The 461373-nt window shown below is 62.2% G+C and carries 415 protein-coding genes, 1 tRNA gene, 1 other RNA gene, 8 pseudogenes and 1 riboswitch (1 of these 426 running past the window's edge); of the genes and pseudogenes, 178 read left to right on the forward strand and 247 right to left on the reverse strand.

What is annotated here, in order from left to right; translation table 11 throughout:
- Positions 1-1092 precede the first annotated feature (1092 nt).
- Entirely contained in the window at positions 1093-1977 is an 885-nt protein-coding gene (locus ACH79_RS04955) for a TIGR02594 family protein (protein ID WP_246738434.1), read from the reverse strand.
- A gap of 259 nt (positions 1978-2236) precedes the next feature.
- Between ACH79_RS04955 and ACH79_RS04960 the strand changes: the two genes are divergently transcribed.
- A complete protein-coding gene (locus tag ACH79_RS04960) occupies positions 2237-3109 on the forward strand; it encodes an alpha/beta fold hydrolase (protein WP_161850014.1) in 873 nt (290 codons plus the stop codon).
- A 239-nt stretch (positions 3110-3348) separates the two neighbouring features.
- Here ACH79_RS04960 and metW read toward each other — a convergent pair whose 3' ends face one another.
- Together metW and ACH79_RS04970 are read right to left on the reverse strand one after the other, a co-directional pair.
- On the reverse strand, positions 3349-4017 hold the full coding sequence (gene metW / locus ACH79_RS04965) for a methionine biosynthesis protein MetW (protein ID WP_161850015.1): 669 nt from the start codon (positions 4015-4017) through the stop codon (positions 3349-3351).
- A gap of 53 nt (positions 4018-4070) precedes the next feature.
- The gene (locus ACH79_RS04970) at positions 4071-5327 is read right to left on the reverse strand and encodes a homoserine O-acetyltransferase (protein ID WP_161850016.1); all 1257 of its coding nucleotides are present in this window, start codon (positions 5325-5327) and stop codon (positions 4071-4073) included.
- Positions 5328-5408: 81 nt separating this feature from the next.
- Positions 5409-5488: riboswitch (SAM riboswitch) on the reverse strand.
- A 164-nt stretch (positions 5489-5652) separates the two neighbouring features.
- Between ACH79_RS04970 and ACH79_RS04975 the strand changes: the two genes are divergently transcribed.
- From ACH79_RS04975 to ACH79_RS04985, 3 genes are read left to right on the forward strand one after another with little or no spacing between them, the layout of a single operon-like run.
- Positions 5653-6501: a chorismate mutase gene (locus ACH79_RS04975; protein ID WP_161850017.1), complete on the forward strand. Its 849-nt coding sequence runs from the start codon at positions 5653-5655 to the stop codon at positions 6499-6501.
- A gap of 28 nt (positions 6502-6529) precedes the next feature.
- On the forward strand, positions 6530-7627 hold the full coding sequence (hisC, locus tag ACH79_RS04980; RefSeq protein WP_161850018.1) for a histidinol-phosphate transaminase: 1098 nt from the start codon (positions 6530-6532) through the stop codon (positions 7625-7627).
- A complete protein-coding gene (locus ACH79_RS04985) occupies positions 7624-8565 on the forward strand; it encodes a prephenate/arogenate dehydrogenase family protein (RefSeq protein WP_161850019.1) in 942 nt (313 codons plus the stop codon). The genes hisC and ACH79_RS04985 overlap by 4 nt, the downstream gene beginning before the upstream one ends.
- 163 nt (positions 8566-8728) lie before the next feature.
- On the opposite strand, the gene ACH79_RS04990 is transcribed toward ACH79_RS04985, so the two are convergent.
- Positions 8729-9916, reverse strand: coding sequence for a DUF2125 domain-containing protein (locus ACH79_RS04990; protein ID WP_161850020.1), 1188 nt, complete (start codon positions 9914-9916; stop codon positions 8729-8731).
- A 110-nt stretch (positions 9917-10026) separates the two neighbouring features.
- Here ACH79_RS04990 and ACH79_RS04995 point away from each other — a divergent pair, with 110 nt between their 5' ends.
- From ACH79_RS04995 to ACH79_RS05010, 4 genes are all read left to right on the forward strand, one after another.
- On the forward strand, positions 10027-10680 hold the full coding sequence (locus tag ACH79_RS04995) for a gamma-glutamylcyclotransferase (protein ID WP_161850021.1): 654 nt from the start codon (positions 10027-10029) through the stop codon (positions 10678-10680).
- Positions 10681-10780: 100 nt separating this feature from the next.
- Entirely contained in the window at positions 10781-11023 is a 243-nt protein-coding gene (locus ACH79_RS05000; RefSeq protein ID WP_161850022.1) for a hypothetical protein, read from the forward strand.
- A gap of 122 nt (positions 11024-11145) precedes the next feature.
- Positions 11146-12579: a class I SAM-dependent methyltransferase gene (locus ACH79_RS05005; protein ID WP_161850023.1), complete on the forward strand. Its 1434-nt coding sequence runs from the start codon at positions 11146-11148 to the stop codon at positions 12577-12579.
- The gene (locus ACH79_RS05010) at positions 12576-15551 is read left to right on the forward strand and encodes a sulfatase-like hydrolase/transferase (RefSeq protein WP_161850024.1); all 2976 of its coding nucleotides are present in this window, start codon (positions 12576-12578) and stop codon (positions 15549-15551) included. Before ACH79_RS05005 ends, ACH79_RS05010 begins: the two co-directional genes overlap by 4 nt.
- A 37-nt stretch (positions 15552-15588) precedes the next feature.
- Here the strand turns inward: ACH79_RS05010 and ACH79_RS05015 are convergent, their stop codons facing one another.
- The 3 genes from ACH79_RS05015 to ftsE all read right to left on the reverse strand — a co-directional run bounded on the left by ACH79_RS05015 (position 15589) and on the right by ftsE (position 18035).
- Positions 15589-16296: a YdcF family protein gene (locus ACH79_RS05015; protein WP_161856220.1), complete on the reverse strand. Its 708-nt coding sequence runs from the start codon at positions 16294-16296 to the stop codon at positions 15589-15591.
- A 115-nt stretch (positions 16297-16411) separates the two neighbouring features.
- Positions 16412-17383 carry an ABC transporter permease gene (locus ACH79_RS05020; protein WP_161850025.1) on the reverse strand — a complete coding sequence of 324 codons (972 nt, stop codon included), beginning with the start codon at positions 17381-17383 and terminating at the stop codon, positions 16412-16414.
- Positions 17376-18035: a cell division ATP-binding protein FtsE gene (gene ftsE / locus ACH79_RS05025; protein ID WP_065751967.1), complete on the reverse strand. Its 660-nt coding sequence runs from the start codon at positions 18033-18035 to the stop codon at positions 17376-17378. The genes ACH79_RS05020 and ftsE overlap by 8 nt, the downstream gene beginning before the upstream one ends.
- A 198-nt stretch (positions 18036-18233) precedes the next feature.
- Between ftsE and ACH79_RS05030 the strand changes: the two genes are divergently transcribed.
- Positions 18234-19130, forward strand: a complete 897-nt coding sequence (locus tag ACH79_RS05030; RefSeq protein WP_161850026.1) for an MJ0042-type zinc finger domain-containing protein — start codon at positions 18234-18236, stop codon at positions 19128-19130.
- 41 nt (positions 19131-19171) lie between these two features.
- The gene (locus ACH79_RS05035; RefSeq protein WP_161850027.1) at positions 19172-19549 is read left to right on the forward strand and encodes a response regulator; all 378 of its coding nucleotides are present in this window, start codon (positions 19172-19174) and stop codon (positions 19547-19549) included.
- Between the two features lie 157 nt (positions 19550-19706).
- Here ACH79_RS05035 and ACH79_RS05040 read toward each other — a convergent pair whose 3' ends face one another.
- The gene (locus ACH79_RS05040) at positions 19707-22316 is read right to left on the reverse strand and encodes a TIGR02302 family protein (protein ID WP_161850028.1); all 2610 of its coding nucleotides are present in this window, start codon (positions 22314-22316) and stop codon (positions 19707-19709) included.
- Between the two features lie 162 nt (positions 22317-22478).
- Here ACH79_RS05040 and ACH79_RS05045 point away from each other — a divergent pair, with 162 nt between their 5' ends.
- The 4 genes from ACH79_RS05045 (at position 22479) to ACH79_RS05060 (ending at position 26628) form a co-directional block, all read left to right on the forward strand.
- Positions 22479-22859 carry a carboxymuconolactone decarboxylase family protein gene (locus ACH79_RS05045; protein ID WP_161850029.1) on the forward strand — a complete coding sequence of 127 codons (381 nt, stop codon included), beginning with the start codon at positions 22479-22481 and terminating at the stop codon, positions 22857-22859.
- A 158-nt stretch (positions 22860-23017) separates the two neighbouring features.
- Positions 23018-24004, forward strand: coding sequence for an integrase core domain-containing protein (locus ACH79_RS05050; protein WP_161849690.1), 987 nt, complete (start codon positions 23018-23020; stop codon positions 24002-24004).
- Positions 24005-24041: 37 nt separating this feature from the next.
- Positions 24042-24950, forward strand: coding sequence for an NAD(P)-dependent oxidoreductase (locus ACH79_RS05055; RefSeq protein WP_161850030.1), 909 nt, complete (start codon positions 24042-24044; stop codon positions 24948-24950).
- A gap of 238 nt (positions 24951-25188) precedes the next feature.
- Positions 25189-26628, forward strand: coding sequence for a L,D-transpeptidase family protein (locus ACH79_RS05060; protein WP_161850031.1), 1440 nt, complete (start codon positions 25189-25191; stop codon positions 26626-26628).
- Positions 26629-26687: 59 nt separating this feature from the next.
- Here ACH79_RS05060 and ACH79_RS45000 read toward each other — a convergent pair whose 3' ends face one another.
- Positions 26688-27068 (reverse strand): hypothetical protein, encoded by a 381-nt coding sequence (locus ACH79_RS45000; RefSeq protein WP_371419366.1) that lies wholly within the window; start codon positions 27066-27068, stop codon positions 26688-26690.
- Positions 27069-27856: 788 nt separating this feature from the next.
- On the reverse strand, positions 27857-29434 hold the full coding sequence (locus ACH79_RS05070) for a L,D-transpeptidase (protein WP_161850033.1): 1578 nt from the start codon (positions 29432-29434) through the stop codon (positions 27857-27859).
- Between the two features lie 370 nt (positions 29435-29804).
- Here ACH79_RS05070 and ACH79_RS05075 point away from each other — a divergent pair, with 370 nt between their 5' ends.
- Entirely contained in the window at positions 29805-30824 is a 1020-nt protein-coding gene (locus ACH79_RS05075; protein WP_371419367.1) for an N-acetylmuramoyl-L-alanine amidase, read from the forward strand.
- A 41-nt stretch (positions 30825-30865) separates the two neighbouring features.
- Here the strand turns inward: ACH79_RS05075 and ACH79_RS05080 are convergent, their stop codons facing one another.
- The 4 genes from ACH79_RS05080 to argH all read right to left on the reverse strand — a co-directional run bounded on the left by ACH79_RS05080 (position 30866) and on the right by argH (position 35189).
- The gene (locus ACH79_RS05080; RefSeq protein ID WP_161850034.1) at positions 30866-31987 is read right to left on the reverse strand and encodes a hypothetical protein; all 1122 of its coding nucleotides are present in this window, start codon (positions 31985-31987) and stop codon (positions 30866-30868) included.
- A gap of 163 nt (positions 31988-32150) precedes the next feature.
- Complete coding sequence (gene lysA, locus ACH79_RS05085) at positions 32151-33416, reverse strand: diaminopimelate decarboxylase (protein WP_161850035.1); 1266 nt, start codon at positions 33414-33416, stop codon at positions 32151-32153.
- A 7-nt stretch (positions 33417-33423) separates the two neighbouring features.
- Positions 33424-33690 carry a lipoprotein gene (locus ACH79_RS05090; protein ID WP_161850036.1) on the reverse strand — a complete coding sequence of 89 codons (267 nt, stop codon included), beginning with the start codon at positions 33688-33690 and terminating at the stop codon, positions 33424-33426.
- Between the two features lie 107 nt (positions 33691-33797).
- A complete protein-coding gene (gene argH, locus ACH79_RS05095; protein ID WP_161850037.1) occupies positions 33798-35189 on the reverse strand; it encodes an argininosuccinate lyase in 1392 nt (463 codons plus the stop codon).
- 136 nt (positions 35190-35325) lie between these two features.
- Here argH and ACH79_RS05100 point away from each other — a divergent pair, with 136 nt between their 5' ends.
- On the forward strand, positions 35326-35997 hold the full coding sequence (locus tag ACH79_RS05100) for a TlpA disulfide reductase family protein (RefSeq protein WP_371419368.1): 672 nt from the start codon (positions 35326-35328) through the stop codon (positions 35995-35997).
- Between the two features lie 148 nt (positions 35998-36145).
- Here the strand turns inward: ACH79_RS05100 and ACH79_RS05105 are convergent, their stop codons facing one another.
- The 7 genes from ACH79_RS05105 to ACH79_RS05135 all read right to left on the reverse strand — a co-directional run bounded on the left by ACH79_RS05105 (position 36146) and on the right by ACH79_RS05135 (position 41800).
- Entirely contained in the window at positions 36146-36334 is a 189-nt protein-coding gene (locus ACH79_RS05105; protein WP_161850038.1) for a putative motility protein, read from the reverse strand.
- 463 nt (positions 36335-36797) lie between these two features.
- Positions 36798-37826 carry an IS110 family transposase gene (locus ACH79_RS05110; protein ID WP_161849768.1) on the reverse strand — a complete coding sequence of 343 codons (1029 nt, stop codon included), beginning with the start codon at positions 37824-37826 and terminating at the stop codon, positions 36798-36800.
- Between the two features lie 197 nt (positions 37827-38023).
- Positions 38024-38905: a 3-hydroxybutyryl-CoA dehydrogenase gene (locus ACH79_RS05115; RefSeq protein WP_161856223.1), complete on the reverse strand. Its 882-nt coding sequence runs from the start codon at positions 38903-38905 to the stop codon at positions 38024-38026.
- Positions 38906-39192: 287 nt separating this feature from the next.
- Complete coding sequence (locus tag ACH79_RS05120) at positions 39193-40137, reverse strand: electron transfer flavoprotein subunit alpha/FixB family protein (RefSeq protein ID WP_161850039.1); 945 nt, start codon at positions 40135-40137, stop codon at positions 39193-39195.
- A complete protein-coding gene (locus ACH79_RS05125) occupies positions 40137-40886 on the reverse strand; it encodes an electron transfer flavoprotein subunit beta/FixA family protein (protein WP_057858706.1) in 750 nt (249 codons plus the stop codon). The genes ACH79_RS05120 and ACH79_RS05125 overlap by 1 nt, the downstream gene beginning before the upstream one ends.
- A gap of 124 nt (positions 40887-41010) precedes the next feature.
- On the reverse strand, positions 41011-41583 hold the full coding sequence (locus tag ACH79_RS05130) for a cob(I)yrinic acid a,c-diamide adenosyltransferase (RefSeq protein WP_161850040.1): 573 nt from the start codon (positions 41581-41583) through the stop codon (positions 41011-41013).
- 22 nt (positions 41584-41605) lie between these two features.
- Positions 41606-41800 (reverse strand): twin transmembrane helix small protein, encoded by a 195-nt coding sequence (locus tag ACH79_RS05135; RefSeq protein ID WP_161850041.1) that lies wholly within the window; start codon positions 41798-41800, stop codon positions 41606-41608.
- Positions 41801-41980: 180 nt separating this feature from the next.
- Here ACH79_RS05135 and ACH79_RS05140 point away from each other — a divergent pair, with 180 nt between their 5' ends.
- Positions 41981-42841 (forward strand): YihY/virulence factor BrkB family protein, encoded by an 861-nt coding sequence (locus ACH79_RS05140; RefSeq protein ID WP_371419445.1) that lies wholly within the window; start codon positions 41981-41983, stop codon positions 42839-42841.
- Here the strand turns inward: ACH79_RS05140 and ACH79_RS05145 are convergent.
- The 3 genes from ACH79_RS05145 to ACH79_RS05155 all read right to left on the reverse strand — a co-directional run bounded on the left by ACH79_RS05145 (position 42765) and on the right by ACH79_RS05155 (position 45814).
- Entirely contained in the window at positions 42765-44018 is a 1254-nt protein-coding gene (locus ACH79_RS05145) for an ATP-binding protein (RefSeq protein ID WP_161850043.1), read from the reverse strand. The two genes, ACH79_RS05140 and ACH79_RS05145, sit on opposite strands and share 77 nt — an antisense overlap.
- A gap of 90 nt (positions 44019-44108) precedes the next feature.
- Positions 44109-44984, reverse strand: a complete 876-nt coding sequence (gene gluQRS / locus ACH79_RS05150; protein ID WP_161850044.1) for a tRNA glutamyl-Q(34) synthetase GluQRS — start codon at positions 44982-44984, stop codon at positions 44109-44111.
- On the reverse strand, positions 44984-45814 hold the full coding sequence (locus tag ACH79_RS05155; protein ID WP_246738435.1) for a nucleotidyltransferase domain-containing protein: 831 nt from the start codon (positions 45812-45814) through the stop codon (positions 44984-44986). Before ACH79_RS05155 ends, gluQRS begins: the two co-directional genes overlap by 1 nt.
- Before the next feature lie 159 nt (positions 45815-45973).
- Here ACH79_RS05155 and ACH79_RS05160 point away from each other — a divergent pair, with 159 nt between their 5' ends.
- On the forward strand, positions 45974-46666 hold the full coding sequence (locus ACH79_RS05160; RefSeq protein WP_161850046.1) for a DNA-3-methyladenine glycosylase: 693 nt from the start codon (positions 45974-45976) through the stop codon (positions 46664-46666).
- Here the strand turns inward: ACH79_RS05160 and ACH79_RS05165 are convergent.
- Positions 46623-47510, reverse strand: a complete 888-nt coding sequence (locus tag ACH79_RS05165; protein WP_161850047.1) for a LysR family transcriptional regulator — start codon at positions 47508-47510, stop codon at positions 46623-46625. The genes ACH79_RS05160 and ACH79_RS05165 overlap by 44 nt on opposite strands.
- A gap of 197 nt (positions 47511-47707) precedes the next feature.
- On the opposite strand from ACH79_RS05165, the gene ACH79_RS05170 reads away from it, so the two are divergent.
- The 5 genes from ACH79_RS05170 to ACH79_RS05190 all read left to right on the forward strand — a co-directional run bounded on the left by ACH79_RS05170 (position 47708) and on the right by ACH79_RS05190 (position 54693).
- The gene (locus ACH79_RS05170) at positions 47708-48682 is read left to right on the forward strand and encodes a nitronate monooxygenase family protein (protein WP_161850048.1); all 975 of its coding nucleotides are present in this window, start codon (positions 47708-47710) and stop codon (positions 48680-48682) included.
- A gap of 45 nt (positions 48683-48727) precedes the next feature.
- Entirely contained in the window at positions 48728-49927 is a 1200-nt protein-coding gene (locus ACH79_RS05175; protein ID WP_161850049.1) for an ABC transporter substrate-binding protein, read from the forward strand.
- Positions 49928-49945: 18 nt separating this feature from the next.
- Complete coding sequence (locus ACH79_RS05180; RefSeq protein ID WP_161850050.1) at positions 49946-51472, forward strand: acyl-CoA synthetase; 1527 nt, start codon at positions 49946-49948, stop codon at positions 51470-51472.
- A gap of 256 nt (positions 51473-51728) precedes the next feature.
- A complete protein-coding gene (locus ACH79_RS05185; RefSeq protein ID WP_161850051.1) occupies positions 51729-52820 on the forward strand; it encodes a DUF2855 family protein in 1092 nt (363 codons plus the stop codon).
- A 106-nt stretch (positions 52821-52926) separates the two neighbouring features.
- Positions 52927-54693 carry an NAD(P)/FAD-dependent oxidoreductase gene (locus ACH79_RS05190; protein ID WP_161850052.1) on the forward strand — a complete coding sequence of 589 codons (1767 nt, stop codon included), beginning with the start codon at positions 52927-52929 and terminating at the stop codon, positions 54691-54693.
- Here the strand turns inward: ACH79_RS05190 and ACH79_RS05195 are convergent.
- A complete protein-coding gene (locus tag ACH79_RS05195) occupies positions 54653-55642 on the reverse strand; it encodes a DUF2380 domain-containing protein (RefSeq protein WP_161850053.1) in 990 nt (329 codons plus the stop codon). The genes ACH79_RS05190 and ACH79_RS05195 overlap by 41 nt on opposite strands.
- A 191-nt stretch (positions 55643-55833) precedes the next feature.
- Between ACH79_RS05195 and ACH79_RS05200 the strand changes: the two genes are divergently transcribed.
- From ACH79_RS05200 to ACH79_RS05210, 3 genes are all read left to right on the forward strand, one after another.
- Entirely contained in the window at positions 55834-57225 is a 1392-nt protein-coding gene (locus ACH79_RS05200) for a sensor histidine kinase (protein ID WP_246738436.1), read from the forward strand.
- Positions 57226-57227: 2 nt separating this feature from the next.
- A complete protein-coding gene (locus ACH79_RS05205; protein WP_246738437.1) occupies positions 57228-57908 on the forward strand; it encodes a response regulator transcription factor in 681 nt (226 codons plus the stop codon).
- Between the two features lie 94 nt (positions 57909-58002).
- Complete coding sequence (locus ACH79_RS05210; RefSeq protein ID WP_161850054.1) at positions 58003-58971, forward strand: peptidyl-alpha-hydroxyglycine alpha-amidating lyase family protein; 969 nt, start codon at positions 58003-58005, stop codon at positions 58969-58971.
- Between the two features lie 199 nt (positions 58972-59170).
- Here the strand turns inward: ACH79_RS05210 and ACH79_RS05215 are convergent, their stop codons facing one another.
- A complete protein-coding gene (locus ACH79_RS05215; RefSeq protein WP_161850055.1) occupies positions 59171-59641 on the reverse strand; it encodes a cupin domain-containing protein in 471 nt (156 codons plus the stop codon).
- 191 nt (positions 59642-59832) lie between these two features.
- The gene (locus tag ACH79_RS05220) at positions 59833-60765 is read right to left on the reverse strand and encodes a LysR family transcriptional regulator (RefSeq protein ID WP_161850056.1); all 933 of its coding nucleotides are present in this window, start codon (positions 60763-60765) and stop codon (positions 59833-59835) included.
- A gap of 192 nt (positions 60766-60957) precedes the next feature.
- Here ACH79_RS05220 and ACH79_RS05225 point away from each other — a divergent pair, with 192 nt between their 5' ends.
- From ACH79_RS05225 to ACH79_RS05270, 11 genes are all read left to right on the forward strand, one after another.
- Complete coding sequence (locus tag ACH79_RS05225; protein WP_161850057.1) at positions 60958-61383, forward strand: nuclear transport factor 2 family protein; 426 nt, start codon at positions 60958-60960, stop codon at positions 61381-61383.
- 32 nt (positions 61384-61415) lie between these two features.
- Complete coding sequence (locus ACH79_RS05230) at positions 61416-62048, forward strand: LysE family translocator (RefSeq protein WP_161850058.1); 633 nt, start codon at positions 61416-61418, stop codon at positions 62046-62048.
- A gap of 283 nt (positions 62049-62331) precedes the next feature.
- On the forward strand, positions 62332-62889 hold the full coding sequence (locus ACH79_RS05235; RefSeq protein ID WP_057858692.1) for an HNH endonuclease: 558 nt from the start codon (positions 62332-62334) through the stop codon (positions 62887-62889).
- 154 nt (positions 62890-63043) lie between these two features.
- Positions 63044-63700, forward strand: coding sequence for a DUF2252 family protein (locus ACH79_RS43715; protein WP_246738438.1), 657 nt, complete (start codon positions 63044-63046; stop codon positions 63698-63700).
- A gap of 15 nt (positions 63701-63715) precedes the next feature.
- Positions 63716-64096 carry a hypothetical protein gene (locus ACH79_RS43720; RefSeq protein WP_246738439.1) on the forward strand — a complete coding sequence of 127 codons (381 nt, stop codon included), beginning with the start codon at positions 63716-63718 and terminating at the stop codon, positions 64094-64096.
- A 164-nt stretch (positions 64097-64260) separates the two neighbouring features.
- Positions 64261-65778: an AMP-binding protein gene (locus tag ACH79_RS05245; protein WP_161850059.1), complete on the forward strand. Its 1518-nt coding sequence runs from the start codon at positions 64261-64263 to the stop codon at positions 65776-65778.
- 163 nt (positions 65779-65941) lie between these two features.
- Positions 65942-66913 carry a S1C family serine protease gene (locus ACH79_RS05250; RefSeq protein ID WP_161850060.1) on the forward strand — a complete coding sequence of 324 codons (972 nt, stop codon included), beginning with the start codon at positions 65942-65944 and terminating at the stop codon, positions 66911-66913.
- 48 nt (positions 66914-66961) lie between these two features.
- Positions 66962-68035 carry a phospholipase gene (locus tag ACH79_RS05255; RefSeq protein ID WP_161850061.1) on the forward strand — a complete coding sequence of 358 codons (1074 nt, stop codon included), beginning with the start codon at positions 66962-66964 and terminating at the stop codon, positions 68033-68035.
- 114 nt (positions 68036-68149) lie between these two features.
- The gene (locus ACH79_RS05260; protein WP_161850062.1) at positions 68150-69487 is read left to right on the forward strand and encodes a hypothetical protein; all 1338 of its coding nucleotides are present in this window, start codon (positions 68150-68152) and stop codon (positions 69485-69487) included.
- Positions 69488-69494: 7 nt separating this feature from the next.
- Positions 69495-70349, forward strand: a complete 855-nt coding sequence (locus ACH79_RS05265) for a hypothetical protein (RefSeq protein WP_161850063.1) — start codon at positions 69495-69497, stop codon at positions 70347-70349.
- Between the two features lie 54 nt (positions 70350-70403).
- Positions 70404-70610 carry a hypothetical protein gene (locus ACH79_RS05270; protein ID WP_161850064.1) on the forward strand — a complete coding sequence of 69 codons (207 nt, stop codon included), beginning with the start codon at positions 70404-70406 and terminating at the stop codon, positions 70608-70610.
- 70 nt (positions 70611-70680) lie between these two features.
- Here the strand turns inward: ACH79_RS05270 and ACH79_RS05275 are convergent, their stop codons facing one another.
- The 4 genes from ACH79_RS05275 to ACH79_RS05290 form a co-directional block, all read right to left on the reverse strand.
- Positions 70681-71349, reverse strand: coding sequence for a DsbA family protein (locus ACH79_RS05275; protein WP_161850065.1), 669 nt, complete (start codon positions 71347-71349; stop codon positions 70681-70683).
- A 31-nt stretch (positions 71350-71380) separates the two neighbouring features.
- The gene (locus tag ACH79_RS05280) at positions 71381-72166 is read right to left on the reverse strand and encodes a sulfite exporter TauE/SafE family protein (RefSeq protein WP_161856226.1); all 786 of its coding nucleotides are present in this window, start codon (positions 72164-72166) and stop codon (positions 71381-71383) included.
- A 90-nt stretch (positions 72167-72256) separates the two neighbouring features.
- Positions 72257-72733, reverse strand: a complete 477-nt coding sequence (locus ACH79_RS05285; protein WP_161850066.1) for a PaaI family thioesterase — start codon at positions 72731-72733, stop codon at positions 72257-72259.
- 2 nt (positions 72734-72735) lie between these two features.
- The gene (locus ACH79_RS05290; protein WP_161850067.1) at positions 72736-73161 is read right to left on the reverse strand and encodes a thioesterase family protein; all 426 of its coding nucleotides are present in this window, start codon (positions 73159-73161) and stop codon (positions 72736-72738) included.
- A 93-nt stretch (positions 73162-73254) separates the two neighbouring features.
- Here ACH79_RS05290 and ACH79_RS05295 point away from each other — a divergent pair, with 93 nt between their 5' ends.
- Entirely contained in the window at positions 73255-73848 is a 594-nt protein-coding gene (locus ACH79_RS05295) for a TetR/AcrR family transcriptional regulator (protein WP_161850068.1), read from the forward strand.
- 41 nt (positions 73849-73889) lie between these two features.
- On the opposite strand, the gene ACH79_RS05300 is transcribed toward ACH79_RS05295, so the two are convergent.
- Positions 73890-74381 (reverse strand): hypothetical protein, encoded by a 492-nt coding sequence (locus ACH79_RS05300; RefSeq protein ID WP_161850069.1) that lies wholly within the window; start codon positions 74379-74381, stop codon positions 73890-73892.
- 255 nt (positions 74382-74636) lie between these two features.
- Here ACH79_RS05300 and ACH79_RS05305 point away from each other — a divergent pair, with 255 nt between their 5' ends.
- Positions 74637-75716, forward strand: coding sequence for an AbrB family transcriptional regulator (locus tag ACH79_RS05305; RefSeq protein WP_371419446.1), 1080 nt, complete (start codon positions 74637-74639; stop codon positions 75714-75716).
- A gap of 39 nt (positions 75717-75755) precedes the next feature.
- Here the strand turns inward: ACH79_RS05305 and ACH79_RS05310 are convergent, their stop codons facing one another.
- From ACH79_RS05310 to ACH79_RS05320, 3 genes are read right to left on the reverse strand one after another with little or no spacing between them, the layout of a single operon-like run.
- Positions 75756-76550 (reverse strand): ABC transporter permease, encoded by a 795-nt coding sequence (locus ACH79_RS05310; protein WP_161856227.1) that lies wholly within the window; start codon positions 76548-76550, stop codon positions 75756-75758.
- Positions 76551-76570: 20 nt separating this feature from the next.
- Positions 76571-77485, reverse strand: coding sequence for an ABC transporter permease (locus tag ACH79_RS05315; RefSeq protein WP_161850071.1), 915 nt, complete (start codon positions 77483-77485; stop codon positions 76571-76573).
- Positions 77482-78660 (reverse strand): ABC transporter ATP-binding protein, encoded by a 1179-nt coding sequence (locus ACH79_RS05320; protein WP_161850072.1) that lies wholly within the window; start codon positions 78658-78660, stop codon positions 77482-77484. Before ACH79_RS05320 ends, ACH79_RS05315 begins: the two co-directional genes overlap by 4 nt.
- A 147-nt stretch (positions 78661-78807) precedes the next feature.
- Between ACH79_RS05320 and ACH79_RS05325 the strand changes: the two genes are divergently transcribed.
- Positions 78808-80118, forward strand: coding sequence for a tetratricopeptide repeat protein (locus ACH79_RS05325; protein ID WP_246738440.1), 1311 nt, complete (start codon positions 78808-78810; stop codon positions 80116-80118).
- 15 nt (positions 80119-80133) lie between these two features.
- Here ACH79_RS05325 and ACH79_RS05330 read toward each other — a convergent pair whose 3' ends face one another.
- The 3 genes from ACH79_RS05330 to ACH79_RS05340 form a co-directional block, all read right to left on the reverse strand.
- Positions 80134-81150: an adenylate/guanylate cyclase domain-containing protein gene (locus ACH79_RS05330; RefSeq protein WP_161850073.1), complete on the reverse strand. Its 1017-nt coding sequence runs from the start codon at positions 81148-81150 to the stop codon at positions 80134-80136.
- 6 nt (positions 81151-81156) lie between these two features.
- Positions 81157-82623 carry a glycerol-3-phosphate dehydrogenase gene (locus ACH79_RS05335; protein ID WP_161850074.1) on the reverse strand — a complete coding sequence of 489 codons (1467 nt, stop codon included), beginning with the start codon at positions 82621-82623 and terminating at the stop codon, positions 81157-81159.
- Positions 82624-82699: 76 nt separating this feature from the next.
- The gene (locus ACH79_RS05340) at positions 82700-85405 is read right to left on the reverse strand and encodes an EAL domain-containing protein (RefSeq protein WP_161850075.1); all 2706 of its coding nucleotides are present in this window, start codon (positions 85403-85405) and stop codon (positions 82700-82702) included.
- Between the two features lie 258 nt (positions 85406-85663).
- On the opposite strand from ACH79_RS05340, the gene ACH79_RS05345 reads away from it, so the two are divergent.
- Entirely contained in the window at positions 85664-86767 is a 1104-nt protein-coding gene (locus tag ACH79_RS05345; protein ID WP_161850076.1) for an NAD(P)/FAD-dependent oxidoreductase, read from the forward strand.
- A gap of 88 nt (positions 86768-86855) precedes the next feature.
- Here the strand turns inward: ACH79_RS05345 and ACH79_RS05350 are convergent, their stop codons facing one another.
- Positions 86856-87041 (reverse strand): YdcH family protein, encoded by a 186-nt coding sequence (locus ACH79_RS05350; RefSeq protein ID WP_057858669.1) that lies wholly within the window; start codon positions 87039-87041, stop codon positions 86856-86858.
- Positions 87042-87282: 241 nt separating this feature from the next.
- Here ACH79_RS05350 and ACH79_RS05355 point away from each other — a divergent pair, with 241 nt between their 5' ends.
- The 3 genes from ACH79_RS05355 (at position 87283) to ACH79_RS05365 (ending at position 88188) form a co-directional block, all read left to right on the forward strand.
- Positions 87283-87489, forward strand: a complete 207-nt coding sequence (locus ACH79_RS05355) for a YdcH family protein (protein ID WP_027538800.1) — start codon at positions 87283-87285, stop codon at positions 87487-87489.
- Between the two features lie 211 nt (positions 87490-87700).
- Entirely contained in the window at positions 87701-87913 is a 213-nt protein-coding gene (locus ACH79_RS05360) for a hypothetical protein (RefSeq protein WP_161850077.1), read from the forward strand.
- Positions 87914-87936: 23 nt separating this feature from the next.
- Complete coding sequence (locus tag ACH79_RS05365) at positions 87937-88188, forward strand: hypothetical protein (RefSeq protein ID WP_161850078.1); 252 nt, start codon at positions 87937-87939, stop codon at positions 88186-88188.
- Positions 88189-88301: 113 nt separating this feature from the next.
- Here the strand turns inward: ACH79_RS05365 and ACH79_RS05370 are convergent, their stop codons facing one another.
- Positions 88302-88988: a GGDEF domain-containing protein gene (locus ACH79_RS05370; protein WP_161850079.1), complete on the reverse strand. Its 687-nt coding sequence runs from the start codon at positions 88986-88988 to the stop codon at positions 88302-88304.
- 151 nt (positions 88989-89139) lie between these two features.
- On the opposite strand from ACH79_RS05370, the gene purE reads away from it, so the two are divergent.
- Both purE and ACH79_RS05380 read left to right on the forward strand, forming a co-directional pair.
- Complete coding sequence (purE, locus tag ACH79_RS05375; RefSeq protein WP_161850080.1) at positions 89140-89628, forward strand: 5-(carboxyamino)imidazole ribonucleotide mutase; 489 nt, start codon at positions 89140-89142, stop codon at positions 89626-89628.
- The gene (locus ACH79_RS05380; protein WP_161850081.1) at positions 89625-90728 is read left to right on the forward strand and encodes a 5-(carboxyamino)imidazole ribonucleotide synthase; all 1104 of its coding nucleotides are present in this window, start codon (positions 89625-89627) and stop codon (positions 90726-90728) included. Before purE ends, ACH79_RS05380 begins: the two co-directional genes overlap by 4 nt.
- Before the next feature lie 30 nt (positions 90729-90758).
- Here the strand turns inward: ACH79_RS05380 and aqpZ are convergent, their stop codons facing one another.
- Complete coding sequence (aqpZ, locus tag ACH79_RS05385) at positions 90759-91481, reverse strand: aquaporin Z (RefSeq protein ID WP_161850082.1); 723 nt, start codon at positions 91479-91481, stop codon at positions 90759-90761.
- Between the two features lie 254 nt (positions 91482-91735).
- Here aqpZ and rpsU point away from each other — a divergent pair, with 254 nt between their 5' ends.
- Entirely contained in the window at positions 91736-92041 is a 306-nt protein-coding gene (gene rpsU / locus ACH79_RS05390; protein WP_057838472.1) for a 30S ribosomal protein S21, read from the forward strand.
- A 265-nt stretch (positions 92042-92306) separates the two neighbouring features.
- The gene (locus ACH79_RS05395) at positions 92307-92951 is read left to right on the forward strand and encodes a tetratricopeptide repeat protein (RefSeq protein WP_161850083.1); all 645 of its coding nucleotides are present in this window, start codon (positions 92307-92309) and stop codon (positions 92949-92951) included.
- Positions 92952-93042: 91 nt separating this feature from the next.
- On the opposite strand, the gene ACH79_RS05400 is transcribed toward ACH79_RS05395, so the two are convergent.
- The 14 genes from ACH79_RS05400 to ACH79_RS05465 form a co-directional block, all read right to left on the reverse strand.
- On the reverse strand, positions 93043-94080 hold the full coding sequence (locus tag ACH79_RS05400; RefSeq protein WP_161850084.1) for a hypothetical protein: 1038 nt from the start codon (positions 94078-94080) through the stop codon (positions 93043-93045).
- Between the two features lie 198 nt (positions 94081-94278).
- Positions 94279-94563 (reverse strand): cupin domain-containing protein, encoded by a 285-nt coding sequence (locus tag ACH79_RS05405; protein WP_161850085.1) that lies wholly within the window; start codon positions 94561-94563, stop codon positions 94279-94281.
- A gap of 21 nt (positions 94564-94584) precedes the next feature.
- Positions 94585-95682 carry a calcium:proton antiporter gene (locus ACH79_RS05410; RefSeq protein WP_161850086.1) on the reverse strand — a complete coding sequence of 366 codons (1098 nt, stop codon included), beginning with the start codon at positions 95680-95682 and terminating at the stop codon, positions 94585-94587.
- Positions 95683-95686: 4 nt separating this feature from the next.
- Positions 95687-96541: an alpha/beta hydrolase gene (locus ACH79_RS05415; protein WP_161850087.1), complete on the reverse strand. Its 855-nt coding sequence runs from the start codon at positions 96539-96541 to the stop codon at positions 95687-95689.
- A gap of 18 nt (positions 96542-96559) precedes the next feature.
- Complete coding sequence (locus ACH79_RS05420; protein WP_161850088.1) at positions 96560-97957, reverse strand: NAD(P)(+) transhydrogenase (Re/Si-specific) subunit beta; 1398 nt, start codon at positions 97955-97957, stop codon at positions 96560-96562.
- 65 nt (positions 97958-98022) lie between these two features.
- Complete coding sequence (locus ACH79_RS05425) at positions 98023-98340, reverse strand: proton-translocating transhydrogenase family protein (protein ID WP_161850089.1); 318 nt, start codon at positions 98338-98340, stop codon at positions 98023-98025.
- Positions 98341-98351: 11 nt separating this feature from the next.
- Positions 98352-99479: a Re/Si-specific NAD(P)(+) transhydrogenase subunit alpha gene (locus ACH79_RS05430; RefSeq protein ID WP_161850090.1), complete on the reverse strand. Its 1128-nt coding sequence runs from the start codon at positions 99477-99479 to the stop codon at positions 98352-98354.
- Positions 99480-99614: 135 nt separating this feature from the next.
- A complete protein-coding gene (locus ACH79_RS05435) occupies positions 99615-99767 on the reverse strand; it encodes an aa3-type cytochrome c oxidase subunit IV (RefSeq protein WP_057858656.1) in 153 nt (50 codons plus the stop codon).
- 83 nt (positions 99768-99850) lie between these two features.
- Complete coding sequence (locus tag ACH79_RS05440; protein ID WP_246738441.1) at positions 99851-100195, reverse strand: type II toxin-antitoxin system death-on-curing family toxin; 345 nt, start codon at positions 100193-100195, stop codon at positions 99851-99853.
- 38 nt (positions 100196-100233) lie between these two features.
- Positions 100234-100494, reverse strand: a complete 261-nt coding sequence (locus ACH79_RS05445; protein WP_057838483.1) for an AbrB/MazE/SpoVT family DNA-binding domain-containing protein — start codon at positions 100492-100494, stop codon at positions 100234-100236.
- A 107-nt stretch (positions 100495-100601) separates the two neighbouring features.
- On the reverse strand, positions 100602-101189 hold the full coding sequence (locus tag ACH79_RS05450; protein ID WP_202639176.1) for an intradiol ring-cleavage dioxygenase: 588 nt from the start codon (positions 101187-101189) through the stop codon (positions 100602-100604).
- A 97-nt stretch (positions 101190-101286) separates the two neighbouring features.
- Positions 101287-103164, reverse strand: a complete 1878-nt coding sequence (locus tag ACH79_RS05455; RefSeq protein WP_161850093.1) for a M3 family oligoendopeptidase — start codon at positions 103162-103164, stop codon at positions 101287-101289.
- 32 nt (positions 103165-103196) lie between these two features.
- Complete coding sequence (locus tag ACH79_RS05460; protein WP_161850094.1) at positions 103197-103640, reverse strand: hypothetical protein; 444 nt, start codon at positions 103638-103640, stop codon at positions 103197-103199.
- Positions 103637-103969, reverse strand: a complete 333-nt coding sequence (locus ACH79_RS05465; RefSeq protein ID WP_161850095.1) for a helix-turn-helix domain-containing protein — start codon at positions 103967-103969, stop codon at positions 103637-103639. The genes ACH79_RS05460 and ACH79_RS05465 overlap by 4 nt, the downstream gene beginning before the upstream one ends.
- 78 nt (positions 103970-104047) lie before the next feature.
- Between ACH79_RS05465 and ACH79_RS05470 the strand changes: the two genes are divergently transcribed.
- From ACH79_RS05470 to ACH79_RS05490, 5 genes are all read left to right on the forward strand, one after another.
- Positions 104048-104383: a hypothetical protein gene (locus tag ACH79_RS05470; RefSeq protein WP_161850096.1), complete on the forward strand. Its 336-nt coding sequence runs from the start codon at positions 104048-104050 to the stop codon at positions 104381-104383.
- Between the two features lie 119 nt (positions 104384-104502).
- Positions 104503-105147: a TerC family protein gene (locus ACH79_RS05475; RefSeq protein WP_161850097.1), complete on the forward strand. Its 645-nt coding sequence runs from the start codon at positions 104503-104505 to the stop codon at positions 105145-105147.
- A 102-nt stretch (positions 105148-105249) separates the two neighbouring features.
- A complete protein-coding gene (locus tag ACH79_RS05480; RefSeq protein WP_161850098.1) occupies positions 105250-106749 on the forward strand; it encodes a sigma-54 dependent transcriptional regulator in 1500 nt (499 codons plus the stop codon).
- A 346-nt stretch (positions 106750-107095) separates the two neighbouring features.
- A complete protein-coding gene (locus ACH79_RS05485; RefSeq protein ID WP_161850099.1) occupies positions 107096-109222 on the forward strand; it encodes a murein L,D-transpeptidase in 2127 nt (708 codons plus the stop codon).
- Positions 109223-109490: 268 nt separating this feature from the next.
- Positions 109491-111122: a DUF882 domain-containing protein gene (locus tag ACH79_RS05490; protein WP_371419369.1), complete on the forward strand. Its 1632-nt coding sequence runs from the start codon at positions 109491-109493 to the stop codon at positions 111120-111122.
- A 164-nt stretch (positions 111123-111286) separates the two neighbouring features.
- Here ACH79_RS05490 and ACH79_RS05495 read toward each other — a convergent pair whose 3' ends face one another.
- Together ACH79_RS05495 and ACH79_RS05500 are read right to left on the reverse strand one after the other, a co-directional pair.
- Positions 111287-111562 (reverse strand): DUF2312 domain-containing protein, encoded by a 276-nt coding sequence (locus tag ACH79_RS05495; protein ID WP_028351317.1) that lies wholly within the window; start codon positions 111560-111562, stop codon positions 111287-111289.
- 332 nt (positions 111563-111894) lie between these two features.
- Complete coding sequence (locus tag ACH79_RS05500; RefSeq protein WP_057858646.1) at positions 111895-112197, reverse strand: DUF1244 domain-containing protein; 303 nt, start codon at positions 112195-112197, stop codon at positions 111895-111897.
- Between the two features lie 246 nt (positions 112198-112443).
- On the opposite strand from ACH79_RS05500, the gene ACH79_RS05505 reads away from it, so the two are divergent.
- Together ACH79_RS05505 and pyk are read left to right on the forward strand one after the other, a co-directional pair.
- Positions 112444-112980, forward strand: coding sequence for a DUF1036 domain-containing protein (locus tag ACH79_RS05505; protein WP_371419447.1), 537 nt, complete (start codon positions 112444-112446; stop codon positions 112978-112980).
- Positions 112977-114413, forward strand: coding sequence for a pyruvate kinase (gene pyk / locus ACH79_RS05510; protein ID WP_161850102.1), 1437 nt, complete (start codon positions 112977-112979; stop codon positions 114411-114413). The genes ACH79_RS05505 and pyk overlap by 4 nt, the downstream gene beginning before the upstream one ends.
- A 57-nt stretch (positions 114414-114470) precedes the next feature.
- Here pyk and ACH79_RS05515 read toward each other — a convergent pair whose 3' ends face one another.
- Positions 114471-114896: an OsmC family protein gene (locus tag ACH79_RS05515; RefSeq protein ID WP_161850103.1), complete on the reverse strand. Its 426-nt coding sequence runs from the start codon at positions 114894-114896 to the stop codon at positions 114471-114473.
- Positions 114897-114983: 87 nt separating this feature from the next.
- Entirely contained in the window at positions 114984-115658 is a 675-nt protein-coding gene (locus ACH79_RS05520; protein WP_161850104.1) for a TetR/AcrR family transcriptional regulator, read from the reverse strand.
- A 337-nt stretch (positions 115659-115995) separates the two neighbouring features.
- Here ACH79_RS05520 and ACH79_RS05525 point away from each other — a divergent pair, with 337 nt between their 5' ends.
- A complete protein-coding gene (locus tag ACH79_RS05525) occupies positions 115996-116805 on the forward strand; it encodes a sialate O-acetylesterase (RefSeq protein WP_161850105.1) in 810 nt (269 codons plus the stop codon).
- Between the two features lie 24 nt (positions 116806-116829).
- Here the strand turns inward: ACH79_RS05525 and ACH79_RS05530 are convergent, their stop codons facing one another.
- Positions 116830-118053 carry a glycosyltransferase family 87 protein gene (locus ACH79_RS05530; RefSeq protein ID WP_161850106.1) on the reverse strand — a complete coding sequence of 408 codons (1224 nt, stop codon included), beginning with the start codon at positions 118051-118053 and terminating at the stop codon, positions 116830-116832.
- 333 nt (positions 118054-118386) lie between these two features.
- Between ACH79_RS05530 and ACH79_RS05535 the strand changes: the two genes are divergently transcribed.
- Positions 118387-118584, forward strand: coding sequence for a hypothetical protein (locus ACH79_RS05535; protein ID WP_161850107.1), 198 nt, complete (start codon positions 118387-118389; stop codon positions 118582-118584).
- Between the two features lie 87 nt (positions 118585-118671).
- Here the strand turns inward: ACH79_RS05535 and ACH79_RS05540 are convergent, their stop codons facing one another.
- The 4 genes from ACH79_RS05540 to ybgF all read right to left on the reverse strand — a co-directional run bounded on the left by ACH79_RS05540 (position 118672) and on the right by ybgF (position 123521).
- Positions 118672-119091, reverse strand: a complete 420-nt coding sequence (locus tag ACH79_RS05540) for a DUF3052 family protein (protein ID WP_161850108.1) — start codon at positions 119089-119091, stop codon at positions 118672-118674.
- A 13-nt stretch (positions 119092-119104) separates the two neighbouring features.
- Complete coding sequence (gene ftsH, locus ACH79_RS05545) at positions 119105-121027, reverse strand: ATP-dependent zinc metalloprotease FtsH (protein ID WP_161850109.1); 1923 nt, start codon at positions 121025-121027, stop codon at positions 119105-119107.
- 266 nt (positions 121028-121293) lie between these two features.
- Entirely contained in the window at positions 121294-122328 is a 1035-nt protein-coding gene (tilS, locus tag ACH79_RS05550) for a tRNA lysidine(34) synthetase TilS (RefSeq protein ID WP_161850110.1), read from the reverse strand.
- 50 nt (positions 122329-122378) lie between these two features.
- Positions 122379-123521, reverse strand: coding sequence for a tol-pal system protein YbgF (gene ybgF / locus ACH79_RS05555; RefSeq protein WP_161850111.1), 1143 nt, complete (start codon positions 123519-123521; stop codon positions 122379-122381).
- Between the two features lie 255 nt (positions 123522-123776).
- Here ybgF and ACH79_RS45005 point away from each other — a divergent pair.
- A pseudogene (locus ACH79_RS45005) lies at positions 123777-123926 on the forward strand (alpha/beta fold hydrolase); the annotation flags it as partial.
- Positions 123881-124573 carry an alpha/beta fold hydrolase gene (locus tag ACH79_RS05560; protein ID WP_371419448.1) on the forward strand — a complete coding sequence of 231 codons (693 nt, stop codon included), beginning with the start codon at positions 123881-123883 and terminating at the stop codon, positions 124571-124573. The pseudogene ACH79_RS45005 and the gene ACH79_RS05560, both read left to right, overlap by 46 nt.
- A 48-nt stretch (positions 124574-124621) precedes the next feature.
- Here the strand turns inward: ACH79_RS05560 and pal are convergent, their stop codons facing one another.
- From pal to ACH79_RS05660, 20 genes are all read right to left on the reverse strand, one after another.
- Entirely contained in the window at positions 124622-125113 is a 492-nt protein-coding gene (pal, locus tag ACH79_RS05565; protein WP_057838504.1) for a peptidoglycan-associated lipoprotein Pal, read from the reverse strand.
- 304 nt (positions 125114-125417) lie between these two features.
- Positions 125418-126158, reverse strand: a complete 741-nt coding sequence (locus ACH79_RS05570; RefSeq protein WP_246738442.1) for a hypothetical protein — start codon at positions 126156-126158, stop codon at positions 125418-125420.
- Between the two features lie 147 nt (positions 126159-126305).
- A complete protein-coding gene (locus tag ACH79_RS05575) occupies positions 126306-128636 on the reverse strand; it encodes a bifunctional diguanylate cyclase/phosphodiesterase (protein WP_161850113.1) in 2331 nt (776 codons plus the stop codon).
- Positions 128637-128814: 178 nt separating this feature from the next.
- Positions 128815-130143: a Tol-Pal system beta propeller repeat protein TolB gene (gene tolB / locus ACH79_RS05580; protein ID WP_161856229.1), complete on the reverse strand. Its 1329-nt coding sequence runs from the start codon at positions 130141-130143 to the stop codon at positions 128815-128817.
- An 87-nt stretch (positions 130144-130230) separates the two neighbouring features.
- A complete protein-coding gene (locus ACH79_RS05585) occupies positions 130231-131160 on the reverse strand; it encodes a cell envelope integrity protein TolA (RefSeq protein ID WP_161856230.1) in 930 nt (309 codons plus the stop codon).
- Between the two features lie 51 nt (positions 131161-131211).
- Entirely contained in the window at positions 131212-131688 is a 477-nt protein-coding gene (locus ACH79_RS05590; RefSeq protein ID WP_161850114.1) for a biopolymer transporter ExbD, read from the reverse strand.
- Between the two features lie 37 nt (positions 131689-131725).
- Positions 131726-132439, reverse strand: coding sequence for a protein TolQ (tolQ, locus tag ACH79_RS05595; protein WP_161850115.1), 714 nt, complete (start codon positions 132437-132439; stop codon positions 131726-131728).
- Between the two features lie 653 nt (positions 132440-133092).
- Positions 133093-134052, reverse strand: a complete 960-nt coding sequence (locus ACH79_RS05600) for an IS110 family transposase (protein WP_161849892.1) — start codon at positions 134050-134052, stop codon at positions 133093-133095.
- Between the two features lie 661 nt (positions 134053-134713).
- Positions 134714-135481, reverse strand: coding sequence for a serine acetyltransferase (locus ACH79_RS05605; protein WP_161850116.1), 768 nt, complete (start codon positions 135479-135481; stop codon positions 134714-134716).
- Positions 135482-135678: 197 nt separating this feature from the next.
- Entirely contained in the window at positions 135679-136053 is a 375-nt protein-coding gene (locus ACH79_RS05610) for a hypothetical protein (RefSeq protein ID WP_161850117.1), read from the reverse strand.
- A 26-nt stretch (positions 136054-136079) separates the two neighbouring features.
- Positions 136080-139208 carry an efflux RND transporter permease subunit gene (locus tag ACH79_RS05615; RefSeq protein ID WP_161850118.1) on the reverse strand — a complete coding sequence of 1043 codons (3129 nt, stop codon included), beginning with the start codon at positions 139206-139208 and terminating at the stop codon, positions 136080-136082.
- Positions 139209-139222: 14 nt separating this feature from the next.
- Complete coding sequence (locus tag ACH79_RS05620) at positions 139223-140875, reverse strand: efflux RND transporter periplasmic adaptor subunit (protein ID WP_161850119.1); 1653 nt, start codon at positions 140873-140875, stop codon at positions 139223-139225.
- Positions 140876-141525: 650 nt separating this feature from the next.
- Positions 141526-142011 (reverse strand): DUF2852 domain-containing protein, encoded by a 486-nt coding sequence (locus ACH79_RS05625; protein WP_161856231.1) that lies wholly within the window; start codon positions 142009-142011, stop codon positions 141526-141528.
- 109 nt (positions 142012-142120) lie between these two features.
- Positions 142121-142843 carry a TetR/AcrR family transcriptional regulator gene (locus ACH79_RS05630; protein WP_161850120.1) on the reverse strand — a complete coding sequence of 241 codons (723 nt, stop codon included), beginning with the start codon at positions 142841-142843 and terminating at the stop codon, positions 142121-142123.
- A 97-nt stretch (positions 142844-142940) separates the two neighbouring features.
- The gene (locus tag ACH79_RS05635; protein ID WP_161850121.1) at positions 142941-143306 is read right to left on the reverse strand and encodes a hypothetical protein; all 366 of its coding nucleotides are present in this window, start codon (positions 143304-143306) and stop codon (positions 142941-142943) included.
- 79 nt (positions 143307-143385) lie between these two features.
- Positions 143386-143811 (reverse strand): YciI family protein, encoded by a 426-nt coding sequence (locus ACH79_RS05640; RefSeq protein WP_161850122.1) that lies wholly within the window; start codon positions 143809-143811, stop codon positions 143386-143388.
- Between the two features lie 164 nt (positions 143812-143975).
- A complete protein-coding gene (locus ACH79_RS05645; protein ID WP_161850123.1) occupies positions 143976-144392 on the reverse strand; it encodes a YciI family protein in 417 nt (138 codons plus the stop codon).
- Between the two features lie 129 nt (positions 144393-144521).
- Complete coding sequence (locus tag ACH79_RS05650; protein ID WP_161850124.1) at positions 144522-144890, reverse strand: nuclear transport factor 2 family protein; 369 nt, start codon at positions 144888-144890, stop codon at positions 144522-144524.
- 14 nt (positions 144891-144904) lie between these two features.
- Positions 144905-145558, reverse strand: a complete 654-nt coding sequence (locus tag ACH79_RS05655) for a glutathione S-transferase family protein (protein WP_161850125.1) — start codon at positions 145556-145558, stop codon at positions 144905-144907.
- 61 nt (positions 145559-145619) lie between these two features.
- On the reverse strand, positions 145620-146171 hold the full coding sequence (locus ACH79_RS05660; protein ID WP_161850126.1) for a dihydrofolate reductase family protein: 552 nt from the start codon (positions 146169-146171) through the stop codon (positions 145620-145622).
- 114 nt (positions 146172-146285) lie between these two features.
- Between ACH79_RS05660 and ACH79_RS05665 the strand changes: the two genes are divergently transcribed.
- From ACH79_RS05665 to ACH79_RS05675, 3 genes are all read left to right on the forward strand, one after another.
- The gene (locus ACH79_RS05665; RefSeq protein WP_161850127.1) at positions 146286-146783 is read left to right on the forward strand and encodes a helix-turn-helix domain-containing protein; all 498 of its coding nucleotides are present in this window, start codon (positions 146286-146288) and stop codon (positions 146781-146783) included.
- Between the two features lie 229 nt (positions 146784-147012).
- Positions 147013-148689, forward strand: coding sequence for a PAS domain-containing methyl-accepting chemotaxis protein (locus ACH79_RS05670; RefSeq protein WP_246738443.1), 1677 nt, complete (start codon positions 147013-147015; stop codon positions 148687-148689).
- Positions 148690-148839: 150 nt separating this feature from the next.
- A complete protein-coding gene (locus tag ACH79_RS05675) occupies positions 148840-149628 on the forward strand; it encodes an SDR family NAD(P)-dependent oxidoreductase (protein WP_161850129.1) in 789 nt (262 codons plus the stop codon).
- Positions 149629-149667: 39 nt separating this feature from the next.
- Here ACH79_RS05675 and ACH79_RS44720 read toward each other — a convergent pair whose 3' ends face one another.
- From ACH79_RS44720 to cobS, 3 genes are all read right to left on the reverse strand, one after another.
- Positions 149668-149802 (reverse strand): hypothetical protein, encoded by a 135-nt coding sequence (locus tag ACH79_RS44720; protein ID WP_256380300.1) that lies wholly within the window; start codon positions 149800-149802, stop codon positions 149668-149670.
- A gap of 166 nt (positions 149803-149968) precedes the next feature.
- The gene (locus ACH79_RS05680) at positions 149969-150532 is read right to left on the reverse strand and encodes a histidine phosphatase family protein (protein ID WP_161850130.1); all 564 of its coding nucleotides are present in this window, start codon (positions 150530-150532) and stop codon (positions 149969-149971) included.
- On the reverse strand, positions 150529-151284 hold the full coding sequence (gene cobS / locus ACH79_RS05685; RefSeq protein ID WP_161850131.1) for an adenosylcobinamide-GDP ribazoletransferase: 756 nt from the start codon (positions 151282-151284) through the stop codon (positions 150529-150531). The genes ACH79_RS05680 and cobS overlap by 4 nt, the downstream gene beginning before the upstream one ends.
- A 54-nt stretch (positions 151285-151338) precedes the next feature.
- Here cobS and cobT point away from each other — a divergent pair, with 54 nt between their 5' ends.
- Both cobT and ACH79_RS05695 read left to right on the forward strand, forming a co-directional pair.
- Positions 151339-152355, forward strand: a complete 1017-nt coding sequence (gene cobT / locus ACH79_RS05690) for a nicotinate-nucleotide--dimethylbenzimidazole phosphoribosyltransferase (RefSeq protein WP_161850132.1) — start codon at positions 151339-151341, stop codon at positions 152353-152355.
- 63 nt (positions 152356-152418) lie between these two features.
- On the forward strand, positions 152419-152856 hold the full coding sequence (locus ACH79_RS05695; protein WP_161850133.1) for a hypothetical protein: 438 nt from the start codon (positions 152419-152421) through the stop codon (positions 152854-152856).
- 104 nt (positions 152857-152960) lie between these two features.
- On the opposite strand, the gene ACH79_RS05700 is transcribed toward ACH79_RS05695, so the two are convergent.
- The 4 genes from ACH79_RS05700 to ACH79_RS05715 all read right to left on the reverse strand — a co-directional run bounded on the left by ACH79_RS05700 (position 152961) and on the right by ACH79_RS05715 (position 154914).
- Entirely contained in the window at positions 152961-153374 is a 414-nt protein-coding gene (locus tag ACH79_RS05700) for a VOC family protein (protein ID WP_161850134.1), read from the reverse strand.
- Positions 153375-153541: 167 nt separating this feature from the next.
- Positions 153542-154078, reverse strand: a complete 537-nt coding sequence (locus ACH79_RS05705) for an SRPBCC family protein (protein ID WP_161850135.1) — start codon at positions 154076-154078, stop codon at positions 153542-153544.
- Between the two features lie 37 nt (positions 154079-154115).
- Positions 154116-154529 carry a DoxX family protein gene (locus ACH79_RS05710; RefSeq protein ID WP_161850136.1) on the reverse strand — a complete coding sequence of 138 codons (414 nt, stop codon included), beginning with the start codon at positions 154527-154529 and terminating at the stop codon, positions 154116-154118.
- Positions 154530-154716: 187 nt separating this feature from the next.
- Complete coding sequence (locus tag ACH79_RS05715) at positions 154717-154914, reverse strand: hypothetical protein (RefSeq protein WP_161850137.1); 198 nt, start codon at positions 154912-154914, stop codon at positions 154717-154719.
- Between ACH79_RS05715 and ACH79_RS45010 the strand changes: the two genes are divergently transcribed.
- Positions 154853-155185 (forward strand): DUF6006 family protein, encoded by a 333-nt coding sequence (locus ACH79_RS45010; RefSeq protein WP_371419449.1) that lies wholly within the window; start codon positions 154853-154855, stop codon positions 155183-155185. The genes ACH79_RS05715 and ACH79_RS45010 overlap by 62 nt on opposite strands.
- Positions 155186-155231: 46 nt before the next feature.
- On the opposite strand, the gene ACH79_RS05720 is transcribed toward ACH79_RS45010, so the two are convergent.
- The 3 genes from ACH79_RS05720 to ACH79_RS05730 all read right to left on the reverse strand — a co-directional run bounded on the left by ACH79_RS05720 (position 155232) and on the right by ACH79_RS05730 (position 157166).
- Entirely contained in the window at positions 155232-156503 is a 1272-nt protein-coding gene (locus ACH79_RS05720; RefSeq protein WP_161850138.1) for an RNA polymerase sigma factor, read from the reverse strand.
- Complete coding sequence (locus ACH79_RS05725) at positions 156500-156868, reverse strand: YciI family protein (RefSeq protein WP_161850139.1); 369 nt, start codon at positions 156866-156868, stop codon at positions 156500-156502. Before ACH79_RS05725 ends, ACH79_RS05720 begins: the two co-directional genes overlap by 4 nt.
- Before the next feature lie 82 nt (positions 156869-156950).
- The gene (locus ACH79_RS05730) at positions 156951-157166 is read right to left on the reverse strand and encodes a hypothetical protein (RefSeq protein WP_161850140.1); all 216 of its coding nucleotides are present in this window, start codon (positions 157164-157166) and stop codon (positions 156951-156953) included.
- A 138-nt stretch (positions 157167-157304) separates the two neighbouring features.
- Here ACH79_RS05730 and ACH79_RS05735 point away from each other — a divergent pair, with 138 nt between their 5' ends.
- Positions 157305-158270, forward strand: a complete 966-nt coding sequence (locus ACH79_RS05735; protein WP_161856232.1) for a glyoxylate/hydroxypyruvate reductase A — start codon at positions 157305-157307, stop codon at positions 158268-158270.
- Between the two features lie 97 nt (positions 158271-158367).
- Here the strand turns inward: ACH79_RS05735 and ACH79_RS05740 are convergent, their stop codons facing one another.
- Together ACH79_RS05740 and ACH79_RS05745 are read right to left on the reverse strand one after the other, a co-directional pair.
- Positions 158368-158796: a VOC family protein gene (locus ACH79_RS05740; protein WP_161850141.1), complete on the reverse strand. Its 429-nt coding sequence runs from the start codon at positions 158794-158796 to the stop codon at positions 158368-158370.
- Positions 158797-158883: 87 nt separating this feature from the next.
- Positions 158884-159540, reverse strand: coding sequence for a TetR/AcrR family transcriptional regulator (locus tag ACH79_RS05745; RefSeq protein ID WP_161850142.1), 657 nt, complete (start codon positions 159538-159540; stop codon positions 158884-158886).
- Between the two features lie 103 nt (positions 159541-159643).
- On the opposite strand from ACH79_RS05745, the gene ACH79_RS05750 reads away from it, so the two are divergent.
- On the forward strand, positions 159644-160288 hold the full coding sequence (locus ACH79_RS05750) for a glutathione binding-like protein (protein ID WP_161850143.1): 645 nt from the start codon (positions 159644-159646) through the stop codon (positions 160286-160288).
- Positions 160289-160349: 61 nt separating this feature from the next.
- On the opposite strand, the gene ACH79_RS05755 is transcribed toward ACH79_RS05750, so the two are convergent.
- The 11 genes from ACH79_RS05755 to ACH79_RS05805 all read right to left on the reverse strand — a co-directional run bounded on the left by ACH79_RS05755 (position 160350) and on the right by ACH79_RS05805 (position 169256).
- On the reverse strand, positions 160350-160916 hold the full coding sequence (locus ACH79_RS05755; protein WP_161850144.1) for a TetR/AcrR family transcriptional regulator: 567 nt from the start codon (positions 160914-160916) through the stop codon (positions 160350-160352).
- A 4-nt stretch (positions 160917-160920) separates the two neighbouring features.
- Positions 160921-161388 (reverse strand): nuclear transport factor 2 family protein, encoded by a 468-nt coding sequence (locus tag ACH79_RS05760; RefSeq protein WP_161850145.1) that lies wholly within the window; start codon positions 161386-161388, stop codon positions 160921-160923.
- 73 nt (positions 161389-161461) lie between these two features.
- Entirely contained in the window at positions 161462-161914 is a 453-nt protein-coding gene (gene ybgC, locus ACH79_RS05765; protein ID WP_161850146.1) for a tol-pal system-associated acyl-CoA thioesterase, read from the reverse strand.
- A 68-nt stretch (positions 161915-161982) separates the two neighbouring features.
- Complete coding sequence (locus tag ACH79_RS05770) at positions 161983-162894, reverse strand: metallophosphoesterase (protein ID WP_161850147.1); 912 nt, start codon at positions 162892-162894, stop codon at positions 161983-161985.
- 94 nt (positions 162895-162988) lie between these two features.
- Positions 162989-163858: a DUF6869 domain-containing protein gene (locus ACH79_RS05775; RefSeq protein WP_161850148.1), complete on the reverse strand. Its 870-nt coding sequence runs from the start codon at positions 163856-163858 to the stop codon at positions 162989-162991.
- A 92-nt stretch (positions 163859-163950) separates the two neighbouring features.
- Positions 163951-165000: a Holliday junction branch migration DNA helicase RuvB gene (ruvB, locus tag ACH79_RS05780; protein ID WP_161850149.1), complete on the reverse strand. Its 1050-nt coding sequence runs from the start codon at positions 164998-165000 to the stop codon at positions 163951-163953.
- Positions 164997-165416, reverse strand: coding sequence for a cytidine deaminase (locus ACH79_RS05785; protein ID WP_161850150.1), 420 nt, complete (start codon positions 165414-165416; stop codon positions 164997-164999). The genes ruvB and ACH79_RS05785 overlap by 4 nt, the downstream gene beginning before the upstream one ends.
- 380 nt (positions 165417-165796) lie before the next feature.
- The gene (locus ACH79_RS05790) at positions 165797-166825 is read right to left on the reverse strand and encodes an IS110 family transposase (RefSeq protein ID WP_161849768.1); all 1029 of its coding nucleotides are present in this window, start codon (positions 166823-166825) and stop codon (positions 165797-165799) included.
- 185 nt (positions 166826-167010) lie between these two features.
- The gene (gene ruvA / locus ACH79_RS05795; RefSeq protein WP_161850151.1) at positions 167011-167628 is read right to left on the reverse strand and encodes a Holliday junction branch migration protein RuvA; all 618 of its coding nucleotides are present in this window, start codon (positions 167626-167628) and stop codon (positions 167011-167013) included.
- Between the two features lie 136 nt (positions 167629-167764).
- The gene (gene ruvC / locus ACH79_RS05800) at positions 167765-168292 is read right to left on the reverse strand and encodes a crossover junction endodeoxyribonuclease RuvC (RefSeq protein WP_161850152.1); all 528 of its coding nucleotides are present in this window, start codon (positions 168290-168292) and stop codon (positions 167765-167767) included.
- Positions 168293-168509: 217 nt separating this feature from the next.
- Complete coding sequence (locus ACH79_RS05805; RefSeq protein ID WP_161850153.1) at positions 168510-169256, reverse strand: YebC/PmpR family DNA-binding transcriptional regulator; 747 nt, start codon at positions 169254-169256, stop codon at positions 168510-168512.
- 200 nt (positions 169257-169456) lie between these two features.
- Between ACH79_RS05805 and ACH79_RS05810 the strand changes: the two genes are divergently transcribed.
- The 5 genes from ACH79_RS05810 (at position 169457) to ACH79_RS05830 (ending at position 176838) form a co-directional block, all read left to right on the forward strand.
- The gene (locus tag ACH79_RS05810; RefSeq protein ID WP_161850154.1) at positions 169457-171214 is read left to right on the forward strand and encodes a methyl-accepting chemotaxis protein; all 1758 of its coding nucleotides are present in this window, start codon (positions 169457-169459) and stop codon (positions 171212-171214) included.
- A 123-nt stretch (positions 171215-171337) separates the two neighbouring features.
- Complete coding sequence (locus ACH79_RS05815; protein ID WP_161850155.1) at positions 171338-172762, forward strand: methyl-accepting chemotaxis protein; 1425 nt, start codon at positions 171338-171340, stop codon at positions 172760-172762.
- Positions 172763-173096: 334 nt separating this feature from the next.
- The gene (locus tag ACH79_RS05820; RefSeq protein ID WP_161850156.1) at positions 173097-173612 is read left to right on the forward strand and encodes a (2Fe-2S)-binding protein; all 516 of its coding nucleotides are present in this window, start codon (positions 173097-173099) and stop codon (positions 173610-173612) included.
- Complete coding sequence (locus tag ACH79_RS05825) at positions 173609-174625, forward strand: xanthine dehydrogenase family protein subunit M (RefSeq protein WP_161850157.1); 1017 nt, start codon at positions 173609-173611, stop codon at positions 174623-174625. Before ACH79_RS05820 ends, ACH79_RS05825 begins: the two co-directional genes overlap by 4 nt.
- A 5-nt stretch (positions 174626-174630) precedes the next feature.
- Positions 174631-176838 carry a xanthine dehydrogenase family protein molybdopterin-binding subunit gene (locus ACH79_RS05830; RefSeq protein ID WP_161850158.1) on the forward strand — a complete coding sequence of 736 codons (2208 nt, stop codon included), beginning with the start codon at positions 174631-174633 and terminating at the stop codon, positions 176836-176838.
- A 9-nt stretch (positions 176839-176847) separates the two neighbouring features.
- Here the strand turns inward: ACH79_RS05830 and ACH79_RS05835 are convergent, their stop codons facing one another.
- The 3 genes from ACH79_RS05835 to ssrS form a co-directional block, all read right to left on the reverse strand.
- Complete coding sequence (locus tag ACH79_RS05835; protein WP_161850159.1) at positions 176848-177669, reverse strand: TIGR00282 family metallophosphoesterase; 822 nt, start codon at positions 177667-177669, stop codon at positions 176848-176850.
- 3 nt (positions 177670-177672) lie between these two features.
- On the reverse strand, positions 177673-178248 hold the full coding sequence (locus ACH79_RS05840) for a 5-formyltetrahydrofolate cyclo-ligase (protein ID WP_161850160.1): 576 nt from the start codon (positions 178246-178248) through the stop codon (positions 177673-177675).
- Between the two features lie 166 nt (positions 178249-178414).
- A non-coding RNA gene (gene ssrS / locus ACH79_RS05845) (6S RNA) lies at positions 178415-178575 on the reverse strand.
- Positions 178576-178755: 180 nt separating this feature from the next.
- Here ssrS and ACH79_RS05850 point away from each other — a divergent pair.
- Positions 178756-179151, forward strand: a complete 396-nt coding sequence (locus ACH79_RS05850; RefSeq protein WP_161850161.1) for an endonuclease domain-containing protein — start codon at positions 178756-178758, stop codon at positions 179149-179151.
- A gap of 101 nt (positions 179152-179252) precedes the next feature.
- Here the strand turns inward: ACH79_RS05850 and ACH79_RS05855 are convergent, their stop codons facing one another.
- Both ACH79_RS05855 and ACH79_RS05860 read right to left on the reverse strand, forming a co-directional pair.
- Entirely contained in the window at positions 179253-179636 is a 384-nt protein-coding gene (locus ACH79_RS05855) for a cell division protein ZapA (RefSeq protein WP_057863148.1), read from the reverse strand.
- The gene (locus tag ACH79_RS05860; protein WP_161850162.1) at positions 179633-179953 is read right to left on the reverse strand and encodes a DUF4164 domain-containing protein; all 321 of its coding nucleotides are present in this window, start codon (positions 179951-179953) and stop codon (positions 179633-179635) included. The genes ACH79_RS05855 and ACH79_RS05860 overlap by 4 nt, the downstream gene beginning before the upstream one ends.
- 287 nt (positions 179954-180240) lie before the next feature.
- On the opposite strand from ACH79_RS05860, the gene tkt reads away from it, so the two are divergent.
- The 8 genes from tkt (at position 180241) to ACH79_RS05900 (ending at position 189694) form a co-directional block, all read left to right on the forward strand.
- Entirely contained in the window at positions 180241-182226 is a 1986-nt protein-coding gene (tkt, locus tag ACH79_RS05865) for a transketolase (protein WP_161850163.1), read from the forward strand.
- Positions 182227-182366: 140 nt separating this feature from the next.
- Positions 182367-183374, forward strand: a complete 1008-nt coding sequence (gene gap, locus ACH79_RS05870) for a type I glyceraldehyde-3-phosphate dehydrogenase (protein WP_065752092.1) — start codon at positions 182367-182369, stop codon at positions 183372-183374.
- A gap of 150 nt (positions 183375-183524) precedes the next feature.
- Positions 183525-184721, forward strand: coding sequence for a phosphoglycerate kinase (gene pgk, locus ACH79_RS05875; RefSeq protein ID WP_161850164.1), 1197 nt, complete (start codon positions 183525-183527; stop codon positions 184719-184721).
- Positions 184722-184771: 50 nt separating this feature from the next.
- A complete protein-coding gene (fba, locus tag ACH79_RS05880) occupies positions 184772-185839 on the forward strand; it encodes a class II fructose-bisphosphate aldolase (protein WP_161850165.1) in 1068 nt (355 codons plus the stop codon).
- Positions 185840-185980: 141 nt separating this feature from the next.
- Entirely contained in the window at positions 185981-187006 is a 1026-nt protein-coding gene (locus ACH79_RS05885) for a class I fructose-bisphosphate aldolase (protein WP_161850166.1), read from the forward strand.
- Between the two features lie 2 nt (positions 187007-187008).
- A complete protein-coding gene (locus tag ACH79_RS05890) occupies positions 187009-187704 on the forward strand; it encodes a thiamine phosphate synthase (RefSeq protein ID WP_161850167.1) in 696 nt (231 codons plus the stop codon).
- 8 nt (positions 187705-187712) lie between these two features.
- Positions 187713-188813, forward strand: a complete 1101-nt coding sequence (locus ACH79_RS05895) for a tetratricopeptide repeat protein (RefSeq protein ID WP_161850168.1) — start codon at positions 187713-187715, stop codon at positions 188811-188813.
- Between the two features lie 86 nt (positions 188814-188899).
- The gene (locus tag ACH79_RS05900; protein WP_161850169.1) at positions 188900-189694 is read left to right on the forward strand and encodes an inositol monophosphatase family protein; all 795 of its coding nucleotides are present in this window, start codon (positions 188900-188902) and stop codon (positions 189692-189694) included.
- 238 nt (positions 189695-189932) lie between these two features.
- Here ACH79_RS05900 and ACH79_RS45015 read toward each other — a convergent pair.
- Positions 189933-190064: pseudogene (locus ACH79_RS45015) on the reverse strand (transposase); the annotation flags it as partial.
- A 1123-nt stretch (positions 190065-191187) separates the two neighbouring features.
- On the opposite strand from ACH79_RS45015, the gene ACH79_RS05910 reads away from it, so the two are divergent.
- Positions 191188-192039 (forward strand): SDR family NAD(P)-dependent oxidoreductase, encoded by an 852-nt coding sequence (locus ACH79_RS05910; RefSeq protein WP_161850170.1) that lies wholly within the window; start codon positions 191188-191190, stop codon positions 192037-192039.
- 237 nt (positions 192040-192276) lie between these two features.
- Here ACH79_RS05910 and ACH79_RS05915 read toward each other — a convergent pair whose 3' ends face one another.
- The 3 genes from ACH79_RS05915 to ACH79_RS05925 all read right to left on the reverse strand — a co-directional run bounded on the left by ACH79_RS05915 (position 192277) and on the right by ACH79_RS05925 (position 198001).
- Positions 192277-195432, reverse strand: a complete 3156-nt coding sequence (locus ACH79_RS05915; RefSeq protein WP_161850171.1) for a multidrug efflux RND transporter permease subunit — start codon at positions 195430-195432, stop codon at positions 192277-192279.
- A 9-nt stretch (positions 195433-195441) separates the two neighbouring features.
- Positions 195442-196647 carry an efflux RND transporter periplasmic adaptor subunit gene (locus tag ACH79_RS05920; RefSeq protein ID WP_202639177.1) on the reverse strand — a complete coding sequence of 402 codons (1206 nt, stop codon included), beginning with the start codon at positions 196645-196647 and terminating at the stop codon, positions 195442-195444.
- 325 nt (positions 196648-196972) lie between these two features.
- Positions 196973-198001: a cyclopropane-fatty-acyl-phospholipid synthase family protein gene (locus ACH79_RS05925; protein WP_161850172.1), complete on the reverse strand. Its 1029-nt coding sequence runs from the start codon at positions 197999-198001 to the stop codon at positions 196973-196975.
- A 441-nt stretch (positions 198002-198442) separates the two neighbouring features.
- Here ACH79_RS05925 and ACH79_RS05930 point away from each other — a divergent pair, with 441 nt between their 5' ends.
- The 4 genes from ACH79_RS05930 to ACH79_RS05945 all read left to right on the forward strand — a co-directional run bounded on the left by ACH79_RS05930 (position 198443) and on the right by ACH79_RS05945 (position 201360).
- Positions 198443-199435 carry a flagellar motor protein MotA gene (locus ACH79_RS05930; protein WP_161856234.1) on the forward strand — a complete coding sequence of 331 codons (993 nt, stop codon included), beginning with the start codon at positions 198443-198445 and terminating at the stop codon, positions 199433-199435.
- A gap of 132 nt (positions 199436-199567) precedes the next feature.
- Positions 199568-200596, forward strand: coding sequence for a peptidoglycan -binding protein (locus ACH79_RS05935; RefSeq protein WP_161850173.1), 1029 nt, complete (start codon positions 199568-199570; stop codon positions 200594-200596).
- Positions 200596-201045, forward strand: coding sequence for a GNAT family N-acetyltransferase (locus ACH79_RS05940; protein WP_161850174.1), 450 nt, complete (start codon positions 200596-200598; stop codon positions 201043-201045). Before ACH79_RS05935 ends, ACH79_RS05940 begins: the two co-directional genes overlap by 1 nt.
- A gap of 78 nt (positions 201046-201123) precedes the next feature.
- Positions 201124-201360 (forward strand): hypothetical protein, encoded by a 237-nt coding sequence (locus tag ACH79_RS05945; protein WP_161850175.1) that lies wholly within the window; start codon positions 201124-201126, stop codon positions 201358-201360.
- Here ACH79_RS05945 and ACH79_RS05950 read toward each other — a convergent pair.
- Together ACH79_RS05950 and ACH79_RS05955 are read right to left on the reverse strand one after the other, a co-directional pair.
- A complete protein-coding gene (locus tag ACH79_RS05950) occupies positions 201357-201557 on the reverse strand; it encodes a hypothetical protein (RefSeq protein ID WP_161850176.1) in 201 nt (66 codons plus the stop codon). The genes ACH79_RS05945 and ACH79_RS05950 overlap by 4 nt on opposite strands.
- Before the next feature lie 80 nt (positions 201558-201637).
- Complete coding sequence (locus ACH79_RS05955) at positions 201638-203494, reverse strand: ABC transporter ATP-binding protein/permease (RefSeq protein WP_161850177.1); 1857 nt, start codon at positions 203492-203494, stop codon at positions 201638-201640.
- 180 nt (positions 203495-203674) lie between these two features.
- On the opposite strand from ACH79_RS05955, the gene rpmE reads away from it, so the two are divergent.
- Positions 203675-203902: a 50S ribosomal protein L31 gene (gene rpmE, locus ACH79_RS05960; protein WP_057833964.1), complete on the forward strand. Its 228-nt coding sequence runs from the start codon at positions 203675-203677 to the stop codon at positions 203900-203902.
- A 227-nt stretch (positions 203903-204129) separates the two neighbouring features.
- Here the strand turns inward: rpmE and ACH79_RS05965 are convergent, their stop codons facing one another.
- Both ACH79_RS05965 and ACH79_RS05970 read right to left on the reverse strand, forming a co-directional pair.
- Entirely contained in the window at positions 204130-204642 is a 513-nt protein-coding gene (locus tag ACH79_RS05965; protein WP_161850178.1) for a DUF1465 family protein, read from the reverse strand.
- A 553-nt stretch (positions 204643-205195) separates the two neighbouring features.
- Positions 205196-205387 (reverse strand): DUF1192 domain-containing protein, encoded by a 192-nt coding sequence (locus ACH79_RS05970; RefSeq protein ID WP_161850179.1) that lies wholly within the window; start codon positions 205385-205387, stop codon positions 205196-205198.
- Between the two features lie 102 nt (positions 205388-205489).
- On the opposite strand from ACH79_RS05970, the gene ACH79_RS05975 reads away from it, so the two are divergent.
- The 4 genes from ACH79_RS05975 to ACH79_RS05990 all read left to right on the forward strand — a co-directional run bounded on the left by ACH79_RS05975 (position 205490) and on the right by ACH79_RS05990 (position 210200).
- Positions 205490-206488: an NAD(P)H-quinone oxidoreductase gene (locus ACH79_RS05975; RefSeq protein ID WP_161850180.1), complete on the forward strand. Its 999-nt coding sequence runs from the start codon at positions 205490-205492 to the stop codon at positions 206486-206488.
- Positions 206489-206608: 120 nt separating this feature from the next.
- On the forward strand, positions 206609-209485 hold the full coding sequence (locus tag ACH79_RS05980) for an EAL domain-containing protein (RefSeq protein WP_161850181.1): 2877 nt from the start codon (positions 206609-206611) through the stop codon (positions 209483-209485).
- A gap of 84 nt (positions 209486-209569) precedes the next feature.
- The gene (locus tag ACH79_RS05985; protein WP_161850182.1) at positions 209570-209851 is read left to right on the forward strand and encodes a type II toxin-antitoxin system RelE/ParE family toxin; all 282 of its coding nucleotides are present in this window, start codon (positions 209570-209572) and stop codon (positions 209849-209851) included.
- A gap of 46 nt (positions 209852-209897) precedes the next feature.
- A complete protein-coding gene (locus tag ACH79_RS05990; RefSeq protein ID WP_161850183.1) occupies positions 209898-210200 on the forward strand; it encodes a HigA family addiction module antitoxin in 303 nt (100 codons plus the stop codon).
- 71 nt (positions 210201-210271) lie between these two features.
- Here ACH79_RS05990 and ACH79_RS05995 read toward each other — a convergent pair whose 3' ends face one another.
- Complete coding sequence (locus ACH79_RS05995; protein WP_161850184.1) at positions 210272-210559, reverse strand: hypothetical protein; 288 nt, start codon at positions 210557-210559, stop codon at positions 210272-210274.
- Between the two features lie 132 nt (positions 210560-210691).
- Between ACH79_RS05995 and ACH79_RS06000 the strand changes: the two genes are divergently transcribed.
- On the forward strand, positions 210692-212215 hold the full coding sequence (locus tag ACH79_RS06000; RefSeq protein WP_161850185.1) for a diguanylate cyclase: 1524 nt from the start codon (positions 210692-210694) through the stop codon (positions 212213-212215).
- 160 nt (positions 212216-212375) lie between these two features.
- Here ACH79_RS06000 and galU read toward each other — a convergent pair whose 3' ends face one another.
- Positions 212376-213254, reverse strand: a complete 879-nt coding sequence (galU, locus tag ACH79_RS06005) for a UTP--glucose-1-phosphate uridylyltransferase GalU (RefSeq protein WP_161850186.1) — start codon at positions 213252-213254, stop codon at positions 212376-212378.
- Positions 213255-213496: 242 nt separating this feature from the next.
- On the opposite strand from galU, the gene ACH79_RS06010 reads away from it, so the two are divergent.
- Together ACH79_RS06010 and ACH79_RS06015 are read left to right on the forward strand one after the other, a co-directional pair.
- On the forward strand, positions 213497-214879 hold the full coding sequence (locus ACH79_RS06010) for a lytic murein transglycosylase (protein ID WP_246738444.1): 1383 nt from the start codon (positions 213497-213499) through the stop codon (positions 214877-214879).
- Between the two features lie 158 nt (positions 214880-215037).
- Positions 215038-216759, forward strand: a complete 1722-nt coding sequence (locus ACH79_RS06015; protein ID WP_161850188.1) for a DUF459 domain-containing protein — start codon at positions 215038-215040, stop codon at positions 216757-216759.
- A gap of 150 nt (positions 216760-216909) precedes the next feature.
- Here the strand turns inward: ACH79_RS06015 and ACH79_RS06020 are convergent, their stop codons facing one another.
- Together ACH79_RS06020 and ACH79_RS06025 are read right to left on the reverse strand one after the other, a co-directional pair.
- Positions 216910-217284 carry a CsbD family protein gene (locus ACH79_RS06020; RefSeq protein ID WP_161850189.1) on the reverse strand — a complete coding sequence of 125 codons (375 nt, stop codon included), beginning with the start codon at positions 217282-217284 and terminating at the stop codon, positions 216910-216912.
- Between the two features lie 89 nt (positions 217285-217373).
- Entirely contained in the window at positions 217374-218108 is a 735-nt protein-coding gene (locus ACH79_RS06025; protein ID WP_161850190.1) for an SDR family NAD(P)-dependent oxidoreductase, read from the reverse strand.
- A gap of 227 nt (positions 218109-218335) precedes the next feature.
- Here ACH79_RS06025 and ACH79_RS06030 point away from each other — a divergent pair, with 227 nt between their 5' ends.
- A complete protein-coding gene (locus ACH79_RS06030) occupies positions 218336-219115 on the forward strand; it encodes an SDR family NAD(P)-dependent oxidoreductase (RefSeq protein ID WP_161850191.1) in 780 nt (259 codons plus the stop codon).
- Between the two features lie 99 nt (positions 219116-219214).
- The gene (locus ACH79_RS06035; RefSeq protein ID WP_161850192.1) at positions 219215-220102 is read left to right on the forward strand and encodes a TauD/TfdA family dioxygenase; all 888 of its coding nucleotides are present in this window, start codon (positions 219215-219217) and stop codon (positions 220100-220102) included.
- A 109-nt stretch (positions 220103-220211) separates the two neighbouring features.
- Here the strand turns inward: ACH79_RS06035 and ACH79_RS06040 are convergent, their stop codons facing one another.
- A complete protein-coding gene (locus ACH79_RS06040) occupies positions 220212-220862 on the reverse strand; it encodes a YqgE/AlgH family protein (RefSeq protein WP_161850193.1) in 651 nt (216 codons plus the stop codon).
- Between the two features lie 137 nt (positions 220863-220999).
- On the opposite strand from ACH79_RS06040, the gene ACH79_RS06045 reads away from it, so the two are divergent.
- The gene (locus tag ACH79_RS06045; protein ID WP_161850194.1) at positions 221000-221836 is read left to right on the forward strand and encodes a protein-disulfide reductase DsbD domain-containing protein; all 837 of its coding nucleotides are present in this window, start codon (positions 221000-221002) and stop codon (positions 221834-221836) included.
- Between the two features lie 179 nt (positions 221837-222015).
- Here ACH79_RS06045 and ACH79_RS06050 read toward each other — a convergent pair whose 3' ends face one another.
- The gene (locus ACH79_RS06050) at positions 222016-222270 is read right to left on the reverse strand and encodes a hypothetical protein (RefSeq protein ID WP_161850195.1); all 255 of its coding nucleotides are present in this window, start codon (positions 222268-222270) and stop codon (positions 222016-222018) included.
- A gap of 105 nt (positions 222271-222375) precedes the next feature.
- Positions 222376-222630 carry a hypothetical protein gene (locus ACH79_RS06055; protein ID WP_161850196.1) on the reverse strand — a complete coding sequence of 85 codons (255 nt, stop codon included), beginning with the start codon at positions 222628-222630 and terminating at the stop codon, positions 222376-222378.
- A 271-nt stretch (positions 222631-222901) separates the two neighbouring features.
- Between ACH79_RS06055 and ACH79_RS06060 the strand changes: the two genes are divergently transcribed.
- A complete protein-coding gene (locus tag ACH79_RS06060) occupies positions 222902-224263 on the forward strand; it encodes a flippase (protein ID WP_202639178.1) in 1362 nt (453 codons plus the stop codon).
- A gap of 173 nt (positions 224264-224436) precedes the next feature.
- Here ACH79_RS06060 and ACH79_RS06065 read toward each other — a convergent pair whose 3' ends face one another.
- The 12 genes from ACH79_RS06065 to cysG all read right to left on the reverse strand — a co-directional run bounded on the left by ACH79_RS06065 (position 224437) and on the right by cysG (position 235881).
- Entirely contained in the window at positions 224437-225225 is a 789-nt protein-coding gene (locus ACH79_RS06065; protein ID WP_161850198.1) for a 3-hydroxybutyrate dehydrogenase, read from the reverse strand.
- A gap of 5 nt (positions 225226-225230) precedes the next feature.
- Entirely contained in the window at positions 225231-226406 is a 1176-nt protein-coding gene (locus ACH79_RS06070) for a DUF3734 domain-containing protein (protein WP_161850199.1), read from the reverse strand.
- Between the two features lie 104 nt (positions 226407-226510).
- On the reverse strand, positions 226511-227047 hold the full coding sequence (locus tag ACH79_RS06075; RefSeq protein ID WP_161850200.1) for a CAP domain-containing protein: 537 nt from the start codon (positions 227045-227047) through the stop codon (positions 226511-226513).
- 157 nt (positions 227048-227204) lie between these two features.
- Positions 227205-228254, reverse strand: a complete 1050-nt coding sequence (locus tag ACH79_RS06080; RefSeq protein ID WP_161850201.1) for a sulfate/molybdate ABC transporter ATP-binding protein — start codon at positions 228252-228254, stop codon at positions 227205-227207.
- Complete coding sequence (cysW, locus tag ACH79_RS06085) at positions 228244-229221, reverse strand: sulfate ABC transporter permease subunit CysW (RefSeq protein WP_161850202.1); 978 nt, start codon at positions 229219-229221, stop codon at positions 228244-228246. The genes ACH79_RS06080 and cysW overlap by 11 nt, the downstream gene beginning before the upstream one ends.
- A gap of 10 nt (positions 229222-229231) precedes the next feature.
- Positions 229232-230017 (reverse strand): sulfate ABC transporter permease subunit CysT, encoded by a 786-nt coding sequence (cysT, locus tag ACH79_RS06090; RefSeq protein WP_246738640.1) that lies wholly within the window; start codon positions 230015-230017, stop codon positions 229232-229234.
- A gap of 90 nt (positions 230018-230107) precedes the next feature.
- Positions 230108-231097, reverse strand: a complete 990-nt coding sequence (locus ACH79_RS06095) for a sulfate ABC transporter substrate-binding protein (RefSeq protein ID WP_161850203.1) — start codon at positions 231095-231097, stop codon at positions 230108-230110.
- 138 nt (positions 231098-231235) lie between these two features.
- Entirely contained in the window at positions 231236-231958 is a 723-nt protein-coding gene (locus tag ACH79_RS06100; protein ID WP_246738641.1) for a phosphoadenylyl-sulfate reductase, read from the reverse strand.
- A 5-nt stretch (positions 231959-231963) separates the two neighbouring features.
- Positions 231964-232479 carry a DUF934 domain-containing protein gene (locus tag ACH79_RS06105; RefSeq protein ID WP_161850205.1) on the reverse strand — a complete coding sequence of 172 codons (516 nt, stop codon included), beginning with the start codon at positions 232477-232479 and terminating at the stop codon, positions 231964-231966.
- The gene (locus tag ACH79_RS06110) at positions 232466-234121 is read right to left on the reverse strand and encodes a nitrite/sulfite reductase (RefSeq protein WP_161850206.1); all 1656 of its coding nucleotides are present in this window, start codon (positions 234119-234121) and stop codon (positions 232466-232468) included. Before ACH79_RS06110 ends, ACH79_RS06105 begins: the two co-directional genes overlap by 14 nt.
- Before the next feature lie 12 nt (positions 234122-234133).
- A complete protein-coding gene (locus ACH79_RS06115) occupies positions 234134-234448 on the reverse strand; it encodes a DUF2849 domain-containing protein (protein WP_161850207.1) in 315 nt (104 codons plus the stop codon).
- On the reverse strand, positions 234445-235881 hold the full coding sequence (gene cysG / locus ACH79_RS06120) for a siroheme synthase CysG (protein WP_161850208.1): 1437 nt from the start codon (positions 235879-235881) through the stop codon (positions 234445-234447). The genes ACH79_RS06115 and cysG overlap by 4 nt, the downstream gene beginning before the upstream one ends.
- 255 nt (positions 235882-236136) lie before the next feature.
- Here cysG and cysD point away from each other — a divergent pair, with 255 nt between their 5' ends.
- The 7 genes from cysD (at position 236137) to ACH79_RS06155 (ending at position 245056) form a co-directional block, all read left to right on the forward strand.
- The gene (cysD, locus tag ACH79_RS06125) at positions 236137-236931 is read left to right on the forward strand and encodes a sulfate adenylyltransferase subunit CysD (protein ID WP_161856236.1); all 795 of its coding nucleotides are present in this window, start codon (positions 236137-236139) and stop codon (positions 236929-236931) included.
- Between the two features lie 24 nt (positions 236932-236955).
- The gene (cysC, locus tag ACH79_RS06130; RefSeq protein ID WP_161850209.1) at positions 236956-238872 is read left to right on the forward strand and encodes an adenylyl-sulfate kinase; all 1917 of its coding nucleotides are present in this window, start codon (positions 236956-236958) and stop codon (positions 238870-238872) included.
- A 198-nt stretch (positions 238873-239070) separates the two neighbouring features.
- Entirely contained in the window at positions 239071-241233 is a 2163-nt protein-coding gene (locus ACH79_RS06135; protein ID WP_161850210.1) for a malate synthase G, read from the forward strand.
- A 238-nt stretch (positions 241234-241471) separates the two neighbouring features.
- A complete protein-coding gene (locus ACH79_RS06140) occupies positions 241472-242992 on the forward strand; it encodes a DUF2235 domain-containing protein (RefSeq protein ID WP_161850211.1) in 1521 nt (506 codons plus the stop codon).
- A 60-nt stretch (positions 242993-243052) separates the two neighbouring features.
- Positions 243053-244165 (forward strand): hypothetical protein, encoded by a 1113-nt coding sequence (locus ACH79_RS06145; protein WP_161850212.1) that lies wholly within the window; start codon positions 243053-243055, stop codon positions 244163-244165.
- 9 nt (positions 244166-244174) lie between these two features.
- Complete coding sequence (locus tag ACH79_RS06150) at positions 244175-244741, forward strand: hypothetical protein (RefSeq protein WP_161850213.1); 567 nt, start codon at positions 244175-244177, stop codon at positions 244739-244741.
- Positions 244742-244855: 114 nt separating this feature from the next.
- A complete protein-coding gene (locus tag ACH79_RS06155; protein ID WP_057837434.1) occupies positions 244856-245056 on the forward strand; it encodes a CsbD family protein in 201 nt (66 codons plus the stop codon).
- Positions 245057-245142: 86 nt separating this feature from the next.
- On the opposite strand, the gene ACH79_RS42870 is transcribed toward ACH79_RS06155, so the two are convergent.
- Entirely contained in the window at positions 245143-245295 is a 153-nt protein-coding gene (locus tag ACH79_RS42870) for a Thivi_2564 family membrane protein (protein WP_202639180.1), read from the reverse strand.
- A gap of 201 nt (positions 245296-245496) precedes the next feature.
- On the opposite strand from ACH79_RS42870, the gene ACH79_RS06160 reads away from it, so the two are divergent.
- Entirely contained in the window at positions 245497-247581 is a 2085-nt protein-coding gene (locus ACH79_RS06160; protein ID WP_161850214.1) for a methyl-accepting chemotaxis protein, read from the forward strand.
- A gap of 39 nt (positions 247582-247620) precedes the next feature.
- On the opposite strand, the gene ACH79_RS06165 is transcribed toward ACH79_RS06160, so the two are convergent.
- Both ACH79_RS06165 and ACH79_RS06170 read right to left on the reverse strand, forming a co-directional pair.
- A complete protein-coding gene (locus tag ACH79_RS06165; RefSeq protein ID WP_161850215.1) occupies positions 247621-248265 on the reverse strand; it encodes a DUF2865 domain-containing protein in 645 nt (214 codons plus the stop codon).
- A gap of 35 nt (positions 248266-248300) precedes the next feature.
- Complete coding sequence (locus tag ACH79_RS06170; protein ID WP_161850216.1) at positions 248301-249056, reverse strand: L,D-transpeptidase; 756 nt, start codon at positions 249054-249056, stop codon at positions 248301-248303.
- 250 nt (positions 249057-249306) lie between these two features.
- Between ACH79_RS06170 and ACH79_RS06175 the strand changes: the two genes are divergently transcribed.
- The 3 genes from ACH79_RS06175 to ACH79_RS06185 all read left to right on the forward strand — a co-directional run bounded on the left by ACH79_RS06175 (position 249307) and on the right by ACH79_RS06185 (position 251436).
- Positions 249307-250434 (forward strand): AI-2E family transporter, encoded by a 1128-nt coding sequence (locus ACH79_RS06175; RefSeq protein ID WP_246738643.1) that lies wholly within the window; start codon positions 249307-249309, stop codon positions 250432-250434.
- A gap of 75 nt (positions 250435-250509) precedes the next feature.
- Positions 250510-250869: a YqjD family protein gene (locus tag ACH79_RS06180; protein WP_161850218.1), complete on the forward strand. Its 360-nt coding sequence runs from the start codon at positions 250510-250512 to the stop codon at positions 250867-250869.
- Between the two features lie 120 nt (positions 250870-250989).
- Entirely contained in the window at positions 250990-251436 is a 447-nt protein-coding gene (locus ACH79_RS06185) for a hypothetical protein (RefSeq protein WP_161850219.1), read from the forward strand.
- Between the two features lie 356 nt (positions 251437-251792).
- On the opposite strand, the gene ACH79_RS06190 is transcribed toward ACH79_RS06185, so the two are convergent.
- Positions 251793-252752, reverse strand: coding sequence for an IS110 family transposase (locus tag ACH79_RS06190; protein WP_161849892.1), 960 nt, complete (start codon positions 252750-252752; stop codon positions 251793-251795).
- A gap of 465 nt (positions 252753-253217) precedes the next feature.
- Here ACH79_RS06190 and ACH79_RS06195 point away from each other — a divergent pair, with 465 nt between their 5' ends.
- The 9 genes from ACH79_RS06195 (at position 253218) to ACH79_RS45020 (ending at position 260886) form a co-directional block, all read left to right on the forward strand.
- On the forward strand, positions 253218-254468 hold the full coding sequence (locus ACH79_RS06195) for a site-specific integrase (RefSeq protein ID WP_161850220.1): 1251 nt from the start codon (positions 253218-253220) through the stop codon (positions 254466-254468).
- A gap of 5 nt (positions 254469-254473) precedes the next feature.
- Positions 254474-255085, forward strand: coding sequence for a hypothetical protein (locus ACH79_RS06200; RefSeq protein WP_161850221.1), 612 nt, complete (start codon positions 254474-254476; stop codon positions 255083-255085).
- A gap of 73 nt (positions 255086-255158) precedes the next feature.
- Positions 255159-255455: a hypothetical protein gene (locus ACH79_RS06205; protein ID WP_246738446.1), complete on the forward strand. Its 297-nt coding sequence runs from the start codon at positions 255159-255161 to the stop codon at positions 255453-255455.
- Positions 255456-255589: 134 nt separating this feature from the next.
- Positions 255590-256111, forward strand: coding sequence for a hypothetical protein (locus ACH79_RS06210; protein ID WP_202639181.1), 522 nt, complete (start codon positions 255590-255592; stop codon positions 256109-256111).
- A gap of 75 nt (positions 256112-256186) precedes the next feature.
- Positions 256187-256828, forward strand: a complete 642-nt coding sequence (locus tag ACH79_RS06215) for a hypothetical protein (RefSeq protein ID WP_161850222.1) — start codon at positions 256187-256189, stop codon at positions 256826-256828.
- A gap of 64 nt (positions 256829-256892) precedes the next feature.
- Positions 256893-257597 (forward strand): hypothetical protein, encoded by a 705-nt coding sequence (locus ACH79_RS06220; protein WP_161850223.1) that lies wholly within the window; start codon positions 256893-256895, stop codon positions 257595-257597.
- Between the two features lie 70 nt (positions 257598-257667).
- On the forward strand, positions 257668-260088 hold the full coding sequence (locus ACH79_RS06225) for a DUF3987 domain-containing protein (protein WP_161850224.1): 2421 nt from the start codon (positions 257668-257670) through the stop codon (positions 260086-260088).
- Positions 260089-260218: 130 nt separating this feature from the next.
- Complete coding sequence (locus ACH79_RS06230) at positions 260219-260524, forward strand: DUF2695 domain-containing protein (protein WP_161850225.1); 306 nt, start codon at positions 260219-260221, stop codon at positions 260522-260524.
- A gap of 38 nt (positions 260525-260562) precedes the next feature.
- Positions 260563-260886, forward strand: a complete 324-nt coding sequence (locus ACH79_RS45020) for an HNH endonuclease (protein ID WP_161850226.1) — start codon at positions 260563-260565, stop codon at positions 260884-260886.
- A 97-nt stretch (positions 260887-260983) separates the two neighbouring features.
- On the opposite strand, the gene ACH79_RS06240 is transcribed toward ACH79_RS45020, so the two are convergent.
- The 13 genes from ACH79_RS06240 to ACH79_RS45025 all read right to left on the reverse strand — a co-directional run bounded on the left by ACH79_RS06240 (position 260984) and on the right by ACH79_RS45025 (position 271421).
- Positions 260984-261916 carry a DUF429 domain-containing protein gene (locus ACH79_RS06240; RefSeq protein WP_161850227.1) on the reverse strand — a complete coding sequence of 311 codons (933 nt, stop codon included), beginning with the start codon at positions 261914-261916 and terminating at the stop codon, positions 260984-260986.
- 533 nt (positions 261917-262449) lie between these two features.
- Positions 262450-262746, reverse strand: coding sequence for a Rap1a/Tai family immunity protein (locus ACH79_RS06245; RefSeq protein ID WP_161850228.1), 297 nt, complete (start codon positions 262744-262746; stop codon positions 262450-262452).
- A 205-nt stretch (positions 262747-262951) separates the two neighbouring features.
- Positions 262952-263305: a Rap1a/Tai family immunity protein gene (locus ACH79_RS06250; RefSeq protein WP_161850229.1), complete on the reverse strand. Its 354-nt coding sequence runs from the start codon at positions 263303-263305 to the stop codon at positions 262952-262954.
- 52 nt (positions 263306-263357) lie between these two features.
- Complete coding sequence (locus ACH79_RS06255) at positions 263358-263762, reverse strand: hypothetical protein (protein WP_161850230.1); 405 nt, start codon at positions 263760-263762, stop codon at positions 263358-263360.
- Between the two features lie 31 nt (positions 263763-263793).
- Complete coding sequence (locus ACH79_RS06260) at positions 263794-264042, reverse strand: hypothetical protein (RefSeq protein ID WP_161850231.1); 249 nt, start codon at positions 264040-264042, stop codon at positions 263794-263796.
- A 46-nt stretch (positions 264043-264088) separates the two neighbouring features.
- A complete protein-coding gene (locus tag ACH79_RS06265) occupies positions 264089-264544 on the reverse strand; it encodes a hypothetical protein (RefSeq protein WP_161850232.1) in 456 nt (151 codons plus the stop codon).
- Between the two features lie 150 nt (positions 264545-264694).
- A complete protein-coding gene (locus ACH79_RS06270; RefSeq protein ID WP_161850233.1) occupies positions 264695-264988 on the reverse strand; it encodes a hypothetical protein in 294 nt (97 codons plus the stop codon).
- 170 nt (positions 264989-265158) lie between these two features.
- On the reverse strand, positions 265159-265458 hold the full coding sequence (locus ACH79_RS06275; protein ID WP_161850234.1) for a hypothetical protein: 300 nt from the start codon (positions 265456-265458) through the stop codon (positions 265159-265161).
- Positions 265459-266012: 554 nt separating this feature from the next.
- On the reverse strand, positions 266013-267269 hold the full coding sequence (locus ACH79_RS06280) for a hypothetical protein (RefSeq protein ID WP_161850235.1): 1257 nt from the start codon (positions 267267-267269) through the stop codon (positions 266013-266015).
- Positions 267270-267289: 20 nt separating this feature from the next.
- On the reverse strand, positions 267290-268330 hold the full coding sequence (locus ACH79_RS06285; protein WP_161850236.1) for an apolipoprotein A1/A4/E family protein: 1041 nt from the start codon (positions 268328-268330) through the stop codon (positions 267290-267292).
- 2 nt (positions 268331-268332) lie between these two features.
- Positions 268333-269118 (reverse strand): hypothetical protein, encoded by a 786-nt coding sequence (locus ACH79_RS06290; RefSeq protein WP_161850237.1) that lies wholly within the window; start codon positions 269116-269118, stop codon positions 268333-268335.
- A 25-nt stretch (positions 269119-269143) separates the two neighbouring features.
- On the reverse strand, positions 269144-270601 hold the full coding sequence (locus ACH79_RS06295) for a hypothetical protein (protein ID WP_161850238.1): 1458 nt from the start codon (positions 270599-270601) through the stop codon (positions 269144-269146).
- A gap of 13 nt (positions 270602-270614) precedes the next feature.
- A complete protein-coding gene (locus ACH79_RS45025) occupies positions 270615-271421 on the reverse strand; it encodes a thermonuclease family protein (RefSeq protein WP_161850239.1) in 807 nt (268 codons plus the stop codon).
- 923 nt (positions 271422-272344) lie between these two features.
- On the opposite strand from ACH79_RS45025, the gene ACH79_RS06305 reads away from it, so the two are divergent.
- A complete protein-coding gene (locus ACH79_RS06305; RefSeq protein WP_161850240.1) occupies positions 272345-272782 on the forward strand; it encodes a hypothetical protein in 438 nt (145 codons plus the stop codon).
- A gap of 119 nt (positions 272783-272901) precedes the next feature.
- On the opposite strand, the gene ACH79_RS06310 is transcribed toward ACH79_RS06305, so the two are convergent.
- The gene (locus tag ACH79_RS06310; RefSeq protein ID WP_161850241.1) at positions 272902-273114 is read right to left on the reverse strand and encodes a hypothetical protein; all 213 of its coding nucleotides are present in this window, start codon (positions 273112-273114) and stop codon (positions 272902-272904) included.
- A gap of 342 nt (positions 273115-273456) precedes the next feature.
- Here ACH79_RS06310 and ACH79_RS06315 point away from each other — a divergent pair, with 342 nt between their 5' ends.
- Together ACH79_RS06315 and ACH79_RS06320 are read left to right on the forward strand one after the other, a co-directional pair.
- Positions 273457-275718, forward strand: a complete 2262-nt coding sequence (locus ACH79_RS06315; RefSeq protein ID WP_161850242.1) for an AAA family ATPase — start codon at positions 273457-273459, stop codon at positions 275716-275718.
- Positions 275715-276758 carry a hypothetical protein gene (locus ACH79_RS06320; protein ID WP_161850243.1) on the forward strand — a complete coding sequence of 348 codons (1044 nt, stop codon included), beginning with the start codon at positions 275715-275717 and terminating at the stop codon, positions 276756-276758. Before ACH79_RS06315 ends, ACH79_RS06320 begins: the two co-directional genes overlap by 4 nt.
- 3621 nt (positions 276759-280379) lie before the next feature.
- On the opposite strand, the pseudogene ACH79_RS06325 reads toward ACH79_RS06320, so the two are convergent.
- Positions 280380-280945, reverse strand: a pseudogene (locus tag ACH79_RS06325) (transposase); the annotation flags it as partial.
- A 611-nt stretch (positions 280946-281556) separates the two neighbouring features.
- Here ACH79_RS06325 and ACH79_RS06330 point away from each other — a divergent pair.
- Complete coding sequence (locus ACH79_RS06330) at positions 281557-282540, forward strand: hypothetical protein (protein ID WP_161850244.1); 984 nt, start codon at positions 281557-281559, stop codon at positions 282538-282540.
- A gap of 308 nt (positions 282541-282848) precedes the next feature.
- On the opposite strand, the pseudogene ACH79_RS06335 reads toward ACH79_RS06330, so the two are convergent.
- Positions 282849-283094 (reverse strand): annotated as a pseudogene (locus ACH79_RS06335) (SOS response-associated peptidase); the annotation flags it as partial.
- A gap of 1289 nt (positions 283095-284383) precedes the next feature.
- Complete coding sequence (locus ACH79_RS06340) at positions 284384-286168, reverse strand: DUF4236 domain-containing protein (RefSeq protein ID WP_161850245.1); 1785 nt, start codon at positions 286166-286168, stop codon at positions 284384-284386.
- A 233-nt stretch (positions 286169-286401) separates the two neighbouring features.
- Between ACH79_RS06340 and ACH79_RS06345 the strand changes: the two genes are divergently transcribed.
- The 3 genes from ACH79_RS06345 (at position 286402) to ACH79_RS06355 (ending at position 289455) form a co-directional block, all read left to right on the forward strand.
- Positions 286402-286911: a thermonuclease family protein gene (locus ACH79_RS06345; RefSeq protein ID WP_161850246.1), complete on the forward strand. Its 510-nt coding sequence runs from the start codon at positions 286402-286404 to the stop codon at positions 286909-286911.
- 270 nt (positions 286912-287181) lie between these two features.
- Entirely contained in the window at positions 287182-288588 is a 1407-nt protein-coding gene (locus tag ACH79_RS06350; protein ID WP_161850247.1) for a caspase family protein, read from the forward strand.
- A gap of 357 nt (positions 288589-288945) precedes the next feature.
- Entirely contained in the window at positions 288946-289455 is a 510-nt protein-coding gene (locus tag ACH79_RS06355) for a hypothetical protein (protein ID WP_161850248.1), read from the forward strand.
- A 215-nt stretch (positions 289456-289670) separates the two neighbouring features.
- Here ACH79_RS06355 and ACH79_RS06360 read toward each other — a convergent pair whose 3' ends face one another.
- The 5 genes from ACH79_RS06360 to ACH79_RS06380 form a co-directional block, all read right to left on the reverse strand.
- A complete protein-coding gene (locus ACH79_RS06360; protein WP_161850249.1) occupies positions 289671-290333 on the reverse strand; it encodes an SOS response-associated peptidase in 663 nt (220 codons plus the stop codon).
- Positions 290334-290340: 7 nt separating this feature from the next.
- Positions 290341-290994 carry a hypothetical protein gene (locus ACH79_RS06365; protein WP_161850250.1) on the reverse strand — a complete coding sequence of 218 codons (654 nt, stop codon included), beginning with the start codon at positions 290992-290994 and terminating at the stop codon, positions 290341-290343.
- A gap of 36 nt (positions 290995-291030) precedes the next feature.
- Positions 291031-291444: a hypothetical protein gene (locus tag ACH79_RS06370; RefSeq protein ID WP_161850251.1), complete on the reverse strand. Its 414-nt coding sequence runs from the start codon at positions 291442-291444 to the stop codon at positions 291031-291033.
- Positions 291445-292110: 666 nt separating this feature from the next.
- A complete protein-coding gene (locus ACH79_RS06375; RefSeq protein WP_161850252.1) occupies positions 292111-292608 on the reverse strand; it encodes a hypothetical protein in 498 nt (165 codons plus the stop codon).
- A gap of 11 nt (positions 292609-292619) precedes the next feature.
- Entirely contained in the window at positions 292620-293117 is a 498-nt protein-coding gene (locus ACH79_RS06380) for a hypothetical protein (RefSeq protein ID WP_161850253.1), read from the reverse strand.
- Between the two features lie 387 nt (positions 293118-293504).
- Here ACH79_RS06380 and ACH79_RS06385 point away from each other — a divergent pair, with 387 nt between their 5' ends.
- Positions 293505-295250 carry an adenylate/guanylate cyclase domain-containing protein gene (locus tag ACH79_RS06385; protein WP_246738447.1) on the forward strand — a complete coding sequence of 582 codons (1746 nt, stop codon included), beginning with the start codon at positions 293505-293507 and terminating at the stop codon, positions 295248-295250.
- Positions 295251-296124: 874 nt separating this feature from the next.
- Here the strand turns inward: ACH79_RS06385 and ACH79_RS06390 are convergent.
- Positions 296125-296667 carry a disulfide bond formation protein B gene (locus ACH79_RS06390; RefSeq protein ID WP_161850254.1) on the reverse strand — a complete coding sequence of 181 codons (543 nt, stop codon included), beginning with the start codon at positions 296665-296667 and terminating at the stop codon, positions 296125-296127.
- A gap of 170 nt (positions 296668-296837) precedes the next feature.
- Here ACH79_RS06390 and ACH79_RS06395 point away from each other — a divergent pair.
- Positions 296838-296922, forward strand: a tRNA-Leu gene (locus ACH79_RS06395).
- A 200-nt stretch (positions 296923-297122) separates the two neighbouring features.
- Here the strand turns inward: ACH79_RS06395 and ACH79_RS43730 are convergent.
- A complete protein-coding gene (locus tag ACH79_RS43730; protein ID WP_246738448.1) occupies positions 297123-297344 on the reverse strand; it encodes a hypothetical protein in 222 nt (73 codons plus the stop codon).
- A 531-nt stretch (positions 297345-297875) separates the two neighbouring features.
- Between ACH79_RS43730 and ACH79_RS06405 the strand changes: the two genes are divergently transcribed.
- On the forward strand, positions 297876-299315 hold the full coding sequence (locus tag ACH79_RS06405) for an FAD-binding oxidoreductase (RefSeq protein ID WP_246738449.1): 1440 nt from the start codon (positions 297876-297878) through the stop codon (positions 299313-299315).
- A 160-nt stretch (positions 299316-299475) separates the two neighbouring features.
- Here the strand turns inward: ACH79_RS06405 and ald are convergent, their stop codons facing one another.
- From ald to ACH79_RS06455, 10 genes are all read right to left on the reverse strand, one after another.
- Positions 299476-300588: an alanine dehydrogenase gene (gene ald, locus ACH79_RS06410; protein ID WP_161850255.1), complete on the reverse strand. Its 1113-nt coding sequence runs from the start codon at positions 300586-300588 to the stop codon at positions 299476-299478.
- Positions 300589-300974: 386 nt separating this feature from the next.
- A complete protein-coding gene (locus ACH79_RS06415) occupies positions 300975-302432 on the reverse strand; it encodes an aldehyde dehydrogenase family protein (protein WP_161850256.1) in 1458 nt (485 codons plus the stop codon).
- Entirely contained in the window at positions 302429-303706 is a 1278-nt protein-coding gene (locus ACH79_RS06420; protein ID WP_161850257.1) for an FAD-binding oxidoreductase, read from the reverse strand. The genes ACH79_RS06415 and ACH79_RS06420 overlap by 4 nt, the downstream gene beginning before the upstream one ends.
- Positions 303707-303778: 72 nt before the next feature.
- Positions 303779-304948: an alanine racemase gene (locus ACH79_RS06425; protein ID WP_161856242.1), complete on the reverse strand. Its 1170-nt coding sequence runs from the start codon at positions 304946-304948 to the stop codon at positions 303779-303781.
- A gap of 27 nt (positions 304949-304975) precedes the next feature.
- Positions 304976-305848 carry a GNAT family N-acetyltransferase gene (locus ACH79_RS06430; protein WP_161850258.1) on the reverse strand — a complete coding sequence of 291 codons (873 nt, stop codon included), beginning with the start codon at positions 305846-305848 and terminating at the stop codon, positions 304976-304978.
- Positions 305849-306029: 181 nt separating this feature from the next.
- A complete protein-coding gene (locus ACH79_RS06435; RefSeq protein WP_161850259.1) occupies positions 306030-307340 on the reverse strand; it encodes an FAD-binding oxidoreductase in 1311 nt (436 codons plus the stop codon).
- Between the two features lie 63 nt (positions 307341-307403).
- Entirely contained in the window at positions 307404-308282 is an 879-nt protein-coding gene (locus tag ACH79_RS06440; RefSeq protein ID WP_161850260.1) for an ABC transporter permease, read from the reverse strand.
- Between the two features lie 38 nt (positions 308283-308320).
- Positions 308321-309271, reverse strand: a complete 951-nt coding sequence (locus ACH79_RS06445; protein ID WP_161850261.1) for an ABC transporter permease — start codon at positions 309269-309271, stop codon at positions 308321-308323.
- A 72-nt stretch (positions 309272-309343) separates the two neighbouring features.
- A complete protein-coding gene (locus tag ACH79_RS06450; RefSeq protein WP_161850262.1) occupies positions 309344-311011 on the reverse strand; it encodes a peptide ABC transporter substrate-binding protein in 1668 nt (555 codons plus the stop codon).
- Positions 311008-312699, reverse strand: coding sequence for an ABC transporter ATP-binding protein (locus ACH79_RS06455; protein ID WP_246738450.1), 1692 nt, complete (start codon positions 312697-312699; stop codon positions 311008-311010). The genes ACH79_RS06450 and ACH79_RS06455 overlap by 4 nt, the downstream gene beginning before the upstream one ends.
- A 678-nt stretch (positions 312700-313377) precedes the next feature.
- Between ACH79_RS06455 and ACH79_RS06460 the strand changes: the two genes are divergently transcribed.
- The gene (locus ACH79_RS06460) at positions 313378-314703 is read left to right on the forward strand and encodes an FAD-binding oxidoreductase (RefSeq protein WP_161850263.1); all 1326 of its coding nucleotides are present in this window, start codon (positions 313378-313380) and stop codon (positions 314701-314703) included.
- Positions 314704-314817: 114 nt separating this feature from the next.
- Positions 314818-315294, forward strand: coding sequence for an Lrp/AsnC family transcriptional regulator (locus tag ACH79_RS06465; RefSeq protein WP_161850264.1), 477 nt, complete (start codon positions 314818-314820; stop codon positions 315292-315294).
- Positions 315295-315307: 13 nt separating this feature from the next.
- Here ACH79_RS06465 and ACH79_RS06470 read toward each other — a convergent pair whose 3' ends face one another.
- Positions 315308-316684 carry an aspartate aminotransferase family protein gene (locus ACH79_RS06470; RefSeq protein WP_161850265.1) on the reverse strand — a complete coding sequence of 459 codons (1377 nt, stop codon included), beginning with the start codon at positions 316682-316684 and terminating at the stop codon, positions 315308-315310.
- A gap of 340 nt (positions 316685-317024) precedes the next feature.
- Here ACH79_RS06470 and ACH79_RS06475 point away from each other — a divergent pair, with 340 nt between their 5' ends.
- Positions 317025-317714, forward strand: coding sequence for a haloacid dehalogenase type II (locus tag ACH79_RS06475; protein WP_161850266.1), 690 nt, complete (start codon positions 317025-317027; stop codon positions 317712-317714).
- Between the two features lie 134 nt (positions 317715-317848).
- Here ACH79_RS06475 and ACH79_RS06480 read toward each other — a convergent pair whose 3' ends face one another.
- From ACH79_RS06480 to ACH79_RS06490, 3 genes are all read right to left on the reverse strand, one after another.
- A complete protein-coding gene (locus ACH79_RS06480; protein WP_161850267.1) occupies positions 317849-319306 on the reverse strand; it encodes an NAD-dependent succinate-semialdehyde dehydrogenase in 1458 nt (485 codons plus the stop codon).
- A 212-nt stretch (positions 319307-319518) separates the two neighbouring features.
- On the reverse strand, positions 319519-319875 hold the full coding sequence (locus ACH79_RS06485) for a cupin domain-containing protein (protein ID WP_161850268.1): 357 nt from the start codon (positions 319873-319875) through the stop codon (positions 319519-319521).
- Between the two features lie 12 nt (positions 319876-319887).
- A complete protein-coding gene (locus ACH79_RS06490; protein ID WP_161850269.1) occupies positions 319888-320811 on the reverse strand; it encodes a glyoxylate/hydroxypyruvate reductase A in 924 nt (307 codons plus the stop codon).
- A gap of 395 nt (positions 320812-321206) precedes the next feature.
- Between ACH79_RS06490 and ACH79_RS06495 the strand changes: the two genes are divergently transcribed.
- Entirely contained in the window at positions 321207-322085 is an 879-nt protein-coding gene (locus ACH79_RS06495) for a GNAT family N-acetyltransferase (protein ID WP_161850270.1), read from the forward strand.
- Positions 322086-322593: 508 nt separating this feature from the next.
- The gene (locus tag ACH79_RS06500) at positions 322594-328098 is read left to right on the forward strand and encodes an ATP-binding sensor histidine kinase (RefSeq protein ID WP_161850271.1); all 5505 of its coding nucleotides are present in this window, start codon (positions 322594-322596) and stop codon (positions 328096-328098) included.
- A gap of 70 nt (positions 328099-328168) precedes the next feature.
- Here ACH79_RS06500 and ACH79_RS06505 read toward each other — a convergent pair whose 3' ends face one another.
- The 6 genes from ACH79_RS06505 to ACH79_RS06530 form a co-directional block, all read right to left on the reverse strand.
- Positions 328169-329713, reverse strand: a complete 1545-nt coding sequence (locus ACH79_RS06505) for an alpha-N-arabinofuranosidase (RefSeq protein WP_161850272.1) — start codon at positions 329711-329713, stop codon at positions 328169-328171.
- Entirely contained in the window at positions 329710-330573 is an 864-nt protein-coding gene (locus tag ACH79_RS06510) for an ABC transporter ATP-binding protein (protein WP_161850273.1), read from the reverse strand. Before ACH79_RS06510 ends, ACH79_RS06505 begins: the two co-directional genes overlap by 4 nt.
- Positions 330570-331601, reverse strand: a complete 1032-nt coding sequence (locus ACH79_RS06515; RefSeq protein WP_161850274.1) for an ABC transporter ATP-binding protein — start codon at positions 331599-331601, stop codon at positions 330570-330572. The genes ACH79_RS06510 and ACH79_RS06515 overlap by 4 nt, the downstream gene beginning before the upstream one ends.
- Positions 331601-332464 (reverse strand): ABC transporter permease, encoded by an 864-nt coding sequence (locus ACH79_RS06520; RefSeq protein WP_161850275.1) that lies wholly within the window; start codon positions 332462-332464, stop codon positions 331601-331603. The genes ACH79_RS06515 and ACH79_RS06520 overlap by 1 nt, the downstream gene beginning before the upstream one ends.
- On the reverse strand, positions 332464-333468 hold the full coding sequence (locus ACH79_RS06525; RefSeq protein WP_161850276.1) for an ABC transporter permease: 1005 nt from the start codon (positions 333466-333468) through the stop codon (positions 332464-332466). Before ACH79_RS06525 ends, ACH79_RS06520 begins: the two co-directional genes overlap by 1 nt.
- Positions 333469-333655: 187 nt before the next feature.
- Positions 333656-335557 (reverse strand): ABC transporter substrate-binding protein, encoded by a 1902-nt coding sequence (locus ACH79_RS06530; protein WP_161850277.1) that lies wholly within the window; start codon positions 335555-335557, stop codon positions 333656-333658.
- Positions 335558-336018: 461 nt separating this feature from the next.
- Here ACH79_RS06530 and ACH79_RS06535 point away from each other — a divergent pair.
- A pseudogene (locus tag ACH79_RS06535) lies at positions 336019-336720 on the forward strand (IS630 family transposase); the annotation flags it as partial.
- Positions 336721-336744: 24 nt separating this feature from the next.
- Here the strand turns inward: ACH79_RS06535 and ACH79_RS06540 are convergent.
- The 3 genes from ACH79_RS06540 to ACH79_RS06550 all read right to left on the reverse strand — a co-directional run bounded on the left by ACH79_RS06540 (position 336745) and on the right by ACH79_RS06550 (position 343171).
- Positions 336745-337089, reverse strand: coding sequence for a hypothetical protein (locus ACH79_RS06540; RefSeq protein WP_161850278.1), 345 nt, complete (start codon positions 337087-337089; stop codon positions 336745-336747).
- Between the two features lie 28 nt (positions 337090-337117).
- Positions 337118-341947 carry an NAD-glutamate dehydrogenase gene (locus ACH79_RS06545; RefSeq protein ID WP_161856244.1) on the reverse strand — a complete coding sequence of 1610 codons (4830 nt, stop codon included), beginning with the start codon at positions 341945-341947 and terminating at the stop codon, positions 337118-337120.
- A 582-nt stretch (positions 341948-342529) separates the two neighbouring features.
- The gene (locus ACH79_RS06550; protein ID WP_246738452.1) at positions 342530-343171 is read right to left on the reverse strand and encodes a response regulator transcription factor; all 642 of its coding nucleotides are present in this window, start codon (positions 343169-343171) and stop codon (positions 342530-342532) included.
- Between the two features lie 710 nt (positions 343172-343881).
- On the opposite strand from ACH79_RS06550, the gene ACH79_RS06555 reads away from it, so the two are divergent.
- Entirely contained in the window at positions 343882-344775 is an 894-nt protein-coding gene (locus ACH79_RS06555) for a response regulator transcription factor (protein WP_161850280.1), read from the forward strand.
- A gap of 380 nt (positions 344776-345155) precedes the next feature.
- Here the strand turns inward: ACH79_RS06555 and ACH79_RS06560 are convergent, their stop codons facing one another.
- Both ACH79_RS06560 and ACH79_RS06565 read right to left on the reverse strand, forming a co-directional pair.
- Complete coding sequence (locus ACH79_RS06560; protein ID WP_161850281.1) at positions 345156-347567, reverse strand: hypothetical protein; 2412 nt, start codon at positions 347565-347567, stop codon at positions 345156-345158.
- A gap of 658 nt (positions 347568-348225) precedes the next feature.
- Positions 348226-349614, reverse strand: coding sequence for a polysaccharide biosynthesis/export family protein (locus ACH79_RS06565; RefSeq protein WP_161850282.1), 1389 nt, complete (start codon positions 349612-349614; stop codon positions 348226-348228).
- Between the two features lie 352 nt (positions 349615-349966).
- Here ACH79_RS06565 and ACH79_RS06570 point away from each other — a divergent pair, with 352 nt between their 5' ends.
- The 9 genes from ACH79_RS06570 (at position 349967) to ACH79_RS06610 (ending at position 362107) form a co-directional block, all read left to right on the forward strand.
- Entirely contained in the window at positions 349967-351448 is a 1482-nt protein-coding gene (locus ACH79_RS06570) for an undecaprenyl-phosphate glucose phosphotransferase (protein ID WP_161850283.1), read from the forward strand.
- 120 nt (positions 351449-351568) lie between these two features.
- Positions 351569-352675: a Wzz/FepE/Etk N-terminal domain-containing protein gene (locus ACH79_RS06575; protein WP_161850284.1), complete on the forward strand. Its 1107-nt coding sequence runs from the start codon at positions 351569-351571 to the stop codon at positions 352673-352675.
- A gap of 195 nt (positions 352676-352870) precedes the next feature.
- The gene (locus ACH79_RS06580; RefSeq protein WP_161850285.1) at positions 352871-353692 is read left to right on the forward strand and encodes a bifunctional 2-polyprenyl-6-hydroxyphenol methylase/3-demethylubiquinol 3-O-methyltransferase UbiG; all 822 of its coding nucleotides are present in this window, start codon (positions 352871-352873) and stop codon (positions 353690-353692) included.
- Between the two features lie 45 nt (positions 353693-353737).
- Complete coding sequence (locus ACH79_RS06585; RefSeq protein ID WP_161850286.1) at positions 353738-355279, forward strand: lipopolysaccharide biosynthesis protein; 1542 nt, start codon at positions 353738-353740, stop codon at positions 355277-355279.
- A 576-nt stretch (positions 355280-355855) separates the two neighbouring features.
- Positions 355856-357838 (forward strand): asparagine synthase (glutamine-hydrolyzing), encoded by a 1983-nt coding sequence (gene asnB, locus ACH79_RS06590; protein WP_161850287.1) that lies wholly within the window; start codon positions 355856-355858, stop codon positions 357836-357838.
- A gap of 204 nt (positions 357839-358042) precedes the next feature.
- On the forward strand, positions 358043-359194 hold the full coding sequence (locus tag ACH79_RS06595) for a glycosyltransferase family 4 protein (RefSeq protein ID WP_161850288.1): 1152 nt from the start codon (positions 358043-358045) through the stop codon (positions 359192-359194).
- A 95-nt stretch (positions 359195-359289) separates the two neighbouring features.
- Positions 359290-360687: a hypothetical protein gene (locus ACH79_RS06600; RefSeq protein WP_161850289.1), complete on the forward strand. Its 1398-nt coding sequence runs from the start codon at positions 359290-359292 to the stop codon at positions 360685-360687.
- Between the two features lie 52 nt (positions 360688-360739).
- Positions 360740-360883, forward strand: a complete 144-nt coding sequence (locus ACH79_RS06605; RefSeq protein WP_161850290.1) for a hypothetical protein — start codon at positions 360740-360742, stop codon at positions 360881-360883.
- A gap of 435 nt (positions 360884-361318) precedes the next feature.
- Positions 361319-362107: a bifunctional 2-polyprenyl-6-hydroxyphenol methylase/3-demethylubiquinol 3-O-methyltransferase UbiG gene (locus tag ACH79_RS06610; protein ID WP_161850291.1), complete on the forward strand. Its 789-nt coding sequence runs from the start codon at positions 361319-361321 to the stop codon at positions 362105-362107.
- Between the two features lie 145 nt (positions 362108-362252).
- On the opposite strand, the gene ACH79_RS06615 is transcribed toward ACH79_RS06610, so the two are convergent.
- Positions 362253-363266, reverse strand: a complete 1014-nt coding sequence (locus ACH79_RS06615; protein ID WP_161850292.1) for an NAD-dependent epimerase — start codon at positions 363264-363266, stop codon at positions 362253-362255.
- A gap of 12 nt (positions 363267-363278) precedes the next feature.
- Positions 363279-364562, reverse strand: coding sequence for a nucleotide sugar dehydrogenase (locus ACH79_RS06620; protein WP_161850293.1), 1284 nt, complete (start codon positions 364560-364562; stop codon positions 363279-363281).
- Positions 364563-365161: 599 nt separating this feature from the next.
- On the opposite strand from ACH79_RS06620, the gene ACH79_RS06625 reads away from it, so the two are divergent.
- On the forward strand, positions 365162-366784 hold the full coding sequence (locus ACH79_RS06625) for a heparin lyase I family protein (protein ID WP_161850294.1): 1623 nt from the start codon (positions 365162-365164) through the stop codon (positions 366782-366784).
- A gap of 857 nt (positions 366785-367641) precedes the next feature.
- Positions 367642-369882 carry a non-hydrolyzing UDP-N-acetylglucosamine 2-epimerase gene (gene wecB, locus ACH79_RS06630; protein WP_161850295.1) on the forward strand — a complete coding sequence of 747 codons (2241 nt, stop codon included), beginning with the start codon at positions 367642-367644 and terminating at the stop codon, positions 369880-369882.
- 106 nt (positions 369883-369988) lie between these two features.
- Here the strand turns inward: wecB and ACH79_RS06635 are convergent, their stop codons facing one another.
- From ACH79_RS06635 to ACH79_RS06670, 8 genes and pseudogenes are all read right to left on the reverse strand, one after another.
- Positions 369989-371164 (reverse strand): hypothetical protein, encoded by a 1176-nt coding sequence (locus ACH79_RS06635; RefSeq protein ID WP_161850296.1) that lies wholly within the window; start codon positions 371162-371164, stop codon positions 369989-369991.
- A gap of 53 nt (positions 371165-371217) precedes the next feature.
- Entirely contained in the window at positions 371218-372129 is a 912-nt protein-coding gene (locus ACH79_RS06640; RefSeq protein WP_161850297.1) for an AAC(3) family N-acetyltransferase, read from the reverse strand.
- Between the two features lie 281 nt (positions 372130-372410).
- A pseudogene (locus ACH79_RS06645) lies at positions 372411-372588 on the reverse strand (transposase); the annotation flags it as partial.
- Complete coding sequence (locus tag ACH79_RS06650; protein ID WP_161850298.1) at positions 372585-373769, reverse strand: glycosyltransferase; 1185 nt, start codon at positions 373767-373769, stop codon at positions 372585-372587. The gene ACH79_RS06650 and the pseudogene ACH79_RS06645, both read right to left, overlap by 4 nt.
- A gap of 1 nt (position 373770) precedes the next feature.
- Positions 373771-374940 carry a glycosyltransferase family 4 protein gene (locus ACH79_RS06655; protein WP_246738644.1) on the reverse strand — a complete coding sequence of 390 codons (1170 nt, stop codon included), beginning with the start codon at positions 374938-374940 and terminating at the stop codon, positions 373771-373773.
- 147 nt (positions 374941-375087) lie between these two features.
- Entirely contained in the window at positions 375088-376965 is a 1878-nt protein-coding gene (asnB, locus tag ACH79_RS06660; protein WP_161850300.1) for an asparagine synthase (glutamine-hydrolyzing), read from the reverse strand.
- A 176-nt stretch (positions 376966-377141) separates the two neighbouring features.
- On the reverse strand, positions 377142-378044 hold the full coding sequence (locus ACH79_RS06665; RefSeq protein WP_161850301.1) for a hypothetical protein: 903 nt from the start codon (positions 378042-378044) through the stop codon (positions 377142-377144).
- 29 nt (positions 378045-378073) lie between these two features.
- Positions 378074-379186 carry a Gfo/Idh/MocA family protein gene (locus ACH79_RS06670; RefSeq protein ID WP_161850302.1) on the reverse strand — a complete coding sequence of 371 codons (1113 nt, stop codon included), beginning with the start codon at positions 379184-379186 and terminating at the stop codon, positions 378074-378076.
- Between the two features lie 396 nt (positions 379187-379582).
- Here ACH79_RS06670 and ACH79_RS06675 point away from each other — a divergent pair, with 396 nt between their 5' ends.
- Positions 379583-380356 (forward strand): class I SAM-dependent methyltransferase, encoded by a 774-nt coding sequence (locus ACH79_RS06675; RefSeq protein ID WP_161850303.1) that lies wholly within the window; start codon positions 379583-379585, stop codon positions 380354-380356.
- 199 nt (positions 380357-380555) lie between these two features.
- Here the strand turns inward: ACH79_RS06675 and ACH79_RS06680 are convergent, their stop codons facing one another.
- The gene (locus tag ACH79_RS06680; protein ID WP_210255652.1) at positions 380556-382460 is read right to left on the reverse strand and encodes an alginate lyase family protein; all 1905 of its coding nucleotides are present in this window, start codon (positions 382458-382460) and stop codon (positions 380556-380558) included.
- Between the two features lie 572 nt (positions 382461-383032).
- On the opposite strand from ACH79_RS06680, the gene ACH79_RS06685 reads away from it, so the two are divergent.
- The 4 genes from ACH79_RS06685 to ACH79_RS06700 all read left to right on the forward strand — a co-directional run bounded on the left by ACH79_RS06685 (position 383033) and on the right by ACH79_RS06700 (position 391105).
- A complete protein-coding gene (locus ACH79_RS06685; protein ID WP_161850305.1) occupies positions 383033-384067 on the forward strand; it encodes a DUF354 domain-containing protein in 1035 nt (344 codons plus the stop codon).
- A gap of 1156 nt (positions 384068-385223) precedes the next feature.
- Positions 385224-386858: a heparin lyase I family protein gene (locus ACH79_RS06690; protein WP_246738453.1), complete on the forward strand. Its 1635-nt coding sequence runs from the start codon at positions 385224-385226 to the stop codon at positions 386856-386858.
- 115 nt (positions 386859-386973) lie between these two features.
- On the forward strand, positions 386974-389685 hold the full coding sequence (locus ACH79_RS06695) for a type I secretion system permease/ATPase (RefSeq protein ID WP_161850307.1): 2712 nt from the start codon (positions 386974-386976) through the stop codon (positions 389683-389685).
- Positions 389672-391105, forward strand: a complete 1434-nt coding sequence (locus tag ACH79_RS06700; RefSeq protein WP_161850308.1) for an HlyD family type I secretion periplasmic adaptor subunit — start codon at positions 389672-389674, stop codon at positions 391103-391105. The genes ACH79_RS06695 and ACH79_RS06700 overlap by 14 nt, the downstream gene beginning before the upstream one ends.
- A 168-nt stretch (positions 391106-391273) precedes the next feature.
- Here ACH79_RS06700 and ACH79_RS06705 read toward each other — a convergent pair whose 3' ends face one another.
- The 8 genes from ACH79_RS06705 to ACH79_RS06740 form a co-directional block, all read right to left on the reverse strand.
- A complete protein-coding gene (locus ACH79_RS06705) occupies positions 391274-391894 on the reverse strand; it encodes a DsrE family protein (protein WP_161850309.1) in 621 nt (206 codons plus the stop codon).
- Between the two features lie 38 nt (positions 391895-391932).
- The gene (locus ACH79_RS06710; RefSeq protein ID WP_161850310.1) at positions 391933-392565 is read right to left on the reverse strand and encodes a hypothetical protein; all 633 of its coding nucleotides are present in this window, start codon (positions 392563-392565) and stop codon (positions 391933-391935) included.
- Positions 392562-393497, reverse strand: coding sequence for a TAXI family TRAP transporter solute-binding subunit (locus ACH79_RS06715; protein ID WP_161850311.1), 936 nt, complete (start codon positions 393495-393497; stop codon positions 392562-392564). Before ACH79_RS06715 ends, ACH79_RS06710 begins: the two co-directional genes overlap by 4 nt.
- Positions 393498-393959: 462 nt before the next feature.
- Positions 393960-394688, reverse strand: a complete 729-nt coding sequence (locus tag ACH79_RS06720) for an SDR family NAD(P)-dependent oxidoreductase (RefSeq protein ID WP_161850312.1) — start codon at positions 394686-394688, stop codon at positions 393960-393962.
- Positions 394681-396063 carry a class I adenylate-forming enzyme family protein gene (locus ACH79_RS06725; RefSeq protein WP_161850313.1) on the reverse strand — a complete coding sequence of 461 codons (1383 nt, stop codon included), beginning with the start codon at positions 396061-396063 and terminating at the stop codon, positions 394681-394683. Before ACH79_RS06725 ends, ACH79_RS06720 begins: the two co-directional genes overlap by 8 nt.
- Positions 396050-396295, reverse strand: a complete 246-nt coding sequence (locus ACH79_RS06730; protein ID WP_161850314.1) for an acyl carrier protein — start codon at positions 396293-396295, stop codon at positions 396050-396052. The genes ACH79_RS06725 and ACH79_RS06730 overlap by 14 nt, the downstream gene beginning before the upstream one ends.
- Before the next feature lie 41 nt (positions 396296-396336).
- On the reverse strand, positions 396337-398154 hold the full coding sequence (locus tag ACH79_RS06735) for a long-chain-acyl-CoA synthetase (RefSeq protein ID WP_161850315.1): 1818 nt from the start codon (positions 398152-398154) through the stop codon (positions 396337-396339).
- Positions 398155-398284: 130 nt separating this feature from the next.
- Positions 398285-398554 carry an acyl carrier protein gene (locus ACH79_RS06740; RefSeq protein ID WP_161850316.1) on the reverse strand — a complete coding sequence of 90 codons (270 nt, stop codon included), beginning with the start codon at positions 398552-398554 and terminating at the stop codon, positions 398285-398287.
- A gap of 237 nt (positions 398555-398791) precedes the next feature.
- Here ACH79_RS06740 and ACH79_RS06745 point away from each other — a divergent pair, with 237 nt between their 5' ends.
- The 9 genes and pseudogenes from ACH79_RS06745 (at position 398792) to ACH79_RS06785 (ending at position 408009) form a co-directional block, all read left to right on the forward strand.
- Entirely contained in the window at positions 398792-400015 is a 1224-nt protein-coding gene (locus tag ACH79_RS06745) for an acyl-CoA dehydrogenase family protein (RefSeq protein WP_161850317.1), read from the forward strand.
- 28 nt (positions 400016-400043) lie between these two features.
- Entirely contained in the window at positions 400044-400988 is a 945-nt protein-coding gene (locus ACH79_RS06750; protein ID WP_161850318.1) for an amino acid--[acyl-carrier-protein] ligase, read from the forward strand.
- Positions 400989-401071: 83 nt separating this feature from the next.
- On the forward strand, positions 401072-402346 hold the full coding sequence (locus ACH79_RS06755) for an O-acetylhomoserine aminocarboxypropyltransferase/cysteine synthase family protein (protein WP_161850319.1): 1275 nt from the start codon (positions 401072-401074) through the stop codon (positions 402344-402346).
- 27 nt (positions 402347-402373) lie between these two features.
- Complete coding sequence (locus ACH79_RS06760) at positions 402374-403468, forward strand: homoserine O-succinyltransferase (protein WP_161850320.1); 1095 nt, start codon at positions 402374-402376, stop codon at positions 403466-403468.
- Between the two features lie 218 nt (positions 403469-403686).
- Positions 403687-403917 (forward strand): hypothetical protein, encoded by a 231-nt coding sequence (locus ACH79_RS42875; RefSeq protein WP_202639183.1) that lies wholly within the window; start codon positions 403687-403689, stop codon positions 403915-403917.
- Between the two features lie 40 nt (positions 403918-403957).
- Positions 403958-404845, forward strand: coding sequence for a branched-chain amino acid aminotransferase (locus ACH79_RS06770; RefSeq protein ID WP_161850321.1), 888 nt, complete (start codon positions 403958-403960; stop codon positions 404843-404845).
- Positions 404846-404908: 63 nt separating this feature from the next.
- Positions 404909-406579, forward strand: a complete 1671-nt coding sequence (locus ACH79_RS06775; RefSeq protein WP_161850322.1) for a thiamine pyrophosphate-dependent enzyme — start codon at positions 404909-404911, stop codon at positions 406577-406579.
- A 254-nt stretch (positions 406580-406833) separates the two neighbouring features.
- Positions 406834-407283 (forward strand): annotated as a pseudogene (locus tag ACH79_RS06780) (cupin domain-containing protein); the annotation flags it as partial.
- Positions 407284-407418: 135 nt separating this feature from the next.
- The gene (locus tag ACH79_RS06785; protein WP_161850324.1) at positions 407419-408009 is read left to right on the forward strand and encodes an NYN domain-containing protein; all 591 of its coding nucleotides are present in this window, start codon (positions 407419-407421) and stop codon (positions 408007-408009) included.
- 510 nt (positions 408010-408519) lie between these two features.
- Here ACH79_RS06785 and ACH79_RS06790 read toward each other — a convergent pair.
- The 4 genes from ACH79_RS06790 to ACH79_RS06805 all read right to left on the reverse strand — a co-directional run bounded on the left by ACH79_RS06790 (position 408520) and on the right by ACH79_RS06805 (position 413143).
- The gene (locus tag ACH79_RS06790; RefSeq protein WP_161850325.1) at positions 408520-410310 is read right to left on the reverse strand and encodes a peptide ABC transporter substrate-binding protein; all 1791 of its coding nucleotides are present in this window, start codon (positions 410308-410310) and stop codon (positions 408520-408522) included.
- A gap of 206 nt (positions 410311-410516) precedes the next feature.
- On the reverse strand, positions 410517-410861 hold the full coding sequence (locus ACH79_RS06795) for a hypothetical protein (RefSeq protein ID WP_161856245.1): 345 nt from the start codon (positions 410859-410861) through the stop codon (positions 410517-410519).
- Positions 410862-410952: 91 nt separating this feature from the next.
- Complete coding sequence (locus ACH79_RS06800; RefSeq protein ID WP_161850326.1) at positions 410953-411903, reverse strand: oxygenase MpaB family protein; 951 nt, start codon at positions 411901-411903, stop codon at positions 410953-410955.
- A gap of 55 nt (positions 411904-411958) precedes the next feature.
- Entirely contained in the window at positions 411959-413143 is a 1185-nt protein-coding gene (locus tag ACH79_RS06805) for an MFS transporter (protein WP_161850327.1), read from the reverse strand.
- A 123-nt stretch (positions 413144-413266) separates the two neighbouring features.
- Here ACH79_RS06805 and ACH79_RS06810 point away from each other — a divergent pair, with 123 nt between their 5' ends.
- A complete protein-coding gene (locus tag ACH79_RS06810; protein WP_161850328.1) occupies positions 413267-414292 on the forward strand; it encodes a lytic transglycosylase domain-containing protein in 1026 nt (341 codons plus the stop codon).
- A gap of 61 nt (positions 414293-414353) precedes the next feature.
- Here the strand turns inward: ACH79_RS06810 and ACH79_RS06815 are convergent, their stop codons facing one another.
- A complete protein-coding gene (locus ACH79_RS06815; RefSeq protein WP_161850329.1) occupies positions 414354-414662 on the reverse strand; it encodes a hypothetical protein in 309 nt (102 codons plus the stop codon).
- A gap of 162 nt (positions 414663-414824) precedes the next feature.
- Between ACH79_RS06815 and ACH79_RS06820 the strand changes: the two genes are divergently transcribed.
- Positions 414825-415067 carry a hypothetical protein gene (locus ACH79_RS06820; protein ID WP_161850330.1) on the forward strand — a complete coding sequence of 81 codons (243 nt, stop codon included), beginning with the start codon at positions 414825-414827 and terminating at the stop codon, positions 415065-415067.
- Here the strand turns inward: ACH79_RS06820 and ACH79_RS06825 are convergent.
- From ACH79_RS06825 to ACH79_RS06845, 5 genes and pseudogenes are all read right to left on the reverse strand, one after another.
- Entirely contained in the window at positions 415045-415548 is a 504-nt protein-coding gene (locus ACH79_RS06825) for a hypothetical protein (protein ID WP_161850331.1), read from the reverse strand. The genes ACH79_RS06820 and ACH79_RS06825 overlap by 23 nt on opposite strands.
- Before the next feature lie 10 nt (positions 415549-415558).
- Positions 415559-416249: pseudogene (locus ACH79_RS45030) on the reverse strand (molybdate ABC transporter substrate-binding protein).
- 114 nt (positions 416250-416363) lie between these two features.
- Positions 416364-417197 (reverse strand): extracellular solute-binding protein, encoded by an 834-nt coding sequence (locus tag ACH79_RS06835; protein ID WP_161850332.1) that lies wholly within the window; start codon positions 417195-417197, stop codon positions 416364-416366.
- A gap of 10 nt (positions 417198-417207) precedes the next feature.
- The gene (locus ACH79_RS06840) at positions 417208-417930 is read right to left on the reverse strand and encodes an energy-coupling factor ABC transporter ATP-binding protein (RefSeq protein ID WP_202639185.1); all 723 of its coding nucleotides are present in this window, start codon (positions 417928-417930) and stop codon (positions 417208-417210) included.
- Between the two features lie 2 nt (positions 417931-417932).
- On the reverse strand, positions 417933-418625 hold the full coding sequence (locus ACH79_RS06845) for an ABC transporter permease (RefSeq protein WP_161850334.1): 693 nt from the start codon (positions 418623-418625) through the stop codon (positions 417933-417935).
- Between the two features lie 83 nt (positions 418626-418708).
- On the opposite strand from ACH79_RS06845, the gene ACH79_RS06850 reads away from it, so the two are divergent.
- Positions 418709-419602, forward strand: a complete 894-nt coding sequence (locus ACH79_RS06850; protein WP_246738456.1) for a helix-turn-helix transcriptional regulator — start codon at positions 418709-418711, stop codon at positions 419600-419602.
- Positions 419603-420280: 678 nt separating this feature from the next.
- Here ACH79_RS06850 and ACH79_RS06855 read toward each other — a convergent pair.
- On the reverse strand, positions 420281-421549 hold the full coding sequence (locus ACH79_RS06855) for a threonine ammonia-lyase (RefSeq protein WP_161850335.1): 1269 nt from the start codon (positions 421547-421549) through the stop codon (positions 420281-420283).
- A gap of 159 nt (positions 421550-421708) precedes the next feature.
- On the opposite strand from ACH79_RS06855, the gene ACH79_RS06860 reads away from it, so the two are divergent.
- The gene (locus ACH79_RS06860; protein ID WP_065752182.1) at positions 421709-422386 is read left to right on the forward strand and encodes a response regulator transcription factor; all 678 of its coding nucleotides are present in this window, start codon (positions 421709-421711) and stop codon (positions 422384-422386) included.
- Positions 422383-424329 carry an ATP-binding protein gene (locus tag ACH79_RS06865; RefSeq protein WP_246738457.1) on the forward strand — a complete coding sequence of 649 codons (1947 nt, stop codon included), beginning with the start codon at positions 422383-422385 and terminating at the stop codon, positions 424327-424329. The genes ACH79_RS06860 and ACH79_RS06865 overlap by 4 nt, the downstream gene beginning before the upstream one ends.
- Positions 424330-424344: 15 nt before the next feature.
- Here ACH79_RS06865 and ACH79_RS06870 read toward each other — a convergent pair whose 3' ends face one another.
- Positions 424345-424635, reverse strand: coding sequence for a hypothetical protein (locus ACH79_RS06870; protein WP_161850336.1), 291 nt, complete (start codon positions 424633-424635; stop codon positions 424345-424347).
- Between the two features lie 243 nt (positions 424636-424878).
- Here ACH79_RS06870 and ACH79_RS06875 point away from each other — a divergent pair, with 243 nt between their 5' ends.
- Entirely contained in the window at positions 424879-425115 is a 237-nt protein-coding gene (locus ACH79_RS06875) for a cysteine rich repeat-containing protein (protein WP_246738458.1), read from the forward strand.
- Positions 425116-425250: 135 nt separating this feature from the next.
- Here the strand turns inward: ACH79_RS06875 and ACH79_RS06880 are convergent, their stop codons facing one another.
- The 3 genes from ACH79_RS06880 to ACH79_RS06890 form a co-directional block, all read right to left on the reverse strand.
- Positions 425251-426066 carry a hypothetical protein gene (locus ACH79_RS06880; RefSeq protein WP_161850337.1) on the reverse strand — a complete coding sequence of 272 codons (816 nt, stop codon included), beginning with the start codon at positions 426064-426066 and terminating at the stop codon, positions 425251-425253.
- 103 nt (positions 426067-426169) lie between these two features.
- Positions 426170-426877 carry a hypothetical protein gene (locus tag ACH79_RS06885; RefSeq protein WP_161850338.1) on the reverse strand — a complete coding sequence of 236 codons (708 nt, stop codon included), beginning with the start codon at positions 426875-426877 and terminating at the stop codon, positions 426170-426172.
- A gap of 129 nt (positions 426878-427006) precedes the next feature.
- On the reverse strand, positions 427007-427255 hold the full coding sequence (locus tag ACH79_RS06890; RefSeq protein ID WP_161850339.1) for a hypothetical protein: 249 nt from the start codon (positions 427253-427255) through the stop codon (positions 427007-427009).
- A gap of 151 nt (positions 427256-427406) precedes the next feature.
- Here ACH79_RS06890 and ACH79_RS06895 point away from each other — a divergent pair, with 151 nt between their 5' ends.
- The gene (locus tag ACH79_RS06895) at positions 427407-428054 is read left to right on the forward strand and encodes a hypothetical protein (RefSeq protein WP_161850340.1); all 648 of its coding nucleotides are present in this window, start codon (positions 427407-427409) and stop codon (positions 428052-428054) included.
- On the opposite strand, the gene ACH79_RS06900 is transcribed toward ACH79_RS06895, so the two are convergent.
- On the reverse strand, positions 428051-428968 hold the full coding sequence (locus ACH79_RS06900; RefSeq protein ID WP_161850341.1) for a DMT family transporter: 918 nt from the start codon (positions 428966-428968) through the stop codon (positions 428051-428053). The genes ACH79_RS06895 and ACH79_RS06900 overlap by 4 nt on opposite strands.
- Before the next feature lie 87 nt (positions 428969-429055).
- Between ACH79_RS06900 and ACH79_RS06905 the strand changes: the two genes are divergently transcribed.
- On the forward strand, positions 429056-430498 hold the full coding sequence (locus ACH79_RS06905; RefSeq protein WP_161850342.1) for a PLP-dependent aminotransferase family protein: 1443 nt from the start codon (positions 429056-429058) through the stop codon (positions 430496-430498).
- 28 nt (positions 430499-430526) lie between these two features.
- Here ACH79_RS06905 and ACH79_RS06910 read toward each other — a convergent pair whose 3' ends face one another.
- Both ACH79_RS06910 and ACH79_RS06915 read right to left on the reverse strand, forming a co-directional pair.
- Entirely contained in the window at positions 430527-432857 is a 2331-nt protein-coding gene (locus ACH79_RS06910) for a mechanosensitive ion channel domain-containing protein (RefSeq protein WP_246738459.1), read from the reverse strand.
- Positions 432858-433071: 214 nt separating this feature from the next.
- Positions 433072-434052 (reverse strand): nitronate monooxygenase family protein, encoded by a 981-nt coding sequence (locus ACH79_RS06915; RefSeq protein ID WP_161850344.1) that lies wholly within the window; start codon positions 434050-434052, stop codon positions 433072-433074.
- A gap of 99 nt (positions 434053-434151) precedes the next feature.
- On the opposite strand from ACH79_RS06915, the gene ACH79_RS06920 reads away from it, so the two are divergent.
- The gene (locus tag ACH79_RS06920) at positions 434152-435714 is read left to right on the forward strand and encodes an AMP-binding protein (RefSeq protein WP_161850345.1); all 1563 of its coding nucleotides are present in this window, start codon (positions 434152-434154) and stop codon (positions 435712-435714) included.
- A 136-nt stretch (positions 435715-435850) separates the two neighbouring features.
- Here ACH79_RS06920 and minE read toward each other — a convergent pair whose 3' ends face one another.
- From minE to minC, 3 genes are read right to left on the reverse strand one after another with little or no spacing between them, the layout of a single operon-like run.
- Positions 435851-436147, reverse strand: coding sequence for a cell division topological specificity factor MinE (gene minE / locus ACH79_RS06925; protein ID WP_202639186.1), 297 nt, complete (start codon positions 436145-436147; stop codon positions 435851-435853).
- Positions 436144-436959 carry a septum site-determining protein MinD gene (gene minD, locus ACH79_RS06930; protein ID WP_161850346.1) on the reverse strand — a complete coding sequence of 272 codons (816 nt, stop codon included), beginning with the start codon at positions 436957-436959 and terminating at the stop codon, positions 436144-436146. The genes minE and minD overlap by 4 nt, the downstream gene beginning before the upstream one ends.
- A gap of 21 nt (positions 436960-436980) precedes the next feature.
- Positions 436981-437679, reverse strand: coding sequence for a septum site-determining protein MinC (gene minC, locus ACH79_RS06935; protein WP_161850347.1), 699 nt, complete (start codon positions 437677-437679; stop codon positions 436981-436983).
- A gap of 605 nt (positions 437680-438284) precedes the next feature.
- Here minC and ACH79_RS06940 point away from each other — a divergent pair.
- Both ACH79_RS06940 and ACH79_RS06945 read left to right on the forward strand, forming a co-directional pair.
- Positions 438285-438827 carry a hypothetical protein gene (locus tag ACH79_RS06940; protein WP_161850348.1) on the forward strand — a complete coding sequence of 181 codons (543 nt, stop codon included), beginning with the start codon at positions 438285-438287 and terminating at the stop codon, positions 438825-438827.
- A gap of 59 nt (positions 438828-438886) precedes the next feature.
- Positions 438887-440455, forward strand: a complete 1569-nt coding sequence (locus ACH79_RS06945; RefSeq protein WP_202639187.1) for an ABC transporter substrate-binding protein — start codon at positions 438887-438889, stop codon at positions 440453-440455.
- Between the two features lie 161 nt (positions 440456-440616).
- On the opposite strand, the gene ACH79_RS06950 is transcribed toward ACH79_RS06945, so the two are convergent.
- The 7 genes from ACH79_RS06950 to ACH79_RS06980 form a co-directional block, all read right to left on the reverse strand.
- A complete protein-coding gene (locus ACH79_RS06950; RefSeq protein ID WP_161850349.1) occupies positions 440617-441390 on the reverse strand; it encodes a thioesterase family protein in 774 nt (257 codons plus the stop codon).
- Between the two features lie 120 nt (positions 441391-441510).
- Complete coding sequence (locus ACH79_RS06955) at positions 441511-442248, reverse strand: SDR family NAD(P)-dependent oxidoreductase (protein ID WP_161850350.1); 738 nt, start codon at positions 442246-442248, stop codon at positions 441511-441513.
- A 47-nt stretch (positions 442249-442295) separates the two neighbouring features.
- Positions 442296-443264, reverse strand: coding sequence for a nitronate monooxygenase family protein (locus tag ACH79_RS06960; protein WP_161850351.1), 969 nt, complete (start codon positions 443262-443264; stop codon positions 442296-442298).
- Between the two features lie 215 nt (positions 443265-443479).
- Positions 443480-443989 (reverse strand): hypothetical protein, encoded by a 510-nt coding sequence (locus ACH79_RS06965; protein WP_246738460.1) that lies wholly within the window; start codon positions 443987-443989, stop codon positions 443480-443482.
- Between the two features lie 112 nt (positions 443990-444101).
- Complete coding sequence (locus ACH79_RS06970) at positions 444102-444683, reverse strand: YqaA family protein (protein WP_161850353.1); 582 nt, start codon at positions 444681-444683, stop codon at positions 444102-444104.
- 63 nt (positions 444684-444746) lie between these two features.
- Positions 444747-445223 carry a phosphoribosyl-ATP diphosphatase gene (gene hisE, locus ACH79_RS06975; protein WP_161850354.1) on the reverse strand — a complete coding sequence of 159 codons (477 nt, stop codon included), beginning with the start codon at positions 445221-445223 and terminating at the stop codon, positions 444747-444749.
- 119 nt (positions 445224-445342) lie between these two features.
- Positions 445343-445735 (reverse strand): hypothetical protein, encoded by a 393-nt coding sequence (locus tag ACH79_RS06980; RefSeq protein ID WP_161850355.1) that lies wholly within the window; start codon positions 445733-445735, stop codon positions 445343-445345.
- 243 nt (positions 445736-445978) lie between these two features.
- On the opposite strand from ACH79_RS06980, the gene ACH79_RS06985 reads away from it, so the two are divergent.
- The 6 genes from ACH79_RS06985 to ACH79_RS07010 all read left to right on the forward strand — a co-directional run bounded on the left by ACH79_RS06985 (position 445979) and on the right by ACH79_RS07010 (position 453908).
- Positions 445979-447055 (forward strand): ABC transporter substrate-binding protein, encoded by a 1077-nt coding sequence (locus tag ACH79_RS06985; RefSeq protein ID WP_161850356.1) that lies wholly within the window; start codon positions 445979-445981, stop codon positions 447053-447055.
- 251 nt (positions 447056-447306) lie between these two features.
- Complete coding sequence (locus tag ACH79_RS06990) at positions 447307-449085, forward strand: glucan ABC transporter ATP-binding protein/ permease (RefSeq protein ID WP_161850357.1); 1779 nt, start codon at positions 447307-447309, stop codon at positions 449083-449085.
- Positions 449086-449311: 226 nt separating this feature from the next.
- The gene (locus ACH79_RS06995; RefSeq protein ID WP_161850358.1) at positions 449312-450781 is read left to right on the forward strand and encodes a D-alanyl-D-alanine carboxypeptidase family protein; all 1470 of its coding nucleotides are present in this window, start codon (positions 449312-449314) and stop codon (positions 450779-450781) included.
- 275 nt (positions 450782-451056) lie between these two features.
- Positions 451057-452739, forward strand: a complete 1683-nt coding sequence (locus ACH79_RS07000) for a long-chain fatty acid--CoA ligase (protein ID WP_161850359.1) — start codon at positions 451057-451059, stop codon at positions 452737-452739.
- A 22-nt stretch (positions 452740-452761) separates the two neighbouring features.
- Positions 452762-453313: a DUF924 family protein gene (locus tag ACH79_RS07005; protein WP_161850360.1), complete on the forward strand. Its 552-nt coding sequence runs from the start codon at positions 452762-452764 to the stop codon at positions 453311-453313.
- Between the two features lie 109 nt (positions 453314-453422).
- Positions 453423-453908 carry a peroxiredoxin gene (locus ACH79_RS07010; RefSeq protein WP_161850361.1) on the forward strand — a complete coding sequence of 162 codons (486 nt, stop codon included), beginning with the start codon at positions 453423-453425 and terminating at the stop codon, positions 453906-453908.
- Positions 453909-454067: 159 nt separating this feature from the next.
- Here the strand turns inward: ACH79_RS07010 and rnhA are convergent, their stop codons facing one another.
- The 3 genes from rnhA to ispH are packed head-to-tail and all read right to left on the reverse strand — an operon-like array spanning position 454068 to position 456495.
- Positions 454068-454541, reverse strand: a complete 474-nt coding sequence (gene rnhA, locus ACH79_RS07015) for a ribonuclease HI (protein WP_202639188.1) — start codon at positions 454539-454541, stop codon at positions 454068-454070.
- The gene (locus ACH79_RS07020; RefSeq protein WP_161850363.1) at positions 454529-455509 is read right to left on the reverse strand and encodes a homoserine kinase; all 981 of its coding nucleotides are present in this window, start codon (positions 455507-455509) and stop codon (positions 454529-454531) included. The genes rnhA and ACH79_RS07020 overlap by 13 nt, the downstream gene beginning before the upstream one ends.
- An 8-nt stretch (positions 455510-455517) precedes the next feature.
- A complete protein-coding gene (gene ispH / locus ACH79_RS07025; protein ID WP_161850364.1) occupies positions 455518-456495 on the reverse strand; it encodes a 4-hydroxy-3-methylbut-2-enyl diphosphate reductase in 978 nt (325 codons plus the stop codon).
- 220 nt (positions 456496-456715) lie between these two features.
- On the opposite strand from ispH, the gene ACH79_RS07030 reads away from it, so the two are divergent.
- The gene (locus ACH79_RS07030; protein ID WP_161850365.1) at positions 456716-457411 is read left to right on the forward strand and encodes a DUF1013 domain-containing protein; all 696 of its coding nucleotides are present in this window, start codon (positions 456716-456718) and stop codon (positions 457409-457411) included.
- 63 nt (positions 457412-457474) lie between these two features.
- Here ACH79_RS07030 and ACH79_RS07035 read toward each other — a convergent pair whose 3' ends face one another.
- The 4 genes from ACH79_RS07035 to ACH79_RS07050 form a co-directional block, all read right to left on the reverse strand.
- Entirely contained in the window at positions 457475-459964 is a 2490-nt protein-coding gene (locus ACH79_RS07035; RefSeq protein WP_371419370.1) for an MASE1 domain-containing protein, read from the reverse strand.
- Positions 459965-460181: 217 nt separating this feature from the next.
- The gene (locus ACH79_RS07040; RefSeq protein WP_161850367.1) at positions 460182-460388 is read right to left on the reverse strand and encodes a DUF6494 family protein; all 207 of its coding nucleotides are present in this window, start codon (positions 460386-460388) and stop codon (positions 460182-460184) included.
- A 13-nt stretch (positions 460389-460401) separates the two neighbouring features.
- The gene (locus ACH79_RS07045) at positions 460402-460671 is read right to left on the reverse strand and encodes a hypothetical protein (RefSeq protein ID WP_161850368.1); all 270 of its coding nucleotides are present in this window, start codon (positions 460669-460671) and stop codon (positions 460402-460404) included.
- Positions 460672-460805: 134 nt separating this feature from the next.
- A protein-coding gene (locus ACH79_RS07050) for a propionyl-CoA synthetase (protein ID WP_161850369.1) crosses the window boundary here: on the reverse strand, positions 460806-461373 show its end. Its footprint extends 1343 nt past the window's final position; only the last 568 of its 1911 coding nucleotides appear in the window; its start codon lies off the right edge, out of view; its stop codon occupies positions 460806-460808.

The raw sequence follows: 461373 nt of genomic DNA on the forward strand, positions 1-461373 counted from the left end.
ACCGCAGCGGATCATGTTGCGAACAGCAGCACGCGTGCAGCGGTCAAGCGATGACACTTCGTGCCAAGCACGGCGCGAGGCCGGACATTTCGCTGCAGTTTCAGATTCCAAGTGCGACGAGGCCACTACAAACGACAATCAAACTCACGATGATAACGGCAAGGAAACTGGATGAAGCAAGATCTTCGCGCATGACGGCACCTATGACTCAATCAAATATCTCCAGCGGGCGAACCTTGACGCCCCAAAATTTTGAAACACACGACGCTCGCATCGCTGCTCACAAGTCAGGGTGATAATGACGCCTCAATAGCCACCCATGGTTTTGGGTTGAAGACCATTAAACCATCGGTTCGTTTCAGCATGTCTTCGTCGACCTACGAAAACGACTTCGTCGGCGCGGTTCCATCGTTACATGCCGAGCTGCGCATGAAGCATCCTCACGAAACCGAGAGGTCGGCGCGCCAGGACGCGCCTCGACCATCCCTCGCTCAAACGAGACAAAGCCTCCGTGAGGTGGCGCACTTCACATGCAGCGGCCGCGCGCCGGAACTACTTGCGATCGGCGCAGCGAGATGCGGGCCGCTCTCACATCCACTCGGCCGACGGGCCCTTAGCGGACGTTAAGGTGACTTCGGCCGAAGACCGCCAATGACTCCAAGCAGACAACGCCGGTGTTCTTGCCATATAGTTCAGCACTCAGACGAGCGGGATGTCTGTCGGAGGATTGAGGTTATGCGCAAAACACCGGGATCGTTACTCCTGGCTATCGCTGCCGTGCTTTTCAGCCCGCAGGTGCGGGCGCAACAGGTTGCGGCCGAAACGCCGCAGACAATGCTGTCGGCTCAGATTCGTACACAGGGATTCACCTGTGACAAGGCGCTTGGCGCCACGAGGGACAGAAAGCGCTCACAGCCGGACCGTGCTGTCTGGGTCCTCAAATGCAGCAACGCGACATACAGGGTGACACGCGCCCCCGATATGGCGGCGAAGGTCGAACCGCTCCCATGAGCGAATGATCTTCGCTCACGGGCGATGGTGGGCACGACGCTTGCGCGCCTTTGCCCACCGTACGGTTTGTCGCGATCCGTCTCAGCTCGTCGGCATGACGTAGGCGTAGATCCGGCCTCGTGAGACCGGGGCTTCACGGACGCGATTGCCGTTGTTGCCGGAGATCATGATCGGATTGCCCTTGGCGTCGACGCCGGTGATGATGCCGACATGGCCGCCGCGGCGGCCGCGCGTCATCACCGCGATGGCGCCGACCTGCGGGCCGGAAACGCGCTGGCCGTATTTCGCGAACGAACTCGCCATGTCGGAGCCGGTGCCGCGATAGCCGGAATGCTGCAGAACCATGTTCATGAAGCGCGCGCACCACAGGCTGCCACGCCCGGTCGGGTTGCCGCCGAGATATTTGCGCGCTTCGGCGACGACGTTCGACGAGGTGTAGCCCGAGGCCATCGCGCCGCCGGTGGGCGTCACCGTTGCATTCGAAGCGACGCCAGCATCCGCTGCGACGTTTGCGTTCGCGGCGACGCTCGCGTTGGCGTCGGCAAGGCCGCGCGTCTGCATGCGCGCGACGGCGCGATCCCAGCGCGAGGTGCGCTCGGCATGTTGGAGCCGGGCGCCACGGCGGCCGGTGCGGACGTTGCGCGATGCGTCAGCGTTGGCGTAACCGAAGCCGCCGGGTGCGACCATCTGAGGGGTGCCCGTGTAGCTCGGGTTGAAATCCGAAAAGCTGCCGGCCTGCGTCTGTGCGACTTGGCGCTCCCAGCGCGACATCCTGAGAGCACGGCGATGGTGGCGATAGGCGTAGTGATGCTTGGCATGATGGCCGGCGTGATAGGCCCGGGCGTGCCGCCCTGCGCCGTGGTGAGGTCTTGCCGAAGCCGGAGTGACAAATACGACGATAGAAGCCGAACACAATGCCAGCGCGATGAAACGAAGCGACCGGCGAAACGCAAACAACTGACGCATACTTAGTCCTCTGTAGAACTCCCACTTCCCCTTTGCGTTCGCCTACGAACGAACGCGGGCGGCGTTTTGCGTTTCGGGATGTGACGAGAGGAAGATTTCATGTGGCGGCGCGGAAACGATTCCGGGGTAATTCCGCGAAGATTCGATGGCGAAAATGGAACAATTCCGCCGCATTGCAGCCCCGAGAATTAATTGCAATTTTGCCTGCTCGTCACGCAACGAAGTTACGAAAAAACGAGAAAATCGAGAGGAATCAGAAATGCCTTACGCCGTCGCCAGGGACAACGTTCGTCTGCACTATGAAGAGGCCGGAAGCGGGACGCCGATCATCTTCCTGCACGAGTTCGCGGCCGACCACACCAACTGGGAGCCGCAGATGCGCTATTTCTCGCGCGGCCATCGCTGCATCGCCTATTCGGCGCGCGGCTATACGCCTTCCGACGTGCCGCCATCGGCCGACGTCTATACCTACGAGCATTTTTACACCGATGCTCTCGCCGTGCTCGATCACCTCGGCATCGCAAGCGCCCATTTCGTCGGCCTGTCGATGGGCTCCTATTCCTCGCTACAGGTCGGCCTCAACGCGCCGGAGCGCGCACTGTCGATGACGCTCGCTGCGGTCGGCGCAGGATCGGGTTTGGAAAATCTCGACGCGTTCCGCGCGCAATGTGTCGCCAATGCCGAGCAGTATGAGACGATCGGTTCGGTCGAGGTCGCCAAGGTGACGCGGGAGGCGCCGAGCCGGATTCCGTTTCTGCTGAAGGACCCGCGCGGCCACGCCGATTTCTACGCCGCGCTGGCCCGGCACGATGCCAGAGGCTCGGCCAACACCATGCGCAGCTTTCAAGGCAAGCGCCCGTCGATCTACACCATGACGGAGGCGATCCGGCGCGTGCCGACGCCGGCGCTCATTCTCTGCGGTGACGAGGACGACAATTGCATCGGACCGAGCCTGTTTTTAAAGCAGCATCTGCCGGCGGCGGGGCTTTCGTTCTTTCCGAAGTCCGGCCACGTGCTGAATCTGGAAGAGCCGGCGCTGTTTAATGAGATGGTGGAGCGGTTCATCGCGCTGGTGGAGGCCGGCCGATGGCCGGTGCGGGATCCGAGGTCGCTGGTGGCGGCGGTGGTTTAGGTTTAGCCGCAGCGGAGATGCGCCCCCTCTCCCGCTTGCGGGGGAGGGTTGGGGTGGGGGTGCCTCCGCGAGTCACACTGTTCGAGTGGAGAGAGCCGCCCACCATTCGCTTAGTCGACGCACTCGATCCAGTGAGAAAAGGTTGTCCATTCGACGAGCACGTTATGCGGAAGCACCCCCACCCCGGCCCTCCCCCGCAAGCGGGAGAGGGAGTGGACCGCCGCCGCGGCATGCTTTCTCTACTTCGCGCTTCCGCCCCTGCTCAGCAAAAACACGCCCTGCTCGCCGAACATGTTCCAGACCCACCAGGGCAGGTTCAGCGGCACCGGGCGGCCATAGAGATCGAGCGCCACCGCGCGCTCCATCTTGACGTTGATCTCGTCGCACAGCTGGACGAAATCCTTGATGGTGCAGAAATGGATGTTCGGCGTGTCGTACCAGGTGGCGGGGAGATGTTCGGTGCGCGGCATGTGGCCGCCGACGAGCAGTTGCAGCCGCATCTTCCAGAAGCCGAAATTCGGGAACGACACGACCGCGCGCCGGCCGATGCGCAACAGATTCTCCAGCACGGTCTTCGGCTGCCGCGTCGCCTGCAGCGTCTGCGACAGGATCACGTAGTCGAAAGCATCATCGGGATAATTGACGAGATCGGTATCGGCGTCGCCCTGCACCACGGCCAGCCCCCTGGCGACGCAGCGGTTGACGCCCTCGCGCGACAGCTCGATGCCGCGGCCATCGATGCCGCGGCTCTCCAGCAGTTGCAAGAGTTCGCCGTCGCCGCAGCCGACGTCGAGCACTTTTGAGCCGGCCGAAATCATTTCGGCGACGAGGAGATGATCGGTGCGATGCTTGCCGGTGCGATCGGGAGCGATGCCGCCGAGCGGCAAGGCCTGTTCCTGTAACGCCATGTCAGCCACTCCAGAGCTTTTTCCGTTCCGATTCGATCGGAACGGAAAAAGCTCTACCTTTCTTGTTTTGACGCGTTTTCTTCACGCGAACCGGTATCCACTTCGCTTGAAAACGCTTTGCTTTCAAGGCCGCGCGCCTTGCCCGCGGATTCCAGGAAGGCGCGGGAAATGTCGAAGAACTCGGGCACGTCGAGCAGGAATGCGTCGTGGCCGCGGTCGGTCTCGATCTCGGCAAACGACACCCGCGCGCTCGATGCGTTCAGCGCATGCACCAGCGCGCGCGATTCCGAGGTCGGGAACAGCCAGTCGGAAGTGAATGACACCACGCAGAAGCGGGTCTTGATGCCGCGAAACGCCTGCGCCAGCACGCCGTTGTGGTCGGCGGCGATATCGAAATAGTCCATCGCCCGCGTCAGATAGAGGTAGCTGTTGGCGTCGAAACGCTCGACAAAGGACGAGCCCTGATAACGCAGATAGCTTTCGACCTGGAAATCCGCGTCGAACGAAAACGTCGGCAGCTCGCGGTCCTGCATCCGCCGTCCGAACTTGCGATGCAGCGCGGCGTCGGAGAGATAGGTGATGTGCCCTGCCATCCGCGCCACCGCCAGCCCGCGATGCGGATGGGTGTTGCGTTCGAAATAGCGCCCATGGTGCCAGTCCGGGTCAGCCATCACGGCCTGCCGGCCGAGTTCGTGAAACGCGATGTTCTGCGCCGAATGGCGCGTGCTGCACGCCACCGGCAGCGCCGAAAACACCCGCTCCGGATAGGCGGCGGTCCATTGCAGCACCTGCATGCCGCCCATCGATCCGCCGATCACACAGAGTAGTGTCTCGATGCCCAGCCGGTCGAGCAGCAAGGCCTGCGCGCGGACCATGTCGGGGATGGTGATGATCGGGAAATCCAGCCCCCAGGCCTTGCCGGTCGCCGGATTGGTCGAGGCCGGACCGGTCGATCCCATGCAGCCGCCGATCACGTTCGAACAGATGATGAAGTACTTGTCGGTATCGAGCGGACGGCCGGGGCCGACCATGATTTCCCACCAGCCGGCCTTGCCGGTCAGGGGATGCACATTGGCGACATGCTGATCCAGCGTCAGCGCGTGGCAGATCAGGATCGCATTGGAGCGATCGGCGTTCAGCTCGCCATAGGTCTGATACGCGATCTGGAACGGCGCGAGATCAATGCCGCAATCGAGCTTTAGCGGCTGCTCGACGCCGAACTTCGCCACCGTCGAAGTCGGATGATCGGCCTCGTGGGCGCGGTCCTCGCTGTGAATCGACGGACTGGATACCGACTGCAAATTTGTCATCGACGACCAACCTCCTTGCGGAGGCTCCAGACAGAAGTCAGGCCATAAAAAACCCGGCCTGAACGAAAGGTTCGGCCGGGATCAACTCTGTCCCCGGCCTGTTTAGCGAGTTGTTTAACGTGGCTGCAAGCCGGCCGGCTCAAATGACCACGGAATGGAACAAAGCTAGTCCGAAGCAGGTCCCCCGTCAAGGCAGCCGCATGGTTAACCCTGCGGGGATCATGGCGGATCTGACGTTTCTCTTTGCTTTCAGCGGCCGTCTTTTCTAATCAATGGCCGTGATTGCCGGTGATTTCGGATCGATCCGGCCCTGAAGGTTTCTGAGATGTCCAAAGCTCCCCCGGCTCCGCCCTCGCTGCAGGAATTGCGCAAGGAGATCGACGCGATCGACGAGCAGGTCCATCGCCTGCTGATGGCGCGCGGCGACATTATCGACCGGCTGATCCAGGTGAAGCAGACCCAGGAAGTCGGCTCGGCATTTCGCCCGGCGCGCGAGGCCAGCATGATGCGCGAGCTCGTCCGGCGCCATCGCGGCATCCTGCCGCTCGACACCATCGAAAGTATCTGGCGCGTCATCATCTCGACCTTCACTTACGTCCAGGCGCCGTTCTCGGTGCATGCGGACGTCTCGGTCGGCGAGCCCGCGATGCGGGATTCGGCGCGGTTTCACTTCGGCTTCGTGGTGCCCTATGTCGGCCATTTCAGCGCGCAGGCCGCCGTCGAGGCGGTGGCGAAATCGAAGGGCGATCTGGCGCTGGTCTCGGCGGTGTCGAGCCGCACACCGTGGTGGAATGCGCTCGAAGCCGATGGCGCGCCGAAGATCATCGCCCGGCTGCCGTTCCTCGAACGCGCCGATCATCCGGCGGCGCTGCCGGTGTTCGTGATCTCGCGTGTCGCCGACGACGCCATGGTGACGGAAGTCGAGATGTGGAGCGTCCGCGTCTCGGGGTGGAACGCCGACGTCGCTCGTGCGCTGGCCCCGCTCGCCGAAATCGTCGCCGTGCCCGATACCGCCTTCGACGGCGCGGCGCTTCTGGTCTCGGACGCAGGCACCGGCTTCGAAAAGATCAAAGCCGCCCTGATCCAGGCCGGCGCCTCGGTGCGCTCTTCAGCCCTCGTCGGCAGCCACGCAACACGCTATACGGTGCCCCCGAACGGGTCTGCGAAGCCTTAAACGCTGCCTGCCATTTCCGGAGTTGAAGATGAACCGCCCCGTGCCGAATCCCGGCATTCTCGATATTGCGCCCTACACGCCCGGCAAGACGCCGGTGCCGGAGCCGGGCCGCAAGGTGTTCAAGCTGTCGGCCAACGAAACCCCGTTCGGGCCGTCGCCGAAGGCGATAGCCGTCTACAAGGACGCCGCCGGGCATCTGGAAGACTATCCGGAAGGAACCTCAAAGGTGCTGCGCGAGGCGATCGGCCGCGCCTACGGTCTCGACCCCAACCGCATCATCTGCGGCGCCGGCTCGGACGAAATCCTCAATCTTTTGGCGCACACCTATCTCAGCCATGGCGATGAGGCGATCTCGACCGCCCACGGCTTCCTGGTCTACCCGATCGCCACGATGGCGAACGGCGCCAAGAACGTGGTGGCGCCGGAGACCAACTTCACTGCCGACGTCGACGCCATTCTAGCGCGCGTGACGCCGCGCACCAAACTGGTCTGGCTCGCCAACCCGAACAACCCCACCGGCACCTATGTGCCCTTCGACGAGGTCAAGCGGCTGCGCGCCGGTCTGCCACCGCATGTGCTGTTGGTGCTCGATGCTGCGTACGCCGACTACGTCTCGCGCAACGACTACGAGCTGGGGCTGGAGCTGGTGGCGACCACCGAAAACACCGTGATGACACACACCTTCTCCAAGATTCACGGGCTCGCGGCTCTGCGGATCGGCTGGATGTTCGGCCCGGCCAACATCGTCGATGCCGTCAACCGGATCCGCGGGCCCTTCAACGTCTCGACGCCGGCGATGCTGGCGGCGGTGGCCGCGATCGAGGACACCGCGCATGTCCAGATGTCGAAGGCCTTTACCGAGCAATGGCGCAACTGGCTGACCGAGGAAATCGGCAAGCTCGGCTTGAAGGTGACGCCCAGCGTCGCGAACTTCGTGCTGATCCATTTCCCGACCGAGAAAGGCAAGACCTCGACTGAAGCGGATGCGTTTCTCACCAAACGCGGCCTGGTGCTGCGCGCGCTGAACAATTACGGCCTCCCGCACGCGCTGCGCATGACCATCGGCACCGAGGAGGCCAACCGCCTCGTCGTCGAAGCCTTGCGCGACTTCATGGCGGTCAAGTGAGCGCGGCACCGATCTTCCGACGCGTCGCGCTGATCGGCTTCGGCCTGATCGGCGGCTCGATCGCGCGCGCTGTGCGGGCCCAGGGGCTTGCCAGCGAAATCGTCACCACGGCGCGCTCGGAGAAAACCCGCGCGCGGGTCACTGAGCTCGGTATCGTCGATCGCGTGCTCGAGACCAACGTGGAAGCCGTCGGGGACGCCGACCTCGTGATCCTCTGCATTCCCGTCGGCGCCTGCGGCCCGGTGGCGCAGGAGATCGCTCCACACCTGAAAGCGGGCGCGATCGTTTCCGACGTCGGCTCGGTCAAGGGCGCTATCGTCCGCGAAATGGCGCCACACCTGGCGGGCAACGTTCATTTCGTGCCGGCGCATCCGGTCGCCGGCACCGAACATTCGGGGCCCGACTCCGGCTTCGCCGAACTCTTCATCAACCGCTGGTGCATTCTGACCCCGCCCGACGGCGCCGATCCCATGGCGGTCGAAACGCTGCGCGCGTTCTGGGCCGGCATGGGCGCCAAGGTCGAGATCATGACGCCAGATCATCACGACCTGGTGCTGGCGATCACCAGCCATCTGCCGCATCTGATCGCCTACACCATCGTCGGCACCGCGGACGAGCTGGCGCAGGTGACGTCGTCGGAAGTGATCAAGTTTTCCGCCGGCGGTTTTCGCGATTTCACCCGCATCGCAGCCTCCGATCCGACGATGTGGCGCGACGTGTTCCTGAACAACAAGGAAGCCGTGCTGGAAATGCTCGGCACCTTCAACGAGGACCTGTCGAAACTCACGCGTGCGATTCGCCGCAATGACGGAGAGGCGCTGTTCGAGCACTTCACCCGCACCCGTGCCATCCGCCGCGGCATCGTCGAGATCGGCCAGGATTCGGCGGCGCCCGACTTCGGCCGGCCGCATCCGCCGCTGGAAAAGAAGGGGGAGTGAGGAGACTCCGCTCTCTCGGCCGTCATTGCGAGCCAACGGGTCGCGCGAATGCGCGCCCGATGACAGGCTCCGCGAAGCAATCCATACCTCCGCACGGGGAAAGATCGATTGCTTCGCGACGCTCGCAATGACGTGGAGAGATTCGCGCAAACTATAACGGCGATCAAAACAGCGGCGGCACCTGCCCTACTTTGAACGGCCCGAGAAACACCGCGCCGTCCGCGAAGCGCAGCGGGAAAGCTCGCGCCTTCTTGCCCTCCAGCTCCGTCTCCTTGCCGAGCGCGTTGATGCCGGCGGCGACACCTGCGTTGGCGTTCTGCTTGACGACCTTGCCAAGGCCAGGGATCGCCCGGTCGAGCGCGCCGAATAGATTGTTGAGGTCCTGCGTCTTGACGCCAGGTGCGACGCGATCGAGGGTTGCCTGCGGAACGCCCTCCTCCAGCATCTTTTCGATGCCAAGGGCCGGAATCACCTTCTCGATCCCCGCCACCGTCATCTGCAATTCGCCGTCGATCCGCCCCTGGGCATTGAGGCTCAACGTCCCGGCGGCGACCGAGATCAGATCGCCCTGCTGAATGCGCGAGCGCACGATTTCGACATGGCCGCCCGCCGCCTGCAACTCCCTGAACCGCTCGGGCCACGGCTTCGGCGAAAAATCCTTCAACCCGGTGAGCTTGGCCTCGACGCCGGCATCGAACGGGGCAGCCAGCAGCGGGTGCAGCTCCTGCACGCTGCCGCTTGTTATTTGCAACGCGGTTTCGATCACGGGATGATCTTTCGTCGAGCCCTCGACGAAGCGCCCGTGCAACCCAGCTCGGCCGGCGCGCGCGAGCGGCGTCTGCACGGGACCGTTGATGCGATCGATCGAGGGATTGTCGAACACGATGGAGGCGCGTTGCGGAATATCCGGCAACCCGACTATGCTGCTCTGGCCGTTGGTCCAATTCACCTTCATCGACGGCGGCTGGCCGCGATCGGAAAGCGTCGCCGGCGCCTTGAATTCGGCGATCAGCAATTTCGGCTGATAGATCTGCGCGATAACCATGATTTCCCCGAGCCGCGCGGTGAACAGCGCCTGCGCTCCGGCGGTCTGCGAGACCAGCGCAACGCTGGCGTCGTCGCAGCGGACTTCGAAACGGAACGGGAAGCCGGCCACCGAACGCTTGCCGCATGCATAGACCCGTCCGGCCTTTGCCTCCTGCGCGGCCCATGCATCCGCGCGCACGCCGACTTCGGAAGCGGCATAGAACCAGAACGCGCTCCACGCCGCGGCAACGACAAGGAGCAGTGCAGGCGCGATGAAGAGGCGCCACAGCGGGCGCCGGCGCGGCGCGGGGGTCATGTCAGGCATGCGGCGTCCTTTGGCTAGCGATTGAGGCGAATGTAAGCATCCGCTTCCCACAACAAAAGGCATTGAAATCACTTCGCTTTGCCGGTCGGTTCTGGTAGCGGTGCAAGGGCATGTCCGCGATTACACTCAACGATACGGAATTCTCGACAGGCGACCTCTGGGTGTTCGGTTACGGCTCCCTGATGTGGCGCCCGGGCTTCGACTTCATCGAACGGGTGCCGGCGCGGCTGATCGGGGAACACCGCGCGCTCTGCGTCTATTCCTTCGTCCATCGCGGCACGCCGGAAAAGCCGGGTCTCGTGCTCGGGCTCGACCGCGGCGGCGCCTGTCGCGGCATCGCTTTCCGGGTTGCAGAAAAGCACAGCACCGCGACCATCGCCTATTTGCGCGAACGCGAGCAGGTCACTTCGGTCTATCGCGAGGTGAAACGATCGGTGTGGCTGGAGAACGAGGCGCGCGAGCGCGTCAGCGCGCTGGTCTACGTGGTCGATCGCGGCCACGCGCAATATGCCGGTCGGCTGTCGCTCGCCGAGCAGTTGCGCCACGTGCTGCAGGGGCACGGCCAGTCCGGCGTCAACCGCGACTATGTTCTAGCCACCGTAAAGGCGATCGAGGCGGAAGGTTTCCGCGATTCCCAACTGCACCAGCTCGCGGCGATGCTTCACAACCAGCATCCGTTCCACCCTTCCGCCGAGGGCGCAGAAGACGCAGCCTCGCCCGGGGCGCACGGTTCCGCGACCGGCCATCCCCTGCGCCGTCTCTGAAATTGCTAACCGTTTCGCTTCTTGGTAGAATTTCGCGCTTCCGCTACAACCAGCAATATCAGTGATTCTCTGTCGAACCGTTTGTCAAAGGCCGCCGGAAATGACCGCAAGCCCGAAGAACATCACCTGGACTGCCCTGCTTGGCAGTGCGTTCTATTTGATTTCGATCGGCCCGAGCTTCGCCTATCTGGATCCGGGTTCCGGCAGCATGCTCCTGACCGCCATCCTCGGCGTGCTGGCCGCGACGACCTACACGTTGAAGGGCTACTTCCACAAGGCAACCACCCTGTTCCGCAGGAATCGACCCGAAGCCGGCGATGCTGCGGGGCGGACCAAGGATTGATCGCTTCATCCGTAGCCGGCGATGCGGCTTCGTGAAACGAGACTTTCTGAAACGAGACCTGGAGAGCTCGCTCTCGAACCGATGCAACGACCTGCCGCCGCGACCAATAGAATTCGAAGGACATGACCCCCGAGCACGGCTCATTTCGCGACGCGAGCAATCGAATTTTCTATCACGACGGCGCAGTGTTTCGAAGCCTGAGTGCGGAAGCAACCGCCAACTGGCATCAGCTCCGGCAAACGGCGTTCTTTCAGCGACTCGTGGAAAGCGGCGCGGTCATCGCCACCGAGACGGAAGACCGCCCGGAGATCATGGCGCAGCTCTCCGGCCGATGGGCCGGCGTCGTGCGGCACGAGCGGCTGGCGTTCATCTCGTATCCCTATGAGTGGCCGTTTTGGATGTTGAAGGATGCGGCGCTGCTGCATCTCGACGTGCTCTCGCAAGCGCTGGAGAACGGCTGGACGCTGAAGGACGGCTCCGCCTACAACATGCAATGGCGCGGGCAGCAGCCTGTCTTCATCGACGTCTCGTCATTCGAGCCTTATCGTGACGGCGACTCCTGGACCGGATATCGCCAGTTCTGCATGATGTTCATCATCCCCCTGCTCCTCAAGGCGCATCGCGACATCCAGATTGCACATTTGCTGCGGAGCAATCTCGAAGGCGTCGATCCCGAGGAGGCGCTTAAATTCATCTCATGGCGCGACATTTGCCGGCGCGGCGTCTTTACCCATCTCTACCTGCATGCACGCCTGCAGGCCCACGCCAAGCGGGCCGAAGCGCGGACGTCGTCCACGAACACCGCGCCGGCAACATGGCCGGTCCGGCAGACGCGCGAGATGACGCTGCGCATGGTCCAATCGATCAGGCGGATGGTGGCGAAGCTCGACCGCAGCAGCGGCGAGACCGCGTGGTCGGCCTATGAGACGACCCATTCCTACGACGACGCATCGCTTGCCGAGAAGCAGGGCTTCGTCGAACGGCACGTCCGCGGCAAGCGATGGCGGATGGTCTACGATCTCGGCAGCAACACGGGAACGTTCGCGCGGCTGTGCAGCGGCCATGCAGATCACGTCGTCGCCGTCGATGAGGACGAGCTTGCCATCGACACGCTCTACCGCCGCCTGAAGGCGGAACGGCCGGGCAATATCACGCCGCTGGTGATGCCGCTGAACAACGTATCGCCGGACCAGGGCTGGCGGGGCCGGGAAAGGAAATCGTTCGACAGCCGCGGCAAGCCCGACCTGATCCTGTGCCTGGCGCTGATCCATCACATGGTGGTCTCGGCGAATATTCCGATGCAGGACTTTCTGCAGTGGATCCGCAACTTCGATGCGGCGGTCGTGCTGGAATTCGTGGGACCTGAGGACGAGATGACGTTGCGCCTGACGAAGAACAAGAAAGAGGCGCATCCCGACTATACGCAGGATCAGTTCGAATCCATCGCCGCATCGATGTTCGACATCGCCGATGCGGCGGCGCTCAAGCAAGGCCGCAGGCAGATCTATCTGCTTCAACCGAAACCGGCACCGGTTCCATCCCCGAGCGCGGCATGAGCGTGACGGCAACCGAAAGCGCTTTCCCGGCGCGCGCGCAAAACGCGTTCCTGCTGCATCTCGCGCTGTCGGCCGTTGCCATCGCGCAGCCGTTCTATTCCGTCACCGGGCGGACCCTGAATTTTTTCGTCGCCTGGAGAATGAGCAGCGTCGAGTTTACGCTCTGCATACTGCTCATCTACATCGTGCCGGCGCTTGTCACCTGGCTATTGGTCCGGCTCGGCAACCGCTTGCACCGAAATCTCGGCAGCGCGCTGTTGTTTCTGGCTCTCTGCTTCTACATCTCGCTGACTTTGCTGATGGCGGCGCGCCAGTTGGTGCACAGCCTGCCGTTCACGGCTCGCAGCGAGATGCCCCTCTGGATATACGCCCTGCTGCTGATCGTATCGGCCAGTCTCGCGGCGCTCGTGCTTACGAAGCCGAAAATTCAGGGATTTGTCAGGTTCTTTGCCGTGACGACGGTCATCTTCCCCGCCGCCGTGCTGCTCCATGCCCATGGCATGGGTGTGGTCCGGTTTTCCGAAGTGCCGCCGGCCAAAAAGATCGAAGCCGCCGACCGGCCCAACGTCATCCTGATCGTCTACGACGAACTGCCGCTAACCACGATCCTGGACGCAGACGGCCTGATCGATCGAAACAAATTTCCGAACTTCTACCAATTCGCCCGCGGCGCGACATGGTTTGCCAACGCGCGTTCCGCGTCGGGACATACCGAGGCCGCGGTACCCGCGATTCTCGCCGGCCGAATGCGCCAACACGAAGTGCCGGCGACCTACACAAGCTATCCGGAGAATATTTTTCACCGGCTCGGCCCAAGCTACAACGTTCTCGATCTGCAATTCGCAACTGACCTCAATCCCGCAAGGCCGCCGGGCTGGCAGACGGAAGCACCCGACGGCCAGGACAGGCTGAGCGCGATCGCTCTCGATATGGCGATCATCTTTGGGCACATCGTGGCGCCGCCGCAGTTCGCCGCGCTCCTTCCGCGGATCGACCTGCAACACAATCGCTTCGGCGAGGACAGTGACAGGTCGCCGCGCGGCCTGCGTCATCACGAAAAGTTCGTCACCGCGCTGGCGCGGGCGGAACAGCCACTTCTGGCGGTCTACCACAACATCTATCCGCACAATGGCTGGTCGCACTACCCGTCAGGGCGCTCCTACGGGGAATCTCGATGGGGCGACTACCTGTCGCTCAAGGACCGCAAGGACGCGAAGCTCGGCGACGACAACGTCAGGATCATGCATGACTACAAGGCCCATTTGCTGCAATCGATGCATGCCGACAAGCTGTTGGGAGAGTTGCTGGCCCAGATCAAGGCCAATAGGCAGTACGATCATTCGATCATCGCCGTGGTGGCCGACCACGGGGTCTCTTTGTGGCCGGGCGAGCAGCCTCGCAATCCCAGCGACTTTCGTTTGCCTGACGTCCAGGCCATTCCGCTGATTATCAAGCTGCCCGGGCAAAGCCGCGGCGGAATATCGCTCGATCCGGTGCATACCGTCGACATCTATCCAACCATCCTCGACCAACTCGGCGTCACCATTCCGGAGAGCCTGCAGGGCAGATCGCTCCTCAAGGCTATTCGCGAGGCGGCGGCGGCCGAGACGGCGAAGTCGACGCCGCATCGCGACGACGTCACCCTGAAACGCCGCGTGGAGTGGTTTGGAGCGGGAACGTCGATGGCCGACCTGTACGGGTTCGGCAAGTTCAGCGGTTATGTCGGGCGCCATGTCGGCGAATTCCGGTTTAGCCGCGTGCTGGACGCCGCCGTGCATCTGTTCGGCACCCGCTTCAGCCGCGCCAGCCCGCACCTTTCGTTGCGCATCGACGCGCAAATCAACGGCGGCGCGCAGGACGGCCAAACCCGCGACATCCTGGTCGCGCTGGGAGACCGAATCTGCGGTGCCACCCAGACGACGGATCTCGAGGTGAGCGGGCAGGCAAACTCGTTTACGCTCGTCGTCGCCGAGGAGTGCGTTGACCTCGTGAACAAGGGAATCAGGGTTTTCGTCGTCGGCTCCGACGGGCAATTCGCGGAAACTCCCGTCGAAGGCGAGACATCCACGACGGTTGCGACAATCGATCGGACGATCGCAGGTCTGGCCGAACTGATAGAAAGCCTGCAACGCGCGGGAGAAAACGGTCGAGGGCCGCTGGAGCTCGGCGCATTGCGCGAACGCGGTGTAGCTGTGCCCGAGCTGTTTGTGCGGAACGGCCGGCTGGCGACGCGGTGGGGCGATGTCGTGCTGACGCGCGACGGACAGACGTGGGTCGTGGACCTGTACTCCGCACCGAAGGATGCCTGTAAGGCGATCTATCTCGCCGCGAACAATATTCACGGCGTGGTCCGCATCGCGGCATCGGCCTCTGCGCGGGACGAAACCAGCATTCCGGTAACGGCCGGGCAGGCCGACGTGGCGTGTTCGAATACAGAATCGGACATCATACGGATCATCGCGGCCGAAGCACGTGCGCCCGTCGACCGCGCGCCCTCGCCTGTTCCCATCGATCAACTGCTCGCACAATTCGCCGAATTCATCGGCGATCTGGAAAAAGCTCCCGCCGGTGCGCAGGGACAGATGACCCTGCCGGCGCTGCGTCAGCTAGGCGTTGCCGTTCCGGCTGGGTTCGTCAGGAATGGCGAACTGGCGTGGCCCTGGGGCGAGGCTGCCCTCAGCCGCAGCGGGCGCGGATGGATCCTCGATCTGCAATCGGCGCCCAGGGAGGTATGCAGGGCGGTTCAACTCGGCGCCAACGGAATTCCGGGGATCAGTCGCATCGCCACGTCATATCAGGCGAAAGACGAGGTGGTGATCCCGATGACCGCCGACCGCGCCGAGGCGGCGTGCGCGAACAGGGAATCGGGCCTCATCCGAATCATCACGACCGACACGTCGTTAGCCCGGCTTGCACGGGATAAGCTTGCAGCCGTCTGGAGAGGACTAAAGAAAACGCTCGGCGGGAATTAACTCGCGGGCATTGGCAGGCCGATGCAGGAGGAGCCGCTCAGTTGGCCTGCGCCGTCGCCGGCCGGCGCGGCGCCGGCGCGGGCTGATCGGAGGGGGCGGGCATCAGTTCGAGGCCGGCATCGGCCAGCCGTACGCGCACCTCGGCGGCGACGTATTTCGCATATTCCGACAGCAACAGACGCAGCGTCGTGCCGCTGGTCCACCACGGCTCGTCGCGCCATCTGTCGCCGATCACCGCGAACGGAATCAGCGTGACATCAGGCATCGCATGCGACAGTTCCAGGATGGCCCGCGGCATATGGTAGTTCGACGTCACCACGATCAGCGACTTGAAGCCGCGCTCGCGGGCCCAGCGCCGCGTCTCCGCGGCATTGCTGCGCGTGTTGACGGCGGAGCGGTCGAGATCGACGCAGCAGCCGAGCAGCGACTGGTTGTCGGGCAGTGAGCGCGAAATGTCGCTGACGGCGTTGGTCGGGTGCACGCCCGAAATCAGCAGCCGCTTGCCGTAGCCACCGGCCAGCAATTCCATCGCGTCCGACACCCGCGACGAGCCGCCGGTGAACACCACGATTCCGTCGGCGTTGCGCGCCGGCTTGATTTCGACGCCGCGCAACTGCGAGAGAAAGGCGGCGAAGCCCACTGCCGCGCCGACGAACAGGATCGCCATCGAGCCGACGACGACCGCGCGCAGCAACCCGCGTGGTCGTGCGGCCCTCGGCGTGCTATCGGCGTGCTGCAAACCCATGTAGTCCAACGGTCCTCTTCCCGTTTGTAATTCTAGAACGTTTTCACGCGAAGTGGAGTCCCGCCCCCGGGGACAAGTCCGTGACCTGCTTCACTCGAAACCGCCATCGGCCGCGTCAATCGATATCGTCCAGCGTGGCAAACAGCGTTCGCCGCGAGGCCCAGGCGGTGATGGCGGCAATCGCCACGGCCTGCACCGCGAGCGCCAGATAACCCGAGGGCGGCAGCGAAAATGTCCCCAGCAGCGCTGCGAACTGATCGCCTACGGGGGTACCCGAAAACCAGCTCGCGATCGATTCGGAAAAGCCAAAACCCAGCATCGCGGCGCCGCCGCCGATCACCCCTCCCTCCAGCCCGAGCCTAAGAAAATGCCGCAGGAAGTGGTTGGCGATATAGCGGTCTCCGGCGCCGACGAAGTGCAGCACTTCGACGATCGGGCGGTTCGCCGCCATCGCGCCGCGGGTCGCGAACGAAACCGAGATGATCGTCGCCACAATCACCAGCGCAAGAATTCCGACGCCGGCGAACACCGTCGCTCCGGTCATCGAGCGCATGCGCTCGATCCAGGCACGGTGGTCGTCGACACTCGCTGACGGGGCCACCTGCGTCACCGCCCTGCGCAGGCCTGCGAGGTCGAGCGTGGTGCCGGGCTGCACGCGCGCGACGACGACGCGAGGCACCGGCAATTGCTCGATCGACAGCCCGCTGCCGAGCCACGGCTCCAGCAGTTTCGCCGATTCGTCCTTGCTGAACGACTTGACCTGGACAATGCCGGGCTGCGTCCGCATCGCCTCCGCCGCCGCGGTCACGTCGCGCTCAAGATCGCGGCCGGCCGAGGGGCGCACCTGAACGGTGATTTCGCTGGCGACTTCCGACTGCCATTCCGCCGCCGATGCGCTGATCAGAAACACCGTGCCGGTGGTGATGGACGCGAGGAACGTCATGATGGCGACCACTGCGACCAGCGCACGGCCGGAGATCGAAGCCCGCGGCACGATCGGCGACATGTTGCGCGCCTGCGCCGGCACCTGCGGGCGCTCGTTGCCGAGGTCCACCAGCGGTCCATGCTCGTCGCCGACCCTACTCATAAATGTGCAGCCGTCCCTGATGCAGCACCAGCCGCCGCGCCTCATACTGATCCATCAGCGTGATGTCATGGGTCGCGATGATCACCGCGGTGCCCAGCCGGTTCAATTCGATGAACAGCCGCAACAGGCGCCGGCCGAGCGTCGGGTCGACGCTGCCGGTCGGCTCGTCCGCCAGCAGCAATTGCGGCCGCGAGATCACCGCGCGCGCGATCGCGGCGCGTTGCTTCTCACCGCCCGACAGGATCGGCGGCAGCGCATCCATGCGCTCGCCGAGGCCGACCCACCGCAACAGGTCGATCACCTCGCGGCGATAGCTGGATTCGTCGCGGCCCATCACGCGGAACGGCAGCGCCACATTCTCATAGGTCGTCATGTGGTCGAGCAGGCGAAAATCCTGCAGAACGATGCCGATCTTCTGGCGCATGTTCGCAACCTGATCCTTGCCGAGCAGCGAGACATCCTCGCCGAACAGGTTGACGAGGCCGCGCGTCGGCCGCAGCGACAGGAACAGCAGCCGCAGCAGCGACGTCTTGCCGGCGCCCGAGGGGCCGGTGAGAAACTGGAAGGAATGCGCCGGAATCATGAAGGAGAGGTCGCGCAAAATCTCCGGGCCGAGCCCGTAGCGCAAACCGACATTTTCGAACCGAACCAAGCTCAGCTCCGCTCGATATGGACCGTGCCCGGAGACCCCGGACTTGAACCTGAACCTGGGCCCGAACCTGAACTTCGGGCTCGTAGCCCGCCGGTTTGGGTACTAACCGGACAAAACGGTTTTGCGACCGTTATGGTTTCCGATTCGTTAACAGTCGCTATGTAGCATCCGGGCAAAGACACTGGTGAGATGGGCTCCATGCATATCGTTTGCCCCCATTGTACAACATCTTACGCGATCAATCCGGCCACCCTGGGGGCCGGTGGACGCACCGTCCGTTGCTCCCGTTGCAAGGAAACCTGGCTGGCGCGGCCCGAGGACGCGATCGAACTGGCGGAAGCCGCGCCGGCAGCCATGCCAAGCCCGCCGTCAAGTCGGGCGCAATCGAGCCAAGCGGCCGTGGACGATACCACGGCCGAATGGGAGGCGATGGCGCGCGAGGACGAGGCACAGGATACCCCGGTAGTCGACAGCCCCTCGATTTCGGCCGGCTGGCCGGCCGAGGGCGATGGCGCGCCGCAGGGCGGCGGCAGCGACTGGCCATCGGCCGCCCGGCGCGATGCGGAAGACCATGAGGAAATTCCGATCACCACGCACCGCGAGCGGCTGGCCCGTCTGTTCCGGCTACCGTCCCCGCCCCGAATTCGGTTCCTGCCGGCCGTCGGCCTGCCGACCGCCTGCGCCGCGATGGGCGCACTGGTCCTGGCACTGATGATCTGGCGTAGCGACGTCGTGCGGCTGCTGCCGCAGACCGCGACGTTCTACAAGATGGTCGGATTGGAGGTGAACCTGCGCGGGCTGGCCTTCAAGGACGTCCAGGTCAGCAACGAGACCGTGGACGGCAAGCCGGTGCTGGTGATCGAGGGCGTGATCGTAGGCGAGACCAAAAAGCCGGTCGAATTGCCGCGGCTGCGCTTCTCCGTGCGTGACGCGCAGGGCGCCGAGATCTACGCCTGGAACGCGGTGCTGGAGCAGCCGGTACTCAAGCCCGGCGAGCGCACCTATTTCAAGTCACGGCTGGCCTCGCCGCCGCCCGAAGGCCGCAATATCGACGTACGCTTCTTCAACAAGCGGGATCTGGCCGGCCACGCCTGAACGTGGTCGCCTGTTCCGCTGAGGCGAGAGATCAAGACTTCATGCCACGCGTGCTGATTGCCGACGACGAAGATTCCATGCGCTCGCTGGTGGCGCGCGCCATCGCCATGGACGGCCACGAGACCGTCACCGCCGAGGACGGCGCCGAAGCGCTCGATATCCTGACCCGCGAACAGGGCATGTTCGACCTGCTTTTGACCGACATCCAGATGCCGGTCATGGACGGCATCGCGCTGGCGCTGACCGCGGCGCGCGACTTTCCCGACCTAAAGATCCTGTTGATGACCGGCTTTGCCGACCAGCGCGAGCGCGCTTCCGGTCTCAACGCCATCGTTCATGACGTGGTGACGAAGCCGTTTTCGGTGCACGACATCCGCACCGCGGTGGCCGATGCGCTGGCGGCGAGGAAAGCGGGATAGGTAGGGCTCGGTCTCCACTCGTCATTGCGAGGAGCGTAAGCGACGAAGCAATCCATACCGCACGCGCGGAGCCATGGATTGCTTCGCGGAGCCTGTCATCGGGCGCGCATTCGCGCGACCCGTTGGCTCGCAATGACGGTGGAAAGAGCTGGACCGCTCAATAATCCTTCAGCAGCCGCTCGATGTAGTCGAGTTCGATCTGCGGACGGGACGGATCGCCAAGGCGGCGGCGCAGTTCTTCCAGAATCCGGCGCACCCGCTGCACGTCGATCTCGCCGGGGATCTTCACCGTATAGTCGTCGGTGAATTCGTTGTTGCGCATCGGACGTCCGAGCGGATCGGTGGAGTTTTGCGCGCCCTGCTGGCGGCCCCTGGGGTTGCCGGGGCCGTCGCCCGGCTGATCGCCGTCGCCCTGCTGCATGGCCTCGGCAAGGCTCTGGGCGCCCTTGCGCAACGCATCCAGCGCGCGGCCCTGAGAGTCCACCGCGCCGTCGGCATTGCCCTCGCCGAGCCGGCCGGTAGCATCGCCCATGGCGTTATCGGCCTGATCGAGCCCGTCCTCGCCGTCGCCCTGCTCGCCGCCCTGGCCTTGCTGGCCCTGCCCCTGCTGGCCCTGCTGGCCGCGCTGGCCCGGGCCCATGCCGCGCTTGGCGAGCTCTTCCTGCAATTTCTTCAGCCGGTCGCGCAGGCCCTGCTGGTCCTGCTGCAGGTCGCCCATGCTCTGGTCGCCCTGCTTGCCGCGCATGCGGTCGCGCCTGGAATCCTGGCCCTGCTTGTAGGTCTTGTCGCGCAGTTGCTGCTGCTTGCGGATCATGTCGCCGAGCTCGTTCAGCGCCTGCTCCATGTCGTTGTCGCCGCCCTGGCCGGGCTGCGCCATCTGCAGGTTTTCCAGCATCTGCTGCAGCTGCTCAAGCAATTGCTTGGCGGCCTCCTTGTCGCCGGAACGCGACATCCGCTCCAGCCGGTCGAGCATGCTCTTGAGATCCTGCTGGCTCAGCATCTTGGTGTTGGGATCGAGCGGGCGCGCCAGTTGCTGCGGATTGTTGCGGAACTGCTCGGCGAGCTGGCGCAGGAAATTATCCAGCGCGGCGCGCAGATTGTCCGTGAGCTTCTTGATCTCCTCGTCGGTGGCGCCGCGCTCCAGCGCCTGCTTGAGCGCCTCCTGGGCGGCGCGCAACGCCTTGTCGACATCGGTGATGTTGCCGTCCTCGATGGTCACCGCCAGCGCCCACAGGCTGGCGACGACCTCGCGCAGCGCGTCATCGGTGCGCGCCGCCTCGAGCTGGTGCTTAACACTGAAGAGACCGAGATAATGACCGGATTCGGGCGTGAACAGCTCCGGCGCGATCATCAGCGCGTCGAGCGCGGCATAAACTAGCGCGTTCTGGTTGGCGTCAAGCGCCAGGATGCGGCGCTGCTCGATCAGCGCACGCGCCAGAGGTTTGGTGAACAGCCGCTCCGGCAGCCGCATGTTGTGCGGCTCGCTCTTGCCCTCATTGCCGGCCTCGTCCTTGGCCGTGAGCGTCAGCGTCACATCGGCACCGGCGTATGGGTCTTCGCTGAGATCCTTCACCGTCTGACCGACGCCGTTGCGCGTGCGCGCATTCGGCAGCACCAGCGCAAACTGCGGCGCATCGAACAGCGGCCGCCGCCCGGCATTGCCATCCTTCGCGTCCTTGTCCTTGGCCGCATCATCCTTGACCGCATTATCTTTGGCCGCATCCGGATTGCGGGCGGCAAATTGCGCGCGGGCTTCGGTGACGCCGTAATCGTCCTCCAGCTTGTAGGACATCTGCAGCGAGCCGCGGGCCTGGCGTTCCGGATCCTTGGCCAGTGAAATGCTCGGCGCACGGTCGGGCGTGGCCGCAAAGCGCCACAGCGGCTGGCCGGACGGCGCACGAACATGCGCGCTGCCGTCGCCTGTGATCTTGAAATGCCGTTCGTTGGTGCCCTTCGGCGCCTGCTCGCTCGGGGCGACCTCGGTCACACCGCCGCCGACCACGACGTCGATGGTGCCGCCGCTGGAGCGCACCAGGAGCGTGCTGCCTGATGGCACCGGCAACGGGGCTCCGCTATCAGGAGAAGCTGCATCCCGGTTGGCGGCGGACAGAATGACGGGCGGCTTGCCGGTATAGGGCGGCGGGGTCACCCAGGCATCGACCCGGACGTTGGCCGGCGCCAGCACGCCGTTCCAGTCGAACGCGGCGGCTATGCGCAGCGCGCGCTCGTCGCCGGCGGCGACATAGGCGGCCGCCAGCATCACCATGACCAGCGCGCGCAACGCCCAGGGATCGTGGATCGGCAGCCGCGGCGAAGGTAGCCCGGCACGGATCCGCTTGATCGAGGCCAGCGTGCGCTCGCGCTGCTCGCGCCACAGCGCCTGCGCGATCGGATCCTTGGACTGAAGCGTATCGGTCAGCGCGGTCGCCGGGCGGTGGCGGATGCCGGTACCGCGGTCGAGCCGGCTCAAGCCCTCTTCGCGGCTTGGCCAGCGAAACCGCGCGAGCGGGAACAGCGCGGCCAAGCTCGCGAAGGCGAACAGGCCGATGCCGATCGCACGCGCCAGGAACGGCAGCGCCAGCCACAGCCCGGCCCAGGACGCCACCAGAAACAGTCCGACGACGCTCAGAAACCGGGCGAGGCCCGGCCAGGCGCGCTCCCACGCAATCGCATACTGAGCCCGTTGCAGGGCCTGCGTCAGTTGCAGCCGCGCGAGCGCGTCCGGCTCGCGCGCGGGTTTGGTGGGGTCGGGGGATGCGCCGCTCAACAATCTCTCCGGGTTGCCGACACGTCAGCCTAGCACAACGGCGGCAATGAGGCACCTGTTCCGGGGGTAACCCACACCCGGAAATACGCATAACACGAAGGCGTGACTGCGGGCGCCCCACCCCCTAACGTGCGCCGAACCGTAAAAATACGAGGAAACGACATGGACCAGAAGACACACGACAAGGGCCTGGAAATTCGTAAAGCCGTGCTCGGCGAGGCCTATGTCAACAACGCCCTGAAGAATGCCGACAGCTTCAACAAGCCGTTTCAGGAACTCGTCACCGAATATTGCTGGGGCGCGGTGTGGGGACGCGACGAACTGCCGCGCAAGACCCGCAGCATGCTCAATCTCGCCATGATCTCGATCCTGAACCGCCCGCACGAATTGAAGGCGCACATCAAGGGCGCGCTGACCAACGGCGTCAGCCGCGACGAGATCCGCGAGATATTCATGCAGGTTTCGATCTATGCCGGCATTCCGGCGGGCGTCGACAGCTTTCGCATCGCGCGCGAAGTGTTCGCTGAATTGGACAAGGCGTAAGAGCGGTCGAATAACAACAAAACCGTTTCAACCGTCATTGCGAGCGAAGCGAAGCAATCCATAGTCCCGCAAGCCGAAGGGTGGATTGCTTCGCTTCGCTCGCAATTGTGCATGTTCACTAATTCGCTGATTGGATCGCTCCTCTGGAGGACGATCCGATGCGCGACAATAGCTACGACCGGACGATTGAACGCAACTATCTGCAGAAGTGGCGGTTTCTGATCCCGGAATATGAGGCGGTGAAGGCTGGTCGATCCCCGCTGTTCAAGCGGGTCGGCGACTTCTACCGCCATCACGGGACCTGCTCGCAGACCTTCCGCAAGTATTACAATCGCTATCTGCAGAGCGGTGAGGAAGCGGACCTGCTGCCGCGCCGGCGCGGGCCCAAATGGCGGGAACGGCGCGAGCCGGAAGGGATCGAGGCGGAGATCGTCGCCCACCGCAGGCGGGGGATGAACCGCTACGAGATTCATGCCGTCTTGCGTGAGAAGCGCGACACGGTACCTTCGCCCGTAACGATCTACCGGGTGCTGAGACGCTACCAGCTGAACCGCCGCACGGTGGCGATGCGTGAGGAGAAACGTCGCATTATCAAGGACAAGCTCGGGGAGCTGGGCCACGTCGATCTGCATCAATTGCCGCGCGATATGTTCCTCGCGCCACCCCCGGTCACGGCCTACATCATCAGCCTGATCGACAGCTGCTCGCGGCTGGCCTGGGCCGAGGTCCTGACGTCCAAGAAGGCGCTGCCGGTCATGTTCAAGACCCTGAAGATGATCAACACCCTCAACGTCACCTATGGGCTCGTCTTCCAGGAAATCCTGTCCGACAACGGCGCCGAGTTCGCCGCCCGCACCAAGCCGGACGAGCATCCGTTCGAGGCCATGCTGCTCGAGCTTGGCATCAAACACCGCTACTCCAGGCCCTATCGACCGCAGACCAATGGCAAGGTCGAACGCTTCTGGCGCACCCTCGACGAGGACGTTATCGAGGGCGCCACCTTCGACAATCTCGATCACTTTGCCAACGAACTGTTCGAGTACCTAATCTACTACAACAACCACAGGCCCCATCAGGCCTTGGCGGGGCAAACTCCCAAGGCCTTCGCCGCTACCAAGACCACTGCGATCCAATCAGCGAATTAGTGAACATCGACAGCAATGACGAATTCGGGGAGACACCATGGAAATCGGATTCATCGGCCTCGGGAAGATGGGCTTCCCGATGGCCCGCCGCCTGATCGAAGCCAAGCACCAACTCACCGTGTTCGATACTCGGAAGGAGGCCGTCGACAAGCTCGTCGCGCTCGGCGCGCAGGCGGCATCATCGCCCAAGGATATTGCCGACCGCTGCGAGACCGTGCTGGCCAGCCTGCCGTCGCTGCAGGCTTCGCTCGAGGTCGCGACCGGCGCGGGCGGCGTGATCGACGGCAAGCGCGTCAAGCGATTTGTCGACCTCTCCACCGTTGGCTCGCAGATGGCAACGAAAATTCACGGGCTGCTGGCCAAGCGAAACATCGTGCAGATCGACAGCCCCGTGAGCGGCGGCGTCGGCGGCGCCGAGAAGGGAACGCTCGCCGTGATGGTCTCCGGCCCGCGCGCCGATTGCGAGACGGTGAAGGGCGCGCTCGACGTGATCGGAAAAGTGTTCTTCATCGGCGAGAAACCGGGCTCGGCACAGACCATGAAGCTCGCCAACAATTTCCTGTCGGCGACCGCCATGGTCGCAACATCAGAAGCCGTGGTGATGGGCGTCAAGGCGGGGCTCGATCCGGCCGTGATGATCGACGTCATCAACGCCGGTTCCGGACTCAACACCGCGAGCCGCGACAAGTTTCCGCGCTCGGTCTTGCCGCGCAGCTTCGATTTTGGCTTCGCCACGGGGCTGATGGTCAAGGACGTGCGGCTTGCGCTGGACGAGATGAAATCGCTGGGGCTGTCGATGGAAGTCGCCGAGGCGGTCGGCCGGCTCTGGGAAGTCATCATCCGCGACGAGGGTGCAGAGTCGGATTTCACCGCGGCGATCAAGCCGATCGAAAAGGCGGCGGGCGTCGTAGTGGGTGGCGCAAAAGGTGGCCCCGCGGCGAGCTAACGAGGACGGCCGGTCCATCTGCTGGCGCGTGCCGGACAGCGGTGCGGTGCGCGGCTGGCGGTCCTTGAGCATTTGCGCAGTTCCAGGTTGGCAAGTCCGGCCGAATGGCGTTACGTTCCGAATCTGCTTGGGTAGAAGTTGGCGTTGACCCCGTCGACCAGTTGGGACGCGCATGACGTCTCGTTGCGTAAATCCGACGTGCAAGCAAAAGCGGCTGCGGCCTGCATATCTTGCCGTTATGGGTCTGGCCGTACTGATCGCGGCGCGGAACGATGCCTCCGCCAGAAGCGGACAGAGCGAACGACCGATCGAGTCGGTTCAGTCGCGCAGCGCCGGCGAGCCGACCATGGCCATCGTTTCGCTTCGCACCCAGCGGATCACCGTCTACGATTCCAAGGGATGGATCCTGCGGGCGCCGGTATCGAGCGGCACCAAGGGACGCGAGACGCCCGCAGGCATCTTCAGCGTCATCCAGAAGGTCGAGGAGCATTATTCGAACCTGTATGACGACGCCTTCATGCCGCACATGCAACGCATCACCTGGTCGGGCATCGCACTCCATGGCGGCGTCCTGCCGGGGCGTCCGGCGTCCCATGGCTGTATCCGGCTGCCCTTCAACTTCGCCGAACACCTGTTCGGCGAGACTATGATGGGCATGCGGGTGATCGTGGCGCCAACCGATGTGGCGCCAATTGAACTCGCCCATCCGCTTCTGTTCCAACCCAAGCCGGATGCCGCCGCCTTGGCCGCCGCCCGCACCGCAGAGGCGCAAGAGGCCACGAGGAAAGCAGCCGAGGCACGAACGGCCGCCGCGATGGCCTTGCGTGAGGCCACGCAGGCCAGAGCACCGGTTCGCACGGCGGAAAATCTGAGGCGCATCGCCGAGGCGCAATTGGCAGCCGTCGAAACTAGACTCGGCTCTGGCATCTCGGCGGAGGCAAAGGAGCAGGCTGAGGACGCCAAGGCGCAGGCCGTTGCCAAAATCGCTGAACTGCAGCTGCAATGGGACGTCGCCAACGTAAATCTGCAACTGAGGCTCGATGCCGTCACGTCCGCGCGTGAAGCCGCCGCGGCGGCGGAGAGCGCGCGCGTCACGGCCGCCGAGGCGGCGCGCCAGGTCGCACACGAACTCCAGCCGATATCGGTGGCGATCAGCCGCAAGACCCAGCGGCTTTATGTCCGTCAGGCGTTCAAGCCCATCCTTGAAAGTCCGGTCACGATCGCAGACCCGGATCGCCCAATCGGCACGCATGTCTTTACCGCCATCGAGCGCGCGACCGACGATGCTAAGTTGCGATGGAACGTCGTCTCATTGCGCGGGGGACCTGCGCTGAGTGGCACTGTTGAGGTAGGCAGCCGGGCGCACGGAAGTAGTGCTCGCGGCGTTGAGCCGGAGCAGCCGAATCCGGATAGCGCAAAGGCCGCGCTCGACCGCATCGCCATTCCGCAGGACGTACTGGATCGCATCGGCAGCATTACGCCGCGATCTTCCCTGATCGTCACGGACGAGGCGCTGAGTTCGGAAACCGGCAAGGGAACGGAATTCGTGGTGCTGTTGAGCGGCGAGCCGCAAGGCGGCATCAAGAAGCGGCGTCGCAGCCCGGGAAACGACTTCCGCTATGCATACCCTCGCAGCTTTCAAATGTGGCGCTCGCCTATCGGTTTTCCTACCTGGTGAGTCACTCCTCGCAAGCTAGTCCGCTTGACTGCTCAAGTCGGGAACTATTCGCCCGAAACTCAGCGACGGCCGAGCGTTGCGGCCTCATCACCCCCGCGAACCGCCTTCGCCAATGCGGCTTCGTTGGACCGCACGAACAGGAAGCGGGACGCTACTGGTATTTCCGCGTCAGCGCTGCCATCTCGGCCGATCAAGACTAATCCCGCTCCGCCGTTGGCCACCGCCAAAATGACAGGGTCGCCCTTCCACGTTTTGATCGGGTCCATTGCGACGAGAAATTCACCCATCGGCTGGTCGAAATATTGCAGCCTCAGCTGCGGAGCGACCTCTGCCGCCGCAAGTCCGAAACCCAATTGTCGAGCGCGCGCATAAACGTCCGCCAGCCGCACAGTATCGGTCTGAAAGCCGAGTTCGGCGGCCGACACCGCAAATAGCTCCACGTTTGTTTTCGTCCTGCCGACGTTAAAGGCCGGCCGAGCGAGAATTTCCTCCGCCGAGCTGCCGATGCCGCAGCCTGCCGCGTCCAACGCGTTAAGCAGGGCAAAGGAATTTGCAAACGTTCCGACTGTAATCGTCCTCCACACCGGAACCGTGAAGGCCGATTTGAGTGGAGCCCGCGGCGTATTGGAGGGAGCTACTTTGAGCGTCAAGCGGTTCTGCAGAACGGCTCGCGCCGTGCATTGAGCACTGGCTTCGCTCGCGAGCATGACGATGCATGCGGTGGAGAGCATCGCAATCAAAGCACTGCCACTTCGTCTCCGCATCGACCGATGCGGTATGGCGCGGTAACCGCTTTCCTTGCCAGCAGTTCGGTCCATAGCGACCTACTTGCGAATGGAATTGCGTGCCAATGCAATCCGGCAACTGCTTAGTACGATCCGCCCGTTCAGAGCGGGTAAGCCTGCCATTCAAAATTGGCGTCCGGTCTCACTACCCGCGTTTTCGAACGACCGGGTTAAGACCAGCGCGCCGCTTTCAAAGCCACCGCGGAACCGACGCGATATCGGATCAAAGGATATTGCGGTGGCGCTCTGCGGTATGTGAATTGGCTTACATCGCTCAAAACGTTTCCGTGAGGAGAAGCGGACCAGGGCACCGGGATGTTCGATTTCCGCCAATGACCGAAGCGGACTTGTGGCTGTCCTGATTGACGTCCGCTGTTTGGGATAGTGCAGACCGGGGTCAATGCCCCTGAGCTGCTATGCGGCCTGACTTGGCGTACCGCGTCTCACCACCGGCCCGGTTGCATCGGATAGCCCGGTTGCATCGGATAGTCTTGTTGCGCCGGATAGCCCCGTTGCGCCGGATAATAGGATTGTCCCCCGCGCTGACGCGAATTGCTGGTTTGGGGTGGGGAATTCCAGGGCTGAAAAAAGAAGCCACCGCCTTCGCCGCCCCAGGTGCTGCTGTCCGCGATGTCGACGGCGGGCGAAGGCCGGCGCGTAATGAAGCCGCCCTGGGGCTGGTCGCTCAGCACTGCGACGAACTCGGTGCGATAGTTGGTCTCGCGGCTCAGCGGCTCGTCCGAGACGACGATCGAGGACCGTGGCAATGCGGTCGGCGCGACGCGATCGAGCACATCCTGCGGGATGCTGATGCGGTCGAGTGCACTCCTGGCGTCGTCCCCGTTGTCGATCGTGACCGCGCTCCAGCGCAGGCCCGCGTCGTTGCGCGCCATCGCCGTGAACACATGCGTGCCGATCCTCCGTCCGGGGTCGCGGATTACGACTGGAACCTCTATGGACGTATCGAACACCTCGCCGCCCCCGTCCGGCGCCGGCTTGTGCGTGTTGCGCCGCACGTACAGCTTCTGCGTCGCGCGGCTGATGTAGATCGAGACGGGCTCGAGCGCGAGCTTCGCCTCGCTCGCCGCTTTGACGGCTTCGGCCTTCCGGGTCTCGGCCGCTTTGGCGGCGGTCTTGGCGACGACGGCGTCGGGCTTCGAACTCGCATCAGCCTTGGCTGTGTCGAGCTGCTTTGCTGCTTCCTCGGCCTTGAGGGCGGCCTTCTGCTTGCGGTCCTCGGCCTGCGCCCTGGCCTGGTCGGTCTTTGCGGCGGCGAGCATCTTGTCGGCGAATGCGAGCTCGGCTTCCGCGTTCCTCTTGAGCCCTTCCAGTTTGCGCAGCGATGCCGCGAGGGCTGCACTCTCGCGCGCCGCTGTCGCGGCGGCCTTCTTCGCCTCGTCGGCCGTCTTGACGGCCTCTGCAGCCTCGCGGGCCAGCGTCTCGGCACGCGACGGAGCAGCCGCGACGGCGTCGGCTTTCGGCATCAACAGCGCCGGATGGGAAATCTCGACCGGAGCCGCGTCGTTCGGCGAGATGATCACCCGCATCCCGATCCGCGTCCTGTCGAACAGCTTCTCCGCAAAGCCAAAAGGCATGCGAATGCAGCCGTGTGAGGCGGCATACCCGGGCAACGGCCCGCCGTGAAGCGCGATACCGTTCCAGGTGATGCGCTGCATGTTCGGCATCTCGGCATCGTCGTAAAGAGATGAGCGGTGGTCCTTGTTCTTCTCGACGATGGCGAAGATGCCGGCAGGCGTCTCCCGTCCCGTGGTGCCGGTCGACACCGGTGCGCGCGCGATCCAGCCGTCGGCGTCGTAGAAAGTGACGTGCTGGGTCTTGATCGACACGATTGCCATGATCGGCTCGCCTGCATCGCGCGGCGCCGTTGCCTCGACAGGTGGCGCGGGGCGCGCCCTTTGCGCCACGGCGGAGGCGGGCAGCGTCGCAAGCAGGGCCATCGCCGCGAGCCCCCAACGCCGCATCGTCAAGGTGGACTGCGCCATCGCCAATCGACTTGCCATGCCATGCCCCGGTTGAAATGCCTGTTCGCGCTTCTGTCGCATAAAGTGTCAGATCGTGATTCTTGAATCTACCAACCGCCGCCGGCACCACTCACGCCGCCAATCGTCGCAGGGAACTATCGGTGCGCCCCCGGGGGAAATCTTTGCCGAGCAGGAAGAAAGGCGGCTCACGACTGGAATTGCCACAAACCTGACATGAGGATAGGGAGCATTTGCGTCGGTTATTGGGAACGAAACGGACGCGCGCCAAAGACAAAAACAGACATCCGGCAGGCATCGCGTCGTGTTCCGTACTGACCCGGAATGGACATCACCGCCCCTCTTCCGGCATTGCGGCATCTGATGCTATGATGCCTTCAGGGGAGCGAGCATGAAGCGCCGCGAGTTCATTTGTGATCTCGGCAGTATCGCTTGGGGATTTTGGCCCGGCCGCCGCACGGTCATCGCGGCAATGGCTGCAGTGGTGCTGCTGCCGATCGACGCCGGCAACGCCGGCTGGCTGTCGGATCTCTTCAAAGGCTCTCCAAAGCAAGGCAAATCGTCAAGACAAGCCAAGCCGGCGAAGCACGTCGCTTCGCCCAAGTCAGCCGCTTTGGCGAAGCGTACAGCCTCGTCAAAGCGCCACACTGTAAAGCTTGCCGCGCTGGGTCCGGTCCAATTGCCCGCTGCCGCTTTGAAACCGGTCACGACGCGTTGCGAACCCGCAAAGTTCCGGATCGTGCTGGATGTGGGACATACCGCCGAATCGGAAGGCGCGATCAGCGCTCGCAACGTCTCCGAATTTGTCTTCAACCTGCGCCTTGCGAAGCAGATCGAGCAGAAGTTGAAGGCCGAAGGCTTTGCCGAGACCAGATTGCTTCTGACCGAGGGCAAGGCCAGGCGCAGCCTCTTCAAACGCGTCGCCACCGCCAACGATCTGCGCGCAGACCTCCTCCTGTCGATCCACCATGACTCCGTGCCCAACAAATTCCTCGAGGATTGGGAATTCGAGGGAAAGAAGAGCCGTTTCAGCGACCGCTTTAGCGGATATTCCGTCTTCGTCTCCCGCAACAATCCGGACTTCAAGACGAGCCTCTCGTTCGCCGAACTGATCGGCAAAGAAATGAAGGCTCAGGGCCTCGAATATGCCAGGCAATATTCCGAGCCGATCATGGGCCGGCACCAGCGTCCGCTGCTGAACAGGGAAACCGGCGTGTATCGCTACGATGAGCTCATCGTACTGAGAAAGACCCGGATGGCTGCCGCCCTGCTGGAGGCGGGCTCGATTATCAACCGGGACGAAGAACTCATGATGAGCTCACCTGAACGCCGGAACATCATCAGCAGCGGCGTCACAGCGGCGGTGAAGGAATTCTGCGAGCCTCGATGGGGAATCCTCGGCCCACTCTGATGGCGCGGTGGCGGCCTGCATCTCCTTCCGGCTCACCGCCTTCACCTCTTTGACTGCTTCTTGATCTCGTCGAACTTGGAAAGCGCTCGTTCAAATTTTTCGTTGAAGAGCCACATCGCATCCAGAATCTCGCGGAAGGTTGCAGATGTCTTGGCCCTGTCGGCTTGTCCAAAGGTGAGCATGCTGTTGTTCCGCAGATATCCCATGATCCTAGGGTCGGAAATCCGGTAGTCGACCAGGTTGCGTGAGCGGAGTGCCGACTTGGTCGGGCTGGGAATGATCTGGATGAGTTCAAACAGCTTCATCTGATCGATCGGGTCCGGCAGCGTTTTCACGATCGCCGGCACCTGCGGAAAAATATCCGCGTGCGCGTTCATGAGGGCATCCCGTACGGCGGTCCAGTGGTTGTACCGACGATCCAGATTGCCGGCCCGCGCCTCTTCCTTGTCGTCGCGCGCGTTCAGTGCGGGATCAAAGGCGGCTATCGACTTCTTTATCGCTGCCCATTTCCTCTGCCCGTTTTGATCTTCGGATATGCCTGATTGCAGACTGCCCTTGTATTTGTTCGAGCGCGCATTCCCGATGTTCTGGTTGCCGTTTGTCTCGGCGAAGAACAGCCCCAGGCTGATGCGGCCTGCGGCTTCGGCATTGGCCGCATCAAGGCCCCTGGCTCGCGCAATGGCCGTGCCCAGATCGACAACGTCCTTGAATGGCGTATCCGAGTTTTGCGCGCTGACGGGCGGCGCCTGCATGATGTCGAAGAGTTTTCTGTACTCATCGAGCAGCGGTTCATTGTCGGCGCTGAAATACGCCGGAGGGATTCCGTATTTGTTGGGCCCGCCTATTCTGGACGGAAGCGCGTCGGTGAGGTCCTTGTACGCGCTCATCATGTTGTTGCGTGCAAGGTAGAGCGCCTGTCCCGGCAAGTTGGGCAACGGCTGGTTCGAATTGATCTGCGCGCGCCGCTGGCGCAGGATCTGCTCAAATTGGCTGCGTGAATTGTTGTATGTGTTGAGCGCATCCAACTGCTTTTTCGTGAGTGCGGCCGGCTCACCCATGGCAGGCGATATGAAGCCGAGATCGCAGATGGCAGCCGACGGCGTGAAGGAGAGTCCGAGAGCAAGAGCCGCCGCGGGCGCCGCAGCAAGGTGCTTTATCCCCATGGCGATTTCCCATGCCCAAGTTTCATCGATACGACTCATTGTTCGTAAGCAGCGAACGCGCAGCTTGGCGACAAGTGCGTAGGATGTGTGGAGCGCAGCGATACCGATCGATTACAGATCGCGAAGATGATGGGTATCGCTTCGCTCCACCCATCCTACAAGCTCACAGCCAGGGTGCCGGCTTGTCCATCGCGATCAATTCGTCGACCTCGATGCGCGGGCGGACCACGGCGTACTGGTCGTCCTTGACCAGGACTTCCGGCACCAGGGCACGCGTGTTGTAGAAGCCGGACTGCACCGCGCCGTAGGCGCCGGCGGTCATGATCGCCAGCAGATCACCGGCCTTCGGCTCGGGCATGTTACGATCGAGCGCGAGGTAGTCGCCGGTTTCGCAGACCGGCCCGACTACGTCGGCCGTGATCGTTCGCGCGCCCTTCCCCGCCTCGCGAACGGGAAGGATGTCGTGATGGGCTTCGTATAGCGTCGGGCGGATCAGATCGTTCATCGCGGCATCGATGATGACGAAGTTCTTGGCCTCGCCCGGCTTCACATATATCACCCGCGAGACGAGGATGCCGGCATTGCCGACGATCATGCGCCCCGGCTCGAACATCAGCGTGCAGCCGAGGTTGTGCGTCACCCGCTTGACCATCGCGGCATAGGCGGATGGCAAGGGCGGGGCTTCGCGGTCGGCGTGATAGGGAATGCCGAGCCCGCCGCCGAAATCGATATGCTCGATCTTGTGGCCGTCGGCGCGCAGCGTCTGCACGAAATCGGAGAGGATCCGGAACGCGGTTTCCATCTTGCTGAGATCGGTGATCTGGCTGCCGATATGCATGTCGGTGCCGGTCACCTCGATCCCCGGCAGCTTCGCCGCGCGGGCATAGACCTCGCGGGCGCGTTCGATCGGAATGCCGAACTTGTTCTCGGACTTGCCGGTGGCGATCTTGGCGTGGGTGCCGGCATCGACGTCAGGATTGACCCGCAAGGAAATCCGCGCGGTCTTTCCGGCTTCGACCGCGAGCCTCGACAGCAATTCCAGTTCGGGCTCGGATTCGACGTTGATGCAGAGAATGTCGGCAGCGAGCGCTGCGCGCAACTCGGCCTCGGTCTTGCCGACGCCGGAAAACAGAATCTTGTTCGGCGGAATCCCCGCCGCCAGCGCCCGCTTCAATTCGCCGCCGGAGACGACGTCGGCGCCAGCGCCGAGCTTGGCCAGCGTGCGCAGCACCGACTGGTTGGAATTCGCCTTCATGGCGTAGCAGACCAGCGTCTTCTCGCCTGCAAAAGCCTCGGTAAAGACGCGGTAATGGCGCTCCAGCGTCGCCGTCGAATAGCAATAGAACGGCGTGCCGACGGTTTCAGCCAGTTCGGACAGGTTGACGGCCTCGGCGTGCAGCACGCCGTTGCGATAGTCAAAATGGTTCATGGCGTGCTCAGTCCAGCAGCGGATCGAGAACGAATTTCTTCTTGCCGCCCTTGGGGGCGCTGGGGCCGGCGTCGGTTCCGTAGGTCGAATTGAACACGCCGGGCTGCGCCGCGCGCTCGGCCTCGGTATCGGACGTCGCCTGAGCCTGCGGCGCCGCCGCGGTCGGCGGCAGGTCGAGCCCGCCCTTGCGGCCGCAGCCTCCGAGCGCGAGCGCGGTCACGCTCAACAGGATGATGGCCCATCCCGACGATGACGGGCGGTAGTTACTGATCACGACGAAATCCCCAATGCGCGCCGCACCATACAAAGATTGCCATGGTCTGGCGAGTGCCGATCGGCCACTGACAACCATGAAATTGCAGCGAAATTTTCTCTTCAAGCCTATTTTCGCTCTTTTTCCAGCCGTTTCAGCCAGGCTTTGGCCTGCGAAACCACGTTCTTCGGCGCGGTGCCGCCATAACTGGTCCGGCTCTTCACGGATGCCTCCACCGACAGCACGCGCAGGGCATCGGCGGTAATCTTCGGCTCGACCTCTTGCATCGCCTGCAGCGGCAGTTCGTGCAGCGCCACGCCCTGCGTGGACGCCAGGCCGACGATTCGTCCGGTGACATGATGGGCGTCGCGGAACGGCATCTTCAGCGTTCGCACCAGCCAATCGGCGAGGTCGGTGGCGGTGGCGTAGCCCTCGCCGGCGGCGGCCTTCATCCTGTTCTCGTCGGGCACGAGGTCGAGGACCATGCCGGTCATGGCGCGAATCGCCAGCGAGAGCGCGGAAAACGCCTCCATCGCGCCCTGCTTGTCCTCCTGCATGTCCTTTTGATAGGCGAGCGGCAGGCCCTTCATCACGATCAGGAGAGCATTCAACGCGCCAATCACCCGGCCGGTCTTGGCGCGCACCAGTTCGGCCGCGTCCGGATTGCGCTTCTGCGGCATGATCGAGGAGCCGGTGGTGAACTTGTCGGAGAGCCGCACCAGGCCGACCAGCGGCGAGGTCCAGATCACGATCTCCTCGGCAAAGCGTGACATGTGCACGGCGGCGATCGACGCTGCAGAGAGCGTTTCGAGCACGAAATCGCGATCCGAGACGGCGTCGAGCGAATTGGCCATGGGACGATCGAAGCCGAGCGCTTTTGCGGTCGCGGCGCGATCGATCGGGAACGAGGTTCCCGCCAGCGCAGCAGCGCCGAGCGGTGATTCGTTCAGCCGCCTGCGCGCATCGGCAAAGCGGCCGCGGTCGCGCGCAGCCATCTCGACATAGGCCAGCAGATGATGCCCGAAGGTCACGGGCTGGGCGGTCTGCAAATGGGTGAAGCCCGGCATTACGGTCGCGGCATGTTCCAGCGCGCGGGACGCCAGCGCGTGCTGGAAGGCGGCCAGCGCCGCGTCGGTCTCATCGATCGTGTCGCGGACATAGAGACGGAAATCGGTCGCGACCTGGTCGTTGCGCGAGCGCGCGGTGTGCAGCCGGCCCGCAGCGGGCCCGATCAGTTCGGACAGCCGGCTCTCGACATTCATATGGATGTCTTCGAGCGCACGCTTGAAGTCGAAGCCGCCCTTGGCGATCTCTGACAAAATCGTGTCTAGACCCTTGCCGATATTTTTCGCATCACCCGCAGTGATAATGCCTTGCGCGGCCAGCATGGCGGCATGGGCCTTGGACGCGGCGATGTCCTGGGCATAGAGGTGACGGTCGACGTCGATCGAGACGTTGATTTCCTCCATGATCGCATCGGGACGCTCGGTGAACCGGCCGCCCCACATCTTGTTGCTCATGACTTCCCGTGCCTTGCCATCTATATCGTCGAGCGTTCGGCGAAACGCCGGGCCGGTTTCGGCCGTAACTCGACCGTAATGCCGATCGTATTCTTGGGCCCTGCATAGCCGTAACTGATACAGGATGACAAACGATATGCCCGAAATGCCCCCGCCCCGCCCGGCAAAGACGCGCCGGATTCCGATCGCCATCGGCGCGGTAGTGGCTGCGGGCGTGGTCGGAATCGGCCTGTTTTACGGGCTCGGCGGCCTCAAGCGCGGCGGCGATCCCACCTGCACGGGGGCGGTCGAACTGGCCCGCAAGATCGCGCCGCTGGCGCATGGTGAGGTAGCCGCGCTGACCATGGCGACGACCCCGCTGCGGCTTCCCGACCTCGCCTTCGACGACGCCGAGGGCAAGCCGAGGAAGCTGTCGGAATGGCGCGGCAAGACCGTGCTGGTGAACCTGTGGGCCACCTGGTGTGTGCCTTGCCGCAAGGAAATGCCGGCGCTGGAGAGCCTGCAGACCACGCTCGGCGGCAAGGATTTCGAGGTGGTCGCCATCAACATCGACACCCGCGACCCCGAGAAGCCGAAAAATTTCCTGAAAGAGGCCAATCTGACCCGGCTCGGCTATTTCGCTGACCAGAAAGCCAAGGTTTTTCAGGATCTTAAGAATATAGGCAAGGCGCTGGGCATGCCGACTTCAGTGCTGATAGACGCCCAGGGCTGCGAAATCGCGACCCTGGCCGGCCCCGCCGAATGGGCCAGCGAGGATGCGATCAAGCTGATCAAGGCTGCGATGCAGCCAATGAAGGCGGGGTCATAGTCGTCAACTCTCATTGTGGAGGCGCGAAGCGCCGTCTCCGGACGATGCTTTGCATCGCCGGGAGAACCACGCGGCCCTGCTGGCGTCATTCAGCCTTCGATGCCGGTTACGCGGCTCCTCAGGATGAGGCCAGACAGGGTTTTGGAATTCAGGCCGTAATATTGAGGTTGCCGCCGACGCCGGGGGCGAGATTGGCCGTCGAGGGGATGCCGAGCAGCGTATGGACCGCCGCTTTCTCCGCATCCGCGTTCTGCTTGATGATCGAGGTCTGGATCTGCTGCTGCGTACCCGCCGCCTGCATGCTGAGCATGCTCGAAACCATAGCCATCATATCCATAACGCAGCACTCCAGGAACGTGAGGGCACCCTACCCCGGCACCGGTTAACGAATTCTGGAGATCGAAGAAAAGTTGGCAGGCGCGCGAAATGCACATCCCGTAACACGCGCCGCGTGTCGTGAATTTGTAGGCTGGGCAAAGCGAGGCGTGCCCGCCATTTCTAGCGATATATTTGGAGGCGTGGTGGGCACGCTTCGCTTTGCCCACCCTTCTGTAACGGGCCTCGATTAGTCAATCCCTTTGCGTTGTCCGCCCGCCGGGGTCTCGCTTCTGTACGGGGTCGGCGCAGGGCCGCCACCTGATGGGGTTGGAAGAGGATAGGTCGACCAATCTACGTTGTGCGTGCTCACGAGGGCGACCTGGTGGGCAACGGCCTGACCTGATCCATCGTCCCGGCGAAGGGACTTCGCTTCGAGAAGGCCTGGTGTTGTGACCCGCCCGAAAACTGTTGTGTCTCTCCTGTTAGGCTGCGGCAGCAGCGGCGTTAAAGGGTGTTCCGTCGGCGAGCATGCGATGCATGATCACCGCGAGCCGGCGCGCCAGCGCCACTTTGGCTTTGTTCGTGCCGGCGCGCCGTTTGATCCGCATGGCCCAGCTCTTCAATTGCGAACAGCCTTTGACCGGCTTGGTCAGCATGACGTTGGCGGCTTCGTAAAGCACCGTGCGCACCGAAGCATCACCGATCTTGCTGATCCGGCCGGTGTAGTCGGTCTCGCCGGATTGATGCTTCTTCGGGGTCAACCCGAAATGGGCTCCTGCCTGCTTCGACGATTTGAACCGGGCTGGATCGTCGATCGCGCTGGCATAGGTTAGCGCCACGATTGGGCCGACCGCCGGGACTGACGTCAGCAGCCGTGCTTGCATGTCGGATCGCACCATCCTGCGGATCTGCTTCTCGAAGGCTGCGAACTCGGCCCGCAGCACTGTTCGCACCGCTAGCAGCGCCTTGGCGATCGTTTGCAGGTGCGGGTGGCCCGCCACGAGCTCCTCGATCCGTCCCGCGAACGTCTGCCCGGTCGTCTTGCCAACCTTCAGGCCAAAACCGCGCAGGATCCCGCGCAGACTGTTCTCCACGTCGTGAAGCTTCGATTGCACCAGCTTGCGCGCCGTCAGCAGCGATCGGGTCTCTTGCGCACTCATCGATTTGCAATGCACTGGCCGGAACCAGCCCAGCCGCATCAGTTGCGCGATGCCGCGGGCATCGTTGCGATCCGACTTGACCGGCATCGCCTCGAACGCCTTCCGCACGTGCCGCGTCTCCAGCAGTTCCACGGCAAGGCCGGCTATCTTCATGGCCGCAAACAGCCATTGCGACAATGGTCCGGCCTCCAGCCCGATCCGCTCCAGGCCGAAGCCCAGCGAACCGAACCAGGCGATTAGGGCTTGCGGCTCGCTCGCCACCTTGGCCTCGCGCACGATCTTGCCATTGGCGTCGACAACGCACACGCTCGAGCATTCCAATGACACGTCGATTCCGGCATAATGCTCCATGGTCGTCTCTCCTTGATGCTTGGAGCGAGGCTCATCCCTCTGACTCCGTAACACCATCAATGTGAGGGACGACCGCCCGCCTTCCAGGCAGGTCGCGCGAAGCGCGCCACCCAACACCGCCGTAGCAAGCGCGGCTTGCCTGGAGGGTGGACCGGGGCCCGTTACCCCATCTACGACTACGGATTCGCAATGACGCTTTAGCGCGTCGGGACCGGCTTGTCGCCGCGATAATCGTAGAAGCCGCGCTGGGTTTTGCGGCCGAGCCAACCGGCCTCAACGTATTTCACCAGCAGCGGGCACGGCCGGTACTTCGAATCCGCCAGCCCCTCGTGCAACACCTGCATGATCGACAGACAGGTATCGAGGCCGATGAAATCGGCCAGTTCCAGCGGGCCCATCGGATGATGCGCGCCGAGCTTCATGGCCGCATCGATCGCCTCGACGTTTCCGACGCCCTCATAGAGCGTGTAGATCGCCTCGTTGATCATCGGCAGCAGGATGCGGTTGACGATGAAGGCCGGGAAATCCTCCGATACCGCGACCTGCTTGCCGACGTTGGCGACAAATTCCTTGGCGGTGTCGAAGGTATTGTCGTCGGTGGCGATGCCGCGGATCAGTTCGACCAGTTCCATCGCCGGCACCGGATTCATGAAATGAATGCCGATGAATTTTTCCGGACGATCGGTCGAGGCGGCGAGCCGCGTGATCGAGATCGACGAGGAGTTGGTAGCGACGATCGCTTCCGGCTTCAGCACCGCGCAGAGCTCGTGAAAGATCTTGCGCTTGACCTCTTCCTTTTCGACCGCGGTCTCGATCACGAGGTCGCAGTCCGCCAAACCATCCAGCGTTTCGGTGGAGGTGATCCGCGCGAGCGCTTTTTTGCGCGCGTCCTCGGTGATGTGCTGCTTGGCAACCTGGCGCGACAGATGGCCGTTGATGGTCGCCATCGCCGATTTCAGCCGTTCGTCGGAGACGTCGTTGAGCACTACGTCGAAGCCGGCGAGCGCCGCCACATGCGCGATCCCGTTGCCCATCTGGCCCGAACCGATCACGCCGACCTTCTTGATTGTCACCGCCATCTTGTCATCCACCGGAACGGCGCGCACATCGCGCCTGTTCATCTCCAAACCTCAATTACGATATCATCAGACCCGAGGTTTCAGTCCCACCATTGGCACGTATTCGTCACGCGAAGCTTAATCTACTTCGCCCGCAACCGCTTAAGGTAAATATCGGCCGGACGTTGCGCGTCCGGCCGATTGGGATGACGTTTCCTGAACCGTCATCCCGATCTATCTTTCTGTTTGAGCATGATCTTTTCGGAAGACCGGTTTCCACTTCCGGATCATGCTCTGGCCGCTTTTGCTTACTTCCCGAGCTTGCCGAGCGCCTCGGTCAGCTCAGGAACCGCCTGATAGAGGTCCGCGACCAGGCCATAATCGGCAACCTGGAAGATCGGCGCGTCTTCATCCTTGTTGATCGCAACGATCACCTTGGAATCTTTCATGCCGGCGAGATGCTGGATCGCGCCGGAAATGCCGATTGCGACATAGAGTTCCGGGGCGACCACCTTGCCGGTCTGGCCGACCTGCCAGTCGTTGGGTGCATAGCCAGCGTCGACCGCGGCGCGCGAGGCGCCGACGCCGGCGCCGAGCTTGTCGGCGAGCGGTTCGATATATTTGGCAAAGTTCTCGCGGCTCTGCATGGCGCGTCCGCCGGAAACGATGATCTTGGCCGAGGTCAGTTCGGGACGATCGCTCTTGGCGACCTCCTCGCCAACGAAGCTGGAAAGGCCCGGATCGGCCGCGGCTGCGGCGTTCTCGACCGGCGCGCTGCCGCCGTCGCCGGCCGCGGCAAAGGTCGAGGTCCGCACCGTGATGACCTTCTTGGCGTCCTTGGACTTCACCGTCTGGATCGCGTTGCCGGCATAGATCGGCCGCTCGAAGGTGTCAGGCGAAACCACCTTGATGATCTCCGACACCTGCATCACGTCGAGCAGCGCGGCGACGCGCGGCATCACGTTCTTGAAGCGCGAGGTCGCGGGCGCGACAAACGCATCATAGGACGGCGCCAGCGACACGATCAGCGCGGCCAGCGGTTCGGCCAGGTCATGGGCATAGGCGGCGTTGTCGGCCAGCAGCACCTTCTTGACGCCGGCGAGCTCGGACGCGGCATCGGCCGCGGCCTTGGCGTTTTCGCCGGCGACCAGCACATGCACGTCGGCGCCAAGCGCGGCGGCTGCCGTCAGCGTCTTGTTGGTGGCGTCCTTGATCGACGCATTGTCGTGTTCGGCAATCAGCAGCGTCGTCATCAGAGAACCCCGGCTTCGGTCTTGAGTTTGGATACGAGCTCAGCGACGTCCTTGACCTTGACGCCTCCCTTGCGGCCGGGCGGTTCCGCCGTCTTCAGCACTTCCAGATGCGGCGTGAGATCGACGCCGTAATCGGACGCGTTCTTGTCGTCGATCGGCTTCTTCTTCGCCTTCATGATGTTGGGCAGCGACGCATAGCGCGGCTCGTTCAGGCGAAGGTCGGTGGTGACGATCGCCGGCCCCTTCAGCTGCACGGTCTGCAGGCCGCCGTCGACTTCGCGCGTCACCTTGAAGTCACTGCCTTCGACTTCGAGCTTGGAGGCAAACGTTGCCTGCGACCAGCCCAGCAGCGCGGCCAGCATCTGGCCGGTCTGGTTGGAATCGTCGTCGATCGCCTGCTTGCCGAGAATGATGAGACCGGGCTTCTCCGCGTCGGCCACCGCCTTGAGAATCTTCGCGACCGCGAGCGGCTCGACGTTGCCTTCGGCCTTGACCAAGATGCCGCGGTCGGCGCCCATCGCCAGACCGGTCCGGATCGTCTCCGAGGCCTGCGCCGGGCCGATCGACACCACCACCACTTCGGTCGCCTTGCCGGCTTCCTTCAGGCGCAGCGCTTCCTCGACGGCGATTTCGTCGAACGGATTCATCGACATCTTGACGTTGGCCAGTTCCACGCCCGTTCCGTCGCTCTTGACGCGGACCTTGACGTTGTAATCGACCACCCGCTTTACCGGCACAAGAACCTTCATCGATCCTCTTTCGCTTCAATTCTGGGGTTTATTAGCTTGTATTAGCTTGGGCGCGGAACCTAAAGGTCCCGCTATCAGCGGTCAACGCGCGAAAGGCAAAAATCGGCCCCGGATCAGGCCTACCTTAACGGTTCTGACCCGGCACCCACAACACGTCTCCGGCCCCATTATCGTTCATGGCACGGCTGGCGACGAACAGGAAATCCGACAGTCGGTTCATATATTGAATGGCAGCCGCGCTGACCGGCTCCTCGGGATTGGCGGCGAGTTCCACCATGATCCGTTCCGCCCTGCGGCATATGGTGCGGGCGAGATGCAGGTATGCCGCAGCGGGGGTACCGCCGGGCAGGACGAACGAGGTCAGGGGCGCGAGATGTTCATTCAGCCCATCGATGTCGCGCTCGAGCCGCTCGACCTGGCTCGCCAGCATCCTCAAGCGCTCGGCCTTGCCGTCGCGCTGGGGCACCGCGAGGTCGGCCCCGAGATCGAACAGGTCGTTCTGGATCCGGCCCAGCATCGCATCGAGTTCGCGGGCCTCGCCAAGATGCAGCCGCACCACGCCGATGGCAGCGTTGGTTTCATCCACGGTGCCGTAGGCATTAATGCGCAGATCATATTTCGGCCGGCGTTCGCCGCTGCCGAGCGCGGTGGTGCCGTCATCGCCGGTCTTGGTATAGATGCGGTTGAGCACGACCATCGGCCTGTCCCTTACCTTGTCTTTATCTGCCCATCGCCCAGACCACGACCATGGTGATGACGATGGCGACGAACTGCAGCAACACACGAAGCCGCATCAGATTCTGCGAACGGCTCGGCGAGCCGCCCCGCATCATGTTGATGAGGCCGAGCAGCAGCACGATAGCCACGGCCGCAACCGCGATGGGGAGGACGATCGAACTCAGAAAGGATGTCATTGGCGCTACATAACACCGCGAAGCGCCGACTTCCACACGTCCAAAACCACTCGCACAGCCGCTCGACGATCTGGCCTTTAGTCCAGTATTGTCAGATGGTAGCCCAAGTTTTGGGACCGCGTCGCCGCATCCTGATCGAGGTGAGATGTGAGGTTCATTCGCTACGTCTACCTCGTCGTGATGGAGGCGTTTTATACGTTCCTTGCCGATGACGGCTGGGCGATCGCAAGCCACATCGCGCTTTCGAGCTTGATGGCACTATTTCCGTTCCTGATCGTGCTGACGTCACTGGCCGGCTTTTTCGGCTCCAAGGAACTCGCCGACGGAGCCGTGGCACTGTTGCTGCAAACCTGGCCGCAGCAGGTCGCGGACGCGCTGTCAGCCGAAATCCACGACGTGCTGACCACGACGCGCGGCGGCATCCTGACCGTCGGCGTGGTGCTGGCGGTCTACTTCGCCTCCAACGGCGTCGAGGCGCTGCGGGTGGCGCTGAACCGCGCTTATTCGGTGGTCGAGCCGCGGGCGTGGTACTGGCTGCGGCTGGAATCGATCGGCTACACGCTAGTCGCCGCCATCACGTCGCTGTTGATGGCGTTCCTGATCGTGCTCGGCCCGCTGATCCTGGAGACGGCCCGACGCCACATTCCGTTCTTCATCGAGAGCAACGAAAGCTTCCTGTTTTTCGCCCGCTACGGCATCACGATCACGGCGATGACCGTGGCGCTGATCGTGCTGCATGCCTGGCTACCCTGCGGCCGGCGAAGCTTTCTGCAGATCCTTCCCGGTATCGTGTTTACGATGGTGGCCTCGCTGATCTCGGGCATCGTGTTCGGCCAGTATCTGGCGCGCTTCGCCAGCAACTACGTGACGATGTATGCGGGGCTTGCCTCGGTCATCATCGCGCTGGTGTTTCTGTATTTCATTTCGGCGATTTTCGTCTTTGGCGGCGAACTGAATGCGGCGATCATGAAGTCGCAATTGCCGAAGGGGATGTCGCTTCATGCAGCGCAGTCGCCAAGGCGCGCGGAGACACAGGCTTGACCAGAAAGATGTCGGCGCCGGCGGCGCGCGACGCCGCCTCGTCCTCGCCGCGGCCGGATATGCCGATGATCGGAATGCGCCCGAGCGGCGCAGAGAGTGCGCGAATGCGCCTGATCGCCTCGACGCCGTCGATGCCCGGCAGAACCATGTCCATGAGCACCGCATCGAATGCGCCTTGCGCGAGGCGCTCGGGCGCCGCCTCACCCTGGCCGATGAACTCGGCCTGGTGACCGAGTTCGGTGAGGATCGAATTGAGCACGACGCGGCCGAACGGATTGTCTTCGACGCTGAGCAGGCGCAGCGGCCGCGGCGAATCGATCGGTGCCTCACCGTTGGGGCCGGACGCCGCCGCCATGGTGTCCTCCGCGGATGACATCACGACATTGAGGGTAAAGGTGGTGCCGCCGCCGCGCCGTTGCGTCACCGTGACGTCGCCGCCCATGGCGCGCGCCAGTTGCCTGACCGACGACAAGCCTAGCCCGGCGCCGCCGAAACGCGATGCGATCGAGACATTGGCCTGCGAAAACGGCCGGAACAGTCGTTTGATTTCGCTCAGCGTGAGGCCGATCCCGCTGTCGGAGACCGCGAACGAAACCGCGACCCGGCCTTTTGAGGCGCGCACGGGCGTGACCTGGAGCGCGACACTGCCCTGTTCGGTGAATTTCACGGCATTGTCGATCAGGTTTTCCACCGCGGCGCGCAGGCGGACGGAATCGCCGATCGCAAATCCCGGGAGTTCTTCGGAAATGACCACCGACGACTGAAGGCCTTTCGCCGCCGCGCGCCCAGTCAGCGAATCGCCGGCATTGCGGGCGAGCGTGCGCAGGTCGAAGAAGTCCTGCCGCACCGTGAGCCCGGGACCGCCGCTGCGTGCGGCGTCGACAAACAGGGTCGCAAGGCTCGCCAGATGTTCGGCACCCGCCTTGATGGTGTCGACCCAGCGCCGTTCGCGCTCATCGAGTTCCGATGTCGCCAGGAGATTGCTGATCGCCAGAATGCCCGTGAGCGGCGTGCGGACTTCGTGGGCAAACGCCGCCAGCGCGGCCTCGACCATGCCAGGGGCGGTGGACTTGCGCGTCGCGCGCGTCTTTGCAGCGGCGCTGGATCCGCGTTTTTTCTTCGCGCGCCGCTTCTTGATTGTCCCCGTGGTGCCTGGTGAGCGCCGCTTTGCCGCCATGATCCCCCTTCCTCTGCCGCGACCAGCATGGCATGCGAGCGAGGGAAAAGTCACGGAGACCTTTGCAGCAACCCCCAGTAGAACTACGGACTACTCTGACAATCCGACGATGCGCCTGATGTCGGCCGGCGTGGCGCCCTCCCCGCGCAATTCGCGCAAGCCGGTGGCGGCAGTCGATTTCGACAGCTTTTGCCCCAACGAATCGGCAATGAGCCGATGATGCCGATAGGCCGGTTGCGGAATACCGAGCAGATGCTGCAAAACAAGATGCACGCTGGTCGACCAGAACAGGTCCTGCCCGCGCACGACGTCGGTGACGCCCTGCAGGGCGTCGTCGATCACGACGGACAGATGATAGCTGGTCGGCGTCTCCTTGCGCGCCAGGATGACGTCACCCCACGCGTCCGGCCGGGCAGAGACGCTGCCGGTTTCGCCGTCGGGACCCTCGCCAAGCTCCTCCCAACGTAATTCCCCCGCCCGCGCCAGCGCCGCGGCCATGTCGAGCCGTAGCGCGTAAAGCGTACCTTGCCCGATCAATAGCTCGCGCTGATCCGACGACAACGACTTCGCCGCGCCCGGGTAGAGCGGCGCCCCATCGGGATCGCGCGGCCACGACGCTTCGGTTTCCCGCTGCGCGACGAGGCGGGCGATCTCCGCGCGGCTCTCGAAGCTCGGATAGATCAGGCCCTTTGCCGACAGTTTTTCGAGCGCATCTCGATAGTTTGCAAAGTGTTCCGACTGCCGCCGCACCGGCGTTTCCCAGGATATCCCGAGCCAGGCGAGGTCCTCGTAGATCGCCGCCTCGAATTCCGGCCGGCACCTGGTCGCGTCGATGTCCTCGATCCGCAGCAGGAACCGGCCGCCACTCGCGCGCGCGAGATCGAAGTTCAACAGCGCCGAATAGGCGTGGCCGAGGTGGAGGTAGCCGTTCGGGCTTGGTGCAAATCGGAAAACGGGTGGCGGCATCACACGGGTCTCGTCATATTCGCGCTGCCATTGCCCTCGCGCTCCAAGCGCTCGACGACCGCCCGGTAGAATCGTTCGGCCTGCGCGACGACTTCTTCGGGCGCCCGCGCGCGACCATTCTCAAACGACGCCCGCCCTAACTCGAATTCCGAATCGAGGAATCTCGCGACGACAGGCGGTAACGGAGCGGCGCCAAGCTCGCGCGTCGCAAGCTTGCGGCGCATGAGATCGGCAACCTCCCTGCGTAACGCGGCCGGGGGATCGCATTCCGCCATCAGCGTCGGAAAGTGCATTGGCGCAATGGCTTCCGTCGGGTGCACCCGCAGCCAACGCAAGGTTGCGGCCGGACGGAGGGCATAGAAGATTTTCTTCTGCGCCACGCTTGTCCCATCGCCAAAATAAACCCGCCTCTGGCGTTCTCCAAGATGAAGGTAGTGGCGACCAATGGCGTCCCGAGTCGCGGCATGCTGCGCGAACTCCAGGAAGCCGTCCCGGAACCAGGCCTGCCCGCGATAAACCACGGGCGACCGCAGCCACTCGACAATCACCGCATTGCCTTTCAGCAACAGCCGGAGCGCCTTGCCAAGATCCCACCCGTTCGCGTCCAGGTCGTCTTTGGGCGGAAACTCGATTACGTCTCGCACTGGCCAAGGGGTGATATGCTCCGCAATACGCCGCACGAAGACGAAGCGGCAATCGTAGTCGCTATCAGGCGAGGAAAAGCCCCATGCACGACTTCCGCTCTCAATGGCCAGCGGCAAGAATACCTTATGCTCGTCGGCTATGCGGTCGAGCAGCGCATCGATAAGCGCGACCTTCTCGCCTTCCATCTCGGGTGGGATGCTTCTCAAACTCATCTTTCCAGCTCAGGGCGGGCTATGACCTGTCCGCCGAGGCAGAAAGATATCGACAGCCGGAGGCCGCAGACGGCTATTCGCAGTCTGCACAAGGCAGATTACCATGCCCGACCATGACTAAGAAGATCCGTAATGACCATCCACCTCAACAGCCAGTCCGATCTCGAAGATGCCGTCCACGCGCTGGTCAAGCAGGACGTGCGGCTGAAGCCGATCTTCGAACTGACGGGCATGCCGGCGCTGCGGCAGCGCGAGCCGGGTTTTGCGGGCCTCGCGGCGATCGTGTGCGGCCAGCAATTGTCCACCGCAAGCGCTGGCGCGATCTGGGCGCGGCTGGCGGCCGCGTTCGACCCGTTCGATCACCACACCATCGGCAAGGCCCGCACCGACCGCCTTGGCCGGCTGGGGCTTTCGGCCGCCAAGATCAAGACGCTGAAACATATCGCGCGCGAACTGGCCGCCGAACGGCTGAACCTCGAGGTGCTGGCCGAGGAAGATGCGGACGCTGCGCATCATACCCTGATCGCGCTGCCCGGCATCGGACCGTGGACCGCCGACGTCTATCTGCTGTTCTGTCTCGGCCATGGCGATGCCTGGCCGGCCGGAGATATCGCCATACAGGAAGCGGTCAAAGTCGGGCTCGGCCTGAAGGCTCGCCCGACCGCCAAGCAGATGGCCTCGCTGGCGGAACCCTGGCGCCCCTTGCGCGGCGCGGCGGCGCATCTGTGGTGGAGCTACTACCGGGTGCTGAAAAAGCGCGAGGGCGTGCTCGCCGACAAGATTACCCCCGCAGCCGTACCCGGTCTTCGCGCGCGGAAACCGTGACGAAGTCGATCACCGCGCGCACCGCGGGGAGATCGACGAGATCGGGATGCGCCAGCAGCCAGAGATCGGCCACGCTGACGAGTTTCTGCGGCGCGACGCGGACCAGTTCCGGATAGGCGGCCGCGACGAAACAAGACAGCGTCGATATCCCGAGACCCGCGCGAGCGGCGGCGAGCATGTCGCCTTGCGAGGAGCAGCGCATCACCATCGAACCCTGTTTTGTGATCGCGTCGCTCCAGCGCGCCAGGCGCTCGTTTGACAGCCGGTCGGCAAAGCCGATGACGCTGTGGCCTTTCCATTCGTCGCGCCGTTCAGGCAGGCGCCGCCGCGCCGCATAATCGCGCGAGGCGTAGAAGCCGGTGCCGAGCCGGCCGATCTTGCGGCCGATCAAATTCTCCTCGCCGCTGTCGACAGGGCGTAGCACCACATCGGCCTCGCGGCGGCGTACGCTGGCCGGATACGGATAGGTGATGATTTCGATCTGGATATGGTCATGCCTGCGCAGGAACGGCCCGAGCCGCGGCATCAGCCAGTGCGAGGCGAGCGTAGCGCCGATTGACAGCTTGACCACGCCGCGCGCCTGCGCACCCGTCGCCGACACCGCAGCCTCGGCACGCAACGCCGCCGCCGCCATCGCATCGACATGCTCGCGAAATTTCTGCCCGTGCGAGGTTAGTGAAAGACCTTCGTTGGACCGGGCAAACAAGGGGATGCCGAGCTGGCCCTCCAGTTCGACGATCTTGCGCCCAACGGTCGGATGACTGGAGCGCAGGCGGCGCGCCGCGGCCGCGAAGCTGCGGGTCTCGGCCACCGCGACGAAGGTCTTGCACAGATCCCAGTCCATCGGCGCTCCTCCCGGCTCCGTTCATTCCTGACCGATTACCTGTTCAATATTGAACGGCCGGAGCGCGTCGTCCAGCCCTATAATGCGACCCAATAAATAGCGCCCGGCCAGCGGCTCCGCCCGGCCCGACGCTCTCAAATCAACATCAATCGACGCGTCCCGGCACCGCCGGCATTGCGTTGCACGGGAGAGACCGAATGCCGTTGCCTGCTTCGCTTGCCAATTCGCTCGAACTGCCCGTGGTCGGCTCGCCGCTGTTCATCGTCTCCGGGCCGGAGCTTGTCATCGCCCAGTGCAAGGCCGGCATCGTCGGCTCGTTCCCGGCGCTGAACGCCCGTCCGGTCGAAAAGCTCGACGAATGGCTGACACGCATCGAGAACGAGCTCGGCGAGTACAAGGCGCTGCATCCGGAGAAGAAGGTCGCGCCTTACGCGGTCAACCAGATCTGCCACCATTCCAACGACCGGCTGATGAAGGACATGGAGACCTGTGTGAAGCACAAGGTTCCGATCATCATCACCTCGCTGCGCCCGCCGATCGAAATCGTCGAGGCAGCGCATTCCTATGGCGGCGTCGTGTTCCACGACGTGATCAACGTCAAGCATGCGCGGAAAGCGGCCGAACACGGCGTCGATGGCCTGATCCTGGTTTGCGCCGGCGCCGGCGGCCATGCCGGCACGCTGTCGCCGTTCGCGCTGCTGCGCGAGGTGAAGCAGTGGTTCAAGGGCACGATCCTGCTGTCCGGCGCGATCTCGGACGGCTGGGGCATTGCCTCGGCGCTCGCGCTCGGGGCTGATGCGGCTTACATGGGCACGCGCTTCATTGCGACAGCGGAAGCCAACGCCGACCCGGCCTACAAGGCCGCGCTGGTCGAGCACGCCGCGCACGACATCGTCTACTCCAACCTGTTCACCGGCGTGCACGGCAATTATCTTGGCCCCTCGATCGTGGCCGCGGGGCTCGATCCCGACAACCTGCCGCTCAGCGACAAGTCGAAGATGAATTTCGGCTCCGGCGGCAACACCAAGGCCAAGGCGTGGCGCGACATCTGGGGCTCCGGTCAGGGCATCGGCCAGATCGCGGACGCGCCGCCGGTCACCGAGCTGGTGGAGCGGTTGAAGGCCGAATTCACTGAGGCCAGCGGCGACTTCCTCAAGCGAGCGCGTGCGTAAGACACGCCGCTTCAACAAACAACCAAACAAGCAGGGAGTGATACTATGAGAGCCATCGCGATGTGCTGTGCCGGACTTCTGGCGCTCACGGGCAGCACGGCCCGCGCCGAAAACGGCGTTACCGCTAACGAAATCCTGATCGGGCAGACCATGCCTTACAGCGGTCCGCTGTCGAGCTATTCCGGCCTCGGCAAGGTCGCGCAGGCGTATTTTGACAAGGTGAATGCCGAAGGCGGCATCAGCGGCCGCAAGCTCAAGCTGCACAGCCTCGACGACGCCTATTCGCCGCCCAAGACGGTCGAGCAGACCCGCCGGCTGGTCGAGCAGGACGAGGTGCTGCTGGTGTTCGGATCGCTCGGCACGGCGACCAACAGCGCGGTCCACCGCTACCTGAACGGCAAGAAGGTGCCGCAACTCTTCATCACCACCGGCGCCAGCAAGTGGGCCGATCCGAAGCATTTCCCATGGACGATGGGCGGGATGGCCTCGTACCATTCCGAAGGCGTCATCTATGGCAAATACGTGCTACGCACCAAGCCTGACGCGAAGATCGCGATCCTGTCGCAGAACGACGATTTCGGCCGCGACTATGTCTCCGCATTCAAGCGCGGCCTCGGCGACAAGGCGGCCAGCATGATCGTGGCCGAGGCGGTCTACGAGGCTACGCAGCCGACGATCGATTCGCAGCTCGCGACGCTGAAAGCCTCCGGCGCCAACGTGTTCTTTGGCGCCGCCATTGGCAAGTTCGGCTCGCAGATGATCCGCCGCAGCGCCGAGATGGGATTCAAGCCGGACCTGTTCCTGGTGCCGACTTCAGTGACCTCGATCGCGACGATCCTGACGCCCGCAGGGCTGGAAAACGCGACCGGACTGGTCTCTGCGGCCTATCTGAAGAACATCAACGATCCGCAATGGGCTGACGATGCCGACGTGAAGGAGTATTTCGCCTTCATGAAGCAGTACATGCCTTCGGCCGACCCGCACGACACCACCTACGCCAGTGGCTACACCAGCCTGACATTGCTGGCGCATGTGCTGCGCGCGTGCGGCGACGATCTGAGCCGTGCTAACGTGCTGAAGAAGGCGACCTCGCTGAACAAGGTCTCGCTGCCGCTGCTGCTGCCCGGAATCACGGTGACGACCGGCCCCGACGACTATTTGCTGTTCCAGCAACTCCGCATGCAGCGCTTCGACGGCAAGAGCTGGGTCGGCTTCGGCGATTTGATCGAAGACCAAGAACCGTAAGAATTGGAGAAGTCGGCCATGATCATCGGCGGCGAACGCCACATCAGCTATCCCGATATCCACGCCCGCATCGCGCGGGCGGTGACGGGCTTTAGGGCGTTCGGCCTCAGTGGCGGAAGGCCGGTCGGCATGATGCTGCGCAACGATTTTGCGTTCTTCGAAGTGTCGGCCGCTGCCGCGGCGCTGGGCAGTCCGGTGGTGCCGATCAACTGGCATCTGAAGGCCGAGGAAGTGGCCTACATCCTGGCCGACAGCGGCGCCAAAATCCTGGTCTGCCACGCCGACCTGCTGCCGCAGATCAGGGACGGCCTGCCTGCCGATGTGCGGCTCCTCGTGGTGACCACGCCGCCGGAAATCGCCGCCGCGTTCAACGTGCCGGCCGCATTGACGCAAGTCCCCCACGGCATGACCGACTGGGACCGCTGGCGCGATACGCTTACGCCGTCGCAGGACGCCCCGATCGGCAGCGCGCCGATGTTTTATACGTCGGGCACAACCGGCCTGCCCAAGGGCGTGCGCCGCAAGCCGATGGCGCCGGAACAGGTCGCGGCATCGGCCCGGGTCGGCGGCATCGCCTATGGCGTCAAGCCGAATGAGGACCAGATCATACTGATGAACGGCCCGATGTACCATTCGGCGCCGAACTCCTACGGCATGCTGGCGTTCCGCAGCGGCTGCACCATCGTGCTCGAACCGCGCTTCGATCCCGAAGACATGCTGCAACTGATCGAGCGCCACCGCGTCACCCACATGCACATGGTGCCGACGATGTTCGTCCGCCTGCTGCGGCTGCCGGATGAGATCAAGCGGCGCTACGATCTATCGTCGCTGCGCTTCATCGTCCATGGCGCGGCGCCTTGCCCGCCGCAGGTCAAGCGCGCCATGATCGATTGGTGGGGACCGGTCATCAACGAATATTTCGGCTCGACCGAAACCGGCATTCCGGTGTGGCATTCGGCCGAGGAGGCGCTGGCGAAACCCGGCACGGTCGGCCGCGCCATCGAAGGCGGCATCGTCAAAATCTTCCGCCCCGACGGCTCGCTGTGCGGCGTCGACGAAACAGGCGAAATCTTCATGCGGCAAATGTCCGTTCCGGATTTCGACTATCACGGCAACGCCGAGGCGCGCGCCGAGGCGGGCCGCGAGGGCCTCGTCAGCGTCGGTGACGTCGGCTATCTCGACAAGGACGGCTACCTGTTCCTGTGCGACCGCAAGCGCGACATGGTGATATCGGGCGGCGTCAACATCTATCCGGCGGAGATCGAGAACGCGCTGATCGGCATGGACGGCGTGCGCGACTGCGCGGTGTTCGGCGTCCCCGACGACGAATTCGGCGAGCGGCTGTTCGCGTGTATTGAGCCGGAGGTGAACGTCGCGCTGTCACCGGCCGCGGTGCAGGAATTTTTGCGTGGCAAGCTGGCGAATTTTAAGGTGCCGAAGGACATCCAGCTCATGGACGCGATGCCTCGCGAAGCCACCGGCAAGATTTTCAAACGCAAACTGCGGGATCTGTATACCGAAGGCAAGCTGCGGGCGATTGTGTGAGAGGCCACGCTACGCACCTCCGCGTCATTGCGAGGAGCGAAGCGACCGAAGCAATCCATCTCTCCCCGTACGGAGAGGTCGATTGCTTCGCGGAGCCTGTCATCGGGCGCGCATTCGCGCGACCCGTTGGCTCGCAAATGACGGTGGAGGCATTCCCGTACCCAATCCGAACAGCGTTTTAAACATCATTGCTGTTGCAAAACGGTCATTGGTCGGCGCAAAGATTGCTGCACGTGAAGCGCAGGGATCCGAAACCATGCAAGCCACCGACTTCGTCGTCGCCCGCAACGATCTGCAGCAATGCAAGGTGATCGAAACACCACTGCCCGACGCGGCCGCGCTGCCTGACGAGGCGGTGCTGGTGAAGGTCACGCGCTTTGCCTTCACCGCCAACAACATCACCTATGCCGTGCTCGGCGATCATCTGAAATACTGGCAATTGTTTCCGGCGCCCGACGGCTTTGGTAACGTTCCGGTATGGGGATTTGGTGAGGTAATTTCCTCAAAGCATCCCGGGATTGCCGCAGGCGAAACCTTGTTCGGCTACTTCCCGATGGCGACGCATCTCGTCATCGAAGCTGCCGACGTCTCCAAAACTGGGCTACGCGACGCTGCCGCGCACCGGCAAGGGGTGGCGCCGGTCTATAATGCCTATAGGCGGGTCAGCGGCGATCCGGCGTTTGTGGGCAAGCAGGGCGACTATCAGGCGCTGCTGCGCCCGCTGTTCATGTTGTCGTTCCTGGTCGATGACTTTCTCGCCGAGAACGAATTTTATGGCGCAAAAAGCGTGATGCTGTCCTCGGCTTCCAGCAAGACCGCCTACGGGCTGGCGCACCTCCTGCACGCGAGGAGAAACGGCATCAAGGTGATCGGACTGACCTCGGCGGGCAATACGTCCTTCGTCAAATCGCTCGGCTGCTACGACGAGGTCGTGACCTATGACAACGTGGACTCGCTGCCGACGAGCTCCGCCGTCGCGTATGTCGACATGGCCGGCAACAGCCCGTTGCGCGCGACGCTGCACCGGCACTTCGGCGAGCAGATGAAATATAGCGGAATCATCGGCCTCACGCATCGCAAGTCATCGCCCGATGAAGCGGCACAGGCCCTGCCCGGCGCCAAGCCTCAATTTTTCTTCGCGCCGGACCAGATCCGCAAGCGTGCCAAGGAGTGGGGGCCGGGCGGTGTCGACGCGCGGTTTGGCGCCGCATGGTCCGGCTTCGTCCCGATGCTGGATCAATGGGTGAAGGTGATCGAGCACCTTGGACCTGCGGCCGTTCAACGCGCCTATCTCGACACTCTCAACGGGCGCGTACCGCCGCATCAGGGGTTGATCCTGTCGCTCTAACGGCATGACCGATATCTCCTCACGCCCTTTCTGCGCCGTCCCGAATAGGTATAGGCTCGGCAGGACAGGGAAACGCCGCGAAGACGGCCGGTGATGGGAAACGCCCATGCTCGACAGGACGGACGACAGTTCGGTTACCGCCGACACTTGGCTTGCGCAATTCGAGGAAGCGCTCGGAAAGCCCGATGACGCCCTGCTGAAGCCCTTGTTCCACCCCGACAGCTACTGGCGCGACGTGCTGGCGCTGAGCTGGAACATCCAGACGCTGAATGGCAGGGATGCGATCCTGGAGGCTTTGCCACCGCTGGCCCGCAATATGGCTCCGAGCGGCTTCACCATCGATCCCAATCGCGCCGCGCCGCGCAAGGTCATGCGCGCGGGCACCAATGCCATCGAGGCAATCTTCAAATTCGAAACCAAGGTCGGGCGCGGCAGTGGCATCATCCGACTGATACCGGATGAGGATGACGGCAACCGGCTGAAAGCCTGGACGCTGTTGACCGAACTCGGCGAGCTCAAGGGGTTCGAGGAACAGCTCGGCGTCAATCGCCCGCGCGGCAATGCCTATTCGCGCGATTTTCGCGGGCCCAACTGGCTTGACCTGCGCAAGGCCTCGGCCGGCTATGCCGATCGCGATCCGACCGTGCTCGTCATCGGCGGCGGCCAATCCGGGCTCTCCATCGCCGCGCGGCTGAAGCAGTTGAACGTCGATACGCTGATCGTCGACCGGGAAAAACGCATCGGCGACAATTGGCGCAAGCGCTATCATGCGCTGACGCTGCACAACCAGGTGCAGGTCAACCACCTGCCCTATCTGCACTTCCCGCCGAACTGGCCGACCTACATCCCCAAGGACAAACTCGCCAACTGGTTCGAGGCCTATGTCGAGGCGATGGAGCTGAACTTCTGGACCGAGACCGAGTTCGAAGGCGGCAGCTACGACGAGAACGAAGGAAAGTGGACGGTGACGCTGCGCGTCGCCGACGGTAGCAAGCGCATCATGCGTCCGCGCCACGTCGTGCTGGCCACCGGCGTCAGCGGCATTCCGAGCGTGCCGGACATCCCGGGACTGAAGGATTTCGCCGGCAAGGTGCTGCATTCCAGCCAGTATGACGATGGCGAGAACTGGAAGGGCAAGCGCACTATTGTGATCGGCACCGGCAACAGCGGCCACGACATTGCGCAGGACCTGCATTCGAGCGGCGCTCACGTCACGCTGTTCCAGCGCTCTTCCACGCTGGTCGTCAGCATCGAACCGTCGGCGCAACTGGTCTACGCGCCCTACAATGAGGGCACGCTGGAGGACAATGACCTGATCGCAACTTCAATGCCGCTGAAGCTGGCGCGCAAGAGCCATGCGTTGACGGCGGAGAAATCCAAGGCGCTCGACCAGGAATTGCTCGACGGCCTGGAGCGCGTCGGCTTCAAGCTGGATTTCGGCGAAGACAATACTGGCTGGCAGTTCAAATATCTCACCCGCGGCGGCGGCTATTATTTCAACGTCGGCTGCTCCGATTTGATCGTCAAAGGCGACATCGCGCTGAAGCAGTTCGCCGATCTCGACAAATTCGCTGTCGATGGCGCGAAGATGAAGGACGGCGAGACCATCCCGGCGGATCTCGTCGTTCTCGCCACCGGCTACAAGCGCCAGGAAGAGCTGGTGCGAAAACTGTTCGGCGAGGCCGTCGAAAAGCGCGTCGGCCCCATCTGGGGCTTTGGCGAGGAGCAGGAACTCCGCAACATGTACACCCGCACCGGCCAGCCCGGCCTGTGGCTGATCGCCGGCGGCCTCGCGCAATGCCGCATCGGCTCAAAGCATCTGGCGCTACAGATCAAGGCGATCGAGGAGAGGCTGTTGTCGCGAGGCGCATGAGCTCCGCCTCGCGATCCCTGATTTGCCCGGCGATAAAGAGTTCCGCGCGGCGCCAGGCCTCGTCGTTGTCACCGCGGAAACTGACGAGGCGTTCGAACACCACCTTCCGCGCCTTCACGTCGATGATGTCGAATTTCGCCCATTGCACGAGCGTGCTCATCTTCTGAACGCTGCCGATCAGGAGAAGGTCGGCGCCTGCCGCCTGCGCCTTGTCCAGCAACTGACCGGTAGTGAGGTCCCCGACCGAACAGGCGTTTTGCGGACAGTCGAGGTCAGCGCTTCGCACCTTTCCACTCGCCGCCAGATCGTTGCGTAGCGAGGCTTCGAAGGTGCGCCGGCGCCGCAAATGGTCGGCGCTTTGATCGATGACCTCGCCCGAGGTGTCGATATATTCGATTTCGGCGACCGCGAAAACAAGCGGCTTGCCCTGCGCCTGCGCCAGCAGGCGGTTCTCGATCAACCACCGCGCCCCGCGGCTCCAGGCCACATTGGCGCCCATGCGCAGATCGGTTTGGTCGACCGCGACGATTGTCCCGGACCGGGCGTCGCGAAGCTTGTAGGTCACCGTGTATTCCGTTCGGGTGATGCGCGTGACGATCCCGATCATCGACTGATCTGCGTCAACGCCGGCGGCGATCCTGGCTTCGCAGCCCTCGCACTCCCGCAACTTGCCTGCTTTCGCCGCCTGCTCGTTCACGGCGCTGAGGTCGACCAGTTGATAGCGGCCGGATGCCGCGATCAGCCGACGGACTTCCTCCGTCGAAAGCCGCAATTGCTCGCGGTCGATATCATCCGGAGGGACGTAGGCGGCCCCGGCGCTGAAATCCTCCAGTTCGAACGGAAACACCGCAATCTTGACTGGAGGCGGCGCGACCGGCTCGGCGGCCGCAGTCGCCGCGAGCGTGGCCAGCACAATGGCCGGAGCGAGAATAGTGGCGATGGAGCGCATGGATCACCTCGGAACTGATAACACGGAGCTGCCTTGTTCGATGCGATGTCGGACGATCTGCTACACCGCCGAAACGGCAGCTTTCCCTGGAACGGCCGGGTGAAATACCCGATCTTGGCTTACCCCGCTTTCTTCCCGGCGAAATTTGCTTCTATAGTCAAAGCCACTGCGAGGAAGCTTGGGGAGGAAGCTTGCGACAGGCATCCAACTCCGTGGCGAGCCTGGCGCCCGCCATCGATCTGAAGCTGCGGCTGACGTTGCGCGTCGCGACGCTTGCGGCAGTTTGCTTCATCGCCGTCGCAGCCTACGCCTTGTTCGACAGCGACCGTATCGCGAAGGCCAAAGCGAGCCGTATCGCCGAGATCGTGGCCCGCGATCTCTCGTTGCAGCAATCACAGGCGCAGTGGCTCTCGGTGTCCATCAACGCGACGCCGGATTTGCAGGGAATCGCGGCGCTGATGGAGCCGGGCCTTTGCATCGCCTATCGCGACAATGCCGGCGCGTTTCGCCAGGGCGTCTGCAGCGGGGCGCCCGCCGATGAAATGGCCGCGCCCGAAACCTTCGCGGCCCTCTACCGCGTCATCTTTCGTCCGGGTGAACCGGTCTCGATGCCGGTCCTCGTTGCCGGCAGTCCCCGGGGCAGGGCCGTCGCGACTTTCGACGTGGCTGCGCAGATCGGCCAGAGCTGGCGCGAGGTAAGCCACCTGCTCGCAATCATGGCTTTCGCCCTGGCGGGACTTTGCCTTGCTGTCTATGCCGCGCTGGCGCGTGCGCTGCGGCCCACACAGGCGATTCAGGTCGGGCTGAAGCGGCTTGCGGCGAACGATCTTTCCGCCCGCCTGCCCTGTTTCGATCTTGCGGAATTGTCTGCCATCTCCGGTGTCTTCAACACCCTTGCCGAGCGGCTGCAGGCAGCACTTGCCGAACGCAACGCCCTGACGCGAAAGCTGATCGAAGTGCAGGACGAGGAGCGGCTCCATCTTGCGCGCGAGCTGCACGACGAATTCGGTCAATCGCTCACCGCTATCGCAGCCCAGGCCGCCTCCGCCGCCCACACGGCGGAGCGCGAATGTCCGCCGCTTTACGAGGAATGCCGCGGCATTTCGCGCACGACGGCTGGCCTGATGGAAACCCTGCGCGGGGCACTGGTTCGCCTGCGTCCGCCCGATGTCGAGGAACTCGGCCTCACCGTCAGCCTCGAAAGCCTGGTTGCGAGCTGGAATGGCTTTGAGAAGGGCCGCACCCGCTTTGAGATTGCCGTCACTGGCGAGGCCGACGATTTACCGCCCGGTGTCAGCGCCAGTCTTTATCGGATCGCGCAGGAGGCGATCACCAACGCGGCAAAGCACGCACAGGCCAGATGTGTGCAATTGCGTCTCGACGCTGGAGACGCCGACATCGTCCTGACCGTCGAGGACGACGGCGAAGCGGCGCCCGCCAGCCTGACGCCGAACTCCGGCATGGGACTGCTTGGCATGCAGGAGCGTGTGGCTTCGCTCGGAGGGACCCTGCAATTCGAGCGGCGGGAGGCGTGCGGCGCCCGGCTTGTCGCGCGCATTCCCGCGATGCGGGTGGAGGCCTAGACATGGCAGCCTTGGATTTGGCGGACACCGCAAGCCGCACGCGCGTGATGCTGGTGGACGACCATGCCATCGTGCGCGAGGGCTATCGCTCGCTGCTGCAGAAGCAGGATCGCCTTCAAGTCGTCGCCGAAGCCGGCGACGGGGCCGACGCCTATCGCGTCTACAAGCAAGCCAGGCCCGACCTCGTGATCATGGACCTGTCGATGCCGGGAATTGGCGGGGTCGAGGCCATCCGCCGCATCCGGCAATGGGACAAATCCGCGCGCATCCTCGTATTCACGATGCACCAGAGCGCCGCCTATGCCGTCCAGGCGATCAAGGCGGGCGCACGCGGCTTTGTCACCAAAAGCAACCCGCCCGGCGCACTGCTGCGCGCCATCACCGAGGTCATGGCCGGACGTATAGCGCTCAGCCCCGACATCGACCATGAACTCGCCATCAGCCGGCTCGCCGACGAGCCTTCGACGATCGACGCCCTGAGCCCGCGGGAATTCGAAATCCTGCGCATGCTGCTGGCGGAGAAATCCGTGGATGAGATCGCGAACACGCTGCATATCAGCGTCAAGACCGCGGCCAACACGCGCTATCAGATCCGCGCCAAGCTCGGCGTCGGGTCCGACATCGAACTGGTGCGCCTGGCGCTGCGCCAACGCATCATCGCGGCGGAGGATATGGGCAGCTAGTCCGGAGGAGACGTGCCATGCGCAAATCCCTCTCGTGCTTCGACCTGGTCTCTGCAACACTCCGGGCCAACAAACAGCAGATGGGGAGAGACGCATGCGGGCAATTCTCGGCTCGGGCGAGCACCGTTACCGCGTGGTGGAGAACTGGGCGAAGCTGCCGGACGGCTGGCGCCTGACCGACGTCGCATCCGTCGCGGTCGACAGCAAGGACCGCATCTACGTCTTCAACCGCGGCGACCATCCGATGGTGGTGCTGGACCGACAGGGTAACTTCATCAAGAGCTGGGGCGAAGGGCTGTTCAACCGCGCCCATGGCCTGCACATCGATGCCGACGACAATCTCTATTGCACGGATGACGGCGACCATACCGTGCGCAAGTGCACTGTTGACGGCAAGGTGCTGCTGACCATCGGCATCCCGAACAAGCCCGCCCCCTTCATGAGCGGCGAGCCGTTTCACCGTTGCACCCATACCGCGCTGTCGCCGAAGGGCGAGATCTATGTCTCCGACGGCTACGGCAATGCCCGCGTTCACAAATATTCGCCTGACGGCAAGCTTTTGAAGAGCTGGGGCGAGGCCGGCACCGATCCCGGCCAGTTCAACATCGTCCACAACATCGCGACCGATGCCGACGGCTGGGTCTATGTCGCCGACCGCGAGAACCACCGCGTCCAGGTGTTCGACGGCAACGGCAAATACGAGACGCACTGGAATTTTCTGCACCGGCCGTGCGCGCTGTGCTGTTGCGGCGGCAAGCAGCCGAATTTCATCGTCGGCGAGCTCGGCCCCGGCATGGCGGTTAATCGCAAGGTGCCCAATCTCGGCCCGCGGCTTTCGATCGTCGATTCCAAAGGCAAGCGGATCGCCCGGCTCGGCGGCGAGAACGGTCCGGGGCTGGAAGCCGGAAAATTCCTCGCGCCGCACGGCATCGCGCTGGATTCGAAGGGCGACATCTATATCGGCGAAGTCGGCGTTACCGACTGGAAAACCAGTTTTCCGGAGACGCCGATGCCGCCGGAAGTCGGCGTGACGCGATGTCTGCAGAAGCTGGAGAAGGTGTAGGCCTCAACTAGGCCTTGTACAGATAAAGCTGATGGCGTGACGCGACGAAGTGTATGTCCGCCTTGCTCAAAAAGCGGCGCGCAGCACATGGCACGCGAAATGCGCTCAAGCGATGGCGTTTCGCCCGAGAGCCCACGACCGCCTCAAACAAAATCAGCGGGGACCTTGGTTGGCGCGCCCCCGCCGACCGGGGTTTTCGTCACTGCGTTTTCTGTCGGGGATCATCTTTGGGATTTACGTAATTGATACCCCACGGACCAGTGCTGTTGATCTGTACGACGGTTTCTTCATCGGTGAAGGCGTAGTGCGCCATGCCGGGCGCAAACGCGAAGAAGCTTCCAGCCGGCAGCGGCTTGGCGTTACCTTTATCGGCAACGTTGCCCATGCCGAGAATAAAAGTGCCAGAGATAACGGTTACGATTTCAGGCTTCGGGTGGGTGTGCGGGGGAACGGCATAGCCCTTGGGGAGCTTGAACCGAAGCACGAACAAGCCGTCCTTCGCGGGGTCGCCGTAGAGTACGCTTGCTTCAGCCCCTGGCGGAACAGACGGCGGGGCCTTCGTCCATTTTACATCCTGCGGTCCAAGCATCTTGTCGTCCATGCCTTGGGCTGACGCGGGACCGGCCAAGGCGATCAAGCCGGAAACGATGGCAACTTGAATCATTTTCATGTGATCCTCCCATGTCTCAGACTAAGCCCAACTTTTGAGGTGCTGAGCCGGCCGAATTCTATCCCCCGTGCAAAAGATTGAAAAGTCGAGCCGCGCCTCCTCCAACTACCTCGCATTCGTCCAGCTTGCGTCAATCAGGTTATGGCTGCGCGTTAATGAGTCCACGCGCTAATTTGCGGCGGAGAGCCTTGCTACGGTCCGTGATCGGCAGGGCGGGACCGCCCCCTCCCGCTGAACAAATTGTGCTCGCGGGCAAGGCCCTCGCCGACGAGATCAAAGAACGCACGGACCCGCGCTGTCCTCTTCAAGTCGGCGTGGGTCACGATCCACAATTCGCCAACCAGATCCGCCACCGGCTCCGGCAACGCACGGGCGAGATCGCCATCCTCGTCGCCGAGATAGCAGGGAAGCAGCGCAAGACCGATGCCGGCCTTTGCGGCGATGAACTGATTGACGAGACTGTTGGTCCGGTAGACGAAGGCGTCGCCTGGCACCATCCGATTGAGCCAATCGGCCGCCATGATGCCAACAGCGGTTTCTTCCCATCCGATCAGGGCGTGACGGGCGAGATCTTCGGGGGATGAGACGCCCCCGCCCTTTTCATCGAGATAGCTCGTCGCGCCGTAGACGGTCCATGCGACATCGGCGAGCTTGCGGCCCCAGAGATCGCCCTCCTTCGGCCGCATCGGGCGAAGCGCGATGTCGGCCTCGCGGCGCGAGAGATTGAGGACGCGGTTGTCGATCACGAGTTCGACGACGATGCCGGGATGGGTTTGCCGGAACGTTGCGAGATGGCCGGTTAGTTTTCGGTAGGCCAGCGTCTCCGAGGAGGTGACGCGCAAGCGGCCGGAGAGACGGTGATCGCGGCCGGCGATGTCGCGGCCGATAGCGAGCGCCTCGTCTTCCATCCGCTCGGCCGCCGCCGCCATTCGCTCACCCGCCGGCGTCGCCTGGTACGCGCCGCCGGGATGGCGCTCGAACAGGCGAACGCCGAGCCGCGTTTCCAGGGCATTCAGGCGCCGAAACGCGGTCGAGTGATCGATGTCCAGCGCTTTAGCGGCGCCGGTGAGGCTGCTTGCGCGATGCACCGCCAACACGAGTTGGGGCTCGTTCCAGTCCTCCATGCTGCAGAGCTATGGAGCCCTTGCAGTTTCGCAAGTGACGTTGGCGGAATTCCAACGTGCTTTCCGTTCTGCCAGACGTTATCTGGATTGCTGAAGCGAGGACGAGGAACACGCTGGAAACCGAAGCGTGGCCCCACTGCCTCGTCGCAATGACAGATGAAATCTTCAACATTCAACATGGGAGTCCAAGACATGGGTGCTCCATCCCCGGAACTTTGCAATCTCTGGCTGGCGCGCGCGTTCAACGCGCAGGACGTTGACGCTGCGGCGGCGATGTACCACCCCGACGCCTCGATCGTTCAGGTCGACGAGGTCCATGGCCGCAGCACCGTCGCGCGCGGCGCGGACGGCATCCGCAAGACGATGGCGGCCTATGTCGGCTTGAAGCCACACATGGATGTCGTGACCCATCACACGACAGTCTCCGGCGATTTCGCCATGACGCGGTCGCAATGGCTGATCAAGGGCACTGATGAACGGGGCAACCCTACCGAGGTGCATCACCATGGCATGGAAGTGCACCGCCGGATGCCCGACGGCACCTGGGTGTTTTTCATGGATCACCCGTTCGGCGCCGATCCGACCTGGGCGGTTGAAGCTCCGCCGCACACCGAGTAGTAGCGTGTCATAGCCGACCCGGAGAATTGCCAATGCAAGAGCTTGCCGTGCTCGCCAGCATCGTCGCCGCGCTCAGCGTAGGCGTAATCAGCCCCGGACCCAGTTTTGTGATGGTGGCGCGCGTGGCTGTCGCCTCAAGCAGAATCCGGGCGCTTGCCACGGCATTGGGCATGGGCGCCGGCGGCGCCATGTTCGGCGCGGCGGCGCTGCTTGGGTTGCAGAGCGTCCTGCTGGCCGTGCCAGCACTCTATGCGGTGCTCAGAGTGCTCGGAGGTCTCTATCTTTGCTACCTCGGCTTTCTGATCTTCAGATCGGCGCGGCAGCCTGTTGCGATGGTTGCCGGCGGCGGCGACAACGGCTCCCGGCCGCTGCGCGCGTTCTGGCTGGGCGTCACCACGCAGGTCAGCAACCCGAAGACGGCCATCGTCTATGCGAGCGTGTTCGCAGCTTTCCTCCCGGCATCCTTTTCCATGGGGTTCGCCGCCGCACTGCTTGTCGCGGTGTTTTTCGTGGAGACCGCCTGGTATGCGCTCGTCGCCGTTCTCTTCTCGTCGGCTGGGCCGCAACGGGCCTATCTGTCGTACAAGTCGTGGGGCGATCGCGCGGCCGGCGCGGTCATGTTCGGTCTGGGCCTGAAGCTCGTTACCAGCGCGGCCAAACCGTAGACGCCTGTGCACCCGCCTGCGCCATTCGCAGCGTTGTGTGACGAGTTGATCCGCGGCCACACCAGCGCCTGATCGCCTGCCCAGCCCCTATCACGATGGATTGACCGCGCGCGGCCGGCACTGGCGGGACGAGGAACCGCGGCTTTTTCCGGGCCACGGCGCACGTTCACGCGTTCCCCGCGCTGGATAAGCCCCGGAACGCTCTTCACAATCCCGTCACGCTGCCTGTAGTATGCAGGACAACATGCTGCTTCGCAGCTAACATGGGGGTCAGGAGCGTTACTTGAACGCACATGTCTCGCAGGGCGGTTGGCCGGTACTGGTGCTGAACGCGGACTTCCGGCCGCTGAGCTACTATCCGCTGTCTCTCTGGTCGTGGCAGGACGCGATCAAGGCGGTGTTCCTCGAACGCGTCAATATCGTCGAGCACTACGACCGCGCGGTGCACAGCCCGACCTTCGAGATGCAGCTCCCGAGCGTGGTGTCGCTCAAATCCTTCGTCAAGCCGACCACGCATCCCGCCTTCACCCGCTTCAACGTCTTCCTGCGCGACCGCTTTGTCTGCCAGTATTGCCACGCGCATGACGACCTGACCTTCGATCACATCATCCCGCGCAGCAAGGGTGGCCAGACCACCTGGGAAAATGTCGTCGCAGCCTGCTCGCCGTGTAATCTGCGCAAGGGCAATCTAACGCCGCAGCAGGCCAAGATGTTTCCGCGGCAGGCGCCATTCGCACCGACGGTGCATCAACTCCACCGCAACGGCCGGCTGTTTCCGCCAAACTATCTGCACGATAGCTGGCTGGACTATCTTTATTGGGACACCGAGCTCGATCCGTAAGCCATATTCCTGGCGTCCCGATTGGCGCGCGCTGCGACCCCATCGCTTGCCTTGGCCAAATGTGATCCGCGCGGTTCCAAGCCGATACATCCTGAGATAGGATTTTGCAGCCGCCGCAATCACGTCATTGCCGGCAAACCTGCGAGGTCCTGCAATGTCTTTCCGCAAGGATAATGACGACTACGAAACCTGGCTGGGTACGCAATGCGACGTCGTCAAGGCGGATATCGACTACAAGCACCACCGGATGAAAAAGAGCGCCTTCATATTCCTGCGCGCGACCTATTTTCGCTGGGCGAGGAAGATCGGCGACTGGTGTCCGGAATTGATGGATGCTCCGTCCGTGCTCTCGGTCGGCGATCTGCATCTGGAAAATTTCGGAACATGGCGCGATGCGGACGGCCGCCTGGTGTGGGGTGTCAACGATTTCGACGAAGCCGCCGTCATGCCCTATGTGCTCGACCTGGTCCGGCTCGCGGCGAGCATCCGGCTCGCCCCCGATCTCGCAGTCAGCAATCGGGATGCGACGGAGGCCGTACTCAAGGGTTACCGCGAGGGCCTTGATGGCCCGCAGCCGGCGCTGCTGTATGAAGGTGAAACCTGGCTGCGACCCTATGCAGAACGTGCCGACCTCCGGCCGGAGAAATTCTGGAAGGAAGTTTCCGGATATCCAAAGGCAAGGCCGCCGGCAAGGATCGCCGAGGCGCTGATCGCCAGCCTGCCAAAGGACGTGGAGAAGGTTCGCCTGTGCTCACGCCGCAAGGGCGGTGGCGGCCTTGGCAGGCCGCGCTACGTTGCAGTCGCCTATTAGCGTGGCGGCCACGCGTTGCGTGAGGCCAAGGCGCTGGTGCCCTCGGCATGGATCTGGGCCAACGGCAAGAAGAGCCAAACGTCGAATTCCCTCGAACTGGCGAACGGCCGCTACCGCGCGCCGGACCCCTTCCTCAGTGTTCGCGACAAGTTCATCCTCCGGCGCATCGCCGCCGATTCCCACAAGATCGAGCTCGGTGACGATGCCGGCGCAATGCTTCGGCTCGAACTGCTGCGGGCGATGGGATTCGATCTGGCGTCCATACATGCAGCCGGTTCGGCCACGACGCGCGCGATCCGGCACGACCTCCGGAAGCGGCCACGCGGCTGGCTTAATGCCGCAGCCAAAGCCGCGGCAACGGCGGTCGAGCGTGACTATGACGAATGGCGAAGTTGATTCCGCAATTTTAGATTTCGAAAGATTGCGGCCAAATCGGCTCCCGATCTCGCATGTGCTCCAGTCTCCCTTCACTCAGCAGCCCAATTCTGTCACGATAGTTTTGAGGCGTCCGCCTCGTCAGAAACACAAGAGCGGCATCAGCGCCCCAAGGGAAACGCCCCATGCTCATTCCTATCGCCGACGTGCCGCGCTGGTATGCCGAACGGAAACCGAAGGACAGCATCGCAGTCAGTCACGGCCCCGAAGCCATCACCTGGGCACAGCTCGAACGCAATGCCAATCGTCGTGCCCGTGCCTTGGCCGCAAACGGCGTAAAGCCCGGCGATTTCGTCGCGATCGGGCTACCCAATAGCAACGTGTTTTTCGAAACCACTTTTGCGGTGTGGAAATGCGGCGCGACGCCGACGTCGCTGACCTGGCGATTGCCGCGCGGCGAGGCTGCTGCCGTGCTCGACATTCTCAAGCCGTCACTGGTGGTCGGCGGCCAGCCTGACTGGAACGCGCCGAATTCGCTGCCGGCGGATTTCGTGCCGGACGGCTTTTCCGACGAACCGATCGACAACCCGGTGGCGCGCTATTGGAAGGCGATGACCAGCGGCGGCTCGACCGGTCGGCCGAAAGTGATCCTCGATCACCGGCCCGCCGTGATCGATACCGCCGGACCGGCGGCGCTCGGCATGCCGCTCGGCGCTTCCCTGCTCAACCCCGGCCCGCTCTACCACAATGCACCCTTCATCGTTTCGCACACCGCGCTGTTCCACGGCGGACGCGTCACCGGCCTCGTCAAATTCGACGCCGAGGAATGTCTGCGCCTGATCGAGGCCAGCCGGGTACAGTGGGTCAATTTCGTGCCCACCATGATGCACCGGATCTGGGCGCTGCCGGACGAGGTGCGCAACCGCTACGACTTGTCGAGCCTGCAGATCGTGTTTCACATGGCGGCGCCGATGCCGCCATGGCTCAAGGAAAAATGGATCGAGTGGCTGGGGCCCGAGCGCATCTACGAACTCTATGGCGGCACCGAAGCACAGGGCGCCACGATCATATCAGGCGTTGAATGGCTCGAGCACCGCGGCTCGGTCGGCAAGATCGGCGAGACCGCGCGCCTGCGCATCATCGGCGAAGACGGCAACGATGTCGCGCCGGGTGAAACCGGCGAGATCTATTTCCTGCCCAATGACGGCGCCGGCTGTACCTATCACTATCTCGGCGCCGAGCCGAAGCGCCGCGCCGACGGCTGGGAATCGCTCGGCGATATCGGCCGGCTCGATGCAGAGGGCTACCTCTATCTCGGCGACCGGCTCGCCGACATGATCCTGCGCGGCGGCGCCAACATCTATCCGGCCGAGGTCGAGGCCGCGGTATCGGCACATCCCGACGTGCGCTCCTGCGTCGTCGTCGGTTTGCCGGATCCGGAATTCGGACAGCGCGTCCATGCCATCCTCGAGCTCGACCGCAGCACGGATGCGCAAGCTGTCGCCGACGGCATGGCCGATTTTCTCTCCGACCGGCTCAGCCGCTACAAACATCCCGAAAGTTTCGAGGCCGTCCAGATCGGACTACGCGACGATTCCGGCAAGGTTCGCCGCACGCTGTTGCGTGATGAACGTGCGGAATGGTTGAGGGGAAATCGCAGTTTCCGGATCATGCCTGCACGCGAACGGGCAAAAGCGGACTGATCCTCGATTACCGCTGGAACAATTCTGAATTGGCCCTCTTATGGGTCACGTCGCGGCCATTTTGGGGATACTTTCAAGACGGCCGTTTGCAGCATAGATTGTGACAACATTCCCGCGCTTCCGCCCTGCGGAAAAGCCCGCCGGTTCGCCAGGAGACTCATCAATGCCTTCCTTGACCGAATGGAGAGTGCCGCCCGCAAACCAGCCGCGCGCAGGCGACTATGATTTCGACCTCGACAGAACCCTGTCGTCGGTGGTCGGACTGCATTCGATCATTCCTTCCGATGCTTTCAGCGCGGAAACGCTCGGCACCGAACGCGCCGGCAATGGCGTGCTGATCGATCGCGGACTGGTGCTGACCATCGGCTACCTGATCACCGAGGCCGAAGCGGTCTGGCTGCATCGCGGTGACGGCCGCGTCGTCGAGGGCCACGCGCTCGGCTTCGATTTCGAAAGCGGCTTCGGCCTGGTGCAGGCACTCGGCGATCTCGATCTCGATCCGCTGCCGCTAGGTTCTTCCGCCGCCGCCGAGACCGGCGACCGCGTGGTGGTCGGCGGCGCTGGCGGCCGCACGCGCTCGGTCGCCAGCCAGATCGCTGCAAAGCAGGAATTTGCCGGCTACTGGGAATACCTGCTGGATGAGGCGATCTTCACCCATCCCGCGCATCCGAACTGGGGCGGCACCGGGCTGATCTCGAACCGCGGCGAACTGATCGGCATCGGCTCGCTGCAGCTCGAACGCGAGCGCGAAGGAAAGGCCGAGCATGTCAACATGATCGTGCCGATCGACCTGTTGAATCCCGTGCTCGACGACCTCAGGAAATTCGGCCGCGTCAACAAGCCGGCGCGGCCGTGGCTCGGCATGTACACCACCGAAATCGACAACCGCGTCGTGGTGGTTGGCATCGCCAGCAAGGGCCCGGCGGCGCGCGCCGAACTTAAGACCGGTGACGTCATCCTCGCGGTGAATGGCGACAAGATCACGAGCCAGACCGGCTTCTATCGCAAGCTCTGGTCGCTCGGGAATGCCGGCGTCGACGTGCCGCTTACGGTCTATCATGAGGGCGTCACCTTCGACGTGGTGCTGAGCTCAACCGACCGCGCCAAGCTGTTGAAGGCGCCAAGGCTTCACTGAATCAAGGCTTCACTGAATCAAGACTCCATTGAACGCAGAGAGTGCCCGATGAGTGAGGCCGTGGTGGACGACATCGTGGCCGTGCTGCCGCCGCTGCTGCAGTCGCTCGAAGCCCTCGCTTTCGTCGCGCGCTACCTCAACCCGCCGGATTTCGACCGGGTGATGGTGGCGGCAGGCCAGCCGGACGACGATCTGCGCGCGGTACGTCCGCGGCTGGCGCAATGGCCCGACGAGTTCGCCAATATCAAGGCCCCGCTTGAGGCAGCGAGCGATGCCGCACTGGCCGCATTCGCGGGCCTGCGCGTCGTCCAAAATGGCAACGGCGATTTCGTCAGCCTGTTTCGTGCGCTTCGATATGCCCCGCGCGCGCTGGAGGCGCTCTATCCGCTGTCGGTGAAGTTGCCGCCGGTAAGCGAGTTCTTCATCGATCCCTCGCTGCGGGGAGACGCCGAGCTTGCTGCGCGGCTGGCGGCGCCGGCCCATGAGAACACCGGCATCTTTCACCATCATAACGAGCCCGGCAGCCGCGGCGGCTTCTCTCTCTACGTGCCGGAATATTATACGCCGGATCGCGCCTGGCCGCTGGTGATGGCGCTGCACGGCGGCAGCGGCAATGGTCGCGGCTTTCTGTGGAGCTGGCTGCGCGACGCCCGCAGCCGCGGCGCGATCCTGGTTGCGCCGACTGCCACGGGTAACACTTGGGCGTTGATGGGCGACGATACGGATACGCCGAACCTGATGCGCATCCTGGAATCGGTGCAGGCACGCTGGAATGTCGATCCGAAGCGGATGCTGCTGACCGGCATGAGCGACGGTGGTACGTTCTGTTACGTAACGGGATTCGAGAGCGCCTCGCCGTTCACCCATCTCGCGCCGGTGTCAGCGACCTTCCATCCGCTGATGGCGGAGATGGCTGATGCCGACCGGCTGCGCGGCCTGCCCGTTCATATCGTGCATGGCCGGCTCGACTGGATGTTCCCGGTGCAGGTGGCGCGGCAGACTGCCCAGGCACTGTCGGCCGCGGGCGCCAACGTCACCTACCGCGAGCTCGACGATCTCAGCCACACCTATCCGCGCGAGATGAACGCGGAGATGTTGCAATGGCTGAACGGCCAGACCTGAGCGCCGACAGCCGACACAATCTCGTCCGAATTTATCTCTACCGGTAGAACAACTTAGCCAACAACGTGGGGGCGTTGACCAGACCGGTTCATTGGAACCGCGAGAGGATGCAACATGCCCTCGAACAACGGCCCTGCCGCTCCGGCGGCCACCGCTGCCTCCAATTCGCTGCTGCTCTCCAAAGGCGTCACCCGCCTCGAAGTGACGCTGAAACTCACCACCGCGATCCTCGCCCTTGCCGCCGGCGTCTACACCTATCTCGGCGTCCGCGAGCTGCTCAACGGCAGCCCGACCACGGTGTTCTTCGCCGCGGTGATCTATTCGGTTGCGGTGTCGGTCGGCATCTACGCCTTCTGGATCTTCCTGATGCAGTTCATGCCACATGTGGTCGATCGCACCGGGCGTTGGCTGATGTTCGGCTGCATGCTCCTGGGCTCGCTGATGATCGTGGCGATGTCGTCCTGGCTCAACGCTTCGGCGCTGGCAGGTGCGGCCGCAATCCAGCAGCATCTCGCGATTACCGTGCAGAACTACACCCGCGACCTCGATACCGCCAACAGCAACGCCATCGCGGCGCAAGGCCTGTTGCCGGATATCCAACTCGCCTCCTCGCGGTTCGCAAAGCTGGCTGACGCCGAGCGCGCGGGCTCACTGACCGGCACCGCAGGATCCGGCACTGTCGTCCAGCTTCTGACGCAAATGTCCGGACAGCTCGACGGTCTCGGCCAGGAGGTGCAGGCGTCGGGCAAGCGCGTCTCGGCGCTGTTCGAACAGGGCGGCAAGCATCTGGCCAAGATGCGCGAGCTGATTTCCGACCGCGGACCGATCTCGGAGCGCAGCGACGCCTTCGCGACGGAATCGCTGGCGCTCAGCGGCGTGATCGCCAATTTGCAGCAGACCTCGGTGGCCCCCGCCGTCAAGCGCGCGGCCGCGTCGCTGTCGTCCACCTTCATCGCGCCGGCGGCGGGCGGCCGCACCGCCGATCTCGCGGACCGACAGACCGCCGTGGTCGGCAAGGTCGAGACTTCGATCGCGGCGCAAGCAGCTTCGCTCTCAGATGCCGCCGACAAGATCCTGGCGCTGCCTCGCGTCGAGCCGGCACGGTTCCAGACCATGTCGCCCGCCGAAGCCGTGCTTCGCTATGCCAGCGATTTCATTCCGAGCTGGGCCGGCGCGATCTCGATCGACCTGATGCCGGCGGTGCTGGTGTTGATCCTGTGCGTGGTGCACGCCGCGATCCGGCGCGAGGGGCTACCCGCCTTTTCTGCATCCGGCATGACCGCGGGCGAACTGGTCGCGGCGCTGCAGATGGCCCGCGAGGTCGAGGATGCGCGCCGCCCGGTGCCCGGCGACGTCGCGGTCGAAGCCAAACCCGACGAGCCCGCATCAAGCACCGCGACGGCGGACGAGGAAAACGTCACGCCGCTGTCGTCGGCGCGGCACACCAAATAGGCGCGCCATGCAGCCGTCCCTCACGATCCAGCAACGCATACACGCTTTCCTTGCGGGTAATGCCGACGAGGTAATGCTGCGCTGGCTATTCCGCAGCGTCGTCATGGTCACCATTGCCGTGCTCGCAGCCGATCTTGCCGGCATGAATGGATGGATCGGCACGCCCGATCCGGCGGCCGAGGTAAGGCAGGACACGCCTTCGCTGAACCTTCCCGATGCGATGCCATCGATCCTGGCGCCGCTCGCGCCTGATGGCGACAAGCGCCTGACACCGCGGCCGCAAGCAGATGGCGCGATGGCGAAGCCAATGACGTTCGAACTGGTCGGCGGCGGCAAGCTGATCGCGACCGGCACCATCACGCCGGGAATTTTCGATGCCTTCGCCGCCGAGGTCGCCAAGCGCGGAGATTACATCAAGACGGTCGTGCTGAATTCGCCGGGCGGATCGGTGGCCGATGCGCTGGCGATGGGACGGCTGATCCGCGAGAGGAATTTTGCAACCGAGATCGAACCGGGAAAATACTGCGCCTCATCCTGCCCGCTGGTATTCGCAGGCGGCGTCGAGCGTCGCGTCGGCGACAAAGCGATCGTCGGCGTACATCAGGTGGCGGCACTGGGCGCGACGTCCGGCCTGCCGCGGGACGAGATGAACGTGGCGCAAAATATTTCCGCGCGATGCCAGCGCTATCTCGGCGATATGGGTGTCAATTTGCAGGTCTGGGTGCATGCGATGGAAACACCGCATGACAAGCTCTTCGTGTTCAAGCCGGATGAATTGAGATCGCTCAATCTGGCGACGGCTGCGGCGGCCGTGCCCTCGGCCACGGCGCCTCGCCCGACGTCCACGAAGTCGCGTTCCTAGGGGGCGGAACCAAACCGCGACATCCGCGTTGATGACCCGCAACGGAGGGATACCATGCAGACGTTTGTCGGAATGATTTTGGGTGCACTGCTGCTCGTTTGCGGCGTCTACATCTACGATTCCATGCAGACGTCGAGCGTTGCCAGCGGTCAGGTCGCGCAGGCCAACCGCACCATCGTCAACTGGGACGTGGCGGCCGCCGACTGGAAGACGCTGAAGACGCGCACCCATGAGGAATGGGTCAAGCTTTCGTCGAAGTAATTTGCCGGCAGAATCGACTCAACGGTCACACGCCGTCGTTCCGAACGACGGCGTGTTGTTGTGACGATCGTCAGTTGGCTTTCTTCGCCTTGCGGGCGTCGGCGATCACCATCTCGAATTCCGCCATGGTCAGGATGCCCGGGACGCGGAACTTGCCGACGATAAAGGACGGCGTTCCCTTGAAGCCGAACGCTATCGCCTGATCGTGGTTGCGGGCGAGCACGGTATCGATCGCCTTGGCATTGGCCGTGGCGTCGCGGTTGAGGCGGTCCATGTCGATGCCGGCCCCCGCCAGCAATTCGCGAATGCGCGGTTCGGTCAATTTCGAGCTGACGCCGATCATCGCCTCATGCGCGGCCAGATACTTGTTCTGATACTTCGCGGCCAGCGCCATCCGCGCCCCGAATTTCGAGACCTCGCCGAGGATCGGCCAGTCCTTCAGCACCAGGCGGACCTTGCCGTCATCCTGCACCACCTGCTGAATCTCGGGCGCGATCTTGCGGCAATACGGGCAGTTGTAGTCGAACCATTCGACGATGTTGATGTCGCCCTCGGGATTGCCGGTCGCGGGCACCTCGGGATCGCGCAGCACCAGCGCTTCGTTCAACACGTCGTCGCTGCGCTGCGCAAACGCCGATCGCGACGTGGCGCCGAGCAGCGCGGCACCGCCGAGCAAGCCGAGAGCTTCGCGCCGTGTAGGCTGCAGGATGATCCCGGCACGATTGTTCGATCGCTTCATCTTTCGTCTCGCGAAGGGCTGCATTTCCTGTCTACGGCTGAGATGCGGATATGTTACGCGCCAGCATATAGAGCGCCACGGCAATAATGACCACGGCGAACACGATATTGAGTGCGCCGCGGCGCTCGGCGAGATGCCGCGCCGAACGCGTGCCGGCCAGGCCGCCGGCGATGCCGCCTGCCACGAACAGGCCCGCCAGTGCCCACGACACCAGGCCGGACCAGGCATAGCTAGCAGCCGTGGTCAGGCCGAACGCGGTGACCGCGACCAGCGAGGAGGACACCGCGTTCAGGATCGGCATGCCGGTCGCCAGCATCAGGGCCGGCACGATCAGGAAGCCACCGCCGATGCCGAAGAATCCCGACACCGTCCCGGTCGCAAGGCCAAGGCTGACGATGGCAGGGATGTTCGACATCGAGACCTTGACGTCAGGCAGTCCGATGCGCGAGCGCGTCTTCAGCATCAATAGCGCGATGACGATCATGACCAGCGCGAACAGCGCCAACAGCCGCTGGCCGTCCATCATCTTGCCGAGGATTGATCCGCCGAACGCGCCGACCATGCCGGCGGTGGCGAAGATCAGCGCGCAGGACCAGATTACGGTGCCGCCGCGCGCATGGTTGGAGAGGTTGACCGCCGCATTGGCCGCCACCGCGATCGCGCTGGTGCCGATCGCGACATGGGGCTCCGACACGCCGACCACATAGACCATCAGCGGCACCGCCAGGATCGAGCCGCCGCCGCCGACCAGGCCAAGCGAAAACCCGACCAGCATCCCCGACGCCAGTCCCAGCACGCCCTGCGCGGTGGAGATGATCAAGTTGAAAGACTCTGTTGCACGGCGCGACCATAGAAGGATTTTTCACATCCTGCTATGCCGTTAGCATGAATATGCACTGCAGCAGGGTCAGGCCGGTGCGAGCGCCTTGTCCGTGACGGCCCCTTCGCGGGGCGGCAGCGCCATCAGCGTGCCGCTCATGGTTGCAATCAGGGTCTCGACCCCGTCATGCGCGGCATAGGCGCGGGCTTCGCATACGGTCAGCGTGCGGCCGGGCTTGACGACGGTAGCGCGGAAGGCAAACCGCTCGCCGCGCGCGGGCGCCAGGAGATTGGTCTTGAACTCCACGGTGAGAATCCCCGCCCCCGCCGGCATCAGCGTGAAGGCGGCGATGCCGCAGGCATTGTCGAGCGCGGCCGTGATGATGCCGGCATGGATAAAGCCGTGCTGCTGGGTGAGTTCGTCCCGATAGTTCATGGCGAGATCGACCTCGCCGGGCTCCAGCCGGGCAATCGAAATGCCGAGCGTCTTCATCGCCCGCTGCTGGTTGAACGTATCGATCGCGATCTCGCGATAGTCAGGATTCTTCGGCTGGAAGCGCACCATGGTCAGGCCATCGCCGGTTCGAGATGCCTCGTCGCGGCGGTGCGGATCGAGGGCGCGAAGGCGGTCGACTTGCGCGCCTGCCGGTCCAAGTGGACGCCGACGAATTCGCAGGTGGCGGCGATCTCGCCGGTTTCGGCATTTCGCATTTCGTGGACAAAACGGATCGACTTGTCGCGAATTTCCAGCAGCCGGCTTTTGACCTCGACGATGTCGCCGGCCAGGAGTTCGCGCTTGTAGGTGATGGTCTGCTGCATGGCGGCCATGCCGCGGCCGGACGTGCGCAGATAGGACGGGGTCAGGCCGAGTCGGGCGAACAGGTTCCAGTTCGCCTCGTCGAATTTGCCGACGTACCACATGATGTTCATGTGCCCGACATGATCGCATTGCCAGGGATAGACCGTGCCGCGATAGGTCGCGTCCGTCTCCATCGTTTGCTCCCCGCTTTTGTCACTCTGATACGGTAGCGTATCAGGCGTTCGCCGGGTTAGCAATACGGCACCGTATCAATATTCGGTGAGACCATGATCGACGCCAGAAGCGACAGCAAAAGCGACACCCGAACCGGCGAGGTGCGGAGCGAGCGCTGGATCGAAGCCGGCTTTAAGGAAATCGCCCGGGCCGGCGTCGAGGGCGTGCGGGTCGAGGTGCTGGCCAAGAACCTCGGCGTCACCAAGGGCGGCTTCTACCGCCGCTTCCGCGACCGCGCGGCGCTGCTGGAAGCCATGCTGCAGCACTGGAGCGCGGGCCGCATCGCCGCGATCGAAAAACACACCAGCCTCGACGGCACGACCGCGCGCGAGCGGCTGAAGGCGCTGACTGCGCGCTATTCCGAGCGCATCAATACCGAAGGCATGGCGGTCGAACTGGCGATCCGGCAATGGGCCCGGTCCGACGAACTGGCTGCCGCAGCCGTCGCCAGCGTCGATGCCGCGCGCCTGAAAAATGTCGGGCAGCTCTATCGCGCGACCGGCTTGCCGCCAGAGGAAGCCGACGCGCAGGCGTTCCTGTTCTATTGCTTCGTGTTCGGCCAGAGCTTGCTGTTTCTCGAACGCGGCCAGCGCAAGCGCGCACAGCTCGTAGCGAAGTCGGCCGAGACATTGCTCCGCGAACTGTAGGCGCGGCCGAATATCCGGCCGCGCCCGCGTCGATTGCCTGTTCAGGCCGCGCCTTTCAGCTTCTTCGAGCATTCGCTGTAATAGCCGCCGCCCTTCTGGATCCACTGCAGCCCGCCATTGGCGTTGGTCGCCTTGTTGGCCTTGTACTGATCCGCGCACGTGTGCAAGCGGGCTCTGCCGGCGCTCTCCTTGGAATATTTCGCATCGACCGCGCTCGGAAAGACTGCGGGACCTGCCGGAGCGGAAGGCGCCGCGGCTTCCTTGGCGGCTCCCTTCTTTTCTTTCTTGGCGGCTTCCTTTGGCTCTGCGGCAGGTGCCGCGGCGGCCGCCGGAGCGGGGGCGGCATCGGCGCCGCATTGCGCCTTGCGGAAGTCATTCCACTTCTGGTCGCCGAGCGTGCCGGCGGCTTTGGCAGCCTGGTATTTGGCGCTGCATTCCTGCGCGGTCAGTGCCTGCGCCGGCGACGTCGTCATCGCAAACGCAGCCAACGCCGACACCGCACACGCACCCAGTATCTTTGCTTGAGTAGTCATCCCTGGTCTCCTTGGGGACAGTCATCTGCGGCAACTATCCTAGCGCAACCACAGCTTGCGACAACGCATCGGGCGATCCCTGTGGTAAAAATTTTTTGGCGCCGACGATGCACCACCTGCCTTCGCATTCAGCCCGCGTTCAGCCAGCGCGGCGGGAGGTTTGTGCAGGCGTTGTGCAGACGCTACCGTTGCATTGCTGCAATCGCGTGACGCATTTGTCCGGCGTGTGCGGATTTGCCATAAGGCAGCGTGAGCCTGATCCCCACCTCGATATCTTCCGCCGTTGCCGACCGCGCCAAAATCCTGGGCACGCTCGAGACGCTCGTGATCGGCGCCGCCGGCGGTCTCTTGTTTCTGTGGCTCAATTTGCCGGGCGGGCTGATTTCCGGCGCGATGGCCGCCGTCGGCATCGCCGCCATGGCCGGGCGGCCGGTGACGATGCCGCCGATCCTGACCCAGACCGTGCTGGTGCTGCTCGGCGTCACCCTGGGCTCGCTGGTCTCGCGGCAGTTGATCCAGCACGTGAGCGCCTACCCCCTGACCATCGGCCTGTTGGCGCTGGCGACGTTCTGCTCGACCTTCGGCTCCAGCTTCTACCTTCAGCGCATGCATGGCTGGGACAAGACTTCGGCGCTGCTCGCCGGCAGCCCCGGCGCGCTGTCGCAGATCACCATGCTGGCCGCCGAGAAGGGCGCCGATGTCGCTGCAATCGCGGTGGTGCAGACCATGCGCGTGATCATCCTGACCGCGGCCCTGCCGCTGCTGCTGGCGCTGACCGGCATCGCACCCTCGGCGCCGGTGGAGGTGGCGAGCCTGATTGCCTCGCCGCTCGAACTCGCCGTGCTGGCCGGCGCCGCCATCGCGTTTGCACTGCTGCTTCGGCTCGCCAATTTTCCAGCCAGCTGGATGTTCGGCGCGATGATCGCCTCGGCCGTGCTGCACGGCACCGGCCTGATCGAGGGCGGCCTGCCGCCCTGGATGCGCGGCGTGGTGCTGGTCGGTATCGGCGCTCTGATCGGCACCCGCTTTGCGCGGATCAGCAGGTCGACGCTCGTCAGCCACATCAATGCCGGGCTGGGCTCGTTCGCGGTTGCCATCGTCATTTCAGCCGTTTTCGTCACGGTGATCGTGCTGACCACCCATGTGCGCTTTGCCGACGTCGTGGTGGCGTTTGCGCCCGGCGCGATGGACGCCATGCTGGCGTTGGCGCTCACGCTGCATATCGATCCGATCTTCGTCGGCGCCCATCATCTGTCACGCTTCGTGTTCGTCTCGATCACGACGCCGGGCATCGTGCATCTGTTCGGACGGCCGCAGGAGGATGTGGACGATTGAGCGGCCAGGTCCGGTAGTCTCGTCCCCGCAATGACGAGCTCAAAGCGGCGCCGCGCTCTCGCCCTGCGTGCTCGACAGCTTCGAGGCGAGCGAGGCGATCACGATCACCACGGCGATCAGCGCGATCACCATGGTGCAGATCGCGTTGATCTCGGGCTTCACACCGAGCCGCACCTCGGAATAGATCCGGATCGGCAGCGTCGCCGAGCCGGGACCGGTAGTAAAACTCGCGATCACGACATCGTCGAGCGACAGCGTGAATGCCAGCATCCAGCCTGCCGCAATCGCGGGAACGATGAGCGGCAGCGTCACGCGAACGAATGCCTGCACCGGATTGCAGCCGAGATCCATCGCCGCCTCCTCGAGGCTGCGGTCGAGCGAGGCCAGGCGCGACTGCACCACCACGGTGACGAAACACATCGTCAGCGTGGTGTGGGCGATCGTCACCGTCCAGAATCCACGCTCGGCATTCAGCGCCACGAACAGCAGCAGCAGCGACAGCCCCGAAATCACCTCGGGCATCACCAGCGGCGCATAGAGCATGCCGGAAAACAGCGCCCGACCCCTGAACCGTTCGCCGCGCGCCAGGCCTACGGCTGCCAGCGTGCCGAGCAGCGTCGCTGATGTGGCCGATACCGCGGCAACGCGCAGGCTCATCCAGGCGGCGTCCAGCATGGCGCGGTCGTTGAAGAATTCGTAATACCAGCGCAGCGACCAGCCACCCCACACCGTCACCAGCCGGGAGGCGTTGAACGAATAGATGACGAGAATGACGATCGGCAGGTACAGGAACGCCAGCCCCAGCGCCAGCGAGGTGACGTTGAACGGCGACATCCTGTTGACCCGCCGGGCGATCACTTCGCGCCCTCCAGCGTCCGGCGCTGCAGCCGGTCGTACAGCACCAATGGCGGCACCAGCAGAACCAGCAGCGCCACCGCGGCAGCGGCGGCGACCGGCCAATCCTTGTTGGTGAAGAACTCCAGCCACAGCGTCTGGCCGATCATCATCGAACCGGAGCCGGCCAAAAGATCCGGGATGACGAACTCGCCGAGGATCGGGATGAAGCAGAGCAGCGCGCCGGCGCCGACGCCCGGTAACGACAGCGGGAACGTGACCAGCCAGAATGCCTGCCGCGGCGACGCACCAAGGTCGGCTGCCGCCTCGAGCAGCGAGGCGTCCAGCTTGGAGAGCGTCGCATAGAGCGGCAGGATCATGAACGGCAGATAGGAATAGACGATGCCGATATACATCGCGGTATCGGTCGACAGCCACACCACTGGTGCCGAGACCAGGCGCAGCGTCAGCAACGCCTGATTGAGCAGGCCGTCATGCTGCAGAATGTTGATCCACGCATAAATGCGGATCAGGAACGAGGTCCAGAACGGCACGATCACCAGCATCATCGCGATCGCCTGCCAGCGCTGCGGCAGCCGCGCCATGCCGTAGGCGATGGGATAGCCGATCAACAGCAGGATCAATGTCGAGGTCACGGCAACCACGAGGCTGCGCAAATAGGAGCTGAGGTAGAGACTGTCGGAAGCCAGCAGCCCGAAATTGTCGAGCGATAGCTGCGCGAAGGCCGCCTTGATCGCGGTCCATCCTTCGGAGAAATCGAACACGGGCACATAGGGCGGTTGCGCAATCGCGGTCTGCGACAGGCTGATCTTCAGCACGAAGCCGAACGGCACCAGGAAGAACAGCACCATCCAGAGATATGGCGCGATAGCGGCATAGCGCGCCGGCTGTGCAAAGATGCGGCGCGCGCTCATCGTTCCAGCACCACGCAATCGTCGGGCGTGAACCACGCCACCACGCGCTGGCCCGCGCTGCAGGCCTCGGTATCGAGCCGGCTGGTATTGGCCACCGACGAGCGCACCACCGCGCCGGTGTCGAGCTTGACCTTGTAGACGGTCGAGCCGCCGAGATAGCTGACATCGGTGATGACGCCTTCGAGCCGGTTGATCGCCTGCGAACCGGCCGCATCCGGCGCCGGGCCTCGGCGCGACAATTTCACCTTCTCCGGGCGGATCGCGACCGAGACCTGTGTCTTCATGACGGGCTGACGCGGCTCGGAGACCACGATGGTCCCGGCATCGCGAGTCGCAATCGTCAGGCGATGATGCTCGCGCGAGGTGACGTCGCCGTCGAACAGGTTGACGTCGCCGACGAACTCGGCGACCCAGCGCGAGGCGGGCGCCTCGTAGAGGTCGCGCGGGGGCGCGACCTGTTCGAGCCGGCCGGCATTCATGACGCCGATCCGGTTCGCCATCGTCATCGCCTCTTCCTGATCGTGGGTGACGACGATGAAGGTCATGCCGAGCCGGCGCTGCAGCTCCATCAGTTCCTGTTGCGTGCTCTCGCGCAGCTTCTTGTCGAGCGCGGCCAGGGGCTCATCGAGCAGCAGGACTTTTGGTCGCCGCGCCAGCGAGCGCGCCAGCGCCACGCGCTGCTTCTGGCCGCCGGAGAGCTGATCGGGCTTGCGCTTCTCCATGTCCTCAAGCTTCACCAGCGTCACCATCTCGGCAACGCGGGTATCGATGGCAGCGCGCGGCATTCCCGCGCGCTTCAGCCCGAATGCGATATTGTCCCGCACCGAAAGATGCGGAAACAGCGCGTAATTCTGAAACATCATGTTGACGGGCCGCTCATGCGGCAACACCGGCGCGATGTCGCGTCCACCGAGCAGGATGCGGCCCTCGTCGGGCGTCTCGAAGCCGGCGAGCATCCGCAGCAGCGTGGTCTTGCCGCAGCCGCTTGGGCCGAGCAGCGCAAAGAATTCCCCGGCCCTGATGTCGAGCGAGAGCCGGTCCACCGCGCGGAAGGTGCCGAACTTCTTGGAGACTGCCTCGATGCGGAGCAGCGGCGCGTCGGTCGCCGCCGCATCGGCGTGTCCCGCCGATACCTCGATATTCCGCGTGTCGATATCAGGCGCTTCCTCGGTCATGTCACCTGCCTGGGCCCATCGTGGCCGCACGCTAGCGGCGGATCGGCATCCGCTCAACCGGCTGGAGAGGGGCAGCCACAATATTGTGGATGCCGCAGCGCTCGTCTCTGCTAGGCTTGCCCGACCCTCGGGCCCAAGGACAAGAAAATGAACCGGGACAGATATGACCTGCCGCTGACGACCAACTCGGATCGCGCCGCGGCGCATTACCGCGACGGCGTCGACCGCATGCTGTCGGCCTGGCACGGCGCGGAGGACGCCTTCGACAAGGCAATCGCGGAAGATCCGGGATTTGCGCTGGCGCATATTGGCCGCGCGCGGCTGCACCAGCTCAACATGGAGGGCGGCAAGGCGCGTGCTCTTGCCGCGCAGGCCCGTGAACTGGCCGCGGGCGCCAGCCCTCGCGAAAAGAGCCATGTCGAGATCATGGCCGCCGTGATCGAGAGCAAGCCGAAACTGGCCCTGACCGGCGCCGAGGCGCATCTCGACGAGTATCCGCGCGACGCACAGGTGCTGTCGATCCTGCTCGGCGCGTTCGGCCTCTACGCGTTCTCGGGCCGTCCCGATCACGATGCCGCCAAGCTTGCGATCTGCGAACGCCACGCGCGGCATTATGGCGAAGACTGGTGGTTCATTTCTTATCTTGGCTGGTCGCACACCGAGGCAGGAAATCTCTCCGCCGGGCGGACGCTATCCGAGCGCGCGATGGGTTTGCGAGCGGCCAATGCCAATGCCGCGCACGGCCTGTCGCACGCCATGTTCGAGCAGGGCGACATGGCAGCGGGCCGCCAGTTTCTGTCGCAGTGGATGCCGGCGCATGATCGCCAGAGTTTTCTGCACGGGCATCTGGCCTGGCACGTCGCGCTGACCCTGCTCGACGCCGGCAATCTCGACGGCGCGCTTGCGATCTACGAACAGCATATCAAGCCGGCGGGCCGCCCCTACCCGCCGCTGAACATCTTCACCGATGGCGCCTCGCTGCTGTGGCGGCTTGCGCTGGCCGGCCAGACCGGGCTGGAGCCCCATTGGCGCGACATGGCTGCCTACGGCGAAAAATACTTTCCGCAGGCGGGCGCGCATTTTGCCGACGTGCATTTTGCGCTGGCTACCGCAATGACCGGCGGCGATGCGCTGGATGCGCGGCTGGCGCAGCTCGAAGCGCGCGACGCCGATGGCAAGCTGCTGCCCGGCCGCGTAGCCATCGAACTCTGCCGCGGTATCAGGGCATTTGCGGCAAGCGATCATGCGGAGGCGATCCGCCTGCTCGAGCCTGCCGTTGCCGAACTGGCGCGGATCGGCGGCAGCCACGCCCAGCGCGAATTGTGGGAGGATACGCTGATCGTCGCCTGTATGCGCGCAGGTCACGGCGACAAGGCCGCGAGCCGCATCTCGGGGCGGCTCGACCGCAGGCCATCGGCACGCGACGAAGCCTGGGCGCGCGCGGCGCAACGAAACTAGGCTCGCCGCTGCAATTCAGGTCCGCCGTTCGACCGCAAATACTTCGATGGCCGCCGCCCGGCCCCGCAAGCGAACCTCGCCTAGCGCTTCGACGGAAAAGGCCGGCTTGAGCTTCATGTGACGCAGCAAATCGGCAGAGACCAGCAAATTCCGGCCGGCCTCCTTGCAGTGCTCCTGCAGCCGCGCCGTCACGTTCACGGTATCGCCGAAATAGGCAAGCTGGCGGCGTGAGCTGCCGCACTCGCTGATCGCTACGTGACCGGCATGCAGGCCGGCGCGAAAGCTCGGCACCATGCCGAACTCCTGCCTGTAGAAATCAGCTCGTTCCGCGATGCTGTCCGCAATCGCGAAGAAGCAATCGATGCAGCGCCCACCCGACATCCTGTCATCGAGCGGCCAGGTCACGATGACCTCATCGCCAACATAGGCGTGGACCTCGCCGCCATGCGCGACGATCGCATCGTCGATGTCGAAGAAGAAGCGAGTGAGCAGGCCCTGCACGCGCAGCTCGCCCATCGATTCGGCGAGCGAAGTTGAGCTGGCAAGGTCGAGAAACATCAGCACGCGCGCTTCCCGCACCGGGCTTCGGTAGCGCCCAAGCGCTATATTGAACAGCACGCGGCTGCCGACCAGCCGTGTCAGCTCAAAGGCTGACATGACGATCAGAGACGCGAAGAAGCTAATCGCAACGATGCCGGGAAACTGTTCGATCAACCACTTCGTCTTGATCGATTCCCAGTACAGCGTCACCTGCAAGACCAGCGCCGCGCTGGCGACGACGATAGCCATGGTCGCGGAGCGCACCGCCAGATCCATCAGCAGCGGCCATTTGCTGATCCACTCACTTCGTCGCGACGTGAAGTAGAGATGAACACCCCAGGCGGCGAACGTGATGCCCATCCCATGCATCATGCTCCTAAGATAGTACGGCAAGGTTGCTTCGCTCGGATCGTCAAGAAAATAGCGATAGGCTATTCCCCCGAACAAGCCGATGATCGCCAGGAAAACAGTCGGCCTGATCGCGTGCCGCATATTGGTTCATCCCAGTCTTGAAGCGGCCATGAACGCTGCGAGGGCGTCGCGATCCTCAGGATCCATGGTGAGGCCAAGCTTGGTGCGCCGCCACAGGATATCGTCAGGAAAACGCGCCCATTCCTTTTGCATGAGATAGCGCACTTCGGCGCCCGTCAATTCCGGCCCGAAGGCCGGGCCGAGTTCGCTGCGTTCTTTGGCCTCGCCCAGGATTTCCTTGACGTCTGTTCCGTAGGCGGCAACCAGCCGCCTCGCCTGCTCCTCGCCGAGAAACCGCCAGCGGTCGCGGACGTCCTCGACCTCGTTGTCGAAGCGATCCCAGGCGAAATCGCCGCCGGGCAGCGGCGTCTTGGCGGTCCAGCGCACCGACATCGGATAGAACGGCGTCAGTTCCGAGACCGCCCGCTCGGCGCGCAGCCGCGAGGTGGTAACGTCGCCGCCGAACACCGTGAGCAGCGGCGCCTTGCCGCGCCCGTGGTCGAGCGTGATCGCCCCGTCGCGCCCGCTCGCGGCGGGCCGCACCATGTTGGCGCCGGAAAGCGTGCGCACCACGTCGACCGTCTCGATCCGCTCGCGGAAATAGCGGTTCGCCGCATCGCAGAGATAGGCGACGTCGCCAGCCGCCATCGCGACGATGGCGGGATCGCCCTTGAAGGCATGGCTGACGGTGCCGATCAGGGTAAAATCGCGCTCGTAGGGGCTGGCGAAAATCAGCCGGCCGTCATTATTCTGGAACACATAGATGTTGTCGCTGTCGAACAGACGGCGGACGACGATCTGGTCCATCTGCATGGCGGCAAGCTTCGGCGGCGGCACGCGCAACACCGTCTCGGCAACGGATGGCGTCCAGGCGCCAGTGGCGTTGGCGACCGCCCTTGCCGTGACCACCTGGCGAAAACCGCGATCGATCGTCACCAGCCGCCATTCCCTGCCGCGTTCGGCCCGGCTGCAGCGCGCGCCGGTGCGAATCACCGCGCCGCGCGCCGCGGCATCGACGGCGGTGAGAACCACCAGGCGCGAATCGTCCACGACGCAGTCGGAATATTCAAAGGCGGTGCCGAACGGCCGCTTCAGCGCATTGCCGATGGGATGATGCGTGACGTCGACGGTCGCCGAGGCCGGCAGGCCGCTGCGCGAGGCCAGCCGGTCGTAGAGCAGGAGCCATGAGCGCAACTGCCAGTCCGGACGTTCATCCGAATGGGCCGGGATCGCAAAGCGCATCGGACGCACCAGATGTGGCGCGATCCTGAGCCAGGTGTCGCGCTCGGCTAGCGCGGAACGAACGCGCAGGAAATGGCGGCGCTCCAGCCCCGCGAGATCGCCATGGATCAGCCGCGGCGAGGCCGACGAAGCGCCCGCGCCGAGATCGCCTTGCTCCAGCAGAATGACGCGCAAGCCACGGCCGACGGCGTCGCGCGCGATGCTGACGCCGTTCAACCCGCCGCCAATGATCGCGAGATCATAGTCCGCCATACGCAAGCGCTACTGGAGAGAATCTGACTTCACTACACTAGGGCATGATGGCCAAAAGTGGATGTCGCTCGCGAAATCAGGCGCTGGCGAGCTTGCGTTCGGTCTCGACGTCGTTGGCGGCGCTACGGCCGACCAGCGCGGCGTAGTGGCCGATCGGCTGGGGCTTGCCGAGCAGATAACCCTGCACCGCATCACAGCCCTCGTCGGCGAGGAAGCTGAGCTGTTCCTGGGTCTCCACGCCTTCGGCGACGATCGACATTTCGAGGCCGTGGCCGAGATCGATGACGGCGCGAACGATCGCCGCCGATTGCGGATTGCGCCCGAGATTCATGACAAAGGCGCGGTCGATCTTGATCTTGTCGAACGGGAACGCCTGCAGGTAACTCAGCGAGGAATAGCCGGAACCGAAATCGTCCATCGAAATTCGCACGCCGAGCGACTTCAGCCGTCTCAGCAAGGCGAGACCGCGGTCGAAATCCTCGATCAGCACGCCTTCGGTGATTTCGAGTTCGAGCCGGTCGGGCGCCAGCCCCGTCTCGAGCAGGATCGAATGCACCAGGCTGACGACGTCGCCGTGCATGAACTGCGCCGGCGACAGGTTAACCGCGATCTGCATCGGCACCGGCCAGGAGGCCGCCTCCCGGCAGGCTTCGCGCAGGATCCAGTCACCCATCTCAACGATCAGGCCGCTTTCTTCGGCGAGCGGAATGAATTCGCCGGGCGACACGAAACCGCGCACCGGATGGATCCAGCGCGCCAGCGCCTCGAAGCCAATCACCTTGCTGGTACCGATCGTCGGCCCCGCCGCGGCCTGCGGCTGGTAATACAGCGACAATTCGCCGTTCCGGATCGCCATCGAGAGGTCCTGGTGCAGCACGCGGCGGTCGCGGATCTGCTGGTCCATCTCCGGCTCGAAAATGCTGATCGAGCCGCGCGACTTCTGCTTGGCGCGGAACAGCGCCGCGCCGGAATTGGCGAGCAGGGAAGCAGCGTCCGAACCGTTATGCGGAAATACCGAGATGCCGGTGGTGACCCCGGTTCGCACCGACTTGCCGTCGATCACGAATTCGTCCGACAGCGTTTGCGCGAGTTTCTCGGCGAGCGCCTTGCCCGCCTCCGGCTGCTTGCCGTCGATGATCAGGCCGAACTCGTCGCCGGACAGCCGGGCGACCACGCCGCCGCGGGCGCAGGCCTGGATGCGGCCAGCGACCTCGATCAGGAGCTTGTCGCCCATCGCGTGGCCGAACACGTCGTTGATTTCCTTCAGGCCATCGAGGTCGACGCACAACACCGCGAATTCCTCGTCCGTGCCGGCGCAGGCCTCGATCATCTGGGCCAGCGCCTGCAGGAAGGCGGCGCGGTTCGGCAGGTCCGTCAGGCCGTCATGATAGGCCATGTGCGCCATCCGCGACTCGGTCTGGCGGCGGTCGGTGACGTCCTCATGGGTCTTGATCAGGTATTGCGGCTCGCCGGCCTCATCGAGCACGGTCATGCGGCGGGTCAGAAACAGCCGCAAGCCATCCTTGGTGGAGATCGGGTGCTCTTCGGTCAGCAGGCTGCGCTTCTTGATCGCAGCCTCGTCGCGCGCGATGATCAGTTTGGCCTCGCGCGGATTGAAGATGTCGGCGGCGGTCAGGCCGGTGGCGTCCTCGCGGCGGCGATTGAGAATGGTCTCGGCGCTGCGGTTGGCGAGTAGATAGCGCCCGTCGCTGACGCGCTCGACGATCAGCGACACCGGGATGTTGTCGACCACCAGTTCGAGGAATTTCTTGGTGTTTTCGAGTTCGCGCGACAGCGACCGCCGGTCGGTGACGTCATCGAACAGCGTTATCAGGAATTCCGGCTTGTTGTTCTCGTTGCGCGCCACCACGCGGTTGGACGAGAGGATGCGCTCGTCGTCGCCGCGTTCGACGCTGTATTCGCTGCGATGATAGCCTTCCGGCGCCGCCAACGCCGCTTGGTCCGCCGCCTCAATGCTCTTTGCGGTTTCGAGGCGGAAAATCTCGTCGGCGCGCTTGCCGACGATGTGATCGCGGGAGAAGCGCGAAAAGCGCTCGAACGCGCGGTTGGCGAAGATGTAGCGGCCGTCCTCGATGTTCTTGGCAGCGACGCAGACCGGAACGTTGTCGAGCACCGATTCCAGAAACTTGGTGGTCGATGCCAGCTTGCGCGACAGCTGGCGTTGTTCGGTGTAGTCCTCGTGCGTTCCGATCGTCCCGCCATTGGGCAGGCGGAAGATCTTCGAGAGCACCGATCGCCCGTCCGGCAGTTCGGTGACGACGCCTTCGGGGCGGCGGGCCAGCTTGCCGAACTCCTCGACGGTGAGATCGAGCAGCCCGCGCGCGCGCCGCAGTTCGAGCAGTTCGCGGCCGGTCATGCGGCTCGAAATCTCGGCGCGGCTCAGCCCATACATTTCCAGAAAGCGATCGTTGCAGAAGACCACGCGGTTTTGCGCGTTGGTCATCATCACGCCCTGGTTGAGGTTGTTCAGCGCCGAACTGATGAAGGCGCTGCGCTGCATTTGCGCGCGCTTCGCCCCACGCAACGCCGCCAGAATCCAGATGCCGATCGCAGCCAGGAAGGAGACGACGACGATTCCGCCGATCAGGAATTCCCACACCCTATTCGGATCGAATTCGCCGATATAGCCCGCCGGTGCAAAGCCCGCCGAAGGGCCGGCGCCCCACGCCATTCCGCACGGCATGGCGGTGGCGAGCAGACAGACGAGGGCCTGCGCCGGAATCGAATTCTTCCGTCCTGCCTGCCAGTTCCTGTCAGCCATTACCGCCCCGAGGTTTGCGGGCGGAGTGTCTGGCTTGACGAGTTTGGATCGGGTAAACGCCTACCCGTGCAATTCTAAAATGTGACCCAAATTACGGCAATTGGCCTGACATGATTAATGCTTTACTAACGGGACTGCGTTGGCGGCGTATGTCGAGACAAACCAATGGGTTGTTCGACGGCTTCAGCGAACGAAGCTGTCATCACCGAGCGTGGCAAGCGCCGATTCCTGCGCCAGATTTCCGAGCCTGAAGCAGACATGGACAAGGTCGATTGCGTCGTCATCGGAGCGGGGGTCGTCGGGCTCGCGATCGCCCGACGGCTGGCCCAGTCGGGCCGCGAAGTGATCGTGCTCGAGGCCGCCGAGGGTATCGGCACCATCATCTCCTCGCGCAACAGCGAGGTGATCCATGCCGGGATCTATTACCGCGCGGGCAGCCTGATGGCGCAGATGTGCGTCAGCGGCAAACGTGCGCTCTACCGGTATTGCCGCGACCACGGCATCCCGCACCGCAACTGCGGCAAGCTGATCGTGGCGACGACGCCGAAGGAAACCGAAAAGCTGCAATCGATCCGCGCTCATGCCGAAGCCAATGGCGTCGGCGACATGCAATTGCTCACGGGCGAGGCGGCGCGCGAACTGGAGCCGGCGCTGAATTGCGATGCGGCGCTGCTTTCGCCGTCCACCGGCATCATCGACAGCCACGCCTACATGCTGGCGCTGCGGGGCGATGCGGAGGAAGCCGGCGCGGCTTTCGCATTCCACACCCCGCTGTTGCACGCTCAGGCCAGCGGCGGCCGGATCGAAATCGAGGCCGGTGGCGATGCGCCGATGACGCTTGCATGCAACCTGCTCGTCAATTCGGCTGGCTTAAGCGCGCCCGCCGTCGCGCGCAGCATCGAGGGCATGCCGATCGAAATGATTCCTTGCGCCTATCTCGCCAAGGGAAATTATTTCAGCTGCAGCGCACGGGCCCCATTTTCACGGCTGATATATCCGGTGCCGGAGCCCGGCGGATTAGGCGTGCACCTCACCCTCGACATGGCCGGACAGGCCCGGTTCGGCCCCGACGTCGAATGGGTCGAGAGCATCGACTATGCGGTGGACCCTGCCCGCGCCGAACGATTCTATCCCGCGATCCGGCGCTACTGGCCGACGCTGCCGGACGGCGCGCTGATGCCAAGCTATTCCGGAATCCGGCCGAAGATCGTGCCGCCGGCCGTCGCCACGCAGGATTTTCTGATCCAGGGCCCCGCCGATCATGGCGTGGCCGGATTGATCAACCTGTTCGGTATCGAATCGCCAGGGCTGACGTCGTCGCTCGCGATCGCCGATCATGTCGGCACGCTGGCCGAACGCTGAACGGGACCGTACAAGCATCATCAGCCCGATGAGCGCATCTGCGCCCATCGGCTGGCTGCGTGGCGTTTCGAATACTCTGTGGGACTGGTTAGTGGAGGGTTTCGTCGGCGGTTTGTTTCAACCGCTCGATCTGGTCCTTGACCATTAGCTTGCGGCGCTTCAACTCGACAATTTGCAGGTCGTCTGTGGAAAGGTGCACGAGCGCTTCGTGCAATTCGTTCTCGAGGATCTTGTGTTTACGTTCAAGTTCAACAAGATGCGCCTGTAGAGCCATACGAAATCTCCTCGGTGGGTGAAACCTCAGATTCGATCCGGACGGCGGAGTGTACACCAGCCCTGGAATCTGTCGATGGGATTTCCAGAAGCGAGCCTCCTCATATTTTCGGATTTATCTGTAACCAATCGTGACTATGGAACCGGGTCAGCTTGCGGAGCGGCCGCGCAGCGACGATATTCACCGCCAGCCTTCGAAGAATCCGTTCGCAACCTGATCGCGCTTTCAGCTAACGTACACCATGACCGACGAAGATGAGCGCGAGCTTGAAAACGAGCTCGCCCGCCTGCAGCAGGAGCATCGCGATCTCGATGCGGCGATCGACGCGCTGCATCAGTCGCCGGCACCGGACTTGTTACGGCTCCAGCGGCTGAAGAAGCGCAAACTGCAATTGCGCGACCGCATCGCCTTCATCGAAGATCAGATCACGCCTGACATCATCGCCTGATCGTTGCGCTGGCTTGGTTCGGCCAGTTCGGCGCGCAAAATCGTCAGCGTTTCAGCAGATCGTTTTTCCCCGACATCCACACCCCGGCGGCGGGGCGACGCTCGCGCCGGGCGGCCGGCGCAAAAACAGGCTGTCGATTGGCGGATGCGCCTTGACTCCACGAGAACAAAAAGAGAACATATCTCCCTGCCGCCAGCCCAGGGAGTCTGCCATGTCCGCCCCTTCACCCCTGTCCGACAACAGCCGTCACGAGCAGGCCTGCGACCAGGCCATTGCGATGTGCGACGGCAATCTGCGCTCGACCATCAAGGCGCTGATCATGGCGAACGAGTATCTGGAAATCGAGCTGGAGGAATTGCAAGCGGCCATCGCCGCCGGCTGCGTGCCGGCGAGAGCCTCCCGTGTGGAAAGCGACGCCGCCTGATCATTCAACCCCGGAGCAAGACAATGGCCGATGTCACCTACTACGTCGCAATGCCATTCCTGCAGGACGATAGCGGCTCGCCGGTGGCGGGCGCAGCGGAAGAATGCCAGAGCCCGACCACTGCGTTGCGCCGTGCCGAGACGATGTCGCGGATGGCCGGCAGCATCGGCGCCGTCGCCTTCAGCCGCAGCGGCGATCCCATGATCGGCGAATTCGGCGACGCGAAACTGCTGCGCACGTTCGGCAATGTGCCGGACGATCTCAGCGGGTTGTGACGGACCGCTGATCGGAGTTCGCCGGGTGGGCAATGCGCAAGCGTGCCCATCACCTTCTTTAACGCTTGTCTGATGGTGGGCACGGCGCTTCGCGCCTTTGCCCAGCTACATATCTACGAATTCACTTCATGCCGCCGCAGGGCCTTGCGCACATACATGGCGCTGTCGGCCGCTTCCAGCGCGCGGCTGACTTCGGAGTGGGTATCGAGAACGGAGACGCCCGCGGAAGCGCCCGCAGTGATGGTGCGACCAGCGAACACGAAGGTGAGGCGATCGATCGCTTCTTCAAGCGCGGCCGCCTTGGCCCTGGCGTCGGTCTCGCTGAGATTCCAGAGCAGCAGTGCGAACTCGTCGCCGCCGAGCCTGCCGACCACGTCGGAAGCGCGCACCTGCGCCAACAGCGCCGCGACAATGGCCTTGAGCACCTGGTCGCCCGCGGCATGTCCGAAGGCATCATTGATCGGCTTTAAGCGATCGACGTCGAGCACGACCAGGGCGCCGGAGGCGCGGTAGCGTTTGATGTAGGCGATCGCGCGATGGAGCTCGCGCTCGAAGCCGCGCCGGTTCGGGATGCCCAGCAGGAAGTCGGTATCGGCGGAGGCCTGAAGTTCCTCGATCTGCGCCTGCGTCTGGGCCAGTTGCGCCTTCAGCCGGCGAATCGTCGTCTTGGTGTCGTTGGAGGTGGCCGGCGGCCGGGAGGTCGGTGCGGAGGATCGCCGCGGTGCGGATTTTTGCCCGGAAGCCGCGCTTTTAGGCCGTTTTCCGGCCCTGGAGGCGGCCGCCCTGGTTTTCTTCTTCATGGCCTTCCCTGTGCAGGCACGCTTATGAAGGCTTGCCGGGATTCACCAAGACAGGATAGTCCATTCCTGATCCCTTGCCACGCCTTGGATGAGCCCCTGGCCGATCCTATAATCGGCCTATGTTTCTGGATTCCCGGACAGAATTGACGAGATGACCGCACCGATCGCCATCATTATGGGCAGCCAGTCCGACTGGGAGACCATGCGCCACGCCGCCGAGACCCTGGCCGCACTCGGGGTCGACTGTGAAAAACGCATCGTTTCGGCCCATCGGACCCCGGACCGGCTGTTTGCCTTCGCCAAGGGCGCCAAGGCCGCCGGCTTCAAGGTGATCATTGCCGGCGCCGGCGGCGCTGCGCATCTGCCCGGCATGGCGGCGGCGCTGACCGAACTGCCCGTCTTCGGCGTTCCCGTCGAATCCAAGGCGTTGTCGGGGGTCGATTCGCTCTACTCGATCGTGCAGATGCCGGCCGGCGTTCCCGTCGGCACGCTGGCGATTGGCAAAGCAGGCGCCATCAACGCCGCCCTGCTCGCGGCCAGCGTGCTCGCGCTGAATGACGCACCGCTCGCGGGCAGGCTCGCCGCCTGGCGCCAGCAGCAGACCGATGCGGTCAAGGAGCGTCCGGAGGGTTCGGCGTGACGGCTTCAGGCAAGGTGAAGCTGAAGCCGGGCGACACCATCGGAATTCTCGGCGGCGGACAATTGGGCCGGATGCTGGCCATGGCGGCGGCGCGCCTTGGCCTCAAGTGCCAGGTGTTTTCGCCGGATCCGGATTCGCCCGCCTTCGACGTGGTGCTGAACGCAACCTGCGCCGAATACGCCGATGTCGAGGCGCTGGAGTTGTTCGCCAACGATGTCGACGTCATCACCTATGAATTCGAGAACGTGCCGGCCGCCACCGCCATGGTGCTGGATGCGCGGCGTCCGGTATTGCCGGCGCAGAAGATCCTGGAGACCACGCAGGACCGGCTGATCGAAAAGGATTTCGTCAAGCGGCTCGGCATCGGCACCGCCGACTATGCCGACGTATCGTCGGTGGAAAGCCTGCAGAGCGCCATTGCCCGCATCGGCCTTCCCGCCGTGATCAAGACCCGCCGCTTCGGTTACGACGGCAAGGGCCAGGCGATCATTCGCGAGGGCGATGATCCGGCTCAAGTCTGGGAAGACCTCGGCACCAAATCCGCGATCCTCGAAGCCTTCGTTCCCTACGAGCGCGAGGTCTCCGTGATCGCCGCGCGCGGAGCGGACGGTACGGTCGAGTGTTACGACGTCACCGAAAACGAGCACCGCGATCACATCCTGAAATTCTCGCGCGTGCCGGCGGCGATTTCGGACGAGTTGGCGGCACAGGCGCGTGCCGTCGCCGAGAAGATCGCCCATGCGCTCGACTATGTCGGCGTGCTCGCGGTCGAGTTGTTCGTCGTTGGCGGAAACGGCGGACCGCACGTGCTGGTCAACGAGATCGCGCCGCGGGTGCATAATTCCGGGCACTGGACGCTGGATGGCGCCTCGGTCTCGCAATTCGAGCAACACATCCGTGCGATTGCCGGCTGGCCGCTCGCCAAGCCGGTTCGTCACGGCGAGATCGTCATGACCAACCTGATCGGCGACGATATCCTCGACTACGAGCAGTGGCTGACGGTGCCCGGCGCCACCGTGCACCTCTACGGCAAGGGCCCGCCCCGGCCGGGCCGCAAGATGGGCCATGTCACCGAAGTGGTCCCGGCGAGCAACAAATAGCGCGGTGTGCTCGCCGAGTTCGGTTGCAGATCAGGCCGTCCTTACGCCTTCCACGATGCCAACCGGCTCCTCGCTGAGCCAGCGATAGAGCACGCCACCAAGCGCACCGCCGATCAGCGGTGCAACCCAGAACAGCCAGAGCTGCGCCAGCGCCCAGCCGCCGACGAACAGCGCTGGGCCCGTGCTGCGCGCTGGGTTCACCGACGTGTTGGTGACGGGAATGCTGACGAGATGAATCATCACCAGCGCAAGGCCAATCGCCAGCGGCGCAAAGCCCGCAGGCGCCTTGCCGTGGGTGGCGCCCATGATGATGAACAGGAACATCATGGTCATCACCACCTCGGTAATGAAGCAGGCCACCATGCCGTACTGACCGGGCGAATGTGCGTCATAGCCATTGGAGGCAAAGCCCTTGGCCAGATCGAAGCCAGGCGCACTGCTTGCGATCACATAGAGCAGCGCCGCGGCCGCGACCGCGCCAATCACCTGCGCGATGACATAAGGCAGGATCTGACCGGTCGGAAAGCGGCCACCAGCCGCAAGGCCGACCGTCACGGCGGGATTGAGATGGCAACCGGAAACGTGTCCGATCGCATAGGCCATGGTCACGACGCTCAGCCCGAACGCCAGGGACACACCGACCAGGCCGATACCGACCTGCGGGAAGCCGGCGGCAATGACCGCGCTGCCGCATCCCGCAAAAGTGAGCCAGAACGTGCCGATCGCTTCAGCGGTATATTTTTTGGTATTCATACGCGCCTCCCGCATGTTTTGCGTTCCCGGATGCTAGGGAGGGGCCCGTGAGGGGCTCGTTATCTGCGGAAACCGGGCCTGTATTGGCCGAATTCCGCCGATTTTGGTGACGTCCCCGGGCCGAAAACCGCCTTCTCCGGTGGACATTGGCGGTTTTGTCTGCTACATGCCCGCGCTCAGGGTTGAGGGCCAGGCCTTTCGCCGGCCCTTCACTTTACCAGAATTCCTATCCGATCAATTGAAGAGGATGCCGCGTGCAGGTTCTCGTTCGCGATAACAATGTCGATCAAGCCCTCAAGGCGCTGAAGAAGAAGATGCAGCGTGAGGGTATCTTCCGCGAGATGAAGCTCCGCGGACACTACGAAAAGCCCTCCGAGAAGAAGGCCCGTGAAAAGGCCGAAGCCGTGCGCCGCGCGCGCAAGCTGGCCCGCAAGAAGCTGCAGCGCGAAGGCCTGCTGCCGATGAAGCCGAAGCCGGTGTTCGGCGCTGGTCCCGGTGGCGACCGTGGTGGCGCTGGCGGTCGTGGCGGCCCGGGTGCAGGTCCGCGCGGACCGCGCTGAGCGCGTTCTCCAAGATATCTGAATTGAAAACGCGGGCCTCGGGTCCGCGTTTTGTTTTTGGGCGCAGGCAAATCGACTCGAATGTTGTCGGGCGCGGCCCGTCCGGTCTTCCGCATCACTTGCGCAAGGCCGTGGCGACCCGGCCGCGATCCGGAAAAACGTTGGACGGCAATCGCCCCGGTCGCGTTGCGGCTATTTTGGTCGATGCATTTTAGCGCCCGGCAGGTTACGAATTACTGCATCGAATCCGAAAGTCTTCCGCTGCATGGCCGTTACGGATTGCAATGCCTCTTCCCGCGCCTCGCGCTTGACGGCCGCATCTGTCGCGCTGCTCGCAACTGTTTTTGCTCTTCCTCTCTGCGGCTGTTCGTTCGACCTGGGCTCATGGGGATCGGACAAGGAAAAGCCGCAGGTCCTCGAACAGAAGCCGACCGGCACCATCAGCGGACAAAGCGTCAGTGATGCCCAGGGTCACGCGGCGCGCGGCCAGGCGCTCGCCAAGGCCGGCAAGACCGATGAGGCGATGGCTGAATTCGACCGCGCGCTCGCACTCGATCCCTACAACGTGCCGGCCCTGTATGGACGCGGCCTGATCTATCAGGGCGAGAAGCAGCACGAGCAGGCGATCGCGGATTTCACTGCGGCCAATGGCTTGACGCCGCAGCGGGTCGAGCCGCTGCTGGCGCGTGCCACCAGCTACCTCGCGATCGACAAGGCCAAGGAAGCCGCTTCCGATCTCGACGAGGCGGTGCAGACCGATCCCAACAGCGCGCAAGCCTGGTCGGCCCGTGGCGTCACCTATGAGCGGCTCGGCGACAAGGCCAAGGCGTTCGCATCCTATGGCCGTGCGCTCGCGCTCCGGCCCAAGGACGAGGCCGCGCGAAGCGGGCTTGCGCGCACCGGCGGTTAGATCTTTTCATACTGGCGCGTTTTCTTTGCGCGCAGGATGCGACCCCGGGTCAAGCCTGGGGGCATGCTTCGCTCGAAAACGCTATGTTGGATTACCTCGGCAGCACCGAGTGGAAGATCGATTTGGCGGTCGACAGCGCGTCCTCGGCAGCCGCCGTGGCGCGCTCGCGTACGGAAGGTTCTGCGACTTCCGCACGTAGATCGAGCGGACGCGAGACGGGAATCTCGGCGGGCGGGATCGGGCGGTTCGGGTTGCCGGCGTCGGCATAAGGCGGCCGTGCCTGCGATGAAGTCTGACCCGACGAAGCCTGACCATAGGGTTCGCCGGCGGATGAGCCCGAGACCATGATCGGCGGCGGCAGCGGACGAAGCGCGGGCGCATGCGCGGTGGCAGGCGCATTCGTGACCGCCGGCGCAGCCGCGGCCTTCGGCGCCTCGGGAGCGCGGACTGTCTCGGGGCTGCGTGGCGACGTTTCGCCGTTAGCGCGCAGGCGCTCGATCGCGGCGCGCGCCAGATCGTTGGCATCGCGGCGCTCTTCCGGCGCAGCCGAAGTCTCGACAGGGGCGGCCGGCGGCGCGGGCGGGGCAGCCGCCGCAACCGGAGCCGGTGAAGAATTCACAGGCTGGATCGGCGATGGCAGCACGACCCGAATTTTTTCCTTTTCACGCGGCGCCGCAGCGTGACGGCGATCGGCGTCAGCAGGGCTTTCGGCCGATTTCACGTCGGACTTGTTCGTATCGGACTTGTTCGTATCGGATTTGGCGTCGGCTTTGGCCTCAGCCTTTTCGTCGGCCTTCTGGGCCTTCTCGACCACTGCCGGCCGTTCGGCCGCAGTCTTCTCCATGATGGCCTTCTCGGAGATTCCCCGCGCCTTGACGCCTGCGGCCGGGAGATTGCTGGCCGTGCTCTCAACCGGCTTGGCAGCATCAGACTTGGCATCATCAGACTTGGCATCGGATTTGGCTTCAGCCTTGCCGTCCCCCTTGGGGGTGGCAGGCGATACCGCGGCGGCGGGAGGAGCGTCCGCGGGCTTGCTCACGATGTAGTGGTTTACGATGTACGCCCCGATGACGGTCGCAGCCACCGAGGGGAAGATGTCCACCGCAAATTTCTTCAGATAATTCAGCATTCCTGCCACTCCCCGCGGGGGTGCTCAATTGCCGGAACTTTGAGGCACATTGAGGGATCAACTGCGACGGATCGGTGGCAATTCAGCAGTTCCTGTGCAGGTCGGGTGGAACCAGGTTGCGTCTGTCCTTCTCCCAGGCCGCAGCGCAGCATACGAAGTCCCTGCCCGGCGAAGCAGACGTGGACCCGAGGTGGCGGGTCAGGGCTTCAGCTCGACCTCCAGAAACACGATCTCGCTTGTCGTCTCGTTCAGCACATCGTGCTCGACGCCGGCTTTCCGGAAATAGGATTTGCCGGCCCCGAGCTGCGCCTTGGTCCGCTCGCCGTTCGGCGCGACAATGGTCATCTCGCCCGACGTCACCGGCACGATCACGTAGTCCATCTCGTGGGTGTGATGGCCGGTCGCGCTGCCCGGCGCCAGCCGCCATTCGGTAACGCGGACTTCGGTTGTATCGACCTGAACATCGGACTTGGCGGCGAGCATATCGGGTTCACTCCGGGGCAATTACGGCACGAATACCATGAACAGGTACACGGCAAACACCACCATATGCACCAGCCCGAACAGGATGTTGGTTCGGCCGGTGCCGAAGGTGAGCATGCTCAGGAAAAACGTGAGGAGCAGCAACACCATGCCCTGACTGTTGAGCCCGAGCACGAGTTCCTTGTCGAGCACATAGGTGGCCACGCCGACCGCTGGAATGGTCAGCCCGATCGTCGCCAGCGACGATCCGAGCGCAAGATTGATGCTCTTCTGCAGATCATTGTTGCGCGCAGCTGCAATGGCGGTGACCCCCTCCGGGAGCAGAATCAGGACCGCGACCAGCACGCCGGCAAACGCCGGTGGAGCGCCGATCATCGCGGTCACGACATCGACCACGAGCGAAAATTTCTTCGCCAGAAGCACCACCGCAAGCAAGGAGACAAGCAGCAGCGCGATGCTGAGCGCCAGCATCCGGTTCGACAGGGATGACGTTTCGGTGGCAGCACCGGCGCCTCCCTTGATGAAGTAATCACTATGCCGGATCGTCTGGGTATAAAGGAACACGCCGTAGAGCATGAGCGTGACCAGGTCCACAAAGCCAAGCTGCACCGACGAATAGATCGGCCCCGGTGTTGTCAGCGTATAATTGGGCATGATCAGCGTAATCGTAGCCAGCACGAACAGCACGCTGAGATAGAGGTTCGCGCCCGAGACCTGAAAATCCTGCTCGCGGTAGCGCAGGCCGCCAATGAAGATACAGAGGCCGACGAGGCCGTTGCACACGATCATCACCACGGCAAACACGGTGTCTCGCGCCAACGCGGGCTGCGGCTTTTCGCCGAGCATGATGGTGGCGATCAGCGCGACTTCGATGATGGTGACCGCAAGCGTCAACAGCAGGGTGCCGTAGGGCTCGCCAATTCTCTCGGCGATCACCTCGGCATGGTGCACGGCGGCGAACACGGTGCCGAACAGGATCGACAGCAGTACCACCGCGAATACAAGACCACCAACGGACGGCGTGAAAGTGAGCCCGAGACCGGAGGCCACGGCGAACAGCAGCATCGCCAGCGCGGGGAATATCCACGCCGATTGCGGCATTCGTCCGTGTGCACTCATGCGGTCAAGTTCCCAACCGGTTCGGGGATGGAAGATGCAACCGTCCCTGCATCGACCCTTTCGCAAGGTTGATGAAATTCCGCGCGATTTCAATCGCGCCGAAATTGTCCAGATCGTTATGACCGCCGCGGGCGAGGCGGACGAACCGTTTCGGCTCGTTCGCCAGCGCAAACAGCCGTTCGCCAAAGACAACGGGTATCGTGGGATCGAGCGCGCCATGCATCACGAGCAGCGGAACCCGGATCCGGCCGATGCGCTGGTCGGAGTGAAACCTATCCCGCATCAATAGCCTTACCGGCGCAAACCAGAACGCCGAAGCGGCGACGTCCACGATGGACGTATAGGGCGATTCCAGGATCAGCTTTCCGACCGGCTGTTCGGCCGCCAGCGCGACGGCGACGCCGGTGCCGAGGGAAAATCCCCATGCGACGATTCTGTCCGTGCTGTATCGCTTCGCCGTGAAGCCGTAGGCGACCGCGGCATCCTGCAGCAATCCCTGCTCGCTCGGTTGCCCGCTGGAGCCGGCGTAGCCGCGATAGGACAGCGCGACGATTCCGATCCCGTCGGCAATCAGGCCGCGAAAGCGGCCGAAGAAACCGGCGAGATAATCGCCATTGCCGTGGAAATAGAGGACGACCGGACGACCGGGCCTCGCCGGAACATGCCAGACGATGACCCTCTCACCATCAGCCGTGGCCAGGACATGTTCTTCAGCTTCGGGAAAACCCGCCGAAGCAGGTGCCGTGCGCGCGCTCGTCGGAGCGGGATACAGAACGGCGCGCTGCGCAAAGAACAGCGCAAGCAGACCAGAGACATAACCCGCCGAAACGATGATCAGCAGCCATTTCAGCGCGGTCATGAATTTCCTTCGATCGCGTCACATCCCCTTGACGATATTCTCGGTGACCTTCTTGGCGTCACCAAGGAGCATCATGGTGTTGTCGCGATAGAACAGCGGATTGTCGATGCCGGCATAACCCGACGCCAGCGAGCGCTTGATGAACATCACGGTGCCGGCCTTCCAGACCTGCAGCACCGGCATGCCGTAGATCGGCGAGGTCTTGTCTTCTTCCGCGGCCGGATTGGTGACGTCGTTGGCGCCGATCACGAAGGCGATGTCGGCCTGGGCGAATTCGGAGTTGATGTCCTCGAGCTCGAACACCTCGTCATAGGGCACGTTGGCTTCCGCCAGCAGCACGTTCATGTGGCCGGGCATGCGGCCCGCGACCGGGTGAATCGCGTACTTCACCTCGACGCCTTCCTTCTTCAAGAGGTCGGCCATTTCGCGCAGCGCGTGCTGCGCCTGCGCCACCGCCATGCCATAGCCGGGCACGATGATGACCTTCGATGCGTTCTTCATGATGAAGGCGGCGTCATCGGCCGAGCCGAGCTTTGCCGGCTTCTGTTCGCCGGAGCCGCCGCCCGCGGCCGCGGTCTCGCCGCCGAAGCCGCCTAGGATGACCGAGATGAACGAGCGGTTCATCGCGTGGCACATGATGTAGGACAGGATCGCGCCCGAGGAGCCGACCAGCGCGCCGGTGATGATCAGCGCGGAATTGCCGAGTGTAAAGCCGATGCCGGCCGCGGCCCATCCCGAATAGGAGTTCAGCATCGAGATCACGACCGGCATGTCGGCGCCGCCGATCGGAATGATCATGAGCACGCCGAGCACCAGCGCGATGATGGTGATCAGCCAGAAGTCGATCGCGCTGCCGGACCGCACCAGGCCGAAAATGAAGAATACCAGCGCAAGCGCCAGCGCAATGTTGATGATGTGGCGGCCGGGCAGGATGATCGGCGCACCGCTCATGCGCGCGGAAAGCTTCAGGAACGCGATCACCGAGCCGGTGAAGGTCAGCGCGCCGATCGCAACACCAAGCGACATCTCGACCAGGCTCGAGGCGTGGATGGCGCCGGGCTTGCCGATGTCGAAGGCCTCGGGCGCGTAGAAGGCGCCGGCGGCGACCAGGACCGCGGCCATACCGACCAGCGAGTGGAAAGCGGCGACCAGCTCAGGCATCGACGTCATCGGCACCTTGCGCGCGATGACGGCACCGATCGCGCCGCCGATGGCGATGCCCAGGATCACAAGCACCCAGGCGACGCCGTCCGCCGGCGGATGGCTTGCGAGCGTCGTGCCGATCGCGATCGCCATGCCGATCATGCCGAACAGGTTGCCCTGGCGTGACGTCGCGGGACTGGACAGTCCGCGCAGCGACAGGATGAAGAGCACCCCCGCCACGAGATACAGCAATGCAGCCAGATTGGCGTTCATCTCAGGTCCCCATTGTCTTCGTCACCGCGAGGTGCACGCCGCTCGCTCGTCGTTTCACTCGATCTTCACTTGGCTTTCTTCTTGTACATCGCCAGCATGCGCTGGGTGACAAGGAAGCCGCCGAAGATATTCACGCAGGCAAAGATCAGCGCGACGAAGCCGAAGCCGCGCGCCCAGCCGCTGCCGCTCGAGATCATCGGCACGCCGACCGCTAGCAGCGCGCCGACCACGATCACCGAGGAGATCGCGTTCGTCACCGACATCAGCGGCGTATGCAGCGCCGGGGTCACCGACCAGACCACGAAATAGCCGACGAAGACGGCGAGGACGAAAATCGACAGCCGGAATACGAAGGGATCGACTACTTGAGCGACGTGCTCCATGGCTTCTCTCCTCAGGCTTTCGGCTGGAAGTTCGGATGGACGACGGCGCCGTCCTTGGTCAACGCAGTGGCTTTCACCAGCTCGTCGTCCCAGTTGACCGCGAGTGCCTTGTTCGGCTTATCGACCATCGTCTCGATGAACGAGAACAGGTTGCGGGCATAAAGGCTGGAGGCCGACTGCGCGACACGGCCGGCGACGTTGGTGTAGCCAACGATCTTGATGCCATCGACATCGACGACCTCGCCGGCCTTGGCCCCCTCGACATTGCCGCCGCGCTCGACGGCAAGGTCGACCAGCACCGAGCCCGGCTTCATCGATTTCACCATGTCAGTGCTGACGAGCTTTGGCGCCGGGCGGCCAGGGATCAGGGCCGTCGTGATGACGATGTCCTGTTTCTTGACGTGCTCGGCGGTCAGTGCGGCCTGCTTGGCCTGATACTCTTTCGACATTTCCTTGGCGTAGCCGCCGGCGGTCTGGGCGTTCTTGAACTCCTCGTCCTCGACCGCGAGGAACTTGGCGCCGAGCGACTCGACCTGCTCTTTCGTCGCCGGCCGCACGTCGGTCGCGGTGACGACGGCGCCGAGCCGGCGTGCGGTCGCAATCGCCTGCAGGCCGGCGACGCCAACGCCCATCACGAACACTTTCGCCGCCGGAACGGTGCCGGCCGCGGTCATCATCATCGGGAACGCACGGCCAAAGGACTCGGCCGCCTCGATCACCGCGCGATAGCCGGCGAGGTTCGCTTGGCTGGACAACACGTCCATGACTTGTGCGCGCGTAATGCGAGGCATCAATTCCATCGCAAATGCCGCGACGCCGGCATCCGCGATCGTCTTCAACGCCGCTTCATTGCCGTAAGGGTCCATGATGGCGATGACCAGCGCGCCGCGCTTGTATTGCGAAAGCTCGGAGGCTTCCGGCCGCTTCACCTTGATGATGATGTCGGCGTCCTTCAGCGCGTCCGCGCTGACGGTGGCTCCAACAGCGGTGAATTCGGAATCCGGCAGGCCCGATTTGATGCCCGCGCCCGGCTCGATCGCGACCTCGGCGCCGAGCGCCTTGAACTTCTTCACGGTATCAGGGGAAGCGGCAACCCGCGGTTCGGACGGATCGATTTCCTTGGCAACGGCAATCTTCATGAGGCCTCCCCCGCTGCGCGGCAGGCGCGCGCAAGCAAACTAGCGTCTTTTTCGCTTAGTTGGATACCGGTTTCGCAACCGGCATGCGTGCAATTTTTTTCACCGCCGGCGTGGGCGGGTGCAGGCAGCGACGCGTCAGGTCAGGAAGTAGCCCATCAGGGCGACGATGATCACGACGGCGGCGGTGCCGTATTTGACCAGCATGATGAAACCTTCATAGGTCTGCTCATGGGCCACATAGTCGTTGCCGTCAGCGGTCGTGTAGGCCACTTCGTTATGGTCTGCCATCGGTATCCCCAGTGAAAATCCGTGTTTCTCGCGTGCAATTACCGCAAAGCGTTTGGGAGGGCAACGGCCCCCTGCCTATCGGGTCATTCGGAAGGCCAATTATCCCGGATCCAGCGGGTCAGGCTTTCCTCGCTGACCTCGCCCGCGGCGAGGGAGAGGATGATGGCCGTTGCGTGTGCCGGATCAGGAGCAAAGGGTATGTCGTTGACGCGCAGGAACACCATCATGGCGTGGAACGCGATACGCTTGTTGCCGTCCACGAATGCATGGTTACGGGCGAGACCAAAGGCATAGGCCGCAGCGAGTGCAGCCATATCCTTCTGTCCGTAATTCCATTGGTTGACCGGCCGCAAAACCGCCGACTCGAGAAGGCCGTGATCCCGAATGCCTTCCGGACCGCCGAATATCGCCAGTTGCTCGGCATGCATGTCGATGACTTCATCGACGTCGAGCCGAATTGGCTCGCTCATTTTGCAAGCGCGGCAAACGTATCGCGATATTCGTGCATGACCTGGCGGGCGATTTCCATGGTCCGTGCGTGCTTTGGGTTGAATGGCGAAAGCCGCAGACTGCCGTCCGGTTGTTCGACCGGGTAGAACTTATCCCCCTCCTTGAGATTGAGCCGGGCAAGAAGCTCTTTCGGCAGGATCACACCAACCGAATTGCCAATCTTCCGAATTTGAAGGGCAGTGTCCTCCAGCTTGTATTCGCGAGAGGCCTCCTCCATACCGCGAGGGGTTTTGTTCATGGGCGCAAGCTCCGTTATACAAACTGTATAACACGCCTCAGGCCACCTGTTCAACAAATGTTTTACGGCCTCTAGCGCGGCGCCCCCTACCCGAGCACGAAGTCGAAACGTCCGGCCAGCCACCCCGCGTTCTTGGCTGTGCGTATCTGCAAGTCCTTGCGGAACAGGCCGTCGGAGCGGTTTTTCGGCTCGCCGGGGAAATAGAGCTGGGTGGTCAGCACACGGCCGCCGCGCGGCTGCACCTTCACGTGGATATGGCGGGTGCGGCCGACATAGGCGCCGGGCACGACGCTGCGCAACTTGTAGCGCCCTTCCGCATCGGAGAACTGGTGGCCGCGCAGACGGAAGCCGGAATTGTCGTAGCGGCCCTTGTCATCCGCCTGCCAGAAATCCAGCAAGGCTCCAGCGAGCGGTTTGCAGGCGCGGGTGAGCACGAAGCCGACTAGTTCGATCGGCTGCCCCGCCATGCCCTCTTCGAACAGCTCGGTTCGCTCAGGCGACGATGGCTTGAAGTATGGTCCTTCGGTTTGCGCCACTGTGGCGTCGTCGCCGTCGCGGCATTCGGGCGTCGGAACAAGCGGGGCCTGAGCCACGCTGCCATCGATCATGAGCAGCGAACCGGCTGCGAAGACGCCCGCTCCTAGCACCGCACGCCGCGTCGGGGTGTCGATCATGGGGCCCTCCCCTCCTGTCGCCACCGTCATCATGGCGGGCGACGGCGGCTGAAATTGTGTCCGCGCCCATCACAAATCCGTTTCGTGGCCGCGAGGGTCAGCCCATCTCTTCCAACTCGTCGATCATGCCGGCAATGACCGACAGCCCGCCGTCCCAGAATTTGGGATCCTTGGCGTCGAGCCCGAACGGCTTGAGCAGTTCGGAGTAGTGCTTGGTGCCGCCGGCCGCGAGCATGGCGAGATAGCGCTCGGCGAAGCCTTCTGTGGCGTTCTCGTAGACCGCATAGAGCGAGTTCACCAGGCAATCGCCGAACGCATAGGCGTAGACATAGAACGGCGAATGGATGAAGTGCGGAATGTACATCCAGAAGTTTTCGTAGCCGGGGCGGATGTCGATGGCCGGCCCGAGGCTCTCGCCTTGCACGCTGAGCCAGATCTGGCCTATGCGCTCGGCGGTCAGTTCGCCATCCTTGCGCTCGGTGTGCACGGCACGCTCAAACGAATAGAACGCGATCTGCCGCACCACGGTGTTGATCATGTCCTCGACCTTGCCGGCCAATAGCGCCTGGCGCTGTTTGACGTTGCCGGTCTGCGACAACAGGCGCTTGAAGGTCAGCATCTCGCCAAACACGCTCGCGGTCTCGGCTAGCGTCAGCGGCGTCGGCGCCATCAGCGCGCCGTTCTTCGCCGCCAGCACCTGGTGCACGCCATGGCCGAGCTCATGCGCCAACGTCATCACGTCGCGCGGCTTGCCCTGGTAGTTCATCAGCACATAGGGATGCGCCGAGGGTGTGGTCGGGTGCGAGAACGCGCCCGGTGCCTTGCCCGGGCGCACCGGCGCATCGATCCAGCGATCGGTGAAGAAGCGTTCCGCGATCGCGGCCATTTCGGCGGAGAAGCCGCGATACGCCGTCAGCACCATCTTCTGCGCCTCGGGCCAGGCGATGGTGCCGGTCGCCGCAAACGGTAGCGGCGCGTTGCGATCCCAATGCGCGAGCTTCTTCTTTTTGAACCAGCCGGCTTTCAGCTTGTAGTAGCGGTGCGACAGCCGCGGATACGCCGCGCGCACCGAAGCGACCAGGGCATCGACGACGTCGCGCTCGACGCGGTTGTTCAGATGGCGCGAATCCGCAACGTCCTTGAAGCCGCGCCAGCGATCGGAAATTTCCTTGTCCTTGGCGAGCGTGTTGGTGATGAGCGCAAAGGTACGTTCATTGTCCTTGAAGGTCTTGGCCAGCGCCTGGCCCGCAGCCTTGCGCTTTTCCGGTGCGCGGTCCTGCAACAGACTGAGCGTCGGCTCGATCGCAAGCTCCTTGGTCCCGACCTTGAAGCGCAGGCCGGAGATGGTCTGGTCGAACAGCCGATTCCAGGCGGCATAGCCGCTCTGGGATTTTTCATGAAACAACTGCTCGACGCGATCTTCGAGCTGATACGGCTTGTCCTTGCGCAGATCCTCGATCCAGGGACGGTAGTACCCAAGCTCCGGCGTCTGCATCGCGCGCTCGATTGCGGCATCGTCGACGCGGTTAAGTTCAAGCGCGAAGAACAGCAAATGCAGCGAGGCCGCGGTCAGCCGCTCGGAGACGTCGCCATAAAATTTGGAGATCGCGGGATCGACGCTGTCGCCGGCATGAACGAGGCCGGCATAGGAGCCAAGCCGGCCGGCAAGGTCGTCGATCGCCTCGTAGCGTCTGACGGCTGCGGCGAGCCAGCTTCCGCCGTCATCCTTGGCGACGCCTTCCGCCAGCTTGCCTTTGTAATCCGTCTCGAACGCAACGCAGTCCGCGTCCATCTTTTGCAGATCGTGCGCGATTTCGGGGGCGTCGATGCCGGAATAGAGATCGGCCAAATTCCATTCCGGCAACCGCCCGGTCTTTGATTTGGTCGCTGTCGCCTTGGCGGCTCCGGCCGCCTTGCCGATTGCCGATTTGCGGGGCGTCTTGCGCGCCCGGGATGTCGCAGATTTTGCGCTCATGGCACTTTCAAAATTGGGAGGTGATCAGGAAATCAGGCGAAAGCCGCGAGTTGCGGGACGAACTGAACGAACAGTTCTTCACCTTCGACGAGCCACGGCTCGGCCTTTTCGTGGAGCGCGCCCCGAACCGCACACCACAAAGTAATCGCACGGACCATGAGCCACGATGTCGACGGGACGGCGGCCTTGGCGTGCAGCGCAACAAGATCGAGGTTTCGATGCTCGAACAGCAGCCGCCCGAAGCCGTCTTCCAGGATGTAGCGGCCGTCGATTCGGGAAACGCACAATTCGCAAGCCTGATCCGGCAGCGGGCTCAGCAGATAAAATTGGACGTCGCCCTTTTCCGTCGTGCCGGTTTCCCATTCGCGTCCGGTCCCCGGCGCAGTCGCGGCGCTCAGTGCCACCAGGATGGTGCTCAGTTCCCTTTCGCTCCATTCGCCGGGGTTCTGTTTGCGCTCGAACGCAACGACGCTCATTTGCTTTCCGCTCCGAACAGCAGCCGGTGCAACTCCGGCTCGTAGTACATTAATAGATGCTTCGCGAAGGCTGCTTGTTCAATACCTAATTCGTTGGCCCATGCCCCCATGATTTCAGTTGGAACTCGGCTGAAGCCGTTCTCGACCTGTGAGATGAAAGTGTAATACTTCAGGCCAAGACGTGCAGCGAGATCCGCCTGCGACAATTCGGCATCCGCCCGTCGCTGCTTGAGCCAGTCCCCAGCCAGTTTCCGCAATTGCTTCACTTCCGGCACAGCCTTACCGGCAAGCCGTTCAGCGAAAACGTCTTGATGTTTTCCTCGTTTCATGTTTACTAAACTAGCTAGAGTGAATAACCGGGTAGGTGATGTTCCCTACCACAATCTCTGCTCGCGAATAAGAATCAGATGGCTTTCTTAGACCGCAGTCAGATTGTTGAAACGACCCCCCGGACCCCCGCGGCTCGCGGCAAGGAGTTGTTTGCCGGCATCCTGCTTGTGGCGCTGCTCGCGAGCGTGGGAATCCGGAACGTGGTGCCGGTGGATGCCTTGGCACCCGCGATCGTCACCCTGCTTTTTGGCGTTGCCGCATTGACGGCCGGCTTCGCGCTGCTCTGCCGGCGCGACCGATTCCGCATCATGTGGTTCGACCTCGCCGGAAGCCTGACGTTCATCGGCGTCGTCCTCTCCGTTCTGATCGAACCGGACCAGATGGTCAGGCTCTTCGCGGATCAACCTGAGTAACGGGAAAGCATTTTCCGCAGTCTGACTGCGTCTTTTGTCTACGCGCGTCCAAGCCCGGGCCCCTCTGGCAGTTCAAGCGAACTGCGATGTCGGATTGGACCATCAACGGAGTGGCCCGCATGCTGGAATTAATCTCCTCGCAACACCTGACAGCGCTCTTCCAGGTCATCATGATCGACCTGGTGCTCGCCGGCGATAATGCGATCGTCATCGGGCTTGCAGCCGCCGGCCTCCCGGAGGGTCAGCGCAAGAAAGCGATCGTCATCGGCATATTGGCCGCAACGCTGTTGCGTATCGGCTTCGCCTCCGTGACGGTCCAGTTGCTGCAGATCATAGGGCTGTTGCTCGCCGGCGGCGTTCTGCTGCTTTGGGTGTGCTGGAAGATGTGGCGCGAGCTGCGTACGTCGCATCATCATGAACCGAAAATGCAGAGTCTCTCGGCCGCAAGCACGATCGAAGGCTCCGCTCCGGTCGGCCATCAAAAGACGCTTGGCCAGGCCGTATGGCAGATCACCCTCGCCGACGTCTCGATGTCGCTCGATAACGTGCTCGCCGTCGCGGGCGCCGCGCGCGAGCATCCGATGATTCTCATCTTCGGCTTGGCGCTATCCATCGCCCTGATGGGGCTCGCCGCCAACTTCATCGCGCGCCTCCTGGAAAAGCAACGCTGGATCGCCTATGTCGGCCTCGCCATCATCCTCTATGTGGCGCTCGACATGTGCTATCGCGGCGCGCTTGAGGTGTGGCCACACCTCAACGTCTAGGTCCTCCACAACATCGCCGTTCTTCAACGATTAAGAGGGTGTTAATCGGCATCGGCGAAAGTGCCCCGATTCGATACATTGCTGTAGCGTGCGGGGAGAGCCATGGCTGCCACCATTTTGATTGCCGATGACGACGCCGTGCAGCGCCGTTTGGTTGAAAACATGGTGCAGAAGTGCGGCTATGAGCCCCTCGTCGTCGACAGTGGCGATGCGGCTGTGGCCCTGCTGACCGCCCCGGACGCGCTGGCAATCGACGCAGTCGTGCTCGATCTGGTGATGCCCGGCCTCGACGGGCTCGGCGTGCTCGCAAAAATGCGTGATGCAGGCCTGAGCATCCCCGTCATCGTGCAGACCGCCCATGGCGGTATCGACAACGTGGTTTCGGCGATGCGCGCCGGCGCGCAGGATTTCGTGGTCAAGCCGGCCAGCTTCGAGCGGCTGCAGGTTTCGCTGCGCAACGCGCTCAATACCAGCGCGCTCAAGGGCGAACTGCAGCGCATCCGTCACAGCCGCGAAGGCCGACTGACCTTTGCCGACATCATCACCCGCAGCGAAACCATGGCAGCCGTGCTGCGCACCGCGCAGAAGGCGGCAGCCTCGGGCATTCCGGTGCTGATCGAGGGCGAATCCGGCGTCGGCAAGGAATTGTTCGCGCGCGCCATCCATGGTTCCGGTGAGCGCAAATCGAAACCCTTCGTCGCCGTCAATTGCGGCGCGATTCCCGACAATCTCGTGGAATCGATCCTGTTCGGTCACGAGAAGGGCGCTTTCACCGGCGCCACCGAACGTCACATGGGCAAGTTCGTCGAAGCCTCCGGCGGCACGCTGTTTCTCGACGAGATCGGCGAGTTGCCGCTGGCCGCGCAAGTGAAACTGCTGCGCGCGCTGCAGGAGGGAACCGTCGAGGCGGTCGGCGGCCGCAAGCCGGTGAAGGTCGATGTACGCATCATTTCCGCGACCAACCGCAAGCTGCTCGACCTCGTGAAGAGCGGCGCGTTCCGCGAGGACCTGTTCTATCGGCTGCATGTGCTGCCGCTGACCATCCCGCCATTGCGGATGCGGCGCGAAGACATCCCGCATCTGTTGCGGCATTTCCTGGCGCGCTTTGCCGCCGAGGAAAACCGCACCATCACCGGCATCAGCGGCGAGGCCGTGGCCCATCTCGCCCAGCTCGATTGGCCCGGCAACATCCGCCAGCTCGAGAACACGGTGTATCGCGCTGTCGTCATGAGCGAGAGCGACCAGCTCGGTCTGTCGGATTTCCCGCAGACCGTCGGTCACGCCGTTCCGGACGGCCAGTTCGCGCACAGCGAACCCCTGGTCGTCGCGCCGTCGGCGGCACCGTCCCTGGTGTCAGGTAGCGAAATACCCATTGCTCCGCTCGCCGCTGCCGGCAGTCTTGCGATGCTGACTTCAACCGGCGAGGTGCGTCCGCTCGAAGACATGGAGAACGAGATCATCCGTTTCGCGATCTCGCATTATCGCGGCCAGATGTCGGAGGTCGCGCGCCGGCTCAAGATCGGCCGCTCCACGCTCTACCGCAAGCTCGATGAGGCGGCCGCCAACGACCCGGCCGGAGGCGGCGCGCAGGATGCTGGCTGAGCAAACAGCCGTCCGCGATTATGGCCTCCGCATGGCAAAGATCGTGGCAAACCAACGACATCACACGTTCGGAAGCTTTTGAACCGTGGCTTGCCGGTGACAGACAAAAGGCGGGGCGCGTGGCAAAAACACGTGACCCGAAATGTGAACGGGTAGTTTGAGGTCAGTTTGTCGTGAGTTGTCCCGCATGGCGCTGGCTGCATGAGTGGGGCATATGTATCGTCTGCGTTGAATCATTGCGTGCAGGCGTACGAAAACCGATCGAAGCCGGCGCTTCCCGCGCAAGCTGTGACGATGCCAACGAACTGCTCCATGCCGGGGCAGTTTCGCCCAAGGGGGTGTGACGATGCGTGACTGTTCGACGAATCGTGCAGGATTTGACCGCGTGCTGATGGCCGTCGCGGCTACATTCCTCACGGTGTCAGCGACCTCAGCACTGGCGGGTCAGTCGACCACGCCGCGTGCCAGCGCCGCCGAGCTCGCGATCGACGCAGCAGTCCCCCGTCCCGAGCCCGCCAATGTTCCGCCTCCGACCATCGGCGACTTCAAGATGGACTCCACCGCCTCGGTGCCTGACGCGACCAAGTCGATCGACAAGCCGGCCGAACCCAGTGCCGCCGCAAAGGCAGCCGAGCCCAAGCCGGCCGAGACCGTCACGGCGCCCGCGGCCAGCGACACCGCAACCGCCACGCCTCCGGCTGCAACAGCCACCGCGCCCGTCCCCGAACCCGCCAAGGAGCCGGTGAAGGTCAGCACCGTCGCACCGGCCGACCAGCCGGTTGCGGACAGGCTGCGCGATATGCTCGGCACCAGGTCGCTGCGCTATTTCGACCGCAAGAACGAGCGCGCGGCCGTCGAGAAATTCTACGCCGCGCGTGACTACGCGCCGCAATGGACGCAGGCTGGCAAATTGACCGACAGCGGCAAGGGCGTGATCGCGCGCCTGAAGGATGCCGCCGCAGACGGCCTCAATCCGGCCGACTACCCGTTGCCGGATTTCGCGGCCGCCGGTTCGCCGGACCAACTCGCCGAAGCCGAGTTGAAGCTGACCGCAAGCATGCTCGACTATGCGCGCCAGGCTCAGAGCGGCCGGATGCACTGGTCGCAGGCCTCTTCCGACATCCTCTATCCCGAGCACCCGATCGATCCGGCTGAAGTGCTCGCCAACATCTCGACCGCGAAGGACGCGTCCGTAGCGCTCGATGGCTACAACCCCCCGCACAAACTCTACAAGGATCTGAAAGCCAAGCTTGCTGAGCTGCGCGGCCAGGGCGATGGCCCGATGATCCATATCGCCGAAGGTCCGGCGCTGGCGTTCAAGGCCGCCACCAAGAAGCAAGCTGAGGTGGCGCCGGAAGATTCGCGCGTACCGCAACTGCGCGCCAAGCTCGGCCTCGAGCACCCCGACGATCCCCGCTACGACGCCAAGGTCGCAGCCGCCGTGCGCAAGTTCCAGGAGAGCGTCGATCTCAAGCCGACCGGCGTGCTCGACGATCGTACCGTGAAGGCGATCAACAGCCCGAAGCGCGACCGGCACATCGACACCGTCCTCGTGAATATGGAGCGCTTGCGCTGGCTGCCGCGCCAGCTCGGTGCCGCCTCGCTCGGCAATGCCTACGTCATTCTCAACGTGCCCGACTTCACGCTCAAGGTGATGCAGAACGGCGCACAGGTCTGGACCACCCGCGTGGTGACCGGAAAGCCGGGCAAGCATGCGACGCCGATGCTGACCGAGACGATGAAGTTCATCACCGTCAACCCGACCTGGAACGTGCCGCCGTCGATCATCTACAACGAATACCTGCCCGCCCTGCAGCAGGATCCGACGGTGCTGCAGCGCATGGGCCTGCGGCTGGAACGCAACCGCGACGGCAGCATCCACATTTCGCAGCCGCCGGGCGAAGCCAACGCGCTCGGCCGTATCCGCTTCAACTTCCCGAACAAGTTCCTGGTCTATCAGCACGACACGCCGGACAAGCACCTGTTCGCGAAGGAAGAACGCGCGTTCAGCCATGGCTGCATGCGGGTGCAGAATCCCGACCAATACGCCGCGACGCTGCTCAACATCACCATGCCGAACGAGCGCTACACGCCGGAGCGAATCCGCAGCATGTACGGCCGCAGCGAGATCGACCTGAAATTCCCGACACCGATTCCGGTCAACATCACCTACCAGACCGCGTTTGTGGATGACGCCGGCAAGCTGCAATTCCGCAAGGATATCTACGGCCGTGACGCTGCGATGATCGCCCTGCTCAAGAACAGCCGCAGCAGGGATCTGGAGGCCATGATCGCTCATGCGCAGCCGAACTATTCGCGTCCGAAGGACGCTCTGCCGGCCGGCGTCAGCTTCGCCAGCGACAACACCTATTCCTCCGGCCCGTCGTTCTTCGAGCGCCTGTTCGGCGGTCCGTCCCCCGCGACGCCGCCGGCACCGATCGGCCGGCGACCGCAGCCGCGGTTCACCCGGTAGTCCGGAGGACTACGGTCTACGGGTAGAATTTCTTAATGAAATCAATAGCCTCTCCTCTTCGGAGAGGTTATTTACGTTAACCATTATCCCTGCCGTAGCGGCCATCCGGCGCTTTTTCGCCACAGTCCACGCGTTAGGTTAAAGCTTGCTTGGGGGCAGGTCGGTAAACCTCGGTTTAACCCTCCTGCTTTAAGAAAGCGTTCACCGTCTTTTGCCGGGGGTCTGCAAAAGAACATCGTGAACGCTCGTCGACTGGGTGGGCTCATACGTGCTGGCTGGTTTCGCGCGCCAATTCAATCCGCTGTCTTCGAAGGCCGGATATCGGATCGGCCTGACCTCGCTGTTGCTCCTGGCGGGCGCCGGCACGGTGCATGACGCGACGGCGCGGAACGAGACCCGCACCCTCACCTTACACCACACCCATTCCGGCGAAGACCTGACCGTCACCTTCAAGCGCGACGGCCGCTACGACGAAGATGCGCTGAAGAAGCTCAATCATTTCCTCCGCGACTGGCGCAGCCAGGACTCCACCACGATGGATCGGCACCTGTTCGACATCCTCTGGGAAGTCTACCGCGACGTCGACGGCAAGCAGCCGATCCAGATCATCTCCGCCTACCGCTCCCCCGCCACCAATGCCATGCTCCGCCGCCGGTCGTCCGGCGTGGCCCGCTTCAGCCAGCACATGCTCGGCCATGCGATGGACTTTTTCATTCCCGGCGTGCCGCTTGAGCAGGTTCGCACCGCCGGGCTCCGCCTGCAGCGTGGCGGCGTCGGCTTCTACCCGACCTCGGGATCGCCCTTCGTCCACCTCGATACCGGCAGCGTCCGCCACTGGCCGCGCATGACCCACGATCAGCTGGCCAAGGTCTTCCCGGATGGGCGCACCGTCCACCAGTCTTCCAGCGGTCCGATGAAGGGCTATGAACTGGCCCGCGCCGACATCGAGCGACGCGGCAATGGCGATGGCGGCGCAACCGGCGGCAAGATGCCGAACCTGTTCGCGGCGCTGTTCCGGGGCGGCAAGGCCACTGAGGAAGATGACGAGGGCGCAAACGCACCCGTCAAGAACGAGAAGCCCGCACCGGCGAGTGTGGCTGCTCTGAAATCCGCCGACCCGGTCCCGACCCCACGTGCCAAGCCGGTCGGCGCGACCATCCAGCTCGCCGCGGCTGACGCTCAAATCGCAGCGGCGCCCAAGGCCAGACCTGAGTCCAAGCCGGAGGCGAAGCAGGCCGCGCCGGTTTCCGCCGATACAGGCGAGCCGAAGCCACAGACGCCGGCCGATATCATCAATTCCCGCGGTTTCTGGGACGACGTGCCGAAGGCGGCGAATCAGGCCACTCCCGCGCAAGTCGCAGCCCTCCGCGCCCGCCAGGCCCTCGCCGCCGCCACTGCTACCGATCCGCAACCGACCGCCAGCGTCAACGAAACCTTCAATAGGGCGATGGCCTATGCGCCGGCCGCGGCTTCGCCGGTCGACCGCGCCAACATCGTGGCGGCCTCCGCGCCAGTGCCGCGCAGCAGCGTGCGTCCGGTTCGCAGCGCCGGTGCTGCATCGACCGAAATCAACACCGTGGTCGCCAAGGGGCCGCAGGGCCCTCAGGGTCAGGACAACGTGGTCGCCACCTCGACCCGCCTCGCCGCTGCGAAGGGCGACAATATCTGGATGCGGGTCATGATGCTGGCGCCGAGCGCGAGCAGCGCGATGTCGACTACGGTGCTCGGCGACACCGAGATGACCCAGATGCGCGCCCACTTCGTCAAGCCGCTGGCCGCGGTGGCCATGACCTTCTCGGAAGATCCGATGATGGGCATGACCTGCGACCGTTTCTCGGGATCAGCGACCACGCAACTGCCGACGCAGTCGTTCATGATGCGCACCGCCTCGCTGCGCTAGAGTTCCCTGTCTCCACGCACTCGACGCAGCCGTCGCCCGGATGGCAGCGCAATCCGGGATCAGTCGAGCCGTGTTGTGAGATGACCCCGGATTTCGCGGAGCCTGTCATCGGGCGCGCATTCGCGCGATCCGTTGTTGGCTTTCCATCCGGGCTTCGCGAAGCGTCAGAGCATCCCGAGCGCCTGCATGTAGGTTTCCAAAATGGTTTCCTGCTCGGCGCGCTCGTTGGCGTCCTGCTTGCGCATCCGCACGATGGTGCGCAGCGCCTTGGTGTCGAAGCCGTTGCCCTTGGCTTCGGCATAGACGTCGCGGATGTCGTCGGAGATCGTCTTCTTCTCCTCTTCCAGACGCTCGATGCGCTCGATGATGGCCTTGAGCTGGTCTTTGGCGAATCTTGTCGCGGGCTCGTCCTGGACGGCTGCGGCGGCGGAGGTGGCCATCGGGTACTCCTGAGTGGAACTGATGGTGAAGGTGAAAAATCAAGCGCCGCACGCGTTACCGCGCGGCGCTTTGCCCAGATGACCCTCAAGATCGGGGGGCCTTGCGTCAAGGCAGCATCGCGCTCATCCACAGCGCGCCCACAGGAGATGACGGCAATCAGTTGCCACGTCATGGCCGGGCATAGCCGTCTGAAGGACGGCGTCGCCTCCGCTCGCCTGTGGCCCGGCCATCCACGTCTTCCCTTGCGCTATGCGGTTAAGACGTGGATGCCCGGGACAAGCCCGGGCATGACGGAGAACTTAGGTGTCAGATCGCACGACGGACTGAGACCTCAATGCCCGGGATGCACCTTCTTCATCGCTGCGAGCTGCTCAGGCGTGGCCGTCCCCTGATATTTCGCCTTCCACTCCTCATAGGGCATGCCGTAGACCGCCTCGCGGCTCTCGTCCTTGCTGACGGCGACCCCCTTGGCGTCGGCCTCTTCCTTCATCCAGTTGGACAGGCAGTTGCGGCAGAAGCCGGCCAGATTCATCAAATCGATATTCTGGACGTCGGTGCGGCCGCGCAGGTGGCTGACCAGGCGCCGGAAAACGGCGGCTTCCAGTTCCGTTCTGGTTTTGTCGTCGATCGTCATGGCCCTTGGCTCCCGCGTCACATGTGCCGAGCATATTGATATCAGGTGGGACTTGTCACAGATTCTGCCATATCTGCGCGCAAAATTGGCAGCCTTACGGGGAGTCCCGATTGCCCATAGCGCGGGAAAGGCGTTCCCCGGCCGTTGACAGGTCCCGCCGGGTCACGCGAAATCTTCAATGATTTGATATAGCTTCGCTGCATGACCGCAAAAGATTCCCGCTGCTTGTCCCCCCTCTCCGCTCGCATGACCGTCGGCCTGATGCCGGTGCTTGCATTGGCGGCGACATGCCTGTGGAGCAGTCCGGCGGCGGCCGATTTCCGGCTCTGCAACAATACTTCCAGCCGGGTCGGCATCGCGCTCGGCTACAAGGACGCCGAAGGCTGGACCACCGAGGGCTGGTGGAACGTATCATCGCGCAGTTGCGAAACGCTGCTGCGCGGAACTCTCGTCGCGCGTTACTATTACATCTACGCGCTCGACTATGACCGCGGCGGTGAATGGTCGGGGCAGGCCTTCATGTGTTCGCGGGACAAGGAATTCACCATCAAGGGTACCGAGGATTGTCTGGCGCGCGGCTACGACCGCACCGGGTTCTTCGAGGTCGACACAGGCGAACAGCGAGCGTGGACAGTGCAACTGACCGAAGCCAACGAGCAGCCCGCGCAGCGCGTGCCGGGCATTCCAGGAACGATGGGACCGGGCGGCCCCGGCGGGGTTCCGGGCCTGCCCAGCCAACCGGGCGGACCGGGTCTGCCGCCAGCCCCGGCTCCCAAGCAATGAGACGGCTTCGTCGCATCAAGATTCTCGCGACCCTCGGCCCGGCATCATCAGACAGCGCGATGATCCGGAAGCTGTTCGAGGCGGGCGCGGACCTGTTCCGCATCAACATGAGCCACACGCCGCACGACAAGATGCGCGAACTGGTCACGACCATCCGCAATGTCGAATCGAGCTACGGCCGCCCTATCGGCATTCTGGTCGACCTGCAGGGACCGAAGCTGCGCCTTGGCGCGTTCGCCGAAGGTTCGACCCAGCTCAAGAACGGCCAAAGCTTCGTGCTCGATTCCGACAAGGCACCGGGCGACAACAGCCGCGTGCAGTTGCCGCATCCGGAAATCCTCGCCGCCCTGCGGCCGGGCCATGCGCTGCTGCTCGACGACGGCAAGGTGCGCCTGATCGCCGAGGAAACCTCGCCCGAACGCGCGGTGACGCGGGTGGTGATCGGCGGCAAGATGTCGGACCGCAAGGGCGTCAGCCTGCCCGATACTGACCTGCCGGTGTCGGCGATGACGCCGAAGGATCGCGCCGATCTCGAAGCCGCGCTGGTGACCGGGGTCGACTGGATCGCGCTCTCCTTCGTGCAGCGCGCCGAGGACGTCCACGAGGCCAAGCGCATGATCCGCGGCCGCGCCGCCGTGATGGCCAAGATCGAAAAGCCGCAGGCGATCGACCGTCTCGCCGAGATCATCGATGCGTCCGACGCGCTGATGGTGGCGCGTGGCGACCTCGGCGTCGAACTGCCGTTGGAGCGGGTGCCGAGCCTGCAGAAACAGATGACGCGGATGGCGCGCCGCGCCGGCAAGCCGGTGGTGATTGCGACCCAGATGCTGGAATCGATGATCCAGGCCCCGGTGCCGACGCGCGCGGAAGTCTCCGACGTCGCAACCGCCGTCTATGAAGGCGCCGATGCCATCATGCTGTCGGCCGAGTCGGCGGCCGGCAAATTCCCGGTCGAAGCCGTTTCGACCATGAACCGCATCGGCGAAGAGGTGGAACGCGACCCGACCTATCGCTCGGTTCTCACCGCGCAGCGCATGCAGCCGGAGAATACGGTCGGCGACGCCATTGCCGACGCCGCGCGGCAGATCGCCGAGACGCTGGAATTGTCGGCAATCATCTGCTGGACCTCGTCCGGCTCCACCGGCATCCGTGTGGCGCGCGAGCGCCCGAAGCCGCCGGTGGTCGCGATCACGCCGAATCTTGCGACGGGGCGCAAATTGTCCGTCGTCTGGGGCGTGCATTGCGTGGTGGCCGAAGACGCCCACGACCAGGACGACATGGTCGATCGCGCCGGCTCCATCGCCTTTCGAGACGGTTTTGCCAAGGCTGGCCAGCGCGTCATCATCGTCGCCGGCGTGCCGCTCGGCATTCCCGGCACCACCAACATGGTGCGCATCGCCAATGTCGAGCCCGAAGGCGAGACGAAGAAGTGATGATGCACGTGATTCCGCGGCGCGCGCAGGCGCTCGCCCGGAATGACCGAAGACAAGCTACTGGAGCTTCGCGTCCAGCGTGATCTTCGTATTGAACAGCTTCGACACCGGACAGCCGGCTTTGGCCTTGCCCGCCAGCTCCTGAAATTTTGCATCATCAGCGCCCGGGATCTTCGCATTCAGCGTCAGATGAACCGAGGTGATGGCAAAACCATCGCCCTGCTTTTCCAGCGTGACGTCGGCCCTGGTTTCCATCTGCTCGGCGGTGAGCTTGGCTTCGCCCAGGATCAGCGATAGCGCCATGGTGAAGCACGCAGCGTGTGCGGCGCCGATCAGCTCTTCCGGATTGGAGCCTGCCTTGCCCTCGAAGCGGCTGGCGAAGCCGTAAGGATAATCATTGAGCGCACCGCTCTTGGTCGAGATCGCACCCTTGCCGTCCTTGATGCCACCCTGCCATTTGGCGGACCCTGATGTCGTCGTCATCGCATGCTCCTCTCACGGGTTGAACCGTCGATAAGCCGCAGCGTGGCAAATGGTTGCGACAAGACCGTGTCGCCGATGGAGAGCGTCTTACGCCCCGACCAGCGCTTTTGCCGGCAGCACCGCCTGCACCACGAGGCCGCGGGCGCGGGCATCCATGACGCCGACGGCGCGCAGCGCCAATAGCGTCACCGTTTGCACGGCGTCGCGCAGCTTCGCGGAATCATCGTGGCTCTCCGGCGCCAGCGGACCAACCAGCGATTCATGCAGCGCGCCGAGCAGCGCGGTCGCGGCCAACGCGGTATCCTGCGCCGGCAGATGACCGGCGCGCACCGCGGCGTCGATTCGAGCGGCAATCTCGCCCGATATTTCGCGGCGGCTGGCAAGACGCGACACCGAGACGTCGACATCGACCGGCTCGGCCAGAATGCCCCAGGCGAGCTTACGCTGCGACAGCACCTGCACGGCGACCGTGGTGACTGCGGCGGCGAGCGCCGAGGATGGGCCCGGGGCCGCGTCCGCCGCACGGCGGATCGCCGCCAATTCGTCGCGCGAGACCTCGGCGATCAGCTCGGAAATCAGCTCGGCCTTGGAGGGAAAGTAGCGATAAACGGTGCCGGCCGCGACATTGGCGCGGATCGCAACCGGGGCGATCTGCACCGCCGCCATGCCGCCCTCGGCCGCGGCATCCCGCGCCGCCGCCAGGATGGCGCTGCGCCGTGCCGCCAGCCGCTTTACGACCTGATGGGTTCGCCGATACACCATGGCGCGATTTCCGTCCCCCGCGCGCCCTCGAGCCCCAGGGAGCCTGCCAGAACGCGCGCACCTTCAATGTCTTGAGCGATAAGCTCCGTCATCGCCTTGAAGAAGTGAACAACTATTCACGCCTCATGACAAGCCGGTTTTGCAGGCCGATGTCCGGCGGGGCTTTTCACCTTTAACAGGCTCTCAACGCGGCCAGGTTAGCATGGGCCGAATTGGGCGGCCTCAGATTACCGTCCTCGCGCTTCACGTTGGGCAGCGGTGAACTTGTCCGATGCGCGCCATCTGGCGGCGACCGGGCGGGCGTGTGCGCGCTGAACAATCCTGGAGAACATTTCCCTTGTTTCGCCTTGTCGCCTTTCTGGTTGGTGGCCTGCTGATCGGCGCGATTGCCGGCAAGCTCTGGACCTGGAACGCCCGCCAGGCTGACTGGACCGCGGTTGCACCGCCGGCGCGCATCGAACGGCCGTGCCTTCCCATATCGGGCAAGACGGCCGTCATCGTCGTGCACGGCCAGAGCAACGCAGCCAACTTTGGAAGTGTCCGGCACGCGGCGCGAGACGCCGTCGACAATTTCGATCCGGTGACCGGCAAATGCTTCGCGGCCGCCGACCCCTTGCTCGGTAGCGATGGCATGGGCGGCAGCTTTGCAACGCGTCTCGGCGACATCCTGATCCAGGCCGGACGTTACGACCGCGTGATCCTCGTACCGCTCGCCATCGGCGGAGCCTCGCTTTTCTTTCTGAACAACGAGGGCGCTTTGGTGGTCACCAACGGCAGCGCGAAGCTGAAGGCCGCAGGACTGACGCCGACGCATATTCTGTTTCAGCAGGGCGAGAGGGACGCGCTAGAGACGACGTCGACCGAACAATATGCGTCGCTGTTGCATCAACTCGTGAAGCGTTTTCGCGACGCCGGTATCGATGCGCCCTTCTATCTGTCACGCAGCACAAAATGCGACTATGCCGGGCCGACGAACATAGCAGCCGTACGCGCCGGCCAACTGGCCGCAGTCGATGAAGCGCTGGATATCCGTCAAGGGCCCGACACCGATACGATCGGAAACGAAGGCCGCAGCTCCGATGGTTGCCATATGAACGAGATCGGTACGCTGGCGAATGCCGCCCTGTGGGCGGCGTTCATCAAATAGCGGCAAGCGATCCGAAGCCGGCCTTCAGGCACGCATGGCAGCAAGCGCCGGCACCGGCTCATGCCGCCACCATGATCCGGCACGGCGCAGAACCAGCGCGGCCACGACCAGCGTGGCGCCAAGGCCCGTCGGTAGCCCCGTGAACATGTAGCACAGGAGGAGCCCGACGACGACGCCGAGCGCCGGATGCTCGTAAGAACGAAAGCCGGTCCTCAATCCGGTGCGGATCAGGAAGGCGACCGGGATCGCCAGCACCATCATATCGTACATGAAGAGATAAGGCGTGGTCAGCAGCGTGCCGGCGCCAAGCGCTGCGGCCTTCAACGTGTAGGGCACGCGGCTTCGCCACATCAGCGCCACCACCACGGCGACGGAAGCAGTGAGAACCCACTGGAATGCCCAGCCGAGCGGCTCGCTGCCGCCGAAATAGCGCACCATCGAGAAGATGCTCTGCATCTTCCACCATGGAGCCTTCCCTTCGGTCAGGAAGGCTTGCGAGAATTTCGGCATCCAGTGGAAGAATGCCAGCCAGCTTTCGAAGCCGAAGGCAAGCAGGGAAGCGAAGGCCACCACGAGCGCCGTTACGGCAGCGCTGATGAACACGCGCCAATGCCCGGCCGCGATCAGTGCAATCGGAAACAGCAGTCCGTATTGCGGCTTGTACGTCAAAAGCCCGAGGCAGATACCTGCCAGTACCGGCCGTACCGGGATTAGATAGAGCGTACCGCCGATCAGCGCCGCGGTGAGAAAGCCGTTCTGCCCGACCAGCGCATTGATGAATGCCATCGGAATGGCGAATGCGAGCAGATAGCCGAAGGTACGGCCGACGATCGCGCGCATCGCGACAAGAAAGGGCACAAAACTGACCGCAACCCAGCCGATAAACGCGACTTGGTAGGGAAGCTGCGCCAGCACGGATGCGACGAACAGGAATGGCGGCGGATAGTGCCAGGCGAAATAGCCGACAAAATCCTTGCCGAGCTTTGCGACCTCGACCTGCTTCTGGATGTCCCAGTCATAGGCCTGTGCCGGGAGGCCATCGAGCACCAGGCGGCCGGCCGCCCAGACGTTGATGAAATCGGTCGGGATGCCGAGGCCGTTCGCATCGTAAACCCACCACTGTGAGAGATACGCCGTCCCGCACAGGGTCACATTCGCAACCGCCAGCACCAGGCAGACCCTGACGAGCCACGCGGGAATTGCGCTTTGCTCCGGCGTGGGCCGGAGGGCGGAAAGAGAGGCGGTCATGCGCGGTCCTTGCCTGGCGCACGCTGTCCGAAAGCGCACGTCCCCAAGCAATAGGCCGGACTGAATTGAGGAAATCTTAAGTTCTAGCGCGGCGACGGCGGTTTCCCGTCGTCCCCACGAACGCAAGGGACCCATAACCACTGAAGCCGGTGGTTGACGGCAAGGCGCCTTCCGTCGTGCCTTACCGATAGATCACGCGGTCTGGGTCCACGCGCCCGTGCGCAATTGCGCACCAGGCGGGGACGACGAGCGGAGGGAGCACGCATTGCTCCCCTGCTGCCAGCTCAGCGCACCTACTGCGTGCTCTTATGAGATCGAAGGAGACCGACCACCATGCGCTTCTGGATTGAATGCACGAGGTTCGAGACGGGACAGCCCATCCACATCAACATCGCGCTGGTCGGCAGCATGTCCCGCGACGGCGAGCGCACCGTGCTCGCCTTTGTCGGCGGCGACGGACAGACGATCGACGTCACGGAGACGCCGGAACATATCCTGGCCGTGCATCTTGGCGCCGAACCAAAAGCGTGACACGCGTCAACTCGCGGTCAACAACTCGTCGAACCGCTCATCGCTGGCAACGCGATGGGATACTCGCTGTATTTAACGGACGAACAACTACTTCGTCTGCTTGGCTCGCTGGTCCTTCGGGATCACGAATTTCAATCCGGACCAGGTATCGTCAATCGCACAGACCTTGATGTCGACGAGGCCAAGCGGCAGCGCGGTGTCGCGGATGATGTTTTCCGTCAGATCGGTCGCAACGCCGGACGCCTTCTTCGGCCACGATACCCATATCATTCCGTCGGGTTCGATCGCGGCGCGGTAGCTCCGCAATTTCGTGGCGAACCCTTTCGCCTCGGTCGCGAACAGATGCACCATGTCGAGCGGCGCCTTGAGCCGGGGCCTGATCGTCACACCATCGGGCAATTCGCCGACGACATCGCCATAAGCGCACGACAGCCCAACCGTGAAAATACAAAAGCCCGGCTTGATGCCGAGCTTTTGCACAACCGGTTTGCCGGAATAACCGGCCATCGATCTACGTCCGTTACGCCTGCGGCTGCGGCTCCAGACCGGGGTCCGGATCGGGACGCGGGCGCGGCTTGCCGGCGGGAGGCACGGCGGAAGCGCGCGGGGTGCTCGGCTCCAGCACCGACTCGCGGTTGGGCTTCTTGCCCTTCAACAGGTCGATGATTTCGTCGCCGCTCAGCGTCTCGAATTCGAGCAGGCCCTTGGCCAGCGTCTCGAGGTCTTCGCGCTTCTCGGTGAGGATCTTGGTGGCCTCGTTGTAGCCTTCCTCGACCAGCCGCTTGATCTCCTTGTCGATCTTCTGGACGGTCGCTTCCGACGCATTTTGCGTGCGCGACACCGACATGCCCAGAAACACCTCGTCCTGGTTTTCGCCGTAGGACACGGTGCCGAGTTCTTCCGACAGGCCCCAGCGCGTCACCATCATGCGGGCGAGGCGCGTCGCCTGCTCGATGTCGGAGGCGGCGCCCGAGGTGACCTTCTCGCGGCCGAAGATCAGTTCTTCCGCGACACGGCCGCCCATCATGATGGCGAGCCGCGAGGTCATCTGCTCCAGCGACATCGACAGCTTGTCGCGCTCGGGCAACTGCATCACCATGCCGAGCGCACGGCCGCGCGGAATGATCGTGGCCTTGTGGATCGGATCGGTGGCGACGACGTTGAGGCCGACGATGGCGTGACCGCCCTCGTGATAAGCCGTCAGCAGCTTCTCTTCCTCGGTCATGACAAGCGACTTGCGCTCGGCGCCCATCATCACCTTGTCTTTTGCTTCCTCGAACTCGGCCTGCGTCACCATCCGCTTGTTGCGGCGGGCGGCCGTCAGCGCGGCCTCATTGACGAGGTTCATCAGGTCGGCGCCCGAGAAGCCCGGGGTGCCGCGCGCGATGGTCTTGAGGTTGATATCCGGCGCTAGCGGCACCTTGCGGACGTGAACCTTGAGGATCTGTTCGCGGCCAACGACATCCGGGTTCGGCACCACGACCTGACGGTCGAAGCGGCCGGGACGCAGCAGCGCGGGATCGAGCACGTCGGGCCGGTTGGTCGCCGCGATCAGGATCACGCCTTCATTGGCTTCAAAACCGTCCATCTCGACCAGCAACTGGTTGAGCGTCTGTTCGCGCTCGTCATTGCCGCCGCCGAGACCAGCACCGCGATGACGGCCGACCGCATCGATTTCGTCGATGAAGATGATGCAGGGCGCGTTCTTCTTTGCCTGCTCGAACATGTCGCGGACGCGGGAAGCGCCGACGCCGACGAACATTTCGACGAAGTCCGAACCCGAGATGGTGAAGAACGGAACGTTGGCTTCGCCGGCGACCGCACGCGCGATCAGCGTCTTGCCGGTGCCGGGAGGGCCGACCAGCAGCACGCCGCGCGGAATCCGTCCGCCGAGGCGCTGGAATTTGCCGGGATCGCGGAGGAATTCGACGATCTCCTGCAGGTCCTGCTTGGCCTCGTCGACGCCGGCGACATCCTCGAAGGTGACGCGGCCGTGGGCCTCCGTCAGCATCTTGGCGCGTGACTTGCCAAAGCCCATCGCCTTGCCGGCGCCGCCCTGCATCTGCCGCGACAGGAAGATCCACACGCCGATCAGCGCGATGAAGGGCAGCCAGGAGACCAGCAGCGAGACGAACCACGGCACGTTGTCGCCGGGCGGCTTCGCGGTGATCGAGACCTTGCCGTCATAGAGGCGCTTGACCAGCGTCGGGTCGTTCGGCGCATAGGTCTGGAACGAGGAGCCGTTGGTGAAAGTGCCGTGGATTTCCGGCCCCTGGATCACGACGTCGCGCACGCGGTTCTGATCGACCTCGCTCAACAGCTGCGAGAACGAGATGTCCTGCGAGGACGTGCGCTGACCCGGATTCTGGAAGAGCGTGAACAATGCCAATAGCAGCAATACAATGATGACCCAGAGGGCGAAGTTGCGCAGATTGGCGTTCATTGATCTTCCTTCGTGGTCGCGCGGATCGCGGCCCTATGTCCTTGGCAGTGACCTTGAGTATTCCTTGGGTAGTGAGGCGAGAATCCCCGGTCCACTGCACCCAATTTAGGTGGCGCCCGGGTCAATGCCAAGGGAACCACTCAGGACTATTTAACGCATCTTAACGCGATTCCCGGTCAAAAAATGACGCAGAAATCAGGGTTTTTCCCGGGTGGTTAAGGCTCTTCGTCCCCGATATCGCTGATATTTCGATATGGGGACGCTTCTCAGGCTCGGCTACCCCGGCGCGGCGGCGCTGGATTAACATGAATCCGGCCTTCGATCAGGCTGATTGCCGCCCCGGCAAGCGTCTGTTTCAGCCTTGTCTGCTTCTCGCCGTTTGCAATGGCGTTGTCCAGTACCGCCAGCAGCGCCTCGAGCTTGCCGAGTTCCGCCGGCCCTTCGTAACCGGCCCGGTCGATGGCGCGCTTGAGCAGCCGCAGCCGGATCTCCTCGGGCAGACCGGCAAACGCCCCGGCATCGAAGCCGAAACGCGCGCCATCGTCGCGATCTCTCAACGCGAGATAGCGCTCGGCGCCGTCGGCCAGCACTTCGATCGCGGCATTCGCACGCGCCAGTCTCGATGCCAGCCGCGCCAGATTTCGGCTGTCGCCGCCCTCCTCGGCCAGAGCTGGCATCAATGCGCGCAAGCGCGGTCGCGTGAAGCTCATGTCGCGATTGGTGGGATCGTCGGCAAACGCGATCTTCGCCTTGTCCAGCGTCGCAACGAGTCGGGACTTCGGAATGTCGAGCAACGGCCGCGCCAGCCACACGCCCTCGCGCTCGCTCTCGCGCGCCATCGCCGCGAGGCCAGCGATGCCGCTACCGCGCAGCATCCGCATCAACAGCGTCTCGGCCTGGTCGTCGCGGGTGTGCGCGGTGAGAATGTGCGTGGCGCCGCTCGCCTGAGCCGCTTTCGCCAGCAGGCGATAGCGCGCCGCGCGGGCGGCGGCCGGCAGGCCGGATTTGGGCTTGGCGCCGGTCCAGCGCAGCGTGCGATGGGGCACATCGAGCGTCCGTGCAAGACGCTTGACGTCGCGCGCCTCGCGCGCGGCCTCGACCCGCAGACCATGGTCGACGGTGACGGCGATCAATCGCGGCCCGCGCCTTGCGGCGCGGCGCCAGCGGGCGGCAAGCCACAGGAGCGCAAGGGAGTCGGGGCCGCCGGACACCGCCAGCACGAGCGCGGACGCAGCCTTCCAGGGCGCGAACAGGTGTTTCGCTTGCTGTACCGAGATCGGCGCGTGGTCGTCGTCAGTCATGGCATCGCCAGTCTATTCGAGGCCGACGGCGGCCTCGACCGGCTTATGCTTTAGCACTTAACCCGCTTCTGCTCACGATCGACGGCGGCTTTGACGCCGGCAGACGCACGCGGATATTTCCGCGTCACCTCGCCGAGCGCCGCGCAGGCGGCTTCCTTTTCCTTCAGCGCCGCCAACGACTGGCCGAGCCGCAGCAGCGCGTCGGGCGCTTTCCCCGACTTGTCGAACTTGGTGGTCACGCCGAGGAAGGTTTCGGCGGCATCGCGATATTGCTGGCGCTGGAAATAGCTCTCGCCGAGCCAGTATTGCGCATCACCGATCAGCGGATCGCTTGGGTATTTCTGGGAAAAGTTCTTCATGGTCTCTTCGGCCAGCGCATAATCCTTGCGCTGCATGTAGCCGATACCGAGATCGAACTCGTCCTTCGACGTGGCCGAGGGCGGCAGCGTAGTCAATGCGGCGCTGGCGCCCGGACCGGGGCCACGCTGCGGCGCGGCTGCGGGCGGCGGGGCGCCGGCATCGCGCGGACCGCCGAGATTGAGCGGCTCACCAGGTCCGCGGCCGCCTGGCGCGCCAACCGAAGCTTCATTGGAGATCGGCATCTGGCCGCCGCCGAGCGCGCGCGGCGCACCGGGGGCGTTGGGATTCTGGCTCGGATCGAACGCATCGCCACGGCGGCGGCCGCCTGCCTGCGGTGCAGCCGGGTCCTGCGCGATCGGCGCGGGCGAGGCGATCTGCGGTTGCTGGTCATAGCCGGGCTGTGCCTGCGGGTAACCCTGCGGCTGACGAGGCCCCTGCTGCGGGTAGGCTTGCTGCGGATAGCCCTGTTGCTGTTGCCCCTGGGGCGGGCCGGGCTGCACTGGAGGAGGCGCGGCGGCCACGCTGGGCTGCGCCTGCTGAGGCTGACCGCCAGGCGCCGGCGGCGCGGCGCCAAGCTGGCGCAGCCGCTCTTCGAGCTGGCGGTTGCGGTATTGCAGTTCCTCGTTCTGGCCGGTCAGTTGCCTGAGCTGATTTTCCAGCCGCTGGATCCGCATCTCCAGATCGGCGTCATCGGACTGCATCTGGCCCTGCGGGGGGCCTTGCGGTGAACGCTCCCATGGGAACGTGATCTGTGCGGACGAGGACTGCACGGACAAAGCCAGCATCGCGGCCATCGCCGCGGCGCCGGTAGCGTTGAGGAATCTGGATGACATTTTGCCCTGATGACGAAGTCGCGTGTCAAACGAAAGCAGAACACATTGAGAGAGGGAGTACGCCGGAATTGTGACTGGCATTTCCGAATCCGGACGCCGGGTTCCGGTATGGTTTAGTATCTCCTTCAAGACAAGCCGCCCAGCCCGGCGGACCGTTCACAAATCGAGGGAGACCCACTCATGCACGTATCCGTGAACGGAGTGCGCCTGTTCTTCGATGTCGAGGGGGCGAAGCTGGTCCCGGATGGGCCCACCATGCAGGAAAAGCCCACCTTGCTGCTCCTCCACGGCGGTCCGGGCTTCGATCATTCGATTTACAAGCCAGCCTACTCCGCCTTGGCCGACGTCGCCCAGATCGTATATCTCGACCATCGCGGCAACGGCCGCAGCGAGGACGGCCCACGAGAGGGCTGGACCCTGGCACAATGGGGCGACGACGTGCGCACGTTCTGCGAGGTGCTCGGCTCGCCGACCCGATCGTGCTGGGCGCCTCATTCGGCGGCATGGTGGCGCTGGCCTACGCGACGCGCCATCCAACCCATGCTTCGAAACTGGTCCTGGTCAGTACGGCGGCCGCCGGCGACGAATATCTCGAGCGGCGGATCGAGTTGTTCGAACGCTTCGGCGGACCGGAGGTCGGCGCACTGGCGCGGCGTCGCCTGCTGGAAGAACGGGGCCATCCAGACCAAACTTCGGTAGAGGCCTGGGTGCGGCTGGCGATGCCGCATTACACGCGCGTCCCGCGCAACCCCGACATGGGACGCCGCGCCATCAACCGGCCGCAGGTGCTGCAATGGTTCACCCGGCCCGGCGGCGAGAGTCACAGCTACAATTTCTTCCCCGACCTGGATCGCATCCAGTGCCCGACGCTGGTGCTCGGCGGCGAAGACGATCCCATTCACCCGATCGAGAGCCAAGCCGACATCGCAGCCGCGCTGCCGCCGCATCTGGTGCGGTTCGAACGGTTCGCTGACTGCCGGCACGCCTGCATACAGGACGCGCCCGAACGCACCCTGGCCGCGATCCGGGATTTCATCTTGCGCCCAAAATGAAACCGGCGCCCGAAGGCGCCGGCTTGAAACTCTGTAAGGTCGAACTCGTCAGGCGCCAGCGTTCAGCACCGTGACGGCGCGCCGGTTCTGCGACCAGCAGGAGATGTCGTTACAGACAGCGACCGGACGCTCCTTGCCGTAGGAGATGGTGCGCATGCGGTTCGGATCGATACCGCGCGAGGCGAGATAGCTGCGCACCGACTGGGCACGGCGGGCGCCGAGCGCGATGTTGTATTCGCGGGTGCCGCGCTCGTCGGCATGGCCTTCGATGGTGAAGGAATAGCGGTTGTAGGTCTGCAGCCACTGCGCCTGCTTCTCCAGGGTCGCGATCGCCTGCGGGCTCAGATCGGTCTGGTCGCTCTCGAAGAACACGCGGTCGCCGACATTGACCACGAAGTCCTGCTGGCTGCCCGGGGTGGCCGCGCTCGCCATCGCGCCGTCGGCGCCGACGTTGTTCTTGGCGCAGGCGCCCATCGACAGCGCCACAGCGACCACAGCCGCCAGCTTCCATCCCTGGAGGATACGCATCTGATATTTCATTCCGGAGCCTCCAACGCTCACGTTTTTCGACTGTTATCCGGTCTACAGCTCGATGGTTAAGCGAACGTTCCGTCAACCTTGATGGAACCTTGCCAGGCTCGATCAAATGCCGACAAACCGCGAAAAGCGACCGCGATAGTTAATGGTTTGTAAATGTGGCGCGACGGTGAAGGCAAGGGCGTACCGGCCGAAATCACCGGATTTGGTAGTTCCGCGTCGCTGGACGGACCGGCAGCTCGGGACATAAAGCGCCGCGGCCGGAGAATCCGCGGCGGCGTGCGCGCAGCCGGTTCTGGGTTCGCCGTCAGGAAGTCAGAACGATCGAGGGCCGCTCGAAGGAAGTAACAACGCCGTGCGGCGACGAATGTCGCTCGCCGTCGCGCTCAAACAGCATTCGACGCTCGGCGGACGTCGAACGCATGATGGGAAAACGGGCCAAGACCTTATCCCGCACGGTCCCGAAATCGCAGGCCATCAAGGCCACCTTGTGCGATATGATCGGAATCGGACGCGGTTCGGCGATGGCCTCCTGCAAAAAGACTCGACGGTAGAATGCCTGATGCTCGGCGCGAACGAGCGCCAGCCCGGTGTCGGCGTTGAAATAAGCGCACGCCATATAGCCCAGCCGCACCGTCAGGTAGGGAAGTTCCGGAAACCGCCCGGCTTTTTCCGGGTCTGCAGCCAGGCGCGATGGATCGACGAAAACTTCGCCTTTATCGAGTCGAGGGTGCAGCACATCGCCGAACAAATCGGTTGTGTGAGACATCCGCCATTCCGACGTCAGGACATGGAGGCGGACAGAGCTGCAGAGTTCTCCGTCAATATAAATTCCAAACGTCCGGGCGTTGGGAGCATCATCATAGGGATCGTGGACGCGCTCAGACTCTGAAGGCGGGATCAATCCACCATTCAGATAGGCTCTGTAACGCAACGAAGAGATGCGATCTTTTTCCTCGGCAGTTTCGACAAGCCGGTATTCGACGCGATCAAGGAGCCGTGATCCCCAGACAGAGTGCGAAGCACGCGTTTCGACTCCGGACTTCATCCAATACTCCTTGAAAACACTCAAACAACCTGTGCGAGCGCGAAAAAGCTTAACAGCTTCTTAATGCTTTGCAAACGAATCACTCCGTTAGGGTTAAGCCGGCCGGGCTACCCAATTTGAGCGATGATCCGTAGTTTTGCGGGGATATCAGGCGATCGATCGCGAGGCGATCGCGCGAAGCTGGTCGTCCGGCGAGCGACGGCCGTGCGAGGCATTCAGCAATTGGCGGACCCGGACAGCGGGCACCGGCGGGCTGAACAAATAGCCCTGGGCCTCGGTCACCGCACCATCGGCGCTGATCAGCTCGAGCTGCTCGTTGGTCTCGATGCCCTCGACCACGACCGACATTCCAAGATCGGCCGACAGCCGCGCCACGCCGCGCAGCAGCGTCAGCGGACGGTCGGTGTCGATCCCTTCCAGGAAGGAGCGGTCGATCTTCACTTTCTGCAACGGGAAGTTGTGCAAATAGCTCAGGCTCGAATAGCCGGTGCCGAAGTCGTCGAGCGAGATCCGCACGCCGAGCGAATGCAATTGCGACAGCACGTCATGCGTCACCTGCGTGTTACGCAGCAGCGAGGATTCGGTGATCTCGATTTCAAGCCGGTTCGCCGGCAGGCCGGAGACTTCGAGCGCGTAGCGAACTTCGCTCAACACGTCGCGTTGGTGGAATTGCTGCGGTGAAAAGTTGACGGCGACGCTGACGCCTTCGGGCCACTTCATGCATTCCATGCAGGCCCTGCGCAAGATCCACCGGCCGAGATCGACGATCAGGCCCATGTCCTCGGCGATCGGAATGATGTCGGTCGGCGACACTGTGCCGCGAACCGGATGATTCCAGCGCAGCAGCGCCTCGCAGGTGGATATCCGGCCCGATTTGAGATTGACCAGCGGCTGGAAGAACAGCTCGAACTCCTCGTTGGCCAGCGCCTTGCGCAGGTCCAGTTCGAGGATGCGGCGGGATTCGACGACCTGCGCCATCTCGTCCCGGAAGAAGCAGAAGGTGCCGCGGCCGTCGGCCTTGGCGCGGTACAGCGCCATGTCGGCGTTCTTGAGCAGCGTGTCGGCGCTGACGCCACTCGAGGTCATCGCGATGCCGACGCTGGCGCCGATCTCGACCAGATGATTGTCGATCTTGTAGCGCTCGCTCAGGCGATCGACGATGCGACGGGCAAGGCCGGCCGCGTCCTCGGGCGAATGGATGTTCTGCTGGAACACCACAAACTCGTCGCCGCCGAAGCGCGCCACGAAGTCCTCCGGCCGCAACATCTCGCGCAGCCGATCGGCCACCGCGCACAATAGCTGATCGCCGCAGGGATGGCCGAGCGTGTCGTTGACCTGCTTGAACTGGTCGAGGTCGACGAACAACAGCGCCGACAATTGTTCGGCGCCCTGCTGAATCGCCAGAAGATGGCCGATTTCGTCGCGGAAATTGACCCGGTTGGGCAGCTCGGTGAGTTCATCGTAGCGCGCCAGATGGCTGATCCTGGCTTCCGCATCCTTGCGCTCGGTGATGTCCTCCACCAGCATGACGGTGCCGCCGTCGGCCATCGGCTGAAAGGTCCAGGACAGCGCCCGGTTCTTGTTGAAATCCGGATCGGTCGTCACGATGTCGCTGGCGCGGGAGTACTCGACTTGCTGCAGAATAAGATCGGCGCTTGCCGCCGAAATCGCCCCGGCTGCGACGCAGGCCAGGCAAATCTCGGATACGTTGGCGTCTCGCTGCACGAAGTCGTCCGCCAAATTCATCATTTTGCTGAAGCGGTGATTCATCACCGCAAGCCGGCCATCGGCGCGAAACATGCACAGTCCGTGTGGCATGTTGTTCAGCGCGGTATCGAACTGGCCTGCCAGCGCCGCTTCGCGCTCGCGTGCCACAAGTGCCTGCATGAAAATTCTGTGCAGGTTGGCCGAGAGTTTGATGAGAGTCACGAGGAACACGGCGGTGACGACCGACATGGCGACGTAATAGGGCGTGCCACGCACCGCCAGTGCGATCACCGTCGTACCCAGGGCAAGGAGAAGCTGCAGCCTGAATATCCACTGCCGTCCATAGGCCCTGCCCGCGCCGCCGGCGAGGAGTCCGATCGTCACGGACAGAGCAATCATGTGGGCCACAGCATCGTCAGTGCTCAACAGCGTGGTGCTGCACCATATTCCGATCGCAACGGCCTGGATCATTGCCCCGATCTGGTAGCGCGTCGCCCACAACGCAGCACCATCGGCAGTGAGGGTCGATTTGCGCGACTGGTAGAGCTGCAAATCGATCGCCCGGACAACGCCGGCAAGGGCGAGAAGCGCGACACAGGCCCAGATGAGATCGCTTCCGGTCTTCAGCGCGGTCATGGCCGCGGTGATCGTCGCGAAGACGATGCCCACATGCACCGTGCCCGGAGTTTCGAAGAGCGAATCGATCAACGCCGCGCGGATGGACGGCGGTGTCTCCTGCTCGGGTAATTCTCGCTGATCGGCAAGCTGCATTTCGGGCGCACGTCCTTTGGGATTAGACGTTGTACCTATCGCAGGTGAAGTCTTTCTGAGGGAACATCGTTAGCGAGACATTGCTATCGATTGGTAAACGAAAAAATTTGCCCGCAAAATCAGCGGGCTAGGCAATGTTTGCCGATTAACGATTGTGCTCCCGCGCGAGCGGGTTCCATCAGGACAATAGCGGCGACCATGCGGGGTCGGAGGCGAAACCGGGCGTTGGCACCCGCAATTCGTTACGACCTGAGATGTCGACCGTGTACAGCGACGGCCCGCCGCTGCCGCCGGGATCGCGGAAGAACATGACGACCCGCCCGTTCGGCGCAAACGTCGGCCCCTCATTGTGGAAGCCGGAGGTGAGGATGCGTTCGCCCGAACCGTCGGTCTTCATGATGCCGATGGCGAATGCGCCGCCGCCCTGCTTGGTGAAGGCGATGTAGTCGCCGCGCGGCGACCAGACCGGCGTCGAGTAGCTGCCCTCACCGAACGAGATGCGCTGCGCGCCGCCGCCATTGGCCGGCATCACGTAGATCTGCGGCTTGCCGCCGCGATCGGATTCGAAACAGATCCGGCTGCCGTCGGGCGAATAGGACGGCGAGGTGTCGATCGCCGGCGTATCGGTCAGCCGTGTCGTCGATTTCGAGCGCAGGTCCATTACGAACAGGTTCGAGTTGCCGCCCTGCTGCAGGCTCATGATGATGCGCTGACCATCCGGCGAGAACCGCGGCGAGAACGACATGCCGGGGAAGTTGCCGACGATCTCGCGCTGCCCGGTCTCGACGTTGAACAGATAGACGCGCGGATCGCCCTGGCCGAACTCCATGTAGGTGATCTCTTGCGTCGACGGCGAGAAGCGCGGCGTCAGCACCAGGTCGGAGCCCTTGGTGAGATAGCGAACGTTGGCGCCGTCCTGATCCATCAGTGCCAGCCGCTTGACGCGGCGCTCCTTCGATCCGGTCTCGTCGACGAACACGACGCGGCTGTCGAAATAGCCCTTTTCACCGGTCGCGCGCTCGTAGATCTGGTCCGAGATAATATGCGCGATCCGCCGCCAATATTCCGGCGAGGTGAAATATTGCTGGCCCGCGAGCTGCTGGTTGGTGTTGACGTCCCAGAGACGGAATTCAGCCTTGAGGCGGCCGTCGCCCTGCCGAGTCATACGGCCGGTCACCAGATAGGTTGCATTGATCTGCTTCCAGCTCTGAAAGGTCGGCGGGTTGTCGGGATTGCTGATGCGCTCGATGAAGGCGGCCGGATCGATCGGCGCGAACAGCCCGCTGCGCTTGAGGTTGTTGGTGATGACCTGCGCCACGCCGACGCCGACCTCGGCATCGCCAGGCGTGCCCGCGACGAAATTCGGGATCGCGATCGGCTGCGGGGTGAACTCGCCCTCGGGAATTACGATCCGCTTCGGCGCTTGCGCAAAGGCATTACCGCCGGCGACCGCGCCAAGTGCCGCCATTCCGGCAATGATCTGACGGCGGCTCGGGCGATACAGCATGTTCGGCAATCCATCTTTGTCAGTCATCGCTTCAAACTTTGCTCATATCTGTCATTGCCAACGGGTGTCCGCCACGTGACAAAACCGTTAGACTTTTTCCTTGAACACCGGCGAGAAATATTTCCACTCTTCGTAGAAGGCCGCCGGCAGCTTATATGGCTGGCATTCGATGATCGCGCGCAATGCGCTTTCCTGATAGACGCGAAGGAAGGGCGTCGCCGGCGTTCCCTCAGGAACCGGCGAGCCTTCGAGCGTGCCGTCGCGCTTCAGGCGAATGGCAAATGCCGCTTCAGGCCTCTGCGACTCGATCCCGCCATAGGGTTTCTTCCAGCATCGCTCGACCTGGCGCTGGAACATTGAACCCCAGGTCGCGGAATTGTCCGCGGCCGTGCCCTTGGCAAGGCCCAGCGCCGCGTTGGAATTCAGCGTGTCGCCGGTCGTGGCCTGGCGCGTCGGATCACGCTTGTCGAGCAGGGCCGCGATCTGGTTCTGATCGAAGTGCCGTTCCACGATCCGTTGCTTCGGCGGCTCCGGCGGCGGCTTGGCGGCCTGCACCGGCGGCTTCGGCGGCGGCTTCTTCTCTTCCTTCTTGATGGTGTCGCCGATCTGATCGACCTTCGGCGGATCGGGCTTTTTCTCGACCGGCTTCGGCTCTTCCTTCGGCTTCTCGACGACCTTCGGCGGGTCGGGTTTCTTCTCGACCGGCTTCTCCTCGACCTTCGGCTGAGGCGGCGGCGCGGTCTCGGTCACCACGGGCGCCTTCTCGGTGATCTTGCCGACGGCGTCATCGACGGGCTTGGCTTCGGCGACCTTCTCGACCAGCGGCTTCGGGTTTTCCTTCTTGCCGGTCTTCATGCCGGCCATCACCTTGGCAAGCTCTTTGGAGTCAACCACATCGACCGCAACCGACTCTTCCGGCGGCATTTCGAGCGCCTTGGTCGAGAACGACAGCATCACCCACCCCAGCACGAACAAGTGCAAGGCAACCGATGCCATCACCGTCTTGTCGACCTTGATCTTCACTCGAGTTTTCCCGCTCCCCGTCAGCCATCCTACGCCATTACATGCTCAGGAGCCCTGCTCCGGCACGATGACGATATTCGCCTTGAACCCCGCCGTCCGAATATACCCCAATAATTTCATCATATCCGTGTAACAGACGTCCTTGTCGCCCCGCAGGTATACCACGCGCTCGGCCTCCGATCTGGTCTCCTTGATCGCCGTGATCTTGGGCAGGAGCTCATTGGCCGGAATCAGCGTATCCCCGAGGTAGAGCTCGACGTTTGAATTGCAGGTACCGCCGGTGCGCTTGACCGACAATGTCAGCGGCGGCGCATTCGCCTGGATCTGCTTGCCGCCACCGGCAACCGGCAGGTCGATATCGATGCTGGACGTCATCAACGGCGCCGCCACCATGAAGATGATGAGCAGCACCAGCATCACGTCAACCATCGGCGTGACGTTGATCTCCGCCATCACGGCGGCACGACGCCGGCCGCGGCGTCCGCCGCCACCGCCTGCCGAACCTGCCATGTTCATCGCCATGATCGTGATCTCACGCTGCGCTCGTCATGTGCCGTCCTCACGCCCGCTCGTCGATCTGGCGGGACAGGATGGCGGAAAACTCGTCGGCAAAGCCTTCCAGCCGCTGCGCCTGCCGATTCACCTCGGACGTGAATTTATTGTAGAAAATGGTCGCGGGGATGGCGGCGATAAGACCGATAGCGGTCGCAAACAGCGCTTCCGCGATGCCGGGCGCGACCACTGCCAATGAAGTGTTTTTCGAAGCCGCGATCGACTGGAAGCTCGACATGATGCCCCAAACGGTTCCGAACAGGCCGACGAACGGACCCGCCGAACCGACCGTCGCCAGCACCAGCAGCCGCCGCTCCAGCCGTTCGACTTCGCGGGCGATGGAGACGTTCATCACCTTCTCGATCCGCATCTGCAGGCCGGCAAAGGAGCGCGTCTGGCTCTCGAACGAGCGCTTCCACTCACGCATCGCGGCGACGAAGCACGCCGCCATCGATTGCGTCGGCTTTGCCGACAGCGCGCGGTAAAGCTCCTCGATTGACTGCCCCGACCAGAACGCCTGTTCGAAGCGGTCCATCGCACGCTTGGTGCGCGAATAAAGGAAAATCTTGTCGATCGCGATCGCCCACACCCAGACCGAGCAGGCGAGAAGGCCCAGCATGACCGTTTTGACGACCCAGTGGGCCTGCATGAACAGCGAGATCAGCGACACATCGGCCGCGATCATCGGCAAAGCTGACGGCGCCACGTCGGCGGGATTCATAAGCGGTATCCTCTCAACGCAAGTGTCCCTAATTCCTCCGGGAGCAAATGGCTGCCGGTTCCACAGCCGCGCGTCGAGCGCGGCGATTTGCGCCAGCGCGAGAAGCCTCTCTTGTGTCGCATGGGGGGCCCGCCGAAAGCCGGGCTCTGCTTCCCCTGCCAACATGTCAAAACGAGGGCTGTCCGCGCGTCATTCCGTCCCTAACCAGACGCTAAGCTTGGTTAACTTTAGGTTACCAAAGGGAAATCCAACAGCCGGAAATCCAGCCAAGCCGGGCGGTTAGGAGCCGGGAACCGGGTTCCATGAGACGTTCCCGACCGATTGTGCTGGGCCGGTAGCCGCTGCCCTTTCGGGCGGCCCGAAGCGTAGCCTCCTCAGGGTGGCAAGTCGCCAGTTCTCTCTGCGTCATTGCGAGCCGACGGGTGGATACAGTTTCGCATTCTCGCGTCGCTGATCGCCCGAGGTTTGTATTTTCTTCGTCGCCCTCTCCAATCAGAGCAACTGTGCTGGAAGTAGCCCGGTGATCGGCCGGCCTCAAGGCTGGCGCTGGCGCGCCCCCGCCTACGGCGGCTGCGGCCTTGACCCCGCCCGTTCACCGGTCTGTCGGCTTTGCAAGCGCTCGGTCGCGGAACCGATCGCGGTGGGCGCGCTCGTCAGCTCAACGCGTAACGGCTGGGATCCCATTTCTGCCGTCGTGCGATCATGGTGTTGAGGATGATGATCAGCTTGCGCATGCCGGCGATGATGGCAATCTTCGGCTCTTTTCCTTTGGCAATCAGGCGCTGATAGTAGGCCTTCAGCACGGGATTGTTCAGCGTGGCTGCGCCAACACAGGGCATGTAGATGGCGTTACGGACCCAGCGGCGGCCTCCCTTGATGTGGCGCTCGCCGCGGCGCTTTCCGCTGTCGTCGTCATAGGGGGCGACCCCGATCAAGGCCGCGGCGATCTTGTTGCTCACCTGACCAAGCTCCGGCATTCCTGCAAGGAGGTTTGCCGAACTCGTCTCGGCGAACCCCGGCACACTCTCGATGATCTCGGCGCGTTCCGCAAAATCCGGCATGGACTTGATTTTGGCGCAGATGGCGGCCTCGAGCTTGGCAATCTCGCAGGCCAGGTTCTTCAAGATGCGGGCATGCGCCTTCTGCACCAATCCCGGCGCGGCATGCTCGCTTTGGCTGACCAAGCGCATCCTAAAATCAATCAGGCTTAAGCGCGCCTTTACGAGTGCCTGCAGCTCCTCTTGTGCCGCATCGTGTTTCTGGCCCGGCGCATCGCTGAATGTCTCGGCGAACCAGGCAATCATCTCGGCATCGATCGTATCGTTCTTGGCCAGCCGTCCGGCTGATAGCGCGAAGCTGCGGACCCGTTTGGGGTCGACGATCCGAACTTCGATGCCGGCGTCGCGCAGCACCTTGGCCCAGGCACGCTCATAGCCGCCACTCGCCTCCATCACCGCCTTGTTCGCCTGGTGCTTGCGAAGCCAGGCGACCAGCTTACGGTGCCCCTGGGTCGTGCTCGGGAGGGTTTGCCGTAATCCCAACGCACGAATGCACGCATCCACCTTGTCCTTGGCGACATCGATACCCACGACAACATGAGCATTTTGTGCCATCATCCACTCCCTTCCTTGCTCGGTTCGGGCTCGAAGCCCTTGCAACTGTTCGGGTTGAGGAAGACACCGGAGCTGTCCCTCGCTCTGACACAGGCTCGGTCGCCTTTGGGCGCAACGGGCTCAGTTCCAGCAACGGGCGGTTGGTGCGCAACCGCCCGTTCGCACATTCTGACAGATTTCCTGGACACAAGGGCGCAGGGAAGACCGGGTGCGCGCTGCACCCGCGGTCTCGTGTGCCGTTGCGCATAAGGAAAACGCACACGAGCATACAGGTACAGCGGAAACACTCCGGCCTTCCCTGCGCAATGGCTTTACGGCTTACTTCGTGCTCTCCCCGGAGAACGGCTCTTTTGCCTCCGTCATCCCTGAGAAGCTTCGCTTCTTAAGAACTTAACGCCAGCACCGCGGCGTCCGAACCACACGACTTCGCCGTACGCCTCACGTCACGTACGTCGTCGTGACATCAGCGTCCATCGCATCTCACCGCACGTTCGTGACGATCGCGAAGCGCCCCTCATCTTGCCGTGAGACGGGCGGAGTTATGCGACTGATTTGCCCAACCTGTTAAGCGGAATATTTTTGATTCCCGGGCTTGACACGATTTCGGAAAATCAGAATTGATTTGCCCTACCCTGCGCTCACCCGGGCTACGCGGCCGTGCTCAGACGGAGACCTTTGGCTCCGGGCAATTGGTCAATCGCGCTGGCACCCCGACCGCGGTGCAGCCGGGCGGCACGTCATGCTCGACGACCGCACCGGCGCCGATCTTGGCGAAATCGCCGATGCTGACATTGCCGATAATGGTCGAGCCGCCGCCGAGATAAACGCCCCTGCCGATCTTTGGCGCGCGGTCCGGCTCCGAAGTCTTGCGGCCGATGGTGACGTTCTGCAGGATCGTCACCTCGTCGCCGATCACGGCAAAGGCGCCGATGATGATGCCGGTGGCGTGGTCGAGAAACACCGACGTGCCGATCACGGCCGAGGGGTGAATGCTGACCTGAAGCTGATCGGACGACAGGCTTTGCAGCAAGAGTGCGAGATCGTTACGGCCTTGACGCCAGAGCCAGCCGGAGACGCGAAAGGCCTGCAGCGCGACATACCCCTTGAAGTTCAACAGCGGCGGCAGCAGCGTCGTCTTCGCGGGATCATGAACGGCGATGCACTGCAGATCGCGGCTCGCCGCGTCGATCAGGTCGGGCGAAGCCGCAAAGGCGTCACGTGCAAGCTGGGCAACGTGCTTCCGATCGGCCGGGCTCTTGCCGAGCCGATCACCGAGCTGGTGTGACAATGCACTGCCGAAATCGGGCTGATCGAGGATGGCGGATGACAGCGCCGCGCCGAATACCGGGTCGCGTGCCACCGCGCTCGTCGCTTCACGCCGGACGGACTCCCAGAGTTGATCAACCGGTGCAGTTCCGTCTGGAATCATGGCCGCCTCGGAAGTAGTGCTGCCCGCGCAATATAGGCCATCAGCGAGAAAGCGCCAGCAGCGCGTTCATGCCGGCCTTGTGAGAGGCATCCACGTCCTTCGTTACGCGTCTGCAAGAAAGACGTGGATGCCGAGACGTCTCGCGCGAAGACGCGCTTCGCGCTCTTGCCCGGCCATGACGAACCTAGTGCATGAGATCAGTCGAAACGTGCGTTGATCGTTTTCCCGTCCGGCCCGGTAAGCTGAACAGCCCCCTTGACGGTCTGTGGAACGGCTACACCGGCTTTTCCGGCAAGCGCGCCCGACTCGCTCAGGCGCAGTTCGATCCTCTCCACCTTGCCGCCAATCTGAAAAATGGCAACGCCCTTGAATCCGGCGGCACTCATCGGCTTTTCGTCGGCGTCGCTGACGAAGATCTCCACACTGTCGCCATTGGTTATGAGTTCGGCGTGGTAAGGCTTTGCTTCCGCCATCCGCCCGCCATGCGGCCCTTTCGCTGAGTGAGCGCCGGCCGGCGAGGCCACTAGTGCCATCAGAAGCGCAAGACGAAGGACAATGGCTTTGTGTCTCATGTGAATTCTTCCTTTTCAGCTTTGCGTCAGTAGGAGTGAGCCGCGGCGGTTGCCTTGCCGGTTTCGTCGGCCTGCCGTTGCAACAAGCGCGCAAGCGGCTTTTTCCCGAACCACAGGAACAGCACCGGTGTCACGACGGTATCGAGCAGTGTCGCGCTGATGAGGCCGCCGAAGATCGTCACGGCAACGGGATGGAGAATCTCCTTGCCCGATTCATCGGCGCCGATCAAAAGCGGCACCAGTGCCACCCCCGCCGAAAGCGCCGTCATCAACACCGGCGTCATCCGTTCGAGGCTTCCCCGGATGACCAGCTCTCTTCCGAATTCCACGCCGTCCTGCAGCGCCAGGTTGATGTAGTGACTGATCTTGAGGATGCCGTTACGCGCGGCGATGCCGGTAAGCGTGACAAACCCGACCAGGCTCGCAACCGAGAGCGGCTGATCGGTGATGGCCAGCGCGGCAACCGATCCGATCAAGGCGAGTGGAATGCCGCCCATGATGATCAGCGCCAGCACCGCGGACCGATAGCGGCTGTAGAGGATCGCGAAGATCAGGGAGAGCGAGACGAGCGCCAGAATGCCGATGGTCCGGCTCGCTTCTTCCTGCGCCTGGAACGTTCCTTCGAGGCTTGCGGTCACGCCCGGTGGCAGTCTCGTCGCCTGCAGCTCGCCGCGAATCCCCTCGACCAGCTTCGCCATGTCAACCTTGGCATCCGAATTGGCGAGGATGACGATGCGCCGCCGTCCATTTTCTCTCAGGATCTGATTGGGTCCGTCGGTCTCCGTGATATCGGCGATCTGCCGCGCCGGTATCCAGCCGGTCGGCGTCTTGATCAGGAGATCGCCGAGCTTCTCCGTGGTTCGCAGACGGTCCGGCAGGCGCATGACAACATCGAAGCGGCGATAGCCGTCGACGACGCGCGATATCACCCGGCCGCTCGACAGCCGCGACAATTGCTCGACCACCGCGCCCGGCTGAACGCCGTACAGTGCTGCACGGGTATAATTGACGCGGATTTCAAGCTGGGGGATTCGCACCTGCTTTTCGACCTGAAGGTCCTTGATGCCGGGCAGACCGGCGATCCGGCTGCGGATTTCCTCCGCGGTACCGCGAAGGATGTCGAGATCCTCGCCGAACAGCTTCAAGGCGATCTCCGCGCGGACACCGGAGAGCAGGTGATCGAGCCGATGCGAGATCGGCTGTCCAACGTTGACGGATAGCGGCAGGACAGCGAGGCGCGAACGGATGTCGGCAACGATGTCCGGCTTCGCACGATCCGAATGCTTCAAGGCGACATCGAGCTCGGAGGAATGCACGCCTTCGGCATGCTCATCCAGTTCGGCGCGGCCGGTCCTTCGGCCGATGCTGATCACCTCCGGGACGTCCAGCAGCAGCCGTTCGGCGATTGCGCCGACGCGGTTCGATTCTGCGAGTGAAACGCCGGGATTGAAGGCGAGGTTGATGGTGAACGTGCCTTCGTTAAACGCGGGCAGGAAGGCACGCTTGAGCTGGAATGCGCCCCATCCCGCCGCCGCTACCGCGATCAAGGTCAGCGCCAGCAGAAGTTTTCCGCGGGCGAACGCAGCATCAAGGGCGGCACGGTTGATTCGCTTGAGTCGTCGCACCAGCCAGCTTTCGCCCTCGGCCATGCGTTTTGCGCCCGGCAGCAGGTAATAGGCCATGACCGGCGTAAGCGTGATCGAGACCACGAGGCTTGCGAGGATCGAAATAATGTAGGCCTGGCCGAGCGGGGCGAACAGGCGTCCTTCAACGCCGGAGAGCGCGAACAGCGGCACGAACACCAGCACGATGATCGTCGTCGCATAGACGATGCCGGAACGGACTTCGCTGGAGGCGGCAACAACGACTTCGAACACGCTCCGTGGATTGCCCTGCTCCCGGTTTTCCCGTAAGCGCCGAAAGATATTTTCGACGTCGACCACGGCGTCATCGACAAGCTCGCCGATGGCAATCGCAAGGCCGCCGAGCGTCATCGTGTTGATCGACAGGCCGAAGAGCTTGAAAATGATGGCCGTGGTCAGGATCGAAACGGGGATGGCCGTCAGCGAGATCGCCGTCGTACGCCAATTGAGAAGGAATGCGAACAGGATGACCGAGACGACAACCGCCGCCTCAATCAGAACCCGGCCAACGTTACGGAGCGAGTTCTCGATGAAATCCGCCTGGCGAAACACGATTTCGCCAGCCTTGACGCCAGGCGGAAGTGACGGCTCGAGTTCCGAAAGCGCCTGCTCGATCTGACCGGTCAGCCGCACGGTATCGACGCCGGGTTGCTTTTCAACCGAGACGATGACGGCGGGCTTGCTCATGTGTCCGGCATCGCCGCGCTTGATCTTGGGCGCGAAGTCGACATCGGCGACCTGACGCATGTAGACCGGCCGCCCGTCGATGGTGGCCACGACGATGCTGCGCAAATCCTCCAGGCTCGTCGTTCGCCCGATATTCCGGATCAGGTATTCGCGGGCGTTGTGGTCGGTGAAGCCGCCGCCGGTATTGGTTCCGAACTGGGCGAGCGCGAGCTCGAGCTGTTCGTAGGTCACGGACAGCGCGCGCAACGCGGAGGGCTGCGGCGCAATCCGATATTGCCTGACTTCTCCACCGATCGGGATCACCTGCGCGACGCCGGGGATGGCGAGCAGGCGCGGCCTGATCGTGAAGTCGGCGATCTCGCGCACTTCCATCGGCGAGGCCGTCGTCGAGGTGACGGCGACGAGAAGTATCTGCCCCATGATCGAGCTGATCGGGGCGATCTGCGAGGTGACATTGAGGGGAAGCTGGCTTTGCACACGGGCCAGACGCTCGGCCACGAGCTGCCGGTTGCGGTAGATATCCGTTCCCCAGTCGAACTCGACGTAGACGATCGAAAGCCCGATTCCCGAAACCGAACGAACGCGGCTGACACCGGGAACGCCGTTCATCTGCGTTTCGATCGGAAATGTGATGAGTTGCTCGACCTCTGGCGGCGCGTAGCCTTCGGACTCCGTCATGATCGTGACGGTCGGCCGGTTAAGGTCCGGGAAGACGTCGACGGGGAGTTGTCGGGCGGTGTAGGCGCCGAGAACCACGAGGAGGCCCGCCAAGGCCAGCACGAACAGCCGGTTGCGGAGGGAGGCGCTGACGAGAAGCGAAAACATCGCGACGTCTCCCTTCAGCGTACGTGTTCAAGGAGCTCTGCTCCTTGCGAGACGATACGTTTGCCGGGCGCAACGCCTGACATGATCAACACGTTCTCGCCGTCGAGCGGCTCCGCGCGTACGCTCCTCGGCGCGAACCGCTCAGGCCCGACATGCTCATAGACGAAGTCCTGACCGTTCGAGCCGCGGACGAGGCTGGTGCGCGGGACCGCGATTCCTTCCTTCTCGTCCCGAGTCGGGACGAGAACGGTCAGGAACTGTCCTGCCCTCAGGCCGGCGGTATCGCCAATGATCGAAAAGTGCACCGGAACCGACTGACTGCGATCGGCAAAGCCGGCGCCGCGATATTCAAGCTCGAGGCTCCTGCCGGAATAGGTCGTGGCGCGCGCGGTCTTGACGCCTTCGATCGTCTCAAAGCTCAATGCTTCGACCCAGAGACGCGACGGATCGACAATGTTGAACACGATCGAACTCGGCTGCACGATTTGTCCGGCGACCGCGGTGCCTTCCGCAATCACGCCGGCCACCGGAGCGACGAGGGGTTCGGGTTCGCGCCGGGCCTTCTCAATCGAAGCTCGGCGGTCGCGCAAGCCCTCGAGCTCAAGGCGGGCCTCCTCAAGCTGGGTGCGGGATACGGCCCCGCCTGCCGCGAGCTGCTCGTAGCGCGCCACGCGCCGCTCCACGATCGAGATCTGCTGGTCCAACTCACCCTGACGCTGGCGCATGTCGGACAGATCGATGGCCTGCAGGGGCGGCGTGACGTAGCCCAGGATATCGCCCTGCTTCACGCGCGTGCCGAGACGGGGAAAACCGTCCGGCGATGCCGACAGCCTGCCACCGACGGCGGATTGCACGTAACCGCTGGCGGCCGGGTCCGGAATGATGCGACCTGGAAGCTCGGCGACCTTGGGATGACGCGCCTTCTCAGTCACCAGCGATCGCAGGGCAAAAATGCGCTGGATGGACTTCGGAACGAACACCGTGCCATCCGACAGGCGTTGGGCACGCTCCTCTGAATTTGCCCTGATCGCGACCTGCTCCTTTTCCTCCTCATGACCATGGCCTTCATGGGCGTTTCCTTCTCCCGCTCCGCTGACGAGTGCCATGCAGGCCAGCACGACGAGAGCCAAGCGGCGGCGCAGAACGGCCGCTGCCACAAGCAGACCGGCAATGAAGCCGCCGCCGACGAGCAAAATCGTGCGCAGGACAGGCGACCATTCGAGATGCGCAACCGGCGAGGAAGATTTCTGAGCTGGCGTTTCGATGGTAACCGGCAAGATGTCGGTCAGGTTCTTGGCCGTGATCGAAACGACAAGATCGGTTCGGCCCCCCTTGGAAAGCCAGGGAGCCGGCAGCCGATAGGCACCATCCGGCTGCTCGCTCGGCGTGGCAGGTCCTGCAGGCGTCTCAACGACCAGGCTGGCGCCGGTTACCGGCTCATTGGTCGCGAAACGGTCGACATAGATGTCGATGCTGTCGCCGCGAGCGACTGCAACCAGTTCAAACTCTGCGGAGACGGCTTCGCCGCGCGGCGTAGCGCTAACGCTCGCCTGCGGTTCATCCGTGTGATCATGGCCTTCATGGGCCGGCGTGGCCGTTAGCGTGGCGCAGGTCGCAACAACGGCAACGGCGATGGCGCATGAAATGCGCCGAAACTTTCGAAACATAGCGGTCGTCCTCACTCGAGATTCATGCCGCGAGACACGCCACGCAGGCGCGCTCACACGGATTCGGCACTCAGAGGGAGGTTCTTGGAGGACGCTCGAAAGATTCCGGCGCGCGGCGTATCCCCGCTTGCGAAGGCGGAAAACTCAGGCGCGAGACAATCTGCAGATAAGGAATCGACAGTGAGGCGCTTGGAAGTCCTGAGGGGCAACACGGGCCGGAGGCCGAGGAGCAGCATCCGCCCAGACACGGCCTTTCCGGGGATGCCTGATCCCCATCCTGGTTCAGCTTCACCTCCACTGCGGCGGAGAGAACGGCCTGGTGATCGGTGCTTACCATCGCGATGGATGCAACAGCCGCGTGATGCACGGCCTGATGTTGATGATGGCCCGAATGGGCGTAGGCTGCAGATGGACCAAACGACAGCACGGCCAAAACGACCGCCGTCCCGACCATTCGCAGGATCATCCCAAGGAACACCATTGGTCGATTATACGACGGACGCCACCGCAATTACAAACCGTTCGAGGGTCGCCGTCTGCGCGGACAAAAACAAACCGCCCACCTGCGCATCGCAGATGGGCGGCTGTATCCGCCGTCAGGCGTCATGGGGGCATCACGCCTGCGGCTGAACTTCACGTAGTGTTGACACTCAGCCCTGCTGCGGCTGGTCGTTCGGCGGGGTCGGGCGCTGCTTGTGCTGCGCCATGAACTGGTCGAACTCTTCCTTGTCCCTGGCGTGGCGCAGGCGGTCGAGGAAATTCCTGAACTCGACCTGCTCTTCCTCGAGCCGGCGCAGGGTTTCCATGCGGTACTCGTCGAAGGCGCGGTTGCCGCTCGAGGGCGGGCCGAAGCCGAAGCCGCCGAAACCACGGCGCTCCATGCGGTTGCGCATCCGGTCCATCTTGTACTGCATCCGCTCCATCTTGTTCTGCCAGCGGTCTCCGTGGCTCCAGCAACCCATCTTTCTGCTCCCTAGTGTGAAAAAGAGGAGGGCGAGGCCGATCGGCCACCAGATGATGAAGCCGAGGATGGTCACCACGATCCAGCCGGGGTGCCAGGGGCTCTCAAGCATATTCGGGCGATAGTTCTCTTCCGTCGGGCCGCGCCATCGATTGACATCTGCGGTGTAGGCCATTTCCCTCTCCATGACGGCGATCACGCCGTTGTGAATGTAAATAACATTTACATACCTAAACCATCCCGCGTTTTTGTCAAGCGCGCAGCTGACCGCACGCTGCAAAAATTTATCTGGGGTTGCCCCAGGGACCCGAAGAGCCGCCGGCCGGGGGAACGGGCGGCGGGCCGGACGGCTTCTGGTCCGAAGCCCGGCGATCGGTCGGGAAGCCAAGGCCGCGCAGATAGATCAGCACCTGCGCTTCCAGGAGGTCCTCCGGCGACATCGGCAATTTGCGCCGCGCGCCATCGCCGCGGCCGAACAGCGAGGCCACGCCGTGCGCCATCGACCAGATGTGCAACGCCATCATCATCGCCGGCGGCCGCGGCACGCCGGGCGGCGACATCGCCGCCAGCCGTTCGGCCGCCGCGCGGATGAGGGCAAAGGCGCGTTCGCTCGCGGCCATCAAGGTCGGATTGGCTTCGATGGGAATGCCGGATTCAAACATCGCCGAATAGAACGCGGGCTCGTTGCGGGCAAACGCCAGATAGGCTTTGCCGACCCGTTCGAACGCCGTGACGGTATCCGGGCGCCCATCGTCCCAGGCTTGCGTGAGCAAGGCCTCGAACTGCTCAAAGCCGCGCTGGGCGATCGAGGACAGCAGTTCATCGCGGTCGCGGAAATGCCGGTACGGCGCGGCGGGGCTGACGCCGGCCATCCGCGCCGCGTCCGCAAAGGTGAAACCGGCCGGGCCCTTCTGCGAAATCAGATCGAGCGCTGCCTGCAGCAATGCCTCTTTCAGATTGCCGTGATGGTAGCCACGCTCGCCGCGGCGATCCTTTTGCCAACTCATGTGAACGATCTTTACATGAGTGGGGCGCAAAGAGTCACTTATTTTGCGCCGTTCATGAAGGTTAACGGCGTGCGGAACGCCGCAAAATTCCAATTTCTTAACCGCCCGGGATGGGGAGGACCGGCATGATCTCCACCCGCTCGCCCGGAAAAATCGCAAAATGCGGATGGTTCTCGAACAGTTTCGCGGCCGCCTCATGTGAAGCGGCCCGCACCACCGTGAAGGCGCCCATTTCGTTGCTGATGTCAGCAATACCGTTTGAATCGACCTTCTTGGTCCTGCCGAGCGGGCCCCCCATGGCGTCGATCGCCGCCTGGTGCTTTTCGACCCAAGCCTTCCACGCCGCGATCCCCTGCTGCTCCCTGGCGTGCCGCTCAGCCTCGGGCAGAGCATTCCAGGCCGCCATTTTCGTACTGGTCTTGCTGCCGAGGAAGACAGCGAGGAACGTGTCGTTGGTGCTCATGAGGTTTCTCCTCCCTTGCGGTTGACGGATCGACGATCAACTCTCGACTTGACGGCTGCGCTTCGAAGCAGGCCAAAACTCACCGCGCCCGGTGTTGATTTCCTTTCTGCAATTCCTCGAAGCCGGCGGCCGCCTGCTGCACTTCCTCGGAGAAATCGCCGATCTCCTGCACCTGGCGGATTTCGATGATTTCGTTCTCGCTGGCCGGGCATTTTTTCGCCCAGGCGATTGCCTCCTCGCGCGACTTCACGTTGATCATCCAGTAGCCGCCGAGCACTTCCTTTGCTTCCGTGAAGGGGCCGTCCGTGACAACAGGCTTGCCGGTGGCGAAGGAAACCCGCGCGCCCATCGACGGCGGATGCAGGCCATCGAGCGCGATCAGCACGCCGGCCTCCTTCAGCGCCTCGTTGTACTTCATCATCGCCTTGACGCGCTCCGGGTCGAGCTGGACGTCGGGTGGCGCGGTCTCGTAGCCGAGGGGAATCATCAGCATCATGAATCGCATGGTGGGATCCTTGCTCTGTTGTCGTCATTCCGGGGCGCGCAAAAGCGCGAACTACGGTGCGCGATTGCGCACTGGAGAATCTGGAGATTGTGTAGCGAGATTCTCAGGTGCGCATTGCGCACCTTAGTTCGATGCTTCGCATCGCCCGGATTGACGGTGGGCCCTTACTTCTTCGCCGCTTGCGCGCGCAGCCGCTCTTCCTGTTCGCGCAGTTCGGGGGTGAGCGCTTCGCCGAAATCTTCCGCCGCGAACACCTGGCGAATTTCGACCTCGTCGCCATCCAGGAACGGCGCGCGCTTCATCCACGCGATCGCATCATCCAGCGATTTGGTGTTGATCAGCCAGAAGCCGGCAACGAGGTCGCCCGAGAGCGGGAACGGACCGCGGCTGGCGCTGCCCTGCCCGCCCTGATATTTGATCCGCGCGCCCTTCGAGGTCGGATGCAGGCCCTCGCCCGCCTCCATCACGCCGGCCTTGACCAGCTCTTCGTTGAACTTGCCCATCGCGGCCAGCAGTTCCGTACTCGGCATCACGCCGGCTTCCGTATCCTTGCTCGCCTTCACAATCACCATGAATCGCATTGTCGTGCTCCGTTATATCTCGCTGGGCGGCTACCCTTCGTCCGCCTTCATCAACAAGACGAGCGGGGTTTTACGGCACCGACATGTCGGGAAAAATTATTTCGGAAGTAATTTGACCGGCAAGCCGGTCTATGGCTGCTGCCTGACGAACTTGCCATCCTGGTAGGAGGCGCCGAAGTAGACGTCGATGCGCTTCACCTTGTCGCCATCGAAGACGAAGAACTCGGTATTGCGGAAACTCTTTCCGCCCTTCGCGGTACAGCGATAGGTCACAAAGGCGGCATCGCCGTCGACGAAAATTCGCTCCAGCTCGTGCCGTTCGATCCAGTCGCTGTTCTGCCAGCAGCGCGCGAAATAGGTCGCCTTGTCGATATTGTCATCGAACGGGCTGGTGAAGCGGAATTCGTCGCTAAAGGCATCCGCGACGAACTTGCGATCGTTGGACAGATAGGCTGCAAATATCTTGCGGATCGTGTCTGCCCTGTTGGCTTCGGCCATCCGGCACTCCCTACTCAATTTTCCTTGGGCACCATCTGGAAATACGGCTCGGCTTCCCGGAGCACGCGTGCGAAGGAAGGCCGCGCCTTCAGACGCTCAAGATAGGAAGCAAGGTGCCTCTGCGTATCGCCGAACGGCTCGGCCATGTTGCCGTAGAACAGCGACGGCGCGGCGGCGCAATCGGCGAGCGTGAAATCTGCCCCCATCGCCCAGCCGCCGCCGGCCATCTGCTGCTCGATCATGGCATAGGAAGTCCGCAACTGCGCCCTCGCCTCCTCGACGCCGTGCGGATCGCGCTTTCCTTCCGGACGCAAGCGGTCGACCATGATCTTCTGCATCGGCAGATGCACATAGAGATCATAGAAGCGGTCGCGCAGCCGCGTCTGTAACGCCCTGTCCGGATCGGTTGGGATCAGCCGCGTCCGGCTGCCAGGGTGGCGGTCGAGATATTCGACGATGATGCTGGACTCCGGAACAATCTCGCCTCGCGCGTCATCCTGCAGCACCGGAAACTTGCCGATCCCCCACAGCTTCACCAGCGCGGCCCGGTCGCCCGGGTTGCCGAGATCGACCAGGTTCGGCGTGAACGGGATGTCGTTCTCGTAGAGCGCGATCAGCGCCTTCCAGCAGAACGAGGCGAGCGGGTGGAAATGCAGCGTGAGCGACATGGAAAACTCCCGGTTAACAAGACGACCCGCAACCCCGCGCGCCGACATTTGCCCCAAATGATTAGTTTGCGGCAGCCGGCACGTAGCGGAGGATCACGACGCCGGTCGACAACGGCCGGCTGTCGATCAGCTTCAGCTTGACCTTCTCGCCCTGCTTGAACAACGGCGTGCCGCCGCCAAGAATGACGGGGTTGACCGCGATGCGGAACTCGTCGATCAGGCCATGCGGAATCAGGCTGCTGGCGAGATCGGCGCTGCCGAACAGAAAGATGTCCTTGGCGCTGTCGCGCTTCAGCCTGGCGACGGTGCCGGCCGCGTCGCCCTCGAACATCTGCGTGTTGTTCCAATCGGACTTCTTCACCGTGCGCGAGAAAACGAATTTCGGCGCAGCGTTCATGAAATCGGCGATCTCGCCGGTCGCGCTCGGCCAATGGTTCGCCATCAATTCATAGGTGACGCGGCCGAACAGCAATCCACCGGCGGCGTTCAACTGCTCGATCGAGAACTGCTCCAGTTCTTTGCCCCAGACGTCGGAATGGAAGGAAATGTCGCGGTTCGGGCCTTCAACGAAGCCGTCCAGCGTCATCAGGTTCCACATGATCAGTTTCGCCATCGCGTTCCTCCTTTTCAAAACCGATTGCATTTTGCAACTGGTTGTATCCTGGGGCAACCGGTGCAATATTGCAAGCAGTTTTTTTGGCCGCCCTGATCCCGCCTGGAACCGAACATGACCGACATCAGCCGCTCCGGCTGCCCGATCAATCTCTCGCTGGAAGTGCTCGGCGATAAATGGAGCCTTTTGATCATCCGCGACATGATGTTCGGCAACCGGCGGCATTTTCGCGAGTTGCTGACCAAATCGGAGGAAGGCATCTCCTCCAACATTCTCGCCGACCGGCTGAAGACCTTGCTCGACGAGGGCGTCATCACCCGCGAGGACGATCCGACGCACAAGCAAAAGGGAATCTACTCGCTCACCGAGCAGGGCATCGAGTTGCTTCCCGTTCTCGCGCAGATGGCGGCGTGGGGTTACAAATATCTGCCGGTCAGCGAAGAACTCGGCATCCGCGCTCGGCTGCTCAGCGAGGGCGGACCGAAACTATGGGCGGAGTTCATGGATGAGTTGCGCGAGGCTCATCTCGGCACGAAGCGGCGCAAGCGAATCGGTCCATCGGTCGGCGAGCGATTGCAGGCGGCGTATGAGAGCGTGGTGCGCCGCAAGTAAGTCGTGTCCGACTTGATTCCACACCGTGCGTTGCGCTCGTACAGCGCGTGGCGCCGCGCCGATATATCCTGCAAATCTATGTTTTTACAATGAAATCCGTCATTCTACGGAGAACACCGTTAACGCATTCTTCTTTCCTTCAGATCAAATGTACCATTCTGGGGCGACAAGGCTCGAACTGGCATTGATCACAGCCTCGCCATTTCCACCACATTGGACGGGGTCACTCGTGTTTCAATTTCTCAAGAATTCGTCTTCAGACAAGGCGCTGGCTGATGCGCTCGGCCGCTCGCAGGCCGTGATCGAATTCGGCACGGACGGCACTATCCTCACCGCCAACGACAATTTCCTCAAAGCCCTCGGCTACACGCTCGGCGAAATCCAGGGCAAGCATCACAGCATGTTCGTCGACCCGTCCGAGCGCGACAGCGCGGCCTACCGCGAATTCTGGGCGGCGCTGAAGCGCGGAGAATACCAGTCCGCCGAATACAAGCGGATCGGCAAGGGCGGAAAGGAAGTCTGGATTCAGGCGTCCTACAACCCTGTCCTCGACGGCAGCGGCAAGCCTTGCAAGGTCGTGAAGTTCGCCACCGACATCACCGAGCGCAAGATCAAGAGCATGGAGGACTCCGGCCAGATCGCCGCGATCAGCCGTGCACAGGCGGTCATCGCGTTCGAGATGGACGGCACCATCGTCACCGCCAACGAAAACTTCCTGAAGGCGATGGGCTACACGCTCGCCGAAATCCAGGGCAAGCATCACAGCATGTTCGTCGCGCAGGCGGAGCGCGACAGCGCGGCCTACCGGCAGTTCTGGGCGAGCCTTAACCGCGGCGAACACCAGTCGGCCGAATACAAGCGGATCGGCAAGGGCGGCCGCGAAGTCTGGATCCTCGCCTCCTACAATCCCGTGCTCGACGAGAAGGGCAAGCCGTTCCGGGTGGTGAAGTTCGCCACCGACGTCACCAGCCAGAAGCTTGCGACCGCCGATCTCGCCGGCCAGATCGCCGCCATCGGCAAGTCGCAGGCGGTGATCGAATTCAACATGGACGGCAGCATCATCGGCGCCAACCAGAACTTCCTCAAGACCGTCGGCTACTCGCTGGACGAAATCCGCGGCCGGCACCACAGCATGTTCGTCGACCAGGCCGAGCGCGACAGCGCGGCCTACCGCGAATTCTGGGCGGCGCTCAACCGCGGCGAATACCAGGCCGCCGAATACAAGCGGATCGGCAAGAACGGCAAGGAAATCTGGATCCAGGCGTCCTACAATCCGATCCTCGATCTCAACGGCAAGCCGTTCAAGGTGGTGAAATACGCCACCGACACCACCGCGCAGGTGCTGGTTCGGATGGGCAATGAGCGCGTGCGCGGCATGATGGAATCGGTCGCCGCGGGCGCGGAGGAATTGAACACCTCGGTGCGGGAAATCTCGGAGGCCATGACCAAGTCGCGCGAGACGGCATCGACCGCGGTCGAGCGGGTCGAGGCGGCCGACGCCCAGGCCAAGCGCCTGAACGAGGCGGCGCAGGCGATGAGCGGCATCGTGGAACTGATCGGCAACATCACAGGTCAGATCAACCTGCTGGCGCTGAACGCGACGATCGAATCGGCGCGCGCCGGCGAAGCAGGCCGCGGCTTTGCCGTGGTGGCGTCCGAGGTCAAGAACCTCGCCACTCAGGCCAAGCAGGCGACCGACAAGATCGGGCACGAGATCGGCAATCTCAATGGCATCTCCGGCGACGTCGTCGGCGCGCTCGACAGCATCAAGCAGGCGATCCAGGGCGTCAGCGAATATGTCACCGCGACCGCCGCCGCAGTCGAGGAACAGAGCACGGTGACCAGCGAGATGTCCTCCAGCATGCAACGCGCCGCTGCGGAGGCAAAGGCGATCGCGCAGCGCTAAAGTTTCAGACATCGCCATCGGCTTGATCCGATACGGGATGACCGCCCGTATCGGATTTTTGCATGCCGAATTCTGCATCGCTGGCGCCGCGACACGCATCAGCGCTTGCGCTATAGGAGCGGGAAATCTCTCTCGCCAACGGACCCGTCCATGCCCCCCTCCCCGCAAAAAACTGCTCTCGTCACCGGCGCCGCGCGCGGCATCGGGCTTGCGACGGCAAAGCGCTTTCTCGCCGAGGGCTGGCAGGTGGCGCTGCTCGACATCGAGGGCGAGTTGCTCGACCGCGTGGTGGCCGCGCTCGCCGACCCCGACAATACGCTGGCGCTGCATTGCGACGTCTCCGATGCAGGCGCGGTGGCCAAGGCCATGGCAGCGGTGAGCGGCCGGTTCAGCCGGCTCGACGCGCTGGTCAACAATGCCGGCATTGCGGTGTTCGTGCCGTTGCTCGACACGTCCGATGAAGACTGGAACCGGATTCTGGCGGTCAACCTCACCGGTCCGTTCCTATGCACCAAGGCGGCGGCACCCTTGATGCGCGAGCATGGCGGCGGCGCGATCGTCAACATCACGTCCATTTCGGCGGTGCGTGCTTCCACCCTGCGCTCGGCCTACGGCACCAGCAAAGCCGGGCTTGCGCATCTGACTAAGCAGCTCGCGGTGGAACTGGCTTCGCTCGGCATTCGCGTCAACGCCGTGGCGCCGGGACCGGTCGAAACCGCGATGGCAAAGCAGGTGCATACGCCGGAAATCCGCGCCGACTACCATGACGCCATCCCCCTCAACCGCTACGGCCTCGAAGAGGAACTGGCGGAGGCGATCTTCTTCCTGTGCAGCGAGCGCTCGAGCTACATCACCGGGCAGATTCTCGCCGTCGATGGCGGCTTCGACGCCGCCGGTATCGGCCTGCCGACGTTGCGCGGTCAGCGGCGCAACGGGTAGTTCCGTAGTATCTTTGTCAAATCGTGGAGGGAGTTTTGTTTAGCGCGAGACCGTGCGCAGCAGCACGGGCTTTTCCGGCGGAACATCCGAATTGAGACCCGGCAGTCCCAAGGCGAACGCCGTCACGAGCAGCAAGACGCCCGCGCAGATCGTGCTGAGAAAAAGATGATCCATCATCGGGCGTCAACGAATGACCGTACTTTTCGTTCCGGGCATCGGCTGCCCTCCACCTGCGGCACTCGTGAATGTGGAAAGACCTGTTCCCCTTACCCGGCGCAGCGCGCCGACCTCTCCCCGCATCCGCGGCATTGAACCATTGCGCAAGATATTTCGCGCGGCATTACTTGTTCACCGCAACCACGCGCCAGCCGTTATCGAGCCGGTCGACCCGGGTCAGGGACAGCGGATCGATCACAAAGCGCAGCGCCTGCTCGGGCTTAAGATCGAGCGCGATGGCGAGCACGGCCCGGATGGTGCCTGAATGCACGACGAGGATCACCTCGCCTGCGGGCAGCAGCGCAAGCCCTGCCCGCGCGCGATCGATCTGGTCGATGAAACTTTCGCCGCCGGGCGGCCGGTTGCCGGCGGGCGATTTCCAGAAATCGTGATAGGCCGAACCGAGTTCGCGTTCGAGTTCGCTGTGACGCTGTCCGGTCCACGCGCCAAAGTCCTGTTCGCGAAAGGCCGGCTGATCGACCGGATCGAGACCGAGCTTTTCGGCGGTCTCGCGCGTGCGACGGGCCGGACTGCACACCGCCAAGGCACTCGCCGGCAAGCGTGCCTTCAGCGCCGCAAAGGCTGTGGCATCGCCAAGATCGGCCGGCGCGTCGGGGCCGTGGATCACGCCGCGCGGTCCGTCAACCGGCGCATGGCGGATCAGCCAGAGATTTGTTTCCGTGCTCAAGGCGCCAATCTCGCTGCAAGCAGGACCAGGATTGCGGTTTCCGCGACCTGCTCGGCGCCGCCCAATACGTCACCGGTCTGGCCGCCGATCTGCCGCAGCGCCAGCCACGCCACGGCAAACGCGGTGATGCCGGCCGCAACCGCGGCAAGAAGCGCGTTGCTCCACGGCAGAGACAACAGCGCGATGAGCAGCGCAAGGCCGGCAGCGATTGCCGCCGTCGCCGCATCGGGTTGGCCGGCGTTGCGGGCCAGCCCATCCTTGCGCGCATAGGGCAGCTGCAGGGACATCGCGGGCAATATGCCGCGCCCTAGTGCGTGCGCGGCGATCAAACCCGGCACGACCTGGCCGTCCGGAATTGCCGCCAGCGCGGACAATTTTGCGGCAAAGCTCACCAGCAGAATCATGGCACCGTAGGTGCCGAGCCGGCTGTCGCGCATGATCTCCAGCCTCGATTCGCGGTCGCGGCCGCCGCCGAATCCGTCGGCAATGTCGGCGAGGCCATCCTCGTGCAGCGCGCCGGTCAGGATCGCGCTGCCGCCGAGCGCCAGCGCAGCCGCCGCGAGATCGGGCACGCCGACGGATCGCAGGCCGAGACACAACAATCCCACCACAGCGCCGATCAGCGCGCCAACGACAGGAAACATCCGGTGCGCGCGCACGAAATTTGGCGGCATGGCGCCGTCCGGATGCGGCATCGGCAATCGCGTCAGGAACGCGACGGCGGTTTTGAAGTCGTCGAACCATTCATTCATGGAGATGTCCGGAGATTCGTTCTAGCGTGCGGCCCCATCCGAGGCGAGAATCGCATGAAGTTCGACAGTCTAGACGACATCCGCACCTTCTGTCGCGACTTGCCGCGCGGTGACCACCGGCTAGCTGACAGCGCCGCGCGGCGGCAGCAGAATTTGACAAAGCCGCCTGAAAGCCTCGGGCGCCTCGAAGAACTCGCGATCTGGCTGGCGCAATGGCAGGGTCGCGAGATGCCGCGGCTGGAGCGCGTGACCATCACGGTCTTCGCCGGCAATCACGGCGTCGCCGCGCGCGGCGTCTCGGCCTATCCATCAGCCGTCACCGCGCAGATGGTGGCGAATTTTTCAGCCGGTGGCGCGGCGATCAACCAGATCGCAAAGGCCGCTTCCGCCGAGCTTTGCGTGGTGCCGATCGAACTCAACCATCCGACGCGCGATTTCACCGAGGCTGCAGCGATGGACGAAGGAGAATTTCTCAGCGCAGTCGATGCCGGCTATCGCTCCGTACCCGGGGATTGCGACCTGCTTGCGGTCGGCGAAATGGGCATCGCGAATACGACGGCGGCGGCAACGCTATGCGCGGCCCTGCTCGGCGGCGGCGCGGCGCGCTGGGCCGGCCGCGGCACCGGCGTCGACGATGACGGCCTGGCGCGCAAGCGCGCGGCGATCGAGACGGCGCTGACTTTCCATCGCGATATTCTCGGCGACCCGCTGGCGGTGGCAGCAGCCCTTGGCGGCCGCGAGCTCGCGGCGATCGCCGGCGCCGTGCTCGCCGCCCGTCAGCATAAGGTTCCAGTGCTGCTCGATGGCTTCGTGGCAACGTCAGCAGTACTGCCGCTCACGCGTCTCGAGGCGAGCGCGCTCGATCATTGCCGTGCCGGGCATGTTTCCTCCGAATCCGGCCACCGCGAGCTCCTGCGCGAACTGAAGCTTGATCCGCTGCTCGATCTGAACATGCGGCTCGGCGAAGCGTCGGGCGCAGGTGTCGCGATCCTGCTGGCGCGCGCGGCGCTGGCCTGCCACACCGGGATGGCAACCTTTGCGCAGGCCGGGGTCTCCGGCGCGGATGTTTGACGAAACCTTGCCACATATCTCGGCGTAACTGCCGGGAGGGCAGTGCTGCCGAGGGAGCTGCGGATGCAAAGGGCGGTTATCAAGCTAATCGTTGTCGCCGCCGCGCTGCCTGCGGCGATCCTGCCGGTGCGGGCCGAGATCCGCATTCTCGCCAGCCCCGGCGGCCAAGTCGGGCCGTTTCTCGAACTGTTCGATCGCGTACGCCAATCCGGCGAACGGGTGGTGATCGACGGGCCATGCCTGTCGGCGTGCACACTGGTGCTGATGACTATACCGGAAGAGCGGATCTGCGTGACCCGCCGCGCGGTGCTGGGATTTCACGCCGCGCGCTCGATCGACGGCCGCGGCCGCATCTATGCGGAACCGGAAGCCTCGCGCGCGGTGCACGCAGCCTATCCGGCGCCGGTACGGGACTGGATCGCCCGACGCGGCGGATTGACGTCGCGGCTGCTCTTGTTGCGCGGGCGCGAGCTCGCCGCGATCTATCCAAGGTGCAGATGATTGTAGGGTGGGTTAGCGAAGCGTAACCCACCGAAGTCTCGATGCGCGGCTGGTCCGGCGGTGGGTTACGGCTTCGCCTAACCCACCCTACGGCACCCTACGAATTACATCCCTTCCTTCGGGGAATTCACCATCCAGGGAATGCCGAACTTGTCGACGCACATGCCAAAACCGTTGGAGAAGAAGGTCTTGCCGAACGGCATCCGCACCGTGCCGCCTTCGGCCAGCGCATTGAATCGGCGCTCGGCATCCGCGGGATCCTCGACCGCGAGCGCCACCGAAATACCCTGCGGCTGATGGTAATCGCCCGGCGTCGCGTCTGATGCCATCAGCACCTCGCCGTCGATGGTGACGCGGGCATGCATGATCTTGGTTTTCCAGTCCGCCGGGATCGGCATCTCGGCGGGGCCGTCGCCGTAGGGCATCTTCGCCTCGATCCGGGCGCCGAGCGCCTTTTGATAGTAGTTCAGCGCTTCCTCGCAATTGCCGTTGAAGAAAAGATAGGGATTGACCTGCATCGCTGGCTCCTTGGGTTTGACAGTGACGTTCCCCGGACGCTGCGCAGTGCGTTAGCGCGCGCTGCCGTTCCGGGGGTCCATCGGTGGGTCACGGTCTGCGGCGTACCGTTACCGGAGGTGCGTTGCATCGCCTAGGCTGCGCCGCGTCCGCCGCACGATAGCGGCGCTCATTTTTCGGTGAGCGTCTTCAGATTGGCGAGACCGGCTTCGAAGTCCCGGCCGATCATGCGGTCCAGATTCATGAACACCTGTATCAACTTGGACATGAAGTTGGCCGGTCCATACATCAGCCACGTGACATGAGTGGCATCGCCCTGCGGCAGCATTGTGAACTCGGCGGTGTTGTGGCCTTCGAACGGAGTAAAGAAATCGAGCTTGATGACGATCTTCGACGGCGCCGTGCTTTCGAGGATCTCCATGCGGCCGGAGCCGACATTCTTGTCGCCGTCCCAGGCGTAGACGGCGCCCTTGCCGCGCTCGGCGCCCTCATAGCTGCGCTTCATTGCGGGGTCCTTGTTTTCATAGGGCGACCATTTCAGCCATTGATGAAAATCAGAGATCAGCGGGAAGATCGTTTCCGGCGGCGCCTTGATGCGGATCGCGCGCTCTACGCGGAGCGTGCTCGGTTTGGTCGCGGCGATCGCGAGAACGGCTGCGACGGCGACGGCAAGTATGATGGCGATGATGGCAATGACTTCGAGCATGTTCGGCTCCATGGCGGAAAATTTTCGTTAAAACACGTCAGCGGCGGAAGGGGATCAGGCCACGCAGATTGCGATCCCGCAGCCATAGCCCACCCCACAGCATCAGGCCGAGGTAGAGCCCGAACAGCGTGTGCGTAAACAAGGGGCTGTCGATCCGGACATGCGAGGCGATCGCGCCGCCGAGATAGCCGGTGAGCAGGATCGCGCCGAGGATAGAGGTCGGCGGAATGGCGTAGAGCAAGGTGCAGACGATGGTGATGGCGCCGAGGCCGCGCATCATCGCGTCGCTCGAACCGTACCCCATCCGGTCCATGGTTTCCGTGACGATCGGCCATGGCACCAGCTTGATGGCGCCGTCGACCATCAGGAACAGGATGACGAGGCCGGACAGGATGCGGCCAACCCAGCGTGCGGGATTGGAGACGGGCGCAGTCTCGGTGATGATGGTCATGATGGACCCCGTTGTCTTGAATGGCGGTTCGAATTCAAGACGAGCGAGGCGGGCGGAAACCGACAGGGGCTTGCATTTTTTTCGCGCTGGACCGCGACGAAAGACCTCAGTCATCCCTTCTGGATGGTGTGAGCTGCTTCATATCAGAAGCGAGCAGGCAGGAAGCAATACTACCTTTGCGTGATCTTCATCCGTTGTCCAATAGAGGTAGAATAGCGATGGCCCGTTCAAAATCGCCAATGACGGCAGCGAAGCGAATGATGCTCGTGATCCCCTGCGGCTTGGCCTTGTGCTTTGCCGTTTCCGATTCGGCCTCTGCCAGCATGCTCGTTGGCTGGTGGGGCGGTAAGTGGTCGTGCAATATCGACGGCCGTTCGGCCCGCATGAGGTGGACTCCAGTAGAGGCCGGAGTCAACATGTGTGACGAGAATGGTCGGAACTGCGTCAGAAACGACAGGCTACGATGGCTGGGCGGTTTTTCCGACAATGGCTCGCGTGAGGTGAGACTGACCGACGCACGTGAGGGATCGCGAGGCGGGCTCAACTTCCGTCATGCCGACGGCAATCATTGGTATTTGGCTAAACCCGCAGGCAATAAGGCCACAGGCTGGACCACCTGGAATGGTCGGCGCTATCCGCTGTCGTGCTGGCGATAGATGTCGTGGGCATGCTTCAAAACCCCTTGTGGGAGAAGGAAAGAGGCTACTTCCCTGCCTTCTTGCCGCGGGGCTGGCTGTCGCGCTGCAGGCGGTCGAGGTGCATGCGGATGTGGGCGGCTTCGGCCGACGTGTTCGCCAGCGCAATGGCGCGGTCGAAGGCGGTGCGGGCCTCCTCGTTGCGGCCTAGCTGCATCAGGAAGGCACCGCGCACGCCGAAGTAATGGAAATAGTTCGAGAGGCGCTGGCCTAAGGGCTCGATCATGTCGAGCGCGGCCTCCGGCCCTTTCACCTTGGACACCGCAACCGCACGGTTCAGCGTCACCACCGGCGATGGCTGCATGATCTCCAGCGCGCCATAGAGCAGGTCGATCTGGGTCCAGTCGGTATCCTCAGGCTTTTCGGCGCGGGCATGCAGCGCCGCGATCGCGGCCTGCACCTGGTACGGCCCGCTGCGGCGATGGCGCATCGCCTTGTCGATCAGCGCCAGCCCCTCGGCGATCATCGGCTTGTTCCAGAGCGACCGGTCCTGATCGTCGAGCAGGATCACCGCGCCGTCGGCATCGAACCGCGCCGCGGAGCGCGCATGCTGCAGCAACAACAGCGCCGTGAGCCCCATGATCTCCGGCTCGCTCTGGAACAGCCGCAGCAAGAGCCGCGCCAGGCGAATGGCTTCCTCGCACAGCGGCGAGCGAATTTCAGCGGTGTCGCCTGAGGCCGAATAGCCCTCGTTGAAGATCAAATAGATCATGGCGGCGACAGAGGTGAGGCGCTCGGAGCGCTCCACCGCGCCCGGCGTTTCGAACGGCACATCGGCATCGGCAACGCGCGCCTTTGCCCGGGTAATGCGCTGCTCCATGGCGGCTTCCGAGACCAGGAAGGCGCGCGCGATCTGCTTGACCGTGAGCCCCGAGACGATCCGCAACGCGAGCGCAATCTGCTGCGTCGCCGGCAGGTCCGGATGGCAGCAGATGAACAGCAGCCGCAGGATGTCGTCGCGGTAGTGCGAGCCGTCGAGGCGCTCGGCAAGCTGTTCCTCGGCGTCGTCGAGGTCGGAGATCGCCTCGTCCTCCGGCAGCGCCTCCTGCTTCTTGCTCCGCCTGATGTCGTCGATCGCGACATTGCGCCCGACCATGATCAGCCACGCCGCGGGATCGCGCGGCGGGCCGTTCTGCGGCCAGCTCCTCAGCGCCCGCAGGCAGGCGTTCTGGAATGCTTCCTCGGCGGTATCGAGATTGCGGAAGTAACGCAGCAACGCACCGACCGCCTGGGGGCGAGCCGAAGTCAGCGCGGCATCGATCCAGGCGGTATCGGTCATGGCTGCACGCTCCCCGGCCTGAACACGCCGACAGGGCGGATCTCATAAGCGCCACCGGGATTGGCTGCGCCCAGATCCCGCGCTACCTCGACCGCCTCGTCGAGATTCTTGCAGTCGACGACATAGAAGCCGAGCAACTGCTCCTTGGTTTCGGCATAGGGTCCGTCGAGTACCAGCGGCGGATCGTCCTTGCGCAGCGTGGTCGCCGCCGTCGTCGGCAATAGCCGCGCCACCGGGCCGAGCCGGCCCTGCTTGGCGAGTTTTTCCTGTACGACCGCAAGCTTCGTCATGACCGCGGCGTCCTGTTCCTTGGTCCAGGAACCGACATGGTCTTCGTCGTGATAGCAAAGGATGGCGTAAAGCATGGCGGCAAAGCATCTCCGTTGTCATGATGACGAACGATTATGCCCGGAGCCGACAGGGGCGTCGAAGAAATTTTGAGATGTTTCAGGGACCGATGATCGGAGGCGGCGGCGGATTGAAGTGCCGGCAGGTGTGGACGATCGCCTTGGAACAAAGGCTGCACACGGCGAGAACCAGAAGGAAGGTCTTTGCCGTTCTCCAGAAGGCTTCGATCCCGGTGATGCCCCTGCTGCGGCTGTTCCGCCAGGAAAGCGCCAGCGAGACCGCTACCACTGCGGCAATGACAGCCGCTATCACCATGACAAGCCATGATTGGCGCGGAACGGCATCAATTTGCGCATCTGAAGCCTCCCTTGCTGGATCAAAGGAGGCTAGAGAAGCGGTTCGATCCGCGATGTGAGACGGGTCACGCCGGATGGCGAGGCGAAAGGAATGGCAATGACGAAGGGTGCGCTCGCGCTGCTGGTGCATGGCGGGACTGAAAACTGGTCGCCACAGCGCTGGAAGGACCGGTTCGACGAAGTTTGCGCGGGGCGGCCCGTGCTGCAATTGCCGAGCACGTCGTTCGACCCGGCCGATGTACATTACGCCGCGGTGTGGAAGCCACAGCCGGGCGAGCTTGCCGCCTTTCCCAATCTGCGCGTCATCTTCAATCTCGGCGCCGGCGTCGATGCGCTGATGGCCGATCGTTCATTGCCCGACGTGCCGCTGGTGCGCGTCGCCGTCACCGACCTGACCGCGCGGATGACCGAATATGTCGTGCTGCATGTGTTGATGCATCACCGACAGGAACTCTATTTGCGGGAGTCGCAGCGCGAAAAACGCTGGGCGCCGAAATCGCAATGGGCGGCGGGGGCTGTTACCGTCGGCATCATGGGGCTTGGCACGCTCGGCGCCGATGCCGCCGACGTGCTGCGGCGCCTCGGCTTCCGCGTCTGTGGCTGGAGCCGAAGCCCCAAGGCCATCGACGGCATCGATTGCTTTCATGGCGAAGCACAGTTCGACGCGTTCCTGCGGCGAACCGACATCCTGGTCTGCCTGCTGCCGCTGACGCCGGAGACGCGACACATTCTCAATCGCGACGTTTTCAGGAAACTGAACCGGACCAGCCCGCTCGGCGCGCCGGTCGTGATCAACGCCGGCCGCGGCGGCCTGCAGAACGAGGCCGACATCCTGCAATGCCTCGACGACGGCACGCTCGGTGGCGCCTCGCTCGACGTCTACGCGACCGAGCCGTTGCCCGCCGACAGCCGGTTCTGGACCCACCCAAAAGTGGTACTGACCCCGCACAACGCCGCCGACACCGATCCAGACGAGATATCAAAATATGTCGCGCAGCAGATCGCACGGTTTGAGGCCGGCGGGGCACTGGAGAATGTGGTGGATCGCGGACGGGGGTATTGATCTCCGTCATTGCGAGCGAAGCGAAGCAATCCATCTCTCCACACGTGCGGATGGATGGATTGCTTCGTCGCTTGCGCTCCTCGCAATGACGGAGCCCCTACCCCTTCGCCGGAAGATTGTGCGCAAAGCTCCAGGAATGGCCGAACGGGTCCATGATGCGGGCGTAGCGGTCGCCCCAGAATGAATCCCACGGCTCCAGCGTGACGGTGGCGCCGGCGTCCTTCGCGCGCTTCACGGCGGCATCGCAGTTCTCGACTTCGAGATGCATGGTAACCGAGGTGCCTTTGATCTGGTCGGGCGGAAACACCGCGTCCACGCCGTGGGAGCCGCGATGCTCGGGAAAGTCGTCCATGACGAAAATCCGCGCGCCGTTGACGCGGATCTCCGAATGCATCAGCCGCCTGCCGTCCTCGGCCGGCATCCGCATGGTTTCGGTGGCGCCGAGCGCCTTCTTGTAGAACTCGAGCGCGGCGTTCGCGTCGCGAACGACGAGATGGGGGGTGACGATCTGGACGGGTTCGGTCATTTCGAGGTTCCTCCTTTTTGGAGCACGTCATGAAGACGAGCGAGGAAACCGGAAACCGACAGGGCACAGCAACGCAGGGACGACCGATTATTTCGCCGCCCCGACCATCACGCCGATCGCGCCGTTGACGAGCGCTTCGAGCTCCTTGCGCGGCGTCCTGGCGCGGGCACGGATCGCGATCGTGTGAATGGTGGCGGAGGCAAGTTGCGCCAGCACGATCGCGTCGGCGCTCTCCGGTAGCTCGCCCTTCTCCTTGGCGAGCCGGAAACAGCGGGCAAAAGCCTTGTCGAGTTCGGCAAAGCCTTCCAGCACCATGGCGCGGATATCGGGATCGTGCACCGCCTCGGAAGCCGCGGTCATCACCGTGAAGCAGCCGCGCGGGCCGGATTCGCCGGACAAATAGATGTCGAGCGCCACCGCATAGATGCGCTCCAGGCGCCGGCGGATCGGCAGCTCATCCCTGAAAATGTTTCCCATCGCGACCCGCGCATCCTCGCGATAGCGCCGGTAGCTCTTGATGAAGAGTTCGCGCTTGTCGCCGAACGCGCCATAGAGGCTCGGCCGGTTCATGCCGGTGGCGGCGGAGAGATCGTCCAGCGATGTCGCCGCAAAGCCGTCCTTGCGAAACAGGTCAAGCGCCTTGCCGAGCGCCACGTCCGGCTCGTAGGCGCGCGGGCGGCCGCGGCGCTTGGGCGCGACAGGTGCATCGATCCGGGGAACCGGGGGCCTTCTTTTTTGTACCATTTCGCAATAAATTCCTTGACCGGATTTATATTATGCGGGACGGTATAAAAATCAACCGACCCGGCCCAGACGGCGCGGTTGATCAACCGCCAAGGAGGCAACTATGGATCTCTATTTCTCGCCGCTCGCCTGCTCGCTGGCGACTAGGATCGCGCTGTATGAAGCCGGCGCCGAGGCCAACTATCTCGAGGTCGACCCCAAGACCAAGGTGGTGCAGAAGGACGGCTCGGATTTCCGCGCGGTCAATCCGCTTGGGCTGGTGCCGACGCTGCGCACCGACGACGGGACGGTGCTGACGGAGAACGCGGCGATCCTGCAATATGTCGCCGATCGATTTCCAACGGCCGGCATCTCGGCCAACTCCGCTGAAGAGCGCAGCCGCCTGCATCAATGGCTCTGCTTCATCGGCACCGAACTGCACAAGGCGCTGTTTGTGCCGCTGCTCGACAAGACGGCGCCGCAGGATGCGAAGACCTATGCGCTCACCAAGAACCTGTCGCGGCTCGACTATCTCGAGAACTACCTGAAGGGCCGTGAATTCCTGCTCGATCACTTCAGCGTGGCGGACGCCTATCTCGTCACCATCATCAACTGGACGATGGCGACGCCGCCGGTCGAACTGGCGAAATGGCCAAACGTGAAGGCCTATTACGAACGACTGCGCGCCCGCCCAAGCATCGCGAAGGCGACCGCCGAGGAGTTCGAATTGTACAAGGCCGAACTCGCGCGGCACAAGGCGGCGGCGTAAGGCGTAGTTTACGAGAAAGCGCAGCCCGGATGGAGCGAAAGCTCCATCCGGGCTGCGGATCTCACTCCGGCGGTGCCAGCAGCCGCTTCGTCAGTTCCGTCAACGCCCGGCGAAATATCGAAGCGTCCCCCCGCGCCCGCGCCAGCACCAGCGCGCCCTGAATGGTCAACAGCGCATCTTCCGCGCGCCGCTGCGCCTGGCTCTTGCTCAATCCTGACCGCCGCAACAGCGATACCAACGCCACCTGCCAGCGCGCAAAATAGCCATCGACCGCCTCGGCAAAAGCATCGCGCGCCGAGCCGAGCGCCACCAGTCCGACCAGGCAGACGCGATCGCCGGAATGAAAATACTGGTCGACGCCCGCAATCATCGCGGCGATCGCGCGCGTGGGATCGTCGGCTTCGCGCAGGGGCGCAAAGATATTGAGCTCGAACCAGGCGTCGATCTCGGCCAGCACCTCAGCGGCCATCTGCTCCTTGCCGCCCGGAAACAGGTGATAAAGGCTGCCCTTGCCAAGCCCGGTGGCCTCCGTGATCAGCGTCAGCGAGGCGCCTTCATAGCCGTGGGCGCGAAATACCTCGCCGAGCGCGCGCAGCACCTCTGTGCGCTCGACGCCCTTCTTCAACATCCGGTCATAGCGGGGTCTCGCTCAATCCCGCGACATCGGCGGGCCGGGGGCCCGGGGCCGGCCAGTGGAAGCGACGCTCGCTCTCCTTGATGGTGATGTCGTTGATGCTGGCCTCGCGCCGTCGCATCAATCCGTGCTCGTCGAACTCCCACTGCTCGTTGCCATAGGAGCGATGCCACTGCCCGGCATCGTCGTGCCATTCATACTGGAAGCGCACCGCGATGCGGTTCTGGTCGAACGCCCAGAGGTCCTTGATCAGGCGATAGTCGTGCTCCCTGGCCCATTTGCGGGTGAGGAATTCGACGATGGCCTCGCGGCCCTGGAAGAACTCGGAGCGATTGCGCCAGCGGCTGTCCTCGGTATAGGCCAGCGACACCCGTACCGGATCGCGCGAGTTCCAGGCGTCCTCGGCCATGCGCGCCTTTTGCGCGGCGGTTTCACGGGTGAAGGGCGGCAGCGGCGGACGCGACATGACAATTTCTCCGGATTGGCGATGCGGAGATTGTACCGATCGGTACAGAGAGTCAATCCGCAGATTATTCCACTTATTCCGCCAGATCCGCCTTCATCAACAGCCGCAGCGATCTCGGGATCGGCTTCGCTCGCCCCTCGCTGATGAAGGCGACGCGCACCTCGGCCTTGACCAGCACCTCGTCGGCGCGCCGCACCTCCTGCGCCAGCGTGATCGAGGCGCCCTTCACCGCGACCGGCCACGTCACGACGTCGAGCACATCGTCCATCCGCGCGGGGCGCAGAAAATCGAGCTCCATCGAGCGCACCACGAAGGCAAAGCCCGGTGTTTCCTCCTGCGCCTGTTCGAACAGCGCGTGCTGGGAAGCGCCCATCAACCGCAGATGGTTGGTGCGCCCGCGCTCCATGAAGCGCAGGTAATTGGCGTGATAGACGATGCCGGAAAAATCGGTGTCCTCGTAATAGACACGGACCTGCATGTGATGGCGGCCATCGCGGATCTCGCCGTCGAGAATGGGTAATGTCACTTGCGGTTCCTGACGCGCTGGAAAGCACTGGTTTTGCGCAAATCCAGCAGGTGCGCAAGCGCTGGCGGCTATGCCACCGCCGGCCTTGCCGCACCCAGCGTCACCAGCACGATCTCCGGCGGCACGCCAAGGCGGAACGGCATGATGCTGCAGCCGAGGCCGCCGGAGACGACGACGTCGCAGTTCATCTTGATGTGGCCATAGGCGAGCTGCTGTCCGGACGGTGAGATCGGCGACCAGCCGAGCATCCGCACCTGGCCGCCATGGGTATGGCCGGAGAGCTGCAGCGCGACGCGCGAGGGCACGCGCCGGGCGATGTCGGGCTCGTGCGCCATCAGAACCACGGGCGCATCGTCGGTGACCTTCGCCAGCGTCGCGCCGAGATCATCGACGCCGATGCGCTTGAGCGGCCGGAAGCGGCGCGCCGGCATGTAAGCGAGCTGGTCGCCGAGACCTGCCAGCCAGAACGAGTGGCCATTCTTGCTGAGCTTCTTGGCGTCGTTTTCGTAAACGGGAATGCCGACGGCTTCGAGCGCGCGGCCCGCGCTCGGCAGCCCCTGCCCCTCGCGCTGCACGGTCTTGTCTTCCCACCAGTCGTGATTGCCGAGCACCGCATGCACGCCGAGCGGCGCCTTCAATCCCGCCAGCACCGCCGCCCATTCGGCATCGGGGATGATGCGCGTCACCTTGCGATGTCCGGTCACATAGTCGCCGAGCATGACGACGATGTCAGGTTTGAGCGCATTGGTGCGTTCGACGATGTCGCGGATGTGATCGACCGACATCCAGGGATCGCAGGCATGGAGGTCGGCGATGGCAGCGATCTTGAGCTTGAGCCCGGCCGGCCATTGCGGCGGCGAGACGTTGTACCTGGTGACGCGAAGTCGGACGACCGGCGCGCTGAATCCATAAGCGGTGGTGGAGACGCCCAGCGCGCCCAATCCACCCATGCCCTTTAGAAAATGACGGCGTGTTAACATGTGATCCAATCGTGATGCACCGCCAACATGGTGGCGGATTGAGCCCGAATTGCGGTCCGTTTGTGCAGAACGCCAGCAGAGCTCCAGCAACTTCTCACCAGCGGTTCTGCCCTACCAGAGCATCCAGCCGCGCCTTCAGTTCCTCCGGCGCGCGATAATACCAGACGCCGCCGAGCAAATCGTGGAAGCGCTTGTTGGCGGCAGCCTCGCGCTCGATGCGGTCGATGGTCTCCATGCTGATGACGTCCTCGAGCGGACCTGCCGCTAGCAGCGACAGCAACACCGGATTGGCCTCGATCTTCAGGATCTCGACGATCAAGTCGATAGCCTTATCGGGGTACTCCTCCCGGAGATCACGCTCGTAGTCCATCATGGCAAAGAAATTGTTGTCGCGGTCGCGCTCGGATTTCGAACATTGCTCGACCCAGGCGTGCGCCAGTTCGGCCACCGACATCGCCTCACAATCGAGCGGGCGTTTTGGCGTGCGGCGCGCGCGATCGTCGGCGCGCCAGCCCTTGCTGTCGGCAATCGCCTCGATGCGGCGCTTGAGCGGCTCATCGGGACCGAAGTGAATTCCGCCGAGCAGCCAGCGCAGTGCGGCATTCTGTTTCGCCTCGGCCTCGATCCGCTCGATCGCGGCGTCGCCATGCGCATAGAGCAGCGACAGCATGAACTTGTCGTTGAGCTGCATGATGGTCGGCTTGTCTTTCTCGGATCGCAGCACTTCGAGCGCGAGGTCGAACGCGCGGTCCGGCCACTTGTGCGGCAGATGGTCGAAATAGAGGATCGCCGCCCAGGCGGCGCCGGTCTGGTCGCGACGGCTCAGGCGCTGCAACGCGCCCCACATCGAGGCCAGTTCCGGCATCGGCATGGCATCGAGGAAGGTCTCGGTATCGTCGGGCGTCGCCAGTTCCGGCGCCGCCGTGATCAGGGCCATCATGTCAGCGTCTTCGGTCGAAGCCATCGGTATCTGCACTCCAGGGCGAGCAAAGCTAGGCGCTCAGCGCTAGACGTTTTGCCCTTAGTGCATCTCTGGAATGATCGGGTTCGAAGGGCTCAATCGTCGCTGTCGCCGTTGCCGAACAGGCCGAACTGCGCAGGATCGCGCGCGGGTTCCGCGAGGCCGAGGTGGCGGAAGGCGTGCGAGGTGAGCAGCCGACCGCGCGGGGTGCGCTGCAGATAGCCGCACTGGATGAGATACGGCTCGATGATGTCCTCGATCGCGTCGCGCGGTTCCGACAGCGCCGCCGCCATGGTTTCGACGCCGACCGGGCCGCCGCCGTAGTTCATTGCGATCGTCGTGAGATAGCGCCGGTCCATGGCGTCCAGGCCTGCGGCATCGACTTCCAGTGCGCTCAGCGCGTGGTCCGCGATGGCGCGGTCGACGGAGCTTGCATCCGCTGCGGAAGCAAAATCGCGCACGCGGCGAAGCAGGCGCCCCGCGATGCGCGGCGTGCCGCGGGCACGGCGTGCGATCTCGTTGGCGCCGTCGGCCGTCATGCCGATGTTGAGCACGCGGGCGCCGCGGCTGACGATCTTCTCCAGCTCTTCCTCGGTGTAGAAATTCAGCCGGATCGGAATGCCGAAACGGTCGCGCAGCGGATTGGTCAACAGCCCCGCGCGCGTGGTGGCGCCAACGAGCGTGAATTTCGCCAACTCAATCTTGACCGAACGCGACGCCGGCCCCTCGCCGATGATGAGGTCGAGTTGAAAATCCTCCATTGCGGGATAGAGCACTTCCTCGACCGCCGGGCTGAGGCGATGGATTTCGTCGATGAACAGAACATCGCGCTCTTCGAGATTGGTGAGCAGCGCCGCGAGATCGCCGGCCTTGGCGATCACGGGACCCGAGGTGGCGCGAAAGCCGACGCCGAGTTCGCGCGCGACGATTTGCGCCAGCGTGGTCTTGCCAAGTCCGGGAGGGCCGACGAACAGCACGTGATCCAGCGCCTCGCCCCGCTTGCGCGCCGCCTCGATGAAGATCGAGAGATTTTTTCGCGCCTGCGCCTGGCCGACGAACTCCGACAGCAGTTGCGGGCGCAGCGCGGTGTCGCCGACGTCGTCGGAACGGCGCTCGGGCGTGACGATGCGGGAGGGGGTGTTCACTCGTTGCCCCTGCGGTACTTGTTGGGCAGAAGCTCGTCGATAGTGACGACCTTCGGCTCGCGGCCATTGTCGGGAACGATGACCTGCGCCTTGGTGTCGTAATCGTGGATCAGCTCGCGGCAGATGCCGCAGGGCGATACAACGGCGATATTGCCGCGCTCATCCGGCTTGGGATGGCGCACGGCGACGATGGTCTCGATGCCGCGATCGCCGGTTTCGGTGATGGCGCGGCCGATGGCAATTGCTTCGGCGCAGACGGCGATGCGGCCGATATAGGCGTCGATATTCACGCCGGTGACGATGCGGCCGTCGCGGGTGCGCAGCGCAGCGCCGACCTCCTGCCAGTCGTTGCGATAACGCCGGCTGATCGCGTCAGTCGCGGCGGCGATCAGTTCTTTGTCTTTTTCGCTCAACATGGCGGAAATGCATTCCTTGGTAGGTCAGTGGCGATCGTAGATCGTGGGCTGGCAAAGGCAGGTCTCGCGCCGTGCCCACCATCCGGTTAATACATTAAATGGTGGGCACGCTTCGCTTTGCCCACCCTTCTGTAACGGGCCTCGATTAGTCAATCCCTTTGCGTTGTCCGCCCGCCGGGGTCTCGCTTCTGTACGGGGTCGGCGCAGGGCCGCCACCTGATGGGGTTGGAAGAGGATAGGTCGACCAATCTACGTTGTGCGTGCTCACGAGGGCGACCTGGTGGGCAACGGCCTGACCTGATCCATCGTCCCGGCGAAGGGACTTCGCTTCGAGAAGGCCTGGTGTTGTGACCCGCCCGAAAACTGTTGTGTCTCTCCTGTTAGGCTGCGGCAGCAGCGGCGTTAAAGGGTGTTCCGTCGGCGAGCATGCGATGCATGATCACCGCGAGCCGGCGCGCCAGCGCCACTTTGGCTTTGTTCGTGCCGGCGCGCCGTTTGATCCGCATGGCCCAGCTCTTCAATTGCGAACAGCCTTTGACCGGCTTGGTCAGCATGACGTTGGCGGCTTCGTAAAGCACCGTGCGCACCGAAGCATCACCGATCTTGCTGATCCGGCCGGTGTAGTCGGTCTCGCCGGATTGATGCTTCTTCGGGGTCAACCCGAAATGGGCTCCTGCCTGCTTCGACGATTTGAACCGGGCTGGATCGTCGATCGCGCTGGCATAGGTTAGCGCCACGATTGGGCCGACCGCCGGGACTGACGTCAGCAGCCGTGCTTGCATGTCGGATCGCACCATCCTGCGGATCTGCTTCTCGAAGGCTGCGAACTCGGCCCGCAGCACTGTTCGCACCGCTAGCAGCGCCTTGGCGATCGTTTGCAGGTGCGGGTGGCCCGCCACGAGCTCCTCGATCCGTCCCGCGAACGTCTGCCCGGTCGTCTTGCCAACCTTCAGGCCAAAACCGCGCAGGATCCCGCGCAGACTGTTCTCCACGTCGTGAAGCTTCGATTGCACCAGCTTGCGCGCCGTCAGCAGCGATCGGGTCTCTTGCGCACTCATCGATTTGCAATGCACTGGCCGGAACCAGCCCAGCCGCATCAGTTGCGCGATGCCGCGGGCATCGTTGCGATCCGACTTGACCGGCATCGCCTCGAACGCCTTCCGCACGTGCCGCGTCTCCAGCAGTTCCACGGCAAGGCCGGCTATCTTCATGGCCGCAAACAGCCATTGCGACAATGGTCCGGCCTCCAGCCCGATCCGCTCCAGGCCGAAGCCCAGCGAACCGAACCAGGCGATTAGGGCTTGCGGCTCGCTCGCCACCTTGGCCTCGCGCACGATCTTGCCATTGGCGTCGACAACGCACACGCTCGAGCATTCCAATGACACGTCGATTCCGGCATAATGCTCCATGGTCGTCTCTCCTTGATGCTTGGAGCGAGGCTCATCCCTCTGACTCCGTAACACCATCAATGTGAGGGACGACCGCCCGCCTTCCAGGCAGGTCGCGCGAAGCGCGCCACCCAACACCGCCGTAGCAAGCGCGGCTTGCCTGGAGGGTGGACCGGGGCCCGTTACCCCATCTACGGCCTCAACGCTCATTTCGCCAATTCCTTCAGGCCCAGCCGGATAAGCTGCGCGGTCTCGGCATTCTCGCCCGCACTGCGCGAGGCGGCGGCAATGGCGGCGGCCGCCTGCGGCTGGCCGTAGCCGAGATTGACCAGCGCCGAGATCGCATCGGTGACCGGGCGCGGCGCGCGGTCGTTGTCGATGGCGCCGGCGAGATGCACCACGGCCGGGTCGACATTGGCAAACGCGGGCGCCTTGTCCTTCAACTCGGACACGATGCGCTCGGCGACTTTCGGGCCGACGCCCGGCGTGCGCGACACCGCAGCCTTGTCGCGCAGCGCAATCGCATTGGCGAGTTCGGACGGCGGCAAGGTGCCAAGCACGGCAAGCGCGACCTTGGCGCCGACGCCCTGCACGGTCTGCAGCAGGCGAAACCATTCGCGCTCGGTGTCGGTGCGAAAACCGAACAGCTTTATTTGATCTTCGCGAACGTACGTCTCGATCGACAGTACCGCGGCCTCGCCGGGCGACGGCAACGCCTGCAGCGTGCGCGAGGAGCAATGCACCTGATAGCCGACGCCGCCGACATCGAGGATGACAAAATCCTCGCCGTAGGAATCGATCAGGCCCTTGAGCTTGCCGATCATGCTGGTGACCCGCAGACGATGGAGATTTCGTCATGGCCGGGCTTGTCCCGGCCATCCACGTCTCCTGCATCGACGACAAAAGACGTGGATGCCCGGCACAAGGCCGGGCATGACGGGTTGGAGATGTATCGACCGATCATAGGCTCGCCACCTTCAGCCGCAGCGCCGCGCCCTGGCGGTGATGCGCGTGCGTGATCGCAATCGCCAGCGCGTCCGCAGCGTCGGCGGATTTCGGTTCGGCCTTCGGCAGCAAAATTTTCAGCATCACGGCGATCTGGTTCTTGTCGGCGTGTCCGGCGCCGACCACGGTCTTCTTCACCTGATTGGGCGCATATTCCGCAACGGCAATACCGAGCATCGCGGGCGCCAGCATGGCGACGCCGCGGGCCTGCCCGAGTTTCAGCGTCGCGACGCCGTCCTTGTTGACGAAGGTCTGTTCGACCGCGGCCTCGGCGGGGCGGAAATCGCCGAGGACTGTGGCGAGCCCCTCATGGATCGCGAGCAGGCGGCTGGCCAGCGGCAGATCGTCCGGCGGCTCGACCGAGCCGCAGCCGATGAAGACCAGGCGGTTGCCCTCGGTCTCGATCACGCCCCAGCCGGTGCGGCGCAGGCCGGGGTCGATACCGATGATCCGGACGGGGTGGCGAATCGGTGGGGATGTCATGGCGTAGTGATAACGCCAGAGCCGGGTGAACGAAACATAAAGAGAACGGAAATCCCCTGCCCGTGGGGCCTGCCCCGCGCTCCGCTCGTCATCCCCGCGAAAGCGGGATCCAGTATGCCGTGGCTTCTCGGCATAACGTCGCCGCCTCTGGAATACTGGATCGCCCGGTCTCAAGGCCGGGCGACGACAGCGGAGTGTGGAGGCGCAAGGGACGAACCTACCCGCCCATCTTGGCGACGAGGGCGTCGGAGATCTCGAAATTGGCGTAGACGTTCTGGACGTCGTCGTGCTCGTTGAGGAGGTCCATCAGCTTCAACAGCTTCTCGCCGGTCTCATCATCAACCGACACCGTGTTCTGCGGCTTCCAGGTCAGCGCCGCCTTGCGGGCTTCGCCGAACTTGGCTTCCAGCGCTTTTGCCACCTCGCGAAAGGTTTCCTGCGAGGCGTAGATCTCGTGGCCGCTTTCGCTGGATGCGACGTCATCGGCGCCGGCTTCGATCGCGGCTTCCAGCATGGCGTCGTCGGAGGCGACGCTGGCGTCATATTCGATGATGCCGGTGCGATCGAACATGAAGGCGACCGAGCCGGTTTCGCCGAGATTGCCGCCGGACTTGGTGAAGTAGGAGCGGATGTCGGAAGCGGCGCGGTTGCGGTTATCGGTCAGCGCCTCGACGATCACGGCGACTCCGCCGGGGCCATAGCCCTCGTAGCGGATTTCGTCATAGCTCTCGCTCTCGCCGCCAGTCGCCTTCTTGATGGCGCGCTCGATATTGTCCTTCGGCATGTTCTCCTGGCGCGCCGCGATCACGGCCGCGCGCAGCCGCGGGTTCATAGCCGGGTCGGGGGTCCCGAGCTTGGCCGCGACCGTGATTTCGCGCGCCAGCTTGCCGAACAGTTTTGACTTCTGGGCATCCTGCCGGCCCTTGCGGTGCATGATGTTCTTGAATTGGGAATGGCCGGCCATGCGAGGTCTCTTGGATTCGTCCAGGGGATGCGGGGGTTGAAGCGCGGCCTTATAGGCCCAGAATCGGCCGAAATCAAAGGTTTACGGCCCCTTCGGGTATGGCAGTACTGCCGTGCGACGAAATATCAGGCAGTTGTTAACCATGACTTCATGCTCGGATGAGAGGATTTTGCACCGATCCTCAACTGTTAAGAGACGTCATGGCCTTCGGATTGTTCAAAAAGCAGGCCCCGGGACCGGTCGCACCTGCCGTCCAGCCCAAGGCCCAGACGGCTTCGACCCCGGCGGAAACCACCTCCGGCGATGGCGATTCGGCCAAGGCGATCCTCGAACTGCTGGAGCTCGAACTCGGCGCGATGATCCGCCAGCTCGAGCGCGCGGCCAATTCGGTCGCCGGCGGCGCCGAGGCGACGGCTGCGACCCTCTCGACCATCCGCCAGCGCACCAATGCCCTGACCGACCGCACCAGCGCCGCACAGGGCACGGCGACGACCTTTTCGCACGCCGCCGACAAGTTCACCCAGTCGGCGCAGGGAATCGGATCCCAGGTGCGCGACGCCGGCAAGCTCGCCGATCAGGCCAGCGAGGCCGCCCGCGAAGCCAGCGTTAACGTCGATCGCCTCAGGGAATCATCGGCGGCGATCGGCAACGTCGTCAACCTGATTGCCCAGATCGCGCGGCAGACCACGCTGCTGGCGCTCAATTCCACCATCGAGGCCGCGCGCGCCGGCGAGGCCGGACGCGGTTTCGCCGTAGTTGCCACCGAGGTAAAGGCACTCGCGGTGCAGACCCAGAACGCCACGGAAGAAATCACCAAGAAGATCGAGGCGCTGCAGCGCGACGCTGCGGGCTCGGTCGATGCCGTGCATCGCATCACGCAGTCGATCGAGGCGATCCGCCCGGTGTTCGAGAACGTCAACGGCGCGGTCGCCGAACAGAACGCCACCACCGGCGAGATGGCCGACAATGCAGCCTCCGCCTCCTCCTTCATCGCCTCGGTCGGCGACAGCGCCGGCGAAATCGACAACGCGACCAAGGAAGCCGAGGCCCATGGCGAAAGCGTCGCCAAGGCTGGACGGGCCGTTACTGCGTTCGCGCAGAAGCTCAAATCGCGCTGCGCCGTGCTGCTGCGTCAGGGCGGACACACCGAGCGCCGCGAGCCGCAAAAGCTGCCTTGCAGCCTCAAGATCGAAATCCAGACGCCACGCGGCGTGATATCGGCGCCGGTCTACGAGATTTCGATGGATGGCATCCTGATCAGCGGGCCCGATGCCGACAGGCTGGCGCAGGGCCAGAGTTTCGATGCGACGCTGCAGGATGTCGGCGCCTGCCGCATTCGCGTCAGTGAGCGCTCGAAGGCCGGCACGCAGGCACGGTTCGAGCGGACCAATGCCGCGCTGACCGAGAAGATCGAAGACAAGCTGTTTTCGATCCAGGACGACAACACCGAGGCGGTTACCCGCGCGATGGAAGCCGGCGCGGCGCTGAAGAAGATTTTCGAGAACGGCGTCAACAGCGGCGCCATCTCGATGGAAGACATGTTCGACACCAACTATGTCGAGATCGCAGGCAGCAACCCGGTGCAATATCGCACCAGGATTCTGGACTGGGCCGACCGCGCGCTGCCGCCGTTCCAGGAAGCGTTCCTCGCCAAGGATTCGCGAATGGCGTTCTGCGCCATGATCGACACCAACGGCTATCTGCCCGTGCACAACAAGATCTATTCGCATCCGCAGCGGCCGGGCGACGTCACGTGGAACACCGCCAACTGCCGCAACCGCCGCATCTTCAACGATCCCGCGGGACTTGCCGCCGGGCGCAACCAGCGCGCCTATCTGATCCAGAGCTACGCCCGCGACATGGGCAACGGTAACACGGTGATGATGCGCGAGATCGACGTGCCGATCCGCGTTCACGGCCGCCACTGGGGCGGGTTCCGCACGGCCTACCGGCTCTAGTGCGCTCTCGGCTCTAGTGCGCTCTCAGGCAAGACTCCAAGGCGCGAATCACATTCTAAACTTGGAATTGGAATGCGATCACTGCGGTGGGCCGATCATCGGCTCCGACTGGAGAAAGCTCTGATGTCCGTTGTGCAGCGTGCAGTCCTGGACACGCAATCCAACCAGACACTGGCCGAACGGCTCATTGACCAGCTTGCCGACCGCATCGGCGGGCTCGGCGTGGAACTTGCCGATATCGCCGGCAACGTCCAGGAGGTCGCGAGCCGCGTCGCGAACCAGTCGGAGCGGTTCCACCACCTGCAGGAGACGGCCGAGACGATGGTCTCGGCCAACCGCGACATCGCCAACGCATCGCAGGCAGTGCAATCGACCACGTCCGCAGCCGTCGTAGAGATCGTTCAGTCGCGCAGTGCGGTGGATGCGGCCGTCCAGCACATCGCCGAACTCGTCGAAGCGGTCGGCCGCATCGAGGCCCGGCTTAGCGCCGTCGGCTCGGCGCTGTCGCAGGTTGCAAAAGTTTCCGGCTCGATCGAGGCGATTGCGAAGCAGACGAACCTCTTGGCGCTCAATGCCACGATCGAGGCAGCGCGCGCCGGAACCGCCGGCCGCGGCTTTGCCGTGGTCGCGAGCGAAGTGAAGAACCTGGCCGAGGGGACTCGCCAGGCCACGCAGCAGATTTCCGACACTATGCGCGATCTCGACGGCCAGATCGGCAGCCTGATCGGCGAGAGCAGCGACGCCTCGCTCCGCGCCAAGAGCGCCGGTGAAGGCGCACAAGAGATCAGCGGTATCATCGCGCGCGTGCACCAGGGTATCGCGTCCGTAGGCCAGGAGATCGACGGCGTCGCCAGGGCCGCGACGTCCAATCTCGGCCATTGCGACACTGTGATCACCGAGCTCAGCGAACTCGCCAAGGGCGTCGACCTGTCCTCGCGCGATCTCAAGCACGCGGACGACCGGGTGGCAAAGCTGCTCGAGACCTCCGAAGGGTTGATCGCGCTGATCGCCGACAGCGGCGTCGAGACCTCGGATGCACCGCTGATCCGCGTCGTCGTCGACACCGCCAAGCGCATCTCGACCGAGTTCGAGGCCGCGATCGACCGCGGCGAGATCACGCTCGACCAGTTCATGGACGAGAAGTACCGCGAGATATCCGGCACCGATCCCAAGCAGTATCTCACCAATTACGTCGACTTCACCGACCGCGTGCTGCCCGAGATCCAGGATCCCATCCAGAAATCCGATCCGCGCATCGTGTTCTGCGTCGCCTGGGCCAAAGGCGGCTATCTGCCGACCCACAATCCGAACTACCGCCTGCCGCAGGGCCCCGATCCGGTCTGGAACAACGCCAATTGCCGCAACCGCCGCCTGTTCAACGACCGCGCGGTGAAGAAGGTGGCGGCGAACACAAAACCGTTTCTGCTGCAGACCTACCGGCGCGACATGGGCGGCGGCAATTTCGTGTTGATGAAAGACCTGTCGTCACCGATCTTCATCCGCGGCCGCCACTGGGGCGCCTTCCGGATGGGTTTTCGGCAGAACTAACTCATAATCGGTTGTGTGTCCTGGCCTCGACATGCGGGCGCCGTCACTGGGGCGACGCCATGGCCTACAGGCTGTAATCGCACATTTCATCTAACCGCACGCGTCGCTTCGCGCGAATAGTCGCAGGCCGCCTGCAGAAAGCGCAGCGCGACGGCGTTTCTGTAGGGCCATCCAATCTCTTCGCCGTTGCAGACGCGTATCGTGGCGTGTGCCCGATCCGCAAAATCAGCATATCACATCCATCGCTTTTGCGCACGACAAACAGGCCGGTGAAAGTCATCGTACTGACGCGCGGATATGACATCCCCTAGCACCGAAGCAGGCGGAGACGAAAATGACGCATTCTGGGACAGCGGAGTCCAAAGCGACGATCACCGCCGCGCTGGAGAAAATCCCGATCACACTGACTGTCAATGGCGCAGAGGTAAAGCTTTCAGTCGCGCCGTGGACGACGCTGCTGGATGCGCTGCGCGACCGTCTCGACCTGACCGGCACCAAGAAGGGCTGCGATCACGGCCAGTGCGGCGCCTGCACCGTGCTGGTCGACGGGCGGCGGATCAATTCCTGCCTGACGCTGGTGGTGATGAAGGAAGGCGCCGAGGTGACCACCGTCGAGGGCCTTGCACGCAACGGTGAACTGCACCCGCTGCAACAGGCCTTCATCGATCACGACGCGTTTCAATGTGGCTATTGCACGTCGGGGCAGATCTGCTCGGCCGCCGGCCTGATCGCCGAGGGCAAGGCCAGGACGGCCGACGAGATCCGCGAACTGATGAGCGGCAACATCTGCCGCTGCGGCGCCTATCCGAACATCGTGGCGGCGATTCAGCAGGCGATGGAGCGATCATGACCCCGTTTCAATACACGCGCGCCAGCGACATCGCCGACGCCATCAAGCAGATCGCCGCAGACCCATCCGCCAAATTCGTCGCGGGCGGCACCAACCTGATCGACCTGATCAAGTACGATGTCGCGACGCCTACCCGGCTGATCGACATCTCACGCCTGCCGCTCAGGAACGTGGAGGAGACCGCGACCGGCGGCGTTCTGATCGGGGCGCTGGTCCCAAACACCGACCTCGCCTACCATCCGCTGATCGAAGCGCGCTATCCGCTACTGTCACGGTCAATTCTGGCTGGTGCGTCGCAGCAGTTGCGCAACATGGCGTCGACCGGCGGCAATCTCGTGCAGCGGACGCGCTGCTTCTATTTCTATGACGCGACGACGCCATGCAACAAGCGCGAACCGGGCAGCGGCTGTTCGGCAATCGACGGCATCAACCGCATCAATGCAATCCTCGGTACGAGCGAATCCTGCATCGCCACCCATCCCTCCGACATGTGTGTAGCGCTCGCCGTTCTGGAAGCGATCGTGCATGTCACAGGTCCGGCCGGAGCGCGCACCATTGCATTCGCGGATTTCCACCGCCTGCCCGACAACACACCGCAGATCGACACCAATCTGGAGCCCGACGAGATCATCACGGCAATCGAACTGCCGGCAAAAGGTTTCAGCACGAACTACTCCTACCTGAAGATCCGCGATCGCCTGTCCTATGCGTTCGCGCTGGTATCGGTGGCGGCAGCGCTCGAGCTTGACGGCGACACGATCAAGGAGGCGCGCCTAGCGCTCGGGGGCGTGGCGCACAAACCATGGCGCAGTTCGGCGGCCGAAGTCGTTCTGCGTGGCCAGCGCGCTGATGCCAGCACATTTGCGAACGCCGCAGACATCCTGCTGCGCGGCGCCAGGGGTTTCGGACACAACGACTTCAAGATCGGCCTGGCGCGGCGCGCCATCGTGCGGACGCTTGATCAGGCTGCGCGAGGCACGCCGCAGTCGATCTCCGACAAGAAAATACGGTGAATGCAATGGCAAGCTACATCGGAACAGCGACGTCCCGTGTCGACGGCCGGGCCAAGGTTACCGGCGAAGCCAAATATGCCGGCGAGTTCAACGTTCCCGGTCTCGTCCACGGCTATGTCGTCGAGTCGGTCATCCCGAAGGGGCGGATCGTGCGCATCGACACCAGCGGCGCGCTGGGCATTGCGGGCGTGATCGACGTGCTCACCCACCACAATCGACCGCCAATGGCCGACAAGGATGACGCCTACAAGGACGAGGTCGCGCCCGAGAAGGGTTCGCCCTACCGCCCGCTCTACGACGACAGGATCCAGTTCACCGGACAGCCGGTCGCGCTGGTGCTGGCGGAAGATTGGGAAACAGCGCGCGTCGCCGCCTCGCAGGTGAGGATCGAATACCAGAAGGAGCCGCACGTCACCGACCTGCACGCAGAGCGCACCAGGGCGTATGCCATCGACACGCCGGAGAAGCCGCGCGGCGATGCCGAAAAGGCATTTGCGTCCGCCGCCGTCCGCCACGCGGCCGAATACACCATTCCGACCGAGCACCACAATCCGATGGAGTTGTTTGCCTCGACCGCGATCTGGGAGAACGGCCAGCTCACCGTCTACGACAAGACGCAAGGCGTGCAGAATGTCCAGCAGTATCTTTGCAAGGTTTTCAAGCTGCAGCCCAATGCGGTTCGTGTCATGTCGCCCTATATGGGTGGCGGTTTCGGCGCGGGCTTGCGTCCGCAATATCAGGTCGTGCTGGCCGTGCTGGGAGCTACCGCGCTCAAGCGCCCCGTCCGCGTCATGGTGACGAGGGCGCAGATGTATGCGCTCGGCTACCGGCCGGCGAGCATCGAACGGCTGGCGCTTGGCGCGAGCAGCAGCGGCACACTCGACTCAATGCAACATGAAGCCATCGCCGTGACCTCGCAGTTCGAGGAATTTGCGCGCAACGACACCGGCTGGGGCAATCTGCTCTACAAGAGTCCCAACGCGAAATTCGAGCACAAACTCGTCAAGCTCGATCTGCCGACGTCCTGCGACATGCGGGCGCCGGGCGCTGCGACCGGCGTCTATGCGCTGGAATGCGCGATGGACGAACTTGCCATCGCGCTCAAGACCGATCCGGTGCAGCTACGGCTGCAATGCTATTCCGACCGCCATCAGGGCGAGGACCTTCCCTATACCAGCAAGCAACTTCGCGAGTGCTACGCGCAGGGCGCGGAGGTGTTTGGCTGGAACAAGCGCAACGCCGAGCCGCGCTCGATGCGCGACGGCAGCGAACTGGTCGGCTGGGGCATGGCATCCGGTGTATGGGAAGCGCTGCAGGTGCCGGCCACGGTCCGCATCGTGCTGACGGCGAACGGCCACGCCGAAGTGGCGACCGCCGCCTCCGATATCGGCACCGGAACCTACACGATCATGGCGCAGGTGGCGGCCGACATGCTCGGCCTGCCGATCGACAATATCAGCGTCAAGCTCGGCGATTCCACCCTGCCGCAGTGTCCGGTGGAAGGCGGCTCGTGGATCGCATCATCCGTGTGCAACGCCATCGCGAATACCGCCCGCGCGGTTCGCGGCGACTTGCTGGAGCTTGCAAAGACGACGACGGATTCACCGCTGTCGGGCGCCGGCGTAGACGACGTTGCGCTGATCGACGGCAAGATCGTCAGCAAGCGGGATGCAAGCCGCGCGGTCTCGATCGCAAGCGCGATGCAATCAGGCAAGGCCGAGCGCATCACGCGCGAGGAAACCAACCAGCCTTCCGAAGACAAGTCTCACGCGCGCAATGTGCACTCGGCGATCTTCGCCGAGGTCAAGGTCGACGAAGAGATCGGCATCATCCGCGTGACTCGCGTGGTCAAAGCCGTCGCCGCGGGCCGCATCCTCAACCCCAAGACGGCCCACAGCCAGGTCATGGGCGGCGTGGTCTGGGGCATCGGCATGGCGCTGCACGAAGAAACACTCTACGACCATCGCTTCGGACGGGTGATGAACGCCAATATCGCCGAATACCATGTGCCAGTGAATGCCGACATCCACGACATCAAGGTCATCTTCGTCGACGAACCGGACGAGATGGTCAACCCGCTCGGCATCAAGGGCCTCGGCGAGATCGGCATCGTCGGCGTCGCGGCGGCGATCGCCAACGCGGTCAACCATGCAACGGGAAAGCGGGTGCGCGACCTGCCGATCACGCTGGACAAGGTGATTCAGTTCAATTGAGAGGACTTGTCAGCTCCAGAATCCCGGCACTGCCGGCTCGAGCCTGCCGCCGGCCCGCACCGGCGCAACGCGCAGCGCGAGGCCGGTGGCATCATCGGTCTCGACTGCAACGCCACTGAGTGTCGCAACACCGGCCGCCGGTTCGAAGCGGGCTGACGGAATGCCCGTCGTGAAGCGCCGCAGCGGCTCCTCCTTCTGCATGCCGATGACAGAGTCATAGTCGCCGGTCATGCCCGCGTCGGTCATGTAGGCGGTACCGCCGGTGAGAATCTGGTGATCCGCGGTCGGCACATGGGTATGGGTGCCGACGACGAGGCTGGCGCGGCCGTCGCAGAAATAGCCGATGCCCTGCTTCTCGCTAGTCGCCTCGCCATGGAAATCGATCACGATCGCGTCCGCCGCCTCGCCGAGCGGACAGGCCTCGAGTTCGCGGTTGAGGACCTGAAACGGATCGTCGAACGGCGTCATGAAGACGCGGCCGATGGCGTTGACGATGAGCGCACGCTTGCCGTTCTTGGTATCGACCAGCGCCGCACCGCGGCCCGGCGTGCCCTTGGGAAAGTTTGCGGGGCGGATCAGTTTTGGCGCACGCTCGATGAACACCAGCGCCTCGCGCTGATCCCAGGCGTGATTGCCGAGCGTGATGGCATCCGCGCCGGCATCGAGCAGTTCCTGATAGATCGTCTCGGTGATGCCGAACCCGCCGGCGGAATTCTCGCCATTGACGACGACAAGATCGAGCGCCCAGTCCCTGATCATGCCGGGAAGATGTTCCGCGATTGCGGTACGGCCAGCGCGACCGACCACGTCGCCTACGAAAAGAATACGCAAAGTTCAGCTCCGGAAATCGAACACTTTCTTTTCCGTTAGCACATAATCCAGCGCCACGTCGTGCGGCAGCGCGGGAACGGTTTTTATTTCCTGCACGGAAAAGGCGGCGCCGATCGCCGTGATCGCCTTGGCTTTTCGCAAATGCGCCAGCGTGAAGTCGTAATGTCCTGCACCATAGCCGATGCGGTGACCCTCGCGGTCGAACGCCGCCAGCGGCACCAGCATGATGTCGGGAATCAGTTCTTCGGCCGCAGGCGATGGTTCGAGGATGCCGAGCGGGCCCAGCATCAGGCGATCGTCGGGCGACCACGCGCGGAACGCCAGCGATTTTCCGCGCGACAGCACGGCCGGCAACGCGAGCTTTGCGCCCTGCCCGGCGAGCTTGCGCATCAGGGGCGCCGGATCGATCTCGCTGCGGATCGGCGAATATCCTGACACAACGAGGCCCGGCTCGATTCCAAATGGCAGGCCGCGCTTGGCGATCGCCTGCGCTGCAGCGGCGCGCTGCTCGTCGCTCAATGCGTCGCGCTTGGCGAGCGCTGTCGTGCGGAGGTCGGCTTTGGAGAGGGTTGTCGTCATGCCATGCTGCTCTTCGCCGTCATCACCCGCGAATGCGGGTGATCCAGTATTCCAGAGACTTCAGTGATTCAACCGAGACGCCGCGGCGTACTCGATACCCCGCATGCGCGGGGTATGACGGGACGTGCGCGGGTAGGACAAAGTCACGAGCAAGAACAAACAAGAGTGCGAAGCCGCGATCGCCGTTGAAGCACTCGATCCCGGAGTTCCCTACGAAAGTAGGTGGGCACCATATGTCCGGATCCACGGACCCGGCCAGGGACAGTTCCCTAAAGGATCGATAAGGCCCCGGGGATATATGGCTCCTGACGCACGACGCAGCTTCGCAAGAACCAATGTAAGGGTTGTGGGCGGAAACCGCCAGCGGTAACGCGCGACACTTGTGCTCATCCTTAGATTGCGCTCCACTTCACCCTCCCCTGGAGGGGGAGGGTCGTTCGCACTCGGCGATGCGCAGCATCGTCGATGCGAGCGGGGTGGGGTGATCTATCCGCGAGCGAGATCGACATGATTTCAACGGCTATCCGCCGCGCAGCAGCAAAGAAGCTGCGCGCCAATACGACGCCGCACGAACGCATTCTCTGGCGGGCCCTGAAAGAGCTGCCGATAGAAGGTACGCATTTCCGTCGGCAGGCGCCGATCGGTCAGTATGTTGTGGACTTTTTCTGTCCAGCGAAGCGTCTGATCATCGAGCTCGATGGCGGACATCACGACGATGACGCAACCGCCGAGCGCGACAGCGAAAGGCAAGCTTGGCTGGAGCAGGAAGGCTATCGTGTCATCCGCTTCTGGAATTCGGATGTGAGTGCGGATCTCAATGCAGTGATGGAGAAGATTTACGTGGAGGTATATGGGGCGCGTGAAGCAGAGGCCCTTCGCCTCAGACACCATCGACGACGATAGACTGTCACCCCACCCCGCCGCTACGCGGCGACCCCAAGAGCGAGCTTCGCTCGTCTCGACCCCTCCAGGGGAGGGTAAAGAACGAGCGCTAATGGCGCATTTCACCCGATTGCGACGCCGTTGCCGATGGTGCGGTTGATCACCTGCGTGGTCTTTTCGATGCGGTCGGCGGCGGCGTTGAGGGCGTTGGCGACGGCCACTTGGGTGGCCTTGGCGCGGTCGGCGGCGGCCGTGCGAACGTTGCGCAGGGTTTCGAGTTCGCCCTCCAGCGCGCGAATGCGCGCGTTGGCATCGACCAGTTCGTCGCACACCGTCAGCGCGGCCATCACCGTCAGCCGCGCATCGCCGATCTCGCCGAACTTGCCGCGCAACTCTCCGACCCGCGATTCCAGGCTCTCGGCGAGTTTGAGGAGCCGCACTTCCTGCCCTTCCTCGCAGGCCATGCGGTACTGCCGGCCGTTGATGGTGACGTTGATGTGGCTCATTCATCCTCTCCGGCGTCGAGCACCGCGCGGATGGTGCCGATCGCGGCATCGAGTTTTTCTGATATCTCGCGATTGGCCCGCTCCAGCCTGCGCGTCTTCACCAGCGAGCCGTCGAGTTCGTCGGCAAGACGCGAGCGATCGGCGCCGAGCGCCTGGATCCGGCTCGCCAGTTCGTTCTCGTCGCGGTCGGCATCGCGCCGCCGCTCGGCCGCAGCCTCGAGCGCGTCGAGTGCCAGCATCAGGCGCCGAGTGGCGACATCGATGTCGACTTGGACCGGCTCGGCATTGCCGATACCGTTAGTGTGACGATCGCTCATGAGAGACAGCGCGCACCTTCGCGTGAGCCCGCCGGACGGCAGCAAAATCCGCGGTTCGGCAAGCGGTTAGAGCCCGAAATTTACGTGGCAAGCGAGCCGAGCGCAACGCCGACGCGAAGCTATGCACTGCTAAGCAACTTTTTGGACCGGAAGGGCGTTTCCCCGCCTTGGACTCGGGGGGATTGAGGTGCTATCCAGCCCGCACTTTCCCCTAAGCACGCCCGTATTCCGGCCTTCGCCCGGTACGTACCCCTAACCAAGCACCTCATTTCAGGCGGATTTTCATCATGACGCAAGTCGATCACACCCGTATGGCCAATGCGATTCGCGGGCTTGCCATGGATGCCGTCGAAAAGGCGAAATCCGGCCATCCCGGCTTGCCGATGGGCGCTGCCGACATCGCGACCGTGCTGTTCACACAGTTCCTCAAATTCGATGCAACTGATCCGAACTGGCCGGACCGCGACCGCTTCGTGCTCTCGGCCGGACACGGCTCGATGCTGCTCTATGCCCTGCTGTACCTCACCGGCAACAAGGACATGACGCTCGACCAGATCAGGAATTTCCGCCAGCTCGGCTCCAAGACGCCGGGCCATCCTGAGAACTTCGAGACCAGCGGCGTCGAGACCACCACCGGCCCGCTCGGCCAGGGCATCGCCACCGCGGTAGGCATGGCGCTGGCGGAAAAGATGCTCGCCGCCGAGTTCGGCAAGAAGGTGGTCGGCCATCACACCTACGTGCTCGCCTCCGACGGCGACCTGATGGAAGGCGTGTCGCAGGAAGCGATCGCGCTGGCCGGGCACTGGAAGCTGAACAAGATGATCGTGCTGTATGACGATAACGGCATCTCGATCGACGGCCCGACCTCGCTCGCCGATTCGGTCGATCAGGTGAAGCGCTTCAAGTCCGCCGGCTGGGCGGCGGAATTGATCGACGGCCATGATCCGAAGGCGATTGCCGCCGCGATCACCCGCGCGCAGAAATCCAACAAGCCGTCGTTGATCGCCTGCAAGACCACCATCGGCTATGGCGCGCCGACGCGGGCCGGCACGGCGAAGGCCCACGGCGAGGCGCTCGGCGCCGACGAGCTCAAGGGCGCCAAGGAAAAGCTCGGCATCTCGCTGGAAGCCTTCTCGGTACCTGACGATGTGCTGAAGGCATGGCGTGAGGCCGGCAGCCGTGGCGCTGCCGCGCGCCAGGAATGGGAAAGCGTTTTCGCCGAGCTCGGTCCCCGCAAGCGCGCCGAGTTTGAGCGGCGGATGCGGCACGAGCGGCCGGCCGCGCTGTCGAAGGCGCTGCGCGCGCACAAGAAGGCATTGCTGGAATCGCCGCAGAATGTCGCCACGCGGAAGTCCTCCGAATCCGCGATCGAGGCAATTGCGGCCGCGATGCCGATGGAATTCCTCGCCGGCTCCGCCGACCTCACCGGCTCCAACAACAACAAGGCGAAATCGGCTGTCGCGTTCTCGGCCAAGACGCCGAAGGGCCGCTTCATCCATTACGGCATCCGCGAGCACGGCATGGCCGCGGCGATGAACGGCATCTTCCTGCATGGCGGCTTCGCGCCGAACGGCGCGACCTTCCTGGTGTTCACGGACTATGCGCGGCCCGCGATGCGGCTTGCCGCGCTGATGGGCGCGGGCGTCGTCTATGTGATGACCCATGATTCCATCGGGCTCGGCGAGGATGGACCGACGCACCAGCCGGTGGAGCATCTCGCAGCACTTCGCGCCATTCCCAACATGCGCGTGTTCCGCCCCTGCGACGCCGTCGAGGTCGCCGAGTGCTGGGAGCTCGCGCTGAACCGTGTCGACGGTCCGACGGTGCTGGCGCTGACCCGCCAGAACCTGCCGCAACTGCGCACCAACGCGCCGAACGATAACCCTTGCGCGCATGGCGCCTATGAACTGGTCGCAGCCCAGGGTGAGGCCAAGGTGTCGCTGTTCGCCTCGGGCTCCGAGGTCGAGGTCGCCGTGGCCGCCCAGAAGCAACTGGCTGAACGCGGCATCCCGTCGCGGGTGGTCTCGGTGCCCTCGCTGGAGCTGTTGCTGGCGCAGCCGGCGGACCGCCAGCAAGCCATCATCGGCAATGCACCGGTCAAGGTCGCCATTGAGGCCGCGGTACGGTGGGGCTGGGATGCCATCATCGGCCACGATGGTGAATTCGTGGGCATGCACGGTTTCGGCGCCAGCGCGCCAGCCAAGGACCTTTTCAAGCACTTCGGAATTACCGCCGAGGCCGTCGTTAACGCTGCCGTGAAGGGCCTGGGCTGACGGTTGAGCTCTTGGGGAAAAAGGACTACCTAGACCCCCATCTTGACCGTTCCCGCCCGGCAGAACCGGGCGTTCCGCCGTAAGCCCCTCCGTGGAACGACTCCGCGGGGCCGGCACCGGCTATTAGAGGAGAGACCAGCATGGCAATCCGCGTCGCGATCAACGGATTTGGCCGCATTGGCCGCAACGTGTTGCGGGCGATTGCGGAATCTGGCCGCAAGGATATCGAAGTGGTCGGGATCAACGATCTCGGCCCGGTCGAGACCAACGCCCACCTGCTGCGCTTCGACTCCGTGCATGGCCGCTTCCCCGGCACGGTGACCGTCGACGGCGACTCGCTCAGCCTCGGCAATGGCAAGATCAAGGTTTCCGCCGAGCGCGATCCGTCGAAGCTGCCGTGGAAGGCGCTGGGCGTCGACATCGCGCTGGAATGCACCGGCATTTTCACCGCCAAGGACAAGGCCTCCGCGCACCTGACCGCCGGCGCCAAGCGCGTGCTGGTCTCGGCGCCCGCCGACAATGCCGACGCGACCATCGTGTTCGGCGTCAATCATGACACCCTGACCAAGGATCATCTGGTCGTCTCCAACGGCTCCTGCACCACCAACTGCCTGGCGCCGGTCGCCAAGGTCTTGAACGACACCGTCGGCATCGAGACGGGATTCATGACCACGATCCACGCCTACACCGGCGACCAGCCGACGCTCGATACTCTGCACAAGGACCTCTATCGCGGCCGCGCCGCGGCGATGTCGATGATCCCGACCTCGACCGGCGCGGCGAAAGCGATTGGCCTCGTGCTCCCCGAGCTGAAGGGCAAGCTTGACGGCGTCGCGATCCGCGTGCCGACCCCGAACGTCTCGGTGGTCGACCTCAAGATCGTGGCCAAGCGCGCCACCGATGCCAAGGAAATCAACGCGGCGATGAAGCGCGCGTCCGAGCAGCAGCTCAAGGGCATCCTCGGCTACACTACTGCTCCGAACGTCTCGATCGACTTCAACCACGATCCCCACTCGTCCACGTTCCACGAGGACCAGACCAAGGTGCAGAACGGCACGCTGGTGCGCGTGATGTCCTGGTACGACAACGAATGGGGTTTCTCCAACCGCATGGCCGACACGGCCGTTGCGATGGGGAAGCTGCTGTAAGATTCTAGATGTCGTCATGCCCGGCCTTGTGCCGGGCATTCTTGTTCCGTCATTCCGGGGTGGTCCGAAGGACCAGACCCGGAATCTCGAGATTCCGGGTTCGATGCTTCGCATCGCCCCGAAATGACCGCCGAGAGTCCGAGCCCGCCCATGACAAAATCATTCCGCACCCTCGATGACGTCGACGTGAAGGGCAAGCGCGTGCTGCTGCGCGTCGACCTCAACGTGCCCATGGAGAACGGCCGCGTCACCGACGCGACAAGGCTCGAGCGCGTCGCGCCGACCATCACCGAAATTTCCGACAAGGGCGGCAAGGTCATCCTGCTCGCCCATTTCGGCCGCCCGAAGGGGCGCGATGCCAAGGATTCGCTCAAGCCCGTCGCGACGGCGCTGGGCGAGGTCATCAGGAAGCCGGTTGCGTTTGCCGACGACTGCATCGGCGAGGCCGCAGCCAAGGCCATCGCCGCCATGAAGGACGGCGACATCCTCTGCCTGGAGAACACCCGCTTCCACAAAGAGGAAGAGAAGAACGATCCGGCGTTCGTCGCCGAACTCGCCAAGCTCGGTGACATCTGGGTCAACGACGCATTCTCGGCCGCGCACCGTGCGCACGCTTCCACCGAAGGCCTCGGCCACAAGCTGCCGGCCTATGCCGGCCGCACCATGCAGGCCGAGCTCGACGCGCTCGGCAAGGCGCTGGAAGCGCCGACCAAGCCGGTCATCGCGGTCATCGGCGGTGCCAAGGTCTCGACCAAGATCGATCTGCTCGAAAACCTCGTGACCAAAGTCGATGCACTGGTGATCGGCGGCGGCATGGCCAACACCTTCCTGCACGCGCAGGGCGTCAGCGTCGGCAAGTCGCTGGCGGAGAAAGATCTCGCGGCAACCGCGCTGCGCATAATGGAAAAGGCCGAGGCCGCGAACTGCGCCATCATCCTCCCCGTTGATGCCGTGGTCGCCTATCACTTCGCGGCCAACTCGCCCTCGCATGCCTATGGCCTCGACGCCATTCCGGCCGACGGCATGATCCTCGATGTCGGCCCGCAATCGACCGCGCGCATTCACGCCGCGATCGATGACGCCAAGACATTGGTCTGGAACGGCCCGCTCGGCGCGTTCGAAATGACGCCGTTCGACCGTGGCACCATGGTAGCGGCGAAGCACGCCGCAGAGCGGACCAAGGCCAAGAAATTGATTTCGGTCGCCGGCGGCGGCGACACCGTCGCGGCGCTGAACCAGGCCGGTGTGGCCGACGATTTTTCCTATGTTTCGACGGCCGGCGGCGCGTTTCTCGAATGGATGGAAGGGAAACCGTTGCCCGGCGTGGAAGTGCTGAAACAGCGTTAAATCCAGACTTGATGGGGCGCCACAGGCGCGGCAAATACAGGAGAATTTGAATGGCTCGCATTACCTTGCGTCAACTGCTCGATCACGCGGCAGAGCACGATTACGGTGTGCCGGCGTTCAACATCAACAACATGGAGCAGGCGCTGGCCATCATGGAGGCCGCCTCCTCGCTCGATGCGCCCGTCATCATCCAGGCTTCGCGCGGCGCGCGCTCCTACGCCAATGACGTGATGCTCAAGCACATGATGGACGCCGTCACCGAAATCTATCCGCAGATTCCAGTCTGCGTGCATCTCGACCACGGCAACGAGCCCGCGACCTGCATGACCGCAATCCAGGCCGGCTTCACTTCTGTCATGATGGACGGTTCACTGAAAGCCGACGGCAAGACTCCCGGCGACTGGGACTACAATGTCGGCGTGACCAAGACCGTCACCGACATGGCCCATCTCGGCGGCATCTCGGTGGAAGGCGAACTCGGCGTGCTCGGCTCGCTCGAAACCGGCATGGGCGACAAGGAAGACGGCCACGGCGCCGAAGGCAAGCTGTCGCACGACCAGCTCCTGACCAATCCCGACGAAGCCGTGAAGTTCGTGAAAGAGACCAAGGTCGACGCGCTGGCGATTGCGATGGGCACCTCGCACGGCGCCTACAAGTTCACCCGCAAGCCGGATGGCGACATCCTCGCCATGAACGTGATCGAGGAGATCCATCGCAAACTGCCGAACACGCATCTGGTGATGCACGGCTCGTCCTCGGTGCCGCAGGATCTGCAGGAGATCATCAACGCCAATGGCGGCAAGATGAAGCCGACCTGGGGCGTGCCGGTGTCCGAAATCCAGCGCGGCATCAAGAACGGCGTGCGCAAGATCAACATCGACACCGACAACCGGATGGCGATGACCGGGCAGATCCGCAAGGTGCTGAAGGACAATCCGGAAGAGTTCGATCCGCGCAAATATCTGAAGCCCGCGATGGAAGCCATGGCCAAGCTGTGCAAGCAGCGGCTGCAGGAGTTCAATACCGCGGGGCAGGCCAGCAAGATCAAGAAGGTGCTGACGACGGCCGAAATGGCCAAGCGCTACACCAAGGGTGAGCTCGACCCCAAGATCGCCTGAAAAGGTCGCCTGACGAGGTCGCCTGAAGCGGCACCCGCGCGCCCAGCAAACACCCAAGGTGCGACGAACGTTTTCTAGGCAATTGCCCGAGAACCGCCTATTTTGGCCAGCAAGGGCATGATGTTTCCGGAGAACGTTCCCATGAATCTTGCTGACCTCAACAAGGTTGCCCTCGCCATGGTCACCCCAGGCAAGGGCATTCTCGCCGCCGACGAATCCTCAGGGACGATCAAGAAGCGTTTCGACGCCATCAAGGTCGAATCGACAGAGGAGAACCGCCGCGACTATCGCGAGATGCTGTTCCGCTCCACCGAGGCGATGAGCAAGTATGTCTCGGGTGTGATCCTCTACGACGAGACCATCTGGCAGAATGCCAAGGACGGCACGCCGCTGGTTAAGCTGATCGAGCAGTCCGGCGCGATCCCCGGCATCAAAGTTGACGAAGGGACGCAGGCGCTGCCGCAGTGCCCGGGCGAACTGGTCACCGTCGGTCTCGACAAGCTCGCCGAGCGCCTGAAGAAATATTACGAGCGCGGCGCGCGCTTTGCCAAATGGCGCGCGGTGATCGATATCGGCAGCGGCATTCCGACGATGACCGCGATCAGCGTCAACGCGCATGCGCTGGCGCGCTACGCCGCGCTGTGCCAGGCGGCGCAGATCGTTCCGATCGTCGAGCCGGAAGTGCTGATGGACGGCGATCACGATATCGATCGTTGCTATGACGTGACCCAGCGCGTGCTGAACAAAACGTTCCAGGAATTGCGGGTTCAGCGCGTCGAGCTCGAAGGCATGGTGCTGAAGCCCAACATGGCCATCTCAGGCAAGAAGTGCGCGAAGCAAGCTCCCGTCGATGAAGTCGCGGAGAAGACCGTTCGCCTGTTGAAGAGCTGCGTTCCCGCCGCCGTGCCGGGCATCGCCTTCCTTTCCGGTGGACAATCCGACGAGGAAGCGACCGCGCATCTGGATGCCATGAACCGGATCGGCGGCCTGCCGTGGCGGCTGACCTTCTCGTATGGCCGCGCGCTGCAGGCGGCGCCGCAAAAGGCGTGGTCCGGCAAGGCCGAGAACGTCGCCGCAGGCCAGCGCGCGTTCACGCACCGTGCGCGAATGAATGCGCTGGCGAGCAAGGGCGAGTGGGAAACCGGCCTGGAAAAGAAGGTCGCCTAGACTTGGCTACCAAACCTCTTCCGCCGCGCCCGGCGCCGCGCCTCTATCTCGCGACGCCTGAAGTGGACGATCCGTCTGAGCTCGCAAGTCAGCTCACCGAGCTGCTGGCCGTGGCTGACGTCGCGGCGGTGCTGCTGCGACTGAAGCAGACCGATCAAAAGACCATGACTTCCCGCGTGAAAACGCTGGCGCCGGCAATCCAGAATGCCGGCGCAGCGCTCCTGCTCGACGGCCATGTCGAACTGGTGGCGCGCGCCGGCGCCGACGGCGCGCATCTGAACGGACTTGCCACGCTGGAAGATGCCTGGCCAACCCTGAAGCCGGATCGCATTGCCGGCGTCGGCGGCCTTGCCACGCGGCACGATTCGATGGCCGCGGGCGAAGCGGGCGCCGATTACGTGCTGTTCGGCGAGCCCGATGCCAGGGGCCAGCGACCCTCGACGGAAGCAATTGCCGAGCGCCTGCAATGGTGGGACGAATTGTTCGAACCGCCCTGCGTCGGCTTTGCCACCTCGCGCGAGGAGGCTTTCGAATTTGCAGCAGCCGGGGCGGACTTCGTGCTCGCCGGCGATTTCATCTGGGCCGACCCGCGCGGCGCCAAGGCTGCGCTGATCGATGCCGCGCAGGCGATCGCGGAAGGATACGAAGCAACGTTCGGAAAGGCCAAACCCGGCGCCGATCAGGCCGGGCACGGATAACACCGGATATGAAACTGCTGCGTCCCATATTGCTGCTTGCCTGCCTCTCGATAACGATGGCCGGCGCCTCCGCGCAGGTCTCGCTGACGCCGCCTGCGGCGCAGCCACCGGCCGCAAGCCCGCCGGCGGCAAAAAAGGAAGCGCCGCCCAAGCCAAAGGCGCCGCCGGCCGCGAAGCAGCCTACGGCGTCGCCGAAGCCGGCGGCAGCACCCAAACCGGCGGCCACGCCGACGCCCTTCCCTTCACCGACGGCCGCCTTCGAGGATCCGAACGCCGACCTCGTCTATGGCGCCTATCAGCGCGGCCTCTACAAGACCGCGTTCGATCTCGCGACGACGCGCGCGCAATACAACGGTGACCCGAAGGCGATGACGATGCTGGGCGAGCTCTATGCCAACGGGCTCGGCGTCAAGCGCGATTATGCCAAGGCCGCCGATTGGTACCAGCGTGCGGCAGATGCCGGCGACCGGGAGGCCATGTTCGCGCTCGCCATGATGCGGCTGTCCGGCCGCGGCGGTAACACCAATCGCGATCAGGCGGTGAAGCTCTTGGCTTCCTCCGCCAAGCTCGGCAACGCGAAGGCGGCCTACAATCTGGCGCTGCTCTATCTCGACGGCAACACGCTGCCGCAGGACGTGCGGCGCGCCGCCGAACTGCTGCGCGGCGCCGCCGACGCAGGCAACCCGGAGGCGCAATACGCGCTCGCGACCTTCTACAAGGAAGGCACCGGCGTGCCGAAGGACCTCGACAAGGCGGTGCGGCTGCTGCAGGCGGCTGCGCTCGCCGACAATGTCGACGCCGAGGTCGAATACGCGATTGCACTCTATAACGGCACCGGCACGCCCAGGAACCAGCCCGCGGCGGTCGCGCTGCTGCGCAAGGCGGCGCGACAGAACTCGCCGATCGCACAAAACCGCCTCGCGCGCGTGCTGATCAGCGGACAGGGGGCGCCGATGGACAAGATCGAAGGCCTGAAGTGGCACCTTGTCGCCAAGACCGCCGGCAAGGGCGACCCCGAGCTGGACGAGCGGCTCTCGGAGCTCAGCCCCGAGGATCGCGCCAAGGTTCAGGAGGCGGCGAAGAAATGGACCGGCACCACCGGCAAATGACGCCTTGACGGCGGCACGTCTGCAGGGCACCCAGTCCCTAACCCCTGACGGCATTGGGCCGTTCCCTCACACCACAAGCCCGCATCATGCTCTATTCAGCCGTTATCAACGTCATGGTGAAAGCCGCGCGCCGCGCCGGCCGCAGCCTCAAGCGCGATCTCGGTGAGATCGAGCATCTGCAGGTGTCACTGAAGGGGCCGGCGAACTTCGTCAGCAAGGCCGACAAGCGCGCCGAGGAAATGCTGTACGAGGACCTCGCCAAGGCGCGGCCGGGCTATGGCTTCATCGGCGAGGAAGGCGGCACGCGCGAGGGCGCCGACAAGACCCACACCTGGATCGTCGACCCGCTCGACGGCACCACCAACTTCCTGCACGGCATCCCGCAATTCGCGATCTCGATCGGCTTGCGGCGCGAAGACACCATCATCGCCGGCGTGATCTACAACCCCGCCAATGACGAGCTCTACATCGCCGAGCGCGGCAAGGGCGCGTTCCTCAACGACCAGCGCCTGCGCGTCGCCGGCCGCCGCCAGCTCGACGAATGCGTCGTCGCCTGCGGCCTGCCGCATATCGGCCGCGGCGACCATGGACTGGCGCTGAAGGAAATGGCCGCGCTGCAAAACAAGGTCGCCGGCTTCCGCCGCTTCGGCGCCGCCTCCCTCGACCTCGCCTTCGTCGCCGCCGGTCGCCTTGACGGCTACTGGGAACGTAACCTGCAGCCCTGGGACATCGCAGCCGGGCAGATCATGGTGCGGGAAGCCGGCGGGACGATCTCGGGCATCGAGGGCAACGACGATCCGCTGAAGACCGGGCACGTGATCTGCGGCAACGAGTTCGTGCACGGGGAACTGGTGAAAATACTGAAGCCGCTGGAGAAGTAGGGCGACGTTTCCAAGCGACGCGCCGTCGCATCATCCGCGATCGGGGTGATGCAGCCTTCCGGAGGCGGCGGAAGGACACGGAGGAGCCTTAGCGCTCCCAGCCAAAATGCTCCCAGCCAAAATATTGAAAACAACCCCATGCACAGTAGCCGGCACTCGTCGATTGCCGAAGTAGACATTTGACACGTCGGGCAAATCAGCGAGATAAGTCCATCATTCACCGAACGAAGCGATGCTAACAAATCGTGCGGGGACCATAGGTCGCTGGCGGCTCGCGCGATGGCGCGCCTGAATGCAGGACCCAAACGATGCCATCGAGCACGCGGCGGTCATCTACTCGCCGAACGCCGCGCGGCTTGTTCGGCAGCATCGGCTTAATGGCGGTCCACTCATGTTCGCTGAATTTCGTAGCGCATGATTCGAGGCTCCGGTTTCGAAGCTTGAATGACGTCCAGGGTAGCGCCATCAATCCGCACCGGCCTCTAGCGAAGCCGCTAATGCTCTGAATTACTTCCGCTTTGGGGGCATAGCCGAAAATAGCCGGACTTGCCGCTGGGTCGCTCGCGTAGCGATTGACCCGAAGCGGACTTTGTCATTGCCCGGAGTTTTCGTTGACGCGTTTTCAATAGCGCTCCGAGAAAGCTGTTTAGCTCGTTAAGGTTGAGGCAATCGATTTATGCGATGGTCCGCCTACGACGTTTTAAGATGGTAATGGTTGGCACTAAGGATAATGTCTGGTGTACTTAACTGCCTTTCTGATCGTGGCGGTCTTGAGTGCAGTGGTATCGCTTCGTCGATCCATGAATCTATCACGGAACTTTGAGCTGCTTGGCCCGGCCCAGCGGCGCGCAGTTCGGCGGCGTGCGATTTGGCCGGCAGGCTGCGGGCTAATTTGCGGGCTGTTGGGGTGGATCGTACTTCATTTTGTTCAAGACAAACTTGTTATCTACGTGACAATCAATCTCACGGGGCTTAGTGCCGCTTTCTTCGGTGGCTGGTTTCTTGGCGTCATTTGGATGGATTGGGATTGAAGCGCTGCGCTCAACGCAATGCAAAAAAAGTGCATCGGACTATGGCCGCCCACAAGCTACCGTGACTTCGGCATCGTCCTGTTGATGTCCGCTTCTGGCACTTTTGAGACATGCCCGGCTGTATCCCAAGAATGTCCGTTCACCGGGGTAGACCGGAAGTCGCCGTGGTCCGGCCAAACCGACGCTAATGACCCTGGCTGTGTAAAAACTCAAAAATCGAAACGCGACGAAGAATGATATTCTTCAGTTCGATCTCCGAGTTGAATCCGCTTGCGCGTTGAGCGACTAAAACGGTTTTGGACGAATAACTTCTTCTATCGCGATTGAGCGTCTTCGCGTTTTCACACAGCCAAGACCCAAACCGGACATGGCGGGCGCACCTGTAAGCTTAAGTACTATAAACTCAGCGAACCCAGATAGGTATCTGCCAAGGCCAATTGCAAAAGCAACGGAAATACGCACATGCAAGACCTTACCGGACGGACAGCCTTCATCACCGGAGCAGCATCAGGCATCGGGTTAGGGATCGCCACGGCGCTGTCGCAGGCGGGAGTGAAGGTCATGTTATGCGACATCGAGGAAGAGGCGTTAGCAACGGCGGTAGCGAAATTGAAACTTACCAACGCCGACGTTGACGGCGTGAGAGCGGATGTATCGCTTAAAGCAGACCTCCACGCCGCAGCGGATGCCACCGTGTCGCGCTACGGAAAAGTCCATATTCTGGTCAACAATGCGGGGGTCGCCGGCGGCCGGGGTTATGGTCATTGGACAGATGCGGGTTGGAATTGGGTTCTCGACGTCAATCTGATGTCGGTGATTTGGGGCATCGAGATATTCGGTCCGCTGATCGAGGCGCACGGCGAAGGAGGGCAAGTTGTTTCCACGGCGTCCGTCTTCGGGCTGATCGCTGGAGGAAGTCCGCAGTATGATGTGACCAAATATGGAGTGGTGGCTCTGTCCGAAGGACTGCGGCCGGTGCTCGCGCCGCGGAAAATCGGGGTATCCGTCCTGTGTCCGGGCGTTGTCCGCACTCATATCTTTAATTTTCGTCGCAACGTGCCGCAGCGGATCGTCGAGAAGATCGGCAGTCCGCCGACGGAAGGACCGATCGCCGATATTATCAAGGCACTCCAGGAGCGGATCAACAAATTTGGCATCGATCCGCTCTATGTCGGCGAACTGGTTCGCGAGGCAATCGAAAATGACTGGCCCTACATCTTCACCGACACCGAGCACGAAGCCACGATCGACAGGCGCTTCGCCGCGATCAAGCAGGGCTTCGACCGCATCCGCGGAAGGACGCCGAGGCGTTAGCTATCGCATCTGCTCACGGCCGATGTCTGCTGTTGGCACATAGCGTCGTTTCGCTGCTATGCAGCGCCACGTCGGCTATCGGGGGCATGGCGGACTCTGGCGCGGCGTCAGCCCGGCAACTTTATGGGTTCATGGACTGGATGCATCGGCCACCGCCTGCGCCAAGGCTTCTCGACGGCCCGAGGCCGCAAGTCCCGGCGAAGCGCTGCGTCGCAGGGTCACGGAGCATGACAGCGTCTATGACTTCACCGGCGCCGGCGGTCCATACGGCTCGGCCACGGCCCCCTCCTCCACCTTCTCCCGATCCCCCGCGAGCACGCGCTGCACGCTGACGAAGAACACCGGCACCATCAATAGCGCCAGGATCACCACCGCGATCATGCCGCCCATGACGCTGGTGCCGAGCGCCTGCTGGCTGGCGCCGCCGGCGCCGGTGGCGATCGCCATCGGCAAGACGCCGCAGACGAAGGCGAGGCCGGTCATCAGGATCGGGCGGAAGCGTAGCGAACAGGCTTCGATTGTCGCCTCGATCAACGGCTTGCCCTGCGCGCGCAGATCCTTGGCGAATTCGATAATGAGGATGGCGTCCTTGGCCGCGAGGCCAATGATGGTGATCAGGCCGACGGTGAAATAGACGTCGTTCGGCAGGCCGCGCATCGTGGCTGCAATCACCGCGCCGCAGATGCCGAGCGGCACCGTCAGCAGCACGGCGAGCGGAATGGTCCAGCTTTCGTAAAGGGCGGCGAGCAGCAGGAACACCACCAGCACCGACAGGCCAAGCAGGAACGGCGCCTGCGAGCCCGACAGCTTTTCCTGCAATGATTGCCCAGTCCATTCGAAACCGAAGCCGCGCGGCAGCTTGCCCGCGAGCCGCTCCATCTCCGCGAGGGCGTCGCCGGACGTGAAGCCGGGCTTGGCTTCGCCGGAGATGCGCACGGCGGGATAATAGTTGAAGCCCGCGATCTGGGTCGGCCCCTTCGACCACTGCACGGTGGCGAAGGCTGAGAACGGCACCAACTGGCCGCGGCTGTTCTTGACGTTGTAATTGAGAATGTCGTCGGCGTTCATGCGGCTGGCGCGGTCGGCCTGCACGATGACGCGCTGCATGCGCCCACGGTTCGGGAAGTCGTTGATGTAGTTCGAGCCGAGATTGGTCGAGATGGTCTGGTTGATGTCCTCGAAAGTGACGCCGAACGCGCCGGCCTTTTCGCGGTCAATCATCAGATTGACCTGCGGCGCCGGCGGCAGACCCTCGACATAGACCTTCTGCAGCACCCGGCTGGCATTGGCTTCGGCGATCAGGCGATCGGCGGCGGCGACCAGCGCCGGATAGCCCTTCTGCCCGCGGTCCTGCAGGCGGAACGAGAAGCCCGAGGAATTGCCGAGATTGTCGATCGGCGGCGGCTGCAACGCCGAAATCTTGGCGTCGCGGATCGACAAGAGATCGCGGTTGATGTCGGCGACGATGGCGGCAGCGGAATCCCTTTTGCCCCGTTCCGACCAGTCCTTCAGCGTGATGAAGGCCTGCGCGGTGTTCATGCCCTGGCCGAGGAAACTGAAGCCGGTGAGGAAGGTGACGTCCTCGACGCCAGCGCGCTCGCGCAGGTATTTTTCGACCTGCTCGACCGCCGCCTCGGTGCGGGCATAGGAGGAGTCCGACGGCGTCTGCACGTCGGTGGTGATAAAGCCCTGGTCGTCGACGGGCAGGAAGCCGCCGGGCAGCCGGACGAAGGCCCAGCCGAGCCCGATCAGCAGCACGGCGTAAATCAGCATCAGGCGCCCGGTGCGCTTCAGCGAACCCTTCACGGTACGCGTATAGCCGCCGCGGCTGCTCTCCAGCACGCGGTTGAACCAGCCGAACACGCCCGTGCGCGCATGGCCGTGGCCGGCTTCGACCGGTTTCAAGAGTGTCGCGCACAAAGCCGGCGTCAGCGACAGCGCCATCAGCGCCGAGAAGGCGATCGCCGAAACCATGGTGACCGAGAACTGGCGGTAGATGATGCCGACCGACCCCGGAAAGAACGCCATCGGCACGAACACGGCCATCAGCACCAGCGTGATGCCGATGATGGCGCTCGTGATCTGCGACATCGCCTTGCGGGTGGCCTCCTTCGGCGGCAGGCCCTCCTCCGCCATGATGCGCTCGACGTTCTCGACCACGACGATGGCGTCGTCGACGAGGATGCCGACCGCCAGCACCATGCCGAACATGGTCAGCATGTTGATGGAATAGCCGGCTGCCATTAGCATTGCACAGGTGCCGAGCAGCGCCACCGGCACGACGATGGTCGGGATGATGGTGTAGCGGATGTTCTGCAGGAACAGGAACATCACGATGAAGACCAGCACCACCGCTTCGATCAGCGTCATCAGCACCTTGTTGATCGAGGCCTTGACGACGGGCGTGATGTTGTAGGGGATTTCGTAGCCGATATTGGCCGGAAAGAACTTCGACAGTTCCTTCATCTTGGCTTCGACGGCGCTGGCGGTGGCGAGCGCATTGCCGGTCGGCGACAGCAGCACCGAGAGGCCCGCGGTCGGCTTGCCGTTGAGCCGCGTGTTGAACTGGTAGCTGAGCCCGCCGATCTCGATGCGCGCGACGTCGCGCAGCCGCACCGTCGATCCGTCCGGATTGGCGCGCAGCGTGATCGCGCCGAATTCATCGGGCGACGAAAGCTGGCCCTTGACCAGCACCAGGGCGGAAATCTTCTGTTCCGGCGTGCTCGGCTCGGCGCCGACGCTGCCGGAGGCGACCTGGGCGTTCTGCGCGGTGATCGCCTTGTTGACGTCGTCGGCGGTGAGGCCGTAGCCAACGAGTTTGGCGGGATCGACCCAGATCCGCAGCGAACGTTCGGTGGAATAGAGCGTGGCGCGGCCGACGCCGGGAATGCGCCTGATCTCGCCGAGCACGTTGCGGATCATGAAATCGCCGAGGCCGATTTCGTCGAGCGAACCGTCAGTCGAGTTCAGCGTGATGATCTGCAGCACGGCGGAGGAAGCTTCCTCGACCAGGATGCCCTGCTGGATCACCGCGCGCGGCAGCCGCGCCTCGACGCGCTTGAGACGGTTCTGCACTTCGACCGAGGCGGCGCCGGTCTCCGTGCCGGGCACGAAGTTGGCGATGATTTCGACCTGCCCCAGCGAGTCGGAGGTGGATTCGAAATTGAGAATGCCGGAGGCGCCATTGAGCTCCTCCTCGATCAGGCGGGTGACGCTATTGTAGAGGTTTTCAGGCGACGCGCCGGGATAGCTGGTCGAGATCGAGATCGAGGGCGGCGCGATGATCGGATATTGCGCTACCGCCAGCAGCGGAATCGAGATCGCGCCAACCAGACAGATGAAAAGCGCAACGACCCAGGCGAAGATTGGCCTGTCAATGAAGAAGCTAGGCATCTATCGATCTCAACGCGACGTGTGCGTCGCCAGTGAGCCCGATACCGCACCAACCGAGGCATCCGCATCGATCCACGACTTCGCCTTGACCTTGTCGCCTGGCACGAACTTCTGGAACCCGTCGACGACGACGCGGTCTCCCTCCTTCAGGCCCTCGCTGATCAGCCAGACGCCGTCCTGTGCCGGGCCGGTGCGGACCGCCTGCGTCGCCACGCGGCCGTCATCCTTGACCACGAAGACTTCGCTGCCGCCGCCGGCATCGCGCTGGATCGCCTGTTGCGGCACGGCGATGGCGTCGGAATCGATACCCTGCTCGATCAGCACGCGGACATACATGCCCGGCAGCAATTCGCGATTTGGATTCGGGAACTGTCCGCGCAGCGTGACCTGCCCGGTATAGGCATCCACCTTGGCGTCGGAAAACAGCAGTTTGCCGGCGATCGGATAAACGGTTCCGTCGTCGAGCACGAGGCGGACCTTGGCCACGTCGGGCGCGATGCGGTCGAGATCGCCGCTTTCGAGCGCGCGGCGCAGCTTGTTCATCTCCGAGACTGATTGGGTGAAGTCGGCGTAGATCGGATCGAGTTGCTGGATCGTGGCGAGACTGGTGGTCTCGTTCTGCACCACCAGCGCGCCTTCGCTCACCAGTGCCGCGCCGACGACACCGCTGATCGGCGCGCGGATCGTCGCATAGTCGAGATTGAGCTTGGCACGCGCGACTTCGGCCCGGCGGCTGCCGACCTCGGCCTCCGCCTGACGCTGGGCCGCGACGGCCTTCTCATTCTCGGCCTCGGGCGCAGCGCGCTGGCTCGTCAGCGTGGCAATTCGCTTCGCGTGCTGTGCGGCGAGGTCGAGCGCTGCCACAGCCTTGTCGAGCGCCGCCTCGCTCGCCTGCAATTCGACTTCGAACGGCTTGGGATCGATGCGATAGAGCGGATCGCCGGCCTTGACCTCGGTGCCCTGCTGGAACAGCCGCTCGACGACGATGCCCGAGACGCGCGCACGCACTTCGGAAACGCGGGTCGGCGCGATCCGTCCAGGCAATTCGCGGATGATAGCCCGCGACTGCGGGCGCACGGTAAAGGTTCCCACTTCAGGCTCAGCGACAGGTACCGGGGCCGCGACGGCGGTCGGCTCCTTACAGCCAGCCAATAGCGGCGCCATCGCAGTCAACATCAAAACGATGCATGCCGATTGCGTTCGAAGTCCGGACATTGAAAGCATTGCCCCAGTTCAGGTTGAAAGCGCGAATTGAGTATTCGCGACGTGTAGTGGGAGGTATTGGAACTCACGGTTGATGGAAGATAGGATAAGGACAGCCTATTGCGATGCAATACGCTGACGTGGCGGCCCAATGTCACACAACGCTATCGCGCTGAATTATCGTCGATTTTCCCGGAGTCACTGGATTGTGAGGCAGGCTCCATACAGCATTCGCTTGGACCGATATGGGGAGAACCGGGAACATGTCGTTTGGTTGCAGGCGATTGCACCAGATGCCGAAGCGTGAGCCATGCAGCATGATTCGGTTAATCGCGGCCTAATCGGCCGCGTTCATCCGATAATGGCTGACGCCCCACTCGCTGCCGTCGGCGTAGCCGAACAGGCCCGCTGTGGCGAGCAGGAACCAGCGCCAGCGCCGCATCCATAGCGCGGACTCGCCGCCATAGACCTTGCGAAGCACGCGCTCGAGCTCGTCGCGACGGGAATCGAAGTTTGCCAGCCAATCGTGCGCGGTGCGCTGATAATGCACGCCGCTCCAGCGCCATTCCTTCTCGACCCCGAAGACGTCTGCATATTGCCGGATCAGATGATGGCTCGGCATCACGCCGCCGGTAAAGAAATGCTGCGCGATCCAGTCCTCGCCGTCGGCGCGATCGAACAGATAGGCGCCGGAGCGGTGGGTGAAGATGTGCAGGAAGAAGCGGCCGTCGGGCTTCAGCCATGCGCGCAGCCGGACCATCAATTCGCGCCAGTTCATCATGCACTCGAACATCTCGATCGCGAGGATGCGGTCATACCGCGCTTCCGGCGCAAACAGGTTCACGTTCGAAGTGATGACGCGCAGATTGGACAGGCCGCGCTTTGCGGCTTCGCCCTCGATATATTCGCGCTGCGCATCCGAGTTGGAAACCGCCGTAACCTGGGAATGCGGGAACTGCCGCGCCATCCACAGCGACAGCGCCCCCCAGCTGCAGCCTAGTTCGAGGATCGACTGCCCATCGGCGAGATCGGCATGCTCCACCGTCTGGCGCAACGCCTCTTCCTCGGCTTCCTGTAATGTCGACGCCGCCTCCTTGTAGAAGCAGCAGGAATATTTCCGGTTAGGGCCGAGCACATGGGCGAAGAACGCAGCCGGCACCTCGTAACGCTGGGCGTCGGCCCCGTCGACGTATTCGGTGATCGCACGCGCCGCCATTTCGTCGGCCAGCCAGGCGTCGCTTTCCGCATTTCCGGTGGCGAGCCTGGTGGCGGTGCGTGAGCACAGCCGCTGGATCGCGGCCCGGATAATGGCATCAGGCAGCGGCACCCGCTCGGCGGTAACCATGATGGTGGAGACGAAGCTCATGACCACTCCCTCCGCTTTGGCACGATCCTTTCGAAAACAGGTCTCACTTTTGTGCTGACGCGACCCTCCGGACTGGAATCAGGCTGGCGATGGCCGCGGGAAGAACCGGCCGATTCGCAACTGGCAGTCGCAACGGCGCCATGGCCGGGCAGCGGGCGGGCAGCCGACTCGGCCGGGGTTGCCGGTTCGTTGTTGCCCCCACCCAGGCGCCCGGTGCCGAAAGCAATGCAGCAATCGTCACCAGCGCCTCGAGATATAAGCCCGTCATGAAAAATCCCGGTTGGACATCGAGCAGTTCCAAAATACGCTGATGTCAAAGCCTGGTTTTAGGAAGAGGTTCCGCCATCATCTGCCCGAAATCTCGGCTTCCAGCTTTTTTCTCCGGCCCGCTGTGCCATATTGGCCGCCAGTCCGGCTTTGGTAATGGATGACACCCCGCAAATGCCCTCAGGCCACTCCTCCCGCTCCGAAATGGAGATCGAACTGAGCAAACTGTCCTCGCCCCGGATCTTTTTGGTGCGGATGCTGGTGTTCCTGGTGCTGTGCACGCTGATCACGATCGTGCTCTACAAGCAGATCATCGCGGCGTTCTTTGCCAATCCTGGCCTCAACGCCCTGATCGGCGGGGTGCTCCTGATCGGCATCATCCTGTCGTTCCGGCAGGTCATCCGGCTCTATCCGGAAGTAGCCTGGGTCAACAATTTCCGCATCGCCGACCCCGGCCTCGCGATCGACCGGCGTCCGAAGCTTCTGGCGCCGATGGCGGCGATCCTTGGCGGCGAGCGCTCGGGGCGGATGACGATTTCGCAGCAGACCATGCGGCACCTGCTGGATTCGATCGCGACGCGGCTGGACGAAGCCCGCGACATCTCCCGCTACATGACGGGCTTGCTGGTGTTTCTCGGCCTGCTCGGCACCTTCTGGGGCCTGATCGAAACCGTCGGCTCCGTCGGCAAGGTGATCGAAGGCTTGAAGGTCGGCGGCGATTCCGGCGCCCTGTTCGATACCCTGAAGGACGGGCTGGCGGCGCCGCTCGGCGGCATGGGCATCTCGTTCTCGTCCTCGCTGTTCGGCCTTGCCGGCTCCCTGATCCTCGGCTTTCTCGACCTGCAGTCGAGCCAGGCGCAGAACCGCTTCTATACCGACCTCGAGGACTGGCTCGCCTCCACCGTGCGCGAATATGGCGATGGGTCCGGTATGGGCGGTGAAATACAGCATGCGATGGAGCGCATCCGCGCGGTGGTGGAAGAAAGCGGCGGCAGCCGCAGCACCACGGCGGCGATGGCCAATCTCGCGGAAGCCATTCAGGGTCTGGTCGCGCATATGCGCACCGAGCAGCAGATGATCCGCGAATGGGCCGACGGCCAGGGCGAGCAGAACCGCGAGATCAAGAAGCTGTTGGAGCGGATCGCCAAGCAGCCCGAGAAGAGCTGAAGTGGATGTCCCGGACGCGACGCAGCACACCAGTGATGCGGTAAAGCCGGGACCAACTGCGAGTAGGTCCCGGCGCTGCGGCGCGGTGTTTCACGCCGCACCGCGTCCGGGACACGATATCGGAGACAATAAATGGCCCTCGCCCGTGCCCGCCGCAATGAATCCGGTTTCAACTACTGGCCGGGATTCGTCGACGCGCTGTCGACGCTGGTGCTGTCGATCGTGTTCCTGCTGTCGGTGTTCCTGGTGGTGCAGTTCTTCCTGTCGCAGGAAGTCACCGGCAAGGACAAGGCGCTGGAGCAGCTCAACGCCAAGATCGCGCAGCTCAACGACCTCTTGTCGCTGGAAAAGCTCGGCAAGATCGCGCTCGATGACCAGGTCTCGCAACTGCGCGCCGGCCTTGCCGCCGCGGAAGGCGAACGCGACCGCGTCAAGGGACTTTACGAGGGGCTGGCCGGCGCCGGCGGCGACGCCCAGGGCCGCGCCAGCGAGCTCAACAAGGCGCTCGAATCCGAAAAAACCGTCTCCTCGCGCGCACTCGCTCAGATCGAGGTGTTGAACCAGCAGATCAGCGCGCTGCGCCGCCAGCTCGCCGCGCTCGAGGAAGCATTGGAAGCCTCCGAGAAGCGCGACAAGGAATCGCAAGGACGGATCGCCGATCTCGGCCAGCGGCTGAACGTCGCGCTGGCGCAGCGCGTGCAGGAATTGTCGCGCTACCGTTCGGAATTCTTCGGCCGCCTGCGCGCCATCCTGGGCAATCGCCCCGACATCCGCATCGTCGGCGACCGTTTTGTCTTTCAGTCGGAAGTATTCTTTGACACCGGTCAGGCATTGCTGCTGCCCGAGGGCCGTGCCGAGCTGGATAAACTTGCGACGGCGCTGATCGATCTGGACAAGCAGATTCCGACTGAAATCGGCTGGGTGCTGCGGGTCGACGGCCACACCGACATGCGGCCGATCAATTCGCCGCTGTTCAAGTCGAACTGGGAATTGTCGTCGGCCCGCGCCATCTCCGTGGTGCAATATCTGGTCTCGCTCGGCGTGCCCGCGCAGCGGTTGGTCGCCGCCGGTTTCGCCGAATTCCAGCCGCTGGATTCGGCCCCCAACGAGGACGCCTACAAGCGCAATCGCCGCATCGAGCTGAAGCTGACGGAACGGTAGTGGCTGCAGATTTCACGCTTCGTCCCTATCGCGTCGAGGACGAAGACACAGCGATCGAATTGTGGCGGTTAACGTGGCAACACGCCTACCCTTCGATCGATTTCACCGCGCGCGTGCCGTGGTGGCGCGAGCGCTGGCGCAATGAACTGGTAGCGAACGCCCAGATCGTCGTCGCCGAACAGGCACAAGCCCTGATCGGTTTTGTGACCATCGACGGACGAGGTTATCTCGATCAGCTCGTAATCAGCCCTGATCGCTGGGGCTCGACGCTTGCGACGGCATTGGTCGATGAAGCCAAGCGGCTGTCGCCCAATGGCGTGACACTGCTGGTCAACAAGGACAACGGTCGGGCCATCCGCTTTTACGAGCGCAACGGCTTTCAACATGCCGGCGAGGACGTGAATCCGACGTCGGGAAGGCCAGTACTGAAAATGGCATGGCGACCGTGACGTCGGTCACGGCCCTGACGGGCTGGATCCTTTAGCCGCTTGGGCGGTTACAGGCTCAAGCCCTGCGGAGGCGATCCGATGACGCTGGCCGAATTTGCCAAGGGTTCTGCGACGTTCCTGGTCGTGATCGTCGCCGGGTTGCTGTCGACCGTCTACGTGGATCGTCAATTCGCGGCTGGCGCCGCGCGTTCCGACGCACCGCCTGCCTCGACTGCCGCCTGCGTCAGCGCGGATGGCGGTTGGAAAAATTGGCCGTGGCCGAACGTACCGGCGCTCTCGCCAAAATGCCGCGAGGACGCCAGGCCACACAGCTAGACGCCGCGAATGAGCACCCCCGCGGTCAACACGACATAGGCGATCGCCAGCACGTCAAACGCGCGCGATGGGGTGATGATGGGTATCGAGACATGGGCGTAGCGCACGAGCAGCGCGCAAACCGCGAGAATGAACGAAATCAGGAAGATAACAACCGAGGGAGGCGTCAGGGCAAAACCACCGCGGCGAAAGGGCATAATCATCTCCTGTTGAATGGACCGGACAAAAGCACAGCGTTGCAACAACAGGACGACGGTTTGAGTTCCCGCCAAATCGGCTACACGCCCTCGAATTGCAGCCGCGCCAATCGCGCGTAAAGTCCGTTTGCTGCAACCAGCTCGGCGTGCGTGCCCTGTTCGACGATCCGGCCCTGGTCCATCACCATGATGCGGTCGCAGGACAAGACGGTCGCGAGGCGATGGGCGATCACGAGCGTGGTGCGATGGCGCATCAGTTCTTCCAGCGCGGTCTGCACCAGCGTTTCGCTTTCGGCATCGAGCGCGGAGGTTGCCTCGTCAAGCAGCAATAGCGGCGCGTCGCGCAGGATGGCGCGGGCGATCGCGATGCGCTGGCGCTGGCCGCCGGACAGCGTCACGCCGCGCTCGCCAAGCTGAGCCTCGAAGCCGCCGGGCAGGCGGCGCAGGAATTCGGTGGCGTGCGCGAGGTCGGCGGCGCGCTCGACTTCGGCATCGCTCGCATCCGGACGGCCGAAGCGGATGTTTTCGCGCGCGCTGGCCGCGAACACGACCGAGTCCTGCGGCACCAGCGCAATCCGAGAGCGCACGTCGACCGGATCGGCCGATTTGACCGGCACGCCATCGAGCGAAATCGTGCCGCGCGCGGGATCGTAGAAGCGCAGCAGCAGGTGAAACAGCGTGCTCTTGCCCGCCCCCGAGGGACCTACGATCGCGACCTTTTCGCCGGCCCTGACCGAAAGCGAGACGTTGTCGATCGCCAGCACGTCCGGCCGGGCCGGATAGGCGAAGCTGACGTTCTCGAATCCGACATCGCCGCGCGCCGGCACCGGCAGCGCGACCGGCTGCGGCGGCGCCGTGATCTGCGATTTGACCCGCAGGATCTCGAACAGCCGCTCGGCGGCGCCGGAGGCGGCCGAGACTTCACCCCAGACTTCGCTGAGTTGGCCGAGGCCGGTAGCGGCAAACGCCGCGTACAGCACGAACTGGCCGAGCCGGCCCGGCGTGATCTGGCCGGTCAGCACGTCATGCGAGCCGACCCAGAGGATCGCGACCACGCTGGAGAACACGATGAAGATGATGATCAGCGTCAGCACCGCGCGCGCGCGCGTCGAGTTGCGCGCCGCCTCATAGGCCTGCTCGACCTCGCCGCCGAAGCGGGTCGTCGCCATCCGCTCGCTGGTATAGGCCTGCACGGTCCTGATCGCGCCGACCAGTTCGGACGCGTAGGCGCTGGCGTCCGCCAGCGTATCCTGGGCGTTGCGCGACAGCCGCCGCACCCAGCGCCCGAAGGCAACCAGCGGAATCACGATCAGCGGGATCGCCAGCAGCACGAAACCCGACAATTTCGGGCTCGTGATCACCATCATGGCGACGGCGCCGATGAACAGCATCATGTTGCGCAGCGCGATCGACACCGACGCGCCGACCGCGGATTTGATCTGGGTGGTATCGGCCGTCAGCCGCGACACGAGTTCGCCCGAGCGCGCGGAATCAAAGAATGCCGGCGACAGCGAGACCAGATGCGCGAACACGTCGCGCCTGATATCGGCGACGATGCGCTCGCCGATTGTCATGACGAGGTAGTAGCGCGACGCGCTTGCCGCAGCCAGCACCGCGACAATGGCGATCATGACGCTGAAATAGCTGTTGATCAGGGCGATGCCTTCGGGGCTGAAGCCGAAATCGATCATGCGTCGAACCGCGATCGGCACCACCAGCGTGGTGATCGCTGCAATCGTCAGCGAGATGAAGGCGAGAGCCGCGCGTCCGCGATAGCGCGCGACGTAAGGCGCCAGCGCCAGCAGCGGACGGAGCTTGGCGCTCGTCTTGGCCGGCGACTGCGTCAGCTGGGCCTCGATGAAGGCCTCTTCCTCGAGCAGGGCGTCGCGCTGTGGGGGCGCGGTTTTGACGTCTTCAAGCTGTTCCGCTGCGCTCATGAAATCCGACCGTTTTGCCCGCCCCCAGATAGGCCCCGCCGTCCCCGCTGGCAAATCCGGGAGATTCCCAATCAGGAAGGATACGTAGCTTGTTTTGGCGGCCGCCTTACGTTATAGAGCCGCCCAAATCCCGTACCTATTGCCAATTGAGACGGGCGCCGGCGCGCCGAAGGATATGCCATGAAAGCCGAAATTCACCCGAATTATCATACGATTACGGTCGTGATGACCGACGGGACCGAGTACCAGACCCGCTCCACCTGGGGCAAGGAAGGCGACAAGCTGAACCTCGATATCGACCCCAAGTCGCACCCGGCCTGGACCGGCGGATCCCAGCAGATCCTCGACCGCGGCGGCCGAGTGTCGCGCTTCCAGAAGAAGTTTTCGGGTTTTCTGAAGAAGGATTGAGGGTTTTCGGACCCCCTCCACTCCCGCCCAGGCATGCAAAAACGCCCCGGTTTCCCGGGGCGTTTTTTGTTTGCTTTTCACCGTCGTCATTCCGGGATGGTCCGAAGGACCAGACCTCAGATGCGCAATTGCGCATCGGGGAATCTCGAGATTCTCAGGTGCGCAATTGCGCACCATAGTTCGATGCTACGCATCGCCCCGGAATGACGGTTGGGATTTTCGAGAACTTACTGCTCGAACGCCGCCTTCAGGCGGTTGAGCTGCGGCACCAGCGGATTGCCGATCGGCGCACGTTCGGCCGATGGCGCGTGGATCGTGGTGTCGAGGCGGCGGACCCGCGCCTGCAGGCTCATCGAGCGTGCAATCAGATCCTGCAATGGCTGCGGCAGCTTTGCGATCATGTCCTCGGGTCCGGGATCGGCGGCCGTGAGCTTGACCTTGGTCTTTTCGCGGTTGGCCTGGGTCAGCGTCATCTCGCCTTCCTTGACCGCGCGATGCAGCAGCAGCCAGGACGCGAGCTGCATCAGGCGGGTGGTGAGGCGCATGCTCTCGGTTGCGTAAGTAAGGCTGACGGAACGTTCGAGCGCCTTGGCGTCGGTGCGGCCCTCGCCGTCGAGATAGGCGGCGGTTTCCTCGACCAGATCCATGCCTTCCCGGAACAGAGTTCCGAAAGCCGCCGAATTTGTCAGCCGCTCGCTGAACAACACGAGCGCGGGTTCGCTTTGCGAACGATCCGCCATGGTTAACGCCCTCACGCCACTATTTGCCCCGCCGGCTGTGAACCCACCGGCTTATGATGAACAAATCATTGCTCGGGCGAGATCGAGAGTCCAGCGACAACCGGATTTATGGTTTCCAGCGTATGGGGGCACAAAATAGCCGCGCTGCGCACAAAAAAGAGCCGCCGTTTCCGGCGGCTTTTGAAGTTGATAACAGGGAGGCGTCAAACAGAGTGGACAGGAGCCACTCGGTGTCCAAACGAGGACAATGCCAGTCATAATCGAGAAAGCTTAATCCTTCGTAAACGAGCGATTTTCTTTAGAGATTATTTGCCATGTCGGCCAATGGCCGAGTTTTTGATTGACCTTCGTGCAGCCCGGATCGAGCGCAGCGAAATCCGGGGCCGGGGCAACCGGATCGAGCGTTCCCGGATTGCGCTGCGCTCCATACGGGTTACACGCTGACGAAGGTCGGCCAGTGGCCTGCCGCAGGATGAGGCTGTGGCGTATGGGTCCCTGCTCCCGTGCGCAATTGCGCACCAGGGACGGCTCGGAACGAGATCGCGTTCTAATCCTACGACTTGAAGAAGTTGTTCGCTGCATCCTTCGACGCGCGCTTCTTGGTGACGGCCTCTTGCAGCCGCGCGATCTCCGAATTCATCAGCGCGATGCGATCGGTCAATTCCTCTACCGATAGCAGCGAAAGATCCTGACCGATCTCGTGGGTGATTTTTTTCCGCGGCTTGTCGTCATCCTCGATCGCCATGCGTTTCTCCTTGCTCAGCGCGGTTCCCCAAGCGGTTGCCAGCCGCAGCCGGGCTGGCTAATCAGGGGCCGCCTTATTCTCAGCCTTTCGCAAGGACAAATCATGGAAAAGCTGCCCGCGCAAATGACCGTCATCGGCATCAGCAAGCCCGGTGGTCCCGAAGTGCTGTTGCCGGAAACCCGCAGCGTTCCGAAGCCTGGCCCGGGTGAGATCCTGGTCAAGGTGATGGCGGCCGGCGTCAACCGGCCGGACGTGGCGCAGCGCTCCGGCGCCTACCCGCCCCCGCCCGGCGCCAGCGACCTGCCCGGCCTCGAGATTGCCGGCGAAGTGGTCGCGCTCGGCGAAGGCGCGACCAAACACAAGCTCGGCGACAAGGTGATGTCGCTGGTGGCAGGCGGCGGCTATGCCCAATATTGCATCGCGCAGGATGCGCAGGCGATGGCGGTGCCCTCCTCGCTCTCGATCGAGGAAGCCGGCGCGATTCCGGAAACGCTGATGACCGTCTGGCACAATGTGTTCGAGCGCGGTGCGCTGAAGCCGGGCGAAACGCTTCTGGTCCACGGCGGCTCGTCCGGCATCGGCACCATGGCGATCCAGCTTGCCAAGGCGTTCGGCTCGAAGGTGATCGTCACCGTCGGCTCGCAGGACAAGATCGACGCCTGCCTCAAGCTCGGCGCCGACCGCGCCATCAATTACAAGACCGAGGACTTCGTCGCCGTGGTCAAGGCAGAGACCAACAATGTCGGCGCCAACTTGATCCTCGACATGGTCGCGGGCGACTATGTCGATCGCAACTATGACGCGGCCGCGGTCGATGGCCGTATCGTGCAAATTGCAACGCTCAACGGCCCCAAGGTTAGCGTCAACATTGCCAAGGTCATGGTGAAGCGGCTGACCCACACTGGCTCCACGCTGCGCCCCCGTACTAATGCGGATAAGGCGGCGATGGTCGCCGCAATTGAGGCCAAGGTCATGCCACTATTGCGCGAAGGACGCGTAAAACCGCTGATGGACAGCTCATTCCCGCTGGAAAAAGCAGCTGATGCGCACCGGCGCATGGAGACCTCCGCACATATTGGCAAAATTGTGTTGGCGGTTTAACGGATCGAGAGCGAAGCGTGGGTGGAAACCCTTTGATTTGCTTCGCTTTCATGTCATTTATCGCGGCTACGCCGACCCGTTCGCTGGGCCGGGAGAATCGTTGGTCGCGGAGTACTGACATTGCGTCTGATCAGGTGCCTGGCGCTGCTTGCGCTGGGCCTCATGATTGTTGCGGCGGCGCCTTCGGCGCATGCCATTGACGCGGTCAGCGTCCGCAGCGACGCGCCTGCCATCGATCTCACTGCGGTGCTCGATCATCAGCGCAGCGAGACCGACCGCATCCAGGTTTCGACGGCGCCGGGAACTGACGGCATCGTCCGCCGCATCGAGGTCCGCGCCCGCGAGGGCGGACAGAACTGGGTGGTGTTCGCGCTTGCCAACAACACCGACGACCAGCTCGACCGCCTGATCGTCGCCCCGCATTATCGCATCGTGTCGTCCGGCCTATTGTGGCCCGACCTCGGCCTGTCGCGCGTTGCGACCATTACGCCATCGGTCGGCGATCGCCCCGAGCGTCAGGAAAGCGCGACCGCCGACATCTTCCGCATCACGCTCGATCCCGGCGCCGTCGTCACATTCGTCGCGGAACTACGCACCGACAAGCTGCCGCAGCTCTATCTGTGGGAACCCGACGCCTACAAGGACAAGGTCAATTCGTTCACGCTCTACCAGGGCATCGTGATCGGCATCTCCGGCCTCCTGGCCCTCGTGCTCACCATTCTGTTCGTGGTCAAGGGCAGCATCATGTTCCCCGCTGCGGCAGCGCTCGCCTGGGCGGTGCTGGTCTATATCGGCGTCGATTTCGGCTTCTGGGGCAAGGTGCTCGACATGTCGAACAACGCCGAGCGCGTCTGGCGCGCGGCGGGCGAAGCGATCCTGGCAGCGACGCTGCTGGTGTTCCTGTTCGCCTATCTCAATCTGAGCCGCTGGCATGTGCGGTATTCCCACATCACCGTTGGCTGGCTCGCCTTCCTGGGATCACTGGTGGCGCTGGCGCTGTTCGATCCTGCCGTCGCCTCGGGTATTGCACGCATCTCGCTGGTCTTGATCGCCTTCGCCGGCTTTGCGCTGATCGTCTATCTCTCGACGCATGGATTCGACCGCGCGGTGCTGCTGATCCCGACCTGGTTCCTGCTGGTGGTCTGGGTGATCGCCGCCGGCATGACGGTGGCGGGCAGCGTCACCAACGACATCGTAGGGCCCGCGCTGCTCGGCGGCCTCGTGCTGATCGTGATGCTGATCGGATTTACGGTCATGCAGCACGCCTTCGCCGGCGGCGGTGCCACCACCGGCATCGTCTCCGACGTCGAGCGCCGCGCACTGGCGCTGACAGGCTCGGGCGACCTGATCTGGGACTGGGACGTTTCCGCCGACAAGGTGTTCACGAGTCCTGAGACAGAAAGCCTGCTCGGGCTGAAGCGCGGCACGCTGGAAGGCCCGGCCGCGAAATGGCTCGAAGTGCTGCACCCGCTCGACCAGGATCGCTTCCGCGCCGCGCTCGACAGCGTGCTCGACCAGCGCCGCGGCCGGCTGGTGCAGGATTTCCGCCTGCGCACCCCCGACGGCCACTTCATGTGGTTCGCGCTGAAGGCGCGCCCGGTGGTCGGCTCCGACGGCGAGGTCTCGCGCGTGGTCGGCACGCTCACGGACGTCACCGAGATCAAGAACGCCGAAGAGCGGATGCTTCATGACTCCGTGCATGACAATCTCACCGGCCTGCCCAACCGCCAATTGTTCATGGATCGCCTCGGCGCGGTCGCCAATTTCGTCAAGAGCATGCCGACGCTGCGGCCGACGCTGATGGTGATCGACCTCGACCGCTTCAAGCAGGTCAACGATTCCGTCGGCATCGCGGTCGGCGATTCCATCCTGCTGACGCTGGCGCGGCGGCTGACGCGCATTCTCAAGCCACAGGACACGCTGGCGCGGCTGGCCGGCGACCAGTTCGGCCTGATCCTGATGTCCGAGCAGGATCCGGCGCGGATCACCGCCTTCGCCGAGACCATCCGCAAGACCATCCGCGCGCCGATCGCCTTCAACGACCGCGAGATCTTCCTGACCGCATCCATCGGGCTCGCGCTGTCGGACCCGCAGACGCAGCTAACCGAGGAGATCATCAAGGACGCCGAGCTTGCGATGTATCATTCCAAGCGCATCGGCGGCGACCGCATCGACGTCTACAAGCCGGCGATGCGCGCCCGCAAGACCGACCGCCTGACGCTGGAAAGCGAGCTGCGCCGCGCCATCGAGCGGCAGGAAATCACCATCCTCTACCAGCCGATCGTGCGGCTCGAAGACCGCTCGATCGCCGGCTTCGAGGCCCTGGCGCGCTGGGACCATCCCAAGCTCGGTCGGATGTCGCCTTCCGAGTTCATCACGATCGCCGAGGAAATCGGCCTGATCGTCGATCTCGGCATGTTCGTGCTGGACCAGACTGCGCGGCAGCTCTCGGTGTGGCAGCGTGCGATGCGCTCGCGCGAGCCGATCTTCGCCTCCGTCAACGTCTCCTCGCGGCAGTTGCTGCGCCACGATCTGATCCACGATATCCGCACCGTGCTGTCGCGCTCGTCGGTGGCGCGCGGCACGCTGAAACTGGAGTTGACGGAATCGCTGGTGATGGAGAATCCGGAGCACGCGGCGCAGATGCTGACGCGGATCCGCGAACTCGGCACTGGCCTGTCGCTGGACGATTTCGGCACCGGCCATTCCTCGCTGGCCTATCTGCAGCGCTTCCCGTTCGACACCATCAAGATCGACCAGTCCTTCGTCCGCACCACCAGCCGCGGCACGCGGCCGGTGATCCTCAAATCGATCATCGCGCTCGCCCACGATCTCGGCATGGACGTGGTGGCGGAAGGCGCGGAGACGGACTCGGATGCGGTCGAGCTCTATCAGCTCGGCTGCGAATACGCGCAGGGATTCGCCTTCGGCGAACCGATGGACGCCGATGCCGCGATGCGGCTGCTGACGGAAGAACGGCTCGAGGCGGCGAGCTGATCCCGGCGCGAGCCTCCTGAAGCGCGTATCGTCGCACGATACAAAGTCCTTGCGGATTGTATCAGTACGTGATACGTATGGACTGTGATCAAGAGCTTCAAGGACGACTTGGCCCGTTCAGCCTTCGAAGGCGAAGCAACAAAGGGCTTCCCGGCCGATCTGCTCAAAGTCGCCCGCCGCAAACTTCAGTATCTGAACGCGGCGATATCCCTGCAAGACCTTCGCTCCCCTCCAGGCAATCGGCTGGAAGCCTTGAAGGGTGACAGGGACGGACAACACTCAATTCGCGTGAACGATCAGTTCCGCATCTGCTTCGTCTGGACCAAGGACGGACCGAAAGACGTCGAATTTACGGACTACCACTAGCCAACAGAGACTGCCGGTAGGGCAGGCCCACTTGGAGAAGTCGCACATGGCAAAGAGACTGGCACCGATGCACCCCGGAGAAGTTCTCCGGGAAGAGTTCTTGAAGCCGCTCGGACTCTCGCCAGGCGCGCTGGCAAAGGCATGCGGCGTCCCCCGCACCAGGATCGAGCGCATTGCGAGCGAGACCACCAACATCACGGCGGATACAGCGCTCAGGCTGTCCAAGGCGCTCAATACGTCAGCCCTGCTTTGGCTTAACCTGCAGAACGCCTATGACGTGCAGACGGCTGAGCGCGAACTCGGCAAGCAACTGGAAAAGATCAAGCCGCTGATCGCTGATGCTGCTTGAAGCAGCAACGCCGCGAGGGTCCCACGGATCGGAGATCGAAATCCCGCACCCTCGGCGCGTCTAGCGCACCGTCACTCCGGACCTCCGCTCTTGCCCTGTGCTCGTCTGTCGCGGGGCATCTTCTTGAACTTCACGCTTTTCGCGTCCGCCTGCCGGGTCGCGATGTAGCCGGCTTCCAGGCAGGCTTCGCGCTGCGGCATCTTCTCCTGCGGGCTGCGCAGGGTTTCCCACCATGACGCGCGCTGGGCGGCGCGCGGCAGCGCCGCGTCGATGATCTCCTCGATCTGTTCGAAGCTCAGCACGAATTCGGAAAGCGTCTGCGCCTTCAGATAGTCCCGTAACGGGTCGTAAACGTTCACGCGTGTCCTCAATGGCGATTTGCATAAAACCGTCGGCGCGGGCAACCAACCGTTAACTCTCTATCATATCGCGCTCGCCGCTTAAGGCCGCAACAATTTATCAAGCGCATACCGGATGGCCAGGAACAGACGATGCTATTCGGACGGCAAAGCGACGTGGCCGGAAAGGGCTGGTTCGGAAAAGTCTCCGGCCGCCGACGCTGGCGGCTGTCGACCAAGCTCCTGATCGCCTCATCGATCGCGACCGTGATCGGCTTCTCCGCGATCTGCACCAGCGTCATGCTCGACATGCGCCGCGGTGAGGAAGAACTCGCACGCCAGACCCTGGAAAATCTCGCCGCCGGCATCGATGCCGACATCAGCCGGAATATCGAACTTTACGACCTGTCGCTGCGCGCCGTCGCCAGCAACCTCGTGATGCCGGAGATCAACGGCGTCACCAAGGAGATCCAGCACCTGATCCTGTTCGATCATGCCGCCACCGCCAAACATTTCGGCGTGATCCAGGCGTTCGACGCGCAAGGCAACCTGACACACGATGCGGCAAGCCTCGATCCGGCGCCGGAGAATCGCAGCGACGAGGACTATTTCCAGGTTCATCGCGCCAATCCCGATATCGGCCTTTACATGAGCCGCCCGATGCTGCGTCGCAGCGCCTATTCGGTCGTGCTCAGCCGGCGCATCAACGATTCCGACGGCGGCTTCATGGGCGTCGTGGTGGGCTCGATCCGGTTCAGCTATTTCCATGAACTGTTCGGCCGGCTGACTCTCAATCCCGGCGATACGATCACCGTGCTGCGCCGCGACCGAACCATCATCATGCGGACACCGTTCGACATTGAAGTCATCGGGAAGAATCTGGCCGAGCGGCCGAGCTGGCGCGCGGACAATCTGAAGCAAGGCGCGGCCTATGCCGGCGTCGGACCGGTCGATCCGACGCCGCGGCTCTACGTTCGAAGCGGCAGCACTAGTCTGTTCTTTGTCGTGGTCGGAAAGCCGCTCTCGACCATCCTCAACCTTTGGCACCGGGAAGTGATCCGGATCGGCGCGATCATGCTGGTGCTGATCCTGTTCGTGGTCGGCACCGCGCTGTTTCTCGCGCGCGAGATCGGCCGCCGCGCCGAAGCCGAGGACAAGCTGGAAGAGCTGGCCACCACAGACGCGCTTACGGGACTGAAGAACCGGCGCAAGTTCGATATCGAGATCGACGCGGAATGGCGGCGGGCGTCGCGCAACCAGACCCCGGTCGCGGTGCTGATGATCGATGCCGACCATTTCAAGGCCTACAACGATACGTTCGGCCATCAGGCCGGCGATCAGGTGCTGGTCGGCATTGCGATCTGTATTTCAGACTCGGTGCGGCGGGCCGGCGATTGTCCGGCGCGCTACGGCGGCGAGGAATTCGCGGTACTCTTGCCGGGCCTTTCGGTGATCGAAGCGTTCACTGTGGCCGAGACCATCCGCGCGAAAGTCGTGCAATGGTCGGAAGATCCCGTCACGACGGTCAGTATCGGGGTGGCGAGCGTGACGCCCACGGCGGCGATCGACTGGACCAATCTGATCGAAGCGGCCGACAAGGCGCTCTACGCCGCCAAGGCCAACGGCCGCAATCAGTCAGTGGTCGCCGCGATCCCGCAGCTCGCGCTGGTGGCTTAAGGCGCATCACCACGTGGTCGTCATTGCGAGCGAAGAAGCAATCCATGCTTCGGCGTATGCGGAACGATGGATTACTTCCGCCTTCGCTCTTCGAGCGAGGGCGGACAAGTCGCCGCTATCGCTCATCGCAATAATGCGATAGGCCGCCGCAGCTCCCCCCTCACTTCTCCAGATACTTCTTCATCTCGGCGCGCAGGCCGTCACGCAGATCGGCGCGCGCCATGCCGTAGGCGATGTTGGCGCGGAGGAAGCCTGACTTGGAGCCGCAATCGTGCCGCTCGCCCTCGAATTCCACACCGTAGAATTGTTGCGTCTTGGCGAGAGTCTTCATCGCATCGGTGAGCTGGATCTCATTGCCCGCGCCGCGCTCCTGCGTCTCGAGAATCTTGAAGATTTCCGGCTGCAGGATGTAGCGCCCGGTGATCGAAAGGTTTGACGGCGCGGTGCCTTTCGGCGGCTTCTCCACCATGCCGTCGACCTCGAACATGTTCTTGGCGAGACGCTTGCCGACACCGCAGATGCCGTATTGGTGGGTGAGATCGTCGGGCACCGCTTCCACCGCGAGCAGATTGGACTTAGCCCCGAGCTTGCTTGCTGCCTCGATCATCTGCTTCAGGCAACCCGGGCTGTTCAGCACCAGTTCGTCCGGCAGCACCACCGCGAACGGCTCATCGCCGACGATGTCGCGCGCGCACCAGACTGCGTGGCCGAGACCGAGCGGCGCCTGCTGGCGGGTGAAGCTCATGGCGCCGGCTTCGGGCTGGTCGCGCGCCAAAATATCCTGTTCGGCCTTTTTGCCACGGGCGGCGAGCGTGGTGTCGAGCTCGAACATCCGGTCGAAATGATCCTCAATCACGCCCTTGTTGCGCCCGGTGACGAAGACGAAATGCTCGATGCCGGCCTCCTTGGCCTCGTCGACGACATACTGGATCAGCGGCTTGTCGACGATGGTCAGCATTTCCTTCGGCATCGCCTTGGTGGCGGGAAGGACGCGGGTGCCGAGACCGGCGACCGGGAAAACGGCTTTACGGATTTTCATGGGATATCGGGAGCCTTGATAGTGAGAAATTTGGCAATAAGGAAAGTCCTTTGATTGCACGTTGATAGCCGGTTTGCACCCCTGAACAAAGGCGGATGTATGGTGGCCATTCGCCTCCCCTTGCGCGCGGGCGGCGCGACAACAAAATGCCCATTGTTAAGCTATTGGAAACCGTGGCAGGGCCTTTAGAACCGGGGTGAGAAACGACGGACGGACATTGCATGGGCTTAGCTGAACGACCGATGAGCAATCGAGCCGGCGCGATCCTAATCGCGGCCACGCTGTTGTGTTCCCACCAGCCAGCTTTCGTCAGCCCGTCCTACGCCCAATCACCCGGCGGCGACGGGATTTCGAACTTTTTGGGCAACATCTTCCCGGGCCCGAAGGCCAGCCCCGCGCCGCAGGCCGCGCCCGGCCCGAACGGCGCTCCGCCGCCCTGGAGCGGCGAGGACGGTGCATCCGGTCATCCCCTGATGACCGCGAGCGCGATCCGCGAGGCGGCTGCGAACTTTCCAAACTGCGTCGCCTCGATGTGGCCTGATGCCGCACGGCGCAACATCAGCCAGGAAAATTTCCAGCGCTTCACCGCAGGCCTCGAGCCCGATCTGCGCATCATGGACCTGATGGATTCGCAGCCCGAATTCACCAAGGCGATCTGGGACTATCTCGATATCCTCGTGAACGACAACCGCCTCGCCAAGGGCCGCGAGATCCTCGCGAAGTACAAGCCGCAATTCGATGCGGTGGAGAAAGCCTACGGCGTCGACCGCTACGCGATCGCATCGATCTGGGGCATCGAATCCAACTACTCGACGCAGATGGGCGACCGCAACGTGGTGAATTCGACGGCAACGCTCGCCTGCATCGGCCGTCGCCAGGCCTATTTCAAGGACGAATTCTTGACCGCGCTCGAGATCCTCAACCGCGGCGATCTGCGTCCCGAACAGATGCGCGGCTCCTGGGCCGGCGCATTCGGGCCGACGCAGTTCATGCCGACAGCATTCAAGCGCTATGCCGTCGACGCCGACGGCGACGGCCGCCGCGACGTCGTCGACAACGCCGCCGATTTGATTGCGTCGACCGCCAACAACCTCAAGAAGGACGGCTGGCAGACCGGCCGGAGCTGGGGCTATGAGGTGGTGCTGCCGCAAGGTTTCAACTTCATGCTCGCCGACAAATCCAAGGCGACGTCGATTGCGCAGTGGCAGCAGCAGGGCCTGGTCCGGGCCGACGGCAAGCCGTTCCCCGATTCAGCCGAAAAGGCCTATCTGCTGGCACCTGCCGGCACGCAGGGGCCGGGTTTCCTGATGCTGCAGAATTTCCGGGTGATCATGAAATACAACCCGGCAGAGGCCTATGCGCTCGCGATCGGCCATTTCGCCGACCGCCTGCGCGGCGGACCGCCGTTCGTGCAGCCCTGGCCGCGGCAGGAACGGGTGCTGTCGCGGGCGGAGCGGCTGGAACTGCAGCAATTGTTGGCCCAGCGCGGCTTCTACAAGGGCACGCCGGACGGCCAGTTCGGCGGCCAGACGCGGGAGGCGCTGCGCAGCTTCCAGGCTTCTATTGGGGCACCGGCGGACGGATTTGCCTCTTCCGACGTGCTGGAGCGCCTTCGGAGCCGTTAAACCCGCATTCAGGGGTCGAAAGTAACCCTGAAAGCCACGATTTGCGAGAGCCTTGACGATTGGGCCGGAACCCCGGTTTATGAGGAAAATCTGCCCGCTTGCGGCCCGATTCCGCTACTATATTTGACCCTTCACGATCCATTTTGCGACCGAGCCGGATGCGAAAGCCAAAGTCCTTCTTGCGCGTGTTCACCGATACCGGTCCTCTGGCCGTGCTGGCGGTTGTGATCGCGATGCTGGTCGGGATCGTGGGACCGGCTTCCGCGCAGTTTTTCAATTTCGGCGGCTTTGGCGGGCCGCCGCAGCGACAAGCGCCGCAGCGTGGCGGCGGCTGGTTCGGCGGCGATTTCTTTGCGCCATTTCAACAGCAGCAGCAGCCCCAGGCGCCGCGCCAGGATTTCTCCCGCGCGCCCGCACCCGCCAAGCGCGACACGGTGCCTGAACGTAACGTGCTGGTGCTGGGCGACGCCATGGCGGACTGGCTCGGCTATGGCCTGGAAGACGCCTATTCCGAACAGCCCGACATGGGCGTGATCCGCAAGCACAAGACCGTCTCCGGCCTGATCAAGTATCAGCCGCGCGGAGAGCCCGCCGATTGGGCCGCCGCCGCGAAGGCCATCCTCGCGACCGAAAAGCCCGACGCCATCGTCGTCATGCTCGGCCTCAATGACCGCGTGGCGATCCGCGAGGCGGTTCCTGAGAAGAAGACCGACAAGAAGGAAGAGAAGAAGGACGCGCGCGGCAAGCCGGACGCCAAGCCGGCGGACGCGAAGCCGAAGCCGGAAGGCTCGACCGACACCGCAAAACGCGAAGAAAAGCCGGTCGACGCCGAATTGTCGCCGGATGACGCCGACAACGACACGCCGCAAACAGGCCCCGAGAAGAGCGCGCGCTCGGGCGGCGGGGTCTACGAGTTTCGCGACGAGCGCTGGGTCGAACTCTACGCCAAGAAAATCGAAGAACTGATCGGCGTGCTGAAGTCCAAGGGTGTGCCGGTGCTGTGGGTCGGCCTGCCTGCGATCCGCGGACCAAAGGGAACGGCCGACATGCTGTTCCTCGATGCGCTCTATCGCGACGGCGCCGGCAAGGCCGGCATCACCTATGTCGATATCTGGGACGGCTTTGTCGATGAAGCGGGCCGCTTCCTGCAAAAGGGTCCCGACTTCGAAGGCCAGATCCGCCAGCTCCGTACAGCCGACGGCGTCTTCTTCACCAGGCCCGGCGCACGCAAACTCGCGCACTATGTCGAGCGCGAGGTGACGCGCCTGCTTGCCGCGCGCTCCGGACCGATCGCGGTGCCGATCGAGCCGACAACGCCGGAGGCCAGTGTCGCGCCCGGCCAGCCCGCGCCGCGTCCGTTGGCCGGACCGGTTATGCCGCTCGTCGCCTCCTCCGTCGGCACCGATCAGTTGCTGGGTGGCCCCGGCTCGCGTCCGGCGGCGGTCGATGCGCTCGCGGCGCGCACGCTGGTGAAGGGTGAAGCGTTGGCCGCGCCGGCCGGCCGTGCGGACGATTACGCCTGGCCCCGCCGGGAAATCGGCCGCGAGCAGGCCAAAGGCGATACGCCGGTAGCGGCCGCCTCGCCGGGCGGAACCGTGGCGGCAGTGCCCGGACAGAAGCAGCTCTTGCTTCCGCCGCCGCAGCAAACGCTGCAGCAGAGGAGACCGCCGCCCCCGCCACCGATGCAGATTCGGCCGGCGCAAAACAACGGGCCGTCGCTGCGCGATTTCTTCGGCGGCTTCGGCGCCGCACCGCGCCAGCCCGAGCCGCCCCCCACAGCCGCGCCGCCGCGTGGACCGTTTGCTCCCCCCGGTGCGCCGCGCCCGCCGGGTAGTGTCGGACGATCGGCCGAAGTCCCACCTGGCAATTTCACGCGATAATCTACGTCATGCCGGGGCGTCGCACAGCGACTCGCCCAGCAAACATATTCACATCGTGAGTGGGGATTTCCGGGCCTGCGCCAACGCGCATCCTTAGAGGATGCGCGAACTGCGTACCGGGCAATGACGAACGGTTGGCTAAACGAGCGCTCAGCCGTAGTAGCGCCAGCGTGACGGCGGACGGCGTGGCGGGCGCGTCATCAACAGCGCCAGCGCAAATCCAATCCCGCCTGCGACCAAGAGCGCGCCGAGTGGATTTTCCTGCACGGTTTTCGCCACTGCCTTCTGACCGCTGCGAACGGTGTCGCCGCTGTTTTCATAAGCATCCTTGGCATAATTGACGGCAGCATCAGTAGCGTCGCGGGCGGCATCCTTGGCCTGACCGTACAGATTTTGCACTGTACCGGCCGCCTCCCGTGCGCGGCCTTCGGCCTGCGTCTTGGCGTCGCCGGCCATGTCGCCGACCGTGCTTTCAACCTTACCCGCAAAATCCTTGGCCGAGCCGGCAATCCGATCCTTGTCCATCGCGGTTACTCCTGTTTTCAGAGGATGTAACCAGCGAGACCCGGTCGGGTTCCTGCCCGTTCGAAACGCCCTTGGTCACCGCACCGGGCTCACAAGATCAGCCCGCCATCGACCACGATGGTCTGGCCGATGATGTAGGACGCAAGCGGCGAGGCCAGGAACAGCGCGGCGCCGGCCATGTCGGCCGGCGTGCCGAGCCGCTTCAGCGGGATCCGCTCCAGCGCGCCTTCGAGGCGCTTCGGATTTGATGTCGTCGCCTTGGTCATCTTGGTGTCGACCAGTCCCGGCGCGATGCCGTTGACGCGGATGCCGTTCTCGGCCCATGCCTCGCCGAGCGTGCGCGTCAGCCCCACCGCACCGGTCTTCGAGGCGTTATAGGCCGGATTTCCCATGGTGGAGTGATAGGCAGCGGTGGAGCTAACGATGATGAGCGAGCCTTTGCTCGCGCTCAGCATCGTCTGAAATTTGGTCGCACATGCCATCAGGCTCATCAAATTGACCTCCAGCACCTTGCGAAAACCGTCCATCTCGAATTCGCCGCGCCGGTAGATCACCGCGCCTTGCGCGAGAACGAGTACATCGAGTTGCGCAAAGGACGGTTGGAAGGATTCAACGGCCTGCGCATCACTGACATCGAGCCGAAAATAATCGAGCCCTTCGAGATGCGAGCCTTCGTCGGGCGAATAGTCGGTGGCGCTTTGACGCGTGCCGCAGACGGCGACGCGCGCGCCCTTGGCTCGGAACGCCTGCGCGATGCCGTTACCGATACCGCTGGAGCCGCCGATCACGAGCACCTGCTTGCCACTGAAATCGAGTTCGTTCATCCCTGCGATCCTTCTTGTTGTGTGTTCTATTTCGAACCTTCGTCGAGGAATTCGACCATAGGAGTCTGGTCGCAATACCGCCCGTTTTGCTTGAGGCGCCGACGGATCTGCAGACCGCCAATAGTGGTCACGTTCTCAGCTCGCTCGGCTTGGTTTGACCTGTCTGCGGATCGGTGCCAGCCTTGTCAATCCTGCAACGCGCCTTGCATCTCTGTCCGGATCGCATCATGTCAGATTTCAAACAGCTCAGCCGCTCGGTCAAAGGATTGACCGTTCTCGTCACCGGCGCCGCCAGCGGCATGGGCCGCGCCACCGCGCTGGTGTTCGCGGCCGAAGGCGCCAATGTCGCCGTCACCGATATCAATGCCGAGTCGACGCAGGCCGTCGCCGGCGAGATCGCGGCAAAGGGCGGTGCGGCGAAAGCGTGGGCACTGGATGTCGCCAATCCCGGCGATATCGCCAAGGTGGTCAACGACGTTGCCGCCCATTTCGGCTCGCTCGATATCGTCATCAACAATGCCGGCATCTCCGTTCGCGTGGCGATCGACGACGACGGTTATGAAGCAGCCTGGGACAGGGCGCTGGCCGTGATGCTGACCGCGCATCCGCGGATCATCCGGGCCGCGCTGCCGCATCTGCGCCGGTCGAAATGTCCGCGCATCGTCAATATCGCATCGACCGAGGCACTCGGCGCCACCGCACTGCACAGCCCCTACTCCGCCGCGAAAGGCGGCGTCACCAGCCTCACCCGCTCGCTCGCCGTCGAGCTCGGCCGCGAGGGCATCACCGTCAACTGCATCTGCCCGGGTCCGATCCGCACCGCGATCACCGAGCGGATTTCCGAAGAGCACAAGACGATCTACGCCAAGCGCCGCACCGCGCTGGGCCGCTACGGCGATCCTGAGGAAGTGGCACACATGACGCTCAGCCTGTGCCTGCCGGCCGCCTCGTTCCTGACCGGCGCGGTGATCCCGGTCGACGGCGGGTTGATGGCGCGGAATGCGTAGCGGGCATGCACCCGCAGCGTTGACTTGGACACGTCGGCGAGTAACTTTTCTCACAAACAGAGCGGGACAAACCGCCCGCCTGATCCTGGAGAAAACGCCATGACGGTCACGATCCGGCAGCTTCATCCGCATTTTTTCGGCGAGGTTTCGGGCGTTGATCTACGCAACCCCCTGACGCCGCAGGAGGCGGCCGACATCGAAGCCGGCATGGACAAATATGCCGTACTGCTGTTCCGCAACCAGGACATCACGGACGAACAGCAACTGGCCTTTGCGCTGAATTTCGGCGAGCGCGAGAAAGCGCGCGGCGGCACCATCACCAAGAAGGAAGACTACCGGCTGACCACGGGGCTGAACGACGTTTCCAATCTCGGCAAGGACGGCAAGCCGCTGCCGCGCGACAGCCGCACCCATCTGTTCAATCTCGGAAACTGCCTGTGGCATTCCGACAGCTCGTTCCGCCCGATCCCGGCGAAGTTTTCGCTTTTGTCGGCGCGGGTGGTGAACCCCAAGGGCGGCAATACCGAATTCGCCGACATGCGCGCGGCCTATGACGCGCTCGACGACGAGACCAAGGCCGAGATCGAGGACCTGATCTGCGAGCACTCGCTGATGTATTCGCGCGGCTCGCTCGGCTTCCTGGATTATAGCGACGAAGAGAAAGAGATGTTCAAGCCGGTGCTGCAGCGGCTGGTGCGGACGCACCCGGTGCACCGCCGCAAGTCGCTGTATCTGTCATCGCATGCGGGCGCGATTCTGGGCATGAGCATGCCGGAGGCGCGGCTTTTGCTGCGCGACCTGACCGAGCACGCCACGCAGCCGGAATTCGTCTACGTCCACAAATGGACCGTGCATGACCTCGTGATGTGGGACAACCGCCAGACCATGCACCGCGTGCGCCGCTACGACCAGTCGCAGCCGCGCGACATGCGCCGGGCGACCGTTGCCGGCACCGAACCGACGGTGCAGCAGCAGGCGGCGGAGTAGGTCTATCGACGCGCGCAGACTGTCATGCGCGGGCTTGACCCGCGCATCCATCACCTCCGCAAAAGCATCTTTTTGGATGGATTGCCGGGTCAAGCCGGCAATGACGAAATCAGGCGTGCCCGGCTTCGTTCGACAGCATGCCGGGGTCGATGCCGATCTTGCGCAGCGCGCGCTGGTATTTTTCTTCGACATCGTCGCCGAAGATCAGATCCGGATCGGCGTCGCAATGCAGCCAGCCATTGTGCTGGATCTCGTTCTCGAGCTGGCCCGGCGCCCAGCCGGCATAGCCCAGCGCCAGGATGGCGTGCTTCGGCCCGGTGCCCTTGGCGATTGCCTTGAGAATGTCCACCGTCGCGGTCAGGCAGATGCCGTCGTCGATGTTCAGCGTCGCGTCCTTGATGAAGAAATCGCTCGAATGCAGCACGAAGCCGCGTCCGGTATCGACCGGCCCGCCTTTCAGCACCTGCATGGTCTCGGCGTTTTCCGGCAGCTTGATCTGGTCGGCTCTTTCGATGATGTCGAGCTGCACCAGGAGGCCGGGAAAGTCGATGCTGCCGGCCGGACGGTTGACGATGATGCCCATCGCCCCTTCCGAGGAATGCGCACACATGTAGATGACGGAGCGCTCGAAGCGCGGATCGCCCATGACCGGCATGGCAATCAGCAGCCGGCCGTCCAGGTAACCGTCGCCGGGCGAATGATCGCCAAAGTCGGCAGATTTGCGGCGGACAGGCTTCGGTGTCTTGCCTTCAGGGCTCATCCGCAAAGGCCTTTCTCTTGCTGGCTCATATCCTGATATCGGGTACGGTTTCTGTCAATCAAGCTTCCGACACCATCGGGCAACCGATCACACGCAATTCAATGGTTTGCCTCGAAACTTGCCTGTAAAGACGTGCCATGAGCGTCATAGTTCCCTTGCGCGCCGCACTCGGCGTCGCCGCGTTATATGTCGCGTGTGCGACGTCGGAGGTTCGCGCCGAGGATGCTTCGCCATGGCAACGCGACGCGCATTCCGCGGTGCGGTTGCTGGCGGGTTCGCGCAGCGGCACGGTGCTGCTCGGCGGCGTCGCCATCCAGCTGCAGCCGGGATGGAAAACCTATTGGCGAACACCCGGCGATTCCGGTGTGCCGCCGCGCTTCGACTTCTCCAAATCCGACAATGTCGAAGCCGTGACCGTGCTGTGGCCGGCGCCGATGAAATTTGACGACGGCGCAGGCGGCACCGCACTGGGATACAAGCAGCAGGTCGTGCTGCCGTTGCGGATCGTTGCCAAGAATGCCGACAAGCCGGTGACGCTGCGGGCCCACATCAGCTACGCGGTCTGCGACAAGATCTGCATTCCCGTCGATGCCAATGCCGAGCTCGCATTTTCCAGCGTCGCAAGCACCGAGGACGGCAACCTGTCCGATGCGCTCAATACGGTGCCGAAGCCGGCCAATATCGGTGACCCCATTCCGCTGACCATCCGCGACGTCAAGCGCGAGGGAAAGAACAACGTGCTGGTCGATGTGACCGCCCCCGAGGCCAAGGAGGTCAGCCTGTTCGTCGAGGGTCCGACGCCCGACTGGGCACTGCCGGTTCCAAAGCTCGTCGGCAACAGCCCGCCCGGCGTCAAGCGCTTTGCCTTCGAACTCGACGGCCTGCCGCCCGGCGCCAGCCCGGACGGCGCCGCGCTGAAGCTGACGCTGGTCGGTGGCGACCGGGCCTACGAGTTCAACGTGAATCTGAATTGACGTCCGACGGCAATACGGGCGCAGCCTTCGCCACATCCTCCGCTGCCGTCCGTGCCATCAGCGGCGCGCAAGATACCATTGCTCGCCGAGGGCCAGCAGGCTTTTCCAAGCCAGTTCAGCGGGTGCTTTCGATCCGAGGAGAACCGGCCACGCCGGCTCTCCTTTGTGTGATAAACACCCTAGCCTTTCTGCCCGCTTATCTGCTGGGCGCGCATATAGCTTTTGCAAGCACCTCGCATATCGCCCTTCGCCATAGCGGCATTTGCCGCGCCCATCTCCTTCATCATCGCCGCCTTACCAGGCGTGTCAGGCATAGCGTTGCTGGACGTGACGAGCTTGGCCATGTTCTCGCTCGTGCAAGCCATCGTCTTCGCAGAAGCCGGGCTGATGGCCAGCGCCGCGGCAACCGTTACACCGGTGATAAGCAGTTTCATTCTTTCCTCCCCGGCCGCACAATGCAGCCAAAGCTCAAAATTACGGAAAATCAGAAAAGTTCCCGCCAGCCCAGGGGACCAAGAGGCACCGACGCTCTATCGAAGTTACGAAACCGCCGATACTGCCTGCACGGCCGGCGGCGCCGTGCGGGCCGGTATGGGATCGGGCGTCATGATGAGATACAGCGCGCCGGCCACCAGCATGACGGCAGCCACCGCCAATCCCAACAAGGCCAGAACCAGATCGCTTGGGTCATCCATCTTGCGGGCGGTCGGATGGCAGCCATCGCCTTTGGCTATCCGCGCGAGCGCCTTGTATGAATAACGGCGGATCCGAAGACCTTTGGCTATCCGCGACATGCGCCGTTGTGAACGGCGGGCGATGGCTCCGCGGCATTAAGCGACGGCCCGGCAGTTTTGTTCCTAATCGCTTCATCATTTGCGGTGTCGGCAATCAAACGGCAGCAATTCCAGGGCCTGATCAGGTGGACGCCGAATTGCAGTTGCGCAAAGCCGCGTTCGGTATCGGTCCTTACGGCCCCCACCCAACCGAATCTTAACGAATGGTTGATACATCCGGTCATCGCCGCCGCCTCGCGGCGCGTTTCGGGGATGCACCCTTGTGGCCGTGATGGATACGCAATCCGCAACCGCTCCGCCAGCCGGCCTGATCGCGCGCCTGCGCGCGCTGCTCGGCGGCACGCATGAGGCCTCCGTCACGAAGCGGCTAGCCGGCACGATCTTCATCATCCGCGTGCTCAGCGCCGCACTCGCCTATCTCTCGCAGATCCTGCTGGCGCGCTGGATGGGCGGCTCGGATTACGGCGTCTATGTCTATGTCTGGACCTGGGTGCTGCTGCTCGGCAGCATGATGGATTTCGGCATTTCGGCGTCGGCCCAGAAGATCATTCCGGAATATCGTACCCGCGGCGAGCATGCCCTGCTGCGCGGCTTTCTCTCCGGCAGCCGCTGGATGACGTTCATCGTTTCCTCGATCGTCTCGCTGCTGCTGGCGGGCGTGGTGAAGGGATTGTCGCCGTGGATCGACGCCAACGCGATCGTTCCGCTTTATGTCGGCTGCCTGACGCTGCCGGCCTTCGTCGTCGCCAACACCCAGGACGGCATCGCCCGTTCGCACGACTGGATGCAGCTCGGCCTGATGCCGCAATTCATCGTGCGGCAATCGCTGATTATCGGCTTGACCGCCGGCGCCGTCGTGCTCGGCTTCAATCTCGGCGCCACCGCCGCGATGTGTGCGAGCGCCGCGGCGGTATGGATTGCGATGATCGGCCAGATGATCGTGCTGAACCGCAAGCTCGGCAACCATGTCGAGCCTGGCGCCAGGGCCTATGATTTCCGCGGCTGGCTCGCCGTCTCGCTGCCCATCCTGATGGTCGAAAGTTTTTACCTGCTGCTGTCCTACACCGACGTGCTGGTGCTGCAGCAATTCCGCTCCTCGGAAGAAGTCGGCATCTACTTCGCCGTGGTGAAGACGCTGGCGCTGGTCTCCTTCATTCATTATGCGATGGCGGCAACGACGGCGCATCGCTTTGCCGAATATCACGCGCAAGGCGATAAGGCGCGCCTGGCGGCCTATGTGGCGCACGCCATCCAGTGGACGTTCTGGCCGTCGCTGGCCGCGACCATCGCGCTATTGGCATTCGGTAAGCCGCTGTTGTGGCTGTTCGGCCCGCAATTCGTGGTCGGCTACGACATCATGTTCATTGCCGCGATTGGACTTTTGGTGCGCGCCGCCATCGGCCCGGTCGAGCGGTTGCTCAACATGCTCGGCCATCAGCACATCTGCGCGCTGGCCTATGCGCTGGCCTTTGTCATGAACGTCGTGCTCTGCGTCGCCCTGGTACCGCGCTTCGGCGGCCACGGCGCGGCAGCCGCGACCTCGATCTCGCTGGCGTTCGAAACGGTGCTGTTGTTCTGGATCGTGCGCCGGCGGCTCGGATTGCACGTGCTGGCTTTCGGGAAGCACGGCTGAGCCACTTCTTGGTCATGCCCGGGCTTGCCGCCTCCGCTGAAGCTTCGGCGCGCCAACACGGAAAGCCACGGCGAAGCCTTGGCGTAGCCGGGACCCGGGCATCCATCTTCTTCGTAAAGACTTTCGTTTGATGGATTGCCGGGTCAAGCCCGGCAATGACGGAAGCCTTGACACTACTCCGCGGTCCAGCCGCCGTCGATCGACAGGTTGGCGCCGGTGATCTGGGCGGCATCGTCGCTGCACAGGAACAGCGCCAGCGCTGCGACCTGTTCCGAGGTCACGAATTCCTTGGTCGGCTGCGCGTCGAGGAGCACGTCGTTGATGACCTGCTCCTTGGTCATGTTGCGCGCCTTCATGGTTTCGGGAATCTGCTTCTCGACCAGCGGCGTCCAGACATAACCAGGGCTGATGCAATTGCAGGTAATCTTGAAGGTCGCAAGCTCCAGCGCCACCGTCTTGGTGAGGCCGGCGATGCCGTGCTTGGCCGAGACATAGGCCGACTTGAAGGGCGAGGCGACCAGCGAATGGGCGGACGCCGTGTTGATGATGCGGCCCCAGCCGCGTTTCTTCATGCCGGGCACCGCGGCGCGGATGCCGTAAAACGCCGACGACAGGTTGATGGCGATGATGGCTTCCCACTTCTCGGGCGGAAACTCCTCGATCGGCGACACGAACTGAATGCCGGCATTGTTGACGAGGATATCGACCGAGCCGAAGGTCTTCTCGCCGAGCGCGATCATTTCGGCGATTTCGGCCGGTTTGGTCATGTCGGCGGGCGAATGCACGGCGCGGACCTTGAAATCGGTCTCGATGCCGGAGCGCTCACGCTCGATATCGGCCGGCACGCCCATGCCGTTGAGGACGACATTGGCGCCTGCGGCGGCGAAAGCGCGCGCGTAAGCCAGTCCGATGCCGCTGGTCGAGCCGGTCACGACAGCCGTCTTGCCCTTTAATGTACCCATTGCATTCACTCCTGCTTGCTTCCGGGGGGCCTGGGAACATCCCCCGTCATATCGTATGCCATCATGGTCTGGCCGGATTGCGGGCGCTCGAGCACATCCTTGTGACGCATCGACAGATGAACGTCGCGGACGCCCGCATTCCAGTGCTCGATCATGGCGACGTGCGAAAAGTCGTAATCCTTCGACGAGGATTCGTAGTTCTTGCTCTTGTAGATCAGGTGCACCACGGTGACGGTGTTTTCCTTGGCCGCGTTGCAGAGGACTGCCACCGCCGGATCGTTCTTGAGATCATCGGGTAGCTTTCCGAGCAGCTCGCGCAGCGCCTTGCGCGCGTTGTGCACCTGCTTGTTCTTGTCGGTGGTCATGCGGGTGCGGCTGGAATAGCGGATGTCCTTTTCGCGCTCGGCGGCTTCCAGGAGCGATGTCGGCAAGTCGCCGCGCGCGCTGAACAGGTCGACCTGGAAGATCAGGAGATCGCGATTGCTTTCCTCACCCAGCACGTGATCGAGCGGCGTGTTGGAGGCAATGCCGCCGTCCCAATAGTGCTCGCCCTCGATCTCGACGGAAGGGAATCCGGGCGGCAGCGCGCCGGAGGCCATGATGTGCTCCGGGCCGATCTTCTTGCCGAGCTTCCTGAATTCGAAATTGTCGAAATATTTGAGATTGCCCGAGCTCACGCCGACCGCGCCGACGCTGAGCCGCGTCTTCAGATCGTTGATGCGGTCGAAGTCGACCAGCCGCTCCAGCGTCTTCTTCAGCGGCGCTGTGTCGTAATAGCTCTGCGACTGCCGGCTGCCTGGCGGCCACAACGGCGCCGGCGGAATGCGCGGCGTGAAGAAGCCGGGCACTCCGAAGGTCGCAATCAAAGCGGCTGAGGTTTCGTTGAACAGCGAGCGCGCGCGGTCGCCATTCGAAATCGGATTCCACGGCACCGGGGATGACACCATCTCCCAGAATTCCTTGAGGCGGTCGACGCGGGTCTCGGGCCCGTTGCCGGCGATGATGGCGGCATTGATGGCGCCGATCGAAATGCCCGCAATCCATTCCGGCTCGAAGCCCGAACGGCACAGCGCCTGAAAAGCGCCGGCCTGATAGGAGCCGAGCGCCCCGCCGCCTTGCAACACCAGCACCCGCTGCGCCTTGGCGGGCGTGGTCGCCGGCGCGGTATCGGAATGATCCATAATGACCGTCAGATGGCTGCCAAAGACGCGGCACCGTGGCGGCAGTTCGCGACGGCGTCAATCAGGCGGGTTCCAAGCAAGGATCACGCCTGCTTTATCGCGCCTCAGGTCGACGCGAGAATCAGCGTCCAGAACACCTTGTATTTGGTGTTGGGAGCATAACTCGCCGCGATGCCCAATTTTGTGACACCGTTCTTGAGCATATTCGCCTTGTGCGGCGGAGAGTCGCGCCAGCCGGAGAAGGCCTCCGCCAGGGTGTGGTAGCCGGCCGAGACATTTTCGACCGCAAGCGTCGCCGGATAGCCGGAGGCCCCGAGCCGTTTCTCCAGCGGCCCCTTCACATTGTGGTCCATCTTGTTGCGGGCCGCCATCGCCTGCGACTGCCGCTCGGCGAGCTTGGTCAGCTCGGGATCGACCACCACGGCGCCGAGGCCGTTATTCTGGCGGTATTGCGAAATCATGACCGCCGCAGCGACCGGATCGAGCGTGGCGCCGGGTTGGGCCATATCAAGATACATGGCCGGCTGATCCGGGATTTTGACGTCGGCCGAGCAGCCGGCAAGCAGCAAAAGCCCGATAATGGCGGTGGTCGCCCGTTTCACGGAAAGAAATCCCCCAAGGTTGGACGGCCGTTGTTGCATACCAACCGTGGCTGAATGGTGAACGGGGGGCTTAATTGGATTGTCATTCCGGGCGATGCGGAGCATCGAACCCGGAATCTCGAGATTCCCCGGGGCGCAATTGCGCCCCTGAGGTCTGGTGCTAACGCACCATCCCGGAATGACGACTTCGTCGTCGTCAATCCTGCGCGGCAAAGATCCGGTAGCGGCGGGGCTGCAGGCCGATGATTTCGCCGGCCTGGAGTTCCCGGTCGCGGGGGGCGTCGATCTCGATGACTGTCTTGCCCTCGCCGCCCGTCAACGCCACCTCCGCCCGCTGGATCGGGCCGAATGAGCGGACATGGCGCACCGCGCCCTCCAGCGAGCCGGTTCCGGCCGGGCCGATCTGCATGTCATGGCGGCGGACGAACAGTTTTGAGGCGCCGGAGGCCGCGCCATCGGCGGCGATGTTGAGCGGCCGGTCGCCGAGCCGTACCAAACCGCCTGTCACCTCCACCGGCAGCACGATGGATTCGCCGATGAAGCCGTGGACGAAGGCGGTGGCCGGGTTGTCATAGACCTCGCCGGGTGAGCCGATCTGCTCGATGCGGCCCTTGTCCATCACGACCACGCGGTTGGCGACTTCGAGCGCTTCTTCCTGATCATGGGTGACGAAGATCGAGGTGACGTGAATCTCATTGTGCAGGGAGCGCAGCCATTGCCGCAGCTCTTTGCGCACCTTGGCATCGAGCGCGCCGAAGGGCTCGTCGAGCAAGAGGATGCGCGGCTCGATCGCGAGCGCGCGTGCCAGCGCAATGCGCTGACGCTGGCCGCCGGAGAGCTGGCTCGGATAGCGGTTGGCCAGCCAGTCGAGCTGCACGAGGTCGAGCAATTCCTTGACGCGGGCGCGGATCGTGGCCTCGTCCTTGCGCACGGCGCGCGGCTGCACGCGCAGGCCGAAGGCGACGTTCTCGAACACCGTCATGTGGCGGAACAGCGCGTAGTGCTGGAATACGAAGCCGACATGGCGCTCGCTGGCGCCATGACCCAGCGCATCCTCGCCGTCGATCGTGACCTCGCCGGCATCCGGCCAGTCGAGGCCAGCGATGATGCGCAACAGCGTGGTCTTGCCTGAACCGGACGGGCCGAGCAGCGCCAGCAATTCGCCCTTGCCGACCTTCAGATCGACATTGTCGAGCGCGGCAAACGAGCCGAACTTCTTGACGATATTTTTGACTTCAATGGTCACTTGGCTCGTCCCTTGGAGGTTGTCCTTCGTCCAGGCGCTGTTCGAGCACGGTCTTCACGACCAGCGTGATCAGGGCCAGCATCGCCAGCAGCGAAGCAATCGCAAACGACGCCACGAATTGATATTCATTATAGAGGATCTCGACCAGCAGCGGCATGGTGTTGGTCTCGCCGCGGATATGGCCCGAGACCACCGACACCGCGCCAAACTCGCCCATGGCGCGCGCGTTGCACAGCAGTACGCCATACAGCAGGCCCCATTTGATATTGGGCAGAGTGACGCGGAAGAAGGTCTGCAGACCTGACGCACCGAGCGAGATCGCCGCCTCTTCCTCTTGCGTGCCCTGCTCCTGCATCAAGGGAATGAGCGAGCGGGCGACGAACGGGAACGTCACAAAGATCGTCGCCAGCGCAATGCCGGGCACGGCGAACAGGATCTGGACATTGTGCGCTTGCAACCACGTGCCCCAATAGCCCTGCGCGCCGAACAACAGCACGAAGACCAGACCCGAAATGACAGGGCTGACCGAGAACGGCAGATCGATCAGCGTGATCAGGAAGGTCTTGCCAGGAAATTCGAACTTGGCGATCGCCCAGGCCGCGATCACCCCGAACACCAGATTGAGCCCGACCGAGATCGCCGCCACCAGCAGCGTCAGCCTGATCGCCGAAAGCGCCTCCGGCTCGGCCAGCGCGGTGAAATAGGCGCTGATGCCCTTGGAAAAGGCCGATGCGAAAACCACCACCAGCGGCAGCACGACGAAGATCGTCAGGAAGGAAATCGCCAGCGCAATGATGATGAAGCGGATCGGCCCGGGCTCGCTCCGCAGATCCTTGTTGGAGGCGACAGCCGAGCGGGCACGGGTGCTCGCCTCGCGCGCGGACGGCGGAGAAATGGCGAGATCTGCCGTGGAGCTATAGGCCTGCAACCGGGCCGCTGGCGTCACAAAGCTCGTTTGAGTCGACATCTCCAGGCCCTCAGTACGCGGGAACGCGGGTTTGCGCCCAGCGTTGCAGGCGATTGACGGCGAAGATGATCACGAACGCAGCCAGCAGCATGACGACGGCAATTGCCGTTGCATCGGCATAACGGAATTCGGAAAGCCGGATGACGATCAAGAGCGGCGCGATCTCCGACACGTTGGGCAGGTTGCCGGCGATGAAGATCACCGAGCCGTACTCGCCGACCGCGCGAGCGAACGCCAGCGCAAAGCCGGTCAATAGCGCCGGCGTGAGACTTGGCAGGATCACCCTGAACACCGTGTGCCATCGGTTGGCGCCGAGGCTCGCGGCCGCCTCCTCGATTTCAGGGTCGAGATCGATCAGGACCGGCTGCACCGTCCGCACCACGAAGGGGATGCCGATGAAGACCATCGCCACGAAAATGCCGATCGGCGTGAACGCCACCTTGATGCCGAGTTCGGCCAGCGGCGCGCCCAACCAGCCCTTCTGCGCGAACAATTGCGTCAGTGCCACGCCGGCGACGGCCGTCGGCAGCGCAAAGGGAATGTCGACGATGGCGTCGAATATCCGCCGGCCTGGAAAGCGATACCGCACCAGCGCCCAGACGATGATGGTGCCCATCACCAGATTGACGCAGGCCGCGGCAAAGGAGAGGCCGAACGAAATCTTCAGCGCATTCAAGGTGCGGCGGCTGGTGAGGATTTCCCAGAATTGCCCCGGAGAAAGCTCAAGCGTCCTCAGAAAGAGGCCAGCGAGGGGAATCAATATAATGACGGAGAGCCATGTCAGGGTCAGGCCCATGGTAAGACCAAACCCCGGCAGGGTACTCCGCCGTGCGACCGCTGTGCTCACAAATCCCCCTGCTTCCGCTCCGGCCGCCCGTTCGCCAGATCAGTTCTTGTAAATCTGGTCGAAAATGCCGCCTTCGCCGAAGTGATCTTTCTGCGCCTTGGTCCAACCACCAAAAACGTCGTCGATCGTGAAAAGTTCGACCTTGGCGAAGGATTTTTCATACTCCTTCGCAATTTCCGAATCGCGCGGACGATAGGAATTGCGTGCGGCAATTTCCTGACCTTCCTTGGTATACCAATACTTCAGATAGGCCTCTGCGACGGCGCGGGTGCCCTTCTTATCGGCAACCTTGTCGACGATCGCCACCGGCGGCTCAGCAAGAATCGACAAAGGCGGCGCTACGATCTCGAACTTGTCCTTGCCGAATTCGCGCTGCGCCAGGAACGCCTCGTTCTCCCACGCCAGCAGCACGTCACCGACGCCGCGCTCGACGAAGGTCACCGTCGAGCCGCGCGCGCCGGTGTCGAGCACCGGCACGTTCTTGAAGAGATCACCGACGAATTTCTTCGCCTTGTCAGCGGAGCCGAATTTCTTTTCCGCAAAGCCCCACGCGGCCAGGTAATTCCAGCGCGCGCCGCCCGAAGTCTTCGGGTTCGGCGTGATCACCTGCACGCCGGGCTTGATCAGATCGTCCCAATCCTTGATGGCCTTGGGGTTGCCCTTGCGGACCAGGAACACGATCGTCGAAGTGTAGGGCGCGGAATTGAGCGACAGGCGCTTCTGCCAATCCGGCGCCACCAGACCCTTGGCGGCGATGGCGTCGATGTCATAGGCCAGCGCCAGTGTCACGACATCCGCCTGCAGGCCGTCGATCACCGATCGCGCCTGCGAGCCCGAACCGCCATGCGACTGCTTGATCTCGACGCTCTTGCCGGTTTCCTTTTGATAGGCCGCGACGAACGCCTTGTTGAAATCGGCATAGAGCTCGCGCGTCGGATCGTAGGATACGTTGAGCAGGGTAACGTCGGCAGCGAAAGCCGAACTCGCCCAGAGCAATCCAGCAACGAGGGGCAGAATGCGACGGATCATCATCGATCTCCATTCGGCTCGATGAAACATATCATCAAAGCGGGAGCGCATAAGTCGCGACGAAAGGTCGCTTAGTCAATGAAACCGCGTTTCATAGTTTTTGGTTCCGCAGCTTCATTGTCCTATCAAGACCGGACTCTACGAAGTTTTCATCGTGTGGATGCCGCATTCCGTCTTGGCTCTGCCGCGCCAGCGGCCAGCACGCGCGTCCTCGTCCGCCGCGGCGCGGCTCGAGCACGGCATGCAGCCGACCGAGAGGTAGCCCGAGGCGACCAGCGGATGCGGCGGCAGTTTGGCAAGCTTGTAGATCGCCTCGATCTCTTCACGCGACACGTTGGCGAACGGATTGAACTTCAGCCGCGCGCCGTCCTCCTCGACGACGGGAATCTCGGCGCGCGCGCCACCCTGAAAACGCTTGCGCCCGTTGATCCAGGCCGAGAACGGCTTGAGCGCCCGCGCCAGCGGCTCAACCTTACGGATGCGGCAGCAGGCGTCGGGATCGGTAAACCACAATTCGCGATCGGGATCCTGCCGCGAGATCGCTTCTTCCAGCGGCTTGATCGAGCGGACATCGCGAAGGCCAAGCGCAGCGATCAGCGTGTCGCGATAGGCGAGCGTCTCTTCGAACAACCATCCGGTATCGAGGAAAATCACGGGAATCGCGGGATCGACGTCCGCCATCACCTTGAGCAGCGCCGCCGATTCCGTGCCGAATGACGACACCAGCGCAAGCTGCTCGCGGCCGACGGCCTTCAGCGCGGCTTCAATGATCTGCGCCGGCGAAGCGTCACGCAGGGCATGGTCGAGCGTCTGCGCCGATCGAAGGATCGTCGCTTCAGCGGTGACGGCGTGCGGTGAAATCGTGGTCACTGGCCGGCACTCTCCGAATGACGCAACTGCATCCGCCGATTGAGGGCGGTGACGCGACCGTCGCCGGTCGGCTGATAGAACACCGAATACCGCTTCATCGTCTCGGCGAAAGCGTCGGCGTCGGCATCCTTCTTCACCTCGAACGCATCGAAGCCGGCGCGCGACATGAATACGAACTGATCACGCAGGATCTGGCCGGTGGCGCGCAACTCGCCTTCATAGCCGTGGCGTTCGCGCAAGAGGCGCGCCTGGCTATAGGCGCGGCCGTCGCGGAAGGTCGGGAACACCAGCGCGACAGCGGCCAGGCGATCGAGATAGGGCACGAGATCGTCGACGGCGCGACTGTTCGGCCAGATCACGCCGGTCTTGCCGGCGCGCTTCAGAATGGCTTCCGGATCCTCCAGAAACCGCGCTGCTGAAATCAGGATCGCGCCGTCGCCCGGCAACTCGGCGCCGTCGGCAACATGGACGAACAGATCGGTGGTGATTCTTCCCTGCTTAACGAGTGGCATAGACCCGCTCCTTGAATGGCTCGACGCCCAGGCGTTTCACCGTATCGACGAACAGCTCCTCGGGACGGTCGCGCAGCGCGAGATAGGCTTCGACAATGTCTTCGATCACGTCGGCAACTTCCGCATAGGGAACGGCCGGACCGATCAGGACGCCCATCTGCGCGTTCTCGTCGGCACGGCCGCCGATGGTGATCTGGTAAAATTCCTCGCCGTTCTTCTCGACGCCGAGAATGCCGATATGGCCGACATGGTGATGGCCGCAGGCATTGATGCAGCCGGAGATGTTGATGTGCAGCCGGCCGATCATGTCGGCGGTATCGTGGTTGGCGAAACGCCGGGTCAATTCCTGCGCGATCGGGATCGAGCGCGCATTGGCGAGCGAGCAATAATCCAGCCCCGGGCAGGCGATGATGTCGGTGACCAGATTGACGTTCGGCGTGGCGAGCCCGAGCCGGTCGAGCGCCCTCCAGAGCTGCGGCAGGTCGCGCTTGGCGACGTGCGGCAGCGCCAGGTTCTGCTCGTGGCCGACGCGGATTTCGCCGAATGAATATTTGTCGGCGAGATCGGCGACCGCGTCCATCTGGTCGGCGGTGGCGTCGCCGGGCGGGCCGCCCACCGGCTTCAGCGACAGCGTCACGATCGAATAACCCTGCACCTTGTGCGGAGCCACCGAGTTCTTGCGCCAGCGCTCGAACAGCGGGTCAGCCGCGGCCTGCTTCAGCTCGTCCGGCATGTGCGGCAGCTTTTCATAGGCCGGATAGGAGAAGCGCGAGCGCACCTCCTCGATTGCCGAATGGTCGAGCGTCAGCCCGACATCGCCCATCAGCTTCCATTCCTCCTCGACCTCACGCGCGAATTTTTCGATGCCGAGTTCGTGGACGAGGATCTTGATGCGGGCCTTGTAGATGTTGTCGCGGCGGCCGTACTGGTTGTAGACGCGCAGGATCGCCTCGACATAACTCAGGATGTCGCGGCCATGGACGAACGGCTTGATGGTCTTGGCGATGAACGGCGTGCGGCCGAGGCCGCCGCCGACCAGCACCTCAAAACCGGTTTCGCCGTCGGCGTTCTTGTGCAGGCGCAAGCCGATGTCGTGGATCTTGATCGCAGCGCGGTCGTGCTCGGATGCGGTGATCGCAATCTTGAACTTGCGCGGCAGGAACGAGAATTCCGGATGCAGCGTAGTGTGCTGGCGCAGGATTTCCGACCAGATGCGCGGGTCCTCGACCTCGCCGGGCGCGACGCCGGCCCATTGGTCCGAGGTGACATTGCGCATGTTGTTGCCGGAAGTCTGCATCGCGTGGATGCCGACCTCGGCGAGCTCAGCCAGCGCATCGGGCAGCTCGGCAAGCTTGATCCAGTTGTACTGGATGTTCTGCCGCGTGGTGAAATGACCGTAACCGCGATCATAGCGGCGGGCGACATGCGCAAGCCGGCGCAACTGCATCGACGACAGCGTGCCATAGGGGATCGCGACGCGGAACATGTAGGCGTGCAATTGCAGGTACACGCCATTCTGCAGCCGCAGGATCTTGAATTCGTCCTCGGTCAGCTCGCCGGAGAGGCGGCGCTTCACCTGATCGCGGAATTCCGAAACGCGCTCGTTGATGAGCGTGCGGTCGAGTTCGTCATATGCATACATGATGGATCAGCCTCAGGCCGGAAGAAGGTCGATGGTGAGGCCCTTCGACCGGATGTGTTCACGGAGGTTGCCGGGCTTGATCACCCCGCCTTCCTTGATTTCGACCGGCGCGATATAGGCGCCGACCGCACCGACGTCATCGGCGACGCCTTCGGCAAGCAACGCGCGCGCATCATCCGAGGTACCGACGATCGCGGCATCGGCCAGCGCCGTCGACCAGCCCCGATCTGCGGTCCGGTAGACCACGGCGCCATCCCAGGTACGGTTGGCGGTCACCACCGACGGCCCGGTAATTCTGATTTTCTTCTGTTCGAGCGGAGAGGTCATTCGGCAGCTTCCAGCAGTTTGGAGAGGACTTGGTTGAGATTTGACTGACGCCACGGCGCGGAATGCGCGACGACGTCGCCGATGATGAGGATGGCAGGACCGCCATCGATTTTTTCGACCAGCGCGGGCAGGTTTTCCAACGTCCCGACCACGGCCTGCGCATCCGGTCGCGTCACCCGCGCGAACACGCCAACCGGCGTTTGCGGCAGCCGGCCGGCAGCCAGCAGGCCGGCGCGGACCGACGGTGCGGCGGTCATGCCCATATAGACCACGATGGTCATCTTCTTGTCTGTGAGCACCGACCAGTCGACGGTCTCGGCGTCCTTGGCCTTGTGCGCGGTCAGGAAGGTGATGCGCAGCGCTTCGTGGCGATAGGTGAGCGGGGCCTCGAATTGCGCGGCGGCGCCAAGGCCGGCGGTAATGCCCGGCACCACCGAATAGGCAACGCCGGCTGCGCGCAGCACTTCGATTTCCTCGCCGCCGCGGCCGAAGATGAAGGGATCGCCGCCCTTCAGCCGCACCACGCGCTGTCCTGCCTTCGCAGCTTCAATCAGCAACTTGTTGATCGCATCCTGGCCGATGCCGGGCTTGCCGACCCGGCGGCCGACCGGAATGCGCGAGGCATCGCGGCGGATGCGGTCGAGAACTTCCGGCGACACCAGCTCGTCGTAGAAAACGACGTCGGCGTCCTGCAGCGCCCGCAACGCCTTGATGGTGAGCAGATCAGGATCGCCCGGACCCGCGCCGACCAGCGTCACCCTGCCCTCGGCCTTGCCATCCTGGTTCGCGCCGGCGAACGCGGAAGGATCGGCGATTTCGTTCAGTGCCTTTTCAGCCTCGTCCTTGCGCCCTGCAAGAACCAGTGCGCCGATCGGACCGTCGATCACGCGCTCCCAGAAGCGGCGGCGCAGCGGAAATTCGGGAATGCGCGCATGCATCGATTTGCGAAAGCTGCCGATGAAGGCGGCGAGATCGCCAATGCGCGCCGGCAGCACCGCTTCGATGCGCTCGCGCACGCGGCGCGCGACCACCGGCGACGCTCCGCCGGTGCCGACCGCGACAACGACGTCGCCGCGATCGACGATCGCCGGAAAGATGAAAGTGGAATGCACGAGATCGTCCATCACGTTGACGGGCAGCCCGACCGCCTTCGCGCGCACCGACATCGCAACGCCGATGTCGCCGGCGCCGGCGCAGAGAATCGCGATGATGCCGGAGAGATCGGCTGACAGCGGATCGCCGGAAGCCAGCTCGATCCGCGCGGCGTCATTGGCGTCGAGACCGGCCAGATCATGATTGCCGTCGGTCGCATACCAGCGAACCCGCGCGCCCGCCGACACCAGCAGGCGCAATTTTGCGCGCACGAGGTCACCCGCTCCAACGAGCAGCACCTTGCCGCTTTGCAGATCCAGAAACACAGGCAGGTAGCGCATCAGACACTCGCTTTCCCCAATTGGGGGGTTGACTGAAATTATTTTCTATTTATGTCTCGATCAAGAGCCGCAAAGAGAAAATTATTTCTTCTCTATTGCGGCGCAACTTTAGAATTTTTCCACTCCCAAGTCCAAGGCCCAGAGATGCATCTTCTCAACCCCGAATCCAGCGGACACAGGTTGCAGTCCGCAGCCCTGTACGAAGCATCATCTGTGCCGAAAATTTTTCCCGGCGAGATGCTGCCGCCGCCCTCCATGGACCATCTCGACGAGCTCGAGGCGCAGAGCATCTATATCCTGCGGGAAGCGTTCGCGCGGCTGAAGAAGCTCGCGCTGCTGTGGTCGCTTGGGAAAGACTCTAACGTCATGATTTGGCTGGCGCGCAAGGCCTTCTTCGGCCGCGTGCCGTTCCCGGCGCTCCATGTCGACACCGGCAAGAAGTTTCCGGAGATGTATGCGTTCCGCGACCGCTTCGGGAAGGAGTGGGACCTCGATCTCAAGATAGAGCCCTGCCCGCCGATCGACGCCGTCGATCCGACCTTGCCGCCGGCCGCGCGATCTGCCGCCCGCAAGACCGAAGGGCTAAAGTGGGCGCTTAACAAATACGGCTTCGATGGATTGATCGCCGGCATTCGTCGCGACGAAGAAGCCACCCGCGCCAAGGAGCGCGTGTTCTCGCCGCGCGGGCTCGAAGGCGGCTGGGACGTCCGCGATCAGCCCCCGGAATTCTGGGATCAGTTCAACGCCTCGGTGCCGCAAGGCGCACATCTGCGCATCCACCCGATCCTGCATTGGACCGAGGCCGACATCTGGGCCTACACCAAGCGCGAGAACATTCCGATCATTCCGCTGTACCTCTCGAAGGAGGGTAAGCGCTACCGTTCGCTCGGTGACGCCGACATCACCTTCCCCGTCACTTCCACCGCCTCCAGCATTGACGAGATCCTGACCGAGCTCGACGGCACCAAGGTGCCGGAACGCGCCGGCCGCGCGCTGGATCATGAAACCGAAGATGCATTCGAGCGGCTGCGTGTCGCCGGCTATCTCTAACGGACACCTGGTGTGAGCGTCGCTATGAACATGATCCTTCCCGCCAGCGTTTCGGCAACCCCGAACGGCACCACGCGTCCGCAGGTCCGTATCGTCATCGTCGGCCATGTCGACCACGGTAAATCCACGTTGGTCGGACGCCTGCTGCACGAGACCGGCAGCCTGCCCGAGGGCAAGCTGGAAATGCTGAAGGCGGTCAGCGCGCGGCGCGGCATGCCATTCGAATGGTCGTTCCTGCTCGATGCGCTGCAGACCGAGCGCGACCAGGGCATCACCATCGACACCACGCAAATCCGCTTCCGCACCCGCTCGCGCGACGTCGTGCTGATCGACGCGCCCGGCCACGCCGAATTCCTGCGCAACATGATCACCGGCGCTTCGCAAGCCGACGGCGCCGTGCTGATCATCGACGCGCTGGAAGGCGTGCGCGACCAGACAAGGCGGCACGGCTATCTGCTGCATCTGCTCGGCATCAAGCAGGTCGCGGTTGTCGTCAACAAGATGGACCGGGTGGACTTCGGCGCGGATCGCTTCAAGGAGATCAGCGACGAGATTTCGGCGCATCTGATCGGCCTCGGCGTAACGCCGTCGGCAATCATTCCGATTTCCGCGCGCGATGGTGACGGCGTTGCCGAACATACGCCAAGGATCGGCTGGTATCAGGGCCCGACCGTGGTCGAAGCGCTCGATGCGCTCGAACCGGCGCGGCCGCTGGAGCAGCTTGCGCTGCGCCTGCCCGTGCAGGCGATCTACAAATTCGATGACCGCCGCATCGTGGCAGGCCGTATCGAGTCCGGCCACCTTGCGGCCGGCGACGAAATCGTCATCATGCCCGCCGGCAAGATTGCGAAGATCAAAACCGTCGAGAGCTGGCCGGTGACGCCGCTGAAGGGCAGCCACGGCGCCGGCCGTTCGGTCGGCATCACGCTCGACCGCGAATTGTTCGTCGAGCGCGGCGATGTCATTGCGCACGCCGGCGCCACACCGCGCGACACGCGGCGGATTCGCGCGCGCATCTTCTGGCTGCACGACAAGCCGTTGTCGAAGGGCGATCAGATCCTGATCCGCCTCGGCACGAGGGAAACCCGCGCCAGCGTGGTCGCAATCGAAAAGGCGGTCGATCCCGGCGAGCTCTCCAATGAGGAAACCAAGGCGATCGCGCGCAATCACGTTGGCGAAATCGATATCTCGCTGGCGCAGCCGATCGCGGCCGATCCCTATCAGGACAATCCGCGCACCGGCCGGCTGGTGATCGAGGTCAACGGCCGCATCGCCGGCGGCGGCCTCGTGCTGTCGGTCGACGCCGGGCAGCGCGCTGTTCCGATCGACATCGTGCCGGTCGAATCCGCGCTGCGTCCCGAAGAGCGTTCGGCGCGCTACCATCACAACGGGGCGGTGATCTGGCTGACCGGCCTGCCGGGCTCAGGCAAATCCACGCTCGCCCGCGCGCTGGAGCGGCGGCTGTTCTCGCGCGGCGGCTCGCCGATCCTGCTGGATGGAGACACCTTGCGGGCCGGGCTCAATAACGATCTCGGCTTCTCTCCGCAGGACCGCAGCGAAAACATTCGCCGCCTCGCTGAGGTCGCGACCCATCTCGCGCGCAACGGCCATGTTGCGATTGTCGCCGCGGTTTCGCCTGCGATCGCGGACCGCGCCGCGGCACGCCGCATCGCCGACACCATGTTCCGCGAAGTGCATATCGCCGCACCCGCCGAGGTGTGCGAGAGCCGCGATCCCAAGGGTCACTATGCCAAGGCCCGCTCCGGCGCGCTGCCGTCGTTCACCGGGATCACCAACGATTACCAGCCGCCGACCGCCTGCGAGTTGAGGATCGATACGTCGATCCGCTCGGTTGCGGACGCGACGGAGGAGATCGAGCGGATGCTTGGGGAGACCGGCATCCTGTTCGACGAATTGGTGGATCTGGCGGCCAACATCTAGGAGCGTTTTCAAGCGAAGTGGAGCCCGGTTCGCGTGAAGAAACGCGACCAAATAAGGCCCTTCGACTCCTTTTTAGGCACTTCTCATCGACCCAGCTTTAGGGCTAAAAGGGCGGCCAACGCCGCCCCTTTGGCGCGTTTTTTGCTGTTTTGACCTGAAAACAGCCTGCAAACGCCATTTCTTTTGAGAAAGCCCATCATGAAGCGTGTCGATGCCCACGGATTGAAGATCGCCCCTGTCCTGTTCGATTTCATCGCCAAGGAGGCGACCCCCAAAACCGGGATTTCGCCCGACGCGTTCTGGGCCGGTGTCGCTGCCATCATCAAAAAGCTGGGGCCGAAGAATCGCGAGCTGCTCGCCTTCCGCGACGCGCTGCAGGCCAAGATCGACGGCTGGCATCGCACCCACAAGGGCAAGGCGTTCGACATGGCCGCCTATACGGCGTTCCTGAAGGAGATCGGCTATCTGCTGCCGGAACCGGCCACGCAGAAGGTCGAGACCGCAAATGTCGACGAGGAAATCGGCAAGATCTGCGGACCGCAGCTCGTCGTTCCCCTGACCAACGCCCGCTACGCGCTGAACGCCGCGAATGCGCGCTGGGGCTCGCTCTATGACGCCTTCTACGGCACCGACGCGATTCCGCATGATCCGAGCGAAGCTGGCCGCGGCTACAACAAGGCACGCGGCGACAAGGTGATCGCCAAGGCCAAGGCTTTCCTCGACGCCGCCGCGCCGCTGGCGACCGGCAGCCATACCGATGTGACCTCGTACAGCGTTATCGCCGGCCAGCTCGCGGTGAAGCTGAAGAGCGGCAATGCCACTGCGCTGAAAACGGCTGCGCAGTTCGCCGGCTTCCAGGGCGATGCCGCGTCACCGAGCGCGGTGCTGCTGGTCAACAACGGCATGCATGTCGAAGTGAAGATCGACCGCAACCACGTCATCGGCAAGGACGATCCGGCTGGCGTTGCCGACATGATCCTGGAATCGGCGGTCTCGACCATTCTCGACATGGAAGACTCGGTTGCCGCCGTCGATGCCGAGGACAAAGTGCTGGTCTATCGCAACACGCTCGGCCTGATGAACGGCACGCTCTCGGCCGATTTCGAAAAGGGCGGCAAGACGCTGAAGCGTTCTCTCAACCCCGACCGCACCTACAAGACGCCCGACGGCAAGGACATCACGCTGCACGGCCGCAGTCTCCTGTTGATGCGCAATGTCGGCCATCACATGTTCACCGACGCCGTGCTCGACGAGAAGGGCGAGGAGATTCCGGAGGGCCTGCTCGATGCCGCGGTCGCCGGCCTGCTCGCGATCCACGACCTCAAGGGCAATTCGAAAACGAAGAACAGCCGCACCGGCTCGGTCTATATCGTCAAGCCGAAGATGCACGGTCCGGACGAGGTCGCGCTTACCTGCGAGTTGTTCGGCGAAGTCGAGAAGCTACTCGGCCTGCCTGACAACACCATGAAGGTCGGCATCATGGACGAGGAGCGCCGCACCACGGTCAACCTCAAGGCCTGCATCCAGAATGCGTCGAAGCGCATCTGCTTCATCAACACCGGCTTCCTCGACCGCACCGGGGACGAAATCCATACCTCGATGGAAGCGGGCCCGATGATCCGCAAGAACGACATGAAGGCGCAGCCCTGGATCAAGGCCTATGAAGACTGGAACGTCGACATGGGCCTGATCGACGGCCTGCCCGGCCATGCCCAGATCGGCAAGGGCATGTGGGCGGCGCCAGACAAGATGGCCGACATGCTGACCCAGAAGCTCGGCCATCCGCAGGCCGGTGCTACCACCGCCTGGGTGCCGTCGCCGACCGCGGCCACCTTGCACGCCCTGCATTATCACCAGGTCAACGTGATCGCGCGCCAGCAGGAACTCGCCAAGGGTGGCCAGCGCGCAAAACTCTCCGACATCCTCACTATTCCGGTGTCGCAGTCGAACTGGGCGCCCGATGATGTGAAGCAGGAGATCGACAACAACTGCCAGGGCATCCTCGGTTATGTCGTGCGCTGGATCGACCAGGGCGTCGGCTGTTCCAAGGTGCCGGATATTCACGACGTCGGTCTGATGGAAGATCGCGCCACCTTGCGCATTTCGAGCCAGCATCTGGCGAACTGGCTGGCGCATGGCGTCGTCAGCAAGGACCAGGTGATGGAGTCGCTCAAGCGCATGGCGGTCGTGGTCGACAAGCAGAACGCCGGCGATCCGCTCTACAAGCCGATGGCGCCTTCGTTCGACGGCGTCGCGTTCCAGGCCGCCTGCGACCTCGTCTTCAAGGGCCGCGAGCAGCCGAACGGCTACACTGAATACATCCTCACCGCGCGCCGCCGCGAAGCAAAGGCGGCAGGCTGATCAGCGCGACGTTTTCGAAAGCCCCGGCAAATGCCGGGGCTTTTTCATTGCACTGCTCCGTGGGCAAGCAACCCGCCGATCCTGAATCGCATCACGGCGCGATTTGCGACGGGTGACTTGCGCGGACACTCAACCTGAGGCAGTATTTGAAACACTAGGTGTCCGGCAAGGATGCGGCATTCCCATTATTGATTTTTGGCTGCGCTGATTTTCAAAATTGTTTTTCCGGGGGCAATCCATGTCCAAACGCATCATCCTGTTGTCGGATGGCACCGGCAATTCGGCCGCCAGGGTCTGGAAGTCCAACGTCTGGCGCGTGTTCGAGAGCCTTGATCTCAGGGGAAACGATCAGGTCGCCTTTTACGATGACGGCGTCGGCACCTCATCTTTCAAGCCGCTTGCGATCTTGGGCGGCGTGTTCGGATGGGGCCTCAAGCGCAACGTTCTCGACATCTATAAATTCCTTTGCGCAAACTACCAGCCGGGCGATCAGATATTCGGCTTCGGCTTCAGCCGCGGCGCTTTCACCATGCGCGTCGTCATCGGCCTGGTATTGCACCAGGGGCTCGTCACTGGAGCGACCAAGGCCGAGCTCTACGAAAAGGCGGCGATGGCCTATCGCGCCTACCGTGCCGAGCGCTTCCATACGTTCCTGCGCCTTGAGTGGCCATTTCGGAAGCTTCGCGACGCGGTCCTCTATTTGGCGGGTAAACGCTACGACAAGGCGCAGAACCGCCCTGTTGAACGCATCGACTTCGTGGGTGTCTGGGACACGGTCGCAGCCTATGGATTACCGATCGATGAGATGGCGCGCGGCGTCAGCCAGTATATCTGGCCGCTTGAACTGCCCGATCGAAGCTTCGACCCCAGGATCCAGCGCGCCTGCCACGCCCTGTCGCTTGACGACGAGCGGACGACATTCCATCCCGTGCTCTGGAACGAGCAAGGCGTGCCGCGCGAGCGTCTGAGCCAGGTGTGGTTTGCTGGCGTCCATTCCAACGTCGGCGGCGGCTACCCTGACGATTCGCTTGCCTATATTCCGCTCTATTGGATGATGCGGGAGGCCCAGTCGCTCGGCCTGCAGTTCAAGACCATTCCGAGCCAGCCGACCAATCCCGATCCCGACATGATGGTCTATGCGGAATGGCGCCGCGACAAGGACGGCCGGCTGTACGATTCCCGCAACGGGCTCGGTGGTTACTACCGTTATGGTCCGCGACGGATCGAGGACCTGAGTCATATGCGGTTCTCACTTCGCGAGGGCGATCGCGTCGACAACAATCCGCCAACCATTCACGAGACGGCGATCATCCGAGCGCAGAAGGGTGCTCATCGATATGCGCCGATCGGTATCCCGCAGCGGTATGACCTCCTTACCGACGCCGGCATCCAGCCGCAGGCAAAACTGGAGACCCAGGCGCAGGCTGCGGCGCGATGCGACATGCAGGAGCAAATCTGGAACGACGTCTGGCGGCGGCGCATCATCTACTTTGTTACCGTGTTCGCTTCGCTCTATATCGCGATCTATCCGCTCTCGCGGATCATCCCCAGTTCGGGCGAGTTTACCAGTCCGCTAAGCTTGGTATCCGGGGCCATCAGAGCTGTCGGTCATGTTCTGCCGGGGGGCCTTGCGCTGTGGATTAATGCCTATGCGCGCGATCCCAGTCATTTTCTGATGCTCGGATTGCTCGTCATTTTTCTGATCTGGCTTGGCGTCAGGCTCGGAAGAAAAATCGAAGACAGAATGGAGCGTGTCTGACGCTCTGCTCCGACGCCAGTCCCGTCAAAGCTCGGGATCGCTTGTGGTGTCATCAGTCTTGTGGTCATCGCCTATCTCATTGGACACGCCCATCTTCCGGCCTGGATACGCCTGCCCGGAAGCGGAGAGCAATTTCTGGTCGCTCATATCAGCCACTCGGTCGCCGCTATCATGGTGGCAACCTGGATCGCGCTGTTCACCCCAGATGGTATGGTCTACCACCTGCGCACGTGGCGGCCATACCGAGCAACGGTTCGCGGCCTGAAGCTCTTCGTACTGCCGTTGGTGTTTGCCTGCAGCTTTATTGTGCTTGCTGTCCTATTCGGCAGCCATCTTGTTTTCAGCTTCGAGGAAGCCAGCGGAAGGGTCTGCAGCCAGAGCGACAATATCACGAACGCCATTGCCCGCGGCGCTAGGGTTACGGATCAAGGTCTGGGCGCCTGTGTTTCTCCCGGCATTGCGTCCTGTCCAAAACCGGGTGACCCACCGAAATGCAGCAACGGTCGCGACGTGTTTTGCGGAGAAGGTCAACCCGTCTGCGACTCCATGCGCAAGCCCAACTGCGACGATCGCAGGGCCAACTGCAGTTACGACATGCCGGTGTGCCGGGTAGCCAATCCGCCCGAACCTGGCAAGCCGCCCTCAACGCGTATTGCCAATGTCGCCACCTGTCCCTTCACCTGCGAAATAGGTCCGGTCGGCGAAAAGCGGAAGCAGCTGGATATTCGCGAGGTCTGCCACGCGACGGGCATCTGGCTCGAGCAGGGTCAGAAATACACCATCACCGTGACGCCACCCGATCCGAAGGACAGTGATCACGCCTGGCGAGACGGCGACGGCACCATTGTCAGCACCCGCGGCAGGTTGAATTCAGGTTTTGTCACCAAGGTGAAGGAGGCGATCAAATGGCCCCTCAAGCGTCACCTGTTCGTGGAGCCGTTCAAGGTCATCGCGCGGGTCGGATCGATCGGAAGTGACGAGCGCGTGCTGGAACCTGACGAGGATACCCGGACCAACAGGCTCGACGTTCAGATCATTCCCAAGCGAAGCGGAGAACTGTTCCTGTACGCCAACGATGCGGTGTGGGGATGGCCGGGAAAGCGCAACTATTTCTACGAAGACAATTCCGGCAAGGCCACGATAAGCGTGCAACGCGCCCGGCAGCCTAACTGAGGGGTTTTCATGCAGGCAATAATTTTGCTGGCAACGGCGGCGATTGCCATTCCCTTCGTCGTCGCTATTGTTGCGCCGGATAATACGGTTGGCGCCGCCGTCTCGAGCCGATTCCTGGAACGATCGCTAACGCCGCCCGGCGCTACAATTCCGCCGGAACCAACGGAGAAGCCGCTTCCAGTCACCGCTGCGAGCCTGCACGCCTGGGTAACCGCCAAGGAGAGCCCCGGCTACGCACGCGCCTATGCCTGGCGCGTCATGCCGCTCGACCTGCTCTACCTTGCGGTTCTTGGCGGCTTCCTGGCACTAGGCGCCAGCACCCTAGCGTCCACCATTAGCTGGCCGCCAGCGTTGGCGAGCTTGCCCGTTTGGACGTGGCTGATCTTGCCGGCGGCCTACGTCCTTGCCGACATCATCGAAGACTGTCTGATCGTCTTGCTGATGACCGTGCCTGCCAGCATCAATAATTTCACGGTATGGCTGCTCGCGGCTTTGCGGAACATCAAGATCGGCGCCAACGCCTTTGCCATGGTGCAAATCTTTGCGCTGGGCCTTGCCGGCGTGATCTGGAAATAGATCGGCGCGGCGCAGCGATAGACTGATCAGCGAGCCACGATGCCGCATCGGTTCAGGAGGAACGCTGGAGCTTTTTGTCCGTTGTTGGACATCCCAACATGGAAGGAGACAGCGATGGATTGGAACAGGGTCGAAGGCAACTGGAAACAGTTCAAGGGTTCCGCCAAGGAGAAGTGGGGCAAGCTCACCGATGACGATCTCAACGTCATCGAGGGCCGCCGCGAACAACTCGAAGGCAAGCTGCAGCAGCGCTACGGTTTTGCCAAGGACCAGATCCGCAAGGACGTGGACGACTGGTTCAGCACCTTGAAGTAAGGTTGTATTCGAAATGAAAGCCCCGGCTCGATGCCGGGGCTTTTTCGTTACGACGTTCCGCTGCGGGCAAGTCAGCCGCGCACACCCTAGACCGTGATGTATCTCAACAGCGAGATCACGCCGAGAATGATCACCACGACGCGGGCGATCTGCTTGGCGCGGCTGTCGAGCGGCAGGAGATTGATGAGATAGAGGATGAGGATGACGACCAGGAACGTGATGAGGATACTGACAAGCATGGGGCCCCCTTCGGCGCTCGTATGAGTGCGCTGGTAGTATTTTGTTAACGTGAATGAGAGCGGCCGGTTCCAGCTGCGGAACTGTTCGACGTGCGAAAAATCGCAATCCTTTCAAGCATCCTCGTATTTCTACGCGGATATAACCGGCCAAACCATTTACCGTTTTCCCCCCCAAATGACCGGGCGTCTTGGGGGAGCATCATGTTGAACCGTCTGACCGTATCCGCGCTGCTGAAGACCGTCATCCTCGTCACCTCCTTCTGCGTGGTGGTCGGATTTTCGCTCAATGCCTGGGATTCCTGGGGCCGCCTGCAGGCGGCAAGCCGCATTGCGGTGATCGCGGACGCTTCCGCGAACATCTTCAAGGCGATGCACAATCTGCGCACCGACCGCTCCACGACCAACCGGCTGCTGAACTCCGACGCGCCGATGGACGCCGATATCGAAAAATATCTGCGCAACATCCGCGACACCCAAATGCCGGCGATGAGCAACGCACTCGGCCTCCTCGGCAGCGTGGAATTCGCGCAAGCGCAAACGCTCGTCCCGGAGTTCGACCGTCTGTTCAAGTCGATGACCGCGCTGCAGAAGGAATTCTGGGACGCCGTGGCCAAGCCGAAGGCACAGCGCCGGCCCGAACTGGCCAAGGAATACTTTGCTGCCGCCAGCACCATGCTGGAGACGCTGGAGAAGCTGTCCGGAGCCCTTGGCGCCGCCGTCAACCACCAGGACGCGACCATCGACCAGTTGCTGGCGATCAAGCAGATCGCCTGGCTGTTGCGCAACACCGCGGGCGAAGCCTCGCTGATCGTCGCGATCGGACTCAACTCCGGCAAGATCACGCCGGAGGCGCAGCTTGCCTACACCAAATACGCCGGCGGCATCGACGCCGCATGGAGCGCGCTGGAATTGACGGCCGCGGGGATGCAGTTGCCTCCGGCGATCTCGAGCGCGATCGCCGCGACCAAGACCGCCTATTTCGAGCCGTCCTATCTTGCGCTGCGCGACCGGTTGCTGACGCAGGTTGCGGCGGGCGAGAAGACCGAGCTCAACGCCAACCAGTGGACCCCGGTCACGGTCGGGCGTCTCTCCGCCGCCGTCAACGTGGCCGAGGCCGCGCTCGACGCCGCCAAGGATCATGCCGCGCATTTGTACGCCAGCGCCTGGCGCTCGCTGACGATGCAGCTCGTATTGCTGATCAGCGCACTCGCGTTGGCCTTCGGCGCCCAGGTGATCGTCGCACGCCGCGCCATCAAGCCGCTGCACTCCATGCGCGACGCCATGCTGAAGGTCGCCGCCGGCGATCTCCACGTCGATACCGGCTACGCCGCTCGCCACGATGAAATCGGCGCGCTGGCCGGCGCGCTGGAGACCTTCAAGCAGCAGGCCGCCGACAAGGCCGGGATCGAGGCACAGGAACGCGAGCGCAACGCCGGCGCCATGGCCCGGCAACAGGCGATCGAGAGCTATGTCGGCGAGTTCGAGGGCATGGTGCGCCAGACGCTCAGCCAGCTCGGCGATGCCTCCGGCCAGATGCGAACCACCTCGTCCGGCCTCTCGACCATTTCGCGCCAGACCAACGAGCGCGTCCAGGTCGCCGAGAAAGCTTCCGGCGAGGCCTCAATGAGCGTCGAGACGGTTGCGGCGGCTTCCGAAGAGCTCAGCGCCTCGATCAACGACATCAGCCAGCAGGCGGCGCACGCTGCCGGCATCGCCAGCCGCGCGGTCGGCCAGGCGCGCGATACCGACGGCACCGTGCAGGGGCTTGCCCAATCGGCGGGACGGATCGGCGAGGTGATCGGCCTGATCAACACCATCGCCGCGCAGACCAACCTGCTCGCGCTCAACGCCACCATCGAGGCCGCGCGCGCCGGTGAGGCCGGCCGCGGCTTTGCGGTGGTCGCCTCCGAAGTCAAATCGCTGGCGAGCCAGACCGCGAAGGCGACCGAGGAGATTTCCGAGCAGATCTCGGACATCCAGCGGGTCGCCGGCGAGGCCATCGACGCCATCAGCAGCATCATCGGCGAAGTCAACGAGGTCGCGACCGCGATTGCCGCCGCCGTGCAGCAACAGGGCGCCGCGACGCAGGAGATCACGCGCTCGACCCAGTTTGCCGCGCAGGGCACCAAGAACGTGTCCGACAACATCAACGGCGTGAAGGCCGATGCCGACGCGGCGGCAGCCGCTGCCGAGGATGTGAAGCACGCGTCCCAGACGCTGGAGACGCAGAGCCAGCAACTCGGCAATCAGGTCACCGAATTCCTCGGCAAGATCCGCGCGGCTTAACCGCTCGTCATGCCCCGGGCTTGACAGACTGTAGACTTCTCACTCCCGCGCCACGATAGGCACGCGGTCATACTTGGCGCGCACCTTTTTAGAGGCCGGTGAGAAGTTCACTTCGGCGCCGCGCCTGTCGCCACTGCGGCCGGCGACCAGCAGGCCGTTTTCGCCGGCGACGATGTCGCCCTTGCGCAGCGTCGGATCGTTCTCGACCTTTACCTGCGCCAGCCCGACCGGGTCCTTGCCGTTGCAGGTGCAGCCGTTGACGAGCTCGTTGCGATAGCGGAATGCGTTCGGCAGATCGGAATAGGATTTGCCGTTGTCGGCGGTCGCCTCGTCGATGCTGCTGCCATAGAACAGCTTGGTCTCGCTCGCCGGGCAGAAGCTGTTGCAGGTCGTGGCGCGGCTGGCATTGTCGGACGCCGGAAGCGGGAAATAACGGCCGTCGCAAGTCCGCACGCAATAGGCCTGGCTGCCGCCTCCGCTGTACCTCGCCCGTCCCTCGCCGCGCGGCGCGTAGATGCGGCCATCTTCATTGGGGAACGGCATCTGGACATAGGGTTGGTGGCGCTGGCGGCCGAAGCCGCCAAACAATTGCGAGAAGAAGTCCTGGGCCTGCGCGGCAGGCGCCAGCGCGGACGCGCAAACCACCGCGGCTGCTCCCCACGCTGCCAGTTTTCCAGGTCGCATCAATCTTCTCCTCCTATCCAACACAACGCATCCGCTCAGTAGAGCTGCGCCGCCGTCAGGTTCATGGCCTGACGCCCCGAAGGCGGCGCGATCCCAAGGGGCCGTGGCTGCACGCCGGCCGGACGAACCGTCCTGCCATCTCCGCCGCGCGCCATGACCGGCGCGTTCTTCGGCAGCACCACGACTTTCGTTCCGACATTGACGCGGCTGAACAGGTCGGTGATGTCCTCATTGGTCAGGCGGATGCAGCCCGACGAGACGAATTTTCCGATCGTCGAGGGATCGTTGGTGCCGTGAATGCGGTATTGGCTGGTGCCGAGATACATCGCCCGCGCGCCGAGCGGATTGCCGGGGCCGCCGGCCATGAAGCGCGGCAGATAGGGCTGGCGCGCGATCATCTCCGCCGGGGGATGCCAGTCCGGCCATTCTGCCTTGCGGCTGACCGTCTGCACGCCGGACCAGGTAAAGCCTTCGCGGCCGACGCCGACGCCATACCTGATGGCCCGGCCGTGGCCGAGCACATAATAGAGTGTGGTGTTGCCGGTATCGATGATGATCGTGCCCGGCGCTTCCGTCGTCCCAAAGGCGACGACGGCACGGCGAAGCCGCTCGGGCGTCGCGCCTTCGTCAGACCCTATCACCTCATCGGCGGGATATGCACTCGGCTGGGCATAGCTGAACGTCTGCGCATTCGCGGCGCTCAAGACCACTAACGATGTCAGCAAAGCGCTGACGAGGACGAGCGCGCTTGCCGCGCGCGACGAAAGTCGGCGGTCGGAAATCTGTGTCATGGGACTGCCCCGCGGGGTATGTGCATCGCTGGATGCTCTGCCAAACAAAACGCAGCTACAGGCCGGCAGTTCCTTTGCGGCTGTCCGGCGCGACTGCGCGTTGGAACCCGTGCCGCCGCGCCACGTTATGACCGCGGTTCGTTTTGCGACGTTGCTTTTGCCGTGTCATCGCCGCTTCGGGCGAGGGAAAACCATTGTGAGCGTCATTCCCCCCAAGCCTTCGCCCACCAAGCCCTCCTCCGCCAAGCCTTTGGCCGCCAAATCTCCACCGACCAAACCTCCGCCCGGAGAACGCAAGCTTCCGCACGAGGGCGAGCCGGTGCCGGACAGCAAAGCCGAGTCGCCGCCGGTCATTCGCCGCACGGAAGTGGTGGCGATCGCCCTCGTCGGCCTCTTGATCATCTGCGTCATCACCGGGCTTTATCTCGCCAAGGCGTTCTTTCTGCCGGTCACGATGGCCTTCATCGTCGGCACCATGCTGTCGCCGGCGGCCAGTCTCCTCGAGCGTTTCCGCATTCCGCGAGCCGTCGCAGCCGTCGTGATCGTGGCCGTCGGCACCGCCGCGGTCGCCTTCATGGTCGGCCTGATCGCTTCGCCTGCGGTGGAATGGAGCGGCAAGCTGCCTGAGCTGGGGTCGGTGCTGAGGGAGAAGCTGCACGTGTTCGACCGTCCGCTCGCACTCTGGCAGGAGTTGCAGAGCATGCTCGGCGGCCCCGGCACGCTCACGACATTCCATCTGCCCAAGATCGACTGGGTACAACCCACATTGGAGTTCCTGTCGCCGACCTTTGCCGAGTTCCTGCTCTTCATGGCAACCTTGATCCTGTTCATCGCGAGTTGGCGGGACCTGCGCCGGGCCCTGATCATGAATTTCGGCGAGCGCGAGTGGCGGCTGCGGACGCTGCGGATCCTCAACGAGATTGAGGACCATCTCGGCGGCTACCTGCTGACGGTGACCATGATCAATGTCGGCGTTGGCATCGCCACTGGCCTGATTTGCGCGATCACGGGCATGCCCAATCCGGCCAGCCTCGGCGCGCTGGCCGCGATTCTCAATTTCATTCCGATCATCGGCCCGGTGGCGATGTTCGCCGTCCTGGTCGTGGTCGGTCTCGTCGCGTTCCCGACCATCAGCGCCGGCCTGCTGGCGCCGACAATGTTTGCGGCGATGACCTTCCTGGAGGGCCATTTCCTGACGCCGATGATCGTCGGACGCCGGCTGGCCCTGAACGCGCTCGCCGTTTTCATCGTGCTCGCCTTCTGGACCTGGCTGTGGGGCCCGATGGGCGCATTCCTGTCGTCGCCGCTTCTGATCGTCGCGCTGATCGTGAAGGAGCATTTGATGCCACCCGATTCCCCGCAATTGCCGGAGGATTAACCGGTTTCGTCTCGGGAACTTCCGATCAGACGGTGCGTTTGTTCCGCAGCTAAATTCAGCACCGGGGAGCTTTCGATGTCTGACGCCGCCACGAAAAATCTCACGGACAAAGCAACCTATGAACGCCTGGAAAAGGATGTAGTCGCCGTGAAAAACGATATCGCAGCCCTGACCGAGCAGATCACCGACGCGCTGAACAGTTTTGCCGGCACCGCCACCAAGCAGGCCCGGCGCGGCTACAAGCAGGCGCGCGCCAATGCGGAGCAGGCGGTCGAGGACATGTCGGAGCGCGGCAGCGCGATGATGGATGCCGCCCATGACGCGGCGTCCTCGATCGAGGAGACGCTGGAGGACGCCATCACGCAGCGGCCGCTGGCGACCGTCGCCTTGGCGCTGGGTATCGGCTTTCTGATCGGCGTGACCTGGCGAAGGTGATTCTGGCGCAGGTGAATCCAGCGCAGGGCGGCGCGCACGGGAGAGCCATCCCTTGCATCGTCGTAGCGGCTGCACGGTGCTGCTTGTTTTGTTGAAGCTATTTTCGGATCGAGGCGCGCCATGTTTCAACGATTCATCGATGATTTCAAGGAATCGACCGCCACGGTGGTGCGACTGACGTCGCTGGCGGCGGCGGCGGCGATGGCGTTGCTGGTCACGACCGCCTTTCTCTGCGCGGCGGCTTTCGTGTTCGTGTTGCAAAATTATGGTCCCGTGCAAGCCTGCCTGACCGGGGCCGCCATCTTCTTCGTGGTCGCCCTGATCGCGGCCGGTTGCTACATGATGCGCAAGAGGCAGATCGAGGCGCGCGCCGAACAGGCGGCGAAGGCCGCGAAGTCCACCGCGCAGACCGTGCTCTCCGATCCGGCGATGGTTGCGATGGGCATCCAGGTGATCCGCGCCATCGGCGTCAAGCGGCTGATCCCGATTCTCGCCGTCGGCGGACTGGCGCTGGGATTTCTGGCAAGCCGCGCCAACACAAGCAACAGCGAGGCGCCGGCGGAGTAGCGGGTCCGGACTCCGTGACGGCGAAGCAACCAGCATGCCGCGGCCTCTCGACGTCATTCGAGCGAAGCGAAACAATCCATAGCGCCGCGCGCGGATAGCTGGATTGCTTCGCTTCGCTCGCAAGGACGTGGATATAGTTTTGCGATCTCGCGACATGTTATGCCCGAGGTTTGCAGCTCTTCATCGCCCGCTTGTTCAGAGCAACTGTGCTGGAAGTAGCCCGGTGATCGGCCGGCCTCAAGGCTGGCGCTGGCGCGCCCCCGCCTACGGCGGCTGCGGCCTTGACCCCGCCCGTTCACCGGTCTGTCGGCTTTGCAAGCGCTCGGTCGCGGAACCGATCGCGGTGGGCGCGCTCGTCAGCTCAACGCGTAACGGCTGGGATCCCATTTCTGCCGTCGTGCGATCATGGTGTTGAGGATGATGATCAGCTTGCGCATGCCGGCGATGATGGCAATCTTCGGCTCTTTTCCTTTGGCAATCAGGCGCTGATAGTAGGCCTTCAGCACGGGATTGTTCAGCGTGGCTGCGCCAACACAGGGCATGTAGATGGCGTTACGGACCCAGCGGCGGCCTCCCTTGATGTGGCGCTCGCCGCGGCGCTTTCCGCTGTCGTCGTCATAGGGGGCGACCCCGATCAAGGCCGCGGCGATCTTGTTGCTCACCTGACCAAGCTCCGGCATTCCTGCAAGGAGGTTTGCCGAACTCGTCTCGGCGAACCCCGGCACACTCTCGATGATCTCGGCGCGTTCCGCAAAATCCGGCATGGACTTGATTTTGGCGCAGATGGCGGCCTCGAGCTTGGCAATCTCGCAGGCCAGGTTCTTCAAGATGCGGGCATGCGCCTTCTGCACCAATCCCGGCGCGGCATGCTCGCTTTGGCTGACCAAGCGCATCCTAAAATCAATCAGGCTTAAGCGCGCCTTTACGAGTGCCTGCAGCTCCTCTTGTGCCGCATCGTGTTTCTGGCCCGGCGCATCGCTGAATGTCTCGGCGAACCAGGCAATCATCTCGGCATCGATCGTATCGTTCTTGGCCAGCCGTCCGGCTGATAGCGCGAAGCTGCGGACCCGTTTGGGGTCGACGATCCGAACTTCGATGCCGGCGTCGCGCAGCACCTTGGCCCAGGCACGCTCATAGCCGCCACTCGCCTCCATCACCGCCTTGTTCGCCTGGTGCTTGCGAAGCCAGGCGACCAGCTTACGGTGCCCCTGGGTCGTGCTCGGGAGGGTTTGCCGTAATCCCAACGCACGAATGCACGCATCCACCTTGTCCTTGGCGACATCGATACCCACGACAACATGAGCATTTTGTGCCATCATCCACTCCCTTCCTTGCTCGGTTCGGGCTCGAGCCCTTGCAACTGTTCGGGTTGAGGAAGACACCGGAGCTGTCCCTCGCTCTGACACAGGCTCGGTCGCCTTTGGGCGCAACGGGCTCAGTTCCAGCAACGGGCGGTTGGTGCGCAACCGCCCGTTCGCACATTCTGACAGATTTCCTGGACACAAGGGCGCAGGGAAGACCGGGTGCGCGCTGCACCCGCGGTCTCGTGTGCCGTTGCGCATAGAGAAAAACGCACACGAGCATACAGGTACAGCGGGAGCATTCCGGCCTTCCCTGCGCAAGGGAAAATAAATATGCCAATGGATTTGCAGAGAGGCGCGTGGAACCTTCAAACCATTGATCGGCCGAGACTTATCCCCATAAGGTGCCATACACCTCTTTTGGCATACGCACACATCATCGCGACACATCGCGAGACACGGGGACACGGGGACACGAGCATGGCACGCAAGGTTCGTCACAGCGCACTGGAAAGCCGCAGCGCGAGACTGAAACTGCAGGTTCGCAGAAGGCCGTACAGCGGCCCGTCGCTGGCGCGCGGCGTGGCCCTGCTGTACCGGCGCAACAAGACGAACGGCACATGGGTGCTCAAGGCCAGCAACGGTCATGGCGCCTATTGGACAAAGGGCTTTGCGCTGGCCGACGACTTCGAGGATGCCGACGGCAAGAACGTGCTCACGTTCTATCAAGCGCAGGACGCAGCAAAGAAGCTGGCCCGAGGCGAGGACGGCAACGCCGACACGGCGCCGATCACTGTCGATGGCGCGCTCAAGGACTACAGGCGCGATCTGGAAGCGCGCAGCGCCAATCCCTACAACGCCGAGCATCCGCGCCTGCACCTTACCAGCGTGCTGTTGTCGAAGCCCGTGGCATTACTCACAGCCACCGAGCTCAAGAAATGGCGCGACAGCTTGCTCGGATCGATGGCGCCGTCAACGATCAACCGACTCGGCCGCTGTTTATGCGCCGCCTTGGAATTGGCGAGGCAGCACGACGAGCGCATCCAAAACCGACAAGCATGGGAAACTGGGCTTGCCGGGCTGCCGGACGCGCAGCAATCGCGCAATGTCGTCCTCCCGGATGACAAGGTGCGCGAGTTCGTTGCTACCGCGTACGGACTAGATGACAAGTTTGGTTTGCTGTCAGATACGCTGGCAGTCACAGGCGCGCGCCCGAGCCAGGTCGTGCGGCTGCGCGTCGAGGATCTGCGCGATCATCCGGTGCGGCCGAAGCTGATGATGCCGAAGTCGGCAAAAGGTGGCGGCCGAAACCGCAGCCGGAAAAAGACGGAACGCTATTCGGTGCCCGTCAGCGTCCAGTTGGCGACCAAGCTGAATGCAGCAGCCAAGGGTCGCGCCGACGATGCGCCGTTGCTGCTGCAAAGCGACGGCAGATCTTGGGACAAAAATCCGGGGCAAAATTATCATCGTCAAGTTGATAAGGTCGTCACCGCTATCGGGCTCGATCCTGCTGACGTGACGATGTACGCGCTCCGACATTCCAGCATCGTCCGCATGCTGCTGCAGAATATTCCGATCAGGCTCGTGGCGTCGTTGCATAACACATCGACCACGATGATCGAGCGGACGTATAGCCGGTTCATCACCGAGCACAGCGACGACATCTCTCGCGGGGCGCTATTGCAGCATGAACCGCCAAGCGGCGAGAACGTCGTGGCGTTGGCGGGGTGATCCCGATGGCCGAATTGCCGCTCAATGATCCGCGCTGGACCCCAATGCATGTGTCCATTGAAAAGCGCAAGCGACGAACCGGAGACCTCGGGTTAGCTCTTTTGGACACCGAACGGTTAGCGGCGAGCGACAAGGTTCGCACCATGCGCCGAAACCGCCGCACCGGCGAGGCCAAGCCTGTAGAGGCGTCGGATTGGAAGGACTATTTCATCGGCCACGTCAGTCCGACGTCCGTCATCATCTACCGCCAAACCGATCCAGACCGGCACAAGACCGACGAATACGGCAACCTGGTCGCCGAGCCGCTGGTCGATTGGCTGTTCTATGAATGGCAGCCAGATATCGACGGGCTGAATTCCGCCGACGCCGGCCGCAGGCCGGAGAAGCGCAAAGCCAGTGGCGGGGCACCGCGCAAATTCACCGCGCAACAGCAGCAATGGCTGCAGAACAAATACGGCCGAGGACTGAAGGCAGAACCGCGGCTAGCCAAGCATGAAGGCGCTGTCGAATACGTCAGGGGCTTAGCTAAAACCAAGTACGATATTGATGCCGGGCGCAATACGTTGCTGGAGCATATCATTCGTCCGGTGCTGCGCGCAGCCAAAAACAACCAATAACAACCTGTTTCTGGAAGTTATCGGTAGCGATGCCGCCTTTGCGCGGCGCGTTCTCTGGCGTCAACTGGTCCCCATGCAATTACTCTGTGTGGAGCCAGCAGCAATGCCCCGCCCTAAAGTCATTAGCCGCAAAAAGGCTACGGCTCGCACCGAACCAGCCGCGTTCGTCGACGACGCCGACGCCTACAGCATCGAGGAGTTTTGCCGGCGGCATCGCCTCAGTGTGCAGCTCTTTTACAAACTCAAGGATGAGATGCCCCGCACCTTCAACATCGTCAAGCGGCGGTTGATCTCTCGCGAGGCTGCCGCGCGCTGGCGCGCCGAGCGTGAAGCCGCCGGCCTGTGCTCTGCAACCGAACAATCCGCATAACCGAACAACGCGCAGCCGCTGCTGAGACGGACTGCGCGCTGATCGAGGAAACGTCTCGGCGAAACTGCCGGCGCGGCAAGGGGTGAGGTCCAAGAGCCGCGCCGGTCAAAAACTCACAGAAGGAGTAAGCTGCTGTGAACATCGACAACATAACGACGGTTGATGCCGTCCGCAACGCCCCCACTGCCTCGGTCTGGATCCACGACGATGGTGGCCGAGCCGTAGCCGGCTTCGCCGGCAAGACCGGTGATTGCGTCACCCGGGCAATCGCCATCGCCACTGGCTCACCTTATCGCGAAGTCTACGACGAGCTGTTCCAGCGCAATAAAGAGTTTGCCACCACTTCGTGCGGCCGTAAGGCTCGGCTGACTACTGGCCGTGGCGCCTCGCCACGCAATGGAGTTTGGGGAACCGAAGTTGCGCGCCCCTATCTACTGTCGCTCGGTTGGACGTGGCGTCCGACCATGCACATTGGGTCGGGCTGCAAGGTCCATCTGCGCGCCGGTGAACTACCTAATGGTCGGCTTGTCGTCGCCCTGTCTGGACACTGTGTCGCCGTAATCGACGGGGTCGTGCACGACATTTACGACTGTACGCGCGGCGGCACCCGCTGTGTGTACGGCTACTTCCGGTGCAATCAGCAAGTCTTCGGCTAGCTCTGTGGCGTCGCGCACAAATGCGCGGTGCTTTCTTTCGATCAAACTACAGGCAACACAAATCAGGAGAGTACGATGCTCGAACACTACAACCCCATTCTCAAAACGATAAGGGGCCTCTGTCCCACCGCGCATATCGGCGGAGGCGCTGTGCGCGACAGTCTGCTGGAACGGCCGATAAGGGACATTGATCTGTTCCTTGACGATGCTTTCACCGATGACGCGGCAACGCTGCTGCGGTCCAAGTTCGGCTACGTCAAGGTCGGTCAATGGACCAGCTACGAGCACTTCTCCGATCCCGCTGTGGTCCGCCTCGCCAAGTTCGAAAAGGCCGACGAGACCATCCCCGTCTGCCTAATCGGACTGAAAGAGACGTGTGGCATGCAGGGCAACCTGAGCCGCTTCGACTTCGGAGTGTGCATGGCGGCCTGGGACGGCGACGACGTCTGCACCGCGCCGGAATATTTTGCCGATGTCCACGGCAAAACCTTCACGCTGTGCCGCGCCGATAACCAGCCGCAATCCGACTACTCGCTGTCGCGCTTTCACAAATTGACGGCGGATCGATATTCGGGGTGGGATCTGGTCGTGCCCGCGGAATTCGAGGAGCTGGCCCGTGAGCACACTCTCCGCAAGGTCTGGTACCGCGATCCTGACAGCGACGCGCTGAAGTACCGCGAAGCTGGCCCGCAGCAATTGAAGCCCAAAGCCCGCTGAACGAAGACGGGGGCGACCCTGCGTCGGATCGCCTCTCTCCAAAGCAGCAAGAAGGAAAATCAAGATGACAAGCGAGATCATCAAAGCCACCACCGCCGCCGTTGCGCTCGCCGACGGTGCTGATCCCTTCCAGGCATTCGCCGACGCGGTGGCTCCGCAATTCATTGTCGGCAAGTTGTTGAAATTTTCCAAGGGCGACTGGATCAGCGGTGAATACAATGAACCCGTCGAGCAGAAGGCACTCATTGCCGGCCTGCACGCCCTCGCCACCGGTTGGGTACGCTGGAGCAATAATAAACCCGCCGAAACCATCATGACGACCGTCAACAGTCGACAGGTGCCGCCTCGCCGTCACGAGCTTGGTCACGACGATGAGGAGGCATGGGAGGCTGATGATCGCGGCCAGAAAAAAGATCCGTGGCAATTCACAACCTACCTGCCGATGATCGGCGCATCCGATGGAGAGATTTTTACCTTTAGCGCTTCATCGAGAGGGGCACTCGATGCAGTCGGCAAACTCTCGCGGACGTATGCAGCCCATCGCCGTCGCGCCCCGAGTGAACTGCCGATCGTCGCTCTCGGCAGTAGTGGGTACCAGCACCCGCGTCGCGAATACGGCTTTATCAAAACGCCGCTGTTCACGGTGTCGGGCTGGGCCGAAGTGGCGCGCTTCAATGAAACAATGGTGGCCGCCGGCTACGAACCGCCGGATATCGAGGAGGCCCCCGCACCGCCTCCCAACGACATGGACGACGACATCCCGTTTTAAGCCACCGCGGCGATCGGGCGGGATCTCTCTCCCGCCCGTCACTCTCTTTTTTCACGCGGAGAGTTTTGCCATGAAGACGCAGCAGGACAACCTGAGCACCGCACTGGCGCTTGCCTCGGCCGGCATCAAGATCTTTCCCGCCGGCGCCGACAAGCGTCCGCTGCTCAAGGGATGGCAGGAAGCAGCAACCTGCGATGCCGACCAGATCAACACATGGTGGGATCGCTCGGCTGCACTTCCCGCGATCCCATGCGGACAAAACGGCCTGCTCGTGGTCGACTGCGACAGGCACGGCGGACCCGACGGTGTCGAGGCTTTCAAGAAATTGGCTGTTGCCAATGGTGGCCTACCACGCGGCCTGCCGGTAGTGCTGACGCCGAGCGGCGGCGCGCATCTGTATTTCAAGCAGCCCAATGGCGAGGCGCTCGGCAATGGCCGCGGGACGCTGCCGCAAGCCATCGATTGCCGCGGCAACGGTGGCTTTGTGATCGCACCTGGTGCGCGCCTGCCGGACGGACGCGGCTGGAAAGCGGTAGAAGGACGCGTGCCGATCAACAAGGCGCCGCCGCTGCCGCGCTGGATCGAGGCTATCCTGCGCCCGCCGCAGCGCGAGGAAGCTCGCGAGCCGAACAACAACGAGACGAGCGACGAGCGCGGCCGCGCCTATGCGGTGGCGGCGCTCAAGGGAGTTGAGACCGAGCTTGCCGCGGCGCCGGCTGGCGAGCGCAACGAACGCCTTTACAAAACTGCGTTCCGGCTTGCAACCATGGCGGCGCGCGGCTGGCTGATGGAGAGCGAAATCCTCGAGGCGCTGGTGCGGGCTGCCGAAGCCAACCATTACCTGCGCGAGCACGGCCACCGCGCAACGATGAAGACGATCGAGAGCGGGCTACGCGACGGCCTCGATGTGCCGCATGACGATCTCGAGGACCGCGACGACGGTGCCGCACATGCAAGCAGCGGCAATGGCGCGGGCCAGCAGCAGCAACAACACGAGCAACCCAGGCAGGAGCGCAAACAGCGGCAGCGCGAGACCGGCGATTGGAATGATCCGGATATGTCGATCCTGGACGACCGCCGCGGTGAGTTGCCCGACCTGCCGATCGACGTGTTCCCGCGGAGCATGCACCGCTGGATGCGCGAGGCGGCGAGCGGCGCCGGCGTCACTGTCGGTCACATCGCGCTGCCGCTGATCGGCATAGCCTCGGGCCTGATCGGCGTGGCGCGCCGGGTGCAGGCGACCCGTTCGTGGCAGCAGCCGATGACGTGCTGGACCTGCCTGGTCGGGCTGTCGGGCTCAGGCAAGACGCCGTCGCTCGACGTGGTCAAGCGCTCGCTGTCGGTGGTGGAGCGCAGCCGGCAACAGGACAACGCCGCGCGCCAACTGGCCCACGAGACGCGGATCGAACGCGCCAAGGCGGCGCTCAAGAAATGGAAGGACGACGTTGCCGCCGCGGTCGACGCCGGCCAGCCGCCGCCGGTCAAGCCGGCCGAGGCGGCGGACGTGCGCCCGTTCGTGGTGCCGCGGCTTTTCGTCAGCGACTGCACGATCGAGCGGCTGGCGCCGCTGCTAGAGGCGCGGCCGCGCGGCGTTACCTATGTCGCCGACGAGCTCGCCAGGCTGTTCATGAATTTGGAGCGTTACAGCGGCGGCTCGGATCGGGCATTCTGGCTCGAAGCGTGGGACGGCAACAGCTTCGTCGTGGAACGCCTGGGCCGGCCGCCGGTGATGCTGCCGCACCTTCTAGTCGGCGTCGTTGGTGGATTCCAGCCGGACTTGCTGGCGCGCAGCTTTGCCGGCGACAGCGACGGCATCTATTCCCGGTTTTTGTATGCGTGGCCGCCCGAGGCGCCGTTCCGTGAACCGGCCGACGATGCGGACGAAACTGATCCCGAGATCGTCAACGCCTTTGGCCGGCTGGCGAGTCTGCAAGCCGGCGACGACGACGCGTTCGCACCGCGCAGCGTTCCACTGACGGCTGATGCCAGGAGGGAATTTGCGGCCTTTGCGGAATTTGCGCACAAGGAAAGACAATTTCTGGATGGGCGCGAGCGCGAATACTGGTCGAAGAGCTCGGGGCATGTCCTGCGGCTGTCAGGCACGCTGTGTTTCCTAGAATGGGCCTGGAGCGGTGGCGCCGAACCGGTAGCGATCGAGGCGCGCCATGTTGGGCGCGCGGTGCATCTGTGGAAGGGCTACCTGTGGCCGCACGGGCGGGCCGCGCTGCGCCTGGTAGGGCTTAGCGACAAGCACAGCCATTCCCGCGCGGTGCTGCGCTGGCTGCATGCCAGCAACAAGACGACGGTGTCACGCGAGGAGGTACGCCGCGAGGCGCTGTCACGGCGGCTCGACGCCGGCGAGGTGCAGGCACTCCTTGACTTGCTGGTGCGCGCCGGCTGGCTGCGCGAGGTCACCTTGAAGGTGTCGGGACCTGGACGACCACCGCGAAGGTGGGAGGTCAACCCGCGTCTCTTTGAAGTCCCTCTTTAATGGCGCAAATACCGGAAGCCCCGGAAATTCGACCAACAGTAATTTTGCGGCTTTTCCGGTAGTTTCGCCAAGGGGGTGAGCATTCGTAAATCCGCACCAACCGGACGCCGGCAACATGAGGAGAGAACCGATGAAATTTGAAATTTTGACGCCAAAGAGCGCGCGTTGGAAATCGTTTGTCGTACTGCTTGGGAACACCCTGACGGATGGCTTGCCCGAAGGTACGTGGCGCTGTGGCAACGATGGCAGCGGCGGCTCAAGGCACCGCTATGCGGAAGCGGTGATGGCGGAGCTCGGCGGAATAGACATTGACGGCACGCTCGCGTTTTTCCGGGAGCATGGTGGCTACTGCGATTGCGAGATCCTGTTCAACGTGGATCGTCCAGATCTGAATGGTCCACTTGATAGCGCTGGCGTTACATCCGCCGCAGCCTGAACCTTCGCCGGCCGGCGTTGTTGGTGTATCTTCCCTGCATGCCCAACCACCGCTTCCATGGATCGGCGGCCTGGAAGAAGGCGCGCCGCGTTGCCAGGATCGAGGCGAAGCATACCTGCGCCAGGTGCCACGCCTTCCTGCCAGGCAAGGGAGAACTGCATGTGCACCATCGGAAGTCGATTGAGCGTGCGCCTGCGCTAACGCTCGAACCGCTTAACCTCATGGTCCTCTGTTCCGAATGCCACAACAAAGTGGAGCCGCGCACGGCGTCGCGCAAATTGTCAGCGTGTGACGAACAAGGCTGGCCACTAGATCCAAAACATCCTTGGAATGTGCTTGGGGGGATGGATAATTTTTCCTAGGGCATCAAAGGCCACCGGCGGCGGCAGTTTCGTGCATCCATCTTGGAGCGACCTGGTCGCAACCTCGGCGCACCGGGCGACGATCGGCGGCATCACGTCATTGGGTGGCTTCGGCTTGCCCCAAAATCCAACCCTCCCAGCCATTGGTCCCGGCGGGAGCCGCGCGCCGTCGACCTTCGACAACTTCGATCATACCAAGCAGGCCGATTGCCGCATCGAACTTGTCCTCACCGTCTTTGCCAGGTCCAAACCCGGCGGTGAGCGCGTCGTGCATCGCGCTTGTGAGCTGGATGCCGTGCATCTCGCATCTTTGGTCGAGCCCTTCCGTCGCCTTCCGACGATCTTCGTGACGCCGCTTGCTGCCGCCAGGAGGAAAACGGACGCCCACGTGCCCATACGCCTCGGCCGGGTAGGTTTCGCAGATGACGAGCCTACCTGCCTCGCTCAGCTCAGTCAGCATGCCGTCAAACGGCCAGAGAAGCGCACCCGCTCGTCGGGCTGGCTGGATGATCTCTAGCCAGCCGGAAATCGCGGCTTTACCAACCTGATTAGAACCGAGGGTCCAGAACAGTGGACATGCAGCGGGACGATTAGGGGTTGCTTTCTCGCACTGTCGCCTGAGCGCATCAATTTTCTGAACCGCAAGGGCCTCGATCAGATGAATTTGACGGACCGATGAGGATGCCACACGAGGATAGAAAGGGCGGTGAAGCGATATCTCCTGCGCCCGCTCGGCCACGTCATAGAAGCGTGACCACGGCCCCACACCGAACGCATCAATGGCTTGGCAAAATCCGCCGAATTCAGTCCTCCCGCCAAAAACCGACGGTAATCCTATTGGAAAGTCAAAGCCCGCAAGGGTCGATTGCGGCTCACGGAGCAGGTCTTTTAGAAAGCCCTCGACCGAACCGACGGGCCGCGGTGCGTCCACGGTCCAGTCTGTCGCGGTCCTCCGAGCTTCGGCAGCCCATCGCTTGACCGCGGTCGTGCTCCAATCAGCGTGGATGAGGCGAACAAAAGATGAGTTCATGCGCTCTACCAGGCCGTCGCTGGACCCGACAGTATCCACGCCGCGCCGCTACACATGATGCAAGACCAAACGATTGAACTCCAGAACAACCAGTCGTCCTTTTCCATCACGGACCTAATGAATTGGGAAATTGGAACGCGCGTCGCACCTCGGGCGCGCGGCCCACGCGTTAATTCAATTCGCTATGACCGTCTTGCTGTTCGCGGCCAGAAACTTGCTATTTCGCGCCAGGCGCCGCGACCTATGACGATCGGCAGCAATCTCCGGCCACCGGGTTAAGCTTCGCCATCATATTCGTTCGGGCGACCGCGTGATTGGCTTCACCGAAAACGCCCAACATCTCGAAGCCCATCCACTCGCAAGGTGGCGATGGGATCGGCGGGCGTATCCGGCGATGATCAGCACGATCAGGATCAGCCCCAGCAAGGCGCTGCCTGCATCGGCATTGGTCGCGGCGAAAGCTGGCGTTGCGGCAAGCATCGCACTGGCAGCGGATAACAGACGTTACAGTTCAATCTCCTTTATGCTTGAGTTCATTTTGCTTTGCAGGGAAAGGTTTCGGCCGTTGCTGCAGAGACCAGCCATGTGCCGACGTGATTGCGTGCCTCCGGATGGCTAGTCAGGTAACGAACAAATATTTCGGTGGCGACGCCATACGGGAGGTCGCGCGGTGCGCAGAAAGCAAAGAACGGCTTGATTGGCGCCCCATCCTTGTTTGCGCCGCTGTGCAGTCTGAACACGTCGAGAGCGCTGCTGACGTAATCAAGGCCAAACGAATGTCGCAGCCCTACTGACGTAGCCTTGGCAAATTGGCATGAGACCGTGACCATCGGTGGCTGCCCGCACAGGGACTGGTAGAGCAAGCATCGCAAACGGCAGCAAGTAACAGACGTTTCAAGATTCAGTCTCCTTTCCGTTTGGCCAAGATCGTCGATGGCGGCGACGAGGCGCCGGTCGAAGCGCACAGCGACGGGCTTGATGGAACCGGGGTTTCATGATGGACACCGCTTAACGCGCGTGCCGGTGTTGGCACTGCTATTGCTTCGTCTTGGGCGTGGCTGGGCACGGAAAAGCGTCGAGCAGCGCGACCATGGCCGTTGAACCGGCGGTGTAGTGACGCGCTTCGGGACGTTCAACCAGACGGCGGGCTATGACATCGGCCACCGACGAAAGCACTACATTGTTAGGAAGGCACACGCCTTTGGGAAGCACATCACCACCCTCTCTGAGAGTTACGAGCGCATCGGCAATCCCTGCAGCGTACCCAAGGCAGAACGCCCGATTTCCGCTTTTGCATTTTGCCAGAAGGTCCGCTCCATCAATGAATTGAGCTTTCGCCACGGTCGCCATTGCAAGCGCGGCGAAGGCTGCGACCATCATTCGGGTCATTTTGCTTTGGTCCCCCACGTCTGCACTATGGTGCCTTCTGTTCCCGACAAGCTTAGAACATACGCTGCTTGGCGGGGCCGCAGGTCAGGTTCATGTGCATTGACATCTGGCTCGACTTACCGGCGTTGAGCTTGGCGCGCTCCTCGGGCCGCATGGCCATGATGCTGATGGTGCCTGCGGTGCGGTCCACTGTGCCGAAAAACACCAGTTCGGAGGACTTGCCGGACAACACCAAATCGTTCTCCCTGATGTCGGTGATGTCGTAGGTGCCGCCGAGCACGCGCACGGTCCGCTGATCGAGATCGATGGTGGCCGTGGTCGGTGCCACAGTGCCCTCGATCCGCTCGGTGATGAACTGGAACATGGTGCCGGTGCAGGTCAGCAGGACCGGCTGAGCAACTGCGGTGGCAGGCGCGCTGCACCCGAGCGCCAGCAGTGCAATCCATCGCTTGAGCAAGTTGTCCCCCTGTTTTTGATCCCGAAGACTGTCAGCGGACCGGTTGGTGAAAGCCGACGAGTACCCAGCGCACGACGAGGCCGAGCATGAGCACGACGAGCGGCACCGCGATGATGAAAATGATCTCGCTCCGGTCGACCGATGGTGCGCCCGGGATACCATACTCGCGATAGTACCGGGCGTTGTTGCTCAGCCAGTTAGATTCGAACATCCATGCGAGGCCCAGCCAGATGATGGTGGCCACGATCCAGAGCCGAAAGAATCCGCGCGACCATGTCATCCGGAGGCCCCTTGCACATCCGTAGGAGCAGGCAGCAGAAATTGCATTACGCTATCGCGCTCCGACTGGGCGCAGGGAGCGATGCGGCAGCGCTAGCCAGCCCTATCCACAGTCCCACGCCCTGCACCATTGACAGCAACAGCTCGGTGGTGAAGCTGGTTATCCGCAAGCTGAACAGGAGCAGAAAAATAAGAAATCCGGTCCAGAGACCGCCGGTAATCATCGCAGCCAAGCCCAAGTTCGCACCCTTGGCGACTTTTTCCATGATCCACACTGCGATAAAGCCGGCGATCACGGCTTGTATGAAGCTCGGGATACCCTCACCGAAGATGAACTGATAAATCTTGCCCGGTGTTTCAATTCCGAACAGAGCGCGGAGATAGAGGAAATCGGAGCTTGCTGACCACGCCCCGGAAACCAACATCAACAAACCGCCGACAACAAAGCCGAGAAGTGTCCCAATCGTACAAACGGCCACCGCAAACCACGTCTGCTGTCTCATGATTCTTTCCCCCAGCCGCTGGGGATCATAAGTGTGGGTCTCGGCTCCCGCAACAGGCAGAGGTGTGGACGAAAGTCAGGGGTTTGAGTCGGAAGTGGGTGCACCCCGGCCGGCGCGGAACTCTCACGCCCAAGAATTTAACCCCGGCCTTCAATGGCTCGGCGGGTTCAGGGCGCGGTGGATGGTGCCGGCGCCGACTTCGGAGTCGATGGCAAGATCGGCGATGGTCTCGCCCTTGGCGTAGCGCTCGGCAAAGCGCCCAGAGAAAACAGCGACATCGAAGTGCTCAATGATGTGGCAAGGACGGTAGCGTAGGTCGGTTCTGGATTTCGGAAAGCAAATCACTGGATCAGGTAGCCCGCAACTAGCCAAATTGCAGCGCTGGCGGCGAGTGTTGCGCCGCCAATCGCTGCCCCCACCGCCCCGTTCATATCGATGCTTCACCAATAATTTCGCCGGATGCCGTCCGGTGATGAAAGCCCAATTGAACTCGGCGGGTTGATTGGTGTCGGTCCTATTTGTAACCGTCGCGCCAGCCTATCCCCGACTTTCGCAAACTACTGCGCCGGCGCATCATGCTGCAAGGTGTCGCGAGGCAATGGGACCTGGCGCGCTCAGTCCGCCAACCGCCAATCGACTGCGGCTTGCTCCCGCCGGCTCGGTGGATACGCATGTTCGTAGCGTTGGCGCAACCGTTTGCCGAGTTCCTCGGCGTTGTCGCATTTCAGCGCCAGCTTGACCAGGAAGCGCAACGACGGCGCGCGCGCCCGGCGCAACTCGGTGCCTTCAAGGCGCGGCACGTCTCGGGGCTCCATGTATTTCACTCCATCGACCAATGCGGGCACGTGCGCCAGCGACACTTCGATATGCCGAAGCGTGGCGTAGCCGGTGAGTTCGGGCACGACGATGACCATGTGGCGCATGGAGAGCAACGTGGTCCTGTTCGAATCGCCGCGCAAGGGGTTCAAATGGCGGTGGGGAAGAGAGAGCCCGCAAGCGTCATCCAAGTCCATTGAAATTAAGCGATATGCGCGACGGTCCTCCGTTGATTCCTGGGCACCTTTCGGACGTGCCCGCGCCAAGCCGACGATGTCTGTTGATAGGGGGCAAAGCGGACTCCGCGCTTGCGCAGCAGACTTCTCAGTTTGGCCCTTAGCCGACATTCGGTACCACGTAAGTCACGCTCCGGCACAGTTGAACATGATCCGCGAATTTCGCTCGCTGCGGTCTAGGTGCCTAGGGCTGCCCCCAAGAGACGGATGCGCGCCTGACATTACCGTCGGCGTCGTCAATCGGCTGCTCCGGCTTGGCCTGCCGTTCGTGATCTGCGCCTTAAGAGAAGCTTCGTTCATTTGATCCCTAGCCAGGAGCGAACGCTCCCACACGCGACCATAGCGTTCAATTGACGGCCTCCTTGGACCGCCAAGCCGATGGGATAGTCGGATGTTTGTTCGCACAGATCACACCGTTAGTTCCGGAACAGTGTCGATTGGCGCGGCGCCGCAAGCGGCGGGTCGATCGCCGTTGGCTGCGGTGGAACTGCTGGGGGACGTGGCGCGGTTGACTTAGGTAGGGAGCGTCGCACCAGGGGAGCTGCCGTCGGCGGTTGCACAATGGAAACGGCCGCCTCATGTGGTGTAGATTTTCTCAGCCTGATTTCGATGCGCCGCCTTTGAGCCACGTCGCCGCCAGATGCTCCGTTCAAGGCAAGGTTCTCGTCCGTATCGATTAGTTGTCCGCCGGACAGAGGGACCAGTTTATAGTTTACAAGTTTCTCCGACTTCCGCAGCACGCTAACGACGGAGACGGCACGCGCCAGGCCGAGGCCTGCATTGTCAGCCGGGGTCAATTTTCCGATCTCGCTGGCGTTAGTGAGAACGGCGTTGAGGCCGCGATCGAGGTTCGACGTGCGGGAAACGGTGCGAGCGGGTACGATGCTGCCCGCGCCGGCTGACGCATCGACGACCGTAGAGGTGATCCGTGGGCCGTAGGCTTGCTCGTCGGTGTGCCCTACAACCTCAACCACATCGACATCATATTGCTTAATTGTTGCAAGGATCTTTTCGAGCGTGGTGGTCATCAGCGCGTCGCGAAACGCCGGCAGAAGTTCCGCGCTTCCAGTGCGAAAGTAATAACCCTTCTCCTCGCTGAGGCTGATAATGGGCGGATACCGGTTGCCACCACCGTCGCCCGCGCTCTTCGATGCTCTTGCAGCGAGCTCGGCCGCAGATTGCGGGGTGAGGCTGGTCCGTTCCGCGTCTGGTAGAGAGCGCATTATCGCGCTCACGATCTCTGCATCGCGCAGAGCTTTGTGGTGGTCGATGCCGGCCTTCCGCAAGGTATCGGTAGCGGCAGCCTTTTCGCGTAGTTCATTTAACGACGTTCCTTCTTTGGCTAGCCGGCTTAGAGCCGCCTTGCTATCAACGAGATCCCGCCAATAGGCATCGATAGCGGTAGGGTCTGCGCCAGCCGCCGCGGTGAGCTTCTCCGCGAGGGAAGTCTCCTTTTTGAGGGCGGCGACCGCGGCAGCATCCCGATCGGCAATCGCTCGCTGGTCTGCGAGTTCCTGCTTCGTCGCCGCTAGCTTGTCCTGTTCTCTTCTAAGAAAAGTCGCCATCGCGATTAAAAGACAGAAGACGAGGAGCAACATAATCTCCGCCATCGTGAGACCTAGAACGAGGCCCCGCCGATAGGTAGAGCTTTGGCGATTGATCTGTCCGTCCATGCGTCAGATACCTCGTTGTCCTAGTCGGATCTCTTTTCGCCAGGCGCCGGGCCCCATGGTCCCGGCTGCACGTCACTGTGGGAACGAAACAGATTGGAAGCTTGGAGCTCCTCAACAAGGCGCGTCATCGCGGCCGCGACGTCTAGCGTGCGATTAAGGCTCTTGTCGACGGTCTTTTCGTGGGTCTCCGCGCTGGCCTTGAATGAATTCACGGCGCGGGACAGACCCTGAATCGTTGGCGCCAGCTTGATCTCAATTATCTGTTCGGGCGTCTGCATCGCCTCGAGCTTGGCGACCATTTTCCGGATCGTCTCGACGGACGCAGCGGCCCCCTTAGAGAGATTCTCCGTCTGCTCCACGAGCCGGTCCGAGACATCGTCCAGGGCGTCCGATATCCGGTCCACCAAAGCGTCCACCGTGTCACCCGACTTGCGCGAAGTTTCTTCCAAGGGGCGGCTGATCTTGCCCGTCATTTGCTCGAGTTCGCCAGCCATGGTCGTGCGCATTTCGGATAACATTGTTTTCATTTCGTCCAGCGCGTCGGCCATCGACTGCTGCGTCATGCGGCGGAAATACGCGAATTCAAGCACGGTTCCCTCAAGTTCGCGCTTCACCCGTCTGGATGCGTTCGCCAGTTCGAGTCGGGCTGTCGCCTCGACCTCTACCGGGTCTTGGCGCATCTGATTGAAGAAGATGCGCAGCGCGATCCCCGCGATGGTCGAGGCGATGGCGATACCGAAATTCCGAACGATCGTCTCCGCTGACCCGTCAGCCGAGAACTGATAGAGCGAGACGGCGAGGCTAGTCAGCGTGAATAGGAAGCCCATGTAGTACAGGTTGTCACCGGCCTGATCGTCCCGGAGGCGGAGCAACCGGGCGCCCGCCATCAGCGCGGCATATGCGATCATGATCAAGACCGGAATTGACGTGACGAGCAGGGGAGACAAGTCCCTGGTCTTTGATATCACGATGAAAGTGCAGCCCACGGCGGTAGTTGCGAAGAAGACCACGCCCCCGAGGATGCCGGGCGGTATCCGTGGCCAGGTTGAAATGTTCGACACGTCTATGTTCCCTGCAGGCGGTGGATAAAGTCGAGGGTGCCCTTGTTGTCCTTCACCCAGGTCGACCAGAATTCGGCGTGTCGGTTCGCGTCCGGCATCACCGACGGTCGGGTGACGTAGTTTATGGTGACGCGGGCGCCGTGGAGATCGGTCCGATACTTTAGATACGCCGGCGATTGCTTGAACCGTTGATATCCGAGGTCCCCGGCGCGCGGATATTGGCCGTAATCGCGCGTGTATTCGATCATATCCGAGATGACCGTCAGCTTCTTCGGGAGGGTACGGACACGCTCGGACGCGAAGCGGTCGATCGCAATATCTTGGAGCGCCGCCATTATCGGCGAACTAGCCGCTTTGGCTGATGCAAGGCTGTTGCGGATTGCTTCGGCAGCGGGCTTTCGGAAGCTCTCGAGCCATCGTGATCGCGCAAGCCGCGGGTTGTCCGTCCATTCACTGAGACCGGTGCCGTCCCCAGGATTACAGCGGGAGAACAGCGCTTTGCTACGGTTCTGAGGAATGTCGAGCACACGGATCTCGAGGAGATGGTAGGCTGGCAAATTGGAGATAAGATCGTCGAGGATGCCCTGGACCTCTCGCGTCGTCGCGGCCGGCAGGTCGTCGGACGTATCGACCAAGACAACGGATAGTCCCTCAGGGCCGGAAACGGGGCAATCGCCGCGATCCAACGTGGGTTTCGCCGGGGCCGAGAACTTGAACCAACCGAATGTGGCGAGCGCGGCGCAGGCAATGAACAGTAGCGCAACCCCGCCAAGTGCAGCGACGCCCATACCGTCCGAACCGCGGCGCCTGCGTTTAGACCTTGCCATTCGTCGACTCCGGGAACAGCTCGTCTATTTCCCTGTAGGACCTAGCGGCACCGTCGAATGCGGCGTGAATTGCCTCGACCTGAAGGGCCAGCAATGCCTGGACGTCATCGATGGAGCGCCGCAGTCGCTCGCGCTCCTCCGGATCCCGCCCGGTCTGTTCGATTGGGATCCGGTCGAGCGTGTACGGCCGGTCAAAATGAGCCGGCGGTGGTGCCGAACGAGCCTTCCGATTCGCCTCTCTGTAAGTCTGCAAAAGGGCGTTCGTAGCCCTTTCGATCTGCGCCTGATGATCGACGAACCTCTGAGAGAGGCGTCCTCGGGAGTTCAGCAAGGAGTCGTACTCGGAACGACGCACGGCGAGATCTCGCTCAGCATTATTCATCGCCTCTGCAGCGTCATCCCGGATGCCGCGCAGACGTTCGATCAGTTCGTCCTTGGCATTCCGGTACTTTTCGCTGGCGGCCTGCCAACGCCGTTCCAGGGCTGTATAGCCAATGTATGGATCGAAGGTCATCAGACCGTCCGCCATCGACGCCACAGAGAAGACAATGCCGATCCCGAACAGCAGCCACGACTGAAGTTCGTGCAGAGCGAGCGGGGTTTCAAGCAGGCGACGCAGTGCCTCGCGGTCGACGTCGACGAGAGCATCGGGTGGAATCTCGCGGACATGGGCGATGGCGAGATTCAGCAGTATCACCAGAGCCAGATATCCGATTAGAGAGCAGGTACCGACTACTTTCAGGACTAAATTGCGGTGGTTGATCAGGCGAATGGGAACGAGACCGCAGAAATAGCTGACAAGAATGTTGAATGCCGCAAAGACGAAAGCGACTGACAAGCCGCCGAGAATGCCCCCCTGATTTGATTTCGAGAGGAAGCCGCCGTTGACCGCGACCTCGAGGACGAACAGAACGGCAAGAAATCCGATCTTGAGAAGCATCTTGCCTGGCGTAGGTAGGCGGGCTGGACGTGAAATCCGGTGCCGCTTCCGGAAGTCCTCCCGTTCCGCCTCGGACTCGTTGAGGCGGCGGCGTAGCTCGAATAGTTCGTCTCGACCCATCGCAGCCTCAGCCCCGAAGTCTCCGACGGCTTCCGGTGCTGCCTGACGGATGATGGCGAACCGCTCTTCGAAATTGAGCGAAGTCATCCTCGCGTCGTAGATGTGGAGGTGTTCCTGATAGATAGAGTGTGCGGTCTGTTTATGGCTCTCGGTGTTCTCAACGATACGGTGCTCTACATCGTCTAGCGCGGTCGCACCGGTATCAGGCCTGCCGCTGGCGCCCCGCTCGGCGCCCATTTCAGCCAACCGCATGTCTCGGGCAACCCGATCTACGTCCAAGTCCAAGAAGATCTGCGTGGACGGGCGATACGGGTGCTGTGCCTGTCCGAATAGGTCACGCAGCCGCGAGATCGCCGATTTTCTCTTCGAGGGATTTTCGCTCATTTTCGCTTTGGTGTCAGAGTTTGGAGCGACGGCACCCAGCCGTCTGAGCCTCGACTTCGCTGCAGAACCAGCGACGCGCCGCACGGTCGGTCATATCCAGACCGTCGTAGAAGCGGCCACCAGGCAGGTGATAGATGCATGCGGACTTGCTCCGCAAATTGCCTTTGATGGCGCAACCTGGTGCCGGCGCCACCTCGGCACTCGCTCCCGTAAGAAGGCGGCTTGCTGCGGCTGAGATCGATGTCGCTCTAAGGACGATAGTGTTTCTGGAACGGCTCCGCCAATCCCAAGGGGCGATGAACGAACTGCTCCAGAGCCCTCGTTGGGCCTCCCGGGCGACATCCTCGTCGGCGACATATAGAGTCGAATAGCGCCGGAATGCCAGAGCCCAACCCTCCTCAACCAGCCATTTTCCGACGTCCTCTCCGTCCGTGGAACAGGTTGCGAGCATCCGACCGTACCGGTCGACTCCGGAGAACTGGCACGCCCAGACTGTGCCCTCGGAACGCTTTGCCAGGGCGTCTCTCGCGTGCAGGCCGCACCGAAAGGGCTTTCCCGACGCGTCAAGGCAAGTCTGGTCAGTTTCGGGTGCATCGATGCCCTGCAGCCTGATTTTTTGGCCGTTAAGGACGACCGTGTCGGCGTCAACGATTTGGGGAATGCCGCGACTTTCGCTTGCCCGCGCGGAACAAGCGAGAACTAGAAATAGTACTGCAATCAGCCAACGCACTACATCAACCTCCATCGAAATGCGTGTATAATACAAGTCATAGGAACAAGAGCGACATCTGCCGTCGATTTTTGTGACTTTGTTGCTCATACCTAAGTCGATACATGGCGTTGAACTGAGCTGAGCGGACGTGCGCACCCCGGGAATAGTCAGAGGCCTCGATCGCAGAGTACCGCAGCTTTTCTGGTTGGCGCGATCGATTGGTCGTTCGTCCACGAGAGCCGAACGACACGGGGCGCCGGCACCTTGATTGCGCTATTTTTGCGGTCGACTAAGTCGTAGACAAGAAAGTCAAGGTTGCCGCATGAATACGCTCCTTCAGGTCAGGGACCGTAGTTTTACGGACTCCTCCAACATTCGGAACCGAGCATGGTGTTGAACAGCCAGCGTGGTGTTTTCATCTCGAGCCAAACGTCAGCTGGCGAATGGCCGCAAGAATGAGGCCTCTCGCCTTTGACGTCGTTTTTGATGGCTTTGCTTAGCGGCGATCTCAACATTAAGGGATGCGATCGCTTCGTGACGGAAGGTCTGTCGAGCAACCGTCCGACGCGCGGGCGCACATATCCGAGCCATCCCCCCATCCAGCCCACCCAACCTCGGCGTATACTGTGTTTGGACTAGCTGGAATGTCAGTCGGCTTCTTCCCGGATTTTCCATAAGCGAGCCATTCGGCGTGGGATTTCAGCTTGACGCTGTGCACGAAAGCACGAGCTTCCTTGAAGGGACGATACTTTAGCAAGGAGCTCGCGACCGTGCCTGTACCGAGCCAGTCGCCATATCCAACCCAACCCTCATTCAAATAAGTCTGACGTGGAACCGCCGCGATATCGGTGGGTTTCTTGCCTGACTTGCAGTATAGGTTCCACTCCGCTTCCGATTTCAATCCAAGACCCCGCACGAACTCGCGAGCTTTTGTGAAGAGTTGCCAGCGGCCTCGACGGCTGCCGGTCCCGAGCCAATCGCCCCAACCAGACCAACCCGCTCCTGCGTAAGCGCTAAGGGGATAACTCGGAATGTCGTTGGCGCCGTTCACTCGGGAGGAGTTGGGCACTTTCACCAGTCTTGCCTTCAATACCTGTGACAACATTGCATGGGCTTTCGTTGCGCATACAGCGTCGAAACCCGTCCGCAAACGCCATTTGATGCGAAAGACGACGGAGATTGGCCTCGAACACTGGCAGTCTCTCGATCAGGAGGATTGGAGCCTAATTGTCGGGAAACTGAAAGGTAAAAGCACGGCTCCGATGGCCCGAACACCGAGTCCGCATCAGAGTGCCGCTGCGGCTGCAACGACCCACTTCGTCCGTGATGGTGCTGCACGTGGTCGGCTGATCATGCCGTGCGATACTGGCAAAAGTCTTACGGCCTATTGGATCGCGGGAGCATTAAAGGCCAAGTCCATTCTCGTTGCCGTGCCAAATCTTGCCTTGGTACGCCAGAGTCCAGCGTGACACCGGCAATGCCGTCAATCAGGGCGTCGACATCGTCCGGGCGTACCAGTTCACGCCGCTCCTCCATCAGCCGCAGTTGCAGCATCTCGATCTTGAGCTTGACGTGATCGGCATCTGCCTCACTGCGCGGCGACTGCCGCCGCTCGCGCCGCAAGTAGCGGAGGTAAGCAACGCACGCGGAAGCCGTCACCTTGCCGCTGGATCATGCGCTCGGCTTCGAGCTTGCCGATGTACGTCCGGGTGCAATCGACGTGCGGCGCCAGTGCCGACGCGCTGACGGCCGCAGCCTCCTTGGCGATGGGCAGGCTATCCGCAGTAACGGACTCGGTCACTGCGTTCGTTTTTGTTGGATCGCAGTAGCGATACTCCGACCGCAGCCTCAGCGTGGAAGAGTATCTTCCGCAAGTCCCGATGCCGTGTTCGCCCTTCGGCGCAATAGCGGACTATCCCCGGACTTGCCTCTTGGAGAGCGGGCTCAATATATCTGGGGGTGTTGCGGCTGGCTTTGAGACCGACGCCGTCGCCGCCCCGTGGAGTCGTATTCCACTGGGTAATCCATGGCTTTTCGGTGCACACTGCGTGATCTAGGCTGGAACCATTCCATGTACATTGTAATATTTCCGGCCGGAGCGAAGTGTTGAGCGCTTTTCCGTGTAAGGACCTTGCGGGATCCCATGGCTACTTGGATTGACCGACCGAATTCGAAAGATGTGCTGGATGCTGCGGAACGCTGGAAGCAGGAGTGCCTCATTGAGGACGGCAGCTTGTTTTCGCCGGAACGCCGTTGGAGCGCTGCGAATGCCGATAGCTTATGCGACGCCTTCTTGGGTAACCCAATTGCTGGGAGTGAGAAGTTCATAGACAAATTGGGGCGACAACTAAACAATTCCCCAGCTACTGTTCAGAAGCTCGCGGCAGAATGTTTATGGCTGCTATTTCTATTCGTAGCCGACAATCAGATGGGAGCAGCCGTTAAGAGAGAGCGCATTACGCGCATTTGGCTGCTGTCCGGAAGTACCGAACCGAAATCCCCATTGCTGTCAGACGAGGTTCTCTCCGGAATAGCGCATTCTGGAATTGCATTCATGACCAAGGTGCCGGACGAGCTCGGATTTTTGCTGTCGGTCATCAGGGACTTCAAGAAGCACTCCCCTAGTGATCGTCAGGAGTTATTGGCCGATGCATGGCGTTTTGGCGATTGGGTCGATAAGCAAGTGGGAAACGACCGTCGCGCATTCAGGCATATGCTGCTGTATTTGTGCTTTCCAGAACGTTATGAGCGGATCTCGAGTTTGCGGCACAAGCGGAAGATCAGAGAGGCTCTTGAGGACAGACTGCCACCTGCGGAGCGCAACGAAACGAACCAGAGTCTGCTGGCCACGGATCAGGTCCTCTTAGCGATCCGGCACGGGCTTGAACGGGAATATGCGACAACCGAGCTCGACTTTTACCGTCCGCCACTTCGAGCTCTTTGGCGGCAGGTCGAGGCAAGCGAAACCCCGGGCTTGGCAGATGAGGTAGGAGAAGGTCGAAATTTTTGGATAGAGAAGACAATCGTGTCTGGACGCCCGGACCGGGAAAGCGGTGATCACGCAGCCGGCAAGGCACTTTGGTCACCCCAGAAATCGAAGAGCGGCGGAGACATTTATGCCAACATGCGTCGGGTCAAGGCGGGTGACGTGGTGTTTCACCTCACAGACAATGAGGCAATTACTGGAGTATCTACTGCTGCCGGAAGTGTCGACGACAAGTTCGTTGGCCTGGCCGGTACCGACTGGGAGGGCCCTGGATATCGAGTACAGCTTACGGGATACGCTACACTCGATCCAACTCTTCCACGAGAAGCCTTCCTCGAAAAGGAGCCCTTCGCGACGGAACTTCGCGAGCTCGCGCTGAGCGGCGCTAAGGGACTATTCTACAATGCGCACCGAGGCTTAAATCAGGGCGCGTATTTGACGGAGGCTACGCCGACATTACTTTCCGTGATTAGCCGAGCTTACCACGCCCACGCAGGAAAGCCGTTGCCGTTTTCTGAAGAGGTTGCTGCCCCGATAACCTCTACGCAGAAATTTACTATCGACGATGCTCTGGAGGGACTCTTTCTTGAACGTCAGGAAATTGAACAAATCCTGCTGCTCTGGAATACCAAGAAGAACATCATCTTGCAGGGCCCGCCCGGTGTAGGAAAGTCGTTTGCGGCCCGCAGATTGGCATATGCCCTTCTGGGCGCTGAGGATCGTGAGCGTTTGGGCTTTGCACAATTTCATCAGTCATATTCATATGAGGATTTCGTAGAAGGTTACCGCCCCACAGAAATGGGATTCGAACTTCGTGCTGGCAAATTTGTAGAATTCTGCCGACGTGCTGAAAGCGACCTCGAGAGGCCGTACGTCTTCATCATCGACGAGATCAATCGGGGAAATCTCAGCAAAATCTTTGGCGAACTGATGCTGCTGATCGAGAACGATAAGCGCAACCCCGCTTGGGCAATCGCTCTTGCTTCAGGCGCAGTACCCTTCCACGTCCCCGCTAATGTTTATGTAATGGGGCTCATGAACACCGCTGACCGATCACTCGCGGTTGTTGATTATGCGCTTCGACGTCGGTTTGTTTTTGTTGACCTAAAACCTAAGCTGAGTTCCTCAGCGTTCAGACTGTGGTTAGGAAAACGAGGTGTGCAGGGACCACTGCTGGGCACCTTGATAAACCGCATTGATGCTCTGAACAAAGAAATTACGGCCGATACTAGCAACCTCGGGCCCGGCTTCGCCATTGGGCATAGCTTTTTCTGCGCGGGACCTACTGACGAGGAGGACGCTTGGGGCTGGTATAGCCGTGTGATCCGCACGGAGATTGCGCCTTTGCTTCGTGAATACTGGTTCGACGCCCCTGATAAAGCAAAGGGGTGGGAGGACCAGCTGCTGGCACCGATATGAGCACGGCGCAATTGATCCCCATCGAGAACATTTATTATCTCTTCTGCTACGCATGGAATCGGTTTGAGCAGGCGCAGCCAATTCCGGTCGGCGCGAGCCCCAGCCCGGATCTTCCAAACTTGCTCGCGCGTGTGTTGCGTGGCGGACTTGGCGCAGTTCTCCGCCGCGGGCTCGAGCGAACCTATCAGCCATTTGATGATGAGATTGTGACTGTTCGGGGTCGAATTGATCTCGCAGCGAGCTTCCGCTTGATCGCACGAAATGGCCGGCGGCTACAGTGCTCGTTTGACGAGTTGAGCCACGACAGTGCCATCAATCGAATTTTGAAGGCGTCACTTCTGAGACTGTCACTCGCCTCTACTCTGGATTCTGAACTTGCGAAAGAACTTCGTGCACTCGCGCGGAGGTTTCCGAATGTAGCTGACATTCAGCTGCGGCGTTCGAGCTTTGCGCGTATTCGGCTTCATCGCAACAATGCCTACTATGATCTGCTGCTAAAGACAGCCGAACTGGCGTTTGATTGTCTTATACCGCACCCATCCGGTAGAGGATTTGTCTTCAATGACGTGTTGCGCGACGAGAAAAAAATGGCTCGGGTATTTGAGGGGTTCGTGCGTAACTTCTATCGAGCGGAGCAGCGTACATTCGCCGTGGAACCTCTAAGCTTGATGTGGGATGCGATTCCTCTAACGAGTGGCAATCTGGGGCAGTTGCCAACGATGAGAGCAGACGTCTTCCTGCGAGCTGAACACCGAAACATCATTATCGATACAAAATACTATGCTGATGCGCTTCAGCGCTATCACGGCCGGGAGAGCTTTCGCTCTGAAAACCTATATCAGATCTTCAGTTACTTGAAGAACGCTGCTGCTAAACGTCCTGAACTCACTGCGGCGGAAGGCATGTTGCTTTATCCGGAGGTCCATCAAACTCTGGATGCCTCCTACGTAATCCAAGGCCATCGGACTAGAATAGCAACCGTAGATCTCGCCAGGCCGTGGCCACAGATCGCAGATCGCATGCTTCAACTCGTGTCCTGAGACGTGGTCAAACTCATACCTTAAGGTATTGGCATCGACGCCTCGACAACTACTCGCGGAGGCATCCACGTTATCTTTAGGCAGATGCGTGCTTTGCTCCTCCTGTAACTGCAACCACGGATTCTCTCGTCGCAGATTCTCAATAGATGCGGTTGCGCGGTCCCCGCAGGTTTTTATTCGAGTGCTCGCGGAGGCCGCAGGACGGCCCTGCAACGCGCTGGGCCATGCCCAGCGCATGACGGCTTGGGGATTATTAGCGGCTTCTAAACCTTTCGCATCGCGCCATCAGAATGGGTGCGCTAAACCTGCCATCAGGTGTCTGAAAGCTCTAAGACATGCCCCTGCGCTGCGTCGGGCCAGATGGCCAGTCCATTCAATCTTTCGATCTGCCCGAAGCCGAGTGGTCGGCTTTGCGGCTTGAGAACCGCCGGTTACGGCAACTGCGAATGCCATGCTGTGACGCATCCGTGGTCATGAAGACATCTGGCCGGGGGCTGAAGTTCTTCGCCCACAAGTCGCGAGGGCCATGCCAGAGTGCGCCGGAGACTGAAGCACATCTGGCTCTTAAGACGCTAGCAGTAGAGGCCGCACGGAGAGCAGGATGGAAATGCTCGACCGAAGCAAGTGGCTTGTCACCAACTGGAGAAACTTGGACCGCCGATGTGCTGGCGTACAAAGGCGATGCCAAGATCGACGCTTTCGGTATGCGCTCCTACGCCGAACACGGCTTTGGGCGGGAAGCGTTCGCCAGCTTCTGCGTTGGGTCGACCTGCTGGGATTTTGGCTCGTCCTCTGCGGCACGGCAGCGAACGTCTATGCGCTGATCAGCCTAATCCAAGCACTCGTCCGCTGAGGTGGTGCGTCCCCAGTAGCGACGCGGATCGCATTCGGGCGCGGATGATGGCGGGACAGTTGATGTATCAGCGCAAGAAAAAAGTTGTCACTGTGCTTCGACAGCGGTTTGGGCTTCTGATGAGATAGCAAGATCACGCCGGCGACGCCGTCGATGCCACATGCCGCACACAATTGGGTAGCGAGATGTTGAGAGGAGCTCGCTGGATCGGCGGATATACCCGATCCAAGCGATCCAAGAGGCCCCCGGAGAGATCATCTCCGGGATCTTCCCCATTTTGCCGCTACACTACCGGCCTGCCACTAATGTCCGTTGCTGGGTGTACAAGCGACGTGGACCCGTCATCAGCCCATGTCGTCTTTTGACCCTGGCTGTGCAAAAAAGCGAAGGATCGAAACACGACTAGAATTACATTCTTCAGTTCGTCTTCTAAGTTGAAGGCGCTTGCGAACTGGAGCGCTAGAACGGACTTGGACGAGCATTTTCTTCTATCGCGCTCAGGCGTCTTGGCGTTTTCACACAGCCAAGACCCGAAGCGGAATTTTAACTCTAACTAGCTTTATGACTCCCGACCAATTCGCCGAATTGAAAAGTAACGATGCCTTCGCAAGAACATGCGAAGTTCATGGTGCATTGGTGCTTTTCGCAACAGTCCGCCAGGCGAATACTCAACGCCCTGACCAACAATTGATCGTAAACCAAGAATAGCCGCACGCGTTTCCAGAGACAGAAGGATAGTTCGTTTCAACCGTCCACAGCTGGTCGCCGCAGTGGGCTTGACCGGATGCTGCTGGGTTCGCGCCACCACCTGAACAACCTTCATGTTCGGTCCAACCGCCATGATCATCGCAGCCGTGCGGATCCTGGTCCCTAAATGGATCGTAATTTGTCACCTTCTTCGCATGCTCGCCGTGACAGATCGACACTCGTTTGGTGATCCTCCCCAGATCGCCACAATAGTAGACCCGGCCGGGGTTCGAGCCACTTTGAGGAGTGGTTAAACCGACGGTCTTATATGTGCACCAAGCAGTAGCGCCGCCGCATTCACCGGTACGGCGGTTCGCCCAACAGACTGCAACTTGTCCACGGTACTCAGGCCGACATTTGTTCGGATCAGGTTGCGAACCTTGCGAGCAAGCTCGATCGCGTCCCCCCCAATCACCTTGACTGCGAGTATCAGACCACTGCTGCGCGTATGCCAAATTAGCGGACGCGAAAAGCGCGCCCATAGTCAAAAAGCTCGCCAATTGTTTCATGGCCTTCTCCGCCACCAGAGGAATTAGCAAGGCTCAGGATTGCATTGCGTAAATCGGGGATCTTGTACTTCCTCACACCTTAGGGTCCACCAGTCGCGATCAAACGCGCGACATGGGTCACCCCCCCGCTGGCTACGGTTCTCTTGAATTGCTTGGCGCGACGCGGCGCAACTTCCAGCATTTGCCTGGATTGTTTGGTCGCCCGCATCCGGCTTTTGCGCTGAACGACAAAGGTATCTACGAGCAACGAAGTAATTTTGGGCGTTAGCGGTCGCTGAAACGAAATCGCCAAAGATGATCGACGAGAGAACACTCCCCAATATCAAATATTTCTTCATGCTTGGCTCCTGTCACTGCGCCGCACCGAAATCACGCGATGGGTCAAGCGACATTGCGCGCTTGGTTTGACATGAATGGCCGCCAACTGAGGCGGCCTACACTTATTGACACTCGTTGCTTATGCAAACCTATCCAACGCAGCAATCGGTATGGCTCTCGCATTTCGCACCCTTGCCGCCCCAGGTGATTGGGCGCGGTGTCATTTTCTTAAGATGATGGAAATAGCTCTCCAATTTGGTAGGTACGGGCGCCTGCTGCATACGAGGGCGTTGTAGCAATAATCGCAGTCAGAATGTAGACTTTAACATCACCCTCCCTTCGAAAGGCTCGACGGCGGCGAGTGATTGGATTACATATGCGCTACCCGCAGTTGAATAGCCTCGCCATATCGTAAGTGCACTACAATACTGCGCGCTATTGGTTCATTCAATAATCCTGTGGGAGGATATCATGCCAAAAGGTCGGAACCCTGTTATTCCTCATAGCGGGCAATTGGCTTACGTCGCATGGCGAGTCGCTAGATAGGCGGCGGTTTCTATCTCGACCAACACTTCCGGCTTTTCAAGGGATCGCACTTCTACAAGCGCGGATACTGGAAAATCTCCGCTGCTCACCCGCGCAAACGAGACGATCGAATCTAAGCACTGTTGCTGCGGAGCATTAGCTCTTCATGGCCCCAAGCCCGCCAAGTTCGGCGCCTGCGGAAGGTCTGTATTGGGGTCAGTCTGGACTTCACATCAGCGATCCTTCGAACGCCGCTTAGCGGACAAATGGACTGTTGATCTAAGTCAAGGTCGACCTGAGGCCCGCTCTTACCCTCTGCTTCTGGCGTGAACTCCCTGGCCGGATAGCGCCACCGACTCGTCTGGAGGGTTTGCGATCCACCGGACCGGCTTTGTCCATCGCGAGGACTGCAATGCGCTTGGCTTCATTGTGTCCGCTGTCTGGACGCTCGTTGTGGCAGGCGCGTTCGGCTACATCCTCTTCGGCTACAACGTCGCTTCGTTCGGCAGGTTTTGCGCCAGCTAGATCCGACATTGCATTTTTGCTGGGTCCTCAGTCGCGGGCTTTTCATTTGTAGCTGACTGCTGATGGCCGATTGTGTTGAAGAAGTCGGCAAATGAGCCGTTAGGGATGGCACCAAGGGCAAGGCGTGCGCGGGCCCGCTAGCGCTCAGGCTAGCTGCAGCGCGGGGAATGGGATCAGCTTTGCCAGCTTCCGGAGGTTCTGGGCGGTGCAGCCAGGAGGAACTCGTCTCGAGCACCAAATGGGCCTCTCAGTCTGAGCCGATCGAGGCGCAGGATGCGCTTGAGATGTGCGAACAGCATCTCGATCTTCTTCCGTTCGCGTGGCTATGTCGCGTGCGACGTCTCGGGCGCTTCGTGGATGGAGCGCGGGACCTTGCGAGCGGGCATGTTCGGACAGCAACGTGGCTTAAGCTCGCAGGTGTCGCAATCACGTTTGATGGCGCGATAGAGCAGTGTTGCTCCATCATTCACCAAAGTTCGGGTAGAGGTCAGCTGCTTGCCAGCCGGACAGATGTAGACATCAGCTTCCTCGTTATAGATGAAGGCTTCGCGCGAGAACGTCCCATCTACGCGAGCAGACTTGTCGAACACGGGAATGTGCGGCTCGATCGCCCGCTCGTTGACCAGCCAGCCCAGCATTTCAGCAGAGCCATATGCACTATCGGCAGCCAGGCGCTCAGGACAAAGTTCGCGGCGTTCTTCAGTGCGCTCAGCTTGCGACAATCGTCCTTTGATTTAGGTCAATGGCCTCTCTCGGTTCCGACCGAACCATCCCGCTATGAATGAGCCTGATGACTCTCACAGAGCCGCCGATGTCCAAACCCACGCGCTTGGAAGAAGCTAGGCAGGTCATCAGGAGTACGCAGGCGATCTGTTGGAGATGATCAGGAAGCTCCACCAACGCCTACATTAGAATCGCATCATCCGGGAGCGTCTGTCATGAAATTGCTAGCAGCCTTTCTCGTTTACATGTCTATGACGGGTTTGTGCTTGGCTGATGGCGTCTTATTCACAGCTAGCGCAAGCTTCGGTACGCCTGAGTCCGGTGGCAAGTGCACCCCCGGTGGGTTTGCGTGCAGCTATCGCCCGGTTTGCTCACTCCAAGGCGGACAGTGCGCTGGTTGCCCAGAGGGCTATACTTACTATGGTGGAAATATCGGTTGCTACCGCTGCGCGGGAGGCGGTTCCTTAGTGAACGAAGGTGGCTCGTGGAAGTGCAAATAACAGGCCTTCAATAAAGAACAATGTCCCAATTGAATTGCAGGTCAGTTCGCCTAAGGGACCTCGGCATCACTCGTCGAGCGCGTCGCGACTTAGTATTAATGCTAATCGCCAGCCTGCTGTTTGTTTGCAGCGTTGATGCATCAATGGCGCTCGACTGCGGTCCCAAGTTGGACCTTGCACCAACCACTTTATATGTTGCCAAATCACAAGAAATTCCGATTACACGAGTGGTGACTGAACGAGTCGGTGCGAGTCGGAATTTGGTAGTACACATCGCAAATGAAAACAAACGAAGTGCGATGTTGTATCAAGTTATTGTACATCGGGTTGGCGGTTCGATCTCGTCTGCTTATTGTGTCAGCTCGGGCGGGCTGACTCCTTCCGGTACAGTTACGGTGAAGATAAAAGAGGCCCCGCTGGGAGATGATGTGATCGTCCAAATAACGACTTCTGCTAATCCCAAAGCAAAGTACACCATCTACAGCGATTTAAACGCGCAGCGAGATTTCTCGACGCGCGAGGTGGTCCGCCGGAACCTTTACGTGTTCAAGTTCAAAAATGCCCCTCTGGCTTCGACATCACGCGCACATGTAGAAGCAGCGATAGGTATTTGGCGAGACGCAGGTATTGATTTTCAACCCGTGTATAGAGATTTCTCCGATAGCGAGACGGCACAAATTCTAGGGGACGATCGCCTACTAACGGTTTTTTTCGGCCAATCCGGCCTTGAGCTCGGTGAGTGGCAGGACCGCGAACGAGTACAGAATCTGAAGCCGAAAAAAGAATCGTTTGCTGTGGTGTTTGCAAGAACTACGTTTCAAGGTTTTGGCGGAACCAGAACGGACCCATATCGCGTGCAGATATACATCGATGAAGATGTACTTGTGCCTACGGCGCCGGTCGGACGTACGGTTGCGCATGAGCTGGGCCACCTTTTACTGGGAGAGGGTCACACGGGCTCGCCGAATGTGCCCTGGACTAGTGGATTGATGGAAGCGGGAACAGCCAGCACTTTCATCGATGTTTCTGCAACGGACGCGAAGCGGGCGCGAACGAGGGCGGCACAAATTCCAACTCCATGAATGATATCGTGAGTTTGAAGATTGGTGGGCTGTCTGATCTAAGGCAAGATCGCCTTTTATTCTCAAGCTATAAGGCAGTCGATTGAGTGAAAAAATCTAAGCTCAAGGGGTTGCTTCGAATTCCTCATAAATTCGCGTTCCCCAATTGGCCCGACGCGGACCTGAACTGCGTACGGGTCAATGTCAGCGCTTGAGATGAACGGACATCGTCCAGAGCAGCGTCCGCCAGGTTCATCTGATGCGAGACAATTTCCATCCCAGCGTTCCGCCTTTCAAAGTCAAATCGAAAGAATGGGCGGCCGTATTTCTCATGCGGTTGCCTTGTCTTCCTTATCAGCCCCGCGTGCGACGATCTTCAGCCCATCATCCGGCAACGGCCGCTGGAGCGTCTTGGCCTCACCCCAAGGCGCGCGCGTCCAGACATCGCGCTCCTCATCAGTCATCAGGATCACTGGCATCGCCTTCGGATGGATCGGCTCGACGACAGCATTCGGCGTCGTGGTGAGAAAGCCGTAGACGTTATGCGGCCCCGGAATCGGCTTCGATTTCGTGCCAGGGACAGATTCCCGGTCGGCACGTACTGGTGGTTACGATAGCCGACTACTGCCACCACATTGCGCCGAGCCTTACTGGTTGCTGCCGTCATTGGTACACAAATGACGGGGACGGATTAAACGCCGTACAAGCAAGTGAACTTGCTGCCATACTTCAAGGCTCGATAGACGCGTGCCGCATTGATGACTACGCGCGTCGGCTAGCTTCTGGGCAGTCCAACATACGACTGCAAGACGATTCTGCGGAGATCGATCGTCTGTTGTTGGTCCAGCGCCCGTTGCCCAGGCACGAGCTAGAACGGAGTTATGCAAACGAGTTCGTCAATCAGGTGCAGCGGTTCATCGACTTTCTGTTGATTAGTGACGGTTTTGAGATCCTCTAGACGCGTTCGGAGATGCGTGATGCCAAAAGCCCTCTTCTTGTCAAGTGCTTAGGGTCCTTGGTTAACCCCGCGTCCAAATCTCAGGTTTCGGAGGCCCTAGAAATGGTCTGCAAGCTGTTGCGAGCACACGCCGACGCGGTGATCGCTGGCTTGGCACCTGCTACGCTGCCGCAGCCTGACAATTCGGCATTGGCTCAGGCCCACCAGCCGAGCCGCATTTTACGTATCGACCGGCGGTTAAGCCTCATCCGGCCTACAAAGGGGTTGTGCAATGAGCAAGTCGGGTCGTCTGAATTGTTGTCCACCCGGCTCTGAGCCGTACGTGACCCTGAATCGGCTTGATAGCTATATCGGCCATGATATGCCGCACTCGGTCGCTGAGCATATCTGCGCAGGGTGGCCTGAGCCCGGGCGGCCTCGCAGTGAGGTCGATCGTATCCGGGCGCGGATGGTGGCGCTGCAAGTGAACTATGAGCGTAAAAAGAAAGTCGTCATTGCGCTTCGGCAGCGATTTGGGCTGTTTTACGCGATGATAAGATCACGTGGGTGACCGTCCGAGCCACATGCCGCCCACTAGCGAGATATCGATCGTTGGATTGGCGGACGTACCCAATCTCAGCGATCCAAGCCCCCGAAGAACTTTCTCTTCGGGGTCCCCTTCTTCGTTTCCTCCCGATACTCAACCCGCATGCCGAATTTGAAGAGATACCGAATCTATTGCGTCGGCCAACAAGGCTGAGCCGATAGCGATCGGCAGAGGACCGGCGCCATTCGTAAGGAAGCCGCCGATCGACTATTCGTACAATGGCGGGCCGCGGCCGGTGGTGCCGGTCAGGTTGGAGAAGCCGAAGACTTGGCCGCGGTGGATCGGTGGCTGGCCCTTCGCATGACCTTGCGGAGTGACTACTACAATAACTGAGGCTTCCTTTTGATTTTCTCGAGTTCCTTCAGCGCTCTCTCGGCTTGCGGCGGCACTTCGAAATTGACCTTAAGCTCGAAGCTCTTAGCGCCGTTTCTCAGCGCCTCAGTATTTCTACTCCATTGATCCTTCAGATCCTCCACCATGCGGATTATACCGATTGTTATGCCTCGAAAGGAAACCTTGAGGCCATGAAAAGCAGATGATACGTCGGCAGCGTTCAGGGACCGTTCGAAATCCAGGAATTTGCGGCAGTTGGAAAAGATCGCGTTCACTGCGGTGAGCAATTTTAGGGCATCTCCAGAAACACCGGGATTGCCCAGAGCGCCCATCAGGTCCTTCTCGATGCAGGCCGCCATGTTAGTTATCGCTGCGGAAAGATCGGCTGACTCGTCGCCCACCCAATTAACAAATTCACGACCCGTAAACAGTTTCCTCGGAACAACATCCGCGAGCCCTTCGCAATCGGTCTTTAGCAACTCCAATTGCGACCTCAATAGTTCTTCGACCAGCAGAAACTCCCAGAGTTCTCCGTGGTTCAAAGCGAGAGAGCGGGCAAGGTCTGTCTCGTGGGCGTATGCAGCGCCAATGTCAGGAGTGTCCTCGCTGTCCTGATTTTGGTCAGGTGAGAGCAGCGGGATCGCGGCACCACTGCTGATTGCCTTTGGCATCGCCGCCGCTGCCGATGCGAATTGCTCAGAAACGTCAACGCGGGAGCAGTGAATGCGCTCGTTCAATCCGCTGGCGGACCTGATGTCGATTTCGCCGTACAGGCAAATGGGCAACTGGCGGTTATTCTTAAACCTGCGATCCGGACCGCCCTTACGATTTAGGTACTGCCAGGTCTCGCCCACCACCATTGTATCACTTGGAGGTGCGCCGTCCTCGATAAAGCGAGTTTGCCTACAGTCAACTTGAATATCGCCATAGCTGAGGCCAGCAACGTCGCCGTCCACCATCACAAGAATAGCATCCGGCGTCAGATAGACAGTCTCCTTTCCGAGCGGTAGCCGTAGAAACTCCAAATTACTCTTGACCAGTGGGGGATTTCCTCGGGTAAGCGAAATGCTCTTCCTTTCCACCATCTTACCGGCACCGGCATTGCGTTTCCAATCTGCTTCCTGCTTCTCTAAAGGAATCCGCCAGACGTTACTGGAACGCGCCAATGCATCGAAAGCGCTTGCTAGAGCCTCGAATCGCCCAAGCTCTTCCGCAGATAGGTCGTAGTCGAGAGAGATGGCGCTGGATTCGCGCCCGTGAAGCCAGATCGAGCCTAGAATAATCACCGCTCCGGCAGCGCCTAGGAAAGCCGCCGCCGGGGGAACAGAGTATGCTGAAGCGACAACGATTAATGCAACTAAGGAAAAGATTGCCGATAGAAAAGCAAGCCACATTTTGTATGAGTGCCACCTCGCTAGGCCGGCGTTTATTACGCCCGCAATATCGATTGTGGAGTTTGCGACCAATTGTTCGATCGGCGCACTGTCTATTACTGTTGCACTTGGGTCCGTCGTTGCTGGTTCAGGCGCGTCCACATCGACATCGTAATGCGTGGGCCGATCTGGTACTGGTGAACTGTCGGTCGAGCCGTAGGGCTTATATGCCGTCCACGAAAGCCCTGATCCAGACAGGCCAATCGTCGTGCGGGTACCACGCGAACCTACTGTATAGCGAAGGCCGCGCGGACCGAGTGAGACGCTTGCCCCACCTCCGCTCAAGTTCAAACGAACTCCCGGAATAATTTTAAAGGTCCGACGAAAGCGAAAGCCCATTTACTCTCATGCCTCCTGCGTAGGTTGCGGCCTGAGCCGTTTTCGCGCATTACCTGCCCGAGCGCAATTGATCGAATCGATGCCCGTTGGGGCGGAACCATGCTGCGATGCAGCGTGCCTCGCGCCATTGACAAACGCGGAAGGCGGCGCCGGGCGGGAAGTTAATGTAGTGCGCTTGACGTACCAGATTGTTTCTACCTAATTTTTCTTAGGAAGAAGCGGCAGGGGTGGCAATGAGATCGATTGCGGTCGCATTGTTTGTTCTGTTCAGTACAGCTTTTGCCAACGCCCAGGAGATTGCCGGACAAGCCGTCGTCACCGATGGCGATACAATCGAAATACGCGGCATCAAAATCAGGCTGTGGGGAATAGATGCCGTCGAATCAAAGCAACTATGCTGGGATGCCGCATCCAACGTCAGGCAGTGCGGCAGGATTGCTGCAAATGCTGTAGCTGAAATGATTGGCCGGCGCGTCGTGAGTTGCCTGCCGGTATCGCTCGATCGCGACCGACGCATCGTCGGCCGATGTTCTGTGAATGGTCACGATCTGAGCGAGGTGATCGTTCGCTATGGCTACGCAATCGACTATGTCAGGTATTCAAACGGCGCCTACGCCCAATCGCAGGAACTGGCGCGCTCCACAAAGAGCGGCAATTGGCAATATGCATGGCAATATCCTGAAAATTTCCGAGCCTGCATGAAAATACGGGGAGCAAATATTCGCAGTTGCTCCCAGCAGTAGGAGCCATTACTCGGCAAACAGATCGGATCCCTTGGCCTAAATTTCACTAACGTGCCGTTGTCGTGCAGGGGGCGGACGATAGCTGAGTATTCGCGCGATGGTTTTTCGGTTTCTTACGCCATCTCCCGTGTGGATCAATGGCTTCCCATAGGAATTTCCCGCTTGATGCAAGATTGTTTCCCATTGCTCGTTCGATGTAGATGCGTGCATTGTTTCCGCTTGAGCGGCTGCCACAGGACTAGTGGCATGCCGCCGTTGCAGGGGAACAAAATGAACGCATTCCGGAGTTCGTCCAATTTGCGTGCACTCTACGTGATCCTCTGCCTTGGCCTCATAACGAACGGCGCTGCGCGCGCTGAACCGTCCCTTCCGACGATCGACCCATTCAACAATCGACATGCGCTTGTGATCGGCAATGGCGCCTACAAAGGATCGCCTCTCAACAATCCGGTTAATGACGCCGCTGATATGGCAGACGCTTTGCGAAGCGTGGGTTTCAAGGTTACTCTTGGAAAGAATCTGGATCTTCCGCGGATGCGGCTCACAATCCAGCAATTTGTAAGCTCTTTGCCGAGCGGAGCTGCAGCGTTCATTTTCTATGCAGGGCACGGAGTGCAACACGCCGGACAGAACTATCTGCTGCCTGTGGACGCCCTTAGTCTGATTTCCGCGGCTCGCGACCTCGACCGAGCAGCGATTAATGTCGGTGATTTTCTCCGCGACATCGAAAGTGCGCAGCCGGCTATTACGGTTCTGTTTCTTGACGCATGCAGAAACTCGCCGTTTTCCACGATAAGCGAGATCGGGTCCGGGTTGGCGCGCACCACTCCGCGGTCAGCAACAAGCGTTGCCGGGCAGGACAAGCCGGTGAACGGACCAAAGCCGAGTCTAGAGGGCGTTTTGATTTCCTACTCAACTGCTCCCAATGCCGCCGCGGAGGACGGCGCCGGTCGGAATAGTCCGTATACGGCTTACCTCAAACGGCATATTGCCGCGGCTAACACGACGTTGGAAACGGTTCTAAAGTCCACGCGTACAGGCGTCACAAAGGACACGCGCGGCCGGCAGACGCCTTGGTATGAATCCTCCATCAATGGAGAGTTTTTCCCGGCGGGCAGCGATCAAATCTCGATCGAAGCGCTGCTTGCTATGTTTTTGCCCGATAAAGATCGAGACTTCATTCCAGACGCAACCTACTCGATGACATGGGATCCAGCAGTGCGATCTCCTATCAAATGGCAACACGCGGGCATCAGAAGCGGTCCTAATTCGGGGGATGTCAAGTTGGAGACAATGTCTTCGAGTTGGATCGCGCCGTTCAGCCGCACAGGCGATGTCATCATTACCGTAGATGGCCAGCCAACTCATACGTTTCTCGATCGGACGCGAAAGCCGGTCAGGTGGAAGATAACGATGCTCGGAGCGCGAAATGGAGCCTTCCTCGTAAACCTGAGCAACGATATCTGGTCGCAAGAGTTTGGAGGGTTTGGTGACAGAAAATTTCTTTCCGAAGAACGCGCCTGCCGCAAAGACGGGTCCACCGTATACGCGATCAGTCTGCCAGGAAAAATCCCCGCTTGGCTGGCAGAAAGCCGATCGTGCGGCTCAGCCGGTTGTGGGTATGACTATCAGCTATTTACCGACAAGCGCGAGAAGGTACGGCTCGGCTGTCGGTAAGTCTGTGGTCTGAGTGTGGTTGCGCTGAGGCTGCGCGTTCACCCAAAGTCCGTCCAGCCCTCTATCCGAAACAATTCCGCTTTCCCGGTCGGGGCAAATCAGGTGTTTATAGCGAGCCTGCTGCTAGGAGGCTGCGAATTGGCGAATTTTGGAGTTTCAATGACAGGTCACAATTCTAGGCTTTGGAGGAATATGCATTTTGCGGCCCTCCTAGTGCTTCTGATAGAGGTCGCTCCGGCTTCAGCGCAAATCCCATCGACGAAGTGCACCTACACAAATCTCACATCCAACAAGACAATATCTGGCGAATGCAATGTTGGACCCGCCAGAGTTACGATAACCGAGCCAGCGTCTGGATTGCTTACGCGCATCTCCATAACGGTTAAGAACCGTCAGGGCGAGTGGGCCGCCATAGAAATAAACGGCGCACCCGGCTTCCGCTATGAGATTGATCGGTGCACATTCAGGCACGCATCGGAGGATTTGAAACAATTCCTCGATACGCAACTGCCTTGCGAAGCTCCGAAAATTGCCCAAAAAAGTGACCGGCCGGTCTTCATGACCGGCGGCGGAGCTTGGGTCGGCAAATGGTATACTGGCAAGGCCAGCGTGTGTGCGGGTAAGCGCGGAGAGTCTGAGGGGCTCTTAGTTTTCACCACCACGAAGTTTTGGGGTTATGAGAACGAATGCGACATTGAAAGTATCAAACCCGTCGGCGCGGGAGTGGAGGTTGTCAGCAAATGCTACGGCGAGGGAATGGAGAGCCGTGAGAGGGAATATCTGGAAGTGGTGGATGGCAAGCTAAAGCGGACAACAGTGGTGAATCGCAAGCGGCTGACATTTACTTATGACCGCTGCCCAAGTTGATTGTCGTGGGCGGCCGAGCGTGCGGTTTATGACGGAAGGCGACGTTCATTGTCAGTGTATGCCAACTCGCCACACCAACGACATTTCGCTTCCTTATGTTGATTGCTGTGCGGACGAGTTCGGGATGACTGGTAGCTTGGTCGAGCGGCGCGGTGAAAGCGGCCCTGTCGAGTGGACTCCAAGCCTCGGCGGGGCCGCCTCCGGGGGACTAAGTATTACACCGCGGTTTTGTCTTCCTTATCAGCGCCCCGCATGACAATCTTCAACGCGGCATCCGGGAGCGGCCGTTGCAGCGCCTTGGCCTCATCCCAAGGCGCGCGCATCCAAACGTCTCGCTCCTCCTCTGTCTGCAGGATGACCGGCATGGCCTTCGGATGGATCGGCTGGACGATTGCGTTCGGCGTCGTGGTGAGAAAGCCGTAGACGTTATGAGGCCCTGGTACCGGCTTTGATTTGGTGCCACGATCGCCCTTGAACTCCGTCCAGATGCCCGCAAAGCAGGTCAGCGGCCGATCATCATTGATCGCAAACCAGACGACGTCTTTCTTCTTGGTCTCAGAGTTCGGCTCCGGCGCGTACTCAGCGAAGCTGTTGAACGGCACTAGGCACCGGCTTTCCGGCTTCAGCCAACCCCGCCAATGCGGCGAGGACGTGTTCCTGATATTCGTAACCGGCGGCCCGCCAGTGCGCGGCGGTGGCGGCATGCCCCAGCGCATCAGGGTCATCTCCGTGCCTGCGTCGGTGTTGCGCACCACCGGTGCTGGATAATCCGGAAACACGCCCGGCATCGGCGCGAGGTTGCCGATGTAGCGGTTGACGACACGGAACAGCGCCGCGATGGCGGCTTGGTTCGTCGTGATGCTGTACAGATTGCACATTTTGAAGTCAAAGCTGCGACAGGGTCTTTGTTCTCTTTACGTCGAACTCCCTATTCACGAGCGGTCCGCATATGCGCTCGATGTCACTTTGAAATTCTAGCACGAGCTTTTTTGTCCTCTCGGGTTCAATTGCTGCCGGGCCCTTGGTGTTCCAAATATCAGATCGCATCTGGGCTACGGTTCCTTCCTCATCAGGGCGGATTGGATGATCCATAAACATTAGGGCCTCGACTGCGGCTTGTATTCCGTTACGTGCCCGGTACAGCTTCGTGAATGTGTTTTTGGTCTCACTGCCGAACACGGCCATAAATTTCGGCTGCAAAGAAAGCACACGCTCAAAATAGCTAACGTGTCGGTCTAGCCTGTTTATCACCGCATAAATTGGTTGCCGTCGCTCCTTCTCCTCTTTGTCCATTCCCTGATCGGGCATGCTTTGCCACTCATACTGCCCGATATAAGGACGCTGAATGTCCTCGAAGACCATTTGCGCTTCGTATGCGACTGACAGGGCCTCTAGTGCTACGTCGAGCCTCTTCTCCTCGATCTTCTCACGCTTCCAACGGCCAAATGTCCGAAAACTTCCTAATGCGATGGTCACCGTAATGCAGAAGCCAATAATAGTAAGTAATTGGGTCCAGCCAAAGGCCCACGGATCATTCACTTGACACCCTCCAAGCATGTTAATTTTGTATCTTACCTACCGTTCGCCCGGCCACGACGTCGAGGGTGGATCGCTCGCCGTGATCTTGGTGGTGCGCAGCGCGACCAGATGGCTCCGCTTGTACGGTCGCCCTTGAAGTCGTGAGCAATCCCTGCATCGCATGTAGCGTTCCAGTTCATGGACCGGCGTTGCCTTCGGTCGCCGCACGATGTCCAGGGCGACTGTCTGGTGCGTGTCGCAGCCCAGGCAGCGGACTTCGAGATAGGCATAACCGGCATTGAGCGCATCGCCCAGCGTCGGCGATGGCTGCGCCGGTCCCTGAAAGCCGAGCATGCGCTTGTTCCACGCCTCGCAGGCCAGCCGGTCAGCTTCCCGGCGAGCCTCTGTCGCCCGCTCCGCCGCCGCCCGGATCGATGCGCCGTAAATGCTCTCAGGTGATTTGGTGCCCATGCGAGAGAGGATCGCCGGGCCGCAGGTGACAGGCAAGCCGCTACAGATTGCGGTGGATGGTGTGCGGGGCACAACGGAGGCGACGCAGCACCCGGAGGTTTGGAGCGCTCGACCTCGTCTGGGAACACAGAGCCGCGCGATCCGTTGTTCTCTATGGAACACAATGGCATCCAGTACACGGTGGTCCAAACTGCAAACCCGCTCGTCTGGCGGTGGATGGTCCGATTTGAAGGATGTGCGAAGGTCGGAACATCGCCCAACCGGATCGGGGCAGTTCAGCATGCCATTCGGGCCATTGATAACGCGATTGAACCGAAGTCGTCGGTCGGACGCCGAAGGATTGGGTTTCAGCAACGATCAGGCGTTCTCATCTAGCTGCTCCCAATGGTTCGAAGGCGGCCTCAACAGCACTTCCCGTTCTGCTGGATGTTTGGGCAGTTATCTCCCGTCATCCTGCCACGGCATCGTCGGCAGCGACGGCATCCGCCGCTGCATAACGCGCGCGGTCGCTCGACCGTCATGGGCTTCGTCGCGCGCTCCGTGGCAGCGCCGCATAGGCCGGTGAGTTTTCTCGATCTGTCATGTCGGCCTTCCCTCCGTCATGGGCAGCCGCAAGCTTTCACCAGAGGCGGCAGTCGTCAATGTCACGCCGCCACGTGGCCAAAGCTATGCATATGCGTCCGAAGGGTCGCGAAGTCTTGCCCCGACGTCGGCCATGACACGCGCGAACTCCGCTAGTCGATCGGCCATTGCTACAGCCGCAGCTTGCTGCTCTTGGGGCGCCTGCTGCGCGATGAAGCGCAACCGATATAAATGACCCAGCACCAAGCACCCAGTGAACTGCTTATGCGCGGCACTTCGAACACTCTGAACGTCGCTATCGAGCATTCGGCGAACCTTTGCCATTGTCGCAAGTAAGTCCCGTGAAGCATCGTCCAGTTGTTGCCAATTAAGCCCACGCCCTTCAAGCGCGTCGGGCACGGATAGGCCAAATCGTTCCGCGAGCAAGGCAGCCACTTCGCCGACACCTTCGCCATAGGCAAGCGTGCCTTCGGAGCCTTCCTTGTAGAGCTTCAGCTTCAGTGTTGAGAGCATCGACCGCGCTTCAAATATGTCGCTCTCAACAACCTTCCGAAGTTTGCGGCGCAAGAGCCATCCCAGCATGTGCATTGCCCCTAACGTAGCGGCTCCCCAAGATAGAGCGTCAGCGGCTCATTCTGTACCATCGAGCAGTCATCCTGCCGGTTCATCTTGGTGCGGACCAAGGTCACCGCTTTTGCTAAACGGTCGAACGTCAGCGTTTGGCGAATGCACAGGTCCGGTAAGCTTTGCTCAGCAACGACGCTCTCGGCATCCAGCTTCTTGATCCGGAACGACTTGTTATACATGGAGAGAAATGGCCCTCCGCCCAGCGAAATCACGTCGGCTTGGTTAAGATCACAGTTCATCTCGGAGGCGAAGCAGGTGATCTGAACTGTGTTGATCTTATTGGCCAAGTCGCCACCTCGCCAACTGCCGGTCGCGCTGAGATACGCTGCCTGCCGGTCCGCCAGATTGTCGTTAAATCTGAAATTTGTGCTGGCGCGAACATCCTGCACGGTGAGCCCGTGCACGTACCAACCTGCACCGCCACCGATCACAAGCCCCAAGAGCAACCACAGTGTAGGCTTCATATTCCTGTCCCCCAGACAGCCTAGACCGGTTCACTTGCGAAGGGCGGCTTGTTTGCCGGTATCCACAGTCCCGGCATCAGCTCGTTGACCGCGTCCCAGGCGTACCGCCATCGCGCTCACCGGTCCCTCCGAATTTTGTACCGATCCGCAACGCAACCCGGAAAAACGCCGGGGCAAATATCTTGAAATACTGGGGTATCGCGTTCCCCCCACCAACTCACGCTCTTCAAAGGACCCCAGTTCAATGGCCTAACTGCTGCATGTTCGCTTCTAGAGGTGAAGCGGACTTCAATCGGGCTCCTGCGATTACCGCTCGCAGGTGCGCAACAAAGTGCTAGGGTCCCTTGTCCCAGCGGCGTGGTTAGTCGGGTCGTTCGGGAGGGCGCTGTGGCGGAGCAGCGGGTTCAAAGGCGATTAGCGGCGATCTTGGCTGCCGACGTGGTCGGTTACTCTGCGTTGATGCAACGCGCTGAGGAAGCCACCTACGCCGAGTTCGAGCGGCTGAAGCGCGAAGTAATCGAGCCTAGCCTCTCCCGCCACGACGGACGACTGATCAAGACCACGGGTGACGGCGCGTTGGCCGAGTTCGCAAGTCCATCGGCGGCGGTGCGATGCGCAGTGGAGATACAGGAAAGCATCGCGTCAGGCCTAAGCTCCCTCAAGCTACGCATTGGGATCAATCTCGGCGAGGTTATCGTCGGGGCGGACGGCGATCTATTTGGCGACGGGATCAACATCGCTGTCCGGCTAGAAGGGGTCGCCGATCCGGGCGGCATCCTGATGTCGGAAAAGGTGTACAGCGAGGTCGAGGGCAAGCTGGATGTTGGCCTCGAGGACCGGGGCGAACAGCCGCTCAAGAACATCGCCAAGCCAGTCCGCGCTTTTGCCGTACGGGCGGGAGCGTTTAGCGCACTGAGCGATAGGCTGAGTGCGGCCCCGCCACTTCCCGACAAGCCCTCCATCGCCGTGCTGCCGTTCGAGAACATGAGCGGCGACCCCGAACAGGAGTATTTTGCGGACGGAATGGTGGAGGAGATCACGACGGCGCTTTCGCGGTTTAAATGGCTGTTCGTAATCGCTCGCAATTCGAGCTTCACCTTCAAGGGCAGAGCGATCGATATCAAGGAAGTCGGACGAAGGCTTGGCGTGCGCTATGTCCTTGAAGGGTCGGTGCGCAAGGCTTCGGGGAAAGTTCGCATCACAGGACAGTTGATTGATGCGATTACCGGCGCACACATTTGGGCGGACAGGTTCGAGCGTGACCTGACAGACGTTTTTGCTCTCCAGGACGAAGTCACTGTCGCCGTTGTCTCAGCCATTCAGCCGAAATTGCTTCAAACAGAAATTGAAATGGCGACGCGGAGGCGACCGGAGAACCTCACCGCCTATGATTTTTATCTCCGTGGTATGCCGCAGTACTACCTAGCGACCCGCGAAGGGTTGGCGGAGGCACTCCGACTGTTCCACCGCGCCTTGGAGCTCGACCCTCGGTTCGGCGCTGTCGCGGCTATGGCAGGTGTCTGTCACATGCTCAACGTCGTTTGGCGTTTTAGCAACGATCCTCAGTTCGACCGCAAGGAAGCAGTTCGGCTTGTTCGTTTGGCATTGAGCATCGATGATAGTGATCCGGAAACGTTAGCAAGGGCTTCCGCAACCTCGGCGTTCATGGTCGGCGATAGTGAAGCCGAGATCGAAATGGCTGACCGGGCGGTCGCGCTCAACCCGAATTCATTTAACGTGTGGCACTACAGAGGCTGGGTCTATAAAATTGCGGGGTTGCCGGAGGAAGCGGTGCGGAGCTGGGAACGGGCCATTCGCATCAGCCCGGTAGACCCGCTGCTACACCGATCGTTGGGTGGGATGGGAACGGCCCTTATTGAGCTTCGTCGCTTTGACGAGGCCATCGTCGCAGGGAAGAAGGCTCTACGTCAAAACCCCTCCCATCCGGGAATTCACCGCTGTCTCGCGTCCGCTTTCGCTCATCTCGGACGTGATGCTGAGGCCCGTGAGGCAGCGGCGCATCTGCTTGAGGTCGATCCGGCCTTTACAATCTCTTCGTGGATCGCTCGGGGCGGACAGTCAAACTCGAAGCTGCTGATCGAGGGTCTTCGGAAAGCGGGGTTGCCCGAATGAGGACGGTGCATTTGTGCCGACGAGGTGATCGAATGACCGCTTCTGGCCCTTCTCATTCGACTTGACCTCCATGATGTCTGCCTTCGAGGGCTTAAGCGGACAAACGGCGGCAGGCAGCGCGCGCGGACGTTCAGGGACGCTCCGTGATGCGTGTCTGCCCCTTCGCGCATTCGGGATCGCAGCTCGGCGTGAGCGCGTCAGCGCGCGTCCCTGCGACGTGGGATCGCGCGAAAATGCAAGCAATGGGAAGGGGTGAGACAGGGTGCACGCAGTGCCTGTATCCGACGCGCATCGCAGATATGCACAGCTAATAATCGCTCCAGCGGATCGCGACACAAATGACGACACAACGATCGGATCGCGTTGATTTATATAAGGTTTTTACCCCCATACATTTCATGCGCAATGGCTTTACGGCTTACTTCGTGCTCTTCCCGGAGAACGGCTCTTTTGCCTCCGTCGCCCTTGAGAAGCTTCGCTTCTTAAGAACTTAACGCCAGCACCGCGGCGTCCGAACCACACGACTTCGCCGTACGCCTCACGTCACGTACGTCGTCGTGACATCAGCGTCCACCGCATCTCACCGCGCGTTCGTGACGATGGCCAACGCCCCTCATCTGCCGTGAGACAAGCGGAGTTATGCCGGTGATTTGCTCTCGAAGTTAAGCGGAATATTTTTGCTTCCCGGGCTTGACACGATTTCTGAAAATCAGAATTGAGTTGCCCGACAAGTCGATTTTTCAGCTCACTGCATCCACGTCGTCATTGCGAGCGGAGCGAAGCAATCCATAGCGCCGGCTGCTGAAGCATGGATTGCTTCGCGGAGCCCGTCATCGGGCGCGCGCGACCAGTTGGCTTTGCTCACCCTACGAAGCTACGATGCTGTCCGCTTCGCCGCGACGATGCCCCACAGGGCGATCAGCGCCATCAACATCGAGATCAGAACGTTGTAGCCGGCGAGCGAGAGCCCGAGGAAACGCCACTGCACCTCGTCGCAGCGGATCACTTTCACCGTGTCGAGCCGCTGCAGCAGCGTGCCGGCGTTGCCGAGATCGGCCAGGGGGCCGGAGCAATCGGTCGGGCCCTGCCAGAATTGCCATTCGACGCCGGCGTGATAGCCGCCGAGCCAGGCATTGGCCAGCGCCGCGAGCAGAAGCGCCGCGAAGCCGGCCACCACTACCTGCCGCGGCGCCCCGCGCGAGGCGGCAAACGCCACCAGGAGGCCGAGCGGGACCGCCAGATAATAGGCATAGCGCTGTTCGAGACAGAGCGGACAGGGGCGGATATCCAGCACGAGCTCGAAGAACCAGGCCCCCGCCAGCGTTGCGGCGGCGACCACGGCCACCGCCAGCGCCGCAATGACCGCCGGATCGGCGGCACGGCGCACGGGCGGTGAATGGGTGGCGGCTGATGTCACGGACGTTCTCCGGAGCACAATTAGTGCTCAAACAGGCAACAGCGTCCTATCCCGCCGCTAGCGGCCTGTCGAGACAGGTCAATGTCACATCCGCGCGGGTTGACCCGCAAGCGCCGCCCGCTATATTCCGCCGGCTTCGCCGCACCGGCCCCTTCGGCCCGCGACCGAAGGCCCCTGTGGCGGAACTGGTAGACGCGCTCGACTCAAAATCGAGTTCCGCAAGGAGTGCTGGTTCGATTCCGGCCAGGGGCACCAGAACGAAAATAGCAATAATAACAATAGCTTAATCGATTGGTTCGATTCCAAATTTCCCGGGAAACTTTTCGCGATACATTGAAAACACAAGCAAAAATTCGCTCCAGCTGTCCGTTTTGTTGGCATTTTTGTTGGTATCGCGAAACCAAACGTTCGCCGGAGGATTTGGATATTCCGAACAAGGGGCCGGCATGCCCCGTTCACCACTTTTCGCGTGACGTTCGGACGTCAACCTCAAATGACCAACCCCGAGGTGGCTGGCCATAGAGGAACGCGAACGCGTTCACGATTGCTTCGATGCTGATCAGGCTTTCTTCCCGGCTGGCTGCGTCGGGGAAGCGTTTGAAGATTTTGTCCCCGGCGATTGCGCCATCGACGATGACATGACCGACGTGGATTCCATCCTCGGCGTATTCCTTCATGGCCTGCGCGAGCGTTCGAAGCCCCTTCGCTGAGTTGAGCGCGGCATAGTTCGGCCTGCCGCGAAGCGATGCGCAGTAAAGAGGATCGTGCCTCTTTTCTTTGGCGGCACGCGAGGGATTGCCTCCCGGCCGAACAGAAAAGCCGCCAAAGCAAACGATACGCCAGGCTACAGAAGAGAGGTGTGGCGTAGCGTGGCGGAGAGAGTGTCAGTCAATCCCCGTTGACATCTAAGCAGTCTTACATTCCAGCACGTGGCTACCTACGGTCCTGGCTACCGGAGTCGGCGACCTGGCGAACTGGCGACGCCACTTCGGCCGCTAGACTGGCTAGCCCCGATGGATTGCTCGACAACTCATCGACTGCTCCTGGGAAGTACGGCCCCGCATTGGAGACCTTGGACGAGGTTGCAATGGCGCAAACTGCCGACAATCCTGGCATTTCGGCATTGGCGTCTTCGAAACCGCCACCGAACGGCAAGCAATGCCGTGCAAACCCGCAAAGATGACCCGATGCCAATCGGGAGCCGAAGCATGTCCCAGTCAGTACACGTTCGGGCCTTTCGCAACCTTCTGGGCGGCGGGGGCGTTGTTGACGACCCAGAGCGGATCGCTGCCTACACAACGGATCAACGCCAGCTCTTCACGGGATCGACGTTTGCCGTGCTGAAGCCGGCGACGACGAAGCAGGTCGCCGATATCGTGCGGTTGGCAGCGCACCTGGGCGTCGGAATCGTTCCGCAGGGCGGCAACACCAGCTACTGCGGCGGCGCGACGCCGGATGCCTCCGGACGGCAGATCATCGTAAGCCTGGAGCGGATGGACAAGATCCGCGAAATCGACCCGGTCTCCATGACCATCGCTGTCGATGCCGGCGCCATCCTGAAGAACGTACAGGACACCGCGGCGGGCGTCGGACTTCTATTGCCGCTCAGCCTCGGCGCGGAAGGCAGTTGCCGGATCGGCGGCAACATCGGCACGAACGCCGGCGGACTGTCCGTCATCAGGTACGGGATGACCCGCGATCTGCTCCTCGGAATCGAGGCAGTGCTTTCGGATGGCACCGTGGTCTCCGACATGCGCAAGCTGCGGAAGAACAATACCGGCTACGACGTCAAACAGTGTTTCGTTGGAAGCGAGGGTACTCTCGGCATCGTCACTGGCGCAGTGTTGCGTCTCGCGCCCTTGCCGACTCGCCGCGCGACCGCATGGCTGATGCTTGCGAGGGACGCAGCGCTCGCTGAGCTTCTTGCATTGGTCCGTCGCGAATCCACTGACCTGCTGACCACGTTCGAATTTATGACGGCCCGATCGATCGCGCTCGCGACCGCAGCCATGACCGACCCGCCCGGCCTTCGCGCCGGCTCCGGGGGCGCCGTCCTCGTCGAGTTCGACTCTTCCTCACGCCATCTCGATCTCGACGAACTGATGCAAGCCGTTCTCGCGGAGGCGATCGAGGCCGGATGGATCGAGGACGCGTTCCTGGCGCAGAGCGGATCACAGCGGACCGCGATGTGGCAGGTCCGCGAGGCTATCCCCGAGGGCGAGAAGCGCCGAAACGGATCGGTCAAGCACGACATCTCCGTACCGCTTTCTTCCATTCGGCGCTTTCTGGATTTAGCAGACACACAGGTGCGGTCGTATGACGCCGACCTTGAGCTGTCCGTCTATGGACACATCGGCGACGGCAATCTGCACTACAACGTGCTCGTTCCTCCCGACGCCGACCGTATGGAGTTCACCAGGCGGATCGAAAGCAGCCTGTCGCTGCAACTCTACGACACGGCCGCGGCGCTCGGCGGCACGTTCAGCGCAGAGCACGGCGTCGGTCGGTTCAAGAAGCACCTTCTGGAGCGGTACGGCGATGTCGGCCGCATCGCCGCGATGCACCGTATCAAGACGGCGTTTGATCCAGCGGATGTCATGAACCCCGGCGCGATCGTTCGCCCGTTGCGGAAGGAGCCTGCATCTTGAACCATCCGGCGGCCAGTCGGCGGATGCTTTCCTCAGGCCCCGTCGGCCACCTCTCCAGCACCTCTATCATCCAAATCGCCTTGTCCATGAAAAAAGAGCCACTCCGAAGGAGTGGCTCAAGTCGGGGAGGAAACGCCCCGTAGGGACTGCTGAAATCGGATCAGGCTGCAACCTGCTCGGTTGGTGAACATGGCAAGCCGAGACTCTCGGCCACGGGCTTGGAGGTTAGCCGCCCGCGATGGACATTCAGCCCCGCACGCAGATGAGGATTTTCGAGCACGGCTGCGAATCCCTTGTTGGCGAGGGCCAGACCAAATGGCAGCGTAGCGTTGTTCAATGCCTGGCTTGACGTCAGCGGCACAGCTCCTGGCATGTTGGCGACGCAGTAATGGATGACACCATCCACCTCGTAAGTCGGATCGGCGTGCGTCGTAGGACGCGATGTTTCGAAGCATCCGCCCTGGTCGATGGCAACGTCCACGATCACGGCTCCCTTGCGCATCGAGCCCAACATGCCGCGGCTGACCAGTTTCGGCGCGCTTGCACCTGGAACGAGCACAGCGCCAATGACGACGTCTGCGGCAAATACCTCGTTCTCGAGGACGTCTATCGTCGAGAACCTGGTACGAACACGCCCGTCGAACAACTCATCGAGTTCACGAAGCCGCGGTAACGATCGATCGAGAATGGTGACCTCGGCGCCCAGGCCCACCGCCATGCGTGCTGCATGCGTACCGACGACCCCGCCTCCGAGCACCACGACGCGGGCCGGTTGAACGCCCGGAACGCCCCCCAACAAAAGCCCTCGCCCACCCGCATGTCGCCTGAGGGCCGCACCCGCAGCTTCGATCGCCAGCCGACCCGCGACCTCGCTCATCGGCGCAAGCAACGGAAGGCCGCCGTGCGCATCAGTCACGGTTTCGTAGGCGACCGCCGTGCATCCGGACGTCAGCAGACCCTTTGCCTGTTCTAGGTCGGGTGCCAGATGGAGATAGGTGAACAGGATCTGGTTCTCTCGGAGCAGCGTCCATTCTGAAGGCTGGGGCTCCTTTACCTTCACGATCATGTCGCTCGATGCAAATACGTCGCGCGCTGAGTCCAGAATCGTTGCGCCAGCCCTGCGATAGTCGTCGTCCGTCGCGCCGACGCCGGCGCCTGCGTCGGTCTCGACGATAACGCCATGGCCTGCCACCACATATTCCCGGACAGCTCCAGGCGTTAGGCCTACGCGATATTCATGCGTCTTGATTTCCTTGGGCACACCAATTTTCACCGGCAACCTCCTTCGGGCAAGCTTGCGAAGCGGAACGCGAAATCGAGCAGAGCTTCAGCAACACCTAATGAGACAGCGCATGATCCAAAGGACATTGCGATATCCATTTGACGACCTTAACGCTGACTACAAAGTATCTCGGGTCCGGCCGCATTGCGCAGTCGAAGTGAAGCAAAGTTCGGCACGATGTTGCATTGAAGATACGTTAGAAGAAGTAATGTGCCGTGGGCCGCACGCTCTCGCAGCCATCGCATTTGCCCGGCCGCGGACATCCCTTCTTGATCTTCTGATTTCGGCGACGCCGGATCAGGCGCTGAAGGCACTACGCAATCTGCTGGAACGTGCCGCCAAATGCGGCACACGAAGACTTCATGCACTGTGGCGTTTCAGCGATAGAATCCGAGAACAGCCTTCGTCTCGAGATATTCCTCCATACCCTCCAAGCCGTATTCCCGGCCGTTGCCGGAACGCTTGTATCCGCCAAAAGGTGCATTGGGGTCCCAGTCGGGATGATTGAGATGTACTTGACCCGACCGGATCTGCCCCGCGACCGCCCGCACCGTCTCCATGTCCGTGCCCTGCACATGCGCCCCGAGCCCGTACACGGTATCGTTGGCAATCTCGATCGCCTCCTCCACGGAGTCATAGGGAATGATCGATAGCACCGGGCCGAAGATCTCCTCCTGCGCGATCGTCATGTCACGATGGACGTTCGAAAAGATCGTCGGCCGCGCATAGAGCCCGATCCGCAGGTTGTCCGGCCGACCTCGCCCGCCGATGACGAGCTTGGCGCCTTCCTCCAGGCCGACACCGATCATGGCCTGAACTCGCTCGAACTGTGCCCGGTTGGCGATCGGACCATGGGTCGTGCTTTCCGCCACGGGATCGCCGACCACCATTTCGGAAGTAGCCGCCGCAGCGAGAACCTCGACCTCCGCCATCTGTGAGCGGGACACAAGCATGCGCGTCGGCGCGCTACAGGATTGGCCGAGATTGCGGAAGGCGGCGGCGACGCCGAGCGGAACAGCCCGGCGCAGATTAGCATCCGGCAAGATGATGTTTGGCGACTTGCCGCCGAGTTCCTGCGCGACGCGCTTCACCGTGGGCGCCGCCGCTTGCGCGACGAGGACCCCCGCCCGCGTCGAGCCGGTGATCGAGATCATGTCGACTTGCGGATGCGACGCCAGAGCGGCGCCCACGATTGGGCCTGTCCCGTTGACGAGGTTGAATACGCCGGGCGGACAGCCGGCGTCGTCCATCACCTCGGCGAACAGCAAGGCACTCAGCGGCGACAGCTCGCTGGGCTTCAACACCACAGTGCAACCGGCCGCGAGCGCCGGACCGACCTTGGCCGTGATCTGATAAAGTGGCCAGTTCCACGGCGTGATGAGGCCGCAGACTCCGATCGCCTCGTGCATGATTGCGGTGCTGCCGCGCGGGGTGATGAACGGATAGGTCGCGAGATTGTCGCGGGCGACACGGATATGTTCGGCGGCCAGCGGCACTTGGGCCCGGCGCGCGTAGGTGATGGCGGCTCCCATCTCGCATGTGAGTGCCTGCGCAAACATCTCCAGCCGCGCGAGCAGCAAACCATGGATGCGATCGAGCAGCGCCGCCCTCTCAGCGGGTGGCGCAATGGACCAACCGGCGAAGGCTTGTCTGGCGGCGGCGACGGCGCAGTCCACATCGTCGGCATCGCCGAGAGCGACTTCGGCGATCGGCTGCTCGGTGGCCGGATTAACGACGCTCGCCATGGCCGATCCGATCGGCTTCCGCCATTCTCCGTCGATGTAGAATTTGCCGACGAAGCCGGCTTCCGACAGGTATCGAACCGGCGACGTCATTGGAAGCGGTCCTTGATCCGGTAGTAGGCGCCAACCAGGGGGAGGAACCAGGGAGGACCGAGATGACCCGGAATGGCCGGCCAGGCAAAGTCTTTCCAGGGATTGAGCTCGGCGCGCCCGTCCATGACCTCAGCCATGATTGTCCCCATCAGGGTCGACATCTGGGTGCCGTGGCCGCTATAGCCCATGGAATAGTAGATGCCGTTGTGTTCGCCGGCGCGGGGCAGCCGGTCGCGCGTCATGTCGACCATTCCGCCCCAGCAATAATCGATGCGCACGCTGCGAAGCTCGGGGAAGACCTCGTGCAGCGCAGCCTGCAAGATCGCGCCGCTTTTCTCGTCTGAAGTCGGATTGGAGATGGCGAAGCGCGCGCGTCCACCGAACAGCAGCCGGTTGTCGGGCGTTGTTCGGAAGTAGTTGACCAGGTTCTTGGTGTCGACTGCCATCCGGCGGCGTGGCAGGAGCCGATCGAGGCTCGCGATGGGCAAGGGCTCGGTCACGATCAGGAAGGCGCCGACCGGCACGATGCGGCGTCGAATCCAGCCCAGCGGTCCTGTCTGCGAGATGCCGCTCGCGAGCAGAACCTGCGAGGCTCGAAGCTTGCCCTTGGGTGTCTCGATGTCGTGGCCTCCGCGGGCGGCGGGTCGAAGACCGGTCATCGGCGTCTGCTCGTGGATCTCGACGCCGCGCCGCGCCGCCGCTTCTGCAAGGCCGCGGACGAAGCGTCCGACATGCATGCCCGCGCTCTTGCGGTAGATCAGCCCGCCGTAATAGCGCTTCGATCCCACCTCGCCGGCGAGATCAGAACGGCTCACCATCATCGTGTCGGGATCGACATTGGCGGCGAGCAATTCCTGGCTGCGCGCCAGCTTGTCATAGTGCTCAGGCCTCGCCGCAAGCTTGATCTTGCCGACGCGCGCGAAGTTGCAGTTGATCTTCTCCTCGGTAACCAGCCGCTCGACCGTATCGACGCCGGCGTCGAAGGCCCGATAGAGCCGGTCGGCGACGTCCTTGCCGAGCTTGGCCGAGAGCGTGCCGTAGTCCTGAGCGAACCCGTTGTTGCACATCCCGCCGTTTCGGCCGGACGCAGCGTGCCCGATTGTCTCGGCTTCGAGCAGCACGACGCGTGCGCCCTTCTTGGCGAGCGCCAGCGCGGCAGAAGAGCCCGTCAGCCCGCCACCGATCACTGCGACGTCGCAGGTGCCCTGCACCGGCCCCGCGGCGGCGCTTGTGAATGGCTGCGATGTGTCCAACCAGTAGGATGTGAGCTTCATATCGACCTCTGATTCTCGCGATCTGAATGCTGGGCATCCGCAAATCGTGACGGCGCAACTCTGTTTGACGACCTACCAGCCGCGCATTCGCGGCCACTGAGCTTCGATTGTGTCGCTCCCGGCGGAGACGACGTTGTACAACTCGTGTTGCGACGCCGTGGCACAGGCGTGATTGGGCAGAATCCTGACTTTCGCGCCGATAGGAAGATCCGGCAAAGCTTCGGCAGATCCGGGCCTGATGGCGAGGATGCCGTGCTCCTGGCTCGCCTGCGCGACGATGAGGTCGGGATAGATCTTGCCGGACAAATCGCAGACGAGGCCGTAACCTTGGTCGATCCGCTGCGCCGCGGTGCCGCGATCGCGTGACAGGGCCATCCAGCCGGCATCGACCAGAATCCAGCCCTTCTCCGGCTTCGTGCCGATCACGGTGGCGAGCACCGAAATCGCGATATCGTCGGTCGTGCAAACACCGACACCGAGCATCACTAGATCGAAGAACATGTAGACGCCCGCCCGCATCTCCGTAACGCCGGTCAGGTCTTCGGCAAAATGAGCAGTCGGCGTCGAACCGACGCTCACGACAGGGCATTCATGCCCCGCCGTGCGCAACGTCGTTGCGGCAGCGACGGCCACGGCGCGTTCGTTCTCCGCAGCCGCGACAAGGGCTTCGGGCGTGCAGAGGCCGTAGGATTCGCCGGCATGGGTGAGAATGCCGGCGAGCTCTACACCTGCCTCGGCAAGGGCGGCCGCGACCGTGATGAGCTTGGGATCGGTGGCGGTCAGCCCGCCGCGGTGACCGTCGCAGTCGATCTCGATGAAGGCGGACGGCGCCACACCCGCGATGCGACCGGCCATGCCGAGCATCGTCGCCTGTTCGGAAGAATCGAGCAGCACCTTGAGGTCGATGCCTACTTTCCGTAGACGCATTGCTCTGTCGGCGGCGTGCGGTGCCAGACCCACGGCATAGGTCATGTCCCGGAAACCATGCCGTGCAAAGTACTCGGCCTCCGCCAAAGTGGAGACAGTAATTGGCCCCAACCCGGACCAATAGGCGCGCCGGGCGACGTCAATGGATTTTCCGGTTTTCATATGGGGACGCAGCACGACGCCTCGCGCGGCCATACGAGAGGACAGACGGGCGAGATTGCGATCGAGCCGGTCTTTGTCGAGCAGGAGAGCCGGAGTTGCCAACGTCCCCACCGTTGCGGCTGTCTCGCCGTTCTGGATATTTGGTCCGCGCATCTCCTGCCCTAGCACTTCGCTCTCCCCCTAGCCGAACGACTGGTTGGCGATCGCAAAGGTCCGCGCTGGTCCGGTCGACAGCGGCGGCGTTCCCAGAACCATGGTCGTGGCATCTCCGACCTGCTGCAGACCGATGCCTTCGAGCCACTCTCCGAGCTGCGATGAGGCAGAGGTGTCGATCCGGACGAAAGCACGCCCGAGAGCTGCGAGCGCAGCTTCGATCAGCGCACGTGCATCGGTCGGGCTCTCGGCCACGACAGGACCGATGACATGCCCGCGGCCGAAATGGCGGGAGATGGCGTAGCCGCGAGGCATGCCGTCACGCAGCAGGACATAACCGTCACCGCTCTGGACGAGCCGATCCAGTAGCCGACGCCTCTCCCAACCCGTGGCCTGCCGATCGAGACGTGCGATCGTCTCGAGATCCGATGCAGCCATTGCCCTGACGAGGCACGACTGTGGCGCCTCATGGCATTCCCCGGGAATTCCCTGATGCTGGTGGATTATCCCGATAGGGACGAAGCCGCGGCGCTGGTAGAGCGTGAAGCCTTCGGCCGTCGAATTCAGCACGATGGTTCGGGGATAGGCTGACGCCAGCAACGCATCCATAAGCCGCGCACCATAACCGTGGCCCTGAGCGGCTTTGGCGACGATGATCATCCCGGCTGAAGCATGGGTCTCGCCGTAGGGCCACCAGCCCGCGGTCCCAATCACCACACCGGCGCGCTGCAGAACAAAGCCCCGACCCAACTGCTGCGCGACTTCCCAATCCTCGATCCGATAGGGCCAGGACATCTCTTGCGAGAGCTTTAGGGCGCCTTCCAGATGCGCTTTCGCGAAAGGAACCAGGACCACGTCTTCATTGTCGTGATCTGCGGCCTGGTGAGCTGCGTTTGTCATGATCGGTCAACGTCTCTTCCTCGGGTTGCCGGGCTACTCGCCAGTGCCCGGCGGGCGAGGGCTTCCGACGATCCTCGCATGTCAGCAACGTACCTTGGGCCCGACAGCATTGCGCAATCAGACTAGAGCGAAGTTCGGCAGAGTATTTCATTGATGGTGCGCCAGAACGACCGATCTGCTGTCAGCGGCTGGCGCGCCACAACGCGATCCGATCACGCATCCGATAGCCCTGGATGAAGGCAGGCATGAACCACGGATTGCCTCGATAGAACGGGATGAAAGCCGGCGGCCGGAAGTCGAAGGCAGTGCGCGCCCGCTCGTCGTGCCCCATGAGCTTGTGGGCCGCATGCATGCCGATCCACGGCGCCCAGACCACGCCCGAACCGCAGAAGCCGGTAGCATAAACGATCTCGTCCTTCTCGAAGATACGGGGAATCATGTCACGGTTCATGGCCACATTGCCGAACCAGCTGTGCGAGAGCCGAACGGCCTCCAGTTCCGGAAACAGATTGACCAAGCCCTCGCGCAGAAGCAGCTTCGGAGCGACGGGATCGCCGACGCGGGAGCTGTCGCGGCCACCGAGCAAGATGCGTTTGCCGTCGGGTGAAGGTCGGTAATAGAAGCCGACCTCTCGATTCTCGGTGATCATCATGCGTTTCGGCATCAGCCGCGCCATGACTTCGGGCGCGAGCTCCTCGGTCGCAATGATCCGGCTGCGGACCGGGACCAGCCTGCGGCGCAGGAAGGGCACAGCCCCATCGGTGTGCCCGTTCGTACAAACCAGCACCTGACGCGCCTGCACCGAGCCGGCTGCGGTCACGACGCGGAATCCGGAGCCATCTCTCTCTATCGAGACGACCGATGTTCGCGCGTGGACGGTCAACCCCGAAGCGAGCGCCACCCGCAAGAGTTCGGCATGGAATTTCGCCGGGTGCAGCCCACCGATGTCCATCCGAACCGTGCCGCCGCGGTAGACGTCGGTGCCGATATAACTGCGTTGCTCAGCATAAGGAACTGCATAAGCCTCGATCCCAAGTTTCTTTGCCAGTCTCTCCGCGCTGCGCGCCATCGTTTCGTATTGTTCATAGCCGAAGGCGCCTTTGAACTGCCCCACCGGCTGGAAGTCGCATGCGAGCCCTTCCGTCTTGATAAAATCGTACAGGAATTCGCGTGCCGTCTTGCCTTCCGCCTCGATCGCCAGCGCCTTCTCTTCACCGAACCGTCGCGTGAGCGTCGCGTAATCCGGCCGAATTGTTCCGCTCGTGATTCCACCGTTGCGCGTCGAAGCTCCCTCCCCTGGATCCATTGCATCAAAGGCAGCTACCGAACGTCCTTCGCGCGCCAGCACCAACCCGGCCGAGAGCCCGGCATAGCCCGCGCCCACGATCAGCACGTCGAGTTTCTTGGGCAACGGTTGCTGAGGTAGCGGCTTGAGCGGGGCGGCTTCCCACCAATAGGGCGTAGCCTTCTCGGCGACTCGCGGCGCGTGCATGTCGTTTGCTCCTCCTACTGCAGGCGTGGCTTGGCGCCGCGCCCCGGTCGCGCTGGCTCGGGCTCAAATGTGGTCGTCTCGAACGTCGAGGGCATCTCGCAGGCCGTCGCCGATGAAGTTGAAGCTCGTCACCGCAATCGTAATCGCGGCACCGGGGATGATGGCGAGCCACGGAGCGCTGGCCAGATATTGCTGGGCGCCATTGAGCATGTTGCCCCAGCTCGGCATCGGCGGCTGGATTCCGTAGCCGAGGAAGCTGATATAGGCTTCCAGAAGAATCGCGCGGGCGACCGCCAGGCTCGCGGCGACGATGATTGGGCCCATCGCATTGGGCAGGATCTCGCGGAACATGATATGCCTTCGGCTAAGTCCCACCATGCGCGCAGCCTGGACAAACTCGCGCTCCCGCAGCGAACGGACCTCGGCCTCGACGATTCTGGCGGTCTCCATCCAGCTCGTGACGGCAATGATCACGGTGATCATCACCGGGCTGGGCCGCAGCGTTGCGGCCAGCGCCAGGACGAGGAAGATCGAGGGATAGGAAAGGAAGCCGTCCACCGTGCGCATCAGCGCCGCCCCGACCCAGCCTCCCCGATAGCCCGCCGTCACGCCGACCAGCGTGCCGATCAACGTCGACAGCAGCATCGCCGAGAATCCCACCAGCAGCGAGACGCGCCCGGCCATCAATAGCCGCGCCGCCAAATCGCGCCCCAGCGGGTCGGTGCCGAAGTAGTGATTACCGCTGAGAGGTGGAGCAAAGCGGGCGCGCAGATCAATTTGGAGCGAGTCGTATGGCAGGGCATAGGGACCGAGTGCGCACGCCAACACAAGCAGGGTGATCATCGCGATCCCCACGAGTGCCAGATGATGGCGCATGAAGCGGTACACCGCACGGCTGTGCCACCAGCGGGTTGGAGTTGCGTGCACGGCAATGGCGGTCATGTCTGCTGTCTCCTGTAAACAGGCGTGAGTCGTCGGCCTCAGCCCAGGCGGATGCGCGGGTCGACGATAGCGATGACGATGTCTGCGATCAGGTTGCCCAACACGACCAGGATGGCCGAGAATATCAGTAGGCCCATTACGACCGGATAGTCGCTATAACCGAGGCTATCGAGAAACAACCGACCCATTCCCGGCCAAGTGAAGACCGTCTCGGTAACCAATGCGCCGGTCAGAATGCTGGGCAATTGCATCCCCGCCAGCGTGATCATCGGCAACAGCGCGTTGCCGACCACATGCTTGAGCAAGATGCGGCGCTCGCTTACGCCCTTGGCACGAGCCGTCTTGATGAAATCCTGGCTTAGCGCATCGAGTGTCGCCGTGCGCATGTAACGGCTCCAGATCGCGACATGAACCAGCGACAGCACCAAGCTTGGCAAGATCAGGTGATGCAGATAGTCCAGCACCGAGCCGTCGCCGATCGTGTACATGTTGCCTGCAGGTACCCAACCGAGTTTCAGCGTGAAGATGTAGATGCCGATGAGGCCGAACCAGAAAGTCGGGACCGACAGCGCGACCATGGCACCGACCGTCGCGCAATAGTCGAAGAGAGAATAGCGGTGGGTGGCACCGCGGATGCCGATCCAGGAACCAATCGCGATCGCCAATGCAGTGGACGTCCCCATGAGCAGCAGCGTCGCCGACAGATGCCGACCAATCACCGCCAGCACCGAAGAGCCATCGCGGAAGGAGTGTCCCCAGTCGCCCTGAACCAACCGCCAAGCCCAGTCGAGGTACTGAATCCACAGCGGCCGGTTCAGCCCTAGCTGCTCTGCAAGTCGCTCCACGTCCTTCTGGGTCATGCCGGGATCGAGCCCGAATTGCGCAAGAGGGCCGCCCGGCATGAGATTGAGAACCGTGAAGCCGATGATCGAGACGATCACCAGCAGCACGACGCTCTGCGAGAGACGATTGAGCAGGAATCCCGACATTCGAATCTCCATTCTGCCTTGATAGTGCCAGTCGGTCGCCGCCCGGCTATGCCGGCTTCGGGCGTCGGTACGTCAACTCGCCCAATGCCACGCCACCGCGTTCCAGGATTCCGTGCGCGTGTTGCCGTTTGGCACGACGCCCGAAATCCCCTTCTTCTGGCCCTGGACCGCATTGCTCTGGTACAGCGGAAGGAAGGGCAGGTCCCGACGGACAAGCTCTTGAACGCGATGATAGATCGCGCGCCGCGCGTCCGGATCGAAGGTTCGGGCTCCCTTGTCGAGCAACGCATCGACTTCCGGATTGGCGTACTGCGCATTGTTCGAACCACGCCCGCCCTTTGCTGCGATCGAACGCGAGTGAAGGCGATTGGTAACATCCGGGTCGGCCCCGATCAGATACGTGCTGCCGACTATCACGGAATCGAATTGCGATTGCTGCCAGAACTCGCCCCACATCACGGCGGCAGGCAAGTTCGATATCTTCATCTCGACGCCTAACTGCGCAAATGTCTGCTGAAGGAACTGCTGCGCCTGCTCGCGAAGCGGATCGCCTGACGTGGTCGAGTTGGCGAAGGACAAGCGGACGCCACCTTTGGCGCGAATGCCATCCCGTCCAGGGACCCAGCCGGCCTTGTCGAGTATCTTGCGCGCGCGGTCCAGATTGTACTCGTGTGCCGGCAGGTTGGGGTTGTAGTACAAGGATTGCTTCGGCATGAAGGTCTCCGTCGGCATCGGCACTCCGTAGTAGAGTCCCTGGATGATCGCCTCCTTGTCGATCGCCGCGTAGAGCGCCTCGCGAACCGCAAGTTCCTTGAACTGGGGACGCTCGAGGTTCAGGTAAAAGGACTCGAATGAGGCCCTTGGGACCAGGGTCACAACGCGGTTCGGCAGCGTCTTGGCTTCCCTATAATGGTCAGGGGTAATGTAGGGCTGACCCACGAGATCCACATCGCCGCTCTTGAACTGAGTGTAGAGGACGGTGAGATCGGGAATGTATTTGAAGACCAGCCTCTCGATGTGAGGACCTTCACCGAAATATTCGAGGTTAGCCACGAGTTCAAGATGATCGCCCGGGACCCGCTTGCCCCACTTGAATGCGCCGGTGCCGACCGGGGCCTGATTGAAGGCGGCGTTGCTTGGATTGGCCTCCTTCTCGAGGATGTGCTTGGGGACGATGAAGGTTTCGGTCAGGAACGACAGGTATGGCGCAAAGGCCTCTTCCATTCGCCACGAGATCTCGGTGGGCGAGATCACCGTGATGTCGCGCACGAGCGCATGGCCGGCCGTGCGCCAACTCCGGAAATTGGGATTCATGATCAGTTCGAGGGTGAACTTCACATCCTCGGCGCTGAAAGGCTTGCCGTCATGCCAACGGACATCGTCACGCAAACGAATTCGCCATTTGAGACCGTCCTCCGAAATACCGCCGTTCTTTTGGTTCGGCACTTCCAGGGCAAGGTTGGGCTGAATGACGCCTTGGGGATCGATGCGGAATAGCGCGTCGAAAACCGAGAAATGCACGCCATCATCGACTTCAATGTGTGCCATCAGCGGATTGAATACAGTCGGCTCTTGACCGAGTCCGACGATCACGCGGCCGGTCGGCTTTGCCGTAGAAGTGCGAGCAAGGGCAGGCTTGCCCAAGAGATTTGGCGCGAAGAGGCTGGCAGCTCCGCCGATCGCCACCATTCGCAGAGCATCGCGCCGCGAGTAGTTCGAAGTCGCAGAACGCTTGGTCATAACGTCTCTCCTCCCTTGTGGTGTCCGACGTGGCCTTCATCTTGAGGCATGCTCCCGTGCTGCTCGCCGGGGATCGCTGCCACCAGTTCTCGAGTGTAGGTGGATTTCGGGTTTAGGAAGATTTGGGACGGCGGTCCGCGCTCGACGATCTGCCCTCGATGCATGACGGCGATTTCATCGCAGATCTGGCTGGCGACACGCAGATCATGCGTGATGAAGATCATCGAGACACCTGTCTCTCGCTGGATCTGGTCCAGCAGGTTTAAGATCTGGGCCTGGATCGACACGTCGAGCGCGGAGACCGCTTCGTCGGCGATCAGCAACTTCGGTTTGAACATCAGCGCGCGGGCGATGCCGATGCGTTGGCGCTGCCCGCCGGAGAACTCGTGCGGATAGCGGTCAAAGGCTCCTGAGTCCAAGCCGACATGAGACAGAAGCTCCCGCGCCCGCTCACAAGCCTCGCTATAGGGCATTCCATGCGCGACCGGGCCGACTGTGAGGATGTGCCCAACCGTCGACCGCGGATTGAGCGACGCAAAAGGATCCTGGAAGATCATCTGGATTTTTGGCCGCAGCGACCGAAATTCGGCTTCCGAAAGCCTGGCGATGTCGCGGCCCTCGAACACAATCGAGCCGCTGTCGCACGCCATGAGCTTGATCAGCAGCCGTCCGAGCGATGATTTGCCCGAACCGCTTTCCCCGACAACGCCTAGCGTGCGTCCCGGCGTGAGATCGAACGTCACGCTGTTGACCGCAGGCACGATGCGCCGCTTGCCGAACAGCGCGCTACCGCTGCGGTAGGTTTTTGCGAGGCGTTCAACCTTCAGGATGGACACGCGGTCCGCGGATTGCAAGGGAACACGGTCCTTGCCGGTCAGGTGCGGCACAGCCGCGATCAGGCGTCGCGTATAGAGATGGTTGGGCGACTTTAGGACCTGCTCGGCACTGCCCTGCTCCACGCAACGGCCCTTTTCCATCACCACGACGTAGTCGGCGATTTCCGCTACAACGCCGAAGTCGTGGGTGATGAACATGACGCTCATTCCCTTGCGGCGCTGGATGTCGCGGATCAATTGGAGGATCTGCGCCTGGGTGGTCACGTCCAGCGCGGTGGTCGGCTCGTCAGCGATCAGAATTGCGGGCTCAAGTGCCAGAGCCATGGCGATCATCACCCGCTGCCGCTGCCCACCCGAAAGCCGGAATGGGTACTGGTGATACATGAGCTGCGGATCGGGTAGGCCCACTTCAATCAACAAGTCTATGGCCCGGCTGCGACGGGATTTCGGCGTCCCGACGTCGTGCGCCGCCATCACTTCCTCGATTTGCGCACCGACGGTCATCAGCGGGTTGAGCGCCGAGAGAGGGTCTTGGAAGATCATCGACACGACGCGGCCGCGCAGGCCGCGGAGCTTGTCGGGCGAGAGGCCGACGATGTTGATCCCGTCCAAGTGGATCGCACCTGAAGAAATGCGGATCACCTTCGGCAGAAGTCCCATGATCGCATTGGCGGTGACGGACTTGCCCGATCCAGATTCCCCGATGATACAGAGGATCTGACCGCGCTTCAGATCGAAGGAGATGTTTTCGACGGCGTAGGCCCGCTCCATTCCTCCCGGCAGACTGACGCTCAGGTCGCGCACCGAAAGCGCTACATCGGCCGGGGCTATAGCGTGGATGCCAGAGGCCATAAGAATATCCTCCCCTTTCAACCGAGTTCGGTCATCCCGCTGCGGGCGGAATCTTTGGCTCCTTGCGTCGCCACGCACCCTGGACAGCTCAACAATTCGCCGCTCAACCTGCCATTCCCTCATCGGAGGCTGCGACATGATTCAGGCCTCCTTGCGCAATAGGCAAGAGCTGCTGCTCAGACTGCAGCGCCGGCCGAATCGGCTACCTCCATCGAGTCGAAGCTCACAGTGCGTCGCCCTCATGGCTTGATCGCTTCCGTGAAGGTCTGTTCCTGGAAGGCTCATGCAGTTTGCCTCTACGGAGTTCGACTCGTCGATTGAGACTTATTCTCCTGAGTTTGACGACTTCAACTAACCTGGAGTCGCCGAATGGCAGCATCCGGGCAGCAGGAACTTCTGAAAACGAAGTCCGATTTGGCATTTCAGTCTGCGTCGCCAGGCCTGTTGGCGGGCGCGATGGACCGGTGTATGCCCCACGCGCGACGGAAGACCGATCCGATTGCGGAGGGTGTGCGTCGGGCTCCAGCGCTGCGAGATGCGGCGCTAGCGAAGTATTCTCGCAATAATAGCCTATACCGAAGGCAGCAAACCGCAGGATATTCCGTTCGATCGCGAAAGTCCGCGGGAGCGTGCCGCAATTTCTCGGTTACGATCCAGCAGCAACCGGAGCTCCCCACGATGAGCGCGCCGCTCATGCATATCGAATCCACTCCATCCCTGCCTCAAGAGGCAGACGTCGTCGTCATCGGCGGCGGAGTGGTTGGCGTGTTCACGAGCTACTATCTCGCCCGTCGCGGGCTCAAGATCGCCTTGCTGGAAAAGGGCCGTGTCGCAGCTGAACAGTCCAGCCGCAACTGGGGATGGTGCCGCCAACAGAACCGCGACGCGCGCGAGTTACCGCTTGCGACCAAAAGCCTCGATCTCTGGGAGCGAGTTGCCCAGGAGACCGGCGAGGATACGGGTTTTCGCCGCTGTGGCCTGTTGTATTTGTCGAACGACGAAAATGAGCTGGCCGGCTGGGCAAAGTGGCGAGACTTCGCCAGGACCGCCGGCGTTACGACGCATATGCTGAGCGCGGAAGAGGCGAGCGAGCGAGGCAAGGCGACTGGTCGCAAGTGGAAAGGCGGCGTCTTCTCTCCAACCGATGGGACGGCAGATACTTCAAAGGCCGTACCGATCGCCGCGCTCGCGATCATGGCGGCAGGTGGCACGGTACACCAGCAATGCGCGGCTCGCGGCATAGAGCTCAGCGCCGGCCGAGTCAGCGGAGTGGTGACTGAAGCGGGCACGATTCGGACGAAGACGGTGGTCATGGCAGGAGGCGCATGGGCCTCTTCGTTCTGCAACCAGCTTGGAATTCGCTTCCCACAGGTTTCCGTCCGCTCTTCCATTCTCGCCCTGGCTCCCGGCGCGGCCGGCCTGCCCGATGCCCTGTACGCGGGGCTCGTGTCGCTCACGCGACGTGGCAACGGCGGATACACGCTGGCAATCAGCGGGCGCGCGCGAGTCGACCCCACGCCGCAGCAGTTCAGGTTCGGCCGCGAATTCCTGCCCATGTTCGCCCGCCGGTGGCGAAGTCTCACTCCTGGGGCCTTCGAAGGCTTGCGGCAAGGTCACGAGTCGCTGGCGAAATGGAAGCTCGACGAGGTGACCCCGATGGAGCTGAACCGAACGCTCGATCCTCACCCCGATATGAGGCAGATTCGGCTGACGTATCGACGAGCCAGCAAGCTCGTGCCGGAACTCGGGCACGTCGCAATCTCAAACGTGTGGGCCGGCTACATCGACAGCACGCCAGACGGTATTCCGGCAATCGGTGAAGTTGAGTCGATTCCAGGTTTCATCCTGGCAGCGGGATTCAGCGGCCACGGCTTCGGGATCGGTCCCGGCGCGGGACATATGATCGCCGACATCATTACAGGTAGCGAGCCGATCGTAGACCCCCGCCCTTACAGGCCGGAGCGGCTGAAAATGAGCGCCTGGGGCAAGGTCAGCGAGTTCTAGAAAAGCAGTTTCCGTCCCGGTGGGAAAAGATGCTGGTTGATGCTATGACAACGCGTATGACGCTGAAGGCTCAAGGCATTGACGCCATTATCGCCCACCTCTCATGGCATTGCTATGAAGCTCGATAAGATCGACATCCGGATTTTATGCGAACTGCAGAAGAACGGGCGGATTTCCAACGTCGAGCTCTCGGAGCTGATAAACCTTTCGCCGAGCCCATGTCTGATGCGCGTCAAGAGGCTCCAGACGGAGGGCTTCATCACCGGCTATTCCGCCCAGATCGACGTGTCCAAGCTCGGGCAAACTCTGACCGTGTTTGCCGAAATCACCCTGAAGAATCATAGGCAGATCGATTTCGCTCGCTTTCTCACGACAATCGAGAAGATCGATTCCGTCGTAGAATGCCATCTCGTTTCGGGTGGGTACGACTATCTGGTAAAATTCATCACCGCAGGGATTAGCGAATACCAGGCGGTCATGGAACGCCTCGTGGAGATGGATATCGGCATCGACAAATACTTCAGCTTTGTCGTGCTGAAATCCCCCATCGTGAAATCCCATCTGCCGCTCGAAAGCATCTTCAATAGCTAATGAACAGCAGTGATTATCCTTTCATCGCCGCGCGGACGTCCCTGTCTTCGAGCGTCTGGTCGAGCGTGGTCTTAGTCCGTTCAATGATGCCGTCGATGTCCGTAGCCGTGCAGCAGAGCGGCGGCGCATAGCCCAGCACGCCCTGGGCAAAGGCGCGGATGACGAGGCCGTTGTCCCATGCGCGGTCGAAAATGCGGCGCGCAGGGTCGGCCGCCGCCGGCAGGGGCGTCTTGCGCTCCTTGTCGGTGACAAGCTCGATTGCGGCCAGCATGCCACGACCGCGGACATCGCCGACAAGGGGATGATCGGCCAGCGCGCGAAGACCTTCCATCAGGCGGTGCCCGGCCCTCCGGCCGTTTTCCAGCAAGCCATTTTCGTAAAGGTCAAGGCACGCAAGCCCGACGGCTGCGCTGACAGGATGTGCGGAATAGGTGTAGCCGTGGCCGACGGCCGTCTTGCCGGCACCATTGGCAATCGTGTTGTAGACGCGGTCGGACATCAGGACGGCCCCCATCGGCACATAGCCGGAGGTCAGTCCTTTTGCCGTGGTCATGAGATCCGGCACGACGTCGTCTTCCTCACAGGCGAAGAGCGGACCGACACGGCCGAAGCCGGTAATGACCTCATCGGCAACGAACAGAATATCGTGCTCCTTGCAAACAGCGTGCATTTCTTTCAGCCACGACGGCGGCGGAACGAGGACGCCTCCCGAACCCTGAATCGGCTCGACATAGAAGGCCGCAACGCGGTCTGCGCCCAGTTCGGCGATCTTGGTCTGCAGGGCCGCGACCGACGCAGCAATGATCGCCTGGGGATGGGTACCAACCGGATTGCGATAGGCATAGTGCGAGGGAATTTTGTGCTGCCAGCTATATGGTACTCCAAAACCCGTATGAAACGCCCGCAGCGCGGTCAAGCCAGACCCTGCCGTCGACGATCCATGGTAGCCATACTCGACGGAAATGAACTGGTCCTTCTGTGGCCTCCCCTGGGCATGATAATAGTACCGGATGAACCGGATCGTGCTGTCGACGGCATCGGAGCCACCCAAAGTGAAGTAGACATGGTTCAGGTCACCGGGCGCCAGTTCAGCCAGCCTGGCGGCCAGCCGGATAGCCGGGTCGGAGCCCAGTCCGAAATAACCCGTGGCATAGGGCAGCTCGCGCAACTGTCTCGTCGCCGCTTCAACGATGCTGTCCTGTCCGTAGCCGGCATTGACACACCACAGACCAGCAAAGCCGTCGAGCAATTGGCGCCCGGAGACATCGGTCAGCGTCGCGCCCTTTGCTGATTTCAGCACCCGCACGCCTTGCGCCTCATGGCTGTGATAGGATGAGACCGGGTGAATCAGATGCGCGCGGTCGAGTTCAATCAGCGAATTGCTCAGCATGTTGTCCTCCGGATCGATCCCAATGCGAGTTGCGGACACCCTGACGTTTTCGGACCCAAAGTAGAATGTCGAAGACAGCAGTTCCTCCTAAGCAGGAGACAGGTGGAGGAAGTTTTGACTTTCGTTGACGATTGACGTGGCATCTTATGCCGGTGCTGACGACACGCGGCAATTGACGCTCCCACGCGTCCCTCTTCGCGCAACTCTCTGCCAAAGCTCCAATCCGATACGACACAATATGCTCCCGGGCTCCGCGACTGCGGTGCTTTATCTCGTGGGCTGCTCATTATGATGCTTGTCGTACCGGCAAGCGGTGCGTGAGGACGGAAGGATACGAGCCATGGCGACGTTTAGACCTAAATACATCACCTTCGACTGCTACGGCACGCTGACCAATTTCGACATGGCCGGCGCCGCAAGGAGAATCTATGGCGCCGAGCTCTCGTCGACGGCGATGGCAAAGCTCATCAAGGATTTTTCAGCCTATCGCCTGGACGAGGTTCTCGGCGCCTGGAAGCCGTACTTCGAGGTCGTGCACAATGCGCTGGAGCGCGCGTGCAAGCGCAACGGTGTTGTATTTCGGCCCGAGCACGCCCAGCGCATCAATGAAGAGATTCACACATGGGGTCCACATGCCGACGTCCCGGCGGGTCTGGCCAAAGTTGCCAGGGAGATTCCGCTGGTCATCCTGTCGAACTCGATGAAGAACCTCATCATGTCGAATGCGGAGAAGCTCGGCGCTCCCTTCCACATGGTCATCACGGCGGAGGAGACCGGCGCCTATAAGCCGCAGATGAAGGGCTTCGAGTACATGCTGGACAAGCTGGGCTGCGGCCCGGAAGATATCACCCACGTCTCCTCCTCCTTCCGCTACGACCTGATGACCGCTTACGACCTCGGCATCAAGAGCAAGGTGTGGGTGAACCGGGGTCATGAGCCCGCCAACCCCTTCTATGAATACACCGAGGTCGCTGGCATCGACGGGCTGGCTGCGGCAGTCGGCCTGGAGCCCCTGCGCAAGAGTGCGTGAGCGCAATTTCTCTCAGGTTCTCTCGTTGCGCTTCACTCCTTCGAGAGCTTCAACAGGGATCGATGCGCTGTGAAGGAAAAAGGGGGCATTCGACCGCCCCCTTTTTTTGTTTCGGCCACTCGTCCAATGGACGCTTATTCCAACCCGCCGACGTGAAGCGTTTTAGTTTCGAGATATTCCTCTATCCCGAGCTGGGAGCCTTCACGTCCCAGTCCCGACTGCTTTACACCGCCGAAAGGCGCGACCTCGGTCGAGATCAGGCCGGTGTTCAGGCCCACCATGCCGAATTCGAGCGCCTCGGCAACACGCCACGACCGCTTCAGGTTCTCCGTGTAGAAATAGGCGGCAAGGCCGAACGGCGTGCCATTTGCGATCGCAATGGCCTCGTCCTCGGTCTTGAATCGAAACAGCGGCGCGACCGGTCCAAACGTCTCCTCTGAAGCCAGGAGCATCTCAGTCGAGGCGTCACCGAGCACGACAGGACGGGCATATTGCCGATCTTCCGGCACCGCTTCACTTTGCGCGATGATCTTCGCGCCCTTGTCCAGCGCGTCCGTGACATGCCGCTTGATCTTTTCGATCGCCGAGCCATTGATCATCGGTCCGATTTCGACCCCCTCTTCCGTACCGACGCCGACTTTCATTTTCGCGACCCGGTTGGCGAGCTTCTGTGCGAAGGCGTCGTAAATGCCTGCTTGCACCAGGATGCGATTGCAACAGACGCACGTCTGGCCCCCATTACGAAACTTCGACGCAATCGCGCCCTCGACGGCCCGGTCGACATCGGCATCGTCAAAGACGATGAACGGCGCGTTGCCGCCAAGCTCGAGACTGAGTTTCTTGATATTGTCGGCGGCGCCTTTCATCAGCAGTGCGCCCACGCGGGTCGATCCGGTAAACGAAATCTTGCGAACGGCTTCATTGGCCATCAGCTCCTTGCCGATTTCCGCCGGCATGCCGGTCACGATGTTGATCACGCCCGCGGGAATTCCCGCCCGCTCCGCCAGAACACCGATTGCAAGGGCTGAAAAGGGCGTAAATTCAGAGGGCTTGATGACCACGGTGCAGCCCGCGGCAAGCGCAGGCGCCACTTTGCGCGTAATCATCGCATTCGGGAAATTCCAGGGCGTGATGATCCCGCAGACGCCCACCGGCTCTTTCAGCACCAAAATGCGGCGATCGATAGTGGGTGAAGGGATCGTTGATCCGTTGATCCGCCGCGCCTCTTCCGCAAACCATTTGACGAAGGAGGCTCCATAGCGGATTTCCCCGAGCGATTCAGCAAGCGGCTTGCCCTGCTCCAGCGTCAGCAGAAGCGCCAAATCCCGCTCATGGCGCCGCATGAGCTCATACCAGCGCTCCAACAGCGCTGCACGTTCCGCATGAGCCTTGGCCTTCCAACGCTTGAACGCAGCGGCCGCGGCGTTGATTGCTGCCCTGGTCTCGTCAAGCCCCATGTCGGGGATGGTGCCAAGCACTTTCTGACTGGCGGGATCGATGACATCGACGGTGGCTTTCGTACTCGCATCCCGCCAATTGCCACCGATCAGCGCCTGTTGGCGAAACAGTTCTCTGTCCTTCAATGCTATCATGGACTTATTCCTTTGCCTTTGGGCCAACCCCGCCATCGCTGCCTGGATTTGCAATTGGCGAGACAAGGCGGCTCATCCGAGCAATACAGGATCGCACGCCGCATTTTTCATTGAGAATGAATGGTCTGACGGTCGTTCAATCTGGTCAGACGCGGCCTCGAACGTCGATTGTTCTGACGGCTGCCTATCGGGGCCGATCCCGAGCATCGCGCTCAGTCGTAATGGCAGACGTAGATCTTTCGCACGGTCTCGATCGTACGCCAGATCCCGACGAAGCCAGGTTTCATCACAAAGCTGTCGCCTGCGCGGTACCTCCGCGTCTCACCACCCTTTTCCTCGATTTCGATGAGGCCCGAGATGATGTGGCAGAATTCGAAGGTGGTGCCCTTGATGGAATGGGTCTCGCCGGGCGTAGCTTCCCAGACGCCGGTCAGCACCTTTTCGCCCTTCGAAGCGTCTTGCGCCCAGGTCTTGAATGATGGGTTGCCTGAAATGAGCCGTTCCGCATCGGGCACAGCGTTCTTCGGTGCGAAGTCCGGATTGATGTCGATGCTGATCAGAAGTGACATGGCATTTTCCTGTTAGTAGCCGAGGGTTCGATCGACAAGGCCGACCGGATTTCTGCCGGCGCGGTGGCGCCGGATGTTTTCTATGACGGCTTCTGCTGCCGTATGCGGTTGCGTCACGGACGCGATATGCGGCGTGATGATCACCTTCGGATGGGACCAGAGTGGATGGCCTTCTGGCAGCGGCTCGGGATCGGTGACGTCAAGCATGGCTGCCGCAAGCTGCCCGCTGTCGAGCGCCTCGATGAGTGCGTCCTGGTCAAGCTGCGGGCCGCGGCCGACATGCAGCAGCCTCGCTCCCACTGGCAAAAGCGAGAAGAGCCTTGCGTTCAGGATGCCGCTCGTTTGCTCCGTCAGCGGGAGAAGACAGACGAGGATATCCGTTCCTTGCAGGAATTTCCCAAGCTGATCTTCGCCATGGAAGCAGGTGACACCCTCAACCACCTGCTTGCTTCGGCTCCAAGCGGCAAGGGGAAATCGAAACGGCTTCAGACGATCGATCGCAGCTTGCGCCAGTGTGCCGAGGCCCAGGAAGCCCACGCGCCGGTCGGTCGCTTGGGACGTTGCAAGAGCTTGCCATAGGCCCCTTCTCTGCTGCTCCCGATATGCAAGCATCTCGCGATGAAGCGTCAGCACGCCAAGGACGACGTATTCCTGCATCATGCGTGTTATGCCATCCTCGACCATGCGCACGAGCTTCACGTGGCCGGGTATCGCCTCCGGCCTGAACTGATCAACCCCCGCGCCGAGGGAAAAGAGCACTTCCAGATTACGAAAGCGCGAGACATCGTCTGGCATGTTCCAGGTCAGCAGGTAGCGTACCTTTTCCGGGTCTATACATTCACTAGAATCGTAGAATTCCAGATCCGGAAGCTCGCGCGCAAAGGCCTGGCGAAAAATTGCACCCCGAGCGGTATCGGAATTGAAGAGGAACGCCATCGTATTCCTCTCATGTCCTCGCCGGGGGTGCCGGGCGCTGAATCCCTGCGGCAGCCTGGCAATAGTTGCGTACCCGACGGACCACGGCGCGGCTTTGCATACCTCGGGGGGTCGGAAATGCGACGAGGCTTGCACGGAATCCTTCAACGTTCATTGCATTCACCCAACCTGTCCTATCCCCGGATATTCAGAGGTTAACTGCAAGCTGGAGCGTTCCCTGCTGAATTGGGTTGCGCTATAGGCTGAACATTCCGAATACCGGCCACCAAACAGGCGAAACCTGCTGGCCTTCCGCTCTATGCTGCTGCAAAACACGCCTTGTGCGGTAACGCAGCAGAAGATCTACGGAGCGATATGCCGTAGGCTTTGGCATGCTGAAGGAACGGATGATCTGAATGGGACGAACGGTACGTGTGAAGTCCTTTGAACTGGCCGCGAAGGACATCAACGACGTTGATGTGACACTGCTCCACGCGCTCTCGACTGGGGTGGGCTGGCCGCATCGACCCAAGGATTGGGATTTCTTGCGCCGCGCGGGTCATGGCATCGTAGCCGTTGACGGCATAGGACGCGTCTTTGGCAGCGCGATGTGGTTCCCACATGGCCCCGAATTCGCGACCATTGGCTTGGTGATCACATCGCCCCGCACCCAGGCACAAGGTACAGGGCGATGGCTCATGGAGCAGGTGTTCGAGCGGTGTGGCGACCGGAACTTAACCCTCAACTCAACCGATGCTGCCTATCATCTGTATCTTTCGCTGGGCTTCAGGAAGGAAGCGGTTGTGTATCAGTGGCAGGGAGAGGTCGTGTTACCATCCCCACCGGTGCCAGTTCTGGACGGGGAATTGAAGCCTCTGCCAGCCGAGAATGTTGATGAGATTGCAGCATTGGACGAGCGCGCGTTCGGAACTAACCGTCAGAAGCTGCTTGCATTGCTTTCGGATGGTGCGTCAATCTTCGTCCTGAGCCGCGGCGGCGAGACCGTCGGTTATTCCATGAAGCGCGAGTTTGGGCGCGGTCATGTGATCGGTCCCATCGTCGCTAGCAATGATTGTGACGCAATCCATCTTACAGCCGCGCATCTTAAGGAACTCAAGGGACGGTTCGCCCGCGTCGATACGCGGGAGCGGACGGGTCCCTTTGCCGACTTTCTTCAGCAAAGCCGCCTCGGGATGAACGACACCGTCACGACCATGTCCAAGGGCAAGCAATTCCTGAACCGAGAAGATGACAAACCGTGGGTTTACGGATTGGCCGGCCACGCGTTGAGCTGAAGCTGTGAAGCATAGGACGAGAAGGGGTCTGTAGTGATACGCAACCTATTTCCCGTCCGCAGTCAGCAGGAACTAGCTCCACTCCACTCGCAGTCCGCTTTGCTCCCATTTTACGACGGGCATCCGATTGATCCTCAGTGCCCGTCTTCATTCGTATGAAGCTACGCTCAAAGGTGTTACAAAGCTGCAAGCGGACCACTGCTACTGTAGGATACGCAGCCCGTCGCTGCTTCGAGTTTGATTTGCCTTGGCTTGCGACGTAGCAAGTTGACGTAATAGAGCCAAGTGATACGTTTTTGAATGCGCTGGCGATACAGCCAATTGAACCCGGACGGGATAAAGGCGCGCTCGTCCGGTATCTCCTAGCCAGCACGCGCGAATACAGAGATCTGCTGAATACAGAGATCTGCTAACGACGCAATGCCGCAAAGTGGCGGCTTCAAAAGGGGTGACGCGGAGCGACGGACGAGTCTGCTTCGGCTCGGGTCGGCGCGCATGGTTTACCGAGATGATCCCTTGCTCGTTTTTGGGCGCAGGCTGGGCCCATGGTGCGCAGGTCCTGCGTGAAGAGGAAGGCATTCTGCTGTGCCGTGCCTGCCGTGAAAGCGGCGACGACGAGCGCCAGATCGTGCTGGCCGTGCTGCCGGCAGCGGAGCATCCAAATCCGCAGAGCCTTGATCGCCTCACACATGAGTTCGGGTTGATAAACGAGCTGGACGGCGCCTGGGCAGCGAAGCCGCTGGAACTCTTGCAGGATCACACCCGGACCATTCTTGTGCTTGAAGATTTCGGCGGCGAGCTGCTCACCAGGCTGATGGACGCGCCAATGGAGATGGGGAACTTCCTGCGCGTCGCCGTCCAGATCGCAGCAGCGTTGGGTAAGGTCCATCAGCGCGGTCTTGTGCACAAGGACATCAAACCTGCCAACATCCTGGTGAATCGCACCCAGACGAGCGTGCGGCTCACCGGCTTCGGCGTTGCGTCGCGCCGGCCGCGTGAACGACAGTCTCCGGCGCCTCCCGAATCCATCGCGGGGACGCTTGCCTATATGGCGCCAGAGCAGACCGGGCGCATGAACCGCTCGATCGACTCCCGCAGCGACCTGTATTCGCTCGGCATCACGCTCTACCAGATGCTCACCGGCTCGCTTCCCTTCACCGCGACCGATCCGATGGAGTGGGTGCACTGCCATATCGCCAGAAAGCCGGCACCGCCATGCGATAAGTTTGAAGACATCCCACTCGTGGTTTCGCGAATTCTCATGAAGCTGCTCGCCAAGATGGCCGAGGAACGCTACCAAACCGCGGCCGGCGTCGAGCGGGACCTGCGGCGCTGTCTTGCAGAGTGGGAGCGTCAGCACCGCATCGACGATTTCCCGCTCGGACAGCACGATGCCCCCGACCGGCTGCTGATTCCCGAAAAGCTGTACGGGAGGTCGCACCAAGTCGAGACCTTACTCGCCTGTTTCGGCCGCATCGTCGAGAGCAGCGTGCCGGAATTGGTGCTGGTCTCGGGATATTCTGGCATCGGCAAATCCTCGGTCGTCAATGAACTGCACAAGATGCAGGTCCCCTCTGGCGGCCTTTTTGCATCAGGCAAATTCGACCAGCACAAACGCGATATCCCGTATGCTACGCTCGCGCAGGCGTTCCAGAGCCTCGTTCGACCGCTACTTGGTAAAAGCGATGCGGAGCTGAGCAGGTGGCGCCGCGACTTTCTGACGGCGCTCGGCCCCAATGCACAGCTGATGGTCGACCTGATCCCCGAGCTCGAGCTCATTGTCGGCCAACAACCGCCGGTTTCGGAGCTTCCACCACAGCAGGCGCAAAGCCGTTTTCAGGAGGTGTTGAAGCGGTTCATCGACGTCTTTGCCCGCCCCGCGCATCCGCTGGTGCTGTTCCTCGACGATCTGCAATGGCTCGACGCGGCGACGCTCGACCTGCTTAAGGATCTTTTGACGCGGGCGGATCTGAAGCACCTCATGGTGATCGGCGCCTATCGGGACAACGAGGTCGACCTCTCTCATCCCCTGACGCGCATGCTCGACGTCATCAACACCGCGGGTGGAGCGGTCACGCAGATCACGCTTGCGCCGCTCGGCAGGGAGGACCTCGGGCAGTTGCTCGCGGACGCGCTTCGCTGCGCGCCGGAGCAGGCGGCGCCGTTCACGCAGATGGTGCTCGAGAAGACCGGCGGCAATCCGTTCTTCGCCATTCAGTTCATGTTCTCGCTCGCTGAAGAGGGACTGCTCGCCTTCGACCACGACACGGCCTGCTGGTCCTGGGATCTCGATCGTATTCACGCCAAGCGATACACCGACAACGTCGTGGACCTCATGCTCGGAAAGCTCACCCGCCTTCCGGCCGCGACGCAGACCGCCGTGCAGCAAATGGCCTGCCTCGGCAACATCGCCGAGACGGCGATGCTTTCGATCGTGCTTGGAATTCCGGAGGAGCAGCTCCATGCCACTCTGTGGCCGTCCGTTCATCAGGAATTTGTCGAGCCGCAGCCAGGTGCTTATCGGTTCGTTCACGACCGTTTCCAGGAGGCGGCTTATGCGCTGATTCCCGAGCACGAGCGGCCGGCAGCCCATCTGCGGATCGGCCGACTACTCGCGGCGCGGACAGCACCGGAAGCCCTTGAGGAAAAGGTCTTCCAAATCGCGAGCCAGCTCAATCGCGGCGCTGCCTTGATTACCGAGGCGGAAGAGCGGGAGAAGTTGGCTGAGCTGAACCTGTTGGCCGGCCGGCGCGCCAAGGCGGCAACGGCTTTCGCCATGGCGCTCGCCCACTTCAGCGCCGGAGACGCGATGCTGTCGAAGGACCGTTGGGAGCGGCATTACACGCTCAGCTTCGAGCTGGCCTTGCAACGTGCGGAGTGCGAATTCGTGACCGGCGAGCACGCCGCCGCCAAAGCCCGCCTTGCCGAACTGGCGGGCCGTGCCGCTAGCCTTCCCGACTTGGCCGCCGTCACCCGACTGCAGATGGAACCAAATGACCGCGACATCGAAATCGGCCTCGCTTATCTGCGCCGTGTCGGCATCGCCTGGCCGACGCAGCCGACATCGCAGGAGGTCGCGCGGGAGTATGAGCGCATGTGGAGGCACATCGGTGAGCGCGCGATCGAGGCGCTGCTGGATCTGCCCCGGATGACCGATCCGATCGCACGCGGCACCATGGACGTCCTTACCGTGCTGGTGTCGCCCGCATGGTTCATCGACGAGAACCTGCGCCGCCTCATCATCGCGCGCATGACGAACTTAAGCCTGGAGTTCGGCAACTCCGATGCGTCGTGCCTCGCCTATATCCTACTCGGCACCGTGCTTGGGCCTGACTTTCACGACTACGAGGCGGGCTACCGCTTCACCCAGCTCGGCCTTGACCTGGTCGAAAGATACGGATTGGACCGCTTCAAGTCGCGCGTCTATCTCGGCTTCGGCAGCTGGACACGCCATGTCCGGACAGGGCGGCCGCTGCTGCGGCGGGCCTTCGACGCGGCGCAGCAGGACGGCGACTTCAACTATGCGAGCTTTAGCCGCCACCACCTCATGACGCATCTTCTTGCCTGCGGCGATCCGCTCGCCGAGGTGCAGCGGGAGGCCGAGGCCGGCATCGACTTCGCGCGCCGGGCGCGCGTTGACCTTGCCGTCGCCAGGATCATCGGGCAGCTCCAACTGGTCCGGATGCTGCGCGGCCTGACGGCCAAATTCGGTAGCTTCGATGACGACGATTTCAGCGAGGCGGAGTTCGAGCGACGTCTGGAGTCGGAGCCGCAGCTGGTGCATGCCGGCTACTGGTACTGGATCCGCAAGCTGCAGGCGCGCGTCCTTGCCGACGATCCGACCGCCATCGCGGCAGCGGCGAAGGCGGAAGGGCTGCTGTGGACGTCGAAGGCGCTGTTCGAGCGGGTGGAGCTGCATTTCTATGCCGCGCTGGCACAGGCGGCGCACAGCGATTCAGCTTGCGCCGAGGAGCGCGCCCTGCGTCTCGAAGCCATGGCACCCCATCACGATCAACTTCAGCAATGGACCCGCATCTGCCCGGGGGACTTCGCGGACCGTGCGGCGCTCGTGGAGGCGGAGATCGCCCGCATCGCAGGCCGCGAGCTCGATGCGATGCGTTGCTACGATCGGGCCATCGCCGCAGCGCGCACGAGCGGCTTTTTCCATAACGAGGCAGTTGCCAACGAGCTCGCCGGACGGTTCTATGCAGCGCAAGGGTTCGAAAAGATCGCGAATGCCTATCTGCGCGACGCGCACTACGGATATCTCCGCTGGGGTGCCGATGCCAAGGTGGCGCAACTCGAGCGACTTTACCCGCGACTGCATGTGGTGGAAGACGACAGCGCCGTCGCGAAGGCGAGCGGCCCGGTCCCGCAACCGGACGTCACTGCTGTCGTCAGGGCGTCGCAGGCCGTATCGAGCGAGATCGAGCTACCGAGGCTCATCGAGTCATTGATGAAGATCGCGCTGCAGAATGCAGGCGCGGATCGCGGCCTGCTGATCCTGTCACGCCAGGACGACTTCCGGATCGAGGCGGAGGGCCAGTCGAGCGGCGATGAGTTCACGATCGCGATGCGCGAGGCGCCCGTCTCTGGTCCCGATTGTCCGGAGGCGCTGCTGCGCTATGTCATTCGCACGCAAAAGCCCGTCATCATCGATGACGCGTCGCGGCCCGATCCGCTCTGCGACGCAGGCTATATGAGTCGCCGGCACCCCAGATCAATCATGTGCCTCCCACTGATCAAGCAGGCCAAGCTGATCGGGTTGCTCTATTTCGAGAATAGCCTGACCACGCACGCTTTCACTCCCGACCGTGTCGCGGTGCTGGAAATGCTGGCAGCTCAAGCCGCGATTTCGCTTGAGAACACCCTGCTCTACCGCGATCTGCAGGAACGCGAGGCGCGCATTCGACGACTCGTCGATTCCAACATCATTGGGATCCTGTTCTGGGATGCAGACGGTAACATCAGCTACGCCAACCAGGCCTTCCTGACCATGACCGGCTACTCCAGGGAGGAATTGGTGTCCGGAGCGGCCAGCTGGAAGGAGATGACTCCGGCGGAATACGAAATTGGCGACGTACAGCGGATTGATCAACTTCGTCTGTCGGGAGAGGTTGCGCCCCGCGAGAAGGAGTTCCTCAGAAAGGACGGCAGCCGAATTCCCGTGCTGGTCGGCTCAGCCGCGATGGCGGGTTCTCCTGATCAAAACGTCTCCTTCGTGCTCGATCTGACAGAACGCAAGCGGGCGGAAGCTGAAGCGCGCGAGAGCGAGCGGCGCTATCAGGAAATGCAGCTTGAGCTGGCGCACGCGAACCGGGTCGCAACCATGGGTCAGCTCACCTCTTCGATCGCCCATGAGGTCAGCCAGCCTATCAGCGCTGTTGCCATCAGCGCCAGCGCGGCCTTGAACTGGCTCCGCCGGAATCCGCCTGATCTCGAAGAAGCGCGAACATCATTAGAGGCTATCGTCAAGGACGCGTATCGCAGCGGCGAAGTGATTAGCCGACTTCGCGCACTCTTCAAGAAGGCGCCGCCGCGCAAGGAGCACCTCGATCTCAACGAGGCGATCGATGAGGTGATTGTTCTGACCGGTGGCGAGGCACTCAAAAACGGGATTTCGGTGAAGACGCAACTTGCGGACGGTTTGCCGCTCATCGAGGGCGATCGTGTGCAGCTACAACAGGTTTTGCTCAACCTCGTTGTCAACGCGATCCAGGCAATGGCCACGATCGCTGACAGGGCGCGAGACCTGCTCATTACCACCGCCTCGGTCGGATCGGACTCCGTGCTCGTCCGGGTTGCTGATTCCGGGCCCGGCCTCGATCCACAGATGCTCACGCATGTTTTCGATCCATATTTCACCACCAAGCCTCACGGCCTGGGCATGGGCTTGGCGATCTGTCGTTCCATTATCGAGGCCCACAACGGACGCTTGTGGGCGAGCGCCAATGAGCCCAGCGGCGCCGTCTTTCAGTTCACGTTGCCGGCGGATCCTGGCGGCGGACTCTGACCAGGCTCGGATGCGCAAGCACACTGCCCAAAACCACAAGCCGACCTGATGGACCGACTGTGATCTGCTTTCAGTTCGCCGACAGATGGACCACATTCCATGAGGCCGGCTTCAACGTCACTTGCATCCGCGTCCCATCGATGGTGACGCCCAGCAACGGCGCGGGCTTCACCCGCTCCGGCACGTCCCTGGTATTTGTCGCCTGCAAATTGTCGTGGCGCAATTCAAGCGCCTCGCTCATGGCGAGCGGGCCAAAGCTCCGCGCCTCGAGGTTCACCTCTATCTCCTGCGTCAGGTCGCGGTTGAGCATGAAGAGGGAAAGACTCCCGGCTCCTCCCGCAACGGCCGCGATCTTGAGATACGGCACGTTCGGCACCGGAAAGGTGAAGTCGTGGATACCACGCGGATCGTAATAGGACGAATCGTAGCTCTCCGACTCGACCTGGGTCCGCAGAACCTTGCCGCGGCCAAGACGGCTCATTTGCGCGAACGGAAAGAAGATGGTCTGGCGCCAGGCGCGGCCGCCGGTCTCGGTCATGATCGGCGCGATCGCGTTGACGAGCTGCGCAAGACAGGCCGTTCTCACCCGATCGGCGTGATTGAGCAGCGAAATGCAGGCGCCGCCGAAGGCGAGCGCATCCTCCATCGTGTAGACTTCCTCCAGGATCGGCGGCGCCACCGGCCACCCCTCCTTGACCCTGTCGGCCCGGTTGCGGCGGGTCCGATACCAGACATTCCATTCATCGAAACTCAGCATCATGCGCTTGGTGGAGCGCCTCTTCGCCGCCACCGCGTCGGCGAGCGCGACAACCTCTTCGATGAAGCGGTCCATCAGGTCGGGGCTGGCGAGGAACGATGCCGTGTCCTGCCTGTAGTTATTGAGATAGGTATGAAGCGAAATAAACTCGGCATGATCGAAGGTGTGCTGGATCACGGTGTCTTCCCACTGGCCGAACGACGGCATATTTCGCCCGGACGAACCGCACGCCGCAAGCTCGATGGTTGGATCGACCCACCGCATCATCTTGGCGGCTTCGCGCGCCACCGCGGCATAGGCTTCGGCGCTCTTGTGCTCCATTTGCCATGGGCCGTCCATTTCGTTGCCAAGGCACCAGAACCTTACATTGTGTGGCTTCTCCCAGCCATGGGCGCGGCGCAGATCCGACCACACTGACCCGCCCGGATGATTGCAGTACTCGACCAGGTTGCGCGCCGCGTCCCCGCCCCTGGTGCCGAGGTTAACCGCCATCATCGGCTCGACCCCGGCGGCCTTGCACCAGTCCATGAATTCATTGGTGCCGAAGCTGTTGGGTTCGGTGCTGAACCACGCAAGGTCGAGCCGCGCTGGGCGTTTGTCCACCGGCCCGACGCCGTCTTCCCAATTGTACCCGGAAACGAAATTGCCGCCGGGATATCGGATGATGGTGGGGCCGAGCTCCCTGACCAGCGCCAGCACATCGCCGCGAAACCCGTTTTTGTCCGCCGTTGGATGACCAGGTTCGTAGATGCCGCCATAGACGCAGCGTCCCAGGTGCTCGATGAAGGCGCCGAACAAACGCGGGTCGGTATGGCCGATGGCAAAATCGCGATCCATCAGCACGTTTGCTCTTCTCATGTTCGCCTCTCGGATGCGCGGTCGCTGGTGAGATTGCTCATACGGACGGAATTGTCTGTCGCGACTTCAGCCAACAGCGCGGCTTCGCGCAACTGACGGGAATAGGGATGCTGCGGCGCATTCAACACCGTTCTCGCATCACCGCTTTCGACGACGCTGCCCTTCTGCATGATCATGATGCGGTCGCTGGCATAATATGCCGTCGCCAGATCATGGGTGACATAGATGATGGAGATGTCGAGATCGTCACGCAACGTCTTGAACAGGTTGACGATGGATATGCGCAAGGACGCATCGATCATGGACACCGGCTCGTCGGCCACGATCAGCTTGGGGTTTGCCAGCAGCGCACGAGCGATCGCGACCCGCTGGAGCTGTCCGCCGGAGAGCTCGTGTGGGTATCGATGGCTAACTTCCTCCAGCGACAGTCCTACCTTGTGCAGCGCATCGTCAACGGCCGTCCGGGACGTGACCCGCCGATCGGCCGCGATGAAGCGGCGCTGTGTCATGAACAGATAGCGATCGAGCCGCTTCAGCGGATTGAAGGATTCGAACGGATTCTGGAAGATCGGCTGCGCCTTGTGCATGAAGGCCAGCCGCTGGGCTCCAGTGCGGATTGTCGCAAGGTCGACGCCGTCGAACAACAATTTGCCGCTGGTCGGCGTCTCGATATTCAGGATCATCCGCGAGAGCGTGGTCTTGCCACTTCCGGACTCACCGATGATTGCAAATATCTCTGGCCGCCCTGCGTCGAGCTGGAAGCTCACGTCCTTGACGGCAGCAATCCGCTGGCCCGACAGCAGTCCTCTCCGGGTGAAGGTCTTGCTGACCTGGCAAACATCAAGCAGCAGGTCGCTCATGCCTCATCACTCCGGTTGACAGCAAAGCAGGCGACGCGATGCGCGGGTGTGGTCTTCAGCGTCGCGGGGACCTTGTGCCTGCAAACCTCCATCGCCAGCGGGCAGCGCGGATGGAAGCGGCACCCCGGAGGCGGATCGGAGAGACTTGGCGGGCTGCCTTCAAGTCCCTCGCGGGGAACGTTATCGCCGATGCGAGGCAGGCTGGAAATGAGATGCCTGGTGTAAGGGTGCAGCGGGTTGCGGAAGATCTCTGCTGTTGTGGCCTCCTCGATCAGGCGGCCGGCATACATGATGCCGAGGCGGTCGGTCACATGCGCGTGGACGCCCAGATCATGGGTGACCAACACGACCGATGAGCCCATCTCGCGCCGAATGCCGCTGATCATGCCAAGCACTTCCTTCTGCACCACGACGTCGAGCGCGGTGGTGGGTTCGTCGGCTAGGATGACTTCAGGGCGGCAGATGGTGGCGAGCGCAATGGTGGTACGTTGACGCATGCCGCCGGACAGCTCATGCGGGTAGGCCGCCAGCACCGACGGGTCAAGCTTGAGGCGCGCCAGATGGGCGACCACCTGCTGTTCGAATTGCTTGCGGCTCACGCCGATATGCGGATATGCGAAGTCGACGAAGGCCGCCCGCAGCCGACGCAGCGGATTCAGCACGTTCATCGAGCCTTGCGTGATGTAGGACAAATGTCGCCAACGGATCCGCGCCACTTCCGCGGCCGGCGCGCGGTGCAGTCCGCCATAGCCAGGCAGGAAAGCGAATTCCACCCGGCCGCCGACCACCTCCAGTGGTGGCCTGACTGCCCCCGCGATCGTCTTGATCAGCGTGGTCTTGCCGGAACTGGATTCGCCGGCGATTCCGTAGATCTCGCCGCGGCGGAGCGCGAAACTGATGCCGTCGACAGCCTTGACGTCGCGCTTGACACCAAAGCGATCGGTCCGGAAATAGGCCCGCAGGTCGCGCACCGACAGGATCGGCTGCGCGACGTCGCCCTGCTGCGCCTGCGTCGTCTCGGCCGGCATCACGTGGCCCCTCCGAAGCTGCGGTGACGGTTGCGCGGATCGATATAGTCGTTCATCGACACCGCCAGCAGGAACAGCCCGATGAAGGTCATGATCACCGCGATCGTCGGAAACGCGATCCACCACCAGACTCCCGCCACCATTGCGGTGTGCTGGTTGGCCCAATAAATCATGCCGCCGATCGTCGGCGTGTTGATATCGGTGAAGCCCAGCACCGCCAGCGTCACCTCCAGCCCGATTGACCATACCATGTTGTTCATGGTCGTCGAGAAGACGATCGGCATCACATAGGGCAAGTGCTCCTGAACCAGGATCTCGCGCGTGCTCATGCCGGAGAACAGGCTGCTCTGAGTGAATTCGCGGGCCTTCAGGCTCATGGCCACCGAGCGGATCAGCCGCGCGTCATAGGCCCAGCCGAGGCCGGCCATGATCAGGGCCAGCAGCAGCCAGGACATGCGGTCACGCATCACGAAATAGAACAGCACCAGGATCGGCAACAGCGGGATGACAATGAAGGTATCGTTCACCGCCATCAGCGCCCGATCAATCCAGCCGCCCTTGTAGCCGCTGAGCAGCCCGATCGCGAGCGCCAGCAGGCGGCTGATCAATGCCACGGTGCATCCGAACAGCAGGGTATTGCGAATGGCAAAGGTCAGCTGCCAGAACACGTCCTGGCCGCGCGACGTGGTGCCGAACCAATAGATCAGCGACGGCGGCACATCCGGCGGCACCAGATAGACATCCTGCGGGGGATAGGGCGAGAAGCTCGCCAGCACCGACAGCAGCAGCACGACGGCGATCAGCACGGCGCCGATCCGAAATTCGGCGTGGTAACGCCAGAGGTCACGCAGGATCACGACCATCAGCTGACCTTCACCCTGGGATCGAGCAGCGGATACAGAAGATCGATAACGAGCACGCCGGCGGAAACCCCGAGGATGGAAACGGTGGTCACGCCGAGCACGAGCCCGTAGTCCCCCGCATAGACCGCGTCGACCAGCAGCGAACCGACACCGGGATAGCCGAATACCTTTTCGGTGATCACCGCACCGTTGAAGATTCCACCGAGCGAGATGGCGAGCCCGGTCAGCTGCGGCGGCAGCGCGTTGCGCATCACATAGGCTGACAGGACGCGCCAGGATCTGACGCCCGCCAGTTCGGCATAGACAACATAATCCTCGGTCACGATGTTGGACACCAGCGCGCGCATCCCGAGAAACCAGCTGCCCACACCGATCAGGATCAGCGAGAGCGCGGGCAGGATAGCGTGCTGCAGCACGCTGCTGACGAAGTCGAACGTCAATGTCTGCGGCAGGTTCATCGCCGAACCGCCGGTGATCGGCAGCACGGGCCAGAGGAAGCCGAACACGATCAGCAGCACGAGCGCCAGAATGTAGTAAGGGATGGGGTGCAGCCCCATGGCGATCACGCCCATCAGCTTCAGCCCGCGGCTTTTCTGATAGTAGCCGGCAAGTCCGCCGAGCAGGCTGCCGAGCCCCCAGGCGACGATAGTGGAGACCGCGAGCAGTCCGGCGGTCCAGGGTAGTGCACGGCCAATTAACGTCGCGACGGGCGTTGGAAACGCCGACATCGAGGGACCGAAGTCGGCGCGCAGGATCCGTTTCCAGAACGCCAGATATTGCTGGGCGGGCGAGCCGCCGAGTCCGTAGAGCTCGCGCAGCGAGGTGCGCATCTGCTCGATCGCATCCGGAGCCGTGTTGGCATAGGAGGTGACCGCCGAGATCGACTGTTCGATGGGATCGATCGGCGTGGAATGGGTTATCACATAAGCGAGATTGATGCCGATGAAGACCACGAGCACGAACTGCGCCAGCCGCCGGGCAACATACGCGACATATCCGCTCATCGATGCTCCCAGGATGCCGGACCGAGGGATTCGGACAGACGCGACCGGCCGTCCGATTGATACCGTCGCCGCCTTCTCTTCACGTCCTAAAGCGCAATGAGATTGGGTTGAATCGTCAATGCGCTTTAGCTCCTTGTTTGGGCATGATCTTTTCGGAAAACCGCTTCACACTTTTCCGGATCATGCCTTAGCCGGCCGGCTTGAGCTTAACGAGCATATAACGCGAATTGCCCCAGTTCGGCACCGGATTGGTGTAGGGGTTTTCCGACGTCGGAAATCCCGTCCAATAGGTCTGGTCCATCGCGGTGAAAACGCTGTACGCCATCAACGGAATGGTTGGCATCTCTTTCACGGCGAGCTTAATGTAGTCCTTGCCAAGCTCGATCGACTTCGGATCATCAAAGCCCACCATCCGGATGCTCTCGATGATCTTGTCGAGCGCGGGATCCGACCAGCGCTGCCAGTTGCGCAGTGGCTGCGATTTGCCGGGCTCCGCCACGAACTGCGAATGCCAACTGTCGAGGAAGTAGGACAGGTCGGGGTGGCCGCCCCAGGTTTCGACGCTCCAGCCGATGAATGTGTCGAAATCGCCGGCCGCCCGCCGCGTCGGCAGCGTCCCCTGCGCCACATCGATCCGTGCGTCGATGCCGGCCTGTTTCCATAACTGCACGATCATGGTCCCGGCCCGCGTCATCACCGGGCGCAGGTCGCCTTCCACCATGACGCGGATAGTGAACGGCCTGCCGTCCGGCATGGTCCAGGCGCCGCCGCGTTTGCTGAAGCCGGCCTTCTCCAGAAGCTCCTGCGCTGCCTGCGGATCGACCTTCCACCAGCCCATGCCGAAAGCACGGGCGATCTCCGCGGGATTGGACGGAATCTGCTCGCCCATCGAAGGTCGCAGCATGTCGGCGATCTGCTTGCCGATCGTCGGATCGTACGGCTTGATCTTGCGCTTGCCGGTGTCGATCTCGAATGCCTTCAGCCATTCTTCCATCGGCTGATGATACGTTGCCGGATGGGCGCCGGTCGGCGGCACGCCGATCGCCGATATGGTGGCGGCGCCGCGATAGGCTGCCATCGACACCGCCTTGATGTCGATCAGAAGCGCCAACGCCCATCGCACGTCAGGGTTCTTGAACAACTCGTTCTGGGTATTGAAGATCACCGCCGGCAGCGTCGGATCGGGATGGCCATAAGGGAAACCCTTGAACCAGGCCCGCGTCATCTTGCTTTGCTTGGCGAGAGCAAACATGCCCTCGGGCGCGATGTCGTGGATCACATCGAGCTCATGGTTGAGCTGCGCAATGACCCGCTTGTCCGGCGGGCCGGGATCGATGTAGGCGAGAAATTTCGGTCCAGGCTTGCCGTAGCGCCCGAGCGTGGTGCGCTGCCAATCGTCGCGCAATTGCCAGCTGTACCATTTGCCGTCGGGGTCGTAGCTGTTCAGCACATAGGCGCCGAGCGAAACCGGCTTGTTGAAATCGAACTTGACTGGATCGTCCACCTTCTCGAAAACATGCTTGGGCAGGATCCACACCGCCCCCCAGCGCACCGTGAAGTTGGCGTGAAAGCGTGAGTTTGGCTTCTTGAGCTTGAACACCACCGTATAGGGATCCGGCGCCTCGACGGACGCCACGTTGCTCGCGAGCACCGCGCTGAAGCGCATCCCCGGATGCTTGATCTGGGTCATCACCGTCGCGACGACGTCATCTGCGGTGAACTCGATGCCGTCGCTCCAGAAGATGCCCCTGCGAAGCTTCGCCGTCATCGCGGTGAAATCGGCATTGTACTGCGGCTTGTCGGCGGCGAGCGAGTTGTCCCAGACGCCTTCGAGACCGCTTTCAGGGTCGATGTACCAGAGCGTATCGAGGGCAACCTGCTGCAGCCCGTTCGACTGGGATCCTGCATTGATAGCCCAGATGTTGAACCATCCGGCGTTCTTGACGGTCCCTTCCGGGTTTTCAAGGATCAGCAGTTCCTTCCGGGGAATGTTTCGCGAAGTGCCCTGCGCATGGCCTGAATTCGCTAACAGGAATGGCAGCGCCACGAGAGCGCACGCAACCAGCAGAAATGCACGAAAACAGCGCATCATCTTCCTCACGGGTGCAGTTGGCTCGACGCTTGTGCGACGAATGCTAGAGGCGTCAAAAAAGAGTAACAATAGAAATCTTGGACCAGAGGCGAAGATCGGTTCCCCGTTTACGCGCACATGTCTGGGCTGCTCGGGAGATAACTCTGTGCCAGAGCCTACAGTCGGCTATGAAGGCAGCCAGGAACAGAGCGCGCACCTCGGTAGAATACGTTTCAGAACAGCCGTCGTGCGAAACAATCCACTGAATCGCAAGCGCATTCAGCATGGAATTAAGCCACCGCCCGGTACAGTTGGTTCGGTCAGGCGCCGGATGGAGAGCGCCCGTGAGCTGCCCCGGACGCCATGCGCTGAGGGGCGAGTGCCGCAGGAGAACTGCAGGTGGAGGTGACCGAGTGTCTCGACCGGTTGGTCGCATTTCAGTCGATCGTCGGTACCTGCAACCGCGCAATCGTCAACTGCTCGTTGCCGAGCTTGCCGGACGCGGCCTGAAGGTCGACTACCACTCGGTATGGGACTTCGTGCATGCCGAGAAGCTCAGCTTCAAAAAAAGCGTGGTGGCTGGCGAACGCGATCGTCCCGACGTGGCGCGTCGGCGCGCCCAGTGGACAAAGTAACAAGGTCGCGTCAAAGCCGAACGGCTGGTCTTCATCGACGAGACCTGGACCCGGACTGATATGGCTCCCTTGCGGGGATAGGCGCCACGCGGGCAAAGGCTTCCCGCCAAGGTTCCTCACGGCCGCTGGAAGACCATGACCTTCCTGGCGGCCCTGCGCCATGACCGGATCGATGCGCCATGGTTCATCGAGGGGCCGATCGATGGCGCGAGCTTCCGGGCCTATGTCGAGAAGGTTCTGCTGCCCACCCTTCGGCCCGGCGATGTCGTCATCATGGACAATCTCGGAAGCCACAAAGGCAAGGTCGTGCGTCAGCTCATTCGCTCCGCCGGCGCCAAGCTGTTCCTCCTGCCAAAATACTCACCTGACCTGAACCCGATTGAACAGGTCTTTGCCAAGCTCAAGCATCTGCTCCGAAAGGCTGCCGCCGGAACCGTCGATACGGTCTGCACCGCCATCGGTGAGGCCCTCGACGCCTTCACACCCGAAGAATGCGCCAACTACCTCAAAAATTCAGGCTATCAACCTAATGCCATCGCGCTTTAGGCGATTGTCGGCCAGGGGCACCATTCAATGCCAACGATCGCCGGTTACCTGCGGGATTCCTGCCACAACATCAGGCCGGTTCTTTTCGAGCCAGGCCACAGCCTCCGAGCCATCGACGATACACTCGAATGTTTCCCAGGTCGGATCCTCCAGGGATTCTAGCTGGAGGCGCTTCGCCGCGTACTCGACGAGGTCATGGACGCGTTCGTATCCTCGTCGGTGCTCCACGGACTCTGCGATCGCTGTGCTGGCCCACCCTCGTTGGGCCAAATCGACAATGCTTGGAGCATCGGCCTCGCTGAACCATGGTGTGGCATCGAACTCGACACACAGGATATTATCGGCGGTATGGCAAGTAGCGCGGATCATTGGGTACCCTTTCTGCCGTGCCTGCCCGTCAGCCCCTGACCAGGTCCCCCAGCAAATTGGCCGCCACCGTCAGCTTGGCGAGCGTCAGGCCGCTGGCCGCGATCTCCTCAACCAAGCGGCGGATGCGTGTCGCTTCAGGATGAGCGGCGAGCCAGCTGGCAACGGCCTGCGGGCCGGACTCGCCGGTTGCCAGCATGTTGGCGACCAGGGTTCTTTCCGCAGCCGCGATCTGGTCGACGGCGCGATCGATGGCGAGACGTTCGTAATTATCGGTCGCGGGTACGCTACGCGCGGCGGCGATGATGCGATCGAGGCTGAAATCGGCCTCGGCGGCGAAGAAGGTCGTGGCGGCGTCACCGATGGCCCGGCTGGTGCGCTCCGCAACGGTTACGATATCCGGTGCCGGGACCAGGGCATCGAGAGCAGCGAGCTCGGCGGCGAGGTCGGCCGGCACGCCGGCATCGATCAGGTCCTGCCGCCGCTTGGTGCGCCCGGCCAACAAGCCCTCCCGCAGGGTCTCGTCGAGCCCGGCGGCAATCTGCCGGATGCCGGGGCCGAAGCGTGCGATCACGGCATCGAGACCTGCCTTGAAATCGACATTGCGCACGTACCAGACCATTCGGGAGAGCAGCAGATCCTGAATCGCCGCGTAAAGGGTAAGTTGCAATTGCCCATCGATGCGGGTGTCGAGCGCATCGATCGCGGCATTCAGCCGCTTCAGCCCGTAGCATTCATCCACCGCCACATAGGCCATAACAATCGTCGGGATATCGGCATCGGTCTCATCGATCAGGCGTACGACACAGGCCGGGCCGCCGCGGTTGATCACGGCATTGGCGAGATTGGTCGCGATGATCTCCCGCCGCAGCCGATGCAATTGCACCGCTGTCGGGAATTTGTCTTGAACCTCGCGCGGAAAATACTGGGACAGCTCACGGGCGAGATAAGGATCGTCGGGTACTCCGGTGGCGAGCAGGTCATCGTAGAGCGTCAGCTTGGCGTAAGCGAGCAACACGGCAAGTTCAGGCCGCGTCAGGAGCGCACCACGCCTCGTGCGTTCGGCGATCACCGCGTCGTCGGGCAGGAATTCAACAGCGCGGCTAAGCAGCCCGCGCTGTTCCAACGCTTGCATCAGGCGGGTGAGGAAGCCGATTTCGGCCAGGCCCTTCCGTTCGGCGAGGGAGAGCGCCAGCGTCTGCAGATAGTTGTTGCGCAGTACCAGCGCGCCGACCTCCTCGGTCATCGCGGCGAGCAGCCTGTTGCGGTCGCCAGGAGTGAGGCGTCCCTCGCGCTCGGGGCGCGCCAACGCGATCTTGATGTTGACCTCGACGTCGGAAGTATTCACGCCGGCCGAATTATCGATCGCGTCGGTGTTGAGCTTGACGCCCTTCTGCGCCGCTTCAATGCGGCCGCGCTGGGTGACCCCGAGATTGGCGCCCTCGCCGATCACCCTGGCACGGACATCCGCGCCCGCGATGCGGATTGGATCGTTGGCGCGATCGCCGACATGATCGTCGCTTTCCCCCGATGCACGGATATAGGTGCCGATGCCGCCAAACCACAGAAGGTCCGCGCGCGCCTTCAGGATCGCGGTCATCACCTCGAAAGGCGTCGCTTGCGGCTTGTCGATATCGAGAAGGGTCCGCAGTTCCGGCGGGAGCGGGATCGCCTTGAGCGAGCGCGAGAACACGCCGCCGCCTGGCGAGATCAGCGACTTGTTGTAGTCCTGCCAACTCGACCGCGGCAGTTCGAACATGCGCTTGCGTTCGGCGAAGCTGCTCGCCGGGTCGGGCGCAGGATCGAGGAAGATGTCTCGATGATCGAAAGCCGCCACCAGCTTTGTCGCCGGCGACAACAGCATGCCGTTGCCGAAGACATCGCCGGACATGTCGCCCACGCCGACCGCGGTGAAGGGCATGGTTTGAATGTCTGTGCCGAGCTCGCGGAAGTGACGCTTGACCGCCTCCCACGCTCCTCGCGCCGTGATCCCCATCCTCTTGTGGTCATAGCCCTGACTGCCGCCGGAGGCGAAGGCATCACCGAGCCAATGGTTCTTCTCGGCCGAGATCGCGTTGGCGATGTCGGAAAAGGTCGCGGTCCCCTTGTCGGCGGCAACGACGAGGTAGGGGTCGTCGCCGTCATGCCGCAGGATGGAGTCCGGCGGCACGATGATGTCGCCGTCGAGGTTGTCGGTGAGTTCGAGCAGCGTACGAACGAAGATGCGATAGGCTTCGGTGCCCTCGGCCAGCCAAGCCTCGCGATTGGAGGGCGGCGGCAGTCGCTTGGGCACGAAACCGCCCTTGGCGCCGACGGGAACGATCACGGCGTTCTTGACCTGCTGGGCCTTGACCAGGCCGAGGATCTCCGTGCGGAAATCCTGCGGCCGGTCGGACCAGCGCAAGCCACCGCGCGCCACCTTGCCGAAGCGCAGATGAATGCCTTCGACACGGGGCGAATAGACGAAAATCTCGTAGAGCGGTCGCGGAGCCGGCAGGTCCTCGATCTTGCGCGCGTCGAACTTGAAGGAGATCACCGGACGCGGATATCCGTCCTCGCCGACCTGCCACAGGTTGGTGCGTATGGTTGCCTGCACCAGATTGGTGAACCGGCGCAGGATGCGGTCTTCATCGAGTGAGGCGACGGATTTGAGCTGCTCCTCGATCTCGGCAAGCAGGGCCGTCTCGCGTGCCGACCGCTCCGCGTCCGTCAAGGCGAGGCGCGGGTCGAAGCGGGCCTGGAACAACGCGACGAGGTTGGCGGTGATCGCGGCGTTCTTGCGCAGGGTTTCCCACATATAGTCCTGGGTGAACGGTGCGCGGATCTGGTGCAGATAGCGGGACAGCGCGCGGATGGCCGAGACTTCCCTCCAACCCAGGGCCGTACGCAGGATCAGCGCGTTATAGCCGTCGGACTCGGCGCGATCGCGCACCACCGCCATGATCGAGGCTTCCAGGCGATGACTGAATTCCGGGCTGATCTCGATCGGCTGGCCGTCGCTGGTCTCGATGGTCATGTCGTGCAGCCATACCGCCGCCTGCCTGGCGCCGGGCACGATCTGATAAGTCCGCTCGTTGACCACGCGCAGGCCGTGATTCTCGATCACCGGTACGCGGTAGGACAGCGACAGCGGTGCGGCGTCCGAGAAGACCTTCAGGCCGAAGCGCCTGGGCTCGTCGTGGCCCTCGTTGCGGTGAACCGAAATCGCCACCGGACGCGTTGCCGTGAGCTTTTCGATGACGGCGATGTCGGCGATCGCTCGTTCCGCGCTGAAAACCTCCGTATAGCCACCGGCGAAGGCCTGCGCATAACGGTTGGCGAGCATGCGCGCGCGCATGCCATCGGTCGATGCAGTGAGCGCAACCTTGAGCCTGTCGGCCCAGGTCGCGGCAATGGCGCTGATCCCGGCTTCGAGTGTCGCGCGTTCGACGACGGGCGTTTCGCCTTGATAACGCCCGATGATGTAGTGGACGCGCGCAAGAGATCCTTCGGGGAAAGACACATAGGAGGCCGCCAGCCGGCCCTCATAGGCCTGCGCCAGGAAGTCTGCGACACGTGTACGCACATCGGTGTCGTACTTCTCGCGCGGAATGAAGGCGAGGATGGAGACGAAGCGATCGAACTTGTCCACCCGTGACAGCGCCCGGACGCGGGGGCGCTCGTAGAGGATCAGTATCTCCATGACGAAATTGTAGAGGGTGTCGACGTCGACCTGGAACAGTTCGTCACGCGGATATTCTTCGAGAATATGCATGAGCGCCTTGCCCGAATGGCTGTTCGGGTCGAAGCCGGCGCGCTGCAGCACTCGCTCCACCTTGTGGCGGACATAAGGGATCTGCCGTGCCGAGCGCGTGTAGGCGCCCGAGGTGAAAAGGCCGACAAGTCGCAATTCGCCCTCGAGCCGGCCATCGGGCGTGTACAGCTTGATGCCCACATAGTCCATCCGGATGCGGCGATGTACGCGGCTGGAGACGTTGGCTTTGGTCACGATGAGCAGCGTTGGCTCGCGCATGAACTCGCGAATTTCCGGAGTCATCACCACCATTTCGCTGCCGCGACGCAGGACCTTCACATCTGGATCTCGCAAGATGCCGAGGCCTTCGCCGGTCGAAACGTCGTCAGACACATCGGCTTCGGGTGCGATGCGGTATTCGCGCAGCCCCAGAAAGGTGAAATTGTCTGCGCACAGCCATTGCAGGAACTGATTGGCTTCGGCGACCTCGTCGATCGGCAGCGGCGGCGGATTGGAAGAGAAGGTCCTGATCGCCTCCTCGATGCGGGCACGCATGGGCTTCCAGTCAGTGACGCAGGCGCGGACATCGTTCAACGTCCTGGTCAGGCCGTCGATCAGCTTCTGGCGGTCGGCCTCGACGTCCAGGCGGGTGATGTGGAGATGGATCAGGCTTTCGCGCGCGCCCCTTGCTCCTTCCGGCAGTACTTCGCCATGGAAGCGGATTAGCTGGCCCTGCTCGTCGCGCTCCATGGCGATGATCGGGTGAGCAACCAGGGTGACTTCGATGCCCTGCTCGGTGAGTTCCGCCAGGGTGGAATCGAACAGGAAGGGCATGTTGTCGTTGAGAATTTCGAGCACAGAGATCTCGCGGCCATCCGGCATCATCGGATTGACAACGCGGATATCGGCGTGACCCGCGGTGCGACGCTGCACATGTTGCCAGGCCTGCTGGGCCAGGAAGGCTAACGAGGTGGCATCGTAGCCGGCGAGATCCTCGCTATTGGTGTGACCGAACAGCAGCTCGGCAAAAGTCCGCGGGGCCTTCCCCAGCAGCATGCTTCCAGCCGCATCGCGGATCAGGGTTGCCCGGGCCTTGTCGTCACGCCACGCTTCCATAGCGCCCTCCATTTTCTCGCAACGTCCGACCGCAATCGCGATCATCAGCACGATCCTGGAGTACCCCCTTCGAGCGCCGTTGTCTTGACCGCGATCCCACGGCGCGAAATCTCCGGTCTCGCAACTCTGATATTACCACCCCCGGGCGGCCAAGGCGCGCGAAGTCGTGGCGCGCATGCCGAAATGTCCTACAGTGGAGTGCAAGGGCCCAATCAGTCCTGACGACCGCCGGCTCGACCCGAGCCGTGCAAAAACTAAAGTGATTTCAATTACATATGTGTTCGCTAGGGTAGCCTCATGGCGCACCACGCTTCGCCGTCGCGGGCTACGCGGAACGCAGCCACGCAGAGCCGCATCACCGCTATCGCAGCTTCGGCTGGGCAGATTAATTGCGCTTCCGGTTCGCAGAACAGCCATGGAATGCGCATGGCGAGTTGCTTATTTTCCACATGACGAAAGAGCGGGTTAGGGAATTCTCGATCGCGGGAGTTGCAAAGTAAGTATCTTCCTCAACTGACGAAAACTGATCAGCGCGGTTTGCACGAACCGAATGCGCCTTGCCAACAAGGCTTTGCTCTCGATCTACGTTCGTTGCTAGCTGCGACGAATCCGAGACGGTTCATGTTCCGGGGCAGGACCCGCACCGTCATCCTGCGAGATCGCAATGGCCGCGAGTACCGTCCGGTTGCTGATTTCAAGCTTCTGAAAGATGTGATGAAGATGCACCTTGATGGTGCCGTTGCTGATATTCAGGCGGCGGCCAATTTCCTTGTTCGACAGTCCTTCGGACACCAACCGCATGATCTGGCGCTCCCGCTCCGTCAGCACAGCGAGTGCGTTCTCCGTGATCGCGCTTTGCTCGCGAAGGACCGTCTGATCGGTTGTAGGCAGCGGCAATAGCCGCCGGCCTCCGGCAACCTGGCGTAACGACTGCACGAGAATTTCAGGCGTCACATCCTTTGAGATGAGGCTGAAACCGTCGGCAGGGGCTAACATGACCAGTTCACGCTCCACTTCAGCTGAGGTGAAAAAGACGAACCGCGTGGAAAGATTCTCAATACTTGCGATCGACAGAATCTCCGGGCCGGTCGCGCCGGGCATCGAGCCGTCGAGAATAGCCATGTCCGGCGCGAACTTCCGGATTGCTTCGACGCAGCGCGGACCATCGGTGCAAGATGCAACAATCTTGAAATCGGAGTGGGCCCCAAGCACGTTGCTCAAGCCCTTCAAAACCACGGGGTGCCGATCCGCAATCACGGTAGTGATACTACGCACTGGGCAGTCCTCAGCCTGTCCCCCAATGTTAAACCCCGCGCCCCCACGCTTAGTTCATTCACCCCTGCTCGATGCCGCAACAACATATCTTACCATGATGGCATGGCCAATGCCGCATCGCAATAAACGAAGGCGGCGAGAGGTTAGCTTCGCCTTGCGGGCGATTCTCCAAGGCACTTTGCACAATCCTGGAAGATGAAGGCACCCGTAGAACTGCGGGACGGTAGAACTGCGGGCAAGTACGGCTTTCCACTTTCAAAGCGCGCGCGGATCAACTTCCGGTACGTGGCTGCTTCGATCGAAATTTTACAACGCGCAATAGACTTCCACTCTTTACTCGCTCAGAGAATGTCGCCTGCAGCACCGCGAAACGCCGTTAACCATTACGAACGGCATACTCCGCGTATCCTGAAGGCCTATAACCAAAGGTATATAGGGATAGCGCTAATTCGAATCTAACATTCGCAAATGCTTATTCACTTTTTAGGCCCTCAAAATCCAACCGCATGTTGTAAAGGAGAAACAATTCTACCCGACTGAAGCAGTCAAAATTCCAGAAACAGAGCAACGGAGAAGAGAACTCAATCGAGCAAAAAACCCGCTAATTCAAGGCTCCAGAATTCAACCCGTTTTTCGAAATTGTCATTTTGCGTAAAGGCTGGGAGAGTACAATGCCGAGGCGGCAAGGTTTTGCAACGTTCATCGTCGGGAAAAGCGTTCTAATCAGAGAGGGAATTGCCAGAATACTAAGCGCGGCAAATTTTCGCACCCTCGCATCGGTGTCATGCATAGATGACTTGTCGCCGAGCAAACTCCAATCACATCCATCGCTGGTTCTCATTGTCCATGCGGGCGATGACTTCGAATCCGCGGTTGAACAAATCGAGCTCCTGCGGGAGCGGCATCCGAAAGCGCGCATTGCGGTCGTGGCCGATCACTACCGGCTACACGAGATGGTTTCGGCATTTCGGGCGGGCGCCAGCGGCTATTTCATCGACGTCATGACGTGCGATGTATTCATCAAATCCATTGAACTGGTGATGATGGGCGAAACAATCTTCCCGCCGGCATTCATGTCGTCCATTCTCGACTCTGAAGGCGACCACTTCGCCAAGGCCGAGCCGCGCATTGACAATGATCGGGCGATCGCCTTCACGACGGACCGCATTACGCAACAATTGTCCCCTCGCGAAAAGTCAATCATGCAATGCCTGATCGCGGGCGACTCCAACAAGTCCATCGCGCGCAAGATCGATATCGCGGAGGCGACCGTGAAGGTCCACGTCAAAGCGATCCTTCGCAAGATCCGAGTCCAGAACCGGACCCAAGCGGCAATTTGGGGGATGAACAACGGTTCACTGGTGCGACCGACGAATGGCGACTCCAATACATGCGAACAATTGCCAAGTTCGATCGAGATGGTCTCAGACATCAAGCAAATCGAAGGACCCGAGCACTTGGAAGCGATCGATCACCAGGCAAGTCACGTCAAGGTTCCTGGTATCAGCCTGATGCGCAAGAACATCAGCCGAAGACCTAATGCAGTGGTGCGGCTCGGCAAATAGGCGGAGCAGGCGCCGACGGCCTTGCACGCGTTGCGCTGGCGCGGACTGACGCGCCAATCGAAACGCTTTTACAGCGCGGCTCTCGTCGCTCGCCAGCAAGTTTCTCGAAGCCACATCGCAGTGGGGCAGCCCACGTTTTCGGCCGTAGCTGGGCGCGATCCCCAACTTTGACCGACAAATCATACCTGGCATATTGGACGATATCTCAATGCCACGCTGCCGCGACGTTTCAGGTCACAGTTGCAGCCATGTATCGTGATCCGCGCCGACCCTTAACTTCAGTTTGTTCGTCTTGCGCACCCGACACATGGGAACCAGCAGCCGGCGCCTCCGGTCAGTAAGATCATCTCGGACACTTTCCGTATCGCTCAAATTGATGCTTACCGGCGCAGCGCCTCAAGCCGCGCTTTCGCCTCCTTGATCCCCGCGGCGTCGGCTTTCGCATAGAGGTCTTGCGCTTTTGTCGCATCGCCTCGCGTCCCATACGTTCCCCATTTGGCAAGGATCGAGGGATCATAGCTTTCTGCGAGCGAGAAGCTCGCCTGGGCGCTGCCCATCTCGACGGCACGCTCCAACACAATCCGTGCCGCGCCTATGTCTCCCTGCCTGAGCAGCGCGGTTGCGCGCGCGAGCAACCCTGCCGCCACCGCGGCTTCCTTCGAATTGACACTGGAATTGGCCTGGGCATCGCCCCGAACGCCCGCAGTTCGTGTTCGGTCAGCAACTGGTTTAACGTTATCCGTAGCCTTGTCCCGCGCGGTCGAGCCGACCGTCCCGGCATTGGGCGCAGTATGCTTCGCAAGCGCGAGGTCCCGTTCGAGCTGTTCGGACCTGGTCCGCTCCTGCTGCAATGAACTGCGTAACGCGGCTAGGTCGCGCTCTGCCGTCTGCCTCGTCCGCGCGGCCTCCTCGCTCGCCCTAGCTATCGAGGCAGTCTGGGTTTCGAGATCGCGACGTGCGGTTGCGAGATCCTGTTCCAGCCCCGCCATCCGATCGCGCTCTTCCTGTGCGGATTTGCGAAGCGAAGGCGCGCCGTTAGCGGCCGCCTTTTTAAGCTCGGCCGTCTCGTCTTCGAGTTTGCGGGTGCGGGCCTCATATGCATAGAGTGCGCTGCGCGTCATCGAGAGGCCTTGCGCAAGTGCGTCGGCCCTTTCGCGCTCCTTCTGCATCGATTTCCTGAGTTCGGCAGCATCTGCTTCCGCAGCCCGCTTCGCCCGCATGACTGCTTCGGTTGCTTTTGCCGCCAGTGCCGTCTGAGTTTCGACATCGCGCCGCGTCGCCGCAAGATCCTGCTCCAGCCGCGCGGACCGCTCGCGCTCCTGCTGCAGGGGCTGCTGCAGCTTCGCGTCGCTGCTCTCGCTTGCCTGTTTCAGCCGGGACGCTTCCTCGGTTGCTTTTGTCGCCAGTACCGTCTGCGTCTCGACGTCGCGCCGCGACGCCGCAAGATCCTGCTCCAGCCGCGCGGATCGCTCGCGCTCCTGCTGCAGGGGCTTATGGAGCTCCGCTTCGCTGCTCTCACTTGCTTGTTTCAGCCGGGAAATTTCCTCGCTTGCTTTCGTCGCCAATGCCGTTTGGGTCTCGGCGTCGCGCTGCGCCGCCGCAAGATCCTGCTCCAGCCGCGCGGCCCGCTTGCGCTCCTGCTGCAGCGGCTTCTGCAGCTCCGCTTCGCTGATCTCGCTTGCTTGTTTCAGCCGGGACAGCTCCTCGGTTGCTTTCGCCGTCAATGCCGTTTGGGTCTCGGCGTCGCGCTGCGCCGCCGCAAGATCCTGCTCCAGCCGCGCGGCCCGCTCGCGCTCCTGCTGCAAGGGCTTTTGCAGCTCGGCTTCGCTGCTTTCGTTTGCCTGTTTCAGCCGAGACACCTCCTCGGTTGCTTTCGCCGTCAATGCCGTTTGGGTCTCGACGTCGCGCCGCGTCGCCGCAAGATCCTGCTCCAGCCGCGCGGATCGCTCGCGCTCCTGCTGCAGGGGCTTCTGCAGCTCCGCTTCGCCACTCTCGCTTGCCTGTTTCAGCCGGGATGCTTCCTCGCTTGCTTTCGCCGCCAAGGCCGTTTGGGTCTCGACGTCGCGCCGCGACGCCGCAAGATCCTGCTCCAGCCCTGCGGCCCGCTCGCGCTCCTGTTGCAGAAACTTCTGCAGCTCTGCTTCGCTGCTCCCCGTTGCCTGTTTCAGCCGGGACGCTTCCTCGCTCGCTTTCGCCGCCAGTGCCGTTTGGGTCTCGACGTCGCGCCGCGACGCCGCAAGATCCTGCTCGAGCCCTGCGGACCGCTCGCGCTCCTGTTGCAGAAACTTCTGCAGCTCTGCTTCGCTGCTCCCCCCTGCCTGTTTCAGCCGGGACGCTTCCTCGCTCGCTTTCGCCGCCAGTGCCGTTTGGGTCTCGACGTCGCGCCGCGACGCCGCAAGATCCTGCTCGAGCCGTGCGGACCGCTCGCGCTCCTGTTGCAGAGACGTCCGCAGCTCCGCGTCGCTGCTCCCCCTTGCCTGTTTCAGCCGGGACGCTTCCTCGCTCGCTTTCGCCGCCAGTGCCGTTTGGGTCTCGACGTCGCGCCGCGACGCCGCAAGATCCTGCTCGAGCCCTGCGGACCGCTCGCGCTCCTGTTGCAGAGACGTCCGCAGCTCCGCGTCGCTGCTCCCCGTTGCCTGTTTCAGACGGGACGCTTCCTCGCTTGCTTTCGCCGCCTTGGCCGTTTGGGTCTCGACTTCGCGCCGAGCAGCCGCAAGATCCTGCGCCAGCCACTCGGCCCGATCGTGCTCCAGCTCAAGACGTTGCAGCAACTCGATATCGCGCCTCGCCATGGTGAGTTCGCAGGATAGTGTCTCCGTCCAATCGTATTCTCGTTCCCGAGGCCGATCTGCATCACTGGTCGCCGCTTGCGCAACCTGCACCGATCTTTCGTTCCTGCCGCTGCTCGACGGCAAGATCTCGAAGCCGCCATCACCTACCATTCCATCGAAAGCGAAATTGCGGGCGGTCATCGCATCAGCCGGGTGTCGCGCTTGTTGCGGGGAAGCCTGGGTTTCCGACGCACATGTCATCGCAAGCATGGCCGCGGCTATCCACGGGTTCGCAGATCGTCCCCGCGTGACCAGGTGCCTCTTGGTCTTCCGCCCAAACGGCGGCTCGTCCAAATCGTGCCCCGACGCTGGTGCGACGGCACCAGCGATGTTCATTTCGTCGTTGAGAATTACCGGGCGACCCATTTGCGATCACCGCCATCATGGCGACACGGCCTGTGGAGATAAGTCATTTTGCGCTCCGCTGATTCAAATCCTATAACTCGCATGGTTGACCCCTCCCTACCTCTTTTGAGGCAAAACTTCCGCGCGGCGGAATGTGTTTGCACCAAACGCTGACGCCTGGACCAGTTCGGCGACGCGCCACCTCACCAGCGCCCTGCGAGCGGCAGAGGACTTTTTTGCAACGATTTACGTTCCGGAGTTGCAGCAGCCCTCGTCACCTCCTGCCGACGCGCGGCGAATCGTCCGCGGTCGCTTCTGTCCGGCTTGTCGTTGACGGAATATTTGAATTGCTTAACCTTCGCGCAGGCGGGTCAAGACCGTCCTGGTATCGCAGGGTGACCTCGACGGAGTCACCCGGCTGCAATTCGGTATCTTCGCTTGCGACAATTCGCTCAGGTTCTTTCTCGCCTTTTCTAATGATGACGATGTTAGGCTTGCTGTCGGCTCCACGTGCGAGCTGTGATCGAACCATCGCGGTGTACTGAAGCTTCTCGCCGACGCTCTGCAGCCTTTCGCGGATCTGGTTGAGCTTTACGCTGGTGTCTTGCAGCTCACGGAGCAGGTCAAGCCTTCGCTGGTCGTCGAGCCTTGCCAGCTTTCTGGTGACCTCGTCCTGTTCCGTCTTGACCTGCATCAGTAGCGCCGCAGTCTGCAGCCTCCGCGTTGATGACAGCAGCACCGCGCGCCGCGCATCCGTAACGCGAGGGCTGGTCAAGGAACCCTTGCCGTAGAGATCGGACGCTTTCTGCAGTTCTTCGAGATCTGCCTGAAATCCCTCTTCTTCTTTCTTCTGCTGCTCTGACAACACGCGGACCCGGTCGTCTCCCTGTCGCACGCCGCGTTGAAGGAATGCCTTTTCCTGCTGATAATCACTCTGCTTCGTCTTCAAGTATTCCGTTTCTGTATTGATGATTTCCGAAATCGCCGATCGGACTGTGGGCCCGTTCGCCAGCATGCCTGGATTGATCTGCGACGCCTCTCCGAGCTCGCTCTTGATGCGCCACATGCGCGCCTGTTCTCTGGCAAGCTCTGTCCAAAGCGATCCATACTCGCTTCTCAGGTCCGCTGACTCGAGATACGGGTTACTCATCCTGATACGCATAATGTCGTAACCACCGGCCACAGCGACGAGTTGGCGTGCGGTGGTGGCCGGACGATAAGGATACTCACCCGGCTTCGAGACGTCTCCGTTTACGTAGACCGGCCGGTATTCCGCCACAACCGCTGTGACCTCATCCGCGTTTATCACGATGATGACCTCGCGGCCGTCCGTAGTCCGCTGTCGAAACACTTTGCTCGCCAGTGCGGCCCCGATCTTTGCTCGGATCTGCGGTAACGGCAGGCCCGCGACTGGAACCGATCCGACCAGCGGCAACGAAACGTTCCCGTCGATTTGAACGGCAGCACGATTCCGCAGCTCCGGCACCCCGGCTACCGTGACCTCCAGTACATCTCCGATGTTCACCCGATATTCGGCCTTCGCCTCCGTGATGGAAATTGTAAGGCCAATAGCCAGCACCCCCCATTTGCTGCAACGAACCAGGTTAATGCCGCTGCCAAAGATTTCGGCATCGAAACAACGGCTCGGTCTGGAATTCGGCATCGCGGCAACTCTCTGTACGGATCTCGGCACCGGGTGAACTCATTCAAATCTATCCACGGAAGGCAGCGCGTCGACATCGCTACTCTTCACGCAACCATCCCACCAGCCGATGTGCAAACCAACGTTTCGTCTCCTCATTGGCGCGCGGCCGATCGCTGCCCTTCTTCGCCATGTTCGATTGACCCGTCCACGTTTGATTACTCGACAATCTAGCCGCGCAGCGCCCCAGCTCAACCGGCCATCGTGGTTACTCCTCTCTACCCATTTTTAGCCAATTTTCGCCCAGTGAACCGAATGCTACTGATCTGGCTGAGAGGCGGAATGACTGGGAATGAACGCGTGGGAGTGACTGGTGAGTTATGCGTCCTTCACCAATTCGCCGGCCTCTACCCAGTATCGGGCCAGTTCGGTCGGCGGCGGCAGAGTCGTCGGTAAGAGCCGACTAGCTGCGCTATTGGTTTTGGCAGCAAGTACCGAATTCCTATTCGTAGCCATTGCCGCCTATTCCGCAGCCGTCCTCTATCATCGCCTTATCCTCTTGGACTCGCCGGCCGCCGCCTACGTCAATGAATCCCTTCTGATTGCCACGATGCAGCTGCTCGTTTCTATCGGGCTCCATCAATATTCCCGGATCCAGACGCAGCCCCGGCACGTGTTCTTGTGGAGCGGCGTCAGCGCCGTCTTCTTCGTGTTCTCCTTCTTCATCTCGACGATATTCCTTCTAAAGATTTCAGACGGCTACTCGCGCGCTACCATTATGGCCCAAGGTGTGAGCGTCCTCCTTGCGGTGCTCTGCGCACGAGCAATATGGTTCTCATTACTACAGCCTGCCATTGCATCCGGGCTGATAGACGCCAGGCGCGTCGTTCTTATTGGGGACCCGAGTCACACGCTGGATTTTTCCGCTCGAGCAGTCGGCACCGGAATTCAGACCATCCGTTCGTTCGACTTTCCGACGTTTCGCGCCGAATCTTCGGTACTGACGCGACCCGGAGCGGTCCAAGTGCTGCCTAACGTCCGCCAACTGGTTGCGGATTGCCGGCCCCTCCGTGCGGATGACATTGTCATTTTGACTTCGGAAGCTGGTGTCCCGGCTGCCCTCGCGCTTGCCAGCGCCCTATCAGAGCTGCCAGTTGACGTTCACGTCGTGCCTGTGGGGACTATCGATCTCATGGCCGTGTCGCGGATCACTCCGTTCGGCAACATTGTGACGATGCGGATCTTCCAATGCCCCCTTACTCCTTTCAACCGATCCCTAAAACGAGCATTCGACATCGCCGTTGCAGTCGCCGGGCTTATCATGGTTAGCCCTCTCCTCGTCTTGGTTGCCCTCGCAATCAAGCTCGATTCCCCAGGGCCGGTGCTATTTCGCCAAAGGCGGCACGGTTACAACAATGAGCCCATTCACGTAGTGAAATTCCGAACGATGACCGTGATGGAGGATGGCGACAATTTCAGCCCCGTCGTCAGACACGATCCACGGGTCACTCGTCTGGGCCACCTCTTGCGCCATACCAATATCGATGAGCTCCCGCAGTTGTTCAATGTCCTGATCGGCGAAATGTCGCTCGTCGGACCCCGTCCACATGCAACCTCGCAGAACGAGGCATTCGCTGAACTGATTTCGTTATTTTCTCGCCGCCACAACGTCAAACCTGGCATTACCGGGTGGGCTCAGGTCAACGGTTACCGGGGCGAGATCGATACTCTCGAGAAGATGCAGCGTCGGGTGGAGTACGATCTGTACTATATCGACAACTGGTCACTCCTTCTCGATCTAAAGATCGTGGTCATGACCTTCTTTTCCAGAAAGGTGTGGTGGAATGCCTATTGACGCCTTTCCATCTGCTGCACCCTCTATCGCCTTTCACTTAGTAAATTGCGGACTAGGGCATCAGTCGCATCCCATTCTGCGCCTAACCTCGGTAGTGAAACTATCAGCGCTGGTACGAAAATGCTCAATAGAACGAATGATTGGATAGATCGCGACAATCCGCCGCCCGAATTTCGTCCGGGGCCGGTCGTGTCGATGGCAGAAGTGCTGGCCGTGCTGGCCTTCATACGACGACATCTACGGACCATATCGCTGACATGTTTCGCGACGCTTGGCCTTGCTGCACTTTACCTCATCACCGCGGTACCGACGTTCACCGCCAAGGCGCTACTCATCCTAAACTCGAAAGCGACCCTTGGGGACGCGGCGGCGGTGTCAACGATCGTGGAAAGTCAGATCGGAATCATAAAGTCTGAGAGCATCGCTAGCGCCGTGATCGAGAAGCTCGATCTTGCTCAAGACCCGGAATTTGCGACCGGCCGAGGTCGCGGCATGATACATCGGCTGCTCGGCTGGAGTAAACCGGAGACGGAAGCTAGCGCCGCGCGTTATGCCTTGGAACCGTTCGAACGCAAGCTTTCGGTCAAGCGTGTCGGTCCTACGTATCTTGTCGAGATTACCTTCGACTCCAGAGACCCTGATAGAGCGGCGCAGATCCTAAACGCCGTTGCAGAAAAATATATTACCCATCAAATGGACAAGGCCAGCTTGCAAGACCAGAAATGGGTGAAGGACCGACTGAACGAATTGAGCAATCAAGCACTGGCTGCCCAAAAGGCGCTGGAGGATTATCGGAAAGAGCCGGCAGATTCAGCTGCGACCATCGATGAATTGGCAGCCGCTGCGGTATCATCAAAAAGCGCCTATGATAATTTTCGCCACGTGCTGCGTAAGACAGAAGCGACGCAACAACAATCCTCGCCGGTGTTTGATGCGAGCCTCGTCACCGCGGCGTCGCCTCCTTTGAGGGCAAGCTCGCCAAGACCCAAGATCGTGCTTGGAATAGCGATCGTTGGAGGGCTACTTCTTGGCGTCGCTATCGCAGTTCTGCGCGATCTCTTAGATCGAGACGTCCGCGATCGAGACATCCGCGCGAGCGAGCTGGAATATCGTCTAAGCACAGAGGATGGCAGGATCGAGCGAGCGCTTCCGGACGCGATTCGACCGGATCATCAATCCGAAGCATCCGCAAAGGCAAAGTCAGTACGCCTCACGGGTTCGGGGTGAAGAAACCATCTCAAAACTTCCAGACATGTTTCCGTATAAGCAGATCATGCTCCAGGACTATGCCTACGCCCTCCGGCTAACGTCGGTGTCCGGTCAGAATGGGGTGTAGTCACTAGTGTCGAGTTACCGGATGAGCATCACAATTGGCGTATTTGAGTGTGCTTGATCCGACGTTCTAAGAAGGGAGTGCCGGCAGTGCTCGCAATTCAACCGGAGGTGCGCTTTGGGTTTGGCGAAAACTGGCTCGATTTCGTTCGTGACTTGGGCGATGAGCAAATCAAAGAAGCCGAGCATTCACTGCTTAAATTTTTGCGTTGTGACACGCTAAGAGGGCAAACTTTTCTCGACGTCGGTTCCGGTAGCGGACTGTTCTCGCTTGCCGCGCGGCGGCTGGGCGCGCGCGTGCATTCATTCGATTACGATCCGTCCTCAGTGCGATGCACGCAGGAACTCCGCGAGTACCATTTCGCCGAGGATCCGAACTGGAAAGTCGAGCGCGGCTCAATTCTCGACCGGGACTATGTGCGGCGCTTAGGCCAATTTGACATCGTATATGCGTGGGGCGTCTTGCATCACAGTGGCGCGATGCGAGACGCAATAGCTAATGCCGCCTCGGCCGTTGCGCCAACCGGGCTATTCGCATCCGCGCTTTACAGCCGCACGCGCCTGTGCAGGCTTTGGCGCGCTGAGAAACGCTGGTATGCCTCTGCGTCGGCCGAGGGGCAGAGGCGAGCGCGGGCGATTTATATCGGCCTCTTGTTTCGGCTGCGCTTCTTAGTCAGGGGCCGCGACTTTGCGGCCTATGTGGCAAATTACAACAAAAGCCGCGGCATGGATTTCAGTCATGACGTTCACGACTGGTTGGGCGGCTATCCTTACGAGTCGATTTCATCGGACGAACTAGATGCGCTCATGAGGCGCCTAGGCTTTGCTTGCGTGCATCGCGCTGACACCCCGGTAGCGCTTGGGTTAGTTGGCTCCGGGTGCGCTGAATATCTTTACCGCCGATCGGACTAAGCGTTTTTGATCGGCTTGGAGCCTTTGACTTCGCCGAAGGAAGAAATGACGCGCGTCGAGCAAACCGCCAAAGCTCTTCTTGTCACCGAAAGCCTGCTGGAAGAGACCGCACACAGGAGGCGCGCGCGCGGCATGAGATCAGGGATTCGCCGCAAGGCAGTATTTCTCGCGGCTGCGGGGCTGCTCGACTATGTTCTGCAGTTGGCCGTACCTGTCGTCCTGGTCCGCCACCTGACCACGCAGGAGTTCGGGGACTACCGCTTGGTGTGGCTGCTCGTCGAAACAGGGTTGATCCTCTTTCCCCTGTTCCTGCCGCAATCTCTATTCTATTTCCTACCGCTCGCCGCTCCCGGAACCCGCCCAAAGCTGGTGGGCAACACGTTCGCAAGTCTCTTCGTGCTTGGGGGGCTCGCGATTCTGTTGCTCTTGGTATTGATGCCAATCTTGCCGAGTTCGATTGCAGGTCTCGAGCGTCATTCGCCGCTCGTTCAGATTTTCGTCGGCACCTGGATATTGGCGTCGATTCTTGACCCCCTGCCGACGGCAGACGGAAAGGCGGAGTGGGGAGCCTGCGCAGCCATCGGGTTTGCGCTAGTCAGGACAGCGACATTGGCAATTACGGCGGTCGCGTTTAGCGATCTCGGGTGGCTTCTGGTGGTAATGTGCGGCCTGGCCACGCTGAAGGTCGGGTTAGCCTTATTGTATGCCCTGTTTGTTGCGCGGGAACGGGGCCTCGGATTCGACGGCCAGTTGGCCCGCATACAATTGAAGTATTCGCTGCCCTTTGCGATGGCCAGCGGTTTTTTCGCCTTGCGCGCGCAGGCCGGTCAATGGGTCGTGGCAGCGAGCTTTCCGAGCTCGGCCTTTGCACTTATCTCGATTGCAGCAATGGTCATGGCTGTCGGTTCGTTGGCCCGCCAGCCTGTGGGTAATGCGCTTCTGCCCAATATCAGCTCCCTGGTGGGCGAGGGCAACGTTGACGGCGCCCGCAAGCTGATATCGAAAGCGTATCTGCTGCTGGGATGCCTTCTGCTGCCAACCTTCGGGTTGGTGATAGCGACCGCGGATGAACTCGTGGAACTAATCTATACACGCGAGTATCTCGGGGCAGTGCCGCTCGTGCAGATTTATTCGTTGGGACAGATCGCAACTGTTTTCGGATCCAGCTGGCTGCTTTCGGCGTTTGGATTCGGCCGACTGGCCGCGACGATCGGCGCGATATCGCTTTTGGTCTCAATTGCCTTGAGCATCATTGGTCTCCAGTTATTCGGCCTCGCCGGCGCGGTGGTGGGAACCATCGCGGGTCTCGTTGTTTGGGAATGGTGGGCGTTGATCAAGATCGCCAAGGCGCTCGGAACCAGCATCGCCAAATTGATACCGATGGATCAGACTTTGAAAGTCGCCTTTGTGGTTGCGGTCGGCGTGCTGGTCGCTCACATCGTCTCCTCCGAGCTGGACGCATCCGTTTTTCTGCGGCTCGTGGCAAAGTCTTCGGCTTTTATGACGACGTTGCTGCTTGGGTTCTTGCTCACGAAGGTCCATCACTCCGTGATATCTCTCGTTCGCGGCGCGAGTGAAGCGCCTTAGGAACGCACGAGATACGCAATGCGATCGCCTCCTACTTTCAGGGCAAGAACCACCTCGCCCTACTGACGAGCGCCCTCGCCAGAAGGAGAAACGCAAAGCTCCTCTGCGCCACATTGGCGGCATCGGCTGACAGGCACGATCCTCGATGCGACAATTCTGCGCTGGGTCGAGACCGGCTGGTTTCGCCAGACAACCGTCGTGGCGCGAGATCTGCGGCGCCCATGGCGGCCCTCGACGCCGGCGACAGTTCTTCGATCGCGTAGATCGACTGCATTCCCAGCGGACTCAGCTTGGCCGCACGCTCGTGTTCCTTGGCGAACACGCGACTCGGCACGAGCTGCAGGGCCGTTCGGCGGAGAGCTGCTTCCCTCGCTCGGCGATGTAAAGGTCTGCATGCCGATTGACTTTCCGGCTTAGCGCTTAGCCATTCCGCGATCTGCTGGTCTTGGCCTCTACCGTGATCGAGAATGGGTAACCCGAAAGGGTCAAGCCGCGGACCGGTTCAAAATACTATGCTGCCCTATGAATTTGGGTGCCATGCGGTGACGTCCTCTCATTAGGGAGCTCTTTTCAAGCATGTGCGGAATTTCCGGTATTTGGGAGCGTAGTGGTTGCAGCCGGCAAGATCTGAAACGGCGGGCGTCTGCAATGACGCAGACCTTGAGCCACCGTGGGCCGGACGACAGCGGAGTTTGGTTAAGCGAGCAAGCCAGCATTGCCTTCGGGCAGCGTCGCCTGGCAATTATCGACTTGTCCCCATTGGGACATCAACCAATGGTCTCGGCCAACGGCCAATATGCCATTACGTTCAACGGTGAAATATATAATTTCCGAGAACTGAGGGCCGAACTGGAGCGTTGCGGAGTTCGGTTTCGTGGGCATTCAGATACAGAAGTTATTGTCGAAGGATTCGCCCAATGGGGCGTCAAGTCGACCATCGCCCGCTTGAATGGGATGTTCGCAATTGCAGCGTGGGACGCCGCAGAACGTCAACTATTCCTGGCTCGTGATCGAATGGGCGAAAAGCCGCTTTATTGGGCGGTTTTCGATGGACTAGTTTTGTTCGGATCAGAATTGAAGGCGCTGCGCGCTCATCCCGGTTGGAAGCCAAGTCTCAATCGTGGAGCGATCGCCGCCTTTCTTCGGCATGGTTATGTGCCGGGTCCATTCACGATCTACGAGGATGTCTACAAACTACCGCCCGCCGGGTTCGTCAAAATTGCGAGCGGCGGCGGCATCGAAGTGGGCATGTACTGGGACCTGGCCGGTGTTGTTTCACAGGGGCAACGCAACACGCTTCGAGCCGACGAAGAGGGACTGGTCGATGAGCTCGAGGCGTTGCTACATGATGCAGTATCGCGCCGTATGATATCGGATGTTCCGCTTGGCGCCTTTCTGTCGGGCGGCTATGACTCGTCTACTGTCGTGGCATTGATGCAGAAAGCTTCTCAGAGACCAGTCAAGACGTTTACCATCAGCTTTGAGAACCCGGCATTCGACGAAGCGAAACATGCTGAGGCAGTCGCGCGACATCTTGAGACCGACCATACAACGTTTCCCGTTAGCGGCGCTGACGCTCTCGATGTGGTGCCGAAGTTGGCCGAGATGTATGACGAGCCATTCGCCGACTCCTCCCAGATCCCGACCCATATTGTTTCCGCGTTGACGCGAAAACGCGTCACGGTGGCTCTGTCAGGAGACGGTGGGGACGAATTGTTTTCCGGGTACGACCGGTATCAATGGACGGAGAACCTTTGGCGACCGAGTGCGAAAATGCCGCTTGCGCTCCGCCGCCTCGTGTCTGCAAGCATTCGCGCTGTGCCGCCTAGCACTTACAACAGCATCGCGCGCTATGTACCACACTTTCGGCGCGTGCCACGTGTTGGCCAAAAGGCCCACCGGCTGGCGCAAATCCTCTCGGAGTCATCGATCGATTCCATGTACTATCACGCGATCTCGTACCACCAAGACCCAGCGGCTCTTGTGAAGGGCTCACAAGAGGTAAGGACGGTCTGCTGGGATCAAGACCTCAAGGTCTTCTTGCCCGATCCGGTGGACCGGATGCGCTACCTGGACATGTGCACGTACTTGCCCGATGACATCCTGACTAAGGTTGATCGAGCCTCCATGGCTGTCGCTCTTGAAGTGCGTGTTCCGTTCCTCGACCATCGCGTGGTTGAATGGGTCTGGAGGCTGCCGACATTTCAGAACGCGCGCGCCCCACGCCCCAAACACTTGCTCCGGCGGGTTCTTGCCCGCCATGTGCCCGATCGTTTGGTCGAGCGCCCGAAAATGGGGTTCGGAGTTCCGCTCCCAAACTGGTTGCGCGGTCCGTTACGGAATTGGGCCGAGGACCTGATGAACGAAGCTGGCCTGAGCGCTGGTGACATTTTTGACGTCGAGGCCGTTCGCTCGCTCTGGGAGGAATTCTTAAACGGAGATAATGCGAGCTATTACCTCATCTGGCATATTCTAATGTTTCAGGCGTGGCATCGGCAGTGGCGGTACGCATCAGTGGCGGACACCGAAACAAGACGCTTGGCATCCCTTTTGAATTAAAGATATGGCGATGACACCTTTGTCGTTCTTGCCGGATTCCAGCAGCGCGTGCGACCTTACACGAGCGCTCTCGACATTGGCGTCGTCTGTAGTCTCTAGGCAGCCCTGCTGCTGCATTGGAAATGATGGCAATGGGTCTGGCAGTCGTTGTCAGCGACGTCGACTGTGCTTCCGAAATGGTACTTCCTAAGCTCGGGGTGTCAGGTGCGAATTCTCTCGATAGATTTTTCCATTCCCTATCTATTGAAGGATGACAACTATCCGATCGGCGGCTGGACCGTCCAACTTTCAATATGGCTTCGCGCGCTTGAAAACGCTGGTCACGAAGCCGCTCTTCTTACCTGGAAGGGTGCTTTGGCCCATGTCGGTTCGGGCCAGCAAATCAAGCTTATCGAAACCTATGATCCGGCGCAGGGCGTGCGGGTTGCGAGGTGGTTTTACTCATACATTCCCAAGGTGTTGGCGGCCGCCCGCGCCTATCGTCCCGATATCATCATCCAGGGCGCACGTGGGGCGGGCACTGCCATCATGGCTTTCGTCGCCGGCCAACTAAGGATTCCGTTCGTTCACCGCGTTGTAAGCGACGCAGACGTCGATGAACGATACAAGATCGGGCTTCGATATTATGAATGGTTACCCTATTCTTGGGCTCGGCATCGAACAGCCGCTTTTCTCTGTCAAAATGAGTATCAACGCGAAAAATTGGCAGCGCTTTTTCCGGGCACGCCTATTCACATCATTCATAATGCCATTGTCGTAGCAGAGGACGCGGCCGCTCCTTTGCCGCGCGCAGCACGCAGATATGTCGCCTGGCTTGGTGTCTTCCGCGATGGAAAGAACTTGCCATTGCTGTTTCGAATCGCCCAGGAACTTCCGGCCGTCAAATTCCGCGTGGCAGGGATGCCAGACCGAAATGTTGACCAAGCGACGCTGGACGCCGTGAATGGCCTGCGCCATCTGCCAAACGTGGAACTGGTTGGCGGTGTCCGGCGGGCAGACGTTCAACAATTTCTATCAGAAGCGACGATGCTTCTTTGCACATCGGATGTCGAGGGCTTCTCGAACACGTATCTGGAGGCCCTGGCCACCGGCACCCCTGTTGTAACTCGGCGACCTGTCGACCCGGATCTGATCGTTCTGCGCCATGCCCTTGGTGCATCGGCTGAAGACGAGTCGGCGCTTGCCAAATCCGTGCGCGCAGTTTGGGACATGGACGCGAACGAATACAACGCAGTCGCGACGCGATGTCAGATCTATGTCAAGGCCAATCATTCGCCGACGGCAAAAGCTCGCGAGTTAATTGCGGCTTTGACGCCTCTTATGGCCAAGTCAAAATACCCAGGGCAATCACTTTGAATTGGTCCCACACGAGGTACTCGCGTCAACATAGAGTTTCCACGCGGCGACCTGACCAGATGCGAGTAAGTTTAATGGACGGTTAGAGTAGGTCGATGAGTACATCTTTGAGCGATAGCGCCCGAGCGCCTTATCATTTCGCGTTGCCAGATTCAGTCGCGCGAGCTGGAACCTTTTTCTTTCTGTTGTTCCTTTTCATGTGGCCCTTCCATCGCACACCATTTCTGACAGACAATTTGTTCGGCATCCAAGGGCTCAAACCCTTCAACTTATTATCAGCAATAGTCTTGGCTTATCTGGTGTTCGGCACTGCGACCCTACACGCGACCGACAAGATCGAACGGACATCCATAAGAATTTTTCTCCTGTACTTCGTAACTCTTGCTATCGCCCTCATTCGATCAGTTCCAAACGCGCCCCTTTTGCATAGTCGCTTCCCTGATTCATTTCCCGAGTCCTACTTTGACTTTGCACTATCGGCTTGCATTGTGCCGATCTTTTACACTCTATCCTTCCTGTTTATCCTTAAGCGTATGCGCTCCTTTCAGGAGTTCGAGAGGATCACGACGGTGATCTGCCTTTCGATACTATTGCTATCGATCGCTTTCGTCGCGCTGGTCCTGATGAATCCGTCCGTTCTGCTTTCAGGTGACCAGATCGGAATGGCCGAGCGAGTTACAGCTAGCCGGAACGAAATGGCCGAGTTGTGCCGAACGTATCTTGGAGCCCATTACAATCCGATTGGAAGCATATACATTTCTACGGTACCCTTGTTGCTCTATCGAGCTCTTACGCGCGGCGGTCTCTGGATCGCACCCGTGTGTCTATCGCTTCTGGCGGTTCTTCTCCTCGGGTCACGAAACGCGCTTGTTACAGTAGCAGTTTCATGTTCCCTATTTCTGATCCTGAGGCGCAGCTTTGTCATTCTAGTTCTTGGTGCTGCGGCGGCTGGCGTCATAGCGTTCCTGAAGATCGGATCAACCGTTAACGCGCTGCTTTCGGTGGGGTTTGGTAGCGGTTCCGACTTCTCGGCCGATGCCTTGCTGACGGGCCGTGTTGATTACGTTTGGATTCCGCTGCTAAGTGAATGGACGAGCAATATCGGCCTGTTCCTGTTTGGTGCTGGTCGCTACGGAATGGGGACGAGCCAACTTTGGGACACAGGAACCCTGTATCAGGCCAACACAGCGCATAACGCAATTGTCAGCTTCTTTCTTGATTGCGGGGCAATTTTAACCGCTGTGCTTCTAATTTTCCTTCTCGTCGGAACAGCTACCGCCTGGCGAGTTGGGCGAAGGTTGAATAGTGACCTATATTGGGCTCTGTTCGCGTGCATCTTTGGTTGTGGAATTAGTATGGCGACGCAGATTGACATCTTTCCAACAATTGAAAACATGTATGCATTTCCGATCATTGCGATGATGATAAACTTGGCGCGGTTGCGCTATCGGGATGCCTATCGCAGTCGATCCAGTTCCGACAAAATGGTCTGACGTGAACTCGAAGACGTCTCAAAAGTGAAGAGATCGATTGCGAAGTAAGCGTGTGGATCGCAAGGCTCCGGTCGAGCTTTCAATTGCCCACAAGTTCTCCTTCGACGATGGCACCCAGCGCGATATCGGTGAGGCGCGACAGCCCGCGCCACTTACGGTATTGCCGGGCGGCGGATCGCTGGCGCGGGCGAGATAACCGCCGAGCCGGGGTAAGCGTGTAGGTCACCCGACTTAGCGGATGGTGTTCGATTGTCAGAGAATCTCCTGGTGATTTGTTCGCAGGCGTTCATGTGAGCGAACATATGTCTGAGGGCAGCGTCGTTCGACGTGCGGTAGACAGCTGTGGCATCGTCGCCCCCGTCGAAAGGCGCGAGCGGATCGCCGCGCTGGTCGGCGGCGAGCAGTTTGGGCTCCAGTCGTCGAGGAGATTGACGCGCTCCAGCGCGGGGTAATCCGAAAGAGCCGGCACTTGACGCGAATTTGACGGTAAGGCACGTGCGTATAACCATTACCCTGCACCCTCTACACACCGTTGCCCAGATCACCGGGGGCTGAACGCCCCTGCTGAGGTGCGCCGCATCGGAGGGGTCGGCCGGACGGGAAGCCAGCCTGCCCCAAGGGAGCCAAGTCGATGAAAGCACGAACTCGGATTCCGCTGACAAACGGTTGGGATCACACGATGGAGGTGATGTCCCGCGAGATTCGCTCGATCAAGGATCCTGGCAAGGTTCTTGAGATCCTCGAAGCTGGTTGCGGCCGGAAGTGGGACCTTGACATCGGCGATGGCGGCTATGTGTTGACCGGCATCGATCTCGACCCCGAAGCCCTTCGCATCCGGCGTGACCAAAAGAAGGATCTCCACGAATGCATCGTCGGAGATCTGCGCACGGCCGATTTCGGTCAGCGGACCTTCGACGTCATCTTCAACTCCTACGTTCTGGAACACGTGCCGGGGGCGCAGCAGGTCCTGGAGAACTTCAACAAATGGGTGAGGCCGGGCGGGCTGATCATCATCATGATCCCCGACCCCTATTCGGCGCACGGCTTCACCGCCAGGATGACGCCACACTGGTTTCACGTGCTCTTCTATCGCCTGATCCTCGGATGGAAGAACGCCGGCAAGCCAGGCTACGGCCCCTACAAGGTCACCTACGACCAGGTGGTGTCGCGCGAGGGCATTCGGGCGTTCTGCGGAGAAAACGGACTGGTCCTGGCCGCCGAATACGGGGTGCCTGGCAGCCAAGGCCTGATCAACAACAGCCTCAAGCAGAAGCTGGTGGAAGCCTACAAGAAGACGCTTCAGGTCCTGTCCCTCGGCCGCCTGAGCGCCGATTACAACGACATCATCTTTATCATCCGCAAACCGGCTCTCCCCGCGAGGGCGGACCTGCGGGCAAGCGCCGCCACGTCTCTAGCGTGAGGCCAGTCTTGCGTGGAAAGGCCCGCAGCAGCGTCCGAAGGCCGGTCCCGCTTTCCGACGCCATACGGGTCGGGCTGTCCGCCTTGCCGGGAGAATCCTGCAGCCGATGCTCCGCCAGCTCGGGCTCGCGCGTCGGTGGACGGCCCTACCAATAAACCCCGTGATATTCGCGATACCATTTCGCGAACCGTGCAACACCCTCGTCGATTGTCGTGGACGGGCGGAATCCGATATCGCGTTCGAGCTCGGCAATATCGGCGTAGGTTGCCTCGACATCGCCGGGCTGCATCGGAAGCATTTCCTTGATCGTCGTCCTGCCGAACTCCTTCTCCAGCAGCGATACCACATCCATCAGATCTTCAGGACGGTTGTTGCCGACATTGTAAATGTTCCAGGGGGCGCTGCTGGTCGCGGGATCCGCAGGCGTGCCCGGCCGGCCCTGAGGTGGACGGTCGATCAGGCGTACGACAGCCTGGCTCACGTCATCGATATAGGTGAAGTCGCGCCGCATCTTTCCATGGTTAAACAACTTGATCGGTTCGCCGGCAAGGATTGCCTTGGCAAAGATGAACATCGCCATGTCCGGCCGGCCCCAGGGACCATAGACGGTGAAGAACCGCAGGCCGGTCGCTGGAATGCGATAGAGATGGCTGTAGGCATGCGCCATCAGCTCGTTGGCTTTCTTGGAGGCGGCATAGAGGCTGATCGGATGGTCGACATTGTCCCGCACCGAAAAGGGAAGCTTCGTATTCGCGCCGTACACTGACGACGAGGATGCGAAGACGAGATGCCGGCACCCATTGTGACGACAGCCCTCCAGCACATTGATGAACCCATCGAGATTCGCATCGACATAGGCGTGCGGATTGTGCAGTGAATAGCGGACGCCGGCTTGAGCCGCGAGGTGAATCACGATTGGGAATCGATGCTGTTCGAACAGTGCTCTTGATGCCGCGCGATCGGCTAGATCATGCTTCACAAAACTGAACTTCGGATCGCGCTTGAGAAGCTCGATGCGCGCTTCTTTCAACCTGGGATCGTAGTAGGCATTGACACTGTCGGCGCCTACCACTTCGCGACCATTAGCCAAGAGCTGTCGAGCGACATGAAAACCAATAAAGCCTGCGGCCCCGGTCACCAGTACTTTGTCGTTCGGCATCTTATCCCCGGATCAGAGCCGCCACAGTTCGATGGCGGCGGGCTTTGCGACACGATCGAGCCTCGTCTTAACATCAAGCACGAGGCCCGAGCCATTGCGCAGCAAGCGCTGAACAAACCGCCATCCACCGTCGACATAGGGCTGATGGCCGACGGCGAGAATGACGGCATCGGCAGGTTGCAGCGCGTGCAGCTCGGTCAACGTGATCCCAAACTCATGTCGGGCTTCGGCAGAGTTCACCAGCGGATCATGGATCTGCACCGTGAGCCCGAAAGACTGAAGCTCGCGAACGATGTCGATAACGCGGGAGTTTCGCGTGTCAGGAACGTCTTCCTTGAAGGTCAGCCCGAGGATGGTCACGATCCCATTCTGAGCCTTGCGCCGCAAAAGCCCACGAACGCATTCGCGCGCCACTCGCCGACCCATGCCGTCGTTGATGCGTCGCCCGGCAAGAATTACCTCGGGATGATAGCCAGCCTTTTCGGCGCGATAGGTCAGGTAATAGGGATCGACACCGATACAGTGGCCGCCGACAAGGCCTGGCTGGAACGGCATGAAATTCCATTTGGTCTGCGCCGCAGCCAGGACCTCGCCAGTATCGATATTAAGCGCATGGAATATTAGCGACAGCTCGTTCATGAAGGCGATATTCAGGTCGCGCTGGGTATTCTCGATGACTTTTGCAGCTTCTGCTACGCGGATCGAGGGAGCACGGTGAATGCCGGCGCTGACCACAGATCCGTAGACATCCGCCACGATTTCAAGCGTTCTGGCATCCTGCGCCGAGACCACCTTGGTAATCGTTTCGAAGCGGTGCTGCTTGTCGCCGGGATTGATCCGCTCGGGCGAATAACCGACAGTAAAATCTACTCCAGCCTTCAGGTGAGAGTTTTGCTCAAGAACCGGAATGCAGTCGTCCTCTACTGCGCCAGGATATACGGTTGATTCATAAACGACGATATCGCCCCTCTTGAGCACCGCGCCCACCGATCGCGACGCCGCTATCATCGCGCGCAGATCCGGATTCCGAGCCTCGTCAATCGGAGTCGGCACTGTGACGATAAAGAAATCGGCCTTCACCATTTCGGCCGGGTCGGCAGTAAAAAGTAGCGTTTCCTGACGCAGATCACCGCTGTCGACCTCACGGGTCCGGTCCTTTCCTTCCCTGAGGTCAGCGACACGTCCAGAATCCACGTCAAATCCAACGACCGGAACGCCGGAACGCGCGAACGACACGGCCACGGGCAACCCCACATAACCCAGCCCAATCACCGCTATTTTTCGGCCGTGCATCATGATTCATGTCCAGACGCCCACGCCGAACGAACACTTGCGTAGGCAACATCCAATCCATCGAATGCGGATTGGAGCCGGCGCAGTTGATTCCTGCGCCCTCCCGATGCGACGACAAGGACCTCGTTGGACACGATCTCACTCCAGCACTGGTACAACGCCGCGCGAGCCGCCGATCCATCCGCAAAGCACCAGGGCCATGCCTGTGAGCACCAGCAGAAAGCGCGCGCCGTCAATTCTCGTCCAACAACCGGTGCGAGATACCGAGGGACGAAAATTGACCGTGACACTACATTAATAGCAAACCCCCCGGTTCGGGCTTACCAATCAGGATTACCTAAATCGTGAGACGGGTGTCGTAGATACACCTGGCACATCAAGATTGACCGGATCCTACGTGAGGCGGCAGCCCAGCATTCAGGAGCATTTCTGGCGATGCAATACGCGCTCTCGGCCTGATCGCCACCGCTCAGCGAGTTGCAGCTATCCGGTCAACTTCGCCAATGGCTGAAGGGCAGTCCGTCACTTTACTGCTCGCGCTGCGTGAGAAAGTGCTAGGCTTCTTTCGTATTGCACAGGCCTGATCCTTGCGGGGGCGGTACATGCGACGGCGCGATCTTCTTACCGGATTGTTGGCCACGACGACGTCGAGCGCCCTTCCGACCGTCGGGCTGTCGATGCCCACCATCAATGATGAGACCAATGCGCTGGCAACCATGACGCCGGTCCCGAGCGCGTCGTGGCTGGCGGCTGCAGATGCCCTGATTTCCTCGCTGAAGACGGCCGGGGTCTGGCAGACGCTGGACCTCTTCTATTGTTTCGCCGCGCCCAGTTCGACCGCCTGCACCCACAACTGGGTCAACATGACAAGCGGACGACTGATCGCCAACGGCAACCTGACCTACCGCGCCAATGCCTGCGTGGCCAGCGACGGTTCGACCGGCTACTTTTCCACGACGTTCAACGTCAACTCAGGCAAAGCGCAGGATGGTAACGCCGAGTATGGATTCTTTACACTGAACGAATGTACGACCGACAACATCTCGCCATTCCAGACGACCGGTGGAAAGCATTATATGGCGCTGCAAGCGAACAGCACAGGCACCGCGATTGCCAGCCTGTTCTCTGCACTCAACACTTCGACAGTGGCATCATTCTCCAGCCTATGGGGTTCGACCGTAGGTCATTGGGTCATTCAACAGAATGATACCACGGCGCAGTTGCAGGCCTTTGTCGATGGTTCATCGCTTGGCACGAGCACCCAGACGCACAGCGCGGATAGCGGCGCCGTGCAGTTATTCAGGAGCGCAAGCGGCTCATATACGACGCGGCAGGTCGCCTTTGTGCATTACGGTTCGAAGCTGACGGCCCCGCAACAGTTGGCGCTGAGCAAGGCACTCTATACTTTCCTGACGGCGGTGGGTGTACGACCGATGGCAGGCACCCCCGGATTGAATACTGGCCCGACCAACGTCGCCCCCTACAAGCACTGCGCCACTTTTTCAGGGACTGATTATCCGATTTCGTCCTCGCTCCCCTCTCCTGCTGGCAGCTTTCAGGGACGAACCGGCGCTTATCCCTACGCTATGATCAAGGTTAACGATCCCAACTATAATTCCATCATCAGACTGGAGGCCCACGCCGGGGATCGTCCGTCATTCGATCGCATCACCATCACGCGGGTGCAAATAAATACGGCGAATCTTATTGCGATCCCATGGCAGACGACGTGCGACTTTGCGTTCTCGTTCTTTATTGAGCACGGGACAGTTTTTGATACTGGCTTCTGCAACCTAGCCAACCTGCACGACCAGACGAGAGGCGTGAACTGCGGACCGACTCATGCCATTGATCCCCGCACCGGGAATTTCCTCGTGTGGTACTATGTCAACGGGACCCACTACAACATCTATCCAGTCAGAACCAGTGCGGCATGCGCGAAAGGAGTATGGCATCATGTCCGGACCACCTACAGGCTCGACAATAGTCCGAACGGGTTCTGTCAGGCTTGGTTCGATGGCGTGCAGGTTCTCAATGCGACGGGCATTCAATTTGCCGCTTCCTCGGGTGCGCCGTTCTGGTGGAATATCCCTGGTCTTTACCAAGGTGTGACCGGCGCTGGTCCGACCGCCGTTTGGTACGCCAACCTTGAGTTCGATATGTCGGGCACACAGCCGTTTGCGTCGCGCATCTCCAACCCGTTGCCTGTGCCACCGCTGACATGATCGCTCAAGAAAGCAACGGTCATGGACCAGTGTCTTATGTCTGCAGGTGTGCGCGATCCGACAAGGAGATCGCGCGTCGTGCTCGCGAGGACGACGTATCGCGCAGAGTGATGACCTTTCCCGGTATCGGCCCTAGCTCCGCTCCCGCGATCGCCGCCGCACCGCCGGTCGAGACCTTCGCCAAGAGCCGCGACTTTGCCCAGACGATCGTGGAAGGTGAAAGGCGATAGGGGTACTCCAAAAGGGGCCGCGCGGGCGCGCATTTTGGACGACAGGGTTCGCGCACACGGGGCTGATTTCGGATATCATTTTCTGGTCCGCCCAAGGACGCGGGAATCACGACGTTGGGCAGATCCGCAATCAATGCCGCTCGACGCCTGGCATCGGATCGGCGGCGCACAGACCCCATGCCTGCTACGGAGAGACGACACTCCGGACAGGTCGATGGAAGTGTACTTGTAGTCGAGCCCCGCGATCTCTCTGCCAGCCTCAAATATTTTGGCGAGTCGAACTATCGACTGTGCGGACGGTGCGTGCACGTGCGGTCTGAGCCTCCTCTTGTCATCGAAATTGGTAATCCTAAAGGGTCGCGCCGCGGCGCCGGATGACAGACTATGCTGGTGCGCGAGTACATACGCGATGGGATAGTGCACCCGTAACGCCAACGACAGTGCTTCGAGATGTGTAGGGCAATGTTCGAACACGACGAACATAGGCTGTTCTCCTCTAACGGGCGTCATGTCGGCCGAGACATTGTGGAGCGGCAGGCTAGCAATTCGAGAGATCGAGCTGGTCACATCCCTAGTCGTTGATGCGCCGACGAGCCTGGTCGTGCTCAAGCCGCTCAAGGAGAATAGATGAAAATCGCAATTCTCGTGGGAACCCGTCCAGAAATCATCAAAATGGCGCCGGTCATTCGCGAATGCCGGAAGCGAAAGCTCGACTACTTCATTATCCACTCGAAGCAACATTACTCGGAGAAACTCGACGGGATCTTCTTCTCGGAACTCGCTCTTCCCTCGCCAAACTACAATTTGAATATCGGCTCCGGAGGTCACGCGAACCAAACGGGTCGCATACTGATTGAGCTTGAGCCGATCTTGATGTCGGAACAGCCCGATGTACTACTCGTTCAGGGAGATACGAACACCGTGGTGGCTGGCGCACTTGCGGCGCACAAACTTCACATCAAGGTCGGGCACATTGAAGCCGGATTACGCTCGTTCGACCAAACGATGCCCGAGGAAAGCAACCGAATCATCACCGATCATATTTCCGACTACTTGTTTGCTGTCACCGACTTGCAGGTCGGTCACCTCAAACACGAAGGGCTGCCGGACTCGAAGATCTTCCAGGTCGGCAACACGATCGTCGACGCCTTGCTTTCTCATCGGGTTCAAGCGGAGAAGAACAGTCGGATTCTCTCTGAACTGCAATTGCAGAAGCGTGGCTATTACCTTCTTACGTCCCATCGGGCCGCGAACGTCGACGATCCGGACGCCTTGAAGGAAATCATCCAATTGATCACGCGAATTCCCGGTAAAGTGTGCTGGCCGATACACTATCGAACCCAGAAGGTCCTCAAGGAAAGCAAGGTTGACTTGCCGACCAACCTGGTTTGGACCGAGCCCGTTGGCTATTCGGATTTCTTGAACTTGCTTTCGAATTGCACGGCCGTCATTACGGATTCCGGCGGCGTGCAGGAGGAGGCCTGTATCCTCGGCGTACCTTGCGTGACCATTCGCGATCGCACGGAACGGCCTGAAACCGTCGACGTCGGCGCGAATGTTTTGGTACACCGGAACGCTGAGGCGATGGTGGCGGCCCTCAATCGTCCGATTACATCTTGGACGAATCCTTTTGGAGATGGCCACACCGCCGAGAGAATACTTGACATCGTCATGGGTCAACATTCGCGGTTGGCCGCACAAACGCAGGATACCGTTTGCGTTGCAGGTCTTGGTTACATGGGACTTCCGACCTCCCTCCTCTTGGCGAACTCCGGTGTGAAAGTTACCGGCTTTGATCTCAGCGAAAAGAAAGTAAACGAGATCAACCGAGGCCACTGCCCGTTCGATGAAAAGGGTATTCCGGAACTATTGACGACGGCTTTGAAGACTGAAAACTTCAAAGCTCAGACGAGACCTGTGGCGGCGGACGTTTTCGTTGTGGCCGTGCCAACTCCACACGACAACAAGAAATGCGATTTGTCCTTCGTTCTTTCGGCCGTGAACAGTCTCCTTCCTGTCATGAAAGACGGCAACCTGCTCATCATCGAATCAACGATCAAACCCAAGACGTGTGAAGATATCGTACTTCCGATCCTACGATCGAAACATCTCAAGGTCGATGTTGCGCACTGCCCTGAGCGCGCCATTCCCGGCAACACTTTATATGAAATCGTTCACAACGATCGAATCATCGGCGCCAAATCGCCGGAAGCGGCGGAAAGAGCGGCGCGTCTCTATTCGACCTTCACAAAGGGGACGATTCATCGGACAAATCTGGTGACCGCTGAGTGCGTAAAGCTGATGGAAAACACTTTCCGCGACGTCAACATCGCATTGGCGAATGAGTTTTCTCTGATTGCTGACAAGTTCAGATTCAACGTCTCGGCTGCGATCAAGCTTGCAAACAAACATCCGCGCGTTGGTATTTTGCAGCCTGGAATCGGCGTCGGAGGTCACTGTATCGCCATCGATCCTTGGTTTTTGACCGAAGACATCAACGATCTAAATGTCATTAGAGCCGCCCGCGAACTGAACGACGAGATGCCGAAGCATACCGTCGCGCGAATTCAAGACAAGATCGGTCCAGCAGTTAAGAAGATCGGCATTTTGGGAGTGAGCTACAAGCCAGACGTCGACGATGCTCGCGAGACGCCGGTTTTGGAAATTGCAAAGATTCTTTCAAAAAAGTACGAAATCCGCTGCCACGACCCCCTGGTAAAAGATTGGGATTTCGAACTCTTCCCCATCGAAAAAGTCGACGGTTGGGCGGACGTGTTGATTGTCCTTTCTGGTCATAAGGTCTACTCGTCGAAGAAGTTTGATTCCCCGCTGCTTTCGTTTGACCAAATGATCAACGCGGTCCCATGAATCTCGAGTCTTCGATCCGAGCTGCAAGTGCAGTCGTCTGTTGTTGTAATCGGGCCGCCAACATCTGAAGGATCAGTGCACGCGATCGGGCGCTGTTTCTGGCGGGCTAACTAGCTGACAGTTGGGGCGACCGACCAGCGCGACCAGCCAGCGCTCTTTGCTTCGCGAGCAGTGCATCGATGAAGAATTTGGTTGCCCAGTTCGGATATTGCAGAGGAGCATAGCGGCCGTAGATGGGGAATGATCCCTTGATCCCGCCATAATAGGGCTTCGCCGGCGACATCACGTTCTGCGTCGCAGCAACGTCGTCGAGCAGATTGAGTGCTACGTTGAGGTATCGCTTGTCACCATCCAGGCCATAGAGCCTGAAGAACACGATCGCCAATTGCGCGCACCCTGTGAGGCACAGATGCCTCGCGAGAAACTCCCAGTTTTCGCCGATCTCGGAAGCCAGGCAGCGCTTGGTGTCATAGACCGAAACGATGCGCTCGGCTGCGCGGCGAACGGCAGCGAGGTAGGACGCGCGCCCCGAAATGCAGTGGATCTCGATTAGCCCTTGCAGCACGTAGGCGATGCCATGTGTGTTGGCGTTCCAGCCTGGCTGGAAAACGTTGTTTAGGAAGAAACCGTTGTCGACTTGTTGCGCCACCGTCCAGTCGGCATTGGCGAGCGCAGCCCTTTCATACTTCGTTTCTCCGAGCAGCCTACCTAGGGTCAGCAGCGCCCAGGCGCTTCTGACGTTGTACGAGTGCACCATGTCGTAGTGCTCGTTGCGCACGAAGGATCCCGTTTCGTCAGCAGATGAGACGATGAAGTCACCCGCCCGCCGCGCGTGCGGGACGAGATCGTGCCGTCCACGACGTAAGATCAGCGCGTTGAATCCGTGAAGGATTTGGCCGGTGTTGAAGACAACCGGCTTGGTGTCTGGCCAGAGATCGCGCTCGATGAAGCCGCCACTCGGTTCTTGCAGTCCTGCGAGCCATTCGCCCAGGCGCTCGGCGGTCAAGGCCAAATCAGGTCGTTTGAGGTGATCAGCCACATCCAGGAGCGTCGGTATGATGTACCCGGTGGTCTCTCGATATGGAGGCAGCCATCCTTTGCCAACCTTATACCCCTTCGAGGACGCACAACCCTTCCCCTGCTCTATGGATCGCGTGATGAAGGCGACCGCTGCCTCAAGGTGACGTCGATCATCCGTCAGTCGTTCTGACGTTTTTTGACCTGGGAACTTAATGCGAAAGAAGTCACGAACGCTCTCGGCGGCAAAATGAGTCAGCATCATTATCGGTTCTCCCTGCTCGCAATACAGAAACGCACGCTCTGTCGCGAGGCCGCCTAGGCCGCAACATATAGCGTTTTGCCGGACGCGGCGGCGGCTCCGAGTGCGCAGTTAATCTCCGACGCCTCAACGCAGTAGAGCGGAACGCCCTTGTACTTCCAAGCCGTTAGCACGCCCGGGCGAAGCAATCCGGCCAGTCGCTCAATCCTGAGCACGAACTTGTGGGAGAGAGGCGCCGACATCTGGTACGGAATATGCCGGCCGGCACCGTCGATCAGGGTAACGCGGATGGGCTCCTCGCGCTCCCGCGGGATAGGGAAGTCGGGACCCATGTGATCCTCGATGGCGTGAACCTGCGTGAGGCTACGATAATACTCGGTGCCAACGCCAAGAATCACTGTCTTGTATCGCGCCATCACACCGAACGGTGACAGTGGCCCGCATTCCGCGGAGCTCAGGTGATGGCTGCGGGTAAGTTCTTCGGCAAGAGGTCCCATCGCGCATACGCTGTGGGTCGGGTGGAGGCTGCGCAAGACGACGCTCAAGTGACGAAATAGCTCGCTCACAATTCCCATCTGGGACGGCGTGCGCCGCACGTTGAACAGCGGATTGGCGCGATAATAATCGAGATAGTACTTCTCAGCAGTTCCGAAAAAGAAGGCTGGCATGGCCAACGTTCGATCGGGCCCTGTGATGCGCAGGAAGGTCTTGAGCAGTTTGCGGGGATCGTCGCGATACATCGGGGTCAGGCTATTGTAAGAACAATGCACCATGAGAATGTCGAAATCATCCGGCAGATGCCGGCGAATCTCGAGCTCAAGCTCGGCCGTCGAGAAGGTCCCGTTCCACGCTTGGATCAGGGGCGTGCATTTTAGGCGTAGCCGCCATAGGCGCGACTTGAGATACTGACGCATCGACAGGGAGGTCGCCCGGCGCAGTAGGTAAAAGGCTTCCTTCTTGAGGCTCAATTCCTTTCATCCTTCCTGGTGGCGGGAGCGACGTTGCGGAACTGGACTCCCTGCACGTTCATCGCCAAAGCATTCCATTTCATGGTTCAAGGACGCGAACCGCTTAAGATGTTTCGCCTCGGGTTGATTGGCAATCTAGCCGACAGCACTCGCGAAGTTGGCGGCGCAGAAGTGGGTGTTGGAAGGCCCCGCGCTTCCAAATGTGGTACCTCCGAAGTGGAGCTCTTGTCCCGTCAGGTATCGTCGCGCTGACGGTTGAGACACCACCTACTAATGACGCGATCCTCAAGCGCCTTCAGCCGCTTAGCGTCGGAAACCTCCAGCCCGCCGTACTTGGCCTTCCGTTTGTAGAAACGTCGCGTCGAGATCCCGTGCTTGCGGCAGACCGGTCGCCACACCCGCCTCCTGCTCCTGCAAAATCCCGATGATCTGCTCTTCCGTGAAACGGCTCGGCTTCATGGTCTATCCCTCCCGAGACGAGAGACTCTATCCAGTCTTGCAGAGTTTGCGGGGCCCGGGTTATATGGCGCGCGTGCCCTCTTATCCGCCAACCCGCGATAAAGGCCGAGATACGCGTTAGTCATCGCATCGAGCGAGAACGCTGTTTCAATACGCCGGCGCCCCTTTATACCGAGATCATTGGCAAGCTCAGCGCTATTGAGGAGTTTGAGCACACGATCCGTCAACGCTCCAGCGTCGTGGCTCGGCACAAGAAATCCCGTCTGTCCTTCCAGGACCAGTTCAGGAGTGCCCCCATCGTTTGTTGCTACGATTGGCTTACCCAACGCCATGCATTCGGTTATTGCGTTGGAAATACCCTCCCCGTGTAGACGGCTGTTGCTAGCGAGAACTCCCACGGTGAAGAGATTAGCGACACTTTCTATATCTCTCCGCTGCCCCAGAAACTGTATGCGCAGCGAATGTTCTGGTGGCACGCTAGCGCGCACTTGCCGCAGCGTTTCGCCGTCGCCGACAGCGATAAACGTAACATCGTCCCTAAGATCGCAAATGCGGCATGCCATTTCGACAAAGGTTGCGTAATCTTTTCTGGGCGTGAAGTTAGCAACCATCCCGACAATATGGGAGGTCGCGATGCCCAACATGCTGCGAAGCTCTGCCTCGTCCGTTAAGTTACGGACTCTTGCAGGATTAAAGCCATTGTAGATCGATAGACCCTTGCGCTCCGGAACACGGTAGGCAGCTAGGCCCGCGCGCGAATTGGCGACGACGATGTCTGAAAATGGGATAGTCAGCTTGCCCATTAAATAGTTCTTATTCCACAGCGTCATATGCGGCGGCGCGTCTCGCACAAAGCCATTGACGAAGGCCGTGCCGCACAGTTTCGCAACCGGAGCGGCATAAACGGAACACATCGGGCTCCAGGAATGAACGATATCTATTTTCAAATTGGAGACCAGCTCGTACAAGCGCTTGAAAAGCCGCAGATCTCTCCTGCCTCTCCGAACGAGCTGAATAATCTGCGCGTATCCAAGGTCAATTTCGTAACGAACCTCGTCCTCGTCCGTAACCGCGACGAATGACTCTATGTCATGGTGAGGAGAAAGCCCACTCAACAGTTCGACGATTTGTCGTTCTTTCCCTGCCCGGCGTAGAGACTCAGTAAGGTGCAATATACGCATGTCAGCGCTCTCCCGGGTGGACTGATTCAGTCCAAATCGCAACGAGGCGTTCAGCGCAAATTTCGATGGCTAACCGGCTTCTATGTAGAGTCCTCCCGTTCTCTCCCAATCGCTGTCTCAATTCGGGATCGTCAATGAGGCGCCCCAATGCAGCAGCAAGTCCTTCGACATCACCGGGCTCGACGATCAGTCCAGTCCTCTCGTGCTCAATGAGCTCTGGAAGTGCCCCCACTGGGGTACAAACGACGGCCGCGCCGTGAGCCAAGGCCTCAATCACCGCCATCGGAAGATTTTCGCTAAAGGACGGGAGCACCAGAATATTGGCCGCGCGCAAAAGTGCCTCAACCTGCGCTGGACCGACCCAACCTGGCACCGAGATACGATCGCCAAGTCCAGCTCGCTCAACTGCGGCTCTCGTATCGCTCACCGCACCGTCACCTGCGAGCGTGGCCCTCCAGCCGGACTTTGAATCCAAGCTTGCCAACGCCCTCACAAGTTCCGGCACACCTTTTCTTGGCCCGAGTCGTCCCAAAAAGAGAATGCTGGCTGCCTGCTTCATGATGTTCGGATCTTTGAAGTCAGCTGTTCGTGAAGCATTCGGAACAATGACAATCCTTGCAGAGCAATCCGGTACTCTGTCCGCAACAACCTGCTTCCAGTAATTGCCAAGCACAATGATCTTTTGGCTACTGAGAAACATCAGATCTATTTCTTTCCTCAGAATACTGCGCCGAGAATCCCAAAACTGATCAAACTGATCGCTATGTAGATGGAGCACATACGGCAATCGGCAAATTCTTGAGATGCGGGCCAAGATGAGCTTGCGATACGTGCTGCCGAACGCCGACAGATTTATATGTACAGCATCCACTCGTCCGAGCAGCCGAAGCAGCACCAGACGTATAATTGCCTGCGCAAGAAATAAGGGCGACAATAGTATCGAGCCGGCACCCCGAGTTGAGACAAAACAGACGTTTACGTTTGCGAAGCGATCCACCTGAAGCGCGCAGCGCAGTTCGTCCATCATCCGGCCCATGCCTCCATGGCCACCTGTGCCTTCGGCATTAAAGATGACCACTCGAAGCGGACCAGCTGCCTGCTCAATGGATTTAGTTTCGCTGATGCGAGCTTTGTCTGTCTGTGTCCGGTAGCAAACCAACGAGGTCGTCATGTTCAAGCTCTTATCCCCGGGGGCTAATGTCTGCTCAGATCCAAATCACGCCACGTAGGTGCTCCGACGTGATTTGGAGATTGACGTCGAAACAATTCGATTGGCCAAGCTTCGCAGACGGATACAAGAGGCAGGAGCCGGCTCTTTTCATGTTGCTATCTTGAATGTACGCAAGAACATCTCGAGATTTATCACCGACCAAAGAACCTTTTCGTGGTTCTGCCGACCGCTCAGGTGCTCTGCAACAAGCCTACGAAGCTTGGAGCCGCTTATCATTCGCGCTACACCGGAACTTTCGCTCACAAGCATGTCCTGTACGAAATCCTGGTAAGGGCCCCTGAACCATTCTGCGACGGGCACACGGAATCCGACCTTTTTTCGCCGCAGGATGGACTGTGGCAGGATCTTGTCCATTGCTGCCCGCAGCACGGTCTTGCCGCCCTTGCCTCTCGTCAGAAACTCGTCCGGAAAGCGCGCTACGACGCCGGCCAGCATCGTATCCATGAATGGCATCCGCCCCTCGATCGACCCTGCCATCATCATCCGATCGCCGCGTTCCAACAGATCATCAGGAAGCCAAGAAGTCTGATCGAAGAACAATGTACGCCGTAGACTAGATTCGAGCCCAGACGAGTATGGATAGACGTCCGGCGGCGTTGCCGAGAGGCGGCGGCCGAGCATCGCCTCAGCTTCAGCAACTGAAGTGCCGCCAAACCAGACCCGCATGCGGTTCACTAGGTCGCGTTCGCCCGCCGCCAATGCAAGAATCTTTACGCGCCTCATTCCGTAAGGCAATGAGCGGACCAGCGGATAGATTATCCGCTCGTGAAGCAAGTGTGGCATCAGCCATTGATACAGACCGATCCACTGCTCGGCCCGATGCTTCGCATATCCTCCCATCAACTCATCAGCGCCTTCTCCCGTGAGTACCATCTTCACGCTACGAGAGGCCATTTCCGAAAGCATGAAGATCGGAACGTCAGATGTCTCGCTTACCGGAGCCCCCCGGCGCAAGACGGCAGTTGACCAATGCTCCATGAAAGCATCGGGTTCGACGAATAGTTCATTGTGAATTGTGCCAAACTGACCTGCAATGGCACGCGCGTGATCGAGCTCCGAATACTCCGCTTCCCGAAAACCGACTGAGAACGTTCGCACAGGCTCGGCACTATGCTTAACCATGGTTGCCACGACTGCCGAGGAGTCGACACCACCCGAAAGATAGGCTCCGAAAGGTGCGTCGCTACGCATACGAATTCGGACGGCCTCATCGAATGTGTCTTCGAACAAACGAATTGCATCACCGAATGATTTGACTTCCGGTATCGTCGTCGCAACTGGCGGCGTAAAATAGCGTGTCGTTTTCAGCGTTCCATTCTGCCATACGGCATAGTGACCAGGCTGCAGCTTCCTCACCGCACGAAAGAACGTGAGAGGCCCCGGAACATAACGATTGAGAAGATAGTGGCCCAGTGCCTCGAGGTCGAACGCTCGGCTGAAGCCCGGAAACTGAACGAGCGGCTCAATCTCCGAGCCGAAGAGAAGACCGCCCTGCAGCTCGGCGAGAAACAGCGGCTTTTTGCCGAAGGCATCGCGAGCCAGCACCAGGCGCTGCTCTGCTTCATCCCACAGAGCAAAGCTGAACATGCCGCGAAATCTACCTACGGCGTCGAGGTGCCAAGCGCGATATGCTTCGATAAGCACTTCGGTATCTGAGTTCGTACGAAAGCGATGACCACGGGCGACAAGTTCCTGTCGCAGTTCAAGGTAGTTATAGATTTCGCCGTTGAAGATTAAGGTGAAGCGGCCATCCTCGCTCGACATTGGTTGCCCGCCGCCACCGATATCGATAATCGAAAGCCGGCGGTGGCCGAAGCCGATTTGAAATCGCTCGTCAGAGGTATCGTGAAGCCAGTAGCCGGAGCCGTCCGGCCCCCGATGAAACATGAGATCCGTAAGGCCGATGAGTGTCGTGCGATCCTGACGGTTCGTGGCCCCAAGAACCCATCCAAAGATCCCACACATGCTAGATGCCTTAACCTCGACGACAATCAGATGATAACCGCCACAAATGCTCCTTCTGGAGCCCGCTGCGATTTAGCCATCAATCAAACGGAACAGGAATCGCTCCGAAGAATACGGTTTGAAGGAGCCCTCCCTTGCACAAAGCGCAAGGACCTCGGCGAGTAGATCGACGCCGGTCACGCGCGACTTGCCCCGCAGGCCGAGACATGCGGAGCCTGCGCGACGCTACACTCGTCGATGAGCCTCTTCGTGTTCAGAATGTTGCCCTTGCTGGATGCGCCGAATACGATTGATTCTATTTTCTTCTGACTGCAGACGTATTCGATGGCCTCGCGCGGGTCGATCGCTCCGGAAGCCAAGACGGACATTGCCACAGGTCTGAACTTGCGCGACGCAATCACCTTCTCATAGAGATCGATACCGCCACACATCCGGAATCCCAGTTTGTTTATATTCGCGCATACGATCGGATTCTCTATGCCGATTTCGTCCAGCACATCGAGAAGACGCGGCAAATTCATTGTTATGAAACCCGGCTCAGCGTTGTAGCGATCCTGCACGTGATCGGCAAAAATGCGGAATGCGTCTTTAATTCCCATCCCAAGCAACAGGTCGGTGACCACGTTCTGAAGAAAGATAACAGGGGTCCTCAGTCCGCTGAACATTTTCATCTCGGCGTCGATCAGTAGCCGCGCCATTCCCTCCACATCCCGCGTCGCCACCGATAAACCACCCCTCACCAGCGCAGAAAGGGCGTTCTGTGCGGGCAAGAAACGCTTCAATGCCTCAAGCATTCCGTGCTCGGTCACGGCATTTGCGTACTTGTGGGCGTACGGCATGCAGGGAAAAAATTCCAACTCCGAATATCGCTCCCGGTGCGAACGGACGTGCGCGCAGAGCTCGGCGATTCGATCATGCGTCGTGCACATGAAGACATGGATTCCGCTGTCATAGGCGACATCCAGCAGATTGATAATTTCCTGGATATCTGCAAAGCGGATAGCCTGCGCCCGCGCCTTTTCCTCGGACATGTGATTGATGCCGAAGAACTGGTTATCGCCGAATAATATCCGATCCATCGGTCTTCCTGCCCTTCCCTAACGGAGTTCTACCTCAGCGCGCCCGTGACGAGGGACAGCAAGCCACCCTCACTCGTTCGGCTTTGAGCTGGGGTCCTGGCTCCGGCATCTACTACTCGTCGCCACGCGCCTCCGGCGTCCTCCAACATCGCGGACACGACACAATCTGTCTGTACCGCAGACGCGAAAGACGAGATGTTCTCCCGGCGACCTTCCGCGATGCATCGGATGAAGTAGTCGAGTTGCGCGGAATATTCCTCGCCCCGCAGGTAATACCACACGTCACTGTGAAAATCGGTTGTGTGTCGAATGTCCCACCCCTCTTTTGCCGCGCCAGTGCACCCCGCCACACCTCGAACATATGTCTTCACTTCCTGGCGATCGACGACCATACGGCCATTCGTGCCCCAGAGCGTGACCTGCGTCGACATTCTGCGCAAACTGTCGTCGCTCCAATTGGCGGCAAGCGTTCCCGTCATTCCATCCGCAAAATGCAGCGTCGCGTAGACCTCGTCGTCCACGTCGCGGGAAAAGATTTTGTTGAGCACTGTCCCGCTCACGGAATCGGGCCTGCCAACGAGATAGTTCACAATGTCGATTGCATGGCACGCGTAATCATGAAGGCAACCGCCGCCCTCGCTGCTCTTCGCCCGCCAAGTCCCGCCCTTGGGCCGCAACACCACCGGGCCATAGGCTTCAACCCTGAGGTGATGAATTCGGCCAAGCGCCTGCGCATCGAGCAGACGCCTGGCTTCGTTGAACGCCCCAACGAACCGATAATGATATCCGACCTGATTGACGACGCCTTTCCGGTCAGCCAACTCGGCCAAGGAGGTCCCCTCGCCCGGATCCAGGCAAAATGGCTTTTCGCAGAACACGTGCAGGCCTCTCAGGAGAGCCTCGCGGACCATTTCGCCATGAAATCGCGAAGGCGTCGCGATGATAACCGCGTCGAGCGACTTCTGATCAAGCATCTCTCGATAATTGGAAAACACTTCGATGCCTGTGTATTTGTGCAGGATGCTGCACATATAGCTCGCGGTGTCGCAAATGCCGATCAGCTTAGCCTCGGGATGCGCGTTGACAATCGCAAGGTGCGAGAGTCCCATCTTGCCAAGCCCGATCAAACCAATATTGACCATAGCGGTCTCCCAAACATGGGCCACGGCTCTCAATGCCCCAAGAACACGCATCCGATCAGAACACCAACGAGGCGCTTCTGCATTGCATAAGGCGGGAGGGGATGTTGATATAAATGGGTAGCGTATGGGGGGTAGCTACAATGGTCCATTGAGCCGCGGCTGTGCGGGATTAGGATCGATCGAGGGTCGGTACAACGACAGCGGACGGCTTGCCCGGCGGTACTCAAAGGCCTTTCTGCCTCCGACACGAATACGGCAGCCGATACGAGGGCAGCATCGGGCCCATTGTCGCTCCAGCCGCCCTGCAGACGTGGCTCCGCGCGGCCGGTTGCGCGATCTCGGCAACGAGCGGCGGCGTTTCGGCTACCGCCGATCGGCGGACTGAAGGGGATTGCTATGGAAGAGGCAAAGCGCGCGGACGCTTTCGTGAATGTCCTCTGCAACGTCGGGGTAACCGTCAGCCAGAACACGCGCATTCTCGACCTCGGCTGCGGCGCCGGGCTTATGGTGCGGGCCGCGCGTGAGAAGGGGTGGAATTTCTACGGTTGTAGCATGGGCCTCCGGGACGACCACGGTTCAGCTGATCCCGCGCTGATGCAGCAGGGCATCCTTCGCGAGATCGACCTGAACCCCTACAAGCTGCCTTTCGACGATTGTTTCTTCGACGTGGTCGTGAGCGACCAGGTCTTCGAACACGTGATGGACTATCCGACAACGCTCCAGGAGATCCACCGGGTGCTCAAGCCTGGCGGCGCCTTCCTCCACTTCTTTCCCTCTCGATACAACCCAATCGAGCCGCACGTGCTCGTGCCGCTCGCCACCGTCGTGCGTGCTCGTTGGTGGCTCAAGGCGTGGGCGCTGGTCGGAATCCGGAACGAATTCCAAAAGGGAATGTCCGCCAGAGAGGCCTGTGAAGCCAACTTCACGTTTCTGGCTTCCCACACCAACTATCTACCGAAGCGTGAGCTCCGCCGACTGTTCGCGCGCTACTTCACGGAGATCAGGTTCGTCGAAGACGCGTTTCTCAGAACCAGTGAGCGCGGGCGCAAGATCTACCAATTGTCGCGCTGGCTCCCGTTCCTGCCGAAGCTCTACAGTGCGGTCCGCTGTCGCGTCGCCTTTGGCAGGCGCGAGCCTGCGTCCGTGCACTCACAACCACTCACACACTGAGCGCCAAGCGTGATGACATTACGGCCTTGAAGGAGACGTTGGCGGTCGAGCGCGCGAAGGCTTTGGAAATCGCGGCAGAGCTCGCTGTCGCCCGCGAAAAAGCTTCGGAAGACAGTGCGCTGATTGCTCAGCAGTAGCGACGATCGCCAAGCTCGAGCGCCAGGGCGAAAGAGATATCAAGGGCGGAGCCCTTGGCTACTTAGAGAACCTCAATCGTGATGGTCGACGTAGTACCGCGGAGATGTCCCTCAAAAAGGATCTGATCGGTAGGGATGCGAACGCGGTAGGATGGCGAGAACCAACCAAATCCTGTCGCTTGGTCGCCCCGAACTACGCGAGCTTTCAATGGACCGGCGCTTGCTATTCGAACGAGTTGACGATTGCTGCATGTGATCAGCACCCCGCTCCGATCCGGCTCGACTGTTGACTGGCAAGTCGGATCTATCAGAAACGATACTGTAACGCTTCCATTTGTTGGAACTCCGACGAGTTCGTCGATTATCGTGAACCGCGAAACGTCATCAAACTCCACCGTACGCCGGTGCCTTACGCCGTATTGCCCGACATAGCCATCATGCTCTGCCACAACTCGCGCAACTGGAGTAGTTTTGGATGACATGAGGCGCGTATTCGCCTTGCTCGCCCAATTAAACGGCCCAGATGGGCGACTTGATCCAACCCCGGAAAGACTCAAGGTGTTGTGAACCGCAGTGTCCCTGAAGTGGTCCCGCAGCTCCCTATTCGGACCATATCGATACGTTCCGGCGTCTACGATAACAGGTTGGCTGCCTACAGATAGCCAGATAGAAAGCGCGTCAGCATGGCCATGACCAGCAATTGACAGATAGCCAACTGGTCCGTGATCGAACGTGAGAACGACAGGATCCTTATGCCCGCTTCGGATTACCGAATAGCCCCCTCTCGTAAACGAGCGCATTCCAACACGTTGTGCCGGCGCTACCGCGGCGGATCTCAGGATTACATCGCGAATGCTTGGATCTTTGGCCGGTGGCGCAAGATCCAGGCGCCCAACGCAGCCCGAAACGGCTGCGACAACGGACGCGACGTATCGTGGCTCAGGCGCCTGTGTTGTCGCAATAACTCGGCAATCGTCGCAATCTCCGATCGCAGGCACCTTTGCATCGGCGTCCATCAACCAAAGGGAATGCTCCAACCACGCCGAAAGCCGATCCACGGTAGTTGCTGGCAGGCTGGCTTCGCGTCCAAGGGCGGTGGCCGCAACAAGAAACAGCTCGATCGAGAACGCAGTATAGGTGGGAGATTGTTCCCCCCCAACGCCATCCGGATGAATTTGCTGATCAATCTCCGCGAGCAACGCGCGCCAACTGTTCTCCCGCAATGCCACTGCATCGGGGAATCCCGGAGCCATGATCGAACCGACGACCAGTCCGGCAAGCTCGGCGATCCGATGATTGTTTGCGGAGGAATGCAGTGACGGAAATCGCTTGATCCAGTCGAGATGCGCAAAGAAGAAGCGAAGCGCGGCACTGCGTGTAACGCCGTCAAGACGATCGACCCCGATGATCGAGAGCGTCACCGCGACCGAGATGATACGAAGTGCGACGTCGATGCCAAAAATCCAGCTTGGTCCACGAAAGGGTGGATTGCCCGCCATCCATGACCTAATCATACCGGCCAAAAGCACGAACTCGTCATGTTTCTCGACCAGCGCATCGGTGGCGAGAGGAACCAGAAATTGCAGTCGATTGAGCTCCGCAATGGTCTTCATATCGCGCGTGTTTATGCCGTGCCGGAATGAAATATCGAAGGCATAGGCGTCCCATTGCGGAAACGGCTCGCCATCCGTTGGATCGATACGCCAGAACGACGGATCGGGTGGCATCAAAGAAGGCTTCGGCCAGCGTGCACCGAGCAGGCAAAAACTGCCCGCGCGGACGTCATCGGCTTCGCAGCTTATGAGAGCGGATAGATCCGATGAGGTGGCGATAAGCCGGGAACGAATGCCAGGTATGGTAGTCAGCGGACCAAGTGGCTCAATCCCTTCCCAGCCGCCACTATGCCACCGCGCAGTTTGCTTATTGGCAGTTTCGACCAGGCGGTAAACAACCTCCGCCGCACTCATTGCCGCCAGACGGTCACGGTACCAGGCGGCTCGGCCTAGAACGGATCTCAAAAGCGCCTCACATGATTGACGCCCCACCGGGGTACAAATGACATTTCTTGTTTGCGAAGCGAGCAATTTGTGTCGCCGCGCGATTTGTCCATCAAACGATTGATCCCCTTACCCCCCCGCCCAGTAGAGCAAAATAACAACTTGAAGCGGACGACCCGGTCCTTCTGGATTTCGTTTCGCTTTCACGAGCCTTGTTTGTTTGCAAGCCAACGCGGCAGTCTTACGAAATCGCAGTAAGACCGTCCATTCCCCCATCGGCTGGCCTCGGCTTCTTCTGCAGATCGAGAATGGGTAATCCGAAAGGGTAGAGCTGCGGACCGGTTCACGAGACTATGCTTAAGTGTGTATTTGGATGCCCTTGCAATTATCGACTTGTCCCCGATGGGACATCAGGAAACGATCTCGGCCAATATACAATTACGCTCAACGGTGAAGCATGATTTCCGAGAACTGAGGATCGAACTGGAAGGACGCCGAGTTCGGTTTCGTGGTCTGCGCTGGTAAGCAAGTTTGGATGGATGATGAAGATTTGGTTTGATCTCCATAACTCGCCCCACATTAACATGTTTCGAGGGCTTATAAGCGAGCTTCAAGGGAAACATGAAGTAGTTATAACGGCTCGACCGCTAGCGAACACGGTTGATCTGCTGAAGCTGCATCGGCTCGATTACGAAGTCGTCGGCAAGCACTACGGGGCCAACATCGCCAGAAAGCTTCTAGGGTATCCGGTGCGAGTGTGCGACTTGTACCGTTTTCTCAAGGACCGTTCAATTGACCTCGCAGTCTCGCAAAGCTCCTTCTATTCACCGGTCGTCGCGCGACTTCTGGGTGTCCGATCAATTTATTTGAACGACAATGAGCACGCTCTTGGAAACGTGCCGTCTTTTCTGTTCGCAGATGTGATCATGCTGCCGGAATTCCTCGACATCAGCAGAGTGCGCTGGCAGGGAGCTCGCTCCGCCAAGGTACGCCACTTTCCCGGAATAAAGGAAGGCATGTATCTATGGTACTTTGCCGATCAATTCATGTCGCGACGCACTGACAGGACGGCGCGGGATCAGCGCAGAGCGGTCTACGTGAGGCCGGAGCCCTGGACCGCTCAGTACTACAAGAGTGACATCAATTTCCTGGACAGTCTTTTGCTTGGACTTCGCAATCATGTCGATTTGACCGTTCTGCCAAGAGGGCGTGCGCAGGGGGCACATTACAGAGCCGAAAAATTCAAAGGCATACGCGTGATCGATACCGCACTTGACCTGGCAGATATAGCTCCGGATTGCGATTTGTTTATTGGCGCTGGTGGGACGATGACCCGGGAGATGGCAGTACTCGGTATCCCAACGGTCTCGATCTACCGATCGGAACTGCTCGATGTAGATCGTTACTTATTGCGGAGCGGGTGTATGGAGCATCGGCCAGACCTTGATGCGGAAACAGCGCTGAGGATCCTCGATAACGCCACCGAGCGCGGTCCGAACCTGGAATTGCTCCACAAGGGCAGAATTGCTTACAACCAACTGTATTCGCTGATTCTCGAACTAGGCGGCCGCCACTAACCGAACGGCTAGATAATAATCAAGGCGGCTCTCATTGGCCTTGGCGCGCCGATGTGTTGAAAGCCCACTGTCGGCGCCGAACGAGATCGCTGATTCATCCACCTTTAGAAGAAGACTTTGATCGATGGTGGGTCAGCGGCAGGTCGTCAGGCGGCGCTGTTCTATGAGTTTCTCATTAGAGCGACATGTTCCTGCTGCTTGGTGTCACTCGCTGAACTGGCCGGCCTTCGATTGAGCGACCTCATGAGCGATGAAGCCGCGTTGCTTCCCTATTTCGTTTGAGCCTCCAACGCGATCACTGTACCGCATCGGCGCGCTTAAGCTTCCCTGGGCACACTTACGTGCGTTTGCGTTCGGCTGGCTCCGGTCGCCTTCGATCTCCCGCAACGCTGACGACGAAGCAATCTGATGGAAAAATCGCGCTTGCCCCTAGAATCGACCCGATATGGGCACGTATTGGGCCGACATACATGAGTATAAATCACACTTTGAAAGTTTTTTCGCCATTTTTGCTTATTAACCCCACCCCAGCAGTCGGGGGGGCACAATCCCACTGCTTTGAAATGTGCTCGCGGTCCGAGACTGCGATGCATTGAAATCCGCTCGCGGTCCGAGGCTGCGATGCGTTGAAATGTGTTCGCGAAGCCAGTCGCTGCGAGCATGCAGGTATGTCGCGCGCCATCGTGATGCGCGGCAGTGGAATTCCCTTGTCTACGTCAAAGACAAACAACTTCCGTAACTCGATTCCGTAACTCGTGGGAGACCTGAATTGAATACCACTGGCACGATCACGTCGTTTAACCCTACGTCGCAACCGTATTCCTCCTCAGGTGGCTACATCGGCGGTAGCTACTTCGGAGTGCAAACTCCGAACAAGAGCTACAGTCTGACCAATCCTGACGCGCAAACTCTGCGATTTGAACTTCGACCGGGTGAGCCAGGCCCCTACGATAGTGCTGGAAGTGTCGATCGGGCCCAGATTGTTGACGGGGGATCCGGGCCAGGCGGTGCTCAAACCATTCCCGTCGGGACGCCCATCGCCGTCGACTACCAGTTTATGGTGCAGCCGAACGGGCCCAACAACACGTTCATCAACACGGCGTCATGGTTTGTCACCGGAGAACTTCACAACGATGACACATCTAGGGGTAGTGGTGTGCCGACGTCACCGCCGGTCGCGGTCGAGCTTGTCGGTGACCGTCTGCGAATTGTCGCCCGCTATACCCAGCCCGGTGGGGATCCCAGGAATGGTTCTCCTGATCTCCGAATGGTGACGCTGTGGACCGACCCGAACCCGATTGTCCCGGGCAAGTTTTACGACATCAATATCCAGACCAATGTCTCGAACAGCGGCGGCGGTTATCTCGACGTCTCGATCGACGGCAGACAGGTGGTGGATTATTCCGGCCCGCTCGGCTATGGGGCCGGCACCTACTGGACGGAAGGCCTCTATCGGAATGCAGGTCCCACCCAGACCGTGATCGCCGACTATCGCAACCTGACGGTCGTCACCGGATCGATGGCAAACGGCTGGCAGGGTGTAGGCGGCACGACGCCGACACAGCCAACCACGCCGACGACGCCGATCACGCCGCCAAACGTCGCGCCGTCGGTGACGCAGGTTTCCGCTTCACCGGGGACGGGAATCGCGGATAACGGCGATACCATCACAATGACGCTCGGCTTCAGCGAGGCGGTGACCGTCACCGGCACGCCCACGCTGGCGCTCAACAATGGCGACACGGCCGCTTATGTCGGTGGCTCGGGCACGAGCTCGCTCACCTTTAGAACGACCGTCGCGCCGACCGACAGGGACACCTCGGCGGTCGCGATCACCGGAGTCAATCTTCCGAGCGGAGCCAGCATCAAGGATCTTTCCGGTCTTGCGGCGAACCTCTCGGGTGCGGTGAAGACGTTCACCGGTCTGCAGATCGATGCGACGCCGACCTCGCCAACCACGCCGACGACGCCGACGACGCCGACCTCGCCAACCACGCCGACGACGCCGACGACGCCGACGTCCCCAACCACGCCAACCACCCCTACGTCATCCGTCACGAGGCCAGTCCTCACTATCGCGGACAACACGCTCGCGGTGCGCGGCAGAGGCGGTACGGTCGACCTGGGTACCAGGGTGACAACGACTGATACCAACGATCGCGTGACCGTGAACGTCACGGGTCTGTCGAGGTACGATACGATCACCACGTCCGATGGTCAGTCGTTCAGGGGAAGTAACATCACCTTGACGGCTGCGCAGGTTAACAGCGGACTGGAGCTGCACTCGTATTACCGTCGCGGAGGTCATCCTGACGCTACGCTGACGCTGACCGCAAACGCGAAGGACCCGGTCACCGGCGCTGTGACATCGGCCGCGCCGCAGACCATCGCCGTGACGGATGCGCGATCTGCGACGACGACTACGACGTCGCCGCAGACCCCCACTGTGACGACGCCTCCGGTCACCAGCACCACGGCGCCCACCACGCAGCAGCCGGTCGTTACGACTGCCGCAAGCGCAGGGTCCCTGGCGAGCCGGGGCTATGCGATGCTGCAGGGCCATGTGGAGCCGGCCACCAGCACTCTGGCGACCACCAGGTCGCAGGCGACCGTGACGGATCCTCAGCTCGCATCAGGTACGACCACAGCGTCCCTTGCAAACCAGAGCTTCGCGCTGCTGAACCAGTATCTGGCCGGCAACACCGGTCGGGTCGATTCCGGGCAGATCGTGTCGGCCGTGTCGCGAATGGCCGGTTATGGGCAGGAAGCTATCCTGACCAGACCGCATTGATCCGCTTCCGCACCCAGGCGCATCAGCGCCTGGGTGCGGCACCACCAAAGTTTGGGAATGCAGAAAAGGAACATCAAACGCGGCCGGTAGCTGCGAAGGGTTGAGTAAAAACATTATGGCGATGCAGAATGGGAATGCCCACGCCGCAGACCATGGGCTTCGAGCCTTGGCTCTGTTCCTGCGCCTTCATGGCGTCCACGCCGAGCCGGACCAGCTCCGCGATCGCTGCGGAAGCAGCACGATAGGCATCAGAGCGTTGCTTCGCTGCGCGCGCGAGTTTGGAGTCAAGGTCCGTTCACGAACAACGCATTGGAAGCGACTTGCGAACCTCCAGTTGCCTGGGATCGCATCGCTGCGTGATGGCGGATTTCTGCTTCTCGGCAAGGTCGACGACAACGGGGCACTCGTGCTGCATCCGACCGCGACGCGTCCGGAGTTGCTGACGCGCGCGGAATTCGAGGAAATCTGGGACGGCCGCTTGATCCTGACGGGATCGCAGAACGCCATCAACCGGGTGCGCCATGCCCTCGCTGACATGAGCGTCACCGTGCGTGGTCTGGCGCGCCGCGCCGTCGCCCCCGTAACGCGCGCTCGCGATACCATAATGCGGGCCCGCGATTCATTGATGCGTGCGTGCTTCGGCGAACGAAGCGATATGGCCCTCCAGGCGGCCGGATCCGACTTCGAGGCTGCGAGCATCGTGCCTCAGAGCGAGGACGAGTCTGGGCTCGTGGCAGTGGCAATCCTGTTAAGATGCCATGGCATTGCGGCCGATCCTGAACAGATCCGGCATCGCATGGGCGCGGCGAAGCTGGGCGTTACCGAAATCCTGCGCTGCGCCAAGGAATTCGGGCTGAAGGCTCGAGCGCAGAAGTCGAACTGGAGCAGGCTTGCGGTCACCCCGCTACCGGGAATTGCCCTGCTGCGCGATGGCGGCTTCCTGATCCTCGGCAAGGTCGATGACGACAAGATTCTGGTTCAGCGCCCATTGTCTCCCCAGCCCGAGGCAATGACGCAGGCCGAGCTCGAGGCGATCTGGGACGGCGGCATTATCCTGATGGCGCGGCGCGCGTCGCTGACCGATCTCTCCCGCCGCTTTGATATCGGATGGTTTGTCGGCGCGGTCCACAAATATCGCCGTCTTCTCGGCGAAGTGCTGGTCGCATCGTTCTTTCTGCAGATATTCGCCCTCATCTCACCGCTGTTCTTCCAGGTGGTCATCGACAAGGTGCTCGTGCATCGAAGCATGAGTACGCTAGACGTTCTAATCATAGGCCTTGTGGCGCTGACCGTGTTCGAGGCCGTTCTCGAAACGCTCCGGGTCTATCTGTTTGCGCACACCACGAACCGCATCGACGTCGAGCTCGGCGCCCGGCTATTTCGTCACCTGATGGCGTTGCCGATCGCATATTTCCAGGCTCGCCGGGTCGGCGATTCGGTCGCGCGCGTCCGCGAGCTGGAGAATATCCGTCAGTTCCTGACGAGCTCAGCGCTTACGCTCGTGATCGATCTGTTGTTCACCGTCGTCTTCCTTGCGGTGATGTTCTACTACTCGACGACGTTGACGCTGATCGTTATGGCCTCATTCCCGTTCTACATCGCCATTTCCGCGGGCGCTGCGCCGCTGTTTCGCCGGCGCCTCGATGAGAAATTCAACCGGGGTTCCGAGAACCAGGCATTCCTGGTCGAGAGCGTCACGGGCGTCGAGACGCTGAAGGCCATGGCGGTCGAGCCGCAGATGCAGCGCCGGTGGGAGGAGCAACTCGCCGGCTATGTCAGCGCAAGCTTCCGCGTGCTCAGCCTGAACAATACGGCGAGCCAGGCGGTCCAGATGATCAACAAGCTGGTCGTCGCGGCAACGCTTTACTTCGGCGCCCGGCTCGTGATCGGTGGCGACCTCACCGTCGGCGAGCTCGTCGCCTTCAACATGCTGGCCGGACGTGTGAGCATGCCGGTGCTGCGGCTCGCCCAGATGTGGCAGGATTTCCATCAGGCCCGTCTGTCGATCGATCGTCTCGGTGACATCCTCAACACCATCCCGGAGCCGAGCTTCAATCCCGGCCGTGCCGCACTACCGCCGATCCGCGGGCAGGTGACGTTCGAGCACGCGTCGTTCCGCTATCGCATCGACGGCCCCCAGGTGCTCCACAATGTGTCATTCAACGTTCAACCCGGCCAAGTCATCGGCATCGTTGGCTCGTCCGGCTCGGGCAAGAGCACCATCACCAAGCTGGTCCAGCGTCTCTACGTGCCGGAGAGCGGACGTGTGCTGATCGACGGCGTCGATCTCGCGATGGTCGACCTGACCTGGCTGCGGCGTCAGATCGGCGTCGTCCTCCAGGAAAACGTGTTGTTCAACCGTTCGATTCGCGAGAACATCGCACTGGCCGATCCGGCCATGCCGATGGAGCGCGTCATCGAGGCGGCATCCCTTGCTGGCGCTCACGACTTCATCCTGGAACTGCCCGAGGGTTACGACACGGTCGTCGGCGAACGGGGCAGCAGCCTGTCCGGCGGGCAGCGCCAGCGTGTCGCGATCGCACGCGCGCTGATTACCGATCCGCGCATCCTCATCCTCGACGAGGCGACCAGCGCGCTCGATTACGAAAGCGAGCGCGCCATCCAGCAAAACATGAAGCGAATTGCCGCCGGCCGGACCGTGTTCGTGATCGCGCATCGGCTTTCGACCGTGCGCAATGCGAACCGGATCATCACGCTCGAGCATGGCCGCATCGTCGAGGACGGCAGCCATGATGAGCTGATCCGCTCGAACGGGCGTTACGCAAACCTCCATTATCTGCAGGCCGGTATCCATGACGTCCGCTAGCCGAAACATCGTCCCGTTTCCCAACCGCCCGGCTCCGGCCCGGCGCCGCGAGCACGAAATCGCGTTCCTGCCGGCGGCGCTCGAGATCACTGAAACGCCGCCGTCCCCGATCGGGCGCGCGATCGGCGCCAGCATCATCGCGGTGTTCTGCGTCGCGCTACTGTGGGCGACATTCGGCAGCGTCGATATCGTCGCCAGCGCGACCGGCAAGATCGTACCAGGCGGGCGCACCAAGCTGATTCAGCCGTTCGAGACGGGCGTCGTCCGCGCCATCCACGTCCGCGACGGGCAGACCGTGAAAGCCGGCGACGTTCTGATCGAACTCGATCCGACGATGACGGAAGCCGACAACGAGCGCCAGAAGAGCGATCTCGTCGCGGCCGAACTCGACGTCGCCCGGCTGCGCGCCGCGCTCGCGGAGGATCCGCTTGCCGCCTTCCGGCCACCGCAAAGCGCGAGCGCCGCGGAGGTCGAGATGTATCGCCAGTTCCTGATCAGCCAGCGCGCCGAACAGAACGCCAAGCTTGCCGAGATCGAACGCCAGCAGGGCCAGAAGGAAGCAGAACGGGCAACTACTTCGGCGAGCGTTGCCAAGCTGCAGGCGACGATACCGGTGCTGCAGGAGCGCGTGGACATCCGGAAGAACCTGGTCGACAAGGCGCTGGCCTCGAAGGTCGTCTATCTCTCCGAATACCAGGAGCTGGTCGGGCTTCAGCAGGACCTCGTCCTGCAGCAGAGCCGGCTGCGCGAAGCCGACGCCGCCCTGGCGTTGCTGAAGGAAACGAGGGACAGGACCGCCGCGGAGTTTCGGCGCACGACCTATGACGCGCTCGCGAAAGCCGAGCAGAAGACGGCGAGCGCTTCGCAAGAGGTGATCAAGGCGGATCGGCGCACGAAACTTCAGCGTTTGGTCGCGCCCGTCGATGGCGTCGTGCAACAGCTCGCCGTTCACACGGTGGGCGGCGTGGTGACCCCTGCTCAGGCACTAGCCGTGGTGGTTCCGAGCGAAAGCCAGCTCGAGATCGAAGCTATGCTTTCCAACCGCGACATTGGATTCGTGCATCCAGGACAGAAAGCCGAGATCAAGGTCGACACATTCAACTTCACGCGCTACGGGCTCCTTCATGGCGACGTGCTCAGCGTTTCGTCTGATGCTATTACCCGCGACAGGCCGCCAGGCAGTTCAGGTGACCGGACTCTGGGTGCGACGACGAGCAGCAGCGAGCCGAAAGGTCAGGAGCTGGAATATGCCGCCCGTATTTCGCTCGACCGCGCGGCCATGCAGGTGGATGAGAAACTCGTCAAGCTTGGGCCGGGAATGGCCGTGACGGTCGAGATCAAGACAGGCTCGCGCACCATTATCAGCTACCTACTCTCGCCGCTGGCGAGATACAAGCAGGAGTCCTTGCGGGAGCGGTAGAACCAGAACTCCCTCGATGAGCATGCGGGCAATCGAAGACGGCCAGGGCCAGCTAATCGACCTGGCCGTCTCCATTTCCGCTAGCTTGCGCCCGCGGAGCTGCGAACCCGCCCCTCTTCATCCCGTCGAAAGGCGCGGGTCGCTATTCATCGCGAGCCTCCATTTCCCTCATGGCTTTACGTAAGACCACCCCTTCTCCTGCAACTCCATCACGCGCACGACGCCTGATTTCACCACCTCGGCCTGAGGGAGGATCGCGATGTCCTTGTTCTCGGCCTTGTGCATTCTTTCCTGGGTGTTGCCGCAGGCCTTGAACGATACCTCCGGCCTGCTCAGCGCCATCTCCTCGATACGGGCCTTTACCGGCGAAGTATCGTTGCGGAGCATATGCAGGCCGGGCCCAAACGTGACAACTTCGATTTTCACCTTCTCGCCGAGATCCTTGTAGTACTGCGCAACGTTCGTTGCGTTGTTGAGCGCAAGATTCATCGCGGCGGGGTCATTCGTGTTCACCTGCAAAATTAAACTGTGCGTCTTGGAGTCGGGCGCAAGCCGAGCGTGGGCGGCAAGCGGAGATCTTTCTCTTTTATGTGTAATGGCTTTACTATGTTTGGTGCGCTTACGCGGGGCGACAGTTCTTTCCGCAACGCGCGGTTGGTACATTGCGGGATACGTCGTTGGCGGTACCCAGTACCGTCCGCCTCGCTCGGCGGCAGCGAATGACGGGACGAACAGGACTGTTGCTGCTCCTATGGCGATTATCCCTGCAGTATGTTGAAACATGTTCATCGGACTCTCTCCTGTGCAAAAAATCTCATTGGACACCGTCATCTGTTCGGCTTCGCGACCGGGTGTGACCATTTGCATGCAACAGTCATCCTCGCGCGCACCGTCTCCCACCCGCGGAGCGAAAAACCTCCATCCAGCGCGCTTCCCGCACGAGGTACAAGGTGGACGCTGAGGCTTCCCGCGACTGGAAGGGATTGCAGCAAGCCAATGACGTCCCCTCCGAACGCGACCCCTGCTCCGGGCGCCGCCTGCGCTGTCGCGGCGTGCACCTGCTGGCCGTCGTTAACGCGATAGAAAATCGCGTAGTTCTCGCTGCGGCCGGAAATGCCGGGTCCGGCGACGACCAATTCGGTCCTCCCTCCCCGACAACGAATTAAAAGCTTCATTGCGGCTTCGGCTGCGCCATCGACGGACGTGGTCGTCGCGGTGATCAAGGGTGAATAGTCGACCGGCGAGGTCGTTTGGCTAACGATCCAGTTGTTTGCTGGGGAGGCCGCCTGAGGCGCAGCAGCAATCGGCGGGGACGTCTGGCCGGGACACTCCGGCCCTTCGGCGCGCTCCATCAAGTTGCAGTCGCGGAGCTGCGCTGCCGGATCTATCGCTCCTTGCGCCCAGGCAATCCCGCTTGTGAGCGCGATTCCGGCTACGATCGAGATGGCGGCGCCTTTCATTGTGATGCGTGCGCGGCGCGCGGTTGACGTTCCAACCAGGCTTGCGCCGCCGGGAAGCGCACGAGACCGGGAACCGTAGCCGCGAGATTGATCGATTTCCACTTCGGGTCGAAGCCGGGCTCCTGCAGCTTGCCGATCCGCGAGAACAAATGATCGACGAAACGCGCGATGCGCTGAAAGCGGTTCGACCTGGCCGGAAAATTAAAGGCGACGAGAGCGGTCGGGACGGCGATGGTGGTTACACGCTCGCCCGGCTTGATCAGATTGGGATAGTCCGCGGTATCGAGCGCTGCGGGCAGATAGTAATCCTCGAACTTGCTATCATAGGGAATCGGCAGGAACTTGAACCCGGAATCCCAGCGGCCGCGCACGAAAGCATCTACCGGCTTCGAGGTAATGAAAACAACCGCTGCCATCTCGCCCTTACGCATCTGCTCGAGCGCGATCTGATGCGGGATGAACGTCTTTTCCACCTCGAGGCCAAGCCGACTGAAGATCAGTGGGCCCGAATAGGCCGCCGCCGTACCCTGGGTATTGAAGTTCACCTTCTTGCCGGCAAGGTCGTTCAGACTCTGAATCTCGGGACGAACGAATATCTGAAGTTCGGACGGAAATAGATTCAGAATGTAGGCAAGCCGCTGCTGAATGTCCGGCACCTGGCTTTTGTATTCCTCCAGCGCGTCGGAATTGATGATCGCGGCGTCGATGCCACGCAAGTAGAGCAGTGAATTCACGTTTTCGGTGGCGCCGCGCGTCACGACTGGCAGGACGTGCAGATTAGGTCCATCGTCGACGACCCGGGCGATTTCCGCTGCCAGGCGGATTGGTGCGCCCTCGAGAAGGCCCCCTGCAATACCGACTGTCCAGGCATTCATCGCCACTTGCGGCTTTTGCCGTGGCGCCTCGCGATCGAACAGACGAACGCCTTGCATCCGGGCACTTTGCGTCTGAGCGTCCGCAGGGAACGGCTGAATAGTCGCGGGCAAGGAGACTAACGCCAGAAGCAGAAGTCGTGGACCTGAATCAGCAAACCATGTCATCAGCTAATCCTTTCCAAGCTCTGAAGGCGCAGCCGATGTGTCGGTGCCGAAGATGCTCCAATGTGTCATCACGTAACGCACTCTATGCACCTCGCTTGCCCGCCAACTCCATTCCTCGCATGGGGGAAGCCGCGCGCACTCTTCGGAGCTAGGCTGCACGTGGCGGCTTGCGAAGCCGAGTTGGCCAATGCACCGGCGTTCGCGCCTCGTCTCTCATTATTCTGTATTAACTGCCTTATTCCGCTTTGGCGCTTGCTGCGCGAAACTCTTAAGGGGTACGTCGAAGGAAGCAGCTCGCAGCACGGGTGATGCGACGCGGTGCACCGCGACGATGCAAGCCTGCCGCCGCGGCGGTCAGGCGGTGTTGCCGGCGTCGACGGTCAGAACGGTGCCGGTGATGTTGCGGCCGCCTTCACCGAGGAGATATTCGACCATGGAAGCGACGTCATCGGCCTCGGGCAAGCGGCGCAGCGCGCTGCGGCCGGCGATGCGCCGGCGGCCGTCGTCGTCCAGCGACCTGGTGAGTTCGGTGTCGACGAAGCCGGGCGCGATCGCGTTCACGGTGATGCCGAGCTTGCCGACTTCGCGGGCCAGTGAACGGGTGAAGCCTCCGGCCGCGGCCTTGGATGCGGCATAGACAGACAGGCCGTTGTAGCCGGTCGAGGCGATGATGGAGGAGATGTTGACGATGCGCCCGGCGCCGTCGGCCATCATGTGACGCACCACATATTTGGTCAAAACGATCGGCGACAGCACGTTCAGGCGGATCAACGCCTCGATCTCGGAATTGTGCATCGTGGCCAGCAGCCCTTCGGTGCCGATCCCGGCATTGTTGACGAGGCCATAGATCGCGCCGAAGGCATCGCGAAGCTCCTTGACGAAGGCGGGAATCTCGTCGGTCCGGCCGAGATCGAATGCCCTGAACTGCAGTCGGTCCGCTCCCGTTTCGCGGATCGCCCGGCCCAGACCCTCGCTCTCGCGGCGCGCGACAGCGACCACGTTGTAGTCGCCGGATGCGGCGAGCCGGCGCGCAATCGCAAGCCCGATGCCGCGGCTGCCGCCGGTGACAAGGACGTTACGCATCGGCGCGCACCAGTTTTCCCGCCGCCGTGACGTCGAGCCGCTCGACGAAGCGGATCACCGCGGGCACCTTATATGCCGCAAGCGAGTCCCTGCACCGAGCGAGAATTTCCGTGCGGATGGTTTCCTGGCGATCCGCATTGGTGCCGTCGGCAAGGACGATGTCGGCGACCACGACGGCGCCGGTGATCGGGCTCTTGCGCGACCGCGCGCGCGACATCCGCACCGACTCGTGCCGGTTGATCACGGCCTCGATCTCCTCGGGATGAACCTTCAGCCCGCCGATGTTGATGATGCCGCCGCGCCGGCCGATGAAGTGGTACCGATCGCCGCGCAGTTCGACCATGTCGCCGGTATCGACGAAGCCCTCGGCATCGGCGAGCGACGGTGCGGCCGTGCCGATATAGGCATGCGCCGTGCGGTGGGAGCGGATCCGGAGCGAACCATCGACGACCTTCATTTCGACGCCGTCACGATTCCGCCCGATCAGACCGGCGGGAAAACCCTCGCGCCCGTCATCCACCGCGAAACCGACGCCGGCCTCGGTCGAAGCATAGGCATGGCCGATCGACGCATGTGGAAACGCGCGGGCCAGGGCATCGAGCACCGCCTGGTCGGCGATTTCGCCGGATAGCCGGACATAACGCGGCGAGAAGTCTTCGGCCGCACCGCTCATCAGGAGCTTGCGCCAGTGCGACGGCGTTCCGGAGATGTGAGTGACGCCGCCCGCACGCAACCGTGCCACGTGGTCCGCGATGGCTTCGCCGGGCTCCGACAGCACCATCGATCCACCGCCAATCACGGCGCGCAGGAAAATCTGCAGGCCACCATAGCGGCGGATGTCATAGAACGTCGCCCAGGTCGCGTTCGTATGGCGCGCAGGTCCGTCGGCAACGATCGCGCCGGCCAGCCCATCGAGCGTATGTCCAACGATCTTCGGCAGCCCTGATGTCCCCGACGTCAGCATCAGCCACTCTGTTGCGCGTTCGGTCCTCCATCCCGCGGCCGCACGTTCGGGCAGGCCGACGCCAGCGACCAGATATGCGCCGGTATCGTATCGATCCGGCCGATCGGTCACGATCGCATCGATCTCGGCCTCCGGAAGCAAGGCCCGGATGTGATCCGGATCGAGGTCGGGCGGGCACAGAAGCATGCGGCGGGCAACGCCGTCGAGCTCGATCATGGCGAGCGCGGACTGCAGTTGCCCCGACACCGCAAGCAGCACCGATCGGCCGGACAGTTCGCGGGATCTGCCGATCAGGCAGCTGTGCCTGAGAATGTCGGTCAGCGATACGCTGTGCCGGGCATCGGAAATTGTGCGGCCCTTCAGCTCCGGGCCGAGATACTCGCGCAGCGCAAAGGTCTCAGGCGGGGACATTCTCGTAAGCCCTGACGAACTCGCCCACCGTCGACGGGAAGGCGGCATCGTCCGCAATGGTGAACGGATCGATCCCGAGATCGTCCTCCAGCCGCGCGACCAGAATCGCGAATGCCAGCGAGTCGAACCCGGTGTCGTGGAGCGATAGATCGTCCTGGAGCGGCGGCAGCTTGACCTTCTGTTCTTTGGCGATCTGCTGCATCGCCGAGAAAATCCTCGACCTTACTGACATGGAACACCTCACCTCTCAAAAACGGCTTTCGAGCCGATTGCCTAGAACCTGAACCTGCCTTCCACGATGCTCGCGTAGACGGCGCGACAGATCGGACGAAAGTCGCCAGTCGCAGGATCGCGAAAGAACAGTGGGTCGCCGACGATTAAGGGATCAAATCCCTCGCGCATCAGCCGCTGCTTGTTCTGCTTGAAGGTCTCGGTGGCCTCAAGCGAGCGGCAGAGCCTCACGAAGATCGGAAGTGCATAGACCGGGAGCCGACGCGCCAGGTGTTCCGCGAAGGTCCAGAAATCAAAGTCCTGATCCACGACCAAAGCCGCCATGCCGGCACGGCCGTCGGCGCCGGGAACAGCGACCCCATAGGTGGAGGCATCGAGAACGCCGGGGCAGTCTCTGATCGCGTCGTTCACCTCTCCCGTCGCGACGTTCTCGCCCTTCCAGCGGAACGTGTCGCCGATCCGGTCGACAAAATGGAAGTAGCCCTGCTCGTCGCGCGTCATGAGATCGCCGGTGCGGAACCAGGCATCGCCTTCGGCAAAGACGTCGCGCAGGATCTTCTTCGCGGTCTCGGCCGGATCGGTATACCCCTCGAAAGGACCGCCGCCCCGATCGGCGGCGCCGATGCGCCCAACCGCTTCGCCGACCTCACCGGGAGCGCAGCCCACGCATAGCCCGTCCGCGCCGCGGACCGGGCTGCCGCTGTCGGCATCGACCTTCACGATCGCAGCGGGAAAGCGATGCGCCAGCAGCGACGGGATCCGGCCGATCGCGCCGGGTTTTCCCTCGACGTTGAACAGCGAAAAGTTGCCTTCCGTCGACGCGTAGAATTCGAGGATACGAGGAATCGCAAACCGCCCGGCGAACGCCTCCCAGATGTCGCCGCGCAATCCGTTGCCGACCGCCAGCCGCAGCCGGTGTCCTGTTTCCAGCCCGGACGCCGGCGCCTTCAGCAGGTAGCGACAAAGCTCGCCGATATACTGGAAGACCGTGCAGTCGAAACTCACGATGTCGTCCCAGAAGTTTGTCGCGGAGAATTTCTCTGCGATCGCGACCGAACCGCCTGCGTGAAGCATGCTGCAGGGCGCGACCACACCGCCCACGGAATGATGGAGCGGCAGGCAATCATACAGACGGTCGTCCACGGAAGCGTCCGTGAGCCCGGCAAACCATCCACCCCAGATGAGAATGCGGCGATGACTGACGTTCGCCGCCTTCGGCAGTCCAGTGGTGCCCGAGGTGTAGATGAGGAGCGCGCGTCCATCGATCGTGACGTCGCCGCGCTCGGCGGAGGAAAGCGGGCTTGTATCCGCGACGGCGAGTGCCGCGTCCAGGTCGGCGCCTACACCGCCGGCACCGAGACTCCAGATTTGCGGCACGCGGTCCAGATGCGGAAGTGCGGTCTCCACCGCATCCACGCATTCGGCGGCAAGGATGACATGATCGGCACGTGCGACGTCGATGCAGTAGGCGAGCGACCGCCCGACCAGTCTGGTGTTGATCAGCGCCACCGTGCCGCCGACGCTGCTGATGCCGAGCCAGCAGGCGATGTAGTCCGGCCGGTTCGGCATCAGTAGGCAGACGGTGCTGCCGGTACGGATGCCCAGGCCCAGTGCCCAGCGCGCATATCGGTTGATCCGGGCGGCGAGTTGCCCGTAGGAGAAGGTCTGACCATCCGAGAGCAACGCGGGGCGCCCGGGCTGCCGCTGCGCCCAGTCGTCCACGACGTCAGCGAAGAGCCGATGCGGCCTATCCTCGATCTGCGAGGTCAGCTCGATGGCCTTCAGCCAAGTTTTGGCAACGGAGGGACCGCGCTGCGGAGCGCTTGTTCCGGTCGCCGGCTGGATCACCGCTGCTTCCATGACCTGACCATGCAGATGGGTTTGATCGATCTCGGCGCGGCGGGTGACGCAGCGCCCCGGAACGGGCGCGACTTGCGATCAATGTGAATGCCGCTTCGCTCGGCCGAAGAAGCATTTCTGTTCAAGTCGTTTATCCCGTTCCGGGTCCGAGCTGGTTGAGGATCATCATCTCCAGCGTCCTCACCGATTGGAAATTCTCGGGCGTGATCTCGGGTTGAGGAAGGATGAGATCGAACTCGGCTTCGACCTTGAGCATCAGCGCGACCATATCCATCGAGTCCAGCCCAATGTCTACCAGCCGCGACTCCGGGTGAATATCCGCCTTGATCGCGTTCTGCTCGAGGACGCTTCTCACGACGAAAAGAACACGGTCCTGGACGCTGGGATTAACGTACTGCATTTCACCCCCACACATTGCGTAGCGGCATGATCGTAATCGAAGAGACGATAGCTGACTGCAAGTCGGGTCAATAGCTCTACTTCGGAGGTACCTCGCCCGGAAGCGCGCCGCTCATCGACATCCACCTTTGCGCCGCCGACTTCGCGGACTCGGTCGGCTAGATTGCCCCCTCCATTGGCGCGAATTTCATTTCGACGCGGTGCGGGACGCCCGATTATCAAGTGGGAGGCATTGGCCATGAACGTGCAGCAAGTCCAGCTCCGCAACTTCCCGGAAAGCAACCAGCTCCAGGCTTACTCTGACCGAGCCTCGTTCCGGCAGCGGGCGGCGGCCGTCGCGGAGGCAGCGACGACGGAGGTCGAAGCGGTGGACCGCGAGGCGCGCTTCCCGCGGAAAGCCATCGACGCGGCGCGAGAGCAGAGGCTTCTGGGCGTCCAGATCCCGATCGAATTCGGCGGAGACGGCGCATCGATATCCGACGTAGCCGACATGTGTTACGCGATCGGCCGCGCCTGCGCATCGGCCGGGATGATCTTTGCGATGCACCAGACCAAGATAGCGTGTCTGGTGCGCCACGGCGCGGGCAGCGGCTGGCACGAAAAGCTCATGTGCCGCGTAGCCGCCGAACAGCTGCTGCTCGCGTCGTCAACCACCGAAGGTCAGAACGGCGGGAACATTCGCTTCAGCTCGGCGGCGGTGGAGCGCGAAGGCGCCGAGATCTCGCTGACTCGCGACGCGACAGTGATTTCCTACGGCGCCGAGGCAGACGGCATCGTCACCATCGCCCGTCGCGCGGACGAGGCCGCTGGATCCGATCAGGTGCTGCTGGCTATCACGCGGAACGACTATACGCTCGAGCCCACGCTGGCGTGGGAGACGCTCGGCATGCGCGGAACCTGCAGCGCCGGCTTCAAGCTGAACTTCAAGGGCACCGCGGAACAGATCTTCCCCGTGCCATACGACAAGATCCATGCGCAGACGATGACGCCCGTCGCTCATCTGTGCTGGTCGTCGGTCTGGGCGGGAATTGCAGCCGCTGCGGTGGACCGCGCACAGCTATTTATCCGCAAGGCCGCACGCGGGTCAGGCGGCAACATGCCCCCCGCAGCGTCACATTTTACGTCCGCCAAGATGACGCTGACCAAACTGCGCGCCATGATCGCGGCGAATCTCGACTCCTTTGCGGCCCGCGAACAGGACGAGCGCGCGCTGTCGTCCATCGACTTTCAGTCGTCAATCAACCTTCTCAAGGTGGAGGCCTCCGAGCTCGCCGTTACGACTGTGCTGCACGCGATGCGCGCCTGCGGCTTGTCCGGTTACCGCAACGACACCGACGTCAGCATTGGCCGGCACCTCCGCGACGTGCTCTCGGCTCCAATCATGATCAACAACGACCGCATCCTCGCCAGTATGGGTACCGCCACGCTGATGAGCGCCGTGCCGACCTCCCTGCGCGACTGATTTTATTCTCGAACGAATGGGTCTTGACATGAACGTGGCCATGTTTGCCGCCGCACCGGCAGAAGCCGCCGATCCCTTAGACCATCTCGCCGATGTATTGTTCTACCGGTTGGGCTCTCCGGGGGTCTATGGCCGCACCGCGCTCTATGAAGACGTCGTGGAGCGGCTTGCGGCGCTGATCACTCGGTATCGCGAACCGGACGCCGAGGTGATGCGCTTCCCTCCCGTCATGAACCGCGGCCAGCTTGAGCGGTCTGGCTATTTGAAGAGTTTCCCGAACCTCCTGGGCTGCGTTTGCGGTCTGCATGGCACGGAAAGTGAGATCGACCGAGCAGTCGACCGCTTCGATGCCGGGGGAGACTGGACCGCGTCGCTGTCGCCGGCCGACCTCGTGCTGTCGCCGGCCGCCTGCTATCCCGTCTATCCGATCGCGGCGAGCCGCGGCCCGGTGCCGGCGGAGGGCTGGTGCTTCGACGTAGCCGCCGATTGCTTCCGTCGCGAGCCCTCGCGCCATCTCGACCGGCTGCAGTCCTTCAGGATGCGCGAATACGTCTGCATCGGCAGCCCCGATCACGTCTCGCAATTCCGCGAGCGCTGGATGATGCTTGCAAAGGAGATCGCCACCGATCTCGGGCTGACGTTCAGAATCGATTACGCCAGCGATCCGTTCTTCGGCCGGGTCGGACGGATGAAGGCAGTGAGCCAGCAGCAGCAAGCGCTGAAATTCGAGTTGCTGATCCCTCTGCGCTCCGATGAGCAGCCGACCGCCTGCATGAGCTTCAATTATCACCGCGATCATTTCGGCACCACCTGGGGCATCGTGGATTCCTCCGGGCAGCCGGCCCATACCGCCTGCGTGGCCTTCGGCATGGATCGCCTCGCCGTCGCCATGTTCCACACCCACGGCAGCAACGTCGCCAGATGGCCGAACGCGGTGCGGGACCTGCTCGGCTTTCCGCGGATGGACCGCTAGACGAGTTCAGCGTTCGAGGAACTGCAATGCACCAGCGAACTCCCGAGGTAGCCCGCGCCCGAAGAGCCGAAGGGCCAACCTCGATGAAAAGAGAGACCCTCGCCGTCCACGGCGGCTTCGAAGACGATCCGACCACCAAGGCCGTCGCCGTGCCGATCTACCAGACGGCCTCGTACGCCTTCGACAGCGCCGACCATGGCGCCGCGCTCTTCAACCTCGAAGTGGATGGCTTCCGCTACACAAGGATCGGCAACCCGACCAACGCGGTGCTGGAGAAGCGCGTAGCCGCCATGGAAGGCGGCGTCGACGCGCTTAGCGTGGCGTGCGGTCAGGCCGCAGTGAACTATGCGGTGATCAACATCGCCGGGATGGGCACCAACATCGTGTCGGTCCCGCAACTCTACGGCACCACTTACACGCTGTTCGCACACATCCTGCCGCAGCAGGGCATCACGGTCCGGTTCTCGGAAGACGACCGTCCGGCGAGTGTGGAAAAATTGATCGACGACGACACGAGGGCGGTGTTCTGCGAAAGCGTCGGAAATCCGGCCGGAAATATCTGCGACATCGAAGCAATGGCCGACGTCGCCCACAGGCACGGCGTGCCGCTGATCGTCGACAACACGGTGGCTACCCCGATCCTGCTAAGACCGATCGAATACGGCGCTGATGTCGTGGTGGAGTCGCTGACAAAGTTCATGGGCGGACACGGCACCACGCTTGGTGGAATCATCGTCGACGGCGGCAAATTCCCGTGGACAGAGCATGGCCGGCGCTTTGCTATGATGAATGAGCCGGAGAAATCGTATCACGGGCTGGTCTTCACCGAACGGTACGGGGCCGCCGCCTACATCGCGCGCTGCCGCGCCGTCTCCATGAGGAACACTGGCTCCATTCTGGCGCCGATGAACGCCTTCCTGCTGCTCCAGGGCATCGAGACCGTCGCGGTGCGCATCGAGCGGCACGTCGAGAATGCCGAGGAGGTCGCGCGGTTTCTGCGCAATGACCGCCGCGTCGCATGGGTGAACTATGCGGGCTTCCAAGACAGCCCCTATTATGCGCTGACACAAAAATATCTGGGCGGCCGGGCTTGCTCGCTGCTGACCTTCGGCGTGGCCGGAGGGTTCGAGGCCGGCAAGCGGTTCTATGACGCGCTGAAGCTGGTCAAGCGGCTGGTCAACATTGGCGATGCGAAATCGCTCGCCTGCCACCCCGCATCGACCACGCACCGGCAAATGTCGCCCGAAGAGCAGGAGAAGGCCGGCGTGCGGCCCGAGATGATCAGGCTGAGCGTAGGAATCGAACACGTCGACGACATCATCGCCGACCTCGATCAGGCGCTACATGCCGCAGATTGATTTCAAGTCAACCATGAAGGCATCCCGATGCCTGTGCTAATCGACATAGACTCGCACGAACATCACCTCTTCTCGAGAGCGCCGAACGGAGGCACCGCCGCGATGGCGTCGCCGGGAAGCCGCGTGGAGTGCCTCGATATCGGGCTGATCAACAACATGCCCGACGCCGCCCTGATGTCCACCGAGCGCCAGATATTCGATCTGGTCGGTGCGGCGGCCGAAAGGCTCGTCGTCAGACTGCACTTCTACACGATGGCGACGACGCCCCGTTCGGAATGGGGGCACGACTACGTGCGTCGATACTACCGCAGCACCGACGATCTGCTGAACGGAGGCCTGGACGGCGTGATCGTGACCGGCACCGAGCCGAGAGCCGCCAACCTGACGGAGGAGCCATACTGGAACTCTTTCGTCCAGCTCGTCGACTGGGCCAGGGAGAATACCCTGTCGTCGGTGTATTCCTGTCTGGCCGTCCATGGTGCCGTCCTGCACATGGACGGCGTGGAGCGCCACAAGCTGCCTGCCAAATGCATCGGTGTCTTCGCTCAAACGAAGACGACAAGGCATCCCCTGATGCACAACGTTCCCGCGACCTTCAGAATACCGCATGCCCGCTGGAACGAGGTAACGGAGCGAGAGCTCGTGAACTGCGGATACTCCGTTCTCACCACGTCGCCGCAGTCTGGCGTCGACTGTTTCGTCAAACAGCAGAAGAAGAGCCTTTTCGTCCATTTCCAGGGCCACCCGGAATACGAGACCCAGACTCTGCTGGGCGAATACAGAAGGGACATGGGCCGGTTCCTGCGCGGAGAGAACGAAGTCTGTCCGACCATACCGAGGGGCTATTTTGGCATGGAGGCGGAAGAGCTCCTGACCGCGTACCGGCGAAAAGCCCTGTCCGACAGATGTCCGGAGTTCTTCGCCGATTTCCCGGCCGATCGCCTGGCGAGAGATCTGAGAAACGCTTGGCATCGGCCGGCGAGGCACATCTACCGCAACTGGCTGCTGTACATGGCATCGCAGCGAGCCGCACGCTCGAGGCCGCCGCCTCTTAGCGGAAGGAATCGAACGAGGCCGGACTCGCACCGCAGTGGAGACCCTGCATTCGGGCACCATGGGTGACGGGAGCAGGCGCAAGGAGGGGCTCGCGCTGACGACCCGTTGACGAAGAAGCGGAATTGGATCGCATGACGGAGTTCGGACCATGATCCGATGCCGCGAGACACGTCAACATCAGCGCGGCGCACTGGGCCTGGCCGACCATCGAAGCCCAGGATTTCCGCCCGTATTGCGGCGGCTTGTTCTTCTCCTTTCCCGTGCTGTCGCGTTCGGCCAAAGGCGTGCGCGTCGAAGTCGTGCCGCGGGACGCGCAGGAGATCGACGGCTTGTCCAAAGCCGACGTCGCGCTGCTTGCACGGCACGCGGCCTACGGCTGCCTCAGCCTGGCTTGTCGCGCGGCCGACGGCCGCAGGGAGGACCTGGTCGGCTTTTACAAAGGACGGCACGGCCGCAAATACTTCAAGGGTCCGCAACGTCCTCGCTTGCCGATCTGTCTGATACCGAGCTGGTGATCTACGGACCGCAGCTCAATCGTCCATATGGAGGAGACGCATGATTCCCGAAAGCAAGCCCGTTAGCCACTCCCGGACATGGACGTTCTTCAAAGGCCAGTGGCACGAGGGCAATGTGCCGATCATGGGGCCACGCACCCATGGGCTCTGGCTCGGGTCGACCGTGTTCGATGGCGCACGCGCCTTCGAAGGCGTCACGCCCGATCTCGACCGTCATTGCGCGCGCGTCAATGAATCCGCGATCAAATTCGGGCTCAAGCCGACCGTCGATCTCGACACCTGGTTGGGCTTGGCGCACGAAGGCATCGCTCGCTTCCCGGCCAATGCCGAGCTCTACATCCGCCCGATGTATTGGCCGCAGAGCGGCATCGGCGGCGGCGTGCTCTACGATCCGGAAACGACGGACTGGTGCCTTTGCATCTACGAAGCGCCGCTCCCGAAGCCTGTCGGCACCGCGATCACGCTGTCGCCGTTCCGCAGACCGACCGCCGAATGCGCGCCGGTTGATGTCAAGGCCGCCTGTCTCTACCCGAACTGTTCGCGTGCGCTGATCGAGGCCGCCTCGCGCGGCTTCCAGAACTGCCTGATGCTGGACATGCTCGGCAACGTCGCGGAGTTCGGCAATGCCAACGTGTTCATGGCGAAAGATGGCGTAGTCTACACGCCCGCGCCGAACGGTACCTTCCTGAACGGCATTACCCGGCAGCGGGTGATCGAACTTTTGCGCGGCGAAGGCGTCACCGTGATTGAGGCCACGCTGCAATATGCCGATTTCCTCACGGCAGACGAGATCTTTTCGACCGGCAATTTCGCCAAGGTCGTACCGGTGATCCGGATCGACGACCGCCAGCTCACGCCCGGCCCCTTCTATGCGCGCGCGCGGAAACTGTATTGGGATTTCGCGCACGCCGTAAAGCTTGCGGCGTGAGACGGATCGATGCGTGATCTTGTCGATCAGGCTGGGGTGGTCTTCTAACTGAGGCGGTGTGGCATGGCTTTCCGGGTTGCCGATCTGATCGTGGATATTCTGATCGCGCATGGCGTCGACCGGGCATTTAGCGTACCCGGCGAAAGCTTTCTTGCGCTCCTTGACGCCCTGTACGAACGCGACGAGATCGATCTGGTGACTTGCCGCCACGAGGGAAGCGCCAGTCTTGCCGCGATCGCCGACGCCAAGCTCACCGGCCGGGCGGGCGTGGTGATGGCAAGCCGCGGACCGGGCGCATCCAACGCGGCGATCGGTCTCCACGTCGCTTCGCAGGAAGCGATACCCCTCGTATTGTTGGTCGGCCAGGTCGACAGGCCGAATTTGAATCGTGACGCAGTGCAGGAGATCGACACGGGGCGCGCGTTCAGTGGCCTTATCAAATGGTCCACTCGAATCGATTCAGCCGCCCAGGTGCCCGAGATGATGGCACGCGCATTTTCCGCGGCGCTTGGCGGCACGCCCGGGCCAGTTGTGATCGAGCTTCCTGCTGATGTTCTCGAGATGGAGGCCGGTCAGCTCTCCGCCAGGGTTCACGGCGTTGCGCGAGCCGAGCCCAGCCGCGCCGCCGTGGAACAGGCGGCCACCTTGCTTGGCGACGCGGAGAGACCGATTCTGCTGGTCGGAGGAGAGTGTCGCACTGCAGAATTTCGCGAGGATCTGGTCGCACTGAGCGAGCACTGGAACGTGCCTGTCGCCGTCACCACCAAGATGCAAGATCAGTATCCGAACGATCACCGGCTCTGGATCGGGCATCTTGGCTTCTTCATGTCGCCGGCTCATGTCAGGCTCTTTGAGCGAGCGGACCTGATCGTTGCGATCGGAACTCGGCTCGGCGATTTATCTTCCCTGGGATTTCGGTTTCCGCGACAAATTCCGACGTCTCAGCCTCTGGTTCACGTCTACCCCGACCCGAATGCGATCGGGACTCACTTCCATACGGATCTCCCGATCGTGGCGTCGGCGCATCCCTTCGTAAGATCCTCGCTCGAGCTACCGGCCATCGAACGCGAGCGCGGTGAGTGGATCGAAGCCGTAGCCAAAACCCGGGAAGCGGTACATGCGTGGCCTGAGCAGCGTACCCCCAGCGCCGATGTCCTTGGCCATGCGGTTGCGGCCATCGCCAAACTTTTCAGAGCAGATGGTATCGTGACGACCGACTCCGGCAACTTTGCCGCGTGGGTACACCGGATTTTCCGCTTCAAGCCGTCAGCCCGACTGCTCGGCTCCGCCTGCGGCGCGATGGGCAGCGGTATTCCTTCTGCATTGAGCGCGGGCCTTCGTTATCCGGATCGTCAGGTGATCGCGTTCTGCGGCGACGGCGGCTTCCTGATGACCGGGAATGAATTAGCAACTGCCGTTGCCCGCCGGCTCAATATAAAGATCGTGATCTCCAATAACCGGTCATACGGCACCATCCGTACCCATCAGGAAAGAGCATTTCCCAAACGTCCTTGGGGCACGGACCTGTCCAATCCCGACTTTGCGGCCCTTGCCCGCGCGTTCGGCGCGCAGGGCTATACCATCACGAACGCAGCGGAAGTGGCCGATGTCGTAGCGGAAGCAATGTCGGTGACCGGACCCGTTGTGATCGAAGTTCGATCCGATGTATGTCAAACAATTGACCGGTCCCTCGCTGCAGTGTCGGCTGACGTACACAGTGTTCCAGTAGCCTGAAATTCAAGGCGAAGCTACGAAAGCAACGACGCTGCCTGGCTCACGCTCCAGCTTCATCTCATGTTTCGGCTCACCCCGAGGTGCCTCGTTAGAGGTAACTCGCGTCGAGCGACCCGTTGAACGGAGCACCCCAGTTAATCTTCGGCAAATTTGGCCTCTTCATTAATTTTGAGATAATCTGATCTTCGTTGTTCTAGCCGCCACCGGAATTCTTTTGAAGCCGTGCATCCTTTTTCAATCCTTGGAGGTCATCGATGCCGCTTGCGCTAGTTGAAACCGGCCATTGCAATGTGGATCTCAAACCGTCGCCGATCAAGCCACACTGGATCCTCGAGGGCAATCCGGAAGCCCGCGAGCACGTGCTGTCGACGAGCGCATGCGGCACTACCAAGACCATTATCTGGTCCTGCACCGAGGGCAAGTTCAACTGGTACTACGACGTCGACGAGACCATCATGATCCTCGAAGGATCGATCGTGCTCGAGAGCAATGGCATGCCGCCGCGGCGTTATGGCGTCGGTGACGTGATATTGTTCCGCGAAGGTGCGTGCGTCAAATGGCATGTCGAGGGTCATGTGAGGAAGATCGCCTTCTTCCGCCAGACCATTCCGTTCGGACTAGGCTACGCCGTTCGTGCCATCAACAAGCTCAAGCAGATCTTGTTCGCGCCCGGCGGGCGTCCCTCCGCGCGACAACCAGGTTCTGTCCAATCAAGTAATTCAACGGCCACGGCTGCTACTTACGATGTCGCTCCGGCCCGCTTTTCGTGGCGCCGCAAAACACACAATGTGAACTGATGTTTCCTGTGCCTTGCTGTTCGATTTGGGAGCCACGCCTGAATGTCAGCTTCCTCCACCAAGATCGCGCTCCTTATCGATGGCGCCAATCTTTATGCGACCAGCAAGATGCTTGGCTTCGATGTGGATTACAAGCGACTGCTCACTGAATTCCAAAGTCGCGGCACGCTGGTTCGCGCATTTTACTATACTGCGGTCATCGAGGATCAGGAGTATTCGTCGATCCGGCCCCTGATCGATTGGCTCGACTACAACGGCTATACCGTGGCCACCAGACCGATGAGAGAGTTCACCGACGCCAGCGGCCATCGCAAGGCGAAGGGCAGCATGGACATCAAACTCGCTGTTGATGCCATGGAGCTTGCCGAGCATATCGATCAGATGTTTCTGTTCTCAGGTGACGGCGACTTCCGCCCATTGGTGGAGGCGATCCAACGCCGAGGGGTTCGCGTCACCGTCGTCTCGACCATTGCCACCCATCCTCCGATGATTGCCGATGAACTTCGGCGGCAGGCCGACGCTTTCATCGACCTCGTGGATTTGAAGCCCAAGCTTGGCCGCGACCCGTCCGAGCGGCCGGCCGCGCGCGAGGCGCGCCATCACACATTATCCTTGCACCGTCACGACAGCTGACGACGACCTTCAATGATCAAGCAACGCTCCACGCGCGATGCGTGGTCTTGCTCTTTCCTTATTGCAGCCGCGCAGACTAGAGCGTGATGACTTTTCTTCGAATCGTCATCCCGCTCTATCTCTTTGATTTGAGCATGATCTCCGCGCAAACGCGTTCCGCGTTTGTCGCGAGGGAAAACCGGTACCCACTTTTCCGGATCATGCTCTAGTCCTGGAGTGAAAAGACCGCAGGCATTTTCGCGCTGCGGCTCACCGGGCTCAAATGCATCCGTATGAAAAACGCTCGATCCGCCACCCCCGGCTCTTCGAACACACTGACCCGAATATCTTCGAGTGTGGAGTCGCAAATGCTGTTCCCAGGCGAGGAACACATCGGATGTTGCGCAAGGGAGACAGGGTTGATACGACCGCCTGCTCTGCAGCTGCGTCGCTGATACTCGCGATCCTACGCTGCTTTGAAGCTTCGGCTTGGCGGGCCAATGGCGCTTACCGTCACGGCAAATCCCGCTCTCACGTTTCCCGATACCAGCTCCCAAGCTGCCAGAGATCGGCGTCCCAGCCCGAGATATGCGCGGTCAGCTTGCCGCCGAGCGCCGCGACCCGGGTGCGGGAGACGATGGGCTGGATGTAATTGTCCGTTACGACGAGATCGTTGAGCTTGACGAACAGTGCTGCGCGCTTCACCGCGTCGAGCTCCTGTTCGACCTGCTTGTAGGTCTCGTCATACTCCTTGCTTTGCCAGCGCGAGACATTTCGCCCCTGCCACTTGTTTTCCTTGTTCGCCACCTGCCACGACACGTACTGGTTCATGAAGAACTGCGGATCGGCCTGCGGCATGGTGGTGTTGTACATCTGCGCATCGCAATAGAAATGCGTGTAGGTGTCGGGATTGGCGGTATCGGAGGAGAAGAATACCGATCCCACCACCGACTTCAGCTCGACGTCGATGCCTGCCTTCTGGCACGCCTGCTTGACGATGGCCTGGGTCTTCTGCCTCGGCGCATTGATCGAGGTCTGGAATACGAATTTCAGCGGCTTGCCGTCCTTGGCCCTGATGCCGTCGCTGCCCTTTTTCCAGCCGGCGGCCTCGAGGATCTGGTTGGCCTTCTCGATGTTGAATTCGAACTTCGTGTTTTTCGACCGGAAGCGTTCCGGGTTGTTGAGGAAGTTCGCGGTGGCCCGCGCCGTGCGGCCATAGATGAATTTCTCGATCGAGGCGCGATCGATCAGGAGATTGATGGCCTGGCGCACGGCCGGATCGCTGAACAGCGGATGTTTGGTCTTGATGCTGGCGCGCTCGCCATCGACCTCGACCGCGGGATCGGTCGAGTTGAGTTGCATGAATTCGACGTTGCCTGACGTCGTGATGCTCAACTTGCCCTTTCCGACGGCTTCCAGCTTCGTCAGGATCTCCTCTTCGACCTGCATGTTCCATGCATAATCATATTCGCCGGTTTGCAGCACCGCGCGCGCCGCCGACACCGCGTCGCCGCCGCCCTTGACCTCCACCTCGTCGAAATGCGGCCGGTTGGCGACATGGTAGTTGGGGTTGATTTTGGCGCGGAGCATGTCGCCCGGTTTGAAATCCACGAACTGATAGGGACCGGTGCCGACCGGTTTCAGATTGTGCGGCGCCTCGCGCGATTTGGCGCCGACGTAATCCTTGAACAGGTGTTTTGGGATGATCATGCCGTAGTTGCCGACAAAGGCATCGGCCCAGAACGGCGTCGGCTTGGCAAAGGTGAGGCGGACAGTGAAGTCGTCGATCTTCTCGACCGTGATGTCCTTGTAGCTGCCGATCGAAACCGCCGCGGTCTCCGGTGTTTTGGCATATTCCCAGTTGAAGACGACGTCGTCGGCCGTGAACGGCATGCCGTCATGCCATTTGACGCCACGTTTCAGCTTCCAGATCACCGAGCGGCCGTCCTCGGCCAATCCGTCATTCTCCTTGCTCGGAATTTCGGCCGCGAGGATCGGAACCAGGTTGCCGTCGCCATCCCATCCCGCCAACGGCTCGTAAAAGATCCGGGAGCCTTCCTGATCCTTGGTGCCGACGGCAAAATGCGGATTGAGCAGGGTCACGGCCTGCCAATACATCAGTTTCAGCACGCCGCCGCCGCCGGCCTTGGTCGGCTTGTAGGGAAGCGCGGTCTGGGCCATCGCGACCCCGCACTGGCTCAGCATCATCCCGGCCATCGGCGCCGAAAGGCCAATGGCGATCATTTGCTGGACAAAGGCCCGCCGCGACAACTGGCCGGTCTTGACGTCTGCGATCAGGTCTCGAATTTCCTGTTCTTTCATGAGACCAACTCCTCAACTGGTGCTGAATGCCTCGTCACGCGCGATACTGGAAATGGATCAGGTCAGCGCGAAGCTGTCAAAGCAGGATCTGCGCCATCACGCCAAGCCGATCCGAGGCAAGATGACGCGGCGTCAGTCGGCAATGGGAATGACGGCGGCCGTGCCACTTAATTGACACATCGCGCCTCAATGGCATCGCCTGCGAATTAAGCGTGACGCTGTTCGTCGCCGACCACGCGAAGGTCGATCCTGCCGATCAGGTCCGAACGAAGCGCCTCAGCGTCGCTCATGGCGGCCATGGTCTGTCGCAAAGTGCTGGCGTTCGAGCCGAGCGACACGATGCCGCCCAGCACCGCCGCAATCGAGCCGATGGCGGCGACCTGATTGGATCCGAGCAGACCGAGCACGGTGACCAGCATCAATCCGGCCCCGGCGGCGATCACCGATTTCGAGACCAGCGTGATCTTGCGGCACCGTTCGGCGGTCTCGGCCAGTTCCTCGAGCCGCGCTTCGATCCGCGTAATCTCCTCGATCGGGTCGTCCTCGTCCATCGGTCCAAAAAGCCCCATTCCGCAAGGTTCGTTTCAGGATTCGCCGGCAGCCAGGCCTTTTACTGCAATGACACGCCGATGCCCATCGATCTCACCGCTCCCGACGATCATCCATTTGCGGCCGTCCGGTCCAAGCCCGATTGAGCCATTGGGTAGCCATGTCGAGCCGGGGCTTTCCTTGCAGCCGCGCCAGGGCTTCGTGGTAGGGCCCGGCGTAGCGGAGGCGGACCGGCAGATATGGATATACGCGGCCGATCCACCTCAGCGCTCGATCTGCGGCTCTCCGGTCGCGTTGGTCAAGATCGAGGCCGAAGCCGGTGCGCAGCCGCTCGGGCAACATCTGCGCGGTCAGGGCCAGATACCATCGCGGCGGCCGCAGCCACGGCCGCGCGCCAGAGAAGATCTGTTGGGCCACGTCGCGCGCCGCGGGGCTGACGGACAGGGTTTCGGATTGCGCCATCGCGGCGGTGTAATCCGCGAAGGATGACCAGTCCGCCGGCAAATCCTCGGGCTTCAGCCCGAACAATGACCCGAACAGCCGGCTTTCGGTCCAGTACCGCTCGCGCTCTTCCGCCGAGAGCGGTGGCAGGACAAGGTCGTGCGCCATGGCGGCGGTCTCGACCAGGGTGGCGTGAACCCAGCGCAGCGCGGCGACATCGTTGGCGCTGTAGAGTGAGCCTTTGGCAAAGCAGCCGATGGCCTCGGGCAAATTGCCGGAGATGCCGGCGTGCCGCCGGTGCAGGCGCCGGGCGGCGGCGGTTGCACTGTCGAGTGAACCGAACACCATCGTGAACATCACCTCGAAGGTGCGGTGAAAGCGGCCGATCGGGTCGGCAAAGGTGCGCGAGTGCTCGGCGATGGCGGCCGCAACCCAGGGATGCGCCAGTTGAAGCAGCAAGGCGCGTCCGGCGCCGAGAAAGATGACGGCTTCCCGGTCGATCCGCCACGTCACCGACGCAGGACCAAAAATGCCCTCGTTCGGGCCGGCGGCGCCGGCCCTGACGACTTCGAGCGCAGACTCAAGATCACTTTCCGAGACCAATTGGCAAACCTTCGAACCATCGACTTGCTTTTCGCGAGGCAGATTCTACCGCAACTCAGCGGGCACGGGCAGACGCATCTTGCGCATCGGTAAAGCCAAACCAGGCGAGCGGCAATGCGAGCGCGCAGAGAACTGCCATCGCAACGAACGCCCCTCCCCCATAATTCGCGTAGAAAAAACCCGAGAACAGCGTCAGCGCAGCCGTCACCGCGCCTGAACCGAACGCGTAGGCGGCTTGAGCGGTCGCGGCCATGCGGGTCGGAATAAGAACCGCCATCATCCGCATGCAGGCGAGATGCAGCAGGGCAAATGTCAGTCCGTGAAGCGGCTGTACCACCGCGAGCGCCACTACTGAGGTCGTTGTCCCGGCGACCGACCAGCGGATGATTCCGGCCGCGGCCGCCAGCACCGCCGCGCCACGCGCGCCGAACCGGTTGAGCAATGCCGGGCCGACCAGGAAGAACACGATGACTTCTGAGGCGACGGCTTCCGACCACAGGACACTGATCACGGAGGTGTCTATGCCGGCATTGCTCCACCGGATCACGGCAAAGGCATCATGCATGGCGTGGCTGCCGTAGATCAGAGCCGAGACGAGGATCAGGATTCGAAACCGCGCAATCCCGAGCAGCCCGCGGATTTCGCGCGCAAGCTTCGATGCGCTGATATGCGGCGCAGTTGGAGTAGAAGCCCTGGGGACCAGCACAGTAGCGCCAGTGGCCGCGATCAGCAGGGCCGCGTTCAGCCAGATCACACGCGTAAGGTCGCTGGAAGTAATGAGCTGTCCGATGATCAGCGTGCCGCAGACGAAAGCCGCGGACGCGGCACCGCGGATCCAGCCGTATTCGAACGGCCTTCCCGCCATCTGGGGCCTGGCGGCGTTGACCGACAGCGCGTCGGCGATCGACGTCGTGGGAGCCAAAGCCGCTGCTTGCACCAACGCGACAAGCAACAATAACCAGAAGCCATCCGCGCGTAGCAGTGCCACGGCCGCTGCAGCCGCCAGGACCGTGCAGAATGCGAGCACGAGGCGCAACGATTGCAGGAAGTCGGCGAACATCCCCACGAGTGGTCCTGCGACAAGGCGCACCAATAACGCCGCCGCCAGTATCAGTCCGATCTGCTCGGGCGTGAGCGATCTGGTTTCGAAATACTTTGGCCAGAATGGCGACGCCACGCCGAACGCCGCGTACAGCGTGGCGTAAAGCGCGATGTAGGCGAGCGGTCCGCTGACGCGCATGTTCCAAAGTTCCACTCGGTAAAATTACGGGCGATAAGAACACTGCTCTGCCGCAGTTCGCCCGCGAAATTTCCACATCCAAATTCTAACCGACCGCCTTCACACACCATGGATGGAAAATTGATGCGATATGTTTTCGCCGCCGTGATTGCTGTGTTTGTGATCGCGGTGGATCTTGAAAGTTCCGGCAATGGATCAATATGGGCCGAACCATCTTTCGTCGTTGCCGAAGCGCAATCGGAACCCGCTGCGGGAACAAATTCTCAGCCGGGAACTGCGACCGCATCGGCGGAGTCTTCGCAACAACTGGACGCGACGAACGTCGTTTCTGCGCCAGACGAGAAGACAACGGCAGCCGATGCCAATGCTCATGCAGCCGCCTCGATCAACGAGGAGCCCTCATCAGCGGATGTGATCTGCGAAGCGGTGAGGACGGCCGCCGAGGACAACGATATTCCGATCGGATTCTTCGTGCGCCTGCTCTGGCAGGAAAGCAGGTTTAAAGCGACGGAAGTCAGTTCCGCAGGCGCGCGAGGCATCGCGCAGTTCATGCCGCAGACGGCAGTCGAGATGGGCTTGAAAAACCCGTTCGATCCGCTGCAGGCGATCCCGGCCTCGGCAAAATTCCTTCGCAAGCTGCATAATCAGTTCGGCAATCTCGGGCTTGCGGCGGCTGCGTATAATGCAGGCGGCGGCCGGATCGAGAAGTGGCTGTCGCGACGCGGTGGCTTGCCGAAGGAGACGCGCGCTTACGTCAAGATCATCACGGGTCACAAGGCCGAGGCCTGGATCGACGAGGAAAGCACCGTCCACATGCCGACCGATCTGCCGCACAAGGCGCCATGCGAGGGCGTCGGCGGCTTGTCGCGGCAAGACCAGGTCGCCACTGTCAATGTCGACCTGACGCCTGCGGCCAGCGCGATGGTGCGCAAGGCGGAAGCCGGCGAGGTCGAGGAGAAGAAGTACGCGGCCGTCAGGAAGCTGCGCGTTGCGGCGAGTTCGGTAGCCCGACGCGTCCGTGCGGCGGCGAGCAAGGCCAAGGCACGCGTTGTGCTGCTGGCAGCGCGGAAATCAGGGAAGAAATCCGCCGTGCGCCTCGCATCGGAATCTTCCGGCCGAAAATCATCGAGGGCGGCGCGGGAGTTGTAACGCTATTCCTCAAACGAAAAAAGCCCGCGAGGATCGCGGGCTTTTATCTCGTGAGTCTGCTTTACCAGCCGCTGCCGAAGCTGAAGGTTACGCCAGGGCCGCCGTAGTGGCGGTGACCATAGTAGCGGGGACCGTAATAGCCATACGCGCGCGGCGCGTAGTAGTTATAGCTCCTGTAATAGGGCCGGTAGTGATGATGGCGCCAGTGGTGGTGATGACGCCAGTGGCGGTGCTGGGCGCTGAAATCGGTGGAAGTCTGGGCGGCATTCGTCGCGCTCTTTGCCTTCACCGCATTGTCGGCGGCGTTGGCTGCGGAACCTCCCATCAGCGCAGCAGCACCAACGGCGAATACGATAGCTAGCTTCTTCATCATCGAACTCCAGTAAACGTGTCTGGGGCTAACCAGCCGGCGCGCCTGACGTTCCGGTGTGCGACATAACGCTCCTTGAACAAATATTCACGAAGATGAACGCGAAGTTCCTGCGACAAGAGTAGCGTTGTCCGGCGATGAGTCGCGGCGTAATGATTCGTTGTGATCGAAAAGCAGCGACATTGCCGATGTGGCGCGATCTACCATCGCACCGAAGCGATAGCGCCCTCGCGCGAGATCGACAGCTTTGAGTGCACGGCCTGCGGCACCACGCTCGAAACATGGGACAGCGCGTGGGTGCCGACCTATCGGCTGATCAGCAGCCCGACAGTCAAGTCAACAGACGACGACGGCGCGCACGAATCGGACGCCGCCTGCAAGGCTATTCCACCGCAGCAAACGTAACGGCGATCGTATCCGGGGAAACGCCGCTCACCTGCAGCACCACCGGGCTCGCGTCGAGATCGAGCCGCACGCTCTTGCGCATACCCGGGCAATCGCCGCGGCCGGTGCTGCCGACGGAGCGGGCGTAGCGGCCGTTCTCGATCACATCGATCCAGGCATCCTCCGACAAGGTGATCTGGTAAATGCCGGGCTTTGATAGCGCTGGCAGGCGTACCATGCCGCCGTGCCATGGCTCGGTTCGTGGCTTGCGCTCCGGCGGCATGGCGAAGGAGGCCTGCGCTCCCGGCTGCGGGCGGATCAGGAGCGCGCCTGATGGCAGCGCCGCCAGGGTCTCGCCCGCGGCAATCGCGGGCTTGTCCGCCGCCGCAAACGCTGCGCGTTCGCTTGCCAAGGACCATGCGAATTTTTCGCAGCCGTCATCAGCCGCGACCGGTTCGAGCAAGGCAATCAGCGCGACGGCGACGAGGAAGGAGCGAAGCATCGAAAGTCTCCTACTTCGGCAGAGCCGGCGCGGCAAAGCCGTGCTTTGCCAGCATGCGCTGGCCATCCGCCGACAGGATGAACAGCGCGAATTTGTACGCCGGTGCCGAGGCGCCGTTCAGCACGGTCAGGCCGTAATCGGCGCCGACCGCGAGCGCATCGGGCAGTTGCACGATCTGCTGCGCCGGATTCTCGCGCTGCGCGGCGAGCGCGTTGGTGCAATAGGTCAGAAAGATATCGGCGGCGTTTTGCGCGATGAGCTCGCCATAGATCGAGCGGCCGTGCGGCGCGGGCGGGCTCGTGGGACCGCCGGTGAGCTGCAGCACTTTGTTCTCCAGCGTCGCTAATGCGCCGGGTTCTGATCTTCTCGGCTTTACCAAAAACCTCCCAGGCGCAATCGCCCGACGGATCGGCCTTTGGCGTCGAGGTGCCGAGCTTCACTTGCGGGTCGAGCATGCGGTCCATGAGCGTGGCCGGCGCGACGTCGAGACCGGGCCGCACCAGCGCGCACAGCCGGCTGCGCGCGAACAGCACCACCGCCCCGCTGCGGTTCTCCTGCGCGAGCGCCTGCGGGTGCTCCATGTTGGCGGAGGCAAACACCTCCGCCTTGGCACCCGCCGCGATCTCGTCCTTCAGCAAACCGGAGGCGCCGAATTTTGCCTGCACCTTGCCGAGGTTTGCGGCTTCAAACGCCTTTGCCACCTCGCTCAATGCGGCGCGCAAGCTGCCGGCGGCGTGAGCAACACCGTTTCCTCTGCCATCGCCGGCGCCATCGTGACCAGGAGAACCGCGAACGCCGCCGAAAACCGGCCTGCATCACGCGCCGGAATCGCTGGCGTTGGGATAGAACAACTGCTCGCCGTTGATCTTGTAATCGGCGATCGCCTTCTGGCCCTCGGATGATACCAGCCAGTCGATCAACTGCTGGCCGAGATCTTTCTTGACGCTCGAATGCTTCTCCGGACTAACCAGCATGACGCCGTACTGGTTGAACAGCCGCTTGTCGCCTTCGACGGCAACGACGAGATCGCCGCGATTCTTGAACGACAGCCAGGTGCCGCGATCGGCGAGCACATAGGCGTTCGAGGCGGACGCGGTGTTGAGCGCCGCGCCCATGCCCTGCCCGATCTCCTTGTACCAGGGACCCTTGTCTCTCGCGATATCGACCCCGGCAACTTTCCAGAGGTTCACTTCCGCCTGATGGGTGCCAGACTTGTCGCCGCGGGAAATAAAATCGGAACCCTTGGCCTTGATCGCGGAAAGCGCCGCGACGATGTCCTTCGAGCCCTTGATGCCGGCCGGATCGCTCTTCGGGCCGACCAGGATGAAGTCGTTGTACATCACCGGATAGCGCTTGACGCCAAAGCCTTCGGAAACGAATTTTTCTTCCGCAGGTTTGGCGTGGACGAACACGACGTCGGCATCGCCCCGGCGTGCGCTATCGAGCGCCTGTCCGGTGCCTTGCGCCACCACCTTCACGTCGATGCCGGTCTTGGCCTTGAACATCGGCAGGATGTGGCCGAACAGGCCGGAATCCTGCGTCGAGGTGGTCGAGGCGACCACGATCGATTTGTCCTGCGCGACGGCGTGACCTGCGAAAACCAGACTGGCAGTCGCTGCAATCAGCAAACGGCGGGTGAGCGTGTTCATTCGTTTCTCCTCAAATCAATAGTTCACCGGCGAGGAACGCCCTCGCCTCGAGAGTTCGCGGCGCGTCGAAGAACGACGCGGCCGCGCCGGTCTCTACGATGCGGCCGCGGTGGAGCATCACGACCTCGCCGGCGAGCCTGCGCGCCTCGCCGAAATCGTGGGTCGCCATCACGACCTTGATGTTGCGTTCGCTGACCGCACGGATGATGTCTTCCACCGCCTTAGTCGCGACCGGATCGAGGCTCGCGGTTGGCTCGTCCAGGAACAGCACCGCGGGATCGCGCGCCAGCGCGCGGGCCAGCGCCAGCCGCTGCTGCTCGCCGCCGGAGAGTCGACGCGCGGCGCGGCCGGCGAGCCCGTGCAAGCCGACCAGTTCGAGCAGTTCATCCGTGCGGCGCGTATGCTCCGCCCGTGGGATGCCGGCAGCGCGCAGCGCAAACCGGATGTTGGCGGCAGCGCTGCGCCGAAGCATAGCCGGGCGTTGAAACACGATCGCGCGCTTGAGCGGCGGGACGTTTTCCAGCCCGCCCCAGGTGATGCGCCCGCGGGACGGCGCGAGCAGTCCCATCGCCACGCGCAGCAGCGTCGATTTGCCCGAACCGTTCGGGCCGATCAGCACCGTCGGCGCACCCGGCGCCAGCGTGAGCGCGATATCGTCGAGGATCGTGACGCCGCCGGCCGCAACCGTGACGCCATCGAATTCAATCGGCAGTTCGCTTGACGGCGCGCGCATGGTCATCCCGCCAGTCGCTCGCCGGCCCGGCGCACGCTCCAGGCCAGCGCGTTGACGGCGATTACGATTGAAATCAGCACGAGGCCGAGGCCGACCGCGAGCGGCAGGTCGCCCTTGGAAGTTTCCAGCGCAATCGCCGTCGTCATCGTGCGGGTAAAGCCTTCGATGTTGCCGCCGACGATGATGATGGCGCCGACTTCCGCCGCGGCGCGACCGAAGCCGGCGAGCAGCGCGGTGACGAGGCTGAAGCGCGCATCCCAGATCAACGCCGCGACGCGACCGATCGGGCCGAGATTCATCGCGGTCAGTTCGTCGCGGTATTCGATCCAGAGATCCTCGATGGTCTGGCGTGTCAGCGCGGCGATAATCGGCATGACCAGCACGGTCTGCGCGATGATCATGGCGCCTGCCGTGAACAGCAGGCCGAACGAACCCAGCGGCCCGGAGCGCGACAGAGCCAGATAGACCGCGAGACCGACGACGACCGGCGGCAGGCCCATCAAGGCGTTGAGCAGGACGATGACGCCCTGGCGGCCGGGGAATTTCGTCAGCGCGATGAGGGCGCCGAGGGGAATCCCGATCAGCGCCGCCAGCGCCACCGCGGACAGGCTGACATAGAGCGACAGCCGCACGATGGCGAACAGCGCGGGGTCGCCGGAGAGCACGAGTTGAATGGCTGAAACGTCGCTGGGCATGGGAATTTCCGTTCGGCAGACATCTTGCGCAGATGGTCCTGACATGGTCAATTTGCGGAAATGCTGCATTCAGGTGCATATTCATGCCTATGCGGGAACTCCTGACGACTGACGAAGCTGCGGACTATCTGCGGCTCTCGGAACGCAAGCTTTACGAGCTGGTGGCGGACCGCGCGGTGCCTTGCAGCAAGGTGACCGGGCGCTGGCTGTTTTCGCGCGCCGCGCTGGACCGCTGGGTCTCCGCGGGCCTGATCGCGCCGGCCGGCCTGGCGCAGGTGTCGGCGCCCCCCATCGTCGGCGGCAGCCAGGATCCGCTGCTGGAATGGGGCTTGCGCGAAAGCAATTCGGGGCTGGCCAGCCTGCCCGAGGGCAGCGAGGAAGGGCTGCGGCGGCTGACGCGTGGCGAGGTGATGATCGCGGCGATCCATTTGCATCGGCTGGACGGCGACGATGAGCGAGCCAATGTCGACGCGGTCGCCGATGCGCCGGGATTGCACGATGCCGTCGTGCTCGGTTTTGCCCGGCGCGAGCAGGGCATTCTGGTTGCCACAGGCAATCCGCTTGATCTGAGCGACATGGCCTCGATCGCCACCTCGCGCGCCCGCATGGCGCAGCGTCCAGCGGGCGCCGGCGCGCAATTGCTGCTGCTGGCGCTGCTCGCGCGCGCCGGCATCGCGCTCGACGATCTGAAACTGGCGAAGCCAGCGTTTCCGACCGGCCCCGATATCGCGCAGGCCATCCGAGTGGGCCGGATCGATTGCGGCATCGCTACCAGAAGCGTGGCGAAATCGTCGGGGCTCGACTTCTTGCCGCTCGTCTGGGAGCGCTTCGACCTCGTCATGCGGCAGCGCGACTATTTCATGAAGGGGCCGCAGGCGCTGTTCGACTTCATGCGCGAGGTGGGCTTTCGCGATCGGGCCGCCGACCTTGGCGGCTACGACGTGAGCGAGGCCGGCGCGGTGCGGCTAGTGAACTAGAACACGGACAGGTCGAGCGCGCTAACCTAATATTGCGCCTGCCATGCGGGATGCTGTGGTTCAGGAGCAGACAAAGATCAAAGGCGTCGCTGTAGTTGCTACCGCGATCAGGGTCAGCAACATCAGGGTCGCAAGAATTGCGGCTTACCGCGTTTTCGCTGAATTGAGCCGACTCAGTGAAGGCAGCGATTGTTCAGGATAGTCGGGGCAGCTAACCATGGACAAGTTTGAGCTCAACCATGCGGTCAGTCTGTTCACTCAACAGACAACAACGATCAATAGTCTCTGGACAGTCTATGTTGCAGCGACATTCGCTGCAGCGGGATATGGGTTTTTACCGTATCGCCTCTGTCGCCCATTATTGCCGCTGCCGTGACGCTTGGCTTTCTGGCATTCGCATTCGGAAATTGGAAACTGCTGAAACAAGGACTCCAAATCAATCGGCAGCTACAAAAAGACATTACCGATTTCATGCAATCTGCATCAACAGGCAATCCGTTCGAACTGTCCATCAAGAAACTCATATCCACGGCTAACCCGCCCTGGATATCCTTAGCTATCCACCTCTGGATCGATTTCTGTGTAGTCGCCGCGCTATGGAGCCGGGTTAAATGGCTGGCTCCATTACGCACATCTCTCGGATCAAGTCCGGGGACATTTCGCTCGCAAACGCTACCCCTACCGCCGCCCCGGCAGCCACGCAACGAACCCCGCCTCGCCGAGCCGCTTCATCACCTCGTCGAGATGCGCGCGATCCCGCGTCTCGATCACGACTTCCAGCAACGTGCCTTTGGCAGGCAAATCGGAGAACGTGCGCTGGTGCGAGACCTCGATGATGTTGGCGCCGGCCTCCGCCAGCAGCGCCGAGACGGCGGCGAGTTGGCCGGGCCGGTCGACAATGTCTATCGCGATCTGCGTGAGCCTCCCCTCGCGCGCGAGTTCGCGCGTCAGCACGGACGCGATCAGCCGCGTATCGATGTTGCCGCCGGTCAGGACCAGGCCGACATTGCGCCCGGCAAAGCGCTCCGGCCCCGCCAGCACCGCGGCAAGGCCCACGGCGCCTGCGCCTTCGACCACGGTCTTTTCGATCGCGATCAGCATCGATACCGCGCGCTCGATCTGGTCTTCGGTGACGAGAACTATGTCGTCGACGAGACCGCGGATGATTTCGGTGGTGATCCGTCCCGGCACCTTCACCGCGATGCCTTCGGCGAGCGTATCGCCACGCATCGGCAATTTCTCGCCGCGGATAGCGTTGTACATCGACGGATAAAGTTGCGCCTGCACGCCGACGATGCGCAATTCCGGCTTCAGCGATTTGGCCGCAATCGCCATGCCGGAGATCAGCCCGCCGCCGCCGATCGGCACCACCAGCGTATCGAGATCAGGCGCGGCCTTGAGCATTTCGAGCGCGATGGTGCCCTGCCCTGCGATGATCAGCGGATCGTCGTAGGGGTGGATCATGATGAGGTTGTTCGCCTCGCCATGCTTGCGCGCGAACTCGCCGGCCTGCTCCAGCGTCTTGCCTGAAATAATCGTGTTCGCGCCATGACGTCGCGTGTTCTCGATCTTCACCATCGGCGTGCCGACCGGCATCACGATGGTGGCGGGAATACCAAGCCGGTTGGCATGATAGGCCACGCCCTGCGCGTGGTTGCCAGCCGACATCGCGATCACGCCGCGCCGGCGCTCGTCCGGCGAAAGCGCCTGCAGTCGGTTGAGCGCGCCGCGTTCCTTAAATGTCGAGGTGAACTGCAGATTCTCAAATTTGAGCCAGACGTTGCAGCCGCAGATCTCGCTCAGCGTCCGGCTCCGGTCGCATTCGGTGACGGCGACGGAGCCGGCAATGGACGCGGCCGCGGCCGTGATATCATCTGATGTGACGGGAGGGCGGCCGGCCTTGGAAGCAGGCTGGTTCGCCGGCACGTCTTTGGGAGCATTCGACATCGGGATCACCTCGTTGCGAGGCAACCGTATAAGCCTATTTCGCCTGATACGCCCCCTCCGAATCTCGTAAAAGTCCCGCCCCATGAACATGGGTGTCGCAAAAAACCGCGGCGGCGTTACACTTAGCCGGGCTGCAGGGACAGCGGCCGGAGTTTTCAGATGAATTCATTGAGCGAGGCGCCGAAAGCCGAGGCCATCACGGTCGTGCTGCTCGAGGACGATGCACCGACGCTTTGGCGGCTGCAGGACGCGCTGACCAAGGCCGGCTATCAGGTCAAGGCTGCGGGCACGCTGGCGGAAGCCCGCGCCTGTTTGGCGCAAGGTGCGCCAAAGGTGCTGCTGACCGACCTTCAACTGCCCGACGGCCATGGCGTCGACCTGATCCGGGAAACCCGGCGGCGCTTTCCCGATACCGAGATCATGGTGATCTCGATCCTCGGCGACGAGGAAAGCGTGATTTCGGCGATCACCGTCGGCGCAACAGGCTATCTGCTCAAGGACGCTTTCCCGACCGATATCGCCGCCACCGTTCGCGATCTCGTCGCCGGGCATTCGCCGATCTCGGCCTCGATCGCGCGCTTCATCGTGCGCCGAACCCAGAGCACGCCGGAGCCGCCGCCAGGCCCTGCCCTCAACACCACCAAGCTGACGCCGCGCGAGATCGACATTCTCTGGGGCATTGCGAAAGGTTTCAGCTATGCCGAGATCGCCAGCCATCTCGGCCTGTCGCGGCAGACTGTGCCCGGTCACATCAAGAACATCTACCGCAAGCTCGAGGTCCACACCCGGGGCGAAGCGGTGTTCGAGGCGGTCCAGCAGGGCTTGATCAAGCTGTGAACGATCACGCCGACGACGCGCAACCGGATTTGCCCGGCCGCGAGCGGCGGCGGCTGCAATCGTCTCGTCTCATCCAATATCTGCTGCTGCAGGCAGTGATCGCCGGCGCCTGCGTCGTGGCGCTGCTGCAGTCGCTGCCGGGACCTCCCGCGCAGTATCGGATGTCCGCGCTTCAGCTCACTGACGCCGGCATCGAGCGCGCCGTGACGCTGCCGTATTTCTCGCCGCGCCGGGATGCGATGAACGATCCGCCCCGCTTCAGCGGGCAATTCGTCCGTCCGGCCGGCGAGGCCACGCGCCCCTGGTCGGTGTTTCTGCCGCGCTTCACCAACGGCGTCGAGGTCACCGTCAACGATGTCGTGATCCTCGACAGCCGGCGCGATCCTGCCGCCAACCGGCCCGACCGCAACACGCCGGCGATTGCGGTGATTCCCGCATCGGTATTGCGCGACGGCGACAACGTCATCTCGATCCGGCTGTTCATCTGGGGCCCGATCACGGGCTTCCTCGATCGCATCTGGGTCGGCCCGGATGAGCTGTTGCGTCCGAGCTATGATCTGAGAACTTTGGTCTTCGTCACCCTGCCGGTGGTGTTCTCGTCCTGGCAGGCGATCCTGGCGGTGATCCTCGGCATCATGTGGGTGATGCGGCGCCATGAGCCGGCCTATGGCGTGCTCGCGGCGGCGATGGCGGTCGGGGTCGGGCAGGCCTTCCTGCAAACACCGATGGGCGAGACGCCGTTCTCCAAGCTCAACGTGATCCTGATCTCCTCTGCGCCGATCGAAAGCGCGCTGGTGCTGACATTCGCGTTGTTGTTTTCGGGCTGGAAATGGCAGCGCTATGGCTGGATCCTTTTCATTCCCGGCGTGCTGCTGGCGCTGGCCGGCCTGTTCGGTAATCAGGCGATGGTGCGCGCGCTGTTCCTGATTCTTGCCGTTCCAATGGTCGGGATCTCGCTGGTCATCATGGCTATTGTGACCGCCCGCTCGGCGCTGAAACGGCAAAACGTAGCGGGCCTCCTGCTCGGCTGCGCGGTCACGATCATGCTGACCTGCTGGATCGCGGACCTGCTCTCGGTGTTCCAGATGACGCCTAACCGCATCTTCACGGCGCGGCTGTCGTATTCGGCGATGCTGGTCGCGATCGGCGCCGGGCTGACCTGGCGGTTTGCGCGGGCACTGAATCAGGTCGACGGCTTTGCCGGCCGTCTCGTTACGCAAGTGCGCGAGGCGGAGGAGAAGCTGAAGGCGAGTTTCGCCCGCGAGGAGGAGCGCGCCCGGGCGGCTGCATTGGCGCGGGAGCGCACCCGGCTGATGCGCGACCTCCATGACGGCCTCGGCGGCCAGCTCGTCAGCATCGTGGCGCTCAGCGAACGCGGTAATGGCAGCGCGGGCATTGGCGACGCGGCGCGCGCGGCGCTGAAGGATCTGCGCCTCGTCATCGATTCGATGGACGACATCGGCGGCGATCTGATGCTGGCGCTGGGCTCGTGGCGCGAACGCGCCATGGCGCAGTTGCGCCCGCACGACATCGCGCTCGACTGGCGCGCCGTGACGCCGCAGGGCCTGCCGGTTCACCCCGAGCTGCGGCCGTGGCATGTGATCCAGATCGTGCGGTTGCTGGATGAGGCCGTCACCAATGCGGTGAAGCATGCCAATGCGAAGCGTATCACGGTGAGGATAGAGACGCTGGCAGGCGCCGATGGTCTCGAGCGCGGCTGCATCACCGTCGAGGATGACGGCAAGGGGTTTGAGATTACGTCGGATGGCGCAGCGGCAGGCGCGATAAAGGCGGCGCGCGGCTTGCGCAACATGCGAAGCCGCGCTGCGCGCTGTGGCGCGGAGCTTGTACTGAGCTCCTGCGCTCAAGGGGCTGATCAAGGCACGCGCGTGAAACTGACTTTGCCCCACCGCTTTCCCGACAGCGAGGGCGCGGCCGGTTAGCTTACGTATTTTGCCTCAGCGGCGGCCGACGCGGTTGACCGGACCGCCGCGGTTCATGGGCGTGCCGGGACGAACGCCGACGCCGGCAGCACCGACGCCGACAGCGCCAACGCCGACGACGGGTGTAGCAACCACCGCTCTCGCGACCGGGGTCGGGCGCGCCACGCAGCCCTTCGGTACGCCGACCGTCTTGCAATAAACCACCGCGGCCTGGGCCGAAGTTGCGCCTCCCAGCGCGAACGAAGCGACCGCCGAGAACGCCGCAAGCGTCAGACCAGCGCTCAGCCAACCTGTCTTCTTCACCATGTGTCATCTCCCGAATAGGGCGTGCAGCTCTTTCACGATGTGCCGATCGCTCACCGCAGCCGACGCGGGATGTACGTGATCCATCGGAGCGCGCGGCAACATCCCATGAAAATGGTGTGGGGCTAGCGCGGGCAGCTTGCGCGCGATTTACGACGCCCATGAACATGGCATGGACCGGCGGCGCAACCTCGACGAATTTTCGCGCGCTTTCAAATCCCTCCATTCTCGTCGAAAAGGTGATCCATGATGAAATCAATCCATGTCGCGGCCGCAGCCCTGGTCATGTCGCTCGCTGCCGGCTCGCTGGCGCAGGCGCAATCCGGACCCACCGCGCAGGAGCAGATGGCCTGCCGTTCGGATGCCGGAAAATTCTGTGCCGAGCATATCGGCAAGCCGCCGCAGATGAACGCCTGCCTGAAGGCGAACAAGGCGAATCTCTCGGAAGCCTGCCGCAAGGTGGTGGAATCGCGCGGCGGTTAAACGCCTGATTCGAAAAGCAGCCAACGCTTCGCTCGGAGCGACGCGAAGCGTTCACCAGGCGATTACGCCCAAACAAAAGGAGCGCGATGACGTCTAAGTCAATCACGCTCCGACATTTGCGGTCGCCGCAAAAAATCAATCATTCTGATCGAACAGCCGGATCCGCGGCAGCTCGCTTCTCGCCGGCTCGGCGAAGATGTCCCTTCTGCCAGGCTCGCCAAAGAAGCCCCTTGGCTCACCTTCTTCGCGGATCCTGATCCGTCGCGGCTCGGTTTCTATCCGTCGCGGCTCAGTCTCTTCCCGAACCCTTTCCTCAACCGTATCCAATTCCTGCTCGCGCGGCTGGCGATAGCGCCGCTTGTCGGCCCAGCGCTGCCGGCGCTCGGCGCGCCGCTGTTCGGCAGCTGTACGCTTGAGGTCGGCGTCACGCGCCTTGGCGAAGGCATCCTGCGTCTGCGGCGCGGTAGTCCTGTCAGCAGCCTGTTCGGCAGGCTTCGAAGGTTGCTCGGCAGGCTTCGACGGTTGCGGCGCCGGCTGTACGGGCTGCACCGCCGCTACGTTGTTGTTCGCTACGTTTTTGTTGGTCGTCTTCTCTTCGGCGGGAGCATTATTGACAGGCGGCGGTGCCGCAGCGGTTTGCGGCTGTGGCTGCGTCTGAGGTTGTGGTTGCGTCTGGGGCTGTGGCTGCGTTTGCGCCTGCTCCTGTACCGGCGCGGGAGAGGGAGCAGGAGCGGGATTAGCAGCGGCTGCAGTCGCCGCAGCTTGGGGCACCGGCTCGGCCGGCGCCGTGGCGACGGGAATCGGCTCCGCCGACATTCTGCGTTCCAGCTTGGAAACCGTCTGCGTCGGTGGGCTCACGACATTTGCGGCAAAATACCCACCGCCGAGACCGGCGGCGACCGCCACGACCACGGTTCCTACCCCGGCAAAATAGGCGGTTGCAGTACGCATCGTCAGTCTCCCTCATCCTCGCGGGCAACGCGTGGGGAAAGACGATGTTCCTGTGCAATGTGTGCGTAGGACGTCTGGAACCAGCGGCTGATGCAGTCGCCGCTCAGATCATCGCGGCGACTTTTTCCAGGCCGATGATGCGGGCGAGCGAGCGGACTTCGCTCTTCTGATCTTCACGCAGTTGGAACAGCAGCGGCATCGCCGCCGATTTCAATTGCTGGACTTCCGCGGAGTCGGGATCGATCGGCACGCCCGTCGCGTTCGGATTGGCTTGCCGGCCCGCATGAATCTTGCGAGCGACGGCGCGCAGCGCGGTCTCCACCGGCGGCCAGTAGGACTCCTGCGAAGCTGATAGTTTCAGGCGCTCCTTGATGCCGGCGATCTGGACGTCGCTGAGCAGTGCGTAGCTTTTCTGCGGCGGCTTGGCAGCGGCCTTGGGCTCTACGGTCTTGGGCTTGGCAGGCGCCGTACTCGCGCTCGGCGCAATAGCCTGTGTCGTGGACGGAGCGGCGGGAGCCGCGATCTCCTTGGGCATGCCGAGATCGGCTGGCGACGTCGAGGCATAGGCCCGGCGCAGCGATTCGTTCAGCGCGGGATCCATCGGCTGGGGTTCAAGCGCAGCGGTGGCGTAGCTGACGACCGCAAGACGATCCTTCTTGCTTTCCTTGTTCGAGACCGGCGCCTGGACGGTGGAAGCCGACGCCAGCTCGAACCGCGCGGCAGGTACGCTGTCGCGGCCAACAATGGCAGTGACGGCGGCGCCGACCACGAGAAAACCGAGCAGCGCGACGATCGTCATGGTTTTGGTCAAAAAGGTCTCCATTCCCGCCGACGTTTGGCCCTTTTGCCAAAAACTGGATGACAATTGAGGCTTTACGATGCCGGCGGGCACGCCGAAGTGATCGAAAAGCTGGGGAAATCGCCCAGAATCAGCCCCGAATCAGGCCGCAGCAGCCAATTCGTAGGCCTCCTGAATGTCGGCAACGATATCGGACGCCTCCCACAGGGCGTCGGGAGCGACCGCCTGCAGGGTCACGGTCCAGTTGCTCTTGCGGTTGCGGGGCATGCTGACGACGTCGAATTCGATCCCGCGGCACAGCGGATGCCGATCGAGCGCAAACATCACCCGCAGCCTGAGTTCCTCGAGGGTGGCCAGTGATTTGGCGGCAAGATAGCGATCGAAATCCATTCCGTGCCCCTTCGATTTGCCGACCGGCCGGCCATGGCGGCCGACCGTCCTCTGGGGCTATTGTTGGCGCCGATATGGTTAACGGCGCGTTAAGCCTCGGAATGGCACGGGGCAGGCTGGACCGGAGCAACGGAAGCGGAACAGCCCGGGCATGACTGAATCGATATCCCAGACGACGGCTACGCCCGGACCGTCGGTTCGCGCCGCGCTGGCGGCGGCGGTCGCGATTTCAGCCTTCACGCTGTCGATCGCGATATTCGAACTGTCGATGGCAGACTGGCCGTCCGGCTTCGTCCTGCTCGTCATCGTGCCGCTGGTGGCGCTATTGTTCTTCGGCTGCATCGTGTGGTCGGCGACGTTGCTCGTGAAGGTCCGAACCGGCGGCGCGAAGTTCGCCCTCCCCTTCCTGATCTGCGCCCTGACGCTCGCCGTCCTCGCCTACGCACCGCTGCACCAGATCGCGCTGCAGCAGAATTTCTACTGGCACCGGGAAAACCGCGAGCGGATCGTGGCCCGCGTCGAAGCCGGCGAACTGAAGCCCAACGTCTCCTACAACAAGAGCCTGATCGCGCTCGGCGACCGCGGTCCCAACGTGTCGGTCGGCAACGACATCGTCGTCGACGAGACGGATCAGGGCATCTATGTGCTGTTTCTGACCTCGCGCGGCCTGAAGCACTATTTCACCGGCTTCCTGCATGTGCCGCCGGGCGGAGATCCCAAGAACTTCTTCGAGTTCGAGGACAAGCCGCCGAGCCGGCTCGTCCGCTACGGCGAGAACTGGTACTTCGTGGCGAACTAGACCGTCTTTTCGCGAAGCGAGCCGCCCGCGACGGTGCCTAACGCAATGCCGCCGATGATCAGGCCCATCGCCAGAAACAGCGAAGGCTCCAGTGGTTCGCTCAGGATCGCGGTGGCGCTGACGATCCCGAGCAGCGGTGTCGCCAGCAGGCACAGCGAGGTGGTGACGGCCGGCAGGCTGCGGTTCACCATGGTCATCGCCCAGTTGGCGAATGCCGTGCAGACGATGCCGCTATAGAGCATCAGCGCGGCAAGACGCGCCGTCCATGCGATATGCGGCGGGCCTTCCGCGAGCCATGCGATGAGCGACAGCAACGCCGCCGCCAGCAGCACCTGCCAGAACACGAGTTGAAAGGGCGTCGAGATCCATTGGTGCGCCCGGACGTAAACGATGTTGCCGGCCCAGCAGAACGCGGCGAGCAGGATCAGGCCGCTGCCGAACAGCGCCTGACGGTCGCTCCAGTCCAGCGTCTGCGGATTGAAGATAACGGCAAGCCCTGCCAGGCCGAACACGATCCCGAGCGCGCGCTGACGCGTGATAGGTTCGGACAGCAACAGGCCTGCTCCGATCGCGACCCAGATCGGCGTCGTATAGCCGAGCACGATCGCCCTGCCCGCGGGCACGAATTGCAGTCCGGCCGCGACCAGCGCCGAAAACGCCACCAGATGCAGGATCGAAGTGCAAAACACCACCGGCAGGTCGCCGCGCTTCGGCACGATGAACGCCCCTTGCGCCCACAACATCGGCGCCAGCGTGGCCCCCGCAATCATGCAGCGGAACGCCGTCGCCCATAGCGGGGGCACGTCGTGCACGATCAGCTTTGTCACCGGCCAGTTGGTCCCCCATGCCAGCACGACGCCGGCAAGCAGCACCGCCGCGTTGCGGGTTGAAAGTCCACTGGTCATCTTGCGCATACGTCCCGTCTTCAGCGATCTGCATTGCGTAGCGTTTCAACTGGCTCTAATAAAAGAGCCAGTCTTTGCGATTTGTTGGGGCCAGTTATGGACGAGCTGCTGCCCGGAATGCTGCACCTGGCGCGCGACGGCGGCGAGACGCTGACACGCCAGCTCACCGACCAGTTGCGAGGTCTGATCACGGGCGGACACCTTGCGCCCGGCCAGCGCCTGCCGTCGAGCCGGCAGCTTGCGAAATCGCTCGCGCTTTCGCGCAACACCGTCACGTTTGCGATCGAGCAATTAGCCGCGGAAGGCTATCTCTCGTCTTCCGCCGGACGCCGTCCGATCGTCGTCGAAGGCCTGTCGCTCGATCGCCGCAAGGCTTTGCCGCGGAGCAATCGCGCCGGCGGCGGGCGGATCGAACTGTCGTCCTGGGCACGCAGCCTGCAAAGAGCGAACTGGCCGCCGGTTCATGACGGACGGCCGCGGCCGTTTCAGCCGGGACTGGCTGACGAGCGCGAATTTCCGCACGATGCGTGGAGCTGCTGCCTGCGACGCGCGGCGCGAAATGCACCGCTGCGCCGCGACCGGCCCATCAACCATCCGCCGCTGCAGGAGGCCCTGCTGAGGCATCTCGTGGTTCATCGCGGGATCAAGGCAACGCCCGGCCAGATCCTGATCGTGCCGACCGCGCAAGCCGGCCTGACGCTGGTGGCCAACGCGCTGCTCGAACGGGGCGATCATGCCTGGATCGAAAGTCCAGGCTATGGCGGCGCCAACGTCGCATTAGCTGCAGCCGGCGCCACCGTCTCGGCGATACCGCTCGACGCGCAAGGCATGGCCATCGCCGCGCCCGAGGATACGCCGCGACTGATCTTCGTCACGCCGTCGCACCAGTACCCGACCGGGCGGCTGATGCCGATCGGCCGCCGCCTCGAACTGCTTCGCTACGCCGAGGCTGCCAGTGCCTGCATCATCGAAGACGATTATGACGGAGAATTTCACTACGAAGCACGCCCGGTGGCCGCACTGCAGGGCCTCGCGCCGTCGCCGCGCGTGTTCTACCTCGGCACCTTTTCGAAAGCGACCTATGCCGACATCCGCTTCGGCTATGTCGTCGTGCCCGAGGCGCACATCGAAACGTTCGAGCGCGCGCAGCGCCACATGGGAATGCTGACATCGATCACCATGCAGGATGCGCTGGCTGAGTTCATCACATCCGGCGCCTATCTCGGCCACATCAGGAGGATGACGCGCCTCTACAAGGGCCGCCGCGACCGCATGCTGCAGGCGCTGGCCGCCGAGGCCGGCGACCGTCTTGCCATCGAAGTCCCGGCCGGCGGCATGCAATTGCTGGCAAGGTGTCATCCGCACACCGACGACCAAAAATTATCGGCGCGGCTAGACGAAGCCGGCGTCGTCAGCCGACCGCTGTCAAGCATGCTGTATCACCGGTCAGGCGAGCAGGGCCTGTTTCTCGGCTTCGCCGCCTGGAACGAGAAGGAGATCGATCAGGCCGCGCGAATTCTGGGACGGATCGTGCGCTAAGGACGACCGACGGCAGTTCGCCCGCGAACTAGCCCGCCGCGCGCCGGGGCATCGCATCCGAGGCGATTTCGGCAGACGTGGGCACCTGCATCAGAATGGTCTGGCCGCCTGGCGCGATTTCGATGCCACGTTCCTGGAAGCGCCGCTTCATGCGGCGGTTGAATTCGCGCTGCACCGGCCAGCGGCCGGCGTCGGTACAGCGAATCTGGCCGACGATCGAGGCCATCGAGCCGTCGACCTTGTCGACGCCCCACAATTCGAGATCGCCGCGGATCAAATGGCGGTATTCAGGCTCATTGCGCATTTCGGCGACGATGTCCTTGAGGATCTCGCCGGCGCGGTCGGTGTCTTCCTTGTAGGACACGTTGACGCTGACCGCCGCATTGCCGGCGCCGCGGCTTGAATTGGTGATCGTCGTCACCGCGCTGAAGGGCACGATATGCACCGAGCCGTCGCCGGCGCGCAGACGCAGGGTGCGGATCGAAACGTTCTCCACCACCCCCGACAGGCCCGAGAGCGTGACGTTGTCGCCGACCTGCACGGTGTTCTCGAGCAGCAAAAACAGTCCGGTGATTAGATCCTGCACCAGTTTCTGCGAGCCGAAGCCTATGGCGATGCCGACGATGCCGGCGCCGGCGAGCAACGGCGCGACATTGACGCCGATTTCGCTGAGCGCAGTCAGGCCGACCACGGTAACGATCAGGCATAACAGCGCCGTTCGCAGCATCGGCTGGAAGGTGCGCAAGCGCGCCGCGCGCACGTAATGGCCGTCGCGCGACAGCGCACTGATCTTGCGATCCATCAGCGCATTGCTGATCTCCCAGATCGCCGCCGCTGCAAGGGCAGCGATGCCGATCGTCACCACCGCCGACAACAGCCGGCTGCCGATCTGGCCGCCATAGAACCAGACGATGGCGTCGACGCCCCAGACTTCCAGCAGGGCTACGAGGCCGATGAAGGCAATCGCCGCCGAAATAATATTACGCAACAAAGGCAGATAGCGGTTGGCGCGGGTCTCCAGGCCCGGGAAGCGATGCAGCAGATCGGGGCTGATGCGAAAACCGCGATCGATCAGGCTCAGCACCAGCATGGTGGCGAGACGCACGATCAGCGCGACCGCAATGGTGCCGACGAAATACTGCAACAGCAGCGCATAGCCGTTGCGGATATTGAGCGCCCACACCGCCCACAAAGCGAGGTCGAGCGCGATCGCAAGATAGTGCCACAGGCCGGCGACGCGGTTACGCACCCTCGCCGCGGCGCCCTCGCGCCCCGCCGGCGCACGAATGGCGTCCGCGACAGGCCGCCGGCATTGCAGGATAATGACGACGATAAAGAGATGCACGACCAGCATCACCAGGCGCAGCAGCGCGGCGTAGCCGGCGCGGTGCAAGCCCAGCAGCAGTGCCACATTGGCGAATGCGATGCCGGAGACGCCGACGGCGACAATGCGTCGTGCCCAGATCTCGATATAGACGGCGGTCTCGGCGCGAACGCGAAACAGGCCGAACGGTCCGGCCAGTCCCCCCACCACACAAATCAGCACACGCGACAGCGCATAGGCATTGACCACCGCAAGGATCACCAGGCGAGGGGTCGGGAGATCGCCGATCTCCGTGCCCAGGAGCATCGTGGCGATGCCGAGAAAGACGAGCACCGGCAGCAGTTCGAGCAGAAGACGCCCCAGCACGAAGGGCAGCCTGACCAGCGACTGCCAGGCGCGCGCCAGGCCGAGACGCCGCCGCTGCAGCTCGGGCGCGGCAGTGACGTCGGCTACGGACGAAGGCGGATCGGCGACCGCCAGCGTCTGCGCCGGCGCCCGCGCCGCTTGCGGCAGCCGCGCTTCCAGAAGCGCCACCGGCCGCTTGATCAGGCGGAAAGCCAGCCATTCGGCGGCGAAGGCGCAGAGGAAAACCAGCGCCAGCTTCCACGCGATATCGAACAATTGATGATAGGCTGACGGATCTTGGGCGGTGCGCAGGAACCACCAGTAGAACGCGCGATAGTGCGTCAGCGTGCGCGCGATGTCGGCGACCTCGCGCGAGATCTCGCGAACCTGTTCGGACACCATCAGCAGGAGCTGCGCGCCAAGACTGTCCGCCTCCAGCGGAACGGCGGATTTGTTTTCGGGCGCGGCTTGCTGCTGCGGGGCATTGGCGACCGCGCGCAGTGTCTCGATCATCTCGGCGCGCTTCTTGTCGTCGGAAAGCGTTTCGAGCGCCCGCTTCGCCTGCTCAGGCGTCAGGGCGCCGGCTTTGTCAGCGACGGAGGAAGCCGGCGGAGCCGCGGGCTGAGCGAAGGCCGGGAGTGAAAGCAGCGCGCAGACGAGGAGGATCGACGGCAGGAGCTTGTGCGACACGAAGACCTCTTTGAAAAAAATGCGCCCGACGGCGAAACCGGAACGGCCTCGCCTTCGCGCTTGCGTCATGTCGGATCGCCCGTTTTCGCCGTGATCTTGTGTCGGAAGTTTGCCACTGCGGCGGTTTTCTCTTGGCATTTATTCTTGGTATCGCGCTTGATCGCCAGAGTTCCGCAATTGCTGCGAATTGATTGAAAGGCGCGAGCCTCTCGCCCTAGCCAAGCCGCACGTGGGCCGCAGCTTCGCGATACTCCGCGACCGTGCGAGCGATCATCTCGTCGGCAGAGAGCAGTTCGCCCACGCCCGACACGGAATGCCCTGCGCTCCAGATGTCCTTCCAGCGCTTCGGGCGATTTTCGCGCGCGCCGATATCGATGTCCTTGCCGATATCGATCGCGCCACGCTGCGGCAGATCATCGGGATCGAGGCCGGCCGCCTCGATCGACGGGCGCAGCATGTTGGTCTGCAATCCCGTGAACGCCGTGGTCAGCAGCACGTCGTCGGCGCTGCAGGTGACGAGCATGTGCTTGTATCTCTCATCCGCCATGCTCTCGCGGGTGGCGATGAACTTGGTGCCCATATAGGCAAGGTCGCAACCGAGCGCCTCGGCGGCGCGCAGGGCGTGGCCATCGGCGATGCCGCCTGCCAGCACCAGCGGTCCATCGAAGAAGGCGCGCACCGCGCGTACGAACACGAAGGGATTGAGCCAGCCGGTCTGCCCGCCGGCACCTGCCGTCAGCAGCACCAGTCCGTCCGCGCCGGCGGCGACCGCGCGCTCGGCGTGACGGATGGAGGCGACATCGGCCAACACCAGCGCGCCGGCCTCATGCAGCGGCTTGATTACCGGCGCCGGTGAGCCGACCGAGGTGATCACTATTTCGGGCCGGTGCCGCAGCAGCACCTGAAGATCCTGCTCCAGCCGCGCATTGGAGCGGTGCACGATCAAATTCGCACAGACCGGCGCGGCTGGCTTGCCGCTGGCATCCGCATGCGTCTTCAGCCGGCCATCGATATCCGTCAGCCATTCATCGAGCTGTTCGGGGCTGCGGCAGTTCACCGTCGGAAACGCACCAATCACGCCGTTGCGGCAGGCGGCTACCACCAGCTCGACACCAGAGACGAGAAACATCGGCGCCGCGATCAGCGGCAGGCTGAGGCGGTCGCGAAAGCGCGAAAGCAAATCGGCGGATGGCAAGGCGTTTCTTCCCGGCTTGAGCAGCGCATCTGTTGTGCTAGCGTTGCCGCCAACATTGGCACGGCAAAAGCCAAAGACAAAGCAGCGGGAGGAATAAAGATGGGCAATCCGCTCTATGCGTTTCCGGCGGCGTGCGAGCAAACTTTGCGGGCGCTGGCGCGCTACCCCGAGCGGACCGCGTTCGCCTGGCCGGGCGGATCGATGACCTATCGCGGCGCGACCGGCATGATCGGGCGCATGCAGGCCGTGTTCATGCAGCTAGGCTTTGCGCCGGGCACCCGCGTCGCCTTTCTCACCGCCAACCGCGCCGACATCTGGTGCGCCGGCTGCGCCGCGCAGTTGTCGCGATTCGCAATCACCTGGCTGCATCCGCTGGGCTCGCTGGACGACCAGCTGTTTCAACTGGAAGATTCCGAGGCGCAGATGCTGGTGGTGGATGGCATAACGTTCCGCGATCGCGGCGGCGAGCTCGCCGCCAGGGCGTCGGGCCTGAAGACCGTCTTCACGCTCGGCCCTGCAAGCTATGGCACCGACCTCTTGCAGGCGATCGAGGCCGCCGGCAGCGCCACGGCGCAGAGTTTTGCCCGTACCGACGATATCGCGACCCTCAACTATACCGGCGGCACCACCGGCAAATCCAAGGGCGCGCTGCGCTATCATCGCGAGTACGGCGGTTGGGCCAATGCGATCCTCGCCGATTTCGAAATCCCTGATACTCCGCGCTATCTCACTGTCGCGCCGATCAGCCACGTCGCGGGCACAAAGGTGCTACCGACGCTGATGCGCGGTGGCACTGTGCACATGCTGAAAGGCTTCGATCCCGAGGCGGTGTTCAAGACCATCGAGCGCGAGAAGATCAATTTCACGCTGTTCGTGCCGACGATGATCTACGTCATGCTGGATCATCCCGCGCTCGACAGGACCGACCTCTCCTCGCTCGAACTGCTGCTGTATGGCGCGTCTGCGATGTCGCCGAGCCGGCTGGTCGAGGGCATCGAGCGGATCGGGCCGGTGTTCTCGCAGCTCTACGGCCAGACCGAATGCTATCCGGTGTCGGTGCTGCGCAGAAAAGACCACGATCCCAGGACGCCGGAGTTATTCCTGTCCTGCGGATTCCCGATCGCAGCGTGCCAGGTGAAGATCCTCGACCATGACGATCAGGAAGTCCCCACCGGCGAAGCCGGCGAGATCTGCGTGCGCGGCACGCATGTGATGGCCGAATATTGGAAGCGGCCGGAGACGACCGCGGAAACGCTGAAGAACGGCTGGTTGCACACCGGCGATATCGCGCGCGTCGATGAACGCGGCTACATGTTCATCCTCGACCGCAAGAAGGACATGATCGTCTCCGGCGGCTTCAACATCTTTCCGCGCGAAGTCGAGGATGTGCTGTCGCAGCACGCCGACGTCGCCATGGTCGCCGTCGTCGGCGTGCCGGACGACAAATGGGGCGAGGCCGTCACCGCCGTGATCGTCGCCCGCGAGGGCACGCGGCCGAATGCGGACGAGTTGATCAACCTCGTCAAGGCGAAGAAAGGCCCGGCGCACGCGCCCAAACACATCAAGTTCGTTAGCGAGCTGCCGATGACCGGCGTCGGCAAGGTCGACAAGAAGGTGCTGAAGGCCAGCTTCTGGACCGGCCGCGAGCGGATAGTGGGATAGCGGTCGCTCAGCGAAGCGATCGTGTCCCGGACGCGGTGCAGCGTTCTTCACGCTGCTCCGCAGAGCCGGGACCTATAGTTGCAGCGTACCGTGGTGCTGGGCCCCGGATCACCGGCGCACCACGTCGCGTTGACGTTCAGCCGGCCATGCGCCTTTCAGCAATCGCTTTCGACTTGTCGAAATTGTTTGGCACTTCGATGTCGACTTCCAGCGTCGAGACGGTCTTGCCCCGCTCCAGCTTGACGAGCACCTTGTCCGGATCGAGCGCCACGTGCTTCGACACGACGGCGAGAATTTCCTCACGCAGCGTAACCAGAAGGTCCGACTGGCCGAGCAGCCCTCGTTCGTGCGCCAGCAAGATCTGCAACCGCTCCCGCGCAACCGGGGCAGTTGCTTCGCGGCCGCCGAACAGCCGCAGCAGCCTCATGCTCATGCAGCCCTCCGTCCCAGCAGCCGATCCATGAAGCCCTTGCGTTCGACGGGCACGACCATGGCGACCTGCTCGCCCATCAGGCGGCGTGAGGCATCGATATAGGCGCGGGCCGGCGCGCTGTCCGCGTTGTTGAGCGTCACCGGTGTGCCGACGTTGGACGCCTTCAGGACGTCCTGGCTCTCGGGGATGATGCCGAGCAAGGGCGTCGCAAGGATTTCCAGGATGTCGTCGATATTGAGCATCTCGCCGCGCGCGGCGCGCGCCGGGTCATAGCGGGTGATCAGCACGTGCTTCTCCACCCGCTCGCCGCGCTCCGCCCTCACCGTTTTCGAATCGAGCATGCCGATGATGCGGTCGGAATCGCGCACCGAGGAAACCTCGGGATTGGTGACGATGACGGCTTCGTCGGCATAGCGCATGGCGAGCGTCGCGCCGCGCTCGATGCCGGCCGGGCTGTCGCACAGGATCCAGTCGAACCGGCTCTTGAGCTCTCCGATGACGCGGCCGACGCCCTCGTCGGTCAGCGCGTCCTTGTCGCGGGTCTGGGAAGCCGGCAGCAGCCAGAGATTTTCCAGCCGCTTGTCGCGGATCAAGGCCTGCGGCAGCTTGGCAACGCCCTGCACCACGTTGATGAGGTCGAACACCACGCGGCGCTCGGCGCCCATCACCAGATCGAGGTTGCGCAGGCCGACGTCGAAATCCACCACCACGACGCTTTGTCCGCCTTGCGCAAGCGCCGCGCCGAGCGCGGCGGTCGAGGTGGTTTTTCCAACGCCTCCCTTGCCTGAGGTAACGACCAGGACCTTGGCCATACTTGATCTCCTTAGAGCCGGTTAATTCAGCGGGGTAATTTTCATGGTGTCGCCTTCCAGCCAGGCCTGCGCCGGGCGGTTGCGAAGCGAGTCGTCGATTTCTTCTGCAGTCTGGTAGTAGCCGTCGATGGCCAGCAGCTCGGCTTCGATCCTCTGGCAGTAGATCCGCGCGTTGGAATTGCCGTTGACGCCCGCCATCGCGCGACCGCGGAGCGTACCGTAGACGTGGATCGATCCGCCGGCGACGATCTCGGCGCCCGACCCGACCGAACCCAACACCGTTACGTCGCCCTCCATGAAGACAATGGACTGGCCGGAGCGCACCGGGGTTTCGAGCAAGAGCGAGGTCGGCTTCGGCTTCTCGGGCTCCGACTTCTGCGCCGGCTCGTTTCGCGTGATCACGCAGGCGCGGCCGCCGGTCAGCAAGGGCGGCATGTTCGCTGCCAGCCGCTCTTCCTCCACGCCCTCGATGCCGAGAACACGGATGTTGCGCTCGCCGAGGCTGCCGAGCAGATGGCCGATGGCGGCGCTACTGAGATCGACGGCGGAGAGATCGAGCACGATCGGCTTGCCGACGAAGTAGCCGGGCGAGCGCGCCAGCGTGGCGTCGATCTCGGCGAGCCATTCCACGATCGGCACGACGGGGCTGAATACGAAAGCGACATACGAACGGCCGCGCAGCCGGACCAGTTGACGCGTGGTATCCGCTCGGACGTCCATGTGTTCGACTCGCCTTTCTTAGTGAATGGTTAAGAATGCGGCGAACTTGGTTAACGAGTAATTAATGCGAAAACCCGCGCTGCGCGCAGAAAACGGCGAAACGATCGACGAATCCGGCGCATTTGTGGCCGGTTCTTGCTTCCGGACACGCGGGGCCGATGCCAAAAGCCTTTGAAAACAGGGGTCCTGTGAGTTGTAGTTAACGGGAGCTCAACTTACTTTCGTCACGTTTCCGACCTAAATTAGTCCTCGCGCGGTTCCAACAAACTTAAACAAACTTACGTGTGGTGGCGGAATCTTGGTATCCGGCAGTTCCATTCCGTCGGGCAGACGGACATTTGCCGGCAGGGGACGAGGCTGTGGAAGCCGTGAGCAGGGTGTGGCCGCGAGACGTGATCTCGCAGACAAGTGGCGTCGAACAGAAGGACGACGCCTCGCACCCTGATTCCGATCTTCCAACCGAGCTCGGGAGCGGACAGGAAGCGGGCGTGGATGATCCCGCGCGCCTCTTCCGTGACCTGGAACTCCTGTCCGACACGTCCAACGCCGTTTCGCCGGGGGACAATCCGCCGGGTCACCCGCCAAGCGTCATGAGGAGTGAGCGTATGAGTAGTGTGAGTGAGCAGGACCACATCAATCCCCGCGATCCCCTGTACTACGCACCGCGCTCGCTACGTGAGCGGTCGGCGGCGCGCGCGGCAAACCCCGATACACCGTTCTCTCCGGCGTCGTTCGATACCCAGCTCGAGAGCGCCGTATCCGATGCGCTGCGCCACCCCCTCGATCCCGAGATCATGCGCGAACCCGGCCTTGAATCGAAGAAGGCATTGTGGAGCGTTGCGGCACGCTTCGCTGGCGCCATCGGCGTCGCAGCGCTCGTGGCGCTGTTCTTCGTCGGCGCCGTGCCGGGATCGCGGCAAAGCGACGGTGAGCCGTCGACGTCCACCGGCATCGTACAGTCGATCAAGGCTGCCCTGTTCCAGTCAGGCGAGACCTCGCCAAAACCTGCGATCAGCGAATTCCAGGCCCTTCTAGCCTCCACGCCGCCGAGCGCTCCGGCATCGTCGGATCAGCCGCAATTGCTCAAGCAGTTCATGCAGTGGCGTGAACAGCCGGACCAGGCCACGCCACAACGCACCACCCCATGATCCAGACGGCGGGCCGATAATGCCCGGCTTTCTGTGATCTTGTTCTCAAGGAGTTTGCCATGACCTCGCATCGGATCACTTTATTGGTCGGTGCCGTGCTCCTCGGCATCGCAGGCAGCGCCCAGGCAGCCGGCGAAATCGCGATCGTGCGCGATCTTGCAGGCCGCGTCGGCCCCGTGATCGGCTCGGCCCAGGCCTGCCGCGACATTGCGCGTCCCCGCATCCAGACCATCGTCGACAAGTTTTCGCAGGTGATCCGGGAGGCCTCGTCGAACGAGGCCGAGCGTTCCGATCTCACCCAGGTGTTCGATCGCAGCGTCGCCGACGGCCGCACCGCCGTTACCTCGGGCAAGATCGATTGCGTCCGGGCCGACCGTCAGCTCGCCGATCTCGAGCGCTCGATCTCGGGACCGAGCCTCTCCAGCGTCATCGGCCCCTCGCCTGCCGCGGCGGCAACGGCTGCGAATGCGGCGACCGCGCCGACCGCCAACGTGCCGGCCGGGCCGCTGCCGCGCGGCATCGGCGAAAAGGAAATTCGCTTCGGCATCGCAGCCCCCTTCTCCGGCTCGGCCCGCGAGCTGGGACGTCAGATGAAGCTCGGCATCGAAACCGCCTTCAACCGGATCAACGATGCCGGCGGCGTCGACGGGCGGATGCTCAAACTGTTTGCCGCAGACGACGGCTACGAGCCCTCGCGCACTGCCGAGGCCATGAAGCAGCTTTATGAAAAGGACCAGGTGTTTGGCATCGTCGGCAATGTCGGCACGCCGACCGCCGCGGTCGCGATTCCCTACGCGCTCGAACGCCGGATGCTGTTCTTCGGGGCGTTCACCGGCGCCAACATCCTGCGCAACGATCCGCCGGATCGCTACGTCTTCAACTATCGCGCCAGCTACGTTCAGGAAACCGACGCTGTCGTTCGCTACCTCGTCAAGATCCGCCGGCTGCAGCCGCGGCAGATCGCAGTGTTTGCGCAGCAGGATTCCTACGGCGATGCCGGATTTCAGGGGGTCGCCAAGGCGTTCCGCGCGATGGGGGCAAACGACGGCGCCATCCTGCGGCTCAACTATGCGCGGAACACCGTCGACGTGGACGAGGCGATCAACCAGTTGAAGGTTGCGAAGCCGCCGATCAAGGCCGTCGTCATGGTCGCCACCTATCGGGCCGCGGCGCGGTTCATCGAGAAGACGCGCGATGTCTATCCCGGCTTGATCTACTCCAACGTCTCGTTCGTCGGTTCCACCGCGCTGGCCGAAGAACTGAAGCTGTTGGGACCGCGCTACACCAACGGCGTGATCGTGACGCAGGTGGTGCCGGCGGTGTCGGGCTATTCGTCAGCCGTGCTCGAATACAAGAACGCGCTCGCCAAATATTTCCCCGGCGAAGCGCCCGACTACGTTTCGTTCGAGGGCTATGTCGCCGCCAACGTCCTGATCGCGGGCATTAAGCGAACCGGCCCGCAGCTCGATACGGAGAAGCTGATCGACACGTTGGAGACCATGCGCAATCTCGACCTCGGTCTCGGGACCCAGCTGAGCTTCGGCCGCTCCGAGCACCAGGCCTCGAACAAGGTGTGGGGTACGGCCCTCGACGAAAGCGGACGTTACCAGCCGCTCGACCTCGAATGATCAAGACACGAGCCTCGGTGTACAACTCGGCTTCGGCCGCTCCGATCACACGGCCTCGCACAAGATCTGGGGCACGGCGCTCGACGAGAGCGGTCGTTTTCAGCCGGTCGATCTTGAATAGCCAAGTTCGCCCGCGATCGAAAAGGTAGCGGTACGCAGGGTCAGCGCCTTTCGATGACGAGGCTCTGGATGGCGCGGCCGAAATAGCCGCGCGCGTCGGCGAGCCGCGCCATTGCGAGCCCCGCGCCATCGGGGCCGATCCAGGATTCGGCATCGAGCAGTATCCAGTCCCCCTCCGGCTCCCGCGAAAAATTCACCGTCAGGTCGGCATTGAGAAAGGTCCACGCGCGAAAATCCAACACGGCCGAGGTGCCGTTGCAAAAATCCGCCGCCGCCATCGCCCGCATCGCCTGCGATACCGGCGAGCCCTCCACGATCGGCCGATCGACGCGGTACCAGATCGCGCCTGGGCCCGGCGCGCCGAACCGGCCGCGGGCAGCGCGCAGCGACATGCCGGTCACGAAGGGCGAAGAAGAAAAATCCGCAGGCTCGACGCGCGATTGATCCGGCCCTGGCAGTTCGATCGGCTCGATCGCGGCCTCTGGCGGGAAAGCATGAGTCTGCACCTTGATCTTCAGCACGGTCGCGCCAACCACGATCACGCCATTAGCCAACAGCCTGACGGCGCAGAGCTGAATCTTGCGCCCCTCGCGCAGCACTTCGGTCTCGATGGTCAGCGCCGCCACAGGCACGGGGCGCATCAGGTCGACGGTCACGCGCGCGATACGCATGGCGACCGGCGTCGGAATCCGCTCGGCCGCCCACACCACCAGCGCCGCCGGCGGCGAGCCGTGCTGCATGCTCGGGTCCCATGGCCCTGCGGCAAAAGGGCTGGTGACGACGTCGTTGCCGTCAACGCGAAAGATGGCATCCATTGCGTGAGAGGTCCTGTCGATCAAGGGAACAGCTTCTGCCTGCTTCGTCGGAACGAGTCGAGGCTGCAGCGGGCAGGACGGTGTGCATCATCTGTGGGAGGTGAAGAGCAAGACAGCGAGTCAAATGAACGCCATGCCGCCATTGAGGACGATGGTCTGTCCGGTCATGTAGCTGTTGCCGAGCACCATCGCGACGGCTTGTGCCACTTCGTCGGCCTGCCCCATGCGCCCGAGCGGGATGTTGCGCGCGAGGTCGGTCCGGCCGCCCATCATATCGGTCTCGATCAGCGACGGCGCCACCGCGTTGACGGTGATGCCTTCCTTGACCAGCCGCGCCGCATAGCCGCGCGTAAGACCCTCCATGCCGGCCTTGGAGGCGTTGTAGTGCACACCTATGGCGCCGGCGCCGCGCGCCGCACCTGACGAGATGTTGACGATGCGGCCCCATTTGCGCGCCCGCATCGCCGGCAGCACGGCCTGCGTGCACAGGAAGGCGGATTTCAGATTCACCGTGATGGTGCGGTCGAAATCATCTTCGGTGAGGTCGTCGACGCCACGCACCATCGCGACGCCCGCATTGTTGACGAGAATGTCGATCGGGCGGAGCGCGGAAGTGATCTGCTCGACCATGCCGGCAACGGCCGCCGCCTGCGAGACGTCAGCCGCAACGGCGATAGCGCGGCCGCCGCTTGCCTTGATGTCAGCAACGACCGCATCGGCATCAGCGGCGCGCTCGCGGTAATTGACCGCAACCGCGGCGCCGGCTTGCGCAAGCGTCCGTGCAATCGCCGCGCCGATGCCGCGGGATGCGCCCGTCACCAGCGCGACATGCGCGCTGAGATCCTGTTTGGCTGTCATCGCTTTCTCCGTCGTGTTCACGACAGGGCGCGCGCCCGCAAGACGCGTTACAGCGCGGGATCGACCGCCTCGTCATATTCCTTCTTGAAGCGCGCGATCAGTTCGGCCGCCGGCACCACCTTGCCGATGCCGCCGATACCCTGGCCCGAGCCCCAAATCTCCTTCCATGCCTTCGGCTTGGTGCGCTCGCCGGAGGCGTCGGTGCCGAAGCTCATCTTGGAGGGATCGGAGGTCGGCAGATCGTCGGGATTGAGACCGGCCTTGACGATCGACGGCTTGAGGTAGTTGCCGTGTACGCCGGTGAACAGGTTCGAATAGACGATATCTTCCGCCGACGAGGACGTAATCATCTCCTTGTAGGCCTCGACCGCGTTGGCTTCCTGGGTCGCGATGAAGGCGGAGCCGATATAGGCGAAGTCGGCGCCGAGAATACGCGCTGCGCGGATGGCGCGGCCATTGGCGATCGCGCCCGACAGCGCGATCGGTCCGTCGAACCAGAAGCGCGTCTCCTCGACGAAGGCGAGCGGCGAGATCGTGCCGGCATGGCCGCCGGCGCCGGCGGCCACCAGGACCAGGCCGTCGGCGCCCTTCTCGACCGCCTTGTGCGCGAATTTCTGGTTGATCACGTCGTGGAAGACGATGCCGCCCCAATTGTGCGCGGCCTTGTTGAGCTCCTCGCGCGCGCCGAGCGAGGTGATCAGCATCGGCACCTTGTACTTCTCGCAGGCCGCAAGGTCGTGATCGAGCCGGTTGTTGGATTTGTGAACGATCTGGTTCACCGCGAACGGCGCCGAGGGCCGCTCCGGATGCGCCTTGTCGTACGCCGCGAGTTCTTCCGTGATCCGCGCCAGCCACTCGTCGAGCAGAGAGGCGGGGCGCGCATTCAGCGCCGGAAACGATCCGACGACGCCGGCCTTGCACTGGGCGATCACGAGATCGGGCACGGAGATGATGAACAGCGGCGACCCGATCACGGGTATCGACAGGCGGCCCTTGAACAGCGCGGGCATGGACATACGAAGCGATCCTTCAGGTTCATTCGAGCGGGTGAGGCATCGCCGTAGAGATGCCGGGCATCATACCAACAAGGCAATCTTTCCAGTGTCAAGTATTGCGTTTTCGCGCTGCCGCATTGAGTTTTATGCAACCCGGTCTTCCCGCGCTAACGTCTTGTTTGCTCACGATCTTCTTTCCCGCGTCATGAGCCAAGCGGGGCTTTCGGGATCGTAGGCTACTGGCACAGCGCCCGCGTCACGTAATTTTCGGTCTTGCAGTCGCCGGCCTGGCGTTTGTAGCCCGGCAGGTACACTTTCGGCGAGCATTTCTCGGCGGCATCGGTGTCGAGACTCTTGCCTTCCTTGTAGCCCTTGCTCTGGCACAGCCGGTCGGCGCCAGCCTTGCAGTCCGGCGCGCCGTTGGCTGCCACCAGACACGCCGCCCGCCCGCTCACCATGATCGAGGGCCTGGCCAAGTTCGAAAGGCTGTCGCCGGCACCTTTGTTGCCCGCGTCGTCCATGGTTTCGCCCGGGCTCCTCAGCGGCGGCAGCAGCGATTTGGATTTCTCGAACAGTTTTCCGATTTCGTTGATCAGGCCCGGGTTTTCGTCGCGCGGGGACGGCGGCGGCTCGATCTGCTGCGGCTCGGGCCGGGCCGGCACCGATTGCTGGGCGGGCGATTGCAGGCCGAGCGAGGGCTGTGGAGTGCCCTGCGGCCAGCCGGCTTCGGGAGCGATCGTCAGCATGGGTGCAACGAGGCCCGCGGTCGCCAGTTGCGTCCCGCATAACCTGATCAAACGGCCGATTGAACCGGGCATAGGACCGAACGTAACCTGAAGCCGGGATGCCGGCAAAGCACTAGACCAGCTTGAAGGCGATGTAGAAGCCGAGCACCAGGACGACGGCGCCGATGGCCACCCACGTGCCGAGGCGCTTTTCCAGCTCCGCCCGAATCAGGTCGCCATAGCGGTTGAGCAGGACTGCGACCACGAAGAACCGCCCGCCGCGCGCCACGATCGAGCACAGGATGAACAGCCAGATGTTGTAGCCGGCAAATCCCGAGGTGATGGTCACGAGCTTGTAGGGGATCGGCGTCAGCCCCTTCAGCAGGATGATCACCGCGCCCCATTCGGCATAGGACGCGCGGAAGGTTTCGACCTTGTCGCTGAGACCGTAGACGGTGATCAGCCAGTGCCCGACCGAATCGTAGAGCAGCGCGCCGATCGCGTATCCAACCACGCCGCCGGCGACGGACGCGATCGTGCAAACGGTCGCGAACCACCAAGCCTTCTTCGGCCTGGCCAGCGACATCGGCAGCAGCATGATGTCGGGCGGGATCGGGAAGAACGAGCTTTCCGCAAAGGATACGGCCGCCATGATCCAGAGCGCATAGGGCTTGTCGGCGGCGTCGATGCACCAGTCGTAGGTCCGTTTCAGCATGCGCGCATGAACCATCCTGCGGCGGATTTGTCCATGCCGGAATAATAGGGATTTCGAGCGGAATTAATGCCGTTTACGGAGCCCGCGGCCTTCCAACGCGACAATTCGCCGCCGGACCGCGGGGGACGCCGTCGCTTTGGGCAGTGTCTCGTTGGGCAGTGTCTTGGGCAACGGCTTAGGCGACGCCTTGCCGACCACTGCGTTGCCCGCAACGGCCTTGGGCATTTTTGCCTTCGGCAGCTTCTCGGCGATGCCAAGCAGATCCTCGCGCCGCTCCATTTCGCTCCAGACGTCCTCGGGCTTCACACCGGCCGATGCCCAGAGAACGGTGAGGTTGTAGAGCAGATCTGCGCTCTCCCGGATCACCGCGTCGGTCTTGCCGTTGACGGCGTCGATCACGACTTCAATGGCTTCCTCGGCGAGCTTCTTGGCCATCTTGGAGGGGCCGCGCTGAAACAGCCGGGCCGTGCGCGACGTTGCCGGATCGAGGTCCCGGGCCGCGATGACAGCCTGATAAAGCCGCTCCAGCGAATCACTCATTCTTCGAACCTAATGCAATACCGTGGCCGGCGTGTTAACGGCCGGGCCTACAACCACAAAAAAATCCACCGGCTGTCCGGCCGGTGGATTCATCTTTAACGGTCGGTGGAAGTCGCGGTTTACCAACCGCCATAATAGGGGCCGCCGCCGTAGTAGCGGGGCCCGTAATAATGCGGGTTACCGTAATAGACCGGGCCACCGCCATAGTAGCCGTAGTTGTCATAGTAGTAGTTGCGGCGGTTCTGGGTGGCCGCGATCGCAAGCCCGGTGCCGACGATGCCGGCGAACGCCGCCGCTGCCGCAGCTCCGCCGCCGCCACCGCGATAATACCTGCGGCGTGCACTGATGTCGGTCGCGTCGCTGGTCCCGGTCGAGGCCGTGACGCCCTTGCTCGATGGCGCCGAGCCGGCGAACGTCGTGGTCGGCGCGACTGCCGTCAACGCCACCGCTACAACCGTCGCTACCGCGCCGGCGCGGCCGATCGATGAAAACACACCTTTTCGCGCAAACATCTCAACATCCTCCGTGGGAGCTGTGGCCTGACAGGCCCTCGATAGCTAACCCACTGGTGCATATTAGGTTCCCCAACCCGAACGGCAGCTGAACGATCTCGGGCAAAATCATGGCAGTCATCGACCGTTCAGGTTAGATGCTGCACACTGGTTCGCCCAAGGGCGATTCATGCCGTGAGCGATGTCATCAAACAGACATCGCCGGCGCGGCAACTTGTCCCACCTCGTGCTGATGTAATCTCGATGCGTGCGATCAGGACCAACGCCATCCGCTCTCGTCTGAGCGTTCTCCTGGCTTACCTTGCCGGCCTGTGCGCCGTCGTGGGGTTTGCGGCGAACAGCGCCCGCGCCGCGGACGAACCCCGGCCCCCGCTCCAGATCCAGTTCTCGCTCGACCGGCCGATCGATGCCGCGGCGGCGCCGTTCGTGATGGCGGCCAATGGCGGCCTGTTCAGCGCCGAGGCACTTGCGGTCACGACCAATATTGCCAGCGGATCATCGGACGCGATCGCGCGCGTCGCGGCAGGCACCAGCGATTTCGCGATGGTCGACATCAACGCATTGATGCGGTTTCGCGACAAGGACAAGCAGGGCGGCCCCCGGATCAAGGCGGTGTTCGCGCTGTTCAACAAGGCGCCCTATGCCATCATCGCCCGCAAGAGCCGCGGCGTCCGCATGCTGTCGGACATCGACGGCAAGACCCTCGGCGTCGCCGAAGGCGACCTGTCCGTCCGGTTGTGGCCGGCGGTGGCACAACAGAACGGCATCAAGCTCAAGCACGTGAAGCAGAGCAGCATCAGCGCCGCGGTGCGCGAGCCGATGCTGTCGGCGGGCCAGATCGATGCCGTGACCGGGTTCTCCTACCTGTCGGCGATCAATCTGAAAGACCGCGGCGTGCCGGCCGACGATCTGGCGGTGCTGAAATTCGCCGACTATGGCTGCGAGGCCTATGGCTTCGCCATTATCGTCAATCCGGCCCTGGCGGCCGCCAAGCCCGAGGCGGTGAAAGGCTTCGTGCGAGCTGTGATCGGCGGCCTGAATCTCACGGTCAAGGACCCCGCAGCCGCCGCGACGGAGGTCGCCAACCGCATGGACGGCGGCGCGAAGGACCTTGAGCTCGAGCGCCTGCAAACCATTCTGCGCGACAACATCCTGACCAGCGAAGTGAAACGCAACGGCATCGGCGCGATCGATCCGGCGCGCTTCGAACGCGCGATCGATCAGGTCGCGGAGGATTTCAAGTTTCAGAAGCGGCCGCAGGCGTCGGATATCTTCGACGACCAGTTCCTGCCGCCGCTCAACGGGCGGCTGATTAATTGAATAAAACTGGTCCGTCATGGTGAGGAGGCGCAAAGCGTCTCCGGACGACGCCGCGCATCGCCGGGCGAACCATAAGGCCCCAACAGCACCCGCGGCCCATCCTTCGAGACACCGCTTCGCGGCTTCTCAGGATGAGGCTGGTGGGCGTGTGTCCGCAGCGACCGGAACAAAATTCATCCCGCTCTGGTTCTCTACCGCGATCCCTGATTAGTATAGTGGCCGCTGATCGCTTCCATTGAGTCTTTCCCCTGATGTCCGTGCTACGCCTTTACACCCGCGTCCTCGAGCTGCTCGGCAAGGAGGCGCGGCTGGGCTGGATTCTCGCCGTCGCCAACCTGCTACTGGCAGGCGCGCAATTCGCCGAGCCGGTGCTGTTCGGCAAGATCGTCGACGTGCTTTCGGGCAAGCCGCAGACCGGGCCGCTGGCAACGAATTCGGCATGGCCGCTGCTGGCGGCGTGGGTGGCGTTCGGCCTGTTCACCATCGCGTGCAGCGCCCTGGTCGCGCTCCATGCCGACAAGCTGGCGCACCGGCAGCGCCAGGCGGTGCTGACCGATTATTTCGAGCACATCATGCAACTGCCGCTGACCTTCCACACCGGCACCCATTCCGGCCGGCTGATGAAGGTGATGCTGAACGGCACCGACGCGCTGTGGCGGCTCTGGCTCGGATTCTTCCGCGAGCATTTTGCGGCGATCCTGTCGCTGGTGGTGCTGCTGCCGCTCGCGCTCTACATCAACTGGCGGCTGGCGATCCTGCTGTTCGTGCTGTGCGTCGTATTCACCGTGCTGACCACGCTGGTGGTGCGCAAGACTTACGGCATGCAGAGCGAGGTCGAGGCGCAGTACAGCGATCTATCCGCGCGCGCGTCCGACGCGCTCGGCAACGTCGCGCTGGTGCAGAGCTTTGTGCGGATCGATGCCGAAGTGCAGGGCCTGCGCTTCGTCGCCGACAAACTGCTCGCCGCACAGATGCCGGTATTGGGCTGGTGGGCGCTGGTCACCGTCATCACCCGCGCTTCCACCACCATCACCGTGCTCGCGATCTTTACCGTCGGTATCTACCTGCACGCGCAGGGACAGACGACGGTCGGCGAGATCGTGATGTTCGTGAGCTTTGCGACGATGCTGATCCAGAAGCTCGAACAGGTGGTGAGCTTCATCAACAGCGTGTTCATGGAGGCGCCACGCCTGCAGGAATTCTTCGACGTGCTGGACGCAGTGCCGGCGGTGCGCGACCGGCCCGGCGCTGTCGATACCGGACGACTCTCCGGCCTCGTCGAATTCCACGACGTCTCGTTTTCCTACGACGGCAAGCGGCCCGCGGTCGAAGACGTTTCGTTCACGGCACTGCCCGGCCAGACCATCGCGCTGGTCGGCTCGACCGGCGCCGGCAAATCGACCGCGATCGCGCTTCTGCATCGCGCCTTCGATCCGCAATCCGGCATCATCAAGATCGACGGCATGGATGTCCGCGCCCTGAAACTGACCGCGCTGCGGCGGAACATCGGCGTGGTGTTCCAGGAGGCGCTGCTGTTCAACCGCTCGCTCGCCGACAATCTGCTCGTCGGCAAGCCCGATGCGACCGAGGAGGAAATGCGCCTCGCCGCAACCCGCGCGCAGGCCCTCGACTTCATCGAGCGCAGCGAAAAGAAGTTCGACACTCATGCCGGCGAGCGCGGCCGCATGCTGTCCGGCGGCGAGCGCCAGCGCCTGTCGATCGCCCGCGCGCTGTTGAAGGACCCGCCGATCCTGATCCTGGATGAGGCCACCAGCGCGCTCGACGCCGTGACCGAGGCCAAGGTCAACGCTGCCCTCGACGAGGTGATGAAGGGCCGCACCACCTTCGTGATTGCGCACCGGCTTTCGACCATCCGCAATGCCACCAGGATCCTGATGTTCGACAATGGCCGGGTGATCGAAAGCGGAACTTTCGACGAACTGGTGGCCAAGGGCGGTCGTTTTGCGGAACTCGCAAGGGCCCAGTTCATGGTGCAGGAGAGTGCCCGCGCCGGAATCGAGGTCAAATAAGACTGGGGTGAGCCAGGAACCTGCGTGAGCGCCGTCACGGTCAAATACCGCCGAATTTGCCACGATTTCGTCCACGATTTAATTGCCCGGCCCCTGTTCTGAATAGCCAAGCCGGTATAGGTTTGCTTCGCCGCAGAGCAACGGCGCCGGACACGCTTGAAACCCGAACACTAGATCTCAAGGACCTCCTTTTCGAAGGCGGGTCTCAAAGGACCGGAACGGAAAAGTGCATTTTCTTCGCCCGCTGCTTTGCAGCCCGTCGCTCACCTGGATTCTTGTTGCGGCGGCGTTCGCCGTCGTGACGCCGCGCGCCGCGCACGCCGAAGCGCTGCTGGTCGTCGAGGCCGACACCGGCAAGGTGCTGCAGGCTGACAACGCGACGATGCCCTGGTATCCGGCTTCCGTCACCAAGATCATGACCGCCTACGTCACGCTGAAGGCGGTGAAGGAAGGACGCCTCTCGCTCGACACGCTGCTCACGGTGTCGCCGGTCGCCGCCTCGCAGTCGCCTTCCAAGATGGGTTTTCCTGCGGGCACCCAGGTCACCGTCGACAACGCGCTGAAGATGATGATGGTGAAGTCGGCCAACGACATGGCCGTGGTGCTCGCCGAGGGCGTCGGCGGGTCGGTCGACGGTTTCTCTGGTATGATGAACCAGACCGCCCAAAGGCTCGGCATGACGCAGACGAGCTACGTCAACCCGAACGGGCTGCCGGCAGACGGACAGGTCACGTCGGCGCGCGATCTTGCGATGCTGGCGCGCGCCGTTATCCGCGACCTGCCCGAATACGAATACTTTATGCATATCCCCTCGATCCGTTACGGCCGCAGGGTGACGCAGAATTTCAACAAGCTGATCGGACGCTATCCCGGCGCCGACGGTTTCAAGACCGGCTTCATCTGCGCTTCCGGCTACAATCTGGTCGCCTCCGCGACGCGCAATGGCAAGCGGCTGATCGCGGTGGTGCTCGGCTCCTCTTCGGGACACCAGCGGGCGGTGCGCGCGGCGCAATTGCTGGAGCGCGGCTTCGGCGGCGGGCTTGGCTGGCTGAAGCCCGCGCTCGGCACCGTCGACAATCTGGTCCCCGTCGATGCGACGCCGCCGAACCTGCGCGAGGAGATGTGCAACGGCAAGCGCAAGCGGCCGGCGACCGACGAGGACGCGGACGTTGTCGCCTCCAACGGCAACGCCTCGGCCGGTGAAACGGCGGTGGCGTTCTTCACCGCCGGGCTGCAACCGCCGACGGGCAAGCCGTCCGAGTTGCTGGCGGCCGCGGCCGAGCCGTCCGAGCCCATTCCGGTCTATACCGGCCCGACCAAGACCGGCGCCGCCTTGATCGCAGCCGTTGCGGCGGAGGCCGAGAAGCAGGCGTCGTCGGCAAAGCGCGGCAAGAAATCGAAGATCGCGGCGAAGAAGCCTGACGCCGCGGCGCCAAAGGCCGAAGCCAGCGCGAAGCCGGCCGCCAAGCCTGCTGCGGTCAGGCATGCGAACGCCAAGCCGGAGGTTGCCGCCAAGCCGACCCCGGCCGCCGCATCGGCCGAAAAAAAGCCAGCCGCCAAACCCGCGGCCGCCAAGCCCGTCGCCGACAAGCCCGTAGCCGCCAAGCCTGCAGCCGTGGGGGACAAGCCGGCGCCGAAGCCGGCCAAGCCGAACGCCGCCGCTAAACCCAAGGGTGAAACCAAGCCGGCTGGTTAACGGCCTGCAAACTGGTGCAATTAGGCAGTTTTGCTGCCGTTCGGCCGAACTATTCCAGCTCACTCCAATGCGTCGATAGCGCGCAGCCGCTTGCCATCGGCGGCGGCATTCACAATACTGCCCAAAACAAGGTGCGCCCGGCCGAGAAACAGGGCGCCATAGCGTTTTCGAGCGAAGCAGCTACCGCCTCGCACGAGGAAAACGCGCCAAAACAAAGATTAGAGAGCGCGGATCTGATGCAATCAGAGCGGGCTCGGAACCAGAGGGGAAATACCATGGAGCGGATCTGGCTCAAGCAATATCCGGCCGGCGTGCCAGCCGATATCGACGTCAACCAGTACTCGTCGCTCGTTGAGCTATTGGAAGAGAGCTTCAAGAAATTCGCCGATCGCAAGGCGTTCATCTGCATGGACAAGTCGATCAGCTACCGCGACCTCGATGAGATGTCCGCAGCCCTCGGCGCCTACCTGCAGAGCAAGGGCCTGCAAAAAGGCGCCCGCGTCGCGCTGATGATGCCGAACGTGCTGCAATACCCGGTCTCGACCGCCGCCGTGCTGCGCGCCGGCTATGCTGTCGTGAACGTCAATCCGCTCTACACCCCGCGCGAGCTCGAGCATCAGCTCAAGGATTCCGGCGCCGAGGCGATCATCGTGCTGGAGAACTTTGCCACCACGGTGCAGCAGGTGATCGCGAAGACGTCTGTCAAGCACGTGATCGTCGGCAGCATGGGCGACCTGCTCGGCTTCAAGGGCGTGATCGTCAACCTCGTGGTGCGCAAGGTGAAGAAGATGGTGCCGGCCTGGTCGATCCCGGGCGCAGTGCCGTTCAACGAGGCGCTCGGCGCTGGCCGCAGCCTGAAGCTCAGCAAACCGCAGCTTAACCGCGACGACGTCGCCTTCCTGCAATATACCGGCGGCACCACCGGCGTCTCCAAGGGCGCGACGCTGCTGCACAGGAACATTCTCGCCAACGTGCTGCAGAACGACGCGTGGTTGCAGCCGGCGCTGAAGAAGCCGCCGCATGTCGAGCAGCTCTTCATCGTCTGCGCGCTGCCGCTCTATCACATCTTCGCGCTGACCGCGTGCTTCCTGCTCGCGATGCGGGCCGGCGGCGTCAACCTCCTGATCCCGAACCCGCGCGACATACCGGGCTTCATCAAGGAGCTGCAGAAGTACCAGGTCAACAGCTTCCCGGCGGTCAACACGCTCTACAACGCCCTGCTCAACGCGCCTGGCTTCGATAAGCTCGACTTCTCCAAGCTGAAAACCTCGTTCGGCGGCGGCATGGCGACACAGAAGCCGGTCGCCGAGAAATGGCTGAAGGTGACGGGCTGCGCGCTGTCCGAAGGCTACGGCCTGTCCGAGACCTCGCCGACGCTGACCTGCAACCCCGCAGACACTGACCAGTTCTCCGGTTCGATCGGCATCCCCGTGCCCTCGACCTATATCTCGATCCGCGACGATGACGGCAAGGAAGTGCCGCTCGGCGAAGCCGGCGAGATCTGCGCCAAGGGCCCGCAGGTAATGGCCGGCTACTGGAACCGGCCGGAAGAAACCGCGAATGTGATGACTGCGGACGGCTTCTTCCGCACCGGCGACATCGGCGTGATGGACGAGCGCGGCTACACCAAAATCGTCGACCGCAAGAAGGACATGATCCTGGTCTCGGGCTTCAACGTCTATCCGAACGAGATCGAGGAAGTGATCGCGAGCCATCCGGGCGTGCTGGAATGCGCCGTGATCGGCGTTGCGGATGCGAAGTCCGGCGAGGCGGTGAAGGCCTTCATCGTCAAGAAGGACCAGAACCTCTCGGCCGATGACGTCATCAAGTTCTGCACCACGCAGCTCACCGCCTACAAGGTGCCCAAGCAGATCGAGTTCAGGACCGACCTGCCGAAGACCAATGTCGGCAAGATCCTGCGCCGCGAACTTCGCGACGAGAAGAAGGCCGCGGCCTAAAGAGGGCCCGCGGACCCCTGACATGACCGAAACAAGCGTCGCGCCGGCCGACATTCTGGCCTTCTGGCGCGACGCCGGCCCTAGCCGCTGGTACACGCGCGATGACGTGTTCGATGCGGAAGTGCGCCGGCGCTATCTAGGCCTTTGGCAGAAGGCAGCCGCCTGCGAATTGTCGTCATGGGAAGAGAGCGATGACGGCGCGCTGGCGCTCGTCATCGTGCTCGACCAGTTTCCCCGCAACATGTTCCGTGGCGATATCAGAACCTATGCCAGCGACGCCCAGGCGCGTGCGGTGGCGCACCGCGCTATCGCGCACGGGGTCGACGCGCGGATCGATGGCACTTTACGTGAATTCCTCTATCTGCCCCTGATGCATTCGGAGCACCTGCCCGACCAGTTGCGTTGCATCGAGCTGTCACGTGCAGCCGGCCACGCCGAAAACCTGAAATGGGCAAAACACCACGCCGATATCATCCGCCGCTTCGGCCGCTTCCCTCACCGTAACCACATTTTGGGCCGCGCGAGCACGCCCGAGGAGCAGGCCTTTTTGAACGAAGGTGGCTTTTCGCCCTGATGACGGAAGCGTGAATGGCCTTGGCCGTTGCCGTTTCGTCTCGCCTGAATATTGTGCCGGTCACCCGACCGGTCTAAGAAACAAACCGCTCATTGAGGGAGAATTGACGATGACGATCCAAGTTGGCGAAAAGCTGCCGGAAGCCAAGTTTCGCGTGATGACGGCGGAAGGCCCGCAGGTCAAAACCACCGACGATATTTTCAAGGGCAAGAAAGTGGCGCTGTTTGCGGTGCCCGGCGCCTATACCGGCACCTGCCACAAGATGCACCTGCCGAGCATCTTCCTCAACGCCTATGCCATCAAGGACAAGGGCGTGAACACCATTGCCATCGTCTCCGTCAACGACGCCTTCGTGATGAACGCCTGGAAGCGCGACACCGATCAGCGCGACGAGGCCGTGTTCCTCGCCGACGGCAATGCCGACTTCACCAAGGCGATCGGCATGGAGCTCGACGCCTCCGGCAACGGCCTGGGCATCCGCTCCAAGCGCTATTCGATGCTGGTCGACGACGGCGTGGTGAAGAAGCTCAACCTCGAGCCGGCGCCCGGCAAGGTGGAGGTTTCCGGCGGCGATACGCTGCTGGGGCAGCTGTAAGCTGCGGCACCCTCGCCGCAAACCACACTGTCGTCGCCCGGCTTGACCGGGCGGTCCAGTACTCCGCGGCTTCTCGTATCGATCACTGATGTCTCTGGAATACTGGATCACCCGCCTTCGCGGGTGATGACGGCTGTTGGGCGTGGCTGACCGCCCAGCCTACTTCCCCACTCTCTCCTGCAACCTCGCCATCGCCACGCCTTCACGCGCCAACTCATCGGCGCGTTCGTTTTCGGCGTGGCCGGCGTGGCCCTTGATCCAGTGCCAGCGCACCTGATGCGGTTTCAGCGCGGCGTCGAGCCGCTGCCATAGTTCGACATTCTTGACCGGCTTCTTGTCCGCGGTGCGCCAGCCGTTCCGCTTCCAGCCATGGATCCAGCCGGTGATGCCCTGGCGCACATACTGGCTGTCGGTGGTGAGATCGACCACGCAGGGCTTCTTCAGCGCTTCCAGCGCCGAGATCGCCGCCATCAACTCCATGCGGTTGTTGGTGGTGTGCGGCTCGCCGCCCTTCAATTCCTTTTCGGTCTCTCCGAACCGCAGGATCGCGCCCCAACCGCCGGGGCCGGGATTGCCCGAGCAGGCGCCGTCGGTGAAAACGGTGACGTGAGGCAATTCGCTCAAGCGACGCATCCCGGCTGAATCAGTCCGTAGTCGCGCACGCTGGAAACGCTCTGGTGGAAGCGCAGCTTGCGGACGTATTCGAGCGGGTCCTTCGGCTTCACCAGCGCGCCCGGCGGCACGTTGAGAAAGTCGACGAGCCGTGTCAGCAAAAAGCGCAGCGCCGCGCCGCGCGCCAAAAGCGGCAGCGCCTCCTGCTCGGTATCAGACAATTGCCGCTCGCGGCCGTAAGAATTGAGCAGCGCGCGCGCCTTGGTGACGTTGAAGGAATGATCCGCTTCGAAGCACCACGCGTTCAGGCAGATCGCGGCGTCGTAGGCCAAAATGTCGTTGCAGGAGAACGGGAAGTCGATCAGGCCGGACAGCTTGTCGCCGAGGAAGAAGACGTTGTCGGGAAACAGGTCGGCATGGATGACGCCGAGCGGCAGATCTTTCGGCCAGCACGCTTCGAGGTGATCGAGTTCGCGCGCGATAAAGTCCTGCAGGCCCGGTGCGACGCTGTCGGCGCGCGGTGCGGCGAGATCGAACAGCGGCCGCCAGCCCTCGACCGACAACGGGTTCTTGCGGAACATCGGAAAGTCGTGGCCGGCCAGATGCATTTTCGCCAGCGCCTCGCCGACGCCGGCACAATGCGCGGCGTTCGGCCGCCGCGGCCACATGCCTTCAAGGAAGTTGATGATCGCCGCAGGACGCCCGGCCAGTTCGCTGTAGACCTCGCCCTTGCGATTCCTCGCCGGCTGCGGACAACGCACGCCGCGCTCGGCCAGATGCGCCATCAGCGACAGGAAATACGGCAGATCGTCCACCGCCACGCGCTTTTCATAGAGCGTGAGGATGAACGCGCCCTTGCTGGTATGCACCAGGAAGTTGGAATTCTCGACGCCCTCGGCGATGCCCTTGTAGGAGAGCAACTCGCCGATGTCGTAGCCTTTCATGAACTCCGCGAGGTCTTCGGCGGCGACGTCGGTATAAACCGCCATGAGAAACCTCAGGCGGCGTCGGGTCGCAGCGAGCGCGGCAACGGAAAGAACTCGTTCTCTTCCGCGGCCGAAACCGTCTCCACATGCAGTTCATAACGCTCGGCGAAAGCGCCCATGATCTCCTCGACGATCACTTCCGGCGCGGAAGCGCCTGCGGTAATGCCGAGGCTCTTGATGCCTTCGAAGCGCGACCAGTCGAGATCCGAGGCGCGCTGCGCCAGCACCGAAACAGGGCAGCCCTCGCGCTCGGCGACTTCGCGTAAGCGCTGCGAGTTCGACGAGTTCGGCGCGCCGACCACGATCAGCGCATCGACCACCGGCGCCACCTTCTTGACCGCGAGCTGGCGGTTGGTGGTGGCGTAGCAGATGTCTTCCTTGTGCGGCCCGTTGATGTTCGGGAAACGCTCCTTGAGCAGCGCGACGATCTCAGCGGTGTCGTCGATCGACAGCGTCGTCTGCGTCACGAAGGCGAGGTTGTTCGGATCCTTCGGCGTGAAGGTCTTGGCGTCGTCGGCGGTCTCGATCAACGTCACCGCGCCCGGCGGCAACTGGCCGAGTGTGCCGACCACCTCGGGGTGGTGCGAATGCCCGATCAGCAGGATTTCACGGCCGCGCTTGAAATGGATCGCAGCCTCGCGGTGCACCTTGGTGACCAGCGGGCAGGTCGCATCCAGCGAGAAGAAATTCCGGGCCCGGGCGTCGGCCGGAACCGATTTGGGAACCCCATGGGCCGAGAACACCACCGGGGCGTTGGTATTATCGGGAATTTCGGCGAGTTCCTCGACGAAGATCGCGCCCTTGGTTTTCAGGCTGTCGACCACGTAGCGGTTGTGCACGATCTCGTGACGGACGTAGACAGGGGCGCCATAAATGGCGAGCGCCCGTTCGACGGTATCGATGGCCCGCACCACCCCGGCGCAGAAGCCACGGGGGGAACAAAGCACGATTCTGAGGTCTGGTTTCGCTGACGTTGACACAGAAGGCATTGGGGCTATCTCGGGGACCGAATCACCCCTAGCCGGCGGGCTGGGAACGGCCAATTCGCATAAGGACTTGGGACTGCTTTCGCCCTCTGTCAAGGCACTTTAGCAGACCATTGCGCCAAAGGGGCTGGAAGGCGTATATAGCGCCCTAATTCCCGTCATCCCCGATGACCATAGGCTTCGCCTCCAAAAAGAGGTGGGCGAGGCACAAAGGAGATTTGCCATGAGCAATGCACCGCTGATGCCCAAGGCGACGGCCGTGTGGCTGGTCGATAATACGGCGTTAACCTTCGACCAAGTGGCCGATTTCACCAAGATGCACCCGCTCGAAGTCCGCGCCATCGCCGACGGCGACGCCGCCCAGGGCATCAAGGGCATGGACCCGATTTCGACGGGCCAATTGACCCGCGACGAGATCGAAAAGGGCGAAAAGGACCCGAATTACCGCCTTAAGCTCGGCGAGAGCAAGGTCGTGCTGCCGCCGGCTGCCAAGAAGAAGGGCCCGCGCTACACCCCGGTGTCGCGCCGCCACGAGCGCCCGAGCGCGATCCTGTGGCTGGTCCGCAACCATCCCGAATTGAAGGACGCGCAGATCATGCGCCTGGTCGGCACCACCAAGACCACCATTGCCTCGGTCCGCGACCGCACCCACTGGAATGCCTCGACGCTGACCCCGATGGACCCGGTGACGCTCGGCCTGTGCTCGCAGATCGAGCTCGATTTCGAAGTGCAGCGCGCGGCGAAGGAAAAGCCGGTGCCCGCGGCCTACGGCGGCGCCACGCTCCTTCCGGCCTCCGAGACCACGAAGAAGGAGCCGGAATTCGAGCCGAGCGAAAAGAAAGAGGACGACCTCAACCTCGACGCCGTGTTCGCCAAGCTGAAGACGATCGGCGGCAAGAAGCAGGACGACGACGAGTAAGGTTGTCAGCTGCGGCCGATGCCGAACGCGGCGGGGCAACCTGCCGCGTTTGTGAGGGCGCGATCACCGCGTGGTCGGGTTGGCCGGACCGGCGGCAGCCTGTTCACGTGAGAGCCGCGCAATGTGCTGCAGAAGCTCGTCGGCCAGGAACGGCTTGAGTAGTACTAAAATGCCCTGCGCGATAATCGGCTCCACGATTTCCGACCGGATGTCTCCGGTCATGACAATGGCCGGGACGTTTCGGCCGAGAGCCGCTCGCAAATCACCGATTGTCGTCACGCCGTTTGTCGAGCCCTGAAGATTGTAGTCGCATAGCAGCACATCGGGGCGGATTTCCTGACGGCGGACGCGCGCCAGTGCCTCGTCTGCGGTTGCGACCACGATCGCCTCTATGCCGCGCTCTTTCAGCAGGCGGCTGATCGATGCGCGCACGCTCGCCTCGTCCTCGACGACAAGAATAGTCCCGCGGAAGTCGCCCTTCTCATATCGCGGCTTCTGCGTCCGTTCGCACCTGTCGCCATTCCCGTCGCCGCGCGGGACCTCGATCGTAATGACGGTGCCCTTGCCAGGTGTGGAATGCGCACCGATCGGATGATCCAGCATCTCCCCCAGACGCCTGACGATCGCCAGGCCCAATCCGAGGCCGCCACGTTCTGCTTCAGGCGAGCCCTGATAGTATTCCTGAAAGATATGCGGGAGCTGATCCTGCGTAATGCCAATGCCGCTGTCCCAGACTTCGATCCGGACCTTGTTGCCCACCCGCCGGCAACCCAGCAGAATCCTTCCCCGATCGGTGTATCGCAGCGCGTTCGAAAGCAAATTTCGTATCATCGTTTCGAGCATGCGCTTGTCGCTGCGGACCAGCAGTCCCGAACGCACCATGCGCCACCGCAAGCCTCTGTCGGTGATGGCACCGGAGAAGTCGGCCGCCAGGGAATCAAATATCTCCTTGATCGCGAAGTCGCTCTTCGACGGACGAAGACTTCCCGCCTCAAGACGATTCACATCAAGCAGGCTCGACAGAATGCTGGACATGGTGTCGAGAGATCGCGCCATCCCGTCGACAAGCTCGCGCCCCTCGCCGCCCGTGAGGTGCAGCCCAAGCGAACCTTGCAGAAATCTCAGCGTTTGCAGGGGCTGGCGCAAATCATGACTGGCAGCGGACAGAAAGCTGGATTTTGCGCGATCTGCCAATGCGGCTGATTTCCAGGCGCGAGAAATCTCTCCCTCAAACCGTTTGCGCTCCGTGATGTCGGTCGTCAGGCCGCTGATGCGTATCGGTTTCCCGGTCGAGTCGACGCGGGTGATGGCGACCTGCTCCAGCCAAACTTCGCCGCGCCCATCCGGTCGCATGAATCGGAACGTCATCGAGTGTGAGGGGTCGTCCGGGCGGACCGCGCCCAAGCGAGCGGTGACGGACGGGCGGTCATCGGGATGGACTTGCCTTATCCAGTTCGCACCGTCGATAAATTGTTGTGGACCAAGACCTAGGATTTCAGCGGCATTCCGGCTCACCTCGATCAGACCAGTCTGTAGATTCCAGTCGAAGGTGATCACACCGCCGGCCCGAAGCGCCTCTTCAAGCCGACGCTCCCGTTCGAGAATCGCAGTTTCGTGTTGCCGACGCTCGCTGAACAGCGCCGCAAGAACCAGCGCGCCGAACGACGTGGCCAGAATGGTGGCTTGAGCGGACAGGATACGTTCCTCGATCGGCGACCGCGGGTCGCCGAAAAGACCGACGGCAAATATCGTCGTCCATACGATCGTGATCGCGCACAGGAACGTTGCGATCGCCGTAAAGGCCGGACGAACGCGGGCAGCGATCCACACGAACAGCGGAGCGAGCGAGGCAATCGCCAGTTCGAGGGTCCACGGCTTGTTGGGCAGAATGACGAGGAGGACACACAGGGTGGCCACGATCGCAAGCGCGAAAGCCCCCTCCGCAATTTCGCGCTTCGGCGGCGCTTTGCGCAGGAACGATGCGAGGCCGACCACAAGAGGCGCAACGGCGATGGTACCCACCGTGTCGGAAACGAGCCAATGACTCCATACCGCCACAGGCGATGCGGCCGGGGCATGGAACAACACAAACCCGAGCATGCCGACCAAACCATCGACCATGGCGGCAACGACCGTGGCGGCGAATAATCCAAGGACACAACGCAGCTCATCGAGTTCGAATGGAGCGCCGCAAAATCGCTGGATCAGCCCTGAGACGATAAGGGGACCGCTGGCATTCGCCACCGCGAAAAACGTGGTGCTGGCAAGATTGCGATCGCCGAGCAGATTGGCCGCAAAAGTGGAAGCGACCACCGCGACGACGACCGGCCACCGCACCGCCGGGCCGAACGCCACCAGAATCCCGGTGGCCACGCCCGCGGCCGGCCAGAACACGGCAACGCCATCAGACTTTTCGAGCAGAGCGAGGCTGAGACGCGCGGCGAGGAAAAAGACGATTGCAACGAGAATTGAAACAGTCCAAGGCGGCCACGCTGCGGACGATGGCGCTGGAGGTGCGTTAGTTGTAGCCGCCTCCAAGCTCATCGGACACATCCGCTTGGCTACGCAACTCGGCTAAATTCAGACCGCCCGCACCACTGCGTCGGCCGATTGCTGCAATGAAAGAACTCGCCCGCTCAGTATTTAATGCCAAAAGTAGCCTGACAAGTGCCATTCCGTGCATTTCATGTGTGAGCGTCCGGGAGCTTGGTGCGCTCCGCTCGTTAAGCCTCGCTCGTCTGGCCCCCACAGGAACGGCAAGATCGTACCACTAGCCCAGCTCTATCTCGTCGTTGATCTCATGCGAGAGGCTGATACTGCCGATCGTCAAAACCATCTTCGCCGGCAGCTTCTCGTGGCCCTTCAGCTTGCCGGCGTCGAGCGCGTCGCGCACGGCCTTTTCGATCTCGCGTTGCGAGGTGACGCCGACTTGCTTCAGAAACTTGCGCAGGCTGGCGTTGAAGACATCTTCGTTCATGAGAGCCTCCTGATCACGGCCGGACCGGGTTGTTCAGCATCTGCTCGGCCATATTGCGCTGGGCGCGGTCAGCACGGGCGTTGGCGTTGCCACGCTGCACGTCGCGGTTCTTGCGGCAATTGACGTATTCGTTCGAGCCCACCGCGACATTGTTGGCACGGCAGAATGCATCGTCGTCCGCGCTGGTATCGACCATGGTCGGCTGGCCGCGTTCCAGGCAGCCAGCGAGCAAGGGGGCGGCGAGCATGAGGGTGATGACGTGCTTTGCAAGTCCAGACTGCATGCGGGGCTCCCATTGTTCCATCTCGTCATTGCCGGGCTTGACCCGGCAATCCATCGAAAAGATGGCAGCCTGCTTTGACGATGATGGATGCCCGGGTCAAGCCCGGGCATGACGAGCAGGGCTGGCTTGGAACCCTACACCCTGCCCTTCAGCGCGTCGCCGATTTCGTCCAGCACCTTCGGGTCCTCGATGGTCGCCGGCATGGTCCAGCTCTCGCCGTCGGCGATCTTTTTGATGGTGCCGCGCAGGATCTTTCCGGAGCGCGTCTTCGGCAGCCGCCCGACGGTGATCGCGAGCTTGAACGCCGCGACAGGGCCGAGCTTGTCGCGCACCAGCGCCACGATCTCCTTTTCGATTTCCGCAGGCGCTCGCGCGACGCCGGCCTTCAGCACCAGGAAGCCGCAAGGCACTTCGCCCTTGATAGGGTCCTTGATGCCGAGGACGGCGCATTCAGCGACATCGGGATGGGAGGCCAGAATTTCCTCCATGCCGCCGGTGGAGAGGCGATGACCGGCAACATTGATGATGTCGTCGGTGCGGCCCATTACCCAGACATAGCCGTCCTCGTCCTTGTAACCGGCGTCCGAGGTCTTGTAGTAGCCGGGGAACTCCGTCAGGTAGGCTTCCCTGAAGCGCGCGTCCTGCTCCCACAGGGTCGGCAGGCAGGCGGGCGGCATCGGCAGCTTGATCACGATCGAGCCC

It is taken from the genome of Bradyrhizobium sp. CCBAU 051011 (genome assembly GCF_009930815.1).
Classification (GTDB): Bacteria; Pseudomonadota; Alphaproteobacteria; order Rhizobiales; family Xanthobacteraceae; genus Bradyrhizobium.

Excerpts from the sequence above, each read along its gene's own strand:
- ACH79_RS04955 (WP_246738434.1), bottom strand. The coding sequence starts at position 1,977 with ATGCGTCAGTTGTTTGCGTTTCGCCGGTCGCTTCGTTTCATCGCGCTG.
- ACH79_RS04960 (WP_161850014.1), top strand. The coding sequence starts at position 2,237 with ATGCCTTACGCCGTCGCCAGGGACAACGTTCGTCTGCACTATGAAGAG.
- metW (WP_161850015.1), bottom strand. The coding sequence starts at position 4,017 with ATGGCGTTACAGGAACAGGCCTTGCCGCTCGGCGGCATCGCTCCCGAT.
- ACH79_RS04970 (WP_161850016.1), bottom strand. The coding sequence starts at position 5,327 with ATGACAAATTTGCAGTCGGTATCCAGTCCGTCGATTCACAGCGAGGAC.
- ACH79_RS04975 (WP_161850017.1), top strand. The coding sequence starts at position 5,653 with ATGTCCAAAGCTCCCCCGGCTCCGCCCTCGCTGCAGGAATTGCGCAAG.
- hisC (WP_161850018.1), top strand. The coding sequence starts at position 6,530 with ATGAACCGCCCCGTGCCGAATCCCGGCATTCTCGATATTGCGCCCTAC.
- ACH79_RS04990 (WP_161850020.1), bottom strand. The coding sequence starts at position 9,916 with ATGCCTGACATGACCCCCGCGCCGCGCCGGCGCCCGCTGTGGCGCCTC.
- ACH79_RS04995 (WP_161850021.1), top strand. The coding sequence starts at position 10,027 with ATGTCCGCGATTACACTCAACGATACGGAATTCTCGACAGGCGACCTC.
- ACH79_RS05000 (WP_161850022.1), top strand. The coding sequence starts at position 10,781 with ATGACCGCAAGCCCGAAGAACATCACCTGGACTGCCCTGCTTGGCAGT.
- ACH79_RS05005 (WP_161850023.1), top strand. The coding sequence starts at position 11,146 with ATGACCCCCGAGCACGGCTCATTTCGCGACGCGAGCAATCGAATTTTC.
- ACH79_RS05010 (WP_161850024.1), top strand. The coding sequence starts at position 12,576 with ATGAGCGTGACGGCAACCGAAAGCGCTTTCCCGGCGCGCGCGCAAAAC.
- ACH79_RS05015 (WP_161856220.1), bottom strand. The coding sequence starts at position 16,296 with ATGGGTTTGCAGCACGCCGATAGCACGCCGAGGGCCGCACGACCACGC.
- ACH79_RS05020 (WP_161850025.1), bottom strand. The coding sequence starts at position 17,383 with ATGAGTAGGGTCGGCGACGAGCATGGACCGCTGGTGGACCTCGGCAAC.
- ACH79_RS05030 (WP_161850026.1), top strand. The coding sequence starts at position 18,234 with ATGCATATCGTTTGCCCCCATTGTACAACATCTTACGCGATCAATCCG.
- ACH79_RS05035 (WP_161850027.1), top strand. The coding sequence starts at position 19,172 with ATGCCACGCGTGCTGATTGCCGACGACGAAGATTCCATGCGCTCGCTG.
- ACH79_RS05045 (WP_161850029.1), top strand. The coding sequence starts at position 22,479 with ATGGACCAGAAGACACACGACAAGGGCCTGGAAATTCGTAAAGCCGTG.
- ACH79_RS05050 (WP_161849690.1), top strand. The coding sequence starts at position 23,018 with ATGCGCGACAATAGCTACGACCGGACGATTGAACGCAACTATCTGCAG.
- ACH79_RS05055 (WP_161850030.1), top strand. The coding sequence starts at position 24,042 with ATGGAAATCGGATTCATCGGCCTCGGGAAGATGGGCTTCCCGATGGCC.
- ACH79_RS05060 (WP_161850031.1), top strand. The coding sequence starts at position 25,189 with ATGGGTCTGGCCGTACTGATCGCGGCGCGGAACGATGCCTCCGCCAGA.
- ACH79_RS05070 (WP_161850033.1), bottom strand. The coding sequence starts at position 29,434 with ATGGCAAGTCGATTGGCGATGGCGCAGTCCACCTTGACGATGCGGCGT.
- ACH79_RS05075 (WP_371419367.1), top strand. The coding sequence starts at position 29,805 with ATGAAGCGCCGCGAGTTCATTTGTGATCTCGGCAGTATCGCTTGGGGA.
- ACH79_RS05080 (WP_161850034.1), bottom strand. The coding sequence starts at position 31,987 with ATGGGGATAAAGCACCTTGCTGCGGCGCCCGCGGCGGCTCTTGCTCTC.
- lysA (WP_161850035.1), bottom strand. The coding sequence starts at position 33,416 with ATGAACCATTTTGACTATCGCAACGGCGTGCTGCACGCCGAGGCCGTC.
- argH (WP_161850037.1), bottom strand. The coding sequence starts at position 35,189 with ATGAGCAACAAGATGTGGGGCGGCCGGTTCACCGAGCGTCCCGATGCG.
- ACH79_RS05100 (WP_371419368.1), top strand. The coding sequence starts at position 35,326 with ATGCCCGAAATGCCCCCGCCCCGCCCGGCAAAGACGCGCCGGATTCCG.
- ACH79_RS05105 (WP_161850038.1), bottom strand. The coding sequence starts at position 36,334 with ATGGATATGATGGCTATGGTTTCGAGCATGCTCAGCATGCAGGCGGCG.
- ACH79_RS05110 (WP_161849768.1), bottom strand. The coding sequence starts at position 37,826 with ATGGAGCATTATGCCGGAATCGACGTGTCATTGGAATGCTCGAGCGTG.
- ACH79_RS05115 (WP_161856223.1), bottom strand. The coding sequence starts at position 38,905 with ATGGCGGTGACAATCAAGAAGGTCGGCGTGATCGGTTCGGGCCAGATG.
- ACH79_RS05120 (WP_161850039.1), bottom strand. The coding sequence starts at position 40,137 with ATGACGACGCTGCTGATTGCCGAACACGACAATGCGTCGATCAAGGAC.
- ACH79_RS05125 (WP_057858706.1), bottom strand. The coding sequence starts at position 40,886 with ATGAAGGTTCTTGTGCCGGTAAAGCGGGTGGTCGATTACAACGTCAAG.
- ACH79_RS05130 (WP_161850040.1), bottom strand. The coding sequence starts at position 41,583 with ATGGTCGTGCTCAACCGCATCTATACCAAGACCGGCGATGACGGCACC.
- ACH79_RS05135 (WP_161850041.1), bottom strand. The coding sequence starts at position 41,800 with ATGACATCCTTTCTGAGTTCGATCGTCCTCCCCATCGCGGTTGCGGCC.
- ACH79_RS05140 (WP_371419445.1), top strand. The coding sequence starts at position 41,981 with ATGGAGGCGTTTTATACGTTCCTTGCCGATGACGGCTGGGCGATCGCA.
- ACH79_RS05145 (WP_161850043.1), bottom strand. The coding sequence starts at position 44,018 with ATGGCGGCAAAGCGGCGCTCACCAGGCACCACGGGGACAATCAAGAAG.
- gluQRS (WP_161850044.1), bottom strand. The coding sequence starts at position 44,984 with ATGCCGCCACCCGTTTTCCGATTTGCACCAAGCCCGAACGGCTACCTC.
- ACH79_RS05155 (WP_246738435.1), bottom strand. The coding sequence starts at position 45,814 with ATGGAAGGCGAGAAGGTCGCGCTTATCGATGCGCTGCTCGACCGCATA.
- ACH79_RS05160 (WP_161850046.1), top strand. The coding sequence starts at position 45,974 with ATGACCATCCACCTCAACAGCCAGTCCGATCTCGAAGATGCCGTCCAC.
- ACH79_RS05165 (WP_161850047.1), bottom strand. The coding sequence starts at position 47,510 with ATGGACTGGGATCTGTGCAAGACCTTCGTCGCGGTGGCCGAGACCCGC.
- ACH79_RS05170 (WP_161850048.1), top strand. The coding sequence starts at position 47,708 with ATGCCGTTGCCTGCTTCGCTTGCCAATTCGCTCGAACTGCCCGTGGTC.
- ACH79_RS05175 (WP_161850049.1), top strand. The coding sequence starts at position 48,728 with ATGAGAGCCATCGCGATGTGCTGTGCCGGACTTCTGGCGCTCACGGGC.
- ACH79_RS05180 (WP_161850050.1), top strand. The coding sequence starts at position 49,946 with ATGATCATCGGCGGCGAACGCCACATCAGCTATCCCGATATCCACGCC.
- ACH79_RS05185 (WP_161850051.1), top strand. The coding sequence starts at position 51,729 with ATGCAAGCCACCGACTTCGTCGTCGCCCGCAACGATCTGCAGCAATGC.
- ACH79_RS05190 (WP_161850052.1), top strand. The coding sequence starts at position 52,927 with ATGCTCGACAGGACGGACGACAGTTCGGTTACCGCCGACACTTGGCTT.
- ACH79_RS05195 (WP_161850053.1), bottom strand. The coding sequence starts at position 55,642 with ATGCGCTCCATCGCCACTATTCTCGCTCCGGCCATTGTGCTGGCCACG.
- ACH79_RS05205 (WP_246738437.1), top strand. The coding sequence starts at position 57,228 with ATGGCAGCCTTGGATTTGGCGGACACCGCAAGCCGCACGCGCGTGATG.
- ACH79_RS05210 (WP_161850054.1), top strand. The coding sequence starts at position 58,003 with ATGCGGGCAATTCTCGGCTCGGGCGAGCACCGTTACCGCGTGGTGGAG.
- ACH79_RS05215 (WP_161850055.1), bottom strand. The coding sequence starts at position 59,641 with ATGAAAATGATTCAAGTTGCCATCGTTTCCGGCTTGATCGCCTTGGCC.
- ACH79_RS05220 (WP_161850056.1), bottom strand. The coding sequence starts at position 60,765 with ATGGAGGACTGGAACGAGCCCCAACTCGTGTTGGCGGTGCATCGCGCA.
- ACH79_RS05225 (WP_161850057.1), top strand. The coding sequence starts at position 60,958 with ATGGGTGCTCCATCCCCGGAACTTTGCAATCTCTGGCTGGCGCGCGCG.
- ACH79_RS05230 (WP_161850058.1), top strand. The coding sequence starts at position 61,416 with ATGCAAGAGCTTGCCGTGCTCGCCAGCATCGTCGCCGCGCTCAGCGTA.
- ACH79_RS43715 (WP_246738438.1), top strand. The coding sequence starts at position 63,044 with ATGTCTTTCCGCAAGGATAATGACGACTACGAAACCTGGCTGGGTACG.
- ACH79_RS05245 (WP_161850059.1), top strand. The coding sequence starts at position 64,261 with ATGCTCATTCCTATCGCCGACGTGCCGCGCTGGTATGCCGAACGGAAA.
- ACH79_RS05250 (WP_161850060.1), top strand. The coding sequence starts at position 65,942 with ATGCCTTCCTTGACCGAATGGAGAGTGCCGCCCGCAAACCAGCCGCGC.
- ACH79_RS05255 (WP_161850061.1), top strand. The coding sequence starts at position 66,962 with ATGAGTGAGGCCGTGGTGGACGACATCGTGGCCGTGCTGCCGCCGCTG.
- ACH79_RS05260 (WP_161850062.1), top strand. The coding sequence starts at position 68,150 with ATGCCCTCGAACAACGGCCCTGCCGCTCCGGCGGCCACCGCTGCCTCC.
- ACH79_RS05265 (WP_161850063.1), top strand. The coding sequence starts at position 69,495 with ATGCAGCCGTCCCTCACGATCCAGCAACGCATACACGCTTTCCTTGCG.
- ACH79_RS05270 (WP_161850064.1), top strand. The coding sequence starts at position 70,404 with ATGCAGACGTTTGTCGGAATGATTTTGGGTGCACTGCTGCTCGTTTGC.
- ACH79_RS05275 (WP_161850065.1), bottom strand. The coding sequence starts at position 71,349 with ATGAAGCGATCGAACAATCGTGCCGGGATCATCCTGCAGCCTACACGG.
- ACH79_RS05285 (WP_161850066.1), bottom strand. The coding sequence starts at position 72,733 with ATGGTGCGCTTCCAGCCGAAGAATCCTGACTATCGCGAGATCGCGATC.
- ACH79_RS05290 (WP_161850067.1), bottom strand. The coding sequence starts at position 73,161 with ATGGAGACGGACGCGACCTATCGCGGCACGGTCTATCCCTGGCAATGC.
- ACH79_RS05295 (WP_161850068.1), top strand. The coding sequence starts at position 73,255 with ATGATCGACGCCAGAAGCGACAGCAAAAGCGACACCCGAACCGGCGAG.
- ACH79_RS05300 (WP_161850069.1), bottom strand. The coding sequence starts at position 74,381 with ATGACTACTCAAGCAAAGATACTGGGTGCGTGTGCGGTGTCGGCGTTG.
- ACH79_RS05310 (WP_161856227.1), bottom strand. The coding sequence starts at position 76,550 with ATGTCGCCGTTCAACGTCACCTCGCTGGCGCTGGGGCTGGCGTTCCTG.
- ACH79_RS05315 (WP_161850071.1), bottom strand. The coding sequence starts at position 77,485 with ATGAGCGCGCGCCGCATCTTTGCACAGCCGGCGCGCTATGCCGCTATC.
- ACH79_RS05320 (WP_161850072.1), bottom strand. The coding sequence starts at position 78,660 with ATGACCGAGGAAGCGCCTGATATCGACACGCGGAATATCGAGGTATCG.
- ACH79_RS05325 (WP_246738440.1), top strand. The coding sequence starts at position 78,808 with ATGAACCGGGACAGATATGACCTGCCGCTGACGACCAACTCGGATCGC.
- ACH79_RS05330 (WP_161850073.1), bottom strand. The coding sequence starts at position 81,150 with ATGCGGCACGCGATCAGGCCGACTGTTTTCCTGGCGATCATCGGCTTG.
- ACH79_RS05335 (WP_161850074.1), bottom strand. The coding sequence starts at position 82,623 with ATGGCGGACTATGATCTCGCGATCATTGGCGGCGGGTTGAACGGCGTC.
- ACH79_RS05340 (WP_161850075.1), bottom strand. The coding sequence starts at position 85,405 with ATGGCTGACAGGAACTGGCAGGCAGGACGGAAGAATTCGATTCCGGCG.
- ACH79_RS05345 (WP_161850076.1), top strand. The coding sequence starts at position 85,664 with ATGGACAAGGTCGATTGCGTCGTCATCGGAGCGGGGGTCGTCGGGCTC.
- ACH79_RS05350 (WP_057858669.1), bottom strand. The coding sequence starts at position 87,041 with ATGGCTCTACAGGCGCATCTTGTTGAACTTGAACGTAAACACAAGATC.
- ACH79_RS05355 (WP_027538800.1), top strand. The coding sequence starts at position 87,283 with ATGACCGACGAAGATGAGCGCGAGCTTGAAAACGAGCTCGCCCGCCTG.
- ACH79_RS05360 (WP_161850077.1), top strand. The coding sequence starts at position 87,701 with ATGTCCGCCCCTTCACCCCTGTCCGACAACAGCCGTCACGAGCAGGCC.
- ACH79_RS05365 (WP_161850078.1), top strand. The coding sequence starts at position 87,937 with ATGGCCGATGTCACCTACTACGTCGCAATGCCATTCCTGCAGGACGAT.
- ACH79_RS05370 (WP_161850079.1), bottom strand. The coding sequence starts at position 88,988 with ATGAAGAAGAAAACCAGGGCGGCCGCCTCCAGGGCCGGAAAACGGCCT.
- purE (WP_161850080.1), top strand. The coding sequence starts at position 89,140 with ATGACCGCACCGATCGCCATCATTATGGGCAGCCAGTCCGACTGGGAG.
- aqpZ (WP_161850082.1), bottom strand. The coding sequence starts at position 91,481 with ATGAATACCAAAAAATATACCGCTGAAGCGATCGGCACGTTCTGGCTC.
- ACH79_RS05395 (WP_161850083.1), top strand. The coding sequence starts at position 92,307 with ATGGCCGTTACGGATTGCAATGCCTCTTCCCGCGCCTCGCGCTTGACG.
- ACH79_RS05400 (WP_161850084.1), bottom strand. The coding sequence starts at position 94,080 with ATGCTGAATTATCTGAAGAAATTTGCGGTGGACATCTTCCCCTCGGTG.
- ACH79_RS05405 (WP_161850085.1), bottom strand. The coding sequence starts at position 94,563 with ATGCTCGCCGCCAAGTCCGATGTTCAGGTCGATACAACCGAAGTCCGC.
- ACH79_RS05410 (WP_161850086.1), bottom strand. The coding sequence starts at position 95,682 with ATGAGTGCACACGGACGAATGCCGCAATCGGCGTGGATATTCCCCGCG.
- ACH79_RS05415 (WP_161850087.1), bottom strand. The coding sequence starts at position 96,541 with ATGACCGCGCTGAAATGGCTGCTGATCATCGTTTCGGCGGGTTATGTC.
- ACH79_RS05420 (WP_161850088.1), bottom strand. The coding sequence starts at position 97,957 with ATGAACGCCAATCTGGCTGCATTGCTGTATCTCGTGGCGGGGGTGCTC.
- ACH79_RS05425 (WP_161850089.1), bottom strand. The coding sequence starts at position 98,340 with ATGGAGCACGTCGCTCAAGTAGTCGATCCCTTCGTATTCCGGCTGTCG.
- ACH79_RS05430 (WP_161850090.1), bottom strand. The coding sequence starts at position 99,479 with ATGAAGATTGCCGTTGCCAAGGAAATCGATCCGTCCGAACCGCGGGTT.
- ACH79_RS05435 (WP_057858656.1), bottom strand. The coding sequence starts at position 99,767 with ATGGCAGACCATAACGAAGTGGCCTACACGACCGCTGACGGCAACGAC.
- ACH79_RS05440 (WP_246738441.1), bottom strand. The coding sequence starts at position 100,195 with ATGCATGCCGAGCAACTGGCGATATTCGGCGGTCCGGAAGGCATTCGG.
- ACH79_RS05445 (WP_057838483.1), bottom strand. The coding sequence starts at position 100,494 with ATGGAGGAGGCCTCTCGCGAATACAAGCTGGAGGACACTGCCCTTCAA.
- ACH79_RS05450 (WP_202639176.1), bottom strand. The coding sequence starts at position 101,189 with ATGATCGACACCCCGACGCGGCGTGCGGTGCTAGGAGCGGGCGTCTTC.
- ACH79_RS05455 (WP_161850093.1), bottom strand. The coding sequence starts at position 103,164 with ATGAGCGCAAAATCTGCGACATCCCGGGCGCGCAAGACGCCCCGCAAA.
- ACH79_RS05460 (WP_161850094.1), bottom strand. The coding sequence starts at position 103,640 with ATGAGCGTCGTTGCGTTCGAGCGCAAACAGAACCCCGGCGAATGGAGC.
- ACH79_RS05465 (WP_161850095.1), bottom strand. The coding sequence starts at position 103,969 with ATGAAACGAGGAAAACATCAAGACGTTTTCGCTGAACGGCTTGCCGGT.
- ACH79_RS05470 (WP_161850096.1), top strand. The coding sequence starts at position 104,048 with ATGGCTTTCTTAGACCGCAGTCAGATTGTTGAAACGACCCCCCGGACC.
- ACH79_RS05475 (WP_161850097.1), top strand. The coding sequence starts at position 104,503 with ATGCTGGAATTAATCTCCTCGCAACACCTGACAGCGCTCTTCCAGGTC.
- ACH79_RS05480 (WP_161850098.1), top strand. The coding sequence starts at position 105,250 with ATGGCTGCCACCATTTTGATTGCCGATGACGACGCCGTGCAGCGCCGT.
- ACH79_RS05485 (WP_161850099.1), top strand. The coding sequence starts at position 107,096 with ATGCGTGACTGTTCGACGAATCGTGCAGGATTTGACCGCGTGCTGATG.
- ACH79_RS05495 (WP_028351317.1), bottom strand. The coding sequence starts at position 111,562 with ATGGCCACCTCCGCCGCCGCAGCCGTCCAGGACGAGCCCGCGACAAGA.
- ACH79_RS05500 (WP_057858646.1), bottom strand. The coding sequence starts at position 112,197 with ATGACGATCGACGACAAAACCAGAACGGAACTGGAAGCCGCCGTTTTC.
- ACH79_RS05505 (WP_371419447.1), top strand. The coding sequence starts at position 112,444 with ATGACCGTCGGCCTGATGCCGGTGCTTGCATTGGCGGCGACATGCCTG.
- pyk (WP_161850102.1), top strand. The coding sequence starts at position 112,977 with ATGAGACGGCTTCGTCGCATCAAGATTCTCGCGACCCTCGGCCCGGCA.
- ACH79_RS05515 (WP_161850103.1), bottom strand. The coding sequence starts at position 114,896 with ATGACGACGACATCAGGGTCCGCCAAATGGCAGGGTGGCATCAAGGAC.
- ACH79_RS05520 (WP_161850104.1), bottom strand. The coding sequence starts at position 115,658 with ATGGTGTATCGGCGAACCCATCAGGTCGTAAAGCGGCTGGCGGCACGG.
- ACH79_RS05530 (WP_161850106.1), bottom strand. The coding sequence starts at position 118,053 with ATGACCGCCTCTCTTTCCGCCCTCCGGCCCACGCCGGAGCAAAGCGCA.
- ACH79_RS05535 (WP_161850107.1), top strand. The coding sequence starts at position 118,387 with ATGCGCTTCTGGATTGAATGCACGAGGTTCGAGACGGGACAGCCCATC.
- ACH79_RS05540 (WP_161850108.1), bottom strand. The coding sequence starts at position 119,091 with ATGGCCGGTTATTCCGGCAAACCGGTTGTGCAAAAGCTCGGCATCAAG.
- ftsH (WP_161850109.1), bottom strand. The coding sequence starts at position 121,027 with ATGAACGCCAATCTGCGCAACTTCGCCCTCTGGGTCATCATTGTATTG.
- tilS (WP_161850110.1), bottom strand. The coding sequence starts at position 122,328 with ATGACTGACGACGACCACGCGCCGATCTCGGTACAGCAAGCGAAACAC.
- ybgF (WP_161850111.1), bottom strand. The coding sequence starts at position 123,521 with ATGTCATCCAGATTCCTCAACGCTACCGGCGCCGCGGCGATGGCCGCG.
- pal (WP_057838504.1), bottom strand. The coding sequence starts at position 125,113 with ATGAAATATCAGATGCGTATCCTCCAGGGATGGAAGCTGGCGGCTGTG.
- ACH79_RS05570 (WP_246738442.1), bottom strand. The coding sequence starts at position 126,158 with ATGAAGTCCGGAGTCGAAACGCGTGCTTCGCACTCTGTCTGGGGATCA.
- ACH79_RS05575 (WP_161850113.1), bottom strand. The coding sequence starts at position 128,636 with ATGCAGCTTGCCGATCAGCGAGAATTACCCGAGCAGGAGACACCGCCG.
- tolB (WP_161856229.1), bottom strand. The coding sequence starts at position 130,143 with ATGCTGTATCGCCCGAGCCGCCGTCAGATCATTGCCGGAATGGCGGCA.
- ACH79_RS05590 (WP_161850114.1), bottom strand. The coding sequence starts at position 131,688 with ATGGCGATGAACATGGCAGGTTCGGCAGGCGGTGGCGGCGGACGCCGC.
- tolQ (WP_161850115.1), bottom strand. The coding sequence starts at position 132,439 with ATGAATCCCGCCGACGTGGCGCCGTCAGCTTTGCCGATGATCGCGGCC.
- ACH79_RS05600 (WP_161849892.1), bottom strand. The coding sequence starts at position 134,052 with ATGGCACAAAATGCTCATGTTGTCGTGGGTATCGATGTCGCCAAGGAC.
- ACH79_RS05605 (WP_161850116.1), bottom strand. The coding sequence starts at position 135,481 with ATGATTCCAGACGGAACTGCACCGGTTGATCAACTCTGGGAGTCCGTC.
- ACH79_RS05610 (WP_161850117.1), bottom strand. The coding sequence starts at position 136,053 with ATGAGACACAAAGCCATTGTCCTTCGTCTTGCGCTTCTGATGGCACTA.
- ACH79_RS05615 (WP_161850118.1), bottom strand. The coding sequence starts at position 139,208 with ATGTTTTCGCTTCTCGTCAGCGCCTCCCTCCGCAACCGGCTGTTCGTG.
- ACH79_RS05620 (WP_161850119.1), bottom strand. The coding sequence starts at position 140,875 with ATGTTTCGAAAGTTTCGGCGCATTTCATGCGCCATCGCCGTTGCCGTT.
- ACH79_RS05625 (WP_161856231.1), bottom strand. The coding sequence starts at position 142,011 with ATGGCCTACACCGCAGATGTCAATCGATGGCGCGGCCCGACGGAAGAG.
- ACH79_RS05630 (WP_161850120.1), bottom strand. The coding sequence starts at position 142,843 with ATGAGTTGGCAAAAGGATCGCCGCGGCGAGCGTGGCTACCATCACGGC.
- ACH79_RS05635 (WP_161850121.1), bottom strand. The coding sequence starts at position 143,306 with ATGAGCACCAACGACACGTTCCTCGCTGTCTTCCTCGGCAGCAAGACC.
- ACH79_RS05640 (WP_161850122.1), bottom strand. The coding sequence starts at position 143,811 with ATGCGATTCATGATGCTGATGATTCCCCTCGGCTACGAGACCGCGCCA.
- ACH79_RS05645 (WP_161850123.1), bottom strand. The coding sequence starts at position 144,392 with ATGCGATTCATGGTGATTGTGAAGGCGAGCAAGGATACGGAAGCCGGC.
- ACH79_RS05650 (WP_161850124.1), bottom strand. The coding sequence starts at position 144,890 with ATGGCCGAAGCCAACAGGGCAGACACGATCCGCAAGATATTTGCAGCC.
- ACH79_RS05655 (WP_161850125.1), bottom strand. The coding sequence starts at position 145,558 with ATGTCGCTCACGCTGCATTTCCACCCGCTCGCCTCGTTCTGCTGGAAG.
- ACH79_RS05660 (WP_161850126.1), bottom strand. The coding sequence starts at position 146,171 with ATGGCGAAACTGATCATGTGGAACCTGATGACGCTGGACGGCTTCGTT.
- ACH79_RS05665 (WP_161850127.1), top strand. The coding sequence starts at position 146,286 with ATGACCGACATCAGCCGCTCCGGCTGCCCGATCAATCTCTCGCTGGAA.
- ACH79_RS05675 (WP_161850129.1), top strand. The coding sequence starts at position 148,840 with ATGCCCCCCTCCCCGCAAAAAACTGCTCTCGTCACCGGCGCCGCGCGC.
- ACH79_RS44720 (WP_256380300.1), bottom strand. The coding sequence starts at position 149,802 with ATGGATCATCTTTTTCTCAGCACGATCTGCGCGGGCGTCTTGCTGCTC.
- cobS (WP_161850131.1), bottom strand. The coding sequence starts at position 151,284 with ATGAATGAATGGTTCGACGACTTCAAAACCGCCGTCGCGTTCCTGACG.
- cobT (WP_161850132.1), top strand. The coding sequence starts at position 151,339 with ATGAAGTTCGACAGTCTAGACGACATCCGCACCTTCTGTCGCGACTTG.
- ACH79_RS05695 (WP_161850133.1), top strand. The coding sequence starts at position 152,419 with ATGCAAAGGGCGGTTATCAAGCTAATCGTTGTCGCCGCCGCGCTGCCT.
- ACH79_RS05700 (WP_161850134.1), bottom strand. The coding sequence starts at position 153,374 with ATGCAGGTCAATCCCTATCTTTTCTTCAACGGCAATTGCGAGGAAGCG.
- ACH79_RS05705 (WP_161850135.1), bottom strand. The coding sequence starts at position 154,078 with ATGCTCGAAGTCATTGCCATCATCGCCATCATACTTGCCGTCGCCGTC.
- ACH79_RS05710 (WP_161850136.1), bottom strand. The coding sequence starts at position 154,529 with ATGACCATCATCACCGAGACTGCGCCCGTCTCCAATCCCGCACGCTGG.
- ACH79_RS45010 (WP_371419449.1), top strand. The coding sequence starts at position 154,853 with ATGCTCGTTGGCTGGTGGGGCGGTAAGTGGTCGTGCAATATCGACGGC.
- ACH79_RS05715 (WP_161850137.1), bottom strand. The coding sequence starts at position 154,914 with ATGCGGGCCGAACGGCCGTCGATATTGCACGACCACTTACCGCCCCAC.
- ACH79_RS05720 (WP_161850138.1), bottom strand. The coding sequence starts at position 156,503 with ATGACCGATACCGCCTGGATCGATGCCGCGCTGACTTCGGCTCGCCCC.
- ACH79_RS05725 (WP_161850139.1), bottom strand. The coding sequence starts at position 156,868 with ATGCTTTACGCCATCCTTTGCTATCACGACGAAGACCATGTCGGTTCC.
- ACH79_RS05730 (WP_161850140.1), bottom strand. The coding sequence starts at position 157,166 with ATGGTGATAGCGGCTGTCATTGCCGCAGTGGTAGCGGTCTCGCTGGCG.
- ACH79_RS05735 (WP_161856232.1), top strand. The coding sequence starts at position 157,305 with ATGACGAAGGGTGCGCTCGCGCTGCTGGTGCATGGCGGGACTGAAAAC.
- ACH79_RS05740 (WP_161850141.1), bottom strand. The coding sequence starts at position 158,796 with ATGACCGAACCCGTCCAGATCGTCACCCCCCATCTCGTCGTTCGCGAC.
- ACH79_RS05745 (WP_161850142.1), bottom strand. The coding sequence starts at position 159,540 with ATGGTACAAAAAAGAAGGCCCCCGGTTCCCCGGATCGATGCACCTGTC.
- ACH79_RS05750 (WP_161850143.1), top strand. The coding sequence starts at position 159,644 with ATGGATCTCTATTTCTCGCCGCTCGCCTGCTCGCTGGCGACTAGGATC.
- ACH79_RS05755 (WP_161850144.1), bottom strand. The coding sequence starts at position 160,916 with ATGTTGAAGAAGGGCGTCGAGCGCACAGAGGTGCTGCGCGCGCTCGGC.
- ACH79_RS05760 (WP_161850145.1), bottom strand. The coding sequence starts at position 161,388 with ATGTCGCGTCCGCCGCTGCCGCCCTTCACCCGTGAAACCGCCGCGCAA.
- ACH79_RS05770 (WP_161850147.1), bottom strand. The coding sequence starts at position 162,894 with ATGTTAACACGCCGTCATTTTCTAAAGGGCATGGGTGGATTGGGCGCG.
- ACH79_RS05775 (WP_161850148.1), bottom strand. The coding sequence starts at position 163,858 with ATGGCTTCGACCGAAGACGCTGACATGATGGCCCTGATCACGGCGGCG.
- ACH79_RS05785 (WP_161850150.1), bottom strand. The coding sequence starts at position 165,416 with ATGTTGAGCGAAAAAGACAAAGAACTGATCGCCGCCGCGACTGACGCG.
- ACH79_RS05790 (WP_161849768.1), bottom strand. The coding sequence starts at position 166,825 with ATGGAGCATTATGCCGGAATCGACGTGTCATTGGAATGCTCGAGCGTG.
- ruvA (WP_161850151.1), bottom strand. The coding sequence starts at position 167,628 with ATGATCGGCAAGCTCAAGGGCCTGATCGATTCCTACGGCGAGGATTTT.
- ruvC (WP_161850152.1), bottom strand. The coding sequence starts at position 168,292 with ATGACATCCCCACCGATTCGCCACCCCGTCCGGATCATCGGTATCGAC.
- ACH79_RS05805 (WP_161850153.1), bottom strand. The coding sequence starts at position 169,256 with ATGGCCGGCCATTCCCAATTCAAGAACATCATGCACCGCAAGGGCCGG.
- ACH79_RS05810 (WP_161850154.1), top strand. The coding sequence starts at position 169,457 with ATGGCCTTCGGATTGTTCAAAAAGCAGGCCCCGGGACCGGTCGCACCT.
- ACH79_RS05815 (WP_161850155.1), top strand. The coding sequence starts at position 171,338 with ATGTCCGTTGTGCAGCGTGCAGTCCTGGACACGCAATCCAACCAGACA.
- ACH79_RS05820 (WP_161850156.1), top strand. The coding sequence starts at position 173,097 with ATGACGCATTCTGGGACAGCGGAGTCCAAAGCGACGATCACCGCCGCG.
- ACH79_RS05825 (WP_161850157.1), top strand. The coding sequence starts at position 173,609 with ATGACCCCGTTTCAATACACGCGCGCCAGCGACATCGCCGACGCCATC.
- ACH79_RS05830 (WP_161850158.1), top strand. The coding sequence starts at position 174,631 with ATGGCAAGCTACATCGGAACAGCGACGTCCCGTGTCGACGGCCGGGCC.
- ACH79_RS05840 (WP_161850160.1), bottom strand. The coding sequence starts at position 178,248 with ATGACGACAACCCTCTCCAAAGCCGACCTCCGCACGACAGCGCTCGCC.
- ACH79_RS05850 (WP_161850161.1), top strand. The coding sequence starts at position 178,756 with ATGATTTCAACGGCTATCCGCCGCGCAGCAGCAAAGAAGCTGCGCGCC.
- ACH79_RS05855 (WP_057863148.1), bottom strand. The coding sequence starts at position 179,636 with ATGAGCCACATCAACGTCACCATCAACGGCCGGCAGTACCGCATGGCC.
- ACH79_RS05860 (WP_161850162.1), bottom strand. The coding sequence starts at position 179,953 with ATGAGCGATCGTCACACTAACGGTATCGGCAATGCCGAGCCGGTCCAA.
- tkt (WP_161850163.1), top strand. The coding sequence starts at position 180,241 with ATGACGCAAGTCGATCACACCCGTATGGCCAATGCGATTCGCGGGCTT.
- gap (WP_065752092.1), top strand. The coding sequence starts at position 182,367 with ATGGCAATCCGCGTCGCGATCAACGGATTTGGCCGCATTGGCCGCAAC.
- pgk (WP_161850164.1), top strand. The coding sequence starts at position 183,525 with ATGACAAAATCATTCCGCACCCTCGATGACGTCGACGTGAAGGGCAAG.
- fba (WP_161850165.1), top strand. The coding sequence starts at position 184,772 with ATGGCTCGCATTACCTTGCGTCAACTGCTCGATCACGCGGCAGAGCAC.
- ACH79_RS05885 (WP_161850166.1), top strand. The coding sequence starts at position 185,981 with ATGAATCTTGCTGACCTCAACAAGGTTGCCCTCGCCATGGTCACCCCA.
- ACH79_RS05895 (WP_161850168.1), top strand. The coding sequence starts at position 187,713 with ATGAAACTGCTGCGTCCCATATTGCTGCTTGCCTGCCTCTCGATAACG.
- ACH79_RS05900 (WP_161850169.1), top strand. The coding sequence starts at position 188,900 with ATGCTCTATTCAGCCGTTATCAACGTCATGGTGAAAGCCGCGCGCCGC.
- ACH79_RS05910 (WP_161850170.1), top strand. The coding sequence starts at position 191,188 with ATGCAAGACCTTACCGGACGGACAGCCTTCATCACCGGAGCAGCATCA.
- ACH79_RS05915 (WP_161850171.1), bottom strand. The coding sequence starts at position 195,432 with ATGCCTAGCTTCTTCATTGACAGGCCAATCTTCGCCTGGGTCGTTGCG.
- ACH79_RS05920 (WP_202639177.1), bottom strand. The coding sequence starts at position 196,647 with ATGTCCGGACTTCGAACGCAATCGGCATGCATCGTTTTGATGTTGACT.
- ACH79_RS05925 (WP_161850172.1), bottom strand. The coding sequence starts at position 198,001 with ATGAGCTTCGTCTCCACCATCATGGTTACCGCCGAGCGGGTGCCGCTG.
- ACH79_RS05930 (WP_161856234.1), top strand. The coding sequence starts at position 198,443 with ATGCCCTCAGGCCACTCCTCCCGCTCCGAAATGGAGATCGAACTGAGC.
- ACH79_RS05935 (WP_161850173.1), top strand. The coding sequence starts at position 199,568 with ATGGCCCTCGCCCGTGCCCGCCGCAATGAATCCGGTTTCAACTACTGG.
- ACH79_RS05945 (WP_161850175.1), top strand. The coding sequence starts at position 201,124 with ATGACGCTGGCCGAATTTGCCAAGGGTTCTGCGACGTTCCTGGTCGTG.
- ACH79_RS05950 (WP_161850176.1), bottom strand. The coding sequence starts at position 201,557 with ATGCCCTTTCGCCGCGGTGGTTTTGCCCTGACGCCTCCCTCGGTTGTT.
- ACH79_RS05955 (WP_161850177.1), bottom strand. The coding sequence starts at position 203,494 with ATGAGCGCAGCGGAACAGCTTGAAGACGTCAAAACCGCGCCCCCACAG.
- rpmE (WP_057833964.1), top strand. The coding sequence starts at position 203,675 with ATGAAAGCCGAAATTCACCCGAATTATCATACGATTACGGTCGTGATG.
- ACH79_RS05965 (WP_161850178.1), bottom strand. The coding sequence starts at position 204,642 with ATGGCGGATCGTTCGCAAAGCGAACCCGCGCTCGTGTTGTTCAGCGAG.
- ACH79_RS05970 (WP_161850179.1), bottom strand. The coding sequence starts at position 205,387 with ATGGCGATCGAGGATGACGACAAGCCGCGGAAAAAAATCACCCACGAG.
- ACH79_RS05975 (WP_161850180.1), top strand. The coding sequence starts at position 205,490 with ATGGAAAAGCTGCCCGCGCAAATGACCGTCATCGGCATCAGCAAGCCC.
- ACH79_RS05990 (WP_161850183.1), top strand. The coding sequence starts at position 209,898 with ATGGCAAAGAGACTGGCACCGATGCACCCCGGAGAAGTTCTCCGGGAA.
- ACH79_RS06000 (WP_161850185.1), top strand. The coding sequence starts at position 210,692 with ATGCTATTCGGACGGCAAAGCGACGTGGCCGGAAAGGGCTGGTTCGGA.
- galU (WP_161850186.1), bottom strand. The coding sequence starts at position 213,254 with ATGAAAATCCGTAAAGCCGTTTTCCCGGTCGCCGGTCTCGGCACCCGC.
- ACH79_RS06010 (WP_246738444.1), top strand. The coding sequence starts at position 213,497 with ATGAGCAATCGAGCCGGCGCGATCCTAATCGCGGCCACGCTGTTGTGT.
- ACH79_RS06015 (WP_161850188.1), top strand. The coding sequence starts at position 215,038 with ATGCGAAAGCCAAAGTCCTTCTTGCGCGTGTTCACCGATACCGGTCCT.
- ACH79_RS06020 (WP_161850189.1), bottom strand. The coding sequence starts at position 217,284 with ATGGACAAGGATCGGATTGCCGGCTCGGCCAAGGATTTTGCGGGTAAG.
- ACH79_RS06025 (WP_161850190.1), bottom strand. The coding sequence starts at position 218,108 with ATGAACGAACTCGATTTCAGTGGCAAGCAGGTGCTCGTGATCGGCGGC.
- ACH79_RS06030 (WP_161850191.1), top strand. The coding sequence starts at position 218,336 with ATGTCAGATTTCAAACAGCTCAGCCGCTCGGTCAAAGGATTGACCGTT.
- ACH79_RS06035 (WP_161850192.1), top strand. The coding sequence starts at position 219,215 with ATGACGGTCACGATCCGGCAGCTTCATCCGCATTTTTTCGGCGAGGTT.
- ACH79_RS06040 (WP_161850193.1), bottom strand. The coding sequence starts at position 220,862 with ATGAGCCCTGAAGGCAAGACACCGAAGCCTGTCCGCCGCAAATCTGCC.
- ACH79_RS06045 (WP_161850194.1), top strand. The coding sequence starts at position 221,000 with ATGAGCGTCATAGTTCCCTTGCGCGCCGCACTCGGCGTCGCCGCGTTA.
- ACH79_RS06050 (WP_161850195.1), bottom strand. The coding sequence starts at position 222,270 with ATGAAACTGCTTATCACCGGTGTAACGGTTGCCGCGGCGCTGGCCATC.
- ACH79_RS06055 (WP_161850196.1), bottom strand. The coding sequence starts at position 222,630 with ATGTCGCGGATAGCCAAAGGTCTTCGGATCCGCCGTTATTCATACAAG.
- ACH79_RS06060 (WP_202639178.1), top strand. The coding sequence starts at position 222,902 with ATGGATACGCAATCCGCAACCGCTCCGCCAGCCGGCCTGATCGCGCGC.
- ACH79_RS06065 (WP_161850198.1), bottom strand. The coding sequence starts at position 225,225 with ATGGGTACATTAAAGGGCAAGACGGCTGTCGTGACCGGCTCGACCAGC.
- ACH79_RS06070 (WP_161850199.1), bottom strand. The coding sequence starts at position 226,406 with ATGGATCATTCCGATACCGCGCCGGCGACCACGCCCGCCAAGGCGCAG.
- ACH79_RS06075 (WP_161850200.1), bottom strand. The coding sequence starts at position 227,047 with ATGCAACAACGGCCGTCCAACCTTGGGGGATTTCTTTCCGTGAAACGG.
- cysW (WP_161850202.1), bottom strand. The coding sequence starts at position 229,221 with ATGTCGACTCAAACGAGCTTTGTGACGCCAGCGGCCCGGTTGCAGGCC.
- cysT (WP_246738640.1), bottom strand. The coding sequence starts at position 230,017 with ATGGGCCTGACCCTGACATGGCTCTCCGTCATTATATTGATTCCCCTC.
- ACH79_RS06095 (WP_161850203.1), bottom strand. The coding sequence starts at position 231,097 with ATGATCCGTCGCATTCTGCCCCTCGTTGCTGGATTGCTCTGGGCGAGT.
- ACH79_RS06105 (WP_161850205.1), bottom strand. The coding sequence starts at position 232,479 with ATGCCACTCGTTAAGCAGGGAAGAATCACCACCGATCTGTTCGTCCAT.
- ACH79_RS06110 (WP_161850206.1), bottom strand. The coding sequence starts at position 234,121 with ATGTATGCATATGACGAACTCGACCGCACGCTCATCAACGAGCGCGTT.
- ACH79_RS06115 (WP_161850207.1), bottom strand. The coding sequence starts at position 234,448 with ATGACCTCTCCGCTCGAACAGAAGAAAATCAGAATTACCGGGCCGTCG.
- cysG (WP_161850208.1), bottom strand. The coding sequence starts at position 235,881 with ATGCGCTACCTGCCTGTGTTTCTGGATCTGCAAAGCGGCAAGGTGCTG.
- cysD (WP_161856236.1), top strand. The coding sequence starts at position 236,137 with ATGGACCATCTCGACGAGCTCGAGGCGCAGAGCATCTATATCCTGCGG.
- cysC (WP_161850209.1), top strand. The coding sequence starts at position 236,956 with ATGAACATGATCCTTCCCGCCAGCGTTTCGGCAACCCCGAACGGCACC.
- ACH79_RS06135 (WP_161850210.1), top strand. The coding sequence starts at position 239,071 with ATGAAGCGTGTCGATGCCCACGGATTGAAGATCGCCCCTGTCCTGTTC.
- ACH79_RS06140 (WP_161850211.1), top strand. The coding sequence starts at position 241,472 with ATGTCCAAACGCATCATCCTGTTGTCGGATGGCACCGGCAATTCGGCC.
- ACH79_RS06150 (WP_161850213.1), top strand. The coding sequence starts at position 244,175 with ATGCAGGCAATAATTTTGCTGGCAACGGCGGCGATTGCCATTCCCTTC.
- ACH79_RS06155 (WP_057837434.1), top strand. The coding sequence starts at position 244,856 with ATGGATTGGAACAGGGTCGAAGGCAACTGGAAACAGTTCAAGGGTTCC.
- ACH79_RS42870 (WP_202639180.1), bottom strand. The coding sequence starts at position 245,295 with ATGCTTGTCAGTATCCTCATCACGTTCCTGGTCGTCATCCTCATCCTC.
- ACH79_RS06160 (WP_161850214.1), top strand. The coding sequence starts at position 245,497 with ATGTTGAACCGTCTGACCGTATCCGCGCTGCTGAAGACCGTCATCCTC.
- ACH79_RS06165 (WP_161850215.1), bottom strand. The coding sequence starts at position 248,265 with ATGCGACCTGGAAAACTGGCAGCGTGGGGAGCAGCCGCGGTGGTTTGC.
- ACH79_RS06170 (WP_161850216.1), bottom strand. The coding sequence starts at position 249,056 with ATGACACAGATTTCCGACCGCCGACTTTCGTCGCGCGCGGCAAGCGCG.
- ACH79_RS06180 (WP_161850218.1), top strand. The coding sequence starts at position 250,510 with ATGTCTGACGCCGCCACGAAAAATCTCACGGACAAAGCAACCTATGAA.
- ACH79_RS06185 (WP_161850219.1), top strand. The coding sequence starts at position 250,990 with ATGTTTCAACGATTCATCGATGATTTCAAGGAATCGACCGCCACGGTG.
- ACH79_RS06190 (WP_161849892.1), bottom strand. The coding sequence starts at position 252,752 with ATGGCACAAAATGCTCATGTTGTCGTGGGTATCGATGTCGCCAAGGAC.
- ACH79_RS06195 (WP_161850220.1), top strand. The coding sequence starts at position 253,218 with ATGGCACGCAAGGTTCGTCACAGCGCACTGGAAAGCCGCAGCGCGAGA.
- ACH79_RS06200 (WP_161850221.1), top strand. The coding sequence starts at position 254,474 with ATGGCCGAATTGCCGCTCAATGATCCGCGCTGGACCCCAATGCATGTG.
- ACH79_RS06205 (WP_246738446.1), top strand. The coding sequence starts at position 255,159 with ATGCAATTACTCTGTGTGGAGCCAGCAGCAATGCCCCGCCCTAAAGTC.
- ACH79_RS06215 (WP_161850222.1), top strand. The coding sequence starts at position 256,187 with ATGCTCGAACACTACAACCCCATTCTCAAAACGATAAGGGGCCTCTGT.
- ACH79_RS06220 (WP_161850223.1), top strand. The coding sequence starts at position 256,893 with ATGACAAGCGAGATCATCAAAGCCACCACCGCCGCCGTTGCGCTCGCC.
- ACH79_RS06225 (WP_161850224.1), top strand. The coding sequence starts at position 257,668 with ATGAAGACGCAGCAGGACAACCTGAGCACCGCACTGGCGCTTGCCTCG.
- ACH79_RS06230 (WP_161850225.1), top strand. The coding sequence starts at position 260,219 with ATGAAATTTGAAATTTTGACGCCAAAGAGCGCGCGTTGGAAATCGTTT.
- ACH79_RS45020 (WP_161850226.1), top strand. The coding sequence starts at position 260,563 with ATGCCCAACCACCGCTTCCATGGATCGGCGGCCTGGAAGAAGGCGCGC.
- ACH79_RS06240 (WP_161850227.1), bottom strand. The coding sequence starts at position 261,916 with ATGAACTCATCTTTTGTTCGCCTCATCCACGCTGATTGGAGCACGACC.
- ACH79_RS06245 (WP_161850228.1), bottom strand. The coding sequence starts at position 262,746 with ATGGTCACGGTCTCATGCCAATTTGCCAAGGCTACGTCAGTAGGGCTG.
- ACH79_RS06250 (WP_161850229.1), bottom strand. The coding sequence starts at position 263,305 with ATGACCCGAATGATGGTCGCAGCCTTCGCCGCGCTTGCAATGGCGACC.
- ACH79_RS06260 (WP_161850231.1), bottom strand. The coding sequence starts at position 264,042 with ATGACATGGTCGCGCGGATTCTTTCGGCTCTGGATCGTGGCCACCATC.
- ACH79_RS06265 (WP_161850232.1), bottom strand. The coding sequence starts at position 264,544 with ATGAGACAGCAGACGTGGTTTGCGGTGGCCGTTTGTACGATTGGGACA.
- ACH79_RS06275 (WP_161850234.1), bottom strand. The coding sequence starts at position 265,458 with ATGGTCATCGTCGTGCCCGAACTCACCGGCTACGCCACGCTTCGGCAT.
- ACH79_RS06280 (WP_161850235.1), bottom strand. The coding sequence starts at position 267,269 with ATGGACGGACAGATCAATCGCCAAAGCTCTACCTATCGGCGGGGCCTC.
- ACH79_RS06290 (WP_161850237.1), bottom strand. The coding sequence starts at position 269,118 with ATGGGCGTCGCTGCACTTGGCGGGGTTGCGCTACTGTTCATTGCCTGC.
- ACH79_RS06295 (WP_161850238.1), bottom strand. The coding sequence starts at position 270,601 with ATGAGCGAAAATCCCTCGAAGAGAAAATCGGCGATCTCGCGGCTGCGT.
- ACH79_RS45025 (WP_161850239.1), bottom strand. The coding sequence starts at position 271,421 with ATGAGCAACAAAGTCACAAAAATCGACGGCAGATGTCGCTCTTGTTCC.
- ACH79_RS06305 (WP_161850240.1), top strand. The coding sequence starts at position 272,345 with ATGTCGTTGGCGCCGTTCACTCGGGAGGAGTTGGGCACTTTCACCAGT.
- ACH79_RS06315 (WP_161850242.1), top strand. The coding sequence starts at position 273,457 with ATGGCTACTTGGATTGACCGACCGAATTCGAAAGATGTGCTGGATGCT.
- ACH79_RS06320 (WP_161850243.1), top strand. The coding sequence starts at position 275,715 with ATGAGCACGGCGCAATTGATCCCCATCGAGAACATTTATTATCTCTTC.
- ACH79_RS06330 (WP_161850244.1), top strand. The coding sequence starts at position 281,557 with ATGCTAATCGCCAGCCTGCTGTTTGTTTGCAGCGTTGATGCATCAATG.
- ACH79_RS06340 (WP_161850245.1), bottom strand. The coding sequence starts at position 286,168 with ATGGGCTTTCGCTTTCGTCGGACCTTTAAAATTATTCCGGGAGTTCGT.
- ACH79_RS06345 (WP_161850246.1), top strand. The coding sequence starts at position 286,402 with ATGAGATCGATTGCGGTCGCATTGTTTGTTCTGTTCAGTACAGCTTTT.
- ACH79_RS06350 (WP_161850247.1), top strand. The coding sequence starts at position 287,182 with ATGAACGCATTCCGGAGTTCGTCCAATTTGCGTGCACTCTACGTGATC.
- ACH79_RS06360 (WP_161850249.1), bottom strand. The coding sequence starts at position 290,333 with ATGTGCAATCTGTACAGCATCACGACGAACCAAGCCGCCATCGCGGCG.
- ACH79_RS06370 (WP_161850251.1), bottom strand. The coding sequence starts at position 291,444 with ATGGGCACCAAATCACCTGAGAGCATTTACGGCGCATCGATCCGGGCG.
- ACH79_RS06375 (WP_161850252.1), bottom strand. The coding sequence starts at position 292,608 with ATGCTGGGATGGCTCTTGCGCCGCAAACTTCGGAAGGTTGTTGAGAGC.
- ACH79_RS06380 (WP_161850253.1), bottom strand. The coding sequence starts at position 293,117 with ATGAAGCCTACACTGTGGTTGCTCTTGGGGCTTGTGATCGGTGGCGGT.
- ACH79_RS43730 (WP_246738448.1), bottom strand. The coding sequence starts at position 297,344 with ATGAAGGAATACGCCGAGGATGGAATCCACGTCGGTCATGTCATCGTC.
- ACH79_RS06405 (WP_246738449.1), top strand. The coding sequence starts at position 297,876 with ATGTCCCAGTCAGTACACGTTCGGGCCTTTCGCAACCTTCTGGGCGGC.
- ACH79_RS06415 (WP_161850256.1), bottom strand. The coding sequence starts at position 302,432 with ATGACGTCGCCGGTTCGATACCTGTCGGAAGCCGGCTTCGTCGGCAAA.
- ACH79_RS06420 (WP_161850257.1), bottom strand. The coding sequence starts at position 303,706 with ATGAAGCTCACATCCTACTGGTTGGACACATCGCAGCCATTCACAAGC.
- ACH79_RS06425 (WP_161856242.1), bottom strand. The coding sequence starts at position 304,948 with ATGCGCGGACCAAATATCCAGAACGGCGAGACAGCCGCAACGGTGGGG.
- ACH79_RS06430 (WP_161850258.1), bottom strand. The coding sequence starts at position 305,848 with ATGACAAACGCAGCTCACCAGGCCGCAGATCACGACAATGAAGACGTG.
- ACH79_RS06435 (WP_161850259.1), bottom strand. The coding sequence starts at position 307,340 with ATGCACGCGCCGCGAGTCGCCGAGAAGGCTACGCCCTATTGGTGGGAA.
- ACH79_RS06440 (WP_161850260.1), bottom strand. The coding sequence starts at position 308,282 with ATGACCGCCATTGCCGTGCACGCAACTCCAACCCGCTGGTGGCACAGC.
- ACH79_RS06445 (WP_161850261.1), bottom strand. The coding sequence starts at position 309,271 with ATGTCGGGATTCCTGCTCAATCGTCTCTCGCAGAGCGTCGTGCTGCTG.
- ACH79_RS06450 (WP_161850262.1), bottom strand. The coding sequence starts at position 311,011 with ATGACCAAGCGTTCTGCGACTTCGAACTACTCGCGGCGCGATGCTCTG.
- ACH79_RS06455 (WP_246738450.1), bottom strand. The coding sequence starts at position 312,699 with ATGGCCTCTGGCATCCACGCTATAGCCCCGGCCGATGTAGCGCTTTCG.
- ACH79_RS06460 (WP_161850263.1), top strand. The coding sequence starts at position 313,378 with ATGAGCGCGCCGCTCATGCATATCGAATCCACTCCATCCCTGCCTCAA.
- ACH79_RS06465 (WP_161850264.1), top strand. The coding sequence starts at position 314,818 with ATGAAGCTCGATAAGATCGACATCCGGATTTTATGCGAACTGCAGAAG.
- ACH79_RS06470 (WP_161850265.1), bottom strand. The coding sequence starts at position 316,684 with ATGCTGAGCAATTCGCTGATTGAACTCGACCGCGCGCATCTGATTCAC.
- ACH79_RS06475 (WP_161850266.1), top strand. The coding sequence starts at position 317,025 with ATGGCGACGTTTAGACCTAAATACATCACCTTCGACTGCTACGGCACG.
- ACH79_RS06480 (WP_161850267.1), bottom strand. The coding sequence starts at position 319,306 with ATGATAGCATTGAAGGACAGAGAACTGTTTCGCCAACAGGCGCTGATC.
- ACH79_RS06485 (WP_161850268.1), bottom strand. The coding sequence starts at position 319,875 with ATGTCACTTCTGATCAGCATCGACATCAATCCGGACTTCGCACCGAAG.
- ACH79_RS06490 (WP_161850269.1), bottom strand. The coding sequence starts at position 320,811 with ATGGCGTTCCTCTTCAATTCCGATACCGCTCGGGGTGCAATTTTTCGC.
- ACH79_RS06495 (WP_161850270.1), top strand. The coding sequence starts at position 321,207 with ATGGGACGAACGGTACGTGTGAAGTCCTTTGAACTGGCCGCGAAGGAC.
- ACH79_RS06500 (WP_161850271.1), top strand. The coding sequence starts at position 322,594 with ATGATCCCTTGCTCGTTTTTGGGCGCAGGCTGGGCCCATGGTGCGCAG.
- ACH79_RS06505 (WP_161850272.1), bottom strand. The coding sequence starts at position 329,713 with ATGAGAAGAGCAAACGTGCTGATGGATCGCGATTTTGCCATCGGCCAT.
- ACH79_RS06510 (WP_161850273.1), bottom strand. The coding sequence starts at position 330,573 with ATGAGCGACCTGCTGCTTGATGTTTGCCAGGTCAGCAAGACCTTCACC.
- ACH79_RS06515 (WP_161850274.1), bottom strand. The coding sequence starts at position 331,601 with ATGCCGGCCGAGACGACGCAGGCGCAGCAGGGCGACGTCGCGCAGCCG.
- ACH79_RS06520 (WP_161850275.1), bottom strand. The coding sequence starts at position 332,464 with ATGGTCGTGATCCTGCGTGACCTCTGGCGTTACCACGCCGAATTTCGG.
- ACH79_RS06525 (WP_161850276.1), bottom strand. The coding sequence starts at position 333,468 with ATGAGCGGATATGTCGCGTATGTTGCCCGGCGGCTGGCGCAGTTCGTG.
- ACH79_RS06530 (WP_161850277.1), bottom strand. The coding sequence starts at position 335,557 with ATGCGCTGTTTTCGTGCATTTCTGCTGGTTGCGTGCGCTCTCGTGGCG.
- ACH79_RS06540 (WP_161850278.1), bottom strand. The coding sequence starts at position 337,089 with ATGATCCGCGCTACTTGCCATACCGCCGATAATATCCTGTGTGTCGAG.
- ACH79_RS06545 (WP_161856244.1), bottom strand. The coding sequence starts at position 341,947 with ATGGAGGGCGCTATGGAAGCGTGGCGTGACGACAAGGCCCGGGCAACC.
- ACH79_RS06555 (WP_161850280.1), top strand. The coding sequence starts at position 343,882 with ATGCCGAGGCGGCAAGGTTTTGCAACGTTCATCGTCGGGAAAAGCGTT.
- ACH79_RS06560 (WP_161850281.1), bottom strand. The coding sequence starts at position 347,567 with ATGGCGAGGCGCGATATCGAGTTGCTGCAACGTCTTGAGCTGGAGCAC.
- ACH79_RS06565 (WP_161850282.1), bottom strand. The coding sequence starts at position 349,614 with ATGCCGAATTCCAGACCGAGCCGTTGTTTCGATGCCGAAATCTTTGGC.
- ACH79_RS06575 (WP_161850284.1), top strand. The coding sequence starts at position 351,569 with ATGCTCAATAGAACGAATGATTGGATAGATCGCGACAATCCGCCGCCC.
- ACH79_RS06585 (WP_161850286.1), top strand. The coding sequence starts at position 353,738 with ATGACGCGCGTCGAGCAAACCGCCAAAGCTCTTCTTGTCACCGAAAGC.
- asnB (WP_161850287.1), top strand. The coding sequence starts at position 355,856 with ATGTGCGGAATTTCCGGTATTTGGGAGCGTAGTGGTTGCAGCCGGCAA.
- ACH79_RS06600 (WP_161850289.1), top strand. The coding sequence starts at position 359,290 with ATGAGTACATCTTTGAGCGATAGCGCCCGAGCGCCTTATCATTTCGCG.
- ACH79_RS06610 (WP_161850291.1), top strand. The coding sequence starts at position 361,319 with ATGAAAGCACGAACTCGGATTCCGCTGACAAACGGTTGGGATCACACG.
- ACH79_RS06615 (WP_161850292.1), bottom strand. The coding sequence starts at position 363,266 with ATGCCGAACGACAAAGTACTGGTGACCGGGGCCGCAGGCTTTATTGGT.
- ACH79_RS06620 (WP_161850293.1), bottom strand. The coding sequence starts at position 364,562 with ATGATGCACGGCCGAAAAATAGCGGTGATTGGGCTGGGTTATGTGGGG.
- ACH79_RS06625 (WP_161850294.1), top strand. The coding sequence starts at position 365,162 with ATGCGACGGCGCGATCTTCTTACCGGATTGTTGGCCACGACGACGTCG.
- wecB (WP_161850295.1), top strand. The coding sequence starts at position 367,642 with ATGAAAATCGCAATTCTCGTGGGAACCCGTCCAGAAATCATCAAAATG.
- ACH79_RS06635 (WP_161850296.1), bottom strand. The coding sequence starts at position 371,164 with ATGATGCTGACTCATTTTGCCGCCGAGAGCGTTCGTGACTTCTTTCGC.
- ACH79_RS06650 (WP_161850298.1), bottom strand. The coding sequence starts at position 373,769 with ATGCGTATATTGCACCTTACTGAGTCTCTACGCCGGGCAGGGAAAGAA.
- ACH79_RS06655 (WP_246738644.1), bottom strand. The coding sequence starts at position 374,940 with ATGACGACCTCGTTGGTTTGCTACCGGACACAGACAGACAAAGCTCGC.
- asnB (WP_161850300.1), bottom strand. The coding sequence starts at position 376,965 with ATGTGTGGGATCTTTGGATGGGTTCTTGGGGCCACGAACCGTCAGGAT.
- ACH79_RS06665 (WP_161850301.1), bottom strand. The coding sequence starts at position 378,044 with ATGGATCGGATATTATTCGGCGATAACCAGTTCTTCGGCATCAATCAC.
- ACH79_RS06670 (WP_161850302.1), bottom strand. The coding sequence starts at position 379,186 with ATGGTCAATATTGGTTTGATCGGGCTTGGCAAGATGGGACTCTCGCAC.
- ACH79_RS06675 (WP_161850303.1), top strand. The coding sequence starts at position 379,583 with ATGGAAGAGGCAAAGCGCGCGGACGCTTTCGTGAATGTCCTCTGCAAC.
- ACH79_RS06680 (WP_210255652.1), bottom strand. The coding sequence starts at position 382,460 with ATGAGTGCGGCGGAGGTTGTTTACCGCCTGGTCGAAACTGCCAATAAG.
- ACH79_RS06685 (WP_161850305.1), top strand. The coding sequence starts at position 383,033 with ATGAAGATTTGGTTTGATCTCCATAACTCGCCCCACATTAACATGTTT.
- ACH79_RS06695 (WP_161850307.1), top strand. The coding sequence starts at position 386,974 with ATGGCGATGCAGAATGGGAATGCCCACGCCGCAGACCATGGGCTTCGA.
- ACH79_RS06700 (WP_161850308.1), top strand. The coding sequence starts at position 389,672 with ATGACGTCCGCTAGCCGAAACATCGTCCCGTTTCCCAACCGCCCGGCT.
- ACH79_RS06705 (WP_161850309.1), bottom strand. The coding sequence starts at position 391,894 with ATGAACATGTTTCAACATACTGCAGGGATAATCGCCATAGGAGCAGCA.
- ACH79_RS06710 (WP_161850310.1), bottom strand. The coding sequence starts at position 392,565 with ATGAAAGGCGCCGCCATCTCGATCGTAGCCGGAATCGCGCTCACAAGC.
- ACH79_RS06715 (WP_161850311.1), bottom strand. The coding sequence starts at position 393,497 with ATGCAAGGCGTTCGTCTGTTCGATCGCGAGGCGCCACGGCAAAAGCCG.
- ACH79_RS06720 (WP_161850312.1), bottom strand. The coding sequence starts at position 394,688 with ATGCGTAACGTCCTTGTCACCGGCGGCAGCCGCGGCATCGGGCTTGCG.
- ACH79_RS06725 (WP_161850313.1), bottom strand. The coding sequence starts at position 396,063 with ATGTCCCCGCCTGAGACCTTTGCGCTGCGCGAGTATCTCGGCCCGGAG.
- ACH79_RS06730 (WP_161850314.1), bottom strand. The coding sequence starts at position 396,295 with ATGTCAGTAAGGTCGAGGATTTTCTCGGCGATGCAGCAGATCGCCAAA.
- ACH79_RS06735 (WP_161850315.1), bottom strand. The coding sequence starts at position 398,154 with ATGGAAGCAGCGGTGATCCAGCCGGCGACCGGAACAAGCGCTCCGCAG.
- ACH79_RS06740 (WP_161850316.1), bottom strand. The coding sequence starts at position 398,554 with ATGCAGTACGTTAATCCCAGCGTCCAGGACCGTGTTCTTTTCGTCGTG.
- ACH79_RS06745 (WP_161850317.1), top strand. The coding sequence starts at position 398,792 with ATGAACGTGCAGCAAGTCCAGCTCCGCAACTTCCCGGAAAGCAACCAG.
- ACH79_RS06750 (WP_161850318.1), top strand. The coding sequence starts at position 400,044 with ATGAACGTGGCCATGTTTGCCGCCGCACCGGCAGAAGCCGCCGATCCC.
- ACH79_RS06755 (WP_161850319.1), top strand. The coding sequence starts at position 401,072 with ATGAAAAGAGAGACCCTCGCCGTCCACGGCGGCTTCGAAGACGATCCG.
- ACH79_RS06760 (WP_161850320.1), top strand. The coding sequence starts at position 402,374 with ATGCCTGTGCTAATCGACATAGACTCGCACGAACATCACCTCTTCTCG.
- ACH79_RS06770 (WP_161850321.1), top strand. The coding sequence starts at position 403,958 with ATGATTCCCGAAAGCAAGCCCGTTAGCCACTCCCGGACATGGACGTTC.
- ACH79_RS06775 (WP_161850322.1), top strand. The coding sequence starts at position 404,909 with ATGGCTTTCCGGGTTGCCGATCTGATCGTGGATATTCTGATCGCGCAT.
- ACH79_RS06785 (WP_161850324.1), top strand. The coding sequence starts at position 407,419 with ATGTCAGCTTCCTCCACCAAGATCGCGCTCCTTATCGATGGCGCCAAT.
- ACH79_RS06790 (WP_161850325.1), bottom strand. The coding sequence starts at position 410,310 with ATGAAAGAACAGGAAATTCGAGACCTGATCGCAGACGTCAAGACCGGC.
- ACH79_RS06795 (WP_161856245.1), bottom strand. The coding sequence starts at position 410,861 with ATGGACGAGGACGACCCGATCGAGGAGATTACGCGGATCGAAGCGCGG.
- ACH79_RS06805 (WP_161850327.1), bottom strand. The coding sequence starts at position 413,143 with ATGCGCGTCAGCGGACCGCTCGCCTACATCGCGCTTTACGCCACGCTG.
- ACH79_RS06810 (WP_161850328.1), top strand. The coding sequence starts at position 413,267 with ATGCGATATGTTTTCGCCGCCGTGATTGCTGTGTTTGTGATCGCGGTG.
- ACH79_RS06815 (WP_161850329.1), bottom strand. The coding sequence starts at position 414,662 with ATGAAGAAGCTAGCTATCGTATTCGCCGTTGGTGCTGCTGCGCTGATG.
- ACH79_RS06825 (WP_161850331.1), bottom strand. The coding sequence starts at position 415,548 with ATGCTTCGCTCCTTCCTCGTCGCCGTCGCGCTGATTGCCTTGCTCGAA.
- ACH79_RS06835 (WP_161850332.1), bottom strand. The coding sequence starts at position 417,197 with ATGAACACGCTCACCCGCCGTTTGCTGATTGCAGCGACTGCCAGTCTG.
- ACH79_RS06840 (WP_202639185.1), bottom strand. The coding sequence starts at position 417,930 with ATGCGCGCGCCGTCAAGCGAACTGCCGATTGAATTCGATGGCGTCACG.
- ACH79_RS06845 (WP_161850334.1), bottom strand. The coding sequence starts at position 418,625 with ATGCCCAGCGACGTTTCAGCCATTCAACTCGTGCTCTCCGGCGACCCC.
- ACH79_RS06850 (WP_246738456.1), top strand. The coding sequence starts at position 418,709 with ATGCCTATGCGGGAACTCCTGACGACTGACGAAGCTGCGGACTATCTG.
- ACH79_RS06855 (WP_161850335.1), bottom strand. The coding sequence starts at position 421,549 with ATGTCGAATGCTCCCAAAGACGTGCCGGCGAACCAGCCTGCTTCCAAG.
- ACH79_RS06860 (WP_065752182.1), top strand. The coding sequence starts at position 421,709 with ATGAATTCATTGAGCGAGGCGCCGAAAGCCGAGGCCATCACGGTCGTG.
- ACH79_RS06870 (WP_161850336.1), bottom strand. The coding sequence starts at position 424,635 with ATGGTGAAGAAGACAGGTTGGCTGAGCGCTGGTCTGACGCTTGCGGCG.
- ACH79_RS06875 (WP_246738458.1), top strand. The coding sequence starts at position 424,879 with ATGATGAAATCAATCCATGTCGCGGCCGCAGCCCTGGTCATGTCGCTC.
- ACH79_RS06880 (WP_161850337.1), bottom strand. The coding sequence starts at position 426,066 with ATGCGTACTGCAACCGCCTATTTTGCCGGGGTAGGAACCGTGGTCGTG.
- ACH79_RS06890 (WP_161850339.1), bottom strand. The coding sequence starts at position 427,255 with ATGGATTTCGATCGCTATCTTGCCGCCAAATCACTGGCCACCCTCGAG.
- ACH79_RS06895 (WP_161850340.1), top strand. The coding sequence starts at position 427,407 with ATGACTGAATCGATATCCCAGACGACGGCTACGCCCGGACCGTCGGTT.
- ACH79_RS06900 (WP_161850341.1), bottom strand. The coding sequence starts at position 428,968 with ATGCGCAAGATGACCAGTGGACTTTCAACCCGCAACGCGGCGGTGCTG.
- ACH79_RS06905 (WP_161850342.1), top strand. The coding sequence starts at position 429,056 with ATGGACGAGCTGCTGCCCGGAATGCTGCACCTGGCGCGCGACGGCGGC.
- ACH79_RS06920 (WP_161850345.1), top strand. The coding sequence starts at position 434,152 with ATGGGCAATCCGCTCTATGCGTTTCCGGCGGCGTGCGAGCAAACTTTG.
- minE (WP_202639186.1), bottom strand. The coding sequence starts at position 436,147 with ATGAGCATGAGGCTGCTGCGGCTGTTCGGCGGCCGCGAAGCAACTGCC.
- minD (WP_161850346.1), bottom strand. The coding sequence starts at position 436,959 with ATGGCCAAGGTCCTGGTCGTTACCTCAGGCAAGGGAGGCGTTGGAAAA.
- minC (WP_161850347.1), bottom strand. The coding sequence starts at position 437,679 with ATGGACGTCCGAGCGGATACCACGCGTCAACTGGTCCGGCTGCGCGGC.
- ACH79_RS06940 (WP_161850348.1), top strand. The coding sequence starts at position 438,285 with ATGAGTAGTGTGAGTGAGCAGGACCACATCAATCCCCGCGATCCCCTG.
- ACH79_RS06945 (WP_202639187.1), top strand. The coding sequence starts at position 438,887 with ATGACCTCGCATCGGATCACTTTATTGGTCGGTGCCGTGCTCCTCGGC.
- ACH79_RS06950 (WP_161850349.1), bottom strand. The coding sequence starts at position 441,390 with ATGGATGCCATCTTTCGCGTTGACGGCAACGACGTCGTCACCAGCCCT.
- ACH79_RS06955 (WP_161850350.1), bottom strand. The coding sequence starts at position 442,248 with ATGACAGCCAAACAGGATCTCAGCGCGCATGTCGCGCTGGTGACGGGC.
- ACH79_RS06960 (WP_161850351.1), bottom strand. The coding sequence starts at position 443,264 with ATGTCCATGCCCGCGCTGTTCAAGGGCCGCCTGTCGATACCCGTGATC.
- ACH79_RS06965 (WP_246738460.1), bottom strand. The coding sequence starts at position 443,989 with ATGCTGACGATCGCTCCCGAAGCCGGCTGGCCGCAGGGCACTCCACAG.
- ACH79_RS06970 (WP_161850353.1), bottom strand. The coding sequence starts at position 444,683 with ATGCTGAAACGGACCTACGACTGGTGCATCGACGCCGCCGACAAGCCC.
- hisE (WP_161850354.1), bottom strand. The coding sequence starts at position 445,223 with ATGAGTGATTCGCTGGAGCGGCTTTATCAGGCTGTCATCGCGGCCCGG.
- ACH79_RS06980 (WP_161850355.1), bottom strand. The coding sequence starts at position 445,735 with ATGTTTGCGCGAAAAGGTGTGTTTTCATCGATCGGCCGCGCCGGCGCG.
- ACH79_RS06985 (WP_161850356.1), top strand. The coding sequence starts at position 445,979 with ATGCGTGCGATCAGGACCAACGCCATCCGCTCTCGTCTGAGCGTTCTC.
- ACH79_RS06990 (WP_161850357.1), top strand. The coding sequence starts at position 447,307 with ATGTCCGTGCTACGCCTTTACACCCGCGTCCTCGAGCTGCTCGGCAAG.
- ACH79_RS07000 (WP_161850359.1), top strand. The coding sequence starts at position 451,057 with ATGGAGCGGATCTGGCTCAAGCAATATCCGGCCGGCGTGCCAGCCGAT.
- ACH79_RS07005 (WP_161850360.1), top strand. The coding sequence starts at position 452,762 with ATGACCGAAACAAGCGTCGCGCCGGCCGACATTCTGGCCTTCTGGCGC.
- ACH79_RS07010 (WP_161850361.1), top strand. The coding sequence starts at position 453,423 with ATGACGATCCAAGTTGGCGAAAAGCTGCCGGAAGCCAAGTTTCGCGTG.
- rnhA (WP_202639188.1), bottom strand. The coding sequence starts at position 454,541 with ATGCGTCGCTTGAGCGAATTGCCTCACGTCACCGTTTTCACCGACGGC.
- ACH79_RS07020 (WP_161850363.1), bottom strand. The coding sequence starts at position 455,509 with ATGGCGGTTTATACCGACGTCGCCGCCGAAGACCTCGCGGAGTTCATG.
- ispH (WP_161850364.1), bottom strand. The coding sequence starts at position 456,495 with ATGCCTTCTGTGTCAACGTCAGCGAAACCAGACCTCAGAATCGTGCTT.
- ACH79_RS07030 (WP_161850365.1), top strand. The coding sequence starts at position 456,716 with ATGAGCAATGCACCGCTGATGCCCAAGGCGACGGCCGTGTGGCTGGTC.
- ACH79_RS07035 (WP_371419370.1), bottom strand. The coding sequence starts at position 459,964 with ATGTGTCCGATGAGCTTGGAGGCGGCTACAACTAACGCACCTCCAGCG.
- ACH79_RS07040 (WP_161850367.1), bottom strand. The coding sequence starts at position 460,388 with ATGAACGAAGATGTCTTCAACGCCAGCCTGCGCAAGTTTCTGAAGCAA.
- ACH79_RS07045 (WP_161850368.1), bottom strand. The coding sequence starts at position 460,671 with ATGCAGTCTGGACTTGCAAAGCACGTCATCACCCTCATGCTCGCCGCC.